Source organism: Agrobacterium sp. BT-220-3 (assembly GCF_025910175.1).
Lineage (GTDB): Bacteria > Pseudomonadota > Alphaproteobacteria > Rhizobiales > Rhizobiaceae > Agrobacterium > Agrobacterium oryzihabitans.
Window position 1 is genome coordinate 1 of record NZ_JAPAIX010000002.1, and the last position, 461,373, is coordinate 461,373.

At 59.8% G+C, this 461,373-nt stretch carries 401 protein-coding genes, 1 tRNA gene, 1 pseudogene and 2 riboswitches (1 of these 405 only partly in view); of the genes and pseudogenes, 179 read left to right on the plus strand and 224 right to left on the minus strand.

Annotated elements, in window-relative coordinates; genetic code table 11:
• Positions 1–291, plus strand: a 291-nt coding sequence (locus tag OK142_RS06645) for a TOBE domain-containing protein (protein WP_498681766.1), incomplete at its 5' end; no start/stop codon positions are given.
• Between the two features lie 229 nt (positions 292–520).
• Here OK142_RS06645 and OK142_RS06650 read toward each other — a convergent pair.
• The 9 genes from OK142_RS06650 to aztA all read right to left on the minus strand — a co-directional run bounded on the left by OK142_RS06650 (position 521) and on the right by aztA (position 9,614).
• On the minus strand, positions 521–1,597 hold the full coding sequence (locus tag OK142_RS06650) for an ABC transporter ATP-binding protein (RefSeq protein WP_498681767.1): 1,077 nt from the start codon (positions 1,595–1,597) through the stop codon (positions 521–523).
• A 4-nt stretch (positions 1,598–1,601) separates the two neighbouring features.
• A complete protein-coding gene (locus tag OK142_RS06655) occupies positions 1,602–2,432 on the minus strand; it encodes a carbohydrate ABC transporter permease (protein ID WP_003499970.1) in 831 nt (276 codons plus the stop codon).
• Between the two features lie 3 nt (positions 2,433–2,435).
• Entirely contained in the window at positions 2,436–3,380 is a 945-nt protein-coding gene (locus tag OK142_RS06660; RefSeq protein WP_003499971.1) for a carbohydrate ABC transporter permease, read from the minus strand.
• Between the two features lie 151 nt (positions 3,381–3,531).
• Positions 3,532–4,791, minus strand: coding sequence for an ABC transporter substrate-binding protein (locus tag OK142_RS06665; protein WP_444759906.1), 1,260 nt, complete (start codon positions 4,789–4,791; stop codon positions 3,532–3,534).
• A gap of 37 nt (positions 4,792–4,828) precedes the next feature.
• Positions 4,829–6,004 carry a PLP-dependent transferase gene (locus OK142_RS06670; RefSeq protein ID WP_498681770.1) on the minus strand — a complete coding sequence of 392 codons (1,176 nt, stop codon included), beginning with the start codon at positions 6,002–6,004 and terminating at the stop codon, positions 4,829–4,831.
• The gene (locus OK142_RS06675; RefSeq protein WP_003499983.1) at positions 6,001–6,693 is read right to left on the minus strand and encodes a FadR/GntR family transcriptional regulator; all 693 of its coding nucleotides are present in this window, start codon (positions 6,691–6,693) and stop codon (positions 6,001–6,003) included. Before OK142_RS06675 ends, OK142_RS06670 begins: the two co-directional genes overlap by 4 nt.
• Before the next feature lie 186 nt (positions 6,694–6,879).
• Positions 6,880–7,899 (minus strand): zinc ABC transporter substrate-binding protein AztC, encoded by a 1,020-nt coding sequence (gene aztC, locus OK142_RS06680; protein WP_498681772.1) that lies wholly within the window; start codon positions 7,897–7,899, stop codon positions 6,880–6,882.
• A gap of 28 nt (positions 7,900–7,927) precedes the next feature.
• Positions 7,928–8,794: a zinc ABC transporter permease AztB gene (gene aztB, locus OK142_RS06685; RefSeq protein ID WP_003499987.1), complete on the minus strand. Its 867-nt coding sequence runs from the start codon at positions 8,792–8,794 to the stop codon at positions 7,928–7,930.
• Complete coding sequence (gene aztA, locus OK142_RS06690) at positions 8,787–9,614, minus strand: zinc ABC transporter ATP-binding protein AztA (protein WP_216332390.1); 828 nt, start codon at positions 9,612–9,614, stop codon at positions 8,787–8,789. The genes aztB and aztA overlap by 8 nt, the downstream gene beginning before the upstream one ends.
• A gap of 434 nt (positions 9,615–10,048) precedes the next feature.
• Here aztA and OK142_RS06695 point away from each other — a divergent pair, with 434 nt between their 5' ends.
• Positions 10,049–11,254 carry a GTP-binding protein gene (locus OK142_RS06695; RefSeq protein WP_082185871.1) on the plus strand — a complete coding sequence of 402 codons (1,206 nt, stop codon included), beginning with the start codon at positions 10,049–10,051 and terminating at the stop codon, positions 11,252–11,254.
• A 159-nt stretch (positions 11,255–11,413) separates the two neighbouring features.
• Here the strand turns inward: OK142_RS06695 and OK142_RS06700 are convergent, their stop codons facing one another.
• The 3 genes from OK142_RS06700 to OK142_RS06710 form a co-directional block, all read right to left on the minus strand.
• The gene (locus OK142_RS06700; protein ID WP_498681774.1) at positions 11,414–11,851 is read right to left on the minus strand and encodes a YqaA family protein; all 438 of its coding nucleotides are present in this window, start codon (positions 11,849–11,851) and stop codon (positions 11,414–11,416) included.
• Between the two features lie 81 nt (positions 11,852–11,932).
• Positions 11,933–12,226, minus strand: coding sequence for a hypothetical protein (locus tag OK142_RS06705; RefSeq protein ID WP_082185869.1), 294 nt, complete (start codon positions 12,224–12,226; stop codon positions 11,933–11,935).
• Positions 12,223–13,329: a CobW family GTP-binding protein gene (locus OK142_RS06710; RefSeq protein ID WP_498681776.1), complete on the minus strand. Its 1,107-nt coding sequence runs from the start codon at positions 13,327–13,329 to the stop codon at positions 12,223–12,225. Before OK142_RS06710 ends, OK142_RS06705 begins: the two co-directional genes overlap by 4 nt.
• 516 nt (positions 13,330–13,845) lie before the next feature.
• On the opposite strand from OK142_RS06710, the gene ugpB reads away from it, so the two are divergent.
• From ugpB to OK142_RS06730, 4 genes are all read left to right on the plus strand, one after another.
• On the plus strand, positions 13,846–15,156 hold the full coding sequence (gene ugpB, locus OK142_RS06715) for a sn-glycerol-3-phosphate ABC transporter substrate-binding protein UgpB (RefSeq protein ID WP_498681778.1): 1,311 nt from the start codon (positions 13,846–13,848) through the stop codon (positions 15,154–15,156).
• A 71-nt stretch (positions 15,157–15,227) separates the two neighbouring features.
• Positions 15,228–16,109, plus strand: coding sequence for a sn-glycerol-3-phosphate ABC transporter permease UgpA (gene ugpA / locus OK142_RS06720; protein WP_498681780.1), 882 nt, complete (start codon positions 15,228–15,230; stop codon positions 16,107–16,109).
• Positions 16,110–16,119: 10 nt separating this feature from the next.
• Entirely contained in the window at positions 16,120–16,968 is an 849-nt protein-coding gene (gene ugpE, locus OK142_RS06725) for a sn-glycerol-3-phosphate ABC transporter permease UgpE (protein ID WP_003510648.1), read from the plus strand.
• Entirely contained in the window at positions 16,968–18,029 is a 1,062-nt protein-coding gene (locus tag OK142_RS06730) for a sn-glycerol-3-phosphate import ATP-binding protein UgpC (protein WP_498681781.1), read from the plus strand. Before ugpE ends, OK142_RS06730 begins: the two co-directional genes overlap by 1 nt.
• A 51-nt stretch (positions 18,030–18,080) precedes the next feature.
• On the opposite strand, the gene OK142_RS06735 is transcribed toward OK142_RS06730, so the two are convergent.
• The 7 genes from OK142_RS06735 to odc2 all read right to left on the minus strand — a co-directional run bounded on the left by OK142_RS06735 (position 18,081) and on the right by odc2 (position 24,906).
• Positions 18,081–19,187: an acyltransferase family protein gene (locus tag OK142_RS06735; protein WP_498681783.1), complete on the minus strand. Its 1,107-nt coding sequence runs from the start codon at positions 19,185–19,187 to the stop codon at positions 18,081–18,083.
• A 229-nt stretch (positions 19,188–19,416) separates the two neighbouring features.
• Positions 19,417–19,860, minus strand: coding sequence for a glyoxalase superfamily protein (locus tag OK142_RS06740; protein ID WP_003500030.1), 444 nt, complete (start codon positions 19,858–19,860; stop codon positions 19,417–19,419).
• Positions 19,861–20,060: 200 nt separating this feature from the next.
• Entirely contained in the window at positions 20,061–20,759 is a 699-nt protein-coding gene (locus OK142_RS06745; RefSeq protein ID WP_444759978.1) for an OmpW/AlkL family protein, read from the minus strand.
• Positions 20,760–21,054: 295 nt separating this feature from the next.
• The gene (locus tag OK142_RS06750) at positions 21,055–22,350 is read right to left on the minus strand and encodes an MFS transporter (RefSeq protein ID WP_313609545.1); all 1,296 of its coding nucleotides are present in this window, start codon (positions 22,348–22,350) and stop codon (positions 21,055–21,057) included.
• Between the two features lie 88 nt (positions 22,351–22,438).
• Positions 22,439–22,840, minus strand: coding sequence for a MarR family winged helix-turn-helix transcriptional regulator (locus OK142_RS06755; RefSeq protein WP_313609544.1), 402 nt, complete (start codon positions 22,838–22,840; stop codon positions 22,439–22,441).
• Positions 22,841–23,009: 169 nt separating this feature from the next.
• Entirely contained in the window at positions 23,010–23,579 is a 570-nt protein-coding gene (locus OK142_RS06760; protein WP_082185835.1) for a GNAT family N-acetyltransferase, read from the minus strand.
• Between the two features lie 193 nt (positions 23,580–23,772).
• Entirely contained in the window at positions 23,773–24,906 is a 1,134-nt protein-coding gene (gene odc2 / locus OK142_RS06765) for an ornithine/lysine decarboxylase (protein WP_003500043.1), read from the minus strand.
• Positions 24,907–25,441: 535 nt separating this feature from the next.
• On the opposite strand from odc2, the gene OK142_RS06770 reads away from it, so the two are divergent.
• Complete coding sequence (locus OK142_RS06770; protein ID WP_498681786.1) at positions 25,442–26,335, plus strand: LysR family transcriptional regulator; 894 nt, start codon at positions 25,442–25,444, stop codon at positions 26,333–26,335.
• Positions 26,336–26,568: 233 nt separating this feature from the next.
• Here OK142_RS06770 and OK142_RS06775 read toward each other — a convergent pair whose 3' ends face one another.
• The 9 genes from OK142_RS06775 to OK142_RS06815 form a co-directional block, all read right to left on the minus strand.
• Positions 26,569–27,522: a substrate-binding domain-containing protein gene (locus OK142_RS06775; RefSeq protein WP_003500046.1), complete on the minus strand. Its 954-nt coding sequence runs from the start codon at positions 27,520–27,522 to the stop codon at positions 26,569–26,571.
• A gap of 87 nt (positions 27,523–27,609) precedes the next feature.
• Positions 27,610–28,611 (minus strand): ABC transporter permease, encoded by a 1,002-nt coding sequence (locus OK142_RS06780; RefSeq protein WP_080837230.1) that lies wholly within the window; start codon positions 28,609–28,611, stop codon positions 27,610–27,612.
• A gap of 38 nt (positions 28,612–28,649) precedes the next feature.
• Positions 28,650–30,173: a sugar ABC transporter ATP-binding protein gene (locus tag OK142_RS06785; protein ID WP_498681789.1), complete on the minus strand. Its 1,524-nt coding sequence runs from the start codon at positions 30,171–30,173 to the stop codon at positions 28,650–28,652.
• 189 nt (positions 30,174–30,362) lie between these two features.
• Positions 30,363–30,986 (minus strand): TetR family transcriptional regulator, encoded by a 624-nt coding sequence (locus tag OK142_RS06790; protein WP_082186085.1) that lies wholly within the window; start codon positions 30,984–30,986, stop codon positions 30,363–30,365.
• A 100-nt stretch (positions 30,987–31,086) separates the two neighbouring features.
• A complete protein-coding gene (locus tag OK142_RS06795) occupies positions 31,087–34,221 on the minus strand; it encodes a multidrug efflux RND transporter permease subunit (protein ID WP_498681791.1) in 3,135 nt (1,044 codons plus the stop codon).
• Positions 34,222–34,232: 11 nt separating this feature from the next.
• Positions 34,233–35,417, minus strand: coding sequence for an efflux RND transporter periplasmic adaptor subunit (locus OK142_RS06800; protein ID WP_498681792.1), 1,185 nt, complete (start codon positions 35,415–35,417; stop codon positions 34,233–34,235).
• A gap of 292 nt (positions 35,418–35,709) precedes the next feature.
• A complete protein-coding gene (locus OK142_RS06805; protein ID WP_498681793.1) occupies positions 35,710–37,215 on the minus strand; it encodes a sensor domain-containing diguanylate cyclase in 1,506 nt (501 codons plus the stop codon).
• A gap of 169 nt (positions 37,216–37,384) precedes the next feature.
• On the minus strand, positions 37,385–38,209 hold the full coding sequence (locus OK142_RS06810) for a bifunctional allantoicase/(S)-ureidoglycine aminohydrolase (RefSeq protein ID WP_498681794.1): 825 nt from the start codon (positions 38,207–38,209) through the stop codon (positions 37,385–37,387).
• 315 nt (positions 38,210–38,524) lie between these two features.
• Positions 38,525–39,571, minus strand: a complete 1,047-nt coding sequence (locus tag OK142_RS06815) for a class I SAM-dependent methyltransferase (RefSeq protein WP_498681796.1) — start codon at positions 39,569–39,571, stop codon at positions 38,525–38,527.
• A 316-nt stretch (positions 39,572–39,887) separates the two neighbouring features.
• On the opposite strand from OK142_RS06815, the gene OK142_RS06820 reads away from it, so the two are divergent.
• Entirely contained in the window at positions 39,888–41,882 is a 1,995-nt protein-coding gene (locus OK142_RS06820) for a putative bifunctional diguanylate cyclase/phosphodiesterase (RefSeq protein ID WP_498681797.1), read from the plus strand.
• 36 nt (positions 41,883–41,918) lie between these two features.
• Here OK142_RS06820 and OK142_RS06825 read toward each other — a convergent pair whose 3' ends face one another.
• Together OK142_RS06825 and OK142_RS06830 are read right to left on the minus strand one after the other, a co-directional pair.
• On the minus strand, positions 41,919–42,995 hold the full coding sequence (locus OK142_RS06825; protein WP_498681799.1) for an Ldh family oxidoreductase: 1,077 nt from the start codon (positions 42,993–42,995) through the stop codon (positions 41,919–41,921).
• Positions 42,996–43,087: 92 nt separating this feature from the next.
• Entirely contained in the window at positions 43,088–45,808 is a 2,721-nt protein-coding gene (locus OK142_RS06830; RefSeq protein WP_498681801.1) for a DNA translocase FtsK, read from the minus strand.
• A gap of 376 nt (positions 45,809–46,184) precedes the next feature.
• On the opposite strand from OK142_RS06830, the gene OK142_RS06835 reads away from it, so the two are divergent.
• The 10 genes from OK142_RS06835 to OK142_RS06880 all read left to right on the plus strand — a co-directional run bounded on the left by OK142_RS06835 (position 46,185) and on the right by OK142_RS06880 (position 53,924).
• Positions 46,185–47,795, plus strand: coding sequence for an ABC transporter substrate-binding protein (locus OK142_RS06835; protein WP_498681803.1), 1,611 nt, complete (start codon positions 46,185–46,187; stop codon positions 47,793–47,795).
• Between the two features lie 9 nt (positions 47,796–47,804).
• Positions 47,805–48,794, plus strand: coding sequence for an ABC transporter permease (locus OK142_RS06840; protein ID WP_498681805.1), 990 nt, complete (start codon positions 47,805–47,807; stop codon positions 48,792–48,794).
• Positions 48,791–49,621 carry an ABC transporter permease gene (locus OK142_RS06845; protein WP_498681807.1) on the plus strand — a complete coding sequence of 277 codons (831 nt, stop codon included), beginning with the start codon at positions 48,791–48,793 and terminating at the stop codon, positions 49,619–49,621. Before OK142_RS06840 ends, OK142_RS06845 begins: the two co-directional genes overlap by 4 nt.
• On the plus strand, positions 49,618–50,421 hold the full coding sequence (locus tag OK142_RS06850) for an ATP-binding cassette domain-containing protein (protein ID WP_498681809.1): 804 nt from the start codon (positions 49,618–49,620) through the stop codon (positions 50,419–50,421). Before OK142_RS06845 ends, OK142_RS06850 begins: the two co-directional genes overlap by 4 nt.
• Positions 50,418–51,203, plus strand: a complete 786-nt coding sequence (locus OK142_RS06855; RefSeq protein WP_498681811.1) for an ABC transporter ATP-binding protein — start codon at positions 50,418–50,420, stop codon at positions 51,201–51,203. Before OK142_RS06850 ends, OK142_RS06855 begins: the two co-directional genes overlap by 4 nt.
• Positions 51,204–51,209: 6 nt before the next feature.
• Entirely contained in the window at positions 51,210–52,328 is a 1,119-nt protein-coding gene (locus OK142_RS06860) for a pyridoxal-phosphate-dependent aminotransferase family protein (protein ID WP_498681812.1), read from the plus strand.
• 164 nt (positions 52,329–52,492) lie between these two features.
• Positions 52,493–52,681, plus strand: a complete 189-nt coding sequence (locus OK142_RS06865) for a hypothetical protein (protein WP_498681813.1) — start codon at positions 52,493–52,495, stop codon at positions 52,679–52,681.
• A gap of 67 nt (positions 52,682–52,748) precedes the next feature.
• Positions 52,749–53,255, plus strand: coding sequence for a helix-turn-helix domain-containing protein (locus tag OK142_RS06870; protein ID WP_003500954.1), 507 nt, complete (start codon positions 52,749–52,751; stop codon positions 53,253–53,255).
• Positions 53,252–53,656, plus strand: coding sequence for a VOC family protein (locus tag OK142_RS06875; protein ID WP_498681816.1), 405 nt, complete (start codon positions 53,252–53,254; stop codon positions 53,654–53,656). Before OK142_RS06870 ends, OK142_RS06875 begins: the two co-directional genes overlap by 4 nt.
• Positions 53,657–53,714: 58 nt before the next feature.
• Positions 53,715–53,924 (plus strand): hypothetical protein, encoded by a 210-nt coding sequence (locus tag OK142_RS06880; RefSeq protein ID WP_498682545.1) that lies wholly within the window; start codon positions 53,715–53,717, stop codon positions 53,922–53,924.
• A gap of 119 nt (positions 53,925–54,043) precedes the next feature.
• Here the strand turns inward: OK142_RS06880 and OK142_RS06885 are convergent, their stop codons facing one another.
• Positions 54,044–55,864 (minus strand): IlvD/Edd family dehydratase, encoded by a 1,821-nt coding sequence (locus tag OK142_RS06885; protein ID WP_313609607.1) that lies wholly within the window; start codon positions 55,862–55,864, stop codon positions 54,044–54,046.
• A 519-nt stretch (positions 55,865–56,383) separates the two neighbouring features.
• Here OK142_RS06885 and ytfQ point away from each other — a divergent pair.
• The 5 genes from ytfQ to OK142_RS06910 all read left to right on the plus strand — a co-directional run bounded on the left by ytfQ (position 56,384) and on the right by OK142_RS06910 (position 61,944).
• Entirely contained in the window at positions 56,384–57,343 is a 960-nt protein-coding gene (gene ytfQ / locus OK142_RS06890) for a galactofuranose ABC transporter, galactofuranose-binding protein YtfQ (protein ID WP_082185816.1), read from the plus strand.
• A 304-nt stretch (positions 57,344–57,647) separates the two neighbouring features.
• The gene (locus OK142_RS06895; RefSeq protein ID WP_498681818.1) at positions 57,648–59,171 is read left to right on the plus strand and encodes a sugar ABC transporter ATP-binding protein; all 1,524 of its coding nucleotides are present in this window, start codon (positions 57,648–57,650) and stop codon (positions 59,169–59,171) included.
• The gene (locus tag OK142_RS06900; protein WP_498682547.1) at positions 59,171–60,214 is read left to right on the plus strand and encodes an ABC transporter permease; all 1,044 of its coding nucleotides are present in this window, start codon (positions 59,171–59,173) and stop codon (positions 60,212–60,214) included. The genes OK142_RS06895 and OK142_RS06900 overlap by 1 nt, the downstream gene beginning before the upstream one ends.
• Positions 60,211–61,191, plus strand: coding sequence for a galactofuranose ABC transporter, permease protein YjfF (yjfF, locus tag OK142_RS06905; protein ID WP_082185813.1), 981 nt, complete (start codon positions 60,211–60,213; stop codon positions 61,189–61,191). Before OK142_RS06900 ends, yjfF begins: the two co-directional genes overlap by 4 nt.
• An 18-nt stretch (positions 61,192–61,209) precedes the next feature.
• Entirely contained in the window at positions 61,210–61,944 is a 735-nt protein-coding gene (locus tag OK142_RS06910; protein ID WP_035220762.1) for a FadR/GntR family transcriptional regulator, read from the plus strand.
• 227 nt (positions 61,945–62,171) lie between these two features.
• Here OK142_RS06910 and OK142_RS06915 read toward each other — a convergent pair whose 3' ends face one another.
• Positions 62,172–63,389 carry an MFS transporter gene (locus OK142_RS06915; RefSeq protein ID WP_498681820.1) on the minus strand — a complete coding sequence of 406 codons (1,218 nt, stop codon included), beginning with the start codon at positions 63,387–63,389 and terminating at the stop codon, positions 62,172–62,174.
• 180 nt (positions 63,390–63,569) lie between these two features.
• On the opposite strand from OK142_RS06915, the gene OK142_RS06920 reads away from it, so the two are divergent.
• A complete protein-coding gene (locus tag OK142_RS06920; protein WP_082185811.1) occupies positions 63,570–64,508 on the plus strand; it encodes an AraC family transcriptional regulator in 939 nt (312 codons plus the stop codon).
• Between the two features lie 82 nt (positions 64,509–64,590).
• Positions 64,591–65,229, plus strand: a complete 639-nt coding sequence (locus OK142_RS06925) for a class I SAM-dependent methyltransferase (protein ID WP_498681822.1) — start codon at positions 64,591–64,593, stop codon at positions 65,227–65,229.
• Between the two features lie 14 nt (positions 65,230–65,243).
• On the opposite strand, the gene OK142_RS06930 is transcribed toward OK142_RS06925, so the two are convergent.
• The 3 genes from OK142_RS06930 to OK142_RS06940 are packed head-to-tail and all read right to left on the minus strand — an operon-like array spanning position 65,244 to position 70,712.
• Positions 65,244–68,519, minus strand: a complete 3,276-nt coding sequence (locus OK142_RS06930) for an error-prone DNA polymerase (RefSeq protein WP_498681823.1) — start codon at positions 68,517–68,519, stop codon at positions 65,244–65,246.
• Positions 68,516–70,033 carry a Y-family DNA polymerase gene (locus OK142_RS06935; protein ID WP_498681824.1) on the minus strand — a complete coding sequence of 506 codons (1,518 nt, stop codon included), beginning with the start codon at positions 70,031–70,033 and terminating at the stop codon, positions 68,516–68,518. The genes OK142_RS06930 and OK142_RS06935 overlap by 4 nt, the downstream gene beginning before the upstream one ends.
• On the minus strand, positions 69,948–70,712 hold the full coding sequence (locus tag OK142_RS06940) for an ImuA family protein (RefSeq protein WP_003500907.1): 765 nt from the start codon (positions 70,710–70,712) through the stop codon (positions 69,948–69,950). The genes OK142_RS06935 and OK142_RS06940 overlap by 86 nt, the downstream gene beginning before the upstream one ends.
• Positions 70,713–70,942: 230 nt before the next feature.
• On the opposite strand from OK142_RS06940, the gene OK142_RS06945 reads away from it, so the two are divergent.
• The 3 genes from OK142_RS06945 to OK142_RS06955 all read left to right on the plus strand — a co-directional run bounded on the left by OK142_RS06945 (position 70,943) and on the right by OK142_RS06955 (position 72,941).
• On the plus strand, positions 70,943–71,296 hold the full coding sequence (locus tag OK142_RS06945) for a DUF1304 domain-containing protein (protein ID WP_003500906.1): 354 nt from the start codon (positions 70,943–70,945) through the stop codon (positions 71,294–71,296).
• 4 nt (positions 71,297–71,300) lie between these two features.
• The gene (locus OK142_RS06950; RefSeq protein ID WP_498681825.1) at positions 71,301–72,572 is read left to right on the plus strand and encodes a glycerate kinase type-2 family protein; all 1,272 of its coding nucleotides are present in this window, start codon (positions 71,301–71,303) and stop codon (positions 72,570–72,572) included.
• Between the two features lie 120 nt (positions 72,573–72,692).
• On the plus strand, positions 72,693–72,941 hold the full coding sequence (locus OK142_RS06955) for a hypothetical protein (protein WP_082185807.1): 249 nt from the start codon (positions 72,693–72,695) through the stop codon (positions 72,939–72,941).
• A 264-nt stretch (positions 72,942–73,205) separates the two neighbouring features.
• Here OK142_RS06955 and OK142_RS06960 read toward each other — a convergent pair whose 3' ends face one another.
• From OK142_RS06960 to OK142_RS06985, 6 genes are all read right to left on the minus strand, one after another.
• On the minus strand, positions 73,206–74,393 hold the full coding sequence (locus OK142_RS06960; protein ID WP_498681827.1) for a Gfo/Idh/MocA family protein: 1,188 nt from the start codon (positions 74,391–74,393) through the stop codon (positions 73,206–73,208).
• A gap of 71 nt (positions 74,394–74,464) precedes the next feature.
• On the minus strand, positions 74,465–75,517 hold the full coding sequence (locus OK142_RS06965; RefSeq protein WP_498681828.1) for a sugar phosphate isomerase/epimerase family protein: 1,053 nt from the start codon (positions 75,515–75,517) through the stop codon (positions 74,465–74,467).
• A gap of 145 nt (positions 75,518–75,662) precedes the next feature.
• Positions 75,663–76,736 (minus strand): ABC transporter ATP-binding protein, encoded by a 1,074-nt coding sequence (locus tag OK142_RS06970; protein WP_498681830.1) that lies wholly within the window; start codon positions 76,734–76,736, stop codon positions 75,663–75,665.
• Between the two features lie 16 nt (positions 76,737–76,752).
• Positions 76,753–77,601 carry a carbohydrate ABC transporter permease gene (locus OK142_RS06975; protein ID WP_020809465.1) on the minus strand — a complete coding sequence of 283 codons (849 nt, stop codon included), beginning with the start codon at positions 77,599–77,601 and terminating at the stop codon, positions 76,753–76,755.
• A complete protein-coding gene (locus OK142_RS06980) occupies positions 77,594–78,532 on the minus strand; it encodes a carbohydrate ABC transporter permease (protein ID WP_498681833.1) in 939 nt (312 codons plus the stop codon). The genes OK142_RS06975 and OK142_RS06980 overlap by 8 nt, the downstream gene beginning before the upstream one ends.
• Before the next feature lie 70 nt (positions 78,533–78,602).
• Positions 78,603–79,904, minus strand: a complete 1,302-nt coding sequence (locus tag OK142_RS06985) for an ABC transporter substrate-binding protein (protein WP_498681835.1) — start codon at positions 79,902–79,904, stop codon at positions 78,603–78,605.
• Between the two features lie 196 nt (positions 79,905–80,100).
• Here OK142_RS06985 and OK142_RS06990 point away from each other — a divergent pair, with 196 nt between their 5' ends.
• From OK142_RS06990 to OK142_RS07000, 3 genes are read left to right on the plus strand one after another with little or no spacing between them, the layout of a single operon-like run.
• Complete coding sequence (locus OK142_RS06990) at positions 80,101–81,300, plus strand: ROK family protein (protein ID WP_498681836.1); 1,200 nt, start codon at positions 80,101–80,103, stop codon at positions 81,298–81,300.
• A 50-nt stretch (positions 81,301–81,350) separates the two neighbouring features.
• A complete protein-coding gene (locus tag OK142_RS06995; protein ID WP_498681839.1) occupies positions 81,351–82,451 on the plus strand; it encodes a Gfo/Idh/MocA family protein in 1,101 nt (366 codons plus the stop codon).
• A gap of 17 nt (positions 82,452–82,468) precedes the next feature.
• On the plus strand, positions 82,469–83,110 hold the full coding sequence (locus OK142_RS07000; protein ID WP_003500892.1) for a ThuA domain-containing protein: 642 nt from the start codon (positions 82,469–82,471) through the stop codon (positions 83,108–83,110).
• 170 nt (positions 83,111–83,280) lie between these two features.
• Here the strand turns inward: OK142_RS07000 and OK142_RS07005 are convergent, their stop codons facing one another.
• Positions 83,281–84,639, minus strand: coding sequence for an amidase (locus tag OK142_RS07005; RefSeq protein ID WP_498681841.1), 1,359 nt, complete (start codon positions 84,637–84,639; stop codon positions 83,281–83,283).
• Between the two features lie 344 nt (positions 84,640–84,983).
• On the opposite strand from OK142_RS07005, the gene OK142_RS07010 reads away from it, so the two are divergent.
• From OK142_RS07010 to OK142_RS07020, 3 genes are all read left to right on the plus strand, one after another.
• Positions 84,984–87,302, plus strand: coding sequence for an EAL domain-containing protein (locus tag OK142_RS07010; RefSeq protein WP_498681842.1), 2,319 nt, complete (start codon positions 84,984–84,986; stop codon positions 87,300–87,302).
• Between the two features lie 29 nt (positions 87,303–87,331).
• Positions 87,332–88,225 (plus strand): amino acid ABC transporter substrate-binding protein, encoded by an 894-nt coding sequence (locus OK142_RS07015; RefSeq protein WP_137038861.1) that lies wholly within the window; start codon positions 87,332–87,334, stop codon positions 88,223–88,225.
• Positions 88,226–88,299: 74 nt separating this feature from the next.
• Positions 88,300–89,202: an amino acid ABC transporter substrate-binding protein gene (locus OK142_RS07020; RefSeq protein WP_498681843.1), complete on the plus strand. Its 903-nt coding sequence runs from the start codon at positions 88,300–88,302 to the stop codon at positions 89,200–89,202.
• A gap of 43 nt (positions 89,203–89,245) precedes the next feature.
• On the opposite strand, the gene minE is transcribed toward OK142_RS07020, so the two are convergent.
• Genes minE through minC form a run of 3 tightly spaced genes read right to left on the minus strand, consistent with a single transcriptional unit; the run spans position 89,246 to position 91,087 of the window.
• Positions 89,246–89,506 carry a cell division topological specificity factor MinE gene (gene minE / locus OK142_RS07025; RefSeq protein ID WP_003500829.1) on the minus strand — a complete coding sequence of 87 codons (261 nt, stop codon included), beginning with the start codon at positions 89,504–89,506 and terminating at the stop codon, positions 89,246–89,248.
• Positions 89,503–90,318 (minus strand): septum site-determining protein MinD, encoded by an 816-nt coding sequence (gene minD / locus OK142_RS07030; RefSeq protein ID WP_003500827.1) that lies wholly within the window; start codon positions 90,316–90,318, stop codon positions 89,503–89,505. The genes minE and minD overlap by 4 nt, the downstream gene beginning before the upstream one ends.
• Positions 90,319–90,355: 37 nt before the next feature.
• Complete coding sequence (minC, locus tag OK142_RS07035) at positions 90,356–91,087, minus strand: septum site-determining protein MinC (RefSeq protein ID WP_003500825.1); 732 nt, start codon at positions 91,085–91,087, stop codon at positions 90,356–90,358.
• 412 nt (positions 91,088–91,499) lie between these two features.
• On the opposite strand from minC, the gene OK142_RS07040 reads away from it, so the two are divergent.
• The 7 genes from OK142_RS07040 (at position 91,500) to uxuA (ending at position 98,685) form a co-directional block, all read left to right on the plus strand.
• Positions 91,500–92,180 (plus strand): HAD family hydrolase, encoded by a 681-nt coding sequence (locus OK142_RS07040; protein WP_498681846.1) that lies wholly within the window; start codon positions 91,500–91,502, stop codon positions 92,178–92,180.
• Between the two features lie 350 nt (positions 92,181–92,530).
• Positions 92,531–93,247 carry a FadR/GntR family transcriptional regulator gene (locus tag OK142_RS07045; protein WP_003500818.1) on the plus strand — a complete coding sequence of 239 codons (717 nt, stop codon included), beginning with the start codon at positions 92,531–92,533 and terminating at the stop codon, positions 93,245–93,247.
• A gap of 61 nt (positions 93,248–93,308) precedes the next feature.
• Positions 93,309–94,283 carry a sialic acid TRAP transporter substrate-binding protein SiaP gene (locus OK142_RS07050; RefSeq protein WP_003500816.1) on the plus strand — a complete coding sequence of 325 codons (975 nt, stop codon included), beginning with the start codon at positions 93,309–93,311 and terminating at the stop codon, positions 94,281–94,283.
• A gap of 73 nt (positions 94,284–94,356) precedes the next feature.
• Positions 94,357–94,932, plus strand: coding sequence for a TRAP transporter small permease (locus tag OK142_RS07055; protein WP_498681849.1), 576 nt, complete (start codon positions 94,357–94,359; stop codon positions 94,930–94,932).
• Between the two features lie 4 nt (positions 94,933–94,936).
• Entirely contained in the window at positions 94,937–96,343 is a 1,407-nt protein-coding gene (locus tag OK142_RS07060) for a TRAP transporter large permease (RefSeq protein ID WP_313615787.1), read from the plus strand.
• A gap of 70 nt (positions 96,344–96,413) precedes the next feature.
• Positions 96,414–97,460 carry an L-idonate 5-dehydrogenase gene (locus tag OK142_RS07065; RefSeq protein ID WP_498681851.1) on the plus strand — a complete coding sequence of 349 codons (1,047 nt, stop codon included), beginning with the start codon at positions 96,414–96,416 and terminating at the stop codon, positions 97,458–97,460.
• Positions 97,461–97,476: 16 nt separating this feature from the next.
• The gene (gene uxuA, locus OK142_RS07070; protein WP_498681852.1) at positions 97,477–98,685 is read left to right on the plus strand and encodes a mannonate dehydratase; all 1,209 of its coding nucleotides are present in this window, start codon (positions 97,477–97,479) and stop codon (positions 98,683–98,685) included.
• Between the two features lie 27 nt (positions 98,686–98,712).
• Here the strand turns inward: uxuA and OK142_RS07075 are convergent, their stop codons facing one another.
• Entirely contained in the window at positions 98,713–99,066 is a 354-nt protein-coding gene (locus tag OK142_RS07075; protein ID WP_498681853.1) for an antibiotic resistance protein VanZ, read from the minus strand.
• Positions 99,067–99,311: 245 nt separating this feature from the next.
• Here OK142_RS07075 and OK142_RS07080 point away from each other — a divergent pair, with 245 nt between their 5' ends.
• Complete coding sequence (locus OK142_RS07080) at positions 99,312–100,823, plus strand: aldehyde dehydrogenase (NADP(+)) (protein ID WP_137038870.1); 1,512 nt, start codon at positions 99,312–99,314, stop codon at positions 100,821–100,823.
• 351 nt (positions 100,824–101,174) lie between these two features.
• Positions 101,175–102,425 carry a zinc metallochaperone AztD gene (gene aztD, locus OK142_RS07085; protein ID WP_313613734.1) on the plus strand — a complete coding sequence of 417 codons (1,251 nt, stop codon included), beginning with the start codon at positions 101,175–101,177 and terminating at the stop codon, positions 102,423–102,425.
• A 76-nt stretch (positions 102,426–102,501) separates the two neighbouring features.
• Here aztD and OK142_RS07090 read toward each other — a convergent pair whose 3' ends face one another.
• From OK142_RS07090 to OK142_RS07105, 4 genes are read right to left on the minus strand one after another with little or no spacing between them, the layout of a single operon-like run.
• Positions 102,502–103,500, minus strand: coding sequence for a TRAP transporter substrate-binding protein (locus OK142_RS07090; protein WP_498681855.1), 999 nt, complete (start codon positions 103,498–103,500; stop codon positions 102,502–102,504).
• Positions 103,501–103,516: 16 nt separating this feature from the next.
• Positions 103,517–105,349, minus strand: a complete 1,833-nt coding sequence (locus OK142_RS07095; RefSeq protein ID WP_498681857.1) for a TRAP transporter large permease — start codon at positions 105,347–105,349, stop codon at positions 103,517–103,519.
• 28 nt (positions 105,350–105,377) lie between these two features.
• Positions 105,378–106,505: an LLM class flavin-dependent oxidoreductase gene (locus tag OK142_RS07100; protein WP_498681858.1), complete on the minus strand. Its 1,128-nt coding sequence runs from the start codon at positions 106,503–106,505 to the stop codon at positions 105,378–105,380.
• On the minus strand, positions 106,502–107,353 hold the full coding sequence (locus OK142_RS07105) for an ABC transporter substrate-binding protein (protein ID WP_498681859.1): 852 nt from the start codon (positions 107,351–107,353) through the stop codon (positions 106,502–106,504). The genes OK142_RS07100 and OK142_RS07105 overlap by 4 nt, the downstream gene beginning before the upstream one ends.
• Positions 107,354–107,564: 211 nt before the next feature.
• Here OK142_RS07105 and OK142_RS07110 point away from each other — a divergent pair, with 211 nt between their 5' ends.
• Both OK142_RS07110 and OK142_RS07115 read left to right on the plus strand, forming a co-directional pair.
• Positions 107,565–107,930, plus strand: a complete 366-nt coding sequence (locus tag OK142_RS07110) for an ArsR/SmtB family transcription factor (protein ID WP_498681860.1) — start codon at positions 107,565–107,567, stop codon at positions 107,928–107,930.
• A gap of 1 nt (position 107,931) precedes the next feature.
• Positions 107,932–108,561 carry a glutathione S-transferase family protein gene (locus OK142_RS07115; protein ID WP_137038875.1) on the plus strand — a complete coding sequence of 210 codons (630 nt, stop codon included), beginning with the start codon at positions 107,932–107,934 and terminating at the stop codon, positions 108,559–108,561.
• A gap of 6 nt (positions 108,562–108,567) precedes the next feature.
• Here OK142_RS07115 and OK142_RS07120 read toward each other — a convergent pair whose 3' ends face one another.
• The gene (locus OK142_RS07120; protein ID WP_498682548.1) at positions 108,568–110,403 is read right to left on the minus strand and encodes an ABC transporter ATP-binding protein; all 1,836 of its coding nucleotides are present in this window, start codon (positions 110,401–110,403) and stop codon (positions 108,568–108,570) included.
• A 199-nt stretch (positions 110,404–110,602) separates the two neighbouring features.
• Positions 110,603–111,799, minus strand: coding sequence for an aminotransferase class V-fold PLP-dependent enzyme (locus tag OK142_RS07125; RefSeq protein ID WP_498681862.1), 1,197 nt, complete (start codon positions 111,797–111,799; stop codon positions 110,603–110,605).
• A gap of 74 nt (positions 111,800–111,873) precedes the next feature.
• Here OK142_RS07125 and OK142_RS07130 point away from each other — a divergent pair, with 74 nt between their 5' ends.
• Entirely contained in the window at positions 111,874–112,725 is an 852-nt protein-coding gene (locus OK142_RS07130; RefSeq protein ID WP_080600499.1) for an IclR family transcriptional regulator, read from the plus strand.
• 6 nt (positions 112,726–112,731) lie between these two features.
• Here the strand turns inward: OK142_RS07130 and OK142_RS07135 are convergent, their stop codons facing one another.
• The 5 genes from OK142_RS07135 to OK142_RS07155 form a co-directional block, all read right to left on the minus strand.
• Positions 112,732–113,226, minus strand: coding sequence for a RidA family protein (locus OK142_RS07135; protein WP_281037482.1), 495 nt, complete (start codon positions 113,224–113,226; stop codon positions 112,732–112,734).
• 84 nt (positions 113,227–113,310) lie between these two features.
• Positions 113,311–114,534 (minus strand): amidohydrolase/deacetylase family metallohydrolase, encoded by a 1,224-nt coding sequence (locus OK142_RS07140; protein ID WP_498681863.1) that lies wholly within the window; start codon positions 114,532–114,534, stop codon positions 113,311–113,313.
• A gap of 1 nt (position 114,535) precedes the next feature.
• Positions 114,536–115,411 carry an ABC transporter permease gene (locus OK142_RS07145; protein WP_003500772.1) on the minus strand — a complete coding sequence of 292 codons (876 nt, stop codon included), beginning with the start codon at positions 115,409–115,411 and terminating at the stop codon, positions 114,536–114,538.
• On the minus strand, positions 115,411–116,352 hold the full coding sequence (locus OK142_RS07150; RefSeq protein ID WP_035243569.1) for an ABC transporter permease: 942 nt from the start codon (positions 116,350–116,352) through the stop codon (positions 115,411–115,413). Before OK142_RS07150 ends, OK142_RS07145 begins: the two co-directional genes overlap by 1 nt.
• Before the next feature lie 332 nt (positions 116,353–116,684).
• On the minus strand, positions 116,685–118,211 hold the full coding sequence (locus tag OK142_RS07155; protein ID WP_313609081.1) for an ABC transporter substrate-binding protein: 1,527 nt from the start codon (positions 118,209–118,211) through the stop codon (positions 116,685–116,687).
• Positions 118,212–118,729: 518 nt separating this feature from the next.
• Here OK142_RS07155 and OK142_RS07160 point away from each other — a divergent pair.
• The 4 genes from OK142_RS07160 to OK142_RS07175 all read left to right on the plus strand — a co-directional run bounded on the left by OK142_RS07160 (position 118,730) and on the right by OK142_RS07175 (position 126,352).
• Positions 118,730–119,854, plus strand: coding sequence for a glycosyltransferase family 4 protein (locus OK142_RS07160; RefSeq protein WP_216332676.1), 1,125 nt, complete (start codon positions 118,730–118,732; stop codon positions 119,852–119,854).
• Between the two features lie 408 nt (positions 119,855–120,262).
• Positions 120,263–121,459 (plus strand): polysaccharide biosynthesis/export family protein, encoded by a 1,197-nt coding sequence (locus tag OK142_RS07165; RefSeq protein ID WP_137038880.1) that lies wholly within the window; start codon positions 120,263–120,265, stop codon positions 121,457–121,459.
• A gap of 457 nt (positions 121,460–121,916) precedes the next feature.
• Positions 121,917–123,215 (plus strand): efflux RND transporter periplasmic adaptor subunit, encoded by a 1,299-nt coding sequence (locus OK142_RS07170; RefSeq protein WP_313616335.1) that lies wholly within the window; start codon positions 121,917–121,919, stop codon positions 123,213–123,215.
• Complete coding sequence (locus OK142_RS07175; RefSeq protein ID WP_498681864.1) at positions 123,212–126,352, plus strand: efflux RND transporter permease subunit; 3,141 nt, start codon at positions 123,212–123,214, stop codon at positions 126,350–126,352. The genes OK142_RS07170 and OK142_RS07175 overlap by 4 nt, the downstream gene beginning before the upstream one ends.
• Before the next feature lie 50 nt (positions 126,353–126,402).
• On the opposite strand, the gene OK142_RS07180 is transcribed toward OK142_RS07175, so the two are convergent.
• Positions 126,403–126,981, minus strand: a complete 579-nt coding sequence (locus OK142_RS07180; RefSeq protein ID WP_498681865.1) for an invasion associated locus B family protein — start codon at positions 126,979–126,981, stop codon at positions 126,403–126,405.
• Positions 126,981–130,589 (minus strand): autotransporter domain-containing protein, encoded by a 3,609-nt coding sequence (locus OK142_RS07185; RefSeq protein ID WP_498681866.1) that lies wholly within the window; start codon positions 130,587–130,589, stop codon positions 126,981–126,983. The genes OK142_RS07180 and OK142_RS07185 overlap by 1 nt, the downstream gene beginning before the upstream one ends.
• A gap of 37 nt (positions 130,590–130,626) precedes the next feature.
• On the opposite strand from OK142_RS07185, the gene OK142_RS07190 reads away from it, so the two are divergent.
• A complete protein-coding gene (locus OK142_RS07190) occupies positions 130,627–131,121 on the plus strand; it encodes a hypothetical protein (protein ID WP_498681868.1) in 495 nt (164 codons plus the stop codon).
• Between the two features lie 40 nt (positions 131,122–131,161).
• Here OK142_RS07190 and smoA read toward each other — a convergent pair whose 3' ends face one another.
• The 3 genes from smoA to OK142_RS07205 are packed head-to-tail and all read right to left on the minus strand — an operon-like array spanning position 131,162 to position 133,736.
• Positions 131,162–131,686, minus strand: a complete 525-nt coding sequence (gene smoA, locus OK142_RS07195; protein ID WP_082185771.1) for an NADH-dependent FMN reductase SmoA — start codon at positions 131,684–131,686, stop codon at positions 131,162–131,164.
• On the minus strand, positions 131,686–132,579 hold the full coding sequence (locus OK142_RS07200; protein ID WP_498681870.1) for an aldo/keto reductase: 894 nt from the start codon (positions 132,577–132,579) through the stop codon (positions 131,686–131,688). The genes smoA and OK142_RS07200 overlap by 1 nt, the downstream gene beginning before the upstream one ends.
• On the minus strand, positions 132,579–133,736 hold the full coding sequence (locus OK142_RS07205; RefSeq protein WP_003500750.1) for an LLM class flavin-dependent oxidoreductase: 1,158 nt from the start codon (positions 133,734–133,736) through the stop codon (positions 132,579–132,581). The genes OK142_RS07200 and OK142_RS07205 overlap by 1 nt, the downstream gene beginning before the upstream one ends.
• A 100-nt stretch (positions 133,737–133,836) precedes the next feature.
• Between OK142_RS07205 and OK142_RS07210 the strand changes: the two genes are divergently transcribed.
• From OK142_RS07210 to thiD, 11 genes are all read left to right on the plus strand, one after another.
• Positions 133,837–134,541, plus strand: coding sequence for a GntR family transcriptional regulator (locus OK142_RS07210; protein WP_216332685.1), 705 nt, complete (start codon positions 133,837–133,839; stop codon positions 134,539–134,541).
• Positions 134,542–134,877: 336 nt separating this feature from the next.
• Positions 134,878–135,954 (plus strand): ABC transporter ATP-binding protein, encoded by a 1,077-nt coding sequence (locus OK142_RS07215; RefSeq protein WP_216332688.1) that lies wholly within the window; start codon positions 134,878–134,880, stop codon positions 135,952–135,954.
• A 53-nt stretch (positions 135,955–136,007) separates the two neighbouring features.
• Entirely contained in the window at positions 136,008–137,243 is a 1,236-nt protein-coding gene (locus OK142_RS07220) for an ABC transporter substrate-binding protein (protein WP_003500742.1), read from the plus strand.
• Between the two features lie 175 nt (positions 137,244–137,418).
• Positions 137,419–138,330, plus strand: coding sequence for a carbohydrate ABC transporter permease (locus tag OK142_RS07225; protein ID WP_003510821.1), 912 nt, complete (start codon positions 137,419–137,421; stop codon positions 138,328–138,330).
• Between the two features lie 4 nt (positions 138,331–138,334).
• Complete coding sequence (locus OK142_RS07230) at positions 138,335–139,192, plus strand: carbohydrate ABC transporter permease (protein ID WP_003500737.1); 858 nt, start codon at positions 138,335–138,337, stop codon at positions 139,190–139,192.
• A 12-nt stretch (positions 139,193–139,204) separates the two neighbouring features.
• Entirely contained in the window at positions 139,205–141,196 is a 1,992-nt protein-coding gene (locus tag OK142_RS07235) for an alpha-glucosidase (protein ID WP_498681874.1), read from the plus strand.
• Between the two features lie 36 nt (positions 141,197–141,232).
• Positions 141,233–141,335, plus strand: a riboswitch (TPP riboswitch).
• Between the two features lie 128 nt (positions 141,336–141,463).
• On the plus strand, positions 141,464–142,249 hold the full coding sequence (locus OK142_RS07240) for an ABC transporter permease (protein WP_498681875.1): 786 nt from the start codon (positions 141,464–141,466) through the stop codon (positions 142,247–142,249).
• Positions 142,246–143,190, plus strand: coding sequence for an ABC transporter substrate-binding protein (locus OK142_RS07245; RefSeq protein WP_498681877.1), 945 nt, complete (start codon positions 142,246–142,248; stop codon positions 143,188–143,190). The genes OK142_RS07240 and OK142_RS07245 overlap by 4 nt, the downstream gene beginning before the upstream one ends.
• A 2-nt stretch (positions 143,191–143,192) precedes the next feature.
• Complete coding sequence (locus tag OK142_RS07250) at positions 143,193–143,933, plus strand: hydroxyethylthiazole kinase (RefSeq protein ID WP_498681879.1); 741 nt, start codon at positions 143,193–143,195, stop codon at positions 143,931–143,933.
• Entirely contained in the window at positions 143,920–144,582 is a 663-nt protein-coding gene (gene thiE, locus OK142_RS07255; protein ID WP_498681881.1) for a thiamine phosphate synthase, read from the plus strand. Before OK142_RS07250 ends, thiE begins: the two co-directional genes overlap by 14 nt.
• The gene (gene thiD, locus OK142_RS07260) at positions 144,579–145,376 is read left to right on the plus strand and encodes a bifunctional hydroxymethylpyrimidine kinase/phosphomethylpyrimidine kinase (protein ID WP_498681882.1); all 798 of its coding nucleotides are present in this window, start codon (positions 144,579–144,581) and stop codon (positions 145,374–145,376) included. Before thiE ends, thiD begins: the two co-directional genes overlap by 4 nt.
• A gap of 216 nt (positions 145,377–145,592) precedes the next feature.
• Here the strand turns inward: thiD and OK142_RS07265 are convergent, their stop codons facing one another.
• Complete coding sequence (locus OK142_RS07265) at positions 145,593–146,051, minus strand: Lrp/AsnC family transcriptional regulator (RefSeq protein ID WP_003500727.1); 459 nt, start codon at positions 146,049–146,051, stop codon at positions 145,593–145,595.
• Positions 146,052–146,178: 127 nt separating this feature from the next.
• Here OK142_RS07265 and alr point away from each other — a divergent pair, with 127 nt between their 5' ends.
• Positions 146,179–147,345: an alanine racemase gene (gene alr / locus OK142_RS07270; protein ID WP_498681884.1), complete on the plus strand. Its 1,167-nt coding sequence runs from the start codon at positions 146,179–146,181 to the stop codon at positions 147,343–147,345.
• A gap of 7 nt (positions 147,346–147,352) precedes the next feature.
• Positions 147,353–148,609: a D-amino acid dehydrogenase gene (locus OK142_RS07275; protein ID WP_498681886.1), complete on the plus strand. Its 1,257-nt coding sequence runs from the start codon at positions 147,353–147,355 to the stop codon at positions 148,607–148,609.
• Positions 148,610–148,681: 72 nt separating this feature from the next.
• Here the strand turns inward: OK142_RS07275 and OK142_RS07280 are convergent, their stop codons facing one another.
• Positions 148,682–149,392, minus strand: coding sequence for a GntR family transcriptional regulator (locus tag OK142_RS07280; RefSeq protein ID WP_035220875.1), 711 nt, complete (start codon positions 149,390–149,392; stop codon positions 148,682–148,684).
• A gap of 177 nt (positions 149,393–149,569) precedes the next feature.
• Between OK142_RS07280 and OK142_RS07285 the strand changes: the two genes are divergently transcribed.
• Positions 149,570–150,073 (plus strand): BA14K family protein, encoded by a 504-nt coding sequence (locus tag OK142_RS07285; RefSeq protein ID WP_082185763.1) that lies wholly within the window; start codon positions 149,570–149,572, stop codon positions 150,071–150,073.
• 196 nt (positions 150,074–150,269) lie between these two features.
• On the opposite strand, the gene OK142_RS07290 is transcribed toward OK142_RS07285, so the two are convergent.
• Positions 150,270–151,634, minus strand: a complete 1,365-nt coding sequence (locus OK142_RS07290) for a sigma-54-dependent transcriptional regulator (RefSeq protein ID WP_498681888.1) — start codon at positions 151,632–151,634, stop codon at positions 150,270–150,272.
• A 1-nt stretch (position 151,635) separates the two neighbouring features.
• Positions 151,636–153,477, minus strand: a complete 1,842-nt coding sequence (locus OK142_RS07295) for a sensor histidine kinase (protein WP_498681890.1) — start codon at positions 153,475–153,477, stop codon at positions 151,636–151,638.
• A gap of 236 nt (positions 153,478–153,713) precedes the next feature.
• Between OK142_RS07295 and OK142_RS07300 the strand changes: the two genes are divergently transcribed.
• Both OK142_RS07300 and OK142_RS07305 read left to right on the plus strand, forming a co-directional pair.
• On the plus strand, positions 153,714–155,060 hold the full coding sequence (locus tag OK142_RS07300; RefSeq protein ID WP_216332707.1) for a dicarboxylate/amino acid:cation symporter: 1,347 nt from the start codon (positions 153,714–153,716) through the stop codon (positions 155,058–155,060).
• Between the two features lie 192 nt (positions 155,061–155,252).
• Complete coding sequence (locus OK142_RS07305; RefSeq protein ID WP_313609593.1) at positions 155,253–155,690, plus strand: EamA family transporter; 438 nt, start codon at positions 155,253–155,255, stop codon at positions 155,688–155,690.
• Positions 155,691–155,748: 58 nt separating this feature from the next.
• Here the strand turns inward: OK142_RS07305 and OK142_RS07310 are convergent, their stop codons facing one another.
• Together OK142_RS07310 and OK142_RS07315 are read right to left on the minus strand one after the other, a co-directional pair.
• Entirely contained in the window at positions 155,749–157,101 is a 1,353-nt protein-coding gene (locus OK142_RS07310) for an aspartate aminotransferase family protein (RefSeq protein ID WP_498681891.1), read from the minus strand.
• Positions 157,102–157,138: 37 nt separating this feature from the next.
• Positions 157,139–157,873, minus strand: coding sequence for an SDR family NAD(P)-dependent oxidoreductase (locus tag OK142_RS07315; RefSeq protein WP_498681892.1), 735 nt, complete (start codon positions 157,871–157,873; stop codon positions 157,139–157,141).
• A gap of 234 nt (positions 157,874–158,107) precedes the next feature.
• Between OK142_RS07315 and OK142_RS07320 the strand changes: the two genes are divergently transcribed.
• Both OK142_RS07320 and OK142_RS07325 read left to right on the plus strand, forming a co-directional pair.
• Complete coding sequence (locus tag OK142_RS07320; RefSeq protein ID WP_216332711.1) at positions 158,108–159,754, plus strand: GNAT family N-acetyltransferase; 1,647 nt, start codon at positions 158,108–158,110, stop codon at positions 159,752–159,754.
• A gap of 60 nt (positions 159,755–159,814) precedes the next feature.
• A complete protein-coding gene (locus tag OK142_RS07325) occupies positions 159,815–160,969 on the plus strand; it encodes an amidohydrolase (RefSeq protein WP_498681894.1) in 1,155 nt (384 codons plus the stop codon).
• Between the two features lie 26 nt (positions 160,970–160,995).
• Here OK142_RS07325 and OK142_RS07330 read toward each other — a convergent pair whose 3' ends face one another.
• From OK142_RS07330 to bcsN, 5 genes are all read right to left on the minus strand, one after another.
• Entirely contained in the window at positions 160,996–163,347 is a 2,352-nt protein-coding gene (locus OK142_RS07330; protein ID WP_498681895.1) for a tetratricopeptide repeat protein, read from the minus strand.
• Positions 163,338–164,393 (minus strand): family 8 glycosyl hydrolase, encoded by a 1,056-nt coding sequence (locus tag OK142_RS07335; RefSeq protein WP_498681896.1) that lies wholly within the window; start codon positions 164,391–164,393, stop codon positions 163,338–163,340. The genes OK142_RS07330 and OK142_RS07335 overlap by 10 nt, the downstream gene beginning before the upstream one ends.
• Entirely contained in the window at positions 164,390–166,873 is a 2,484-nt protein-coding gene (locus tag OK142_RS07340) for a cellulose biosynthesis cyclic di-GMP-binding regulatory protein BcsB (RefSeq protein ID WP_498681898.1), read from the minus strand. Before OK142_RS07340 ends, OK142_RS07335 begins: the two co-directional genes overlap by 4 nt.
• Entirely contained in the window at positions 166,870–169,059 is a 2,190-nt protein-coding gene (gene bcsA, locus OK142_RS07345) for a UDP-forming cellulose synthase catalytic subunit (RefSeq protein ID WP_498681899.1), read from the minus strand. The genes OK142_RS07340 and bcsA overlap by 4 nt, the downstream gene beginning before the upstream one ends.
• Positions 169,060–169,141: 82 nt before the next feature.
• Positions 169,142–170,041 (minus strand): cellulose biosynthesis protein BcsN, encoded by a 900-nt coding sequence (gene bcsN / locus OK142_RS07350; RefSeq protein WP_498681900.1) that lies wholly within the window; start codon positions 170,039–170,041, stop codon positions 169,142–169,144.
• A 433-nt stretch (positions 170,042–170,474) separates the two neighbouring features.
• Here bcsN and OK142_RS07355 point away from each other — a divergent pair, with 433 nt between their 5' ends.
• Complete coding sequence (locus tag OK142_RS07355) at positions 170,475–171,659, plus strand: AGE family epimerase/isomerase (protein ID WP_498681902.1); 1,185 nt, start codon at positions 170,475–170,477, stop codon at positions 171,657–171,659.
• Between the two features lie 53 nt (positions 171,660–171,712).
• On the opposite strand, the gene OK142_RS07360 is transcribed toward OK142_RS07355, so the two are convergent.
• From OK142_RS07360 to OK142_RS07380, 5 genes are read right to left on the minus strand one after another with little or no spacing between them, the layout of a single operon-like run.
• Positions 171,713–172,675, minus strand: a complete 963-nt coding sequence (locus tag OK142_RS07360) for a glycoside hydrolase family 26 protein (protein WP_313608473.1) — start codon at positions 172,673–172,675, stop codon at positions 171,713–171,715.
• A gap of 11 nt (positions 172,676–172,686) precedes the next feature.
• Complete coding sequence (locus tag OK142_RS07365) at positions 172,687–173,190, minus strand: DUF995 domain-containing protein (RefSeq protein WP_035243559.1); 504 nt, start codon at positions 173,188–173,190, stop codon at positions 172,687–172,689.
• 15 nt (positions 173,191–173,205) lie between these two features.
• A complete protein-coding gene (locus OK142_RS07370; protein ID WP_498681904.1) occupies positions 173,206–175,134 on the minus strand; it encodes a glycosyltransferase family 2 protein in 1,929 nt (642 codons plus the stop codon).
• Positions 175,131–176,114, minus strand: coding sequence for a UDP-glucose 4-epimerase GalE (gene galE / locus OK142_RS07375; RefSeq protein WP_082185752.1), 984 nt, complete (start codon positions 176,112–176,114; stop codon positions 175,131–175,133). Before galE ends, OK142_RS07370 begins: the two co-directional genes overlap by 4 nt.
• A 1-nt stretch (position 176,115) precedes the next feature.
• Positions 176,116–177,138: a UDP-glucuronic acid decarboxylase family protein gene (locus OK142_RS07380; RefSeq protein WP_003500682.1), complete on the minus strand. Its 1,023-nt coding sequence runs from the start codon at positions 177,136–177,138 to the stop codon at positions 176,116–176,118.
• 395 nt (positions 177,139–177,533) lie between these two features.
• Here OK142_RS07380 and OK142_RS07385 point away from each other — a divergent pair, with 395 nt between their 5' ends.
• The gene (locus OK142_RS07385; RefSeq protein WP_498681907.1) at positions 177,534–177,884 is read left to right on the plus strand and encodes a hypothetical protein; all 351 of its coding nucleotides are present in this window, start codon (positions 177,534–177,536) and stop codon (positions 177,882–177,884) included.
• Positions 177,885–177,941: 57 nt separating this feature from the next.
• On the opposite strand, the gene OK142_RS07390 is transcribed toward OK142_RS07385, so the two are convergent.
• Positions 177,942–178,712, minus strand: coding sequence for a helix-turn-helix domain-containing protein (locus OK142_RS07390; protein ID WP_035243558.1), 771 nt, complete (start codon positions 178,710–178,712; stop codon positions 177,942–177,944).
• Between the two features lie 909 nt (positions 178,713–179,621).
• On the opposite strand from OK142_RS07390, the gene OK142_RS07395 reads away from it, so the two are divergent.
• The 5 genes from OK142_RS07395 to OK142_RS07415 all read left to right on the plus strand — a co-directional run bounded on the left by OK142_RS07395 (position 179,622) and on the right by OK142_RS07415 (position 186,988).
• On the plus strand, positions 179,622–180,590 hold the full coding sequence (locus OK142_RS07395) for a hypothetical protein (RefSeq protein ID WP_003500675.1): 969 nt from the start codon (positions 179,622–179,624) through the stop codon (positions 180,588–180,590).
• A 152-nt stretch (positions 180,591–180,742) separates the two neighbouring features.
• Positions 180,743–182,761, plus strand: a complete 2,019-nt coding sequence (locus OK142_RS07400) for a hypothetical protein (RefSeq protein ID WP_498681910.1) — start codon at positions 180,743–180,745, stop codon at positions 182,759–182,761.
• A 78-nt stretch (positions 182,762–182,839) separates the two neighbouring features.
• The gene (locus tag OK142_RS07405; protein WP_498681912.1) at positions 182,840–185,041 is read left to right on the plus strand and encodes a type I secretion system permease/ATPase; all 2,202 of its coding nucleotides are present in this window, start codon (positions 182,840–182,842) and stop codon (positions 185,039–185,041) included.
• Between the two features lie 8 nt (positions 185,042–185,049).
• Positions 185,050–186,408, plus strand: coding sequence for an HlyD family type I secretion periplasmic adaptor subunit (locus tag OK142_RS07410; RefSeq protein WP_137038907.1), 1,359 nt, complete (start codon positions 185,050–185,052; stop codon positions 186,406–186,408).
• Positions 186,409–186,493: 85 nt separating this feature from the next.
• Positions 186,494–186,988, plus strand: coding sequence for a hypothetical protein (locus tag OK142_RS07415; RefSeq protein ID WP_498681914.1), 495 nt, complete (start codon positions 186,494–186,496; stop codon positions 186,986–186,988).
• Between the two features lie 77 nt (positions 186,989–187,065).
• Here OK142_RS07415 and OK142_RS07420 read toward each other — a convergent pair whose 3' ends face one another.
• The 4 genes from OK142_RS07420 to OK142_RS07435 form a co-directional block, all read right to left on the minus strand.
• Positions 187,066–188,376 (minus strand): O-antigen ligase family protein, encoded by a 1,311-nt coding sequence (locus OK142_RS07420; RefSeq protein ID WP_313613710.1) that lies wholly within the window; start codon positions 188,374–188,376, stop codon positions 187,066–187,068.
• A 7-nt stretch (positions 188,377–188,383) separates the two neighbouring features.
• Positions 188,384–189,670, minus strand: coding sequence for a polysaccharide biosynthesis/export family protein (locus OK142_RS07425; RefSeq protein WP_498681916.1), 1,287 nt, complete (start codon positions 189,668–189,670; stop codon positions 188,384–188,386).
• Between the two features lie 191 nt (positions 189,671–189,861).
• The gene (locus tag OK142_RS07430; protein WP_003500662.1) at positions 189,862–190,542 is read right to left on the minus strand and encodes a sugar transferase; all 681 of its coding nucleotides are present in this window, start codon (positions 190,540–190,542) and stop codon (positions 189,862–189,864) included.
• Positions 190,543–191,161: 619 nt separating this feature from the next.
• Positions 191,162–191,710: a cupin domain-containing protein gene (locus OK142_RS07435; protein WP_003500658.1), complete on the minus strand. Its 549-nt coding sequence runs from the start codon at positions 191,708–191,710 to the stop codon at positions 191,162–191,164.
• A gap of 146 nt (positions 191,711–191,856) precedes the next feature.
• On the opposite strand from OK142_RS07435, the gene aptA reads away from it, so the two are divergent.
• Together aptA and OK142_RS07445 are read left to right on the plus strand one after the other, a co-directional pair.
• Positions 191,857–193,191 (plus strand): omega-aminotransferase AptA, encoded by a 1,335-nt coding sequence (gene aptA / locus OK142_RS07440; RefSeq protein ID WP_003500656.1) that lies wholly within the window; start codon positions 191,857–191,859, stop codon positions 193,189–193,191.
• A 145-nt stretch (positions 193,192–193,336) separates the two neighbouring features.
• Positions 193,337–195,157 (plus strand): methyl-accepting chemotaxis protein, encoded by a 1,821-nt coding sequence (locus OK142_RS07445; RefSeq protein ID WP_498681919.1) that lies wholly within the window; start codon positions 193,337–193,339, stop codon positions 195,155–195,157.
• A 110-nt stretch (positions 195,158–195,267) separates the two neighbouring features.
• Here OK142_RS07445 and OK142_RS07450 read toward each other — a convergent pair whose 3' ends face one another.
• The 4 genes from OK142_RS07450 to OK142_RS07465 all read right to left on the minus strand — a co-directional run bounded on the left by OK142_RS07450 (position 195,268) and on the right by OK142_RS07465 (position 198,450).
• Complete coding sequence (locus tag OK142_RS07450; protein ID WP_082185746.1) at positions 195,268–196,053, minus strand: L,D-transpeptidase; 786 nt, start codon at positions 196,051–196,053, stop codon at positions 195,268–195,270.
• 19 nt (positions 196,054–196,072) lie between these two features.
• Positions 196,073–197,128 (minus strand): L,D-transpeptidase family protein, encoded by a 1,056-nt coding sequence (locus OK142_RS07455; RefSeq protein WP_498681920.1) that lies wholly within the window; start codon positions 197,126–197,128, stop codon positions 196,073–196,075.
• Positions 197,129–197,284: 156 nt separating this feature from the next.
• Positions 197,285–198,070 carry an SDR family oxidoreductase gene (locus tag OK142_RS07460; protein ID WP_498681923.1) on the minus strand — a complete coding sequence of 262 codons (786 nt, stop codon included), beginning with the start codon at positions 198,068–198,070 and terminating at the stop codon, positions 197,285–197,287.
• A complete protein-coding gene (locus OK142_RS07465; RefSeq protein WP_164056769.1) occupies positions 198,067–198,450 on the minus strand; it encodes a hypothetical protein in 384 nt (127 codons plus the stop codon). The genes OK142_RS07460 and OK142_RS07465 overlap by 4 nt, the downstream gene beginning before the upstream one ends.
• 97 nt (positions 198,451–198,547) lie before the next feature.
• Between OK142_RS07465 and OK142_RS07470 the strand changes: the two genes are divergently transcribed.
• Positions 198,548–199,123: a DNA-3-methyladenine glycosylase gene (locus tag OK142_RS07470; protein WP_498681925.1), complete on the plus strand. Its 576-nt coding sequence runs from the start codon at positions 198,548–198,550 to the stop codon at positions 199,121–199,123.
• A gap of 4 nt (positions 199,124–199,127) precedes the next feature.
• Here OK142_RS07470 and OK142_RS07475 read toward each other — a convergent pair whose 3' ends face one another.
• From OK142_RS07475 to OK142_RS07485, 3 genes are all read right to left on the minus strand, one after another.
• Positions 199,128–199,286 (minus strand): hypothetical protein, encoded by a 159-nt coding sequence (locus OK142_RS07475; RefSeq protein WP_082185744.1) that lies wholly within the window; start codon positions 199,284–199,286, stop codon positions 199,128–199,130.
• 224 nt (positions 199,287–199,510) lie between these two features.
• Positions 199,511–199,708, minus strand: a complete 198-nt coding sequence (locus tag OK142_RS07480) for a hypothetical protein (RefSeq protein ID WP_035243556.1) — start codon at positions 199,706–199,708, stop codon at positions 199,511–199,513.
• Positions 199,709–199,882: 174 nt separating this feature from the next.
• Entirely contained in the window at positions 199,883–200,896 is a 1,014-nt protein-coding gene (locus OK142_RS07485) for a substrate-binding domain-containing protein (RefSeq protein ID WP_082185743.1), read from the minus strand.
• A 267-nt stretch (positions 200,897–201,163) separates the two neighbouring features.
• On the opposite strand from OK142_RS07485, the gene OK142_RS07490 reads away from it, so the two are divergent.
• From OK142_RS07490 to OK142_RS07515, 6 genes are all read left to right on the plus strand, one after another.
• Positions 201,164–202,429: an ABC transporter substrate-binding protein gene (locus OK142_RS07490; RefSeq protein WP_003500633.1), complete on the plus strand. Its 1,266-nt coding sequence runs from the start codon at positions 201,164–201,166 to the stop codon at positions 202,427–202,429.
• Between the two features lie 64 nt (positions 202,430–202,493).
• On the plus strand, positions 202,494–203,468 hold the full coding sequence (locus OK142_RS07495) for a carbohydrate ABC transporter permease (protein ID WP_498681926.1): 975 nt from the start codon (positions 202,494–202,496) through the stop codon (positions 203,466–203,468).
• Positions 203,465–204,298 (plus strand): carbohydrate ABC transporter permease, encoded by an 834-nt coding sequence (locus OK142_RS07500; protein ID WP_020011894.1) that lies wholly within the window; start codon positions 203,465–203,467, stop codon positions 204,296–204,298. Before OK142_RS07495 ends, OK142_RS07500 begins: the two co-directional genes overlap by 4 nt.
• Positions 204,299–204,309: 11 nt before the next feature.
• The gene (locus tag OK142_RS07505) at positions 204,310–205,338 is read left to right on the plus strand and encodes an ABC transporter ATP-binding protein (protein ID WP_313614286.1); all 1,029 of its coding nucleotides are present in this window, start codon (positions 204,310–204,312) and stop codon (positions 205,336–205,338) included.
• 59 nt (positions 205,339–205,397) lie between these two features.
• The gene (locus OK142_RS07510) at positions 205,398–206,183 is read left to right on the plus strand and encodes a ThuA domain-containing protein (RefSeq protein WP_035243554.1); all 786 of its coding nucleotides are present in this window, start codon (positions 205,398–205,400) and stop codon (positions 206,181–206,183) included.
• A 6-nt stretch (positions 206,184–206,189) separates the two neighbouring features.
• Entirely contained in the window at positions 206,190–207,239 is a 1,050-nt protein-coding gene (locus OK142_RS07515) for a Gfo/Idh/MocA family protein (protein WP_444759131.1), read from the plus strand.
• 195 nt (positions 207,240–207,434) lie between these two features.
• Here OK142_RS07515 and queE read toward each other — a convergent pair whose 3' ends face one another.
• Genes queE through queC form a run of 3 tightly spaced genes read right to left on the minus strand, consistent with a single transcriptional unit; the run spans position 207,435 to position 209,253 of the window.
• The gene (queE, locus tag OK142_RS07520) at positions 207,435–208,190 is read right to left on the minus strand and encodes a 7-carboxy-7-deazaguanine synthase QueE (protein ID WP_498681929.1); all 756 of its coding nucleotides are present in this window, start codon (positions 208,188–208,190) and stop codon (positions 207,435–207,437) included.
• Positions 208,187–208,543, minus strand: a complete 357-nt coding sequence (gene queD, locus OK142_RS07525) for a 6-carboxytetrahydropterin synthase QueD (RefSeq protein ID WP_498681930.1) — start codon at positions 208,541–208,543, stop codon at positions 208,187–208,189. Before queD ends, queE begins: the two co-directional genes overlap by 4 nt.
• Positions 208,543–209,253: a 7-cyano-7-deazaguanine synthase QueC gene (gene queC, locus OK142_RS07530; RefSeq protein WP_498681932.1), complete on the minus strand. Its 711-nt coding sequence runs from the start codon at positions 209,251–209,253 to the stop codon at positions 208,543–208,545. The genes queD and queC overlap by 1 nt, the downstream gene beginning before the upstream one ends.
• Before the next feature lie 213 nt (positions 209,254–209,466).
• Between queC and OK142_RS07535 the strand changes: the two genes are divergently transcribed.
• Positions 209,467–209,604, plus strand: coding sequence for a hypothetical protein (locus OK142_RS07535; protein WP_313610561.1), 138 nt, complete (start codon positions 209,467–209,469; stop codon positions 209,602–209,604).
• A 259-nt stretch (positions 209,605–209,863) separates the two neighbouring features.
• Here OK142_RS07535 and OK142_RS07540 read toward each other — a convergent pair whose 3' ends face one another.
• The 6 genes from OK142_RS07540 to OK142_RS07565 all read right to left on the minus strand — a co-directional run bounded on the left by OK142_RS07540 (position 209,864) and on the right by OK142_RS07565 (position 216,134).
• On the minus strand, positions 209,864–210,997 hold the full coding sequence (locus OK142_RS07540) for a Gfo/Idh/MocA family protein (RefSeq protein ID WP_498681934.1): 1,134 nt from the start codon (positions 210,995–210,997) through the stop codon (positions 209,864–209,866).
• A 25-nt stretch (positions 210,998–211,022) separates the two neighbouring features.
• Positions 211,023–211,787: a sugar phosphate isomerase/epimerase family protein gene (locus OK142_RS07545; protein ID WP_313615843.1), complete on the minus strand. Its 765-nt coding sequence runs from the start codon at positions 211,785–211,787 to the stop codon at positions 211,023–211,025.
• A 59-nt stretch (positions 211,788–211,846) separates the two neighbouring features.
• The gene (locus OK142_RS07550) at positions 211,847–212,935 is read right to left on the minus strand and encodes an ABC transporter ATP-binding protein (protein ID WP_003500593.1); all 1,089 of its coding nucleotides are present in this window, start codon (positions 212,933–212,935) and stop codon (positions 211,847–211,849) included.
• A gap of 5 nt (positions 212,936–212,940) precedes the next feature.
• Complete coding sequence (locus tag OK142_RS07555; RefSeq protein WP_082185733.1) at positions 212,941–213,882, minus strand: carbohydrate ABC transporter permease; 942 nt, start codon at positions 213,880–213,882, stop codon at positions 212,941–212,943.
• Positions 213,875–214,777, minus strand: a complete 903-nt coding sequence (locus OK142_RS07560; protein WP_003500588.1) for a carbohydrate ABC transporter permease — start codon at positions 214,775–214,777, stop codon at positions 213,875–213,877. Before OK142_RS07560 ends, OK142_RS07555 begins: the two co-directional genes overlap by 8 nt.
• Positions 214,778–214,901: 124 nt before the next feature.
• Positions 214,902–216,134 carry an ABC transporter substrate-binding protein gene (locus OK142_RS07565; RefSeq protein WP_498681938.1) on the minus strand — a complete coding sequence of 411 codons (1,233 nt, stop codon included), beginning with the start codon at positions 216,132–216,134 and terminating at the stop codon, positions 214,902–214,904.
• 251 nt (positions 216,135–216,385) lie between these two features.
• Between OK142_RS07565 and OK142_RS07570 the strand changes: the two genes are divergently transcribed.
• Complete coding sequence (locus OK142_RS07570) at positions 216,386–217,108, plus strand: CPBP family intramembrane glutamic endopeptidase (protein WP_498681939.1); 723 nt, start codon at positions 216,386–216,388, stop codon at positions 217,106–217,108.
• A gap of 68 nt (positions 217,109–217,176) precedes the next feature.
• On the opposite strand, the gene OK142_RS07575 is transcribed toward OK142_RS07570, so the two are convergent.
• The 3 genes from OK142_RS07575 to OK142_RS07585 are packed head-to-tail and all read right to left on the minus strand — an operon-like array spanning position 217,177 to position 221,315.
• Positions 217,177–218,607, minus strand: coding sequence for a mannose-1-phosphate guanylyltransferase/mannose-6-phosphate isomerase (locus OK142_RS07575; RefSeq protein WP_082185729.1), 1,431 nt, complete (start codon positions 218,605–218,607; stop codon positions 217,177–217,179).
• On the minus strand, positions 218,604–218,867 hold the full coding sequence (locus OK142_RS07580) for a hypothetical protein (protein WP_137038920.1): 264 nt from the start codon (positions 218,865–218,867) through the stop codon (positions 218,604–218,606). The genes OK142_RS07575 and OK142_RS07580 overlap by 4 nt, the downstream gene beginning before the upstream one ends.
• A gap of 18 nt (positions 218,868–218,885) precedes the next feature.
• Positions 218,886–221,315, minus strand: coding sequence for a glucose/quinate/shikimate family membrane-bound PQQ-dependent dehydrogenase (locus OK142_RS07585; RefSeq protein WP_498681941.1), 2,430 nt, complete (start codon positions 221,313–221,315; stop codon positions 218,886–218,888).
• Between the two features lie 399 nt (positions 221,316–221,714).
• On the opposite strand from OK142_RS07585, the gene OK142_RS07590 reads away from it, so the two are divergent.
• The 8 genes and pseudogenes from OK142_RS07590 (at position 221,715) to OK142_RS07625 (ending at position 231,530) form a co-directional block, all read left to right on the plus strand.
• Entirely contained in the window at positions 221,715–222,614 is a 900-nt protein-coding gene (locus tag OK142_RS07590; RefSeq protein WP_137038922.1) for a LysR family transcriptional regulator, read from the plus strand.
• Positions 222,615–222,774: 160 nt separating this feature from the next.
• On the plus strand, positions 222,775–225,063 hold the full coding sequence (locus OK142_RS07595) for an NADP-dependent malic enzyme (RefSeq protein ID WP_003500574.1): 2,289 nt from the start codon (positions 222,775–222,777) through the stop codon (positions 225,061–225,063).
• Between the two features lie 408 nt (positions 225,064–225,471).
• Positions 225,472–226,312 (plus strand): annotated as a pseudogene (locus tag OK142_RS07600) (transporter substrate-binding domain-containing protein).
• A gap of 193 nt (positions 226,313–226,505) precedes the next feature.
• Entirely contained in the window at positions 226,506–227,249 is a 744-nt protein-coding gene (locus OK142_RS07605) for an amino acid ABC transporter permease (protein ID WP_498681943.1), read from the plus strand.
• A complete protein-coding gene (locus OK142_RS07610; RefSeq protein WP_498681945.1) occupies positions 227,246–228,028 on the plus strand; it encodes an amino acid ABC transporter permease in 783 nt (260 codons plus the stop codon). The genes OK142_RS07605 and OK142_RS07610 overlap by 4 nt, the downstream gene beginning before the upstream one ends.
• 12 nt (positions 228,029–228,040) lie before the next feature.
• A complete protein-coding gene (locus tag OK142_RS07615) occupies positions 228,041–228,841 on the plus strand; it encodes an amino acid ABC transporter ATP-binding protein (protein WP_498681946.1) in 801 nt (266 codons plus the stop codon).
• A gap of 4 nt (positions 228,842–228,845) precedes the next feature.
• Positions 228,846–230,192, plus strand: coding sequence for an MmgE/PrpD family protein (locus OK142_RS07620; RefSeq protein WP_498681948.1), 1,347 nt, complete (start codon positions 228,846–228,848; stop codon positions 230,190–230,192).
• Positions 230,193–230,210: 18 nt separating this feature from the next.
• Entirely contained in the window at positions 230,211–231,530 is a 1,320-nt protein-coding gene (locus OK142_RS07625; protein WP_498681950.1) for an LLM class flavin-dependent oxidoreductase, read from the plus strand.
• Positions 231,531–231,609: 79 nt separating this feature from the next.
• Here OK142_RS07625 and OK142_RS07630 read toward each other — a convergent pair whose 3' ends face one another.
• Positions 231,610–233,346: a methyl-accepting chemotaxis protein gene (locus tag OK142_RS07630; RefSeq protein ID WP_498681952.1), complete on the minus strand. Its 1,737-nt coding sequence runs from the start codon at positions 233,344–233,346 to the stop codon at positions 231,610–231,612.
• Between the two features lie 331 nt (positions 233,347–233,677).
• On the opposite strand from OK142_RS07630, the gene OK142_RS07635 reads away from it, so the two are divergent.
• Positions 233,678–234,931: an NAD(P)/FAD-dependent oxidoreductase gene (locus OK142_RS07635; protein WP_498681954.1), complete on the plus strand. Its 1,254-nt coding sequence runs from the start codon at positions 233,678–233,680 to the stop codon at positions 234,929–234,931.
• 60 nt (positions 234,932–234,991) lie between these two features.
• Here the strand turns inward: OK142_RS07635 and OK142_RS07640 are convergent, their stop codons facing one another.
• Complete coding sequence (locus tag OK142_RS07640) at positions 234,992–235,525, minus strand: hypothetical protein (RefSeq protein WP_498681956.1); 534 nt, start codon at positions 235,523–235,525, stop codon at positions 234,992–234,994.
• Between the two features lie 48 nt (positions 235,526–235,573).
• The gene (locus OK142_RS07645; protein WP_082185721.1) at positions 235,574–235,798 is read right to left on the minus strand and encodes an aa3-type cytochrome c oxidase subunit IV; all 225 of its coding nucleotides are present in this window, start codon (positions 235,796–235,798) and stop codon (positions 235,574–235,576) included.
• A 418-nt stretch (positions 235,799–236,216) separates the two neighbouring features.
• Between OK142_RS07645 and OK142_RS07650 the strand changes: the two genes are divergently transcribed.
• Both OK142_RS07650 and OK142_RS07655 read left to right on the plus strand, forming a co-directional pair.
• Entirely contained in the window at positions 236,217–236,786 is a 570-nt protein-coding gene (locus tag OK142_RS07650) for a TRAP transporter small permease subunit (RefSeq protein ID WP_137038929.1), read from the plus strand.
• A gap of 1 nt (position 236,787) precedes the next feature.
• Positions 236,788–238,638 carry a TRAP transporter large permease gene (locus OK142_RS07655; RefSeq protein WP_498681957.1) on the plus strand — a complete coding sequence of 617 codons (1,851 nt, stop codon included), beginning with the start codon at positions 236,788–236,790 and terminating at the stop codon, positions 238,636–238,638.
• Positions 238,639–238,832: 194 nt separating this feature from the next.
• On the opposite strand, the gene OK142_RS07660 is transcribed toward OK142_RS07655, so the two are convergent.
• Positions 238,833–239,930: a TRAP transporter substrate-binding protein gene (locus OK142_RS07660; protein WP_003500548.1), complete on the minus strand. Its 1,098-nt coding sequence runs from the start codon at positions 239,928–239,930 to the stop codon at positions 238,833–238,835.
• A gap of 305 nt (positions 239,931–240,235) precedes the next feature.
• Here OK142_RS07660 and OK142_RS07665 point away from each other — a divergent pair, with 305 nt between their 5' ends.
• The gene (locus OK142_RS07665) at positions 240,236–240,991 is read left to right on the plus strand and encodes a gamma-glutamyl-gamma-aminobutyrate hydrolase family protein (protein WP_498681959.1); all 756 of its coding nucleotides are present in this window, start codon (positions 240,236–240,238) and stop codon (positions 240,989–240,991) included.
• Between the two features lie 101 nt (positions 240,992–241,092).
• On the opposite strand, the gene OK142_RS07670 is transcribed toward OK142_RS07665, so the two are convergent.
• The 19 genes from OK142_RS07670 to OK142_RS07760 form a co-directional block, all read right to left on the minus strand.
• Positions 241,093–242,124, minus strand: coding sequence for an ABC transporter permease (locus OK142_RS07670; protein ID WP_216332786.1), 1,032 nt, complete (start codon positions 242,122–242,124; stop codon positions 241,093–241,095).
• 33 nt (positions 242,125–242,157) lie between these two features.
• Complete coding sequence (locus OK142_RS07675) at positions 242,158–243,699, minus strand: sugar ABC transporter ATP-binding protein (RefSeq protein ID WP_313610959.1); 1,542 nt, start codon at positions 243,697–243,699, stop codon at positions 242,158–242,160.
• Between the two features lie 239 nt (positions 243,700–243,938).
• Positions 243,939–244,868: a sugar ABC transporter substrate-binding protein gene (locus OK142_RS07680; RefSeq protein WP_313610958.1), complete on the minus strand. Its 930-nt coding sequence runs from the start codon at positions 244,866–244,868 to the stop codon at positions 243,939–243,941.
• Positions 244,869–245,285: 417 nt separating this feature from the next.
• Positions 245,286–246,728 (minus strand): M20 family metallopeptidase, encoded by a 1,443-nt coding sequence (locus tag OK142_RS07685; protein WP_498681963.1) that lies wholly within the window; start codon positions 246,726–246,728, stop codon positions 245,286–245,288.
• Between the two features lie 127 nt (positions 246,729–246,855).
• A complete protein-coding gene (locus OK142_RS07690; RefSeq protein WP_498681966.1) occupies positions 246,856–248,400 on the minus strand; it encodes an ABC transporter substrate-binding protein in 1,545 nt (514 codons plus the stop codon).
• A gap of 36 nt (positions 248,401–248,436) precedes the next feature.
• A complete protein-coding gene (locus OK142_RS07695; protein WP_498681968.1) occupies positions 248,437–249,273 on the minus strand; it encodes a serine hydrolase in 837 nt (278 codons plus the stop codon).
• Between the two features lie 13 nt (positions 249,274–249,286).
• A complete protein-coding gene (locus OK142_RS07700) occupies positions 249,287–250,921 on the minus strand; it encodes an ABC transporter ATP-binding protein (protein WP_498681969.1) in 1,635 nt (544 codons plus the stop codon).
• A complete protein-coding gene (locus OK142_RS07705) occupies positions 250,918–251,736 on the minus strand; it encodes an ABC transporter permease (RefSeq protein WP_082185712.1) in 819 nt (272 codons plus the stop codon). Before OK142_RS07705 ends, OK142_RS07700 begins: the two co-directional genes overlap by 4 nt.
• Entirely contained in the window at positions 251,733–252,677 is a 945-nt protein-coding gene (locus OK142_RS07710) for an ABC transporter permease (RefSeq protein WP_035243543.1), read from the minus strand. Before OK142_RS07710 ends, OK142_RS07705 begins: the two co-directional genes overlap by 4 nt.
• A gap of 180 nt (positions 252,678–252,857) precedes the next feature.
• A complete protein-coding gene (locus OK142_RS07715) occupies positions 252,858–253,763 on the minus strand; it encodes a LysR family transcriptional regulator (protein WP_035243605.1) in 906 nt (301 codons plus the stop codon).
• 115 nt (positions 253,764–253,878) lie between these two features.
• The gene (locus OK142_RS07720; RefSeq protein ID WP_498681972.1) at positions 253,879–254,823 is read right to left on the minus strand and encodes an isoaspartyl peptidase/L-asparaginase family protein; all 945 of its coding nucleotides are present in this window, start codon (positions 254,821–254,823) and stop codon (positions 253,879–253,881) included.
• A 47-nt stretch (positions 254,824–254,870) separates the two neighbouring features.
• Positions 254,871–256,409, minus strand: a complete 1,539-nt coding sequence (locus OK142_RS07725; protein ID WP_498681973.1) for a hydantoinase/oxoprolinase N-terminal domain-containing protein — start codon at positions 256,407–256,409, stop codon at positions 254,871–254,873.
• On the minus strand, positions 256,406–257,482 hold the full coding sequence (locus OK142_RS07730) for an S-methyl thiohydantoin desulfurase family protein (RefSeq protein ID WP_498681975.1): 1,077 nt from the start codon (positions 257,480–257,482) through the stop codon (positions 256,406–256,408). The genes OK142_RS07725 and OK142_RS07730 overlap by 4 nt, the downstream gene beginning before the upstream one ends.
• Before the next feature lie 115 nt (positions 257,483–257,597).
• Complete coding sequence (locus tag OK142_RS07735) at positions 257,598–259,193, minus strand: ABC transporter substrate-binding protein (protein ID WP_498681977.1); 1,596 nt, start codon at positions 259,191–259,193, stop codon at positions 257,598–257,600.
• A 42-nt stretch (positions 259,194–259,235) separates the two neighbouring features.
• A complete protein-coding gene (locus OK142_RS07740) occupies positions 259,236–260,369 on the minus strand; it encodes an S-methyl thiohydantoin desulfurase family protein (RefSeq protein WP_003500509.1) in 1,134 nt (377 codons plus the stop codon).
• A complete protein-coding gene (locus OK142_RS07745; protein WP_498681979.1) occupies positions 260,362–261,918 on the minus strand; it encodes a hydantoinase/oxoprolinase N-terminal domain-containing protein in 1,557 nt (518 codons plus the stop codon). The genes OK142_RS07740 and OK142_RS07745 overlap by 8 nt, the downstream gene beginning before the upstream one ends.
• Before the next feature lie 17 nt (positions 261,919–261,935).
• Positions 261,936–263,582 (minus strand): ATP-binding cassette domain-containing protein, encoded by a 1,647-nt coding sequence (locus OK142_RS07750; RefSeq protein ID WP_498681981.1) that lies wholly within the window; start codon positions 263,580–263,582, stop codon positions 261,936–261,938.
• 3 nt (positions 263,583–263,585) lie between these two features.
• Entirely contained in the window at positions 263,586–264,467 is an 882-nt protein-coding gene (locus OK142_RS07755) for an ABC transporter permease (RefSeq protein WP_498681983.1), read from the minus strand.
• On the minus strand, positions 264,467–265,495 hold the full coding sequence (locus tag OK142_RS07760; RefSeq protein ID WP_003500503.1) for an ABC transporter permease: 1,029 nt from the start codon (positions 265,493–265,495) through the stop codon (positions 264,467–264,469). Before OK142_RS07760 ends, OK142_RS07755 begins: the two co-directional genes overlap by 1 nt.
• A gap of 136 nt (positions 265,496–265,631) precedes the next feature.
• Between OK142_RS07760 and OK142_RS07765 the strand changes: the two genes are divergently transcribed.
• A complete protein-coding gene (locus OK142_RS07765) occupies positions 265,632–267,983 on the plus strand; it encodes a helix-turn-helix transcriptional regulator (RefSeq protein ID WP_498681985.1) in 2,352 nt (783 codons plus the stop codon).
• 3 nt (positions 267,984–267,986) lie between these two features.
• Here OK142_RS07765 and OK142_RS07770 read toward each other — a convergent pair whose 3' ends face one another.
• From OK142_RS07770 to OK142_RS07790, 5 genes are read right to left on the minus strand one after another with little or no spacing between them, the layout of a single operon-like run.
• A complete protein-coding gene (locus OK142_RS07770; protein ID WP_137038943.1) occupies positions 267,987–268,697 on the minus strand; it encodes a ribonuclease activity regulator RraA in 711 nt (236 codons plus the stop codon).
• Positions 268,698–268,734: 37 nt separating this feature from the next.
• The gene (araD, locus tag OK142_RS07775; protein ID WP_498681986.1) at positions 268,735–270,459 is read right to left on the minus strand and encodes an L-arabinonate dehydratase; all 1,725 of its coding nucleotides are present in this window, start codon (positions 270,457–270,459) and stop codon (positions 268,735–268,737) included.
• Between the two features lies 1 nt (position 270,460).
• Positions 270,461–271,540, minus strand: coding sequence for a Gfo/Idh/MocA family protein (locus tag OK142_RS07780; RefSeq protein ID WP_498681988.1), 1,080 nt, complete (start codon positions 271,538–271,540; stop codon positions 270,461–270,463).
• Positions 271,537–272,553: a Gfo/Idh/MocA family protein gene (locus tag OK142_RS07785; RefSeq protein ID WP_498681989.1), complete on the minus strand. Its 1,017-nt coding sequence runs from the start codon at positions 272,551–272,553 to the stop codon at positions 271,537–271,539. The genes OK142_RS07780 and OK142_RS07785 overlap by 4 nt, the downstream gene beginning before the upstream one ends.
• Positions 272,546–273,598 carry a Gfo/Idh/MocA family protein gene (locus tag OK142_RS07790; protein ID WP_498681991.1) on the minus strand — a complete coding sequence of 351 codons (1,053 nt, stop codon included), beginning with the start codon at positions 273,596–273,598 and terminating at the stop codon, positions 272,546–272,548. The genes OK142_RS07785 and OK142_RS07790 overlap by 8 nt, the downstream gene beginning before the upstream one ends.
• A gap of 117 nt (positions 273,599–273,715) precedes the next feature.
• Here OK142_RS07790 and OK142_RS07795 point away from each other — a divergent pair, with 117 nt between their 5' ends.
• Complete coding sequence (locus tag OK142_RS07795) at positions 273,716–274,429, plus strand: GntR family transcriptional regulator (RefSeq protein ID WP_498681992.1); 714 nt, start codon at positions 273,716–273,718, stop codon at positions 274,427–274,429.
• A 56-nt stretch (positions 274,430–274,485) separates the two neighbouring features.
• Positions 274,486–275,382 (plus strand): SMP-30/gluconolactonase/LRE family protein, encoded by an 897-nt coding sequence (locus OK142_RS07800; protein WP_498681994.1) that lies wholly within the window; start codon positions 274,486–274,488, stop codon positions 275,380–275,382.
• Between the two features lie 24 nt (positions 275,383–275,406).
• On the opposite strand, the gene OK142_RS07805 is transcribed toward OK142_RS07800, so the two are convergent.
• From OK142_RS07805 to OK142_RS07855, 11 genes are all read right to left on the minus strand, one after another.
• A complete protein-coding gene (locus OK142_RS07805) occupies positions 275,407–276,720 on the minus strand; it encodes an HlyD family type I secretion periplasmic adaptor subunit (RefSeq protein WP_498681995.1) in 1,314 nt (437 codons plus the stop codon).
• Entirely contained in the window at positions 276,707–278,551 is a 1,845-nt protein-coding gene (locus OK142_RS07810) for a type I secretion system permease/ATPase (protein WP_498681997.1), read from the minus strand. Before OK142_RS07810 ends, OK142_RS07805 begins: the two co-directional genes overlap by 14 nt.
• Positions 278,552–278,565: 14 nt before the next feature.
• Positions 278,566–279,321, minus strand: coding sequence for a hypothetical protein (locus tag OK142_RS07815; protein ID WP_498682000.1), 756 nt, complete (start codon positions 279,319–279,321; stop codon positions 278,566–278,568).
• 104 nt (positions 279,322–279,425) lie between these two features.
• On the minus strand, positions 279,426–282,227 hold the full coding sequence (locus OK142_RS07820) for a TonB-dependent receptor (RefSeq protein ID WP_498682001.1): 2,802 nt from the start codon (positions 282,225–282,227) through the stop codon (positions 279,426–279,428).
• The gene (locus tag OK142_RS07825) at positions 282,118–282,444 is read right to left on the minus strand and encodes a hypothetical protein (protein ID WP_498682574.1); all 327 of its coding nucleotides are present in this window, start codon (positions 282,442–282,444) and stop codon (positions 282,118–282,120) included. Before OK142_RS07825 ends, OK142_RS07820 begins: the two co-directional genes overlap by 110 nt.
• Complete coding sequence (locus OK142_RS07830) at positions 282,410–283,405, minus strand: FecR family protein (RefSeq protein ID WP_498682003.1); 996 nt, start codon at positions 283,403–283,405, stop codon at positions 282,410–282,412. The genes OK142_RS07825 and OK142_RS07830 overlap by 35 nt, the downstream gene beginning before the upstream one ends.
• 111 nt (positions 283,406–283,516) lie before the next feature.
• Complete coding sequence (locus OK142_RS07835) at positions 283,517–284,017, minus strand: RNA polymerase sigma factor (protein ID WP_020813249.1); 501 nt, start codon at positions 284,015–284,017, stop codon at positions 283,517–283,519.
• Positions 284,018–284,243: 226 nt separating this feature from the next.
• Positions 284,244–284,996 carry an ABC transporter ATP-binding protein gene (locus OK142_RS07840; protein WP_080837625.1) on the minus strand — a complete coding sequence of 251 codons (753 nt, stop codon included), beginning with the start codon at positions 284,994–284,996 and terminating at the stop codon, positions 284,244–284,246.
• On the minus strand, positions 284,990–286,057 hold the full coding sequence (locus OK142_RS07845) for a FecCD family ABC transporter permease (RefSeq protein ID WP_003500477.1): 1,068 nt from the start codon (positions 286,055–286,057) through the stop codon (positions 284,990–284,992). Before OK142_RS07845 ends, OK142_RS07840 begins: the two co-directional genes overlap by 7 nt.
• Complete coding sequence (locus tag OK142_RS07850; RefSeq protein ID WP_498682005.1) at positions 286,054–287,193, minus strand: ABC transporter substrate-binding protein; 1,140 nt, start codon at positions 287,191–287,193, stop codon at positions 286,054–286,056. The genes OK142_RS07845 and OK142_RS07850 overlap by 4 nt, the downstream gene beginning before the upstream one ends.
• Before the next feature lie 96 nt (positions 287,194–287,289).
• Positions 287,290–288,423 (minus strand): ABC transporter substrate-binding protein, encoded by a 1,134-nt coding sequence (locus OK142_RS07855; protein WP_498682007.1) that lies wholly within the window; start codon positions 288,421–288,423, stop codon positions 287,290–287,292.
• 113 nt (positions 288,424–288,536) lie between these two features.
• Here OK142_RS07855 and OK142_RS07860 point away from each other — a divergent pair, with 113 nt between their 5' ends.
• Entirely contained in the window at positions 288,537–289,361 is an 825-nt protein-coding gene (locus OK142_RS07860; protein WP_498682008.1) for a class I SAM-dependent methyltransferase, read from the plus strand.
• 198 nt (positions 289,362–289,559) lie between these two features.
• On the opposite strand, the gene OK142_RS07865 is transcribed toward OK142_RS07860, so the two are convergent.
• The 5 genes from OK142_RS07865 to OK142_RS07885 form a co-directional block, all read right to left on the minus strand.
• Positions 289,560–290,027, minus strand: a complete 468-nt coding sequence (locus tag OK142_RS07865) for a pseudoazurin (protein ID WP_498682010.1) — start codon at positions 290,025–290,027, stop codon at positions 289,560–289,562.
• Positions 290,024–290,824 carry an ABC transporter ATP-binding protein gene (locus tag OK142_RS07870; protein ID WP_498682012.1) on the minus strand — a complete coding sequence of 267 codons (801 nt, stop codon included), beginning with the start codon at positions 290,822–290,824 and terminating at the stop codon, positions 290,024–290,026. The genes OK142_RS07865 and OK142_RS07870 overlap by 4 nt, the downstream gene beginning before the upstream one ends.
• Positions 290,821–291,849, minus strand: a complete 1,029-nt coding sequence (locus OK142_RS07875) for a FecCD family ABC transporter permease (protein WP_498682013.1) — start codon at positions 291,847–291,849, stop codon at positions 290,821–290,823. Before OK142_RS07875 ends, OK142_RS07870 begins: the two co-directional genes overlap by 4 nt.
• Complete coding sequence (locus tag OK142_RS07880) at positions 291,846–292,868, minus strand: ABC transporter substrate-binding protein (RefSeq protein WP_498682015.1); 1,023 nt, start codon at positions 292,866–292,868, stop codon at positions 291,846–291,848. The genes OK142_RS07875 and OK142_RS07880 overlap by 4 nt, the downstream gene beginning before the upstream one ends.
• Before the next feature lie 164 nt (positions 292,869–293,032).
• A riboswitch (cobalamin riboswitch) is annotated at positions 293,033–293,267 on the minus strand.
• A gap of 39 nt (positions 293,268–293,306) precedes the next feature.
• A complete protein-coding gene (locus OK142_RS07885) occupies positions 293,307–294,185 on the minus strand; it encodes a GNAT family N-acetyltransferase (RefSeq protein ID WP_498682016.1) in 879 nt (292 codons plus the stop codon).
• 229 nt (positions 294,186–294,414) lie between these two features.
• On the opposite strand from OK142_RS07885, the gene argE reads away from it, so the two are divergent.
• The 6 genes from argE (at position 294,415) to OK142_RS07915 (ending at position 301,133) form a co-directional block, all read left to right on the plus strand.
• Positions 294,415–295,539 carry an acetylornithine deacetylase gene (gene argE / locus OK142_RS07890; RefSeq protein WP_498682019.1) on the plus strand — a complete coding sequence of 375 codons (1,125 nt, stop codon included), beginning with the start codon at positions 294,415–294,417 and terminating at the stop codon, positions 295,537–295,539.
• Between the two features lie 24 nt (positions 295,540–295,563).
• Positions 295,564–296,487 (plus strand): 2-hydroxyacid dehydrogenase, encoded by a 924-nt coding sequence (locus OK142_RS07895; protein WP_498682020.1) that lies wholly within the window; start codon positions 295,564–295,566, stop codon positions 296,485–296,487.
• Between the two features lie 26 nt (positions 296,488–296,513).
• Positions 296,514–296,870 carry a cupin domain-containing protein gene (locus tag OK142_RS07900; protein ID WP_035243536.1) on the plus strand — a complete coding sequence of 119 codons (357 nt, stop codon included), beginning with the start codon at positions 296,514–296,516 and terminating at the stop codon, positions 296,868–296,870.
• A 269-nt stretch (positions 296,871–297,139) separates the two neighbouring features.
• On the plus strand, positions 297,140–298,603 hold the full coding sequence (locus tag OK142_RS07905; protein ID WP_498682022.1) for an aldehyde dehydrogenase family protein: 1,464 nt from the start codon (positions 297,140–297,142) through the stop codon (positions 298,601–298,603).
• Between the two features lie 13 nt (positions 298,604–298,616).
• Positions 298,617–299,660, plus strand: coding sequence for a tartrate dehydrogenase (locus OK142_RS07910; RefSeq protein WP_498682024.1), 1,044 nt, complete (start codon positions 298,617–298,619; stop codon positions 299,658–299,660).
• Between the two features lie 15 nt (positions 299,661–299,675).
• On the plus strand, positions 299,676–301,133 hold the full coding sequence (locus OK142_RS07915) for an NAD-dependent succinate-semialdehyde dehydrogenase (protein WP_498682551.1): 1,458 nt from the start codon (positions 299,676–299,678) through the stop codon (positions 301,131–301,133).
• A gap of 262 nt (positions 301,134–301,395) precedes the next feature.
• Here OK142_RS07915 and OK142_RS07920 read toward each other — a convergent pair whose 3' ends face one another.
• Together OK142_RS07920 and OK142_RS07925 are read right to left on the minus strand one after the other, a co-directional pair.
• A complete protein-coding gene (locus tag OK142_RS07920) occupies positions 301,396–302,670 on the minus strand; it encodes an NAD(P)/FAD-dependent oxidoreductase (protein ID WP_498682026.1) in 1,275 nt (424 codons plus the stop codon).
• Between the two features lie 15 nt (positions 302,671–302,685).
• Positions 302,686–303,354, minus strand: coding sequence for a haloacid dehalogenase type II (locus OK142_RS07925; RefSeq protein ID WP_082186062.1), 669 nt, complete (start codon positions 303,352–303,354; stop codon positions 302,686–302,688).
• 325 nt (positions 303,355–303,679) lie between these two features.
• Here OK142_RS07925 and OK142_RS07930 point away from each other — a divergent pair, with 325 nt between their 5' ends.
• The 7 genes from OK142_RS07930 to OK142_RS07960 all read left to right on the plus strand — a co-directional run bounded on the left by OK142_RS07930 (position 303,680) and on the right by OK142_RS07960 (position 312,228).
• Complete coding sequence (locus OK142_RS07930) at positions 303,680–304,516, plus strand: GNAT family N-acetyltransferase (RefSeq protein ID WP_498682027.1); 837 nt, start codon at positions 303,680–303,682, stop codon at positions 304,514–304,516.
• 14 nt (positions 304,517–304,530) lie between these two features.
• A complete protein-coding gene (locus OK142_RS07935) occupies positions 304,531–305,904 on the plus strand; it encodes an aspartate aminotransferase family protein (RefSeq protein ID WP_137038966.1) in 1,374 nt (457 codons plus the stop codon).
• A gap of 286 nt (positions 305,905–306,190) precedes the next feature.
• The gene (locus OK142_RS07940; RefSeq protein WP_498682552.1) at positions 306,191–306,874 is read left to right on the plus strand and encodes an HAD-IA family hydrolase; all 684 of its coding nucleotides are present in this window, start codon (positions 306,191–306,193) and stop codon (positions 306,872–306,874) included.
• Positions 306,875–306,968: 94 nt separating this feature from the next.
• Positions 306,969–308,579 (plus strand): ABC transporter substrate-binding protein, encoded by a 1,611-nt coding sequence (locus OK142_RS07945; RefSeq protein WP_082186061.1) that lies wholly within the window; start codon positions 306,969–306,971, stop codon positions 308,577–308,579.
• Between the two features lie 192 nt (positions 308,580–308,771).
• A complete protein-coding gene (locus OK142_RS07950) occupies positions 308,772–309,722 on the plus strand; it encodes an ABC transporter permease (protein WP_003500438.1) in 951 nt (316 codons plus the stop codon).
• On the plus strand, positions 309,722–310,573 hold the full coding sequence (locus OK142_RS07955; protein WP_498682032.1) for an ABC transporter permease: 852 nt from the start codon (positions 309,722–309,724) through the stop codon (positions 310,571–310,573). Before OK142_RS07950 ends, OK142_RS07955 begins: the two co-directional genes overlap by 1 nt.
• Entirely contained in the window at positions 310,573–312,228 is a 1,656-nt protein-coding gene (locus tag OK142_RS07960) for an ABC transporter ATP-binding protein (protein WP_498682034.1), read from the plus strand. Before OK142_RS07955 ends, OK142_RS07960 begins: the two co-directional genes overlap by 1 nt.
• A 159-nt stretch (positions 312,229–312,387) precedes the next feature.
• On the opposite strand, the gene OK142_RS07965 is transcribed toward OK142_RS07960, so the two are convergent.
• Complete coding sequence (locus OK142_RS07965) at positions 312,388–312,864, minus strand: Lrp/AsnC family transcriptional regulator (protein ID WP_035243534.1); 477 nt, start codon at positions 312,862–312,864, stop codon at positions 312,388–312,390.
• A gap of 228 nt (positions 312,865–313,092) precedes the next feature.
• Between OK142_RS07965 and OK142_RS07970 the strand changes: the two genes are divergently transcribed.
• On the plus strand, positions 313,093–314,418 hold the full coding sequence (locus tag OK142_RS07970) for an NAD(P)/FAD-dependent oxidoreductase (RefSeq protein WP_313607454.1): 1,326 nt from the start codon (positions 313,093–313,095) through the stop codon (positions 314,416–314,418).
• A gap of 87 nt (positions 314,419–314,505) precedes the next feature.
• Here OK142_RS07970 and OK142_RS07975 read toward each other — a convergent pair whose 3' ends face one another.
• From OK142_RS07975 to OK142_RS08005, 7 genes are all read right to left on the minus strand, one after another.
• Positions 314,506–315,441, minus strand: a complete 936-nt coding sequence (locus OK142_RS07975) for an ABC transporter substrate-binding protein (RefSeq protein ID WP_498682037.1) — start codon at positions 315,439–315,441, stop codon at positions 314,506–314,508.
• 129 nt (positions 315,442–315,570) lie between these two features.
• Positions 315,571–316,509, minus strand: coding sequence for an ABC transporter substrate-binding protein (locus tag OK142_RS07980; RefSeq protein ID WP_313607452.1), 939 nt, complete (start codon positions 316,507–316,509; stop codon positions 315,571–315,573).
• A gap of 24 nt (positions 316,510–316,533) precedes the next feature.
• Positions 316,534–318,339 (minus strand): amino acid ABC transporter permease/ATP-binding protein, encoded by a 1,806-nt coding sequence (locus tag OK142_RS07985; RefSeq protein WP_313607451.1) that lies wholly within the window; start codon positions 318,337–318,339, stop codon positions 316,534–316,536.
• 13 nt (positions 318,340–318,352) lie between these two features.
• Positions 318,353–318,910: a GNAT family N-acetyltransferase gene (locus tag OK142_RS07990; RefSeq protein ID WP_498682040.1), complete on the minus strand. Its 558-nt coding sequence runs from the start codon at positions 318,908–318,910 to the stop codon at positions 318,353–318,355.
• A 23-nt stretch (positions 318,911–318,933) separates the two neighbouring features.
• Positions 318,934–320,121 (minus strand): M20 aminoacylase family protein, encoded by a 1,188-nt coding sequence (locus OK142_RS07995; protein WP_498682042.1) that lies wholly within the window; start codon positions 320,119–320,121, stop codon positions 318,934–318,936.
• A gap of 84 nt (positions 320,122–320,205) precedes the next feature.
• Positions 320,206–321,546: an LLM class flavin-dependent oxidoreductase gene (locus OK142_RS08000; protein WP_498682044.1), complete on the minus strand. Its 1,341-nt coding sequence runs from the start codon at positions 321,544–321,546 to the stop codon at positions 320,206–320,208.
• Positions 321,547–321,569: 23 nt separating this feature from the next.
• Positions 321,570–322,574 carry an LLM class flavin-dependent oxidoreductase gene (locus tag OK142_RS08005; protein ID WP_498682554.1) on the minus strand — a complete coding sequence of 335 codons (1,005 nt, stop codon included), beginning with the start codon at positions 322,572–322,574 and terminating at the stop codon, positions 321,570–321,572.
• Positions 322,575–322,879: 305 nt separating this feature from the next.
• Between OK142_RS08005 and OK142_RS08010 the strand changes: the two genes are divergently transcribed.
• Entirely contained in the window at positions 322,880–323,329 is a 450-nt protein-coding gene (locus OK142_RS08010) for an RrF2 family transcriptional regulator (RefSeq protein ID WP_035243600.1), read from the plus strand.
• A gap of 7 nt (positions 323,330–323,336) precedes the next feature.
• Here the strand turns inward: OK142_RS08010 and OK142_RS08015 are convergent, their stop codons facing one another.
• The 7 genes from OK142_RS08015 to OK142_RS08045 form a co-directional block, all read right to left on the minus strand.
• Positions 323,337–324,281, minus strand: a complete 945-nt coding sequence (locus tag OK142_RS08015; protein ID WP_498682046.1) for an acyl-CoA dehydrogenase family protein — start codon at positions 324,279–324,281, stop codon at positions 323,337–323,339.
• Between the two features lie 53 nt (positions 324,282–324,334).
• The gene (locus tag OK142_RS08020; protein ID WP_003500407.1) at positions 324,335–324,880 is read right to left on the minus strand and encodes a flavin reductase family protein; all 546 of its coding nucleotides are present in this window, start codon (positions 324,878–324,880) and stop codon (positions 324,335–324,337) included.
• Between the two features lie 200 nt (positions 324,881–325,080).
• Entirely contained in the window at positions 325,081–326,250 is a 1,170-nt protein-coding gene (gene ssuD / locus OK142_RS08025; RefSeq protein WP_498682047.1) for an FMNH2-dependent alkanesulfonate monooxygenase, read from the minus strand.
• A gap of 169 nt (positions 326,251–326,419) precedes the next feature.
• A complete protein-coding gene (locus OK142_RS08030; protein ID WP_137038983.1) occupies positions 326,420–326,617 on the minus strand; it encodes a hypothetical protein in 198 nt (65 codons plus the stop codon).
• Positions 326,618–326,826: 209 nt separating this feature from the next.
• Entirely contained in the window at positions 326,827–328,008 is a 1,182-nt protein-coding gene (locus tag OK142_RS08035) for a YeeE/YedE family protein (RefSeq protein ID WP_498682049.1), read from the minus strand.
• A 79-nt stretch (positions 328,009–328,087) separates the two neighbouring features.
• Positions 328,088–329,017 (minus strand): sulfurtransferase, encoded by a 930-nt coding sequence (locus OK142_RS08040; RefSeq protein WP_498682051.1) that lies wholly within the window; start codon positions 329,015–329,017, stop codon positions 328,088–328,090.
• Positions 329,018–329,247: 230 nt separating this feature from the next.
• A complete protein-coding gene (locus tag OK142_RS08045; RefSeq protein ID WP_498682052.1) occupies positions 329,248–329,865 on the minus strand; it encodes an alpha/beta hydrolase in 618 nt (205 codons plus the stop codon).
• 399 nt (positions 329,866–330,264) lie between these two features.
• Between OK142_RS08045 and OK142_RS08050 the strand changes: the two genes are divergently transcribed.
• Complete coding sequence (locus OK142_RS08050; RefSeq protein ID WP_498682054.1) at positions 330,265–331,335, plus strand: LLM class flavin-dependent oxidoreductase; 1,071 nt, start codon at positions 330,265–330,267, stop codon at positions 331,333–331,335.
• A 57-nt stretch (positions 331,336–331,392) separates the two neighbouring features.
• On the opposite strand, the gene OK142_RS08055 is transcribed toward OK142_RS08050, so the two are convergent.
• From OK142_RS08055 to OK142_RS08065, 3 genes are all read right to left on the minus strand, one after another.
• Complete coding sequence (locus OK142_RS08055) at positions 331,393–332,568, minus strand: acyl-CoA dehydrogenase family protein (RefSeq protein WP_498682056.1); 1,176 nt, start codon at positions 332,566–332,568, stop codon at positions 331,393–331,395.
• Positions 332,565–333,596 carry an ABC transporter substrate-binding protein gene (locus OK142_RS08060; protein WP_498682058.1) on the minus strand — a complete coding sequence of 344 codons (1,032 nt, stop codon included), beginning with the start codon at positions 333,594–333,596 and terminating at the stop codon, positions 332,565–332,567. Before OK142_RS08060 ends, OK142_RS08055 begins: the two co-directional genes overlap by 4 nt.
• Positions 333,597–333,707: 111 nt before the next feature.
• On the minus strand, positions 333,708–335,315 hold the full coding sequence (locus OK142_RS08065) for an ABC transporter substrate-binding protein (protein ID WP_498682060.1): 1,608 nt from the start codon (positions 335,313–335,315) through the stop codon (positions 333,708–333,710).
• A gap of 270 nt (positions 335,316–335,585) precedes the next feature.
• On the opposite strand from OK142_RS08065, the gene OK142_RS08070 reads away from it, so the two are divergent.
• The 7 genes from OK142_RS08070 to OK142_RS08100 all read left to right on the plus strand — a co-directional run bounded on the left by OK142_RS08070 (position 335,586) and on the right by OK142_RS08100 (position 342,848).
• Positions 335,586–336,575 carry an ABC transporter permease gene (locus OK142_RS08070; protein WP_003500392.1) on the plus strand — a complete coding sequence of 330 codons (990 nt, stop codon included), beginning with the start codon at positions 335,586–335,588 and terminating at the stop codon, positions 336,573–336,575.
• Positions 336,572–337,567, plus strand: a complete 996-nt coding sequence (locus OK142_RS08075; protein ID WP_498682063.1) for an ABC transporter permease — start codon at positions 336,572–336,574, stop codon at positions 337,565–337,567. Before OK142_RS08070 ends, OK142_RS08075 begins: the two co-directional genes overlap by 4 nt.
• The gene (locus tag OK142_RS08080; protein WP_003500390.1) at positions 337,564–338,562 is read left to right on the plus strand and encodes an ABC transporter ATP-binding protein; all 999 of its coding nucleotides are present in this window, start codon (positions 337,564–337,566) and stop codon (positions 338,560–338,562) included. Before OK142_RS08075 ends, OK142_RS08080 begins: the two co-directional genes overlap by 4 nt.
• Positions 338,540–339,475: an ABC transporter ATP-binding protein gene (locus OK142_RS08085; protein WP_498682067.1), complete on the plus strand. Its 936-nt coding sequence runs from the start codon at positions 338,540–338,542 to the stop codon at positions 339,473–339,475. Before OK142_RS08080 ends, OK142_RS08085 begins: the two co-directional genes overlap by 23 nt.
• Positions 339,476–339,493: 18 nt before the next feature.
• The gene (locus OK142_RS08090) at positions 339,494–340,549 is read left to right on the plus strand and encodes an aldo/keto reductase (protein WP_137038994.1); all 1,056 of its coding nucleotides are present in this window, start codon (positions 339,494–339,496) and stop codon (positions 340,547–340,549) included.
• A gap of 69 nt (positions 340,550–340,618) precedes the next feature.
• Positions 340,619–341,857 carry an acyl-CoA dehydrogenase family protein gene (locus OK142_RS08095; RefSeq protein ID WP_498682069.1) on the plus strand — a complete coding sequence of 413 codons (1,239 nt, stop codon included), beginning with the start codon at positions 340,619–340,621 and terminating at the stop codon, positions 341,855–341,857.
• 19 nt (positions 341,858–341,876) lie between these two features.
• Positions 341,877–342,848: a LysR substrate-binding domain-containing protein gene (locus tag OK142_RS08100; protein WP_498682071.1), complete on the plus strand. Its 972-nt coding sequence runs from the start codon at positions 341,877–341,879 to the stop codon at positions 342,846–342,848.
• 16 nt (positions 342,849–342,864) lie between these two features.
• Here the strand turns inward: OK142_RS08100 and OK142_RS08105 are convergent, their stop codons facing one another.
• From OK142_RS08105 to OK142_RS08145, 9 genes are all read right to left on the minus strand, one after another.
• Positions 342,865–344,217 carry an LLM class flavin-dependent oxidoreductase gene (locus OK142_RS08105; protein WP_498682073.1) on the minus strand — a complete coding sequence of 451 codons (1,353 nt, stop codon included), beginning with the start codon at positions 344,215–344,217 and terminating at the stop codon, positions 342,865–342,867.
• Positions 344,218–344,272: 55 nt separating this feature from the next.
• Complete coding sequence (locus tag OK142_RS08110) at positions 344,273–345,868, minus strand: ABC transporter substrate-binding protein (RefSeq protein WP_313607433.1); 1,596 nt, start codon at positions 345,866–345,868, stop codon at positions 344,273–344,275.
• A gap of 40 nt (positions 345,869–345,908) precedes the next feature.
• The gene (locus OK142_RS08115) at positions 345,909–346,259 is read right to left on the minus strand and encodes a DUF3088 domain-containing protein (RefSeq protein WP_313607432.1); all 351 of its coding nucleotides are present in this window, start codon (positions 346,257–346,259) and stop codon (positions 345,909–345,911) included.
• Complete coding sequence (locus tag OK142_RS08120) at positions 346,207–346,554, minus strand: hypothetical protein (RefSeq protein ID WP_313607431.1); 348 nt, start codon at positions 346,552–346,554, stop codon at positions 346,207–346,209. The genes OK142_RS08115 and OK142_RS08120 overlap by 53 nt, the downstream gene beginning before the upstream one ends.
• Before the next feature lie 154 nt (positions 346,555–346,708).
• The gene (locus OK142_RS08125; RefSeq protein ID WP_313607430.1) at positions 346,709–348,298 is read right to left on the minus strand and encodes an ABC transporter substrate-binding protein; all 1,590 of its coding nucleotides are present in this window, start codon (positions 348,296–348,298) and stop codon (positions 346,709–346,711) included.
• A 35-nt stretch (positions 348,299–348,333) separates the two neighbouring features.
• Entirely contained in the window at positions 348,334–349,533 is a 1,200-nt protein-coding gene (locus tag OK142_RS08130; protein ID WP_498682078.1) for a M20 aminoacylase family protein, read from the minus strand.
• Between the two features lie 84 nt (positions 349,534–349,617).
• Complete coding sequence (locus tag OK142_RS08135; protein WP_498682080.1) at positions 349,618–350,787, minus strand: LLM class flavin-dependent oxidoreductase; 1,170 nt, start codon at positions 350,785–350,787, stop codon at positions 349,618–349,620.
• Positions 350,778–351,674: an NmrA family NAD(P)-binding protein gene (locus tag OK142_RS08140; protein WP_498682081.1), complete on the minus strand. Its 897-nt coding sequence runs from the start codon at positions 351,672–351,674 to the stop codon at positions 350,778–350,780. Before OK142_RS08140 ends, OK142_RS08135 begins: the two co-directional genes overlap by 10 nt.
• Before the next feature lie 7 nt (positions 351,675–351,681).
• Complete coding sequence (locus OK142_RS08145; RefSeq protein ID WP_498682083.1) at positions 351,682–352,734, minus strand: ABC transporter substrate-binding protein; 1,053 nt, start codon at positions 352,732–352,734, stop codon at positions 351,682–351,684.
• Between the two features lie 361 nt (positions 352,735–353,095).
• On the opposite strand from OK142_RS08145, the gene OK142_RS08150 reads away from it, so the two are divergent.
• Positions 353,096–354,403, plus strand: coding sequence for an NtaA/DmoA family FMN-dependent monooxygenase (locus OK142_RS08150; RefSeq protein WP_498682084.1), 1,308 nt, complete (start codon positions 353,096–353,098; stop codon positions 354,401–354,403).
• Between the two features lie 62 nt (positions 354,404–354,465).
• Here OK142_RS08150 and OK142_RS08155 read toward each other — a convergent pair whose 3' ends face one another.
• Positions 354,466–355,494: an LLM class flavin-dependent oxidoreductase gene (locus OK142_RS08155; protein ID WP_498682086.1), complete on the minus strand. Its 1,029-nt coding sequence runs from the start codon at positions 355,492–355,494 to the stop codon at positions 354,466–354,468.
• A 438-nt stretch (positions 355,495–355,932) separates the two neighbouring features.
• Here OK142_RS08155 and OK142_RS08160 point away from each other — a divergent pair, with 438 nt between their 5' ends.
• From OK142_RS08160 to OK142_RS08175, 4 genes are all read left to right on the plus strand, one after another.
• Positions 355,933–357,081: a mandelate racemase family protein gene (locus OK142_RS08160; RefSeq protein WP_498682088.1), complete on the plus strand. Its 1,149-nt coding sequence runs from the start codon at positions 355,933–355,935 to the stop codon at positions 357,079–357,081.
• A gap of 3 nt (positions 357,082–357,084) precedes the next feature.
• Positions 357,085–357,714, plus strand: coding sequence for an SGNH/GDSL hydrolase family protein (locus OK142_RS08165; protein WP_498682090.1), 630 nt, complete (start codon positions 357,085–357,087; stop codon positions 357,712–357,714).
• A 79-nt stretch (positions 357,715–357,793) separates the two neighbouring features.
• A complete protein-coding gene (locus OK142_RS08170) occupies positions 357,794–359,392 on the plus strand; it encodes an ABC transporter substrate-binding protein (RefSeq protein WP_498682091.1) in 1,599 nt (532 codons plus the stop codon).
• A gap of 106 nt (positions 359,393–359,498) precedes the next feature.
• A complete protein-coding gene (locus OK142_RS08175) occupies positions 359,499–359,726 on the plus strand; it encodes a hypothetical protein (protein ID WP_216332932.1) in 228 nt (75 codons plus the stop codon).
• 172 nt (positions 359,727–359,898) lie between these two features.
• Here OK142_RS08175 and OK142_RS08180 read toward each other — a convergent pair whose 3' ends face one another.
• The 4 genes from OK142_RS08180 to OK142_RS08195 are packed head-to-tail and all read right to left on the minus strand — an operon-like array spanning position 359,899 to position 363,407.
• Positions 359,899–360,657 carry an ABC transporter ATP-binding protein gene (locus OK142_RS08180; protein WP_020012029.1) on the minus strand — a complete coding sequence of 253 codons (759 nt, stop codon included), beginning with the start codon at positions 360,655–360,657 and terminating at the stop codon, positions 359,899–359,901.
• A complete protein-coding gene (locus tag OK142_RS08185) occupies positions 360,657–361,493 on the minus strand; it encodes an ABC transporter ATP-binding protein (protein ID WP_498682096.1) in 837 nt (278 codons plus the stop codon). The genes OK142_RS08180 and OK142_RS08185 overlap by 1 nt, the downstream gene beginning before the upstream one ends.
• Positions 361,494–361,497: 4 nt before the next feature.
• A complete protein-coding gene (locus tag OK142_RS08190; protein ID WP_313611131.1) occupies positions 361,498–362,385 on the minus strand; it encodes an ABC transporter permease in 888 nt (295 codons plus the stop codon).
• The gene (locus OK142_RS08195; RefSeq protein ID WP_498682098.1) at positions 362,385–363,407 is read right to left on the minus strand and encodes an ABC transporter permease; all 1,023 of its coding nucleotides are present in this window, start codon (positions 363,405–363,407) and stop codon (positions 362,385–362,387) included. Before OK142_RS08195 ends, OK142_RS08190 begins: the two co-directional genes overlap by 1 nt.
• 331 nt (positions 363,408–363,738) lie before the next feature.
• On the opposite strand from OK142_RS08195, the gene OK142_RS08200 reads away from it, so the two are divergent.
• Positions 363,739–364,374, plus strand: coding sequence for a LysE family translocator (locus tag OK142_RS08200; protein ID WP_498682099.1), 636 nt, complete (start codon positions 363,739–363,741; stop codon positions 364,372–364,374).
• Between the two features lie 17 nt (positions 364,375–364,391).
• On the opposite strand, the gene OK142_RS08205 is transcribed toward OK142_RS08200, so the two are convergent.
• Together OK142_RS08205 and OK142_RS08210 are read right to left on the minus strand one after the other, a co-directional pair.
• Positions 364,392–365,123, minus strand: coding sequence for a FadR/GntR family transcriptional regulator (locus OK142_RS08205; RefSeq protein ID WP_498682102.1), 732 nt, complete (start codon positions 365,121–365,123; stop codon positions 364,392–364,394).
• Between the two features lie 97 nt (positions 365,124–365,220).
• Positions 365,221–366,207: a GlxA family transcriptional regulator gene (locus tag OK142_RS08210; protein ID WP_498682103.1), complete on the minus strand. Its 987-nt coding sequence runs from the start codon at positions 366,205–366,207 to the stop codon at positions 365,221–365,223.
• A 130-nt stretch (positions 366,208–366,337) separates the two neighbouring features.
• On the opposite strand from OK142_RS08210, the gene OK142_RS08215 reads away from it, so the two are divergent.
• From OK142_RS08215 to OK142_RS08245, 7 genes are all read left to right on the plus strand, one after another.
• Positions 366,338–367,165 (plus strand): alpha/beta fold hydrolase, encoded by an 828-nt coding sequence (locus OK142_RS08215; protein ID WP_498682106.1) that lies wholly within the window; start codon positions 366,338–366,340, stop codon positions 367,163–367,165.
• Between the two features lie 26 nt (positions 367,166–367,191).
• The gene (locus OK142_RS08220; protein WP_498682108.1) at positions 367,192–367,983 is read left to right on the plus strand and encodes an SDR family NAD(P)-dependent oxidoreductase; all 792 of its coding nucleotides are present in this window, start codon (positions 367,192–367,194) and stop codon (positions 367,981–367,983) included.
• Between the two features lie 13 nt (positions 367,984–367,996).
• A complete protein-coding gene (locus OK142_RS08225) occupies positions 367,997–368,482 on the plus strand; it encodes a hypothetical protein (protein WP_035221240.1) in 486 nt (161 codons plus the stop codon).
• 168 nt (positions 368,483–368,650) lie between these two features.
• Positions 368,651–369,946 (plus strand): bifunctional sulfur transferase/dioxygenase Blh, encoded by a 1,296-nt coding sequence (blh, locus tag OK142_RS08230; RefSeq protein WP_498682110.1) that lies wholly within the window; start codon positions 368,651–368,653, stop codon positions 369,944–369,946.
• Positions 369,940–370,293: a sulfite-sensing transcriptional repressor BigR gene (bigR, locus tag OK142_RS08235; RefSeq protein WP_035243515.1), complete on the plus strand. Its 354-nt coding sequence runs from the start codon at positions 369,940–369,942 to the stop codon at positions 370,291–370,293. The genes blh and bigR overlap by 7 nt, the downstream gene beginning before the upstream one ends.
• Entirely contained in the window at positions 370,290–370,697 is a 408-nt protein-coding gene (locus OK142_RS08240) for a YeeE/YedE family protein (protein WP_498682111.1), read from the plus strand. The genes bigR and OK142_RS08240 overlap by 4 nt, the downstream gene beginning before the upstream one ends.
• Complete coding sequence (locus OK142_RS08245) at positions 370,694–371,125, plus strand: DUF6691 family protein (protein WP_498682112.1); 432 nt, start codon at positions 370,694–370,696, stop codon at positions 371,123–371,125. Before OK142_RS08240 ends, OK142_RS08245 begins: the two co-directional genes overlap by 4 nt.
• A gap of 78 nt (positions 371,126–371,203) precedes the next feature.
• Here OK142_RS08245 and gpmI read toward each other — a convergent pair whose 3' ends face one another.
• The 6 genes from gpmI to OK142_RS08275 form a co-directional block, all read right to left on the minus strand.
• A complete protein-coding gene (gene gpmI, locus OK142_RS08250; RefSeq protein WP_142170767.1) occupies positions 371,204–372,721 on the minus strand; it encodes a 2,3-bisphosphoglycerate-independent phosphoglycerate mutase in 1,518 nt (505 codons plus the stop codon).
• A gap of 377 nt (positions 372,722–373,098) precedes the next feature.
• Positions 373,099–374,346, minus strand: coding sequence for a dihydrolipoamide acetyltransferase family protein (locus OK142_RS08255; RefSeq protein WP_498682115.1), 1,248 nt, complete (start codon positions 374,344–374,346; stop codon positions 373,099–373,101).
• A gap of 2 nt (positions 374,347–374,348) precedes the next feature.
• A complete protein-coding gene (locus OK142_RS08260) occupies positions 374,349–375,362 on the minus strand; it encodes an alpha-ketoacid dehydrogenase subunit beta (RefSeq protein ID WP_137039023.1) in 1,014 nt (337 codons plus the stop codon).
• A gap of 1 nt (position 375,363) precedes the next feature.
• The gene (locus OK142_RS08265; RefSeq protein ID WP_035221257.1) at positions 375,364–376,602 is read right to left on the minus strand and encodes a 3-methyl-2-oxobutanoate dehydrogenase (2-methylpropanoyl-transferring) subunit alpha; all 1,239 of its coding nucleotides are present in this window, start codon (positions 376,600–376,602) and stop codon (positions 375,364–375,366) included.
• A gap of 44 nt (positions 376,603–376,646) precedes the next feature.
• Entirely contained in the window at positions 376,647–377,774 is a 1,128-nt protein-coding gene (locus OK142_RS08270; protein WP_498682119.1) for an acyl-CoA dehydrogenase family protein, read from the minus strand.
• A gap of 12 nt (positions 377,775–377,786) precedes the next feature.
• Complete coding sequence (locus OK142_RS08275) at positions 377,787–378,950, minus strand: acetyl-CoA C-acyltransferase (RefSeq protein ID WP_498682120.1); 1,164 nt, start codon at positions 378,948–378,950, stop codon at positions 377,787–377,789.
• 181 nt (positions 378,951–379,131) lie between these two features.
• On the opposite strand from OK142_RS08275, the gene OK142_RS08280 reads away from it, so the two are divergent.
• The 8 genes from OK142_RS08280 to panB all read left to right on the plus strand — a co-directional run bounded on the left by OK142_RS08280 (position 379,132) and on the right by panB (position 387,981).
• Positions 379,132–379,605 (plus strand): Lrp/AsnC family transcriptional regulator, encoded by a 474-nt coding sequence (locus tag OK142_RS08280; RefSeq protein ID WP_004445535.1) that lies wholly within the window; start codon positions 379,132–379,134, stop codon positions 379,603–379,605.
• Between the two features lie 75 nt (positions 379,606–379,680).
• Complete coding sequence (locus OK142_RS08285) at positions 379,681–380,853, plus strand: isovaleryl-CoA dehydrogenase (protein WP_313613720.1); 1,173 nt, start codon at positions 379,681–379,683, stop codon at positions 380,851–380,853.
• A 9-nt stretch (positions 380,854–380,862) separates the two neighbouring features.
• Positions 380,863–382,464 (plus strand): carboxyl transferase domain-containing protein, encoded by a 1,602-nt coding sequence (locus tag OK142_RS08290; RefSeq protein WP_498682123.1) that lies wholly within the window; start codon positions 380,863–380,865, stop codon positions 382,462–382,464.
• 7 nt (positions 382,465–382,471) lie between these two features.
• Positions 382,472–384,457, plus strand: a complete 1,986-nt coding sequence (locus OK142_RS08295) for an acetyl/propionyl/methylcrotonyl-CoA carboxylase subunit alpha (protein ID WP_498682124.1) — start codon at positions 382,472–382,474, stop codon at positions 384,455–384,457.
• Position 384,458: 1 nt separating this feature from the next.
• Complete coding sequence (locus OK142_RS08300; RefSeq protein WP_498682125.1) at positions 384,459–385,385, plus strand: hydroxymethylglutaryl-CoA lyase; 927 nt, start codon at positions 384,459–384,461, stop codon at positions 385,383–385,385.
• Entirely contained in the window at positions 385,375–386,151 is a 777-nt protein-coding gene (locus tag OK142_RS08305) for an enoyl-CoA hydratase-related protein (protein WP_498682127.1), read from the plus strand. Before OK142_RS08300 ends, OK142_RS08305 begins: the two co-directional genes overlap by 11 nt.
• A gap of 118 nt (positions 386,152–386,269) precedes the next feature.
• Positions 386,270–387,148, plus strand: a complete 879-nt coding sequence (gene panC, locus OK142_RS08310; protein WP_498682129.1) for a pantoate--beta-alanine ligase — start codon at positions 386,270–386,272, stop codon at positions 387,146–387,148.
• Entirely contained in the window at positions 387,145–387,981 is an 837-nt protein-coding gene (panB, locus tag OK142_RS08315) for a 3-methyl-2-oxobutanoate hydroxymethyltransferase (RefSeq protein ID WP_498682131.1), read from the plus strand. Before panC ends, panB begins: the two co-directional genes overlap by 4 nt.
• Positions 387,982–388,179: 198 nt before the next feature.
• Here panB and rhaI read toward each other — a convergent pair whose 3' ends face one another.
• Positions 388,180–389,472, minus strand: coding sequence for an L-rhamnose catabolism isomerase (rhaI, locus tag OK142_RS08320; protein WP_035243507.1), 1,293 nt, complete (start codon positions 389,470–389,472; stop codon positions 388,180–388,182).
• Between the two features lie 188 nt (positions 389,473–389,660).
• On the minus strand, positions 389,661–391,757 hold the full coding sequence (locus tag OK142_RS08325; RefSeq protein WP_498682135.1) for a bifunctional rhamnulose-1-phosphate aldolase/short-chain dehydrogenase: 2,097 nt from the start codon (positions 391,755–391,757) through the stop codon (positions 389,661–389,663).
• Positions 391,758–391,969: 212 nt separating this feature from the next.
• Between OK142_RS08325 and OK142_RS08330 the strand changes: the two genes are divergently transcribed.
• The 7 genes from OK142_RS08330 (at position 391,970) to OK142_RS08360 (ending at position 399,331) form a co-directional block, all read left to right on the plus strand.
• Positions 391,970–392,797 (plus strand): DeoR/GlpR family DNA-binding transcription regulator, encoded by an 828-nt coding sequence (locus OK142_RS08330; RefSeq protein WP_082185617.1) that lies wholly within the window; start codon positions 391,970–391,972, stop codon positions 392,795–392,797.
• 48 nt (positions 392,798–392,845) lie between these two features.
• Positions 392,846–393,856: a rhamnose ABC transporter substrate-binding protein gene (gene rhaS, locus OK142_RS08335; protein WP_003500289.1), complete on the plus strand. Its 1,011-nt coding sequence runs from the start codon at positions 392,846–392,848 to the stop codon at positions 393,854–393,856.
• A 211-nt stretch (positions 393,857–394,067) separates the two neighbouring features.
• The gene (locus OK142_RS08340; protein ID WP_498682136.1) at positions 394,068–395,603 is read left to right on the plus strand and encodes a sugar ABC transporter ATP-binding protein; all 1,536 of its coding nucleotides are present in this window, start codon (positions 394,068–394,070) and stop codon (positions 395,601–395,603) included.
• A gap of 13 nt (positions 395,604–395,616) precedes the next feature.
• On the plus strand, positions 395,617–396,618 hold the full coding sequence (locus OK142_RS08345) for an ABC transporter permease (protein WP_444759764.1): 1,002 nt from the start codon (positions 395,617–395,619) through the stop codon (positions 396,616–396,618).
• Complete coding sequence (locus tag OK142_RS08350; protein WP_498682138.1) at positions 396,615–397,625, plus strand: ABC transporter permease; 1,011 nt, start codon at positions 396,615–396,617, stop codon at positions 397,623–397,625. Before OK142_RS08345 ends, OK142_RS08350 begins: the two co-directional genes overlap by 4 nt.
• A gap of 3 nt (positions 397,626–397,628) precedes the next feature.
• A complete protein-coding gene (gene rhaM / locus OK142_RS08355) occupies positions 397,629–397,952 on the plus strand; it encodes an L-rhamnose mutarotase (RefSeq protein ID WP_003500281.1) in 324 nt (107 codons plus the stop codon).
• Positions 397,949–399,331, plus strand: coding sequence for an FGGY-family carbohydrate kinase (locus OK142_RS08360; RefSeq protein ID WP_498682141.1), 1,383 nt, complete (start codon positions 397,949–397,951; stop codon positions 399,329–399,331). The genes rhaM and OK142_RS08360 overlap by 4 nt, the downstream gene beginning before the upstream one ends.
• Before the next feature lie 199 nt (positions 399,332–399,530).
• On the opposite strand, the gene OK142_RS08365 is transcribed toward OK142_RS08360, so the two are convergent.
• The 4 genes from OK142_RS08365 to OK142_RS08380 form a co-directional block, all read right to left on the minus strand.
• Positions 399,531–400,367 (minus strand): alpha/beta fold hydrolase, encoded by an 837-nt coding sequence (locus OK142_RS08365; RefSeq protein WP_082185610.1) that lies wholly within the window; start codon positions 400,365–400,367, stop codon positions 399,531–399,533.
• A 273-nt stretch (positions 400,368–400,640) separates the two neighbouring features.
• Entirely contained in the window at positions 400,641–401,336 is a 696-nt protein-coding gene (locus OK142_RS08370; RefSeq protein ID WP_313610654.1) for an FkbM family methyltransferase, read from the minus strand.
• 157 nt (positions 401,337–401,493) lie between these two features.
• Positions 401,494–403,416, minus strand: coding sequence for a putative bifunctional diguanylate cyclase/phosphodiesterase (locus tag OK142_RS08375; RefSeq protein WP_003500272.1), 1,923 nt, complete (start codon positions 403,414–403,416; stop codon positions 401,494–401,496).
• A 21-nt stretch (positions 403,417–403,437) separates the two neighbouring features.
• Entirely contained in the window at positions 403,438–403,944 is a 507-nt protein-coding gene (locus OK142_RS08380; RefSeq protein WP_498682145.1) for a putative pterin-binding protein, read from the minus strand.
• 626 nt (positions 403,945–404,570) lie between these two features.
• On the opposite strand from OK142_RS08380, the gene OK142_RS08385 reads away from it, so the two are divergent.
• Together OK142_RS08385 and OK142_RS08390 are read left to right on the plus strand one after the other, a co-directional pair.
• On the plus strand, positions 404,571–406,007 hold the full coding sequence (locus OK142_RS08385; protein WP_035243597.1) for an NAD-dependent succinate-semialdehyde dehydrogenase: 1,437 nt from the start codon (positions 404,571–404,573) through the stop codon (positions 406,005–406,007).
• A 330-nt stretch (positions 406,008–406,337) separates the two neighbouring features.
• Positions 406,338–407,435: a DNA alkylation repair protein gene (locus OK142_RS08390; protein ID WP_498682147.1), complete on the plus strand. Its 1,098-nt coding sequence runs from the start codon at positions 406,338–406,340 to the stop codon at positions 407,433–407,435.
• Positions 407,436–407,450: 15 nt separating this feature from the next.
• Here the strand turns inward: OK142_RS08390 and OK142_RS08395 are convergent, their stop codons facing one another.
• Genes OK142_RS08395 through cysP form a run of 4 tightly spaced genes read right to left on the minus strand, consistent with a single transcriptional unit; the run spans position 407,451 to position 411,256 of the window.
• The gene (locus OK142_RS08395) at positions 407,451–408,476 is read right to left on the minus strand and encodes a sulfate/molybdate ABC transporter ATP-binding protein (RefSeq protein ID WP_498682149.1); all 1,026 of its coding nucleotides are present in this window, start codon (positions 408,474–408,476) and stop codon (positions 407,451–407,453) included.
• Between the two features lie 5 nt (positions 408,477–408,481).
• Positions 408,482–409,369, minus strand: a complete 888-nt coding sequence (gene cysW / locus OK142_RS08400) for a sulfate ABC transporter permease subunit CysW (protein WP_498682150.1) — start codon at positions 409,367–409,369, stop codon at positions 408,482–408,484.
• 3 nt (positions 409,370–409,372) lie between these two features.
• Positions 409,373–410,215 (minus strand): sulfate ABC transporter permease subunit CysT, encoded by an 843-nt coding sequence (gene cysT, locus OK142_RS08405; protein ID WP_082185596.1) that lies wholly within the window; start codon positions 410,213–410,215, stop codon positions 409,373–409,375.
• 54 nt (positions 410,216–410,269) lie between these two features.
• The gene (gene cysP, locus OK142_RS08410) at positions 410,270–411,256 is read right to left on the minus strand and encodes a thiosulfate ABC transporter substrate-binding protein CysP (protein WP_498682153.1); all 987 of its coding nucleotides are present in this window, start codon (positions 411,254–411,256) and stop codon (positions 410,270–410,272) included.
• Positions 411,257–411,276: 20 nt separating this feature from the next.
• On the opposite strand from cysP, the gene OK142_RS08415 reads away from it, so the two are divergent.
• Positions 411,277–411,534 carry a hypothetical protein gene (locus OK142_RS08415; RefSeq protein ID WP_498682154.1) on the plus strand — a complete coding sequence of 86 codons (258 nt, stop codon included), beginning with the start codon at positions 411,277–411,279 and terminating at the stop codon, positions 411,532–411,534.
• 42 nt (positions 411,535–411,576) lie between these two features.
• Here OK142_RS08415 and OK142_RS08420 read toward each other — a convergent pair whose 3' ends face one another.
• On the minus strand, positions 411,577–412,647 hold the full coding sequence (locus OK142_RS08420) for an enoyl-CoA hydratase/isomerase family protein (RefSeq protein ID WP_035243595.1): 1,071 nt from the start codon (positions 412,645–412,647) through the stop codon (positions 411,577–411,579).
• 282 nt (positions 412,648–412,929) lie between these two features.
• On the opposite strand from OK142_RS08420, the gene OK142_RS08425 reads away from it, so the two are divergent.
• Positions 412,930–413,187 (plus strand): DUF2934 domain-containing protein, encoded by a 258-nt coding sequence (locus tag OK142_RS08425; protein WP_003500254.1) that lies wholly within the window; start codon positions 412,930–412,932, stop codon positions 413,185–413,187.
• Between the two features lie 68 nt (positions 413,188–413,255).
• On the opposite strand, the gene OK142_RS08430 is transcribed toward OK142_RS08425, so the two are convergent.
• Complete coding sequence (locus tag OK142_RS08430; RefSeq protein ID WP_498682158.1) at positions 413,256–414,041, minus strand: SH3 domain-containing protein; 786 nt, start codon at positions 414,039–414,041, stop codon at positions 413,256–413,258.
• Positions 414,042–414,298: 257 nt separating this feature from the next.
• Here OK142_RS08430 and ubiG point away from each other — a divergent pair, with 257 nt between their 5' ends.
• Positions 414,299–415,042: a bifunctional 2-polyprenyl-6-hydroxyphenol methylase/3-demethylubiquinol 3-O-methyltransferase UbiG gene (gene ubiG / locus OK142_RS08435; protein ID WP_498682159.1), complete on the plus strand. Its 744-nt coding sequence runs from the start codon at positions 414,299–414,301 to the stop codon at positions 415,040–415,042.
• A gap of 133 nt (positions 415,043–415,175) precedes the next feature.
• Here ubiG and OK142_RS08440 read toward each other — a convergent pair whose 3' ends face one another.
• Genes OK142_RS08440 through OK142_RS08455 form a run of 4 tightly spaced genes read right to left on the minus strand, consistent with a single transcriptional unit; the run spans position 415,176 to position 417,597 of the window.
• Complete coding sequence (locus OK142_RS08440; protein WP_498682161.1) at positions 415,176–415,604, minus strand: DUF1178 family protein; 429 nt, start codon at positions 415,602–415,604, stop codon at positions 415,176–415,178.
• On the minus strand, positions 415,601–416,461 hold the full coding sequence (locus OK142_RS08445) for a carbon-nitrogen hydrolase family protein (protein WP_313610106.1): 861 nt from the start codon (positions 416,459–416,461) through the stop codon (positions 415,601–415,603). The genes OK142_RS08440 and OK142_RS08445 overlap by 4 nt, the downstream gene beginning before the upstream one ends.
• A 29-nt stretch (positions 416,462–416,490) precedes the next feature.
• Positions 416,491–416,745 carry a glutaredoxin 3 gene (gene grxC / locus OK142_RS08450; protein ID WP_035243594.1) on the minus strand — a complete coding sequence of 85 codons (255 nt, stop codon included), beginning with the start codon at positions 416,743–416,745 and terminating at the stop codon, positions 416,491–416,493.
• A gap of 60 nt (positions 416,746–416,805) precedes the next feature.
• On the minus strand, positions 416,806–417,597 hold the full coding sequence (locus OK142_RS08455; RefSeq protein WP_498682164.1) for a ComF family protein: 792 nt from the start codon (positions 417,595–417,597) through the stop codon (positions 416,806–416,808).
• A gap of 143 nt (positions 417,598–417,740) precedes the next feature.
• Here OK142_RS08455 and OK142_RS08460 point away from each other — a divergent pair, with 143 nt between their 5' ends.
• Positions 417,741–418,622, plus strand: a complete 882-nt coding sequence (locus OK142_RS08460; protein ID WP_498682556.1) for a methyltransferase domain-containing protein — start codon at positions 417,741–417,743, stop codon at positions 418,620–418,622.
• Between the two features lie 15 nt (positions 418,623–418,637).
• Here the strand turns inward: OK142_RS08460 and OK142_RS08465 are convergent, their stop codons facing one another.
• The 6 genes from OK142_RS08465 to OK142_RS08490 form a co-directional block, all read right to left on the minus strand.
• Positions 418,638–418,829, minus strand: a complete 192-nt coding sequence (locus OK142_RS08465; RefSeq protein WP_137039052.1) for a Flp family type IVb pilin — start codon at positions 418,827–418,829, stop codon at positions 418,638–418,640.
• Between the two features lie 96 nt (positions 418,830–418,925).
• Positions 418,926–419,240, minus strand: a complete 315-nt coding sequence (locus OK142_RS08470) for a hypothetical protein (RefSeq protein ID WP_498682167.1) — start codon at positions 419,238–419,240, stop codon at positions 418,926–418,928.
• A gap of 159 nt (positions 419,241–419,399) precedes the next feature.
• Positions 419,400–419,813 carry an 8-oxo-dGTP diphosphatase MutT gene (gene mutT / locus OK142_RS08475; protein WP_003500233.1) on the minus strand — a complete coding sequence of 138 codons (414 nt, stop codon included), beginning with the start codon at positions 419,811–419,813 and terminating at the stop codon, positions 419,400–419,402.
• On the minus strand, positions 419,810–420,586 hold the full coding sequence (locus OK142_RS08480) for a GNAT family N-acetyltransferase (protein ID WP_216332987.1): 777 nt from the start codon (positions 420,584–420,586) through the stop codon (positions 419,810–419,812). The genes mutT and OK142_RS08480 overlap by 4 nt, the downstream gene beginning before the upstream one ends.
• An 18-nt stretch (positions 420,587–420,604) precedes the next feature.
• A complete protein-coding gene (argJ, locus tag OK142_RS08485) occupies positions 420,605–421,846 on the minus strand; it encodes a bifunctional glutamate N-acetyltransferase/amino-acid acetyltransferase ArgJ (protein WP_498682171.1) in 1,242 nt (413 codons plus the stop codon).
• A 92-nt stretch (positions 421,847–421,938) separates the two neighbouring features.
• Positions 421,939–422,802, minus strand: coding sequence for a peptidylprolyl isomerase (locus OK142_RS08490; RefSeq protein WP_082186050.1), 864 nt, complete (start codon positions 422,800–422,802; stop codon positions 421,939–421,941).
• Positions 422,803–423,044: 242 nt separating this feature from the next.
• Between OK142_RS08490 and secA the strand changes: the two genes are divergently transcribed.
• From secA to OK142_RS08515, 5 genes are all read left to right on the plus strand, one after another.
• Entirely contained in the window at positions 423,045–425,762 is a 2,718-nt protein-coding gene (gene secA / locus OK142_RS08495) for a preprotein translocase subunit SecA (RefSeq protein WP_498682174.1), read from the plus strand.
• A 135-nt stretch (positions 425,763–425,897) separates the two neighbouring features.
• Positions 425,898–426,791 (plus strand): DMT family transporter, encoded by an 894-nt coding sequence (locus OK142_RS08500; RefSeq protein ID WP_082185554.1) that lies wholly within the window; start codon positions 425,898–425,900, stop codon positions 426,789–426,791.
• 82 nt (positions 426,792–426,873) lie between these two features.
• Positions 426,874–428,076: a glucans biosynthesis protein MdoC gene (gene mdoC, locus OK142_RS08505; protein ID WP_498682176.1), complete on the plus strand. Its 1,203-nt coding sequence runs from the start codon at positions 426,874–426,876 to the stop codon at positions 428,074–428,076.
• Positions 428,077–428,133: 57 nt separating this feature from the next.
• Positions 428,134–429,549 (plus strand): Wzx-type polysaccharide biosynthesis protein UppV, encoded by a 1,416-nt coding sequence (gene uppV, locus OK142_RS08510; RefSeq protein WP_498682177.1) that lies wholly within the window; start codon positions 428,134–428,136, stop codon positions 429,547–429,549.
• 8 nt (positions 429,550–429,557) lie between these two features.
• On the plus strand, positions 429,558–430,829 hold the full coding sequence (locus tag OK142_RS08515) for a GNAT family N-acetyltransferase (RefSeq protein WP_003500218.1): 1,272 nt from the start codon (positions 429,558–429,560) through the stop codon (positions 430,827–430,829).
• Between the two features lie 46 nt (positions 430,830–430,875).
• Here OK142_RS08515 and uppQ read toward each other — a convergent pair whose 3' ends face one another.
• Positions 430,876–431,508 carry a polysaccharide biosynthesis GNAT family N-acetyltransferase UppQ gene (gene uppQ / locus OK142_RS08520; protein WP_498682179.1) on the minus strand — a complete coding sequence of 211 codons (633 nt, stop codon included), beginning with the start codon at positions 431,506–431,508 and terminating at the stop codon, positions 430,876–430,878.
• Positions 431,509–431,803: 295 nt separating this feature from the next.
• On the opposite strand from uppQ, the gene OK142_RS08525 reads away from it, so the two are divergent.
• Positions 431,804–431,888 (plus strand) — tRNA-Leu (locus tag OK142_RS08525).
• 269 nt (positions 431,889–432,157) lie between these two features.
• Positions 432,158–432,673, plus strand: coding sequence for a disulfide bond formation protein B (locus tag OK142_RS08530; protein WP_498682180.1), 516 nt, complete (start codon positions 432,158–432,160; stop codon positions 432,671–432,673).
• 30 nt (positions 432,674–432,703) lie between these two features.
• Here the strand turns inward: OK142_RS08530 and OK142_RS08535 are convergent, their stop codons facing one another.
• Both OK142_RS08535 and OK142_RS08540 read right to left on the minus strand, forming a co-directional pair.
• Positions 432,704–433,261 (minus strand): HNH endonuclease, encoded by a 558-nt coding sequence (locus OK142_RS08535; protein ID WP_035242856.1) that lies wholly within the window; start codon positions 433,259–433,261, stop codon positions 432,704–432,706.
• A gap of 50 nt (positions 433,262–433,311) precedes the next feature.
• Complete coding sequence (locus tag OK142_RS08540) at positions 433,312–433,521, minus strand: hypothetical protein (protein ID WP_498682181.1); 210 nt, start codon at positions 433,519–433,521, stop codon at positions 433,312–433,314.
• 56 nt (positions 433,522–433,577) lie between these two features.
• On the opposite strand from OK142_RS08540, the gene OK142_RS08545 reads away from it, so the two are divergent.
• From OK142_RS08545 to OK142_RS08555, 3 genes are all read left to right on the plus strand, one after another.
• Positions 433,578–433,850 (plus strand): hypothetical protein, encoded by a 273-nt coding sequence (locus OK142_RS08545; protein ID WP_498682183.1) that lies wholly within the window; start codon positions 433,578–433,580, stop codon positions 433,848–433,850.
• A 145-nt stretch (positions 433,851–433,995) separates the two neighbouring features.
• The gene (locus OK142_RS08550; protein ID WP_498682184.1) at positions 433,996–434,601 is read left to right on the plus strand and encodes a transglutaminase-like cysteine peptidase; all 606 of its coding nucleotides are present in this window, start codon (positions 433,996–433,998) and stop codon (positions 434,599–434,601) included.
• Positions 434,602–434,861: 260 nt separating this feature from the next.
• Positions 434,862–435,650, plus strand: coding sequence for a metallophosphoesterase family protein (locus tag OK142_RS08555; protein WP_082185542.1), 789 nt, complete (start codon positions 434,862–434,864; stop codon positions 435,648–435,650).
• Positions 435,651–435,700: 50 nt separating this feature from the next.
• Here OK142_RS08555 and OK142_RS08560 read toward each other — a convergent pair whose 3' ends face one another.
• The 5 genes from OK142_RS08560 to OK142_RS08580 are packed head-to-tail and all read right to left on the minus strand — an operon-like array spanning position 435,701 to position 442,083.
• Positions 435,701–436,918: a glycosyltransferase family 4 protein gene (locus tag OK142_RS08560; RefSeq protein ID WP_498682185.1), complete on the minus strand. Its 1,218-nt coding sequence runs from the start codon at positions 436,916–436,918 to the stop codon at positions 435,701–435,703.
• A gap of 8 nt (positions 436,919–436,926) precedes the next feature.
• Entirely contained in the window at positions 436,927–438,255 is a 1,329-nt protein-coding gene (locus OK142_RS08565) for a polysaccharide pyruvyl transferase family protein (RefSeq protein ID WP_498682186.1), read from the minus strand.
• Positions 438,248–439,726 carry a lipopolysaccharide biosynthesis protein gene (locus OK142_RS08570; protein WP_498682187.1) on the minus strand — a complete coding sequence of 493 codons (1,479 nt, stop codon included), beginning with the start codon at positions 439,724–439,726 and terminating at the stop codon, positions 438,248–438,250. The genes OK142_RS08565 and OK142_RS08570 overlap by 8 nt, the downstream gene beginning before the upstream one ends.
• Positions 439,726–440,799: an acyltransferase family protein gene (locus OK142_RS08575; protein WP_498682188.1), complete on the minus strand. Its 1,074-nt coding sequence runs from the start codon at positions 440,797–440,799 to the stop codon at positions 439,726–439,728. Before OK142_RS08575 ends, OK142_RS08570 begins: the two co-directional genes overlap by 1 nt.
• A gap of 48 nt (positions 440,800–440,847) precedes the next feature.
• Positions 440,848–442,083, minus strand: coding sequence for a glycosyltransferase family 4 protein (locus OK142_RS08580; RefSeq protein ID WP_498682189.1), 1,236 nt, complete (start codon positions 442,081–442,083; stop codon positions 440,848–440,850).
• A 481-nt stretch (positions 442,084–442,564) separates the two neighbouring features.
• Between OK142_RS08580 and OK142_RS08585 the strand changes: the two genes are divergently transcribed.
• Positions 442,565–443,899: a hypothetical protein gene (locus OK142_RS08585; protein ID WP_498682191.1), complete on the plus strand. Its 1,335-nt coding sequence runs from the start codon at positions 442,565–442,567 to the stop codon at positions 443,897–443,899.
• A gap of 133 nt (positions 443,900–444,032) precedes the next feature.
• Here OK142_RS08585 and OK142_RS08590 read toward each other — a convergent pair whose 3' ends face one another.
• Positions 444,033–445,085 carry an acyltransferase family protein gene (locus OK142_RS08590; protein WP_498682192.1) on the minus strand — a complete coding sequence of 351 codons (1,053 nt, stop codon included), beginning with the start codon at positions 445,083–445,085 and terminating at the stop codon, positions 444,033–444,035.
• A 393-nt stretch (positions 445,086–445,478) separates the two neighbouring features.
• On the opposite strand from OK142_RS08590, the gene OK142_RS08595 reads away from it, so the two are divergent.
• The 5 genes from OK142_RS08595 to OK142_RS08615 all read left to right on the plus strand — a co-directional run bounded on the left by OK142_RS08595 (position 445,479) and on the right by OK142_RS08615 (position 452,373).
• A complete protein-coding gene (locus OK142_RS08595; protein WP_498682194.1) occupies positions 445,479–446,384 on the plus strand; it encodes a hypothetical protein in 906 nt (301 codons plus the stop codon).
• A gap of 128 nt (positions 446,385–446,512) precedes the next feature.
• On the plus strand, positions 446,513–448,771 hold the full coding sequence (locus OK142_RS08600; protein ID WP_498682196.1) for a polysaccharide biosynthesis tyrosine autokinase: 2,259 nt from the start codon (positions 446,513–446,515) through the stop codon (positions 448,769–448,771).
• A gap of 13 nt (positions 448,772–448,784) precedes the next feature.
• Entirely contained in the window at positions 448,785–449,441 is a 657-nt protein-coding gene (locus tag OK142_RS08605; protein WP_498682197.1) for a hypothetical protein, read from the plus strand.
• A gap of 79 nt (positions 449,442–449,520) precedes the next feature.
• Positions 449,521–451,080 (plus strand): O-antigen ligase family protein, encoded by a 1,560-nt coding sequence (locus tag OK142_RS08610; protein WP_498682199.1) that lies wholly within the window; start codon positions 449,521–449,523, stop codon positions 451,078–451,080.
• Positions 451,081–451,167: 87 nt separating this feature from the next.
• Positions 451,168–452,373, plus strand: coding sequence for a glycosyltransferase family 4 protein (locus OK142_RS08615; protein ID WP_498682201.1), 1,206 nt, complete (start codon positions 451,168–451,170; stop codon positions 452,371–452,373).
• Between the two features lie 38 nt (positions 452,374–452,411).
• Here OK142_RS08615 and OK142_RS08620 read toward each other — a convergent pair whose 3' ends face one another.
• A complete protein-coding gene (locus tag OK142_RS08620) occupies positions 452,412–453,503 on the minus strand; it encodes a glycosyltransferase family 4 protein (RefSeq protein WP_498682204.1) in 1,092 nt (363 codons plus the stop codon).
• 8 nt (positions 453,504–453,511) lie between these two features.
• On the minus strand, positions 453,512–454,660 hold the full coding sequence (locus OK142_RS08625) for a glycosyltransferase family 4 protein (RefSeq protein ID WP_498682206.1): 1,149 nt from the start codon (positions 454,658–454,660) through the stop codon (positions 453,512–453,514).
• Positions 454,661–455,072: 412 nt separating this feature from the next.
• On the opposite strand from OK142_RS08625, the gene OK142_RS08630 reads away from it, so the two are divergent.
• Both OK142_RS08630 and OK142_RS08635 read left to right on the plus strand, forming a co-directional pair.
• Positions 455,073–456,410: an SGNH/GDSL hydrolase family protein gene (locus OK142_RS08630; protein WP_498682207.1), complete on the plus strand. Its 1,338-nt coding sequence runs from the start codon at positions 455,073–455,075 to the stop codon at positions 456,408–456,410.
• Between the two features lie 130 nt (positions 456,411–456,540).
• Entirely contained in the window at positions 456,541–457,959 is a 1,419-nt protein-coding gene (locus tag OK142_RS08635; RefSeq protein WP_498682208.1) for an O-antigen ligase family protein, read from the plus strand.
• An 84-nt stretch (positions 457,960–458,043) separates the two neighbouring features.
• Here the strand turns inward: OK142_RS08635 and greA are convergent, their stop codons facing one another.
• On the minus strand, positions 458,044–458,526 hold the full coding sequence (gene greA / locus OK142_RS08640) for a transcription elongation factor GreA (protein ID WP_216333032.1): 483 nt from the start codon (positions 458,524–458,526) through the stop codon (positions 458,044–458,046).
• A 297-nt stretch (positions 458,527–458,823) separates the two neighbouring features.
• Between greA and eglC the strand changes: the two genes are divergently transcribed.
• Positions 458,824–460,221, plus strand: a complete 1,398-nt coding sequence (eglC, locus tag OK142_RS08645) for an endo-1,3-1,4-beta-glycanase EglC (RefSeq protein WP_498682210.1) — start codon at positions 458,824–458,826, stop codon at positions 460,219–460,221.
• Positions 460,222–460,304: 83 nt separating this feature from the next.
• Here the strand turns inward: eglC and OK142_RS08650 are convergent, their stop codons facing one another.
• Both OK142_RS08650 and ugpQ read right to left on the minus strand, forming a co-directional pair.
• A complete protein-coding gene (locus OK142_RS08650; RefSeq protein ID WP_498682211.1) occupies positions 460,305–461,219 on the minus strand; it encodes a TIM barrel protein in 915 nt (304 codons plus the stop codon).
• 26 nt (positions 461,220–461,245) lie between these two features.
• Positions 461,246–461,373: the 3' end of a glycerophosphodiester phosphodiesterase gene (gene ugpQ / locus OK142_RS08655; RefSeq protein WP_498682212.1), read on the minus strand. Its footprint extends 598 nt past the window's final position; the window shows 128 of its 726 coding nt (coding positions 599–726); its start codon lies beyond the right edge, outside the window; its stop codon occupies positions 461,246–461,248.

Consider the following 461,373-nt stretch of genomic DNA (forward strand, 5'->3'; position numbering starts at 1 on the left):
CCACGCATGAACCTGGTGACCGGCGATTACGCCCGCAGCAAGGGCGCCACCACCGCCGGTGTGCGGCCCGAGCACCTGAAGCTGTCGAAGGACAGCGGCCTGTGGCAGGGCAAGGTCACCGTTGCCGAACATCTCGGATCGGATACCTTCCTGCATCTCGAGGTGTCAGGCATCGGCCCGATCACCGCCCGCACCGACGGCGAGTTCGAATGCAAACATGGCGATACCGTCTTCATTACGCCCGACGAGACAAAGATCCACAGGTTCGATGAAAAGGGTAAGGCGATATGACGGGGAGACTGGAAGGATAATCTGACGCCAGAGGCGCGGCGTTTGCGAAGGCTCCCAACTTTCCGTCATTCCGGCCTTGAGCCGGAATCCAGCCAGCCCAAGTCCTTGGGCTGAAAGGGGTCTCTCGCCGCGCAGACGCGCGTCGGCTGGATTCCGGCTCAAGGCCGGAATGACGGAGGTGGATGTGCAACCGCACAGAAAATCTTCCTGCCGAGTACTATGCCAAACCTCACGCCTCGCCGATCCTGACACCGTCTCTGTCAAAGACATGAAGCCGTTCCTGCGGGAAACCGACCCGCAGGAACTTGCCCGGCTGCAACAGCGCCCGGTCCGATGAAAACAGCTTGAAGGGCAATCCGTGTACGGTGAGATGCAGGATGACGCCGAGGCCGGTCGGCTCAACGAGATCGACGGTTGCCTCGACACCGCCCTCGGCGGGCGAAACAGTGACATGTTCCGGCCGGATGCCGAGTGTGACAGGTTCACCGTCGGCAAGCTTCACATCGCGGGCGAGTTCAAGGCGCGTGCCATCGCCGAGCACAACGAAACTGCCGCCATTCTCCCGTCCGATCCGCCCTTCCAGAAAATTCATGCCCGGTGAGCCGATGAAACCAGCGACGAAAAGATTGGCGGGGCGATCGTAAAGATCGAGCGGCGCGCCGATCTGCTGCACATGGCCGGCATTCATCGCGACAATACGCGAGGCGAGCGTCATCGCCTCGATCTGGTCATGGGTGACGTAAACCGAGGTTGCGCCAAGATCGGCATGCATGCGCTTGATTTCGGCGCGCATCTGCTCGCGAAGCCGGGCATCGAGATTGGAGAGCGGCTCATCGAACAGGAAGGCCTTGGGCTGGCGCACGATGGCGCGGCCCATGGCAACGCGCTGGCGCTGGCCGCCGGAGAGCGCCTTTGGACGGCGCGCCAGATAGGGATCGAGCCCGAGCTTTGCGGAGGCGCCGGCCACGGCGGCCGCAATGGTTTCCTTGGTGCTGCGGCGCAGGCGCAAGCTGTAGCTCATATTGTCGGCGACACTCATATGCGGATAGAGGGCATAGGACTGGAACACCATGGCGATGTCGCGATCCTTCGGTCTGCGATCGTTGACACGCTCGCCGTCGATGGACAAATCACCTGATGATATCTCTTCCAGACCCGCGATCATGCGCAGAAGCGTCGATTTTCCGCAGCCGGAGGGGCCGACGAGGACGATGAACTCGCCGTCCTCGATCTTGAGATCGACGCCATGCAGCACGGCGAAGTCGCCATAGGTCTTGCCGACATTCTTCAGCTCGATGGAAGCCATGGGATTATCCTTTCACCGCGCCGGCCGTCAGGCCCTGCACGAGATAACGTTGAATGAGCAGGAAGAAGAGGCAGGCCGGAATGAGCGCCAGAACGCCCGCGGCCATCATCTGCCCGAAATCGACGGAAAATTTGGAAACGAAGGTCAGGAGCCCGACCGGGAAGGTGGCGCTCTGATTGCCCGAAATCAGCATCAGCGCAAACAGAAGCTCGCTCCACGCGGCGGTGAAGACGAAGCCGAGCGTTGCGGCGATGCCCGGCAAGGTGAGCGGCAGGATGATCTGGCGGAAGGCCGTAAACCGGCTTGCCCCGTCAATCATCGCCGCCTCTTCCAGATCCTTCGGAATGCCATCGAAGAACGACTGCATGAGGAAGGTGGCGAAGGGCACGTTGAAGGCGGTGTAGACGATGACGAGGCCCGTCAGGCTGTTGGTGAGGCCGAGCGGCGACAGCATCTTGAAGATCGGCGCGACCAGCATGACCAGCGGAAACATCTGGGTAATCAGCATCAGCGCGACGATCCAGTATTTGCCCTTGAAGCGGAAGCGCGACAGCGCATAGCCTGATAGTGACGAGAGTACCGTGACGGCAAGCGCCGTGGAGCCGGCGACGATGACACTGTTCTTAAAAAACGTCGGGAAGGCACTGTTTTCTATGACGAAACGATAGTGATCCCATGTCGCGCGCGAGGGCCACATCCGCACACCTTCGCTGTAAAGCAGGTCATTCGGCGTGACGGAGACCTTGAGCAGCCAGAACAGCGGAAAAAGCGCAAAGGCGATATAGGCGAGGATCGCGAGGCGATGGGCAAGGGTGAGGAATATCCTTGATGTCATCGGTCAGTCCTTCTCGATCAGGCGCTGGCGCAACAGCACGATCAGCATGGAATAGGCCAGAAGCAGCACCAGAAGCACCAGCGCGATGGCCGAGGCATAACCGAAATCGAGACGTCGGAAGGCCTGCGTGAAGATATAGCTGGCGACGATCTGCGTGCGGTCGGCCGGTCCCCCATTGGTCATGACGATGATGAGATCGGCGAAATTGGCGATCCAGACGGTGCGCAGCAGAATGGTGATGGCGATGGTGGGCGCGAGAAACGGCAGGGTGATGGAGGTGAAACGCTGCAGCGGGTTTGCCCCGTCGATTTCCGCAGCCTCGTAAAGATCGCGCGGGATCGCCTGCAATGCGGCAAGCAGGGTGATGGCGAAGAAGGGAATACCCCACCAGACATTGGCAATAATCGGCCCCCACATGGCGAGATGCGGATCGGCGAGAATATTGTTGGGCGCAGATAAAAGCCCGAGCGAGACCATCCAGTGCGGCAGCGGGCCGATGACCGGGTTGAACAGCCACGCCCAGTTGAGACCGGCAAGGAAGGTCGGCACGGCCCATGGCAGGAATACCAGCGCCTGCGCCAGCCCCCTGCCCGCAAAGGGTTTATCGAGCAGCAGCGCCAGAATGAGGCCGAAGAAGAATTGCAGGAAAACCGAAGCGCCCGTCCACCACAGCGTATTTTTCAGCGCCCGGTAAAAGGCCGCATCCTGCGACAGCGCCTCCAGATGTTTCAGGCCAACGAAACCGCCGGAAAACGGATTGAGCAGCTGCACATCGCGAAAGGCATAGGAAAGGCCGAGTACCAGCGGCACCAGCATGACGGCGACGATGAGCACCAGCACGGGCGCGCTGTAGAGCCAGGGTTCGGCCCAATCGGCAAACCTTCGCATCGCGGGTTTGCCAGCCGGTTTGCGCGCGGCCACCGGCCCGGCACCATGGGCATAGGACATTGTATCGCTCCCTGAACGGACGACGGAACGGACGGGTTTTCCAGCCTCTCGGCTTACCGATCCGAAAAATTGCAGGAAAAGGCCTGTCGCAGCGAAGGCCGGCAAGACCCGCCGCACGGGCATTTTTCGCCCGCGCGGCTGGTCAGTGTCGTTACTTCGAGGCCAGGAACTTCTGCTGTGCCTTGGTCATGTAATCAGCCCATTGCTTGGCGAGGTCTTCCGGCGTGATATCGCCGAGAAGCGCTTCCTGCGATGTCTTGATCACAAGCGAATCCTTGAAGAAGGCGAATTCCTCAAGATAGGTCGGCATCGTCGTCGGCACGGCGTTCTTGTCGGCGAGTTCGTCGAACCAGCCCTTGAACTGCTCGCTGGCATAGAAGGGATCCTTCTCCGCCGACTTGTGCACCGGCAGCGCGCCGGTCTTCTTGTTCCACTCGATATTGCCTTCCGGCCCTTCAAGCGTCTCGATCAGCTTCCAGGACAGGTCCTTGTTCTCGGATTTCGACATCATCGACCAGCCGGCAAAACCGATGGTCGGGAAAGTCTTGCCGTCAGGTCCCTTGGGCATGGTCATGACGCCGAAATCTTCCGGCTTCATGCGCTGGGCGATGGCGATAAGGGCATCGGGATCCTGATCAAGGAAAGCGCAGGTGCCGGAATAAAAGCCGGCGACGATCTCGTTGAAGCCCCAGTTGACGCTGTCCTTCGGCGCCAGCCCGTTCTTGTAGAGATCAATCACATAGGTCAGGCCCTTCACCCAGCCGGGGCTGTCGAAGGTGGATGTGCCGTCCTTGGTGAAAAACTCGTTCGAGCCCGCCATGGATGCACCGAACATGACCCAGCCGTTAAGGCCACCCGGCCCGCCGCGAAGGCAATAGCCGTATTTGCCGGGAAGTGCCGCGACCTTCTTGGAGGCATCGGCGAACTCGTCGAGCGTCTTCGGCGGCTCCTTCACGCCGGCCTGTTCCAGCAGTTTCTTGTTGTAGAACATGGCCCTGAGGTAGAAACCATAGGGCAGCATATAGGCCGTTTCCTTCACGTCGCGGCCGAGTTCGAGCGTGCGCTCGCTGAGGCCTGCTGTGTGCTCCCACTTGGCGAGATAGGGCTCGAGGCTTTCGAGCATGCCGTTATTGGCGTAGAGCGAAAGCCAGGTGTCGGGCATTTCCATCACGTCGGGAATATCGCCGGCCGACACCATGGTGGCGAATTTCTGGAAGGCTTCGCTCCACGGAAGGGAGATGATTTCCACCTTGGTGCCGGGATTGGCCGCTTCGAATTTCGAAACGATGCCCTTCAGCGTTTCCGTCCGCTCGGGACTTGTGATGACTTCGACCAGTTTCAAGGTCGTGTCCGCCAGCGCCGTTCCGGTCATCAGGGCGGTGAAGATTGCTGCTGCTACCAGTTTTTTCATGTCGTTCTCCCCTTTTTGTCGTCGGTTTAAAAACGCGTCAGGCGGCGGCAGACGCCGCCTTGATCGCGGGTTCGAGGTCGTTCCAGAGCGCCTCCGTGCCCTCCAGTCCGATATGCAGGCGCACCGAACGCGCGCTGATGCCGAAGGTGTGGGCGGAGTTCGGCTGCGCCTTCTGTTCGAGCACCACTTCGCCGGGGACGATCAGGCTTTCGTGCCCGCCCCAGGAAACACCCAGTTTGAAAAGCTTGAGGCGGTCGGCAAAAGCGCGCACATCCACCCCTTCCTTGAAAATGAAGGAAAACAGGCCGGACGTGCCATTGAGGCCGGGCGGCAGGCGGTTCGCCAGCCCCGGATGGCAGACCTTCTCCACCACATCGAGCGCCTGCAGGCGGGTTGCGATCTCAAGCGCCGAGGCCTGATGCGCCTTCATGCGCAGCGGCAGGGTGCGAAGCCCGCGAATGAGCAGCCAGGCATCGAAAGGCGACATCTTGCCGCCGAGATAGGGATAGGTCTCCGCCCGGATGCGGTCGATCATCGCCTTGGAACCAGCCACCACACCGGACACCACATCGCTGTGCCCGCCGAGATATTTCGAGGCCGAATGCACGACGAGATCGACGCCGAGCGTAATCGGCTGCTGGAAGACCGGACTTGCCCAGGAATTGTCTATGACGGTGACGGCGCCGTGCCGCTTGCCAATCGCGGCGAGTGCACCGACATCATGGGCCTCCATCACCCAGCTGGTCGGGCTTTCCATGTAAAACAGTTTTGCGCCCGGCATCGCCTTTTCAACCGCCGCCTCATCGCGGCCGTCAACATAGGTCACCTCGATATTCATGCGCTGCATGAAGGTGCCGAACAGGCGGAACGCATCGGGATAGACATGGCGGACCGCGACGATACGGTCACCCGGCGAGACGAAGGAGAGCACGGTGGAGGAAATGGCCGACATGCCGCTTGCAAAACCGAGCGCATCTTCGGCACCTTCCAGCTTCGCCAGCATCTCCTCGAACAGGCGCACGGTGGGGTTCAGCCCGCGCGTATAGACCGGCCGCACCTTTTCGCCGCGATAGGTGGAGACCATCTCGTCATAGCTGGAAAAGGTAAAAAGCGAGGTCTGCACGAGGGGCGGCACCACGGCTTCAAAAGCGTGGGTCTCGTCATGCGCGACGATCAGGGAGGCGGGATCGAAGAGATCGTTGCCTTGGTTCATTTCGACATGTCCTTGATATCCTCCTCGACGACGGCGAGGATTTTCAGTGTTTCTTCACGGGCGGTCTCCGCATCGCCGGCGGCGATGGCGTTGAACAGCGTGCGGTGAAAGGGAAAGGAGCGACCGGCAAAATCCGGGCGGTCGAACGGCTTCGACCAGAAGCGTTCAAAACCTTCGCGCATCTGCTCCAGAAGCTGCTTGAAAAGCGTGTTGTGGGTGGCATCGTAGATCGAAAGATGAAAGGCAAGGTCGGCCTTGCCGGAGGTTCCCTCGGCCAGATGCACCCGCTCCATTTCGTCGAGCCGCGCTTCCATCGTGGCGATATCCTCAGCCGTCCGGCGGCGCGCGGCGGCCATGGAGGCTTCCACCTCAATGCCGCGCCGCACTTCCAGCGTCATCAGCAGCGCGTCGCGCAGGCTCTCCGCATCGATGGAAATCGGCATATGCACGGTGGCGGCGGAAATAGGCTTCAACAGATAATTGCCGCTGCCCTTGCGGCTGTCGATGACGCCAAGCGCCTGAAATTTGCGGATGACTTCACGGATGGTGGAACGGCCGACACCGAGCGCCACCATTAGTTCCCGCTCGGCCGGCAGCCGGTCGCCAGCCTTCAGCCCTGCTCTCTCGACATAGTCCGAAAGTGCGGCCTCAACCTGGCGAACGCGGTCGCTGGGCGGAATAGGCTGCATCAGTTCGCGGCTGGATCTGTCCAAGACGTGCCCTTTAAATTGGTCTGACATCTTACCATTTCAAAAGGTAAATCGATTGTCAACCAGCATGGGGCGAAGCAAATCCGGCAGGCAGAGCGGGACTGCCCCAAAAAATAGGGAGGGTGACGCGGATCACCCTCCCCAGGCTCACAGAAAATCGAGGACTTACTGGCTGAGAACAGCCGCCTTGATGGTATTGATGTTGTGGTTGACCATGTCGATATAGGTCGCGGCCGGGCCGTCAGCCGTGGAAAGCGCGTCGGAATAGAGCGTGCCACCCACCTTCAGGCCGGTTTCGCTGGCGATCTGGTCCACCAGCCGCTTGTTGGTGATGTTTTCGACGAAGATGGCCGAGGCCTTGTCGTGCTTGATCTGGTCCACAAGCTTGGCGACGTCGGCCGCCGATGCTTCCGATTCCGTCGAGACGCCTTCGGGCGCCAGGAATTCAAGGCCATAGGCGTGCTCGAAATATCCGAAGGCGTCATGCGAGGTGATGATGACGCGTTTCTCCGGCGGAATGGTGGCAATCTCGGTCTTCACCTTCTCGTTCAAAGCCGCAAGCTTGGCGACGTAGGCTTCGGAATTGGCGGTGTAAGTGGCGCAACCCGCCTTGTCGACCTCGCAAAATGCACCGGCGATGTTCTTTACGTAGATTTCCGCATTCTTGATCGACTGCCAGGCATGCGGATCGAACTCGCCATGATGGTGGTGCCCCTCATGGTCGTGGTCATGCGCCTCAGCGGATTCGAGCTTGTGACCCGCCTCCTCTGCCTTGTGGTCGTGAGCTTCCTCTTCTTCTGCCTCCGGATGGGCGTGACCGGCCGGCTCGTCGGAAAGCTTCAGCGGTTCCACGCCCTTGGTCAGTTCCACCACCGGCGCCTTGGTGCCGCTGGTGTCGATCAGCCGCTTCAGGAAACCTTCGAATTCAAGGCCGTTGACCAGCACCACATCCGCCTTGCTGACGGCGACGGCATCGGCCGGGCGCGGCTCATAGACATGCGCATCGCCATCCGGCCCGACGAGCGTGGTGATCTCGACGCGGTCGCCGCCGACATTTTTGGCAAAATCGGCGATGATCGAGAAGCTGGCCACGACCTTGAGTTCGGCGGCGGACGCCTGCGCCATCAGGACCGGGGAAAGGGAGAGAAGGCTAGCGCAAGTGGCTAGACGGAAGGTTTTGAACATGAGGTTCTCCTTTTTCGAACGCTGTTTTTCAGGCCGTTCTGTGACGACCGGAACCGAGAAGATCGCTGAGCACGCCACGCGTGCCGACGAGAATGGAGAGCGCATAGATGACGCCCGCAGAGAGGATGATCGCCGGGCCGGATGGCAGCGACGCGTGATAGGAAAGAAGCAGGCCCGCAAAGCAGGAGACAATGCCGATGCCGATGGAGATGAAACACATGGGCGCGACGCGGTTGGACCAGAAGCGGCTGGCGGCGGCGGGCAGCATCATCAGCCCCACCGAAAGCAGGGTTCCAAGCGCCTGAAACCCGCCGACCAGATTGAGAACGACGATGGCGAGGAAGAGGAAGTGCACGGGGCTGCCCCAGTTGCTGACGGAGCGCAGAAACAGGGGATCGAGGCATTCCGCCAGCAGCGCCCGCCAGAACACCGTGATCACCCCCAGCGTCACGATGCAGATCCCGCCGATCAGGCCTAGCGCTTCATTGTTCAACGCAAGCACCGTTCCGAAAAGCACATGCATGAGATCGACGCTGGAGCCGCGCCACGAGACGAGCAGCACGCCAAGCGCCAGCGAAATGAGATAAAAGGCGGCAAGCGAGGCGTCTTCCTTCTGGATGGTGAAACGCGATACCGCACCGGCACCGAGCGCGACCAGAAGGCCGACAACCAGCCCGCCGATGGTCATCGGCAAAATCTCAAGGCCATAAAACAGAAAGCCGACGGCAGCACCCGGCAGGATGGCGTGTGACATGGCGTCACCCGTCAGGCTCATGCGGCGCAGCATCAGAAAAACTCCGACCGGCCCGCAACTGATGGCAAGGATCAAGGCGCCGGCAAGGGCGCGCTGCATGAAGACATACTGAACGAATGGTTCGATGAAGATATCAGCCATGGGCATTCGAATTCGCGTGGGAGGGGGAATGAGAATGTGCGGGCGCCACCGGCGAACTTACGGCGCGCGTATTGAGCACAGGTGCGTCAGCCGGTTCACACCAGGGCGCATTTTCCTCCCACGCCTCGTGGAAATGCCGCGCCTGCCGGATGTTATCCGCCTTCAGGACGTCGGCCGTCGGGCCAAGTCCAACGAGTTTTCGTGCGAGGAACAGCGTCTGCGGGAAATGCTGCCGTACCAATTGCTGGTCATGGAGAACGGCCAGAACAGTCCGCCCCTCAGCAACCCAGGCCTCGATCATCGCCAGAAGATCGGACACGGTGCGCTCGTCGACGGCGTTGAATGGTTCATCCAGCAGAATCAGTTGCGCATCCTGCAACATGGCGCGTGCAAACAGGGCGCGCTGCAGCTGGCCGCCGGAGAGTGAATCGATATTGCGCTTTTCAAAACCGGAAAGCCCGACCACTTCCAGCACGCGGGCCATCGCCACCCGATCCTCAGAACGGTGGCGGCCGAGCAGGCCGCGCCTCGGCCAGAGACCAAGCGCAACGAGATCACGCACCTGCGCCGGAAAGGTACGGTCGAGTTCAGATTGCTGCGGCAGATAGGCAATGGAAACGCCGGGGCTGACACGGCATTCACCGCCGAGTGGCTTCAGAATGCCGGCAATACCCTTCATCAACGTCGATTTTCCCGACCCATTGGCGCCGACCACCGCCGTGAGCGAGCCCTTGGCGATATCGCCATCCAGATGATGCACCGCTGCGCGGCCGCCATATCCAAGCGTCAGATTTTTGAAGGCAAGGCACGGATCGTTCATCGATCCCTCCGGGGCAGGATTTCAATTGATGACCCCTAATATGTAATGTTATTACATTCGTCAAACGAATACGTAATGAAATAACATTAACTCTTGGAAAGGCGGACTCTACCCCACCCACGCCGTCACCCTCGGGCTTGCCTCGAGGGTCCATGGTCGCACCGGGCTATGGATCCTCGGGTCGAGCCCGAGGATGACGGCAAGTGTAGCGCCAGCCTTATCGTCAATGACGAGAGGGCACTTTTTACTCGTCCGCGCGAGCGACTATCCGACTTGACCCGCAATTTTCCGACCACATGTTGACACGATGCATGCATGTAATGTTATTACGTTACATATCGGGAAACAATGGTGCAGTAAGCCACATCGTTTCCAGATCGCCTGCCGTGGCCGCTGTGAAGCCCACAATACCGTTGCTATAAAACGAGGTCCTGATGTCGAAAAAACTCCCTGTCACCGTCCTCTCCGGCTTTCTCGGCGCCGGCAAAACGACGCTTCTGAACCATATACTCGCCAACCGCGATGGTCTGCGGGTCGCGCTGATCGTCAACGACATGAGCGAGATCAATATCGACGCGGCACTGGTGCGCGATGGCGGCGCCAATCTTTCCCGCACCGAGGAACTGCTTGTGGAAATGACCAATGGCTGCATCTGTTGCACGCTGCGCGATGATCTTCTGACAGAGGTGCGGGCACTCGCCGAACAGGGGCGGTTCGATTATCTCCTGATCGAATCCACTGGCATCGCCGAGCCGCTTCCGGTCGCAGCCACCTTCGATTTTCGTGACGAGAACGGCCGCAGCCTTTCCGATGTGGCGCATCTCGACACCATGGTGACGGTGGTGGATGCCGCCAATCTTCTCAATGACTATGGCTCTTCCGATTTTCTGGCAGACCGTGGCGAGACGGCGGGCGAAGGTGACAACCGAACCATCGTCGACCTTCTGGTGGAGCAGATCGAATTCGCCGATGTCGTCGTCTTGAACAAGATCGGCACCGCGACGCCGGATGAGCGGGACGCCGCCCGCAAGATCATCGTCGGGCTGAACCCGGATGCGAAACTCATCGAGGCGGATTTCGGCAAGGTGGAACTGAAAGAAGTGCTGGGCACCGGCCGTTTCGATTTCGCCAGAGCCGAAGAACATCCCCTGTGGTTCAAGGAACTGCACGGTTTCAAGGACCATATTCCCGAGACCGAGGAATATGGCATCCGCTCCTTCGTCTATCGCGCCAAGAAGCCGTTCGATCCCGTGCTGTTCCAGCGCTTCATTGACCGCGCCTGGCCGGGCGTGGTGCGCGCCAAGGGGTTCTTCTGGCTGGCCACCCGGCCGGGTTATGTCGGCGAGATCAGCCAGGCGGGCGCACTGGTGCGCACCGGCAAGATGGGCCTGTGGTGGTCTGCCGTGCCCAGGGAACAATGGCCGCGCGAACAGCAGTTTCTCGACATGATGAAGCCCTATCTCGATCCGGTCTTTGGCGACCGCCGGCAGGAAATCGTCTTCATCGGCTCCGATCCGATGAGCGAAGCGCGCATCCGCGCCCAGCTTGATGCCTGCCTTATCGACACCGAGGCTTTCACGCCGGATGCGTGGCGGCACCTGCCCGATCCCTTCGCCAGCTGGGATCGGCAGGCGGCTTGAGTAAAGCTTTTTGGCTAAGGCGAAGCATCCACACGCCGTCACCCCGGACTAGATCCGGGGTCCAGCCCGATCAAGTCCTTGATCGCGAAAGAGTGTTTTCACGGCGCAGACGCGCCGTGGCTGGATGCCGGATCAAGTCCGGCATGACGACGAGAGAATTCAGAGAAAATTCAGCGTCACCAGCGTCAGCACGAGATAACGCCCAACCTTGGCGATGGTGACGAGCAGAAGAAAAATCGGCAGCGGCTCCTTCATGATCCCGGCGGCAACCGTCAGCGGATCGCCGATCAGCGGCGCCCAGCTTAAAAGGAGCGACCATTTGCCGTAACGCCTGTACCAGTTCTGCGCCCTTTGCAGCGCCGCTTCACCGACGGGAAACCAGCGCCTGCGCCGAAAGCGCTCGATGCCTCGGCCGAGCAGCCAGTTGGCGAAGGAGCCGGCGACATTGCCGGCGCTCGCCACAGCGACCAGCAGCCAGACGGGCTGGGCTTTCAAAAGAATGAGGCCGGCAAGTGCGGCCTCCGACTGCATGGGCAGGATGGTCGCCGCGACAAAGGCCGTCAGAAACAAGCCCGCATATACCGCCAGATCGGCCATCCCTTCCCCTTCACAATCAGCGAATCGTGCCGCCGCCGCCCAAGTGCCGGATGACGGTGGTTGCCGTCAAGCGCGGCGGTGTTACTCACGGCCGGCTTCAGGCGGTTCGGCGGCAATGGCGCTGACAATATCGTCAAACGCGACATCCAGAAGTGCCTTGTGAACAGACCATTGCCGGCTTTCGCCGGATGTGGACAGAACGAGGATCACGGTTTCCATGGGCGGGCAATCCGGCAGCGCGCAGGAAAGCTCGCTGACGGAAACGGTGTCATCCGCTGAGAGGCAAAGCAGCTCCCGTGTCCATTGCTTCAGAAGGCGGGCCTGCGAAACGATGGCAGAGCCGCTGCGCGCCAGCGGATTTGTTCTCGCCGTCATCGATAAACCTTTCGCCCCGCCTGTGAGGCCAATGTGTCAAAAAGATCGCGGATCGGCCGCTGCGGCATATCCCTGCCGATGAGGATGACTCGCGTCGCGTGGTTGCCGTCAGGCCAGCGCTCCAGCCGACTCAGCGGATAAAGCCGGTGTTGCACGGCATGGGCGACCACCGGACGCTCCGGATCATCCGTCGCGCCGAAAATTCCCTTGAGCCGCAGCAGACCGGAATGCACATTGCTGGTGACGAGTTCGAGAAAGGTAACAATCGCCTGCGGGTCGAACGCCCCGTCAAATGTCAGATCGAAAGCCTCGATACCCGCACCATGTCGGTTGATATCATGGTCATGGCCGGCATGCAGGTTCAGCCTGTCGACCGCCAGCCATCCCGGCACATCCTCCGGCTTGCCGCGCAACGAATAATTCGCCTCCGCAAACAGCGACAGAAGATCGAAATCGCCTGCGTTGCGGTCATGCAGGGCGGCGGCGGGATTGAGATCGGAGAGGCTTTCGCGGCTCATCGCGGTTGCATCGGCGAGATCGGTTTTGGTCAGAACGATGTGGTCGGCAAAGGCGAGCTGTTTCCAGCCCTCGATGAAACTGTCGAGCATTACCCGACCCGAGGTGACATCGAAGGCCGTGACGACGCCCGAGAGATGAAAGTGCCGGGCGACGATATGGTCCCGCAGGCCGATAGCCGCTGTGCCGCCGGGGATCAGGCTGTTGATAATCGGCGCGGGATCGGCAAGGCCCGTGGTTTCGATGACAACCCGCGATATTTCCGACGTCATCCCCTCCAGAAAGGCCTGATGCAACTCGTAAAGGGAGGTTCGGATATCGCTGATGGCCGTGCAGCAGATACAGCCTGTCGTAGTTCTGAAATAACGTTCCGAACCCGTTCGGACCAGACCGTGATCGATGGGCACCGAACCAAACTCGTTGACGATGACGGCGGCATCGCGCATCGCCGGATCGGCCAGAAGTTCGTTCAGAAGCGTGGTCTTGCCCGCACCCAGAAAGCCGGTGAGCAGGGTGACCGGTACGGTGCGGGAGGATGGCGCGACAGCCGAATCGTCTTTTGGTGCAATTGCCTTCTTCCGCTTCATTCCGAACACTGCCGCACCTTTATGGTTATAGGATTTGCGGCACTTTAATACGTAATGTAATAACATATCAATACCACAAAAGCACCCGCATCCTCCCACCCTCATTCCTGTGCTTGTCACAGGAATCCAGCCGACGCGCGTCTGCGTGGCGGTATGAGTCTTTTCAGCCCAAGGACTTGGTCTGGCTAGATTCCTGTGACAAGCACAGGAATGAAGGGAGGCTGTGTCTCAAGAAAAATCACCAACGCCGCATCCGAGGAGCCTCTCCCAACGCCCTATCACGCAGCACGAGCACGAGCACGAGCACGAGCACACGAAAAAACCAAAGCGCCGACAAAATGGAATAATAAAACCGTTTCGTTCACTTTCGTTTTAATCGTTCCACGTTCTATTGCATTTTCGTTAGAGTTCGCTTTAAATCACATCGCTAATACAGAAAGGGTCGCCCGTAGCCATATCGTGGAGGATAGGCTGCAATAAGGGGCTGTATCTTTTACTGTTTTCATAACGGGAGGAATGACCTTGAAAAAACTCAGCTACCGCCTCGCTGCGGCATCCGCGCTTTCGTTTTTTGTCACATCGAATGCTTTCGCTGCGACGGAGATCCAGTGGTGGCACGCCATGACCGGCGCCAATAACGAAGTCGTGGACGCGCTTGCGAAAGAGTTCAACGAAAGCCAGAAAGACTACAAGATCACGCCCGTGTTCAAGGGCACCTATCCGGAAACGCTGAATGCCGGCATTGCCGCATTCCGCGCCAAGCAGCCGCCTGCGATCATTCAGGTCTTCGATGCCGGTTCCGGCGTGATGATGGGCGCTGCCGGCGCCATCAAGCCGGTGGCGGAGGTGCTGAAGGAAGGTGGCTACACCTTCAACAAGGAAGAATATCTGGCCGGCATCGTGGCCTATTATTCCAAGCCTGATGGCACCATGCTGTCCTTCCCTTACAATTCGTCTTCGCCGATCCTCTATTACAACAAGGACACCTTCCAGAAGGCGGGTCTCGATCCGGCCAATCCGCCAAAGACCTGGCCCGAGGTGTTCGAAGCTGCCAAGAAGATCAAGACCAGCGGTGCAGCCCAATGCGGTTTCACCTCCACATGGCTCACCTGGATCCAGACCGAGAACTTTGCCGCCTGGAACAACGTCTCCTATGGCAGCAATGAAAACGGCCTTGGCGGCAACGATGTGAAGCTTGCGGTCAATGCACCGCTCTTCGTCGAACACTTCCAGGCCATTGCCGATCTCGCGAAAGACGGCACCTTCCGTTATGGCGGACGCACTTCGGAAGCCAAGCAGCTGTTCATGTCCGGCGAATGCGGCATCCTGACCGAATCCTCCGGCGGCCTTGGCGATATCGTCAAGACCGGCATGAATTACGGCATCGGCCAGCTGCCCTATTATGAGGGTCATGGCCCGCAGAACACCATTCCCGGCGGTGCCAGCCTCTGGGTATTCGGCGGCAAGAGCGATGCTGAATATAAGGGTGTTGCCGAATTCTTCCATTTCCTCTCGCAGACCAAGATCCAGTCTCGCCTGCATCAGGTCTCCGGCTACATGCCGGTAACGATCGCGGCCTATGAGGAAACCAAGAAATCCGGCTTCTACGACAAGAACCCTGCTCGCGAAACGCCGCTGCTGCAGATGATGGGCAAGCCGCCGACAGAAAACTCCAAGGGCGTGCGCCTCGTAAACCTGCCGCAGGTGCGCGACATCATGAACGAAGAGTTCGAGGCGATGCTGGCCGGCAAGCAGGATGCGAAAGCCGCCCTCGACAAGATCGTGGAGCGTGGTGACGCCGCCATCAAGCAGGCCGCCGGCAACTAAACGATCCCTGCCACCGCCCGCATTCTCAAAAAAGGGTGCGGGCGGCGTTTCCATCTCATCAGGAGATCGCCGTGCAAAGCGTCGTATTCCCCAACAAGATCCTGCCTTATCTGCTGGTCGCACCGCAGATCATCCTCACGGTGGTCTTTTTCTTCTGGCCCGCAAGCCAGGCGCTCTACCAGTCGACCATGCGCGAGGACGCCTTCGGGCTGAACAGCAATTTCGTCGGGCTCGCCAATTTTTCCGCCGTGCTTTCGGACGAAAGCTATCTGAACGCGCTGCACGTCACGGTCATCTTCAGCATTCTGACAGCACTCGTCTCGATGGGCCTCGCCCTGCTTCTCGCGACGGCGGCAGACCGGGTCGTACGCGGCAAGGGTTTTTACCGCACCATGATGATCATGCCCTATGCGGTGGCGCCCGCCGTGGCGGGCATGCTGTGGCTCTTCATGTTCAATCCGGCCATGGGAACCTTCTCCTATATCCTGCGCCGCAACGGCATCATGTGGGACCCTTTGCTGAACGGCAATCAGGCCATGCTGCTCGTCGTCGCGGCGGCTGCCTGGAAACAGATCAGCTACAATTTCCTGTTCTTTGTCGCAGGCTTGCAGGCAATTCCGAAATCATTGCTGGAGGCAGCCTCCATTGACGGTGCGCGCGGTGCGCGACGCTTCTGGACCATCGTTTTCCCGCTGCTTGCGCCGACAACCTTCTTCCTTCTGGTCGTCAACACCGTCTATGCCTTCTTCGATACCTTCGGCATCATCCATGCCGTCACCGGCGGTGGACCGGCCAAGGCGACGGAAACGCTGGTCTACAAAGTCTATAATGATGGCTTCGTGAACCTCAACCTCGGCTCTTCCGCCGCGCAATCCGTCATCCTGATGGTGATCGTCATTGCGCTGACCGCCTTCCAGTTCCGCTTCGTCGAGAAGCGCGTGCATTACGGCTGAGGATTTCCTGATGATTGAAAATCGCCCGGTCGCCCGCGTGATCGCCCATCTGATGCTGGTTCTCGGCATCATCATCGTGGCCTTCCCGATCTATTACACTTTCATCGCGTCATCCATGACGTCGAATGACATCATCCGCCCACCAATGTCGCTGCTTCCCGGCGACCATCTTGGCGAAAACTATACGGACGCCATGGTCGGCGGCGTGGAAAGGGTTGTCGGTGTCAGCCTTGAGCGGCTGCTGTTCAACAGCTTCGTCGTGGCACTCGCCATCGCCATCGGCAAGATCGTCATTTCGTTCCTGTCGGCCTTCGCCATCGTGTTTTTCCGCTTTCCATTCCGCATGGGCTTCTTCTGGATGATCTTCATCACGCTCATGCTTCCGGTGGAAGTGCGCATCCTGCCCACCTACAAGGTCATCGTTGATCTGGGCCTGATCGACACCTATGCAGGGCTGACACTGCCGCTGATGGCGTCCGCGACGGCGACCTTCCTGTTCCGGCAATTCTTCCTGACAATACCGGGAGAAATGGTCGAGGCGGCGCGTATCGACAATGCCGGCCCGTTCCGCTTCATGCGCGATATTCTGCTGCCGCTATCGAAAACCAATATCGCCGCCCTATTCGTGATCCTGTTCATCTACGGCTGGACCCAATATCTCTGGCCGCTGCTCGTGACCAACGACGCCAAGATGAACACGATCATCATCGGCCTCAAGCGCATGGTGGATTTCACCGACGCTTCGACGCCCTGGAATTATGTGATGGTGACGGCGATCCTCGCCATCATCCCCCCGATTATCGTTGTGGTGCTGATGCAGCGCTGGTTCGTCAAAGGTTTGGTGGAGACCGAGAAGTAATGGCAAAAATTGCGCTGAAAGACGTCCGCAAGGTTTACGGCGGCAATGTCGAGGCCATAAAAGGCGTATCGATGGAGATCGCCGATGGCGAGATGATCGTGCTGGTCGGCCCCTCCGGCTGCGGAAAATCCACGCTGCTACGCATGATCGCAGGGCTGGAAGGCATATCGGGCGGTCAGATCATCATCGGCGACCGGGTCGTCAACGATCTGGAACCATCCGATCGTGACATCGCCATGGTGTTCCAGAACTATGCGCTTTATCCGCATATGACGGTGCGCCAGAACCTTGCCTACGGCCTGAAGAACAGAAACACGCCCAAGGACGAGATCGAGCGGCGCATCACCGAGGCCGCGAAGGCGCTCGAAATCGAACAGTTCCTGGAGCGCAAGCCGCGCCAGCTTTCCGGCGGCCAGCGCCAGCGTGTGGCCATGGGCCGCGCCATCGTGCGCAAACCCGCAGCCTTCCTGTTCGATGAGCCGCTCTCCAACCTCGATGCCAAGCTGCGCGTGCAGATGCGGGTCGAAATCCGCCGCCTGCAGCGCTCGCTCGCCACGACAAGCGTTTATGTCACCCACGACCAGATGGAGGCCATGACGCTGGCCGATCGCCTCGTGGTGCTGAATGCCGGGCGCATCGAACAGATGGGCACGCCGATCGAGCTCTATGAAAAACCGGCCACCACCTTCGTTGCCACCTTCATCGGTTCGCCATCCATGAACCTTCTGACCTATGGTGCGGCGTCAGCCAACGCTTCGTCCGGCTGGTCGGTGAATGGAACCGGCGCGCTGCCGCAAAACGCCGCCACGCTCGGCATCCGACCGGAAGACATCACGCTGGCGGATGCGGAACCGATGGACGCCGCCTTTACGGGCAACGTACAGGTGGACGCCGTGGAACTGGTGGGCGCGGAAAGCTACGTACACGGCTCCTTCGCCGAGGGCACCACCATCGTCTTTCGCGTCCACGGCCGCTCGCAGCTGCGCATTGGCGAAACACTGCGGATCGCCGCTCAGGCAAAGGATTTCCACCTGTTCGACGCATCGGGCAAGCGGATCTGAGACTGATTGCACCCGGCATTACCGCCAAGCGCGGCAATGCCGGGGCCTATTTTACGCCGATGATACCGCCGCCTGAGCGGGCTGGCGTGAGGCGAGTTTCTTGCCCAATGTCTGGGCCGGCAGTTCAATCAATCTGTAGCTCACATAGGCCATGGCCACCGTCAGAGCCCAGGCCGAGACGATCGTGACGTGAACCGGATAGGGCGCCAGTTGTCGATAGGGAAGCATATATTCCACGATCGGCTGGGCGACAGGTCCGAGCAGATAGACGGAATAGCTTAGCGCGCCAAGCCAGACGAAAACCGGATGCGTGATGCGGAGCCTTGTCGTGAAGAGCGCAAATAGCGCCATCCCCGCATAATAGGCGATCGTATAACGATACCAGGTCTCGCCGAAACCCATATCCACATTATAGCTCAGAAGGCTGACGACGGGCACGGCAAAGATGATGAGGAGGGAAGTGGCATGGATGAGCCGCCGCATAGGCACTCCGGCCTCTTCGCTGGCACCGTGACGCCATAACAATCCCCAGAACATGACGGTCAGCCCAAGCGGAATGGCGACCGGCAATTTGATGCCCGTACCATAACGCGCAGCCCCCATGGCGAGCGCGCAGAACAGGAAGAACACCACGGCGCCGGCGGCCCCCTCCGGCTTGTGAAGAAGCCTGACATAAAACAGCATGGCGCTGACGACGTAAAACAGGATTTCTATCTGCAGCGTCCAATAGACCCCGAGAATATTTTGCTGGCCCAGAAACTGCTGCAGCATCGTCACATTGGCGATGATCTGGGTAGGCGAGAAGGCGTCTCCCCGAACCAGCGGAATAATTGCCAGAGCAAGGACGATCGACACCCAGTAGGCGGGGTAAAGCCTGAAAAATCGCGAAATCGCAAAGCTGCGCAGAGGCGCCCTGTTTGCCTTCAGCAGTGAGAATGGAATGACAAAACCGGAAACGGCGAAGAACATGACAACGGCGATTTTTCCGAGGTCGAAGTATTCCGTGAAAAAATAGAACAGATAATATTCAGGCGCATTTGTCGTAAATCTGTTCTTATATGCCACTTCAGCGATATGAATGTATATCACCGCCAGAGCCGCTATGCCTCGAATGGAATCGACGTAAATCCAACGCCCGGGATTGCGGACCGCGCTCATCAATACCTCATCCAAAATTATTTATGAAAATACAAAAATCGTAATTTGGAGGAGACTATACTGCCGCCCAAACCCAGATTGCAACCGCTTACGCGATTTCTGCCTATTAAAGCGAGTAGTAGCGTGTGTACCCGAACAACAGCACACCAATAGCGGCAAACCGCATTCCGACCCTTGGCCGGAACGCGGTGCTACTGGCTTCGCAGCCGTCAGAAGCTGCCTCGTTACCCTACCAGACCAGCTCCACCTGCGGCCGGCCGTTGGAGGTTTTCTCCACCGTGCGCCCGGACGTGTCGATATTGCAGTGGACGCGCTGCCGGAAAGCCGAGAAGCTCTCGAAAGTCACAACGTCCACAGGATCGTCAAGATGCAGGGTCAGCCTATATCGTTCCGGGTCGCCGCCGAGCGCCTGCACGCCCAGCACCGAGGCCACGAAGGGTTGGCCAAGGTAAAAACCTTCCACCCTTGAACCCAACAGATAGGGGTTGAAAGCCGGGCGATTGCCAGCCGCGGCGTGCAGCGTGTTCCAGTCGCGGAAGCCATATTGCGCGGCGATGAGTTCCAGCGCCTTTGAATGGGTGATTGCCTGTCCCTCTGACTCAAGGGCGGCACGCAGCCGTTTTGCCTGTTCTTTCAGTCCCTCAAGCGCGGGAAGCGGTTTGGGCGCGTTCATAACGGTTCTCCAACATGCGCATGCCGAATTTTCCGAATGGGGTCCGCGTTGCCATCGACGACATGCAAAACATGGGGATGACCGTTATTCAGGAAAGAGCTTCACCAGGGGCGTAAACGCCTGCGGACGGCCGGGGCTCTTTGCCCGTGGCCGTCCGTATAACCGATAACGCGCCGCCCGTCAAAGGCGCGACAAGGGCGTCAGAAACGATAGGTGATACCCGCGCCGATCAACCAGGGATCAAGCTTTGCCTTGCCGCTGATCGGCGTGCCGCCGAGTTCCGCGGTCCAGTCGGTTTTCAGGAAAATCTTCTTCACGTCGAAGTTCACACCCCAATGCTCGTCCAGCATATAGTCGAAGCCAACCTGCACGGCCGCACCGAACTTGTTCTTGACGTCGAGATTGCTGAAACCGGGTTTTTCGGACTGGTTGTAGAACATCGAATAGTTCACGCCCGCGCCGATATAAGGCTTGAAGGCGCCGAAATCGGTAAAGTGATATTGCAGGGTCAGTGTCGGCGGCAGCAGCCATGTCTTGCCCACCGGCGTGCCGGCAAGCACGCCTTCGCCGTTGATCTTGGCGTAGGTGGTGCCAAGGATGAGTTCGGCAGCGATATTCGGGGTGAAGAAATAGCTGATGTCGAGTTCGGGGATCACGGTATCCGAATAGGACAGGCCGGCACCCGGCACACCGTCCACGCTGCCGCTGTCATGGGTGATGACGCCCAGGCCACGCACGCGCAGCATCCACGGGCTTGCCGCCGCGATCGCCTCTTCGGCGGTGGGCGCCGGTGCAGCCGGGGCAAGATCGGCGGCCATCGCGTTGGCCGACATCAGCATCGCTGCGATGCCTGCCCCGACACTGGCAAGCAAGGCGGTTTTTTTGTTCCTGTTCGTCATTCCATCTCTCCTATAGCGCGCCGCAGCCGGGCAAGCCCGGGAAACCGGCTGAAGACGGCGGGCCCTCGCGAATCCTCGCTTGCCGCAACCGCTGCAGCCACTATCGCCAAGGGAGAGGCAAGCGGATTGAGATGGATCAAACCGAAAGGCCAATGCAGAGCCAGAAAGTCTACACGGCGCATATTGTGACAATTGCGCAACAAGCAGCCGTGACAACGATCAATTACCAAAGAGAGGCAGGACAATAAGAAGGAGGCCCGCGTCCACAGGCCTCCCTGTTTGCATCGACTGGCTGTTACGCTGCCTGCGGTGCCAAAGTCGCGGAACCCGGCTTTTTGAGCAGCAGCACCGAGACAGCGGCGATCATGCACATCAGGCCGGCAATCTGGAGTGCGGGCATGTAAGTGTCGAAGTCGCTCTTGAAGAAGCCGGCGCCAAAGGCAGCAGTGGCAGCCCCCAGCTGATGCCCTGCAAACACCCAGCCGAAAACGAGGCCCGCCTTTTCGCGTCCGAAATTCTCAGCGGCAAGTTTCACCGTCGGTGGCACGGTCGCCACCCAGTCCAGCCCGTAAAACACGGCGAAGACTGAAAGCTCCACGAAGCTGAAACCCGAGAAGGAGAGATAAATCAGGGACAGTCCGCGCAGGCCATAAAACCAGAAAAGCAGGAAGCGGTTGTCGAAACGGTCGGAAAGCCAGCCGGCGAAGATGGTGCCGAAGAAATCGAAAATGCCGATGACTGCCAGTGTGCCCGCAGCCGTCACCGCGGCCATGCCGAAATCACCGCAGATGGAAATCCAGTGCGTCTGGATAAGACCATTGGTCGAAAGCCCGCAAACGAAGAAGGTACCGAACAACACCCAGAACACCGGGTTCCCGGACACGCTCTTCAACGTCACAAGCGGAGATACCAGCGTTGCAAGGAGCTTGTGGTCCTGCTTCGGCGGTTTCGCCACCACCGTCTCGCCATAGGCGGGAAGACCGACATCGGCGGGATGGTCACGCATCAAAAGCAGCACGAGAATCATGGCGGCCGCAATCACCGCAACCGACAGCGTCAGCGCGGTTCGCCAGCCGTAAGCCTCCGTCAACGCCGCGAGCAGCGGCAGAAAAACCAGCTGGCCGGTGGCATTGCTGGCCGTCATCAGACCGATCACCAGTCCCCGGCGTTTGGAAAACCAGCGCGACGCCACGGTCGCCCCCAGCACCAGCGCCGTCATGCCGGTGCCGACACCGATCACCACGCCCCAGAGCAGCAGCAACTGCCACACCTCAATCATGAAAAACGAGGCGACAATGCCGCCCATGATCAGGGCAAGCGCCGTCGACACCACCTGGCGAATGCCGAAATGGTTCATGAAAGCGGCAGCAAAAGGCCCGAGCAGACCGAAAAGCACCAGCCTGACCGCCATGGCGGAGGAGATATCGGCAATATCCCAGCCGAATTCCTGGTGCAGCGGCTGGATCATCACCCCGGCCGATCCCATCGCACCGGCAGTGGCCAGCATGGTCAGAAAGGTGGTTGCGGCAACGAGCCAGCCATAGTGTATGTTTCTGCCGGCCATCCAGCTGGCAAGGCGTGTGGAGAGCATGTTGAAAATCCCTTTCCAGCGGCCGGGGCCGAATTTTACGGGTATATACCCTATATTGCGTGCAGATACCCGTTTTATCATCAAAAAATTACAGTGCTGCGAGCAGTTCCTGCAATTGCATGGTCTTTTCCGGGCCAAGCCGGGCCTCGATCTTATCCTGCACGCCGTCCCAAAGCGGAGCACCCGCCTTCAGGATCGCCTGCCCCTCCCCGGTCACGCTCAGCATCGCCTCCCGCTGGTCCTCGCCATGGCCGATGGCCACCAGCCCCATGCGCGCCAGCACCTTGGCATTGCGGCCGACGGTGGAGCGATCCAGCTCCACCCGCGCGGCGAGATCGGTGAGCGACACCGGCGCCATGCGATTAATGTTCCGCAACAGGCTGAACTGGCCGATATTGACGCCAAGCGGCGCCAGCGCCTCGTCATAATAGGACGAGACCTTGCGGGATGCTTTGCGCAACAGAATGCAGTGGCAGCTATCGTTTGACATTTGTTTCGGGTATATACCCGTAAACTGCCGAACGCAAGAGAGTTTGGAATATTGCCGGCGCGTAAAGATGACCTCACGTCCCGGAAGTGCGCAAGAACGTAGTGAACACCGACCCGCCAAATGAAAACCCCGGCCTTTCAGCCGGGGCAATATTTCAACGGAAATCGTCTCAGGCAAAGAGCCGGCGGCCGCTCGCAACCAGCATGCCGGCTGCACCCTCCAGCCATCCGGCCCTCAATTCCAGCGCCAGGAAACGGCTACGCTCGAATGGGCCCGGCATGATCAGGTGCTGCGCCTTGTCGGCGAAAAAGCCGAAACGCTCGTAATAGGGTGCGTCACCCACGAGGAGGATGGCGCCGTGACCGCGTTTGGTGGCTTCGGAGATCGCAGCGCGCATCAGCGCCGAGCCGATGCCTTTGCCCTCATGAGCAGCATCGACGGCCAGCGGGCCGAGCAGCAGCGCTTCAACCGCGCGTCCTTCGCGCGAAATGCCGGCTTCGACATTCCACAGGCGTACCGTGCCGATGACATGACCATCCTCATCGCGAGCGACGAGCGCCAGACCTTCGGCCGGAACCCGGCCGGCGCGCAGCTTTTCGGACGATTTGCGGCGGCGGCCAGCGCCCATGGCGCGGTCAAGCAGGTTTTCACGGGCAACGACATCGCCCGGATTTTCCTGATCGACATGAAATGTCTGCGGCGTGAAAAATGCCCGTACCGAATTCAAAAGAGCGGCCATCCTTGGCCTCCCGTCACACAACCGCCCACACGCGGCCCTTGATGAAAAAATGGTGGAGCCGTTCCGGCCCGCCGACACGCTTTCCTCGGCTGGAAGAGGAGCAGCAAGCAGGGATTTGCGCAACAGCACAATCGGCAGGGCCGGAACGGAAGCTTGGTCGAGACGCCGCCCTTTTCAGCGGGCGGCGCTCGGATCAGATGACGTAGGCTTTCAGCGGCTCGAAACCGTTGAAGGCAACCGCGGAGTACGTCGTCGTATAGGCACCGGTGCCTTCGATCAGAACTTCGTCGCCGATCGTCAGAGAGACCGGCAGCGGGTACATGTTCTTTTCATACAGCACGTCGGCGCTGTCGCAGGTCGGACCGGCCAGAACGCAGGGCTGCATCTCGTCCTGATCGCGCTCGGTGCGGATCGGGTAACGGATCGCCTCATCCATCGTCTCGGCGAGACCGCCGAACTTGCCGATGTCGAGGAACACCCAGCGGTGGTTGTCGTTGTCGGACTTCTTCGACACGAGGACGACTTCCGCCTTGATGACGCCGGCATTGCCCACCATGCCGCGGCCCGGCTCGATGATCGTCTTCGGGATCTGGTTGCCGAAGTGCTTGCGCAGCGCCGTGTCGATCGCCTGGCCGTATTCTTCGGCAGCAGGAACGTCGCGCAGGTACTTGGTCGGGAAACCGCCGCCCATATTGACCATCTGCAGGTGAATGCCCTGCTTGGAAAGCGATCCGAAGACGCGCTTGGCATCGGCGAGCGCCGCATCCCATGCGTCGAGATTCATCATCTGCGAGCCGACATGGAAGGAAACGCCGTAGGATTCGAGACCGAGCTGATGTGCGTAGACGAGAACATCGACAGCCATCTGCGGCACGCAACCGAACTTGCGCGACAGCGGCCATTCGGCACCTTCGCCATCCGTCAGAACGCGGCAGAAGACGCGCGCGCCAGGAGCGGCACGGGCAACCTTCTCGACTTCCTCGTGGCTGTCCACGGCGAAGAGATCGATGCCGAGCGCATAAGCGCGGGCAACATCGCGTTCCTTCTTGATGGTGTTGCCGAAGGAAATCCGGTCGGATGTCGCACCCGCATCGAGCGCCATCTGGATTTCAGCCACGGAGGCGCAATCGAAGTTGGAGCCGAGCGAAGCGAGCAGCTTCAGGATTTCAGGAGCCGGGTTCGCCTTGACGGCGTAGTAGATCGCGCTGTTGGGCAACGAGTGCCGGAACGCGTTGAAATTGTCGCGCACGACGTCGAGATCGACCACAAGGCAAGGGCCTTCGGGACGTCGGGTCTTGATGAAGTCGAGAATGCGTGCAGTCGTCATCGATATATTCCCTATAAACCGGCTCCGGAAAATCCGGAGGACAAAGGACGCTCGAGATATGCATACGAATCAGCCGGTGGAGGCGCAGATTCGATAGCATACGCTCAAGGCGCGAATGTGAACGACGCCCTGCCAGAGCATCATTCGGCTTTGTCTGCCATCGATTGGAGGGATTGACCCGACCGCACTTCAGGCAATGATGGTGTGCCTCTTCAGTACCCCGGCTGATGGAAAGCCGGCAGAGAACCAGAAAGGCCCGCACCGTCGTTGCTTCATATGTCCTCGCATTTCCCGGTTGGCCGGAATAGCGACTGGAGGGGTTAGTTCCAGGTACCTTACCTAAATCCTCACCACATCGAGGACTCGGCGGACACACATGGGCACGTGCGACTTTGGGCAGCACGGGAGATAAGAATATTCGCCGTCATAATCAAGAGGATTTTTTCATCAAAGCGCGGATTTTTTCAGCAGCGGATTTAGGGTTGAACAGTCGCCTCCCAGCGTTCAATTATATGGAACGAACTGGAGGATTTTCATGGACACGCTGACCCGCATCCGCGCCTTTATCGATGTCGTCGAGGCGGAGGGTTTTTCCGCCGCCGCACGCAAGACCGGACGCTCCAAGGCGCTGTTGTCCAAATATGTGCGGGAACTGGAGGACGATCTCGGCGCGCTGCTCCTCAATCGCACCACCCGGCAGTTCTCGCTGACGGAGGCGGGACACACCTATTACCGCACCGCCTCCGATATCCTCAAGGAAATCGACAATCTCGCCGATCTGGTAAGGGAGAAGAATGCCGATCTTAAAGGCAAGCTCCGGATTTCGGTTCCCCGTACCTTCATCGACGCCGATGTCGGCCAGAGCCTGATCGACTTCGCCAAGGAAAATCCGGAACTGTCGCTGGAAATCGTCGCCGATGACCGGTTCGTCGATCTGATCGAGGAAGGCTTCGACCTTGCGGTTCGAATCACGCGGCTGGAGGATTCGGGCCTGATTGCCCGCAAGCTTTCCGATTTCCGGGTCTATGCCGTGGCGACGGCGGATTTCGTGGCCCAGCACGGGCCGCTCGACGGCCCGCAGGATTTCGCCCGCGTTCCCTTCATCATCGACACCAACACCCGCTTCCACAACTCCGTTCGATATTTCGAACCGGATGGCGGCTCGAACTCGGTGGCCATCAGCGGCCCCATCGAGGTCAACAGCCCGCAGGCAACGCTGCGCGCCGCACGCGCCGGGCTTGGCATCGCCATGGTGCCGGATTTCATCGCGCGACCCTACATCCAGTCCGGAGAGCTGGTGACGCTGTTCGACGATTATATTTCCAAGGACCGGGGCATCTACGCGGTCTATCCGCACCGTCGCTACCTGCCCGCCAAGGTGCGCAGCTTCGTGGATTATCTCTCGGCGTGGTTTCGCAAGAACGGGTGACGTAGCTGACGCTCCCCGAGCGTCATGCCGGACTTGATCCGGCATCCAGCCACGGCGCGTCTGCGCCGTGAAAGGACTCTCCCGCGATCAAGGACTTGACCGCACTGGACCCCGGATCAAGTCCGGGGTGACGGAGTGGGGATGCAATCGTCTCGCCAAATTCAAGCCTCGGCAAAACTTTTAGCAGCATCGACGCCCGCCTTTCAGCGGGCATCGCGTGGCCGGACCCCTTATCAGAACGGCGAATCCGGGAAGTAGAACTGCTCGGCATTGTCCTTGGTGACGAGCGTGGCATCGAGAATATACTCACCGGCAACCGGCACCTGATCGTAGAAATGACCGGCCGTCAGCTGCATGGCGGTCGCCACCATTGCCGGCGGGTAGAGCACGTCGACCGGCACCAGCTTGTCGCCGTCCATGACCTTCTTGATCATGTCCTTGGAACCTGCACCCGCGACGATATACTGGATATCGGTGCGTTTCGCCTGCTGGATCGCTTCAAGCACGCCGATCGCCATGTCGTCATCCTGACACCAGACCACGTCGATCTTCTTGTATTTGGTCAGATAGTCCTGCATCACGCGGAAGGCGTCGTCGCGGTTCCAGTTGCCGTACTGGCGATCGAGAACCTTGACGTTCGAGCCGGCAATACCCTTGTCGAAGCCGTCCTGGCGTTGCTGGTCGATGGGAATGGGCAGGCCGCGAATGACCACCACTTCCGCATCAGGCGTGGTTTTCTTGATGTATTCGCCCGCCACCTGTCCAAGTGCCGGGTTGTTGCCGGCAACGTAAAGATCGCGGATCGAATTATCGTTGACGCTCGGCGCGCGGTCCACGAGTGCGACGAAGGTGCCCTTGTCCTTGATCTCCTTGATGGCGTTGACCAGCGGATCGGGATCGGACGGCAAGACGACCAGCGCGTCCAGCCCCTGCACGGCAAGGTCCTGAAGCGCGTTTGCCTGATTGGCGGCATCCGGCGAGGTCTTGACGATGACGTTCAGACCCGGATGCTCCTTCATCAGAAGCTTTGCCACCCGTTCGGCATGGTAGACGACACCCGCCGTCCAGCCGTGGTCGGCCGCCGGAATGGACACGCCGATGGTGACCTTCTTGTCCTGCGCATGGGCCGAGCCCGCAAGCACCGCAGCCAGCGCGGCAAAGGCCACGCCGATGAATTTTCTACGCATAGTCTCTTTCCTCCCAAGACCGGGGCGTTCCTCCTCTTACAACCGCGCCTGCCCCACATACGCGGTCAAACTCCCCATCGCGCCTTGCTATCTGCGGCTCAAAGAGCGCTGCACCAGCATGGCGATGATGATGATCGCGCCCTGGATGGCGCCGATCAGATATTCGCTGACGAAGTTCGACAGGATCATGATGTTGCCGACGATCTCCAGAATGAAGGCGCCGCAGATCGTGCCCCAGATGCGCCCTACGCCGCCGCGCAGTGCCGTGCCGCCGACGACGACGGCGGTGATGGCCTGCAGCTCCCACAACATGCCTGTCGTGGCCGAGGTGGAAGCGAGACGCGGCACATAAAGCAGCACCGCCACCGCAACACAAAGTCCCTGCACAACATAAGCGATGGTGCGGACCCGCGCGACCGAAATGCCGGAATATCGCGCCACATCTTCGCTGGAACCTACGGCTGTCAGATGCCGGCCGTAACGGGTGCGGTAAAGCACGAAGGCGGCGATGGCGGCCGTGACGAAGATGACGATAACAGGCACAGGCACGCCGAAGACGTTGCCGAAATAGACCGGGCGATAAAGCGTCTGGATTTCCGGGTTGCGCAGCGTGATCGCACCGCCCTGCGACAGCCAGGTGGTCAGCCCGCGATAGATGCCCATGGTGCCGAGCGTGGCGATGAAAGGTTCGATACGGCCGATGGTCGTAATGAGACCGTTGGCGAGCCCACAGGCCGCACCGATGGCGACCGCAAGCGCCATGGCGGCGAGCAGCATCAGCAGCGGACTGGCGATGACACCGCTGTTCATGAACAGGATCATCAGGCTGGCCACGAAAGCGACCATTGCGCCAACGGAAAGATCGAGCCCGCCGGATGTGATGACGTAAGTTGCGCCAAGCGCGATGATGGCAATGAAGGCGCTGCGGGTAACGACATTCAGGAGATTGTCGATGCCGATGAAATTGGGATTGGCGATGGTGCCAAGAACCAGAAGCAGAGCCAGCGCCACAAAGGGCGCTACGGCGCGCAGATCCCAGTCCTTCGAGGTCTTCGGCGTCTTGCCGTTATCAAGTGCGGCCTCAGTCATGTTTCCCCTCAGTATTCTTCCCCTTGCGCATCTTCACCTCAGGCCACCTCTTGTGTGTGAACGCCTGTCGCCAGCGCCACGATGTCGTTTTCGGTCATGCGCTCCCCCGTTACCTCGCCAACGATCCTGCTGGAGCGCATCACGACGATGCGGTCGCAAATGCCGATCAGCTCCGGCATTTCCGAGGAGACGACAATGATCGAGCGCCCCTCATCCGCAAGCTTGGCGATGAAACGGTAAATCTGCTCCTTCGTGCCGATGTCGATGCCCCGCGTCGGCTCGTCGATGATGACGATGGACGGATCAAGCAGCATCATCTTGGCAAGCAGAAGCTTCTGCTGGTTGCCGCCGGAAAGCTGGCCCGCCAGCAGATCCTTGCGGCCGGTGCGGATATCGAAATCATGGATAGCGTCGTCGAGCGCCGCCGTCTCCCGGCGGGTGTCGATCTGGAACAGTCGGCTGAATTTCTTGAGCGAGGCAAGCGTGAGATTGACCCGCAAATCCTTGGCCAGCAGCAATCCCTTGCCCTTGCGGTCCTCGCTCAGATAAACGATGCCGGCCTTCAGGCTGTCTTCCGCCTTGGCGAAATGCACGGGTTTGCCGAGATGGCGGATCGTGCCGCGCCCCGGCCGCAGGCCAAGCACGCCCTCCATAAGCTCCGTTCTGCCTGCCCCAACGAGACCCGCAAAACCGAGAATCTCGCCCTTGCGGAGGCTGAAACCGGCGTCCTGCGCGTAGCCTGGCACCGTGAAATGCTTCACCTGCAGAACCGGCTCGTGCTCGCCGCCGGCGTTGCGGTCAGGATAGAGCTTTGCCACATCGCGCCCCACCATCAACCGCGCCATATCCGCTGGCTCGAGTGCCGATATCGGGTGGGAAGCGACCAGCTTGCCGTCGCGCAGCACCGTTACCCGGTCGGCGATCTCCTTCACCTCCGGCAGGCGGTGCGAAATATAAAGGACCGCCACGCCTTTCGCCCTGATGTCACGGATGACGTTCAGGAGCGCATCGGTTTCGATGGGGGTGAGGCTCGCGGTCGGCTCGTCGAAAATGACGACGCGATGCGGCACCAGCAGGACGCGGGCGATCTGCACCAGTTGCCGCTGGGCAATCGACAGGCTGCCAACGATGGCGTCCGGATCGATCGTGCCGCCAAGATCGCCGATTGCCTTGCGGGCGCCCTCGCGCATGGCGCGGTCGTCCACCATCGGTCCCTTGCGCAATTCGCGCCCGAGATAGATGTTCTGCGCCACCGTCAGGTCAGGCGCCAGCAATATTTCCTGATGCACGAGAACGATGCCACGATGTTCGGCGTCCACCGGGCCGCTCAGCGTAGCGGCTTCGCCGTCTATCTGGATTTCACCGCCCGACGGCTTTTCGTTGCCCGCAAGCAGCTTCATCAGCGTGGACTTGCCAGCGCCGTTCTCGCCGATGATGGCGTGAACCTCGCCGGCGCGCACCGCGATCTCAATATCCTTCAGAACCTGTACCGGACCAAAAGACTTCGACAGCCCGACCGTCCGGATAAGGGCCGGGTCTGGAGATGCTTCAGCAAAAGCCATGTGCCGTCACCGGTGTCCGGCGCGAATGGACGGCGCTTGCCCCTTAATTTTATTTGAAATGACCATCTGCGAACTCCTCCCAAAGCTCAAGGAAGAAGCTAGCGTCCGTTTTGAGGTACGTAAAGCAAATTTCGCTGGTCTTTTAGAATACACTCAAATTTGACCGCGCCAGCGGGTCCCGAAATCCGGTCATGACGACGGGGAACGCTGAAAACCCTTCATGAGACGATGCACAGCCTCGGCACCTTCCTTGGCCAGATCGAAACGCTTGCCGAAGAGCAGCCAGTCGGAGCAAATGCCCTTTATCAGCCAGTAGATCGCATCGAGTGCCGATTCCGCCGTCCAATTGTCATTGAAAGCGCCTTCGGCCTCCGCGCGCTCGAAAACCACCTCGAGGCGCTCTTTCTGGGAACGGTCCAATTCCTCCTGCGCGTGCAAAACCGGTGCAAACTCATCGGAATAGTTGGTGCGCAGGCTGATGGTCATGATGCGCTGGCGCTGTTCGTCTCCCGCCAGCAGGGCCAGCCACTTGCAAGCGGCTTCCTCGATTTTGGCGAGAAGCGCCAGGCCTTTCAGATCGGGATCGTCGAAATCGAGCAGATCCGATTCGGGCAAGGCGACCGATTCATAAAGCCCGATGAAAAGGTCGCTCTTGCTGGAGAAATGCCAGTATATCGCACCGCGCGTCACACCGGCAGCGGCCGCCACCTCGTCCAGCGAACTGTTGGCCACGCCCTTCTTGAAGAACACCCGCTCGGCAGCGGCAAGGATCGCCTGACGGGTCTCTTCTGCCTCGGCCTTGGTACGGCGCATGCTGATGTCTCCTTCGAATCGTGGCACGGTGCCTTCGCACCGTGCCTGTTTGCATTGCCGGCCCATCAATCACATGACTATGCCGGCCTTTTCATCCGTTTTATTCCGCAGGCGATACGGCGTCAGCAGCAATCTGGCTGTCCTTCTTCCGATCCCCGAAAATCTTCATGACGAATACGAAGAAGACGGGAACGAAGAAGATCGCAAGGATCGTCGCCGAGATCATGCCGCCGAGCACGCCGGTGCCGATGGCGTTCTGGCTGGCCGCGCTTGCACCCGAAGCGATCGCCATCGGCAGAACGCCGAGGGAGAAGGCAAGCGAGGTCATCAGGATCGGCCGAAAGCGCAAGTGCGCCGCCTCCACCGTGGCATCATAGGTGGATTTTCCCTCCGCCCGCAAATCCTTGGCGAATTCGATGATCAGGATCGCGTTCTTGGCCGAAAGCCCGATGATGGCGACGAGGCCGACCAGAAAGTAGACGTCGTTCGGCATGCCGCGCATCATCACCGCCGCCACCGAACCGATGACGCCGAGCGGCACCACCAGCATGACGGAGAGCGGAATGGACCAGCTTTCGTAAAGCGCCGCCAGAAGCAGGAACACGAACAGAACGCTAAGCCCGATCAGCGCCGGCGCCTGCGAACCGGACTGGATTTCCTGCAGCGACTGGCCGGTCCATTCGAAACCGAAGCCGCTTGGCAACTCGCCCGCCAGACGCTCCATTTCAGCGATCGCGTCACCCGAGGAATAACCGGGTGCCGATTGCCCGCCGATACGGACCGCAGGATAGCCGTTATAACCGACCACCTGCGAGGGACCACGTACCCATTCCACCGAGGCGAATGAGCTGATCGGCACCATGCCGCCATTGGCGTTGCGAACGTTGAGGTGCAGCAGGTCCTCGGTCTTCATACGCTGGCCCTGCTCCGCCTGCACGGTCACGCGCTGCATGCGGCCGGCATTGGGGAAGTCATTGACGTAGGACGAGCCCATATTGGCCGAGATGGTGGCGTTGATGTCGCTGAAGGTCACACCGAAGGTATTGGCCTTTTCACGGTCGATGATGAGGTTGACCTGCGGCGAATCCGGCATGCCTTCGACGCGAAGGCCGGCCAGAACAGGGCTCTGCTGCGCGGCCGCCATCAGCTGCGCACCGGCGGCGCTCAGCGCCGCCTGTCCGGCACCCGCACGGTCCTGCAGGCGGAAGGTGAAGCCGCTGGAATTGCCGAGACCCTGAATGGGCGGCGGCGACAGCGTGAAGGCCATGGACCCGGGCAGGCCCCACAGCTTGCCGTTGATGCGTTGGGCGATGGCGGAGGCGGAATCCTCCGGTCCACGCTCGCTCCAGTCCTTCAGCGTCGCGAAGGCAAGACCGGCATTCTGCCCGGAACCGGAGAAGGAGAAGCCCGAAACCGCGATCACGCGATCGACCGCCGGTTCCGCCAGGAAGATCTTTTCGATTTCCTGGATGGATTGCAGGGTGCGTTCGCTGCTGGCTTCCGCCGGCGCCTGGATGTCGACGATCAGGTAGCCCTGGTCCTCGTTTGGCAGGAACGAGCTCGGCAATTGCATATAGGCCCAGCCGAGACCGGCAAGCAGCGCCGCATAGATGATCATGAACCGGCCGGAACGCTTGATGATGCTGCCGACCGACGAGGAGTATTTATGCGAAGCCTTGTCGAAGCCGCGGTTGAACCAGCCGAAGAAGCCCTTCTTCTCATGGTGCCCGGCCTTGATCGGCTTCAGGAACGATGCGCAGAGCGCCGGTGTGAGCGACAGCGCGAGGAAACCCGAAAACAGGATGGAGACCACCATCGTCAGGCTGAATTGCTGGTAGATGATGCCGACCGCCCCGGGGAAGAAGGCCATGGGCACGAACACCGCCGTCAGAACCAGCGTGATGCCGATGATGGCGCCGGAAATCTGGCCCATCGCCTTGCGGGTCGCCTCCTTCGGCGACAGGTGTTCTTCCGCCATGATGCGCTCGACATTCTCGACGACGACGATCGCGTCATCGACCAGAATGCCGATGGCGAGAACCATGGCGAACATGGTGAGAACGTTGATCGAGAAACCCGAGACATACATGATGGCGCAGGTACCGAGCAGCGCCACGGGCACCACGAGCGTTGGAATGATGGTGTAGCGGATGTTCTGAAGAAAGACGAACATCACCACGAAGACGAGGATGATCGCCTCCACCAGCGTGTTGATCACCTTCTGGATCGAAATCTTCACGAAGGGGCTGGTGTCGTAGGGAATTTCATATTCCAGACCGGGCGGAAAATAACGCGACAGTTCTTCCATGGTGGCGCGCACGCCATCGGAGGTCTGCAGCGCATTGCCGGTGGGCGAGAGCTGCACGCCGATGGCCGCACTGGGCTTGCCGTTCAGGCGGCTGGAAAAGGCGTAGCTTTCGCCGCCCACTTCCACGCGCGCCACATCACGCAGCCGGACGGACGAGCCGTCCGGATTGGCGCGCAGAACGATGGAGCCGAATTCATCCGGGGTTGTCAGCTGGCCCTGCACGTTGACGGTGGCCGAAATCTGCTGGCCAATCGGGTTGGGCGACGCGCCGATACGGCCCGCCGCAACCTGCGAGTTCTGCGCCTGAATGGCGGAGATGACGTCGGACGAGGTGAGGCTGAGGCCGAGCATCTTGTCCGGGTCCATCCAGATACGCATGGAGCGCTGGGTGGCGAACAGCTGCGCGCTGCCGACGCCCGGCACACGGCGCAATTCGCCGAGCACGTTGCGGCTGAGATAGTCACCGAGGCCGATAGCGTCGGTATTGCCATCCATGGAGGTGAGCGCCACCATCATCAGGAACGAGGTGCCGGCCTGTTCGACGCTCAGGCCCTGCTGCGTGACCGCCTGCGGCAGGCGCGGCTGGACACGGGCGATGCGGTTCTGCACCTCGACCTGCGCCTCGCCGATATTGGTGCCCGGCGCGAAGGTGACGTTGATGGAAATGCTGCCGGACGATTCCGAGGTCGATTCAAAATAGAGGAGACCCGGAACACCGTTCAGCTCTTCCTCGATGGGACGCGTGACGCTCTGGTAAATGTCTTCGGGCGCAGCACCCGGATAGTTGGTCGCAATCGAAATCTGCGGCGGCGCCACGTTCGGATATTGCGCAATCGGCAGCATGGGAATGGCAAGCAGGCCCGCCAGCATGATGAAGATGGAGACGACCCAGGCGAAGATGGGCCGATCGATGAAGAAACGTGCCATGAAATCGGTCCTTATTGCTTCGCAGCCGGAGCAGCCGCCCCGTCAGCGGCGGCGACATCGGCTTCGCGCGACCACGGCTCGGGCTTCACCTTCGCGCCGGGTGCGGTTTTCTGGAAACCTTCGGCAACCACGCGATCGCCATCCTTCAGCCCTTCGGAAATCACCCAGCGGTCGCCGATGGCACGGCCGACGCTGACACGCCGCTGCTCAACCGTGTCTTCCGCGTTGACGACAAGCACGCTCGCCTGCCCACCCGCATCGCGCTGCACGGCCTGTTGCGGCACGGCGAAGGCTGCCCTCTCAATACCCTGCTGGATCTGGACGCGGACATACATGCCCGGCAGCAGATCGCCATTCGGGTTGGGGAATTCGCCGCGCAACGTCACCTGACCCGTGGTCTCATCAACCGCGGCTTCGGAAAACAGCAGACGGCCGGGAATAGGATAACGGCTGCCGTCATCGAACAGCAGGTTGACCTCGGCCTCATTCGGGCCGGTCATCAGCTGACCGTCCTGCAGGGCCTTGCGCAGACGAATGAGATCGGCGGCGGGCTGGGTGAAATCGGCATAAATCGGATCAAGCTGCTGGATCGTCGCCAGATTTTCCGAACCGGTGGCGCTGACAAGCGCACCTTCGGTGATCCGCGCCCGGCCGATCATGCCGCTGATCGGTGCGGTCACATTGGCATATTGCAGATTGAGCTTTGCTTCGGCGACACCGGCTTCGGCAACAGCCACCTCGGCGTCGGCCTGCGCCAGCTGGGCGATGGCATTGTCGAATTCCTGCTGAGAGCCGACGTTGGAGCGGCGCAGCTGCTGCTGCCGGTCTGCCGTCTGCCGTGCCTGCAGCTGCGCGGCCTGCGCCCGGCGCAGCGTTCCTTCCGCGCTGTCTACACGAACCTGAAAGGGCGCAGGATCGATCCGGTAAAGAACGTCACCTTGCTTCACCAGCGAACCCTGCTCGAAGACCCGTTCGACGATGATGCCGGAAACGCGCGGGCGCACTTCGGCAAGCCTCGTCGGCGCAATGCGTCCCGGCAATTCGTTGTTGATGGGCAATTCTTCCTGTTTCACCGTCACGACCTTCACCGCGCCGGGTGGAGGAGCGCCGGGCGCGGACGCCTGCTCATCGCTACATCCGACCAGAACGATGCCCGTCAAGAACACCGCCACGATCTGCCCCAATCTCTTCGCCATACTGCGCTCCGAATCCATAAAATAGGTCACATTTACATACATACTAAGACGTATGTAAAATACTGGCAACATATTTGTTGCAGCGCAGCAGTGGTGTCACGCGCTTGTGAAGGCCGCTTGCCGGCTTGGAAATCAGAATTGGCGGGAATTTTTTGCGGAAGGGCGAACATGAGCGACCCGCGAAACGGGTCACCCACAGCAGATGGCAGGGATCGCGGGCAATCCCGCTGCCGGAACTTGAAATGGTGAAAGGAGCGAACAGACGGGCTAAAGCGCCCTTGTCGCCCAGCCGTCAGAACAGGCGCTTCACGGTCGTGTTTTCCGGCTGCGGACCAGCCTTCGTCGTGTCGCTGTTATCGGCAGATCTGTTGCGCAGCGCTGCATAATAAGCGTTTTTCTGCTCGTACATATTCATATCGGCGCGGCGCACCAGCGATTCCATCGTCTCGCCGGCCTCGCTGGTTGCAACACCGAGCGACAGGCTGAGCGGCGCGCTGGAATAGAACTGATTATTGATCTTCAGCAGCTCATAAACGGTATCGACCATGGCAGCAGCGATCTGTTTGTCCGCCCCGGGAAGCAGAATGGCGAATTCGTCACCGCCGATGCGCGCCGCATGGTTCGGCGCGGTCACGACGCCGTTCAGGACCTCACCCATGCGCCGCAACAATGCGTCACCGGCATCGTGCCCGAGCTTGTCATTGGCGTCCTTCAGGCCGTTGAGATCGATGACGATGGCCGAGACGGGCCGCAGCGCGCTGCGGTCCAGCCGGTTCAGCTCGTCGGAATAGAAAGCGCGGTTGTGCAGCTTGGTCAGCACATCGTGCTTGCCCAGATATTCGAGATAGGCTTCCGCCTTCTTGCGCGCGGTGATGTCCGTCAGCGCCACCTGCACCAGCGACCAGTCGCGCTCGTGGCCGGGAAAAACGGAGAAGTGCAGCAGCACATGCCGCTCCGAACCATCCAGCGCGTAGTTCACCACCTCGCGGTGGTGGGTGAGATTGCCGTTCCAAAGCTCCATCAACTGCTCACGGAACGGCTTTTCCATCTCGCCGCGGAAAATATCGCCGAGCCGCTGCAGCAGAACCTGCCGGTCCGGTGCGCAAAACAGGTCCAGCGTCGCCCGGTTGACGTCGATCACGCGGATTTCGCTCATGCATTGCCGCACGAATTCGGGATGCACATCCATGAACACCCGGAAATCGACGATGCCGCGTTCCCTGACTTCCTCGATCAGCCGACGGACCCGGCTGAAATCCTCCACCCAGAGGGAAACCGGCGAGTGCTTGAACATGCCTTCGGCATAACGGCGGTTGACAAGCTCCTTGCGGCGCGCCTCCTCGCGTTCCGTCACATCTTCGGTCGTCAGCAACAGCCGCCCGAGCGTTTCTTCATGGCCGGGTATAACCGCGCCGCGCAGCTGGATATCCAGCCGCTTTCCGCCGATCGAATAATTGACGGCATTACTGGTGAATTCCGTCTTGCCCGCAAAGAGTTCCGAAAGCTCGTTCACGTGGCTTTCGAGCATGTCATCGCGAAAAATCCGGTGCAGATTGTCGACGAGATGCGCCTGATCGCGCGCCTCGAACAGCTCCAGCGTTTTGGCGTTGACCTGAAGCACGCGGATTTTCTGCGAACATGCCGCGACACGGGACAAATCCTCCAGGAGAAAAGTCCTGATATCCTCGACACCCTCCGCCCGCCAGATATCAAACTGGTTCTTCACCGCGCTGAAATCTTCGATCCACATCGCCACGGGCGCAAGATTGAAGATATTGGTATCGATCGTCTCAATCATACGGGTAGTCTTCTTCAGGATGAATGCGGGCGGATGCCGAAATCGTGCGGCGCAGCGATTGCCGACCGCATATTGGGATTTATTAGGGATATTCGATCTAACGCAAGCATTTATCGCGCAAGCCCGCGGATTGCGCGATAAATCAAGGTTTCAGGGGATATACTGCCCGTTACCAGAGCTTCACGTGGCGGTTGACGTCCTTGTAGAGCAAATAGCGGAACCGGCCCGGCCCGCCCGCATAACAGGCCTGCGGGCAATAGGCGCGCAGCCACATGAAATCGCCCGCCTGCACTTCCACCCAGTCCTCGTTCAGCCGGTAGACGGCCTTGCCTTCCAGCACGTAGAGACCGTGTTCCATGACATGGGTTTCCATGAAGGGAATGGTCGCACCCGGCTGGAAGGTGACGATGTTGAGATGCATGTCGTAACGCACATCCTCCGGATCAATGAACCGGGTCGTCGCCCACTTGCCGTCCGTGTCGGGCATGGCCGACAAAGCAACCTCATCCTCATGCGAAAAGATCGCCGGCGGCGGCTCAAGGCCGTCGACTGCCTGAAACGCCTTGCGGACCCAATGGAACTTGACGGGCGCCTTGCCGGAATTGCGAAGCTGCCAGCGCGAGCCGGCTGGCAGGAAGGCGAAGGAACCCTCCCGCAGGGCATGCTGCGCGCCCTCGAACTCCACGGTCATTTCACCATCGACGACAAAGATCGCCGCCTGCGCCCTTTCATCGGGCTCCGGCCGGTCGCTGCCGCCGCCGGGCTGCACCTCGACGATATATTGCGCGAAGGTTTCGGAAAAACCCGTCATCGGCCGGGCGATGATCCAGGCCCGCGTGCCGGTCCAGTGCGGCAGCACGCTCGTCACGATATCGGACATCACGGTTTTGGGGATGACCGCATAGGCAGTCTTGAAAACAGCCTTGCTCGACAGCAGTTCCGTCTGCCCCGGCAGACCGCCCATATCCGAATAATATCTCTTCATTTCAGCCATTCCATTCTGCAACGCATTCGGCGCGGATTCTTAGGCCCGCAGCAGCGTTTAATCAAATGGTTATTGGTGGCGGACGAGCGGGTAACAGGATGTCATAGGCAATGACATGAGGCACGTCGTCGCCGCTTGTTTCTTCTCCCCGCCGGGGAGAAGGTGGCCCGAAGGGTCGGATGAGGGGGCGAGGTAGCGATAGGCTGCGAGCTTGCCCCCTCATCCCGCTGCCGCGACCTTCTCCCCGGCGGGGAGAAGAAACAAGCGGCACCCACTCGCTCCACCTGAACAGCCAGCAATGAAGCCTCAGCCAAGAGATGGGCCTCAGCCCTTCTTACGCATCGTCGCATAGACGATATTGTGATTTTCGCCGAAGAACACATCCGCCTCGATGCTCGAGGGATCGGCGCTGGCATTGACGATCCGCCACATATCCGCCTTTGAACGCAGCAGCAGCGCCCAGTTCATGAAGGTTTCCATGTAACCGTCGACAACGATATCCTCGGAGAAATTGGCGAAGAGGAACATTCCGCCGGGTTTGAGCATCTCCATGCAGCGCCGGGTGAGCTTGATCGCCACCCTGTCGTTCAGATAATCATAGAGACCGGCGGCATAGACCAGATCGAACGTGCCCAGTTCCTGCGTCCGCAGGACGATATCGCGCACGGAGCCGTCGATCGCCTCGATGCGGCTGCCATTGAAATCACGCGCGACGGAGCCGACGCTCAAGGGGTCCTGATCGAGCGCCACCCAGCGCTTTATCCCTCCCTCTTTTAATGCCACGGATGCATCCGCCTCGCGCAGATGTCCCGACGCGATTGTGAGGATTTCCGTCTCCTCCCCATGCCGGGCCGCAGCCTCGTCCACGAAGCGCGTCAGCAGATCCCGCCGCTCGCGCACGGCAACCGAGGAACTGGCATCCCTGGTGTAATCATAAAGTGCCGCGCCAAGCGGCGTGGCGTTCTTCACCAGATCGGCGACGCTGTCGTGACCGTAGATGAAGTCGAGAAGCTGGGCATCTCCCGAATAACCTCTCGGCTTTTCGAACGACCAGCGCGTGAAGGGATCTTCGAGAAAATAGTCCGATACGGAGTGATTCTGTACCAGCGGAATAAGTTCTGCCCACACGCTGGAGTGGAGCTTCTCCCGCAGACCATGCAGCGCGCCGGCCGTTCGATGTATTATCTCACGTGCCGAAACACCATTGTCAAATTGCTGCTGTGCCAATTCGAGAATGAGCGCGATTTCTGCTTTTGCAACTGCGAACTGCTCATCGAAATTTTCCGTCTTGCGTGCAAAAATCTCTTTTGCGACAGTATCCGGGGTGATCAGACTTGCCCCGTCAAGATTTTTCTTCTTTACCCGCACCACTTCAGCCTCCAGTATTAACACATTGTTAACTATACGTTTCTGGGAGACGGAAGGCCACTCGCTTTCGATTTTTGAGCGGTGTAGGGATAGATTAGTAGATTAGCGTATTTTTTTGGTCACACTTATGGGCGGAGGAGAAAGTGGATACGCGGTTTAGCGAAACTTAATGTTGCGAACGTATAATGCGTTCTTCCTTTCCATGTTTTCCGCACGCATTGGGAGAGATCGGCAGGAACCCGCACCGGGTGCGACAGCACACGGAAAAGTGGAATAAGCAGTTACTTGATAAAGTATACGCAACACTATGGGAAAGTGCATGAAGCACACATCGGGAGAGGTGAATGGACAGCAAGACTATCGGCGGCCGGACTCCCGGTTTTCTGATGAACTTCTTGCCCTTTACCAGCAGGAAGGTGAGCGCAGTCGCCGTGGTTCGATCAGACAGGGCCTGTGGACGGCTGTTTTCATCTATCTTCTGTTTGCCGTTACCGACATCATTCTGATACCTGACGTCGCTTTCTACACCATCATCGCCCGCGTACTCGTGGTCTTGTTCTCCCTGCTGACGCTGGAAATACAGCTGCGCATCAACGCCAGCACCGCAGCGCTTGACCTGACCTGCGCGACCGCGCTCGTCATGGGATATATCGGCTGGCTGGTGCCGTCGCTCTTGACCGACAATCTTGAAAACATGTCCTATTACATGGTTTTCGGGGCGATCTTCATGATGGGCGCCAATCTGTTTTTCACGTTCCGCTTCCATCTTTCGCTTGTGTCTTCAGGCATCATTCTCGTCACCTATTTCCTGGCCGTGACGCAATTTCCCGAAGACATCTTCTACAAGCTCGCTTTCGGCACCTTCTACATATCCTGCTTCGTCTTCACGTCCTACGTGAACTGGAACCTGAACCGGGAACGCTACCACGTCTTCCTCAATGCGCTGGAGGCCAAGGCCCAGCAGAAGGCGGCGGAAGAGCGGGGACAGGCGCTGTTGCGGCTTTCAAACACCGATTCCCTGACCGGCCTGCAGAACCGCCGCGCCATAGATCATCATCTGCGCCTGCTGTGGGACAATTGGAGCAAGAAGGAGGAAGGTTTTGCCGTTCTCCTCATCGATGTCGACTTCTTCAAGAAATACAATGACCGCTACGGCCACCAGGAAGGCGACAAGTGTCTGGTGACGGTGGGCAACGCCCTGCAGGACGCGATCATCGGCCATGGCGCTTCGATTGGCCGTTATGGCGGCGAGGAATTCATCGTGCTGGCGCCGTTCAGGTCCAAGCAGCAGGTGGGTGAGCTTGCCGAAACGATCCGGCACACCGTGGAAGACCTGTCGCTTGCGCATGACCAGCGCCGGGACGGCACCTTCATCGTCACCGTCAGCATTGGTGCGTCCTTCACCCGCCCCAATCCGGACGGCAAACTCGAAAAGATCATCAACGAGGCAGACCGGGCGCTTTATATCGCCAAGGGCAACGGCCGCAATTGCATGAAACTGTTCGACCCGGACGATCCGCAGACCAGCGACGAGACGGAGAACATCGCGGCACTGCTGAAAATCGCCGTGGCGGAAGACCTTGTTTCCCTCGTCTACCAGCCGATCCTGAATGTATCGACCAACGAAACGGTCGGGGCCGAGGCATTGATGCGGCTGCGGCTGCTCGACGGCAGCTTCGTCTCCCCAAATATCTTCATTCCGATCGCTGAGCGCACGGGAACGATCCTGGAACTGGGCCTCTGGACCATCAAGACCGTGTGCAAGCAGATTCTGGCCGATGACAAGGTTTCCGTCGTCAGCGTCAACGTGTCGCCGATGCAGTTGAAGAACCCCGGCTTTGCCACCTCGGTCGCCGCCATCCTCGTCGAAGCGGGAATTGCGGGCAACAGGCTAGCCTTCGAAATCACCGAAGGTCTGGACATGGAAATGCATTCGGATCTGCTGCGCTGCCTCAACGATTTGAAGACGCTCGGCATCAATATCTGGCTGGATGACTTCGGAACTGGTTTCGCCGGCCTTTCCTGGCTGCGCATGACGGATTTCGACACCGTCAAGATCGACCGCTCCTTCCTGCATGACAGCAAGACCCCGCGTGGCCGGGCGATGCTGCAGGACATGATCCGCCTCATCCGCAATCGCGGCCACAAGATCCTGATCGAAGGCGTGGAAACGGAAGAGCAGTTGAGGCTGATACGCCAGCTGGAGATCGACTACGCGCAGGGCTATTATCTCGGACGCCCCGTCGTTGCCGAGAGGTTGAGCCTGGCGGCTGCCCCCTATTCGCGTCCCAATATGATGCTTCGCCCTGCCTGAAAAAACGATGGCGACGGCAAGAAGCCGTCTCTCGGTTTAGTGATAGGCGGGCAGGCTGATCGAGAATTTTGCCGCGAGTTCGGAAAACGCCTGACGGGTGACGGGATCGACAGGCGCCCCCTCCCTTTCCCGTCTTGCCGCCACCGCCCATTCCCGATCACCCGGCGCCATGACCTTGCAATCTTCCCGGACGGGCGACCCCCGCAGCACTTCGAGATAACGCTTCATGCCCTCGTCGAACACCTCGCGTTCAAGGAAGGCTTCCGGCCTCAGCGCCAGAACGAAGGCCCCAAGCCCACGCGGCGTGGAAAAATCCGGGCCGGGCATGGGGGCGATATCGAAGCTGAGTTTCATGCCGGTAAGAACCGCACTGAAAATCTCCACCATTCCCGCCAGTGCAGCCCCCTTGAAGCCGAACTCGCCGCCAACTGGGGCAAGCATTTCAGCTGCATTGGGGTCGCGCGTATCGATACCGTCGCCGTCCGAGGCGACACCATCAGGCAATTGCTGCCCCAGGCTGCGGTAAAGCAGAACCCGGTTATAGGGTACCGCACTTGTGGCCATGTCCAGAAGCCAGGGCATGTCATCCACCGCCGGCACGCCGACGGCAATGGGGTTGGTGCCGTGGAAACGCATCGCGCCATCGTGTAGGCGCACGAAACTGTCGGAATTGCAGAAGGCAAGGCCGATAAAACCGTGCCGCGCCGCCTCCAGCGCATAAGCGCCGGCCGGACCGAAATGGGAAGAGTTCCTGATCGCCACCGCGCCGATGCCGAATTTTTCCGCGAGCGCCATGGCGTTATCCATGGCCGCATATGTCGCGCGGGCGCCATGGGCGTGATCGGCGTCGATCGTTTCCACCGCTCCAAAGCCGGAAACACGGCTGATCTGCGGCCGCGGGTTGAGACGCCCGCCTTCAAGCGCAGTAACGTAGTGAGCAAGCAGACGCACGCCGTGGCTGTCCACTCCCAGCCGCGTGCCGTGCATCATGGCGCGGGTCGCCGCATCGGCCGTTTCATCATCGGTACCAACGGCCAGAAAAACGGCGCGGCAAAAGCGCTCCAGCTCTTCCAGCCTTGCGAGAACCGTGACGTTTTCATTGCTATGCGACATGCAGGGAACCCTCCCGATTCCAGAATCCATGCCGCACAGGCTATTCATGGGGCGCGTTTTTGCAATCGAATATCGCGCCCCGGATGGATCAATCAGTCGTCGCTGCCCATGGCCTCATAGGCATCGCGCTCGCCGGCAATGATGGCGCGCTTGCCGACATGGTTGGCAGGCCCGACAATGCCTTCCTGCTCCATGCGCTCCACCAGCGAGGCGGCGCGGTTATAACCGACGGACAGACGGCGCTGGATATAGGAAGTCGAGCACTTCTTGTCGCGCATGACGACTTTTACGGCCTTTTCGTAGAGATCGTCGCTGTCGTCGTCACCCATCGACGTCTTGTCGAAGACCGCCGTTTCCTCTTCCGCCTCTTCGTCGGCCTCGTCGGCATCTTCCGTGACGGTGCCGAGATATTCCGGACGCCCTTGAGTCTTCAGATGCGCCACGACCTTTTCCACTTCCTCATCCGAAACGAACGGGCCGTGGACGCGGGCGATACGGCCGCCGCCCATCATGTGCAGCATGTCGCCCTGGCCGAGCAGATGCTCCGCGCCCTGTTCGCCAAGGATGGTGCGGCTGTCGATCTTCGACGTCACCTGGAAGGAGATGCGGGTCGGGAAGTTGGCCTTGATGGTGCCGGTGATGACATCGACGGACGGGCGCTGGGTGGCCATGATGAGATGGATGCCGGCGGCGCGCGCCATCTGCGCCAGGCGCTGGATCGCCCCTTCGATCTCCTTGCCCGCGACCATCATCAGGTCGGCCATCTCGTCGACGATGACGACGATATAAGGCATGGCCGTAAGGTCCATTTCCTCCTGCTCGTAGACAGCCTCGCCGGTGGCGCGGTCAAAACCTGTCTGCACGTTGCAGAACACGGTCTCGCCCTTGGCACGGGCGGCAGCCGCCCTTGCATTGTAACCGTCGATATTGCGCACGCCCAGACGCGACATCTTGCGATAGCGGTCTTCCATTTCGCGCACGGCCCATTTCAGCGCCATGACCGCCTTTTTCGGATCGGTGACGACAGGGGTCAGCAGGTGCGGAATACCGTCATAGACCGAAAGCTCGAGCATCTTGGGATCGACCATGATCAGGCGGCATTCCTCCGGCTTCAACCGGTAGAGCAGCGACAGGATCATGGTGTTGATGGCGACCGACTTGCCCGAACCGGTGGTGCCGGCAACGAGCAGATGCGGCATCTTCGCCAGTTCTGCAATCACCGGCTCGCCACCGATGGTCTTGCCAAGGCAAAGCGCGAGCTTCTGACGGGTTTCGCTGTAGTCAGTCGCTTCGATCAACTCACGCAGGTAAACCGTCTCGCGCACCGGGTTGGGCAGCTCGATGCCGATGACATTGCGGCCGGGCACGACGGCGACACGCGCCGAGAGCGCCGACATCGAGCGGGCGATATCGTCGGACAGGCCGATAACGCGCGAGGACTTCACACCGGGTGCGGGCTCGAACTCGTAAAGCGTCACGACGGGGCCGGGACGGACATCGATGATCTCGCCCTTGATGCCGAAATCCTCAAGCACGCTTTCGAGAAGCCCGGCGCTTTGTTCCAGCGCCTCCGGGGTCATTGTCGTGGTCTGCTGGATGCGAGCCTGCTGCAGAAGATCGATGGAGGGGTATTCATATTCGCCGTCGGCAAAGACCGGTGCTTCCCGGAACATTGGCTGCGAAGCCTGAATGGGCGCGCGGGGCGTAAAACGCGGCTCGGCCACAATTCTTTCCACCGGCTGAGCCTGCTCTACAGCCTTTTGCGGTTCCGCGACCACCGCCGCTTCCACGACCGGCTGCGGTGCGGTCTCCGGTTCGGCAATCTCAACCGCGGCCGGGACCACGGACTGACGTACGCCGATCTCGCGATAGAGCCGGATGGCGGAACCGCCGGGGACTCTGACAATGGGGGGCTCGGCCGAAAGCCGGATGGGGGCGGTTGCGGGCGATGCGGAGGTGACGACGGGCGCTGCAGCCACCGGCGCTGTCAGCACAGGATTTACCCGTACCTGACCTGCGAGCACGGCGCGCGCGGATGCGGAAACGCCCTCGCCGGCATCATCAGGCAGATCGAGCGTCATGACTTCCCAGAAAAGCTCGTCCGGCAGATGGGCGGCAAAAGCAGGAATGGAAGCCTGCGGCACGGCGACCTGCCCGGCATCGGCAAGCGACGCTTCGGGCAGCGGCTGAGCGAGTGTAGATATTGCCGGCATCGGCGTTGCAACGATCACGGTCGCATCTGCCTGAAGCGGCGTCAGGGCCGCAGCGGCAGCCTCTTCCGCCTGCTTGCGGGCAAGCTCCAGACGCAATTTGTAGGTCAGCGCTCTCGCACCCCGTGCGTCTGGCGGCTGCGGCAGAAACGGCATGCGCGGCGGCGGGAGGCGTCGTTCCGGCGACTTCACCACCGGTTGCTGCACAATCTCCTGCTGCGCGACGGCCTCCGGCTGCGCGACCGTTTCAGGCTCGGCAGATTCGGGAAGGACAGCAGCGGCGAGTTCTTCTTCAGGAATATGCGGCGTCTCGACCGGCATGCGCCGGCTAAAGGCGCTCTCGGGCGTACGGGTAAAACGGACATTCGGGCCAAGCACGAAAGCATTCTGCCAGCCCGGCATCTCAGCCCGACCCTCGATGGCGTCTGCGGCACTGACATCGGCATTCGGACGGGGGGCAACACCCGCCTTCATTGCCGCTGCCTGCTGACCGGCAACCTGGCTGCCGGCATCACGAGCCTTGTCGCTCCCCTCCCCTACGCTATTGGACGGATTCTGGAATCTGGATCGGGAGAAGCTCATGGCAGCGTGCACACTCATCATAAACGTACATATTTCGATCTTTTTGAAATAGAAAATAAAGGTTAATTACCCCTTTCCAAACGGGGCGGCGGAGGCAGATTTTCACCTCCTCCACAGGCGAAGCACGGCACATGGCGCTTGGGGAACTCTATCCCAAGCCTTTAATTTCATTGCGCTAAATCAGATTTTTGAGCAACGCCAGCCTGCAATCGAGACGGCGGGAGAAAAGAGGCTCGTCACTCTGAGGCATATTGTTTCCGCAAACGCGCACGCAACGTAAAATCATTGCTGTAAAGCCCACGAATTAACGTGGACACTGCCGAGGTTGCAGTCTTAAGATCGGGCAGGCCGCGGCCCTGCGGAAAGGCCCGCCCCGTCCTCATTCCGGAGTGAATTCATGTCGCCTGTCCACCTGTCCCGCCGCTCGCTTCTCAAGACCTCGCTCGCTCTTGCCGCAACCACCGGACTTGCCGGCATTGCCGCAGCACAGCAGGCGGCACCGGGTGGACGGCTGATCGTCGCGGCCGATTCCGAGCCCAAGAACCTCAACCCGGCCATCGTCGCCTCCAACGGCGTGTTTTACATCTCAAGCAAGATCGTCGAGCCACTTGCGGAAGCCTCCTTCAGCGGCAAGGACGGGCTGGAGCCCCGCCTTGCGACCGAATGGCAGGGATCGGATGATGGCCTGAGCGCCACCTTCAGGCTGCGCGAGGGCGTGACCTGGCATGACGGCAAGCCCTTCACTTCGGCGGACGTGGCCTTTTCGGCACTGTCGGTGTGGAAGCCGCTGCAAAATCTCGGCCGGCTGGTCTTTGCCAATCTTGAAAAAGTGGAGACGCCCGATGACCACACGGCCGTCTTCCGTTTCTCCAAGCCCACCCCATTCCAGCTCATCCGCAATGCGCTGCCGGTCGTTACCAGCGTCGTGCCGAAACATCTTTATGAAGGCACCGATATCGCCACCAACCCGGCCAATGCCAAACCGGTCGGCACCGGGCCTTTCGTTTTTGCGGAATACAAGCCCGGCGAATATTATCGCCTGACCCGCAACCCGAACTATTGGGACAAGGGTGAGCCGCAGCTTGAGGAAATCATCTATCGCGTCCTGCCCGACCGGGCGGGTGCCGCGTCTGCACTGGAAGCGGAAGAAATCCAGCTCGCCGCCTTTTCCGCCGTGCCGCTTGCCGATCTTGCCCGTATCGCCAAGGTTCCGGGCATCAAAGTGATTGCCGATGGCTACGAGGCGTTGACCTATCAGCTGGTGGTTGAAATCAACCATCGCCGCAAGGAGCTGGCCGATCTCAAGGTGAGAAAGGCCATCGCCCATGCCATCGACCGGAAATTCGTCATCGACAAGGTCTTCCTCGGTTATGCCACGGCATCCACCGGCCCGGTGCCGAAGAATGCACCGGAATTTTACACCGACGATGTCGAGACCTATGACTTCGACACCGCCAAGGCAAACGCCCTGCTGGACGAGGCGGGTTATGCACGCGGGCCCGACGGAAAGCGTTTCTCGCTGAAGCTGCTGCCCGCGCCCTACTTCAATGAAACCAAGCAGTTCGGCTCCTATCTTCGTCAGGCGTTGCAGGAAATCGGCATCGATGCCGAACTGGTCAATAATGACTCCGCCGCGCACCAGAAAGCCGTCTACACCGATCACGCCTTCGATCTCGCCGTTGCGCCGCCGGTCTTCCGTGGCGATCCGGCAATCTCGACCACCATTCTGGTCCGCTCCGGCATCCCCGCCGGCGTCGGTTTCTCCAATCAGGGCGGCTACGAGAACAAGGCGCTGGACGAATTGATCGACAAGGCGGCAGTGACGGTGGATGCGGCGGCCCGAACGGCGCTTTACAAGGATTTCCAGACACAGGTCGTCGCCGATCTGCCGCTGATCAATGTCGCCGAATGGGGGTTCATCACGGTGGCGCGCGATAAGGTCAAAAATGTCGCCAGCAATCCGCGCTGGGCCGTTTCCAACTGGGCCGATACCGCGGTCGATGCCTGAGGGAGCGCCGTGAGACGCGCGGCAACATTGCTGCGGAGAAGAGCGGTCAGCGCCATTCCGGTGCTGCTTATCGTTCTCATCTTCACCTTCATCCTGCTTGAAAACGCATCCGGTGACGCGGTCGATGCATATCTCGTCTCCATCGGCGGCGGCGATGCCGGGCTGCGGGACGCGCTGCGCGAGCAATATGGGCTGAATGGTTCGGTGCTGGCCCGTTTCTGGCTCTATGCCAGTTCGGTGCTGCGGCTGGATTTCGGCTGGTCGCTCGCCTTCGACCGGCCGGTGCTGGGGTTGATCCTCGAGCGTCTGCCGAACACGCTGCTGCTGATGGGCAGCGCCACCGCGCTCGCTTTCATCACCGGCACAGCGCTCGGCATCGTGGCGGGCGCGCGTCCGGGCGGGTTGACCGACCGTGTGCTTTCCGCGCTGTCACTGGCGCTTTACGCCACACCGGGCTTCTGGCTCGGCCTCGTGCTCGCCATCGTCTTTGCCGTGCAACTGAGATGGCTGCCGACGTCAGGCATCGAAACCATCGCCTCTGGAAAACAGGGCCTGGCAAGGGCGCTCGACATTGCGCGCCATCTCGTCCTGCCGGTTGCCAGTCTCGGGCTGATCTATCTGGCGCTTTTCCTGCGTGTCATGCGCACGGCCATGGCGGCGATCTGGCCACTGGATTTCGTGTTGTTCGCCAAGGCCAAGGGGCTTTCGAGACGTCGCATCGTGCTGCGCCATGTCGCCCGCAATGCCGCCCTGCCACTCATCACCGTGCTTGGCCTGCAAGCGGCCACCATGCTGGGCGGCAGCGTGGTGATCGAAAGCGTCTTTGCCATTCCCGGCTTTGGCCGGCTGGCGCAGGAAGCCGTCAGCGGCCGCGACACGCCGCTGTTGATGGGCATCATCCTGACGAGTGCCGTCTTCGTCATCCTCGTCAATCTTGCCGTCGATATTCTCTATTCCGTTCTCGATCCGCGCATCGGCAGCGGGGAGCAACAGGCATGAGTTTCGCTTCCCGACTCCTGCGCAGTTTCGAAGGCGTAACGGGCGTCATTATCCTGACGCTGCTTGCCGTGACGGCGCTTGCCGCGCCCCTCCTGTTTCCCGGCGATCCGCTCTCGATCGTCGGCGAGCCGCTCGTTGCGCCCTTCACGGACGCCGCCTTACCTCTCGGCACCGACCGGCTGGGCCGGGATGTGCTGGCTGAACTTGCCCACGGAGCACAGGCATCCCTGCTCGTCGGCATCGGCGCTGCCGCGGCCGCCCTCATGATCGGCACCGTCATCGGCACCATTGCGGGGTTTGCGGGTGGGCTTGTCGATGAAGCCCTGATGCGCGTTACCGACGCCTTCCAGATCGTGCCGAATTTTCTTCTGGCGCTCGCTTTCGTCAGCACCATCGGCCCTTCCATGCCCATCGTCATCCTTGCGATTGCGCTCGGCGCCTGGGCGGATCCGGCACGGCTGATGCGCGCGCAGGTTTTAAGCATCCGCGAGCGGGATTATGTGCAGTCCGCCCGCGCCATCGGCATGCATCCGCTGGAGATAGCCTTTCGGCAGATCCTGCCCAATGCCCTGCCGCCTGTTCTGGCGCTTGCCGCCATCATCGTCGCCGCCGCCATTCTCACCGAAGCGGCGCTGTCCTTCCTCGGTCTCGGCGATCCGAATATCGTCACCTGGGGCTCGATGATCGCCGAAGGACGCAACGTCCTGCGCTCGGCGGCGTTTCTCTCCGTCATCCCCGGCATCGGCCTTCTGGTGACCGTCATCGGCGTCTATCTTCTGGCGGAAGGCATCAACAAAGCGATGGCGACACGGAAGGACGCGCCATGAGCGGCAATGCACTCTGCCGGATCGACGATCTCAACGTTCGTTATGCAACGGTCGATGCACCGGCGCTGCAGGATGTTTCGCTGACGATCCGGCAGGGACAGAGGCTGGCGATCATCGGCGAAAGCGGTTCTGGAAAATCGACGCTCGCCAGGGCCATTGCCGGACTTCTGCCTGTGAACGCACGGGTTTCCGGCGATATTTCCTGGAGCCGCGACAGCGGCATTTTCACCGACAGGCCTCTGCCGGGACGCGATATCGGCACTATTTTTCAGGATACCGGCGCAACGCTGAACCCGGTTCTCACCATCGGCGAACAGGTGGCCGAAGGCGCGGTGCGACATCTCGGCCTCTCATGGCGCCAGGCACGGGATCTTGCCCGCGACCTTCTGGAGCGGGTGCGGTTGCCGCATCCCTCCCATCTTCTGACCGCCTATCCGCATCAGCTTTCCGGCGGGCAGAGACAGCGCGTGGCGATTGCCGCCGCCATTGCCGCGCATCCCGCAATCCTGATCGCCGACGAGGCGACGAGCGCGCTCGACACGGTAAGCCAGGCCGCCATCGCCGCGCTGCTGGATACGCTTGTGCGTGAAGAAGAAAGAACGCTGGTGTTCATCACCCACGATATCGGCCTTGCCTCCAGCCTTGCCGACGAGATCGCGGTACTGCGCGCAGGTCGGCTGGTGGAACACGGCACGACCCGGCGGGTGTTATCCGCGCCTGCGCATGACTATACGCGCGCGCTGCTCTCCGACTATCTCGACCTCTCCACACCGCCTCTTATCAATGAGGCACTGCCATGAATGAGGTTCTCCTCAGCGTCGAAGACCTCTCGAAAACCTACCGGACCGGCGGACGCACGGTGGAAGCGCTTTCCGATATCTCCTTTTCACTTCAGCCCGGCGAGACGCTGGGGCTTGCCGGCCCCTCCGGCTGCGGGAAATCGACGCTGGCGCGCATCCTGATGCGGTTGATCCCGGCCGATGGAGGCACCGTTCGTTTTAAGGATCGCGACTGGCTGGCGTTAAACGGCGCTGAACTGCGCACTGCCCGGCGGCACATGCAGATGGTGTTTCAGGATACCCATGGCGCGTTCAATCCACGCGCCAGCGTCGAGGACGCCATAGGCGAGCCGCTGCGTATCCACCGCATCGTCGAACGACGCGAGCGTCCGGCGGAAATCCGTCGCCTTCTCGACCGTGTCGGCCTGCCCGCCAATTATGCGGGCCGCTCGGTCTTCGAGCTTTCAGGCGGCCAGAGACAACGCGTGGCGATTGCCAGAGCCATAGCCCTCAAGCCTTCCCTTCTCATCCTTGACGAGGCCGTTTCGGCGCTGGATGTTTCCGTCCGCCGACAAATCCTCGAACTGCTGGTGGAAATACAGCGGGAGACGGCGGTCGCCTGTATCTTTGTTTCCCACGACCTCGCAGTCATCCGCGCCGTCTGCCACCGCGTCGCCATCATGGAGGCGGGGCGGATCGTCGAGATCGGCAGAACCGCAAATATCGTTTCCGCGCCGCAATCCTCGACTGCCCGAACCCTGATCGAGGCTGCGCCGCGGCTCACCATCACCACGCAAGGATAAGACGACATGCCCGCCCCGGATTACGCATTGCTTCTCGACCCGCCCGCCTTTCCTGCAGACCGTTACGCCGTCCTTGCCGACAGGCTGGCGGCCCTGATGGGCACGAAAAACGATGTGCTTCTGATACAGGCGGAAGCGGTGCTTGCGCTTGAAGCAGCAGCCACCAGCCTCGCACGGCCGGGTCTGAGAGCGCTCAATATCGTCACCAGCCCCTATGGCGCATGGTTCGGCGGCTGGCTGGAACGAGGCGGAGCGACGGTCCGCAACCTCACCGCCAGCCCCGCCAAACCGATCTCTCTTCAGGAGGTCGAGCGGGCGCTGGACGACGGAACCGGCTTTAATCTTCTCGCTATCGTCCATGCGGAATCGGCGAGTGGCATTCTCAATCCCCTGCCCGCCATCGCAGCACTCGCCAAAGACAGGGGCATCGTCACCGTGGTCGATGCCGTCGCTTCGATCGGCGGCCATGCCTTCGAGGCGGACCGGCTGGGGATTGATATCGCAGTCATCGGCCCGCAAAAGGCGCTGGCGGGTCCAGCCGGGGTCTCAGCCATCTCGGTCAGCCCAAAGGCGTGGGAGCTTCTGTCCCATGGCGCAGCGCCGGAAAACTCCATGCTCTCGCTTCTCGACCAGAAGAAACTCTGGCTCGATACCGGCCGCGGCGCGCTTCCCGGAACGCCGGCCCCACTGGAATTCTTCGCCCTTGAGGCGGCACTGGACAGGATCGAGGCGGAAGGTCTCGCATCCGCCAATCAACGCCATAAGCGGGCTGCAGCCGCCGCGCGCGCCGGCATCAAGGCGCTTGGCATAACAACATGGGTGGAAGAGACACATGCTTCCGCACTGGTTTCCACGGCAATATTGCCGGATACCGTCGAGGCCGGGGCGTTTCTCTCGGCCGCCTCCAGCCAACAGGGCGCCGATATTTCCGGCGGTGTCGGCCCCGGGGCGGAAAGGCTGATAAGGCTCAACCACACCGGCAGGCGCGCCAATCCGGATGCGGTAAAAGCCAATATCGCCGCCGTTTCCAGCGCGCTGAAAAGCCTCGGCCATGCCACAGACACTGATTCCGCACTGGAAGCGGCCGAAAAAAGCTATTCTGAAGCCTCCAAGGGTGCTCTGTAATCGCACAGATAAACGATCATTGCGCGAAATCCGGCACCGGCGGAACGCCGATCACGCTATTGTTGTTAAAAATGGTAGACAAATTCCCCGGCCAATCTTGACGAAATCGTGGCAACGCGCGAAACTTAACGCTACGTTAACTCGCGTGAAGAAGGGAAACGGCCATGGTAGCAGGGTTCAACATGCTCTCCTTTGACCTCTTTGGCATCGGCCGAAGGATGCCCGTCGTTAACGAGCGGGTGGAGACCGATTTTCAGGACAAGACTCCGCGCAGACCGGATGACGAACAGCACGATGACGACCGCGACCAGGAATATGAACTGTTCTTTTGGTCGCTTTATCCGGTGATTTGAGCGTCGAACGGCGGCCGACAGGGCATCAACCTTGTCAAGGGCCGCCGGTTCATTCAATGATTGGCGCATGCGCCGGTCCGGAAATGACAAAAACTCTGCAAACAGAGACCTGAAACTGCTGCGCCGACTTCTGCGCGCACGAGATCATATGGACGCCGCACCCCATGAGGCCTGGCCTGTTTCACGCCTTGCGCGCGTCAGTGGCGCCTCGCAGGCTCATTTTGCGCGATCGTTTCGCGATGCTTTCGGCATACCCCCTCACCGCTATCTGTTGACCCGCCGGGTCGAGCGTGCCGTTGCGCTGTTGCGCGACACGGACCTTCCGATCATCGAAATCGCCTTGCAGACCGGCTGGAACAGCATCGGTACGTTCGGCCGCGTTTTCCGTGATGTGACCGGGGAAAATCCCAGTGAATTGCGGCGGCGGATGCGGGCTTTGCCGGCAGATCTTGAGCAGGTTCCGCATTGTTTCGTCAGCGCCGCCCATCGCCCCCACCTCACAATCGCAGTTTCGGAGAAGCGCCGACAGACGGAAAGCGGTAGGTACGACGGGCCAAAGGGAGATAGCTCATGAAAAATGGTGTTCAAGTCGTCGGGCTTTACGTTCATGACCAGGACGAAGCGCTGCAATTTTATGTCGAGAAAGTCGGATTTCGGGTGCACACGGACGCACGCAACGGCGATTACCGCTGGCTGACCGTTCAGCACCCGGACCAGCCGGATTTTCAACTGGGCCTGTTTCGGCCGCAGGCGCCGACCGTTGACGAGGCGACGGCGCAAAATCTGAACGAAGCCGTGGCCAAAGGTGCGATGCCACCGCTGGTTCTGGTGGTCGAGGATTGTCAGACAGCCTTTGACGCCATGCGCAAACGCGGTGTCGAATTCACCCAGGAACCGATCACCCGCTACGGCTCGGTGGATGCAAGCTTCCGCGATCCTTCCGGCAATGGCTGGAAGCTCGTGCAGGCGCGTTGAGACGCGCCCATGTGCCACATTCCATCCTGGATGATTTTTCGCGGAGGCGAGTTTGATCTTGAGACACTGGATACGACAGGGCCATCGCTGGCTGGGGATTCTGCTGACCGTCACCATTCTGGCGAATTTTGGCTCAATGGCATTAGGTCCCACGCCGCTGGTGATCGTTTATGCGCCGCTGCTTCCGCTGACGTTGCTGATTTTCAGCGGGCTTTACATGTTCTTTCAGCCCTATCTGGGAAATCAGCTGAGCCAACCGAAGGACTAATCGTACCTCGATTCCGGTAGTTCTGAATTCCGGGCGCTCAATCGAAGATAAAAAATGTCAGCCCCGGGATGAAACCCGGGGCTGATGTAAAAAAGAGGTCGGCCAAAGCAACCTTACCGTTAGTGGTTGTCGCGCGGCAGGCCCTTGGTCTGGGCGATGCGCTGATATTTGACGGCCGGTTCCAGAACCGCGCCGGTCTCCATCTGGCTGACGATGCCGCGCTGGATTTCCTGCCAGGGCGTCTGGTGGTCGGGGAACTTGTAACCGCCCTCGGCCGACAGCGCCTCGTAACGCTTGGCCAGTTCCTCACCGGAAATCAGGATATCGGCCTTGCCGCGCCCCACGTCGATGCGGACGCGGTCGCCCGTCTGCAGGATGGCGAGACCGCCGCCTGCCGCCGCTTCCGGGGAAGCGTTGAGGATGGACGGGCTGCCCGACGTGCCGGACTGACGGCCATCGCCGATGCAGGGCAGCGAATTGACGCCTTCTTTCAGAAGATAATCCGGTGCGCGCATGTTCACCACTTCCGCCGCACCCGGATAACCGATCGGACCGGCACCGCGCATGAACAGGATGGTGTTGGCGTCGATCTTCAGCGACGGATCGTCGATGCGGTGGTGGTAATCCTCCGGACCGTCAAACACCACGGCACGGCCTTCGAAGGCTTCCGGATCATTCGGGTTGGAGAGGTAACGGTTGCGGAATTCTTCCGAGATCACGCTCGTCTTCATGATGGCGGAGGAGAACAGGTTGCCGCGCAGGACGCGGAAACCGGCGCGCTCCTTGAGCGGCTGCTCATAGGGACGGATAACCTTCTCATCCTCGATGATGGCGCCACGGCAATTGTCACCGATGGTCTTGCCGTTGACGGTCATGGCGTCTTCCATGATGAGCCCCTGGGTCATCAGCTGGTTGACGACAGCCGGAACGCCGCCGGCGTGGTAATAGTCTTCGCCGAGATATTCGCCGGCCGGCTGCAGGTTGACGAGCAAAGGCACGTCTTCGCCATAGGTCTGCCAGTCATCCACCGTCAGCTCGACGCCGACATGGCGGGCAAGGCCGTTCAGATGGATCGGCGCGTTGGTGGAGCCGCCAATGGCCGAATTGACGCGGATGGCGTTGATGAAGGCGTCCTTGGTCATGATGTCGGAAGGCTTGAGGTCTTCCCTGACCATTTCAACGATGCGCAGACCGGTGAGGTAGGACACTTCCTGACGATCGCGGTAGGGTGCCGGAATGGCGGCAGAACCCGGAAGCTGCATGCCCAGCGCTTCGGCAAGCGAGTTCATGGTCGTCGCGGTGCCCATGGTGTTGCAATAACCGGTCGAGGGGGCCGACGAAGCCACGAGCTTGACGAAGCCCTGATAATCGATCTCGCCCTTGGCCAGCAGTTCGCGCGCCTTCCAGACGATGGTGCCGGAGCCGGTGCGTTCGCCACGGAACCAGCCGTTCAGCATGGGGCCGACGGAAAGGGCGATGGCCGGAATGTTGACGGTGGCCGCCGCCATAAGACAGGCAGGCGTGGTCTTGTCACAGCCGATGGTCAGAACGACGCCATCGAGCGGATAGCCATAAAGCACTTCCACGAGGCCGAGGTAAGCAAGGTTACGGTCGAGGCCGGCGGTCGGGCGCTTGCCGGTTTCCTGGATCGGATGGACCGGAAATTCAATCGCGATGCCGCCGGCTTCACGAATGCCTTCACGCAGGCGGTTCGCCAGCTCCAGATGGTGGCGGTTGCAGGGCGAAAGGTCCGAGCCGGTCTGCGCAATGCCGATGATCGGGCGATCGGACTGAAGCTCGGCCTGGCTGAGACCGAAGTTCATGTAACGCTCGAGGTAAAGCGCGGTCATGTCCGCATTGGCGGGGTTGTCGAACCACGCGCGCGAACGAAGCTTGCTTCCCGTGCCTTGGGTTGCGGGCAGATTGTCGGATTTAGTCATGATGCGGGTCTCCAGCCGGAAGTGGCCAACGGTAAAATATTACGAAATGCGACAAGCTTATGTTGTGCGCAAGGAAAATGGAATCAGCTTCTGGGGATCACGCATAACCGACAGAGCAGGTCCAGACGAGTGGATTTGGACTGTTCGTCAGCCATAGCCGAATATTTTTCGGTGTTTACGACCATGCCGGCGCTGCTCAACGGCCTCTTCCTCCCTGCTTTACCGGATTGCAGCCGGCCCGTGGCCCGGCACTCCGTCACAAGCTGAATTTCTATTTATATTACTATTTGATGCTGCCGTGACCTGTCAAGCTGGATCGAGGCGCGTCGGCGGCGCATTTTCGAACCTGAATCAGCCGGAAAATAGACACACAACCCGTTGATTCATCGTATTTTATGACAAAATACCGACAAAACCGACATGACGTTAATTACGAAACTGCTAAAAAACCCCTTTTCAAGAGTATTACTATATGCTCATACTGCCGCGTCACGCTGACATCATCTCTGGGAGGATAAGATGAGAAAAGCTCTTGCGGCATTCACTGTCGCCGTCTCCGCATGCCTTGCATCCAGTGTTTCCGCGCAATCGCTCACCGTTGGCTTCTCGCAGATCGGCTCTGAATCCGGATGGCGTGCGGCTGAGACAACCGTCACCAAACAGCAGGCCGAAAAGCGCGGTGTCACGCTGAAATTCGCCGACGCCCAGCAAAAGCAGGAAAACCAGATCAAGGCCGTTCGCGGCTTCATCGCGCAGGGCGTCGATGCGATCCTGATCGCCCCTGTCGTCGCAACCGGCTGGGACGCCGTTTTGAAGGAAGCCAAGGAAGAAAAAATCCCCGTCATCCTGCTCGATCGCCAGATCGAAGCGCCGGACGATCTTTATCTGACCGCCGTCACTTCCGATCAGGTGCACGAAGGCAAGGTTGCCGGCGATTGGCTGGTCAAGGATGTCGGCTCCAAGGATTGCAAGGTCGTCGAATTGCAGGGCACGACAGGCTCTTCGCCCGCCATCAACCGCAAGAAGGGCTTCGAGGATGCCATTGCATCCCATGCCAACATCAAGATCGTGCGCTCGCAGACGGGTGACTTCACCCGCACCAAGGGCAAGGAAGTGATGGAAAGCTTCATCAAGGCCGAGGGCGGCGGCAAGGATATCTGTGCTGTCTATGCCCATAATGACGACATGGCCGTCGGTGCCATCCAGGCGATAAAGGAAGCCGGCCTGAAGCCCGGAACCGACATCAAGATCGTCTCCATCGACGCGGTGCCTGACATTTTCAAGGCCATGGCGGATGGCGAGGCCAATGCGACGGTGGAACTGACGCCAGATATGGCCGGCCCCGCCTTCGACGCGCTTGAAGCCTACCTGAAAGACAAAAAGGAGCCGGCGAAGTGGATTCAGACCGAATCCAAGCTCTACACGGCATCCGACGACCCGATGAAGGTCTACGAGGCGAAGAAGGGCCTGGGGTACTGAGCCATGTCTTCGGAGGAACGGCGCGTCGTTCGCGCCGTTTCTTTCTGCTGAAGAGAGGGAAACTTCTCGGATTCAGTCTGTAGAATGATCGCGTATGAAGCGGGCGGACGCCGCTTGTTCTTCTCCCCGCCGGGGAGAAGTCCGCGGCAGCGGGATGAGGGGGCAAGGGTAGCGATAGACCGAGAGCTAGCCCCCTCATCCGCCCCTTCGGGCCACCTTCTCCCCGGCGGGGAGAAGAAAACAAGCCGCCCCCTACGTGCTCATTCCACTTGATACGAGACCCATTTCGATACGGAACCTGCTCATGCCCGAAACCGCACCACTTCTGGAAGCACGCTCCATCGGCAAATCCTTTCTCGGGATCACGGCGCTGGACGGCGTTGATTTCTCGCTCCGGCGGGGTGAAATCCACGCATTGCTGGGTGAAAACGGCGCGGGCAAATCGACGCTGATCAAGATCCTGACCGGGGTTTATCACCGCGACAGCGGTTCGATCTTTCTGGAAGGCGCAGAGATATCGCCCGCCAATGTCGGCGAGGCGCAGTCGCTCGGCATCGGCACGGTCTATCAGGAAGTGAACCTTCTCGAAAACCTGACGGTGGCCGAAAACCTGTTTCTTGGCCGCCAGCCGCGCCGTTTCGGGTTGATCGACCGCAACACGATGCAGAAAGAAGCGCAGGCGCTGCTTGCCCAATACGGGCTTTCCATTGACGTCAACGCCCTGCTTTCCAGCTATTCCGTCGCCATCCGCCAGATCATCGCCATTGCCCGCGCCGTCGATCTTTCCGGCAAGGTGCTGGTGCTGGACGAACCCACCGCCAGCCTTGATACCCATGAGGTCGAGATGCTGTTCGGGGTTTTGAAAAACCTGCGCGCGCGCGGCATCGGCATCGTCATCATCACCCACTTCCTCAATCAGGTCTATGATATCGCCGACCGGGTGACGGTGCTGCGAAACGGCCGCCTTGTCGGCACACGCGACATCGGCAGCCTGCCGAGGTCCGAACTGATTTCAATGATGCTGGGCCGCGAGCTTCAGCACATCACACACGAACACCAGGCGACCGACGATACGGTTGCCGAGGGCGAGCCGCCGATCCGTTTCGAAGGTTACGGCAAACGCGGCAGCATCGCCCCCTTCGATCTCGGCATCCGGCCGGGAGAGATCGTCGGCGTCGCCGGCCTTTTGGGCTCGGGACGGACGGAAACCGCTTTCCTGCTCTTCGGCATCGACCGACCCGATACCGGCATGGCGATGATCGACGGAAAAGCGGCGGCGATTTCGTCTCCCGAAGCCGCAATCTCGGCGGGGTTCGGTTTCTGCCCGGAAGAACGCAAGTCGGACGGCATCATCGGCGATTTTTCGGTGACGGACAATATTGCGCTGGCGCTTCAGGCGCGTCAGGGCTGGGCGCGTCCGCTTTCCCGAAGGCAGAAGGCTGAACTGGCTGAAAGCTTCATCAAATCGCTCGACATCCGACCTGCCGATCCTGACCGGCCGATAAAGTTCCTGTCCGGCGGCAACCAGCAGAAGGCCATTCTGGCGCGCTGGCTCGCCACCCAACCCCGGCTTCTGATCCTCGACGAGCCCACCCGAGGCATCGATATCGGCGCACATGCGGAAATCCTCAAGATGATCGAAAAACTCTGTACCGAGGGCATGTCGCTCATCGTCATCTCATCCGAACTGGAGGAACTTACAGCCGTTGCCCACCGGGTCGTCGTTTTGTCCGACCGTCGGCATGTCAGCGAATTGAAGGGCGGCGAGGTGACGGCCGATAACATCATGCGGGCCATCGCGGATGCGGCCAGAACGGAGGCGGCATGATGGTGGCTGTAACACGACGCCTGAAAAGGCTTGCTCCCCAGCTTATCGCCCTCTTCGTCATTCTGGCAGCGATTACAATCGTTTCGCCGGGCTTCCTGCATGTTTCGCTCCAGAATGGCAGGCTCTATGGCAGCCTGATGGACATCCTCGTGCGTGCTGCCCCGGTGGCGCTGCTGACCATCGGCATGACGCTCGTCATCGCTACCAAAGGCATCGATCTGTCGATCGGCGCGGTCATCGCCATTTGCGGAGCGGTTGCCGCCACGCTCATCAGCAATGGCCATTCCATCGCCTCTGTCATCGTCGTCTCGCTGGCGGTGGGCATTGCCTGCGGGTTGTGGAACGGGGTGCTGGTCGCCCTGCTCGACATACAGCCGATCATCGCCACCCTGATCCTGATGGTGGCGGGGCGCGGCATCGCCCAGCTGATCACGGAAGGTGTCATTCTCACCTTCAATAATGACGGTTTCTCCGCCATCGGCTCCGGCTCGCTCGCGGGTATTCCGCTACCCGTCATCATCTGGGTGGCGGCCGCGCTGCTGATCGGCCTTCTGGTGCGCAAGAGCGCGCTCGGTTTCCTGATCGAGGCGACCGGCATCAATCGCCGTGCGGCAGCGCTCGCCGGGGTTCGCGCACGCTTCCTGCTGTTTTTCGTCTATGCCGTTTCCGGCCTCTGCGCCGCCATCGCCGGCTTGATCGTGACCGCCGATATTCGCGGCGCGGATGCCAATAATGCCGGGCTGTGGCTGGAACTGGACGCCATATTGGCAGTGGTGATCGGCGGCACCTCGCTGAATGGCGGCCGCTTCTCCATCACCGCCTCGCTCATCGGCGCACTCATCATCCAGACCATCAATACCGGTATTCTGGTCTCCGGTTTCCCGCCGGAATTCAACCTCATCATCAAGGCAGGCATCATCATGGTGGTTCTGACGCTGCAATCACCGGCGATCATGACGGTTCTGGGCTTCGTCAGAACGCCGAAGCCGCACCCGAAACCGACCGCCGCCAGCAGCATGACCAAGGAAGGAACCGCGCGATGATCCACAGCCGCAACCTTCCTTTCCTCACCACGCTGACGATCTTCGTCATCGCCTATCTTCTCTGCGTGCTGCAATATCCGGCGATCCTGTCGACACGGGTGATCGGCAATCTTCTGACCGACAATGCCTTTCTTGGCATCGCCGCCGTCGGCATGACCTTCGTCATCCTGTCGGGCGGCATCGATCTGTCCATCGGATCGGTCATCGCCTTTACCAGCGTCTTCGTCGCCGTCATGGTCGGCACCTATAACATCCACCCGCTTCTCGCCTTCGCCATCGTGCTGGTGGTCTCGACACTGTTCGGCTGCCTGATGGGGGCGATGATCCGCTTCCTCGCCATCCCGCCTTTCGTGGTGACGCTGGCGGGCATGTTCCTGGCGCGTGGTGCTGCCTATCTCATTTCGACGCAATCCGTGCCGATCTCGCATCCCTTCATCGATGCGATACAGGGCTTTTATTACCGCTTTCCCGGCGGTGGCAGACTGACGGCGCTTGCGATGGTGATGCTTCTCGTCTTTGCCGCCGGCATGCTGATCGCCAGCCGCACCCGCTTCGGCGCCAATGTCTATGCACTGGGCGGCAACCCGCAATCGGCCGAACTGATGGGCGTACCGATCGGGTCAACGACGATCGGCATCTATGCGCTTTCCGGTTTTCTCTCCGGTCTCGCCGGCATCGTCTACACGCTCTACACCTCGTCGGGCTATTCGCTGGCGACGGTGGGGGTTGAACTCGACGCCATCGCTGCCGTCGTCATCGGCGGCACGCTTCTGACCGGCGGCACGGGGCTGGTGGCGGGAACCTTTATCGGCCTTCTCATCCAGGGGTTGATCCAGACTTACATCGTCTTTGATGGAACGCTTTCTTCCTGGTGGACGAAAATCGTCATCGGCGTGCTGCTTTTCGTCTTCATCGTGTTGCAGCGCGCAATCATCTGGTATTCAAACAGGAGATTGGCCGGACCGCATCCGGCATAATTGCAAACGGAGGCTTGCTTGGGGCTGCTCGAAACGACGATAAGCGGACGAAAACGCCGGAACAGCCACGCCCACGTGGTCTCCGAACTCGGCAGCGCCATCGTTTCAGGCAGAATAGCGGAAGGTTCGCTCTTGCCCAATGATGCCGAACTGTCGCTGCGTTTCGGCGTTTCGCGCACCGTGCTGCGAGAAACCATGAAGACGCTGGCAGCCAAGCGGCTCGTCGAACCCAAGGCCAAGGTCGGCACCCGCGTTCTCGACCGTTCGAGCTGGAACTTCTTTGATCCCGACGTGCTGGGCTGGCGCTGCGAAGCCGGGATAGACGAGGAATTCGTCACGCATCTGGCGGAAATCCGCCTCGCGCTCGAACCGGCCGCCGCTGCCGCTGCGGCCCTGCAGGCCTCGAATGACGATATCGTTTCCCTCTACGTGATCGCCGCCAAGTTCGACAATCCGAAACATACGCCGGAGACCATCGCCAAGGTCGATCTCGAATTCCACCTTGCCGTCGCACATATGTCCGGCAATCCCTTCATGCGTTCGGCAAGCGGGCTCATCGAAGCGGCACTCGCCATATCCTTCCAGCTTTCGTCACCGGCAGCCTCACCCGGCACCATTGCCGAAATTGCCTCCAATCACCTGCGCATCGTGCACGCCATTGCGGCTCGGGATGCCGATGCCGCGGTGAAGGCCATGCGCCACGTGATCGAGGTTGGTAAGGACCGGACGCAGAAGGCGATCAAGGCGCCTTGAAGACGGAATAATATGGACCGAGCGGGTGCCACTTGTTCCTTCTCCCCGTCGGGAAGAAGGTCGCGGCATCGGGATGAGGGGCAAGCTCTCGGTCCATCGCTGACGTCGCCTCCTCATCCGACCCTTCGGGCCACCTTCTCCCCGGCGGGGAGAAGAAATATGCGGCAACGCTTTCGCTTAATTTCGGACCCCCACGAGAATGCGGGTCTTTTTATTCTAACCGTATCTTACCCCTGCGACTTCTCGATCTGCGGCACCACACCCCGGCGCGACGCCATCAGCGATGCGCCGAGGAGTGCGGCGATCGACACGAAGACGAAGACCATGGTTGCGCCCTGAAGGTCGATCAGCAGACCGCCCAGAACCGCACCGCTGGAGATGGCGATCTGGAAGGTGGTGAGCAAAAGCGCGCCGGCGCTTTCGGCCTCATCGGAAGCGACCCTCGTGATGAAGCTCTGCACGCTGACCGGAAGTGCGCCGAAAGCAAAGCCCCAGGAGGCGATGGCGAGGCCCGCGACGATGGGCGATGCACCGGCGAGCACCAGCACCGAGGCGGACGCGGCGATGAGGGTGGCGGCGAACGTCACCGCCCAGGCCGTGTTTTTCTCGGCGAGGAAACCGCCGAAGAGATTACCGAAGAAGCCGCCGATACCGTAGGCCAGCAAAACCAGCGAGATCGCCTCGACGCCAAGCTGCGGCACGTCTTCGAGGAACGGGCGCACATAGGTGAAGCCGGCAAAGTGACCTGCGACAATGAACAGCGTCGTCAGAAGGCCGATCCTGACCTGTGGGCGCTGCAACAGGCGGAACATGGTGGAGAGACCCGGCGCGCCGGCGGGCGGCAGGGACGGAACGGTGAGCAGTTGCACGAGAAGTGCAATGACGCCGAGCACGCCGGCGACGACGAAGGCCGCACGCCAGCCGAGCGTCGCGCCGATCCATGCACCCACCGGGGCAGCGCAGACGGTGGCGACCGAAACGCCCGTCAGAATGATGGCCATGGCGCGCGGCATCTTATCGAGCGGCACGAGCCTCAGCGCCAGCGCTGCCGACATGGCCCAGAAGCCGCCAAGGCCGATGCCAAGCAGGACGCGCGATGCAAACAGCATGAAAAGACCATTGGCAAAGGCAGCCAGCGTGCTGGAGATGATCAAGAGCATGGTGAGCCCGAGCAAAGTCCAGCGGCGGTCGATGCTGCGTGTGCCGATGACAACGCCGGGACCAGCCACCGCCGCAACCAGCGCCGTGACGGTGATGGACTGGCCGGCAATGCCGGAACTGATGGAAAGATCTGTCGAAAGTGGTGTCAGAAGGCTGACCGGCAGGAATTCCGCCGTCACCAGTCCGAACACGCCGAGCGAAAGTGAAACCACGGCGGCCCACTTCGCATCCGGTTCCTTTCTGCGCGGCACATATTCAAGTTCGTTGATTGTCCGGGTGTTCATGAAAATCTCCTGATGCGCATTCTGAAATGCGCCCTGAAACAGAATGGTAAAGTGAGGAAGCCGGTGGGAGCCCGGCTCGTCGCCCGCAAATCGATGCTCGTAACCTATGCGTGACAACCCGGCGTTTCCATGCTAGAAAATCCGCATTCCTTAACCAAACGTCCGAATTTGTGAGTTGCCATGAATGATGCACTGACGGAAATGTTGCGTGGCCTGCGGCTTGACGGTGTTGAATACGGCCGCTGCCGCATGGCGACGCCTTGGGCGACAGCCTTTCCTGAACAGGAGGCGGCGCGGTTTCATTTCATCGGCGTGGGACAGGCCAAATTGCGGAAACCCTCTGGAGAATGGCTGACGCTGAAATGCGGCGATGCGGTGCTTCTGCCCCGTGGCCATGCGCATATACTGGGCAGCGGCGAGGATGTGAGGCCCGCCCCCTTCGACCGGTTCGGCAAGAAGGAAGTGTGCCAGGGCATTTTTGACATGCAATGCGCCAGCGCCGGTGGCGACACGGTGGCGTTTACCGCCTCCATGCGTTTCAACATGGATAATCTGCACCCGCTGTTGCAGCTTATGCCGGATGTGATGCTAACCAGTGATCTGGCCAAAAGCGACCCGGCCATTCCGCATCTCCTGGAAGCCATGGCGCGCGAGGTGGAACTGAACCGCGTCGGTGCCGGCGGCATTCTGGCGCGGCTTGCCGATGTCCTGACGGCGACCTTGATCCGCACATGGGTGGAATATGGCTGCGGCGATTCCAGCGGCTGGCTTGCCGCCGTGCGCAATCCCGAACTTGGGCGGGTGCTGGCCGCCATCCACCTCACCCCCGAAAAGGACTGGAGCGTGGAAGAGCTTGCCTCCCTGATGGGCGCATCCCGCTCCAGTTTCGCGGAACGCTTCACCCGCGTGGTGGGTGAAAGCCCGGCGCGTTATGTGGTGCGCATTCGCATGCATCAGGCGCGGTTGTGGCTGCGTGAGGGCATGCGCGTGACGCTGGCGGCGGAAAAACTCGGCTACGATTCCGAAGCCTCCTTCAGCCGTGCCTTCAAACGCGTGATCGGCGCGCCGCCCAGCCAGTTCCGCAGGAAGGACACAGCCGGGCTGGAGGATGCAGCTTAAAAGCGTCAAACAAACCGGATAGGATATTGCGTGAGAGCAGATACGCCTGAAGCGGAAGGGCGCCGTCCGGGGAGCATCCACCATGAGCATTGCCGACGACGCCCGTTTCTGGAACCGGAGCGCGCGGAAATATGCAAAGGGCAGAGTTTCGGATGAAGCGGGATATGAGCGAACGCTGGAGCGAACCCGCGCCCTGCTGAAACCGGATGACAGGGTGCTGGAACTGGGCTGCGGCACCGGGACAACGGCAATCCGGCTGGCGGGCGGTGTCAAAGACTACCTTGCGACGGATATTTCCGCTGACATGATCGCGATTGCCGAGGAGCGAAAATCCGCCGCCGGCGCTCTTTCAAACCTTGCCTTCCGTGTAGCGACTGCGGAAGCAATCCTGCCTGGCGACGTGCCGTTTAATGCGGTGCTGGGTTTCAATTATCTTCATCTGGTCCGCGACCTGCCCGGCACATTGCAGCATATCCATTCCCTGCTTGGCGCGCAGGGACTGTTGATCACCAAGACACCCTGCGTCGGCGATATGAACCCGCTTATCCGCCTTGTGCTGCCGGTGATGCGGGCGATCGGCAAGGCACCCTATGCCGGCGTGTTCAATGCGACCGAACTGGGCCGGCATATAATGGCGGGCGGCTTCGACATTCTGGCTACGGAAATCCATGCCACGAAGGGCAAAGACAGGCGCCCCTACATCGTGGCGCGCAAAAGATGAGCCAAGCCTTCGTCTCAGTGGAAGTTGCGGGAGATGACCTTTATCCGCTCCACCTCATCTTCATGATGGGCGGCAGGCGGCGGATGTTTCCTGTTTGCACGGTGATCTTCCGGTGGAATACCATGGTGAAACTCATCGCCACGCCCGTGCGGCAGGGGAAAGGCGTGGTTGCGCTCACCCACGCTTGCCAGCGCCTCCGACAGGTCGGTCAACCGGTGGGCGACCAGATGCACCACCTCGCCTTCCCGCTGGATCTTGCCGTAAATACCGACCATGCCGGCGGACAGCACCACGCGCCGGTATTTTTCGAAGGTCTTGACCCAAAGGACAGCGTTGGCGATGCCCGTCTCGTCCTCCAGCGTCATGAAGATCACGCCCTTTGCCGAACCGGGGCGCTGACGCACCAGAACGAGGCCCGCCGTTTCCAGCCATGTGCCATCCCGCACACGCACCGCCTCCGCGCAGGTGACGATGCGGCGGCGGGAAAGGTCGCGCCGCAGGAAGGTCATGGGGTGTTCGCGCAGCGTCAGCCCCACATGGCCGTAATCCTGCACCACCTCGCCGCCATCCGTCATGGGCCTGAGCGTGACGGATGGCTCCTGAAGCTCGTCCACCACGGCATTTTCCCGGCTGGCGGCAGCCGCGAAAAGCGGCAGCGGCTCATCCCGCAGGGCCTTGATGGCCCAGAGCGCCTCGCGTCTGGCAAGCGAAAGCGACGGTAGAAAGGCATCGGCTTCGGCCAGACAGACTAGGGCAGCGGCGGGAACACCCGCCCTTCGCCACAGATCGTCGACGGAGGCGAAAGGCCGATCCTGCCGACCGGTGACGATATCGGCAGCATGTTTGTTGGAAAGCCCCTTCACCATGCGCAGGCCAAGCCGCACGGCAAACCGCTCCTCACCCTTGCCATTCTTCTTGCCCGTAGGCTCCAGCGTACAATCAAAACGGCTGTTATTGACGCAGACCGGGCGCACCTCCACGCCATGATCGCGCGCATCACGCACGATCTGCGCCGGGGCGTAAAACCCCATGGGTTGTGAATTGAGAAGCGCCGTGCAGAAAATATCGGGATGATGGCATTTCAGCCATGAGGAGGCATAGGCGATCAGCGCGAAGGAGGCCGCATGGCTTTCAGGAAAACCATAGCTGCCGAACCCTTCCAGCTGCTTGAAGATGCGTTCGGCGAATTCTTGCTCATAACCGCGCTCCACCATGCCATCGATCATATCCTGCCGGAATTTGGAGATGGTGCCGACATTCTTGAAGGTCGCCATGGCGCGACGCAACTGATCCGCCTTGCCGGGTGAAAAACCGGCGCATTCGATGGCGACGCGCATCGCCTGCTCCTGAAACAGCGGCACGCCCAGCGTTTTGCCCAGCACGCCTCTCAATTCCTCCTTCGGATAATGTTCCTCTTCTTTTTTGTCACGGCGACGAAGATAGGGGTGCACCATATCGCCCTGAATGGGACCGGGACGAACGATGGCGACCTGAATGACGAGATCGTAGAATATCTTTGGCTTCAACCGCGGCAGCATGGACATCTGCGCCCGGCTTTCAATCTGGAAGGTGCCGAGCGTATCGGCTTTCTGGATCATGGCATAGGTGGGGTCATCATCCTGCGGGACAGTGGCGAGATCGTATTTAACGCCCGTGCGCTCTTCCAGCATGTTGAAACCGCGCTTCATGCAGGAGAGCATGCCGAGCGCCAGGCAATCCATCTTCATGAACTTGACGACATCGATATCGTCCTTGTCCCATTCGATGATCTGCCGGTCGTCCATGGCGGCGGGTTCGATCGGCACCAGCTCGTCCAGCCGGTCATGGGTCAGAACGAAGCCGCCCGGATGCTGGCTGTGATGGCGCGGCGTGCCGACAAGCTGGTTGGCCAGCTCGAAGGCGAGTTTCAGGCGTCTATCCTCCATATTGAGGTTCAGCTCCTGCACCTGTTTTTCACCCACCCCTTCGCTCCAGCGCCAGACCTGCGAGGACAGAAGTTTGGTCAAATCTTCCGGCAGGCCCAAAACCTTGCCGACATCGCGAAGCGCCCCGCGCCCGCGATAACGGGTGACGACCGAACAGAGCGCGGCCTTGTCGCGACCATAGGTGTCATAAACCCACTGGATGACCTCTTCGCGCCGCTGATGCTCGAAATCCACGTCGATGTCAGGCGGTTCGCGCCGTTCTTCCGAAACAAAACGTTCGAACAGGAGATCGACCTTGACGGGATCGATGGCAGTGATGCCGAGCACGTAACAGACCACCGAATTGGCGGCCGAGCCACGCCCCTGACAGAGAATATCCAGCGAGCGCGCATGGCGGACGATGGCATTCACCGTCAGGAAATAGGGCGCATATTCCAGCCTTCCGATCAGGCCAAGTTCATGATGCAACGCCCTTTTCACCTTCTCCGGCAGACCATCCGGATAACGCCCTGGCACCGCTTCCCAGACGAGCTTCTCCAGCGCCTGCTGCGCCGTCAGCCCCGGCAGACTGCGCTCTTCAGGGTATTGATAGACCAGTTCCTTCAGCGAAAATTTGCAGCGTTTCGCGATTTCGAGGCTGCGGGAGAGCGCTTCCGGGTAGCGGGCAAACAGCCGGTGCATCTCTTCCGGTGGTTTCATATAGCGGTCGGCATGGCGTTCGCGCCGGAAACCCGCCTCGTCGATGGTGCAATTATGCCGGATGCAGGTAACGACATCCTGCAGCATGCGCCGCTCGGGCACATGAAACAGTACGTCATTGGTCACCACTGTCGGCACACCAGCGGCTTCGGCCATCCCAGACAGTTCGAAAAGCCGCATCTGGTCGTTGGGCCGTCTTCTGAGGCTCAGCGCCATATAGGCCCGGTCCGCAAAAGCGGCTTTCAGTCGCCGCAGGCGAAGCGCGCAGAGATCATCGGCGAGATCGGCAAGCAGCACCACGATCAGGCCTTCGCCATAGGCGACGAGGTCATCCCATGTCAGCCGGCATTTGCCCTTGCCACCCCTTTTCTTGCCAACGGAAAGCAGCCGGCAAAGCCGCCCATAAGCTGGGCGATCCATGGGGTAAACAAGCACGGAAAGATCGTCATCCAGATCGAGCCGGCAGCCGATGACAAGTCGGATGCCATGATTATTGGCGGCTTCATAAGCGCGGGGAATGCCCGCAAGGCTGTTGCGATCCACGATGCCCAGCGTCTCGATGCCGAGATTTTTGGCCTGTTCGAACAGCTCCTCGCAGGAGCTTGCGCCGCGCAGGAAGGAAAAATGCGTGGTCACCTGCAGCTCGGCATAACGCGGCGTGCTCATGCGAAGACCCCATGGATGAACCAGCCCTGCGAACCCGTCTCGGCATGTTCGCCATCACCGGAGCGGAAAATCCAGAAACGCTCTCCGCTTTCGTTTTCCACCGTGAAATAATCGCGCACGGCCGCCTTTTCCCGGTCGCGTTTCCACCATTCGCCGAACACCCGTTCCGGCCCGTCGGCGCGCCGCACATTGTGGCGCACGCCTTTCCAGAGGAAATAACGCGGCGGGTGGTCGGGCAGCAGCGCCAGCGTCTCGATGGGTTCCGGCCTTGCAAAAAGCCTGACAGGGCGGGGCCAGTGGCCGGGCCAGCCGAGCGTATCCTCAAGCGCAAGCGCCGCCACGGGGGCAACGGAACGTTCCGGCACGTCGCTTGCCACCGCTGCATAACGATAGACCCTATGGCCGCGATTGAGGATGACATCCACCGTATCGGCGATGTCCGCACGGCCTTCCTCCAGAAGCGAGGAACGGGCCTGTACAGCCACAAGCGGCTCGGCATGGGTGGCGGTCAGCACCATCATCTCGATGCCGAAGCCGGGATCGATGGTGTCGATCCGGTCGGTCAGGAGCCGAACCAGCTGTTTGACATCGCGCACCGGTCTGGAGGTGCCGGCCCGCACCGCCTGCAGGCCGCTATCCACCCGGTGCAGCACCAGATCGACGCGACGTGCACCGAGGCCGCGTTTTTCAAGCGCTGCGCAAAGGCCTGCAACAAGCTTCTGTGTATAACGGGCAATCGTCTCCGCCGCCGCAATCGGCTCGGGAAAGGCGCGCCGCACCTCCACCAGCTCGGCCACGTGCACCGGTTCTATGGGTTCGCCGATCTCCCCGAAAGCCTGGGAAAGGCGACGGACGAGTTCCGGGCCGAAACGCAGGGTAAGCGGCGCGCGCGGAGCCTCGGCAAGCTCGCCGATGGTACGGAAGCCGAGCACCTTCAAGCCTGACACGATACGCTCCTCCAGCCGGAGCGCGGAAAGCGGCAATCCACTGATCACCGCCCGCTGGGCACCCGGCGGCACGATGCTGATTTCCTCACGGCCGAAACGGGCAAGCGCATGGGCCGCTCCCCAGCTATCGGCAATGGCGGCGCGGGCTGCAAAACCGGTGGCATGCAGGCGGTTGACCATGCCGCTCAGCATCAGCGTCTCATTGCCGTGCAGATGGTCTGCCCCCGCCGTATCAAGCACCAGCCCGTCCGGTGGATCGGCGGCGACGATGGGGGCGTAGATGCGCAGGAAGTGAAATGCGAGCTGCTGCAGGGCGCGGGCATCGGCGCCCGCATCCAGATTTTCGACGAGAAGACCCGGCACCAGCGCCTGCGCCTTGCTGACCGGCGTGCCGGGCCGGATGCCAGCCGCCTTTGCCGCCTTGTCGAGCGCCAGCACCAGCCGGCGGCTGCCCTGGCGGCCGATCATGACCAGCGGCTTTTCAACCGGCGGCGCGTCCTTGCCCGAAAGACGCCGGAAGCGATCCGTCGGCCATGTCGGCAGGTAGAGCGAGACGACCCTTTGCATCACAGGCTTCCACTTCAAATTCAGCACTTTCGCCGCCGCGACATCGCAAAAGTTCCAGAAACCAGCGCGGCCTGCCCACACCCGGCACCGGCAAGGGCGAAGAGGGCCGGACCGAGACACGCCAGCGGGTCACCGCCGCCGTCGGCTCGCCGAACAGCGCCGCATCGGCCGCGCGCCGGAAACGGCGGATGGCGATGCCGGTAACACCAGAGGTTTCCGCCGCCAGTTGCAGCCGCCGCGAGGCATTCATTGGCAACTTCGCCAATTCACCCATCACCGCGCCGAAACCATTGCAGCGCAAGCCCTCCTCGAAACAGTCGAGCACACCTTTTTCATCGCGGCATTCAACGATGATGACCCGGTTCTGCGACAGCCCGGCCTGCGTCAATCCCGGCATGAACAGATCTCGCCGGGTCACGCACCATAAAACCTTGCCGGACAGCCTTGCTGCCACACCGGCCGCAAAAAGGGCCGCCGCCGCACCATCGGCAGCGCCATTGCCGCCGCCGCTCACCTCATGCAGGCAACCGAGCTTTAGCCCGCCTCCCGGCAGGTGATGGTCGATGGCATCCACGCCGAAAGGCAAGGTCTCGTGCAGGCGCTGAGGGCCGTTACCGATCCTTTCCAGCCTTTCACGCAGCTCTTCGACAACGAGCAACTGGTCCGCGCGCTTTTGCATGGCATGACGGGTTTCAATTCCGGTTATTCATCACTATTGTTCTTGTTTTGTTCCTATTTCGGCAAAGAGTCAAGCAACAGACTGCCGCTCATCAACAGTTTGCACGGGAAGAGAAGATTCTGGCCTTGCAGCGCCTCGTCCCGCCGTTAAAACGGAATTGTCCGCTCGCTGCCGTTCTTCTCACGGGAACCGATGTGCCACGGACATCAGGGTTTTGGAGGAAACCGCCGATGATCGCCAGCATTCTGATTGCCGTGGTTGCGGCCATCCATCTTTACATCGTCATTCTGGAAATGCTGCTGTGGGAAAAGCCCGCCGGCCGCAGGGCCTTCGGTCTTTCGGCGGATTTCGCCCGGCAGACGAAAGTGCTGGCCGCCAATCAGGGGCTTTATAACGGGTTTCTGGCCGCCGGGCTGGTCTATGGGCTGATCCAGGGCGATGAAGGGCTGAGCTTCAAGGTCTTCTTTCTTGCCTGCGTTCTGGTGGCCGGAATTTTCGGCGCCATCACCGCCAATATGAAAATCCTGTTCATTCAGGCGCTGCCGGCCGTGTTCGCGCTCGGCTTCCTCTGGATCGGAGTATGAACCGATGAGCACATGGAACGACGCGTCCGCAAGAGACGCTCTCAACCGCATATTCATGGCGGCAGTCGCGAGCGCCGATCCTGCAAAGGTGCTGCAACGCCACCTTCCTTCGCCGCCCAAGGGCCGCTGCGTGGTGGTGGGCGCGGGCAAAGCCTCGGCCGCCATGGCCGCAGCGCTGGAAGCGGCATGGCCGCATGTCGATCTTTCCGGTGTGGTGGTGACGCGTTACGGCCATGCTGTCCCGACCACACGCATCGAGATCATCGAAGCATCGCATCCGGTGCCTGACGATATGAGCGCGGAAGCGGCAAAACGCATTCTCGCCGCCGTTGAGGGGCTGACGGCCGACGACATGGTGATCGCGCTGATTTCCGGCGGCGGTTCGGCGCTGATGGTCGCCCCCGCCGAAGGCATGACCCTTGCGGACAAGATGGCCGTCAATCGTGCCCTGCTTGCCAGCGGCGCGACGATTTCCGAAATGAACGCCGTGCGCAAGCACCTTTCCCGCATCAAGGGTGGACGGCTGGCGCTGGCTGCCAAGCCGGCCAAGGTGGTGTCGCTGCTGATTTCCGATGTCCCCGGCGACGACCCCTCCGAAATTGCCTCCGGCCCGACGGTTGCCGATCCGAGCGACATTAAAACCGTGCGGGAAATCGTCTCACGCTACGAACTCGACCTTCCCGAAACGGTGCGCAAAGTATTGGAAAAAGGTGAGGAAACACCGAAGGACGGCGATATCGACGAGGATGTCAGGATGATCGCGGCGCCCTCGCTCGCCCTGCAGGCGGCGGCTGATGAGGCCGTCAGGCTCGGCCTTACACCACTCATCCTCGGCGATTCCCTTGAAGGCGAATCCAAGGATGTCGGCGCCGTCATGGCCGGTATCGCACTGTCCGCCAGCCGCAAGGGTCTGCCGCTCAAAGGCCCGGCCGTGCTGCTTTCCGGCGGCGAAACCACGGTGACAATCGGCAAGGGGCCCGCCGGCAAGGGGGGGCGCAACACGGAATTCCTGCTGAGCCTTGCACTGACGCTGAAGGGCGCAGAGGGTATCTGGGCCATTGCCGGCGACAGCGACGGCATTGACGGCGTCGAGGATGCAGCCGGCGCGCTGGTGACGCCGGATACGCTGGTGCGCATGCGCAATGCCGGCGCTGACCCGCGTCAGTCGCTCGTGACCCACGATAGCTATACCGCTTTCAAGGCAGCCGGCGATCTTGTGGTGACGGGTCCGACGCTGACGAATGTAAATGATATCAGGGCGATTTTGATCGGGTGAACGCGGGAGAATTCGAGGCGGCTATCCCCGCCCGGGCACGTGCATCAGCAGGCAGAGCCCATTTTTGACTATGCCTTCTGACAGGTATAATCTGGAGGCGTGTCACTTGGAGCCTCAGCCATGCGTCCTGGAGTGCTCATACTTGGCCTCATCATGGCCCTTATTCCTACCTTGGCGGATGCCCACAATTGCAAATGCCGAAATCGCGGCGTCATGTTCGAACTCGGCCAAACATCCTGTCTAAAGGTCGATGGCGGCTCTTATCTCGCGCGCTGCGAGATGAAACTCAACGTCTCGTCCTGGACCAAGGTTCAGGACGGTTGCCCCGTGACGGAACGGGCGCAGCAGCAGACGACACGCGTTAATTGATAACGTCGTCAGATGGGGTGAGACCAAACCTCTAATCAAGGAGTCCAAGCTTTGGCCGAGCGATGACGAAGGCGACGAGCCGCATGCGCTCAGCATTTATGTTTTCCCATCGATGGTAAGACGACCCCTCCTCCGTCATCCTCGGGCTTGACCCGAGGATCCATGGTCGCACCGGGTAATGGATCCTCGGGTCAAGCCCGAGGATGACGTGGAATGCGAGGATGGGTTGTCAGCAGCTTGGGACAGTTGATGCCCCCTGCTCTGTTACAGCTTCACCCAACCACCATTCTTCCTGCCGGATTCAACGCACGCCGTGACGAAGGCGACACCTTTGACGCCGTCATCGACGGTTGGATAGATAACCGCCTTGTCCAGCGCCGAGCCGGTGCGGCGAGCCTCGATGGCATGCGCGGCCTCGGTATAGATGGTCGCGAAGGCTTCGAGGTAACCTTCCGGATGGCCGGAAGGAATGCGGGTGACGCGTGCGGCTGCGGCCCCTGCCCCGGCGCCGCCGCGGGTGATGAGCTGCTTCGGCTCGCCGAGCCTCGTGAACCACAGATAGTTCGGATCGGCCTGCGTCCACTCGAGACCGGCCTTGTCGCCGTAAACACGGATTTTCAGCCCGTTTTCGTGACCCACCGCAACCTGGCTGCACCAGAGCAGACCCTTGGCCGCCTGCTTGCCGCCATTGGGTTTGAAGCGCAGCATCACATGCGCATTGTCATCCAGCCGTCGGCCCTCGACAAAAGTGTGCACATCCGCCGCAAGCTCATCGGCTTCCAGACCGGAAATGAAGCAGCCGAGATTATAGGCATGGGTGCCGATATCGCCCGTTGAACCGCCCACGCCGGATTGCGCCGGATCGGTGCGCCAGACGGCCTGTTTCGCGCCCGTCTGTTCCACCGCCTCCGTCAGCCAGTCCTGTGGATATTCCATCTGCACCAGACGGATAGTCCCGAGTGCGCCGGACTGTACCAGTTCCCGTGCATGCCGAACCATGGGATAACCGGTGTAATTATGCGTCAGGATGAACAGCGCATCGGCCTTGTCCGCCACCTCCTTCAGCTTCTTGGCATCCTCCAGATTGGAGGTCAGCGGTTTGTCGCAGATGACATGGATGCCGCGTTCCAGAAATGCCTTTGCCGCCGGATAGTGCACATGGTTGGGCGTGACGATCGCGACCGCCTCGATGCCATCCTCGCGAAGTGCTTCCTTCTCGGCCATTTCCTCGAACGAGCCATAGCAACGTTCCGGATCAAGCCCGAGCTCCTGCCCGGAGGCAATGGATTTTTCCGGCGTGGACGACAGGGCACCCGCCACGAGATCGAAGCGATTGTCGAGCCGCGCGGCCATGCGGTGAACGCCGCCGATAAATGCGCCCGAACCGCCGCCCACCATGCCAAGGCGAATGCGCCTGTTCGCCTTGTCGGTTGTTTTTCCTTCAATAGCCATAATATCTCCTCGGCATTTTTTTAAGCGCATTTCCGCACGGAAAGCCGCTCACACTTTTCCTGGAAATGCTTTCAAAGCCCAAGCATGCGCCGGTTGGCCGCATCGTCGGTGCCAGCAGATGCGAAGTCATCAAAGGCTTTTTCGGTGACGCGGATGATATGGTGCTTGACGAATTCCGCGCCTTCACGGGCGCCGTCTTCGGGGTGTTTCAGCGCGCATTCCCACTCGACCACGGCCCAGCCGTCGAAATCATTGGCCGCCATCCTGGAGAAGACCGCACCGAAATCAACCTGTCCATCCCCCAGCGAGCGGAAGCGGCCGGCGCGATTGACCCAGCCCTGGTAACCGCCATAAACGCCCTGTCGGCCGGTCGGATTGAACTCCGCATCCTTGACGTGGAACATCTTGATGCGGTCTTTGTAAATATCGATATTGTCGAGATAATCGAGGCATTGCAGCACGTAATGCGACGGGTCGTAGAGCATGTTGGCGCGCTTGTGGTTCTTCACCCGTTCCAGAAACATCTCAAAGGTGACGCCATCGTGCAGGTCTTCGCCCGGATGGATTTCGTAGCAGACATCCACGCCCTGCTCATCGGCATAATCGAGGATCGGCGTCCAGCGTTTCGCCAGCTCGTCAAAAGCGGTTTCCACCAGACCGGCCGGTCGCTGCGGCCAGGGATAGATGAACGGCCAGGCGAGAGCGCCCGAAAAGGTCGCATGGGCCTTGATGCCGAGATTCTTCGACGCTTTCAGCGCCAGCTTCACCTGCTCCACCGCCCATTGCTGGCGGGCCTTCGGATTGCCGCGCACTTCCGGCGCGGCAAAACCGTCAAAGGCCTCGTCATAGACCGGGTGAACGGCAACCAGCTGGCCCTGCAAATGGGTGGAAAGCTCGGTCACCTCAACGCCATTCTGGCGGGCGACACCGGCGAATTCGTCGCAATAATCCTTCGATTCCGCCGCTTTTCTGAGATCGATCAATTGTCCGGCCCAGGTCGGCACCTGCACACCGGCGTAACCCTTTTCCGCCGCCCATTTGGTAATGCCGTCCCAGCTGTTGAAAGGTGCGGCATCACCGGCAAACTGACCGAGAAAAAGACCCGGCCCCTTGATCGTTCTCATGAAATCTCCTCCCTGTATCGATACAGTTTAGCAGTAAACCGCTTTTGCTCCCAATCGCCAAGCTAACCGCTGGTTATTTTCAAACAAGCCCCCAAATGCCAAGGGGCGAGAGAATTTCGCTCTTCGCTAAAAAACCAGAAAGCGGCTAAAGCGCCAGCCCGCTCGCCCTGTCGAACACGTGGACGCGCTCATGATGGACAGTGGCGGCAAAGGGGGTGTTAACCTTGACCAGCTGCTCACCATCCACCACCGCCGTCACCTGATCGCCCGCCAGTTCGAAGACCACATGCGTCTGCGCACCGGTCGGCTCCACCAGCACCGTCCTGCCGGACAGCGAGATATCGCCGCCGACGGTCGAGCCGATATGTTCCGGTCTCAGACCGATCGTCACCGGCTGGCCGCGCTTGACCTTGCGTGTGGCGGCGATGCGGATCGCGGTTCCGTCCTTCAGCCGGGCCGCGGGCTGATCGCCCTCACCATCGACTACGCCTTCGATGAGGTTCATGGCCGGTGAGCCGATGAAGGCGGCAACGAAGAGATTGGCAGGCGTCTTGTAAAGTTCGAGTGGCGTGCCCTGCTGCTCGATACGGCCGTGATTGAGCACCACCACCCGGTCCGCCAGCGTCATCGCCTCGATCTGGTCATGGGTGACATAGATGGAAGTCGTGCCAACTTTCTGATGCAGGGTCTTGATTTCGCTCCGCATCTGCACGCGCAGCTTGGCATCGAGATTGGACAGCGGCTCATCGAACAGGAAGACGGCCGGATTGCGCACCACGGCGCGGCCCATGGCGACGCGCTGGCGCTGGCCGCCGGAAAGCTGCGAGGGCTTGCGATCCAGAAGCTTGCCGAGATCGAGCATGCGCGCCGCTTCCGCCACGCGTTCTTCAATGATGTTCTTCGGCTGGCCGGCGAGCTTCAGGTTGAAGCCCATGTTTTCGGCGACCGTCATATGCGGATAAAGCGCATAGGACTGGAACACCATGGCGATGTTGCGCTCGCGCGGGGTCATGCCGTTAACGACGGTGCCGCCGATGAGGATATCCCCATCGGTGATTTCCTCCAGGCCGGCGATCATGCGCAGGAGCGTGGACTTGCCGCAGCCCGAAGGTCCGACCAGCGCGATGAATTCGCCGTCCGTAATATCAAGCGAGATGCCGTGAATGACATCGAGCGCGGCATAGGACTTGCGGATATCTCTCAGTTCGACGGAAGCCATGTTTGCTCCTTTCAAGTCACGATTTGACGGCACCGGCCGTCAGGCCCGCGATGATGTGTTTCTGTGCGAGGAAGAAAACGATGACGGTCGGCAGGATCGTCAAAGTGATGAAGGCAAGCACCAGCTGCCATTCCGTGCCGAATTCGCCGCGATAGACCATGATACCGAGCGGCCAGGGATATTTCGATTCCGAATTCAGCATGATCAGCGGCAGGATGTAGCTGTTCCAGCTGCCGACGAAGGAGACGATGCCGACGGTCGCCACGATGGGCCGCGAGAGCGGCATCGAAATGTGCCAGAAGAAGCGCAGATAGCCGCAACCATCCACGAAAGCGGCCTGAAACAGCTCCTCCGGCAGATTGCGGAAATAATTGCGAAACAGGAGAATGCTCATGCCCAGCCCGAAGGCCACCTGCGGCAGCACCACGCCCCAATAGGTATCGAGCAGGCCGAGATCGCGGATGCGGATGAACAGCGGCAGGATCGCGGTTGCTGCCGGGAACATCAGCCCCAGCAGGAAATAATTGAGCAGGAAGGACGAGCCGAAGAACTTCACATGCGCGAAGGTGAAGGCCGCCATGGCCGAAACGGTGAGCGTCAGGAACACCGTCAACAGCGCGATGACCAGCGAGTTGAAAATCTGCAGCCAGTAGCGCTTGCCGAAGAGAATATCGCCGTAATTGGCCCACTGCCATTCGGCAGGAATGCCGAACGGGTTGACCCGCAGGTCTCCCAGCGTCTTGAAGCCGCCAAGTGCGGTGGTGAGCAACGGGATGAGTACGATAGCCGCGATCAGGCTCAGCGATATATAAAGGTAGAGCTTTGTTTGCAGCGGCATGCGGACGGAGGTGGATGTGTCAGTCATGGCGCATGAAAATCCTTTTGTAACCGAAGGCGAGCGTCACGCAGATGATGAAAAGAACGACGCCGACCGCGCTGCCAAGCCCCACCTGCATGCGCATGACGCCGTAGGTGTAGAGGAACGTGACCATGGTTTGCGTGGAGTTGGACGGACCGCCGCCGGTGAGCGGCATGATCATGTCGAACAGTTGCAGCGAGCCGATCACCGCGAAGAAGACGGACAGTCGCACCGTGGAACCGAGCATCGGCAGCGTGACATACCGGAATTTCTGCCAGCCCGTCGCGCCATCGATTTCCGCCGCCTCCAGAACATTCTTGTCGACGGATTGAAGGCCGGCGATGAACAGCATCATGTGGAAACCGAAATATTTCCAGACGATGACGCCAAGCACGGCATAGATCGCCACATCCTTGTCCGCCAGCACGTAAGGATTGGCGAAGCCGAAGAAATTGGAAATGGCGGCGAACAGGCCATAGTCTCCATCATAGACGAAACGCCAGATCAGGCCGGCCGCGACATCCGCCAAGACGTAGGGCAGGAAAAACACCAGCCGGAAGGCGACGACGCCCGGAAGGCGGTGCGCCAGCATCATGGCAAGCCAGATCGCCAGCGGAATCTGGATCAGCACCGAAATCAGGATGATAAGGCCGTTATTCAGCAGCGCCTGCGAAAAGGCGGCATTGCCGAACAGCACCTGAAAATTCCTCAGACCCACGAAATCGGTCGGCGTGCCGTAACCGTTCCAGCGGTAAAGGCTGTACCACGCCGCCTCGCCCATGGGCAGGATGACGAACAGGGTAAAGAGCAGAAGTGCGGGCGGCAGGAAGACCAGCAGGGTCAGCGCCCGGTCATGCGCGACCGAGCTTTGCTTGCGCTTTGTCTTCGTTGCGCCGCGCGCCGTTATGGACGCAGAAGTCATGGAAATATCCGTCATCTCTATCCGCTTTCATTCAGGCAGATACTGCGGCGCCGCGTCCCGCGCGGCGCCGTCATGGAACCGAAAATCAGCGAAGCTCGAAAGCATCCTGAATTTGCTTGGCGCCCTCTTCCGCACTCATCTGGCCGGAGACGATCTCGACGGAGACATCGTTGACGACGCGGCCAACGGCTGCGCCCAGGGTCTGGTCGAAGAAGTTCTGATGCCAGGTGGAACCGGCAAGCTGCTTGGCCGAATCCGCCAGCAGCGGGTTTTTCACCGCACCGTCAGCACCCGTCGCAACGGGCAGTATCATGCCGGCTGCTGCCATCTTCTCTTCGCTTTCCTTGCTGGTCAGGAATGCCGCGAAATCGAGCGCTTCCTTGGAGGCGTTCTTCGTGACCGCCCAGCCATTCAGCCCGCCCAGCGTGTCGGTGGCCTTGCCGGCCCCGCCGTCGACGGCGGGAAAGGCGAAGCGGCCGATATTGTCGGCTGCAAGGCCCTTGCCGTCACCGGCATTCTTGCGCTGGTTGGCCTCCGTATTGTCGAAGCCGAGGATCATCGCCGCCTTGCCGTCACCGAAGACACCAAGCGCCTGCGGCCAGGTGGAGCCGAGATAACCGGGCTGGAAGGGTTCGAGCTTGCCGAACTCGGCCAGCTGCTCGCCCGCCTTGATGATGGATGGATCCATGAAGCCTTCGCCCTCGCCCTTGCGGGCGGCATCGAACACGGCCTGCCCGCCATTGCGCATGACGAGGTAGCTCCAGTAGAAATGGATCGGCCATTTTTCACCGCCGCCACCGGCAATCGGCACGATACCGGCTTCCTTGATTTTCTTGACGGTGGCGCCGAGATCGTCCCAGGTCTTGATGTCTTCCGCCTTCACGCCGGCCTTGGCAAACAGCTCCTTGTTGTAAAAGAAGCTGACGAGGCTGACCTTGTAAGGCACGGCCCAGACCTTGCCGTCAAACGACAATCCGTCGATTGCGGAAGCATTATAGGCCTGCCGAAGCTTGCCGCCATCAGCGTCGAAAACTTCGGTCAGATCCTTCAGCGCGCCGGTTTTGGACTGTTCCTCAAGAACGCCGCCGCCCCAGCTATAGAAGAAATCCGGTACGTCGTTGGACTGTAAGAGGGTCGGCAATTTCGCCTTGAATGCCTCGTTCTCCAGGAATTGCAGCTGCACATCCACATCAGGATGCTTGGTCTCGAAATCCTTGGCAATCTCCTCCCAGACGGCCACGGCTTTCGGGTCCAGTTCCACATGCATCCATTTAACGACCGTTGCGGCCGAGGCGCTGGCCGCGCCGAGCATGAGAGCAATGCTTGTCGTTGCGGCAAAGCCTGTCAGCCTGCCGCTCAGGCTTGCGCCTGCGTGCCAAATCGTCATGATGGTGATCCTCCCTCGGGGATTTCCTCATTTATTCCCCAATGCGGATTAATTCACATTAGGCCTCGCTCAATGTCAAGGCAGGTTGCCGATTTTTTGCGCGAACAGCTTGACACACCCCTCCCCTACACCGTTATTTAATCCGTAACCCGACATAAATCGGTTCTCGAACCGGCATTGATCGCAGCAGGACCCCATGAAGACCGCAGACCCAGAATTGATGCGCGCGATCAACAGGCTGAGCGTGCTTGACAGCATCCGCCGCCACGGGCCGATATCCCGGGTGGAAATCAGCGAAAGAACGCAGCTTTCCACCACCACCGTTTCGGCGATCACCGCCTCTCTGCTCGATGACGGGCTGATCCTGACCCGTCACCTCGGAGATATCCGCACCGAAGGCGCGCGCGGCAGGCCACGGGTGATGCTGGAGCTGAACCCGGATGCGGCCCGCGTGGTTGGCGCCAAGATCGCGGCAAGCCGCATGGTCTTCGTCGTTACCGATTTCTGCGGTAACGTGCTGTCCACCCTCCCCCTGCCGATCCGCGTCGACCGCCAGCCGATCGGCGTCATTGCCGATCTGGTGGAGGACGGGGTGCGCCGCTGTGTCGTCGATGCCGGGCTGTCGCTGGAAGATGTGGACATGGTCTGCCTTGGCCTTCCCGGCGTCATCGAACATCGCACCGGCAAGATCCGCAGCAGCCCCATCCTGCGGGAAGTGAACGTCAATTTTGCGCAGGAAATGACAGCACGGCTGAATTCGCCGACCATCATCGAAAGCGACGCCCACGCCATCACGCTCGCCCACCACTGGTTCGGCCATGCGCGCGATCTGGAAGACATGGTGCTGATTTCGCTCGAACAGACGCTGGGGCTTGGCGTGCTGCACCAGAACCAGCTGTTTCGCGGTGCCGGCGGCCTCAGCCACAATCTCGGCGACCTCGTGATCGGCCTTGCCAGCGAGGGTACGGTGCGGCTGGCGAGCCAGGCGGGCGAAAATGCCATTCTCGGCTCTCGCCCCGTGGACGGGCGTTTTGCCGAAGCGATCCGGCTCGGCCGTGGCATGCAGCATGCCCATGCGCTGATTGCGGCCGAAGACCACGAACTGATTGCGGCGGCCCTGCGCGCAGGCGCGGCACTGGGCCTGACGCTTGCCAATATCGTCACGCTGTTTGCGCCGCCGCGCGTCATTATCACCGGCTCCAGCCTCGAGCTCGGCGAACCCTTCATCGCCAGTATTCGCGACAGCTACAACGCCGCCGTGCCGCCTTCGCTGGCCGGCGTCGCCGAGCTGGTTTTCGACATTGCGAGCGACGAGCTGTGGGCGCAGGGGGCAGCGGCGGTGGCGCTCTACGAGCTTTACGAATCGCCATGGAACACGACGGGGCCTGCTCTCTAACCCAGGGTGGAGGCAGGCTTCAGCATTTCAGATTTACGGGAGGAAATCACATGAACAGGGTCGGTATCGGCATCATCGGCTGCGGCAACATCTCCAGCGCCTATCTCAAGGCCATGGCGTCGTTTCCCATTCTCGACATTCGCGGACTGGCGGATATGAACGCGGAGGCCGCGAAGGCACGGGCAGACGAATTCGGCCTTCAGGCAAAAAGCATCGACGAGTTGCTGTCCGATCCTTCCGTGGAAATCATCGTCAACCTGACGATCCCCAAGGCGCATGTGGAAGTGGGCCTACGCGCGCTTGAGGCGGGAAAACACGCCTATTCGGAAAAGCCGCTCGGCATCAATTTCTCAGAAGGCAAAAGGCTTGCGGATGCGGCCAAGGCAAAGGGCCTGCGCATCGGCTCTGCCCCGGATACGTTCCTCGGCGGCGGACACCAGACCGCACGCCGCCTGATCGATGAGGGTGTGCTGGGCCAGCCGGTTGGCGGCACGGCCACCTTCATGTGCCCCGGCCATGAGCGCTGGCACCCCAACCCGGCCTTTTATTACGAAGTTGGCGGCGGGCCGATGCTGGATATGGGCCCCTATTACATCACCGATCTCGTCAACTTTTTCGGTCCGGTTTCCAAGGTGGCAGGTTTCGCCATCGCACCGCGCAACGAGCGTCTCATCACCAGCGAGCCGAAGAACGGCGAAAAAATCCCCGTCCATGTCGCCACCCATGTTTCCGGCGTGCTGGCATTCAGGAACGGCGCGGTGGTGCAGGTGGACATGAGCTTCGATGTGGCGGGCCACAAGCACGTGCCGCTGGAACTCTACGGCACCGAAGGCACGCTGATCGTGCCCGATCCCAACCATTTCGGCGGCGAGGTGCAATTGCTGAAAAAGGGCGGCCAGTTCGAGCCGCAGGCACTGTCGTCGCCCTATGCTGACGGTAACTACCGCTCCATCGGCGTGGCCGACATGGCCTATGCGATCCGCGAAAATCGCCCGCACCGTGCCAATGGCGATCTTGCCCTGCATGTGCTCGAGGTTATGGAAGCCTTCCAGACGGCATCGGACAGCGGCACGACCGTTTCCATCACCACCGAGGCGGAGCGCCCTGCTCCTCTCGAAACTTCGCTGGTCGACGGCCAGCTCGGCAAATAATCCGCAGGAGGAAATAAATGCGTGAAGCACTCATCGTCTGGGGCGGCTGGAGCGGCCACGAGCCGCAGGAATGCGCCACAATCGTCAAGGACATGCTGGAGGAAGACGGTTTCAAGGTTTATGTGGAACACAGCACGGAGGCTTTCGCCGATCCCTCCGTGCATGATCTGAGCCTCGTCGTGCCCATCGTCACCATGTCGAAGATCGAGAAGGAAGAGATCAAGAACCTCACGGCAGCCGTGGAAAACGGCGTCGGCATTGCCGGTTTCCATGGCGGCGCGGGCGACAGTTTCCGCGAATGCGTCGAATACCAGTTCATGATCGGTGGCCAATGGGTCGCCCATCCCGGTAATATCATCGACTATCACGTCAACATCACCCGTCCCGACGACCCGCTGATGGAGGGGATTGCCGATTTCCCCTACACATCGGAGCAATATTACATGCACGTCGACCCTTCGAACGAGGTGCTGGCGACGACAAAGTTCACCGGAGACCATGCCTGGTGGATCGACGGTGTGGTGATGCCGGTGGTGTGGAAACGCAAATACGGCAAGGGCCGGGTTTTCTATTCGGCGCTCGGCCATCAGGCCAAGGAATTTTCCGTGCCGCAGATGAAGACCATGTTCCGCCGCGGCGCCAACTGGGCGGCGCGGTGAGGCTATAGGTCGAGACGGCCAAATACTCTCTCCGTCATGCCGGACTTGATCCGGCATCCAGCAGCAGCGCGTCTGCGCGGCGTCAGGAGTCTTTCGCGATCAAGGACTTGATCGCGCTGGACCCCGGATCAAGTCCGGGGTGACGAAGAATGGCTGTGTGCACCGTCCTCTCAGCCCCGAATGATCTCTTCCGCAGCCATCGCGACACCCAGAACATGGTCGTCCGTGCCGTGCAGGCCGGAAAGCAGCAAGCCGACCGGCATGCCTGCCTCGCCTGTTCCACACGGAATGGAAACACCGCAGAGATCGAAAAAATTGCCGATCTGGGTGTTGCGCAGGGTCTTCGCATTCATGGCGAAAAAGGCATCGTCGCTATCAATCAGCGGCGCGACCTTTGCCGCAACATGCGGCAATGTCGGCGACACCGGTAGTTCGTCCTTGCCGATCATCCCGGAAAACGCCGCCGTCATGCTTTCACGCGCTTCCAGAATGCCGATGTAATCCGGCATGGAGATATTCGCGCCCAACCTCGTTCGAGCGACGACGCGTGGGTCCATGCGCGCGGCATCCGCACTTTCCAGCCGGGCTTTGTGCAGGGCGAAGGCTTCCGCCGTTACCAACGCGCCCTTTTCCTTGATAAGATCGAACAGTTCCGAAAAAAGCGGGAACGCCTGTCGCCGCACGGAGGCGCCGGCGCGGGCAAGCCGTTCCACCGCCTGCTCGAAAGCGACCGCCACACCCTCCTCTATGCCATCGAAGAACACCGTTTCGGGCACCACGAGCGACAGGCCGGACAGAGGCGCACGTGCGATATCGGCGGCCGATCTGCCACGCATGGCTGCATCCACCCAGATGGCGTCCTGCACGGTGCGGGTCAGCGGCCCGAGCGAATCCAGGCTTTTTGCCAGCGGATAAACGCCCCGCATCGAATAACGGCCGCGACTTGCCTTGTAACCCACCACGCCATTGAACGCGGCCGGAATGCGCACCGATCCCCCGGTATCGGTACCGATTGCCACCGGCACCAGACCGGCGGCCACGGCAACGCCTGCACCGGAGGACGAGCCGCCGGGCAAACGGTGACCGTCCATGGAGACAGGATTGCGCGGTGTGCCGTAATGCGGATTGATGCCAAGGCCGGAAAACGCGAACTCACTCATATTGGTACGGCCGATAGAAATCATTCCGGCCTCTTTCAGCGCCGTCACCACATCGGCGTCACGGGAAGCAGGCGCATCGTTTGACAGCACCGTCGATCCGGCCGTGGTCGCCATGCCTTCAAGATCGAAAAGATCCTTCCAGGCCACCGGAATACCGTCGAGCACACCAAAGGAGCGACCCTCGCGAATGCGTTTGGAGGCACTTTCGGCTTCCGCCATCGCCCGCGCTGCCGTCAGGCCGACAAAAATCGCCTGGTCGTCGTCTTTCCCAATCGCATCGAGCGTCTCTTCCGCCAGAGCGCGCGGATCGAGATGCCCGCTCTGGATGAGAACGGAAAGCTGAGCGATGTTTTTGCCCCTGTGAGCCATGATGATATTCCCTGAAATCGGATAGTGCCCACAACATGCCGTTTATCGGCTGCTTGGCAAGGCAGGTCGGTGTCCATTCAGGCCGAGAAGTTGACTTGAGAAACGCGCAAAGGTTGTCATACTGACTTAGCGGTGTTGTTTCAGAGTCTGACCGTAAGCCACCGATTCCTTCAACCTCAAGTGCAGGAACGTCGCGCCTTATATAAGCGGCGACTATAAAAAGACGGATTAATTCTTAATCGCATCTAAACTTTGTTGAATTATTTAGCAGACACCATTGAAATGCATGTCCTATAAAATTCCATAAAACAATTATAACGCGACATCGCGGGGGAATATCGCGAATGGAAGAGACTGCCTATCGGGGGATAGATAGACAGACTGAAACCGGTGACACGCTTCGCTCAACGACGCAGGCGGCACCGGGCCGTTTTTCGCGGCGGCGTTCGCTCGCCAGCAAGATAACCCTGATATTTCTCGGCGGCGTGATCTTTTCCTACAGTATCGGCGCGCTTGTCGGCTGGTACATGTTCGTTGCCGCCGCCAGCGAGCAATGGCTCAACCAGGCCCGCGTCAATTCGCAGATCGCCAGCGCCACGCTGCGCAGCATCTATACCTATGTCAGCGTCACGGCCGACACGGACGGACAGGTCAACGGCATATTGACCGACAAGCCGATCGGCGACGACGAATCCATTCTCGTCACCGGCTTCAATCCCAGCGACGTTCTCGCCCTCATCGGCGCGCAAACCAAAAATGCCGTCTGGCTTTTCCGTTACGACGAAGCCGATGCCGGCTTCAGGCAGATCGCCGCAGCCTTTGACAACGCCACTGACGACGACGAAAAACCGCTCGCCACCGATCCCATCTTCTCAAAAGATGCCGTGGCCGCCCGTTTCGCCACCGGCTTTGCAACCATCGGCGAGTCGAACCACTACATCGGCCTGCTGCCGATCATCAGCACCGAAACGAAAAAGCCGATCGGCGCGGTCGCCGTCAGCATCGGCGGTTCGGACGAGCTCTACGGCGCGCAGAGGAAGCTGATCTACAATTCGCTGATCGCGCTGATCGTGGTTCTGACCGTGACCGGCGTTCTCGTAACGGTGATTGCGCGGCACTTTCTGAAACCCGTTCCGGCGCTGGTGCAGGCGACTTTGAGGATCGCCCGCGAGGAAACGGATGTCGTCACGCCGTTTCAGAAGCGGCGGGACGAGATCGGCGACATGGCCACGGCTATCGAAACGCTGCGTGAGGCGGTCCTGGAACGCGGACGCCTGCGGCAGATACGCGACATGGCGCAGCAGCTCGAACATATGGCCCATCATGACGCGCTGACCGGACTTCCCAACCGCGTGCTGCTGATGAAGACGCTGGAAAATCGCCTCGAACATCTTTCCGCTTCCGGCCAGCCGTTCAACGTCATGCTGCTCGATCTCGACCGATTCAAGGCTGTGAACGATACGCTGGGACATGCGGCGGGCGACGCGTTGCTGGTGGCTGTTGCCTCGCGGATTTCCTCCGTGCTTGGCGAAAACGACATGGTGAGCAGGCTCGGCGGGGATGAATTTGCGATCATACAGTCGGTGACCGACGATTGTCGGGCGGATGCGGGCGCTTTGGCGAAACGGGTCGTGCATGCGGTCTCGCGCAGCTTCAACCTCGAAGGCAGCGACATCAGCGTCGATACCAGCATCGGCATCGCCTGCGCCCCCGATCACGGCACCTCCGGCACCCAGCTTCTGCAACATGCGGATCTCGGCCTCTACCGGGCGAAATCCATGGGATGCGGCCTCTTCGTCTTTTACGAACCCGGCATGGACATGGCGGCACAGCACAAGCACGCGCTTGAAATCGACATGAAATCCGCCCTCGAAAACCGCGAATTCGAGCTGCATTACCAGCCCGTCGTCAATCTGCAGAGCGGCCGCATCGTCGCCTATGAGGCGCTTGCCCGCTGGCGGCACAGCAAGCTTGGCATCATCACGCCGGACCGGTTCATCACGCTTGCCGAAGAAAACAATTTCATCAAACCTCTGGGTGAATGGGTGCTGGCACAGGCCTGCACGGACGCCATGAGCTGGCCGAAGGACATCCGGCTCGCGGTCAACTTATCCGCCGTACAGCTCGGCAATGACGATATCGTCCCGATTGTCGATAGGGCGCTTGAAACATCCGGTTTTCCCGCGGAGCGGCTGGAACTGGAAGTGACCGAAACGGCGATGCTGGAGCGTGACAGCAGCGCCCGGGCGCTGAAGCTCCTGAAGGAAAGGGGCGTGCGCCTCGTGCTCGACGATTTCGGCACGGGTTATGCGGGGCTCAGCACATTGACCCATGTTTCCTTCGACAAGATCAAGATCGACCGTGAATTCGTGTCCGGCCTGCCAGGCAATCCCATGTGCTCGGCCATCGTCAACACCATCATCGATATGGCCGAACAGATCGGCCTGCGGGTCACCGCCGAGGGTGTGGAAGACAGGGACCAGGTCGAGGCGCTCAAGCTTTCCGGATGCGACGAGGCCCAGGGCTATTATTTCGCCGAGCCGGCCCCGCTTGCCCACGTCCTCAAGAACCGGGCTGTCATCACGCCCGTCGGTAAGGACGAATTTGGCGACACCGTACGCTCGTTACAGGAAACCTATTGCCCACCACAAAAAGCGATTTGAGAAACCGGCCGCCGGCCAAAGGAAATAAAATGCGCCTTGCAGTATTTTGCCTTTTCCTCACATGCTTTGCCCCCATCACCCCGCTGCAGGCCGCCGACGAAGGCGACACGCTTCAGCAGATTGCCAAGACCGCAAAGATCCGCATCGGTTACCGTGAAGCCGAGCCACCGTTCTCCTACCAGCTGCCCAGTGGAGAAATTACCGGTTTTTCGACCGATCTCTGTCGGGCAATCAGCGAGGACATCCGCAAAAGGCTGAAGCTCGACCGGATCGACCTCGAATATGTCAAAGCCACGCCGGCGACCCGCTTCATCCTTGTTCGCAGCGGCCAGATCGATATCGAATGTGCCGCGACGACCAACAACAGCGAACGCCGGAAAATGGTGGATTTCTCCTATCCGAACTTCATGACCGCGACGCAGTTTCTCTCCCGCAAACAGGACAATCTGAAGAACCTTGCCGATCTCGCCGGGCGGTCCGTCACATCCGCCTCCGGCACCGTCAACATCGAACAGCTGAATGCCGTAAACCGGCAAAAGAACCTCAATATTTCCGTCATGCCGACAAAGACTAACGAGGAGGCGTTCGAACTCGTCGTTGCCGGCAAGGCCTCCGCCTTTGTCATGGATGGCATATTGCTGGCGGCGCTGGCGGCGACGTCCGAAAACCCCGATCTCTACGCGCTTTCCGAGGAAACGCTGAGCGCGCCTGAGCCCTATGGTCTGGTTTTCCGGCGCGACGACCCGGCTTTCAAGGCGGCGGTCAACGAAAGTCTGCGCCAGATATTCACCGGCCCCGCCATTCACGGCCTTTATGAGAAATGGTTCACCAAGCCCATTCCGCCGAACGGCATGAACCTGAACCTGCCAATGACGGCCTCCTTGAAAGAGGCCTATGAAAATCCAGGCGAATACCGGGACTGACGGTGCAAGCCGGCGCACTGCCTCTATTTTTTACGAAGACATGTTTTGGCACTTATTTTAGCTGGAGATGCGCGATGCAGAGATCGACATTGTGGCTTGCTCTTGGGGTTTTAAGTCTTTTGCCCGCCGCTGCGGCTGGCGACGATACCCAGCCGCCGACACTGGAAACCATTGCCAAGACCGGCACCATCCGGTTGGGTTATGCCGACCGCAACCTGCCCTTTTCCTATCTGGGCACGGGCCCCGAGCCGATCGGCTACAGCATCGAGCTTTGCCTGAGGGTCGCCGGCTCCATCAAGAAAAAACTGGGTCTGCCCGAATTGAAGATCGACTTCGTCAAACGCACCCCCAGCAATCGCATCATGCTTCTCAATGACGGCACGATCGACATGGAATGCGTGGCGAGCACGAACACGGAGGAGCGCCGCAAGGCCGTGTGGTTCTCCTACAGCCATTTCATCACCGGCACGCGCTATGTCGCGCTGAAATCGAGTGGTCTCACCACCGTCGGCGATCTTGCCGGACGAACCGTGGTGGTGACGACCGGGACAATCAATATCGGCCAGCTGAATGTGCTCAACCGCAAACTGGGGATGAATATCGCCGTGCTGCAAAATGACAGTACGGAAGGCGGGTTCGAAATGGTGACGGAAAATCGCGCCTCGGCCTTCGTCATGGACGATATTCTCCTGCGATCCTTCGTCGCCGAAACCGGGCGCCCCGAGGATTATTCCATCTCGAGCGAATATCTTGCCCCGCCACAGCCCTATGGCCTGATGCTCCGGCACGGCGATACCGGCTTCCGGGATGCCGTCAATGAAGCGCTTGGGCAAATCTACGCGAGTGGCGAAATCGAAAAAATCTACGACAAATGGTTCAACGCGCCGATCCCGCCAAACGGGATGAACCTCAAACGCCCACTGCCCGGCGATCTGGCGGAAATATTCCGAAAGCCGATTGATACGACGGCTGAGTAGATGAAAACGCCGCCCGATATGGGCGGCGTTTTCGAAGGAAACATCAAGCGGCGCGCAGGTCGGCGCTCAACGGGATCTCGACATCGATCTCCAATATGGAGACATGCTCGTCACGATCCATCTTCACATGCACCCGATCATTGTCGATCTGCACGTGTTTGGCGATGACCGCGAGAATTTCTTCCCGCAGGATGGCGACGAGATCGGAGCCCGAGGATGCCCTTTCGTGGGCAAGCAGCACCTGCAGGCGCTCGCGCGCAAGCGGGGCCGACTTCTGTTTGCGGAAGAGACTGAAAATGCTCATGCAGCCCTCCTTGCGAAGATTTTCGAGAAGATACCCCGCTTCTCACCCGGAATGACCACCGGAATCTCCTCGCCGGACAGGCGGCGGGCAGCATCGAAATAGGCCATGGCCGGTGCACAACGGGCATCCGCCAGCGTAACCGGCGCGCCGACGTTGGAAGCGCGCAGCACGTCGGTGCTTTCGGGAATGATGCCGAGCAGCGGAATGGAGAGAATTTCCAGAACGTCATCGACCTTCAGCATGTCGCCACGTTCGGCGCGGGCCGAATCGTAGCGCGTCAGAAGCAGGTGCTTTTCCATGCGCTCGCCGCGTTCGGCCTTCAGCGTCTTGGAATCCAGCAGGCCGATGATGCGGTCGCTGTCGCGCACCGAAGAGACTTCCGGATTGGTGACGACGACCGCCACATCCGCATGGCGCATGGCAAGCGTTGCACCACGTTCGATGCCGGCGGGGCTGTCGCAGATAACCCAGTCGAAATGTTTCTTCAGCTCGGCAATGACCCATTCGACACCTTCGGGCGTCAGATTGTCCTTGTCGCGCGTCTGCGAGGCAGGAAGCAGGAACAGGGTCTCGAGGCGCTTGTCGCGGATCAGCGCCTGGGTCAGCTTGGCATCGCCCTGGATGACGTTGACGAGATCGTAAACCACCCGGCGTTCAGCACCCATGACGAGATCGAGGTTGCGCAGGCCGACATCGAAATCGACAACAACGACCTTCTGCTTGTTCTGCGCCAGTGCGGCGCCAAGCGCTGCGGTCGAGGTGGTCTTGCCAACCCCGCCCTTGCCGGAAGTAACAACGACTACCTTCCCCATACGGCTCTCCTGTTCCTGTGTTGTTTTCTCTATCTCGTCAGCCAAGTTTTTCGGCCTTGATCGTATCGTTTTCCAGCCACAGCTGAACGGGCTGGCCGCGCAGCTTGTCGTCAATATCCTCGGCGACCTTATAGACGCCATCGATCGCCAAAAGCTCCGCCTCCAGCTTGCGGCAGAAGATGCGCGCCGAGACATTGCCAAGCGAACCGGCCATCGCCCGCCCGCGCAGCGCACCGTAAATATGCACAGAACCGCCCGCGATGATTTCTGCCCCCGAGGCGACCGAACCGATGACGGTCACGTCTCCCTCGGGAAACATGATCGACTGGCCGGAGCGCACCGGCTCGTTGATGACCAGCGACTGCACGACGGCACGAACCTCGCCCGCGGCACGCGGCTTCTCTTCCGGCAATTCGGCGGAGGCGACAGCAACCGGCTCGACCTCGACATCGGAAGCGGGCTTTCCGCCCTTCAGCGACGGCGGCATGCCCGGTTCGATCATCGAGGGACGGACACCTTCGATCCCCATGATGCCGACATTGCGTTCCGTCAGCGCCGCGAGCAGTGCCTTCAGTCCCGCCTTGTCGAGCGACAGTTCGGACGCATCCAGGACAACCGGACGCGACAGGAAGAACCCGGCCGAACGCGCAGCGAGATCATCGAGCCTTTCCAGCCATTGATCGAGCGGAGCTTCGGGGGACAGGACGACTGCGAGGAAGGAGCGGCCTTTGATACGGATCGAACGCTGGTCTGTTAGCACTTTGGTCATCTTGGTAAACAAATCGTTGACAATTAGGTACCTCGAATATGGTTAACAAATGGTTAACGACGCCCTTAAAGCGACGGTTCCGTTAAGAAAATTCCGCGATGGAAATTCTCATGCAAGACATTCAAAAACTACGGTGACATTTTGATTTTGCGTATTTTTACCACTTGCAAAAACTCATGATAGCACCCCAGCCTTGCTGCAACCTGACGCCCGTATGACCAAATGAGGGCCTCCCTCCCCCTGCCTTGCCCTGAGCGAGTCGCAGAGGAACTCACTCGTACGATTCTGAGACAATATTCGCCCCCGTTTGCGAAATGATCGCCATTTGCTTTCGCGGCGGAAAAGCGATTCCGTTATGCCTGTCGATGCTGTAGACACGAGGCGAACCCCACTCGTCCAACGGAAGAATGAGATGCACAGCAAAGTCCCGCCGGCCAGCCAGATCTTTTCGCGCGAATATGCCGCCTTCCTGTTCGACATGGATGGAACGCTGCTCAATTCGATTGCAGTGGTGGAAAGAGTGTGGCGCGAATGGGCCGTGGAAAACGGCATCGAGCCGGATGCTTTCCTGCAGCGCATCCACGGCATGCGCGCATCGGAAGTGGTGCGCCGCGAGGCTATTCCCGGCCTCGATATCCAGGAACAGGCGGATATGCTGCTGCAAAAGGAAATGGAGGATGTCGAGGGCATTCTCCAGATACCGCAGGCGGCGGCATTTCTTGAGAAATTGCCGGCCGGAAAATGGGCCATCGTCACCTCCGCCGCCCGCGCGCTTGCCGAACTGCGCCTGGCGGCTGCGGGCCTCACACCGCCCCCGGTGATGATCTGCGCCGAGGATGTTGTGAATGGCAAGCCGGACCCCGAGGGCTACAAAAAGGCCGCCGAGAAGCTTGGCGTCGCGCCGAAAGACTGTGTCGTGTTCGAGGACGCCCCCGCCGGTATTCAGGCCGGGGAAAGCATGGGCGCAACGGTAGTCGTCATCAACGCCACCCATTCGCATCCGATCGAAACGACGCATCTTTCCATTGGCGGTTATGGTGAGCTGGACATCACAATCGGCAGCGATGGCAACTTAAAACTCGCACATAACTAAAGGCTGAAACGCCAATCAGGCGGCACGCGAAACAATGATTTCGTATGCGAGCCTATCCCCCCTTCGTCATTCCGGCCTTGAGCCGGAATCCAGCCGACGCGCGTCTGCGCGGCGAGAAGGGTCCTTTCAGCCCAAGGACTTGGGCTGGCTGGATGCCGGATCAAGTCCGGCATGACGGAAAGGGTAAAAGTGCCGGAGTGCGGCAATGCCAAGCCGGCCCTCAGGCTTTACGCCGCACACTTTTCCGCCAAGGCTGATTGACAGTACCGCATAAATGCTCCCTAATGAAATTGGTAAGACCATCTTACCGCTTGCGCGATTTGAGGAGACTGTCGCGCTGGGAGGACATCATGTTTGTGGCTCTGGAGCCGCGCCGCCTTTACCGGCTGGTCGCGGAGCAAATTCGCTTGCTCATTGAAACGGGGGAGTTGACCGATGGTCAGCGCCTGCCGGCGGAACGCGACCTTGCGGAGCGTTTCGGCGTATCCCGCCCCACGGTGCGGGAAGCGCTGATCGTGTTGGAAGTGGAAGGCCATATCCATATCCGCATGGGTTCGGGCGTTTATGTGAACGCATCCCGCAAGCCGGACAAGGAAAAACCGCCGGTGCCGGACGCCCATGGGCCGTTCGAAATCCTGCAGGCGCGCTGCATCATCGAAAGCGCGATTGCCGAGGAAGCAGCAAGGCTCGCCACGCCCGAATGTATCGCCAAGCTGGACGATATTATCGAACGCATGGCCGGCGCGCTCGACAATTCGCCGCAGGCCCTCAACCTCGACCGCGCCTTCCACACCGCAATTGCCGATATCATCGGCAATTCGGCGCTGAACCGCTTCACCGGGCTCATCTATGACGAGCGCAGCCTTTCGCCCTATTTCGAAAAGCTCGCCAGCTATTTCGAGGGACCGCACACGTGGATCCTCGCCGTTCAGGAACACCGGGTTATCCGCGACGCGATCGCGGCGAATGACCCGGAAGGCGCGCGCGAGGCGATGCGGCAGCATCTGACGCTGTCGCAAAAGAGATTTTCCGAAAGTTTCGGGGAGGAAACGATCGGGGAAGAGTGACCGCGCCGCAACCGGCGACGGGAAAAACAGAAATCTGACTTTAATTCGGGAGGAGTTAAGAATGAAAATCAGATTGTCGACTTTGATGGGTGCAACCGCTGCCATTCTGCTTTCAGCCTTGGCGGCGCAGGCGCAAACCGCGCTGAAATGGGCGCATGTCTACGAGACCTCCGAACCGTTCCACACGGATTCGGTCTGGGCTGCGGAAGAAATCGCCAAGCGGACAGACGGCCGCTACAAGATCGATGTTTTCCCCGCATCTCAGCTCGGCAAGGAAGCCGATATCAACCAGGGTTTGAAGCTCGGAACGGTGGATATCATCATCTCCGGCTCGAGCTTCGCCGCGCGCGACCACAAGCCGATCGGCGTCACCTATTTCCCCTATATCTTCCGCGATCCGAGCCATCTGATCGCCTATACCAAGAGCGATGTCTTCAAGAAGCTTGCGAAAGGCTATGAAGACAAGACCGGCAACCACATCGTCGCCGTCAGCTATTACGGCACGCGCCACACCACCTCCAACCGGCCGATTGAAAAATGCGGTGACATGGCCGGCCTGAAGATGCGCGTTCCCGACGTTCCCGCCTATCTGGCCATGCCGCGCGCCTGTGGCGCCAACACGACGCCCATCGCCTTTGCGGAAGTCTATCTGGCGCTTCAGAACGGCACCGTCGAGGCCCAGGAAAACCCGCTGACGACGATTGAGGCGAAGAAATTCTACGAAGTTCAGAAGAACATCGTTCTGACGGGCCACATCGTCGACCACCTCAACACCCTCGTCTCCAAAACCCGCTGGGCAAGCCTTTCGGATGAGGACAAGAAAATCTTCACCGAAGTGATGCAGGAGGCCGCCGCCCGCACGACGAAGACGATCGAAGCCCGTGAAAAGGCACTGGTCGACGAATTCAAATCCAAGGGTATCACCGTGGCCGAAGTCGATAAGGCAGACTTCGAGAAAAATGTCATCGACAAGGTAAAGCTTGAAGATTTCGGTTACGAAAAGGCCGACTGGGAAGCGATCCGCGCCATCAAGTGATGTCTGAGCGTGTCCCGGCGCCCGAAGGTGCCGGGACACCATCACCCGAGACCCCTGGACTGGAGTTCCGTCAATGACTGACCAGCAGCACGCGCCCGTCAGCGTGGAAGAAATGGCGCACGCCTTCGAGGAGGAAAACGGCCCGGTCGACCTTTCGCCCTATGCCGTGGAAGACTGGATAACCCTTGCCGTGTTCTGGGGCATGGGTTTTTGCGTCTTCCTGCAATTCTTCACCCGTTACGTGTTGAACAACAGTTTCGCATGGACCGAAGAGATCGCCGCCAATTGCCTCGTCGTCGTCGTTTTTCTCGGCTCGGTCATGTGCGTGCGCATGTTCCGGCACATTCACGTCGACCTGATCTATCGCTTCGTGCCGAAATCCGTCGGACGACTTCTGGAGCTGATCGTCGATCTCATCACCATCGGTTTCTTTGCCTACATCACCTGGCTGATGTGGCGCTATCTGGAAATCGTCGGCGATGAGCGCATGGTCACCGTCGACCTGCCGCGCGGCATTGTCTTTTACACCGTTTTCGCCGCTTTCGCGCTGATGTTCCTGCGTGCCCTGCACAATTTCATCAGGGACATCACCGGCAAGCAAACCGTGCGTGAAAAGGCTCAGGAAGCCGTAAGCACACAGGGAATCTAAAACCATGCTTTTGCTCATCGGTTCATTTCTTCTGCTTCTCATCATCGGCACGCCGGTGGCCGTTTCCATGGCCGTCAGCTCGCTTCTTTATCTCATCCTCTACGACGTGGCACCCGATATCATCGCAGCCCAGCGCATGATCGCCGGTGTCGAAAGCTTCCCGCTCATCGCCGTGCCGTTCTTCATCCTCGCCGGCAATCTGATGAACATCGCCGGGGTGACAAGCCGCATCTACCGCTTCGCGCTTGCGCTGGTTGGCTGGATGAAGGGCGGCCTGGCGCAGGTCAACATCATCGGTTCGGTGGTTTTTTCCGGCATGTCGGGAACCGCGCTTGCGGATGCTGCAGGCATCGGCACCATCGAGATCAAGGCCATGAAGGATCATGGTTATCCGGTCGATGCTGCCGTCGGCGTCACTGCCGCTTCGGCGACGCTCGGCCCGATCTTTCCGCCATCATTGCCCTTCGTGATCTATGGAATGATGGCCAACGCCTCGATCGGCGCGCTGTTCATGGCCGGCATCATTCCCGGCGTCGTCATGACCGTGCTGATGATGGTGACGGTCTATATTTTCGCAAAACGAAAGGGCTGGGGGTCCGACACGCCCTTCCAGCTGAAGCAGCTGCTTTCAGCCTCCATGGAAATAGTGATCGTCTTCAGCTTCCCGGTCGCCGTCTATCTGATGATCCTTGCCGGCATGTCGCTCAATGTCGCGGTTCTTGTCGGCCTCGCCGTGCTTGTTGCCCTCGACTGGTATTACGATTTCTCCGCCGTGATGGCGTTGATGACGCCGGTACTTCTGATTGGCGGCATGACGATGGGCTGGTTCACGCCGACCGAAGCAGCGGTCGCCGCAGTCCTCTGGTCGCTTTTCCTGGGGTTGGTGCGCTACCGCACCATGACATTCAAGACTTTGGCCAAAGCCAGCTTCGATACCATCGAGACAACCGCGTCCGTTCTCTTCATCGTCACGGCGGCTTCGATCTTCGCATGGTTGCTGACGGTCAGTCAGGCCGCCCAGCTGTTTTCCGACTTCATGTTCGGCATGACGGACAACTGGTGGACCTTCCTCATCATCGTCAACATCCTGCTTCTGATTGTCGGCGCGTTTCTCGACACCATCGCCGCCATCAGCATTCTGGTGCCGATCCTGATGCCGGTCGCCGCGCGTTACGGTATCGATCCTGTCCATCTCGGACTGATTGTCACGCTGAACCTGATGATCGGTCTTTTGACCCCGCCTGTCGGCATGGTGCTGTTCGTGCTGTCGCGTATTTCGAAAATGTCGGTGGAGCGGACAACGCTCGCCATCTTGCCCTGGATGATCCCGCTTTTCGTGGCCCTGGCGCTGATCACGTTCATACCTCCGATCACACTGTGGTTGCCTACGCAGCTTGGCCTTATCCGCTGAACGAAACCAAGCTGCGCGGTCAGCGCCGCGCAGCTTTTTCAATAATGTATGTATTCGAAAGGACCCCGTCATGCAGATACGCGTGGCACGTCTATACGGCCGTGAAGATATTCGCGTCGAAACGCAGGACATAGAGGAACCCGGCCCCGGTGAAGTGCTGCTCACCATGGCGGCGGGCGGCATTTGCGGCTCCGATCTTCATTATTATCAGGACGGCGGCTTCGGCCCTGTCAGGGTACGTGAGCCCATCATCTGCGGCCACGAGGCATCCGGCCACGTGCGGGCGCTGGGGGACGGCGTCAGCGGACTTGCGATCGGCCAGCTCGTCGCCGTCAATCCCTCGCAGCCCTGCGGCCATTGCCATTTCTGCCTGAAGGGCCAGCCGATCCATTGCCTTGAAATGCGCTTCATGGGCAGCGCCATGCGCCTGCCGCATGAGCAGGGCATGTTCCGCGACCGGCTGGTGGTTCCCGCCAAACAATGCGCGGCATTTTCAGACGCCACCTCGCCCGCCGAAGCGGCCTGCACCGAACCCCTTGCCGTCTGCCTGCATGCTGTGGCCCAGGCCGGCGACCTCACGGGCGCCAAGTTACTGGTGACCGGCGCTGGCCCGATCGGCCTGCTGACAATTGCCGCCGCCCGCCATGCCGGCGCAAGCATCATCGTCGCCACCGATCTCACAGACGCAGCACTGGAACGCGCGCCCGCCATGGGTGCGGACCGCACGATCAATGTCGCGAAGGACGCGGACGCGCTTTTACCCTATCAGGACAATAAGGGTTATTTCGACGTCATTTTCGATTGCTCCGCCGCAGGCCCCGCGCTTCGCACCGCCTTTGCCTGCGTACGTCCGCGCGGCACCATCGTGCAGGTGGGTGTTACCGGCGATATCACCATTCCGCTCAACGCGCTGGTGGGCAAGGAAATCCTCTGGCGCGGCTCGCAGCGTTTCCATGATGAATTCGCCATTGCCGCCCGGCTCATCTCGTCTCGCGGGATCGATGTGCGGCCGATCATTTCCCACAGCTTCCCGCTTGGCGAAGCGAAAGCCGCCTTCGAACAGGCCGGAGACCGCTCCGCCGCCTGCAAGGTGCAACTGACATTTTCCGCAGAATGATATTTGAGGATTAAAGATGAGACATACATGGCGCTGGTTCGGCCCGGTCGACAAGGTCACGGTTCAGGATGCAGCTCAGGCAGGCGCGGAAGGCATCGTCAGTGCGCTGCACCACATCGCCACAGGTGATGTCTGGCCGGTGGACGAGATCGCCAAACGGCATGAGGCGATCAGGGCCGGCGGGCTTTATTGGGACGTGGTGGAAAGCGTGCCGGTCTCCGAAGACATCAAGACCCAGACGGGTGACTGGAAAAATCACATCGCCAACTGGCAGGAAACGCTGCGCCGCCTCTCCGCCTCCGGCATCCGCACCGTCTGCTACAACTTCATGCCGGTGCTGGACTGGACCCGCACCGATCTTCGCTGGGAAACCAGACACGGCGCAAAGGCGATGCGCTTCGATCTTCCCGACTTCGCCGCCTTCGACATTCATATCCTGAAGCGCCCCGAGGCGAAGGCGGATTATCCTGAATGGCTGGTGGAGGAAGCGGCGAAACGTTTCGGCGAGATGCCGGACACGAAGATCGCCGCGCTCGGGCGTAATATCGGCGCAGGCCTACCCGGCTCGGCGGATGGTTACACGCTTGCCCAGCTTCTCGAAAAACTGCGCTCCTATCACGGCATCAACCGCGACAGGCTGCAACAGAACCTGATCGACTTTCTCTCGGAAGTGACGCCGGTTGCCGAGGAGGTGGGTATCAACATCTGCGCCCACGGCGATGATCCGCCATGGCCCCTGCTCGGCCTGCCGCGCATCCTCTCGACGGAGGCCGACTACGCCCATATGTTGTCCCAGGTGGACAGCCGCGCCAACGGTGTGACGCTGTGCACCGGCTCCCTCGGTGCGCGGGCGGATAACGACCTGCCCTTCATCGCCGGCCGTTTTGCCGATCGCATCCATTTCGTGCATCTGCGCAACGTGACGCGTGACACTGACACCGTGCCCTGCTCCTTCTTCGAGGACGAACATCTGGAAGGCGGGACCGACATGGTTGCGGTTATCGCGGCACTCCTCGCCGAAGAAGCACGCCGCCGGGTGGAGGGTCGCGAAGACCACACCATTCCGATGAGGCCCGACCACGGGCAGGAAATCCTCGACGATCTGACGCGCGGAGCACAGCCGGGTTATCCCGCCATCGGCCGACTGAAGGGGCTGGCGGAGCTGCGCGGCATCGAGCGCACGCTGTCGCATGGCCGCTTCGGGCTCGCAAGCCGGGGTCTCTGAGCAGGGAGTATCGACCGCGCGGCCCTGTCAGCTTGCGGTCAATCGCGCCTTGAACTGAAGCCAGGAAAAAGCGGCAAGCCCGCCGGCGATGGCGCCGGCGCCTTTCACGGCTGCATCCGTCATATGCGGATGGCGCGTGGGCGACAGAAATTGAAGCGCCTCGATACCGAAAGCCGCCACCACACCGGCGACGACGACGGCAAGCCAGTAACGCGGATAGGCCAGCACAAAGGCAGCCGAACAGAAGGCGAAGGCGGCGGCGCGGTCGGTGCCGACCGTCGTCAGCGTATGCGGCCGAAAGCCGATCGGGCAGACTGTAACGATCAAGATCAGCAGAAACACCGACCAGGCGACATATTTCGGAAGTCTATTTATCATCATGGCGTCACAATAGAGCGCCCCGCACGTAAACGGAAGCTCGTCTTTTTCACGCATCGCCCGATTAATCACACTTTTCGGTCAAATAGTTGCGAAACTGCCTTTCGTTGCGGCCCCACACGGGCTAAGGCAGAGGGCGACCGGACGCGGATCGCGGCTGATGGCGTTCACGTTGTCGCCCTTCGGTCCGGTGTCACGGTGTCGGGTGGATTTTTCCACACAGGATCAGATTTTCAGGGAAGAGCACAATGAGTTTCAAGCCGCACGGCAAACATCTGGTTGCAGGAGAATGGGTCGCAACGGATGCAAAATTCCGCAGCGAACCTGCACATGGCGAGGCTTTCGATTTTTCGGTCGGCACCGTTGATCTGGTGAATGCGGCCTGTGAAGCAGCCGAAGAGGCCTTCTGGAGCTACGGCTACACCACCCGCGAAGAACGCGCAGCATTCCTCGATACGATTGCCGACGAGATCGAAGCACGCGCTGACGCCATCACGGAAATCGGCTCGTCCGAGACCGGCCTTCCCGCAGGACGCCTGCAGGGCGAGCGCGGCCGCACCGTTGGCCAGCTCCGCCTTTTCGCATCGCATATCCGCAAGGGCGACTATCTCGACCGCCGCCATGACGAAGCGCTGCCGGACCGCCAGCCGCTACCGCGCCCGGATATCCGTCTGATGCAGCGCCCGATCGGCCCCGTCGCGGTCTTCGGCGCCTCCAACTTCCCGCTCGCCTTTTCGACGGCCGGTGGTGATACGGCCGCCGCTCTCGCAGCCGGCTGCCCTGTTGTGGTCAAGGGCCATTCCGCCCATCCCGGCACCGGCGAAATCGTTGCCGAAGCCGTTCTCGCCGCCGTCAAGAAGCACAACCTGCATCCCGGCGTTTTCTCGCTGATCCAGGGCGGCCGCCGCGATGTCGGTTCCGCGCTCGTCCAGCATCCGCGCATCAAGGCGGTCGGATTCACCGGCTCGCTCGCCGGCGGCCGTGCGCTGTTCGATCTCTGCGCCCAGCGCCCCGAGCCGATCCCCTTCTTCGGCGAGCTCGGCTCCGTCAACCCGATGTTCCTGCTGCCGGAAGCCGTTTCCGCCCGCGGCGAGGCCATCGCAAAGGGCTGGGCGGGCTCGCTTACCATGGGCGCCGGCCAGTTCTGCACCAATCCCGGCATCGCCGTCGTTCTGTCCTCGCAGGCGGATGCGGTTGCGGAAACCGCCCGTGCCGCCCTCTCCGAAGTCGGCCCGCAGGTCATGCTGACGGACGGTATCGCCGCCGCCTATCGTGACGGCCGCGACCGCATCGCCGCGGGCAATGGCGTGCGCGACGTGCTGACCACCACCTGCGACCTGCGCAACGCAACGCCTTACCTGTTCCGCGTTTCGGGCAAGGACTGGGTCGCGAACCACGCGCTTGCCGAAGAAGTCTTCGGGCCGCTCGGCCTGATCGTGACGGTCGACAGCACCGAAGAAATGCTCGAAGTGGCAAAGAGCTTCGAAGGCCAGCTGACGGCAACCCTGCATCTGGATGCCGGCGATGCTGAACTCGGCCGCAAGCTTCTGCCCATCCTGGAGCGCAAGGCCGGCCGCGTTCTCGCCAACGGTTTCCCGACCGGCGTTGAAGTTTCCGAAGCCATGGTTCACGGCGGCCCCTACCCGGCTTCGACCAACTTCGGCGCAACCTCTGTTGGCACCATGTCGATCCGCCGCTTCATGCGTCCGGTTTCCTACCAGAACATTCCTTCGGACGTTCTGCCCGAAGACATCCGCTAATCATTGCAAAGGCAGGCGCTGCAACGCGCCTGCCTTCAGCGTCGCAACCTCCCCCTTCCGTCATCCTCGCCCCTTGAGGCGAGGATCCACGCGCCGTTGAAGGATATGGGTCCTCGGGTCAAGCCCGAGGATGACGTCGCGTTTGTGGCCTGACACGGAAGCCCCAGCTCTTCCGCGCGTCACCGATACATACTTCCAGATTTTCAGCAGTTCGACGTCCACGTCGGTTGACATGGACCCTGCGCATAATGCTAATACGTAGCTTGTAACGTAATAACATTACAAACATCCTCAAAGGCCTCGATACCGGCCCTTATCAGCATGAGGATGACAACGTCTGGAAGGAACACCATGAGATTCTCCCTTCACCAGCAACTTGGCGTGGGCGCGCTCGCCACATGCCTGGCGCTAGCCACGTCCCTCGCCTCCGGTATGGCGCATGCGGAAGAAAACAAGGACGGCGTAACAGCATGGCGGCTGTTCGTCGCCGATCACAGCGAGCCGGTCGTGCGCGCAATCGATTTCGACACCGGCAAGGAACTCGGGCGCTACGATCTGAAAGGATATGCGGCGCTGACCGCCAGCGCGTCGGGCAAGACGGTTTTCGCCACCCAGTCGGATGCCGACATGGTGCATGTGATCAAATCCGGCATCGTCTTCTCCGACCACGGTGAGCATCGCGATCTGGACGTGGAGGATGCGGCGCTGCTGCCGGTCACCTTCGAGGGCAAGCGTCCTTTCCACGTCGTGCCGCATGACGACCATGCCATTCTTTTCTATGACCGTGGCGGCAAGGCGGAGATCATCGATGAGGCAGCCTTGCTGGATGGCAAGGCAAAGGTTCGCACCATCGATACGACAGCCCCGCATCACGGCGTGGCGGTGACGATGGGTCGTTACGTTCTCGTTTCCGTGCCCGACACCGAAATCGAAACGAAACCCGATACGCTGCCGCCCCGCATTGGTCTGCGCGTTCTCGACAGGGACGGGAAGCAGGTCGGCGAGCAGGCGGCATGCACCGATCTGCATGGCGAGGCGACATCCGCAAGGCTCGCCGCCTTTGGCTGCAAGGAAGGCATTCTGGTTGCCCGGCCCGGCGGCACGGATGGCCCGAAGCTGGAGATGCTGGCCTATCCGGAGGATTTCCCGAAGGCCTATACCGGCACGCTGCTTGGCGGCAAATCCATGCAGTTCTTCCTCGGCAATTACGGTGAGGACAAGGTCGTCCTCATCGATCCAGACAGCAAGGATGCGTTCCGCCTCATCGAGCTGCCGACCCGGCGCGTCGACTTCATTCTCGATCCCGCCAATCCGCGCAACGCCTATATTCTAACGGAAGACGGCGACCTGCATGTGCTGGACGTGCTGGAAGGCGCCATTACCCGCAAGGCAAGGGTGACCGAACCCTATAGCAAGGATGGCCATTGGCGTGATCCGCGTCCGCGCCTTGCGGTTGCCGATGGTCAGGTGGCCATTTCCGACCCCCGCCACGCCCTTGTCCGCGTGGTGGATGCTGAAAGCCTGAAGGAGACCCGCACGGTTGCGGTGGAAGGCCAGCCCTTCTCCATCGTCGCTGTCGGCGGCTCCGGCGCCTCGCACTGATAGCAAGTAAAAAAAGAACCCCGTGCGCCTGGCTGACGCACGGGGTCTTTTTTCGACGGGGTCAGGCCCGGCGTTTTTATGCGGACTGCACAGCCTCAATTTTCCCGATGCCGCCAACCGTGCCGGCGAAATCCTGCCACACGCCCTGCGCGCCCTTGCGCCATTCGTCGAGGGCTTCCGGCTTCAGAACCTTGCCGCCCTTGGAAATCGCAAGTTCGACGGACTTTGCTTCGTCTTCAACGATCAGCTGGTTGAAATATTGCGCGCCCTCGCTCGATGCTTCCAGCAAAACCTTCTTTTCTTCGTCATCCAGCTGGTTCCAGAATGTCGCACCGTAATAGACGACACCCGAGGCCCAGATATGGCCGGTCTCGGTCATATAGGGCACGACCTCGTAAAGCTTGAACCCGGCATAGGCGGACTTGGTCAGATCCATGGCATCGGCGACACCGGTCGCCAGCGCATTATAGGTCTCGGTGATCGGGATGCCGACGGGCGTGGTGCCGAAGGCGCTCCAGAGCTTGGTGTGCAGCGGGCTCTGGATGACGCGGATTTTCTTGCCTTCCAGTTGCTCCGGTCTGGTCACGGGTTCCTTGGTCAGGAGATGGCGCGCGCCGTAATTGATAAAGTCTGCGGCAACGAATTGCTGCGCGCCGAGCTTCGTCTTCAAGTCGTTGCCGGTCTCGCCCGTCACCACCTTGCGCACATGGTCTGCATCGCGAAACAGGAAAGGCAGATCGAGGATTTGCAGCTCCGGCACCCAGCCGGAAAGCGAGGAGACGGTGGACAGGCTCGCCTGAACCGATCCGAGCCGGATGTTTTCCGCCACTTCCTTTTCGCCGCCCAGCGCACCGCTCTTGACGATGTTGAAACGGAAACGGCCGGGCAGCTTTGCCTCCACCAGTTCGCTGATCTTCACCCAGATTTTCGTCTCCGGCTTGTCGTCGGCGAACAGGGAAGCGACCGTAATGCTACGGGTTTTGGCATTTGCACTGCGCACGAAGGCGGGCGCGGCAAACGTCGCTGCACCTATGGCAGAGAATTTCAGGAGATTGCGACGATCGATAATAGTCATGAATAAAACCCCGGATTTAGAAGATAATGGCCCAGGCGCACAGAATGGCGAGGGAAACGAGAAGAGAGACAAGATAGGGAACGACGGCCCGGAAAAGCGCTGTCGCCGGAATGCGGGTGACGCCGCTGACCACGAAGATCAGCATGCCGAGCGGTGGCGTCAGGCCATGGATCATCAGATTGACCACGAGAATGACGCCGAAATGGATCGGATCGATACCGGCGGCCACTGCGGCGGGCAGCAGGATCGGGCCGAAGAGCAGGATGGCAGCACCAATATCCAGCACCAGCCCGACCACGAGCAGGATCAGGTTGGACAGCAGAAGCACCGCGATCTTGCTGCCACCGAGCAGGGTGACGAAATCGGTCACGAGGCCGGAGACGTTGTCCACCGCCAGCAGGAAGGCGAAAGGACCCGCCGTGCCGATCAGAAGGCCGATGGCCGCCGCTTCCCCGGCCGATTGCCGGAAGGTTGCGAAAATGCGACCCGCGCCCAGCCGGTACCCGAAGCCGAGAAGCAGCGTGTAGAGTGCTGCAAGTGCGGCCGCTTCCGTGGTGGTGACGATGCCGATGCGGATGCCGACCACCACGATGACGCCGAGGCCGAAGGCGGGTATGGCGGCGATGGCGGAGCGCCAGCGTTCAACTCCCGTGGCGCGCGGCAGGGTATCGACGCTGCGCACGCTCAAATGGATCGCCACCGCAAGGCAGATCGCCATCAGCCCGCCGGCAAAGAAGCCGCCCACCAGCAGCGAGCCGACCGACAGATTGGTGGCTGTGGCAAGGATCAAGAAAGCAATGGAGGGCGGGATGACATTGTCGAGCACCGAGGTGGCGGCAATGATCGCACCCGCCTGCGCCGGCGGATAGCCGTGCTTGACCAGTTCCGGCTGGAAGGTGGAAGCGCCGAAGGCGGCGTTGGCGACCGAGGAGCCGGAGGCGCCGGAAAACAGCACGCTGGTCAGAAGCGTCGTCTGCGCCAGTCCCGCCCGCCGGTGTCCGACCATGGCGGCGGCGAACCGAACCAGCTGGTTGGCGACGCCCGATTCCGTCAGCAGGCTTCCGGCCAGCAGGAAGAAGGGGATGGCGAGCAGCAGGAATTTCGACATGCCGGTTACCGTCGAGGAAACGATGGCCGGCTCCGGCAAGGTGCTGCCGAAGGCGATCGCCACGTAAGCCGCAGCGAGGAAGGCATGGGCAAGCGGTGCCGCCAGCACCAGCCCCAACGCCGCCGTGAGCGCCAGAAACAGGCTTGGCGGCAGTGTCGTATCAACGAAAACTTCCGGCAGGCCAACATAGGCCACAATTGCAATGGCGAGAGACGCGAGAACGGCAAGCGCCTTGCCTTCACTGACACGCTGAAGCGCGAGATAGAGAAGGATCAGCGCGCCGCCAGCGCCGAGAAAGCCGAACCGCACCCATTCCGGCAGGCCGAGCGTCGGAGAGGTGCCGCCCAGCATCGCAGCGATTTCAACCCCGCCGAAGGCGAGGATAAGCGCCGCGACGAAGGAGAAGGCATCGGCCAGAACTTCGGTTGCGGCGTGAAAACGCTCAGGCAGAAACCGCACGAAAACATCAAGCCGCATGGCGAGCGCGCTTTTGAGGCTGAGCGGCGCGCCGACCGCGATCATCGCCACATGCAGCCAGATGCCGAGGTCTTCTGCGCCGATGAAGCCGGTGTGAAACAGATAACGCAGGGTGACATTGACCAGCACCACCACGAGAAGCGTGGCAAGAATGGCGGCGGCGACCGCGCCGAGCGCCTTGTCCAGGACGGCAAGAGCCCGCGCGGCCGCGCGCTGCGGGCCGATGCGCCGTTGTGCAATTGTTGTTGCCGGACTTGCCGTCATGTCTTTTTTCTCCACTCCCGGGCCATGCTCACGATGCCTTGGCCGAGAGGTCGCGGTCGAACAAGGTCGACCAGGTGAATTGTTTCGCCGACGAGACTTCCCGCGATACATCAAGACGCCGAAGAACCTTTTCCCCGAAGCGGAAGGCCTCCTCCAGCAATGGCATGCCGGACAGAATAAAGGTATTCACACCCGCCTTTTTATAGGCTTCCAGCGTACGGATGACCGTATCTGGCGAACCGACGATCGCGGTGCCCGGTCCCGGCCGGACAAGACCGATGCCAGCCCAGAGATTGGGGGCAATTTCGAGATCGCGCAGGTTCTCGGGTTTCTGCCCGCCATGCATCGCCGTCATGCGCTGCTGGCCGACGGAATCGGTCTTGCCGACGAAACGCTGATTGGCGGCAATCGCGTTCGCATCCATACGACCGTAGAGATCGGCTGCGGCGGCCCATGCCTCTTCATCGGTATCGCGGACGATGACATAAAGGCGAATGCCGTATTCCAGCTCGCGGCCGAGCTTTTCCGCCCGCGCCTTGACGAGATCGACTTTCGCGCCGATCTGGTCTGGCGTTTCGCCCCAGGAAAGATAGGTTTCGACGTGTTTGGCCGCAACGTCGATCGCCTTATCCGAAGAGCCGCCGAACCATAGCGGTGGTGGCTCTATGCCCTGCCCCACCGGCAGCGCGAGCTTTGCGCCTTCGGTCTGGAAATGCCGCCCCTTGAAATCGACCGTCTCCCCGGCAAAAAGGCGGTGCCAGATCTGCAGATATTCATCCGCCATATCGTAACGCTCGTCATGCGGCATGGTCATGCCGTAAGCGCCGAGCATCTTGGCATCGCCCGAGACGACATTGATCAGCAGACGTCCGCGCGAAAACTCCTGAAGCGTCGCCGCCATCTTGGCGAGCAGCGTTGGCGCGACAAGGCCGGGATGAATGGCGACCAGAAACTTCAGCCGCTCGGTATAGGAGAGCAGCGCGCCCGCCAGAACCCAGACGTCATGCGCGCCGGTGGCAAACAATGCGCCGGTGTAACCAAGCTGGTCGTAAGCGAGCGCCAGCTGCTTGTAATAACCGAGATCGACCTTGCGGGAACCTTCCGGTTGCCAGGGATAAGCGCCATCGGGCGCGCACATGTACCAGAAAACATTCATCTGTCGCCTCCCGCGCTGGCTGATTGCCCCGTCAGAACCGGTAAAGAGAAATGACCGTGCCTGTAAAGCGTATCGGCCTCCTCCTGCTGTTCGGCAAGGATATTTTCGGCGGCGGGCACCACCGAAAGATCGCGCGAGCGCAGCACCTTTGCCCATGACTGCGCGTCGCCTTCGCTGCCCGGTTCGGCGGCAAGAAGGGCTGCGGCCCTGTCTATATCCGCCGTGACGGCCCGGCCGACACGGTCCAGTTCGGTGGCAATCGCCTCGCGCCTCTCCAGCGCTACAGTGTGACGCGCAAGCGTCCAGAACAGCGAGCGGTTAGGAATGGTGGAGCCGCAACGGACCAGAAGACTGATCTCGTCATGGGTAAGAGCTTTTTCGAGCCGCGGCGACATTGTCACCCAGGCATCGACGCGGCCTTCCACGAGGTCACGCAGGCTGTCGCTGTCGCCGCTTTCGATGCGTGTCACATCCGCAAGACCAAGCCCGGCCCCTTCCAGACTGCGCGCCAGAAGATAGGTATGAAAAGACCCGTCGATCAGCGATATGCGTTTTCCCGAAAGGTCGGCCGCAGAGCGGATCGGGCTATCCCGCCGCACGAGGATCGCGCCGTTTGCTGGCCTCGGCGCAGAGGCGGCGATATAGGCTGCGGAAAGCCCGCGCGCATCCGCCTCAATGGGCGGCGTCGAACCCGTGCCGCCGAAATGGATGTCGCCCTTTTCCAGAAGCGCCGCCGTATCGCGCCCCTCGTGATAGGGCACGAACTCCGGATCGAATTTGTCAAAAGCGCCGGGCCAGAGCCGGGCGAGCCGCAAATGCAGATTGTTGGGATGGACCCCGATTTTCATGTCGACACCTCATTTCGCAATCAATCTACTTTTTTATAGAATGTTTTCGAGGAACGTTTTGGCGATCCTTGTCCGGAAAGCGAAAGAGAAATCTACTAATCCTGTAGATTTTAAAAAATGCTTGACCCGGCCAAACGGATCTTAATCAAGCCATTGAAATTTATCGCGATACAATTTACTTTTTTATAGTTTGAAAAATGGGCCTGTAATCGTGACGAAACCGGTTTCCAATCTCATCTGCCGCAGCGTGGTGGAAGCGAGCGAGCTTTTGAAGCTTGTCGCCAACGCCAATCGCCTGGCCATCGTCTGTTATCTCAAGGAAACGGAAGCCTCCGTTTCTGCGCTGGAATATGAGCTCGGCATCCAGCAGCCGACCCTTTCCCAGCAGCTAGCCGAATTACGCGACGCCGGCGTGATCGAAGGCTCGCGGGAAGGCAAACAGGTCATCTATCGCGTCACCGATCCGCGCATCGTCCAGCTGGTTTTGACATTGCGCGGTCTCTATACTGATCTTTCCGACGTAACCGGCAAGAAAGGCAGACGCGCTTTGCCGCTCGATGAGGCGATGTTCGATTAACATGATCGACCTCTATACCTGGATCACCCCCAACGGCCTGAAAATCTCGATTGCGCTGGAAGAACTCGGCCTGTCCTATGTCAGCCACGCCATCGACATCGAAAAAGGCGAGCAATTCTCAGCCGATTATACCCGCATCAATCCCGGCTCGAAAATCCCGGCGATCGCCGATCGCGATAACGGCACCATCCTGACGGAATCGAATGCGATCCTGATCTACCTCGCCGAAAAAGTCGGGCGGCTTCTGCCTGCCTCCAAGGCTGCACGGCTGGCAGTCACCGAATGGCTGATGTGGCAGGGCGCCAATTTTGGCCCGACACTCGGTTATGCCCATTATTTCCTGACCTATAATGCCGGACAGGCACCCTTTGCCGAGACGCGTTTCACGACGGATGTGGAGCGGCTATACAGGACGTTGAACGACCGGCTGACAGGCCGGGAATTCATCGCCGGAGATTTCTCCATAGCCGATATCGCCATCTGGCCATGGGTCTCGCGTTTCGCGCGCCACAAAATCGACCTCGACGATTTTCCGGCGGTACAGCAATGGTATCGCCAGCTTGGACAGCGCGAAACTTTCCAGCGCGGCTACCGTGTGCCTTTCGCGACGTCCGACGTACCGGGTCTTTAACCTGCTTTAACAGGCGACAAGGTGGCCGGGCGAGACCTCGCGATACTCACGCGGCTTCACCACGTAGTCGACCGCGCGGATCGGGCTTTTCAGCTCGTCATTCGCGGCATTTCGCCGGGTGTTTCTTCGATCCGGGTCCGGCACCGGCACGGCGGCCATCAGCTTTCGGGTATAGTCATGCTGCGGATTATCGAACACCGCTGCGCGCGGGCCGATCTCGACGATTTCGCCGAGATACATCACCGCCACCCGGTGGCTGACGCGTTCCACCACCGCCATGTCATGGCTGATGAACAGGAAGGCGAGATCGAGGCTTTGCTGCAAATCCAGCATCAGGTTGATGACCTGCGCCTTGATCGAAACATCCAGCGCCGAAACGCTCTCATCGGCGACAATCACCTTCGGCTGCAGTGCAAGCGCGCGGGCGATGCAGATGCGCTGGCGCTGGCCGCCCGAGAATTCGTGGGGGTAACGCGCCGCCATATCGGGCGAGAGACCGACTTTTTCGAGCATGTCGGCCACCACGTCCTTCGCCTCGCGGGCGCTTCCCATGCGGTGCTCCAGAAATGGTTCGGCAATCGCCGCACCCACCGTCATGCGTGGATTGAGCGAGGCGAAAGGATCCTGAAAGATCATCTGCACCGTCTTGCGCATCTCGCGCATGCCGGATTTGTCGAGAGCGAGAATATTCTCGCCATTGACCACCACCGAGCCGGCATCCGGCTCGATCAGCCGCATGATGGCACGTCCCGTCGTTGATTTTCCGCAACCGCTTTCGCCGACCAATGATAATGTTTCGCCGGCTCGCAGATCAAAGGACACATTTTCCACCGCATGCACGCGCCCGCTGAGTCGTCCCAAAAGGCCGGAGTGAATGTCGAAGCGCTTGGTCAGCCCTTCCACCTTCAGCACTGGCTGGGCACTCGCATCGACGGTATCGCCCGGGCGCGCCGGCTGCTGCGTTTCCCCCGTGGTGGTGTTGACGATGGGAAACCGGAGCGGTCTTTCTTCACCCGTCATGGAACCCAGAACCGGGACGGCGGACAAAAGCGCGCGGGTATAGGGATGTTTGCCGCGATGGAAAATATCGGCCGTCGCGCCGACTTCCACCTGCTCGCCGCGATACATGACGACGGTGCGGTCGGCGATCTCAGCCACCACGCCCATATCATGGGTGATGAACAGAACCGACGTGCCTTCCTCTTCCTGAAGCGTCTTGATGAGGTCCAGTATCTGGCCCTGAATGGTCACGTCGAGCGCCGTCGTCGGCTCGTCGGCAATCAGCAGCTTCGGCCGGGACGCAAGCGCCATGGCGATCATCACGCGCTGGCGCATGCCGCCGGAAAAGCGATGCGGATATTCATCGAAACGCGATGAGGCCGAAGGAATACGGACTTTTTCGAGAAGGCGGATCGTCTCAGCCCGCGCATCCGCCCTGGACATCGGCTGGTGACACAGCAAGGCCTCGGAAATCTGGTCGCCGATGGTGAATAGCGGATTGAGGCTGGTCATCGGCTCCTGAAAGATCATCGCGACCTCGTTGCCCCGCACCTGCCGCATGGCATCTTCTGAAAGGGACAGCAGGTTGCGCCCACCAAGCAGGATTTCGCCCTGAACCCTGCTGCTTTCCCGATCCAGCAACCGCATGATGGAGAGCGAGGTGACGCTTTTGCCCGAGCCACTTTCACCGACGATCGCGACCGTCTCGCCCGGCCCGACATCGAAGGAAATATCACGCACCACGGGTTTCCAGCCGCCATCCACGTGAAAGGACGTGGTGAGATTGCGGACGGAAAGCACGGCATCTTCGGCACCAATCGGTACTGCCTGCGGCATGGTCATGATCGTTCCCTTCTTTTCTTCTCGTTTGAACTGCTTCAAATTTCTTCTCCCCGCCGGGGAGAAGGTGGCCCGAAGGGTCGGATGAGGGGGCAAGCTCTCCGAATGTCGCTGACGTCGCCCCCTCATCCCGCTGCCGCGACCTTCTCCCCGACGGGGAGAAGAAATACGCGGCACCCGCTCGTTCCATATGCAGTCGTTATTAATCCGGCCAGCGCAGCATGCCATCGAAACGGTGGCGGCTGCGGTCGTCGAACGGAGTTGCAATCATCTCGTTGGAGGCGCGCGCCTTGTCCAGTTCCTCCGCCAGACGCGTCGCCACGATGGTTTCCTGTCCGGGATGAAGGTTGCAGGGGTCAAGATAGAAATAGCGATGCTCCACCTCGTGGTCGCGGGTAATGATCGGCGGGTTGCCTCTCGCTAGCGCCGTCGTCAGGTCCCAGGCGGTGATATGCGCTTCCTCGGCATTGATGATAACGCGCAGCCTGTCGAGCGGGTTATTGGTCGGATCCGGCTCGATCAGCGCCGTCACGCCGGGGCGGCCATCCAGCGTATCCTTCCAGAGATTGAGATAGCCGGTCTCACGCTCACGGATGCCGGCATGGTCGCGCTTTTCCCAGGCTTCCAGTGCCGCCATGACGCCATAAATGCTTTCCTTGCCGACCTTCATGCCGCGGCCGATGCCCATATTCTGCAGGAAGGCGTTGCGCACCAACTCCTTTTTGCCGGCCACGATGCCGGAGGTGGGGCCGCCGAGGAACTTGTGGCCGGAATAGAGCACGACATCCGCACCCGTGGCCAGAAACAGCTCCAGATCATATTCGGAAGCCGCATCAACGATAACCGGCACGCCCTTGGCGTGGGCAATCTCGACAAATTCGGAAAGATGCAGCAGGCCGTAATCGACCACATGGTGCGAGATGACATAAACCGCCGCCGCCGTCTTGTCGGTGATGGCGTTTTCCATGTGAAAACGATGAGTGGACGTCGCCTGCCCGACCAGGACCACCTTGCCGCCGGCGAGCCGGATTGCCTGATCCACCGGCGCGCCGTAGCTCACCACATGACCCATCTGCACCAACACCTCGTTCTTTTCCGGCGCGGTATCAGGCAGCTTTTCGATGGCCAGGAGATTGCTACCGGTAATGGCCCCCGCAACCGCAAGGCTGATGCCGGAAGAGCAGGATGCTGTCACGAAACCGGCCTCGCCGCCCGTCAGCCTTGCGATGATCGCGCTTGCCTTGCGCTGCAGATCGTTAATCTCGACGAATTGCGGCAGGATCGCCGCCATGGCCTCAACTGCCTCAGGAACGACAATGGAAGCGCCAAGCGATGTCATGGTGCCCGAGACGTTGATGACCGGGCGAAGGCCGATCCTGCTTCTGATATCCTCGGTCATGTCTTTCTCCTGTCTTTGCGATGCGATGGGCATCGACATATATGCCATAATAATGTAATAGCTTCTCAAAATTCATGAGGAGCCGGAAATTGGACGCCCATAGACTGGACGAATTGTCTTCACCCGCCCTGTCCCCGACCGAGGAAAATTCGGACGCGAAGGGGGCCAAGCGCTCGCGCGTCAGCGGTATCGACCGTGCGCTTCAGGTGATTGATTACCTTTACGAAACTGGATCGCCAGCCGGCGCTTACGCCATTGCCAAGGCAATCAAGGCGCCGCTTTCCACCGTCTATGTGATCGTTGACGATCTTGTCGAAAAGAACATGCTGGCGCGCAATGCCGATGGCAACATCTGGCTTGGCGCGCGGCTTTATCACTACGGCCTTGCCTATGCCCGCTCGCTGGATTTCATGGGTGTCGCCACCCACGAAATGCATGATCTGTGCCGCCATGCGGGCGAGACCGTGCAGCTTTGCGGCCGCGATGGCGACCATATGCTGGTGCTGGCCATGGCCGATGGTCCCAGCCATTTTCAGGTTGCCTCGCGCGTCGGCACCCGCGTTCCCTTGAACTGGACGGCGTCGGGCCGGCTGCTCGTCGGGCATCTGCCGGAGGCGGAACGCGTGGAACTGTTCAAACGCTGCGCCCGCACCTCGCCCACGGGCCGCGCGGAAATCAACCCGGAGACCCTGTCGCAATCGGCGGGCGCTGCCTTCCACGACCGGCTGTCGATACAGGTCGCCGAGTCCGACTACGCTGTCGCCTGCATCGCCTCGCCGATTTGCGACAACAGGGGCGAATGCGTGGCGACGATTTCCATCGTGCTGCCGGAACAGAAGGTACTGGCGGACGAGAACCACTACACCGAACAGGTCAGGGTTTCGGCCGAAAGGATCGAGAAGCTGATGGGCTGGCGCAACCATTGAACAGCCTCAATCCTTCAGCGCGACGATGGCTTCTATCTCGACGGTGATGTTGCCCGGCAGCGAACCGAACCCCACGGCGGAGCGGGCGTGCTGCCCCGCATCGCCGAACACATCGATGAAGAGATCGGAGCAGCCATTGATGACGCTTGGGTGATCGCGGAAATCGCTGACGGCATTGACCATGCCGAGCAGCTTGACCACCTTTTTCACCCGCGACAGATCACCCAGCGCCTCATGCATGACGGCAAGCAGATTGATGCCGGTGAGGCGCGCATGCTGGTACGCCTCATCCAGCCCGATCTCGGCACCTACCTTGCCGGCGTAGAGGTGTCCGTTCTCCTCCCTCGGGCCTTGTCCCGAAAGATAAAGCATATTGCCTTCCACCACATGGGTGACGAAATTGGCGATCGGCGGCGGCGGTGGCGGCAGGGAGATGCCGAGCGCGGCAAGCCGGTCGTAGGGCGAATGACGCCCGTCTGCCTCAAGCGAAGACTGTTTCACGCGAATTCCTCATAATGCCGGGACGGGTATCCCATAATCTCTGCGGAAGGCCGAGGGACTGCCCCTCCGCGCCTCCAATCTGGTTCAGCGCCAGGAATAACCATGGCTGTGGCGCACGAGCTTGCGCGCTCTTGGCACATAACGGCTCGCAGCAATGGCCTCTGCACCCATGACCGCGTAACGCGGCTCGAACAGCCGCTTCAGACGCGAAACGTCGCCATTGGAATCGGTCGCTTCCAGATCGGCATCGACAAGATCGAAGACCGTGAAATCGGCGCGCCGACCGACATCGAGGCGGTTTTCCATGTCCAGGCGGATGATGGAGGCGGGATTGCGGGTGACGGCCTCGACCACATTTTCGAAAGGCATATCGACCGAAAGCAGCTTCGACATGGTCGTCGCCAGATCCCACACCGGGAAATTCATCGAATGGCCGTGCAAATCCGTGGAGATCGAGAAGGGCAAAAGGCCACGCGCAATCGCCGCTTCCGCCACCTTGAAGGAGAAGGATGCGCCACCGTGACCGATATCCAGCCGGATGCCTTCACCGGCGCAGCGTTCCGCGAGATTGAACAGGTCCTCGTCTTCCATGATGCTCGAGCCCGATTTGCCGTTGAAGCAGTGGGTCACGACATCGCCGGGGCCGAGAATTTCCAGCACCTCGTCGTAAAGTGCTGGCGGTTCGCCCACATGCACCATCATCGGCACTTTCAGGATCTTGGCGATCTTCTTGCCGAGCTTGACCGGCGTAACACCCCAGGAACCGGTGATGACGTGGCTCGCCCGCACCTTGAGGCCGACGATATGCTCGCTGTTTTCGGCGTAACATTCGATGATACGATCGAGATCGATATCCTTGATGTCGCGCAGTTCCGGCACGCGGTTGCAGGCGACGAGCCCGATGGAGCCGAGATTGAGGAAGGCCTTGATGCGTTCCTTCGAGGGCTCGATGATATATTCGCGGAAACCGTGGAAATTCGCCTCGCCTGCCGAACCGGCATCCACCAGCGTCGTCACGCCGCGCTCGGCCCCGCATTCGGAGGGACGGATGGAGATATCAGTGCCGCCATGCCAGATATGCACGTGCAGATCCACCCAGCCGGGCGAGATGAATGCGCCCTTCGCATCGATGCGCTGCGCATCCGCCGGCGCCTGAAGGGCAGGCCCGACCGCCGCGATCTTGCCGTCGCCGCCGATCAGAATATCGGTCGAGGCCTGTGGCGCGCCCTTTCTGAAGCCGACGGGTTTCACATTGGAGAGAAGAATGGGAGCTTGAAGAGGCGCTTTCGCCTGTTCACCGGACGTCATATTACAAATCCCTTCGCAGTCTTGGGTCGAGCATGTCCCGCAGCCCATCGCCGACCATTTGCAGCGAGAGCACGGAAAGAATGATGGCAAAGCCGGGGAAATAGGTCATCCAGTCGGCCTGGCCGATATATTGGCGGCCGGCGGAGATCATGGTTCCCCAGGTCGGAATTTCGGGGCTGACACCAAGCCCCAGGAATGAAAGCCCAGCCTCGGCCAGCATGGCGCTGGCGAAAAGGAAGGTGCATTGCACGAGGATTGGCGAGATCAGATTGCGCAGCACATGCCGCGTCATGATGTGGAAGGTGGAGATGCCGAGCGCCTTGGCCGCTTCCACATAGGGCAGTTCCCGGATCACCAGCGTCGAAGCGCGCACGATGCGGGCAAGACGCGGTGAGTAAACGACGGCAAGCGCGATGATGACAGTCGTCAGCGACGGGCCGAGCGCGGCCACCAGCGCGATAGCCAGCAGAATATCCGGAAACGCCATCATGGCATCGATCAACCGCGCGATCGGCGTATCCAGCTTCTGGAAGAAACCGGCAAGCAGGCCGAGCGTGATGCCGATCAACGCCGAGAGCGCCACCACGGCGGCCCCAACGAGAAGCGATAGCCTTCCGGCAAAGATGGTGCGGGAAAAGACGTCGCGGCCGAATTCGTCGGTGCCGAACCAGTAGAGTTCGCTCGGCGGCTTCAGACGGTTCACGATCGACAGTTTCGACGGCGAATAAGGCGCGATCATCGGTGCGAAAACGGCAAGCAGCACGAAAACGAGCAGCACGATCAGACCGGCGGCGACCGTCTTGCGCTTCAAAAGACGCCGAATGAACAGGACGGTCGGGTTGCGCGCCGGCTGGGCGGTGGAGGTGATATCGGCCATCAGTAACGAACCCTCGGATCGACCAGCAGATACAGCATGTCGATGGCAAAATTGATGAGCACGTAAAGCCCGGCGATGACGAGAAGCGCGCCCTGAATGACCGGATAATCGCGTCTCAACACAGCCGACACGACGAGATTGCCGATGCCCGGCAGGCCAAAGACGGTTTCCGTGACGACCGCGCCGGAAATCAGCACGGCGGCAGTGAGACCAAGCACGGTCAGGATGGGAATGAGCGCATTCTTCAGCGCATGTTTCATCACCACCCGCCGCTCCTTGACACCCTTGGCTCTGGCGGTGCGGACATAATCGTCGCCGAGAACATCCAGCATCGAGGCGCGGGTGAAACGCAGAATGAGGGCCGAGGAAACGAGGCCGAGCGCGATTGCCGGCAAGGTCAGGTGATACATGCGCTCGAGGAAGCTTGCGCCTGGACCTCCATATCCCGAGACCGGGAACATATCGAGCCGGACGGCGAAGAACTGCATGAGGATGAGGCCGAGCCAGAAGCTTGGAATGCTCGCCGCCAGCATCGCAATGGTGGTCGCGGCCTGATCCACGAAGGAACCGCGCCGGTAAGCGGCATAAATGCCGATGGGAAGCGCGATGGCACTGGCGATCAGCAGCGAAAAGATCGTCAGGAAGAAGGTCGGTTCCGCCCGATCCAGAAGTGCTGCGCCAACCGGCATGTTGAGAAAGATCGACTGGCCGAGATCGCCCTTCAGCAATTGCCCGATATAATAGACATATTGCACGCCAAGCGACTGATCGAGACCGAGCCGGGTGCGCAGCTCCGTTATGTCCTGCGCCGAGGCATCCGGCCCCAGCATCACCGCAGCCGGATCTCCGGGCGTGACGCGCAGGATGACGAAAACGATGGTGACGACGAGGAACATCACCACGATCATTCCGGCAAGTCTCTGGAAAATATACCGTATCACGTATGTATGCTCCAAAGCGCGTGATGGGCCGCTATCAGGCGACGGTTGAATAGAGTTGTCGATAAGCGCCGGCAATTCCGGCACTTACGGTCGTAAAATCGAACGTCTCTTCCCACGTCCGATTTATACTCCACCCTCATTCCTGTGCTCGTCACAGGAATCTAGCCAGCCCAAGTCCTTGGGCTGGAAGGACTCCTCTCGCCGCGCAGACGCGCGTCGGCTGGATCCCTGTGACAAGCACAGGGACGAGGATGGAGACGCGGCAAGGACAGGAGGTCCGTGGCGACGGAAGTGCCGGATGCAGTACCCGGCACTCGATTGCCAAACCGGCCTTACTTCGTAACCGAGGCGTTCCAGAAATACGGCCAGGGAGCCGGATCGACGCCTTCCAGCTTATTGGACTTGGCCGCCACGGCGTTGAAATCACCGATCTTGATGAGCGGCAGCTCGGCATAGATCGTCTTCTGCACATTGGCCCAGAGCGCGATACGCTTGTCCGGATCGGCTTCGGAGGTGAAGGCATCAACCGCCGCCTTGCGCGCCGGCGTGTCCCACCAGCCCGGCGAGCTGGTGGACAGCGCGCCCATCAGCGCCGGTTCCGGCAGGAAAGGGCTGTGGCTGATATAGATGTCCCAGAGCTTCGGGTCGGCGCGGCGCTGCGTCAGCGTCGCCCAGTCCACCACCTGCATATCCACCTTGAAGCCGGCAAGCTTCAGATATTCCGCAGCGACCTGCGCCATCTTGTAGTGGAACTCATATTGGCGGCTGGTGAGGATGCGCAGCGGCTCACCATTATAACCGGCCGCCTTGAGCTTTTCCGCAGCAGCTTCCGGATTGCCGACATTGTAATTGCCTTCGACGCCCTCTTCCGTGTGCCAGGAGAAATTGCCGGGATAATAGGCGCCGTCAAGCGCGTAAAAATCCTTGCTACCGAAAGCGGCTGCCAGCATGTCTTCCATGTTCAGCGCCTCGGTTATCGCCTTGCGCACTTCAAGCTTGGAAGACAGTCCCTCCTTGGTGTTGAACACGAAGACCGGGAAACCGAAAGGTTTCAGCATCAGCGGCTGCGACGCCGACGAAGACTTCACCTTGTCGAAAGATTCGACCGGAATGGAATCGACATAGTCATACTGGCCGGAAACGGCGGCCTCGACACGGGTATTCGGATCAGGCACCGGAACGAAGCGAATTTCATCGAGATATTGATGGCGTGCGCCACCGTAACCGTCGCTTTCGCCATCGCGAGACTTGTAGCCGTCGAAACGGACGAGCTGGATATACTGGTCGGCCTTGCGCTCCTTCAGCATGTAGGGACCGGTGCCGATGAATTCCGCCATCGGCTCCGCCTGCTTTTCAGCCGGCAGGATGATCGCCGCCGAATTGTTGAAGGCGAGCAGCGAGGTCAGCGGCGCATAGGGCTGCTTGAGGGTGACCGCCACCGTCCCTGCATCCGGTGCGGAGATATTCTCGATGAACCCTGCGGCCTGCTTGCCGCGCGAGGCGATCTTCATCCAGCGGCCAAGCGAGGCGACGACATCTTCGGAGGTCATGTCGCTGCCGTCATGGAACTTGACGCCCTGACGCAGCTTGATCGTGTAAGTTTTACCATCAGCGCTGATTTCAGGCAGGCTTTCCGCCAGAAGCGGGGTCACCTTCCAGCCCTTGTCGAAGGTGTAGAGCGTTTCGAAAATATGCTGCGTGACGATGCCGACGAGATCGGCCGTTGAGGCCATCGGATCGAGCGTCGGCGGCTCGCCGATCGTGGCGACGTTGATGACGCCGCCCTTTTCCTGAGCCATCATCACACCCGGCGCAAGCAACAAAGCGGCGGTGGCGAGAAATGCAAGTTTACGTCTCATTGTTAAGCTCCCAGCTCTTAGTTCCAACCTTACGTGTTCCATTATTATGTTATATGCATCTTTATAACAGAATATCTTGATAAGACGCCTTGTCAATCACCTTGCCGCGGGATGACGGAATTCATTGGCTGGACAAAATGGGAAGGCAATTTCGGCGGAGACGAAAACAAAGCGTGAAGCCAGAAAAATCGAGGTTTCAGCCCAAAATGGCGCGGCTTCCGGCCATCGACAGGTATCAATATCGCTGCAGGAAGGGGCGCGGCTGGCCTTCGGCCGGGAAACCGAGGAAGCGAATTAAGCAGGTTGGATATTTCGCATCTGCGAACAAAGTGCTATTGAGGATTATACCAACACCAGATTACGCCAGACATACCCTCACTTTCCTATTAATCGTTACGTCATTTGCCTCCACCAGCCGTGTTTTTAAGGGCTGCAGACCGACCTGATATTCTACACCGCCGAGCTTTATTCCAGGGCGGATTATAAATTTTTATTACGTTGAAATTATTGAGGAAATCATGAAGACGGCAATCGTGCATGACTGGCTCACCGACAGAGGTGGCGCCGAAAAAGTGCTTCACAACCTTCTTGAAATTTATCCTCACGCGGATCTCTTTTGCCTCGTCGATTTTATGAGCGAGCGCGACCGGGGGTTCCTCGGCGGCCGCCCGGTCAACACCTCCTTCATCCAGAAAATGCCTTTCGCCCGGAAAAAATATCGCTCCTATCTGCCGCTGATGCCGATCGCCATCGAGCAATTCGATCTGAGCGGCTACGATCTGGTGATTTCCTCAAGTTATGCCGTCGCCAAGGGCGTCATCACCGGCCCTGGCCAGTTTCATGTCTCTTACATTCACAGTCCAATTCGTTACGCCTGGGACCTCCAGCACCAATACCTCAAGGAAACCAGGCTCAATCGCGGGTTCGCCTCGTGGATCGCGCGCGCGATCCTGCACTACATCCGCATGTGGGACATTCGCACTTCGCACGGCGTCGACCTGATGACGGTCAATTCCAAATTCATTCGCAGCCGCGTGCGCAAATGTTACGGGCGCGATTCTACCGTGATCTATCCGCCGGTGGACACCTCCCATCTCTCCCCTTCCGACTGGAAAGGCGATTATTTCGTCACCGCCTCGCGTTTGGTGCCATACAAGAAGGTGCATCTGATCGTTGAAGCCTTTGCGAAGATGCCGGAACGTCGGCTGGTCGTCATCGGCGACGGCCCGGACATGAAACGCATCCGGGACATCGCGACCCCCAACGTCGAAATCCTCGGCTTTGTCGGCAATGAAGAACTTCACAAATACATGGCGGAAGCCAAGGCCTTCGTCTTCGCCGCGGAAGACGATTTCGGCATCGTGCCAGTCGAATCCCAGGCGCTCGGCACACCAGTCATCGCCTATGGCAAAGGCGGCGTGCTGGAAACCGTCATTCCGCTCGGCGCCTCAAACCAGCCGACCGGCCTTTATTTCGGCGAACAGACCCCCGAGGCCATCTGCGCCGCCGTTCAGGAATTCGTCGACAACTCCGACCGTTTCGACAAGAACGCCTGTATCGACAACGCCGCCCGCTTCTCCCGCGAGCGTTTCCTGCGCGAATTTGCCGACACCGTGAATTTTGCGCTGGCTGCACGGGCCTGATGAGGGAGCAGCATTATAAAAGATTTTGGTAAAACAATTGATTAGCCAATCTTTTGAATCAATCGCCAAAGAAACCCCGCAAGCGTGACAAAACTGCACTAGCGCATTGCAGCAATCAAAGAGATTATGGCGTCTGGCTGGCTAAAACTCACACCATTCGGGTACGCGAGATATTGAGCGTTGTGCCGGCTTTGGTGGCGCATTTGAACTTTGAATGAACTTGAAGCAGCGCCTGAAATTGGGCATATGCCTGATAAAAGCGTCAATATTGCGGAACGCGATTCTGCTGAACGAATGTAATGCCGATTAGGGTTTCCTTTATCGGCATCCTTTATGAAGTGCTTATTTTATAAATTATGCGACGTCCGGGTCATTTCCTTTTCGGACAAAATTCATTTTGAGGACCAAATGCGTTTATTGAATGTTTCGATTCTGCTTGCCTCTGCAGCACTGGCAGGCTGCACGGTCACTGCGGCATCAGGGCCTGATGCGGCGACAATCGAATCCAACGCTTCCGTAAAGTTCGGCACCAAGGACAAGAAGAAGACCGCAGGCGTCGACTACGCGCTCATCGATATAAACAGCTCCGTCCTGAACTATGTCGGCGATACCACCACCAGTACCCTGCTCGGCAGCTTCGGCGGCGGCAAGGGTGGCGTTCCGGCGCTGCCGATGGGTGTCGGCGACGTGGTGCAGGTTGCGATCTTCGAAAGCCAGGCGGGTGGCCTCTTCATCCCCGCCGATGCAGGCAGCCGTCCCGGCAATTATATCAGCCTGCCGAACCAGACGGTGGACCGGGAAGGCAATATCAGCGTTCCCTACGCCGGCAAGATCCGCGCGACGGGTCGCAATGTCGAGGACGTTCAGAGCGAAATCGAAGAACGGCTGGCCAACCGCGCCATCGAACCACAGGTTCTCATCACCAAGATTTCCAGCCGTTCCGCCCAGGCCTCCGTGCTTGGCGACGTGAAGGAGCCGACGAAGGTCCAGCTTTCGGAAGCGGGTGATCGCGTTCTCGACGTCATCTCCTATGCAAAGGGCCTCAGCGCCCCGAATATCGAGTCCTACGTTACGCTGATCCGTCGCGGAAAGACTGCGCGCGTCAACTACAATCATCTCGTCAGCACGCCCACCGAGAACATCTATGTGGTTCCGGGCGACACGATCATGGTGGAGCGTGAGCGCCGCACCTATCTGGCCTTCGGCGCTTCCGGCCTCAACGGACGTTTCGAGTTCGAGGACGCCGATCTCAAACTGTCGGATGCACTTGGCAAGGCCGGTGGATTGCTCGATTCCCGCGCGGACCCCGCTCAGGTCTATATTTATCGTATCGTCAGACGCGATCTTCTCGTGAAGCTCGGCATCGATACCTCCAAATTCCCGGGCCAGGAAATTCCGGTCATATTCCGTGCCAACCTTCGCGATCCCTCCACCTTCTTCGCCAGCACGAAGTTCCCGATGCAGGATCGCGACATCATCTACGTCACGAATTCGCAGGCCACCGAACTTTACAAGTTCCTGGATCTCGTTGGCTCCGTTCCCGCAACGACGGGCAATGTCGCCGAAGACGTACTCTCGACACGCAACGCCATCCGGGCTTTCTGACGCTCGACATCTTACCGCTCGCATCAAGGCCGCCTCTGAAACGAGGCGGCTTTTTCGTTTGGTCGGAACCAAAGGGTGCAAGCGAACCCGGTGTGCTTCAGATGCCGACAGGCCGAGCATGGTTGGAGAACCAGTCTGTGGTTCAAGTTACTCACCAAGCGCAACTGGTTTTCTTCCTACTTTCCATCGCGATTTGCGGAAATCAACGCGCTCTTCCATATCGAAGCCGGGGCGTAGACCCTCTGCCGCCGTGCATTGAACCCAGCGGCGAACATATGCGGAAAGCCGCCATATGCCTTGCATCGCAAGGCGATATGCCAGCTGACGTTGTCGTCGCCATTACAAAAGTTTAAGGTGCTTTCGCAGCGCATTGGGTGTCTTGTGGGGAAAAGCTGCTCCCAAGGCTTGCCGCACATGTTCGGTAAACATGTATCGCTCTCATAAGCGGAACCGTCAGATGAAACGTTTCTGGACCGCCCTCAGCGTCCTTGCCATCGCAGCCGTCGGCGCGTGGTATTTCAAGGATCGCCTGCCGCTCGACCAAATCCCCTATCTCAAACAATTCGCCAGCGTTTCACCACAGGCGGAAACGACGACGGCCAAAGCGCCCGCCGGAGCGACGACGCAGCCCTCACAAAACGGCCAGTCTGCGCCGCAGCAAGGTCAGAGGCAGGGTGGCGGAAGGCGCAATGGCGGCCCACCCACGGTCAGCACCGTCGCTGCCGGCAAAGCGACATTGCCGATGGATGCAGCCGCAACTGGCTGGGCGGTTGCGGCCGACATTACCAATATAGCTCCGCTTCAGGCCGGTCTCGTCACGGAAATATCCGCAAAAGACGGCCAGCATATCAAGGCTGGCGATTTGATCCTCAAAATGGACGACCGTATTGCCCGCGCCGCCGTCGACAAGGACAAGGCAAACATTGCGGCGGATCAGGCAACGCTGGATCAGGCCGAGGCGGCTTTCCAGCGCGCCGCCAATCTGGTCAAGCAAAATGCCGAGGCCCAGCAGGTGCTGGATCAGGCCAAGGCAGCACGGGATTCCGCCAGCGCCAAGACAGACGCCGACCGCGCCGCGCTTGCATCCGATCAGGTTACGCTCGAAAACATGGAAATCCGTGCGCCCTTTGACGGGCGGCTGGGGGATATCAGCGTCAGCCCGGGCGCTTATCTCAGCGCTGGCGTGAATATCGTGACGATCACGAAATACGATCCCATCTTCGTCAGTTTCCGCCTGTCCCAGCGCTACCTGCCGCAATTGCGTGAGGGCGTAGAGAAGGACACGACCGTCGACGTCGATCCCGCCGCAACCGGCGGCGAGGCCATATCCGGCGTCCTGCGTTTTTACGACAACATTGTCGACCAGACCTCCGGCACCGTCCTGGCGAAGGCGGAATTCAAGAACGAGCGCGGTCTTTTGTGGCCGGGTCAATCCGTCAATGTCACGACCCACTTCGTCTCGAACGAGGAGATGATCGTAGTACCGACGGTCGCCGTTCGGCCAGGGCCGAAGGGTAGTTTTGTTTATACCGTCGATGACAATCATCGTGTTCACATGACGACCGTGGAAGTCGCCCGCTCGAACGGTGATTTCACCGCCATTGCAAGCGGCCTCACCGGCGGCGAGCACGTGATCATCGAAGGCCAGTCTGAACTCACCGACGGTCAGCAGGTCGTTGAGCAGTTCTCCGACAAGGGCGGCGCGGCCGGCAATCTGGCCGCCAATGTTACGCCGGAAAAGGTTGGCACCCCATGATCGCGAATTTCTGCATCAACCGGCCCGTCGCCACCACCCTTCTTGCCATAGGCCTCGTGCTGGCCGGGCTTGCCGGTTTCAGCCTGCTGCCGGTCGCCGCCCTGCCGAAAGTCGATTTTCCGACGATCAGCGTCTCGTCGTCGCTGTCGGGCGCATCGCCGCAGACAATGGCAACCTCCGTCACCACGCCGCTGGTCAAGCAGTTCGAAACCATTCCGGGCGTCAGCGAAATCAGCGCCACCAACACGCTCGGCAACAGCTCGATCGTTCTGCAATTCGATCTCAACCGCGATATCGACGCGGCGGCCGCCGATGTGCAGGCCGCGATTTCCCGTGCGCAGCGGCAATTGCCAAGCAACATGACGACGACGCCGAGCTACCGCAAGACCAACCCCGCCGATGCGCCGGTCCTTTTGCTTGCCGTCAACAGCAAGGAAATGCCGACCAGCACGGTGGATGAAATCGCCGAGAATATCATCTCGCCGCTTCTGTCGACCATCTCCGGCGTCGCGCAGGTGAGCATCTACGGCACACAGACCTATGCCGTGCGCATCGGCCTCGATCCGGCGCAGCTTCAGGCAAGGGGGCTTGGCGTCGATACCGTCACAAACGCCATCGCACAGGCGAATAACCAGGTGCCTGTCGGCGCCTTGCAGAACGACAATCAGCGCCTGACGATCGAGGCCGATACCCAGCGCACCGATGCGGCGGCTTTCCGGACGCTGGTCGTGTCCACGAATAACGGCGCGCCCATTCATCTCGGCGATATCGCCAATGTGACCGACAGTATCGATAATACCGATGCCGGCAGCTGGTTCGATGGCGAACAGGCCATCGTGCTCGCCGTGCAGCGCCAGCCGGACGCCAACACCGTCGATGTGGTGGACGCGATCAGGGCAAAACTGCCGGCGCTACGCCAGCAATTGCCGCCCTCGGTCAATATCAACGTCATGAACGACGCCTCGACAGCGATCAAGGATGCGATCTCCGACGTTCAGTTCACGCTGTTCCTCACCATCGGGCTGGTGGTTGCGGTCATCTATCTTTTCACCGGGCATCTGACGGCGACCATCATTCCGGGCCTTGCCGTGCCGCTGTCGCTGATCACCGCTTTCGGCGCCATGTATGTCCTCGGCTACAGTATCGACAACATCTCGCTGCTCGGGCTGACATTGTCGGTCGGGCTTGTAGTGGACGATGCGATCGTCATGCTTGAGAATATCCTGCGCCTGCACGAAAAGGGCCTGACAATGCGGGAGGCGGCGCTTCAGGGCGCGGCGGAAGTCAGCAATACCATCCTGTCCATGTCCGTCTCGCTGGTGGCCGTGTTCATTCCCATTCTGTTGATGGGCGGGGTGATCGGCAGGCTCTTCAACGAATTCGGCATGGTCGTCACGCTCGCGATCATGGCCTCGGCACTGGTGTCGCTGACGGTAACGCCGATGCTCGCATCGCGCCTTTCCGGCCAGTCTTCCAGACCTCCAGCCATCATCCGCTGGTTCGATGCCGGTTTCGAGCGCACGCTTCACCACTATGGCAAGGCGGTCGGCTGGTGCCTCACGCACCGCCGCGTGGTTCTGGGCGCGTTTCTGGCCTCGATTGCCGCCTCGCTCTATCTGTTCGAGACGCTGCCCTCCAGCTTCTTCCCGCAGGAAGATATTGGCCGCCTTTCCGTGTCAACGCAGGCGCGCGAGGATATTTCCTACACCGCGATGCGCGATCTCCAGGCGCAGGTTGCCGATCAGATCCGCAAGAACCCGGCCGTGGTGCATGTCACCTCCATCGTCGGTGGCAATTCCCGCAATCCGCTGAACAACGGCTCGATGTTCGTTGAACTGAAGCCCAAGGAAGAGCGCGCGCCGCTCAGCCAGGTGCTGAGCGAACTGGGGCAGGCCACATCGAAGGTGGCCGGTATCCGCACCTATATCAATCCGCAGCAGAGTCTGCGTTTCGGCGGGCGCAGTTCCGCCAGCCAGTATCAGCTCGTCGTTCAGGGCCTGAATGCCGATACCACCAATGAATGGTCGAACAAGCTGATGGAGGCAATGCGGCGCGACAGGACATTCACCGCCGTCACCTCTGACGCCCAGAATGGTGCGATCGCCGCAACGATCTCGGTCGATCCGGAAAAGGCCGCAGCCTTCGGCATCACCAACGATCAATTGCGCAAGACGCTGGAAATGTCATTTGGCGGTTATACGGCGGCGCAGATCCAGTCGACCGGCGACAGTTATGACGTGATCGTGGAGTTCGACAGCTCGAAGCAATGGGACGACAACTTCCTAAGCGATATCAATATCCTCTCCGCCAAATCCGGTGTGCTTGTTCCGCTTTCCAACTTCGCTGCGCTCACCCGCACACAGGCGCCTGTTACCATCAACCAGACGGGTCAGCTCGTCTCCACCACGATCTCCTTCAACCTGCCGGATGGCGTGGCGCTTTCCGATGCCACGAACCGGATCAACGAGATCAAAAGCACGATAGGCCTGCCGCAGGACGTGTTCACCAGTTATGGCGGCACGGCGGCCATCTTCCAGCAGAGCCAGGGCAATACCGGCATCCTCATTCTGGCGGCGGTGCTGACCATCTATGTGGTTCTCGGCGTGCTCTACGAAAGCTTCATCCACCCGCTGACCATCCTGTCCGGTCTGCCGGCGGCGGCCTTCGGCGCACTGGTGGCGCTGAAGGTCATGGGCATGGATTTCTCGATCATCGCGCTGATCGGCCTGCTGATGCTGATCGGCATCGTCAAGAAAAATGCGATCATGATGATCGACGTGGCGGTGGAATTGATCCGCGAACAGGCGGAGCCGCCCGCCCGCGCCATTCACGAAGCCTGCGTGCGCCGTTTCCGGCCGATCATGATGACGACGTTCTGTGCTTTGCTCGGTGCCCTGCCCATCGCGCTCGGCTCAGGCGCAAGCTCCGAGCTGCGCCAGCCGCTCGGCGTCGCGGTGGTCGGCGGGCTCATTGTCTCGCAATTGTTGACGCTGTTCATCACCCCGGTCATCTTCGTGGAAATGGACCGGTTTGGTCACTTCCTCACCGGGCTGTTTTCGCGCAAGAAAACGGCTGGAACGCACGCGGAACCACAAAAGCCGGAAGGGGCAAGCGAGCCGGATTCCGTGGCCGCGTAACGCATTCCAGTAGAAGTCGTAAAATGGATTCCGCTTAGACCGGACGTGCTTTAACGAAGGCTTTCGAGGCGCTTGAGCGCCTCGGAAAAACCTTCCGCCTGCAGCTGAAACGAAACCGTGCGGCCTTGCAGATCAGGGGCCTCGACTGTCAGGGTCTTGCCGGCCTTCAGCGCCGAAACAAGCTCGACAAAGGGCGTGAAGGTAACGATGCAGCCCACCGGCAGGCAGGTGCTGACCTGCACTTCCTGCAACCGCACATTCCCCGATTTCACCGAAAACAGCTTTGTGACGGCAAGCCCGAAAGGCATGACGAAGGTGCCGGAGAGCTTGTCCTGCCTGGCGACATCATCAAGCCGGAATTCGGCGGAGACGACCAGCTTGCGCGTCTTTTCCTCAAGCTGAACCTGCGCGATGGCGCAAAGCGGTTTTGCGCCTTCCGCCGCGGTATTCGGGTCGCCACCCTCTTTCTTCGCCGGCGCCGCGCAGGCGATCTGCCAGCTTCCGTAAACCTCGTGCAGTGGTGTGGCAGCCTTCGCCGCCTCTTGCGCCCGCGCGACACCTGCCGCCGCACCCGCGGACAGGAGAACGGCGAAAACCACTGTCCACAATCTGTTTTGACCACGCTTCATCAGAAACGAACCCCCAATTCGGCAGAGGCCGTTTGATCTAGCAAATCCGCTCCAAAGACTGCGCCATAACGGAATGTCAGGGTAGCGGAGGGATTGAGATCGTACCGAACCCCCAGATTGAGCAATGCGACGTCGCGCGCCGTCGCGGTGCTTGCGACTGTAAAAGCACTGCCGCCCACATAAAACAACGCACTTTCCATGTTTGGATCACCATAGGCATGGCGCCAGCCTATATCGAACATTGCCTGCCCAAACGTGCCCTCAAACGCAATGTCGCGGCTGATGCGTGTGCCAAGCGTCGTATAGAGTTGATCACGGCTGACGGATCCGGAAGAAACCGCGGCGATGCCACCCTTCTCGCTGAATGCATCCGTTCGCGTGTTCACGTAGCTGATATTGGCGTAGGGCTCGATCCGGGTGATATCGTGATCGAAACGCCAGGCGGCTTCAGCAAAGACCTGGGTGGTGGAGGCATCATAGCCGGCGGTGAGGTTTTCCTTCAGCGTCGAAAAGGAAATCGCCCGACGGGTTTCGACATCCTGGAACGCGTGGATCGCACCGAGCCGCAGGAAAGCGGGACCGATTGCCCCTCCCGCATAGGCGGACACATAATAGCTGTCCACATCCGCTGAAGCCGACAGGGATTTCTGCTCGATAGCGTCGCGGCCGTAACCCGCAGCGACACCGGCGCGCCAGCCCTCACCCCAGTCGCCATCAAGGCCGAAAAGAACGCCCCCGCCCTTCATGTCCGCCGACGCACCGTTGCCATCGCGATCGATGCGACCACGAGACCCGAAGCCATTGGACCAGAAGGTGAGGCCTTCATCGATATTCAGCGGGTCGGATGCAGCTGCCACGCCCGCGGCGGGCAGGATAGGACGCCCATCAACACCGCCGAAGGCGCTGCGCAGCCTGCCGAGAATGACATCGCGGGTCAACTGGCTGCGGTTTATCAAGGCCATGGCCAGCGACGGATGCAGTTCACCAGCAAGCTGCGAAAATGCCGATTGCGTCTCGTCAAGCTGGAGATAGAAGGCCGCGTCGTAAAGCGCCGATCCCTCACCCGCAGCCTCGACCGCATTGGCAGCGGAACGCGCATTTACCGTCGACGTCGATGCGGCGAAGGATCCCGGCCCAAAAGATTGACGCTTCATCAGGAGATAGACTGTATTGTTGTCGGTGCTTTTCGTGACAGCGGTCTTCAGATAGTCAAGATTTCCGACCACGTCGGAAAATGCCCCGGTTACACCGCCTGTTGCTGTCAAGATCAGATATTTCGCACCGAAAGCAAAATTCAGGCTTCCTGTTGAAGGGGTAATGACAAGATTGACGTCATTGGCAATGGTCACCGTTCCGGTCACCGCGAGCCTGTCCGAATTGCCGAAGCTGTCGATTTCAACCGCATAGGTCGAAGCATCCGCAAATGTGACATTGCCCATGGAGGTCAGCGTGCCGATAGAATTGCCAGGCGCGAGCGTGCCGCCCGAACGAACTGTCGCGCCGCCAATTGTGCCGGAACCGCCGAGCGTCGCGCCGTCAGCCACGGAAATCACACTTGCAAGCGAGCCGTTGACACTGAGCTTGCCGGAGGAAACATCGGTCGTTCCGGTATAGCTGCTGTCGCCCGTCAAAATAAGATTGCCGTTGCCGGTTTTTTCCAGCGAGCCGGAACCGCTGATGGCATTCGAAAGCGTACCCGCGCCATCCACCACCAGCGATGCATTGTTGGCGATCTCGCCCGAGCCGAAACTGGTGGCAGTTCCCTTCAGCGTGCCGGCTGAAATCGTTGTGCCGCCGGAATAGCTGTTATTGCCGCTGAGTGTGGTGATGCCGTTTTCCGCGTCAATGCGCCCGGCGCCCGAGATATCCGCGGAAAGCTCGTAATTGCTTTCCGAATGGTTCAGAACGATGCTGCCATTGCCGGAACCAAAGGCAATCGCCTCCGCCTCCAACTCTCCAGCCGAACGCGCCATCTGCCCCGCGGCGGCGCCGATATTCAGCACACCGGTAGAGCCGCCGGACGACGCTATGAAAATGGTTGCCGCGGCAAGAGAAGCGCCGCCTGTAACCTCCACAACGCCGGCACCGCTGCCGCCAATGACGAGGGTGGTGACAACCTCCACTTTTGAGCCCGCCCCACTGACCTGCAAGGTGCCGTCAGAACCTGCCTCCGTCCCGAGGAAAAGCCGATTGGCCTCCAGGGAGGCCCCACCGTGCACTGTCACGTTGCCGGAGCCATAGCGGCCGATGGTCATGGAGCCTGAAGAGGCAAGACTATTCTCGACTTCGACCGCAACATTCGAGCCGGCCCCATCGATCGCCAATTTGCCGGAGGAGCCGGCAAGCTCACCCAAGGTCACCTGCTTTGCCTGAATGCCTCCACCGGCATCGACCGCGACTTCTCCTTGAGTGTCGTTCTGATACCCGATTACAAGTGCATTGGCGATCGTCCACTTCGACCCGCCACCGGCAACGGTCACGGAAGATCGCGAACCGGAAAGCGTCGCGACATATCCTGTATTGCTGCTGACCGAGCCACCGGCAGCGATCTGCAACGAAGCTTGACCGGCACCACCGACATAGAGATCTCCTGAATTGCGCAGGGCGCTTCCGGAACCGGAAATGCTGATGGAGCCGGAGCCGCCGGCATTCATGCCTAGAACCGTATCGGTCGATCCGACGAGCCCGCCGCCGGTTACCGTCACCGAGCCGGTCCCGTCAACGCCCACGTCGAGATTTCCGCTTCCAACCGTCCATACAGAGCCAGCACCATCCACGGTGACATCGCCCGTCGCACCCGCAGCGTTGCCGAGACGTGCTGACACACTTTCCATCTTGCCGCCCGTCGTGACATTCAGCGTACCGCGGCCGATGCCTCCCGCGGTATTCGCCGCAGCATCGCCACCAATCTGCAAGTTGCCGGTGGTCCATCGTGTGTCACCACCGGTCACCTCGACCAGCCCTGACGAATGGCGGCCAATGATCACGGTGCCGCTGGTTACGATCGCCGCCGTACCGACAGACATTGTTGCACCACCCTCATTGCCGACGATGAGGGTGCCCTGGGTTTCCAGCCGCGAACCGGCGCCATCTATGCTAAGCCCGCCCGACGATAGATTGCCGATGACGGTGTTGGCCTTGCTCGTGACCGCTCCACCGGCGGTGATTGTAAGGGAGCCAATACCGGCCCCGCCAACGACCATGTCTTGAGACGCCGTCAGGCTGCTGCGTGCTCCCTCCACGGCCACGGTACCGATTGAGCCGGCTCCGTTACCGACGACCAGCCCGCCGGTTTCAAAAAAACTCGCGCCCAACACCTCCAGCGACCCGAAACCGTAATTTCCGACAAAAACAGTGCCTGAATTCTCAAAACGGGACGAGTTGTCCAGCTTGACCGTGCCGTATCCCGTGCCATCCTTGCCTACATAGATATGTCCGGATGAGGTGGCCGAGCTTCCACTGAGATAGAGTTCACCGATGCCACTTCCACCCACGGATATATGGCTGGTATTCGTCCATGTTCCCCCGGAAAAATTCAGCTTCCCGGTCGCGCCAACAGCTTCGCCAAAGCTGCCATAGACTGTCGACAAATGACCATTGACGGACATCGTTCCCTCAGAGTTGATCCCGAGGGAAAGGCCATAGATGTCGGTGCTTGTTCCAGCTGCAATTGTCGGACCCGCAGAATTAATGTTGGCTGTATCGTTTGTTCCGGGGACACGTAAATATCCATACCAATTGGAGGCGGAGAACCAGTCGCCCGTTGGAGACCCGAGCCAGAGGATGGTTTCCGCTGCGGCGGACGACGTTAGCGCGGCGGAAAATATGAGAGCAAAGAGGCTCGTCGAGCCGGCTGAAGAACTCAGGGAAACGGCCATTGCCTTCACGCCGGACTTGTGCGGATTTTTCCCTTCAGAAACACGACAGAACCAACCGGACATTCAAGCTCCTCTACCGGCATTGTTCCGCCCCGTCCTGATCCGGCGAATCACGCTTCAAGACAATTCAATTAGCTCACTCTGGAAGATTATTGTAAGTATAAACAGCATAAAAAGCACATTAACCGGACGCATAAATATAAAACAGAGCGCGACAGGCGCGCTCTGCGAGATAAATGAAAAGATTGTTCGAATAGCATGATTTTCATCGATGGCCGGAGGGAAAATCCGGCCATATTCTGCTACTGCCTGGAAAACCGGCCGAAGGTACCGCCTGAAAAACAAAGGGGTTCGCCATCGCGATGGGCTGCGCGCAGCACTTCGCCGACGATGATGGTATGGTCACCCGCATCATGGGCGGCCGCCTGCCGGCATTCGAAACGGGCGAGCGTGCCGGGAATGACCGGAACGCCTTCGTCATTCATTTCCCAGTCCAGATCGTCAAAGGCGCGGCCGTTGCGGGTGAAGCGGGCGCTCAGCACGTCCTGATCGGCGCTCAGCACATGGATGGCGAAATGGGTGGCACCGCTGAAGGCCGAATAGCGGGACGAACTTTTTGCTGGCGACCACAGCACCAGCGGCGGATCGAGCGAAACCGACGCGAAGCTGTTGACCGTCATGCCGATCGGCCCTTCGGGCGTCGTTGCCGTCACCACGGTGACGCCGGTGGTGAAAGCGCCGAGCGCATTGCGAAAGCTGCGGCTGTTTTCGCCGCCGGGAACAAATACATTCTCATTGGGCATTTTGATCGCTTCTGCGACTGTCATCACGGCACCTCGCTTCCGGTTGCAAGTGTGTAGAGCTCAAACCAGGTCTGGCGGTCGATCGTGACGCTGAGAGCATCAGCCGCCGTTTTAATGCGCTGAATGTTGTTGGTGCCTAGCACCGGCACTATCTTTGCCGGATGCCGCAGCAGCCAGGCAATGGCGATAGCGGTGGCATCGACGCCCTGCTCCTTGCCAATGCGCTGCAGGGCAGCCATCATTCCACCATGTCCGCCGGAGAATAGCGAGCCACCGCCAAGCGGCGACCATGCCATTGGCGAAACGCGCTTTTCCTGCAGAAAGGCCAGATCGCCATTGGTGAAGCTATCGGTGGCAAGAAGGCTCATTTCGATCTGGTTCGTCACGAGCCTGCTGCTCATAGCCGATTGCAGCAGCGAGAAATCCCACGGGCGAAAATTGGAAACGCCCACGGCCTTGACCTTGCCCGACGCCACCAGCGCATCGAGCGCCTTGCCGGTTTCTTCCGCGTCGATCAGCGGATCGGGCCGGTGAATGAGCAGCAGATCAACATGATCCGTTCCCATGTCATGTAGCGAGGCCTCGACCGAGGCGTTGATATGGCCAGCCGTCGTATCGTAATGCTTGACGCGGGCAGCGGCGTGACGTCCAGCCGGCGCCACGATGCCGCATTTGGTGACGATTTCGATCTTGTCGCGCAGTCCGGGCGCAGCCTTCAGGCCCGCGCCGAGAATAGCTTCCGCCGTGTATCCGCCGTAGATATCGGCCTGATCCATGGTGGTGATGCCCTGCGCCAGGCAGGCTTCGATCTTTGCCTGCACATGGGCGGGCGAGGTGTCCGCATCGTCGCCGATGCGCCACATGCCGTAAACGATGCGGCTGAGTTCCAGGTTTTCAGAAAGAGCGATACGTTCCATCAGTGGCGTTCCCCGTTGCCGAGCGGCGTGGCAGGTGTTTCAGAAGGCACCCGGCCGTAAGCATGCGGCAGGGAGCAGGTTTTCATCTGCGGCAGAACCTTGGTGCCGAAGTGCTCCGCCTCATCGAGATGCGGATAACCGGAAAGAATGAAGGCACGAATGCCCATCTTCTGGTACTCCTCCAGCGCCGACAGGACCTTGTCGGTCGAACCGACCAGCGCCGCGCCACAGCCCGACCGTGCCCGGCCGATGCCGGTCCACAGGTTGGGTTCTACATAACCGAACTTGTCGGCCAGTTCGCGGGCACGCGCCTGATGCGACACACCGAGCGAACCGCTGTCATGCGCGCGGTTGCGGATCAGTTGCCCATATTCGTCATCGAGCTTCGAGACAAGATGCTCGGCATATTCCCGTGCTTCCTGTTCGGTATCGCGCACCACCATATGGACACGCAGGCCGTAATCCAGCGTGCGACCATGGGCGGCTGCACGCTCATTGGCGGCGCGCATGCGGTCTGCCAGCTGGTCCTTCGTTTCGGGCCACATCAGATAGACGTCGCATTGCGCGCCGCAAAGCTCCAGCGCGTCCGGCGAATAACCGCCGAAATAGAGCAGCGGACCGCCATTCTGCTGATAAGGCCGCGCCGGCTCGGTTGAAACACCCTTGAACTGGTAGATTTCACCGTCATGGTCGATGGTGTCGCGCGTCCAGGCCTGGCGCAGGATCTCCACGACCTCATGGCTGCGCTTATAACGAAACGCGCTGTCGGCCACTTCTCCGGGAAAATCGGAACTGATGACGTTGAGCGTCAGGCGACCCTTCAGCATGTGATCGAGCGTGGCGACCGTGCGCGCCAGCATGATCGGCTGCATCTCGCCGCAGCGGATCGCGGCAAGGAAATTGATGCGGTCGCTGATCGGCGCGCAGCCGGCGACGAAACTCAGCGTATCCTGCCCGACCTGGTAGGAAGAGGGGCAGAGGATATTGCGGAAACCGAGTTCTTCAGCCTTTTTGACGATATCGGAGCAATGGTCGAAACTGGAGCGCAGGCTACCGTCAGGCACGCCGAGATAGGCGTAATCATCGGAACACAAAGCGGAAAACCAGGAGACCTCGGCAGCATCGAGATCAGCGGATGTTACGGGTACGACGGTCATTCAATTCCTCCTCAAAGCCGCTCTCGTTTTTCTTGCATAACATCAAGAAATATGTAAATCAATGATGTATCAATTTTTGTTTCGGGGAGGAAACGGCATCATGAAACACACTGGCGGCAGCCTGCCCATGTATCTGCAGATCGCCGAAATGCTGGTGCGCGAGGTGGCGGCGGGCCGACTGATAGACGGCGAGAAGCTCGCGCCCGAGCGCGATATGGCAGCCGATCTCGGCATTGCCGTCGGCACGCTTCGCAAGTCGCTCGCGGAGTTGCAGGAGCGCGGCCTCCTGGAGCGCGTGCAGGGTTCAGGCAATTACATTCGCGCCGTCAGCGACCCGCAAAGCGTCTATGCCTTCTTTCGCCTCGAGATGATCGAGGGCGGCGGCCTGCCGACGGCGGAGGTTCTGGATGTCGCGCGCCTTGCCAAGCCATCCACCCTGCCCGCCTTCGGCACATCGGCGGAAGGACATCGCATCCGCCGCCTCCGGCGCATTGCCGGAAAGCCGGCGGCTATCGAGGAGATCTGGCTGGACGGCTCCTATGTCGATACGATCGCCATCGAGAACATGTCGGAATCTCTCTATCTTTACTATCGCACCCGCCTCAACCTCTGGATCTCCAAGGCAGAGGACCGGATCGATCTGGGCGAAGTCCCCGAATGGGCACCTGCGCCCTTTGGCCAGAAACCGGGTACGCCCGTACCCCGCGTGCTGCGGTTGAGCCAGGCGCAGGATGGCGCCGTTGCCGAAGTCTCATGGACATGGTTTGACCACACGGTCGCAAGATACGTTTCTCGCATACGTTGAGTTTGTGAGAAATACGCGTGATCCACGCCGGTGGGGAAATTTGACGACAGACAAGGAAGCAGCGGACTGTCGCGCACCGGATTTTGCGGATATATTTCTTTAAATCAAAGACTTAATAGTTTTTGATTTCTGTCAGAAATAAAATTGATACACTATTGATTTCCTTTTTATGAAAGGTAATATCACGGAATTAGGGAGACAGGCGTTGAGCCATCCCACGGTATCGCCGGACAATCGAGACAGATTTTTCAAATATGCGATGCGTGGAACTTGAAGGTTGATGCCGGCTTTTGCGTCCATCCGGATTTTGGACGCGCCGGTCGTGAGGAGGAAAATATGGCTTCGGTCAGCCTGCGCAAGCTGGACAAGAGTTACGGTGCTCTGCGCATCGTCAAGGGCATCGACCTTGAAATCAACGATGGTGAATTCGTGGTTTTCGTCGGCCCTTCCGGCTGCGGCAAATCCACGACGCTGCGCATGGTCGCAGGGCTTGAAAGCATCAGCGGCGGCGAGGTCATGATCGGCGACCGCGTCGTCAACAAGCTGCCGCCGCGCGAACGCGACATCGCCATGGTGTTTCAGGACTATGCACTTTATCCGCACAAGACGGTGCGCGAGAACATGGGCTTCAGCCTGAAGGTGCGCGGCGTCAGCGCATCGCAGGCCAATGCCAGCATCGACGAGGCGGCGAGGATGCTCGGTATCGAGCATCTGCTCGACCGCCGCCCCGGCCAGCTTTCCGGCGGCCAGCGCCAGCGCGTGGCCATGGGCCGCGCTATCGTGCGCCGCCCGCAGGTGTTCCTGTTCGACGAACCCCTTTCCAACCTCGACGCCAAGCTGCGCGGCCAGGTGCGCACGGAGATCAAGCGCCTGCACCAGCAGCTCGGCACCACGATCATCTATGTTACCCATGACCAGGTGGAGGCCATGACGCTGGCTGACCGCATCGTCATCCTGCGCGGCGGCGACATCGAGCAGGTCGGCACGCCTGATGAGGTTTATAACCGACCGGAAAGCGTGTTCGTCGGCGGTTTCGTCGGCGCTCCCGCCATGAATTTCGCCCGCGCCAGGGTCACCGGCGACCGGCTTGCCTTTGCCGACGGCAATTCCCTGCCGATGGCGGCCATCCGGCCTTCCCGCGAAGCGGCGCTCGATGGACGGGAGGTCATCGTCGGCATTCGCCCGGAACATTTCGGCCCCGCCGAGGGCTTCGATACGCAGCTTGCCGTCAAGGTGCAGGTGGTGGAGCCGCTCGGCTCCGATACGCTGGTGCATTTCAGCCTTGGCGATGCGGCGCTCACCGCAAGGATGCCGCCGCAGCTCCGACCCGCACCGAACGAGGAGCTGAAGATCGGCGTCGATCCGTCCAAGGTCCATCTTTTCGACACTGCGACGGAACGCTCCATTCACTGACTGGCCAGGGCCGCAACCGGCCCGGCCAAAGATTTATATAACGGGAGGAAAACATGAAATTTAAAGCCATCACGGGGGCAGCGCTCTGCGCGACCATGCTCACCTTTTCGGGACAGGCCTTCGCCGACGCCGAACTCAAAGTCTTCGTTTCCAGCCAGCACCAGCCCGATGTCTGGCGCAAGGCGCTCGATCAATATGAGGCGAAGACGCCCGGCGTGAAAGTGGTGATCGAGACCGGCGGCAATACGTCCGAAATGCAGGCGCAATATCTCAACACCGTGATGTCGGCCAAGGATTCCAGCCTCGACGTACTGATGCTCGACGTCATCCGTCCCGCGCAATTCGCCACTGCCGGCTGGACCAGCGACTTCTCCGGCAAGGACATGTCGGCCTATCTGCCGACCTATGCCGAAGCCAACACCGTGGACGGCAAGATCGTGGCATTGCCGGCCTTCGCCGATTCCATGTTCCTTTATTACCGCAAGGATCTGCTGGACAAATACGGCATCCAGCCGCCGACCACCTGGGACGAGCTGAAGGAAGCCTCCAAGAAAGTGATGGAAGGCGAAAAGAACCCTGAACTTCAAGGTCTCTCCTTCCAGGGCAAGGCAATCGAAGGCGCCGTCTGCACCTTCCTGCTACCCTACTGGAGCGAAGGCAAGTCGCTGGTCGAAAATGGCAAGCTGAACTTCGACAATCAGGCGGCCGTGGATTCGCTGAAGCTCTGGAAGAGCTTCGTCGACGAAGGCATTTCGAAGAAGAATATTTCCGAAGTGGCGACCGACGACACGCGCAAGGAATTCCAGGCGGGCAAGGTTCTCTTCGCCGTCAACTGGTCTTACGCGTGGACCCATTTCCAGGGCAAGGAATCGCAGGTGAATGACAAGGTCGGCGTCGCCCGCCTGCCGGCCGTCAAGGGCGGTGAGCAGACGACCTGCCTCGGTGGCTGGGAATTCGGCGTTTCGGCCTATTCCAAGCAGCAGGATGAAGCCAAGAAGCTGGTGGAATATCTCTCCAGTCAGGATGTGTCGAAGTTCATGGCCATCAACGCTACGCTGCTGCCCACCTATGCCTCGCTCTACAAGGATGCCGATGTCACCAAGGCGATCCCGTGGTTTGCGGACGCCCTTCCCGTCGTTGAAACGGCAAAGGCCCGCCCCGTCACGCCGCGTTACAACGAGGTCAGCGAAACCATCCGCACCACCGTCAACGGCGTGCTTGCGGGTGTGATGACGCCGGAGGACGGCGCAAAGCAGATGGAAAGCCGTCTGCGGCGCGTGCTGCGCTAAGCTTCAGGGCCGGGGAGCGGCATGCCTGCCATGCCCTTTCCGGCCGCTTTGATCGAACCAGTGAAAACCGCGCAAGCGGTGCGATAAACGGGCCGGGTCTTAACCGGTCCGATCGGGAGACGATGACGTGAATCCAGTTGCGGGAGTGGCAGACGTGACGATGCCGGAACGAACGATGGTCAGGGTGGACGAGAAACCGCAGCCGCGCTGGACGCGGTGGCTCGATCTCGGCGACCGGTCGCTTGCCGTGCTTTTGCTGGCGCCTGCGGCCATTCTTCTCTCGCTCATCATCGTCTATCCGGTGGCGCGGCTCGTTTATACCTCGTTTTTCAGCCTTTCGCTGACCTCGGGTCTGCCGGCGGAATTCATCGGCTTTGAAAACTACACGGCGATGCTCGATGACCCGATCTTCTGGGAAACGACCTGGAACACGGTGCTGATAACGCTGATTACCGTGCCGGGCGCGCTTTTCATGGGGCTCGGACTGGCACTGCTCGCCAACCTGCCCTTTTCCATGCAATGGCCGATGCGCCTGTCACTGCTCATTCCGTGGGCGCTGCCGCTGTCCTTTGCCGGCCTCATCTTCGCATGGTTCTTCCATTACGAATATGGCGTGGTCAACGATGTGCTGAACCGGCTGGGTTTTGAAGGCATCATCTGGTTCAACTCGCCGAACTGGGCCTTTGCAGCCATCTGCCTGACCATCATCTGGAAGACCTCCTCCTTCATGGCGCTGATGATCCTTGCCGGGCTGCAGACCATTCCGCGCTCGCTGTATGAAGCGGCCGATGTGGATGGCGCCGGCAAGCTCAGGCAATTCTTCGAGATCACGCTGCCGCTGCTCAAGCCCTCGATTGTCGTTGCCCTCATCTTCCGCACGATCACGGCGCTGCAGACCTTTGATATTCCGTACATGATGACCGGCGGCGGCCCCGGCACATCCACCACGACGCTTGCCATGTATATTCACCAGAACACCGTTTCCTTCCTCGATCTCGGTTACGGTTCGGCGCTGGCGGTCATGATGTTTGCGCTCTCCATGTGCGTCACCGCCGTTTATCTCCGCATTATCCGGACGAAGGACTGATCCCATGAGCACCGTTGCGACCTCCTCCGGCCTGTCCTCCTTCTTTTCCGGCAAGCCGCTGCGCTTCATTGCGGCCTCCATATTGCTGGTCAATGGGCTGTTTCCGGCAATCTGGATTCTGTTCACCTCGTTGAAAACCGAAGCGGAACTGACGGTCAAACCGATCACATGGTTTCCGCATGCACCGACGCTTGCCAATTACATGCAGGCTTTTTCCGACCAGCCGCTGCATCTGTTTCTCTTCAACAGCTTCATGGTGGCGCTTCTTTCAACCGCACTCACCATTCTGATTTCGGTGCTGGCGGCTTACGCGCTGGCGCGGCTTGACCTCAAATACCGGGCGCTGATCCTCTCGCTCATCATCGCCGTTTCCACATTCCCGCTGGTGACGCTGCTGGTGCCGCTGTTCGAAATCATGCGCGCGCTCAACCTGCTCAATAGCTGGACGGCGCTGATCCTGCCTTACACCGTGCTCTCCCTGCCGGTCTGCACGCTGATGCTGGTGTCCTTCTTCGAAAGCATCCCGCGCGATCTGGAAAACGCCGCCATGATCGATGGCTGCACCCGCATCGGCGCGCTGTTCAAGGTGGTGGTGCCGCTCTGCGCACCGGGCGTCTTCACCGCCGGCATTCTTGCTTTCGTGAATGCCTGGGACGAATTCCTGCTGGCGCTTTCCTTCAATTCCAATCCAGCCCTGCGCACGCTGCCGGTCGGGATTCAGCTTTATCAGGGCGAGTTCGCTTTCCCCTGGCCCGTCATCTCGGCGGCGCTTGTGGTCGGCATCGTGCCGGTCGCCATCCTGATCGTCATCTTTCAGGAACGCGTTGTCTCCGGCCTCACCGCCGGCGGTCTCAAGGGCTAAACAGGTACAATCATGTCATTCGAAAAGACCAGCAACGGCTTCACGCTTACAATCGGCGGCCGCATCATCCTTTCCCATTCGCCTGAGAACCCGGCCATCTTTGCCGGCTTCGGCAAAGAGCGAATGGAGATGTATCGTGGCAATTTCGACATCGAAGACTATGTCATCGAACGAACCGCGCTGCGCCATGCTGAAGTCAGCGGCGATAGCGTCACGTTTTCCTCCGCACCCGGACAGGCCCCACGCCTTCGCCTTACACTGAACGGCAACGCCATTCGGTTCACGGCGCTGGATGAGACCATAAACCGACTGTGGCTGCGGGTCGTCGCGGAAACGGATGAGCATGTCTGGGGCGGCGGCGAACAAATGTCCTATTTCGACATGCGCGGCCGGCGTTTCCCGCTCTGGACCTCCGAACCCGGCGTCGGCCGCGACAAGACGACGGAAATCACCTTCAAGTCGGATGTCAGCGGCAAGGCGGGTGGTGACTATTACAACACCAACTACCCGCAACCGACCTATCTCTCCTCGCGCAAATATGCGCTGCATGTGGAAACCACGGCCTATTCGGTCTTCGATTTCCGCAATGCCGATTTCCACGAAATCGAGATCTGGACGATCCCGGAGCGGATCGAATTCTTCGCGGGCAATCATTTCACCGATATCGTTTCCGCCCTCTCGCTGCGGTTCGGTCGCCAGCCGGAACTGCCGGAATGGGTCTATAATGGCGCGATCATCGGGTTAAAAGACGGCGTCAACTCCTTTGCCCGGCTGGAAAAAATCCGCGCGGCTGGAACGAAGGTCTCAGGCCTGTGGTGCGAGGACTGGGTGGGGCTTCGCCAGACATCCTTCGGCGCGCGTCTCTTCTGGGACTGGCAGGCCAATGACACCCGCTATCCGCATCTTCGCCAGAAGATAGCCGAGCTTGCCGATCAGGACGTCCGCTTTCTGGGTTACGTGAACCCCTATCTCTGCGTCGACGGACCGCTTTTCCCCGTGGCCGAAGCGGCCGGTTATTTCGCCACCGGCGCGGACGGCAAGACGGCGCTGGTGGATTTCGGCGAATTCGATTGCGGCGTGGTCGATTTTACCAATCCAGCCGCAGCCGAATGGTTTGCCGAGGAGATCATCGGCCGGAACATGCTGGATTTCGGCCTTTCCGGCTGGATGGCCGATTTCGGCGAATATCTGCCGATCGACATCACGCTGTCGAACGGCGTCGACGCCAAGCTGATGCACAATGCCTGGCCCACACTCTGGGCCGAGGTCAATGCGAAGGGCGTCGAAAGCCGCGGCAAGACTGGCGAGGCGCTGTTCTTCATGCGGGCAGGCTTCACCGGCGTGCAGGCCCATTGCCCGCTCATCTGGGGCGGCGACCAGTCGGTCGATTTCTCCCGTCACGACGGCCTCGTCACCGTCATCTGCGGCGCGCTGTCCTCCGGCCTCATGGGCAACGCCTATCACCATTCCGACATTGGCGGGTATACCAGCCTGTTCGGCAATGTCAGAACAGCGGAACTCATCATGCGCTGGGCGGAAATGGCCGCCTTCACCCCCGTCATGCGCACCCATGAGGGCAACCGCCCGCGCGACAACCTCCAGATCGACCAGGACGACGCGGTTCTTTCCCATTTCGCCCGCATGACGACCGTCTACACCGCACTCGCCCCCTACCTGAAATCGCTTTCCGCCGAAGCGGCCAGGACCGGACTGCCTGTGCAGCGCCCGCTTTTCCTTCATTACGAGGATGACCAGCAGACCTACACCCTCCAGGACTGCTATCTCTACGGGGCCGATATGCTGGTCGCACCTGTCTGGAAAGCCGGAGAAGAGCAGCGCACGCTCTATCTTCCCGGCGACGGGGAATGGGTGCATTTGTGGAGCGGCGAGCATCATCCCGGCGGACGCGAGGCGACCGTCGAAGCGCCGCTTGGCCAACCGGCTGTCTTCTATCGCGCCGATAGCAGCCATCGTCAGCTGTTTGAACAGCTTCGCAGCATCTGAGCCGTTGACAGCCAGCTAAAAAAGCGACAGTTTCCGACCCATTCCGAGGGGAGCACCTGACGGTGCTGAGATGGCGATGAGCCGGACCCTTGAACCTGATCCGGGTCATGCCGGCGTAGGAACGGAAACTGTCGCGCTTTCAAGGTGCTGCCCTTTCTCTTCTCCGCTTTTCCCGGATCTCCGTGAATGTCACATCTGGAGACCGAATGATGATGCTGAAACCTCCCGTCCTTCGCACATGGTGCGGTTGCGTCTGAGGTCCGGCCCATGCGTCCCTCCCATGCGCTGAACGGCATCCTGCTTCTGCTCATTCTGTGGCAGACAGGGACATGGCTGTTTGCGCCGCCGCGCTATATCCTGCCCTCGCCTGCCGATGTCGCCGCCGCTTTCCTGCGCCAGCCGGGTTTTCTGTTCGGACAGGCCATGGTGACGTTTGGCGAAATGGCCGTCGGGCTTTTCGCCGGTGTCACGGCCGGCATTCTCGTTGCCTTCACGGTTGCCGCCATCCCGCGTCTTGGCCGCCTCGTCTGGCCCATGGTTCTGGTGTTGCAGGCTTTTCCGGTTTTCGTGCTGGCCCCAATCCTCGTCCTCTGGTTCGGCTTCGGCATGGCCTCGAAAGTGGTCATGACAGGGATCATCATCTTCTTTCCCGTCGCCTCCTCTTTCACCGATGGTCTCAACCGCACCGACCGTGCGATCCTCGATGCCGCCTCGCTGACGGAGGCGAGCCACTGGCAGATCCTCACCCGGCTGCGTGTGCCGCTGGCGCTTCCCTCGCTCATTTCCGGTCTGAGGGTCGCAGCACCGCTCGCCCCGCTTGGCGCCGTCATCGGCGAATGGGTGGGCGCCTCGGCCGGGCTCGGTTTCGTCATGATCCAGTCCAATGCCCGCATGCAGACCGACACCATGTTCGCCGCCATGGCCATTCTCGCCGTCATGGCGGTGCTGCTGCGGCTTGTCGTCGACCGGGCGACAGCCAATCTGGCCCCCTGGGCCAAAGAGACAGAACACCTCATTCCTTTCAAATATTTGCGGAGACTTTCAGCACCATGAAGCGAACTCTTCTTTCCCTCGTCGTCGCGGCAGCAAGCGTGCTTTCCCCCATGCAATCGCAGGCGGCCGACAAGCTGACCGTGTTGCTGGAATGGTTCGTGAACCCGGACCACGCGCCGATGGTGATCGCCAAGGAACGCGGGCTCTTTGCCGATGCGGGGCTGGAGGTTGAGCTGGTTCCGCCCGCCGACCCATCCGCCGTGCCGCGTCTGGTCTCGGCAAAACAGGCCGATATCGGCGTCCACTACCAGCCTAATCTCTATCTCGACCACGATGCCGGTCTGCCGCTCGTCCGTTTCGGCACGCTGGTGGAAACGCCGCTCAACACCGTCACCGTTCTGGCAGATGGGCCGATCAAAAGCCTGAAGGACCTGAAGGGCAAGAAAATCGGCTTTTCCGTTTCCGGTTTTGAAGATGCCATGCTGAAGCGCATGCTGGAGAAGGACGGCCTGACGAAAGACGATGTGGAACTCGTCAACGTCAACTTTTCGCTCTCGCCTTCCCTGATCGCCGGCAAGGTGGACGCCACGCTTGGCGGCTTCCGCAATTTCGAACTGACGCAGATGAAGCTTGAGGGGCACGAGGGTCGCTCCTTCTTCCCAGAGGAACATGGCGTGCCTGCCTATGACGAGCTGATCTTTGTCAGCCATCGCGATCTTGCGAAGGACACCCGCCTGCCGCGTTTCCTCTCCGCCGTGGAACAGGCCGCGATCTTCATCACCAACCATCCGCAGGAATCCTGGCAGCTCTTCATCAAGGCCTATCCGAACCTTGACGATGCGCTGAACAAGCAGGCGTTTTTCGACACGTTGCCCCGTTTCGCCAAGCGTCCCGCCGCACTCGATCGCACCCGCTACACCCGCTTCGGCGAATTCATGCGGGACATGCAGCTGATCAAGCAGGCGCCGGCGGCGGACGACGTCGCCGTGGAGCTGCAGTGACCATGGCAGACAGTTTTCCGACAGCGGCAAAGGCCGCCGAGATCCTCGAAAGGGTGAGGCAAGCGCGCCCGCGCGTGCATTGCCTGATGAACACCGTCGTGCAGAAATTCACCGCCGACGGCATCACCGTCGTCGGCGGCATTCCATCGATGACCACCTCGCTTGAGGAAATCGAGAGTTTCGTCGCCAAGGCGGATGCGCTTACCGTCAATCTCGGCACGCTGGATGCGGAACGGCGCAGGGTTATCCGGCTCGCAATCGAGATCGCCAATGCATCGGCAAAACCCTGGATCGTCGACCCCGTCCATTGCGACTATTCGCCGTCGCGGCTGGAATTCGCACGCGAACTGATCGCGCTTTCACCCACCATCGTGCGCGGCAACCGCGCGGAGATGAGCCTGATTGGCGACGTGCCGGATGCGGTGCGGATCGAGACCGGGCCGGTCGATCATCTGCGCGATGCCACCCGGAGCGTCAGCATCGTCAACGGCCACCCGTGGATGGCGAAGGTGACGGGCACCGGTTGCCTCTCTGGCGGCGTCATCGCCGCCTTCATAGCGGTGGAAAAGGACGCGCTGACAGCTGCAGCCGCTGCACTCGCCGTCACCGGCGTTTCCGCCGAACTCGCCGCCGTCAACGCAAAGGGTCCCGGCACATTCGAACCGGCGTTTCTGGATGCGCTTTCCGAAGTTTCCAGTGAGGAGATAACAAGACATGCAAGGATCGAGCATGAACAAGGTTGATTACCGCCTGAATGCGCTGGTCGATGCGAGCCTCAGCGATGTCGCGCCCCTGGCCGAGCTTGCTCTGGCGGCCGCGCTCAACGGCGCAACCATCCTTCAATATCGTGACAAGCATGGCTCGACTCGGGAAATGATCGAGAACGCGCGGGCCATCCACGAGGCTATCGCCGGCACCGGCGTGCCGCTCGTCATCAACGACCGGGTGGATGTGGCGCTCGCATCCGGTGCGGACGGGGTGCATCTTGGCGCAGACGACATGGACGCCGAAACCGCCAGACGTATTCTCGGCGAAAAGGCGATCATCGGCCTTACCGTCAAGAACCGGGCAGATGCCGAACGGGCGGCCTCCATGCCCGCAGACTACGCCTGCATCGGTGGCGTGTTCGAGACGGTTTCCAAGGTCAATCCGGACAAGCCGGTCGGTATCGATGGTTTCACGCTGCTGCGCGGCCTTTTGCGTGAGTGGCGGCCGGGAATGCCGGTGGGCGCCATTGCCGGCATCGATCTTGCCCGTGTGCCACCCGTCGTCACCGCCGGTGCGGATGGCGTCGCGGTCATTTCCGCCATCTTCCGGGCGGGCGATATTGCCAGCGCAACCAAGGACTTCCGCGCGGCAGTCGACACGGCGCTGAAAGCGAGACAGCCATGACAGCCATTGCATTGACCATTGCCGGTTCCGACAGCGGCGGCGGCGCGGGTATCCAGGCCGACATCAAGACCTTCTCGGCGCTCGGCGCCTATGCCGCAAGCGTCATCACCGCCATCACCGCGCAGAACACCAGGGGCGTGACGGCGGTGGAGGATATTTCCGTCGCAAGCATCGTCGCGCAGATGGATGCGGTTTTTTCCGATCTTGCCGTCAATGCAGTGAAGATCGGCATGGTATCGCGGATCGAAACCATCGCCGCCATCGCGGAGCGGCTTCGGCAGCAGCCCCAACCGGTAGTGCTCGATCCGGTCATGGTGGCAACATCAGGCGACCGGCTGCTGCATGAGGACGCCATCGACACGTTGCGTCGCGACCTCCTGCCGCTCGCCGCCATCGTCACGCCGAACCTGCCCGAGGCAGCGTTGCTGACAGGAACGCCGCTGGCAACCACGCAGAGCGAAATCACCCGTCAGGCAGAAAAGATCCTGACGGCGGGCGCAAAAGCCGTGCTCATCAAGGGCGGCCATGGCGATGGGCCTGAGAGTACGGATTATCTTTTCGCAGGCGGCACGATGCAGGCGCTTTCCGCGCCACGGGTGGACACGAAAAACGACCACGGCACCGGCTGCACGCTGGCGGCAGCGATTACCGCCTATCTCGCCATGGGCTATGAGTTGGCGGAAGCGGTGGGGCTGGCAAAGGACTACCTGAATGGGGCGCTTGACGCTGGCCGTGGGCTTGCCGTTGGTCAGGGACGGGGGCCGGTGCATCATTTTTATCGGTGGTGGGGGTGACATCGAGACACGGAGTGTGGGGCTTACCCCCTCTGTCCTGCGGGACATCTCCCCCTCAAGGGGGGAGATTGACAAGCGGCTTGCTTACCGCATTCAGTAAACCACTGTATCGATAGTGAAACCGGTGCGAGGGAACGGGCGGTCGCCCCACCCGATCTCCCCCCTTGAGGGGGAGATGTCCGGCAGGACAGAGGGGGGTAAGCCCCACCCTCCACGCTACCGCGCCTTCGGCGTCGCCAGCACATTCCGGATTGCAAAACTCGAATGAATCCGCGAAACACCCGGCAGCTTCGATAAAATCTCCTTGTGAATACGCTCGAAATCCCCCGCACTTTCCGCCTCGCAACGCAGGAAATAATCCGATCCGCCTGTCATCAGGTAACATTCGCGGATTTCCGGATAACGCCGCACCGCGTTTTCAAAACGGTTGAGAAAATCCTCCGTCTGGCGATCGAGCGTGATCTGCACGATGACCGAGATCACCTCGCCGCCTGCAAGGCCGCTGGTGAGCGCCGTATAACCCCTGATGATACCTTCCCGCTCCAGAATATCGACCCGGCGAAGGCAGGCGGAGGCCGAAAGGCCGACCTCTGCGGCGAGTTTCGCATTGCTGATGCGGGCATTGAGCCTGAGCAGGCGGATGATATGGCGGTCGGTCGCATCGAGTGACGACATAGAAAATTCCAATACGACAAGGAAAGTTGCGTAGAGTGAACTTTTATCGCATGTTCTTCGAACAATAGTCAAGAAATTCGATAATCGTTGCAATACTCTCATATGATAAAAATGAGGGTGAACGACCATGGACATGCAGATCAGCCGCCAGCAGGCAGCCGGTGGTGCAAGCGGCCATCTGACCATCGATCTCGGCGCATTGCGCGACAATTACCTGACCCTTGCGGCCATGGCCCCCACGGCTCAGACGGCAGCGGTCGTCAAGGCCGACGCATACGGCCTCGGTGCCGATATCGTCTCACAGACCCTGTTCGATGCAGGTTGCCGCAATTTCTTCGTTGCACACATTGATGAAGCGCTGGCGCTCCGGCTTCGTCTTTCAGCAGAAGCGCGGATTTTCGTCCTCAACGGGCTTCAGCCCGGCAACGAGACCTCCTGCGCAGCCATGGCCGTCACTCCGGTTCTGAATTCGCTGGAACAGATCGCACAATGGGCGGCCCATGCCAAAAAGCTCGGCAAGCTACTGCCCGCCGCGGTGCAGATCGATACCGGCATGTGCCGTCTCGGCCTCTCTCCCGAAGAGCTTGAAGTCCTCGCCTCCCGGCCGCAGTTGCTGGAGGGTATCGACATCGCCTTCGTGATGAGCCACCTCGCCTGCGCTGATGAGCCGGATCACCTCTCCAATGCTGCGCAGCTTTCCGTGATGCGAAAAGCCGCTGTCGCCTTTCCTGATGCCCCTGTCTGCTTTTCCAATTCCGGCGGCATCTTTCTCGGCAATGATTACCACAACCACCTGCTGCGCCCCGGCATCGCGCTTTATGGCGGCGCGCCCTCCATTGCCCGTCCCAACCCGATGAAGCCGGTCGTCCGTCTGGATCTCGCCGTCGTCCAGACCCGCACGGTGCCCGCAGGTTCGCTGGTCGGTTACGGCGGTTCCTTCGAAACAGCCGGCCCGACGCGCCTTGCGACGATCGCCGCCGGTTACGCTGACGGGCTGCCGCGTTCGCTCAGCAATCGTGGTGCCGCATGGTACAATGGCATTCGCCTGCCGATTGCGGGACGTGTTTCGATGGACAGCATCATTCTCGATATATCCGCCCTGCCCGAAGGCGCATTGACGCAGGGCAGTCTCGTGCAGATGATCGGGTCAGACCAGACGCTGGAAGACATTGCCGAGGACGCGGGCACGATCGCCTATGAAATCCTGACCGGACTCGGGCGCCGTTACCGCCGCAATTATATTCAGCCGGGCGAAACCCCGGCCGTCGCTTCAACATCTGTCAGCCATAAGTGAGACGATCATGAACGTCACTATCCTCGGAGCCGGCGTCGTCGGCGTGACCTCCGCCTGGTATCTGGCCAAAGCCGGACACAAGGTGACGGTGATCGACCGCCAGCCGGCTGCAGCGCTGGAAACCAGCTTTGCCAATGCGGGCGAAGTTTCCCCTGGCTATTCCTCGCCATGGGCCGCGCCCGGCATTCCGATGAAGGCAATGAAATGGCTGTTCATGAAACATGCCCCGCTCATCATCCGCCCGACGGCCGATCCGGCCGCATGGCGCTGGATGAGCCAGATGCTGCGTAACTGCACATCGGCGCGTTATGCCACCAACAAGAGCCGCATGGTGCGTGTGGCCGAATATAGTCGCGATTGCCTGATGGCGCTGCGCGAAGAGACCGGCATAGAATACGACCAGCGCATGCAGGGCACTCTGGAGGTATTCCGCACCCAGAAGCAGTTCGATGCCATCGGCAAGGACGTGGACGTGTTGACGGCGGGCGGCGTGCCCTTTGAAATTCTCGACCGCGACGGCTGCGCCGCCATCGAACCCGGCCTTTCCCCTTCGAAGGAAAAGATTGTCGGCGGCCTGCGCCTGCCCGGCGACGAGACCGGCGACTGCTTCATGTTCACCACCGAACTTGCGCGTATGGCCGAGGAAGCGGGCGTCACCTTCATCTACGATACCGGCATCATGCGCCCCATGGTCGAGGCAGGCCGCATTAAGGCCGTGGAGACCACCAAGGGGCTGGTGGAAGCGGATATTTTTGTCGCCGCACTGGGCAGCTATTCTCCGCAATTCGTGCGCCAGCTCGGCCTTGATCTGCCGGTCTATCCGGTCAAGGGTTATTCCATCACGGTTCCGATCGTGAAAGAGGAGCGCGCACCCGTTTCCACGGTCATGGACGAGACGTTCAAGGTTGCGATTACCCGGCTCGGCTCACGCATTCGCGCCGGCGGCATGGCCGAGATCGCTGGTTTCAGCAAGGATTTGCCGGCCGCTCGCCAGGAAACGCTGGCCCATTCTGTCGAAGACCTGTTCGGCGGCGCGGGTGACCAGACCCAGGCAAAATTCTGGTGCGGTCTGCGTCCCATGACGCCGGATGGCACGCCTGTGATCGGCGCCACCCGCTACAGCAATCTTTATCTCAACACCGGCCACGGCACGCTTGGCTGGACCATGTCCTGCGGCTCGGCCCGTGTGCTTGCCGATCTCATCACCGGGAACAAGCCGGAGATCGACACGCACGATCTCTCCCTTAGCCGTTACGCGGCTTAGTCCGAAGAAGAAATCTCGGTCCCTCGCCCTTGAGGCGAGGGTCCACCAGACTGGGCGGGTCGCTCAATTATCCTAAAGCGCCAGTGCATCTTTCAGCGCCAGACCTTCCTTCATGCGAAGATCGAGATCGGCTTCGATGTGATCGAGGTGCTGCAGCATCAGCGCCCGGGCCTTTGCCGCATCCTTCGCCTCCAATGCATCAAGCAGATCGGCATGATCGTTGTGGCCGCAGCTTGAAACACCCGAGCGGCCATAGAGCGCGATCACCAGCGACGAGCGGGCAACCAGCTCGTCCATGAATTTTTCGAGGATAGCATTGCCGGCAAGCGCGGCCAGCATCAGGTGGAAATCGCCGGATGCCTTGATTTCCGCACGTCTGGCGGTCGGGCCGCGCTCATGCTGGTGGCGGCTTTCCTGAACCAGATGCTCTCTCAGCTGCTTTGCCGCCGCAGGCGTGATCTTTTCGATTGCGGCATCGAGAACGCCGGGCTCGATCAGCCGGCGCGAAGCAAAAACCTGCCGCGCTTCGTCCGGTGTGGGATTGGAGACGAAAGCGCCGCGATTGCGCTCGGCCTTGACCAGCCCTTCGTAAGCCAGCATCTGCAATGCCGCCCGCACCACGGTGCGGCTGACATCGAACAGCGTTCCCACTTCCGATTCCGACAGCTTCGTTCCCGGTGCAAGCCGTCTGTCGACAATGGCGTCGCGCAGCGTATCTCGAATGGCCTGGGCACGGTCTTCGTGGGATGAATCGGAATTGACGGTTATATGGGCAAGGCTCATGGACGTGTCCTGTTTGAACTTGAGTTCTAGCGCGAAGCGCGGCCTGCGCAAACAGGAATTGCGAGCTGCCGCCAGCCCGCCACAATTCATTCAGCGCCCGTTCAGCAGAGGGGCTATATTTCTTTAACCATCGAATTTGCAACTGGCAGCGCCCTGCCATCCGGATGGAAGAAGACCATGTCGTCCTTTGCAGCTAAAACCGTTCTGGCTATCGCCGTCGCCGCCGCCACCATCGTGCCCTTCAACAGCGCATCCGCCGATGACTGGGGCCGCCGCGACCGTCGCGATGCCGCCATTCTGGGTGGCGTGCTTGGCCTTGCCGCCGGTGTCGCCGTCGGTTCCGCCCTCTCCCGCCCGGCACCGGTGGACGACGAGCGCGTCTACATAGATGAGCCGCCGCGCCGTTATCAGGCCTATGAGCCAAGCTATGTCTACGAAGAGCCGGACTACCGTTATTACCGTGCAGCGCCGCAGCCGGTTTACCGCCCGGCACCCGTTTACCGCGCCCAGCCGGTCTACGACAGCCGCCCGGTCTATAACCAGCGCCAGACCTATCGCACCATCGAGCCGTGGACCAACGCCTGGTACGACTATTGCTCGCAGCGTTACAGAAGCTTCAACACCCGCACTGGCACTTACACGGATTATGACGGTCAGCGTCATTTCTGCGTAGCGGGCTGATCGGGAAAGCGGGTGCCGGCAGAAGCAACAGCCGAAAGCCTTCAGCGCAAATGCTGGCAACGCGCTAGAATTTCTTCTCCGTCATCCTCGCCCCTGAGGCGAAGATCCACACTTCCGAGCGCCGATGGATCCTCGCCTCAGGGGCGAGGATGACGTCTGGTTTTGGGGCTCGCAGCTCAAAGCGTTACGGCTCTTTTCACGCCCCACCGTTCTTCACATAATCCGCCCGGTTGATGCCGTGACGTTGCAGCTTGTCGTAAAAGGTCTTTCGGGCAATGCCGAGCGTCGCGATCGTTTCCGCCACGTCGCCATTCGATTGTTCCAGCGTTTCGCGGATGATGCGCGCCTCGATCTCGTCCATGCGCTCCGGCAAGGTTCCGGAAACGGGGATTGTGGATTGTAACACAGGCGCGGTCGCCGTTTCCGTCTCCAGCCCCAGCACCACCCTCTCGGCGAAATGCCCGAGTTCGCGCACATTGCCCGGCCAGTCGTGGTCGTTAAGGCGGCGGGAAATGCCGGCACTGATCTGCGGCACCGGCATGTTGAAACGGTTGGCGGCCTTGGTGACGAAGTGCGAAAACAAAAGCGGAATATCCGCCTTGCGTTCGCGCAGCGGCGGTATCGACAGCGTCACCACGTTCAGCCGGTAATAGAGGTCCTCGCGAAACGTGCCGCGCTCGGCCGGATCACCCAGATCGACCTTGGCCGCCGCCACCACACGAATATCGACCGGCCGCTCCTCGTTGGAACCAAGCGGGGAGACCTCGCGCATTTCCAGAACGCGCAGCATCTTCACCTGTACGGCAAGCGGCATGCTCTCGATTTCGTCCAGAAACAGCGTGCCGCCGCTGGAATGTTCGATGCGGCCCACGCGCTTCTTCTGCGCGCCGGTAAAAGCCCCCGGCTCATGGCCGAAAAGCTCGCTTTCGATCACCGTTTCCGGCAGCGCCCCGCAATTCAGCGCCACGAAATTGCCCTTTGAGCGTTTCTTGCTCCAGCGGTGAAGCGCCGTTGCCACCACTTCCTTGCCGCTGCCCGTCTCGCCCGCCACCAGCACATCCACATCCGTATCGGCAATGTGCCTGAGCGTGGTGCGCAGGCGTTCCATGGCGGGCGTCTGGCCGATCAGCGGCAGATCGTCTTCCGCCTGCCCCGCCGCCCGGCGAAGCGCACGATTTTCTAGCACGAGACGGCGCTTTTCCAGCGCCCGGCGGGCGCTCTCCACCATGCGTTCGGCGGGAAAGGGCTTTGCGATGAAATCATAGGCGCCGTTGTGAAGCGCATCGACCGCCATCGGCACATCGCCGTGGCCGGTGATGAGAATGACCGGAAGATCGGCATCGATCTTGCGGACATGGTCGAAAAATTCGAGCCCGGTCATGCCGGGCATGCGAACATCGGTGATGACGACGCCATCGAAATCCTCGTTCAGGGCCGCCAGCGCCTGCTCGGCACGGGAAAAGGAGGTGACCGGCAGTCCGTCGAGTTCCAGCGTCTGCACCATCGCCTTGCGCAGCTGGGAATCGTCGTCCACCAGGAATATGGTTCCATCCACCGTCATGTCATGCTCGCTTCAGATATACGGAAAAACACGTGCCCGCCGCGCCGCTCGCCACCTCGATACGCCCGCCATAGTCCGAAGCAATATCGTTTGATATGACGAGGCCGAGACCAAGGCCGCTTTCCTTGGAGGTGTTGAAGGGTGAAAAAAGCTGGGCGCGGATGGCCTCGGGAATACCCTTGCCATTGTCGCTGACCGAAAGCACGACCATGTCACCTTCATTGCGCACGCGCACCTCGACGCGGGCAGCGTCAATTGCTTCAGTGGCTTCCAGCGCATTTTGCAGAAGGTTGATGAGGATCTGCTCGAGCCGGATGCGACTGCCGAGCACCTTCAGCTCCTGATCCGGCAGCACGATATTCAGTGCATCCATCTGGCCGGAAAAACGGCTGCGCAACAGCATGACCGCGCCCTCTATGACCAGTCTGACACTGACAGGCTCAGCAGCGGTGCGACCCTTGCGGGCCAATATCTTCAGGTCGCCGGTAATCGTGCCGATGCGCTCGGTAAGCGCCGCGATGTTTTCGAGGTTTTCGGTGGCCTCCGACATGCGGTCACGTTTGAGCAGGGTGCGGGCATTGTCGGCAAAGGCGCGGATTGTCGCAACCGGCTGGTTGATCTCATGCGCCACGCCCGCCGCCACCTGTCCCAGAATGGAAAGGCGATTGGCCTGCACCAATTCATGCTGCACATTGCGCAACTCGCCGGTGGTCTTTTCGTGCAGGGCGATTTCGGCCTGCAGATGGTCGCGGGTCTTCGTCAGGTCGCGGGTCCGCTCCTGCACCTTCATTTCCAGCTCGGTGCGGGCACGCTGCTCCTCTTCCTTTTCCTTGAGCGCCTTGTGCCTGCGCCACAGCCACAGAGCCGAAAGCGCCATCAACGGCATCAGCGTCGCCAACGCCACCACCCTGCCCTCGCGAATGGCGGCGTTCAGCGCCGGCGCTACCGGTTGCAGATAATGCAGGGTCCAGGACGTCGTCGGTACCGGCGTTTCCAGCCGCAGATAATCACCGCGCTCGCGGCCGGGCTCGTCAACATGGATGAGTGGCGCTCCATCCTGCGGCGACCGGGCCGCCCGGAATGGTAATAATGAAAGCGCCTCATTGCCAAATTGCAGGCTCTCGGAAATGGTTTTCCGCTGCGCCTCGTCAATGGGTGTGACCGTCTTGAAGCGCCATTCCGGCACGCTCGTCATCAGCACCACGCCGTTCCTGTCGACCACATAGACCGGCTTGCCGCCGATATTCCAATCCGCTTCCAGCCGGTTGAACTCAACCTTGGCGATGACGACACCGAGCGGCCGCCCGTCAGCGGCATCGATGCGGCGGGAGATGTAAAGACCCGGCCGGCGGCTGACATTGCCGAGCGCATAATGTTCGGACATGCCGGTCTTCATCGCCGCCTGAAAATATTCCCGGAATGCATAATTGGAGCCCACGAAGCTATCGGCCTGCCGCCAGTTGCTGGAGGCGATGGTCAAGCCGGTCGGTCCGGTCACATAAATCACCGAGGACTGCGTGCCTTCGATCAGCCCCTCCAGCTTGCGGTTCAGCCGGTCGAGGGCGGCGGCGCCACCACCGTCCAGCGCTGTTGCAAGATCGGGATCACCCGACAGAACCAGCGGAATGGCGCGCGGCCGCTCCAGCGCGACATTCAGAAGCGCAATCTTCAGTTCCGCATCGGTGGAAGCCTCGGACGCGGCGGTGCGCATCGCCTGGTTTCGCGCAAACTCATCGGCCACCAGCAAAATGCCCAGACTGACGAGCAGCCACAGGCCGGCCAGCGCCAGCCATTGCGCTCGCCGTTTCGCTTGGGAATGAGGTGCCAGATCTTGATAGCTCATGCATTAATTGTGCGGATTTACACACAGACCGCAAGGGATTTTGTCCGGAATTCCGCACAAATGGCTGTGAGCCGGGGAAGCATCAATAAAAAGTACTTTTCAAATCAGTCAGTTACGCCAAATAAGCAAGTCTGGCATGCGTATTGCACATGACTCCTCAATCGGCGCGAAGCCGTCAACGTCACGGCGAACCCGGGAGGCCAATAAAGGCAGGGTGAGGCCGAGGAGGAAAAAACATGATCGATACGACAGCCGTGGCCGCGGGCCACGCCAAACTGCCATTTTACAAGCACCTGTATTTCCAGGTTCTGGTGGCCATCATCGCCGGTATCGCGCTCGGCCATTTCTATCCGACCTTCGGAGAACAGCTGAAGCCGCTTGGTGATGGCTTCATTCGCCTCGTCAAGATGATCATCGCCCCCGTCATCTTCCTCACCGTCGCGACCGGCATCGCCGGCATGAACGACATGAAGAAGGTTGGCCGCGTCGCCGGCAAGGCCATGATCTACTTCCTGGTTTTCTCCACGCTCGCACTCATCGTCGGCCTCATCGTCGCCAACACCGTGCAGCCGGGCGCCGGCATGAACATCGATCCTTCTACGCTGGACGCCAAGGCCGTCGCCACTTACGCCGACAAGGCCCATGAGCAGACCATCACCGGCTTCCTGATGAACATCATCCCGACCACCATCGTCGGTGCATTCGCCAGCGGCGATATTCTGCAGGTGCTGTTCTTCTCGGTGCTGTTCGGCATCGCGCTCGGCATCGTCGGTGAAAAGGGCAAGCCCGTCACCGATTTCATGCATGCCCTGATGTATCCGATCTTCAAGCTGGTCGCGATCCTGATGAAGGCCGCCCCCATCGGCGCTTTCGGCGCCATGGCGTTTACCATCGGCAAATACGGCATCTCGTCCGTCACCAACCTCGCAATGCTGATCGGCACATTCTACGTCACGTCCTTCCTGTTTGTGTTCGTGGTTCTCGGCGCCGTCTGCCGTTATAACGGCTTCTCCATCGTCGCGCTGATCCGCTACATCAAGGAAGAACTGCTTCTGGTTCTCGGCACCTCGTCTTCCGAGGCCGCCCTGCCGGGCCTCATGAGCAAGATGGAAAAGGCCGGCTGCAAGCGCTCCGTCGTCGGTCTCGTCATCCCCACCGGTTATTCCTTCAACCTTGACGGCACCAACATCTACATGACGCTTGCGGCCCTCTTCATCGCGCAGGCGACCGGCATCCACCTGTCCTTTGGCGAACAGATCCTGCTGCTGCTCGTGGCCATGCTCTCCTCCAAGGGTGCTGCCGGCATCACCGGCGCGGGCTTCATCACGCTCGCCGCAACGCTCTCCGTCGTGCCTTCCGTTCCGGTCGCCGGCATGGCGCTGATCCTCGGCATCGACCGCTTCATGTCGGAATGCCGCGCCCTCACCAACTTCGTCGGCAATGCGGTCGCCACCATCGTCGTTGCCCGTTGGGAAGGCGAACTGGATCAGGACCAGCTTGCCCGCGTTTTGAGCGGCAAGGAAGAATTCACCGGCATCGCCGATGTGGATCAGCTTCCGGCTTCGGTTCAGCCCGCCGAATAATACGACCTCCCAAGGTCCGGCCTGTCCCGGTTTGTCCGGGCAGGCTCTCGCATGAAGGCCGGCGCATCGGGATCGATGTTCCGGCCTTTCATCGTTCAAAACCACCTGCGTACTGAAAACGGTTTTTATAAGCTTTCCGATGCTGTAGAGCCGAATAGGAAAGAACGAATGCGAAGAACGGAGTAGGCCCGCATGAAGAACCTGTTTCTGGCCTGGCAATTCTGGGCACTGCTATCGGCGGCTTTCGCTGCGTTGACCGCGATTTTCGCGAAGATTGGCATCGAAAACGTCAATTCCGATTTCGCCACTTTCATCCGCACCATCGTCATCCTCGCCGCTGCCGGCCTGATGGTTTATGTCACAGGCAACTGGCAGCAGCCCTCCACCATTTCGGGACGGACCTGGATCTTTCTCGTGCTTTCCGGTCTGGCAACCGGCGCCTCGTGGATATGTTACTTCCGGGCGCTGAAAATCGGCGATGCCGCCCGTGTCGCCCCCATCGACAAGCTCAGCGTCGTGTTCGTCGCCGTCTTCGCGGTTCTGTTTCTGGGGGAACGGCTGTCGCTACCTAACTGGCTGGGCGTGGTGCTGATCGCGTGCGGCGCGGTGCTTGTGGCATACCGGGGATAAGGTGAGCTAGCAGCGAATCTCCCGGCCGGACGAACCGACCGGGACATTCGCAAAATCATCAGGCGCGTGCCGCCGCAACCTTGTCCAGACCACGCTTCACACCGGCAAACAGGTCATCGAGCTGTTCGGCGGTGATGATCAGCGGCGGGCAGAAGCAGATGGATTCGCCGATCGGGCGGGTGATCACACCCTCTTCCTCGATGGCAGCGGCGATGGCGAGCGTCGCATCGCCCGGCTTCGTGCCTTCCCATGGCTTTATCTCCAGCGCGCCGAGAAGACCGACACCGCGCGAAGAGTGCACCAGCGGGTGATCGGCAAGCGCCTTCAGATGATCGAGGAACCTGCCCTCCAGCCGGGCGACATTGCCGACCAGATCGCGCTCCTGAATGATCTTCAGGTTCTCCAGCCCTACGGCCGTCGCAACCGGGTGGCCGGAGGCGGTGTAACCATGGCCGAAGGAGCCGATGCGGTCGGACTCATCGGCGATCGGCTGGTAAAAATTATCATTCATGATGATCGCCGAAAGCGGCATGTAGGATGAGGATATCTGCTTGGAAACCACCAGCACATCCGGCTTGATCCCATAGGTCTCGCAGGCGAACATCTTGCCGGTGCGGCCGAAACCGCAGATCACCTCGTCTACGACAAGCAGAATGTCGTATTTCTTCAGGATTGCCTGTACGCCTTCCCAATAACCTTCAGGCGGCAGAAGAACCCCGCCCGCACCCATCACCGGCTCACCCCAGAAGGCGGCGACGGTTTCGGGGCCTTCGCTGAGGATCAGGTCCTCAAGTTCCTTCAGGATACGCGCGGTAAAATCCGCCTCGCTTTCGCCGTCCCTGCCGAAATGCACATAGGAAGGGCAGGCGGTATGCAGCATGCGGTCCAGCGGCAGGTCGAAGCTTTCATGGTTGCGCGGCAGGCCGGTGATCGATGCGGAAGCAATCGTCACGCCATGATAGCCCTTGATGCGGCCAATGATCTTCTTCTTCTCCTTTTTGCCCAGCGCATTGGAGCGATACCACACCATCTTGGCGACAAGATCGTTGGCCTCGGACCCCGAAGAGGTGAAGTGCACCTTCGACATCGGCACCGGCGAAAGCTCGATCAGCAACTCGGCAAGATCGACGGATGGGCCGTGCGTCTTGTAGGAAAAGGTATGGTAATAGGGCAGCTTCTGCATCTGCTTTGTCGCCGCGTCCACCAGCCGCTGTTCGCCGAAGCCAAGCGCCACCGACCATAACCCCGCCATCGCCTCGATATAGCGCTTGCCGCTGCTATCTGTCACGTAGATGCCTTCGCCGCTTTCGATCACCAGACCGCCGGTCTTCTCGAATTTGCGCAGGTTGACATTCGGATGCATCTGGTAGGCGATATCGCGTGCCTCGACGGAATTTGGCAGGATGGTCATGGATAAAGGCTCCGTTTCGGTTGGATGGGCTGAAGCGTCAGACGTGCTGGCCGCCATTGATGAGAATTTCCGCGCCGTTGATGTAGCTCGACTGCTCCGAGCACAGGAAATAGATGGTCTGCGCCACTTCCGCCGTGGTGCCGAGCCGCCCGAGCGGCACCTGCGCCTCCACCAGTTCGGCGGTTCCGGGGGAAAGGATGGCGGTGTTGATTTCGCCGGGCGCAATGGCGTTGGCGCGCACGCCGCGCGGGCCGAATTCATGCGCCAACTCCCGCGTCAGCGCCGCAAGCGCTGCCTTCGATGTCGCATAGGCGACCCCTGCAAAAGGGTGCACCCGTGAACCGACAATGGATGTGACGTTGACGATACAGCCTTTGGCCGCTTCCAGTTCCGGCAAAAGTGCGCGGGCAAGCAGCGCCGTGGAGACGAGATTGACGTTGAGCACCCGTGTCCACATCTCGGCCGTGGTATCTGCAACGCCGAGACGGCTGCCGCCTTCACCCTTCGGCGAGATACCGGCATTGTTAACGAGAGCGGCAAGCTTTCCTTCCGGCAGGCGCGAGCGCACTTCGTCTGCGAGGTCATCGATGCGGGACAGGTCCTCGAGATCGGCCTGGATGTGGCTCTCCCGTGCCGAAGGCCAGCGGCATTCCTCCGAAAAGGGCTGCCGCGATACGGTGAGAATTCTCCAGCCCTTTTCCTGAAACAGCTTGACGGTGGCATGCCCTATTCCGCGGCTGGCACCGGTCAGAAGCATAAAAGGAACAGCCATATGAGAACTCCTGTGCCATGCGGACCGTTGAGCCGGGCGTGCATTCCGCCCGCATGTTAGAGAGTTACAACCGGCGGACAAGGGCTTTTTTGTTGCGGCGCGGCGATGGGGAACGGGTCACGGGCTAATCCCATTTGATGAAGGCCTTTCACCCGAAGGGAATATTTGAAGCCAGCCATTTGCCCATAAAATGAAACCTCCCGAATGTGTGATCAGTATTGGGAGGGAGCAAGAATGCGTATCGACATCATCGACACCGACGCCGGCTTCGAGGCGATCCGGCCAAACTGGGAAGCGGTGTTCATGGCCGATCCCCATTCCCGGCATTTCCTGTCCTGGGGCTGGCTGCGAGATTACATGCCGCGCCGCAAGCGCTGGTTCATCCTGGCACTCAGGGAACGCCCCGAGGGCTCGCCCTATGTGGCATTTTTTCCGCTGCGCATCGTCACCGAACCGGACAAGAAAACCGGCCGCTTCCACGACAGCATCGTCATGGCCGGCAATGCGGCGGCGGATTACACCGGCTTCATCACCCTGCCGGAATATGAAAATCACGCGGTTGCCGGTTTCTGCTCGTTTATTCGGCAGCAGAACTGGACCGAACTCAAGCTCGACTATCTCTCCGGCCCGCCGGAACGGCGCGATGCGATGATCCGCGCACTTCAGGGGCCACTCGTCATGTTCCGCGACAACATGCCGACCAACCCCTACAACATCAACAATTGCATCTGCCCGGTCGTGGCCCTGCCGGATACCTTCGACGGCTATCTCGACAGCCATATGAGCAGCCAGACACGTCAGAAGCTGCGGCGTTTCATGAGGAAGGTGGAAGGCGGTGACGAATATCGCATCACTTTCGCGACGCGCGAAACGATCAAGCGGGACATGGATATCCTGTTCGATTTCTGGCGCATCCGCTGGGCGCCCCACAAGGGCAAGGAGCGCACGGAACTCCTGATCGGCGCGACGCGGCAAATGCTGATGGATGTCTATATTCGCGGCGATCTGGAAGTACCGGTCCTCTGGTTCGGAGACCAGCCGCTCGGGGCGCTCGCCAACATCATCGACCGGCAGAAAATGTCGGTGCTGTTCTACATCACCGGCCGCGACGAGAACTGGAAGACCCCTTCACCCGGCCTCGTGCTGCACGGGCACTGCATTCGCAGGGCGATCGAGCAGGGTTTCAAGACCTATGATTTCCTGCGCGGCAACGAGCCATATAAATATTTCTTCGGACCGGAGGAGCACAAGCTCAGCTGCACGCTGTTCCGCACCCGCTCCGGCGACAATCTCGGCGGCACGCTCCACCCGCGCAGCATACGCTTCGTCTATCAGGAGGGCCTCAAGCTTTACAAGATGGGCAAGAAGGCGGCCGCCAATATCGCCTTTTCCCAGGTGCTGGCGGCAGCACCCGACCATCTCGGCGCGCAATTCGGGCTGGCCAATCTGACATTCGACCGGGGCGAATTTCGGGAAGCGGAAATCGCCTTCCTCGGGCTTCTCGGCAGCGGTCAGGACCCGGTTCTCCTGTGGCTGCGCATCGGCGAGGCCCGGCTGGCGCAGCAGCAATATAATGAAGCCTCCGAGGCCTTCCGTCAGGTGACCAATCGCGCTCCCTTCCACCGCGAGGCGCTCTATAAATGCGCCGTCGCCCTCATTGCCGCCGAAAGGACGGTGGAAGGTGCGGAAATCCTCGACAGGCTGCAGCATTATCATTCGGACGACGCCGCCCATCTGGAATATGCCGAAAAGGCGCGCACAGCACTTGCCCGGCTGGACCTGCCGAAGGCGAAGGTTCCGGTTCCGGCCGATGTCATCACGCTGGTAGCCAAGCCGAAAACAACTGGCAAACGCTGGCACCCGCCAAAGGTTTTGCATTGAAGACAATGATCTGTAAGTTGCGGCAGGAAAACCCGGCCGGACGACTTGCAAGGATTTTATATGTTTCTGACCAACAGGGATATGCTCGACCTCATTGAGCTGCGTCACGATCTGCACCGTCATCCGGAAATTTCCGGCGAAGAGAAGGAAACCGCGCGGCGCATCCGCAATTTTCTCGAGCAGGCGAAACCGGACCGGATTGTTGCCGATCTCGGCGGTCATGGCGTGGCAGCGGTCTATGACAGCGGAAAAAGCGGTCCGGCGATCCTGATCCGCTCGGAACTCGACGCTCTGCCCATCCAGGAAAAAAGCGAGGCTGAATATCGCTCAAGCGTCGACGGCAAGGGACATCTTTGCGGCCATGACGGCCATTCGACCATTCTGACGGCGCTGGCGCTTGGCCTTTCCAGACAGCGTCCGCAGACCGGCAGCGTCATCCTTCTCTACCAGCCGGCGGAAGAAACCGGTGCAGGTGCGGCCGCCGTCATCGCCGATCCCCGCTTCGAGGAGATTAAGCCGGACTATTCCTTCTCGCTGCACAATCTTCCCGGCCTGCCATTCGGCCATGTCAGCGTGGTGGAAGGGCCGGTCAACTGCGCCTCGCGCGGCATTAAAATCCGCCTGTCCGGCAAGACCGCGCATGCTTCCTCCCCGGAGCACGGCGTCTCCCCCATGCGGGCAATATCAGAACTGATGCCTGCACTGACCGATCTCGGCTCCGGCTTTCCGCCGCAGCCCGATTTTTCCATGGTGACGATCACCCATGCCACGATGGGTGAAGCCGCCTTCGGCATTTCCCCGGCGGATGCGGAAATCTGGGCGACGCTCAGGACACTGACCGACGACCGGATGGAGAAGCTCTGCGCGGATGCGGAATTGCTGGCGAAAAAGCTCGCGCACGAACGGAATCTGAGCCTCGACATCAGCTATGACGATATTTTCCTCCATTGCGAGAATGCACCGGAAGCCGTCGCCCATATCCTGCAGGCGCTGGTGGAAGAGAAAGTTTCAAGCAGCTCGGAAGGTCTGCCCATGCGGGCCTCCGAGGATTTCGGCCGCTTCCGAGCCGTCTCATCATCGGGCATGTTCTTTTTGGGCGCAGGCAGGGACTACCCCAACCTGCACAATCCCGACTATGACTTTCCGGATGGGCTGATCGATATCGGCGCACGCATCTTCATGCGCATCATCCGCAATCTCACCGACGCGGAATAAGCAGCGGCCACTCTTGGCCGCCGCCGTCAGCCGCCGCCCTGCGGCCCATTGCTTGGTCTGGCGGCGCGGACCGCGGCCAGTCCCCTGATGCCTTCCTTATCGCCGATGGACGTCAGGCTTTCGAAAATCTGCGCTGCATCGGCGTAGCGGCGCATGGCAAGATAGGAATAACCGCGCAGCACCATAAGATCGGTGCGCTCATCGGCAAGCCGTGCCCGCTGATCGAGCAGGAGAAGCGTTTCCGCATAACGTTTCGACTGGAAGGCTGAGACCGCCCTGTCGGCCAGGATCGAGACCTGCAATTCCGTCGCCCGTGGACGCTCCATCTGGGATTTCGTTGCCGAAACGGCGGCATGGTCCGTCAGTCCCATGCGCAGATAGGCAAGGCTCTGGCCATAGGCCGCATCGCTTTTCACAGTCGACTGTCCGCTGGCAATGGCGGATTCGAAGGCCTTCAGGGCTTCCGCCGGCCGGTTCGTTTCCATCAGGCACCAGCCGAGATCGAGCGCCTGCTGCGCCGGCAGACGCTGCGGATCAGGATAGACGGCGCAGGAGCGTGGACGTGACGCGGCGCTGCTCGACCTCTGCGTCTGCGAAGGCAGGCGCGCCTGCTTGCGCGAGGGTTCGGGAGCGGGCTGCTGCACGACCGGCTGGCTGTAAGCCACCGCCGTCTCTGCGGTCTGCGGCGCATAGGGCGCAGGTGCTGTTGACTGAGAAGCTGAGGCGGGAGGCGGCGCGGCAACGGGCGTCATCGCCTGTCTCGACTGGTCCACCATGCGTGCCGTTCCGACATCGGCGATGCGCTGCGACCGGCTTGCCCATTGCTGCTGGATGGCACGCAGACCGGCGAGATTGCGCAGATCATGATAGCTGACCGCCATGCCATAGGCAGAGGGCTCATCATCCGCTTTCCAGCCAAGCGCCGTGCCGAACCATTGCAAGGCGAGCGGCGTCTGCCGGAAGGCAAGCGAATACCAGCCGAATTGCTGCGCGGTCGCGGCATCCTTGCGCGCCATCGTTTCCGCGGCAATGCGCTGCAGCACGTCCGGCGGCAGCACGACAGGCGGCTCGAGTGCCAGAAGATTGGCGGTCGCGGCCAGATAGGTCGCAAGCGCATCATCGGACGCGTTGCGCCATTTATACATGACGTCTTCGGCCTCGCGCGGCTCGTTGCGGTCAATCAGCGCCAGTGCCAGCCCTTGCGAGGCAGAGGCGCTATCATCGTCTTCGCGCGCCTTGCGGAACCACTTTTCCGCTTCGGTCATGTTCTTCTGGCGGATATTGTACCAGCCGAGCAGCAGGGCATCGCTTGCAAGCTTATCTGTCTCCGCAAGCCGTTCAAGCCGCATCAGATAAGCGGAGGGAACGGAAATACCCTCTTTCTCCCCTGCCTTTGCCACGAACTGGCGCGCGAGATCATTCTTGACCGGCTCGAATTCCAGCTGACCGTCCGCGCCGGGTCTTTCCTTGGCCAGCAACTCATCCATCATCTCCGCGGGCAGAAGTGCTGATGCCTTCTGCACCGTGGCGAGCCGGTCGCTTGGCACCGTGCAATTGTTGAGGATGTAGAGATAGGCGTCCCGCGCCCGTCCCATCCGGTCAGTATTGGCGAAGGCATCGGCAACCCGCCACAGCACATCCACCTCGCTGCAGGTCAACAATCCGGGATTGTTGGCGGCTGCGTCCACCACGGTCGCATATTGCTTGAGATCGGACGCGTTGACGAGCCGCTGGCGGGCTTCGGCAAGCGAAAGCATGCCTGTCAGATTGTCTGGCGGCTGCCAGCCGGTCTCCGCCTGCTGCCGGTCAGCGATCGCTTTCCTTACCTCGGCATAACGGCCGTCGGTATAAAGCTGCCACATGGCGTCAAGCTGCGGATCACCATTCTCTGGAATGGCGAGCGGGTCGGCAGGCGGTGTCCAGTTGGGATAAAGCGTGCGAAGGCGTGCGATTTCGGCCTGAAGGCGCTGGGTATCGCCCTTGGCCGCGAAATAGCGCAGCGCACTGAGATCGACATCAGGCATATCGGGTGCTGCCGGCTGGGTCGCCCGCGGTGCCGGCGCCTGCGCCGTTTGTGGCTGCGATGTCTGCCCGCGGGTCTCAGTCTGCATCATCGGCTGCGGGTCAGTTGCGGGCACCGTTACCGGTGGCGTCGCAGGCTGCGTTACCTGCGCCATTTCGCGGTTCTGGAGGAAAGCATTGATCTGCGCAGGATTGGCCGTCGCCGGCGATATGCGCGGCACCCCACGATTGTCACCGACCGCCGAAGTATGCACATCCGACACCCGCCCGAGAATGCTGTCACGCCAGTGGAAGGCGGCGAGTGCAATCAGAAGCAGGATGAGAGCCGAAGTCGACAGAGGCTTGTTCATCGGCATTCCCCGTTATTCCTTGCCAGAAACGACAATGCCAGAAGATGCAATGTAGAAGGATAATAAAGCGTTGGCTGGAAGCTCTTCAGTTCGGCCGGAATACTCGCGACGCCCGCCGCACAGGCCGCCAGCGCCGGAATGATGCGATAACCGGGATCTGACAGCACGTCCTTGACCGTGCCGTTCTTGAGATCGAAGGTCCCGGCTGCACCGCTTTCCAGTGTCATGCCGTCTTTCAACCGGGCAAGCAGTTCCGGCGAGCCCATTTTCGCCCTCGAAAGATAAAGTGGTATCCGCACCGCATTATAGCCGAACTCTGCCGGAAAACCCGACGCGGGCTGCGGTTTGGTCTTCACCGACACCCAGTCGGCCGGCAGTTTTTTATCGCTGAAGGCGAATGCGCCAATCTGCGCCGCCCCATCATCGGCAAGGGCCTTCCAGAGCGGTGATGGCGCGACGAGATTAAGGACCGGAAAGGCCTCGAAGATCAGATAGGAAGGATTGACCACCGGTCCATCATCCCGATCATTTTCACCAAAACCGCTGGCGGCCGGTAAAAGCAGCGTCCTACCGCTGCGCTGCACGACGGTCTTCTTCAGGATGGCGGATGCAATGGCTGCCGAGGCCTCGGCATAGTCCTGCCGGTTCCATTGTCCGGCGGCCAGCGCCAGCGCATAAGCGATCAGAATGTCGCCATCCGTGGCGTTGTTGATATCAGTCACATGCGGTCTGGTACGGGGATCCCATTTCCACGCCGAAAGCCCGTCATCGCGCACGAGCAGTTCCGTGCGCGTGAAACTCCAGATTAGTTCGAAATCGGCAAGATTATCGGAAAGCACGGCAAGCCACATGCCATAGCCCTGCCCTTCGCTGTGGCTAATATTACCGTTGCCTGTGTCGATGATACGCCCGCCGGGATCAAGGAACACGCCTTTATAGGCCGCCCATGCCTCCGGCGAGACAGATGCGGCGCGGCTGGCGGAGATGCTTGCGATGAGCGCCATCAGCGAAAGACAAAAAATGCCGACAAGTCTTAAAACCCCTGATGTCATCGATGTCGCCCCATCAAACGCAGCATCACGAAGGTAGCGAGGCCCAGAAGCGATACGAAACCGATAAACGCCAGCGAATAGGAAAGCACGTTGGAGGACAGCCAGTTGGCCGCGATCAGCCTCCAGTTCGATAGAGAGAAATCCCGCGTTGTATAAAAATACGGCCTCTCAACCTCCACCGTTTCGATCTTTTCGGCCGTGGCGTCGTAAGCGGCGACCCGTCCGGTGACGTCTCGCCAATGGTTTTCGCGCACCATCGCCGTCATGCCGTCCCGAAGCTCCGCCGACGTTGGCGCCGTGGCAAGTGTCCAGACCCCTTCACCGGAAGGGCTGAGGCCCTGTGCCATCATGAAGGAGACATTTCCGGGCGGTGCATAAGGCTGCTCTGGTGCAGGCAGGAAGCGCAGCGTATCCGAACTCAGGTCGAAATTCCGCTTCATCCACTCCTCCAGAGAGGAGACCTGCCCCTCCCAGACTCCACCATCCACCCGCTCGCGCCAGTCGTTGAAGAGGGTATCGCTGTTTTGGGCGGGCGGCTGAACGCCGGTCCCGATCTTCCAGGATATCTGGCTGGAAGGAACGAGATTGAACTGGCTGATCAGTGCCTGCGGAATTTGAGAAATCGTTCCGACGAACAGGGCGTTGCGATCACCGATCACCAGTGGCGAGGCGACGGTTTCGACATTGATCGGATGCCCGGACACACTCGCAAGCCGGCTGATGAGCGTCGCGGCGGCCGACATCGTATCGGTATCGAAACGATCGAGCGACAGGGCGACAGGGCCTCCGGCCGCCCTGTAGGGCTGCCCGGCACCCGCCATCGCCGCCAGATCCGGCTTGCGGCCGATCCGCGCGAAATCCGGCACCTGGATTTCCGAAGTATCGAACAGCGCAAAGCGCGGGGTCGCGCTGGCCGGTGCGCCGGGCGCACAGGCCTGATCCTGCGCCGTCATCAAAACGGCCTCGATGGTCACCTTGTTCGGACCCGGCTTGAAATGCCGCATCGTCACCTTGATGGGCAAATGCCGGAAAATACCGCCGCCATTGTTGGAAATCGGCACCGTCGAGGCGATTTCGTCATTGACGTAGATGTCGATATGGCTGCCGGGCAATACCTGCGACGAATAAGCGGCATCGAGCAGCAGAGACGCCTCGCCATAGGCAGAGGCATAAAAATCGGCAGGCATGCCGATGTAGAACTCGTTGCGGAAACGCCGTCCGCCAAATTCAGCGCTCTCTATACCCAGCTCGGAAAGAGCGATGCGGCGGTCCGACATGATGAGCGGTACATCCGGCGCGTGCCAGCTGCGGGTCGAAAAGGTCGTTCTCTGCGCACCGGGCGTGCGCGAAATGGACGAAAACAACGTTTCTATCGCCGCCTGAACTGCCTGCGTGGTCGGGCCGCTGACGAAGAGCGGAGAGAGGCCGCCCGGCGCGGCACTGCCGAAACCGGCAAAGGCGCCCGCCGATGCCTCGGGCGGCAGCGCACCGGAAAGGCCCTCAATCTCACGCGCGGTGCCAACGAGGACGACCAGCGTTCCAGCCCTTGGTTCGGTGGACGGCGCAGAAACGAAACGGATCGTCTGGTTCGGCATCTGGGTTCTGAGCGCCAGAGCCTGCGAGAGCCGCAGGAGCGAATCCGCAAATGCCGGATTGCCGAGCCCCGGCGCGACGATCTCGATTGAGGTTGCCGCCTTGCCATCCGGCCCGGTTGCCTGAATATCGTCTATATTGGCGAAGTTGCCGGCGACATCGGCATTGAAGGCGATATAGGTGCTCGCCGGATCGACATCAGTCCACAGATCGTAGGTGGACTGGATTGTGCAATCGGTCCGGTGACGCTGCTGCACGCCAAGCGTCACGACATTCGCCCCAACCTGCAAGACGCCGGGCGGAATTTTGAGCGAGACATTGCCTTCGCTGTCGGGCGCTTCGATACGCGCGGCATCGAGCGGAACATTGTTCAGGCTAACCTGAAAATTCGAGCTTTCAGGTGCGACCACAATGGCGTTCTGATAACCGATATTCAGCGCAACGGCGGCATTCGCCTGCTCGGGAGTGAGGTAGATACTCCATTGCCGCCTGTCTATCTCACCGGAAAGGCTGAGCTTTTCGTAGGGCAATATATAACGGCGGCGGCTGTCGGCGGCCAATGACGACGCCTGGGCCGGTGCAGGCCTTGCACTTTCCTGACGCGCCGGGACGGTGACGGGAGGCAAAGGCGCCGGCGGAACGGCAGCCGGGCGCTGTGGCGGTTGCGCTTGTGACGGCTGAACCTGCGGCGGCGGCGGTATCTGGGCCGGAGCTTGCTGGCGAGGTGCTGACGGAGGTATGGCGGACGGCGGAACGGGTGCCGGCGTGGTCTGGGACGGCCTTTCGGGCGACATGTCGAAAGGTGAGGACTGCGCCACAGCACCGGCTGCAGCGGCTCCCCACATCAGCACTGCCAGTGAACTCCTGATCGTTTTGCTGCCGGTCATTTCACGGCTCCGGCAGGTTTGACGGTTTTGGAGGCCGGCCGGAGCGCCTTGGCGAGATAAAAAAGGCCGCGCTGCGTCTGGAAGAGTGAGATCGCCAGGAAGATTGCCGTGCCGCGAATGAGGCCGGGGTTCTTGCGGCGCACGCGCTGGAACTCGCTCCACTGTTCGGAATTGGCAAAGATGAGGTCGGCGATCAGGCGATGATCGACGGCGCGCTGCGGCGAGAACGTGCAGCCGATTGAAACGAACCCTTCGCCGCGAACCGTCCGAACGACATTGATGGGCATGGTTTCCGGAACACCCTCGCTATGGGGTTTGACCTTCACGATCGCTGTCGTGTTCTTTTCGATTGCGGTAGAATTGTCGAACAGATTGATCAGCAGGCCATGCACCGAGACGTTCTCGATGGAAGCCGGCACCCATGCCTCGCTACCCTCAAGCTTGACCTCACAGCGGCGCTTGACGGTGATGCGACGCGACGCCGATTTGTCGCCGCGCTCCGAGACGACACCGAGCGCGCAGCCTGCAAAGATAAGGTTGAGCAGGTTCCAGCCGCCGACGACAAGCGTGACATCCGCCTTGTAGGGCTCGCTGTAGATGCGCCAGGCGGCGAAGGCCATGGCCACGACCAGAAGCGCAAAAATGACGAAGAACGGGCGGCTGATTTCCGAAAGCCGCGCTTCGGCGATGGATTCGTCCTTAGCCGTCACCTTGAAGGTCGGCTTGCCCGGATTGAAGATCACCGAAACGACGGCGGGCAGAAGGTGAACCGTCTGCACATATTCGTAGAGTTCCGAAATCCACGGCCAGCGGAAGCTGCCATAGAGATAGTTCTGCATCATCAGGTTCACGAGCATATAGGCCGCGGTATAGGCAAGAAACTCACCACCCGAGGCGACGAATATCTGAAGATCGAAGAACAGGTAGAACAAGGGCGCGAACAGAAAGATCGTGCGCGGAAACGGGAACAGCCAGAACAGCGTCGATGACATGTAGCAAAGACGTTGTGTGAAGGAGAGGCCACGCCGGAAGAGCGGCTGGCGGAAAATCAGGATCTGCATCATGCCCTGCGCCCAACGGCTGCGCTGGCCGATGAAGCTTGCAAAAGTGGCCGGTTGCAGCCCGGCGATCAGCGGCTTGTCGACATAGATGCTGTTCCAGCCGCGCGAATGCAGCGCCAGCGCCGTTTCGCAATCCTCGGTGATGCTGACACCGCTGAAGCCTTCGGTATCCTGCAGCGCCTCACGCCGCAGCACGGCGGCGGAACCGCAGAAGAATGCGCCGTTCCACTTGTCGAGGCCGCGCTGGATGATGCCGTAGAACATCTCGTTTTCGCTCGGCATCGTCTCGAAGGTGCGCAGATTGCGCTCGATGGGATCGGGATTGACGAAGAAATGCGGTGTCTGGACGAGAAAGAGCCGAGGGTCCTCTTCGAAATAACCCACCGTTTCCAGCAGGAAATCACGGGCAGGCGCATGGTCGGCATCGAACACCGTCACCAGCTCCCCGGTCGAGTGGGCGAGACCGTTATTGAGGTTTCCGGCCTTGGCGTGGACATTGCGCTCACGCGTCAGATAACGCACGTCGAGATCCTCGCAGAGCTTCTTCAGCTCCTCGTGGCGGCGCTGCGCGGCCTGCGCCTCGACAATATTGCTGGCATTGCGCTTCTGCACCGAACCGCCATCGTCCAGCAGCCATACGGTGAACCTGTCGGCCGGATAATCTATGTTCTTGGCCGCCGCCAGCGTATTGGCCAGAAGCTCCGCATCCTCGTTGTAACTCGGAACGAAAACATCGACCGTTGGCCTATAATCGGGCGAGCCGGGCCGGGTCTTGCGCGAAGGCAGCGGCATCGAGACGATGACGAGGCTGAGCCCCAGCATCACGACACTGTACATTTCAGCGAGATAAAGCAGAAAGCCCGGAATGAAGTTCTCGAGCTGGTTGACGGGCGGCAGGGTGCTGGTGGTGCGCCAGTAGACGTAACGCAGCACGATGGCCGTGCCGAAACCGAGCGCCACAAGACGCCAGGCCCCCTGCCCGTTGAAACTCTTGATCGTGGCAAGAAGGACAAGCGAGATCGCCGTGGCGACCAGATGCGTCTGCAGGCTGATCGGCATCGTGATGATGGCCAGAACGCAAAGCGACACAAGCAACCAGACAATGATCGTGATGGCCTTGTTCATCCCGAAATTTTCCGTTCTTTTCCCCACCCGGAATTCTTACCCGGATTTTTTGCAACGACCTCTTCTACCCTTGTTCCAGCGCCTATCTGCATCCCTGAGCCGCTCCCGAACCGGACAGACATGCTGGCGAGGGAATGGACACCTGCGGAACCTGCAAAGGCTGCCGGCTCTCCGCCTGCACACCTTCCGCGCGGCTGCCAGCCACGGCAGGCCGTGCGGGCTGGGCGGGGAAGCCGGCCGATGTTGGCGACGGAATGCTGACTGCCGCTACCGGCGGCAACGGCTGCGGCTCGGGCCGAACAGGCGCGACAGCTGCGGCGGCACGGCGCACAGGCGGTCTCGGCACACTTGCAGTCACTTCGCCCCCAGGCCGCATCGGCACGTCATCCGCCTTGACAGGATAGACCGGATGGCCCGGCCGGCCGAGGTTCTGGTCCACCGCCTGCGGCGTGCCGTAGGGGTTCCAGCTTTGCGAGGCATAGGTGCCGGTAATCGTGTAATTATACATGACGGCCAGAAGCCGTTCGACGCTCGCATTCGACTGGCAGAGCCGCAGTCGCACCTTGATACGGCCAAGGTTGCGGAAATCCTGCCGCATGCTTTCCGGCGAGCGTATGTCCTGCCAGCCATAAAGACAGGTGTCGCCGCCCCTGCCGCTACCGGCCGCATAGGAAAAGGCGCCGTAGCCGTTCTGCAGGTAATTGGCCGACATGGCGATGTTTTCGTCCGGAAACTCCGCGCGGATTTCACGCGCGACAGAGGCGGCCCTGAAACCGGTGAACGTCAGAGCGTCGCGATCGGTATCGCCCGCCTGCTGCGGACCGAAAAATTCCGCCTTGATATAGTTCTGTCCGGGCGTTGCCGCCTCGGAACGCAATATGACCTGCTGCGCCACGGCGTTCGAATAGGTACGGTTGATGACGGTAACGATTTCCGGACCGCCTGGCGGCGGGAAAACAAGCGCCTCGGACGGAGACAACATCTGCGCGCCTCCGAACGACCGAACGCCCGAAGGAGTATTGCAGCCCGCAAGAACCGCAACGGAGAACAGCAATGAAGTATAGGCAGAAAATCTCACTGCCCTGCGCCCCTTTGTTTCCCCAACGCCGCCCAGGTTAAAAGGAGACCGAATCACTAATGACCAGACCATTGTTACGAAATACGTGAGGACTACGAATAAGCAATCTCAAATTTCCGTTGTAATTTCTGAGACTTTATGGCTTTCGAATCACTGCGGATCCGATGTTGGCCATGCCCGACGGCGGAACCAATTGCCGCGGTATGGGTTGGCTCAACGTCAGGTCGATAATTTTTACGGTTGCAGTGCAATATGTCCCATGGTCTACTTGCCCTCATAATTACGTATTTTTATTGGTCTAATTTTTCATTCAACTGTAAAAACAGAGAGTTGACGCATGACTGTGCAATTTCCGAGCATCGCGCAGGCGCTTGCCGAAGAGATCGGAACATTACGGAAATGGCTGGATAAGGACGCCCTGCCCCTATGGTGGGAGGCGGGTTCCGCCCGACCCGACGGCGGTTTTTACGAGCGCCTCGGCCAGGATGCAAAACCGGTTTTTTCCGATGACCGCCGCGCCCGCGTCCAGCCGCGGCAGGCCTATTGTTTCGCCGCCGCCGGCCAGTACGGCTGGCAGGGACCCTGGAAGGAGGCGCTCTCGCATGGTCTCTCCTGGTTCGAAAAGGTCTATCGCCTCGATAACGGCCTTTACGGCAACCTCGCCGACCAGACCGGGAAGCTGATCGATCCATCCTTCGATCTCTACAATCAGGCTTTTGCGCTTTTCGCCGCTGCCCAGACGGCCGCAGCCCTTCCCGACCGCAAGGACGAGATGCGCGGCCGGGCGCTCGACATTCTCGCCATCCTCAAGCGCGACTACAAACATCCCGTCGCCGGCTTCGAGGAGGCAAATCCGCCGCGCACGCCGCTCTGCTCCAATCCGCACATGCATCTGTTCGAGGCGATGCTCGCCTGGGAAGCGCAGGACCCGCAGGGTCCGTGGTCAGCGCTGGCCGATGAGATCGCCGATCTTGCGCTGAACCGCTTCATCGATAGCGGCAATGGAGGCCTGCGGGAATTCTTCGGCCATGACTGGGCACCCTATGAGGGCGACAAAGGCCGCATCATGGAGCCGGGCCATCAGTTCGAATGGGCATGGCTTCTGGTGCGCTGGGGCAGCCTGCGCAACAATGAGGTGGCGATCGCCAAGGCCAGGCGCCTGTTCGAGATCGGCGAGGAGCACGGCATCTGCCCGCGCCGCAAGGTCGCGATCATGAGCCTCTATGATGATTTTTCGGTGCATGACGGGCTGGCGCGGCTATGGCCGCAGACGGAATGGCTGAAGGCGGCGGTGCGCCTTGCCAGTGTCACGTCCGGCGAGGAGAGGCAGCGTTACCTCGCCTCTGGCCTCAGAGCCATCGGCGCGCTGCAGCCCTTCCTCGACACGCCGGTCAAAGGGCTGTGGTTCGACAAATGGCCGGCCGACAAGCCGATGCTCGACGAGCCGGCACCGGCAAGCACGTTCTATCACATCGTCTGCGCCATCTATGAGGCCGAGGCGGTGCTGGCAGTCAGCAAATAAATATCCGGGCGAGCGAGCGGGCCGGGCGTCCGCTCAGCTCGCTCCGGCCTCGTTCAAGCCTTGGCCGGACGCACGACGCGCCAGTCGGGCTTGCCGAGATTGTGCGGCCAGGGATGCACGTCCTTGTCATTGAAATAGACGACCTCTTCCAGCCTCGGAAAATCCGCCTGTTTCAATGTCACGTCGTTCATCCATGGACGGACGTAGGAATCGCCGCCTTCATAGCCGAGTTCGGCGACCCAGACCGGCTTATTGAAGGTTTCGACAAGCCCATAGCCTTTGCGCAGCAGGTCGGAGAACTTCTGCGGTCCGCCATATTCGATCTTGTCGTAGTCCTCGAGACCGAAGACCGATAGCCCGACCAGATCGGCGTAGCTGTCACCGGGATAATAGGCGCGAAGACCATCGAGCCCCTTCGGTGACCACATCACCTTGACGCCGGGGACCGCCTTGCGGGTCATGTCCACCATGCGCTTATAGGCCGTGATATAGTCCTGCGGGTTCCATCCCGACCATGAGAAGCGGCCGGACGTGTCTTCCATTTCCTGCCCCCAGCGAAGGATGAGCGGGCTTTTCATTGCCGACATGCGTGCGGCGATCGCCTGCATGTTCTTGTCGTAGTCGCCTCCCAGCACCCTGCGGCGCAACTCGTCGGAGGTGAGACGCCAGTTGACGTCCCATGACCAGGGCTCGACCGTGATCAGAACATTGCGCTTGCGCTCCATGGCATAGGCGTCCGCAAGCGCCAGACTGTCGAGATCCACGTCCTCCCAGGGCAGAAACAGATGTTCCGTTGCCACCCCGGTCTGGCCGGTGAAATCGCCGTGCGGATCGTAAGCGCCGAAGCGGATACCGTCCGCATGCAATGTCGGGCGTTTGTCGGCAAGTGTCTTCATGCCGGTGGAGCCCATGGGCGCGACCCCCTGGGCGTCCAGTTTGAACATGGGGTACATGCTGGCTGACGCAGCGACAGCCGCCCCACTGGCGAAAAGCAGTTTTCTTCTTGTTATTTGCATGACACTTCCTCCTACCTCGTCGCCATCGTCGCCTTGCCATAGGCGGCGACTTGCGGGGTGACATCGTCCTTGCGGACAAGTTTCAGGAATTCATCTCCGGGCCGTGGCGGGTTATGCCGGAAGACGTACCACGGGCCGCCCTGCTTGCGCTGGTAGAGCACCTTGCCGATGCGGCCATGGTCGAAGCAGGTATCGGCCTTGCCGCTTCCCGCCATACTTTTCCAGGTGGCGCGCATGCACAGCGTGCCATTGGCATCCACCGTCCAACGGCCATCGCCGACCGACTTGACGCCTTTCTCTTCCGTGGCGGCAACGAACTTGCGTCCATCGGCGATGAAGCGCCCGCCGCCCGTATCCCATTTCCAGGTCTTGTCGTAATACATGTCAACGACTTCGCTGGTCCGGAGCGGTTTCGGCGTCTTCGTGCCGCCTGCGGCGTGGACGGCACTTGGTGCGATCACCGCAAGGCAGAGTACGAAAGCGGAGAATCCGCAGTTGCTTATTGTTGTTCTCATCACAGCCTCCTCCTTCTATTGTCCGACCCTATTGTCGGCCAGCATGATTTCTCCGGTTATCATCGCCGGTGGCGGCATCATGGGTTCCGCCTGCATGTTTCTATTTCCTGGCATTCCCGGCAGTACGATGCGCAATTTCAGACGCACCGATCTTGCTCCTTCCACGCCAGCGCCGGCCACGGTGAACCGCGTTTCGGTGAAGCTGACATAGGGTTGCCCGTGCGACAGGGCTTCCAGCCCGCCAATTGCATGGGAGCTGAGTTCCGCGGCACTGCCGCCCACAAGCATTAACGAACAGGCAGCGGCAGTCGCCGCACCGCGCAATGCCGGCAGCCTCGGCAAACCGTTTTCCATCGCGTGGCGGATAAGCAGAAACACCGAGAGGCCCGCATAGATCGCCACATTGATCGCGGCGAAGACGAAGAAGCCTTCCGCTCCGCTTTCGCGCGGCGCCAAAACCATGGCCAAAAGGCTCAACGCGGCCAAAGCCATGTAGGGCACGATTACCCGGAGCGGCAGTGGGGGTTTTGCCTGCGTGCCCTTCGGCGTGATGCGGAAGTCGACGAAGTCGCCACGGATCGTATCCCGGATCGCTGCCAGCACACCCATCAAAGACCAGGGCCAGCGCAGGAACAGAAACACCATGGCTTCCCAGCTGAAGAGTTTTGCATCATGCGGGCGGAAAGCCCCTGTGGCCCGCCAGAAAAACGCGAACACGATCATGATGAGCGAAATCGGCATGAAATGCGCCAGAAACACCGGATAGGATGCATTGACGAGGACATGCCCGCCCAGGAGCGCGACGGCCGGAAGCACGAACATCAGCGCCATGAAGCCGGAAAACAGCGGATACCAAAGCTGCGAAAACAGGAACTGGAACTTCAGCCGCAGGGGCAGTTTCGGCACGTAATGCCGTGAATATTGCAGCAGGATGGTCATCAGGCTGCGTGACCACTGGAATTCCTGCACAATGAGGTCGGCAAAGGTCGAAGGCCCGTCGCCATGCGCAATGGCGTTGACGGCGTGGACCCCGCGCCAGCCACCGGCATTCATCAGAAGTGTGGTGGAATGGTCCTCCGCAAGCTCGGGGCCCAGACCGCCCACTTCACGCAGCGCTTTGGTGCGCACGGCATAATGCGAACCGATGCAAAGCGGCGCCCAGCTGTTGTTGTAACCCAGCTGCAGCGCGCCGTGCAGGCTCGCCTCCGCATAAAGCCTGCCGCGCGCGGCCCAGCTTTCACCGGCATTGGCATCGCAGATGCTCGGCGCGGAGACATATCCCACCGCCGGATCGGCGAAGGGACGGATGATCTCGCTCAGATAATCCGGCTCCGGCACGTGGTCGGCATCGAACTGGGCGACGAAATCATAACGTTCGTAACCGTAATGATCATAGAAATAAGCGAGATTGCCTTCCTTGCAACGGGTGCGACGCGGCCAGGTCTTGCGATGATAGTCGGCGATACCTTTGCGGGTCGAAACGAAAACACCATGCGCGCCGCACCATTTCAGCGTTTGCGCATCCGGATCCTCATCCGCAAGCCACACGTCGAATTCCAGCCCCTTTTGCTCCAGCATGGCCAGCAGCGTCTTGCGCACCACGGCGAAGGGTTCCGATGGCGCCTTGGTGACGACCATCGCCACCCGGCCCCTGGGCAGAGGAGAGCGCCGATCGACAACCCTGGCATTCAGGAAGATGAAAATGAAATAGGACGGCAACAGCGTAATCCACGCCAAAGTCATCGTGACGATGGTGTAATAGGGCCAGTCGATGACCCGGTCCCGGTCCAGCCACCAGATCCAGAAATAGGCAAGTGTGACCAGCCAACCGCCGATACCGAGAAGATAGGCTGTGCGGTTCCATCCGGTGAAGACCGGCAGCATCCGCAATGCGCCTGTGGCGACGCACGACGATGTGACAGAAGGAGTGGAGCGCGTCTTCATGTCAGCACCTCCAGCCCGAAGCCCGGACCGGCCGTGCGGATGATGGTGTCGATATCCGAGCGTTTCGGGGTAAAGCCGAGCGTTTCTTCCGCCCGCTTTATATCCGCGAAGAGAGCTGGCGGATCGCCGGCGCGCCTTGCACCGAAATGCACCGGAACTTCCTGGCCCGTCACCCGGTGGATCGCCCTTATGATATCGCCAACCGACGTGCCATGGCCGGAACCGAGATTGACGCGCAGCGTCTCACCGCCATCCGCCAGATAGTTGACGGCGGCGACATGCGCATCAGCCAGATCGCTGACATGGATATAGTCGCGAATGCAGGTGCCGTCGCTGGTATCGTAATCCGCGCCGAAGACATCGAGCTGGGGCAGTCGCGCAGCGGCGGCCATCAGCGCCCGCGGGATCAGATGGGTCTCGGGTTCGTGGCGTTCACAGAGTTCGCCATCCGGGTCGGCACCTGCCGCGTTGAAATAGCGCAATGCGACGAAACGCATACCGTAGGCGGCGGCGTAATCATCAAGCGCCATTTCGAAGATCAGCTTCGTGCGCCCGTAAGGATTGACGGGCATCTGCGCCGTTTCTTCGCGGATCGGCAGGTGCGGCGGCACGCCATAGGTGGCGCAGCTGGAGGAAAACACCAGCCCGCCAATATTCTGATCGAGACAGGCATCCAGAAGCGCCAGGCTGCCGCCGACATTGTTGCGGTAATATTTCCGCGGATCTTCGACGGATTCGCCAACATAGGCGTTGGCGGCGCAATGGATGACGAAAGCCGGCGCAAACTCCTTGAGCGTAGCCTTCAGCAGACTGCGGTCGAGAATGTCACCCTCGATGAAGGGTCCCCAGCGAACCGAATCCGCGTGACCCGTTGAGAGATTGTCGTATGCGATCGGCTTGAAGCCGGATTGAGCCAGCGCCTTGCAGATGTGGCTGCCTATGAATCCGGCCCCGCCCGTGACGAGGATTGTGCGGGGCATCTCATACGGCCTCCGCCATTTTCCTGCCGGCGAGGAGCGCATCGAAATAGACGATGGTTCTTTCCAGTCCCATTTCGAGCGGTACACGGGGTTGCCACCGGAGCTGCTCCTTGGCCCGCGAAATATCGGGGCGGCGCTGCTGCGGATCGTCGATCGCAGCGGGCAGATGGACAATGCGCGAGCGGGAATTCGTCATGCGGATGACGATATCTGCGAGCTGCCGCACCGGAATTTCACTCGGATTGCCGAGATTGATCGGCCCGATGCAGTCCTTCGGCTTGGCCGAAAATCGCAGGAAACCGTCAATGAGATCGTCGACATAGCAGAAGGAGCGCGTCTGGCTGCCATCGCCATAAATGGTGATGTCGGCACCCTTCAGTGCCTGCACGATGAAGTTGGAAACAACGCGTCCGTCATCCGGGCGCATGCGCGGCCCATAGGTGTTGAAGATGCGTCCCACCTTGATATCGACACCGTGGCAGCGGTGATAATCGAAAAACAGCGTCTCAGCGCTGCGTTTCCCTTCATCGTAGCAAGCTCGCGGCCCGATTGTATTTACATTACCGAAATAGGTTTCCGGCTGCGGATTGACGAGCGGATCGCCATAGACTTCCGATGTCGAGGATTGCACCACGGTTGCACCGCATCTGCGGGCAACTTCCAGCACGTTGACCGCGCCAAGCACATTGGTGAGCAGGGTGCCGACAGGATCGCGCTGATAATCCGGCGGCGAGGCCGGAGAGGCGAAGTTGAAGATCAGCGAGACATCGATGTCATAGGGTTTGCGCACATCGTGCTCAACCAGCAGAAAGCGCTTATTGTCGCGCAAATGTTCGATATTTGCGGTTCGTCCGGTCGAAAGATCGTCGAGACAGACCACTTCGTGGCCGCAGCCCAGCAGACGCTCGCAAAGGTGGGAGCCAAGGAAACCGGCACCGCCATTAACGAGAACGCGCTGGCCTGGCCTCCACTCGTCATAGATTGTGACGCCGTTGTCATGCTCGTTGGGAACGAAATTACGCATTACACACTCCTCCCCATGAGGAATCAGCCCGGCTGATTCAACTTGAACTGGATCAAACTCCCGATTGTTCGGTATCTTGAATATCATCCTCCGGTTTTTATTTCTTCTGGAGGTTTAATATTTCGATTCGATAGATTTCAACTTTTATGATAGGCGCGGTGAAAAACAGGTCAACTTCATTTTGTCGAAATATTACAATTGATTACCTTTCACTACTCAAATCAGCCCCTGATTTAATACTTTTTAACTATGCCTCCATTATGCCTTTCTTATTGAGCATTAGCGCAAGCTTCGCTCAACCAGTCGGGACTATCCTGGTTTTGTAAGGCTCGGTCCACCGGGACAAAACCGCCCGGCGAGATGCGACAGACAGTCGGTTTCAGGGGACATACACGATGAATGAAATGCCTTATTCCCATAGCGGCAAAGCAGCTCGCCGCCGTCACTTCGCACTTGTTGCCACAGCACTTGCGGCTTTCACCTTCGCCACTGCTTCATGCTCCGTGGTCGAAGACGCCGTTCTCATCAAGACCGCATCTGCGAATACGGCCACGATGAAGACGCGGGTTGCTCCGGCCAGGACCTCCTACGGTTACGACAAGACAGGCAATGCAGCAGTGACGCTTGTTGCCGACGCGTCGTCGAGGACGCCCTCCATATCGCGGCCGTCCTATTCCGGTTCCTCTCCCTATATCTGCTCACCGAGCGGATTTGGTCAGAAGTCCCGTTGTTTCCTGAGGCCCTGAGCCTCGGCAAGAAAACCTGATTGAAACTGGCGCCCGGCAACCTTCGCTGCCTGACTTTCAGTTTCTCCAGCCGGAAAAGGCCGCGTCCTCGTCCTTATTAAAGAAGCGTGACGCCGCCTCCGTGCGGTTACGGACGTGCATCTTCTTGTAGATGTTGCGGACGTGTACTTTCACAGTGTTTTCCGACAGATGAAGCCGGTCCGCGATGATTTTGTTTTGCGTTCCCTTGCACAGCAGGTCGAGAATTTGAACCTCGCGCGTCGTCAGCGCGGATATCTCGCTTCTGCTGGCAGAGAGGGCGTCGGCACGATTGGCGATCACGGCGCTGCTTTGAACGCTTTTGCCATGAACGGCCTGGGAATAAGGTGTGAGCTTGCCGAGAAGCGCGGCCGGAAAATGCTCTCCGCCCTTCATGAGCAGGTCAACGGCCGCCATGAAGACGTCGAGCCGCAGATTGAGCGGCAGCACGCCATCTATAATGCGCGTCCCCACCAGCTGCTTCAGCGACTCTTCGAACTTCTCGATGGTTTCAACGACGAGTGCGATCGGCGCGTCCGGATGTTTTTCGCGGACGGCTGAAAGGACGCCATGAAGCCGCTCCGACGATATGCGGTATGGCAGGACCAACCGGACATTCGCACCGTAATCATCGTCAATCGTTGCCGACGACGTGACGCTCACCACGGCGAATGTGGGGAACTTTTTGCCCAACGCCTCTACGAGGCACTCGGAAAACAGGTCCGGATCCGCTATGATTAATAAAGTTCCATTTATAGGAGCAACGGCACCACTTGGTTTTGCCGCATAATCTGAAGTTCCCATGAACATTGACGCCTCCCTAAAGCGCTTACGCATTACGGTCTTTTGGTTGTGTCGTCTGCTGTTTGCTGAAGCGGCCCCTGAAAACTTATGGGGCAATCCCCGCCTCAAGCCATGTCAACTATCATTAATTACCCGTTAATTAAGGAGGCTAATACGAAAAGCTGTGTAAATAAATGGCCCAAACGGGTTATTTTTTACAATTGACGTACAAAATAGGTTACGCCATGACAGAATCACTGATCCCGGAAACGTTGGAAAAACAAACACATCGAAAAAGCTTTCGCTGCGGTTTTGCAATCCGGGAAAATATAACTTTCAGTTGAAATCCCTTTGCATACCTCCCCGTCGAGTGACGCTGGAGAATGTGCCATTTCGGGATGCTGGACTTTTCTCACCGAAATAAACCATGTTTTTCGAAAAAGCCGCTGCCGGCTGTCGAAGCCGCATTATTTCCGGCCAAGCCGGCGAAATGCACCCCGTTGCCCACCCTCTGACATATATAATCGGGGTGAAAGCGCCGATATGTTTAACCCGAATTGATATCTAGGAACGGCAATTTTTCTGCTGCACAGTCTGACCGTCGCTGAAACGGCGATCGATGGAAAGACAACCCCGGCCTTTGACGTGTGTTTGCAAACGCCGGTTCCTTTTCAAGAAACATGAAAACGAAAAGACGAAAGCCACCGCGCTCCCCATTGGAGCGAGGAACGGATTTGTGCGCCTTTTTACCGAGTAGCGCACAGGGGCTGAACGAAAAGAGCCCGGTCACGGGCCAATGCCAAACCGCAGGTGATGCGTAACGAGTACATCTGCAAAACATCAATCTTTGTGCAACACGGAGCAAGCGCGAAAAAATCCCATTTAAGATGAGAGGGATTTCGAAAGCTGCTCCGAGCTTTTTCGGAGGAAATAAAAATGGGTTATGATCCAAAGTCATCCGGCGGTAGCGACGACGACATCACCAAGATCGGCGCGCTTTCCGATGGTTTCGCCAACACCTCGACCAATGACGCCAAGGTGGAAGACAGCAACGTCGGCACCGCAAATGGTGAAAACCGCAACAACGACAACAGCGATCACAGCACCAATGTGGATGTTGACGCCAAGATTGATGTAGCCGCCAACAACGGTGACAATCGCGACAACGACTATGACTGGAGCTACGACAGCAAGTCGTATAGCGACAACGACACGACCACCAAGACGAGCACCGAAACCAACACCGATATCAAGGTCGACTACGACTGGAGCTATGAAAGCAAGTCGTACAGCGACAATGATACCAATGTGAAGACGGTCACGGATACGGACACCAAAACATTCTCCTATTCCGACAACGACACCTCCACCAAGACCACGACGACCTCCGACAGCTTCAACTCCGCAGACAGCTACTACAAGTCGGATGACGACTTCGGTAACATCTCCGGCGTCAAGGATGTCGGCAATCTCGGCATCGCCGGCGGAGACCTCACCTTCAACCTGGGTGACGACTTCTCCTTCACACTCGACGTCGACAATATCCTCAACAGCTCGCTTAACGGCGACGGTAACGACACGGGCTTCAGCCTTGTGCAGGCCAACCACCTGGCGGATCAGGATCAGGCCTGGGATATCAAGATGGACAACGGTGGCGCCCAGAACCACCTGAACGCCAATGCCGGTGACGCTTACGGCGCCGAAGGTATGGACGGCAAGGGATGGGACCTCAAGGCCGGCGACGACGCCGCAGGTACCAGCACTGCAGATGCATCGGCAATCCTTGCAAATTCCGGCTTCCATCTGGAACTGGTGCAGGGCGCCAACATGCTCTCCAATGCCGTTGACGTCACGATCACAGGCGGCAACTCGCATGTATCGGATGTCGGTGAGGATCACTCCTGATAACCACCTCTTGACGAAAAGAGCTGCACCGGCATCCGCCGGTGCAGTTCGCGGTTAAAGGACCGGTTTGCGCGAAAACGAAGCACCGCCTGTGAGACGGGTGCCGTCCGCAACGCTCAGGCCCTGCCGCGATGATCAGGGAGGGACCTCCAATGCATATCGACAAGATTTCCGACATGATTGCGCATTTCATCGGCCTGTTCGATACCGAGGTCGAGGATGCGCGTCTGAGAACCAATTATAGCGAAGGCCCGGCCCAGTCTAATCCGGACCACTTGCCCGACGATGAAGCGGCACGGCTGCTCGACAAGAATTACGACGTTCCGCTTGAAGATTACGATCCCGGCGTCAAATATCGTTCCGGCTATTATGATTTCGATTACATGCGGCCGCATTTCGCGCGTGCTGTCGAATACGACATGCAGCAGCTTGCAAATGCCATACCGGTCGATATTTCCGGCGCGCATTTCCGCTTTCCCGGCCGTGTTTCCTTCGAGGGAGAACGCGAACTGGTGGTTCACACCGGCCCCGGCTCTGTCGCCGCTCATGTCACGCAGGTCAATATTCTTCAGGACGATGACTATGTGAACATGACGGACGGCCCCAATGTGGCGCGCGACACGACCTTCGTGACCGAGCGCACCGTCGAGTTCTACAATGAAGCGGCCGTCTTCACGCCCTTTTCCACTTTCCAGCGCACTGACAGCTACGACGCATTGCAGGCGCTCGCCAAATCCGCCCATGATTACATCGACCACGCCCGCGAAAACGACGTCACCTCGCTCGGCACCGGGGCGGACGAGGATTTCGTCCTGGCTGGCAACGATATCAACGGCCTTTATATCAATGGCGCGGTTTCCTACGACAAGCCGATGCTCGACGACTTCATGCCGGATCGCGGCATTGCCAAGCCAGCGGAAGAGCCGGAAAAGAGCGACGTTTCGCTGCATGAGGACAGCCCCGCCGGCAACAGCATCGATGTGGCCGCAGGCGCCAACATCGTCGCCAATGTCGCCACGCTGGTCAATACCGGCGTCATGACCTCCGTCACCGCCGTCATGGGTGACTATCACCAGATCGACGCGATCACCCAGGCCTATATCTATAGCGATCGGGACGAGATTTCGTCCGTCTTCACCCATTCCGAAGATCAGGCGGCAACGGCTGCATACAACATCGCCAGCTTCGAGCGCACGGTCTATCCCGGCGCAGAGAACGCGGCCGACAGCCATGATACGGCTGAAACGCCGATATTCCCCACCGCCTGGCGCGTCAGCGTGCTGGAGGGGGACGTATCCTTCGTGCACTGGATCGAGCAATATCAGTTCATCAGTGACAACGACACGATGACAATCACCACGGCGGGCTCCAGCGTCAGCCTGCTGACAGGCGGCAACGCTGCCCTGAACATCGCCAATTTCCTCGGCATCGGCATGCAATATGATCTGATCATCGTCGGCGGCAATGTGCTGGACATGAACCTGATCAGCCAGATCGCCGTGCTTTACGACAATGACTGGGCCCGCGCCAATCCCGATGCGCCTGATGGCGCGACGATCCAGTCCGGCAATAACCTTCTGTGGAACGATGCTTCCATCCACAATGTCGGCAGCAATGATCGTTTCGAAGCCATGCCAGACTACATGAACCAGACGGTGAACGCGATCAACCAGCGCGACCCGAACATGCCGGACGCGCTCGCCCACGACGCCAACTTTGCCGGCTATCAGGGGCTGAACGTTCTCTACATCACCGGCAATCTTTACGACGTCAGCATCATCAAACAGGTGAGCGTGCTGGGTGATTCCGACGATGTGACCCAGGCCGCAGCCAAGGTTCTGGAAAACAACCAGGATGCGACCGTCCATATCGACACCGGCAGCAATGCTGTCGTCAATCTCGCACAGATCGTCGACTACGACAGCTTCGGCTCCACCACCTATGTTGCCGGCGGCCTTTATTCCGATGCCATCCTCATTCAGGGCGGCATTATCGAAAACGATACGTCGCATCCGGCTCAGCCCGGCCAACTGGCGAACGAGGTCATCGCCTTTCTTCACGATGATCCCGCCACCATCCAGAACGAATCCGATGGCGTCATCAATGCCGGTCACGACATGTCATGGTCGAACGCGCATTCGGCCGACGTCATGCAGGGGGTCACTGCCTAGGTTTTGGCAAGCGGGACGGGAAACGCACGTCCCGCCGAAACCGCAGTTACCGCAAGATCACCAGGGGACCGATAAAAAATGGATCATATCTCAAGAAAAACCATTGCCGACGGGCGCTCGCTGGATTTGCCGCTGGATCAGGATGCGGAAGACAGCAAGCTAACCGATGCCTGCATTTCGGCCATCAACGAAGCCGTTGAGAACCTTCGCCAATTATCCGGCGCAGAACAGGCGAAAAACACTCCCTCCTCCCAGGAGGCTGCTCCCCCACAAACTCTTTCCCAACCGCTGGCGAAAACGGAACAACCGGCGCAATTGCGCGATGTTCCGCCGGAAAGACCGGCTCCGCAACAGGATCCGCAGCCCGCCTCCCCGCTCGAACCCCAAGCGAAAGTCGACAATACCGACCTGCCCTTCGTCAAGACCATCGACAATAATGACGGGCCTATCCGGGAAAACGAGCGCCGGCCGGTGACGGGTGGTGGCGGCAACGGCAAGGAGCCGACGGATAATGGCGGCGGCGGTGGTGGCGGTGGCGGAAGCCAGAGCGGGTTCCACAAGCGCAGCGAGCCGATCAATTTTGCCGCAAGTCTCGCCAAGGGTATTGCCGCCGTACGTCGCAACATGGTGGTGGTGATGCTGTTTACCATCGCCATCAACATCCTGCTGCTCGCCATTCCGCTTTATCTTTTCCAGATATCGGACCGGGTGCTGACCAGCCGCTCGATGGATACGCTGATAATGCTGACCGTCGCCGTACTCGGCGCGGTTCTGCTGCAGGCTTTCATGGACGCCATTCGCCGCTTCATCCTGATGCGCACCGCCGTCGAGCTTGAAGTGCAGCTTGGTGCGCCCATCCTTTCGGCCGCCGCCCGCGCCTCCCTGCATGGCAGCGGCAAGGACTACCAGATTCTACAGGACTTGCAGCAACTGCGCTCCTTCCTCACCTCTGGCACCTTGATCGCCTTCCTCGACGCGCCGCTGATGCCGCTCTTCATCGTGGTGGTTTATCTCGTCCATCCGCATCTCGGCATCATCATCATGGTCTGCTGCGCGGTGCTGTTCATCATTGCCTGGCTGAACCAGCGCTTTACCGCGAGACAATTTGCCGAAGCTTCCGGCTATCTGAGCCGCGCCAATTTCCATCTCGATTCCATGTCGCGCAACTCGCAGATCATCAATGCGCTGGCAATGATCCCCGAAGCGGTGAAGATGTGGGGCCGCGAAACGGCCGGATCGCTGAAGTCGCATGTGGCGGCGCAGGATCGCAATATCATGTTCTCAGGCGTCTCCAAGGCCGCCCGCATGATGACCCAGGTGGCGCTCCTGGGCTGGGGCGCGCATCTGTCGCTGTCAGGCGAACTGACCGGCGGCATGGTGATCGCAGCATCCATCATTTCCGGCCGTGCCCTTGCGCCCATCGAAGGGGCGATCGAAGGCTGGCACCAGTTCAATAAATCCGCAGCCTCCTATGGCCGCATCAAGCAGCTTCTCATCAGCTCGCCGCTGAACTTCCCACGCCTGCGCCTGCCCAACCCGGAAGGGCGTCTGGATGTGGAGCGCATCCTCTTCGTGCCGCCGCCGCAGAAGAAGGTGATCTTGAACGGCATTTCCTTTTCGCTGAAAAAGGGAGAGTCGCTCGCCATCATTGGCAATTCCGGCTCCGGCAAGACGACGCTTGGCAAGATGCTGGTCGGCTCCATCCTCCCCACGTCAGGCAATGTCCGCCTCGACCTCATGGACCTGCGAAACTGGGACCAGCGGCAGTTCGGTGAGAGCATCGGTTATCTGCCGCAGGACGTGCAGCTATTCCCCGGCACCATCAAGGCCAATATCTGCCGCATGCGCGACGATGTCGAAGACCGCCAGATTTATGAGGCAGCTGTGCTGGCCGATGTGCACGAGCTGATCGCCGGTTTCCCGCAGGGCTATGAGACCGTGGTCGCGGCCGATGGCGCGCCGCTTTCCGGCGGCCAGAAGCAGCGTATCGCGCTTGCCCGCGCCTTCTTCGGCGATCCCAAATTCGTGGTGCTGGACGAGCCCAACTCCAACCTCGACACACAGGGCGAACAGGCGCTGGCCAAGGCGCTGCTGCACGCCAAGAAACAGGGCATCACCACCGTCACCATCACCCAGCGGCCCGCACTTCTGCAATGTGTCGACAAGATCATGGTTTTGAAGGATGGGTCCGTCGCAATGTTCGGCGAAAGAATGGAGGTGCTGAAAGCGCTTTCCGGCAGCGGCCGTCAGGGCAGCCAGTCCCCGCAGATCGAGGGTTGAGGATCGTCATGTTCAAGAAGAAAAACGCCATCGTCGAAGTCAAACCCCAGGGCCAGCTTGAATGGTACAGCGAGGTGCCACGCTCCATCCGCCTGCATAGTTCCATCGGTCTTGCGGTGTTGCTCGCCTCCTTCGGCGGCTTCGGATTCTGGGCCGGCACCGCGCCGCTCTCCTCGGCCATTATCGCCCAGGGCAGCTTCGTCGCCACCGGTAACAACAAGGTCGTCCAGCATCTGGAAGGCGGCATCATCAAGGAAATGATGGTGAGCGAAGGCGATACGGTCAAGGAAGGCGACGTTCTCCTGACGCTCGACAAGACGACGGCACTCGCCAATGAGCGCATGTTGCAGCTGCGGCGGCTTCGCCTCGAAACCATCGTGGTGCGCCTGCGCGCCGAGGCGCAGGGCGAAAAAAGCTTCAAGGTGCCTGACATCGTCATGAAGGAAGCCGGCGATCCGGATATCAACTCAATCATCCAGAGCCAGAACATCGTGTTCCACAGCAAGCTCATAAAGCTTGAGGAGCAGCTGAACCTGATCGACAAGAACATCCGGTCGCTGGAATTTCGCTATACCGGCTATGATGGACAAAAACAGTCCTTCGACCGGCAGCTGGCGCTTCTGACACAGGAGCGCGACTCCAAGGAAAAGCTCGCCAAGGACGGCGTTATCCGCAAGACCGACATGCTGGCGCTGGAGCGCGCCATTGCCGACGCCATGGGAGATATCGCCCGCCTGACTGGCGAGATGAACCAGAGCGAGGCGGAAATCGCCAAGTTCAAGCAGGAAGCTGTCATCGCCGTCAACGCCAACAAGCAGGCCGCGCTCGACGCGCTCGAAACGGCTGAGTCCGATCTCGACAGCGTGCGCGAGCAGGTTCGCGGTGCCGCCGAAGTGCTGGAACGCACCGTCATCCGCTCCCCCGTCAACGGCACCGTTGTGCGCGCCTATTATCACACGCCAGGCGGCGTCATCACCACCGGCAAGCCGATCATGGAAATCCTGCCCGCCCATGTTCCCCTGATCCTTGAGGCACAGGTTCTCAGAACCTCGATCGACCAGCTGCATGAAGGCCAGACCGCCGCGATCCGTCTCTCGGCGCTGAACCGCCGCACGACACCGGTTCTGAACGGCAAGGTCTTCTACGTCTCCGCCGACAGTATCGAGGAAAATGCCGGCCTGCAGGTCAAGGACGTCTATATCGTGCGCGTGCAGGTTTCCGATGAGGAAATCGCCAAGGTTCATAATTTCCACCCCGTGCCCGGCATGCCGGCCGACGTTCTGATCCAGACGTCGGAACGCACCTTCTTCGAATATCTGACCAAGCCGATCTCTGACAGCATGTCCCGCGCCTTCAAGGAAAGATGAATAAATATCAGTAACCTAGACTGTCTTTTCCGCAGCAATCAGCATATGATGGCTCAATATATTTCGTTGGGGTGGGAGAAGCAGCATGGCGGCAATGTCGGATGTATTGCTGCTGGTCGGCAGGCTGAATTACGTGTGGACCAACACCGAAAGCCTGATGATCTATCTGATCGTCCATCTCCTGAAAGTGGAGAAGGAAGCGGCCATCGTGGTGTTTCTGACGCTCAACACCACGCGGGCGCGCATGGATCTCATTGAGCGCCTGGCGAAGCTTCCGTCCACGGACGCGAAGGACCGCAAGACCATTCTCTCCATCATGGCGCGGCTGAAAAAAGAAGCGAAGACGCGCAACAAATACAATCATTGCATCTATTCCTTCGACGAAAAGGGCGAAATCGCCAGCACCCAGCTGATGCGGCTGGTGGAGGACGACAGCAAGGTCCGTTACGGCAAGGTCGAACGCATGGACGAGAAGGAAATCGAGCACCTCGAAAAGTCGATCGCGGATATTGTCGATGTCAGCAAGGATATGTGGAGCTTCATCCACGCCAGCCCGCATGTCTCGGCGGACTATCTTTAGAACCACCTCTTCTCCGTCATTGCGGCCTTGGGCCGGGATGTAGCCGACGCGCGTCCGCGCGGCGAGGACGAATTGTTTCAGCCCAAGGACCTGGGCTGGCTGGATTCCGCCTCAAGGCCGGAATGACGGTGAGAAAAACCGCCACGAACGCCAGTCAGGTGCACGCTGCCCCGCGCAGCTTTCGCCGGAAGGCACAGTTTTCCGGCCGCGAAATAGAGCAGGAACGAGCCGATCTGATACGGGAAAATGATATCGATCTCCACGAAGGAGCGAACGACAAAGAGCGCACAAATGGCGAAGAGAATGACGCCCTGCGGATCGCTCTTTCGCATCAGGACCGAGCGCAGATGGCCAAGCAGCGTGCCATAAAGCACCATGCCGAGCAGGATCATGCCGACGATGCCGTTTTCCACCACCGTTTCGATATAGGTGTTGTGGAAGTGGAAGCCGCTGCGGCCCGTGATGAAGAAGTCGTTCCACAGGCGTTCGGCATCGGCAAAACCCACCACCCAGAACCCCTGATAGCCGACACCGAGAATGGGCGTCTGTTTCGCCGCTTCTATGCCCTGCTGCCACAGATAGGTACGACCTGTCAGTGTCGAATCCTTGCCGAAAATGCCGAGAATGGCGTCCAGCAGGCCGAATTGCAGGGAGGCAACGGCCAGCAGCGCGCCAAGGCCGCCGAGCGCAAAAAACGTCATCTTGCGGTTGGCGGGTGAAAGCATGCCGATTGGGATGAAGCCGATGATGAGGGCGACCACGGCGGCCGTGGTAATGGCGGATGTGGCCGATTGCGACGCGATGAGGCTATAGGCCGATAAAAGCCCGGTGACACCCGCAATCGGCAGCCAGATGCCCCTTTGTTTGAGGACCAGCACGGAAGATGCGGCAAAAATGACGCCGAGCGAGGCATAAAAGCCAAGCTGGTTCTTCGATGAGAACGCGCCGACGAAACTATAGGTGCCATCAAGCGCATCGAAGAGATAGATGCCGAAAAGCAGCGAATACAGCAGTACCACGGCGATGCCGATCAATGCTCCACGCGTCAGTGTGCGGATGGAAATCACCCGCATGGCAATGAGCGCGCAGACGATATGCGTCATGTACTGGATAGAGGCGCGCATGGTCACCGATGCTGCTTCAGACCAGAAGCTGGACAGCACGGTCAGTATGCCGAAGGCGAAGATCCACAGATAACGCGGATAATTGCCGAGCACCTGCCGGTAGTTGACCACCACCAGCGGCAACCACATGCCATAATAGGCGAGAACCGATATTTGCCCGAAACGCGACGAATAGGCGAAAACGAAGAATGACAGCGCGATTGCCGCCATTCCGTAGACTTCATTGCGTTCGGGATCGATCAGCGCCGATTTGGCGATCCGCATGGAAACCTCACTGCATCAGGATTTCGGACGAGACCTTGATAACGTCGCCAGGCTGAAGCATGGCATTTTCATCCACCTTCACTTCCTTCGGCTTGCCGTTTTCCTCACGCACCACGACGTAGCTAATGGTCGCGGATTTTCCCGACGGGTCGAAACGGATCGCCTCGGCAGATTGCGCCAGCGCCTCCGACATCAATTCGCGGCTGGTGGTCAGCTGCAGATTGAGCTTGTCGAGTTCCGCTTCCGTATCCTGCAGTTCCTTGGAGCGCTGCGCCACCCAGTCATTGCGCAGGTTGATCTCGTCCTGCGTCGCCTTGTTAATGTCCTGCTTGGCGCGCAGCGACTGCGTATCGATATCGAGCAGGGTGGATTCCACCTCCGCCGCCCGTTCTTCCGCAGAAATACGCCGCTGCGAGAGCGCTAGCCCCTGCTCGTTCAGCCGGTTGACGCGGTCGCGGTCCTCATTGGCAAGCTGGAGCTGGCGGTTTTGTGTTTCCGATTTCTTGTTCAGGGATTCGACTTCGCTCTGCAAAAGGGCATGCAGATCCGTCAACGCCTTGAGCTGAAGCGTATATCGCTCGGTCCGGGACTTCATCAGCGCGCTTTCGCTCGCAAGAAGCGTATCGATCTCGGTAATTTTTTCCATTTCCGGCGTCTTGGCAATGGTCGTATCACCCTTGACCTCGGCCACGAGGCGCGCCTGACGGGCAAGCAGCCTTGCCCGCTGGTTGTCATAGACGGCGGCATCGCCACGCGCATTGATGAAGTCACGGGCAAAACGCTGGCCAGCATCAGAGCGCCTTAAGCCGCCGGCAAGGCTGACGGCCTTCAGCACTGTCAGATTGGCGGCGTATGGATATTCGCCCGGCGTCTGCACATCGCCGCTCAGAAAGATCGGCCGGAACTGGGCGATTTCGACGGAGGCAGAAGGCAGGTTGCGAAGGGCAAACTTGCTCTGAAGCTGGGTGCCGATCGCCTCGCTGACTTCAGATGGTGTTTTCCCCGCCACCTCCAGCTGGCCGATGAAGGGCAGAGACAAGGAGCCCGACGGACCGACGGAATAGTCCCCATTGATGACATCCCAGTTGCGGATGCTGCCATCGGCCGGTTGCCATTCGGCCACGCGAATGCGCAGCTTGTCGGCTGTGCCGAGCTTGTACTGGCCACCGTCCGCAGCCATTGCGGAAAGCGGCGCGCCGAAAGCGACGGTTGCGGCAAGCAAAAGTGCGGTGAGGGTCTGTCTGGCCGTCTTTTTGGCAAGCGGACGATTGGAGGCGGCGAAAAGGCCGTTCATCGGGAAACTCCCTGTTTGCGGATCGCCACGCGGGCGATCAGGCGATAGAGCAACCGGACGGTGCCGGTTGCGCAGCGCCGCAAAAAGCGGCCAGTATGATTAGCACCAATGACGCACCCGAAGACCGGACTTGGGATCCCGGTCAGGGTGCGTGTCGAAATGAAGGTCGATAAAACCGAACTCAATATTGGTCAGTAGCTTCCGCGTGACAGGCACACGGCTGGAATGGTCTTGACGATGATGAAGACATCCTGTCGCATCGACCAGTTCTGCACATATTGCGTGTCGAAGGCCACGCGGGTCTTGTAGGAGACGTCGTTACGGCCGCTGATCTGCCACAGGCCGGTCAGGCCCGGACGGGTGCTGAGATAATAAGCGGCAGCGCTTTCGTAGTAGCTCAGCTCTTCATCGACGACCGGGCGCGGGCCAACCACGCTCATTTCGCCGCGGATGATGTTGAGGAGCTGCGGCAGTTCATCAAGGGAGAGCTTGCGCAGCACGGCGCCAACGGCCGTAACACGCGGATCGTTCTTGAGCTTGCGGGTAGCACGCCATTCCTCGGCGGCTTCCGGATTGGCGGCAAGATATTGGCGCAACATCTCGTCGCCGTTCATCGCCATCGTCCTGAATTTCAGGCAATGGAAATAGCGGCCATTATGTCCCACACGCCGGTGGCCGTAGAAGATCGGGCCAGGGTCGGAAAATTTCACCAGCGCGGCGATCAACAGGAAAAGCGGGCTGAATATGAGCAGCGCAAGTGCAGCCGATGTCATATCGAAGCTACGTTTTGCGATGCCCCCGATAGGAAAACTGACATCGAAGTCTTCGGAGCTGCTGAGTGTCTGTTCAGCCGATTGGGTCGCGGACTTCATAGAGAGAACTCCATTTATGTTTTGCGATTGGTCGGTGCCCGGAGGCGCGTCTTTCCGTCTAAAGGAGATAACAAGTCTGTGTTCTGAATTTGATGCTAATGGATTTTTTGTAAGGCACATTGCCTATGACCGTCTATGCGATTTCTTGCGTGAGCGGCCGATCAACGTCCGGGCAATATTAACGGTTGCATAAAAAAGAAACAAATGTGCAGATGGCCATGTTCCCAGAGCATGGGTGTCCGTCCCGCATGTATAGGGTTTTCGACCCCGGATAGTCTTTTCTTATATGTTTCTTATGACTTGGTGAGATGAGACAGGAACGCCAAGAACAGCCATGCGTGTAACAGACTAATAAATTTTTTTGCGGCGCAGCAAGATTGCGGCAATGCATATAAAATTTGACATATTAGCCGGGATTTTTCTGTCTGGCATTTTGTGTTTGCCAAGAAAAAGCGATGGAAAAATTGCAAGAGCGGCGCAAAAGTGGCGAAACAATGGCGAAAATTCCTGTCAAAGCCCCGACCAATCGTCGAAAATCTTCCGGCTTCGGCAGAGATTCTGTCTCTACCAAGATAGGCCGGATGTCCGCCGGGTGCCATATCGGGTAAAGACCCGGGAATCAGAAGGTGGGTGGCGTGCAGGCGCTGATGACCTCGCAGGGCACGGGTCCAACGCAACGGAAGCGATGCGGCCTGCGGCTTTCAAAATAATAGGCGTCGCCCGGCCCAAGCACCCGCCTCTCCTCGTCCACCGTCACTTCCAGACGCCCGGAGAGGATTATCCCCCCTTCCTCACCATCATGCACCAGCGGCACCTTGCCGGTATCGGCGCCCGGCTGGTAACATTCCTTGAGGATCTGCAGGCTGCGGCCGAAAACATTGTCGCCAACCTGCCGGAAGGATATCGGCCCCTTGCCGATTTCGACCAGTTCGTCCGCGCGGTAAAATGCCTTGCGGCTCGTCTCCGGCTCGAAGGCGAAGAACTCGGCAAGACCGATGGGTATGCCATCGAGAATACGCTTCAGCGCGCCGACGGACGGATTGGAGGTATTGGATTCAATCAGCGAAATCGTCGAATTGGTGACACCGGCGCGCCTTGCCAGTTCACGCTGGGAAATATTGTGACGCAGCCGCAAATGGCGCAAACGCCCGCCTATATCCACCGACATGCAGGAGCCCCCGTTGCCCTTGTTCGAAATATCGAAAACTCTCCTCACCGCCTATAACATTTTCAATGGCTTGGCCACAGCGAGAAAAGGGCTTGTTCAGTCCGGAAAATAGCTTTCAATCATCGGCACCGAACAGGAGAGCCACTATGGATAACCCCAGCAGATCCAATTCCACCTCACTCGACAGCTATTGGATGCCATTTACCGCCAACCGGCAGTTCAAGGCCAATCCGCGCCTGCTGACGAGCGCAGAGGGCATGTATTACACCAGCAATGACGGCCGCCAGGTTCTCGACGGCACGGCTGGGCTATGGTGCGTCAATGTCGGCCACGGCCGCCAGCAGATCGCATCTGCCGTGAAACACCAGCTTTCCACCATGGATTATGCGCCCTCCTTCCAGATGGGCCACCCCGTCGCCTTTGAATTTGCCGAGCGGCTGGCGGAAATTGCGCCTGGTCCGGAAGGTGCAAAACTTGATCGCGTATTTTACACCGGCTCCGGCTCGGAATCGGTCGATACGGCCCTGAAGATCGCCATTGCCTATCAGCGCGCCATCGGCCAGGGCACCCGCAGCCGACTTATCGGCCGCGAGCGCGGTTATCACGGTGTCGGCTTCGGCGGCATCTCCGTCGGCGGCCTCGTTAACAACCGCCGCGTTTTCCCGCAAATCCCCGCAGACCATCTGCGTCACACCCACGATCTTTCGAAGAACAGCTTCGTCAAGGGCCAGCCCGAGCATGGTGCCGAGCTTGCCGATGATCTGGAACGGCTGGTTGCCCTGCATGGCGCAGAAACCATCGCCGCCTGCATCGTTGAGCCAGTCGCCGGCTCCACCGGCGTGCTGGTGCCGCCGAAGGGTTACCTGGAACGCCTGCGCGCGATTTGCGACAAGCACGGCATTCTGCTGATCTTCGATGAAGTCATCACCGGCTTCGGCCGCATGGGCTCGTCCTTTGCGAGCAATTACTTCGGTGTGACCCCTGACATCGTCACCACCGCAAAGGGCCTCACCAATGGCGCAATCCCGATGGGCGCGGTCTTCACCAGCCGCAAGGTTCACGATGCGCTGATGCACGGGCCGGAAAGCCAGATCGAGCTTTTCCACGGCTACACCTATTCCGGCCATCCTGTCGCCTGCGCCGCCGGCATTGCCACACTCGACATCTATCGCGACGAAGGGCTCTTCACCCGTGCAGCCGAAATGCAGGACGTGTGGCACGACGCCATCCATTCCCTGAAGGGCCTGCCGAACGTCATCGACATCCGCACCATCGGCTTCATCGCCGGCATCGAGTTGCAGCCGCGCGACGGCGCCATCGGCGCGCGCGCCTATGAGGTCTTCACGGATTGCTTTGAGCGCGGGCTGCTCATCCGCGTCACCGGTGACATTATCGCCCTTTCGCCGCCGCTGATCGCGGAGAAATCCCATTTCGACGACATCGTCTCGATCCTCGGCGACGCGCTGAAAAGAGCGAATTAAAAGTATAAATCTCTAATATAGAAAAGGCTGCAATACAAATTGCAGCCTTTTTTGCTTTTTATCAAATCCATCATAAAAATAGATCATTTCTTAAGCACGTTCTATTATTTTCCCGCAGTATAAGCAACGGAGCGGGAACGACCCCATGGCGTCGATTCAAAAAAAGATAATATTAGCAAGCATCGCAATATTCTCTCTCACCGGAAGCGCCGTTGGCATCGGCATTTGGGCGACGGAGACGCTCAACCGCAATAGCGCGGAAGTATCACGCTCTGCCGAAATACTTCACAATCATATGCGCGCCGACATGATGCACGATGCGTTGCGCTCGGATGTGCTCGCGGCCATTCTTTCCACCAATGACACGATGGGTTTGTCTTTCGACGCGGTAAAGGCCGACCTTGCCGAACACGAAGCGACATTCCTCGAGGCCATAAAGGAAAACGCGGCTTTGTCCGAAGGCACCGAAGCCAAAGCCGTTATCGACAGCGTGGAAAAACCGCTTCATTCCTATCTGGAAATAGCCAAGACAGTGGTCGGCCTTGTGGGGTCCGATCCGGGCGCAGCGACAAAAATGATCCCGGATTTCATGCGGCAGTTCACCACGCTTGAAACGGCGATGGAGAAAGCCGGCGAGCAGATCGACGCGCTGTCGCAAGCCACTGTCTCCAAAAGCCAGGAGACAAAGGCGGTCATCGACCTTCTTTTGAAAGGGCTGCTGGGTCTGGCGACACTCTTCTGTGTCAGCCTCTTCATCCTTACCCGCAAAACGGTAACGGGTCCTATCCTGCGCCTGTCGGAGACGATGGAAATCCTTGCGAGTGGCGATACGTCTCAGCCGCCTTCGGGTGTCGACCGCAAGGACGAGATCGGTTCCATGTCCGGCGCAGTCGAAATATTCAGGCAAGCGGCGATCGCCAATCGGGCATTGGAACAGGAAGCCGCTGCTGCGCGTGAAAAGGCTGAACTTGATCAGCAGGCGGCACGACGCCAGACGGAAGAGGATGCATCGGACAGGCTGCGCATCGCGACATCCGGGCTTGCCGCCGGGTTGAAGCGGCTTGCATCCGGTGATCTCGCCTTCCAGCTCGATGTCGCCTTTGCTCCGGAATTCGAACCCCTGCGCCGTGATTTCAACAGTTCGGTCAAGCAGCTCGCTGAAACGCTTCTCGCGATCTCCGACGGCGTCGCCACCATCGATGGCAGCACCCGCGAAATCGCAGCGGGCGCGGACGATCTTTCTCGCCGCACCGAACATCAGGCCGCATCCCTCGAAGAGACAGCCGCAGCCCTTGAAGAAATCACCGTCAATGTCGCCAATGCCAACAAGCGTGCCGCCGAAGCCCGCCTTGCTGCCACCGATGCCAACCAAAGCGCAGTGAAATCCGCCGAAGTCGTCGGCCATGCCGAAGAGGCCATGCGCCGCATCGAGGCCTCGTCGCGGCAGATCACCGGCATCATCGGCGTCATCGACGAAATTGCCTTCCAGACCAACCTTCTGGCGCTGAACGCCGGGGTGGAGGCTGCCCGTGCCGGCGAAGCCGGCAAAGGCTTTGCCGTGGTGGCGCAGGAAGTGCGTGATCTTGCGCAGCGCTCGGCAAAGGCCGCAAGCGAAATCCGCGGCCATATCCGGCAATCATCGACCGAAGTGGAGAGCGGCGTCAAACTGGTGCTCGACACCGGCACGACGCTCAAAGATATCGGCGAGCGCATCGCCGGCATCGACCGCCATATGAACGCCATCGCCACATCGGCGGCCGAACAGGCGACCGGTCTTGCCGAGATCAACGCCGCGGTGAATTCGATGGATCAGGCCACCCAGCAAAATGCGGCCATGGTGGAACAATCAACCGCCGCCTCGGCAATGCTCGCCGCCGAAACGGCCAAGTTGCGCGCGCTGGTATCCCGTTTCCGTCTTGAGATGGAAAGCATCGGTGGTCACGATGTTACCCGTCGCGTGGCCTGAGATTGCTGCCGCAGATCGAGCCGGCAAAATCGGGATAGAAGCGCATCGAATGCATCTTTATCATCCGTCATTTCCAGCCGCCATCGCAGGCGGCTGGAAACCTTCATTTATCAATAGGTCTGCATCGGCTGCGAAAGGCCGTCACCAACCACACCGCCGCCATATTGCGCGACCGGTACGCCTGCCTGACCGATCGGCACGCCCTGCTGTGCCGGTCCAAGCGCCGTAACCACAATCGGCGTACCATCCGGCACACGGTTGTAGAGATCGACGATGTCCTGGTTCAGCAGACGAACGCAGCCCGAGGAGACTGATTTGCCGATCGTCCACCACTCGGGCGAGCCGTGCAGACGATAGATCGTGTCCTTGCCGTCCTTGAAGATATAGAGCGCACGCGCACCGAGCGGATTCTTGAGCCCCGGCTCCATGCCGCCATTGCGGCTGCTATAGGGCTCGAGTTCCGGCTGGCGGGCCACCATCTCATCGGGCGGCGTCCAGCGCGGCCATTGCCGCTTGTACTGGATCACGCCACGACCGGACCACTCGAAGCCCGCGCGGCCAAGACCGACGCCGTAACGCATGGCCTGATTATTCTCATAGGTGAGATAGAGGAAATGGTTGGCGGTATCGACCACGATGATGCCGGGGCGCTCGCCGGTCGGGTTTTCCACCATCTGCCGCAGGAACTGGCGCGGGATCCTCTTGTAGGGAATTTCCGGCAGCGGAAATTGCTCGTCCGGCTTGGGGCCGTACATCAGGGCATACATCGGGTCGTCGGCCGGAGCGGCGGGCCGGCTGGCCTCACGCGCCGTGGTGTTACAGCCCGCAAGGCCGGCAAGCGCCAGTCCACCTGCTCCAAGCAGGAAACCCCGCCGGGTCGTTGTCGTGTCGTTCAATTGAAAAACCTCATTTACGTCATCTCACACTGGCAAAGGGATCTGCCAGCGCCGCCTCGGGACGGCTGATAGGGTACTTCGTGCCGGAAACCTGCGATGCCATGGCCTTGGCGCCACTGGATTTCAGGATGGCACGGAAGCTCGGATGCATGCCGCCGTCTACATACGCACTGAGGGGAGCTGTGGTTCCCTCGTTCATAGCGGCGGCAAATTTTTGTTGTTCTTCGGCCAGTTTCGAAGCGACCAGCGGGTCCTGCTGGTTGATGGCAGGCGGGCAGGCGGCCAGCGGATCGGCAGGTTCGCCTTCGGCAAATTCACTATTGAAGACATATCGCCTGCCGCAGACGGATACCTTTGGCTGCCGGCGCGTCACCTCGAAATAGTCGTAGCCTTCCTTCAGCGTCTTCCAGAAGGGCATGTTGGGATCATCCCGATGCGCCACCATGTTGCGGGCGCTCATGCGGAACGGATAGGCCTGCACCTGAAAACGGTCCTGACCGCCCTGCAATGCGCGCGCGACGACCGCATAAATCTCGCCAACCTGCTGATCGGTCATGGCATAGCAGCCCGAAGAGGAACAGGCGCCGTGCACCATCAGCGCTTCACCGGTGTAACCGAGCGCCGATTCCAGCCGGTTGGGATAACCGAGGTTGAAGGAGACGAAATATTGCGAATTGGGGTTCAGCATGCCGGCCGAGACATGATAAAAACCTTCAGGCGCCTGCCTGTCGCCCGTTTTCATCTTTGGTCCGAGCTTTCCGGACCAGCGGCACATCGGATAGGTCTTCAGCAGCGCATAACTTCCGGTCTTGTCGATCTTCCAGACCTCAAGTTCGCTTTCCTGCTTGAAGATGCGAACGAGAACCGGGCTTTCCGGGCGCATGCTCTTGGCGGACATCTGCGCCATCATCTTGGACGACAGCTTCGGCGGGTCCTTCTTGACACTATCGAGACCCATGGAAGTGCACGCGGCAAGGGTGCTGCCGATCGCAACGATCGCAGCCATTCTCACACCCGCCTTTGCCCTGTGCCGCAACCCCGCAACCGCGAAATCCAGCAATGCCTTCATGCCCATGGATCGTTCTACCCGCCTGATTTGCCCGCCTTTCCGGCAGACGCTTAACTAGCGAAGGTGGCCACAACGCGGCAACCTCGCATATGGACAAAGTCTCGTGAACAGACGTTACCCATTCGTTAATCATACGCACACAAGCCTGTGATGGAACTGTTGTTACCGAAGGAGCCCCTGCCCGCCATCGATCCATACCGGCGTGCCGGTGATGTGGCGAGACCGGTCGGATGCCAGAAAACCGATCAGCGCAGCGACATCCTCGCTCGTCCCTGCAACCCCGCCTGTGACCGGAATGTCGCCCTCCGGAAAACGCACCGGCACCTCGGTCTTGTCGCGCCCGCGTATGTCGGTATTTTCGTCAATTGCCGTTTCAATTTCGCCCGGACACACCGCGTTGACACGGATGCGATGACGCCCAAGCTCAAGCGCCAATTGCTGGGCCATGGCAAGCTGCCCGGCCTTCGTCACCGAATAGGCTGTGGCGCCCGGCGAAGTGAAAGTACGGGTGCCATTGATGGAAGAAACGATGACGATGGAGCCGCCGCCTGCAGCCTTCATATGCGGCACGCTGGCATGGACGGTGAGATAGGTGCCGCGCAGGTTGATGCGGATCGTATCGTCCCACTCCGAAGGCCTCAGATCGTCAATAGGCGCCCAGACGCCGTTGACGCCGGCATTGGCCACCACGACATCCAGACGGCCGAAATCTTGCACAAGCGTTGCGACTGCATGTCGCATGGCCGTTTCGTCCGCCACATCGGCGACAAGGACCTTCGACGCGCCCGTTGCAGCGGAAATCTCATTTTCCACCGCCTGCAATTCGGATTCGGTACGTCCAAGAAGGCCGACGGAAAAACCTTCCGCAGCCAGATGAAGGGCGGCGGCCCGACCGATGCCGGAGCCAGCACCGGTGACGAGCGCGACTTTACCATTGGCCAATGTCACAGCCCTCCTTTTCTCGACGCGATCGAGGTGACCGTCGCCGAGACGGGGTCGCTCGCCGGAAAGCTGTCTTCCAGCCCCTCTTCCAGCTCCTCCTCCAGAATGTCGCGATCCTTCGATGTGCGGGCACTCGCCTGCCCACGCGGTGCTTCATCCTGCGCCGTGCCGAGGGCGGAGAATTGCGAAGATGCATCCGCGCCCTGGCGCGTTCCGAATGCCGTCAGCTGAACCATGACCGCGCTTGCGCGTTTGATGGCCTCCGCATCGCCGATACCCTCCAGGCCGTCGGCAAGGCGAACCGAGACCTGATCGCCGTCGCTGCCGACAAATTCCACGGAGATCACCCCGTTATCCCGTTTTACATAGGTCGTAGAAAGTTGCATGACATGCCCTCCGGTTTGAAAAAACATCGGCGTAATCCGATGCAACAACACACTGAAACCTGAATTCACAACGTTGGCGGAGCAGAAGGGGTTCCAGATGGATCAGGCCTTTGACCCGGAATTGCAGGAGAGGTTCTTCCTGCGCGATGCGGTGGACGTGGCCCGCGCCCTCATCGGTGCGGAGTTTCGCATTGGCAATGCTGGCGGCATCATCGTGGAAACCGAAGCCTATCACCCGGACGATCCGGCATCTCACAGCTTCAACGGTCAAACCCCACGCAACAGGGCGATGTTCGGCCCGGCTGGTCATCTTTATGTCTACCGGTCCTATGGCATTCACTGGTGCGCCAACTTCGTCTGCGCGCCGGGCTCCGCGGTACTTCTGCGTGCCATCGAGCCCCTCACCGGCATAGACATGATGAAACTGCGGCGGGGAACTGACAAGCTGAAACTTCTCTGTTCCGGTCCCGGCAGGCTGTGTCAGGCCCTGGCCATTACCGGAGACATGGACGGCGCTCCGCTGGACGCACCGCCATTTTTTATCCGCCTGCCGAAAGAAGTAGCCTCAGTGAAAATCGGCAGACGCATCGGCATCAGCCGCGCGCAGGAATATCCGTGGCGCTTCGGGCTTGAAGGTTCGTCGTTCGTCAGCAAGAAATTCGAACGGGACTAGACGACTATAGTACCTTTGGCGGCTGGTCGTTTTCGTCGGGGTTCGGTGTCGGCGCTTCATCTGGCAACCGGTCGGGTTCCGGTTCCTGCACCGGTGGAATATCGGGCTGCGGCGGCACCGGCATCGGCGGTTCGGGATAGGGCTCGACTGGAACAGCGGGCATTGCGGCCTCCTTGCGTCAACGCTCTTAGTCCTGAACGGATCGGGACTGCGTTTTAGGGACAACGCATTGCGCCGTCGATTTCAGGCGGCGCAACACCCAATTCGCCCATCGGTCAAATGCCGGTCAGGTCCCTTCGGTCCGGTTGCGCCGCCCGGTGGGTCGTGAAAGGAGAACGCGGGGAAAGCCGGTCCGTTCCGTTTTTTTGGAGAGCTTTTGGCAGTGGCTCAGGCAAAACCGAGCGCGCTGCGGGAAATATCGCGGTTTTCGCAATAGTCGCGAGAATGGGCCTCATGGCCATGTTCACGGGCCGTTGAACGGGTAAGTTCCGGGCTTGGAACGTTGAGAAGCGCATCGGCATAGGTGCCGGTTGCTTCCACATCATCGATCACAGGCTGCTGTTGCGGTTTTAGAAATTCAAACATCCATCGTCCTCCTTCGACACGTCCCCTCAACGCGCCGGCCCAAGTCCTGTTCCATAACGAACATGACAGTTCCGATTATACATGAGATGGCGTCGACGTATAGATGACGAAAGGCGAACGCTCTCAACTGACGTTCACAAAATGGAGTGGAATCAGTGAGCTATGGCGAGAAGTTCAGGCTGGGCCGACTGACTCCCGCAAGATCAGTTCGACAGGCCACAATTCCTGAACCTCGCGGACCGGACGGCCGCCAACGATCTGCAAAAGCAGGTCCGTCACGCGCATACCCGCCATGCGCATCGGCGACCGCGTGGTGGAAAGCGGCGGCATCATGCTCTGTGGCGTCAGATAGGGAAAAACGTCGTCATGGGCGATGACGGAGACGTCCTTGCCGATCGTCAGACCCAGCTGGCTTGCGGCGCGATAGACCCCCTGCGCCGTCATCATCGCGCCCGCGACAAAGGCGGTCGGGCGTGGCGTCTGCTCCAGCAACGAGCGGGCGAAGCGGAAAGCGGCTTCCTCACTGAAATGCTCGCTCATCATCAAGCGCGGGTCCGGCGTGATGCCATGGGTCGCCAGCGCATCACGAAAACCCTGTTCGCGGTCCTGCACAAAAGTACGGCCGGTCGGACCGTTGATCAGTGCGATGCGACGGTGGCCGCGCTCCAGAAAATGGATCGTCGGGCGATAGGTCACATCATGATTGTCGATATCGAGCCAGGCATGCTCGAAAGGCGTCTTCGAGCGGCCATGCACGATGAAAGGTATGCCAAGCCTGTGGAGCAGCTCAATACGTTCGTCTTCCGGGCGCGGTGAATGCACGATGATGCCATCCACACGCCCGCTCGAAGCAAGCCTGCTGAAAATCGCCAGCTCTTCGTCGATATTATTATCAACGGTCACGCTGACGAGAATATCGGTCTCTTCGCCTTCGAGCCGGGTCGCCATTCCGCCCATGAATTCCGAAAAGAAATGCCCGCCGCCCGAACGGCCCATGACGACGCCGATGGCGCCCGCCCTGCCGGTCGCCAGCCTGACAGCATTGGCATTTGGCCGGTAGCCGTACTTCAGCGCAGCCTCCATCACCCGCCGGCGCGTTTCCTCGCGCACCTCGGGATAGCCGCCCAGCGCGCGGCTGACGGTGGTGGGCGACAGCCCGACCTTTTCTGCGAATTCCTTGAGCTTCATGTTTTTTGCCAATTTGCCACTGCATGCGTTGCCGCCGCGGATTTTTCAAGCCGACAAAAATTGAAAACGATTTCAATTTTTCTTCACCTGAAACCTTACAGGTCACTATTCTGAAAGGCAAACCCCTAAAATCCCACGCCAAAACACCCGATTTCCCCACCATTAGAAAGAGTATTGACAGACTGCCTGGCTTTTGCGAGCCTCGCATCAGTCAAAAGCGCTTTCAATTTTGAGGATGATCGGAAGCGTCAACGGAGGAGTTTGACAATGAATATTTCCATGAAGACTTTGTTCCTGTGCGGCAGTGTACTTTCTGCAGCCGTTTCCGCTCAAGCCGCCGAACTTTCCATCGCCGCCAATTCCACAGGCAAGAACGTCGCGTTCTTCCGCGAGCGGATCGCCGCCTTTGAGAAAGAGACCGGCCACAAGGTCAATCTCGTCACGATGCCTTCGTCGTCCAGCGAGCAATTCAGCCAGTACCGGCTGTGGCTTGCGGCCGGCAACAAGGATGTTGACGTCTACCAGACAGACGTGATCTGGGCGCCGCAGCTGGCCGAACAATTCGTGGATCTGACCGAAGCGACAAAGGATGTCATCGGCGATCATTTCCCTTCCATCGTGGCATCGCAGACCGTGGACGGCAAGCTCGTCGCCATGCCGATGTTTACCGACGCACCCGCCCTCTTCTACCGCAAGGACCTTCTGGAAAAATATGGCAAGCAGCCGCCGAAAACCTGGAAAGAGCTGAGCGAAACCGCCAAGGAAATTCAGGACAAGGAGCGCGAGGGTGGACAGAAGGACCTCTGGGGCTTCGTCTTCCAGGGCAGCGCCTATGAAGGCCTGACCTGCAACGCGCTGGAATGGATCGCATCCGCCGGCGGCGGCCATATCGTCGAGACCAATGGCGATATCTCCATCAACAACGAGAAAGCCGCAGCCGCGATTGAAGCGGCCAAGGGCTGGGTCGGCACCATCGCGCCGCAGGGCGTGCTTGCCTACAAGGAAGAGGAAGCACGCGGCGTCTGGCAAACCGGCAATTCCGTCTTCATGCGCAACTGGCCCTATGCCTACGCACTTGGAAATGGCGCCGACAGCGCCATCAAGGGCAAGTTCGGCGTCACCCCGCTGCCGGCCGGCGAAGAGGGTGCAGCGCCCGCTTCGACACTCGGCGGCTGGAACCTTGCCGTTTCGAAATATTCCGACGACAAGGAAGCCGCCATTCAACTCGTGAAATTCCTGGCGTCGAAAGACACCCAGAAAATGCGTGCGATCCAGCTTTCCAACATGCCGACGATCGCTTCGCTTTACGACGACAAGGATGTTGCGGAGGCACAGCCCTTCATGCCGACATGGAAGCCGATCTTCGAGACCGCCGTTCCTCGCCCATCCGCCTCCGCCAAGGTGAAATATAACGAGGTTTCCGCCAAGTTCTGGGGCGCTGTTCACAACACGCTCTCCGGCAACGGCACGGCGGCGGAAAATCTCGAACTTCTCGAGGTTGAACTGACCGATCTCAAAGGCAACGGCTGGTAATCCGGCTCGCGCGGGACATGGTCATTCATGATCGTTTCCCGCGCCCCAACCGCGAGATATACCCATGAACGACACCGCCATTCAAAGACCGGTCGTGGCATCTGCCACCGGCTCCGATCTGCAGTCGGAAAGACTGAAATCCGCCTGGCTGTTTCTTGCCCCGACATTTCTGGTGCTTGCGATGGTGGCCGGCTGGCCGCTTGTGCGCACCGTCTGGTTCAGCCTCACCGACGCGTCCCTCACCAATCTCGAGGGCGCGCAATTTGTCGGCCTCAAGAACTATCTCACCTGGATCACGCTCAGCAGCGGCCGCACCATCTATCGCGGCCTGCTGGCAGATCCCGCATGGTGGGGTGCGGTTCTCAACACGCTGAAATTCACCGTCGTTTCCGTCAGTCTCGAAACGGTGCTCGGCCTCATCGTCGCGCTGGTGCTGAATGCCGAGTTCAAGGGGCGCGGCCTCGTCCGCGCCGCCATCCTCGTGCCATGGGCCATTCCCACCATCGTCTCGGCGCAGATGTGGGCGTGGATGCTGAATGACCAGTTCGGCATATTGAACGACCTCTTCCTCAGTCTCGGGCTGATCTCCCACAAAATCGCATGGACCGCCAATCCGGATACCGCAATGGTCGCCGTCCTGATCGTCGATATCTGGAAGACGACGCCATTCATGGCGCTGCTCATCCTCGCCGGCCTGCAGATGGTTCCGAAGGACATGTATGAGGCGGCCAAGGTGGATGGCATCCATCCCGTAAAAGTGTTCTTCCGCGTCACTTTGCCAATGATCCGCCCGGCGCTCATGGTCGCGGTCATCTTCCGTATGCTGGATGCGATGCGCGTCTTCGACCTCATCTACATCCTGACGCCGAACAACGCCCAGACCCGCACCATGTCGGTGCTGGCGCGCGAGAACCTGTTCGATTTCGACAAGTTCGCCTATGGCGCCGCCGCCTCCACCATGCTGTTTCTCATCATCGCCTCGATCACCGTGATTTATATGTGGCTCGGGCGCGTCAACACCGATGGAGCTTCGCGATGACCCTGCCAAGCATCCTGAAAACCACCGCCTTCTATGCGCTGGTCGCCATCATCATGGTGATTTCGGTATTCCCGTTCTACTACGCGATCCTGACGAGTCTTAAATCCGGCTCGGCGCTGTTCCAGGTCAATTATTGGCCGCGTGAATTCTCGCTGACCAACTACAACTTCGTCATCGGCAACGGCACGTTCCTGCGCAATCTCGGCAATTCGCTGTTCGTTGCATCTTCAGTCGTCGTACTGTCGCTGTTCCTTGCGGTGACGGCGTCATATGCCTTGGCTCGGGTTCGCTTCCGTGGCCGCTCGCTGCTGCTGCTCACCATCCTCTCGGTTTCGATGTTCCCGCAGATCGCCGTTCTCGCCGGCCTGTTCGAACTGATCCGCTGGGCGGGAATCTTCAACACGCCCTTAGCGCTGATTTTCTCTTACATGATCTTCACCCTGCCCTTCACGGTGTGGGTGCTGACAACCTTCATGCGCGACCTGCCGATCGAGATCGAGGAAGCGGCGATCGTCGATGGTGCGACGCCATGGGTCATCATCACCCAGGTCTTCATGCCGCTGATGTGGCCGGCGCTCGTCACGACAGGGCTTCTCGCCTTCATTGCGGCATGGAACGAGTTCCTCTTCGCGCTCACCTTCACCTCATCGAACGAGCAGCGCACGGTGCCGGTCGCCATCGCGCTCCTGTCGGGCGGCTCGCAGTTCGAAATCCCCTGGGGAACGATCATGGCCGCGTCCGTCATCGTCACAGCACCCCTCGTCGTCCTCGTTCTGATCTTCCAGCGACGCATCATCTCCGGCCTCACCGCCGGCGGCGTCAAAGGCTAGGAGAAAACCAAATGACCACCATTCAACTGCGCGATCTTCGCAAATCCTTCGGCGCTTTCGATGTTATCAAGGGCATCGACATGGATATCCGCTCCGGCGAATTCATGGTCTTCGTCGGTCCTTCCGGTTGCGGCAAGTCCACGCTTCTGCGCCTCATATGCGGGCTGGAGGAAATTTCCAGTGGCACGCTTTCCTTCGACAGCGAGACGGTCAACCGCCTGCCGCCCGCCAAGCGCGGCGTCGCCATGGTCTTCCAGTCCTATGCGCTTTATCCGCATATGACCGTGTTCGAGAACATGGCCTTCGGCATGAAGCTGTCAGGTGCCGACAAGGAACAGCGCCGCAAGCGCGTGGAAGCAGCGGCCGAGATGCTGCAGCTCACGCCCTATCTGGAACGCCTGCCGAAGCAGCTTTCCGGCGGCCAACGCCAGCGTGTCGCCATCGGCCGCGCCATCGTGCGCGACCCGAAGGTGTTCCTGTTCGATGAACCACTCTCCAACCTCGATGCGGCGCTGCGTGTCGCAACCCGGCTGGAGATCGCCAAGCTGCACCGCGAGATGCATGATACGACGATGATCTACGTCACCCACGACCAGGTGGAGGCCATGACGCTCGCCGACCGCATCTGCGTGTTGCGCGACGGCCGCGTCGAACAGATCGGCACACCGCTGGAGCTTTACGAAAGCCCGGTCAACACCTTCGTTGCCGGCTTCATCGGCTCGCCGAAGATGAACTTCCTTGCCGGCAAGTATGCCGAGACGGAAGGTGCCAAAACCATCGGCATCCGCCCCGAACACATCACCATCACCACCGGCGAGAACGGGTGGGGCGGAGAGATCGTGCATTCGGAAATGCTCGGATCTGACAGCTACATCTATGTCGAGATTGGTGCCGGCGAGCCCATCGTCGTTCGCGAGGAGGGCGTGACCGGCCGCAAGCCGGGCGAGCGCGTCGCCATCGTGCCGGATGCGGCACAGATCCACCGTTTCGATGCCGAAGGCCAGGCACTCGCCCGCAATCCCGCCCGGGGTGCGGCCTGAACATTCAACTTTTCGCCGGGGATCACCCAAGATACCGGCTTTCACCGAGGAGCATGAAAATGACCATCAACACCGTTGTATGGGGCGAAAATATCCACGAACACATCAATGAGACGGTGCGTTCGATCTATCCAAACGGCATGCACAACACCATCGCCGACGCGCTGAACAAGAACCCGGAGATCAACGCCACCACCGCCACGCTGCAGGAGCCGGAACACGGACTTTCGCAGGAGCGTCTGGACAAGACCGACGTGCTCGTCTGGTGGGGCCACAAGGACCACGGCGCGGTTCAGGACGAGATCGTCGAGCGTGTCGCCAAGCGCGTCTGGGAAGGCATGGGCCTCATCGTCCTGCATTCCGGCCACTTCTCCAAGCCATTCAAGCGGCTGATGGGCACGCCCTGCGCACTGAAATGGCGCGAGGCCGGTGAACGCGAGCGTCTGTGGACGATCAATCCGCGCCACCCGATCGCAGCCGGCCTGCCCGAGCATTTCGAGTTGGAAAACGAAGAAATGTATGGCGAGCAGTTCTCCGTTCCGGAGCCGCTGGAAACCGTCTTCATCTCCTGGTTCCAGGGCGGTGAAGTCTTCCGTTCCGGCCTCACCTGGCGTCGCGGCGCGGGCAATATTTTCTATTTCCGCCCGGGCCATGAGACCTATCCGACCTATCACGACGCCAATGTGCAAAAGGTCATCAGCAATTCGGTGAAATGGGCGTATAATCCGGCCGGCGCACTGACGAGCATCCACGCTGCCCCCAATGTTCCCGTCGACAAGGCGCTGGAGCCGATCGAGGAACGCGGCCCCAAGCTGCACAAGGCAGGCGAAGCAGGTTACAGGTAAAAAGCCATGAGACTTCTCATTCTCGGAACCGGCGGCATGGCCAACAACCATGCCACCTATTTCTCTCAAATCCCCGGTGTCGAACTGGTGGCTGCGGTGGATGTGGACGATGTGGTGGTGCGGGGCTTCGCGCTCCGCCACAACATTCCGCTCTCCTTCACCTCGCTGGATGACGCCATAGCCTGGGGTGAATTCGACGCGGCGGCGAACGTCACGCCTGACGCTATCCACCATCCGACCAGCCTGAAGCTGCTGGCGGCGGGCAAGCACGTCTTCTGCGAAAAGCCGCTGGCGGAAAACTACGCCAAGGCCGCCGAAATGGCCGATGCGGCCGAGAAGGCTGGCCTCGTCGCCATGGTCAACCTCACCTATCGCAATGTCGCCCCCTTGCAGGCGGCACGCGAAATGGTGCTGGCGGGCAAGATCGGCAAGGTACGCCATCTCGAAGCTTCCTATCTCCAGAGCTGGCTCGTTTCCAAGGCCTGGGGCGACTGGATGACGGAGAGCAAGTGGCTGTGGCGGCTTTCCACCAAGCACGGCTCGAACGGCGTTCTCGGCGATGTCGGCATCCACATTCTCGACTTCGCTTCCTATGGCGCGGGCAGCGATGTGGAGCGCATCTTCACGCGGCTGAAGACCTTCGACAAATATGAGGGCAACAGGATCGGCGTCTACGATCTCGACGCCAATGACAGCTTCACCATGACCGCCGAACTGGAAAACGGCGCCATGGGCGTCATCCACGCCAGCCGCTGGGCGACGGGTCATCTGAACGAACTCCGCCTGCGCATCCATGGCGACAAGGGCGCGCTCGAAGTCATCCACACGCCGGATTATTCCAGCCTGCGGGCCTGCATCGGCGAAGACGTGGAGAAGGCTGTCTGGAAAACCATCGATGTTGAGCCGGTGGCGACGAACTACGAAAAATTCGCCAAGGCAGTGATGGAAGGCGGCCCCGCCGATCCGGATTTCCGTCATGCGGCTAATCTGCAGAAGGTGCTCGATCTGTCGATCATCGCGGATCGGGAGAGGCGCGAGCTGGCCGTTTCGGCTTGATTTGCGAAAGTGCGGCGGCGCAAGCCGCCGCATGGATTGCTGCAAAGGGCGCTCCTCGCTCTCCGTCACCCCGGACTTGATCCGGGGTCCAGCGCGATCAAGTCTTTGATCGTAAAAGACTCTTTTCACGGCGCAGACGCGCCGTGGCTGGATGCCGGATCAAGTCCGGCATGACGGAGGGAACTTACAATTTCCTCAAACCCCGCGCTTATTCCCCCACAATAACACATGCAGCTGCGGCAGCACCCGGGCTGAAAACCAGCGATCTTTGCTAACCTTGTCCACCAGCCACAACATCCGGTCCATCACCCCTTCGGTATCCACACGCGCATCGTCATCATCCGGCGGCGGCGGAGTGTGGTTGCCGGGCTGGAGATAGACGGGCAGATGCGGAAAACGCGTGGATGCCATCTTGGCATAGGCATAATCCGCATCATCGAAGACCACGATCTTCAGCGCCACCTGCGGTCTCTCGCCGGCTGCGGCAAGACAGTTTTCGAATGCCTGCCAGTCCGTTTCCATACCGCTCGATGGCGGTTTGGGGCTCAGCACCAGATGGTCGAGATCTGCGAACCAGTCTTTCGCGATGCTGCCCTGCGTTTCCAGCGCGAAACGATAGCCCTCGCTTTGCCCCTTCGCGATCAAGGCCCCGAGCGGCTGGATGGCCGGATTGCCGCCTGAGAGCGAGACTGTCAGCGGCACGCCGCCGGAAAACCGCCGCACCTCCTGCCAGATCGCCTCGACCGGCATCGGTTTCCACGTGTCGCGATACTCGCTGTCAACGGCATGCAGCGTATCGCACCAGGAGCAGCGGTAATCGCAGCCGCCTGTGCGCACAAAAACGGTCGGCAGACCGATCAGCACGCCTTCGCCCTGAATGGTCGGCCCGAAGATTTCGCTGATGCGGATCGTGGTTTCCTTCGCTGCAATCTTGTGCGCAGCCGCCGTCATGGCCGGTATTCCGCCCAGGTCTTGGCGGTTTCGCTGACCCGCACGGCGCTGGTTTCCGGCAGGCGATCCTTGCACCAGTCATAAAAATGCTTGGCCAGGCATTCCGCCGTCACCCGGTCATGGCCGAGAACGTCGTTCAGATGGCGATGGTCGAAATGATCGTCGATATAGCGCTTCAGCGGTGCAAGCTCGTGATAGTCGCGCACGAAACCGTGCTCGTTCAGCTCCTCACCTGATAGTTCGACCTCGACGATGTAATTATGCCCGTGCAGACGGTTGCACTGGTGGTCGGCGGGCAGGCTTTTCAGCTGGTGCGAGGCGGAAAAGTGAAATTCCTTGGTGATGCGGAACATCAGCGCACCTCCTGCGCCGCATAGGCATGGGTGGCCGCCACCCAGAAATCCGGGTCTTCATAGTCGGTCGGATCGGTAACGCCGGCCAGATGAAAGGCCTCGCGCCGTTCCACGCAGGTGCCGCAGCGGCCGCAATGGCGAAAGCCGCCCTTGTAACAGGACCATGTTTCCCCAAACGGCGTGCCGTATTTCACGCCGTCGGTGACGATCGCCGCTTTGGAGACCGTCACATAGGGCGCGAAAAGCTTGACGTTGGCATAACCTTCCAGCGCATGTGCCTGCATGGCGTTGAAGCTGTCGATGAAGCCCGGCCGGCAATCGGGATAGATGAAATGGTCGCCGCCATGCACGGCAATCGCCACCGCATCCGCCTGTTGTGCTGCGGCAAGCCCGAAGGCGATGGTGAGCATGATGGCGTTGCGGTTCGGCACCACGGTGGAGCGCATGGTCTCCTCCGCATAATGTCCGTCCGGCACCGCAATGTCGTCCGTCAGCGCCGAGCCAGTGAGATGCGCACCGATGGTGCGGATATCGATGACATGATGCGGCACACCGAGACGCCTTGCGCAATCGGCGGCGAAATCCAGTTCCTTCTTGTGGCGCTGACCATAATCGAAGGAGACGAGAGCGAGAAGTTCTTGTTCCGCCGCGATTTTATGCGCAAGCGAAACGGAGTCCAATCCGCCGGAGCAGATGACGATGGTTTTCATAAGTTGGGATCCCTTGTTTTGACCGGGTGGGCTGCGACCGGATTACGGCGCGGCTTTAAACCAAAGCGCGGGATTTGTGAAGGGCTTTGCCGAATTCGCGGGAAATCCGCTCCATCACGAAATCGCCCCGCCGCAGAAACAATCGGGACATATGCCGGAAACCGGCGCGATCTAGAACGATGACGAATTCACTGTTCTTGAAGGGTTGTGTCAATGATGGCGGCTGATAAGATTCTGTTTTCGCTGAGCAATCTCAGCTCTCTTGGCACCGGCGTCCTGATGGCGATGGCGGGCATGCTTTATATCACGCTCACCATTCGCGGGCTGATCGCCGCTCTCCGCCATGGATAGGGCACTCGAGCCAAAACGTCATCGGTTCAGGCGCAATCTCACAACCGGCCTCCTCGTCGCTTCTGCAGCGCTCGTCACCGCCACCGGCATAGCTTCGTTCGTGTTCCTGATCTGGATGGTCAGGACCGTTGCGCGCTGGCTGGATCTTTTTATCGGGCTGTGAAGTCGAATGAACACGCGACGCTCGCCACTAAATGGCAGAGCGGAAAAGGCCCGGCGAACTGGCAGTGCGCCGGGCCTTTTTTCATTGGCTGTGCGCTCAGCGCAGCAGCGCCTGCGCCTCCTCGATACCGAGCGCTGCCGGCTGGGTGCAGGTCGTTCTCATCTCGATGAAGCGCCCTTCTTCCCCGGATTTGAGGATCGAGGTCATCACATCGATGCCGTGCAGGGAGCGATCCAGCGAGCAGCGGGCATCGCGACCCTCCAGAATGGCGATTGCCATATCGGCAAGGCCTGCGGTGCGATAATTGGCGCGCGGTCCATTCGGGCTCTCCTGATTGGCGATGCCGAAGGGATGCGCCCAGTCTTCAAGCGGCTGGATACCCTTGTCGCGCCCGCTTGCTTCCACCACACCGCCGAAGAAGTTCGGGTCCGGCACGTAGATCGAGCCTTCCGTGCCATAGAGCTCCATATTGGCGTGGCGATGCGACCAGACATCCCAGCTTGCCGAAAGCGTGATCGTCGCGCCGTTCACGAATTCCAGCAGGGCATGGATATTGGTCGGTGTTTCAACCGGGATGATCTCGCCGTTCAGCGGCTGGCTGGTCACCGTACGGGTGGGGTTCGCCATGCTGGTCAACGCACCGACGCGCTTCACCGGACCGATGAGGTTGATGAGATTGGCGATGTAGTAGGGACCGAGATCGAGGATCGGCCCGCCGCCCTTCAGGAAGAAGAAGCCCGGATTGGGGTGCCACATTTCCATGCCGGGGCTCATCACATGGCAGGTGCCGGAGGTGATGCGCCCGACCTTGCCCTCATCGATATATTGCCGGGCAAGCTGATGCGCGCCGCCAAGGAAAGTATCCGGCGCGCAGCCGACGGAAAGCTTCTTCTCCCGGGCGATGCGCCGCAATTCCTCGCCTTCTTCCAGCGAAAGCACCAGCGGCTTTTCTGAATAGACGTGTTTGCCCGCCTCAAGTGCGGCTTTCGACACCGGAAAATGCGCGGCGGGAATGGTGAGGTTTACCACCACATCGATGTCCCTGTTGGCGAGCAGTTCTTCGATGGACTGCGCGGTAACGCCGAATTCTTCTGCCTTCAGCTCCGCCGCATTGCGGTTGAGGTCAGCGCAGGCGAGCACCTTGATGCCCTTGAAGAGCGGTGCCAGCGAGAAATAAGCAGACGAGATATTGCCGCATCCGATGATGCCGACGCCAAGATCTCTGGCCATGATCGAAACTCCGAAAAATTGAAACTCAATAGGCTTTGAAGGAAGCGATCGAGCGGGTGATCAGCCGGTCGATATCCTTCGGATTGTCGTGCTCCAGCACAAAATGTTTCGTGGCCGATTTTGCCTTGAGCATGGCGACAATACCCTTCCAGTCGACTGTACCATGACCGAGATCAGCCCAGCCATCCTCATCCGTGTTTTCGCCCGATGGCGCGATGTCCTTCACATGCACGGCGGTGATGCGCTTGCCATAGCTTTCGACCCAGGCGAGCGGATCTGCATTGCCTTTGATAATCCAGGCGATATCCGCCTCCCATTTCAGGTCCGGGCCGCCGGCAAGGATCTGCTCCTGCGGGGTGGAGCCGTCGCCAAGCGCCTTGAACTCGAAATCGTGGTTGTGCCAGCCGAAGGTCAGCCCGGCGTCGACGAAAGGCTTGCCCGCCTCCTGCAGGCGCTTGCCGAAGGCGAACCATCCGGCCGCATCCGCCGGGCGCTGGTCAGGCATCAGGTAAGGGCAATAGATCGCCTCCACGCCGAGAACCTTGGCGATATTCAGGGCCTTTTTCGGATCGCCCTCAAGAAGGTCGAGGCCGAAATGGCCTGTCGGCATGGCAAGACCGTTGGCGTCCAGTTCGGCACGCAGGCTCTTCAGCCCGGCGTCATCCAGTGCGGCGTACATGGCGCCATAACCTTCAACCTGTTTGTAACCGGCGGCCGAAAGTTTCTTCAAAATACCGGAAAAAGGCTGGAAATTGCGGGCGCTGTAAAGCTGAAAACCGAGTTCTGTCATTGTCTCCTCCATAGAGATGCTGGGTCTTGGGAAAGGGTGTGGGGGATAAGTTGCAGCGTCTAAAGCCGCTCCTCGCTCTCAGCGTCGAACAGCGAGGCCATCGTCAGGTCGAGGCCGAGGCGGACCTTGGTGCCCGGCGAAAACCGCCTGTGGCCGCCAACGCGCACGGAAAGTGTATGGCCGGCATGTTTCAGCCAGATCAGATTGTCGGCGCCCATCGGCTCCTCGATATCGACCACTGCCTCATGCACCTCGCCGCTGACGATATCGGCATCGACGCGCACATGTTCGGGGCGAACGCCCAGAACCACCGCGCGGCCGGCGGCAAGCGGCGTCTCCGGCTGATAACCGTCCAGCGAAAAGGTGACGCCGTTGGTGGTGAAGACCACATTGCCGTCTTTCTCGATCAATTCGCCACGCAGGAAATTCATCGAGGGCGAACCGATAAAGCCGGCGACGAAGAGGTTTCTCGGCTTGTTGTAGATGGTGACGGGATCGGCTAGCTGCTGGATGACGCCGCTTTTCATGATGGCGATGCGGTCCGCCAGCGTCAGCGCCTCGATCTGGTCATGCGTTACGTAGATCATGGTGTTCTTCAGCGCCTGGTGCAGCCGCTTGATTTCGACGCGAAGTTCCGAACGCAGCTTGGCGTCGAGGTTGGAGAGCGGCTCATCGAACAGGAACACATCCACGTCGCGCACCAGCGCCCGGCCGATCGCCACGCGCTGGCGCTGGCCGCCGGAGAGCTCGGCAGGCTTGCGCTTCAGCAGCGGCTCGATCTGGAGTATGCCGGCCGCCCTTTTGACGCGGCGGTCAATCTCCTCTTTCGGTACCTTGGCGACCTGAAGGCCGAAGGACAGGTTCTTTTCGACAGTCATCTGTGGATAGAGCGCATAGGATTGAAACACCATGCCGATGCCGCGATCCTTCGGCTCTTCCCAGGTAACGTTGCGGTCCTTGATGAAGATTTGCCCATCGGTCGGCTCCAGAAGGCCGGCGATGCAATTGAGAAGGGTCGACTTGCCACAGCCGGAAGAGCCGAGCAACACGAGGAATTCGCCGTCATAAATATCGAGATTGAGGTCCTTCAGGACGGTAACGGCACCGAAGGACAGGGAAAGATCGCGGATGGAAACGCTTTTATTCATATAGCTCAACCTTTTACTGCGCCGGCAGCAATGCCGCGGACGAAAAGCCTGCCGGAGACGAAATAAACGATCAGCGGCACGGCACCCGTCAGAAGCGTGGCGGCCATGTTGACGTTGTATTCCTTCACCCCCTGCACGGAGTTGACGATGTTATTGAGCTGCACCGTCATCGGGTAATATTCCGGCCGCGTGAACACCACGCCGAACAGGAAGTCGTTCCAGATGCCGGTAACCTGCAGGATCATCGCCACGACGAAGATCGGCAACGACATGGGCAGCATGATGCGGAAATAGATCTGCCAGAAATTGGCGCCGTCGATGCGCGCCGCCTTGAACAGCTCCTCCGGCAGCGAGGCGAAATAATTCCGGAACAGCAGCGTCAGGATCGGCATGCCGAAGATGGTGTGCACGATGACGAGGCCGGTCAGCGTTCCATAAACGCCCATTTCGCGCAGCACGATGACGATCGGATAGATCATCACCTGATAGGGGATGAAAGCGCCGATGATGAGGATGGAGAAGAACAGCTCCGATCCCTTGAACTTCCAGTTGGCCATGGCGTAGCCGCTGACGGAAGCGACGACGATTGAGATCACCACCGAAGGCACGAGGATGCGCACCGAATTCCAGAAGCCGCGTGAAAGCCCGTCGCAGTTCAAGCCCGTGCAGGCATTGGCCCAAGCCTTCACCCACGGCTCGAAGGTGATTTCCACCGGCGGTGCGAAGATGTTGCCGAGACGGATTTCCGGCATGCCCTTTAGCGAGGTGACGACCATGACGTAAAGCGGCAACAGGTAATAGGCGGCGGCCACGAACAGCGTGCCGTAAAGAATGATGTTGCGGCGGGAAAAGGTTTTTCTCGGCTTCCTGCCGCGCGGGCCGGAAAGGTCGCTTGCGACCGCATCGGTGGCGGCGGCGACTGTGTTCAATGTGCTGATATTAGCCACGCTTCTTGCCTCCGAATTCGAGGTAGGCCCATGGAATGACGATGATGGCGACGGTCAGAAGCATCATTGTCGAGGCGGCGAAACCCTGCCCCAGGTTCTGTGCCTGGAACATGTAGTCATAGACATATTTCGCCGGCACTTCGGACGCGATGCCCGGGCCGCCGCTCGTCTGCGCCACCACCAGATCGTAGACCTTGACGATGCCGCTCGCGATGATGACCAGCGTGGTGATGAAGACCGGACGCATCATGGGAATGATGATGAGAATATAGGTCTTCCACATCGGAATGCCGTCAACGCGCGTCGCCTTCCAGATGTCCTCGTCGATACCGCGAAGACCGGCCAGCATCAGGCACATGACGAGCCCCGTGCCCTGCCAGAGTGCGGCGATCAGGATGCCGTAAATGACAATCTGCGAATTATAGAGCGGATCGAAAGTGAAGCTTTCCCAACCGAGCGAACGAACCACGGACTGGATGCCGAATTCCGGGTTGAGCAGCCATTGCCAGACAAGGCCGGTGACAATGAAAGACAAAGCGAAGGGATAAAGGAAGATCGTGCGGAAGGTGTTTTCAAAGCGGATTTTCTGATCCATCAGCGCCGCCAGCACGAAGCCGATGACGAGGCTGAAGATCAGCGACAGAATGCCGTAGATCGCCAGATTCTGGATGGAAACGATCCAGCGTGGTGCTGCCCAGAGCCGTTCATACTGGTCGAAACCGATGAAGGTCGCACGCGGCAGAAGCTTGGAATTGGTGAAGGAATAGATCACCGTCCAGACGGTTCCGCCGAGAAAGATCACGACGGCGGTCAATATCATCGGAATGGAGGCAATCTTCGAATTGAGATTGCGGAAAAGCTGGTTGGGGCGGCCGGAGCGCGCTTTACCCGCCATGCATGACCCTCCTGTAACGTTGCAGTTGATCAGTACAGAACATCAAGATCGCTTGTACCGGCGCGTACTGTACGGTCGTCATTGATCGGGGAACGGCGAACCGCTCCCCGTCCGGAGATCACGGTCAGTCAGCCGAACCGATAATGCCTGCGAAGCGCTTCTGCCCATCTTCCGCCGACATTGAGCCCGCGAAGAATTCCGCCATCAGGTCTTCCTTCTGTTTCTGCGTATCGGCGGAAATCAGCTGGTCGGTGCTGGTCAGAGCATTGCCCTTGGCCAGAATTTCCAGACCCTTCTTCATGCAGTCGTTGGCGGCATTGAGGTCGACATCGCCGCGGATCGGCAGCGAACCTTTCTTGAGGTTGAAGGCGACCTGGGTTTTCGGATCGACGATGGTTTCAGCCAGAACGTCCTGCGCCTTGGATTTCGCCTCGTCTTTCAGCAACGGGAAATAAAAGGCGTCACCGCCGGTGGTGATATAGTCGCTGAGGCCGAGACCCGGCAGGCAGGTGTAATCTGTGCCAGCCTTCTGGTTGGCAAGCTGGAATTCACCCTGCGCCCAGTCGCCCATGATCTGGCCGCCAGCCTTGCCCGTTATGACCATGTTGGTGGCCTGGTTCCAGTCCTGAACATTGGTCCCCTTGGCCATCTCGCGTGCTGCGACAGCCGCTGCGAAGATCTTCGCCATATCAGGACCGGCCGCCGCTTCGGCATCCTTGTCGCCATAGACCTTCTGATAGAGGTCCTTGCCGCCGATCGAGAGCGTCAGCGTGTCGAACAGGCCGTTGGCCTGCCATGCCTGCCCGCCAAGCGCGAGCGGCTGGATACCGGCTTTTTTCAGCGCCGGCGCGGCTGCAACGAACTCCGTCCAGTTCTTCGGAACCTCGACACCCGCTTTCTTAAAGGCTTCGTTGGAAAGCCACAGCCATTGCCAGGAATGAATGTTGACCGGGGCGCAATAGATCTTGCCGTCGATGGTGCAGCTGTCGAGCAGGCTTGCGGGCTTGATGACGTCTTTCCACTTGCCCTTTTCGGCAACGTCGCTCAGGTCGCGCATCAGGCCGGCCTGCACCAGCTCTTCCGCCTGTCGGCCGTGGTTGAACTGGGTGGCGCCCATCGGGTCGCCGCCGGTGATGCGGCTGATCATGATCGGGCGGGCTGTGCCGCCAGAACCGGCGATGGCGCCATCCACCCATTTATTGCCGGTAGCATCGAAGGCCTTGGCAAGTTCGGCGACGGCGGCAGCTTCGCCGCCCGATGTCCACCAGTGGGTCACCTCAAGATCCGTGGCCCCCGCCATGCCCGCCGGAATCATTACACTGGCCAAAAAGGCCGCAGAAATAACACGCATTCGCATGAGTCTCCTCCCTCACTGAAACGTTGCAGTTGGAACGTATGCGAAGATTTTTGATTAGGCAACCGCCTTAGATACGATTCTCAAAAGCGCTCCCGGAGGTGTTTCAGCCAACCGCGGACCACACCGGATGGCCGGGCAGCAAGCGGGATTCAACAACGTAACCCACAGGTAATGCAGGCGTTTTACAAGGTTTCGGAACTAGGCTCCGGCCTTAACCGCCAACCCCAAGGGACAAACAGGTGAAAGCGACAATGAAACGTTGGCACATTCTTTTGATCACCGGATTGACGGGTGTCGCATCGCTTTTGCTTGCAACGTTTGAGCAGCTTGCACCGGGACAGCAGCTATCCTTTCAGATAAGGCTGCTGATGCTCATCCAGCCGGCAATCCTGACCATTGCGGCAGTGGCGATCGGTCAGGCCTTGGCGGGAAGAGTCGGGCTTGGCACGCCGCTAATTGATGCTTTGGTGCAAGGAGGCAGCTTGCGCGCAGTGTTGCGGAGACAGGCGTTGCCCGCATTGTCGGCGGGTCTTGCCGTCGGCCTGCTGATGATTGCCTATTCGACAGTAATTCTGTCTGCGGTTACGGATGCTACGACCAAGGCGATAATGACCGCTTTTCCCGTTCCGCTGGCGACGCGAATTCTCTACGGTGGAATAACGGAAGAGCTTCTGACCCGATGGGGCTTGATGTCATTTTTCGCATGGGCGCTCTGGCGCATGGCGGGAAGGGGCCAGCTACGTCCTGCTATGCTGTGGGCCGCCATCCTGGTTGCGGCAGCCCTTTTCGCGACGGGCCACCTGCCCTTATTGTTTGCCATTACAACCGATCCGCAACCTTCGCTGATCGTCGCAATCCTGATCGCCAATTTTATCCCGGGCGTGTTGTTCGGGTGGCTTTTCTGGCGTCGGGGACTGGAGGCGGCGATGCTCTCCCATGCCTTCGCCCATTGCGTGAATGCGCTGGCCACCTGAGCAGGTGAAATGGCGAGACGGGCTGCGGCCCGTCTCGGCTCTAGGATGCGGCGTCGGCACGCACGATCCTACTGTCTCTTATAATCATCCTCGATGCGGATGACATCATCCTCGCCGATATAGGCGCCGGTCTGGATTTCCACCAGTTCCAGCGGAATCTGCCCCTCATTGGCAAGCCGGTGCGGCTGGCCGATAGGGATATAGACCGACTGGTTTTCCGTCAGCAGCCGGGTTTCCTCGCCGATCGTCACCGTCGCGGTGCCCTTGACGATGATCCAGTGTTCCGAGCGGTGGTAATGTTTCTGGAACGAGATGCGGTGGCCAGGATCGACCGTGATGTGGCCCACGCGGTAGCGCTCGTCGACATACATGTGTTCGATGTAACCCCATGGACGATAGACCCGCTTGTGAGATTGCGTGCGCGGCGCATGTTCGCCATCCTTCAGCCTCTCCACCAGGCCTTTCACATCCTGCACCCGGTTTTTCGGCACCACCAGAACCGCATCCTTGGTGGCCACCACCACCAGATCCTTTGCGCCCACCACCGTCGTCAGCAATTGCGTGGAATGGATCAGGCAACCCTCGGAATCGATGAAGACGCCATCGCCTTCGAGCGCATTGTCATTGTCGTGCTTTTCGGCGATTTCCCAGATGGCATCCCAGCTGCCAATATCCGACCAGCGGAAATGGCCGTGCACCACTGCCATGCGTTTGGTCTTTTCGATCACCGCATAGTCGATGGAGTTTTTCGGCGAGGCCTCGAAACTTGCCTGATGCAGGCGCACGAAGCCAAGGTCGCTTTCATATTGCTCAACGGCTTGGGTCACCGCCGCAAGAATCTCCGGCGCGAAGGCCTTGAGTTCGGCGATCATCACGTCGGAGCGGAACAGGAAGTTGCCGGAGTTCCAGAGATAACCTTTTTCCAGATAGGAAATCGCCGTCTTCACATCCGGCTTTTCCACGAAGGCATCGACGGTGCTCAAATCTTCTTCGCCATCGATCGCCTCACCCGGCTTGATATAGCCGTAGGAAGTGCGCGGCTCGGTCGGCACCAGACCGAAGACGACGATGTTGCCCTGATCGGCGGCTTTCGCGCCAAGCTTCACGGCCTCGGAGAACTTGTCGGCATCGAGAACCACATGGTCGGCGGCAAGCGCCAGCACCAGACATCCGGGCTCACGACGTTCAGCCAGCACGGCGGCGGCGGCCATGGCGGCGGCGCTGTCGCGGCGGGCGGGCTCGAGAACCACCGTTGCTGGCAGATCGATCTCTTCCGCCTGGCGGCGGGCGAAGAAGCGGAAATCCTCGTTGGTGATCACCAGCGGCTCGGAATAAAGCGTCTTGTCACCCACCCGAGTCAATGTCTGCTGATAGGTCGAAAGATTGCCGACCAGCGGCTGGAACTGCTTGGGTAACTGATCACGCGATACCGGCCAAAGCCGCGATCCCGCCCCGCCTGCAAGAAGAACCGGCGTGATCTTTCGAGAATGTGCGTTCACAACAAAACCTTTCCAACTAAAAAATTCCCGGCGCGCCGGACAATATACATATTTGCCAATACCGCCATCATCGGTTCGCGGGCGGATAAGCGCAAGCTCATAAATCCGCCTTGTGAAAGCTTGGTGAACAGCGGACCGTGTTTGCCGACGGACCGTTTTGCTAACGCCAGGCAGAAGGTGAGGTTCCCTGCGCGGGATCGGTCACACCCACTCGCGGCAAAGAAAAACCCCGGACCAACGGCCCGGGGTTGCGTTTTCATAATGATGAGCCGTGAGTATCAGTTCGGCAGGGCATAAGCGATCACATAGTCGCCACGGTCGGGCGACTGGCGGGCGCCGCCGGCCGAGATGACGATATATTGCTTGCCGGTCTTCGGAGACTTGTAGCTCATCGGGCCGCCCTGGCTGCCGACCGGAAGGCGGGCCTTCCAGACTTCCCTGCCGGTCGCCGTATCGAAGGCGCGCAGATAATAATCCTGCGTGCCGGCGATGAAGACCAGGCCACCCTGGGTTGTAAGCGTGCCGCCGAGGGTAGGCATGCCGATCGGGATCGGCAGGCCCATCTTGATGCCGAGCGGACCCGTATCCTCAACAGTGCCGACCGGCACCTGCCACTTGATCTTCTGGGTCTTCATGTCGATCGCCGTCATCGTGCCATAGGGCGGAGCCTGGCAGGGAATGCCGAGAGCCGAGAGGAAGCGATTCTTGTCGACGGCATAGGGTGTGCCCTTCATTGGTACCAGACCCATGCCCGTATTGACGCTTTCGCCACCGCTCGCCGTCGCCTTGGTCGGAGCGGCCTCCTTCATCTGGATCCACAGGCCGAGGCGCATGTCGTTGACGAAGATGGTGTTGGTGGTCGGGTCTGTTGAAAGACCGCCCCAGTTCATGCCACCGAGCGAACCCGGGAAGCTCAGCGACACATCCGTGCCGGGAGCGGTGTAGAGGCCTTCATAACGCATGCCCTTGAAGGCGACGCGGCACAGAAGCTGGTCGAAAGGCGTCGCCCCCCACATATCGGCCTCGGTCAGCGTCTGCGCGCCGATCTGGGGCATGCCGACCGAACGCGGCTGGGTGGGCGAATAAGGTTCGTTCGGAATGTTGGCCGCCTTGACCGGCACCTCCTCCACCTTCGTCAGCGGCTGGCCCGTTGCCCGGTCCAGCACGTAGATCTGGGCGGCCTTTGTGCCGAAGACCAGAGCCGGAACGGTCGTACCATCAGCCTTCGGGAAATCGATGAAGCTTGGCTGCATCGGCACGTCGAAATCCCAGAGGTCGTTATGAACGGTCTGGTACACCCACTTTTCGCGTCCCGTCGTGGCATCGAGCGCCAGCATGGAAGCACCGTATTTATGGTCGAGCGGCGTGCGCGTTGCGCCATAGAGATCGACCGAGGGGCTGCCGACCGGCATAAAGACCGTATTCAGCTCCGGATCATAGGACATGGACGCCCAGACATTCGGTGTGGAGCGGGTATAGGTCTGGCCCGCAGGCGGCAATCCGGTGATTTCGGGATTACCGGGATCGAAAGCCCAGCGAAGCGCACCCGTCACCACGTCGAAACCGCGCATCACGCCGCCAGGCATGTCCACCTGCACATTGTCGGCAATGCGTCCGCCGACGACAACTGTGGTGCCTGCGAGCGTCGGTGCCGATGTCAGCACATATTGCGGATCCGGCGCGTCACCGAGGCCGATCTTCAGATCGACGCGGCCATTGGTGCCGAAATCCGGGCAGAACGCGCCAGTGTCGGCATCCAGTGCGATCAGTTCGGCATTGATGGTGTTCATCAGAATGCGGCGTTGGCAAAGTGCGCCGTCGGCAACGATTGCCGGTGTGACAGGTGTCGAGCCCGGCGCCGTAGGCTGCTTCAGCGGCGCCTTGGCATCGAAATAGGCAAGGCCGCGGCAACGCATCCAGACGGTCGATTTCGCATTGATTTCCGTCTTCCACTTCTCAGCGCCGGTATCGGCATCGAGAGCGATGACATTGTTGTGCGGCGTGCACAGGAACACGGTGTCGCCAACCTGCAGCGGCGTTTCCTGATCTTCCGCACCGTTTGCGCCGGGGCTGATCGGGGTGTCGCCGGTACGATAAGTCCATGCGACCTTCAGGTTCTGGACATTGTCACGGGTAATTTCGTCAAGCGCGACAAAGCGGCTGCCGCCCGCCGTATTTCCGTAATGCTCCCAGTTCTTCTGCTCCGTTTCCGGCGTCACCGGTTTCAGCGCAGCGACTTCACCATTAAACGCAACGGTCGGATGCGGCACGAACATGCCGGCAATGCCCGCGCCGGACGCGATGGCGAGAACCGCAGCAAGTGCAAAGGAAGCACCATAAGCGGGTGTCTTGCCGGCCGCACGACGCAGCAGCGGGTAAGAAAGGGCAACGACCGTGGCCCCCACGCCCAGTGCCAGCAGGCGAGAGATGAGCGGCCAGAAGTGCAATCCTGCTTCCCAGAGCGACCAGGCGCCGGTGAAGATGACGACGAGACCGAATAGAAGCGCGCCGGCCGGTTTGCGCAAGACGATCAGCAAGCCGGAAACGATCAGCGCGATACCCGCCGTGATAAAGTAGAGGCTGCCGCCAAGTGCCGCGAGCTTGCCGCCGAGAATGGCGAAGAACAGACCCGCAGCGACGATGACCGCGCCGAGCACAAACAGCCATATTCTGGCTGGAAGCGACGTTGAAGTTGCTGGTTTACTCATGGAATGAATGTCCGGTTAGGAGAGCCGCCTTGAAGGCTGACGCCCGATGATCGTTCAACGCCCGGAAAGACCGGGACAGTCCGCCGCATGCGCGGCTGAGCGCGGATACGATGAGGGCGGCGCGGCTGAACGGGGAACAATGGTGGGGAAGACTTCCGTCGTGACTGTCATTTTGACCCATTCACTGCAGGTAACCGCCGGCCCGATGGGCGGCGGACAAGGTGCCAGAACAAATCCTCCCCGGCCCGGACCGCAACGCCCGCTTGCGGGCGGGCGGCGATCAAAACCTTGGGCGCGGTATAACGTCGCCTGCGACAAGATGACAATGCGCAAGACAGGCAATTTTGATAAGTTACGCTTATACCATACCAAACCGACAACACAAAGACCTGTCCGCCGATGGATATTCGCCAACTCACGATCTTCGTGGAAGCCGCAAGAGCCAGAAATTTCCGGGCCGCCGCCCTGCAGCTCGGCATTGCCCAGCCTGCCGTGACACAGCGCATCCGGCAACTGGAGGAAAATCTTGGGTTCAAACTCTTTCACCGCATCAATCGTGGCGTGGAGCTCACCCCGGCTGGGCAATCCATGCTGATAGAGGCGGAAGAAATCCTTGCCCGCACCCGTGGCGCGCTGGAGAAGGCGCACCAGATAAGGCGCGGCCAGCTTGGTACGCTGCGCATCGGTTACGGCACCAGCGTGATGGCCGAACGCAAACTGCCGGCACTGATTACCCGTTATGGCAGCGATCACAGGGAGGTCACGCTGGAACTTCTGCCCGGCATGACGATGGAACAGCTGATCGATCAGGTGGCGACGCGCAAGACCGACGTCGCCTTTGTTCGCGCGCCCCTTCCCCAGCTACCACAGACCTTGCGGGTCATGCCCTTCGACAGGTCAAAACTGTGTGCAGCGCTGCCGGAACGGCATCCGCTCGGCACCCGAGCGAGCGTTTCGATTGGCGATATCGCACAGGAAAAACTGCTGCTGCCGGTTGACGAGATCGGCCTTGGCCTCAGCAGCAGCGCGCTTTCGCTTTTTGAAGATGCTGGCTGCGAGCCGCAAATCGGCATGCGCATCGCCAACGTCAATACCATCCTTGCGCTTGTGGAAGCGGGTGCGGGAATTTCCATCCTGCCGGAAAGCACGGTACGCTCCACAAGGGGCATCACCGGCGTCCCGCTGGAAAGCGCCGACGCCTGGTCAGATTGCGTGCTGGTTGTCCGGCGCGGCGCGCTTGCGCTCCATGTCGAAGCCTTCGTGAATATGGCGCGACAGGCTTACCGATCCATTCTCTAACACCAACCCCATGGACTTAATCGATTGAATCGGCCGCAAATTTCATCACGGCTAAATTTGCTGCAGTGAACAACATTCAAGGCTTGGCAGGGGCGCGAAAAATACAATAACAACGGCGGATATTTTTACATTAATATCGACAGGAAAGCACGCTCAGCCCATGTCCGACACGACAAAGCCCGCCAGCACCAGAACATCGGTTACGGATCAGGAAGCACTGGATTTCCACGCCCAGGGCAGACCGGGGAAACTGGAAATCACCCCGACCAAGCCGATGGCAACGCAGCGGGATCTGTCGCTCGCCTATTCGCCTGGCGTGGCCGTGCCGGTGAAAGCGATCGCCGAAAATCCGGCAACCGCTTACGACTATACGACGCGCGGCAACATGGTTGCGGTCATCTCCAACGGCACGGCGATCCTAGGTCTCGGCAATCTTGGCGCGCTCGCCTCCAAGCCCGTCATGGAGGGCAAGTCGGTTCTGTTCAAGCGCTTTGCCGACGTCGATTCCATCGACCTTGAAGTCGATACCGAAGACGCCGATGAATTCATCAATTGCGTGCGTTACCTTGGCCCCTCCTTCGGCGGCATCAATCTGGAAGACATCAAGGCGCCGGAATGTTTCATCATCGAAAGCCGCCTGCGCGAGCTGATGGACATTCCCGTTTTCCATGACGACCAGCACGGCACCGCCATCATCGCCGCCGCCGGCCTTATCAACGCCATCGAACTGACCGGCCGCGACTTCAAGACGACGAAACTCGTCTGCAATGGCGCCGGTGCCGCGGCAATCGCCTGCATGGACCTCATCAAGGCCATGGGTTTCAACCCCGAAAACATCACGCTTTGCGACACCAAGGGCGTGATCTATCAGGGCCGCACCGAAGGCATGAACCAATGGAAATCCGCGCACGCGGTGAAGACGGACAACCGCACGCTGACTGAAGCCATGAAGGGTGCGGATGTCGTATTCGGCCTCTCCCAGAAGGGCGCTTTCACCGAAGAGATGATCCGCTCCATGGCGCCGAAGCCGATCATCTTCGCCATGGCGAACCCCGATCCGGAAATCACACCTGAAGAAGTCTCGCGCATCCGCGACGACGCCATCATGGCGACCGGGCGCTCGGATTATCCGAACCAGGTCAACAACGTCCTCGGCTTTCCCTATATCTTCCGTGGCGCGCTCGATGTTCGCGCCAGCCAGATCAACGACGCGATGAAGATTGCCGCAGCGCAGGCGCTGGCCGATCTCGCCCGCGAAGACGTGCCGGATGACGTGGCAGCCGCCTATCAGGGCAATCGCCCGCGCTTCGGATCACAATACATCATCCCGGTTCCCTTCGATCCGCGCCTGATCTCGGCCATTCCGGTGGCTGTCGCCAAGGCCGCCATCGAAACCGGTGTCGCCCGCCGTGAACTGCCAGACCTCGACGCCTATGCCCGCGAGCTTTCCGCCCGCCGTGACCCCATGGCCTCTACCACGCAGCGCCTTTACGAGCGGGTGCGCCGCTCGCCGAAGCGGGTTGTCTTTGCGGAAGCCGAAGAAGAACAGGTCATGCGTGCGGCGATTTCCTTCACTGCGCAGGGCCTCGGCACCGCCATCCTGCTCGGCCGTGACGATATCATCAAGGCCAATGCGGAACGCGCCGGCATCGATCTCGACCGCGCCAATATCGAGATCACCAATGCGCGTCTTTCCAGCCGCGTCGATGCCTATGTGGATTATCTCTATGCGCGTCTGCAACGCGGCGGTTTCCTGCTGCGCGACGTGCAACGTCTGGTCCACAACGACCGTAACCATTTCGCCGCCTGCATGGTGGCGATGGGCGATGCGGATGCCGTCGTCACCGGCGTGACCCGCAACTATTCAACAGCGCTCGAAGACATCCGCCGCTGCATCAACACCAAGCCCGGCCACCGCGTCATCGGCGTTTCACTGGTGGTCTCGCGCAACCGTACGGTCTTCGTGGCCGATACCGCCGTGCATGACATGCCGAACGCGGAAGATCTTGCCGATATCGCCGAAGAGGCAGCCGGCCTCGCCCGCCGTTTCGGCTACGAGCCGCGCGTGGCCATGCTCGCCTACTCCACATTTGGCCAGCCGACCGGAGAACGCTCCGACAAGGTGCGTGAGGCGGTGAAAATCCTCGACAGGCGCAACGTCAATTTCGAGGTCGACGGCGAAATGTCGGCCGATGTGGCGCTGAACCATCACCGCATGCAGAGCCAGTATCCCTTCGCCCGGCTTTCCGGCCCGGCCAATGTGCTGGTCATGCCCGCCATTCATTCCGCCTCCATCTCCACCAAGATGCTGCAGGAACTGGGCGGCGCAACCGTCATCGGCCCACTCCTCGTCGGCCTCGACAAATCGGTGCAGATCACCTCGATGGGAGCGAAGGACAGCGATATCGTCAACATGGCGGCGATTGCGGCCTATAATGCCGGCCGTTGACGACGGGGCACAACGTTTGCGGCACGTTTCTTCTCCCCGCCGGGGAGAAGGTGGCCCGAAGGATCGGATGAGGGGGCAACGTTGCCGGATTTCGGAGAGCTTGCCCCCTCATCCCGCTGCCACGACCTTCTCCCCGGCGGGGAGAAGAAACAAGCGGCATTCGCTCGTTCTCCCTGTGACCATTTGGCCCGCAGACACCATCTGGACGATCCTCCCGCCCTCACGGCCAAACGTAAAACAACGGATGAAAAGAACAGGATTCTACGATTTCAAATTATTGGGATAATTTTTCTTCCTGAAAGATTTATTGGAACCGGATTTTATTCATACTATTTTTCACGCAATGCCAATCCTCGCTCTTGGCGGGTGCCTCATGTAGTTTCCTCCTACAATCAAAAGGAAATACCCATGGCCTTCTCTTTCTCCAGTTTTGCCGCAAAACTCATCGCCGGAACCGTCGTTGTCGCTTCGCTGGCCACCGCCGCTCACGCGGATGCGACGCTCGACCGTATCAAGGGTCGTGGCAAGCTCACCGTCGGCGTCATCCCTCTCCGGCGCGCCTTTCGGCTTCATCGATCCGAAGACGCAGGAGCAGAAGGGCCTCAACATTGACGTCGCCAAGGCGCTGGCCGCCGGTCTCGGTGTGGAACTGGTGACCGAAACCGTGACCCCGCCCAACCGCGTGCAGTTCCTGCAGCAGGGCAAGGTCGATATTCTGATCGCCAACATGCAGTATACGGAAGAGCGCGCCAAAACGCTTGACTATGTGCCGACACCCTATGACCGCCAAGGTGGCGCCGCCATCGGCCGCAAGGATTCGGGCATCAAGGACTGGCCGGATCTGAAGGGCAAGATCGCCTGCGTTTCGCAGGGCTCGAACTACACGCAGCCGCTGATCGAGCAATATGGCGCGCAGGTAAAGGCGCTGCCGAGCCAGCCGGAATCGCTGCTGGCGCTGAAGGGCGGCAATTGCGATGTTTCCGTACACGTCAACGGCACGCTGAGCCTGATGCTCCAGGACCGCGCCGATGAGTGGAAGGATTACGGCATCCTCATCCCCACCGACCTTATCCCTTCGGACTCCGTCATCTGGCTGCGCAAGGGCGAGGCCGACACGCAGGCTGCCCTCGACAAGATCGTCAAGGAACTGCACGCATCCGGCAAGATGATCGAATTCGCCAAGGCCAACCGCCTGCCGAGCATCGGCTATATGGAAGAGCGGAAGACGAAGCTTTCGGCCGCGCAATAAGACCGGCGCAGGGTCTCTCCGTTCCTTGCCTCTCCTCCGCCGCAGGGTGAGGATGATGCCGAACAGGCGGGGTGACTTCCCATGACCATCAGGAACGGCTGGTTTCGCCCGCCGTTCTTTTCTGCTTTATAGCAAGACAGGCCATTCTGGCGCCGCCTGCCGGGCGGCACCGCGATAACAGCATGGATTTCCGATGCAGGATGCATTTATAGCGCGCTTCATTGAACTCGCCGCGCATATCGGCCTCAACTATGATTTTCTGAACAGCGGTTACGAGGTTCAGATCTGGCTCGACGGCATGAAGATGACGCTGATCCTCGTGGCCGTCACCCTGCCGCTCAGCCTCATCTTTGGTTTCATTTTCGCGGCCATGCTCACCTCCGGCAAGGTCTGGCTCGCCGGGCCCGTGCGTGCCTATGTGGAACTGACGCGCAATACACCGACGCTGGTGCAGCTGATGTGCGGCTTCCTCGTGCTCAACATGCTGATTTCCAATGTGCTCGGCGGGGCACAGAACAATCCGCTGACACCGTTCTTCTGGGTCGTCGCCATCACCGGCCTGCATATTGCCGCCTTCCATGCGGAGGCGTTGCGCGGCGGCATCGAGGCGGTGCCGGCCACCACCATCGAGGCGGCGCGCGCCATCGGCTTCAGCTCCTTCGAGGTGCTGCGTTACGTGGAGTTACCGCTGGCGATCCGCACTGCGCTCCCCTCCATCATCAACAATCTCGTCAATCTGGTGAAGCTCACCACCGTCGGCTCGGCGATTGCGGTCGGTGAAATCACCTATGCCTCGATCCTGATCTGGACGCAGCGCGACAATGTGGTCGAGCTGATGCTCGTCATCCTCCTTTTCTTCAGCGTCATCAATTTCATCGTCGCAAGGGTGGGCCTTTGGCTCGAGCGGCGTCTTGCGGTTCCGGGGTTCGGTCAATGAGCGCGGTAGTTTCCCAGCAGCAGGCGGCAAAAAAGCTGCCCTTCGGCACCATTCTCCTGTGCGCCGTGCTCGTTGCCGTCGTGCTGTGGCTGGTCCTCGATCCTTCGCTCGGCCAGGTGCTGCTGCAATGGCTGCCCTATCTCGGTAAGGGTTTCGCGATGAATGTGCTGATCAGCATTCTGGCGATCGCCATCGGCACCTTCATCGGCGTCCTCCTCGGCATCATGGAGCTTGCACCCTATCGTCTGGTGCGCGCACCCGCACTCACCTATGTGCAGATCTTCCGCAACGCGCCGCATCTGGTGCTGATTTTCGCCGCGACCTACATCTTCCCCTTCGAGATCGTCGCCTTCGGCAACTACATTCCCTTCCCGGACTGGATCAAGGCCGTCGTCGGCCTTGCCATTCCGGCTAGCGCCCATATCGCCGAAATTACCCGCGGCGCCATCCAGTCGATCCCGACAGCGCAATGGGAAGCGGCGCAGGGCCTCGGCTTTTCGCGTAACCAGACGCTGCGCTGGATCATCCTGCCGCAATGCGTGAAGCGCTCGCTGCCACCATGGATGAATCTCTATGCATCGATCACCATGGGCACGGCGCTTGCCTCTCTGGTCGGCGTGCATGAACTTCTTCATGCGGCAACGGATGCCAGCACCGCCGTGCAACGCAATGATTTCACCGTCGTGGTCTATCTCACCGTCCTGATGGCATTCTTCCTGTTCTGCTATCCCGTATCCCGTTTCACGCAGCGCCTCGAGCGGCGCTTCGCTTCCCGCTGATTGGAACAAGCCATGTCCGCATCCGCACCACAAACCGCCGCCAAAGCTCTGGTTGAGCTTGAAGGCGTACACCTGTCCTTCGGCGACAATCAGGTCCTGAAGGGTATTGATCTGACGGTGAACAAGGGTGACGCCGTTTCCATCATCGGCCCATCCGGCTCCGGCAAATCCACGATCCTGCGCTGCATCAACGGCCTGCTGATCCCGCAATCCGGCAAGATCACCGTCAGCGGCACCCGGGTGGACCTGTTAAAGACCGAGGCGGAGCGTATCGCGCTGCGCAAGCGCATCGGCATCGTCTTCCAGCAGTTCAACCTCTTCCCGCATCTGACGGTGATGGAAAACATCACCATCGCACCGATCAAAATCCTCGGCACGCCGAAGGCGGAAGCCGAACGCCATGCCCGCGAACTGCTGGAAAAAGTCCGTCTTTCCCAAAAGGTCGACGCCTATCCCGGCCAGCTTTCCGGCGGCCAGCAGCAGCGCGTGGCGATTGCACGCGCACTTGCCATGCGGCCGGAACTGGTGCTGTTCGACGAGGTCACCTCCGCGCTCGACCCGGAAACCGTGGGTGAAGTGCTCGCCGTCATCCGCGATCTCGTCAATGACGGCATGACCAGCATTCTCGTCACCCATGAAATGCGCTTTGCCGAGGAAATCAGCGACAATATCGTCTTCACCGAAAACGGCCTGATCGTCGATCAGGGTACGCCGGAGCATATCTTCTACAAGTCGACCAATCCTCGTATCAATGCCTTCGTCAAGGGTCTCGGGGGACAGGTGGCGCGGGTCACTGACGGCGAAGGGATCTGACGCCATGACAGCCGACGAAAAACTCACCCTTCATCTGGCCGAAGCCATCGCCGCCTCCGATCCGCTGCGTGACGACGAAGCGGTGACAATCGCCCGCACCGCGCTGATCGACTTTTTCGCCTGCGTGTTGGGCGGCGCTTCGGACAGAAGCACGAAAATCCTCATCGACACTTTTACACCGGGCACATCAGGCACCGCAGGCGTTATCGGCCATGATCTGCGCACGGATGCCTTTACCGCAGCCCTCATCAATAGCCATGCCGGGCATGTGCTTGACTATGACGATGTCCATGGCAGCGTACGCGGCCACCCCACCGTCGCCATCATTCCCGCCCTGCTGACTGTTGCGGTCGAGGAAGGTTCGACGGCCGACGCCTTCATCGCCGCTTATATCGTCGGGCTCGAAACCATGGCGCGGCTTGGCCTCTCACTCGGCACCAAACATTATGAAAACGGCTTCCATGCCACGGCCACGCTTGGTCCGATCGGTGCTGCGGCAGCCATCGCCCATCTTCTGAAATTCGACCCGCAAACCACGGCGGTGGCGCTCGGGCTTGCCGCCACGCAATCGGCCGGGCTGCGCCTGCAATTCGGGTTTGATGCGAAGCCCCTGCATGCCGGGCTTGCCACGCGCGCCGGCCTAACGGCCGCGCGGCTGGCACGATCAGGGTTTCAGGGCGCACCGGATTTTCTGGAAAATCCCATCGGCTTTTATTCCGCCTTTGCCTTCGGCGCGGAGCAGCCCAAGCGGGTTCTCTCCGGATGGGGCGCACCATGGCAGATCGTCTCTCCGGGATTGACGCTCAAGGCCTTTCCCTGCTGCACCGCCAGCCACCCGGTCGCCGTCGGCGCAATTGCCCTGCGCAACGCGCATGAACTGACGCCGGACGAGGTCGAAACCGTCGTCATAACCTTTCCGCCCGGCGGCGATGCCGCCCTTGTCGGTTCAGCCTCGCCCGCCACCGGCATCGATGCGCGCTTCAGCGCCGAATATGTCTTTGCCGCAGCGCTGGCAGATGGCGCACTCGGCATCAGCCATTTCGACGAACGCCCGGCGCGCGTCGACCTGCTCGAACTCTCCGCCAAAGTCTCGCGTCAGCATGATGAAACCGCTCGACGCCTCTCACCCGATCCGACCACCCGTTTCGTCGTCATCGACGTGACGAAGAAGGATGGCACGGTGCTATCGCGCCGTATCGACGGCCTTCCGGGCATCGATGACCCGACGGAAAAATTTGCCGACGCCACCGGTGGCAGTGAAAAATTCGCCGGAATTCCGGCACTGGTGCGGTCCATGAAAACCGCAGCCGACCTCAGGAAGCTCGATACGCTTCTGGCAACACAGATATAACTCGACCGACATGAAGGCATGATCCCCATGACCACCACGACCCGCAAAAGACAGATGCATCTCGGCCTTTTCCTGCAGGGCGCCGGACACCACGTTTCCGGCTGGCGCCACCCGGATGCGGAAGCCGGCAGCGAGAATTTCGATCTCCTGACCCGTGTTACGAAAATGGCCGAGGCGGCGAAGTTCGACATGGTATTCCTCGCCGATGGCCTCACCAGCGGCGTCGACGCCCATCCCTCGATGATCGCCCGTTTCGAGCCGCTGACCCTGCTGGCAGCGCTTGCGATGGTGACCGACAAGATCGGTCTCGCCGCCACCGCCTCCACTACTTACGGCGAGCCCTACCACACCGCCCGCGCCTTCGCTTCCATCGACCATCTGAGCCACGGCCGCGCAGCGTGGAACATCGTCACCACCTCCTATGCCCGCACGGCGGCAAACTTTTCCAAGGACCACCCCGAGCATGACGAGCGTTATGCGGTGGCGGAAGAATATGTGAATGTGGTGCGCGGTCTGTGGGACAGCTGGGATGACGACGCTTTCGTCAAGGACAAGCAGGCAGGTCGTTACGTCGATCCGGAAAAGGTGCATATTCTCAACCACGAAGGCAAATATTTCACGGTCAAGGGACCGCTCAATATTCCGCGCTCGCCGCAGGGGCACCCGGTTCTCATTCAGGCCGGCTCCTCCGGCCCGGGACAGGACCTCGCCGCCCGCACCGCCGATATCGTCTTCACCGCCCAGCAGGCTATTTCCGAAGCGCAGGCCTTCTATACGAGCCTCAAGGCGCGCGTGGAAAAATTCGGCCGCGATCCGGCAAGCGTTGCTGTTATGCCGGGCTTCATGCCGATCATTGGCAAGAGCTTCGAAGAGGCAGGCGAAAAGCTGAAGGAGCTGAACCGCTGGACCGACATCAAGAGCGCCATGCCGCTGCTTGAAGAGCGCATCGGCCACAGCCTTGCCGAATACGATCTCGACGGCCCCTTGCCGGACCTGCCGATCTCCGACCAGCTGCGCAGCCGCGCCGAACTTCTGACCGAGCTGGCGCGCCGCGAAAAGCTGACAATCCGTGAACTTGCGCTGCGCGTTGCCGCAGGTCGCGGCCACCACATCGTCATGGGCACGGCAAAAGACGTGGCCGACCGCATGCAGGAATGGTTCGAAAACGGCGCCGCCGACGGCTTCAACGTTATGCCGCCCTTCTTCCCCGGCGGGCTGGAGGAATTCAACCGCGAAGTGGTGCCGCTGCTGCAGGAACGCGGCCTGTTCCGCCGGGAGTACGAAGGCTCGACGCTGCGCGATCACCTCGGCATCGAACGACCGGCATTGCGCGGATGACGGAATGCGGATGCCTCACCAGACGCATCCGCATCACCAAACCTCATCAACACGTTGAAGCGGGCAAAAGCCCGCCCCTTCACGCGGCCGCTCGCCCCGGCTGCTGATCGCGCCGGCCAGGATTCGAAAACTCCGACCGGATGGACGACCCGTCTTCGCGCTGGGTCGTGCGGCGGTTGAGTTTGAACAGGCTGACAAGCTGTGCGAGCACATCGGCTCCCTGCGCCAGCGTGGTGCTGATCACGGTGGTGCGGGCGCTCATGGCGGCGTTCTCCTGCGTCATCCGGTCGAGCCGGTTAACCGCCTTGTTGATTTCGCCGATGCCGATGGCCTGTTCGTCGGCTGCCTTGGCAATCATGTCGACGTTGCCGTCGATATGCCTTACCAGCGCGTCGATCTGCTTCAATGCCTCGCCGGTCTCGCCCACCAGCCTGACGCCCTCGAGAACCTCGGTGCCGGAATTGTTGATGAGCGCCTTGATTTCCTTTGCGGCATTGGCGGAGCGCTGGGCAAGTTCGCGCACTTCCTGCGCCACCACGGCAAAGCCCTTGCCGGCTTCGCCCGCACGCGCCGCTTCCACGCCGGCGTTCAGCGCCAGAAGGTTCGTCTGGAAGGCAATCTCATCGATTACGCCAATGATCTGGCTGATTTCACGCGATGCCGTCTCGATGCGCTGCATGGCGTTGACGGTCCGTTCGACGACTTCGGTTGAAGCAGCCGTGGATGTCCGGGCGCTCTGAACGAGCTTTCGGGTCTCTTTGGTATTTTCGGTCGATGAGCGAACCGTGGCGGTGATCTCTTCAAGCGCTGCCGAGGTTTCTTCGAGCGCTACCGCCTGCTCGCGCGAGCGCTCGGCGAGATTGACGGAGGCTTCGCTGACTTCCTGGCTGCTTCTGGTCAGATCGTCGGTCTGGCCGAGAACATTCTCCAGCGTCTTCTGGAATTCCGCGATGGATTTGTTGAAATCCCGGCGCAGCCTTTCAAATTCGCCCACGAATGGTTTGTCCAGCGTGACACGGATATTGCACTGTGAAAGCCGCTCGAGTGCAGCACCCAGTTCTTCAACCGCGTGCATCCGGTCGGTGACGTCGAAAGCAAATTTTACGACCTTGAAGACATGGCCCCGGTCATCGAGGATCGGATTATAGGAAGCCTGGATGAAGACGCGTTTACCATCCTTGCCAAGCCGCATGAACTGTCCGGACGAAAATCTGCCAGTCCGGAGCTCGTCCCAGAAGCTGCGATAATCCTGGGACTGGGCATAGGCCTGCTCGCAGAACATCGAATGATGTTTGCCGACGATTTCTTCCGCCGTGTAACCGAGTGCGGCCAGGAAATTCTCATTGGCGCTGAGGATTTTTCCGTCGGGTGTAAATTCGATCATGGCCTGCGCCCGGGAAAGTGCCGCCAGCTTGCCATCATCCTCGGCGCTCTTGCGCTTGATCGATGTGATGTCGGTTGCGATCTTGACGACCTTGTAAGGCTTGCCGAAACGGAAAACCGGATTGTAGGAGGCCTCGATCCAGATATCGTCGCCGTTCTTTGCGCGGCGCCGGTACTGGCCCTGATCATATTCGCCGCGCGACAGCTTTGCCCAGAAGGTCTTGTATTCTGCTGAGGCGGCGTCATCGGGAGACAGGAACATGCTGTGGCTCCGTCCGACGATTTCAGCCTCCTGATAGCCGATCGCCTTGCAGAAATTGTCATTTGCTTTCAAAATTTTGCCGGTCAGATCGAACTCGATGATGGCCTGAGAGCGGCTGAGTGCATCAAGCACCGCGGATGCATCCGTACCGAGTTTGAAAAATTGAGACATGCCTTTGAACCCCCAAAGATGACCAGTATGCGGACCTCTCCCCCTCGATGCTGGAGAGATGAAAAAACGGATCGGTCTGCCTGCACGCGCAACCTAGCGCGACACCGTTAAATAGCGATTAATAATGATCCATAACTATTGATCCGACGACTGAATCTGCCAGCGAAAAATTCTTCAGACACGCGCCCTTTACCTGTGAATCTTTCCCGGATGGGCACCGCTTATTTGCCACAGTGCTGATATTTCTGCAGCCGCGGCACAATGCGGCCTTTCATCCAGACAGCATTCGTTGTTATGGCGGGCCTGAAAGATTTGTGTTGCAGGAGCGCCGATGACCAAAACCCTGAAATGCGACGTGCTGGTGATCGGCAGCGGCATTATCGGTTCCATGGCGGCGCTTTACCTGCAAAATGCCGGGCGCGAGGTCGTTCTTCTGGAGCGCGGCGAAATCGCCCGCGGTGCGAGTTCCGGCAATGCCGGCATCCTGGCCTTTCCGGAAATCATTCCCATTCCCGCTCCCGGCATCATGAAAAAGGCACCGCGCTGGCTGTTCGACCCGCTCGGTCCTCTCAGCGTGCCGCCTGCCTATGCGGCGAGGATCGCCCCTTGGCTGTGGCGTTTCTGGCGCGCCAGCGCCGAGCGAAATTTCCGCTACGGCCTGAAGGCGCTCAGCGACATCAACCGGCTGGCGGCCACGGAAATGGCCCATGTCACCGCCATGCCGGAGCTTTCCCCCTTCGTGTCGAAGACCGGCACGCTCGATCTTTATGATAGCGAAACAAGCTTTAATGCCGCCCTCAAGGACTGGAATGAGAAGGAACAGGCCGGTTTCTCCTTTGAGCGCGTCGGCCGCGCCGAAATCGAGACGCTGCAGCCGGGTCTTGCGTCGCAGTTCCGTCATGCCATGTTCTCGCCGGACGGCCTGCAGGTCTCCGACCCTTACGATTTCACCCGTGCGATTTTCGATCTGGTGATCGCCCGTGGGGCAAGCCTTCGCAAGGGCGAGGCCGAACGCATCGATGCCGTTGGCGAAAGCACGATCGTCACGCTGGAAAACGGCGACAAGATCGACGCTGACAAGGTGGTGATCGCCTGCGGCGCATGGTCGAAGAAACTTGCCGCCACGCTTGGCAACATCGTGCCGCTGGAAACCGAGCGCGGTTACAACACCACCCTGCCTGCCGACGCCTTCAACGTTACGCGGCAGCTTTATTTCAACGACCATGGTTTCGTCGTGACGCCGCTGTCCTCCGGCATCCGCGTCGGCGGCGCTGTCGAACTTGGCGGGCTGGAGTTGAAACCGAATTTCAAACGCTCCGAAGCCATGCTCAAGAAGGCGGGACGTTTCCTGCCGGGCCTCAAGGTGGAAGGCGGCCGGCAATGGATGGGCTTTCGCCCGTCAATGCCGGACTGTCTTCCCGTCATCGGCACGGCGCGCACCACGCCATCCGTCATCTATGCCTTTGGCCACGGCCATCTGGGACTGACGCAATCGGCAGCCACCGCCCGCCTCGTGACGCAACTCGCAAGTGGCGAAGAGACCGCGATCTCGGTTGATCCCTTCCGTCCGGGGCGTTTTTCCTGAGCGTGCGGGATCCCGGCTAATGCCAGCTCGAGTGTTTCCGGTTTAAACCGAAACACTGCTTTATTTGACAGGCTGCATTGAATCTTCAGGGAACTTCACGTCAGCGAAGGCCGGATAGACCTTCCGCAGGATAGTCACCTGCTGGTGGTCGCTGACACGCAGCAAATACCAGTCTGCGTCATCGATCAGCGCCAGCGTGTGGGATTTCGCCTCTATCGTCTGGCCACCGGTTTCCATCACCGTTTTTGTCGGAATGAGCGCATAAGGCGTTCCGTCGGGCGTTTCCCCGACGCTGATCGCCCGTGTATCCATGGTGAATTCGGTTATCTTGACCGCCGCAAGCGCCATCTGCATCTGCGCCGTCAAGGCGCTGCGCAATTGGTCGACGGAAATACCCGCGTCGCCTGCAATGAACTCGAAGATTTTCGGCGGCACAGTCCTGCCGACGGTCTCGAAATCCTGCGTATTCAGCGCCGTGCTGAACCGTTCGATCTGCGTCTTGAGCTTGTCCTGCTCGGACGGCGAAAGATCGCGAGCCCAGGCATGATGCGACATCGCCGCCAGCAAGAGCAGACAGGATAACAGGCGTCTCATGGCTTTGCCTTTCGGGTTGGCCGGCACCGCTCCATTATGTGGGGTCGTTCAGCGCAGCAGCACGAAGCCTGCGGCCGAAAGGAAGACAAAGACGATCAATCCGCCAAGGAAACCGGCTGAGGTAAAGAAACCAGCGACCATGGCCAGCATCAGCACGCATACCAGCATCGTGCCATACTTCGTCATGGCCAGAAAAGCGTTATAGGTCTTTTCGTGCTCGCCGTAATTCATCTCGGCGCCAACTTCGACCGGACCCGTATGGTGTTCGCTCATTTCGCTTCCCCTTATGCTCCATCCGCAGATCCGCCGCGCAAGACCATCATCCTGCAAACAATGGCGGGCTTATGCCGGATTCTCCATCCGCAGAGGTAACATGAAGTCATGCAGAAGCGCAATGGATCGTCAGCCACCCGATTGCCTTCCGTAACGTTGGAAAAGTAAAATTAATGCACTGCAAATTGGGCGCATCCTGTAGCGCGCCAGATAAAATCAGTGCACGATAAATCGTTACAGGGTGCATGCCGTACAGAATTCTCGGAGGAAGAATGACCGTTCGGAGTTGCTTTTCGAAAAGCTGTTCAATAAGCACCCGCAAACAAGAAAAAATCGGACTTGCCGGTCGAAATGGCAAATAAAACGCCGATAAAAAAGCCGCGGTCCGGACCTTGGATCTGGTCCTGAGGAGGGGAAAGTGAAGTTTTTATTGGGAATAAGCCGGGCCGTCGACACGGTCACCACGGTTATCGGCCAATCTGTGTCCTGGTTATTGCTGGCCGCAGTGCTGATCAGCGCCACCAATGCGGTGGTGCGCAAGATGTTCGACATGTCGTCGAATGCTTGGCTCGAAGTTCAATGGTATCTTTACGGCACCGTTTTCATGCTGGCGGCAGCTTACGCGCTCCTCAAGAACGAGCATGTGAGGATCGACATACTGTCGTCCACGTGGTCGAAGCGCACGCGCGATATCGTCGACTTTGTCCTCCATATCATTTTCCTCGTTCCTTTCGCCGGCCTGATGACCTATCTCGCCTGGCCATGGTTCTGGAATTCCTTCAATTCTGGAGAAATGTCGTCCAATGCCGGCGGCCTTATCATCTGGCCCGCCAAGTTTGTCGTCCTTTTGGGCTTTGCCCTGCTTCTCGTCCAGGCATTCTCGGAAATCATCAAGCGTTATGCGGTGATTGCCGGATATATTGCCGATCCGCGTGAGACGGTACTGTCGGAATCCGAAGCAGAAACCAACGGAACGGCAGGAAACTGACATGATAGATCTGATTGCGCATAACCTGCCGCTGGTCATGTTCAGCAGCGTGATGCTGATGCTCTTGCTGGGCTATCCCGTCGCCTTTACGCTCGCCGCCGGCGGCCTCATCTATTTCGTACTGGGCGTGGAACTATCGTGGATTTCCCCGGAAATCCGACTGTTCTGGCCGCTATTGCAATCCCATCCCGAACGCATCTACGGGATCATGTACAACGACACCCTGCTGTCCATCCCGTTCTTCACATTCATGGGCATCATTCTTGAGCGCTCCCGCATGGCCGAAGATCTCCTCGATACGATCGGTCAGCTTTTCGGCCCTATTCGTGGCGGTCTCGCTTATGCGGTCATTCTTGTCGGCGCTCTGCTGGGCGCCACCACCGGCGTCGTAGCGGCTTCCGTCATGGCCATGGGCCTCATTTCGCTGCCGATCATGATGCGTTATGGTTATAATCGCCCCCTCGTCGCAGGCACCATTGCCGCTTCGGGCACTCTTGCGCAGATCGTTCCGCCCTCTCTGGTTCTGATCGTCATGGCGGACCAGCTCGGCCGCTCCGTCGGCGATATGTATGTCGGCGCGCTTTACCCCGCGCTTATGATCGTGGCGGCCTATTGCGCATATATCTTTGCGATCTCTATCTTCAAACCGTCACTCGTGCCCGCCCTTCCGAAGGAGGCCCGCACGCTTGGCAACGGCATTACCTCGCTTTTCGTGATGATCGCCATTTCGATAGCGCTATATTTCCTGGGCATGCACGTCCTCTTCTCCGGCATAAAAAGCCCTGAATGGCAGCTGGTCGCCGCGCTCGCCTTTGCCGTGGTCGCGGTTTATCTCGTCGCCCTCTTTAATAGCGCGGCAAGTACCAAGATCATTTCGCGCCTGGCTGAACAGGTCATCATCGTTCTGGTGCCGCCTCTGGCACTTATCTTTCTCGTTCTCGGCACAATCTTCCTCGGCATCGCCACACCGACCGAAGGCGGCGCGATGGGCGCAACCGGAGCACTGATCCTGGCGCTCGCCAAGGGCAGACTCTCCATTGCAACGGTCAAAAATGCGCTGGACGCGACAACGAAGCTTTCCGCCTTCGTTATGATGATCCTCATCGGCGCCCGCGTTTTCGGCCTCACCTTCTACGGCATCAATGGCAATGTCTGGATCGAAGAACTGCTGCTTGCCCTGCCCGGCGGGGAGTACGGCTTCCTGATCGTGGTCACGATCATTATTTTCATTCTTGGCTGCTTTCTGGATTTCTTCGAGATCGCCTTCATCATGGTGCCGTTGTTGGCGCCGGTGGCAGACAAGCTCGGGATCGATCTGGTATGGTTCGGCATCATTCTCGGCATCAACCTGCAAACCTCGTTCCTGACGCCCCCCTTCGGGTTTTCGCTATTCTTCCTGCGCTCCATCGCTCCGAACTCGACATGGGTGGACAAAGTGACGGGTAAAAAGATGCCCGGCGTGAAAACAACGGAAATCTATAAGGGGGTATTTCCCTATATCGTCATCCAGTTTGTGATGATCCTTGTGGTCATAGCGTTTCCCGGCCTAGTGATGAACTACAAGAGCAGCCACACCAGCGTCGATCCCAGTACGATCAAGATCGAGATACCCGGCGGCCCAGGAAGCGGCGGCTTGTCCCTGCCGCCTCTCGGCGGCGACGCTTCTCCGCAGCAGCCGTCCATCGGACTGCCGCCGCTCAACCTTGGCGGGCCGTCACCCACAACGCCAGGTCAGGAAAGTCAGCCACCGGCCTCGCAGCCGGCGCTCGGTCTGCCACCCCTTAATTTGGGTGGACCGCAACCGGAGAACACCCAGCCCGATCTTGGCCAACCGCCCAAGATCGGACCGTAACGGCATAGCGCAGCGTTGATCCGGGAGATCGGCCCGGCAGCGCTGCGCTTTCCCAACGCCCCGCAATGAATTCGCAACCAGTTGCACATTCATCTGGAGGCCTCGCGGCCCTGAAATCATTGCTGCAAACACACAAAAAGCCCCCGAGTCCGAAGCTTCGGGGGCTTTTTGCCGGTCCGCCTTTTACCGAAAGATCAGAGCTTTCCGTTACGCTGCTGAATCATCATGAAGGTATCGAACGTATATTCCGCAAGCTGCATCCAGAGATAACCCTCACGCTTGAAGGCCACCTGATCCTCGTAAATCTTCTTGAAGTCAGGATTTGATGCGGAGATGCTGGCATAGACCTCCAGCGCCGCCTTGTAACAGGCCTCAAGGATTTCCTGGCTGAATGGCCGCAGGATAGCACCCTCCGCCACCAATTGCCGCACCGCAATCGGGTTTTTGGCGTCGTACTTCGCCATCATGCTGGTATTGGCGAAGGCACATGCATCCTGCAGCACCATCTGGTAATTCTTCGGAAGGCTGTTCCATTTCTCCAGATTGACGAAGGAATGGATGACAGGGCCGCCTTCCCAGAACGCCGGGTAATAATAATATTTCGCAACCTTGTAGAAGCCGAGCTTATGGTCGTCATAGGGACCGACCCATTCGGCGGCATCGATGGTGCCTTTTTCAAGTGCCGGATAGATATCGCCGCCGGCGATCTGCTGCGGCACGACGCCGAGTTTTTCCACCACCTTGCCGGCCAGGCCGGCAATGCGCATCTTCACCCCCTTGAAATCGTCGACGGTGTTGATTTCCTTGCGGAACCAGCCGCCCATCTGCGCACCGGTATTGCCGGCAATCATGCCGTAGAGATTATGCTTGGCGTAAAACTCGTTAAGCAGCTTGTTGCCGTTGCCTTCATAGAACCAGGAATTGGTCAGGCGGGCGTTAAGGCCGAAGGGTATTGCCGTGCCGATGGCGAAGGTCGGGTCCTTGCCGACGTAATAATAGGAGCAGGTATGGCACATTTCCACCGTGCCCGATGACACGGCATCAGCCGCCTGCAGGCCGGGCACGATTTCACCGGCGGCAAAGGTCTGGATGGTGAAATTGCCATCGGTCGCGGCAGCAACGTGCTTTGCAATATCCTCGGCGCCGCCATAGATCGTATCGAGCGATTTCGGAAACGACGAGGTCAGGCGCCAGGTAATCTTGGTATTCTGCTGTGCAATGGCGGGTGCGGCCAGGGCCGCTGTGGCGGCTCCCGCAAGCGCACCTTTTTTCATAAAGGAACGGCGATCCATCTATATCCTCCCAGATATGAACGCTGCCCGCAGCTTTGAATTCCCCTCTTTGCTGTTCAGGCATCGCAGCAAAGTAAGCACGGTTACCGCCCGGCTGACAAGCACCCGCGCCAAGAATTAACCGCACACAAACCGGCCTTTTGGGGAAATTTCCGGAAGTCTCCTCTCTATTTTATTTGCAACTGAAATATCATGACCCCGCCTTATACTTTAGGCGCATACATTGCCGACAGAACGCAAAAGGCATGCTTGACTTGGCCCGCCGGCAGTCGCACAAATTTTTGGAGATTCGCCCCGGAGCCATCATGCCAAAACCGATTATCGCCGTTCCCGCCGACATCCGGCATTTCACCGGAGCCGACTGGCACGCGGCGCAGAACCAGTATCTTGCCGCCGCGCTGAAGGTGGCGGGCGTCATGTCCTTCATCATTCCGGCCTTCGAGGACGGCAATGAGGTGGACGCCATCCTCGACCGTGTGGACGGCCTGCTCGTCTCCGGTTCCGCCACCAATGTGCACCCTTCCCTCTACGGAAAGGAAGCGCAGGATAGCGACGGCCCCTTCGATCAGGCCCGTGACGCCACCAGCCTGCCACTGATCCGTCGCGCCATCGAACGCGGCATTCCAATGCTCGCCATCTGTCGCGGCATTCAGGAGCTGAACGTGGCGCTGGGCGGCACGCTTGCTTCCGAAATTCAGGAACAACCGGGCATCTGGGACCATCGCAAGCCGGAACATGACGACCGCGACGTGGCCTTCGCGATCCGCCAGCCGGTGCATGTGCGCGAAGGCTCCTGCATTGCGCAGCATCTCGGCATGTCAGGTGAAATACAGATCAATTCGCTGCACCGGCAGGCAATTGCTGAAACGGCGCCGCACCTGCAGGTGGAGGCAACCGCAGCGGACGGCACGATCGAGGCCGTTTCGGTCATTGACGCCAAGGGTTTCGCCGTCGGCGTGCAATGGCATCCGGAATATTGGGCCGAGACGGACGCGCCGTCTCGCGCTTTGTTCGAAGCCTTCGGCAAGGCCGTTCACGAATACCGAAACAGCAAGGCCTGAGAGCGGCTGCCCTGCGCTCCAACGCAAATCAGCTCCTTGTCGCCAGAACATAAAAAAGGGGCAAGCATGGAAGCTTGCCCCAAGTCCGGGAGGAGGAGTGTTCAGCGCTTTGCGCGTTTCTTCTGGCGGTAGACGTCGGCAACGACGGCAGCCACGATGATGAGACCCTTGACGATCTCCTGATAGTAGGCGTCGACCCTGAGGAATGTGAAACCGGACGTCATGACACCGAGAATGATGGTGCCGATCACCGTTCCGGTAATGCGGCCCGCACCACCGGCGAGCGACGTGCCGCCGATCACGGCCGCTGCAATGGCGTCCAGTTCATACATCACGCCCATGCCGGCCTGCGCCGTCTGCGCGCGGGCGGCCGTGACGATACCGGCAAGACCTGCGAGCATGCCGGCAATGGCATAGACCTTGATCAGATGCGCCTCGATGTTGATACCGGAAACGCGGGCTGCCTGCTGGTTGGCGCCAATCGCATAGGTAAACTTGCCATAGCGCGTGTAACGAAGCGCAATATGGAAGATGACCGCGACGGCGAGAAATACCACGACAGGCCAGACACCCGTGCCGATGAAGGTGAAACCGTCGGTCAGACCGGAAATCGGCTGGCCCTTCGTGTACCATTTGGAAAGGCCACGCGCCGTCACCATCATGCCAAGCGTCGCGATGAAGGGCGGAATCTTGGTGCGGGCGATAAGCTGTCCGTTGATGAACCCGGCCAAAGCCCCGGCCAATATGCCGACAGCCAGCGGTATGAAGAAAGGCAGATCTGTGAGGCCCGGATAAAGGGCGCGCGGCCATGTCGAGGATTGCGCGACGCTGGCGGATAACATTGCCGTCAGGCCGACGACCGACCCGGAGGACAGATCGATGCCGCCGGTGATGATGACCTGCGTGACGCCGACCGCAATGATGCCGATGACCGACACCTGCAGGATCATGATCGTCAGGCGCTGCTGGTTCATCAGAAAGCTCTGGCCGATGAAAATCCAGCCGAGCAGCTCGTAAACCAGCGCGATGCCGATCAAGATGAAAAATATATTCGCTTCCGGTGGAATGCGCCTATGCGGCTTGCGTCCGGATTTTGCGTCCAACTCTGCGTTGGCGGCGGCGTTCGTATTCATTGCGTGTTCCTCCTCGAGAAATCCCGGCGCGCCTCACCGCGATGCGAGATCCATCACTTTCACCTGTGTGGCTTCACTTCTATCAAGGAAGCCCGTCACCCGACCTTCATGCATGACCATGATGCGGTCGCTCATTCCCAGAACCTCCGGCATTTCGGAGGAAATCATGATGACGGCGACGCCCTGACGCGCCATCTCGCCAACCAGCTTGTGGATTTCAGCCTTCGCCCCGACATCGATGCCGCGCGTCGGCTCGTCCAGAATAAGAATGCGCGGCTTGGTCAGCATCCAGCGACCGATCAACACCTTCTGCTGATTGCCGCCAGAGAGATTTTCGATACGCTCGTAAAGATGCGGGGTCTTGACCCTGAGCTTGCGGCACATGTCTTCGCAGGCTTCCGAAAGCGCATTTTCCTGCACGAAGCCATTGGCGACATATTTGTCCTGCAGCACGGCGATCTGCATGTTCTCCAGAATATTCAGGATCAGCAGACACCCGGTATCCTTACGGTCTTCCGTCAGGAACGCCATGCGGTGGCGGATCGCCTCGGTCGGGCTTACGATCGAAACCTGCTTGCCGTCGATTGCGACCGTGCCCGACGAAGCCGGCGTCACACCAAACACCGTTTCCGCCACATTGGAACGGCCGGAGCCGACGAGGCCTGCGACGCCGAGGATTTCACCGGCCCGGACATCGAAAGAAACGTCGTGGAACACGCCGTCGAGCGTCAGGTTCTTGACCGACAGCACCACGTCGCCGATCGGAACCTCTTCCTTCGGAAACATCTGCGTGATTTCGCGGCCTACCATCATGCGGATGATGTCGTCACGCGTCACATCGGTGGAAGCGTGGGTGCCGATATATTTGCCGTCACGGAAGACGGAGAACTCGTCGGCGATCTCGAACAACTCGTTCATCTTGTGGGTGATGTAGACGATGCCGATACCGCGTTCCCTGAGATCCCGGATGATACGGAAAAGATGCTCGACCTCGCGCTCCGTCAGCGCCGATGTCGGTTCGTCCATGATGAGAACGTCGGAATCGTAGGAAACCGCCTTGGCGATCTCGACCATCTGGCGGCTTGCGACCGACAATTCGCCGACGCGCGTTTCCGGATCGAGATCGATGCCGAGCCTTTCCAGCAGCGTCTCCGTGCGGCGATACATTTCACCATGGTCGATGAAGCCCAGCCGGTTTTTCGGCTCACGGCGGATCCAGATGTTTTCCGCGACAGTCATATAGGCCATCAGGTTGAGTTCCTGATGGATCATCGCAATACCGTTTTCGAGCGCATCGAGCGGTGAATCGAGGCGTATGGCAGCACCCTTCAGGCGAATTTCACCGACATCGGGCTGATAGATACCTGCAAGGATCTTCATCAGCGTCGATTTGCCGGCGCCATTCTCGCCCATCAGCGCGTGCACGGTGCCACGCTTGAGGTGGAACGAAACGTCATCGAGCGCGACGACGCCGGGAAATTCCTTGCGAATACCGTCCGCGGCGAGAAGAAATTCTGCATTCGGCACGGCGCCGCTGGCGCGCACGGCGGCCATTGTCGATGGACTGACGACCATCTCACCCTCCACAATAGACAAAAATAACCGGAAAAATGGCTCTGCCCAACGGCGTCCGTCTTCCGGGGAGGCTCACAGCGCCGTGTCGGTTATGACACCAAAGGCGCTGTAACACTTTGAATTCACTGAAATTCTATTACTCTACCCTGGTCCGGAGCATAAAGCTCCGCTAGCCGTCCAGATCCGGCATTTGCTTCCGAGATTGATTTAAACGGTGGCAAATGCCGGAACCGGTTTCGTCAGTTCTTGGCCACGTAGTCCTTGACGTTTTCCGGCGTGACGAGCTGGAAAGGAATGTAAACCTTCTTCTCCACCTTGTCGCCCTTGACGAGCTTCAGTGCGGCGTCGAGAGCACCCTTGCCCTGGCCCGCAGCATCCTGGAACACCGTCACATCGAGATCGCCCGCCTGCATGGCGGCAAGTGCGTCCTGCGTGGCGTCCACACCGGCAACGACAAATTCCTTCATGTCCTTGCCTGCGGCCTTCAGGGCCTGGATCGCGCCGATCGCCATTTCATCGTTGTTGGCGATGACGGCGTTGAACTCGATACCGCTGGACAGCCAGTTGGTAACAAGGTCAGCACCCTGTGTGCGCTGCCAGTTTGCCGTCTGCTCTTCAACCACCGAAATGCCCTTGCACTCATCGGTCTTCAGAACATCGTGAACGGCCTGCGTGCGCATGCGCGCGCCCTGATTGGACAATTCGCCCATCATGACCACGGCCTTGCCCTTGCCACCGAGAAGGCGGCAGACTTCCTTGGTTTCCAGCGTGCCGGCAACGGTTTCTTCCGATGCCACGAAGGCCTGGCCATCGGGCAGCGTATCCACGTTCACCGGCTGACGGTTGACGTAGACGAGCGGGATTTTCGCGTCGGCGGCAAGCTTCGACATGGCTGCCGTCGCATCCGTGTCAACCGGGTTGACGATGATCGCATCCACCTTGGAGGCGATGAAATTCTGGATCTGGCTCTGCTGCTTGGCAACGTCGTTCTGCGCGTCCTCAACCTGCAGGGTGACGCCTTTCTGTTCCTTGGCATAATCCTGCATGCCGTTGCGCAGCACGGTCAGGAAGTTGTCGTCGAACAGGGCCATCGAAACACCGACGGTCTCGGCATGTGCCGCCGTGCCCAAAAGCACAGACATGGCCGCACTGATGATAAGCTTTTTCATTGTTTTCTCCTCCGTGGTGTCCGGCGCCACCTCTCCCAGCCGGAAACGAGCCCAAAAGCCCGCCGCTACCTCCTCACATTCAGAAAACGGAATAATGAAACCGATTTTCTGTTGTTCGGTATATTTATTCCATTTTTAGTTCGAACGTCAATGGTTTCTTCGCGGCCGGTCGGCGAGGCGGCACACAAGGCGGTGATAATCTGGGGTTTTGGAGGAGAACGGGCCTCGAAGGCGGACACCGATAGGGGTGCCAAGCCCCTCCTGCGTCATCCTCGCCCTTGAGGCGAGGATCCATAAGCCGTTGAAATTATGGATCCTCGGATCAAGTCCGAGGATGACGTCGAGTATGGTGAAAGGTCCGCTTTCAATCTCGGACACGCAGACCTCCGTTGAGACGGACGCCGGAACGTGCGCGTTTCAGCCGTGCGAACCGGGCATGACATCCGCCGGAATGGGGCAGACATAATCGCTGCCTTCGGTCTTCTCCCGCCATTCATTCTTGACGCTTTCTAGCAGCTCGGGCGAGGTCATCAGCGAAAGGCCGGTCGATGCGAGCGTTTTGGCGGCATGCGCCATAGCCTTGTGGGCGGCCGGGCTTTTGCCCTGCGCCACCACCTGCCATGTATGCGGATTGGTCCCGATCGCCCATGCGGGCGTCCAGCACTGCGCGGTCGGCGTCACCCAGCTGACATCACCGACATCGGTCGATCCCGCCCGGAAATGCGACTGGCCTTCGAAATCGCGCAGGCCGAGATGCAGCGGCATTGACCCGTCGATCTTCCGATTGGAGAAGACATCGCCCTTTATCTGATAAAGCCGGATGCTGCTTTTGATCGCCTCTTCGGTGAAGGTATCCTGAATGCGTTTGGCGAAGGCGATATCCGCTTCGTCAAAGGCGATGGGTCCGAGCGCCACCATGTTTTCATGCATCGCGGTTTCAAGCGTGATGTTGGGCAGGAGATTGGTGGAGGCGGTGTCAAAGACGATCTCCACTTCCGTTTCGGTCATCATGGCAGCACCACGCGCGACCTTGTCCACCCTTGCAGCGAGATCGAGCGCCTGGCGCATTTCCGGTGCACGGATCAGATAGAGCACTTCCGCCTTTGCCTGCACCACATTCGCCGCCTTGCCGCCGGTATCGGTGATGGCGTAATGCACCCGGCAGTCCTGCGGCATGTGTTCGCGCAGAAAGTTGACGCCCACATTCATCAGTTCAACGGCATCGAGCGCCGAGCGGCCGAGATGGGCGGCGTTGGAGGCATGGGAAGCGACGCCTTTGAAACGGTAGAAATATTCCAGAACCGCGAGATTGTTGGTGGAGCGCACGCCGTTGAAGGGCGCCGGATGCCAGGTCAGCGCCGCATCGACATCGTCAAACAGACCGGCGCGGACCATGAAGGTCTTGCCGGAACCGCCCTCTTCGCCGGGGCAGCCATAATAGCGCACGGTGCCGGGCAGATTGTTGGCTTTGAGATACCGGGCGAGCGCGATGGCGGCCATCAGCGAACCGACCCCGAGCAGATTGTGGCCGCAGCCATGGCCAGTGGCGCCGGGTTCACGCGGTTGAACCTCAGCAACATCGGCGAGCTGACTCATGCCGGCCAGCGCGTCGAATTCACCAAGCAGGGCGATGACCGGCTTGCCGATGCCGAATTCGCCGATGAAGGCCGTGTCCATGCCCGCAACGCCACGGCGCACCGCAAAGCCGTTCTCCTCAAGCGCATTTGCAAGCATCCCGGCCGATTGCTTTTCCTCGAATTTGACTTCGGCAAAATCCCAGATGCTGTCGCTCATTCTGGTGAAATCGGGCTTCATTGCCTCGATCTCGGCGGCAATCGACATCACGGCTTCACGATTCATGGCTTGTCCTCGCATTCCTGCCCTTTAAGGCGCACGCAAACGCTTCGGCGGAGGGCCGCCAAATCATTACGGTCTATGATGGAAAATGCCCGCGCCGGGCTTTGCGTCCGGCGCGGGCGATATTGGGTCAGTTATCGACCGAGACTTCCCAGAGGCGGGCGTTCGACTGCCAGACCGGCTGGCCCTTCAGCTTCTTCGTAGCGCCCCAGACATCGACCATGTCGTAGAGGAAGATGCCGGGCATTTCCTTCAGCATCAGCTCATGGAACTCGTCGAAAATCTTCTGGCGCTTCACCTGATCGGCCTCGACATAGGCGGCCTTCATCAGCTCGATAGCCTTCGGATCATCCCACATCAGGGAGGCGTTCTTGTCCTTGTTGCCGACGTAGAAGGCATACATCAGGGCCGGATCGAGACGCGGGGCGACCGACTGCGAGATCACCTGATAGTTGCCGGAACGGCGACGATCCACCTGCGTGGCATAGTCCAGCACCTCGATCTGCACGTTGAGACCCGCCTGCTGCATCATGGCCTGCGCCATGACGGCGGCCGGGAAGCTCGGCACGTTGCCGCGCTTGTTGGCGATGATCGAGATCGGCTCGCCCTTGTAACCGGCGGCCTCCAGTTCCTTCTTCGCCGCCTCGATGTCATAGGCCGGACGCTTCTTCTGGGTCTCATCGAAATAGACCGAGTCCTGCGAAACCATCGAACCGTTGGCTTCGCCCGTACCGTTCGATGCGGCCGCGACCAGTTCGTCGAGATCAAGCGCCATCGCCATGGCGCGGCGCACGCCGGGATTGCTCAGCACCTTGTCGCGGGTCTGGATGTAGAACAGGTTCTTGCCGTTGTTGCGGGCGACGATCAGCTGCATCTTCTCATTGGTCTTGAACTCCGGAATAAGATCGGGAGAAATCTCGGCGGTGTCGAGCACGCCGGATTCGAGGCCCGCCTTCACGGTCGAGGCATCCGGAATGACCATGAACTTGATGCCGTCGGCCAGAGGACGCTTGGAACCGACCATGCCGTCCGGCTTGCCGTCATTTGCCGGCGAAACATAATCCGCGAATTTGGCGAGGCGGATATATTCACCCTTCTTCCATTCGTCCCACTGGAACGGGCCGGTACCGATGGGCTTGACGAAGCTGCCGTCAGCCGCAACGGATTCCGGCGAGATCATGCCGGTATAACCGCATTCGGGTCGCGACATCAGGCCGAGGAAAACGGCGGACGGCTTCTCAAGCGCAATCTCAACCGTGGATGCATCGGTGGCCTTGACGCCGGTGACATGCGCGGCGCCGCCTTCCACGAAATCATTCAGGCAGGCCCATTTGGTTTCCGGCTTCAGATAGCGCGTCCAGTTCCAGACGACATCCTCCGCGGTGAGCGGCTTGCCGTTATGGAATTTCACATCCGTGCGCAGCTTGAATGTATAGGTGAGACCATCTGGCGAAACCTCGAAGCTCTCGGCAAGCAGTGGCTTTACTTCACCGCCATTGTTGTAACCGACGAGGCCTTCGACGATGTGCAGGATCACGCCGTCCGTATTGCCGTCACGGTTGACCCCGGGATTGCTGCTGCGCAGATCGGAACTTTGCGCGATGGTGATATCGCGGGCCGCTGCGACATTGGCTGTTACGAGCAGGGCCGCGCCTGCGAGAAGAAGTTTTTTCACTGTTCTACCCTCTTTGTTGTCGTTGATCGTGATTGATTAAAAGCCGTCCCAGCAGGCTTGTGCCAGCCGGCCGATTGTTTCGAGCGCGACGGTGTATCCCGGCGTGCCGTCAGGCATGACCTGCGGCACCTCGTCGGTATAGGCGGTGATGATGAAAGACGGCGCGCCGTTTCTGTAGACGATGCCGGCATCCATACGCCCGCGCTTGCCGCGTCCGCTTTTGCTCGCCACCATCGCCTCGAAAGGCAGGCGGGAGCGGATTCCATAGCGCAATATCTGGTTTTTCAGCGTCTGCATTGCCCATTCGCACAATTGCGGGCTGCAACCGAGCTTTGCCTGCGCCTCGGGCGAGGATTGCGCATCGAGAATGGTCTGAAGCAGCAGAACCTGGTCCGCCGCCGAAGTGGTGGTAACGGTCTTCAATGGATGATCGGCCGCGAGCGCCAAAGGCGGAATGAGGAAACGGTGATGCGTGTTGGCCATGCCGAGCGATTTGCAATAGCCGTCCACCTCTTCCAGCGTCAGCCTTTCCAGCACCATCTTGGTGCAGACATTGTCGCTCAGCACCATCATGCCGGCGACGGCATCGCGCAGCGAAATGACGATGCCCGGCGTCATATAACGGAACATGCCGCTCGCCACTTCTTCCGCCAGCCGCTTTTCATAGGTGACGGGCTGGTCGAGGTCGATCCGCCCTTCGCTGGCCGCCTTGAGCACGGCCATCATGATCGACGTCTTGCGGGTGCTGCCCGATGGCGTCTCCTCATTTTCTCCCCGCCCGATCTCTTCGCCGGTCAGGAGATTGCGCACCATGAAACGTGTCACAAAAGGCTGTGCATCACAGATAGCATTCAGTTGGGCAGCCACAGTCATTGTCATCTTCCTGTTAAACTTCTTCTTCCAGACGCCATTTGAGTGTCACGCCGCCCTTTTCATTCTGGTCGAGGGCGGGAATGGCCGAGAGTAGCCGGCGTGTGTAGGCCTCTCTCGGGCTGTCGAAAATCGTGTCGCGGTCGCCCTCTTCGATGATACGGCCGTCCTGCATGACGACGACACGGTCGGCCACCTGTTCGACCACGCCGAGATCGTGGCTGATGAACAGGCAGGAAAAGCCGTAACGTTTCTGCAGATCGGAAAAGAGATCGAGCACCTGCGCCCGCACCGTCACGTCAAGTGCTGAAACCGGTTCGTCGGCGATCAGAAACCGCGGACGACGGGCAATGGCGCGGGCAATCGCCACGCGCTGGCGCTGGCCGCCGGAAAGCTCATGCGGGTAACGGGCGGCATAGTCGGCGCCAAGCCCCACCTCTTCCAGCGTTTCCAGCGCCCGCTTGCGCTTGGCGGCCTGGTCGAGACCGGGCACGAGGCGCAACGCCTCCTCCACCAGCGCCTGAATGGTCATGCGCGGATCGAGCGAGGAATAGGGATCCTGAAACACCATCTGGCAATTCAGGCGATAGTCGTTCCAGTCCTCGTTGCGCTGCCGCCCCTGAAACTGGATCTGCCCTTCGCTTTCCTGCACGAGACCGGCGATGGTGCGGCCAAGCGTGGTTTTGCCGGAACCTGAACCACCGACCAGCGCCACAACTTCACCTTCGTGAATATCGATGCTGACGCCATGCAGCGCCCGCTTCGGCTTGGCTTTCTTGAGTAGCGACTTGCGGCCGGGATAATCGACGACGATGTTTCTGGCTGAAACCATCGGCGCCTTGCTGGTGTCGACGACACGCGGCTCGCCCCGGAAGGGCAGTGAGGAAAGCAGCTTTTTGGTATAGGGATGCTGCGGCGCGTCCAGCAGGTCTTCGGTTCTGCCCTGTTCGACGATCGCGCCCTTTTCCATTACCACGATACGGCTCGTATAGCGGGCCACCATCGGCAGATCGTGACTGATGAGGAGGACGGCAGTCCCTTCCGCCCGCGTCAATTCGACCATCAGTTCCATGACGTCGCGCTGGATGACGGCATCGAGCGCCGTCGTCGGCTCGTCGGCGATCAGCAAGGCCGGCTTCAGAAGCATGACCGAGGCCAGCATGATGCGCTGGCGCATACCGCCGGAAAACTCATGTGGATAGGCAACAAGCGCGCCTTCGGGATCGCGGATGCCGACCCGCTTCAGCATGTCGAGAATTTTCTCGCGGCGCTCTTCCGGCGACAGTTTCGTGTGAAGGATCAGGCCTTCTTCCAGCTGCCGGCCGATTGTCATCGACGGATTGAGAGAGGTCATCGGCTCCTGGAAAACGACGCCGATCTCCGCGCCGCGCAGGCGTCGAAGTTCCCTTACCGGCAGGGACATCACGTCCTGCCCCTTGTAGATGATCGACCCGCCGGTGACGGCGATGGCTGGCGGCAGAAGCGAGATGAGAGCGCGGGTGGCGAGCGTCTTGCCCGAGCCGCTTTCGCCGACGATGCCGAAGATTTCGCCAGGTGCAATATCGAAAGAGACATCCTTGACCACGCGGTGGCCACTGCCTGCGACCTCCAGCGAAAGGCCGCGCACGGTAAGAAGAGTATTGTCCGTCATTTGAGACCTCTCATGCGCGGATCAAGCCTGTCGCGAAGGGCATCGCCCAGAAGATTGATGCCAAGCAGTGTCAGCGCGATGCAGAGACCGGGGAAAAGCCCGAGCCAGACGGCCTGCTGGATGAAGGGACGGCCGGCGGCCAGCATGTTGCCCCAGGTGGGTGCCGGTGGCGGCACGCCGAGGCCAAGGAAGGACAGCGCACTTTCCGAGAGGATAGCCCAGCCGAACATGGAGGTGGCGAGCACCGTGATCGGCGCTATGCAATTGGGCAGGATGTGGCGGAACATGGTGTAGATCTCGCCATTGCCCATCACCAGCGATGCCTCGATGAATTCGCGCTCACGCAGCGACAATACCGCGCCGCGCACCACACGCGCCATGGACGGCGTGTAGGCGATGCCGAGCGCGAAGATGATGCCATACTGGTTGGCACCGAAAACCGCGAGAAGACCGAGCGCCAATAGGATGCCCGGAAAGGCGAGAAGCGCATTGTTGATGGCCATGATGACGCCATCCACCCAGCCGCGCGCATAACCGCTGACAAGACCGATCAGCGTGCCGCAGATCGTCGCGAAACTGACCGTCAGGAAGCCAATCCAGACGCTGGCGCGTGCGCCGACCATCAGGCGGCTGAGAACATCGCGCCCGAACTCGTCGGTGCCGAGAAGATGGCTTGGGCCGGGTGCGGCCAGACGCGAGGCGAAACCGAGCTTCATCGGATCATAGGGCGTCCAGAACAGGCCGGTAATGGCAGTGATGAGCAGGAGGGCGATGAGGAAGCCGCCGATAAGCCCGTTGAGTGTGAACTTTTTCATTCGGCAACCACACGCGGATCGAAGAGGGGATAAAGAAGGTCGACGAAGAGATTGACCAGCACGTAGGACAGGGAAACGAACAGCAGGCAGCCCTGTATGACGGGGTAGTCACGCGCGAAGATGCTGTCGACCATCAGTCGCCCGAGCCCCGGAATGGTGAACACCGTCTCGATGACCGCGATGCCGCCGAGAAGATTGCCGAGGATGAGGCCGATCATCGTCCATGTCGGGCCAAAGGCATTCTTGAAGGCGTGCCGCCAGAGAACTGCACTTTCCGAGAGGCCCTTGGCACGGGCATGGGTGATATAGTCCAGCCGCAGAACCTCAAGCGTGGAGGCGCGCGCCATGCGGATCAGAACACCCATTTCATGAATCACCAGCGTCATCACCGGCAGGACGAGATAGAGCATGCCGCCAACAAGATTGTCGCTGATCGAGACGTATCCCAGCACCGGCAGCCAGCCGAGCTTGAGACCGAAGAACAAGAGAAGCAGAAGCCCGAGCCAGAATGTCGGGATGGACAACAAGAGAGTCGCCGTTCCCACCAGCGCGAGATCGGTCAGGCTGTTCTGTTTCCAGGCGGCGATCACACCCGCCGGAACCGCAATCAGGCTGGCGAGCAGCACCGCGACCACGACGATCTCGGCGCTGACGAGGAAGCGTGACACGACCAGCGGAAGCACTGCCTCGTCATTGACGATGGAGCGGCCGAAATCGCCCTGTAGCACATTGCCCGCCCAGATGACGAACTGTTGCGGCATGGACTTGTCGAGGCCAAGCTCTGTTCTCATCGCCTCGATCTGCTCGGGTTGCGCCATGTCGCCCAGCATCAGGGCGGCCGGATCACCCGGAATGAAGCGGATGAGCGCAAAGACCGTGATCGACACAAAGGCGATCGTCGGCAGCGCCATCAAAAGACGGCTCAGTATGAATCTTATCATCGGTTCCCCACGATTGATGGCCGGGAACGTGCTCCCGCCTCTATCGGTTTCGTTGCTGGCGACTATGACGGATTGATAAATAACACGCAATATTATGCATAAACGTCATATATCTATGCAGAATGGTGGCACGTTTCATCCTGACAGGGACATTGAGATTTCCCGCGAAAAACCCTGTTTTCAGTCGATTTTTTGCGAAAGCTGGATCTGCTGCTTCAAGGCGTCGCTAAGTGCCTGAGCAGCGATGGACAGCGGTGCGCCCGAGGCCCGGGCAAGACCGAACTCCTGCGTTGATTGCGGAATGAAGGGCCGCGCAACGACTGGGAGGTGCCTGTAGAGGTTGGCATAAAAACTGCTGATGATCGTAACGCCCAGCCCATGCGCGACATAGGCGCAGGCGGAACTGTTGGTGTGGGTTTCGATCTTCACCATCGGCTTGACGCCCGCCTTCTTGAAGACCTGATCGAGCGCCATGCGGTTCGGCCGCTGCCGACCAATGAGAATGAGCGGAATGTTGCGCAGGTCCTTGACCGTGATTTCGGCAAGCGCGGCCAGCGGATGATCCTGCCGGACCACGCAGACGCTTTTGCCGGTGGCAACACGCTCGACATCGATGCCCGGTCCGATCTCACCTTCCATACGCAGGAAACCAAGATCGATCACCCGCTCGCCAACCAGCTTGTTGATGGCGGTGGTCGTTTCGAAAAAAGTCTCGATGCGCACACCGGGGAAATCCCTGACATAGTCGATCAGCATGGCAGGCGCGAAATTCTCCCACATGCTGCTCGGCAGGCCGATGCGGACGATTTCCGGACCGGCCGCGCCATTGCGCAAATCCTCGGCGTGGCCGGACATGCGGTCGACGGCAAGCAGCACATTTTCCGCGTCCCGGGCAAGAAGCGCCGCCTCCGGCGTCGGGATCAGCCGCCCCTTGTCACGGGCAAACAGCGTCAGCGACAGGTCCGCCTCGAGCTGCGCCAGAAGCCGGCTGATACCGGACTGGCTGAGCCCCATGGCCTTGGCGGTGGCGATGGTCGAGCCGGTGGACAGAAGCGTGCGCAGGACTTCGAGTTGCTTGATATTCATGAGGCCAGCACCATGGATGAAAAGACGAGCCGGTTTCCGTTCTGACCTTTTGCCGCCGATAGACCTTGATGTCACCGGTTTTTTTACGCCGCCACTTAGCCGGCACGGTCGCCGGTTACAATTCCACCTCATAGACCCTGTCGTGGGTGGCAACGCGGGCCTCTCCTGATGGTGTCACCCAGCCCCGGAACATGCCTGATGTATTATAGGGCGCGGATATGCCACCTTCGGCATCGATTGCGACGAGGCCCGCGCCGATATCGTAGGGGGCCAGATCCTTGTGGACGAGGTTGCCGGCGGCGGTTTCCAGATCCTGCCCGAGATAGGCGACACGGGACGCGATCTCATGGCCGACGACATAACGGATGAAAAACTCACCCTTGCCGGTACCGGAAACGGCGCAGGCACCGTTACGGGCATAGGTGCCGGCCCCGATCACCGGGCTGTCACCCACCCGACCGTCAGGCTTGTTGGTGTAGCCGCCGGTCGAGGTCGCGGCTGCGAGATGCCCTGCCGCATCAAGCGCCACGGCGCCGACAGTTCCGTGTTTTTCGTTTTCCGTCGCTTCCGTACCGGCGGTGGCATGGGCCTTCATGGCCGTCAGCGCCTCGACACGCTTTTGCGTGGTGAAATAGGATTGAGACTCCGTGGCAAGCCCCTTCTCCTGCGCAAACCGGTCAGCCGCTTCACCGGTGAGATAGACTGCGCGTTCATCCTCCATGAGCGCCCGGGCCGCCTTTACCGGGTTGCGGATGGCGCGGGAGGCGCTGATCGCGCCTGCCGCCAGGGTCTTGCCGTCCATGATCGACGCGTCGAGTTCGTGAACGCCATTCTCGTTGAGCGCCGCCCCATGACCTGCGTTGAAATGCGGGCTGTCTTCCATGACGACGACCGCCGCCTCAACCGCTTCCAGCGCAGTGCCGCCAGCCTTCAGCACGCCATAACCGGCGCGCAGGGCCGCCGCCAGATCGTGGCGCGCCGCCTCCCACTCCTGCGGCGTCATGCTGTCTTCCGGCATCACGCCGCAACCACCGTGAATGGCCAATGCGATCTTCGTCATGTCCTCACTCCACTGTCGCCCCGCCACAGGCAGGGCCTCTTAAATCATCAATGAAAGGCGATATCGCCGATGACCCGCACCCGTACCCGCCGCGCGCCGCCAGGCAGATAGGCGATCGGAATATCCTCCACCTCAAGCGTCTTGAGGCTCGCGCGCTCCGCTCCCGAAGCAACCGCCGCGTTCTGCGCTTCGGTCTCGGCTTTCGCAAGGGCCTCGTCGCGGCTCAATCCGGAAAAGACCTGATCCACTTCGCCGGAAACCTGCGCCATCGCCGCACCGAGCGCATTGGCAACGCCTGCATTTTCCACACGCAGCACCTCGGATGCGCCTGGCACCTGCTCCGGTATCAGGAATGCGCCGCCGCCGACCGCAACCAGCGGCACGTCTTCGGCTGATGTCTTCATCTGATCGAAACTGTCGGCCACCATGTCGCGGATACGGCCGAGCGTCGCCTGCACGAATGCCGGATCGAGGTCCTTAACACGATCCCTGTCGCCCATCTCGATCAGGCCTGCCGCAACGGCGATATCCGACGTCGTCAGTGTCTCGCCGCCGAAAACGCGGGCTTCGGTGAGGATACGATACCCCACCGAGCGCGGGCCGATCTTGCCTGTCTGCGGGTCGACAATGGTGCCGCCGCCAAGTGCGATCGGCAGAAGATCGGGCATGCGGAAAAGAGTGCGCACCCCGCCGATATGAACGATATTGTTCGCCTCACGCGGGAACCCGCCGACAAGGCAACCAATATCGGAGGTGGTGCCGCCGACATCCACCACCATGGCGTCGGAAAGCCCGGTGAGGAAGGCGGCACCGCGCATCGAATTGGTCGGGCCGGAAGCGAAGCTGTGCACGGGGTTGGTAGCGGCGATATCCGCAAGCGCCACGGTGCCGTCGTTCTGGGTCAGATAGAACGGCGCCTTCACACCCGCTTCTCGCAGCGCATCCGAAAATGCCTGTACCGTGGTCTTGCCAAGCGTCTGCAGGGCGGCATTCAGAAGTGCAACATTCTCGCGCTCCAGCAGCCCGATGCGGCCGAGCGTATGGGAAAGCGTGATGCGTGCATCGGGGATTACCGAACGGACGATCTCCGCCGCCCTCACCTCGCACTCCGTGGTCAGCGGCGAAAAGGTCGCGGAAATGGCGATGGAGGTGATGCCCGCATCGCGGATTTTCATCGCAGCTTCACGGATTTCATCCGGGATCATCGGCACCAGCGGGCTGCCATCATATTCGTGGCCGCCATGAACCATGAAGATCAGCGGATCGACGGCCTCGTGCAGATCCCTCGGCCAGTCGCACATGGGCGGCAGCGAAGAACCTGTTGGTAGCGCGATGCGGATGGCCGCGACCCGCTCCAGCCGGGCGCGCTCCACGACCGCATTGGTGAAATGTGTCGTGCCGATCATCACCGCGTCGATCGGGCGATCCGCCGCGCCGACATGGCCCGCCACGTGGCTCAATGCCGCCTTAACGCCGGACAGGACATCCTGCGTGGTCGGAACCTTGATGGAGGCGACGATCGTGTCTCCATCTATGAGAACGGCGTCCGTATTGGTGCCGCCAACGTCAATACCGATGCGTTTCATGGGAATACCGATTTGAAATCAATGTCATAACCGAAGGCACGAGGGCCGACGGCAGCGATGCCGGCAGGAGTCGTCAAGAGTTCCGGCGCCGGCAGGGCGACGACCGTGACACGCTGGCCATACCGCACCGATTCCGTGCCGATGGCGCTGCCCGAAACGGTGTCGAGAAGGCAAAGCAGATCCGGCGTCATGGCAACCGGCTGGCCATCGCGGAAGGCGACCGCCCATTCGTTCTGGAAGGCCAGCTCCATGCGCGAACCCCGGTCGGCGTCGATGCCTTCAATGGTCGTGCTGCCGCGCAGGAAGCCGCCGGTGGTCTCGCGGGCGACATCCACCACCTTGCCACGGAACAGCTGCTTGCCGCCCTCATGGTCGAGAACCGCCTGAACGGGGTCGTCATGGCGTTGACGCGCCGCCATCACCGCGCGGCCGAGTTCGGTCGCCTTGGTGACGGTGTAATGAATGCCCCATTCCTTGACTTCCTTGCCGGTGCGCGGCGCCTTGCAGGTGGCGGCGGTGGAGCCGACTTCGGTGCAGACCTTGCGCGAGATGCGCTCCATCCACTTCCAGGAGGCCGCGCGCGTCACGATCACCTCATTGTCGCGCACATCGACCAGCGACAGCGGAAACATCGGCAGGTTGCCGATGGCGAAGGATGTCATCTGCGCTTCGGGATAGGCGCGTCCCATGGCATCGGCATTCACGACCGGCCGGTCGAGCACGGCGGCGGCGAGGAAGGAGGAAAGCGCATTCGAGCCGCCGATTTCCACGCTCATGATCGCCCGGAACGGCTTGCCGAGATAATCCTCCATGACCTCGACAGCGCGGGCGAGATGCACCGGATCCCCCAGCCGCTCCTGACCGACAAGCGGCGCGCCCATCTTGGAGACGACGGCAACCATGTCGTCATCGGCGAGCGCCATGGGATCCATGACCTTCACGCGTCTGCCTTCGGCATAAAGACGGCGCAGATTGAGCGTCGAGATATAGGGATTGCCTCCGCCGCCGGTTCCCAGAATCCAGGCGCCGGTGGCCAGAGGTTCGATATCGTCTTCGGAAAATTCCTGGATCATGCGTCATCCTCGGGCATGCCGCGGCCGTTCCGGCGCAAGCGATGCTCCTTCCCTTTGAAGTCCCAAGTCTCATCGGCCCCGCCCTCAGGCGGGACCGGTTTTCATGCGGCGGAAATCACTCCGCCTTGCAGTCCCAATGGAAGTTGGAGAAGTTCAGGTCCCAGCTCTGCATGGGAATGAACTCGTAACCCTGAAGGCACTTGTTCGCCGCATAACGGCGGTTCGGAGCAACCGCCCAGACATCAGGCTGAAGATCGGCGATCTTCGTCTGCAGTTCCTTATAGGTAGCGTTCTGCTCGTTGACGTCGGTGGTGGCGCGGACCTTGTCGATGAGGCCGTCGATTTCCGCATTCTGCAGCCATTCCATCGACATCCATGTGCCGGAAGCCTTGGAATGATACTGGTTGTAGAACATCGCATCCGGCGACGGATAGGTGGGCGAGATGTTCACCTGCGTCGATGCGGGCGTCGTTTCAGGCTTGGAGGACAGCTCCACGATGCGGTTCCACGGCTCCGGCTTGATATCGAGCGTGATGCCGATCTGCTCGAGGCTGGACTGCAAAAGCAGCGCCACTTCCGCCTCGAAGGCCAGCGAAGCGACATAGCTGTTGACGAGCGTGATCTTCTGGCCGGCATATTTCGACTTTGCCAGTTCTTCCTTCGCCTTTTCCAGATCGTAGACGCCGGGCTGGATATCGCTGTTATGCGCGTCCTTAAACGCGTCGGAGAGCGGCCCCTGCATATCGAAGCCCGGATAGATCACTTCCTGGATCGTCTTGTAATCCGTCGCATAGGCAATGGCGCGACGAACGTGGACATCATCGGTCGGATAGACCTTGGTGTTGAGCTTGATGACGAAACCGCCGGCGGTGCGGGTCTGGATCAGCTTGTAACCCTTCATCCGGCCAATGGATTCATAGGTGTCGTTGCCAAGACCGTGCGAGGAAAGGCCAAGTTCGCCCTTTTCCGCCAGCGCCTTGACGGTGGCGTCGTCGCTCGTCTGCACGAAGCGTACTTCATCGATCGGCTTGCCCTTGGTCCAGCCAAGGAAATAGTCCGCATTGCGGGCGATGACCATATCGGCTGAACGGTTGTAGCTGACGAGCTTGTAGGGGCCGGAACCGGCGGAATGTTCGCCGACATAGGCCTCGCCCCATTTATCTTCGGGCTTGGCATTGGTTTCGATGAGCGTCTTGTTCAGCGCCATCATCAGCGGCGTGGCCGCCATGAAGGGCGAGAACTGACGTTCGATCTTCATGACGAGCGTCGCATCGTCAGGCGCGGTAACGTTTTCGGGCTTCAGCACGCCGACGATGAGGTTCGACGGGCCCTTGTTGATGCCGAGCAGACGCTGCACCGACCAGACAAGATCGCCAGCCTTCACCGCCGTGCCGTCCTGGAACTTCGCGTCGTCGCGAAGATGGAAGGTATAGGTCAGGCCGTCTTCAGAAATATCCCAGGACTTCGCCAGATGCGGCACGATTTCGCCCTTGGCGTTCACCGTGGTCAGGCCGTCATACATGTTCACGATGGCCATGTAGCCGGTATAGTCAGTCACTTTCGCCGGGTCGAGCGAACTGAATATCTGCATGGTATTGACCGCGACCGACACCTTGTCTTCCGCAAAAGCAGCGGAAGGAACAAGCGGCAACGCGATTGCCGTGCCGAGCGCAAGCACGGCAAGGCGGGAAGAAAGTCCTGGCATTTTCATTGTCGTTCTCCTCTTTATTGCGGGTCATTTGCCCGCTTATGGTTAGGCAGCCTTGCTGACCGGGAGGGGCAGCGGTGAGAAAGGAATGTCCGGGTAACCGAATGCGGCCGGTCCAACGACCTCGAGAGCGCGGGCGCTGCGCAGAAGATCGTGGCAGGGGATGGCGATGACGGCCACGCGCTGGCCGTAGCGCAGCACTTCGGTGGTGATCGGATAACCGGTATCGACATCCAGCAGGACGATCAGGTCCGGCACGGTCACTTCCACCTTGCCGTCACGGCGGAACAGCAGGAATTCGTTCTGGATCGCAACGCTCGCCGTCTGGCCCGAGCAATCGTCGAAGCCCGAAAGCTCGACATCACCCACGGCGAAACCGCCGCGCAGATGGCGCTTCAGATCGGTGATCTTGCCATTGAAGATGCGTCGTCCGCCTTCAAGCGCGCAGACCGCCGCAATCGGGTCCTCCTGCTGCTTGCGGGCGCGGATCACCGCCTCACCGATGGCGATCGCCTTGGTGTAGGTTTTCGGAATGCCATACTGGTGCACGTAATGCGCCTGCATCGGCGCGGTCGCCAGCATTGCGCCGCCGCCCTGCGAAACGACGCAGGCGCGGGCCATGCGCTCGTGCCAGACTTCGGAAACGGCGTGGCTGAAGATAACAGCATTGCCGTGCAGATCGCACATCACCGACGGCGTGGAACTGTGGCCGTAGATGGAGAAGGTGGTCATCTGCATTTCCGGGAAAGCCCGGCCCATGCCGTCGCAATCGAGGATCGGCAGGCCACCGAGCGCCGCCGTCACCAGCGGGTTCATCGAGTTCGAGCCGCCGATTTCCTCGCAGACGATGGCGTCTACCGGCGTGCGGATCAACTCTTCCATGGCGCGCAGGCAACGCAGTCCCTCACGGCCCTCGCGAATGCGCTCCACGCCGACCACGGGCGCGCCGATGCCGCCGATGGACATGCAAAGCGCGTCCGGTTCGATAGCGTCGGTTGCAAGGATCTTCATCTCGTAACCGGCCTTCATGGCCTCGAGTGCAAGCAGCTTGCCCAGATAGGGATTGCCGCCGCCGCCCGTACCGAGAATGCCCGCACCGATTTCCAGCGCATCGAGATCTTCACGGGTCAGCGTCCGCAATGCCGCTTCGTCATATTTCAGCTTGCGCGTCTCAGCCATGATTGGCTCCCATTTCTCCAACGACTTTCACATGAATGCGGGTGGCATTGCCGGGCAGATAGGCAAGCGGCATGTCCTCGCGCTCGATGACTTCCAGCGTCTCGGCCAGTGCGCCTGCCGCAATCGCCTTTTCGCGTGCCTCCGCTTCAGCTTCTGCCAGTGCACTCTCGCGCGTGCGTCCGTCCACCAGCGAGAAGACCCGGTCGGTCTCGCCGCTGATCTGCGCGATTGCCGCGCCGACGGCATTGGCCACCGCGAAATTCTCGGGCCGGATGACCTCAAGGTCACCGATACGATCCGGCATCAGGATGGAACCGCCGCCAACGGCAATCACCGGCACCGGTGACGACGAGATGCGGCTGCGCTCCACGCAGGCCTCGAGCATGTCGTTGATCTTGTCGACCGCCGCATCCACGAGCTTTTTGTCGAGGCTGGAGACCAGCGCCTTCTCACCCACATCCGCCTTGCCGGAGGCAACCGCGATATCGGTTGCCGTCAGGGTCGAGCCACCGAAGCAGAGTGCATCGCGGCGAACGCGGTAACCGACGGATTTCGGGCCGACGGTCAGCCCATGGTCGCCCTTGACCACCAGCGAACCACCACCGAGACCGATGGAGAAGACGTCAGGCATGCGGAAATTGGTGCGCACGCCGCCAATATCCACCGTCGTGGAAGCCTGACGCGGGAAGCCATGCGACAGCGAGCCGACATCGGAGGTGGTGCCGCCGACATCCACCACGACGGCATCCTTGAGACCAGTAAGGAAAGCCGCACCGCGCATGGAATTCGTCGGTCCGGAAGCGAAGGTGAGCACGGGGAAACCGCGCACCACATCCGCCGCCATCAGCGTGCCGTCGTTCTGGGTGATGTAGAACGGGCAGGTTATGCCCGCCGCCTTGAGCGCCTCGCCGAAAGCGGCGACGGTGCGGTCCGCTAGTGACAGAAGGCTGGCATTCATGATCGCCGCACTCTCGCGGGCGAGCAGGCCATGCCGGCCGATATCCTTGGACATCACCACCGGCAGGCCGGGGCAGCGTTCCTGCAGGATTTCCTTCGCCCGCAGCTCCATCGCATCATTGATGCCGCTGAAAACGCAGGTGACGGCAGCGGCCTTCAGGCCCTTGGCGCGGATATCGGCGGCGATGCGGACGATCTCGTCCTCATCGAGCGGCGAAATTTCGCGGCCGTCGAATTCGTAACCGCCGCGCACCTGATAACCGTGGTTGCCGACGATTTCCCTCAGATCATCCGGCCAGTCGACCATGGGCGGCAGGCCGGCGCCAGACGGCAGGCCGAGACGGATGGCGGCCACCTCGTCCATATGCCGGCGCTCGATCACCGCATTGGTGAAATGCGTGGTGCCGATCATCACGGCGCCGATGCGTGCCCTGTCGATGCCCGATGCCTCGATGACCTTTTCAAGGGCTTCGATAACACCGGACGTCACATCCTCTGTCGTGGAGGCCTTCACCCCCGCCAGAACGGTTTTATCCTGTAACACAACGGCATCGGTATTCGTGCCGCCGACGTCAATTCCAACGCGATACACGTCAGGCTCCTCTTTTATCAATCGGTCGTTTTTACAAGGAAGCGCATGCGCTCTTCCTCGGTCACGGTGGGTTTCAGACGCTCTTCCTCGTCGGTGACGACGGGGATCGCCGCGATCAGGGCGCGGGTATAGGGATGCGACGGCTCAGCGAAGACCGCAGATGTCACCCCCTCCTCGACGATCTCGCCACGCAGCATGATGGCGATGCGCGAACAGAAATTGCGCATCAGCGACAGGTCGTGCGAGATCATCAGATAGGTCAGGCCAAGCTCCTCCCGCAGCTGCAGCAGAAGGTCGATCACCGTTTTCTGCACGGAGACATCGAGCGCCGCCGTCGGCTCGTCGAGGATGAGGATTTTCGGTTCGGCCGCGAGCGCACGGGCAATGGCGACACGCTGCTTCTGTCCGCCGGAAAGCTCATGCGGGTATTTGCCGAGATAGGATTGCGGCAACCGCACCAGCCCCATCAGTTCCTGCATCCGACTTTCGCGCACCTGCCCATCCATGCCGATGGATTTCAGCGGCAGGGTCAGCGTCTGCCTGACAGTGCGCTTCGGATTGAGGGAAGTGCCCGGATTTTGATAAACGATCTGCGTCAGCCGCTTGCCGCGCCCGGGAGACGGGGCGTCAATGACAAGATTGCCGGATGTCGGACGCGAAAGCCCCATGATCATGCGCGCGACCGAGGTTTTTCCCGAACCGGATTCACCTGCAAGACCGAAAATCTCGCCATCCTTCAGTGTGATGTTCACATCGCGCACGGCGTGGTAACCGTTGCGTCTGCCGTAAATCTTGTTCAGCCCTTCGATGGTGACGATCGGCGAGCGCGTGCTCTGCGCCAGATCGGCGACGCGCGGGCCATAGAGCGGCGGCACCGCATCCAGCAGCGAACGCGTATAATCCGCAGCGGGAGCGTGCAGGATTTGCGTGCAAGGACCGGTTTCGACGATATCGCCGTGGTGCATGACTACGACCCGGTCCGCCACCTTGCGCACGACGCCGAGATTGTGGGTGATCATCAGCAGCGCCATGTTTTCTTCGGCAACCAGCTGGTTGATGAGGTTGAGGATTTCATCCTGCGTCGTCACGTCAAGCGCCGTGCCGGGCTCATCGGCGATCAGGAGCTTCGGCTGGTGCAGCAGGGCAAGGCCGATCAGCACGCGCTGGCGCATACCGCCCGAAAGCTCGGACGGATAGGCATTCATGACCCTCTCGGTATCGCCTAGCTGCACGCGGCGCAAGACCGCTGCGATACGGGTGCGACGCTCTGCCTTGGACGAGTTGATGCCGTCACGCTTGTCGGCAAAGCGCATGACATCGTCCAGATGCGTGCCGATCTTGAAGACCGGATTGAAGGAAGACAGCGGGTCCTGCATGATCAGCGAAAATGCCGTACCCTTCAGCGCCTCCCGTTCCCTGCGCGGCAGGGCAAGCACATCCCGGCCATCGATGACGATTGCACCTGATGTGATCGCGGCATTCTTCGGCAAAGTGCCGATGATCGCCTTGGCGGTGACGGATTTACCCGATCCGGTTTCACCGATCAGCGCCACGCGCTCACCAGCGGCAACCGTAAAGGCGACATCGCGCAACACCTGGCGCGTGCGGCCATAATTGGTGAAGGTGACGTTGAGGTTTTCGACCTTGAGAAGCGGTTCAGTCATGGCTTAGCTTTCCACGTCGAACATGTCACGCAGGCCGTCGCCCAGCAGATTGAAACCCAGCGTCACGTAAAGCACGGCCGCACCGGGGCAGAGGACTTCCCACCAGAAATCCGGCATGAACTGGCGCCCGTCGGCAACCATCGATCCGAGATCGGGGGTCGGCGGCTTGACGCCAAAACCGAGGAAGCTCAGCGTCGCGCCGAAGAGGATGACGAAAGCCGCATCCAGCGTCGTCTTGACTGATATGACCGAGACGCAATTGGGCAGGATTTCGCGAAAGAGAATGTGCAGCGGTCCGGCACCGGCAAGACGCGCGGCTTCGATATAATCCTCGGACGCGATGGATTTCGACACCGAATAGATCAGCCGCGCATGCCAGGTCCACCACAGAAGCGTGATCGCGATCATGGCGTTCATCAAGGTGGGTTCCAGCAGGTTGGAGACCGCCAGCGCCATGACGAGCGGCGGCATGGCCAGCATTACATTCGTCAGGCCGCTGATGATTTTTTCGGTCCAGCCGCCGAAATAACCGGCGACCAGTCCAAGCACCGTGCCGACCGGGACCGAAATGCCGAGCACGCCGATGACGAGAAGAAGCGAGACCCTGAGCCCGAAGACAGTACGGGAGAAAATGTCGCGTCCCGCCTTGTCGGTGCCGAACCAGTGCTCCAGATCCGGCGGCATATGGCGGGCCCGGAAATCGACGACCGCGCCGATATGTTTGGGATAGGGCGTGAGCCAGGGCGCAAAGATCGCCAGAATCAGGACCGACAGGAGGATCAGCGAGCCGACGACCGCCGCCGGGTTGCGGCTGAAGCGATACCACATTATGTAACCGGCGCTTAGGCCGCGATCGGTGGGTTCGAGCATTTTCATATCAGCCATCAGCGAGCCTCCTTGCGGCGCAGGCGCGGGTCGATGATCGAGATCAGGACATCCACGATCAGGTTCGCAACGATGAAGAACAGGCCGGCCACCAGCACCACGGCGGTCACGGCATTGAGGTCTTTCTGCAGGATGGCGTTCAGCCCGTAGGAAGCGAAGCCGCCCCAGGCGAAGACCATTTCGATCACGAAGGCATTGCCGATCAGCGAGGCGAATTCGAGCCCCATGATCGTCAGCGGCGCGATGGAGGAGAGCTTCAAGAGATAACGGAAGATGATGACCCGCTCCGGCACGCCGAAGCTTTGCAGGGTGAGCACGTGATCCTTGCGCTGGTTCTCGATCATCGAGGAACGCGTGATGCGGGTGATTTGGCCGATGCCGGCCATGGAGAGCGCAAAGGCCGGCAGCGCAAGGTGCTTCAGCGCATCCAGCACCACATCGAACCGTCCGGCAAGCGTCCCGTCGATCAGGATGAAGCCCGTCGGGCCGCCCTGCCAGCCGAGCGAGTGATCGAGCCTGCCGATGATCGGCCAGCCGGAGAGAAAGCGGGCGGCGAGCAATTGCAGCGTGATCGCAAAGAGAAAGCTCGGGATCGTCACGCCTGTGAGCGACAGGATGCGGCCGATATGGTCGAGCGGCCGGTCGCGGTAATGCGCGGTGATGACGCCGAGCGGGATGGCGACGGCAAACATGAAGATGACCGAGACCAGAACAAGTTCGACGGTGGCGGGAACGGTCTGCGCCAGATCGGTGGTGACCGGACGCTGGGAAACCAGTGAGAAACCAAGATCGCCGTGCAGGGCATTGCCGATATAGTCGAGATATTGGGCGGCGAGCGGTTTATCGAGACCCATCTCGCCGCGCAGCGCATCCACCTGTTCCTGCGTTGCCGCGGGGCCGAGCGCCATGCGGGCGGGATCACCCGGCACCACGCGGGCGAGAACGAAAATCATGATGGACAGGGCGATCATGACCAGCACGAAAGCGCCGAGCCTGTTCAAAATCGCGACCAGCGGATGTTGCTGCATCGTTGGAACGTTCCTTGTGCATCAGTTGCCTGAGCACAAGTTTTCACCACATGTCCTTTCGAACAATCGCCGAAAGGTATAGTTTTTTGATGAATGAGTATAGGTTTTTGAATTCAAATCGCCTATCCCTTTCTCAATGACGCTTCTGCCGCGCACCCACCTCTGCCGCCGCATCGCCAGCGAAACCGCAGGCGTGATCTTTCTGCGCGCACCCGCAGGTGCGGGAAAAAGCGTTCTCATGGACTTGCTGGCACACGAGCTGGGAACCGAGGTATGCCGGACGCACCAGCCTAGAAGTGATGATGCGGCAAAAGGCTGTCTGCTTTGGGATGTGCCGGTCTTCGCACGCGCGGTCCGCATGCCCGCCCCTATTCTGGAAACCGTGCGTTTCGTGGTCATCGCCTGCCGTCCGGATCAACGTATCAGCGGGCTGGCGCGACAGATCCTGCATCGCGGCTCGCTGACGATCGGGGCAGATGAACTGGTCTTCGGCCAAGATGAGGCCGCGGGCCTTCCAATGGAACAGAAGCGCCTCGCGCTCGATGACTATGCGGGGTGGCCTGCCTTCCTGTCTCTCGCCCGCCTAGCCGACGAAAAACTGTGCGTCGACTATCTGCGGGAAAATTATCTTCCACACCTGTCACCGGCGCAGACGGTTGCGCTTTCGCTCTGGCTCGAAAACCCCTCGGCAGCACCCGGCGCGGACTGGGCCGAACTCCTGCCGCCGTTCCTGACCGCAAACCCGGAAAAACACGGCACGCTGATAGGGCTTCTGACCCTGGCGGCGAAAGACCGTCTCGCCACATTGCAGGCTGGCAGCGCCGTGGTGGAGGTCGCCTCGGCTTTCGAAAGAGAAGGGCGGGCGCTTGCGGCAATGGCCATGTTGCTCGACCGCGGTTACGAGACCCACGCCGCGCAAATCCTTGAACGCGCCCATGGGCGCGAACTGATCTACCGAAGCAGCGTCGACAGGTTTCGCGATATCATCATGCGGTTTTCGCAGGACATGATCGCGGCGAACGAGACCGTGCTCTTCGCCGTCACCCGTGCTCTTCTGAAACAGGGCGAATTGCAGCGCGTGCGCCATCTGCTCGGCAAAAGCCTCGGGTCGGATTATCTTGACCCGCTGAAGGTGCTTTCCCGCGGTTCACGTTTTTCCTTTGCCGCCCGTACCTTCCGGCTGAACCTGATGATCGCCGAGGACCTGACCCCCAATGACGCGGTGATAACGCGTCTCGCGGAGTTCATGGCCGATTATCCCATGGACGATCACGGCAAATGGGCGGCCTATTACAATGCGCTGCTGGAATTCGAAATCCGCCGCCGCAATTTTCGCGAGGCCGAGGCCGCCGCCGCTCGCGCCCTTATCTATCTGCGCAAGATGGGCGGGCAGCCGCTGCTCGAATTCTTCATTCATCTGCACCAGATCGTGCTCCGGCTAATGAGCGGCGACATGCTCCTGGCCCGCCGCGCGGCGCAGGATGCGCGCACGAGGCTGGAACAGGTGCCGCACGACGCGGCGCAGGAATTCCGGATGCTGCGCCTGGCGGAAGCCTGCCTCGCCTATGAGGCCGGAAAGCCCCGAGACCTGCTGCATTTCGTCGAGCACGAATTTGATCACTTCGCCGCTGCCGAGATATGGCCGAGCCTGATGCAGTTTGCCCTGTTTTACGCCTCGCAGGTGTTGATCGACCATTTTCCGATGACCGTTCGTCCGGGCTTTCTTGATGGCCTGTGGATCCATCTTTCGGAAGGGCTGCAGTTCCATGCGATGATGGAGATCAGAACAGCCCTTGCCTATCAGAACGCCAACCGCTGGGCGGATGCCGCTGCGACGCTTTCGGCAATCCGCATGCCGATGGGCCGCAACTGGGTGGAAAGTGCGCATGAGGACCTGTCGCGGCTGATGCGCCGCGACGAAATCGCCTATGTGATGGCCTGGTTGCGGGACGCGGTGCATCTTTTCACGCCGCGCGCCTATCTCTCCCGCCAGATCGACGCGATGATCGCCAATCCCAAGGTTACCAACCGTGAAAAGGTCGCGCTCAGAATCTGGCAGAGCTATGCCGCACACCAGCGCCGCGACAATGCCGGCGCCCGCGCCCATATCCTCACCGCGCTTGAATCGGCGACGCGCCTTGGCTGCAACGGCGTCCTGTCGGAGGAGCGCATCTTCCTGTCGCCGCTTCTGAACAATCGCCGTATCCGCAGTTTCATCGAAACCTCTTCCGATGTCCGCACCGCGCTGTCGATTTTCGCCGCTTCGGTGAATTCACCGCAGGCGCGCGCCCTGCATGGCGGGCTTTCGCAGCGGGAAGCGCAGATGCTGCAACTGCTCGCCAGCGGCATGTCAAACAAGAAGATCGCCCAGACGCTCAATATCTCGGAAGTGACGGTGAAGTTTCACCTCGGCAACCTGTTTCGCAAGCTGGATTGCAAACGCCGCGCGGAGGCGATCCGCGCGGCGAAAGCACTGGGCTGGCTGTAAGGTTCAGCGGTTGTTCTTCTTTCGCCATTCGGCAAAAGCCGTCTGGTGCTCCTCCTTGGTGCAGGGATAAAGCCCGATGATCGACTGACCCGCCTTGACCTGCTCCACCACGAAATCCTCATAAGCCGTCATTTCCACCGCCTCGGTGGCAATCTCGTCGGCAATGCCGGCGGGAATGACGATGACGCAGTCAGCGTCGCCAACGATGATGTCGCCGGGAAAGACCGGCGCGTCACCGCAGCCGATCGGGCCGTTGATCTCGATCGCCTCGTGTTTGGTCAGATTGGTCGGGCTGGAAGGGCGTGTGTGGTAGGCCGGAATATCCAGCTCGGCAATCGTGGCCGCGTCACGAAAACCGCCATCGGTAACGATGCCCGCACCGCCGCGAACCATCAGCCGCGTGACCAGAATATCACCGGCCGAGGCGGCGCTCGCATCCTTGCGGCTGTCGATCACCATCACATGGCCCGGCGGGCAGGTTTCAATGGCGACGCGTTGCGGATGGGCGGGATTGCGAAATTCAACGAGCTGGTTGCGATCCTCACGCGCGGGCATGTATCTGAGGGTAAAAGCCGGGCCGACCATATTCGTGCCCTTGTAACCGAGCGGATGCACGCCCTGAATGACCTGGTTTCGCAAGCCGCGCTTATAAAGCGCCGTTGCCAGTGTTGCGACGGAAATCGTCATCAGCTTTTCGCGCGTCTCGTTGTTCATCCGGTGTCTCCTGTCATTCTGCTTGATGGCACATGGCCTAAAAAATATCCGGCTCACCGGCCGAGCGGCCGAAATCGGTCTGCAAGAAGTCGAAATCGCATCCCTGATCGGCCTGGCTCACGTGTTTCGAGAAAATGTAGCCATAGCCGCGCTCATAACGCGGCGGCGGTGCCTGCCAGGTGGCCCGGCGGCGAGCGACCTCCTCATCGCTAACCAGCATGTCCAGACGACGCTGCGGCAGATCAAGCCGCACGATATCGCCTGACTTCAGCAAGGCGAGCGGTCCGCCGATAAAGCTCTCCGGCGCGACATGCAGAACGCAGGCGCCATAAGAAGTGCCGGACATGCGGGCATCGGAGATGCGCAGCATGTCGCGATGGCCTTGTCTGATCAGCGCCTTGGGGATCGGCAGCATGCCCCACTCTGGAAAACCGGGGCCGCCAAGCGGGCCGGCATTGCGCAACACCAGCACATGATCCGGCGTCACATCGAGATTTTCATCGTCGATCGCCGCCTTCATCTCGGGATAGCTGTCAAAAACCAGTGCCGGACCTTCATGGATGTGAAATTTCGGATCGCAAGCGGCGGGTTTGATGACCGCACCGTCCGGACAGAGATTGCCGCGCAAAACGGCGAGTGAACCTTCCGCATAAACCGGATTGTCGAGTGAACGGATCACATCGTCATTATAAACCTTTGCGCCCTCGAGATTTTCGCCCATGCTGCGGCCGGTCACCGTCAAGGCGGAACAGTCGAGGCGGCTTTCAAGCTGCTTCATCAACGCACGCAGGCCGCCCGCATAATAGAAGTCCTCCATCAGATAGTCCTTGCCGGAGGGGCGGACATTGGCGATGAGCGGCGTGACGCGGCCAAGCTCATCCAGATCGTCAAGCGTCAGCGGCACACCGGCGCGGCGCGCCATGGCGATCAAGTGCACGACGGCATTGGTCGAACAGCCGGTCGCCATCGCGACGATGGCGGCATTGCGGAACGCAGCCGCCGTCAGAATGCCGTCCGGGGTCAGATCCTCACCTACCATTTCCACGATGCGACGGCCGCAGGCGGCAGACATGCGCTGGTGTTCGACATCCACCGCCGGAACGGAGGATGCGCCCGGCAGGGTCAGCCCCAGAGCATCGGCAATCGCCGTCATGGTCGATGCGGTGCCCATGGTCATGCAGACGCCGGCGGAACGGGCGATGCCGCCCTGAAGCCCGCGCCACTCCTCGTCGCTGACATTGCCGGCCCGCCGCTCGTCCCAATATTTCCAGGCGTCGGAGCCGGACCCCAGCACCTTGCCAGCATAATTACCGCGCAGCATCGGCCCGGCCGGCAGATAGATCATCGGCACGCCGGCGGAGATTGCACCCATGACGAGGCCCGGCGTCGTCTTGTCACAACCGCCCATCAGCACCACGCCATCAAGCGGATGAGAGCGGATCATTTCCTCCGTCTCCATCGCCAGCATGTTGCGGTAGAGCATCGATGTCGGCTTGGTGAAACTTTCATCGACCGAAAGCGACGGCATCTCGACAGGGAAGCCGCCCGCCTGCAAGACACCGCGCTTCACATCCTTCACGCGTTCGGGAAAATGCGAGTGACAGGTGTTCAGCTCCGACCAGGTGTTGAGGATGCCGATAACCGGCTTGCCGACAAAATCCTCTTCCGCATAACCGAGCTGCATCATGCGCGAGCGATGACCGAAACTGCGCAGGTCGTCGGGGGCAAACCAGCGATCGGATCTCAATTTCCTGTCGGTCATATCAGGCTTCCCGCAAAACCGGCGCCTGCGGCGCCCAGCCCTTGTAGAGATCGTCATCGGAAGTCAGCGGCAACCGCACCGGCTGTCCCTGACGCACGGATTTGTAGATGGCGGTGACGAGTTCGATGGATCGCAACCCGTCAGCCACGGTCACTTCATTGCCGCCGCGCCCCTCAACCGCATCCGCAATGGCTTCGAGGAAACCGGCAAAGCCATCCAGTCCGGTGCCGACCTTCGCCAGAACCGCGTCGATCTCCTCCTGCGTCGTCGGCGCACGTGCCGTGAAGCGCCAGGTGTCTTCGGCAGGCGCATAGGGCTTGGTGCCGCTTTCGGCGGTCAGCCCCTCGAAACAGAAACGCAGTCGCGACGTATCATTACCCGCGCCGAGCGTGACGGAGCTTGTGACCAATGCCCCACTCTTCATGCGCAGACTGATGGCGGCGCAATCTTCCGTTTCGATGGTGTTCACCCGCGTATCGGCAAACGCGAATACTTCCTCGACGGGACCCAGCACGTGGCAGATGAGATCATGGGCATGAATGGCATGGCCGAGGGTCGCGCCGCCGCATTCGCCTTTCCACGTGCCGCGCCAAGGAATGGAGTAGTAGTCTGCGCCCCGGTTCCAGTGCACTTCGGAACTGGCGACAAAGGCTTTGCCCGCAAGACCGGCATCGATGAGCGCGCGCAGCTGCCGCATGGCATGGCCGAAACGATACTGGAAAACCGGGAAGACCTGACGCCCCGTGTTCTTCACCGAAAGCAGCAGCGCATTCGCCTCTTCCAGCGAACGCACCAGCGGCTTTTCGCAGATCACATCCTTGCCGGCGGCATGGGCCTGCAGGGCAACCGGAAAATGCAGGTGCGGCGGCAGGCAGATATCGATCAGCGATATGCTCTCATCCGCCAGTACCTCATCCAGGCTGGCGGTCACCTTTATCGAGGGATCATCCTCGGCAAGCTTGCGCGCCCGCTCCAGGTCGAGATCGCAGATCGCCTTGACCGCATAACGTTCGGGAAGTGCGCGATACCCCTTCAGATGCAATGCGCCGATTCCGGCGCCGATGATTGCAACGCCGATCATGCCTTTCTCCCTTCGGCCTTTGCCTGCGCCTGAAGCGCGAGTTCGCAAACATTGAACACATGCGCTTGCGGCATGGCGGTTTCAGTACGGTTGCGGATATCCGCCGACAGGCGGTCGAAATAGGGCAGGCCGGCATCGGAAGCGTCGATATATTCGCAGCGGTCGCCATTGACGAGAATGAGCCGGTCAGTGCCCGGCTTGTTGCCGAGATCGACATATTTCCGGAGCTCGATATAGCCTTCCGTTCCCAGAATGGTCAGACGGCCATCGCCCCAGGTGGGCAGCGCATCGGGCGTATACCAGTCGACGCGGATGTAACCGTGGCCCCGGTCACCGCGCAGCAGCACCTCGCCGAAGTCTTGCAAACCCGGATCGCCGGGATTGGCATAATTCGCCACCGTCGCCGAAACCACTTCCACCTGCGTCGAGCCGGTGAAGAACATGAACTGGTCGATCTGGTGGCTGGCAATATCGGTCAGGATGCCGCCATAGGACTCCAGATCGAAAAACCAGTCGGCGCGCAGCGCCCGGTTGAGACGGTGCGGCCCCATGCCGATGGTCTGTACCACCCGTCCGATTGCGCCTGCGCCCACCAGCTCCGTGGCCTTCGTCACGCTTGGCACCTCGAAACGTTCCGAAAAATTGACCGACCAGATGCGTTTGGTCCGGGCAACGGCCTCGCGCAAACGTTCCAGTTGCGCGAGGGTCGTGCATCCCGGCTTGTCCGACATCACATCCTTGCCCGCATCCATGGCACGGACAGCAAGATCGGCACGGTTCTTCGGAACATCGGCGATCAGGACGAGGTCGATGGTCGGGTCGGCAAGCACGTCTTCAACGCTCTTCATCCGCGGAACATCGGGGAACCGTTTCAGGAAGCCTTCCACGACCTCTGGTTCGCCTTCCGTCCACCAGCCGGCAAATTCCGCCCCGGCACTCAGCATGTTCTGTGACATGCCAAAAATATGCCGGTGCTCGATACCGAGAGCCGCAAATTTGATTGGTTTAGTCATTGCGCAGTTCCACTTCCTTGCCGCCTTCGGCGGATTTGACAATTGCATCGATCAGTCGGTGAGAAAGGAGCGCGGCCTTACCGGTCACCACCGGATCACGCTCCGAAACGAGGGCATCGACGAAATCCTCAAGGACAGCCTGATGCCATTCATGGGTGAAGGCCATGGGATCGGCGCCACCACCGGTGCCGGACGCGGCACCGCCAAAAGCCTCGCTGCGCCCGTCCCTCCAGTCCACATGCAGCACGCCGGAAGCGAGTCTCAGACTTGCCTTTTCAAAATGCAGGGTAATTGTTTCCGCCCCGCCGGGAAAACTGGCGGTACTTGCCACCAGTGAGCCTACGGCACCGTTTTCGAAACGCAGCCCGGCAGAGACGAAATCCTCCGTCTCCATCCTGTGAAACCGTGTCGTTGCCGCCATGGCCTGCACCCGCGCAACCGGCCCGGCAAGGCTGAGCGCCAGATCGATCGTATGGATCGCCTGCGATATCAGAACGCCGCCGCCATCCCGCTCCCGCGTTCCGCGCCCCGTCTCGTCGTAATAGGCCTGCGTGCGCCACCAGGGTACGGAGATTTCGCAGACGCCGAGTGCACCGAGCGTGCCGCCGGCAACAAGCTCATTCGCTTTCAGGGATGCAGCCCGCATGCGGTGCTGGAAAACAATGCCGAGCGTGACGCCGGCGCTGCGGCAGAAAGCGACAAGTTCCTCGGCCTCCGATGTGGTGCGGGCAACCGGCTTTTCAAGAAGGATATGTTTGCCGGCACTTGCTAGCGGATGGACCACGCTTGCGCGCGCGTTGGGTGGTGTCGCAACAACGGCAAAATCCACCTCAGAATCGGCAGCGACCTCCTCAATGGATCGATAGACGGCGACATCATGCCCGACAAGTTTGGACGCCTCTTCTGCAAGGCGCGCCGCCCGCCCGGAGCCGCCATCGACAAGTCCCTTGAGCGTCATTTTATCGGCGCAGGCAGCCGCTGCCAGCACATGGGTTCTGGCCACCATTCCCGCACCAACAATGACAAAAGTTTTGCCTGTCCGCATGACCGCGAGCCTCCCAACCCACGCTTGGCGATAAAAGTGCATACCGGTATGCCGGTTGTCAATAAATTTGCATTCCGGTAAACAGGATTATGAAAATTGCCGGACGCAGGGGGAAAAATGCGAAAAGGCCTGACGACAGAGCGCCCGGCCCCGGAGATGGAGCCGCTGGATTTGAACCGTCCCGCGGTGGACCAGATTTATGCCGCGCTGAAGGGCGCCATCCTCGCAAGACAGCTTGCACCGGGCCAGGCCGTGTCGGAAAACGATATCGGCCAGCTTTTCAATTCCAGCCGCACGCCTGTTCGCGAGGCATTGAGCCGTCTTCGCGATGACGGGCTGATCGTTACCCTGCCAAGCCGGGGAACCTATGTTTCAAAACTTTCGGAACAGCAGATCAGAAGCGCTCAATTCATCCGCGAGGCGCTTGAAGTGGCCGCCATTCGCAGGCTTTGCCAGATGGACCTGTCCACCCGGGCGATGCGCGACATCGAACAGGCTCTTGCCGCCCAGCGCCAGGCGATCGTAGACGGCGACAGAAAAGCGTTCCGCCTGCATGACGATCAGTTTCACAGCACGCTGGCCGCCGCCACCGGTCTTGACCGTCTGGAAACACTGCTGATGCGGGAAAAGGCGGCACTGGACCGGTTGCGAGTGCTCGCCATAACCGATGAGGCCCATATGGCCCGCCTGCTTTCCGAACATGAGGCTGTCTATGACGCGGTCAAAGCCAGGGATGAAGAGCGCGCCGTGGAATGGCTGCGCCAGCATCTGCGACGTGTCCTTGGCATTTTGTCGCAAATATACGAGGCTCACCGCGAATATTTCGACTAGGGCGGAAATCCTGCAAACATCGGACCGGACGAACTGAAATTACAATGGCAGAGATAATGCGGAATTTGGGACAGGCGGAACTTTTCTGCGACGTGATCGGCACGCTTGCGGAATCCCCCGTATGGGACGAACGGCGACAAGCCCTTTTCTGGTGCGATATCGTGGAGAAAAAGCTCCATTCCTTCGCCCCTTCCAGCCGGACATACTGGACATGCACCCTTGCGGACACCGTCTCTTGTCTTGGCCTTTGTGAAAGCGGCAGGCTGATCGTCGCATGTGGAATGCAGATCCTGCTGGTTGATCCTGAAAGCGACACGGTGCAAACGCTCGTCACCATACCCGCGCCCGATGCCCTGCCCTGCCGGCTGAATGATGGCCGTGTCGGCCCGGACGGCGCATTCTGGGTCGGCACCATGGATGGCGGGCCGTTCAGCGAGATAAGGCCGAAAGGTCAATTGTGGCGCATCACCGCAAAAGACATACGTCTTATGGAAACGGGGCTGACCTGTCCCAACGGCCTTGCCTTTTCCGCCGACGGATCGGTGATGTGGCACAGCGATTCCGTTCAGCAATGGATCCGCAGGCGACGCTTCGACAAAGAGACCGGCGCTTTCGACGACGGCCGGATCATCGCCCGGCCAACCGAGGAAGATGGCCGTCCGGACGGCGGCTGCGTGGATGGCGCCGGCAGGTACTGGAGCGCCGGCGTTTCCGCTGGAGTGCTGAATGTTTATGATGATGCCGGCAAGCCATTCGATAAAATCCGGATGCCGGTGCCGCATCCCACCATGTCCTGTTTCGGTGGCGAGGATTTCCGGACCCTGTTCGTCACCTCACACGGAAACAAGATGAATGAGGAGACCCGCACGCGCTTTCCGCATTCCGGCGGTGTCTGGGCCATTCCGGCCGATGTTCAGGGTTTTCCGGCCTTCCGTTTTGCGGACGGGGCATAAGCCGCCCGTTGCCTACCCGAAAACTTAGTCCTCCCGGAAGGCGCGGCTGATCTGGTCCGTCAGCGGTTTGGCGATATAGGACAATGCGGTCCTTTCGCTGGTCTGGATGAAGGCTTCGGCAGGCATGCCCGGCACCAGCGGTGCATTGTTCAGCTTTTCCCGCTCGGTAACCGGCACGGAAATCCTCGCCAGATAATAGGACAGACCAGTGCGCTGATCGGTGGTGATATCCGCCGCGATGCGACTGACATGGCCTTCCAGTTCCGGCGTGACGCGCTGGTTGAAGGCTGTCATGCGCAGCATGGCTTTTTGCCCCAACTGCAGCTGGTCGATATCCTTCGGTACGATCTGCACCTCCAGCGCCAGCTCATCTCCGTCGGGCACGATGAGCATGATCGGATCGGCGGGTGTCACCACGCCGCCCACGGTATGCACCGCCATTTCATGCACCATGCCGGATTGCGGCGCGATGATATCGATACGTTTCAGCTCATCCTCGGCAGCCACCTTCCGCTCGACATATTCGCCCATCTGAGCCTGTATCTCGCGAAGTTCGCGCCCGACCTCGGTGCGGAGTTCCTGATCGATCTGGAGAATTTGCAGTTTCGTCTCGGTGATCCGGCCTGCCGTCTGCGCCTGATAGGCGATTTTTTCGCCACGCTCGCCGCCAAATGTCGCGGCCTGGGTCTGCAGGCTGTTCAGCCGCTGCACGGAGACGACACCCTGTTCCCGGAGGGATTTCTGCGAGATGATCTCGGCCTGCAGAACGGCAAGGCCATTGTCATAGGCAACCTCCTGCGCCTTCAGGCCTTCAATCTCGTGCTCGAACTGGGTGATGCGCTCGGATAGCTGCGCTTTGCGCCCCTCGCGGTAAGATTTGCGGAATTCGAACAGCTTGGTTTCGCTGCGCATGGCGGAAGCGACATCCGGATCGTCCTTGCGCGCGACAAGAGCCTGCGGAAAAGTGAGTTCCGCCAGATCGTCACGCTCGGCCTCCAGCCTTGCCATGCGTGCGCTGAGCTCGTCCAGCCGCTTGGTGACGATGGCGAGATTGGCGCGGGTCTGCGTCGCGTCGAGACGCATGACGACATCGCCGGCCTTTACCCTGCCACCCTCGCTCACCAGAATTTCGCCGACGACGCCACCTTTGGGGTGCTGCACTTTCTTGCTGTAGGAATCCACGACCAGATGCCCGGACGCAACGACCGCGCCGGCAAGATTGGTCGTTGCGGCCCATCCGCCGACACCGGCCAGCAGCGCGACACTCGCGGCAAGGCCAGCAAGAAGATGTTTGCGAATGGAGCGGGGCACCTGGGTGCGCTGGTCAGTTTTTGACATCCGTATCTCCTCCCTGGCTGACGTCTGCAGCGTCTTCCAGCGCCACCGCCTGGGGTTTGGTGTTGGCGACGACGCGCAGCGGCGAAATCGTTTGGGCGGAGGCGGTAAAACCCTTAGTCCCCTGCCCGTTCGGCGCGCGCAGTACTTTCGACAGCACCTCGTCGCGCGGGCCGAAGGCTTTCATCCGCCCCTCCTCCATCATCAAAATGAAATCGACGGCACCGATCGCGCTCGGCCGATGCGCAACGACAACGGCGATGCCGTTGCGCGCCTTGACAGACGCAATCGCCCTGACGACGGCCGCTTCGCCTTCCGCATCGAGATTGGCGTTCGGCTCGTCCAGCACCACAATGAACGGATCGCCATAAAGCGCACGGGCAAGACCGATGCGCTGGCGTTGTCCTGCCGAAAGCGCGGAGCCGGCTTCACCTATATCGCTGTCGTAACCCTTTTCGAAGCGCAGGATCAGTTCGTGGGCACCCGCAGCTTTCGCCGCCATGATGATCGCCTCGGGATCGGGGTTGTCCTCGAAACGGGAAATGTTTTCGCCGATCGTGCCGTCGAAAAGCTCCACGCCCTGCGGCAGATAACCGATGTGGCGGCCGAGGGCTTCGCGATCCCATTGATCAAAGCTCGCGCCATCGAGCCGCACCTTGCCGGCGGCCGGCATCCAGGCACCGGTGAGAATGCGCGAAAGGGTGGATTTGCCCGAGCCGGACGGGCCGATGACGCCGAGCGCGTTTCCGGCGGTCACGACAAAACCAAGTCCCGCAACGGTCGGCTTTCTCTCTCCCGGCGGAACGATGGTGACGTTTTCGACCCGCAGTTCCTTCTCGGGCTTCGGCAGGGCCATGGCTGCGGCCGTAGCCGGCATCTGCCCGAAAAGCTCCCGCAGCCGCGCCCAGCTCTGCCGGGCCGCCACGAAGGATTTCCAGTTGGAAATCGCCAGATCGACGGGCGCGAGCGCCCGACCCATCATGATCGAGCTTGCGATCATCACGCCGCCTGAGGCCTCCTGCTGGATGACCAGCCATGCGCCGACCGCGAGAATGGCCGATTGCAGCACGACCCGCAGGGATTTCGCAATATTGCCGAGGCCACCGGCCACATCGCCTGCCTTGCGGTTGGCGGCAAGATAGGCCTCGTTGGCGATTTGCCAGCGTTTGCCGAGCCGGCCTGCAAGCCCCATAGCCTGGACGACCTCGGCGTTGCGGCGCGAGGCTTCCAGCTGCCGATTGCGCGCCATGTTTTCGACCATGGTGTCGCGAATCGGCTTCTGGGAAAAGATATTGGTCAGAATAGTCAGGGATATGAGCAGAATGGCGCCGGCAAGGGCCGTCACACCGATCCAGAAATGAAACAGAAAACATATGCCGAGATAGAGCGGCATCCACGGCAGATCGAAAAAGGCGGTCGGCCCCGTGCCGGACAGAAAACCGCGCACATTGTCGAGATCGCGCAGCGGCTGCAGACCGTCGCCGGGCATGCGGTTAACGAGCGGCAGGCGCACCACCGCATCATGCACCCGGCCGGAGTAGCGCATGTCGAAATCTTCGCCGATGCGGATCAGAACGCGGGCGCGGATGATATCGAGCAGGCACTGGAAGCCATAGAGACCGAGCGCAAGAAGGGCGAGCCCGACCAGCGTCGGCAGGCTGCCGCTCGCCAGCACCCGGTCATAGACCTGCAGCATGAACAGGGGCGACGTGAGCGCGAGTATATTGACCACGCCACTAACGAGCGCAACGCCGAGAAATGTGCTTTTAAGGGGCGAAACAACCGCCGCAGTGAGGGACTGCGGCGGTGTCTGCTGGTGGTTTTGAAAGCCCACAGCCTGATTTTCCTTTACGCGGCAAGCGCCGATGCGCTGGCGAAAATGAAGTCCGATGCGTCGAGTACGCTGGAATCTACACCAACGAGGGTGATGGTGTCGCCACCAAAGAGGTTTTCAATGACCGCATCTCCGTTTGCATTGTTGCCGATGAGGACATCATCAATGCTTCCGGCACCCCAGGCAGAGACGTCCAGTTTGTCTGCTCCGTCCTGATAACCGTAGGTTCCGGTCGGGCCAGCCTGCACCACGTCATTGCCGCCGGAGAAGACAAATGTATCCGCCCCAGCAAAACCGGTCAGGGTGTTGGAAGAAGCAGTGTCTTCGATAACGGTGCCGGTAGCCGCGAAGTAGTCATAGAAACCGGCCAGCGAGCCGAAGCGCGCAAGCTGGTAAACGGCGAGATCAAGAAGATCGCGCGCGCCTGCGAGCGAGTAGGAGCCGTCGGGATCGATCAGCAGTTCCTGCTGGCTGACGGCGATGCCGCTGGTGGACTGGCTGTAGCCGGTACCCAGAACGATGCTGTCGACCGAACCCGTCAGGTTGCCCTGGGAGTACTGCAGAGCGCCGCTCATGACGATGCCCTTGCCGCCGTTGCTGCCATCGCCCCAAGCCTCATAGGTGGTATTCGGATCGATGGTGGTCGTGGCGAGAGAGCTGGTCTGAGCGTCGTAGAACGCACCATAGGTCGAACCGAAACCGCTCGTCCAACCGTTGAGGTAGCCGATCAGGTCGGAGGAAGACTGCGTCAGTTGAATTGTGGTAGCCATGAGTGTACTCCTTTGCTGGCCAATAGGGATGCCTTTGTCATGTGACGAAGGCGTTTCATCTCCGGGAGGGGCTGCAACCCAGCCCGGAGAGTTTCTTCCGCGCATCAAAACTTCACGTTCATCGTCGCGATAAAGGTGCGGCCCGGCGCGGTGTAGGCGCTTGTGGCCGGAATATATTTGCGGTCCGTCAGATTGTTGACGGCGAAACGAAGTGTCGCCTTGTCGTTGAAGGCATAGGAACCATAGAGATCCACCGTCGTGTAGGGATCGGTCACCTCGCGCAGATTGCCCTCCGTATCGAGCGTGCGTGACTGTGTCGGCGTGACATGGTTGAGCCGTGCTCCCAGAGAGAATTTTTCGTCGAAGAAACGCATGCCGCCATCGAGCGTAAGCTTAACCTTCGGTGCGACATCGCCTGGCCATGCGACGATCTCGCCGCTTGTCGTGGTTGTGCCGTTGGAAAATACCTGTGTTTTGTCCGGCCAGTCAGTCTTCAGCAGCGTTGCCGAGCCGCCGAGCCAGAAGCTACGCGCATCATAATTGCCCTCGAATTCGAGCCCACGCATATAAGTCGTGCCATCGAGATTGACGAAGCTGGTATAGGTGCGGTTCGCGACCTGATCCGTGACGAGATAACCAAGAGCGATATAATCCTTCACCTCACGGCGAAAGGCGGCCATTTTGATACGAATGGAATCGTGGTCCAGCAGCACGCCATCGAAACTGATATTCGCGCCGATTTCATAGGTTGTTGCTTTTTCCGCCCGCAGGGACTGGTTCGGAGCATATTCGTAGCCAACCGAATCTCCAGGACGTGCGCCGGCAAAAAAGGCCTCAAGAATTGTCGGCGGTCGCAGGCTCTGGGAATAGCTCACGTAGGGCCGGAACCAGTCAAGGGGTTTTAGTTCTATCGTAGCGGATGGCAACCAGGCACTATAGGTACGGTCTATTTCCACGTCGTACGAAGGGTACTCCGTCGAAGAAGTCGTGCCAAAATAGGTAGTTCCAGCATCCCGCCACTGGCCGTTGATGATTTCACCCTTAGTAGCAGGCCAAACGTTGTTCAGAGTGTTGCAGGAACTTGCCCTCTGTGCCGCGGTAAAAGTGCGACCACCAAATACACCCGTAGTGCAAATCACGTATACGCGATCGTAAGTTGCCCGCGAGTATTGCGAAACATAGGTGAGATAATTGTCTATCGCGCCTACAACACGGTTTGAACCCGTCTCAACCATCACCTGATCGTAGTAAGTTGCCGATCCTTTCAGACGCGACCAGTCGTACCGTACGCCGCCGCTTATCACTATCCAGTCCGCAGGCTCAAGTTCACCGTTTAAAAACAGGCTCGCCACGTCACGCCGCCCGGGCGGGCTGAAAGCGGTGTAGCTGCTGGCAAAGGCGGGAATGTTCGCGATGGCAGCACTTGTAGCAACCGATGAGGAAATGTCCCTGAAAGCTTCCGCACCGTAGTTCAGGCTGAGCGCACCGGCCTTCGTATCGAAGCGACTAGTGTTTTCGACACTGCCGCCGAAACTGCGCAGGCCCATATCAAGGTTCGTTTCAACAGCATATCCTTTGCGCGCCGATCGCAACTCGTGCGTCATATTGTCGTTCAGCCACAGCGACGACTTGAAGTCTATGAGTTCGCTTTCAGGATCCCAGTCCAGCTTGGCAACAATGCTGTCGTTACGCACACTCTCCCGGTCTATCTGTTCGGCGGCACCCTGAACGAAATCATTCTGCTGGTGCATCCATGACAGCGACGCCTTAACATCACCGAAATCACCTTCCCCCTTGAAAAAACTCGACCAGCCGTCGCGGCCGAGCAGGTCCTTCATCGTCAATGCGGTGCTTCGCGCCTCGCCTCTGGTGCCGATCCTGTATTCATCCATGATCGTGCGGCTGTAACCGGCAACGAAGGAGAGGGGGCCATCCGGCTCTCGAACAGCAGCCAGAACCGAACCCTGAAAATCGTAACCATTGGTGCCGCGGGAAACATTCACCTCTCCGCCCTTGTTTGCACCCTCAGGGATGAGATCGGCGGCGCTGACGGTGCGGAACTCAACTTTTCCGCCCAGAGAACCGGCATTGCCGGATGTGGCGTTGGTCATTTTTTCCACCTCGACGGCGCGGATGAAGGCCACATCCACATAGGCCTGGCCGTTATTGGCAGAATAAATCGAGGCGCCACCAGTGCTGAAACCACGCTGCGCATTCTGCCGCGCCCCGTCGATGGAAACGACCACACGGCCGCTTTCCTGCAAACCGCGCACATTGGGGGAAACGGTCGGGAAACTGCCGTTGCCTTCACCGGCGTAAACGCCCGATACGCGGTTGAAAACATCGCGCGTGTTGCGCACGCCGGCGGACTGTATCGCCTGGCGGCTGACGACGCTGACGCTGGCGGGGGTTTCATAAACCCAGTCGGGCGTCCCCTGATAACCGGAACCGGCAATGGAATTGCGTCCCGTCTTGCCGGTCACGGTAATTTCTTCCAGAACGGTCGTGCCTTCCGCCCCGGAAAGGTCTGCGGCGCCCTGCCCTGTGCCGATGATGACGGTTCTGCCGTTTCCAGCGATCCGGAAATTGACGCCCGTGCCAGCCAGAAGCCGGGAAAGCGCCTCCCGCACCGTGAAACTGCCAGTGACGGCATTGGTGCGCACATTGCCGGCCGATGGCGTGGCAAGCGTCACCTGAAGCCCGGATTGGCGTCCGAAAGCACCCACGACGGAGGACAGCGACTGGGCGGGAATGTTAAAGGGCCGCGTTGCACCCTGCTCGCCGCTCGGGCCTTTGCTATTGGCGGCGTTGGGCCCGGTCTGCGCAAAAACCGGCATCGAGATTGAAACGACGACTGCGGTCGTCGCCAAAAGCACGGCTCTGCGTGCCCGCTTCCCCGCTTTCATCCCTGAACCGTTCATACGTATGTGGCAGCGCATATTGCTTTCGTCTTCCTGTCTTTCTCTCCGGAAATATCTTGACCGGATTACTCAACAAAAAGACGATTGCCGTGGCAATTTTTTTCAGGCTTTCGGAAGAAATTTTATAAATTACTGAAAATAAATATGATTTTTTGTTTCCACCTGTTTCAGAAGCGGGTGATGATGCGGGCGCTGCCGCCAATCGCGTGCACCTTGCCGTTATAAGGTTCCACCAAGGCTTCCAGCGCGCGGTCCGGATCGCGAAGATCGTAGAAACCCGTCACCCGCTGCTCAGCCAGCCTCTTGTCCGCCATCGTCAGCCATGCCGGATGATAGCGCTGTATCTGCTCCACGACCGAGCCGATCGTCGCATCCACCACATAAAGCTCGCCGTTACGCCAGCCGCCAATATCCTCCACCGACACGTTTTCCTTTCGGATCGCGCCGGAGGCGTCAACAATCAGCATCTCGCCCGGAACAAGCCGCGTTGACGCCGCATTGCGAAAGGAGGCTTCCACGGAACCATGCGCAAGCGCGACCTGTGTTACGCCATCGGTCAGATCGACATCGAACGCGGTGCCCAGCACCTCAACGGTGACGTTTTTCGCCTCCACCACAAAGGGTCGCGCGCTGTCCGGCACGACATCAAAAAAGGCTTCGCCCTTCAGCACCTTCACGTTGCGGCGGCCATCGGTAAAATCGGTGGAAAGGGCGCTCGCAGCGGCAAGCTGCACCCGGCTGCCGTCTTCGAGGGTTATGGTGCGGCTTTCGGCGGTGCTGGTCTGATAATCGGCCTCGATGCGGATGAAAAACGCGGGCACGAACAGTACCGCAAGACAGAGTGACGCCGCAGCCATCGCCATGCCGGCATAATGGCGAACGGACAAGCGCCGCCGCGATACCGGTTTTTCGGCCTTGGCCGGCAGATGTGGTGCGTCTTCCCAGAGGTTCTTGAGAGCCGGTTCGACCAGGCCGAGGTTGCGCCAGGTCTTGCACGTCCGCTCCCAGGCAAGCCTGTTTGCCGGCGATGCGGCGAGCCATCGATCAAACTCCGCCTTCAGCCGCGGTTCCACCGATCCCGCCTGCAGACGTATCAGCCAGTCAGCCGCCTCTTCCGCCTTCCCGTCAGGCAATTCTATTTTCCTATCTGGATCAATGGTCATTGAACCGGGCCAGTTCCTTTGCGAGGCAGAAAAGCCGCCTCGTCTTCCGCGTTGTTATATAGACGTTTAACGGAAAGTTTTTTTTCACATAATGGGACAATCAGGGCAATTTCACTTCATTTCTCTGGTAATCGCGGCAATGCTACCCTTGATCAGGCGGTGAGCGCTGGCCACGGACACGCCAAGGTGACGAGCGATCTCCTCCATATTGTAACCACCGAATCTGTGCATTTCCAATGCCACGCGCGCCTGAACCGGCAGGGTCTCCAGAATTGTCTGCATCTGCCGAACTTCATCGCAGAACAGCGCATGCTCTTCCGGCGTTCCGTGGTCCTGCGGCACGCCCCAGAAGGGGGTGTCATCCGGTCGCTCCCGCAGGTCTTGCCGGTTGCGCCGGCGGTTGTCGAGCGCAAGATTGCGAACGATGCGAAAAAGATAGGATTTGAGGTTGGAGGGATTGCCGGAGGCTTCCGGAACGAATTTCAGGAATGCTTCCTGAACCACGTCCTCCGCATCCGCCCGCGACCCTAAAATCAGGGTGGCGTATTTGATCAGGTCGACCCTATGCGCGACGTAAGCGTTATAACGCTTGTCATCTTCCCGTATGCCCATGTCTCAACCGAGAGAAATCTGAAGGATCAACGACACTGCCGGCCCCAAAATGACAACGCAGTTTTCCGCCCAAACCTCTAGCATTCAAACTGCGGATCGAACAGATATTTCATGACTATAATTATCAAGAATTTGTGCGAGCTTAACTCGCGCCTCGGTCTGCGCAGGACGTGTCTGAGGCGTCGGCAATCGGACCCGGCAGCGGATGCGGCCGGGTCCTCATCCGTCAGATCGCCCCGTCGACGATGACCATCGGCCTGCCCTGCGAACAGGGCTCGATGCGCGCATCGATGCGATAGATATCGCGCAGCATCGCCGAGGTTATCACCGCCTCGGTGCTACCGCTCACCACCATTTCGCCGCGGGCGATTACCATTGTATTCTCGCAATAACGAAGTGCGTGATTGAGGTCGTGCAAGGCGATCAGCACGATCATGCCGGTCTTCTGGGCAAGCTCGGTGACGAAGCCCAGAACCTCGATCTGCCGGTGAAGATCGAGCGCGGAGGTCGGCTCGTCCATCAACAGCACTTCCGGCTTGCGCGCCAGCGCCTGCGCCAGCGACACGAGCTGGCGCTGGCCACCCGACAGTTCGCCCAGACCGCGAAAGGCGAGATCGTGGATTTTCAACGCCTTGAGAATGGCGTCGATCTCGAACAATTCATCGTCATGCACACGCCAGCCGCCGCCCTGCTTGGCGGAAAGCAGCACGGATTCGTAAACCGTCAGCACGGCATTGGCGCCGGTATCCTGCGGCATGTAGCAGATAGCACGCTTACCGCGCGCCGTATCGGAAAGTTCGACCAGTCCGGGACCCGAAATCAGGCTGGCGATGCGCTTGAAAAGCGTCGACTTGCCGGCTGCGTTCGGGCCGATGACCGCTGTGACGCTGCCGCTTTCCAGCGTATCGATGCCGACCTTGGAGAGAACGGTGGTGCGCCCATAGGCGGCGCCGACATCCTTCAGTGCGAGCGCTACCATGCGCGTCTCCTGTTGCCGAAAATAAGCGCGAAAAAGAACGGTACACCGACAAGCGCCGTAATGACCCCGATCGGCAGAATTGCGCCGGGAATGAGGATTTTGCTGATGACCGAGGTGGCCGACAGAAGCAGCGCGCCACAGATCACCGATCCGGGCAGGAAGAAGCGCTGATCCTCACCCACCACCATGCGGGCGATGTGCGGACCGACCAGCCCGACGAAACCGATGGTGCCGACAAAGGAGACCGGAATGGCCGCCAAAAGACTGACCGTCAGCATGGTCGTCAACCGCAGCCGCCGGACATTGATGCCCATGCTCGCCGCCTTATCATCGCCCAGCCGGAGTGCGGTCAGCGCCCAGGCATTGCGCATGAACATCGGCACGGTGATGACGAGAATGGCAGCGGTAATATAGACCTTTTCCCATGTCGCCTTCGTCAGGCTGCCCATGGTCCAGAACACGACGGCGGCGAGCGCCTGTTCGGAGGCCAGATACTCCAGCAGCGACAGGGCCGCATTAAAGGTGAATACCAGCGCGATGCCGAGGAGAACGATTGTCTCCACGGTCACACCGCGCATCGTCGAGGCGAAATGGATGAACAGGGCCGCGACCATGGCCATGATGAAGGCGTTGATCGGTACCATGTAATGCACAGCGCCTGGAAAGATCGCCACGCCACCGACGAGGGCAAGCGCCGCGCCGAAACTTGCCGCCGCCGAAATGCCAAGCGTGAAAGGGCTCGCAAGAGGGTTGGACAGGATGGTCTGCATCTGCGCACCCGCAACCGACAGAGACGCGCCGACGGTAACCGCCATCAGCGCGATCGGCATGCGGATATCCCAGATCACCACCCGCAGCTGGTTTGCGGCAGCAGCCGGATCGGCAATGGTCGCCAGAACTTCGGAGATCGTATAGCGCGCCGGGCCGAGCGCCATGTCGGCGGCCATGCTGAAACACAGGGCGATAAAAAGCCCGAACAGAATGACGATCCTTCGAGCGGCAAGGGCGCGATATTGATCGCGCCCGCTCACGCCAATGGCGTCTTCATTCAACGAAGTCATTCAGTCGTACCTTTTTCGAGGGAGGCGAAATAGCCCGGCTTATAGGTCACGGGGAGGAATTTCCGGTAAAATTCCTCAAAGTTCTTTTCCGGATCGAGATCGGCAAAGAGATCGGGATGGAACCACTTGGCGAATTGCTGGATCGGCAGGAACTCGTAAGGAGCGCCGTAGAACTGGTGCCAGACGGCATGGACATTGCCCTGCTTGACAGCCTTCAGTTCCGGAAACGGCGTACGCTTCATGAGGCCGGCCAGCCGTTCGCGCGAGAGCGCCATGTCTGCGCCAAGCCCAAGAGGAACGAACTGGTTGATGTCGGATTCCGCCGCCCAGTTCGAGCCGGTGACGATGATGTGGTCCGGATCGGCAACGACGAGCTGCTCTGGATTGAGATCGCCGAAGGTCGTCTTGATGATGCCATCAGCAATATTGTGGCCGCCAGCCAGATCAACCATCGCACCAAAATTGGCCGGTCCAAAGGTGCGGCAGCAATTGTTCTCGCCGGAAATGCCGGGCGAGCGCTCGATGAAGACGTTCGGACGCTTCAGGTCCTTGGCGCTGGCAATCCGGTCTGTCACGCGGGCGATTTCCGCGCGGCGATAGGCAATGAATTCCCTGGCGCGCTCTTCAGCACCAAACAGTTTTCCGAGAATTTCAATCGAAGCTTCGCTGTTCTTGTCGGGATCGATGCGGAAATCGAGATAGACGATCTTGATGCCGGCGGCAGCAGCCTTTTCTTCGAAGCCGCTTTCCTTGGCGGTTTTTTCTGTTTCCAGATTGAGGGTAATGACATCAGGCGAGAGGGTGATCGCCGTTTCCAGGCTGAAGTCGCCCTGCGGCAGATAACCGAAACGCGGCAGTTTTTCGATCTGCGGAAAACGTTTCACATAGGCCGTGTAGCTGTCGGGGTCTTTCTTCAGAAGATCATCACGCCAGCCGACGATGTTGTCGAAAGTCTGGTCGCCCTTGAGCGTCGCGATGACATGAATCTGGCGTGCCTCGCCGACGAGGACACGCTTGGCCGGCAGATCCAGCTCGACCTTGCGTCCGGTGACGTCGGTGATCTCCGCTGCCAAAGCGGGCATAGCGAGAAGAGAGAAAGCCAGCACCGCAAGATGCCTGAGAGCGTTGAGCCGCATGAGAAGTCCTCATTGAGTTCCAAAAGAAAATGATGAAGCCGCATGGCTGCGGCTTCATCCATGGATCAGACGGCGCTCCTCTTCACCGTCCCTGTCTTATTTCGCGTCTTTCAGCGAAACGAAGTAGCCGGGCTTGTAATCGAGCGGCAGGAAGCGGGCATGCAATTCCTTGAAAGTTGCCTCGGGATGGAGATCCTTAAACAGGTCCGGATGCAGCCACTTGGCAATTTCCTGAATGGCCACGAACTGGTAGGGATTGTTGTAGAACTGGTGCCAGATGGCATGGACATTGCCGTCCTTCACCGCCTGCACGCCGGTAAAGGCCGGGCGCTTGGTCAGGTTTTCCAGCTTCCGGTGTGCTTCCTTCACATCCGCGCCATAACCGACGCCGACCCAGTTGCCGCCCGGAACATAACCGTTCCAGTTACCGCCGGTGATGATGATCTGCTCCGGATTGGACGCGATGATCTGTTCCGGATTGACGGTGCCGAAGGTGCCGGGAATGATGCCCTTGGCCATGTTGATGCCGCCGGCAAGTTCCACCATCTTGCCGAAATTCTCGTTGCCGAAGGACATGCAGCAATCGTCGGAGTAACCGCCGGCGCGCTCGATAAACACGACGGGCTTCTTCGGATTGGCCTTTTCAAGCGTATCGGTGACCCTGGCGATGGAATCGGCGCGGAACTTGATGAAGTCCTCCGCAACCTTTTCCTTGCCGGTCAGCTTGCCCATCAGGCGCATGCTCGGCTCGGTATTTTCCATCGGCTTTTCACGGAAATCGACGTAGACCAAGGGAATGCCGACCTTGGCGAGCTTTTCAATGTATCCCGCCTCTTCCGTCGCCGTCTTGGCGTCGATGTTCATCAGGATCACGTCCGGCTTCAGCGAAACCGCCTGTTCGATGTCGAAAGTGCCATCCTTCATGCCGCCGAAGGTCGGGAGCTTGGCGATATCAGGATATTTGGAGATATAGGCGTCATAGGTTTCCGGATCGGCTTTCGCCAGATCGTCCCGCCAGCCGACCACGTGCTGGAAAGGGTTGTCCTTGTCGAGCGCCGCCAGGAAATAGATCTGCCGACCTTCGCCGAGGATAATATGCGAAACAGGGACGTTGACTTCGACATCCCGGCCCGTCACATCCTTGACGGTGACCTTTTCGGCAAATGCCGGCCAGGCGGCGGAGACGAGAAGGCCAAGGGCAAGTGCCGCAGATTTGGCTGAGATGCGCATCGGATATTGCTCTCCAGTGTTGACTGGCGCGGCTGTATTATTTTCTGACTATACTAGTCAAGTTTTATGTTTTAGAGCCGTTCTCAACTGACCGGCGCATGAGTTGAAGTCTAATGATCGACACTATCCAGTATGGCAAAAACGACAGCCTGAGAGACGAAATCAAGGCTTATTGGTCCGGCCGCGCCGCAACCTTCGACCTTTCGCCAGGGCATGAAATTTTCTCGGAAGAGGAGCGCGCCGCCTGGCATGCGCTGGTTTTGAAGCATCTGGGACAGGGTGAAGGCCGCAAGGCACTCGATCTCGCCAGCGGAACCGGCGTCATCTCGCATCTGATGGACGATCTCGGTTTTCAGGTCACCGGTATGGACTGGTCAGAAACCATGCTGGCGCTTGCCAGGGAAAAAGCGAAAAGCCGTGGACGCAACATTCGCTTTTTCGTCGGAGATGCCGAAAACACGATGGAGCCGGACGAAAGCGCCGACGTCATCATCACGCGCCATCTGGTGTGGACGCTGGTGGATCCGCAGGCGAGTTTTGCCGAATGGTTCCGCGTATTGAAACCGGGTGGACGGCTTCTGATCGTCGACGGTGATTTCGTCAATACCGGCTGGCGCGAAAAACTGGTCAAGAAACTGGCTGCCGGTCTGGAAAATATCGGCCTTGTGAAACCCGACCAGCCGCACAGGCCGGCGGATCCGGAAAATACATTCAACAGCATTCTGTCGCGGGTCTATTTTTCAAAGGGCGCAAGAGCCGGCGATGTCGCAGCACTTCTGCGCAAAACGGGGTTCGAGCCCGTCGCAATCGATCAGCAGCTTCAGGCGATTCATCGCGCCCAGGCGAAGAATTTCAGCCTCTTGAAGGGCATTTTGCGCGGCCTGCAGCACCGTTATGCGGTCTGTGCGGTTAAGCCGGATATTTCCGAAAAGATCTGAGGAACGCCGCAGCCACCTTCACTATCCGCGTGCACGACGTCATCCTCGGGCCTGTCCCGAGGATCCAGCCACCTATCGCAAAATCAATGCGTTGCAGATGCTCGGGACAGGCCCGAGCATGACGGAGGAGAGGTTTTCGGACTTTGCCTGCACCCTCCCGGACGATCCAAACCGCCACTCAAGACTTCCGCCCCCGCCTCATTTTTCCGCCCGTTCGAAGAATTCCTCGAAGCGGGGCTTCGCGCGACCGGGCACATCCACCGTCTTGTAGCTGTGCGGCAAGGCTGCCTGGCCCACCTTGATCAACATGACCATGCCCATGCCATAATGCGGTGAGCATTTGATGCCATAAAAACCCGGCTGCTCGAAACCGGTCTCGAATTCTTCATTGATCCGGCTTTTGAACCCCTCGAAGCCTTCAGGAACCATGCCCTCGATGGTCGCGGCATTGTGGCTCTTGTGGGTCGGCACGAAGCGAACGCGATCACCGGGAGCGATTTCGAGGAAATCGGGTTCGAACACCATCGGGCCTTTTTCGCCCCGGTTCAGCATCTTCACCTCGAAAGTTTCGGCTGTGGCGGGAAGGGGAAAAACTGCGTTTGCCGCCAAGGCAATGCCAGCTAAAGCGCAAAGCCATTTCGCGTCAGGAGCAATCAGTTTCATCATCGTGCCAGTACTTTCCTTGCATGATCGGCCGCCCCGTGGGCGGGCAGAAAACGAATGTGGGAAAAGCCGCCCTCATCGGTGGTGACAACGGATTGCACCCCGAAAACGGAAGCGATCGTCGCCGAAGTCAGAACATCCTGCGGCGGACCGACCGCGATCAATTCGCCCCGGTGCAAGATGGCGACGCGGTCGCAGAACATGGCCGCGTGATTGAGATCGTGCAGCGCCGCGACGACGGTAAGGCCCTGCCGGCGCACCAGATCGAGCAGGCCGATCTGGTGGCCGATGTCGAGATGGTTGGTCGGCTCGTCCAGAAGCAGGATATGTGGCTCCTGCGCCAGCGCGCGGGCGATGTGCAGCCTCTGGCGTTCGCCGCCGGAAAGGTGATGCCAGTTGCGATCCGCCTTGTCCGCCATGTCGACATTTTCAAGCGCCGCATCGACGATGGCATCATCCTTTGACGACCATGCGGAAAGCGGGCCGAGATACGGTGTGCGTCCAAGTTCGACAGCCTGTCGCGCGCTGATACGTTCGGTGGTTTCGGCCTGCTGTTCCACAAAGGCGAGCCTGCGGGCAAGCTCGCGCCGTCCGAATGAGGCAAGCGGCTCCTCGCCAAGCGTGACGTGACCTCTGCGCGGTTTGCGGATGCCGGCCAGCATGGAAAGAAGCGTGCTTTTACCTGAACCGTTCGGCCCGATAATGCCGAGGAACTCGCCGGAACCGACATCCAGTGAAACGCCGCGGACGATTTCAATGTTGCCGGCATGGAAATGCAGATCGTGGGCGGACAATCTCATGACCGACCCCTTTTCTGCCCGAGGATGAAGGCAAAGGCGGGCGCACCGACGAGCGCGGTGATGACCCCGATCGGCAGGACCTGGCCGGGAATGACGATGCGGGAGAGAATATCGGCGACGATCATGAAAATCGCGCCGGTCAGCGCCGTCACCGGCAGCAACAGCCCATGGCGAACGCCGACGAAGATACGCGCCGCATGCGGAATGACGAGGCCGACGAAGCCGATGGAGCCGACCAGCGACACCATGACCGCCGTCATGATCGCCGAAACCGAGATCAGCACCGCATAGACCCAGCGCACGGGGATGCCGAGCGAGGCTGCGGCCTGGCCGCCGAAGGCAAAAGCATCCAGCGCGCGGGCATACCAGAGGCATACCGCAAGACCGGCGAGGCAGACCGGCAAGGCCAGCCACACATCCGGCCAGCGCACGCCCGAAAGATTGCCCAGAAGCCAGAACATGATGCCGCGCGCCTGTTCGGCATTGGCGGATTTTGTGACAATGAACGAGGTCATGGCGTTGAACAGCTGCGAACCGGCGACACCCGCCAGAATGATCGCGCTGTTGCCGTGACCGGCCCTGACCGCCAAAAGGCTGACCAGCGAAAAAGCAACAAAAGCCCCGATCAGGGCGCCCGCCGGCATCGTCAGGAACCCGGCGCCGAAGCCCAGAAGCGCCACGGCGACTGCCCCCGTGGAAGCGCCTGCGGAAATGCCGAGAATATAGGGATCGGCGAGCGGATTGCGCAAAAGCGATTGCAGCACCGCACCGGCCAGCGCCAGCGAAGCACCGCAACAGGCGGCGACGACGGCGCGGCTGAGGCGGTAACTCCAGACGATGCCCTCATCCAGCGGCTCCAGCGGATAACCCGCGTGGAAGACACGGTTGGCGATGGTTTTCGCCACCACATCGAACGGAATGGCGGTTTCGCCGATGGCCGCACCGGCCATCAGCGCAACAAGCAGCAGGGCGAGTGCGGCAAAAGCCAGACCCACCCTGCCGAGATGGACGGAAAAACCGTTCACTTGGCTAGGCCGGCGGCGGAAATCGCCTCGGCCAGCGTTTCGATGCCCTCAATCGTGCGGATGGTCGGGTTCATCGCCTGTGCGTCCATGTCAAAGACGTGTTTGTCCTTGACGGCCGGCATGATGCTGGCAACCGGATCGGTCGCAAGGAACTTGCGCTTGACGGCAACATCATCGGCAGGGAAACGGCGGCGATCCATCTGGCCGGCGACGATCACGGTCGGATTGGCCTTGGCGATGGTTTCCCAGCCAACGGTTGGCCATTCCTCATCGCTTTCGATGACATTTTTCAGCCCGAGCGCGGACATGATGTAACCCGGCGCACCCTTGCGGCCGGCCACATAGGGATCGATATCGAGCTCGGCGCTGGAGAACCAGAAGACGGCGGAAAGCTTGCCATTCGCCGATGCAATCTTGGTGCGGGCTGCCTCTTCGCGCTTCTTCAGGTCGGCAACAACTTCCTCGCCGCGATCCTGCACGTTGAAGATCTTGGCGAGGTCGCGGATTTCCTGATAGATGAGGTCCATGGTGAAGACGGTGTTGCGCACGCCATCGCCGCCGCCGGAATTGTCCTTGCCCATGCAATCGGCGGGCGAGGTATAGACGGGGATACCTAGCTCGGCGAATTGCGCCGATGTTCCGACAACACCCTCCGGACCGATCTGCCACTGGAACTGCGTCGTCACAAGGTCCGGCTTCTTGCCGACCACGGCCTCAAAACTCGGATCATTGTCAGCCAGCCGCTCAACCCTTGCATTGGCCTCCTCGTAACCCTTCAGAACCGGGCCGATCCACAGCGCCGTGCCAACCACCCTGTCGGCAACACCGAGCAGATAAAGAACCTCTGTCGTGCTCTGGCCAACGGAGACAGTGCGCGAAGGCGCCTGCCTGAAGGTGATATCCTCGCCGCAGCTGTTGATCGTCAGCGGATAGACGGTCTCAGTGGCATGGGCAGTGCCGGCCGCAAATGCGACAGCCATAAGAGCGGCAGTAACCGGCAGGTGTTTGAAATGAAACATATGTTCTCCAGTCTAAATTGGGTGGCGTGATCCGAAGCGGCGCGTATCAAAACGCGTGGCGACAAACGGATGGCGTGTGGAGATGGAGAACGGGGCACGGAATACGTTTCCGCAGACGGAAAGGTCATAATCAGCTCCTCTTCCGGGCATCCCCGCCCGTAACGATGGTCCATATTATGACGGCAGGTCTCCTGGCTCGCGAATATGCACCGTTCATCTGCCTTCCCGTATCCCGGAGGATACAGTGGCATGACGCTTTCAGGCGTCACGGGGATGAACGGCAATCCGCTTACAGTTGCGGGGGCAGCCACGGCATTGGGCGAAAAACATCACCCGCACCATGTTCCCTATTAATCCCTTTGCCCTTCGGCTTCAGGAACCGTCGGCTTCTGACATACGGGCCAAGCGGCGGGGCGTCAATTGCGATAGTGCCGCAGCTCAGCACAAAGACGGACCTGCCAGCGCGAAAATTTTCGCCGCACCCCAGCCGACCGGTTGAGGCCCATCTTTCGACATGGTGGTCAGCGTCTCGATCGCCACCAACCCGGATTGCACCAGAAAATCGGTGAAAAGCCCGCTGTCGCACACGGCATCGAGGCGCACCAGCTGATCGTCCAGATCGGCAAAATGCCGCTGGACCAGCGCGATCGCATCGGTTTCCTCGCGCGCAACGACCGGGCCGACGATGTGGCCTCGCCCCGCCACTCGGCGCAATGCAAAAGCGATGAGGTGATCCGCCTCGAACAATCCGTAACCCGTATTCTCCTTCAGAAGCCGCTGGAGGACGCCACGGCGCGAGACGCCGAAGGCTAGCCGGTCGATCGCCACCACGTCCGCCAGATGATCTTCCGACAGCGGCTCGATCCTTCTTTTCTTACCAGGTGTGGGCATTTCGACAGGGCACAGCGGCTTTCCCCGAAGGAGATGCACTTTTTCCGTATCTCCCACAAAGCCGAGCCCGGAAAACAGCCGCCGCGACACGTCCGTCGCGTTCAGCCGCAGGGAGACGGTGGGGAATTTCGCGATCAACTGCCGCACCAGCCATGGTGCGACGCCCTGCCCTTGCAGGCGTGGGGAAACGATGACCATGCCGAGTGTTGCAAAACCCTCGTCATACGGAAAGAGCATCGCGGTTGCGACAACGCGGTCAATCTCGTCCAGCGCGGCAAGTCCAACGCCGCACTGGCGCAGGAAACACCATTCATTTGCGTGATAACGCCACCCGACAGCCATGGAAAGCGCATGCAGATGATCGGCATCCACTTCGGCGATATCCACCGTCCGCAACTCGAAACTATCGACTTTGAGCAGGTCCATACCAAACGGCCCTCATCCCTTCTGCGCGGAACCGTCATTCGGTCCAGGCAGCCCAGCCACGACACCCGAAGATAACCAGCCTCACCAGCACGAATTTCCTGAAAGCACTGGAAGGACACAACAATCTACCGAAATCATCCGCATTTCGGCAGATAAACGCCGCAGACCATTCTAAGCTTTTGCGATCACAATCCGGTCAAGCGTAAGCGGCCGGCCAGCGGAGACGGCCATGAACGCAATCGAAATCCTTGAGCGTCTTGTCGGTTTTCCGTCGGTGGTTGGCACCGCCAATGGCGACATTGCCGGATGGATTGCCGATTATCTGGAGAGCCACGGCGCGAAAGTATCACTACTATCAGGGCCCGAAGGCGACCGCGCCAATCTGTTTGCCACCTTCGGCCCTGCCGACGCCGCCGGCTATATTTTGTCCGGCCACATGGATGTGGTTCCCGCCGGAGAGCCGGAATGGTCTTCCGATCCCTTCACGCTCAGAACCGAGGGAGACCGTCTTTACGGACGCGGAACCACCGACATGAAGGGATTCCTGGCCGCGGTTCTCGCCGCAGCTCCGGCTTTTTCACGCATGGCGCTGAAGCGGCCCATACACATTGCCTTTTCCTATGACGAGGAGGCGGGCTGCCGTGGCGTTCCCCACCTCATTGCCCGATTGCCGGAGCTGTGCGCCAGACCGGCGGGGGCGATCATCGGCGAGCCAAGCCATATGCGGGCCGTGCGCGCTCACAAGGGCAAGGCCGCAGCACGCATCACCATCCGTGGCCGCTCCGGCCATTCGTCGCGTCCCGATCAGGGCCTGAACGCCATCCACCTGATGACGAGCATTATGGCGAAGGCCGTCGAGACGGCGGATGCGCTGACGCGCGGACCGTTCGAAGCAACCTTTGAGCCACCCTATTCCTCGCTTCAGATCGGCACGGTCAAAGGCGGTCAGGCGATCAACATCATCCCCGATTTCTCAGCCATCGAGCTGGAGGCACGGGCCATTTCAGGCGTCTCGCCACTTGCCCTGCTGCAGCCGGTGCGGGAGAGCGTGGAGGCATTTGCCGCAAAGGGCATCGATATCGACTGGACGCCGATGAGCGATTATCCGGCGCTTTCATTGGCGGCCGATACTCCGCTCGTCCTGCTTCTGGAGGAACTGACCGGCACCGCCTGTCTCGCCGCCGTCAGCTACGGCACGGAGGCGGGGCTGTTCCAGGCGGCGGGCATCGACGCCATCATCTGCGGGCCGGGCGATATCGGCCGCGCCCACAAACCGGACGAGTTCATAACGACAAGCGAACTTTCCGCCTGCCAGTCGATACTGGAAACGCTTGGCCGCCGCTGCACGGCTTAAACCTTCGGGAAGCATGGATTTCAGATGACATTTCTCTTCAATTCCGACGCAAAGCGCGGCGAGATATTCCGGCAGGCTCTGGCCGCAGAGCTGCCTGATCTACCGTTTTCGATGGATGCGTCCAGTGTCGATCCGGATGCCGTCCGTTACCTCATCACCTGGACGGTGCCGCAGGATATCGCCCGGTATCGCAATCTCGAAGTGCTGTTTTCGATCGGCGCGGGCGTCGACCAGTTTCACATCGAGACCATCCCCGAAACGGTGAAAGTCGTGCGCATGGTGGATGAGGGCATCATCCGCATGATGCAGGAATATATCTGCCTCGGCGTGCTTGCCCTTCACCGCAACCTGCCGGTCTATCTGAACCAGCAGCGCGAGCAATTGTGGAAGGCCCTGCCGCAGCGGCAGGCGGAAGAGTGCCGGGTGGGCGTTCTTGGTCTCGGCATGCTGGGCGTTGCGGCGCTGGAGCGGCTGAAACCTTTCGGTTTCCCGCTTTCCGGCTGGAGCCGCTCACCGCGCGACATCGATGGCGTGACCTGCCTTCATGGCGCTGAGGGGCTGGCCACCATCCTCTCCACCAGCGATATTCTCGTCTGCCTGCTGCCGCTGACCGACGAGACGACAGGGCTTCTGAATGCCGAGCATCTGGCCATGCTGCCCGAAGGGGCTGGCCTGGTTCATGCCGGGCGCGGCAAACAGCTTGACCACGAGGCTCTCATCGACACGCTGGATAGCGGCTGGCTTTCAGGCGTCGTCATCGATGTCACCGATCCGGAGCCCCTGCCGGAAGACCATCGCTTCTGGTCGCACCCGAAAATTCTCCTGACGCCGCATATCGCCAGCGTCACCCAGCCGCATTCCGCCGCCCGCACCGTTGTCGAGAACATCAAACGATACCAGTCCGGTCTCGAACCGCTCGGCCTCGTCGACCGCAATCGCGGATATTGATCATCCCGTTCCAGGAAAGGACACCCATGCCACTTCTCAAGACCATCGACACCCATCCCGCTTTCGAGCCGAAGACCTCCAAGGTCCTGCCTGAACGCCTTGTCTCCGGCGATCCGACAACCAGGGTTTGGGCGCTGGACGAAGCCCGCGACGGCACCGTGCGCACCGGCATCTTTGAAGCAACCCCCGGTGAAAACCGCTCGATCAAGGGCGAGACCTTCGAGTTTTGCCACATCGTTGAAGGCGTTATCGAAATCACGCCGGACGGTGGCGAACCGCAGCGTTACACCGCAGGCGACAGCTTCGTGATGAAGCCCGGCTTCGTCGGCGTCTGGAAGACCATCGAAACCGTGCGCAAGATTTACGTTACGGTCACCGGGTGATTTGTTAAGCGGAATTTTCGGCATTGCGGGCTGGCGTGCAGGAAGCCGCCAGCCCGCAACAGGATGTCAGACCGATGCCGGTATGGGTATCATGCCTGATCGTCTTTTGGCCCGGCTGCCGCAATTCTCAATGAGGGACTTATGCGCGCCGAAGATTGCGCCGTGTGCCGCCTGCAAAACAGGATTTTCGTTCACCACCCACACCGCAGTTGGTGGATGCTGCTTGCCATCAGGGGGTAGCGTAAAGGCATATCCACAGAGGATTCCCCATGACGCTCAGCTTCGATCCAGACAGCCTGTCCCTGCCGATCGGCCATTTCATCGGCGACCGGCTGATCCCGGCTAAAAATGGCATCGACATGCACCGCCCCTCGGACGGCATCGAATATGCCGGCTGCCCGAAGGCCGATGCGGCGCTGGTCGATGAGGCGGTGCAGACCGCCAAGGCCGCGCTGAAGAGCAACAACTGGGGCGGCGTGCGGCCGCGTGAGCGCACCAAGGTCTTGCAGCGCTGGGCCGACCTGATTGAAGCGGAAGCCGAGACGCTGGCGAAAATCGAGGCGTTGTCCTCGACACGGCCGGTGGGCCAGCTTATTGCGGGCGATATCGCCGTTACCGCCGAACAGATCCGCTTCTTCGCCGAATTCGCGGACAAGGAAGGCGGCGATCTCGTGCCGACCGACGATGCGAGCCTCGGCATGATCATGACCGAACCCTATGGCGTCGTCGGCGCCATCACGCCGTGGAATTTCCCCGTCTCCATGGCCGGCTGGAAGCTCGGCCCGGCCTTGGCGGCGGGAAATGCCGTGGTGCTGAAACCATCGGAAATGACACCTTTCTCCAGTATTTTCATGGCGCAGCTGGCGATCAAGGCCGGACTGCCCGCCGGTCTCATCAACATCGTGCTCGGCGATGGGCCCGTGACTGGTAATGCCATCACCGGGCACCCTGATATCTCCAAGGTCAGCTTTACCGGCTCCACCGCAGCGGGCGCCGCCATCATGGCCAATATCGCCCGCACCGGCATCAAGCCCATGACGCTGGAACTGGGCGGCAAAAGCCCGCAGCTGGTCTTTGCAGATGCCGATATCGAAAAAGCTGCAGCCGCCATCGCCGGCAATATTCTCTCCAATGCCGGGCAGGCCTGCGTGGCCGGCTCGCGCATCATCGTTGAGGAAAGTGCGGCCGACGCCCTTTCCGCCGCGATCATTGCCCGCATGAAGACGGTGAAGCCCGGCCCGACCTGGGACGAGACCACGCAATATTCGCCGATCATCTCCGAAGTGCAGCGCAGGCGCATCGACGGCATCGTTCAGGCGGCAGTCGCCCATGGCGGCGAATGCCTGACGGGCGGCGCAAACATGGACGGCCCCGGCTATTTCTACCAGCCGACGCTGATCGCCAATGTCGACCAGACCTCACCCGCCGTTACCGAGGAAATCTTCGGGCCGGTGCTGACATTGCAGACCTTCCGCACGGAAGAAGAGGCGCTGGCGCTTGCCGATCATCCGACCTACGGTCTGGCAGCGGGTCTTTTCAGCCGCGATATCTCGCGCGTCATGCGCCTGTCGCGCGCCATTCAGGCGGGAACGATCTGGGTCAATCGTTATGGCCGCTCACGCGACCATATTTTGCCGACCGGTGGTTACAAACGCTCAGGCATCGGCAAAGATCTCGGACGGGAGGCCTATCTCGCCAACCGCAAGAGCAAAAGCGTCCTTATCGGACTGTAACAGGGGAAATGTCTTGAAAACGCATCGCATCGCACTCATTCCCGGAGACGGCATCGGCAAAAGCGTGACTGATGCCGCCTGGCAGGTTCTCAACGCCGCCGCTAAAGGCTCCGATTTTGCGCTCGAAGGCACCGAATTCCCCTGGTCCTGCGCCTTCTACAAGGAAACCGGCGCGATGATGCCGCAGGACGGTATCGAGACCCTGCGCGGCTTCGACGCCATTCTGCTCGGTGCAGTCGGCTGGCCGGCGGAGGTGCCGGATTCCGTATCGCTGCACGGCCTGCTGCTGCCGATCCGCAAGGCTTTCGTGCAATATGCCAATATCCGCCCTCATCGGCTTCTGCCCGGCGTGCAGGGCCCGCTGAAAGCGGATGGGTTCGACATTCTCTGCATCCGGGAAAATACCGAGGGTGAATATTCCGGTGCAGGCGGGCGCGTGCATCAGGGCACTGACGACGAGGTTGCCGTCGAAACCTCGATCTTCACGCGTAAGGGCGTGGAGCGCATCCTGCGCTTCGGTTTCGAACAGGCGCAGAAGCGTCGCGGCAAGCTCGCCTCCGTCACCAAGTCCAATGCCCAGAAATATTCGATGGTGTTCTGGGACGAGATGACCCACAGGCTCGCTGCGGAATATCCAGACGTCGAGGTATCGAGCTATCATATCGACGCCATGGCGGCCCGCATGGTGATGGCGCCGGAAAGCCTTGATGTGGTGGTCGCCTCCAACCTCTTCGGCGATATTCTGACCGATCTCGGCGCAGCCATCCAGGGCGGCCTCGGTTTTGCGGCCTCCGCCAATATCAATCCCGACCGCAGCGCGCCGTCGATGTTCGAGCCGGTGCACGGTTCCGCCCCGGATATCGCCCATCTCGGCATCGCCAACCCCATCGCGGCCATCTGGTCCGGCGCCATGATGCTCGAGCATCTGGGCCAAACGGACGCGGCCGTCAGGATCATGGCGGCGTTGGAAACGGCGACCGGCCGGGGTATCGGCACGGTGCCGGGCAAGGACAAGACGGATGCCATAACGGCCGCAATTCTCGCGGCGCTCGACTGATTTCGGAGAGAGATGATGCAGGGCTTGAAGGACAAGGAACTCTTTCGCCAGACGGGTTTGATCGGCGGCGCATGGAAAACGGCCGCATCGGGCAAAGTGGTCGACGTGATCGATCCTGCGACACAGGCGGTGATCGGCACCGTGCCGGATATGGGCGGCGCGGAGACCCACGCGGCGATCGAAGCCGCCAACGCCGCTTTCGGCCCGTGGAAAAAGAAAACCCACGCGGAGCGCGCAGCGCTTCTAGAAAAATGGTTTGCGCTGATGATCGAGCATGTCGACGATCTTGGCCTGATCCTGACTACGGAACAGGGCAAGCCGCTCGACGAGGCGAAGGGTGAAATCCGCTATGGTGCCTCCTTCGTGAAATGGTTCGCGGAAGAGGCGCGGCGCATCAGCGGCGGCACCATTCCCTCACCCACACCGGATCGCCGTATCGTCGTGCTGAAGGAACCTGTCGGCGTCTGCGGCATCATCACGCCGTGGAATTTTCCGAACGCCATGATCACCCGCAAGGTGGCACCCGCCCTCGCCGCCGGCTGTACCGTCGTCATCAAGCCTTCGGAATTCACGCCCTATTCAGCCTTGGCGCTCGGCGTTCTCGCCGAACGGGCCGGTATCCCCTCAGGCGTCATCAACATCGTCACCGGCATGCCGACGGAGATCGGCAATGAGATCATGGCGAACGAGACGGTGCGGAAAATTTCCTTCACCGGCTCCACCCGCGTCGGCTCGCTTTTGATGCGTGGTGCTGCCGACAGCGTCAAGCGGCTGTCGCTGGAGCTTGGCGGCAATGCGCCCTTCATCGTGTTCGACGATGCCGATCTCGATCTTGCCATCGAAGGCGCGCTCGTTTCGAAATTCCGCAATGGCGGCCAGACCTGCGTCTGCGCCAACCGCATTCTCGTTCAGGCGAGCGTCTATGACACCTTCGCCAAAAAACTGGCGGATCGCGTCGATGCCATGCGGGTCGGACCCGGAACCGAGGCAGGCGTTTCCATCGGCCCGATGATCAACGAACCGGCCATCGCCAAGATCCGCGCCCATATCGATGACGCCGTTTCCAAGGGTGCAAAGATCATCACCAAACCACATGATCTGCCGGAAGGTCCTCAATATACCGCCCCCGTGGTGCTGACTGGCGCCACGACCGGGATGCGGCTGGCAAGCGAAGAGACCTTCGGACCTGTCGCCCCGCTCTTCCGTTTCGAGACGGAAGAAGAAGCCATCGCCATCGCCAACGGCACGCCCTTCGGCCTCGCCGCTTATTTCTATACCGAAAGCCTGAAACGCGCTTGGCGTGTGGGCGAGGCGCTGGAATTCGGCATGGTCGGCCTCAACACCGGGGCGATCTCCACCGAAGTCGCGCCCTTCGGCGGCGTCAAGCAATCCGGCCTCGGCCGCGAGGGCTCGCAGATCGGCATCGAGGAGTATCTGGAAATAAAGACATTTCACATCGGCGGACTTGCCTGAGGACTGTTTCTTTCTCCCCGCCTAAAGGGCCGCGATGCGGCCCTTCTTTTTGTGTGGGTGCAGCAAAAAACGGCCGAACCGCTGCTGTTAGACTGATGAAACGCCCACAAACCTCTCCTCCGTCATGCTCGGGCCTGTCCCGAGCATCTGCTACCGATTGATTTTACGATAGGTGGACAGATCCTCGGGACAAGCCCGAGGATGACATCGAGTGTGGAGGACGGTTTGTAAAAAAACTGAGCGACAGGAAAGCGACCGCGCTCTACTGAATCTTATCCAGCATCTTGTAATAGAGGCCCACGATTGGCAGGAACCAGGGCTTGCCAAAATGACCCGGCACCGCCGGCCATTCCAGTCCCTTCAGGGGATTGTTATCTGGCCGTCCGAGAATGGCGTCGGCCATGATCATGCCGAGATGGGTGGAAAGCTGCGCACCGTGGCCGGAATAGCCCATGGCGTACCAGACGCCGTCATGGAAACCGGCACGCGGATAACGGTCCTTGGTCATGTCCACCAGACCGCCCCAGCAATAATCGATCGGCACATGCGAGAGCTGCGGGAAAATGCGATGCAGGCTTTCCGTCAGGATAGCACCGCTTTTGGCGTCCGAACGCTGGTCCGACGTGGCGGAAAAGCGCGCACGGCCGCCGAAGATCAGCCGGTTATCCGGCGCGAGCCGGAAATAATTGCCGATATTCATGGAGTTGACATAGGTGCGGTTGCCCGGAACCGAAGCCCTGACCTCGGCATCCGTCAGCGGTCGCGTCGCGATGATGAAACTACCGACAGCGATGATGCGGCGACGGAAATAACCGAAGCCGGACGGCGTGTAAGCGCCGGTCGCCACCAGAACATTATCTGCCGTCACCTTGCCCCGCGGCGTTTCCAGCGCGTGGGTCCTGCCGTTCTGGATATGCTTCGTCACCGCCGCATTTTCGAAGATCACCGCACCATGTCGGCTCGCAGCCTCGGCGAGGCCCGCCACATAGCGGCCCATATGCATCATGGCGCTCTTCTTCGACAGCATGGCGCCATAAAAGGGCGAGCCAATCTCAGCCTTGAGGTCGGCGACGGACAGCAGCGCTGTGTCGGGATCGACCTCGGCATGCAGCGCCTCGAAGTTCTTCGCCAGCCCTTCGAAATGCTGCGGCTTGGAGGCGAGCTTCAGCTTGCCCGAGCGGCGGAAATTGCAGTCTATGCCTTCTTCAGCGATCAGGGCTTCCAGCGTATCTATGGAAGCATCGAGCGCCCTGTAGAGGGCGATTGCGCGTTCTTTGCCAAGCTCCGCCTTGGCGGAGAGATAGGAATGAGCAAGACCATTGTTGAGATGCCCGCCATTGCGGCCCGAGGCACCCCAGCCGACGCGCTCGCCCTCCAGAACGACAACGCGCGCGCCCGCCTTGGCAAGCTGGCGCGCAGCACCGAGACCCGTGAAACCTCCACCGATGACGGCGACGTCATAATGACCTTCGACGGGACCTTGCGCCGCCCCCGCAAACAGGGGCGCCGTGTCGTGCCAATAGGAAACGAACTTCATGGTCCCGACCTTTCCTTACAATCCAACCACGCCGGCGAGGCCGGAAATATCGGCAATCTCCACATAACCGTAATAGGGGTTGGCAGGCTCGTGGCCTCTGTTAACCCAGACCTTGTTCTTGATGCCGAGATCATGGGCCGACATCAGGTCGTAACGGAACGACGACGAGACGTGCAGCATGTCTTCCGGGCCGCAGCCGAGCATGTCGAACATATATTCGAAAGCCTTGAAGCGCGGCTTGTAGGCCTGCGCCTGCTCGGCGGTATAGACCGCGTGGAACGGCGCGCCGAGCTTTTCGACATTCGACATGATCTGTGAGTTCATGGCGTTGGACAGGATGACGAGCGGAATTTCCTTCGCGACCTTGGCAAGACCGGCCGGAACATCCGCATGCGGACCCCAGGTCGGAACGCGCTCGTAAACGAAGGTGGCGTCCTCATCCTTGAAGGCCACGCCATTGCGCTTGCAGCTGCGCGACAGCGAATTGTGAACCACCTGGGCATAGGGCTGCCATGCGCCCATGATCTCATCCAGACGGTAGGCCGCGAAATTCTTGATGAACTGCTGCATCTGCGCTTCGTCGAGACGATCACCGTAGAGATCGCGGGCAGCCTCGGCCATCTGGAAATTGATGAGCGTACCGTAGCAGTCGAAGGAAATGTATTTCGGGCGGAAGATGGTCATGTCGTCGTCATCCTTGCTTGGAGATCGGCCGTGCCGGAATGAATTGATCATAGAAAGCCTTTGCCCGGTCGGCGCACCGCAATTGCCATCAGCGAAAGCAGATTGTTGCGTATGCACCCGCCTGTTTGGCAGAGAGTTGCGTTCGCGCGCTAGGCCCTCCCCCTTCAGCCCCCGTCTTGCCTCGTGATGCGAATAACAGGCGGCATAAGATGCGGCGGCGGGTGAAAGCAACAGTGAAACATGTCGAACCTTGCCATTCGTCGGGACAATGTTCTTTTACCCCCAGTCTATCAATAAACGAGAAGAATAAAACGGGAGTTGGGCCATGCAAGCCAGCCTGATCGATATCCAGAATTTTGAGCCTCAACACCTCGATGCCGCCGTCGAGCTTTCCAGACAGGCCGGCTGGCCGCACCGCAGGCAAGACTGGGCGCTCGTTCTTTCCTTAAGCAAAGGCTTCGTCGCGCTCGAAAACGGGCGTGTCGTCGGAACCGCGATGGCGACGCTTCTCGGAGACACCTGCGCGACCGTCAATATGGTGATCGTGGACGAAACCATGCGCGGCCGGGGTCTTGGACGCCAGCTGATGCAGGCGGCAATCGATGCCGCAGGAAATCGCGAATGCCGTCTGGTCGCCACGACCGACGGCCTGCCGCTCTACGAGAAAATGGGCTTCGCCGCCTGCGGCGAGGTGCTGCAGCATCAGGGCATTCCAGCCGCGACCGACAAGCCAGCCGGTGTGGCGTGGGTGGAAACCGTCGCCCCGGCAGAGCTTGCGGCGCTCGATGCACAGGCTTTCGGTTCGGACCGCACGGCGCTTTTTGCAGAACTTGCAGACAGGGCGCGTTTCGCGGTCGTGCAGGAGCAGGGCGTCATCAAAGGCTTTGCAGGTCTGCGCGACTTCGGCCGCGGCGAGGTCATCGGCCCGGTCGTGGCGGAAAATGCCGAAATCGCGCGAGATCTGATCACCTTCGTATTTTCCGAGCGCCCCGGCGCATTCCTGCGCGTGGACACCACCGCCGATACGGGCCTTGGCCCCTGGCTTGCCGAACACGGGCTTGGCCATGTCGGCGGCGGCATCGCCATGCGCCGGCCGAAGGCCGAAATCTCAGCCGACAAAAAACTGAAAACATTCGCACTGACCAGCCAGGCGCTGGGCTGAATCCGGAGAGACCCATGTTAAGCAATTCACTGATCGAACTGGACCGCGCCCATCTGGTCCACCCCGTCTCTTCGTTCCGCGGCCATGAAAAGCTGGGCGTGCGGGTGCTGAAGTCGGCAAAGGGCGCCACCATCACCGATATGACCGGCCACCAGCTGATCGACGGTTTTGCCGGCCTCTGGTGCGTCAATGCCGGTTATGGTCATGACAGCATCGTCGAGGCGGCTGCAAAGCAGATGCGCGAATTGCCCTATGCCACCGCCTATTTCGACATTGGCAGCGAACCGGCCATTCGGCTGGCCTCCGAACTTGCCGACCGTGCGCCCGGCGATCTCAACCACGTCTACTTCACGCTTGGTGGATCCGACGCGGTGGACAGCACCATCCGCTTCATCCGCTATTACTGGCACGCAAAGGGTGAGCCGCAGCGCGATCAGTTCATCTCCATCGAACAAGGGTACCACGGCTCCACCACAGCCGGCTCCGGCCTGACCGCCCTGCCCGCCTTCCATGCCGGGTTCGGCGTGCCTTACGACTGGCAGCACAAAATCCCGTCGCATTATGCCTATCGCAATCCGGTCGGCAACGATCCCGCCGCCATCATCGCCTCTTCGCTGCAAATCCTGAAAGACAAGATCGAGGCTATCGGGCCGGAGCGGGTCGCCGCCTTTTATGCCGAGCCCATTCAGGGTTCGGGCGGCGTTCTCGTACCGCCGACTGGCTGGATCAAGGCCATCCGCGACCTTTGCAGTTCTTACGGCATTCTCTTCGTCGCCGACGAAGTGATTACCGGCTTCGGCCGCACGGGACCGTTGTTTGCCTGTGCCGACGAGGATATCGTGCCGGACTTCATCACCGCCGCCAAGGGCCTCACCTCCGGGTATGTGCCGATGGGCGCCGTCTTCATGGCCGATCATGTTTATGATACAATAGCCGACTTTGCGGGCGATGCGGCTGTCGGGCATGGTTACACCTATTCCGCCCATCCCGTCAGCGCCGCGGTTGGCCTCGAAGTGCTGAAACTCTACGAAGGCGGGCTGCTGGAAAATGGCCGTCGCGCCGGTGCGCGGCTGATGGCCGGGCTGGAAGGATTGAGAAGCCACCCGCTGGTCGGCGATGTTCGCGGCCGCGGCATGCTCGCTGCCATCGAGCTTGTGACCGACAAGGAAAAGAAGACCCCGCTGCCGGCTGCGGCAGTTCCGGCGCGCAAGGTGTTCGATCGCGCCTGGGAGAACGGTCTGATCGTGCGCGCCTTCGCCAACGGCACCCTCGGTTATGCGCCGCCGCTCTGCTGCACCGATGACGAGATCGACGCCATTATCGAACGAACGCTGAAAACCCTCGACCAGACACTCGAGGACCCGGCTGTGCGGGCCGCCATGGCCTGAGGCCACACGCGAATTGCGTTGCGACACCGTCTCGAAATGTCGCAACGCCATACATATTCGCAATATTCTGCCGAAGAGCCGATCCTTTTCGGCGAATCCGGCGTGCTGGAAGTGCCAAACTACCCTTGGAAAAAGCACCAAACGCCATGAAAACAGGCGTAATCAAGAAAGGGAACGGGGCAAGGATCCCGTCCGGGAACAGAATAAAATGCCGTAGCCTTCCCAAGAGGCCAGGGCGGCAGAGCGGAGACCGACATTGCCCAAAAAACTGAACGACTTCAAATATATGAGCTTCGACGTTGTGGGAACTCTCATCGATTTCGAAGGCGGCCTTAAATCGACGCTGATCCAGATTGGCGCTGAAAACGGCGTCGAGGTGGACGGTGAAAAGGCACTCGGCCTTTACCGTGCGGCGCGTTACTCCGACGCAACCGACCTGTTTCCCGACGATCTCGTCCGCGTCTATCTGATCATCGCTCCGGAACTGGGCCTGCCGGGGGAGCGCGCCCTTGGCGAGCGCCTGCGCGATGCTGCCCGGAGCTGGAAGGGTTTCGAGGACAGCCGTGCAGCCATGGCCGAGCTTGCAAAGACGCATCGCCTCATCGCCATGACCAATGCCCAGCGCTGGGCCTTCGAGTATTTCTCGAAAGAACTCGGCAGTCCTTTTCATGCCGCTTTCACGGCGGATGATACCGGCACGGAAAAGCCGGATCCCGCATTCTTCGAGAAGGTTTTCGCCTTCGTTGAAAGCGAAGGCGCATCGAAGGACGACATTCTGCACGTTGCGCAAAGCCAGTACCACGATATCGGCATTTCACGGAAACTCGGAATGACCAATTGCTGGATCGAGCGGCGCCACGCCCAGAAGGGATATGGCGGCACGATCGAGCCGGAAAACTTTACCGCACCGGACTATCACTTCACGTCCATGGCCGGCCTTGCGGAGGCCGTGCGACAGGCGGGCGGCTGAACCGCCTTTGCCGATGGCATGGCGCGAACTGGGACGCGACATGCCGGAAATCTTTGCAGACGCCATTTCAACAAACATACAAAAGGGGAAGACCATGAGTGACAGGATTACAAACTGGACCCGCTCTGACGATGCCGCCGTTGAACAGGCGATCCGTCGCGGCGCGACGCGGCGAGAGCTGCTTCACATGATGCTGGCCGGCGGCGTTGCGCTTTCCGCCGGTTCGGCCATTCTCGGCCGCGCCTCGCAGGCCGTGGCGGCCACCCCCGTTTCCGGCGGCACGCTGAAGGCGGCCGGCTGGTCCGCCTCCACGGCCGACACGCTCGACCCTGCAAAGGCGTCGCTTTCCACGGACTACGTGCGTTGCTGCGCACTCTACAACCGATTGAGCTTCCTTGATATTTCCGGCACTCCACAGATGGAGCTTGCTGAATCCATCGAAACGAAGGACGCCAAGACCTGGACCGTAAAGCTGCGTTCCGGCGTCACGTTCCATGACGGCAAGGCGCTGACCGCAGATGACGTGGTCTATTCGCTGAAACGCCATCTCGATCCGGCCGTCGGTTCCAAGGTTGCCAAGATCGCCGCCCAGATGACCGGCTTCAAGGCCCTCGACAAGAGCACCGTCGAGATTACACTCGCAAATGCGAATGCCGACCTGCCGGCCATCCTCGCCCTGCACCACTTTATGATCGTCGCCGATGGCACCACGGATTTCTCCAAGGGCAACGGCACCGGCGCCTTCAAGCTTGAGAAATTCGAGCCGGGCGTACGTTCGGTCATGGCCAAGAATGCCAATTACTGGAAGTCCGGCGGCCCGCACGTCGACAGCTTCGAGTTCTTCGCGATCGCCGAAGACAATGCCCGCGTCAACGCACTCATTTCGGGCGATATCCACCTTGCGGCAGCCATCAATCCACGTTCGCTACGCCTGCTCGACAAGCAGGAGGGTATCGTTCTGTCCAAGGGCACGTCCGGCAACTATACCAACCTCAACATGCGGCTGGACCAGGCACCGGGCAACAATGCCGATTTCGTCGCCGGCATGAAGTCGATCGTCAATCGCGAGCAGATCGTCAAGGCGGCTCTGCGCGGCCTCGGCGAAGTCGGCAATGACCAGCCCGTGCCGCCGATGAGCCCCTACCACAATCCGGACCTGAAGCCGAAAGCCTTCGATCCCGACAAGGCGAAGTTCCACTTCGAAAAAGCGGGTCTCATCGGCCAGTCCATCCCGGTCATCACCTCGGATGCCGCAAACTCCGCCGTGGACATGGCGATGATCATCCAGGCGTCCGCCGCAGAAATCGGCGTCAAGCTGGATGTACAGCGCGTTCCTTCCGATGGTTACTGGAGCAATTACTGGCTGAAGGCGCCGGTTCACTTCGGCAACATCAACCCGCGCCCCACGCCGGACATTCTGTTTTCGCTGCTTTACGCCTCCGATGCGCCATGGAACGAAAGCCAGTACAAGTCGCCGAAGTTCGACAAGATGATGCTCGAAGCACGCGGCATGCTGGACATGGAAAAGCGCAAGCAGATCTACTTCGAGATGGAAACGATGATCGCCGACGAAGCCGGCACCATCATTCCCGCCTATATTACCAATGTCGATGCCATCACCTCCAAGCTGAAGGGTCTGGAAGCCAATCCGCTCGGCGGCATGATGGGTTACGCCTTTGCTGAATACGTCTGGCTCGAAGCCTGATAGACCAAATGGGGCCGGGTGCTGAAAAGTACCCGGCAACGTTCCGCCAGTGCGGAAAGCCTAGCGCATCGGGCAGAAGATCGTGTTCGATTTTCTTCTATAGCGATTCGTGGATTCAAAGAGTTAGAGCGTTTATGCGTCCTGTAGGATGCGAGGCGCTCTAATGGCCAGGCAGGTCGCAGGAGCATGTGAATGAACAGCCGGATATTGTCCCTTATTGCTAGGCGGCTGGTCGTCATGTTGACGACCCTGCTTATCGTGTCGTTTATCGTCTTTTCCGCCACCAGCCTGCTGCCCGGCGACACGGCGACGATCCTTCTCGGCCAGTCGGCGACGCCTGAAGCGGTCGCCGGTCTGCGCACCGCCATGCATCTTGATGACCCGGCCCTCCTGCGTTTCGTTCGCTGGCTTTTCGGCCTGCTGCAGGGCGAGCTCGGCACCTCCTACGCCAATAACATGGCGATCGCCGACCTCATCGGCCCGCGTTTCGTCAACTCCATGAAGCTTGCCGGCATCACCACACTCATCGCCGTACCGCTGGCCCTGACGCTTGGCATCAGCTCCGCCATGCTGCGCGGGACGCTTTATGACCGCGCCGTCACGATCCTCACCATCGGCGTCATTTCCGTGCCGGAATTCATGATAGCGACGCTGGCCGTGTTGCTTTTCGCTGTCTATCTCAAATGGCTGCCGGCCCTGTCGCTCATCAGCGAGGTCCATAGCGTGTTCGATATGCTGCGCGTTTACGCCATGCCGGTCATCACCCTCACCTTCGTGGTGTCGGCGCAGATGATCCGCATGAGCCGCGCCGCCGTCATCGAGACGCTTGATACGCCCTATGTGGAAATGGCGCTTTTAAAGGGCGCACCGCGCATGCGGATCGTGCTGCGCCACGCGCTGCCCAATGCGCTCGGCCCGATCGTCAATGCGGTGGCATTGTCGCTCTCCTATCTCGTGGGCGGCGTCATCATCGTCGAGACCATCTTCAACTATCCGGGTATCGCCAAGCTGATGGTCGATGGTGTCGCGACGCGCGACCTGCCGCTGATCCAGAGCTGCGCGATGATTTTCTGCGTGGGTTATCTCCTCCTCATCACCACGGCTGATATCATCGCCATCATGTCCAATCCGAGGCTGCGCTGATGGCCGATCATATCAACACAACTTCGGGGACTTCGCGTTTGGGTTACAGGATCAACGCAGTCGGTGTTTTCGGCTTTCTCGTCATTTTCCTCTGGGCGATGGTTGCGATATTCGCGCCCTATCTCATCCCCCATCCGGTTGGTGAAATCGTCGATCTCGATTATTTCGGCCCCATGACCTCCGACCTCTGGCTCGGTTCCGATTATCTCGGCCGCGATGTCTTTTCCCGCATTCTCATGGGCGCACGTTTCACGGTTGGCATCTCGCTTGCGGCGGTCACGATCGCCTGCGTGTCCGGCGTCGTTCTCGGCATGTGCGCCGCCGTCGTCGGCGGCTGGTTCGATGCGGCGCTCAGCCGTTTTCTCGATGCGGTGAACTCCATTCCGAGCAAGCTCTTCGGCCTTGTTGTCGTCGCCGCCGTCGGCTCCTCCATACCCGTGCTGATCACCACGCTCTCTGTCATCTATACGCCGGGCGCCTATCGTTTCGCCCGGGCACTCGCCGTCAATGTTAACACCATGGATTTCGTCACCGTCGCCCGGGTGCGTGGCGAGAGCCTGCTCTATCTCATCGGCTCCGAAATCCTGCCGAACATCATCCGCCCCGTGCTTGCCGATCTTGGCGTGCGCTTCGTCTTCATCGTGCTGCTTCTGTCGGGCCTCTCCTTCCTCGGCCTCGGCCTGCAGCCGCCGAATGCCGACTGGGGCGCGCTGGTGCGTGAAAACATCGGCGGCCTGCCCTTTGCCGCACCGGCCGTGATCTTCCCGTCGCTGGCGATCGCCAGCCTGACGATCAGCGTCAATCTGCTGATCGACAATCTGCCGCAGAAAATCCGCGACAGGAGCCAGTAATGACCAATCTCGTTGAAATCCGTGGACTGAAAGTCGAGGCGACCACCGATTCCGGCCGCCGCATCCAGATCATCAAGGGCGTCGATATCGATATAGCCGAAGGCGAGATCGTCGCACTGATCGGCGAAAGCGGCTCCGGCAAGACCACAATCGCGCTGACATTGATGGGTTATGCCCGTCCGGGCTGCCGCATTTCCGGCGGTAGCGTGACCGTGACGGGTCGCGACATGGTGCAGCTTTCGGAAGCCGAACGCGCCAGGATCCGCGGCACGAAAATCTCCTACGTCCCTCAGAGTGCGGCGGCCGCCTTCAACCCGGCGCAGAAGATCATCGATCAGGTCATTGAAGTCACCCGCATCCATCATTTGATGCCGCAGCAGGAGGCACGCGTCAAAGCGGTAGAACTCTTCAAGGCCCTGTCGCTTCCCAATCCGGAAACCATCGGCGAGCGTTATCCGCATCAGGTTTCCGGCGGTCAGCTACAGCGTCTCTCCGCCGCCATGGCGCTGATCGGCAACCCGGAACTGGTGATCTTCGACGAACCGACCACGGCACTCGACGTGACGACACAGATCGAGGTTCTGCGCGCTTTCAAATCGGCAATGCGCAAGGGTGGCATCGGCGGCGTTTATGTGTCCCACGATCTTGCCGTTGTCGCCCAGATCGCCGACCGGATCGTGGTGCTGAAAGGCGGCGAGGTTCAGGAAACCGGCACGACCACGGACATTCTGGAGAATGCGCAGCATCCTTATACGCGCGAGTTGCTGACCGCCTTTAACGACAAGGTGCGCGCGGTCGCGCCGCTCGCACAGAGCCAGGCGACGCCGCTCCTCGATATCGAAAGTCTGATCGCCGGCTACGGCACGAAAGGCGACGACCGGATGCCGCTGGTGCGTGCGGTGGATTCCGTCAGCCTTGCGGTTTATCCCGGCCGCAATCTTGGCATCATCGGCGAATCCGGCTGCGGAAAATCGACGCTGGCGCGCGCCATTGCCGGCATTCTGCCCGCCGCGAGCGGTCATGTCATCTTCGAAGGAAAGCAACTGGATGCCGATGCGCGAAGACGCACCAGCGATCAGCTGCGCCGCATGCAGATCGTTTTCCAATATGCCGATACCGCGCTTAACCCGTCAAAACCCATCGAGGACATTCTCGGCCGGCCGCTGACCTTTTATCATGGCATGCGAGGCAAGGCCCGCGACGGCCGGATCGACGAACTGCTGGATATGGTGAAGCTGCCGCGCTCGGTCCGCCACCGCCACCCTTCCGGCCTGTCAGGCGGGCAGAAACAGCGCGTCAACTTCGCCCGCGCGCTGGCAGCCGAACCGTCGCTCATCATCTGCGATGAAATCACCTCGGCACTGGATACGGTCGTCGCAGCCGCCATCATCGACCTGCTCGGTGAATTGCAACGCGAACTCAACCTCTCCTATATTTTCATCAGCCACGATCTTTCGGTGGTGGAAACCATCTGCGACGAAATCGTCGTGATGTATGGCGGGCAGAAGGTGGAGCATCTGGCGACCGAAGCGATCAAATCACCGACGCATCCCTATTCGAAGCTCCTGTTTTCCTCGGTGCCGAAGCTCGACCCGAAATGGCTCGACAATCTCCAGCAGGATGCGGAACTGGTGCGGGCGTTTTCCAAGAGGTGATAGGCCGGAAGCTGCCCGGATTACGACGCAAGCACGCCGCGACAAATTTCGACGTCATCCTCGCCCTTGAGGCGAGGATCCATCCATCTCGACGGACTATGGATCCTCGGGTCGAGCCCGAGGATGACGTCGAGATTGGGGAGGAGACGCACTTTTATTTCAAAGAGGAAACAGGCTCGTCAGTGGCATATGCGCTTTGATGATCGGTGATTTCAGCACCACGAAGCTGAAATATTTGTCTATGCCGACATCCATGTCCGTCAGGCGCTCCATGATCGACTGATATTCGACAATGCCGGACGTGACGAATTTCAACAGATAATCGTAACCGCCGGAAACGAGATGGCATTCCACCACCTGGTCGATCTTTTCAACGACGCCGAGAAAGCGGGCAAAATCGATCTGGCGGTGGTTCTTGAGCGTGATTTCAGTGAAGACCGTCAGGGTCTGGCCGAGCTTGTTGATGTTGATCTGCGCCGAATAGCCTTCGATATACCCTTCGGCCTGAAGCTTCTTGACCCGCATCAGACAGGGGCTTGGCGAGAGATTGACAAGCTCCGCCAGTTCCACATTGGTGATGCGCCCGTTCTTCTGGAGTTCGTAGAGGATCTTGATATCGATCCGGTCAAGTTTCATCACGTGAGGAACCCCTTTTTTGTTTTTGAGCACACAGCATAAAATTCTGACGTGGCAATGGAAATCTTATCACATGCGCAAGCCCTGTCGACGCGGGGATATTTTTTTCATCCAGCATAAAGAGTTGCAGACGTGGCCCCGAACAGCAGGAGATTCCGACAATCGGCCCAGTCTGGCAGCGTCTACCCGGCGACCAAGGTAAATTAGTAGGAAGATAAGGAGCCCCATATGCCTGCGCCGCTGCAACAGATCACGACCTCGCCGGAATTGCCGAAATCTGCGGACGCCGTCATTATCGGTGGCGGCATCGTCGGCGTTTTCGCTGCCTATTACCTCGCCCGGCGCGGCCTGAAAGTGGCTCTTGTCGAAAAAGGCCTTGTTGGCGCGGAGCAATCCAGCCGTAACTGGGGTTGGTGCCGGCAGCAGAACCGCGATGCCCGCGAATTGCCGATCTCTACGCAGAGCCTGACGCTCTGGGAGCAGTTTGCTGCCGAGAGCGGCGAGGACACCGGTTTTCGCCGCTGCGGATTGTTTTACCTGAGCGACAACGAGGCCGAACTTGCCGGCTGGGCGCGCTGGCGCGATTTTGCCATCACCGCGGGCGTAACAACCCATATGCTGAGCACGGATGAGGCAAGCGAACGCGGACGCGCCACAGGCAAACGCTGGAAGGGCGGCGTCTTTTCGCCAACGGACGGCACGGCCGATCCTTCGATGGCGGCACCCGCCGTTGCGCGCGCCATCATGAAACTGGGTGGCACGGTGCATCAGAATTGCGCGGCGCGTGGTCTGGAGACGGAAGGCGGCCGCGTCAGTGCCGTCATCACCGAAAAAGGCACCATCCGCACCAAAACCGCCATCATGTCCGGCGGTGCCTGGGCATCCTCTTTCTGCCGCCAGTTGGGCATTCGATTTCCACAAGCCTCCGTGCGTTCCTCCATCCTGTCGGTCACACCGGGTGCGGAAGACCTGCCGGATGCGTTGCATACCGCAGCCGTTTCGGCCACACGGCGTAAAAACGGCGGTTACACCCTTGCGATCAGCGGCCTTGGACGCATCGACCCAACCGCACAGCAAATGCGATTCGCGCGCGAATTCGTGCCGATGTTCCTCAAGCGCTGGCGCAGCCTGCGTCCGGGCGGGCTGGAGGGTATCCGTGGCGGCCATGAAACGTTGAAACATTGGCGGCTCGATGCGCCGACGCCGATGGAACGAGTTCGCATTCTCGATCCGAAACCGAATGCCGCCGCCATCCAGGAGACCCACAAAAGGGCACTCGAACTTCTGCCCGCCCTTCGCAAAACCCAGATTTCCGCCGCCTGGGCCGGTTTTATCGACAGCACGCCGGATGGTGTGCCCGCCATCGGTGAGACCAGCGAATTGCCCGGCTTCATCCTCGCCGCCGGCTTCAGCGGACACGGTTTCGGCATCGGCCCGGGCGCTGGCCATCTGATCGCCGATATCGTCACGGGTTCAAACCCGATTGTCGATCCTGCTCCCTATCACCCCAGCCGTTTCCTTGGTTCATCCTGGGGCAAGGTCGCGGACTTCTGAGTTTTTTGCGCTGCGCGACCGACGCGTAACACAATACCCGCAGGCATGACCTGCGGGTATTGCCGTCCACCGCGTTTTTTCGACCGGTCAGCTCTTTGGCAGGCCGGGTGGATTGGTTCGCGATTCCGGCAAGGCCTCTTCCGCAAGCTGCCAGCGGTCCAATATTTTCGCATAAGCGCCGCTCTTGATCAGATCGTTGGTGGCCAGCGTCAGGGCATCGGCCAGTCCCGAACCTTTGCGGGTAGTGATGGCGACATCGGAACGCTCCGGCCAGCCGGCGGAGAGCGTTCCGACACGCTTGATGGTCTTGTCGCGAGCGGCGATGAAGACCAGCTGCGCATGCGGCTGGACGATCACATCCGCCCGCCCGGCAGAAAGCGCGACAAGCCGGGTGGCCTCGTCGTCGTAATATTGCAGCTCGAGCGGCTTAAGTCCGGCGGCGACGTTCTCGTCGTTCCATTTCAGCAGAATGCGCTCCTGATTGGTGCCCGCACCGACGATGATCCTCAGGCCCGCCGCATCCTTCGGCTCCCTGATGGCGGTGATGCCGCTATCGGACTTCACGAAGAAACCATGCAGGCCCTGACGATAGGTAGAAAAGTCGAACTTCTCCTTGCGCTGTTCGGTCACCCCGACATTGGAGATGACAGCATCGTATTTGCCGGAGGCAAGCCCCAGCGGCCAGTCGGCCCAGGCAACAGCCACCAGTTCCAGCTCGAGGCCAAGACTGTCAGCCACCGCAAGCGCATAGTCCGGATCGGCCCCGACCACCGTCTTTGCGTCCGTCGCATAGGTCGCGAGCGGTGGTCCTCCGGGTGCAACCGCGACGGTGAGTTTGCCCGGGGTAATGAATTTGAAATCTTTCGGAATGGCAGCAATCGCGGCGGGGTCTTTTTCAACCCTGATCCGACCTGGCTGGTCCGGGGACAGGTCGAAGACATCAGTTGCGAAAGCCGGTCCGAAACCGGCGATGGAGAGAAGAGCACCGAGCGCGACTGTCGCTAGACGAGAGGTGAAAGTCATTCTGGTTTCCCGATAAAATGATTGCGGGACGGAGGTAGCGCGGACGGGAGGAGCCCGCGCTACCGGCTGAGTGATGTCCCACCTTCAACTCAGCGTGTTGGCAACTCCGCTTTTTTGGAAAATCGGCGGTTAGCTCTTGGGCAGACCGGGCGGATTGGTGCGGGATTCGGTGATGGCCTCAGAGCCAAGGTTCCAGCGGGCAAGAACCTTGCCGTAATTGCCGTTCTTGATCTGGGCGTTCAGCGCCGCCGTGATGGCTTCGGCAATACCGGCGTCCTTTTTGGAGGCGACGGCGATTTCCGCCGCTTCCGGCCATCCGCCGGAGAAGGTGCCTACGAGCTTGGTCTTCTTCTGGCTTGCCGCCTGAAAGGCCGAGGTTGCGTTGGGGCCGAGATAGGCGTCCGCGCGGCCGGATTGCAGGGCAACGTCAAGCACAGCCTGATCGTCGTAATATTGCACCTCGGTGTCGGCCAAGCCCTTGGCCTTGTTGTCCTTGATCCATTTCAGCAGGATCTGTTCCTGATTGGTGGCAGCGCCGACGATCACCTTCAGCCCGGCCACGTCCTCGGGCTTGCTGACGGTCGTCACCTTGCTGTTATTGCCCACGTAAAAGCCGAGCAGGTCGTTGCGGTAGCTGGAAAAATCGAACTTTTCCTTGCGCGCTTCCGTCACCGTGATGTTGGAAGTGACGGCATCGTATTTGCCGGATGTCAGACCCAGAGGCCAATCGGCCCATGCGATCGGAACGAGCTGAAGTTCAAGGCCGAGGCTGTCAGCAACCAGCTGGGCGATATCGGGCTCCACGCCAATCGGCGTTTTCGTGTCGCTCGCATAATCGACCAGTGGCAGGCGGAACGGTACGGTCGCGACCGTCAGCTTTCCATCGGCGATGAACTTGTGGCTGGCCGGAAGAAGCTTGATCGCCTCTTCAACCTTCTCGGCGCGCACCCGCCCCTTCTGTTCCGGAGAAAGATCGACCTCCTGCGCGTGTGCGGCCGGGATGAGCGCGGTGGTGGCGGAGAAAAGACCGCCGGCAAGCAATGATAATAGTTTCGATGAAAATGCCATGTGAGTGTTTCCCTTGTTTTTTGGTTAGAGAACTTTTGCGAGGAATTCAGCGGTGCGGGGGTGATCCGGGCTGCTGAACACCTTTTCCGGCGTACCCGTTTCAATAATCCGGCCCTGCTCCATGAAGACGACCCTGTCGGAGACTTCGCGGGCAAAACCGATTTCATGGGTAACGATGATGAGCGTGACACCGGAGCGCGAAAGCTCCTTGATGACGTCAAGCACCTCGTTGACGAGTTCAGGATCGAGCGCGGATGTCGGCTCGTCGAACAGCAGCACCTTCGGCCGCAATGCCAGCGCCCGGGCAATCGCCACGCGCTGTTGCTGCCCGCCGGAAAGCTGGCGGGGATAGGCGCCGGCTTTTTCGGCAAGGCCGACACGCGCCAGAAGATCGCGCGCCTCAGCTTCGGCCTGCTCTTTCGAAATGCCACGAACGGCGATGGGCGCTTCGATGATGTTTTCAAGCGCAGTCAGATGCGGGAACAGGTTGAAGCTCTGGAACACCATGCCCACTTCGGCGCGGCGCTTGAGGATTTCCCGTTCCTTCAGTTCGTAAAGCGTGTCGCCCTTTTGACGATAGCCAACCAGTTCGCCATCTATGGCGATGAAACCGTCATCGACGCGCTCCAGATGGTTGATGGAGCGCAGCAAGGTGGACTTGCCGGAGCCGGACTGACCGAGAATGGTGGTGACGCTGCCCGCCGGAATGGAAAGGCTGATATCATCCAACACCTTGAGCGACCCGAAGGATTTCGAAACACCGTGGATGTTGACCGACCCGCCACGATTTCCGAGCTGGAAGCTGACGGCAGGGGTGGACACCGCGCGCTCGGCCCTGGTCGCAACAGACACCGCCGTTTCCACGGCTTCAGGCAAAGGCTTGCGTGGCAGGAAAGTACGGTAGACCGTGGCGAACAGGGACGGCGGCGGGTTGCGCAGCGCACCGCGTGAAAAATGCCGCTCGATATGGTGCTGAACGATCGAAAGCGCGGTCAGGATCACCAGATACCAGACGGTCGCGACCATCAGCAGCGGGATCACTTCCAGATTGCGGCGATAGATGATCTGGATTGTATAGAACAGCTCCGGCAGGGCTAGGATATAGACCTGCGACGTGCCCTTGGCGAGGCCGATGATATCATTGAAGGCGGTGGGCAGGATGGAGCGCATCGCCTGCGGCAGAACGATGCGCGACGCCTGCCGCCGCCGGGGAAGACCAAGTGCTGCGGCAGCTTCCAGCTGGCCCTGATCGACCGAAAGGATGCCGCCACGCACGATTTCGGATGCGAAGGCGGCCTGATTGAGCGTCAGCCCCAGAACGGCCGCCGCAAAAGGCGTCATCAGCTGCGTCGTATTCCAGCTGAAGAAATTGATGCCGGTATAGGGAACGCCGATCGCCACCGTTTCATAGAGATAACCGAGATTGTTGAGGATCAGCAGCAGCACGATCAAAGGGATCGACCGGAAAATCCAGATATAGGTCCAGGAGACGGCAACCAGCAGCGGCGAACGCGAAACGCGGGCAAGCGCCAACAGCGTTCCCAGCACAAAACCGAACAGCGCACCGAGCGCGGTGAGCAGCAGCGTCCTGCCAAGACCGACCAGCACCGGTTCGGCGAAAAACCACTCCGCAAAGACATCCCAGCCCCAGCGCGGGTTGCCGAAGATGGAATGCAGAACGGCCGCTATGATGAGAACGGAGAAGACCGTACCCACCGTTCGCAAGGGATAACGGGCCGGCACGATGCGGAAATGGGCGTAACCACCCTTGATCGGTTCACCCTTCTGCTCGCTCACCGCAACATGCGGAAAATCAGAGGCTATCGTCATCGGAAAAAGCCTTTCACGGGTGGGCCGGGGAAGATTGCGTCCGAGCCGCCGGTATCGGCGCGCCTTCCGCAACGGAGGCGGAGACGCTCTCGGCAAGCCATTTTTCGAAAGGCAGCGACCTGATCGTTTCAGGGTCGGCCGACGTGTCGAACAAGGCGCGATAACCGTTGGTGAGATAAAGGCCCACCGCTTCCGGCTGGCGGAAGCCCGTGGTCAGATAGACACGGGCGTAACCCTGCCGGATCGCCTGCTGCTCCAGTTCCTGAAGCACGATTTTCGCAAGCCCCTGCCGGCGGTGGGCCGAATGGGTCCAGACACGCTTGAACTCGGCGGTTTCCTCGTCGTAACGCATGAAGGCACCGCCGGCGATCGCCTTGCCGCCGCGCAGCAACAACAGGAAGTTGCCCGACGGTGGGCTGAAGGCCTCCGGCGGATATTTGTTCATTTCCGCCCTGGCGCCTTCCGCACTGAAATATGTGCCGTAGCGGCTGTCATATTCGAACAGCAGCTCCTCCAGAAGCGGGGCTGCGAGCGGGTCCTTGACCGATGTGTAGAGAAAACTGTCGCTCATCTCGTTGTCCTAAACTCGTTGAATCAGGAGAGGTACGCTTCCGCCAGACGCACCCAGAAGCGCGCCGCAGGCGCGATGATGGCATCATTGAAATCGTAATGGGGGCTGTGCAGCGGCGCGCTTTCGCCATTGCCGACGAAGAGATAGGAGCCTGGCCGCTCGAGCAGCATGAAGGCGAAATCTTCGCTCGCCGTTCGCGGCTGAAAGCCTTCGGCGACCTGTTCGGCGGGGAAATGCCGTTTGGCGACATCGCGGGCGAAGACCGTCTGCCTGACGTGATTGATGACGGGTGGGAAACCACGGGAATAGGCGACATCGGCGGTTGCGCCGAAACTTTCCGCCTGCGCTTTCGCAAGGGCGGGAAGCCGCTCCTCCAGCCGATCGCGAACGGTGGGCGAAAAGGCCCGGGCGGTGATCTGGAGTTCCACACTCTCGGGAATGACATTGGAGGCCGTGCCGCCATGAATGGAGCCCACCGTTAGCACCGCCATGTCTCGCGGATCGACATTGCGCGAGACGATGCTCTGCAAGGCGGTGACGAAGCTTGCCGAGGCAAGAACCGGATCGACCGTTTCATGCGGTGCGGCCCCGTGCCCGCCCTTGCCGATGATCCGCACCTTTGCCTTGTCCACGGAGGCCATAGCGGGCCCCTCGACAAAGCCGAATTGTCCGGTTTCGACGCCCGGCCAGTTGTGCAGCCCGAACACGGCGTCGACGGGAAACCGCTCGAAAAGCCGGTCTTTTATCATCGCTCTCGCGCCTGCGCCGATTTCCTCGGCAGGCTGGAAAATCAGCGTCAGCGTACCGGAAAAACTCGATGTTTCGGCAAGGTAACGGGCGGCGGCTAGCAGGATCGTCGTGTGGCCGTCATGACCGCAGGCATGCATCACACCCTGCGTCTGGCTGGCATAGGCAAGGCCGGTCTCCTCGACGATGGGCAGGGCGTCGATATCGGCGCGAATGCCCAGACGTTTGTCACCGTGTCCGCGTTTCAGGGTGGCGACGACACCATGGCCGCCGACGCCCTCCGTCACCTCATATCCGAAAGACAGGAGATACCGGGCAACAAGCGCCGCCGTGCGTTTTTCCCCAAGCGAAAGCTCCGGATGCCGGTGAAGATCGTGCCGGATGGCGATGCTTTCCTCGATGAAGGCAAGGATTCCCCGTTCGGCGTCGTCCTGCGGACGCGCGCCGTCAATGCGGATATTCATGGTTCTGGTCTCCTGCGCCGCGCTTCACCCGCACAGCACGTTTAAAATCTCTTAGGGCGACAACAGCTGCCGCCCGGCCCTACCTCATGCAATAGCCTTGTCGGGGCCGCTTTCGGCGCGGGAATAGATGCTTTCCTTGAAAGGCAGGCCCAGATGCTCACGCAGCGTTGCGCCTTCCAGATGCGGTTCGAAATAACCACGACGCTGAAGCACCGGAATGACGAGGCGGATGAAATCGTCCAGCCCTTCGGCAATGACCGGGAAGCCCAGAATGAAACCATCGGCCGCATCGTGCTCCACCCAGCGGATGATCTCGTCCGCCACCCTGTCCGGGGTTCCGATGAAACCTTCTCGCGGGGTTGCGGCTTCGAGCGCCGCCTCGCGCAGCGTCTGGTTCTTTTCCTTCGCACGGCGCTTGATGCGGTCCGTCGTCGAACGGAAGCTGTTCTTGCCGATATCTCCGAGTTCGGGGAAAGGCTCATCCAGCGGATAGACGCTGAAATCGTGATGGTCGAAGAAGCGGCCGAGATAGGCAAGCGCATCCTCGATGGTGATGAGGTTGCGGATGATGTCGTATTTCGCTTCCGCTTCCTCCTGCGTTTCGCCCACAATCGGCCCGATGCCGGGGAAAATCTTCACGTCGGAGGCGGACCGGCCCTGCGCGACAGCACTCTGCTTCACGCGCTTGAGGAATGTCTGGTTTTCCTCGAGCGAGGCGGAATTGGTGAAGACGGCATCGGCATGTTTGCCCGCAAGGCCGATACCGGCATCGGAAGAACCGGCCTGGAATACCACCGGTTGGCCCTGCGGCGAACGCTGGATGTTCAGCGGTCCTTCCACCTGGAAGAAACGGCCCTTGTGGCCGAGTGTGTGGAGTTTTTGCCTGTCGAAGAATTGCCCGGTCTCGCGGTTGCGCACGAAGGCATCGTCGTCCCAGCTGTCCCACAGCCCCTTGATCACCTCCAGATATTCATCGGCAATCTCGTAACGCAGCGCATGTTCGGGATGGTTGCGGCTGTAGTTTTTCGCCGTGCCTTCGAGTGGCGTCGTCACGGCATTCCAGCCAGCCCGGCCGCCACTCAGAAGATCGAGCGAAGCAAACTGCCGCGCGATCGTGAAGGGATCGCTGTAGGAGGTTGAAACCGTGCCGGCGAGGCCGATCTTCGACGTGACGGAAGCCAGCGCCGAAAGGACGGTCAAAGGCTCGAACCGATTGAGGAAATGCGGGATGGACTTGTCATTGATATAAAGCCCGTCGGCCACGAAGGCGAAGGCGATACCGGCTGCTTCCGCCTTCAGCGCTGTTCTCCGGAAAAAATCGAAGTTGACGCTGGCATTGACCGGGCTTTTCGGGTGCCGCCAGGCGTTCATATGCCCGCCCGGGCCCTGGAGCATGATGCCGAAACGGACTGTCTTTTTCGTCATGTCATTTCCTCCTGAGGACAAGTTCACGCCGCCCTGGAAAGGCGGTGTGTGGCCAGCAATTCGATCGAGGCAAGCCGCTGATCGGCTCCGACATGCGGCGGCTCAATGATGAATTCCTCGATACCGTGCTCATCGGAAAGCGCGCGCAGCGCCTTGTGAATATCCTCCGGCCCGCCATGCAGGACGTTAGGCTTGCGCTCCTCGATGCGATAATCGGTATCGCCAGACTGGCGAGCAAATTCTTCGGCCTGCTCACGGCGGCCAAGATTGAACGCCTTGCCGTTACTGAGGAACACACGATAGATGCGCTGCCCCTCAACCTGTCTTGCCGCATGGTCCGGATCGCTGGCGGCAAAGACCGAGAGGGCAAGGATCGGCGCTTTCCCGCCGCTTTCCTCGCGGAAAGCCGAGAGGCTGCTGCGAAGAACCTCCGGATCACCATTAAGATGACCGGCAAAGACAAAATTCCATCCTCTGGACGCCGCAAGCCTTGCGCTTTCAGGGCTGGCGCCGAGCAGAAATCTGTCCACAGCAACCGGCGGCACCGGTGTCGCCTGCAACCCGGCCTGCGCATGACCCTGCGGTGCAGCGCCCGAGAGGAACGTGGTGAGTTCACTGAGTGCCGTTTCGAAATCCGGCTTGCGGGTGGGGTCATAGGCCTGCTGCAAGGCGGACGTCGCAAGCGGCAGTCCGCCCGGCGTCTTGCCGATACCGAGATCGACCCGGCCGGGCGCGAGAGAGGACAGCACGTTGAAAACTTCAGCGACCTTGTATGGGCTGTAATGCTGCAGCATCACACCTCCCGAGCCGACGCGGATACGGGAGGTCTTCGCCAGAATCCACGCAACCAGCGCCTCAGGCGCCGAACCGGCAAGCTCCGGCGAATTGTGATGTTCGGCGACCCAGAAACGGCGATAACCCAGTTCTTCGGCGCGTTTGGCGAGATTGATCGTGTCGCGGAACGCGCTTGCCGCGTTCTCACCGGTCGGAACCGGGCTCTTGTCCAGCAAACTGAGAGTATACATCATCACCTCGCACGTCTTTTGATGCATACTTTGTCTACCGATTTTATATGCTAATAAAGGACGTTCGTTCCACGTTGCGTCGGGATCAGAGAAAATATTGTTTTCCCCGATGGTTTCAGCAGGCGTACTTGGCAAAGCAATCCGCAACCCTGGTGAGACGCGGGTAGAAAGGCCGATACAGAAGCGCGTCAGGCCCGGTGCCGGGACGAAACGGGCTTGCGCCGGAATTCGGTAAAAACTACTTAGTAAGTTGAGAACAACATGATCCGGCATTCCAGACTATGCCGGCTCTCTTTTCGGATCATGCGATGCTGACCAAAAAAGGCAAATACGGGTTAAAGGCTCTTGTCGATCTGGCGCGGTTGCCCCAGGGCGAGACCGCCTTCGTGACCGAGATTGCGACCCGTAACAATATTCCGAAAAAATTTCTGGATACTATCCTTCTCGAGCTGCGCAACAGCGGCATCCTGCGCTCTAAGAAGGGACCGAATGGCGGTTATTCGCTGTCGAAAATGCCGTCGGAAATCATGATCGGCCAGGTCATCCGCACGCTGGACGGGCCTTTGGCCCCCATTCGCTGTGCCAGCCGCACCGCTTTTGAAGCCTGCGACGACTGTGATGATCCCGAGACCTGTCAGGTCAGGGTTTCGATGACGGACGTGCGGGACGCAATCGCAACAATCCTGGACAATATGACGCTCGCACAGTTCGTCGCAAAAGACGGTCAGGACACGCGTTCGATTCCCGCTGGCAAATAAGCGTCGCTTACTGCCGGCGCAGCTCGTCGCCGAGAGAGGCGATCAGCCCGGGCTCGCTTACGCCGTCAATAAGGCCGAGGCGCGCCATCAGGATTTCCAGCGTGATGGCATTGTTCCTGACGGAACGAAAGGTGACGTTTTCCGCGCCCACCTGCGCCGCATCGATATTGGCCGCAAGCCGGGAGATTTGCGCTTTCAGCAATTCAATGGCGAGAAACACTTCGCCGATGACGGGCCGAGTACCGCCGTCGTCGGCCAATCGGTCAATCAGGAGCGCTGATAGCTCACGCTGTTTTTCGCCCAGGGCCACGGCGGCCTTCAGGAGCGTGGAAACGGAGGCGGCAAGATTTCCGGCCCCTTGGGCAAGGAATGCTACCTGATCGGCGCGCAACAGGCCGTCCCATGACGTATTGGGACGATTGCGCAGGACAACGAGCAGTGCCTGCCCGGCCGTGTTAACGGCCGGAACGACGATCCAGTCCGCATCGGCGGTGACCGATCGCGCGGCATCATCGGGAAGCCGCAAGGCATAGTCATCGCCAGTCACCAGAACCGCCTGATCCACGCCGGCATCAGACGATGCAAGCGCAAAGGTCTCGCCAAGATCGAGGCGGGCGAATAGAGCCTTGCGCTGCTCCTCGCTTCCGGCATTTCTGATGAATTCAAGTGCGGTGAAATGTTCGACGAGATCATGCGCAGCCGCCACATCGGCCGCGGAAATGATCGAAAGCGCCTGCGAGAGAATGTCGTTGGTTATATCCGCCCCGCCCAGTTCATTCGGAACGGAGAGGGCGAGAAGGCCGGAGCGGGCTATCCGCGCATGGATTTGGCCCGGCGTTTCCACGGCGCATTTTTCAGCGATCGTACGGGCGACGGTCAGCACATCGCCATCCGCGCCAAGACGCGGAGACACGAAACGAATTCTTTCGCCGAGTGGCGTGACGGATCCCATGCTCAACTCCCTCAAAAAGAATGACCGCGTGAAAGCGCCGGAAAGGCCGGCGCTCAGTCCAGCGAATGATAACGGCCGTTTTGGTAGACCAGCGAATGGCCGGAGCCGAGGCGGATCGCCTCGACCTTGCCGATGACGATGACGTGGCTGTGCCGCTCGATAGCCTCTTCGATGGTGCAATCGATCGCGGCAACGGCATCCTCGAGAATAGGCGCGCCGCTCGCCAGCCGGGTCCATTCGGCGCCGCGATAACGCTCTTCGCCTTTCAGGCCGCCAATGCCGGCAAACTGGTTGGCGACGAACTGATGGTTCTGGCCGATAATGTTCACCGCGAGATGACCGAAACGCTCCACCACGGGCCATGTGGATGAGGAGCGGTTGAGCGCGACCAGGATTCTCGGCGGATCGACCGACAGGGCGGTGGCGGATGTCACCGTAGCGCCCGTGCGCGCATCACCCTCGCCTGCCGTGATGACGCTGACGCCACCGCCCAGCGTTCTGAGTGCGGCCTTCAGGCTGTCGGCATCCGGCGCCCTGCCGGAGACGGGATCGCGGAGATTGATGAATTGTTGATCCTTTGCCGCATATTGCAATGTCATCGGGGGCTCCTGAAAACAGCTGAATTGTTCAATAGCTAACAGCGTCGGCGGGGTGTGAAATAGGCATCGTTTTCCATAATCATAATATTCTATAGAAATAATGTTTTATGTGCCTTTCCCTCTGCCATGGGAGACGACGCCGCGTGAATGCCTTCCCAAACTGACAAGGGGAGACGGCACAACCGCCTCCCGATGATGGATCAGGATCCGGACACCAGCTTGACGTTTCCGCCGTGGCCGCCGCCCCCGAAAACCTGTTTCGCACCGAAGGAGGAACGGATCTGATTGCGCGGGCCTTCAAGCCCGATTTCGGGAAACAGCAATTCGGATAACCGATAGGCTTCTTCCAGATGCGGATAACCCGATGCGATGACGGTATCGATGCCCAGCGCCTGATATTCCCGGAGCCGCGCGGCAACTGTCTTCGGCGAACCGACCAGCGCCGTGCCCGCGCCTGAGCGGACAAGACCGATGCCCGCCCACAAATTGGGAGAGACTTCCAGCCTGTCACGCCGGCCATTGTGCAGCGCCTGCATTCTGGCCTGCCCTACCGAATCCGACGCCTTGGAGAAGGCCTCCTGCGCCGAAGCGATGGTTTCGTCGGACAGCTTTGAAATGAGCCTGTCTGCATCGGCCCAGGCTTCCTCGTCGGTTTCACGCACGATGAAATGCAGGCGAATGCCGAATGTCACCTTCCGTCCCTTTTTCGCGGCGGCGGCGCGAACCTTGGTGATTTTTTCAGCCACCTGTGCCGGCGGCTCCCCCCAGGTCAGATATTTGTCGGTAATACCGGCCGAGAACTCGATACCGGCATCGGAAGAACCGCCGAAATAAAGCGGCGGGCGCGGTTCCTGCACCGGCGGCAGGCCTAGCTTCGCGCCCTGCGCCTTGATGTATTTGCCGTCGAGATCCGCCTTGCCGGTTTCGATCAGCGAATTGAAGACCTGGAAGAATTCGTCGGCATGATCATAACGCTCGTCATGGGGCAGGAAAATGCCATCACCGGCCAGTTCCTGCGCGCTACCACCAACGACGATGTTGAGAAGCAGCCGGCCATGGGAAACGCGGTCGAGCGTGGAGGCCAAGCGCGCATAATAGGCCGGCGAGGCGACGCCCGGACGGATGGCGACGAGGAATTTCAGGTTCTCGGTATAGGCGGCGAGATTGGCCGCAAGGATGAAGGATTCCTCGCAGGCGACGCCGGTGGGAATAAGCACGCCGGAGTAACCCAGACGATCCGCAGCCTGCGCTATTTCCCGGAGATAGCCAGGATCGGCGGGACGCGACAGATCGTCGGAGCCAAGATAGCTGCCGTCTCCCGAGGTGGGTATGAACCACAGAAAATCGAGTTGTTTTTCAGCTTTGCTCATCGACAGGTCCTTTGCAATCCGCCCATCGGGCAATGCGGCTTGATGATAAAAGGGTAGCCAATTCCCCGATGCCTTTAAGAAATTTTGTTCCAATTTCCGTGCCGGGAGGAGAGTTTATCTCCACGGAAAGACCCGGAAGCGACGAAGGGGCGAACAATCTTCCCGCGCGTCACAGGACAGGATAGAGGCCGAGCATCGCGAAATTCATTTCGCAGATCTCTTCCCGTTCAAGTTCAAGATCGCTTTTGTCCTGCCTGAAGCGCCCGGAATGATCCAGCGGATGAAGGTTGCCCTGTTCATCTTCGCGCGAACGTCGCCGCGTCAAACCGAACAGACTGAAAGTAAACGCATGAAATCCCTGCGGCATGTGCGCCTCCTTTGGTCCACTTGCTCTATCCTCCGGCCAGCGCCCAAAATGGTCAATATTTCCCATAAAATTACTATTCTATAATTGGCGGACCATCGACAATTGTGGACTAAGGCTGCCGCAGCGGGAAAAATTCCGTTCCGAACCGCCAAAAAGGGGATGATGGCGTACGTGCGGGCAAACTGGCCGAGAATTTCGACGGCTGACCTTCACGGCCATGCAAAACGGCGTTTGAAAAGGAGCCCCGCAAAGGCGCCGAAACCACAAAAAACCAGAAATACCCAGCCCGACAGCGCACCCGCATGAATGCCCGACAGCAGCACACCTATGGTGCAGCCCAGCGCTGTCATCCCTCCCCAGCCCATCAGCACGCCACCGGCAAAACGTGTCGCAAGACCGCCGGCGGAAGGCCAGGACGGCTGAAATTTTCCGGCAGAAAGAGCGGATGCAAAGCTCGCAACAATCAACCCGCCAACGAAGACGCCATTTGGCGACAGGATCGTCGTTTTAATGGCGCTGATGCATCCCCGGACCGTATCAAGGCCCGCAAGCGTCTCAGGTACCCAACCTGCCGAAGCCCCGGCTGTTCTGACGATGCTGCCGAGTTCGGCCGTTACCCCGAGAGGTGCCACGCGGAAATAGGAAAAGGCGCTGATGGCCGCCACAAGCACCCCCGTGACGACCGGAGGCCAGCGTTCGACGAAAATGCTGCGAAATGCCTGATGCAGCCGACTTGCCAGGATCGCAGCCGAAAGACCGGGCGCTGCCTTATCTAAAAAGAGCACAACGATAATAAGGATGGCCAATAGAGCGCAGGCAACCAACAGCGCCGAGCCATATCCCAGATGGTGTGGTAACCAGACGGGAAGATCGTCGAAAACGGTAAGCGTGTAGAGAAAATTCCAGCTGAGAAATGCCAGCAGAAAACCGAAACCAGCACCGACTATGGCAAGCACCGACCCAAAAGCCCCTTCGCCCAGCCGGTAGAAATGTCCGGACAGGCAGGAACCGGACAAGGCCGCACCCACCCCGAAGACAGTCGACGCAACCGCCAGAATCCAGCCGACCGGGCCAATATGTGCATTTGGCGGCAGGCGACCGGGCTGCGGAACCGGCATCCAGGCCATGGTGACGATCTGGTAAAACACCACGCCAGCCAGAAGCGCGACAAGGATTGAAACAACACCGTCCGAGCGCCTGTTGTCGATGAAATCACGAAAATTGCAGAGAAAGCAGAAGCGCCCACGCTGCATCACGATGCCGAAAGCGGCACCGGCCAGCAGCGAGAACGCAAGCTGCCTGCCATTTTCAAGCGCCCCGAGCGGATAGGTCGCGGCAGCCAGCGCAGATAAAATGGCGAGTGCCGCGAAACGGAGAGTAATCGAATGCATGAAATACCGGGATCTCGGAAGAACAAATGCCGGCGCGCCATGTCGGCGCACCGGCCAGAAGAATAAAGACGCCTGCGGCTTATTTTCCGGTCCAGACCGTGCCGGTCGGGTTGCTGATCGGAACACCAACCGCATTTCCGTATTCGGTCCATGACCCGTCATAGTTACGGACGTCGTAGCCGAGTATTTTCTTCAGCGCGAACCATGTGTGGCTGGAGCGCTCGCCGATGCGGCAATAGGTGATGACGGGCGTCGAACCGTCGATGCCCTTTTCGGCATAAATGGTCTTGATCTCGTCTGCCGGTTTGAAGGTTCCGTCCTTGTTGACGATGGTGCCCCATGGAACGTTGACGGCGCCGGGAATATGGCCGGCCCGGACGGACAATTCCTTGACGCCATCAGGCGCAAAAATCTTGCCCGAATATTCATCTGCAGAGCGGATATCCACCAGCTTGATGTTGTGCTTACCCTCGGCCACCGCGACAACATCCACGAACCTCGCCCGGACCGCCGTGTCGGGCTCACCGAGCTTCAGTTTCGTCTCGACCGTTGCCGGCGCGGATGTGTCTAAAGGCAGGCCATGCGCCTCCCACAGCTTGCGGCCTCCATCAAGAAGCTTCACCCGGTCGCCAAGGCCGTAGGTTTCGAAAATCCAGGCTCCCCAGGCGGCAAACCAGTTATTATTGTCGCCATACAAAACGATCGTAGTATCGTCGCCCACACCGGCCTTCTGCAAAAGGGACTGGAAATTCTCGCGGGCCGCAATGTCGCGCTTTTCCTTGTCCACGAGATCCGTATGCCAGTTGAGGTTCACCGCGCCGGGAATATGCCCGCGCTCATAGACGCCGGTATCGACGCTTACCTCAAAGACCCGCACTTTCGGATTGTCGAGATTTTCCTTCAGCCAGTCGGCCGTAACCAGCGCTTCCGACGCCCCGGCTGCGGCCAACGACACCGTCGACAACAACAATCCGCCGATAGCCGACGTTACAAGCTTGATCCTGGACATTTCCTTACCCCTTCCTGATTTGATGACCGATAAAAGGTGACAACAAAACCTGATGGAGCGAAGAAACGCTTTTTCATATTTTCTGTAGAAAATAAATACAGTCACTCAAAAACAATCAAAAGGTGAGATTCAAAATTTTATAAGAAAAATTTAGCCCAAAAGCCCTCATGGGTTGTATAGCGCCACAAATGGTGCTGACGCCCGAAGCGCATGCATTGCGAATGGGAAAGCTATGGAGCGCCGGCATCCCCCTGCAGCAGCGCACCGCGCAGCGCCGGCAACCCGCGCTTCCTCGATCTGCTGGCCGTGATTTCGGACGCCGCTTTCAGGCGTTCGAAAAGAGCATAGCCCTCGGGCCACCGGCCGAAACCGGCGGCGATATTGATATGTCCGACGGCGCCAAGATTGACGACATCGCTTCCCCAGTCAGCAGCGGTGCGGGCTAACTCGTCCGGGCTCATATAGGGGTCGTTCATGCTACCCACGACGAGACTGGGGAAGGTGAGCGGCGCCTGAGGAAATGCACCGAACCTTACGATGCATGGGTGCATCGCCTCCACCCGATCAAGATGGGCGGGGGCCACCAGAAGCGCGCCCCTGATTTTGCCGGCCACGGCACGTGTCGCCATATTGGCGGCAAGCAGGCAACCGAGACTATGGGCGACAATATAGGCGTTTTCGGTTGCAGCAAGCGCCGCTTCCAGACGCTCAAGCCAGTCTTCAAGAACGGGGCATTCCCAATTCTCCTGATCAACCAGCTGCGCCTGAGAATCCTCCAGCAGCCAGTGCCGCTGCCAATGCCCCTCATCCGAACCGTTGAGGCCGGGGACGATCAAGGTGGTACACATGCCTACTCCGTGGTTTGCGGGCGGGGTGGACCAAGAATGGTGAATTTCCCGATTTTAGTCGACTATTGCCTTACTCAGCTTTTCCGAACTCAGGAAAAATCGATCCAGACAATTCCTATCACACGAAAAATACGTTCTACGTAGCAGCTTTAGCGCCGCACCAGAGGAATCATTGCCTAAAATATTTTCCATAGAAAATATGTTCTAATTGAATGAGCCGCGCGGAAAGCTTTTCCTCTGCCGCTTTCCAAAAGAAACGCTGCTGCTTGGCCGGACCGCCGCCGGTTTGCCATTCTCGCACTATCGGAGACCTCAATCTCCCGAACCCTGAAATGGCAAATGCCGAGCCTCGGCAGGGCCATTCCACCGCGACATAAAACGAAAATTCAGGCGGATAATGTGAGCAGCACGAGCGAATTTCTCTGGTACATCCCCAATGACGTCAAACCCGGCCATCGCGGCGATGCCGTCAGCGAAAACCATAATAGTCTCAATACATTGACCAGCCACGCGACGGCGCTGGAAAATCATGGCTGGAAAGGCGCATTGCTTGGCACCGGCTGGGGCCGGCCCGACACGTTCACGGTAGCGGCAGCGCTTGCGGCGCGTACCATCACATTCGAGCCGCTGATCGCCATCCGCCCCGGCTACTGGAAGCCGGCCAATCTTGCATCGGCCGCTGCCACGCTCGATCAGCTTTCCGGCGGCCGGGTGCGGATCAATGTCGTCTCGGGTCGGGACGAGCTTGGAGCCTATGGCGATGAGGAAGGCGATCAGGCGCAGCGTTATGCGCGCACGAAGGAGTTCATGCGGCTGGTGCGACGGCTCTGGACCGAGGAAAACGTCACTTTCGATGGTGACCATTTCCGGGTCAGGAACTCCACCGTCTCGCCGCGCATCGCTGAACGCACCGGCCGGCCACATCCCAAGCTTTATTTCGGCGGCGCGTCCGAGGCTGCCGAACAGGTTGCCGCAACCGAAGCCGATGTGCAGCTCTTCTGGGGTGAACCGCTTGCTGGCGTGCGCGAACGGATCGAACGTCTCAGGCATTTCAGTGAAACGCTCGGCCGCGACCTGCCTCCGCTGCAATTCGGCCTGCGGATCACCACACTGGTACGTGAAACGACCGCCGAGGCGTGGCGCGATGCGGAGGCGAAGGTGGCCGAGATGGCTGCGAACAATGGCGTGCGCTGGAACGATCATCTGCAAGGGGTCGCGGTCGGCCAGCGCCGCCTGCTGGATCTGCACAGGCAGAGCGATGTGCTGGACGATAATCTCTACACCGCACCCGGCAAATTCGGTGGCGGCGGTGCCGCAACGACATGGCTCGTCGGTTCGGCGGAAGATGTCGCCGCATCGCTGCGCAAATACCGTGCGCTTGGCATTACCCATTTCGTGCTTTCCGACACGCCCTATCTCCAGGAGATTGAAAGCCAGGGCGACAGGCTTTTACCGCTACTCCGGGACTGATGCAGGCGAGGACAAAATGGGCGGCCTGCCGAACAAAGCCGCCCATGTCTTCTGGGATCAGCCGCCGACAGCCTTGATGCTCTGGCGGCCGAGGATGGTTCGGATCATGTGGCTCTGCGGCGCATGCGCCCTTGCCGTTATGGCATCGCGATGATGCCGCTCGAGATTGTAGTCCCGGCGAAGGCCGCGATTGCCGCCAAGCTCCAGCGCCAGATCCGTCACCGCCACCGCATTGTCGATCACCACGTGGCGAACGGCCAGCGCATCCGTTCCCACCTTCTCTCCCGCATCGATATCGCGGGCGACGGAGAGAAGCAGACGCCTGTTCGCAGCAAGCAGCACCTCGATCTGGCCGAGACCTTCCTGAATGCGTGGAATGGAGGATAGCGGCGCACCGAGACTGGCCGGGACATGGCCCGTGAGGTGCCGCAACAGGGCGTCACGCGCCGAAAGCGCAACACCGTGATAGACGGAAGCCAAAAGCACGAAGAAATTATAACCGTCGGCTTCATCGCGTCGCAGCGGCTCGTCCGCCGGCTGTTCGGCAACGAGATCGGCAAGCGGCACCCCTACCTCCTCAAGCACCAAATCGTCGCTGGCGGTCGCATACATGCCGGTCGCTTCCCACGCCTTTTCCGAGCGGATACCCGGCGCATCGAGCGGGACCAGAAGCTGGATCAGGCGCGGCGTCTCTTCCGTCGTGGCGGCAAGCACGATCGCCCATTTCAACCCCGGCAGGCCGGTAACGAAGCTCTTGCGGCCATTGACCACCCAGACATCGCCCTCTATCCGCGCCGTCGTTTCCGGCAGGCCGCCATGGGCAGGCGAGCCGATGCCCGGCTCCGCCTGTGCATTGTTCAGAAGCGCCGGCTCGCTATTATTAGCGGCCAGTACCTTTGCCGCGAGAGCTGCCGGCCACTTGCCGCGCCGGATGGCGGCGTGGACGCTGTAATGCATGGCAAGGATGAGGGCGGTCGATGGGTCGCCCTTGGCGATGGCCGCAATGACCGCGTGGGCCGTTTCCATACCCTCTCCCCAGCCGCCATCCTTTTCAGCCGTCACCAGTCCGAGCAGTCCCGACTTGAAAAGCGCCTCGAAATTGGCGGCGGCGAATTCGCCGCTTTTGTCATGGTCCGCCGCGGTCAAGCTGAAATCTTCGGCAAGGGCGGCTGCGATGGCAACGGGGTTTGCGGGCTGCTCCGGGCGCGGAATGGCCGATAGTGCGCCACTCATGCAACCGCCCTTTCATTTGCCGCGACAAAACGGTCATCGATCCACGCAGCGAGATCGAAGTCGTTTTCAAGGAAGCCCCATTGATGCAGGAAATCCTTGTAGTGGCCGACAGCGGCAACGAGGTCCGCATCGAGGCCGAGGCCAAGATGGCGATGAACATCCGGGCCATTGGCGGCCAGAACCTGCTCTTCGGTCGCACCCGCCTCGCGCGCGATGAAACGGCGGGTCTCTTCCGGATGCTGCTCCGCCCAGAGCGAGGCTTTGGCAATGGCGGCAACCAGCCGCTCCACCAGGTCGGGGCGCTCATCGGCAAGCCGTCCGTCAACCGTCAGCACCCGGGGCGAACCGGAATTGATGCGTATCTTCGGGTCAGGGTGAAACCCGAATTCTGCCACCTGCACGGCGCCGATCAGGTTCGCGGCGGCGATGCCGGCGGTTCCCTTGACGAAAATTGCATCGACCTCACCGCGCAACAGCGCAATAATCTCCTCCCCGAAGGATTGTCGCCGCTTCAGGCCGAAAAGGGATGGTCCCTCCTGTGTCGCCAGTACGGAATCTTTGATGACGATATCCTTCAGCTCGATATCTTCGATTTTCAGTCCCTCCAGCGAAAGCGCCGAAACGATGCCCTTCAGCGCCGTCGCCCGCATGAAATCGACAATGCCGTCCGGCCTGCGCGGCACACCGAAACGGCGGCCGACGAGATCGGCAAGCGAGCGGATGCCGGTTTCCGGCAGGGTGATGATCGCCTGAAACTCGTCCGTCCACGTCACCCCGATGAGCCGCGTATTGCGCCCTTCCGAGCGGGCGCGGATGGGCGGCACATTTCCGCCGTGACGGAAGGACCATTCCAGCGTGTGATTGAAATGGCTCTGCCGGACAGAACGGTCAGGCGAATCGATGATGGATTTCAGCGATATGCCGACATCCTCGAAGGTCTGCGCGAGATACCCGAGCTGCGCCGCCAGCCCCACGGGCGTGGGCACCGGGCAGCGTGTGTACCAGATTTCAGAAAGTGTCGTGCTCATGGCTTTGGCCTCGATGAAAACGATGACACCAGAAAGCGATGCTGCGGTGCCTGTTGACGGAAGGGAGACGTCCCGGCCCGCCGCAAAGGCGGACCGGGTTCGGCAAAAAGATCAGGATGCGGCGATATGCGCGAAGGCAAGGCTTCCCGCCACACCTTCCGCACCGATGGTGTGGTCGGCAATGCGCTTGTTGAAGATGGTAATCTCGGGTGCTGCGACGATGTCGATGGCCGGCACGTCTTCGACGAGAATCTGCTGTATTTCCTTCCATTGCGCGACGCGCTTGTCCGGATCGATCTCGACAGCGGCAGCTTCCAGCAGCGCGTCCACCTTCGGATTGCTGTAGGCGGCGCCATTGGAGAAAGGCACCCCCTTCTTGAAGTTCTTCGACCAGTAGAGCCGCTGGACGCCGACTGTTGGGTCGAAGAGATTGCTCATGCCCTCATAGGCAAAATCGAAATCCCGATCCGTGTAGATGCGCTTCGTGTAGGTGGCGAAATCCTGCGTCCGTACCGTCACATCCACGCCGACCTTTGCCAGCGCCTGACGAATATAATCCGCGCCGCGCGGATAGGCTTCGGTGCTCGGCACATAGTCCAGGTTGAGCTTGAAGCGGGTGCCATCCGCACCGCGCTTGTATCCCGCCTCGTCCAGCAGCGCTTCGGCCGCCTTCAGATCGATCGGATAGGTCTTCAGATCCTCGACAAACCATTTCGTCAGCTTCGGATTGATCGGCCCGGTGATCGTCGCGCCATAGCCGTAATTGACCGTGTTGAAGATGACGTTGCGGTCGATCACATGCGCGAAGGCGCGGCGGACGCGGACGTCCTTGAACACATCCTTTTCGAGATTGAACTCAACGCGGCTGACGGAATTCGAATATTGATAGCCGTTCGTCTCGAAGCCGAGGCTCGGCAGCTCCTTCAGGCGGTCGAGATCGCTATAGGCGACCGGGGTGCTCGGAGCGAGATCGATCTCACCGGTTTCGATTGCGATGGCACGGGCCGACGCGTCAGGAATGAAGCGGACAATAAGCTTGTCGAGATAGGGACGCGGCGCATCCCAGTAATCGGCATTGCGCTCAAAAACGATATGGCTGCCGCGCACCCATTCCTTGAACTTGAATGGGCCGGTGCCGACAGGCGCGAGGTTGATGGGGTTTTCGGTGACTTTGGTGCCTTCATAAAGATGCTTGGGCACGATAGGCGTTTCGGCGGCGGCGAGCGCCGTTATCAGATACGGCGCAGGCTTGGAAAGAACCAGCACCGCCGTCAGATCATCCGGGGTCTCGACACTGGTAAGGTTCAGGAAGGTATTGCGCCCGCGCGGATGCACTTCCTTGATGGTGTTGATGGAGAACGCCACATCGGCGGATGTGAAAGGCTTGCCGTCATGCCATTTTACACCGGGCCTCAAATTGAAGGTGTAACGCAGGCCATCGACGCTCACATCCCATGATTTGGCCAGTAGCGGCTTAGGATTGAGGTCGAAATCATAGGTCAGCAGCCCCTCCGTGACCTTGGGCGATATGTAGACGGAATTATAGGCCGTATGTGCGATCGTCGTGAGCACCGGCGGCTCCGATGAGATGAGCAGGGTGGCCGTGCCACCGCGTGCCGGCTCTGCCGCGTTGAGCTTCAGCCCCGGCAGCGACACCACGCCAAGCGCTACAGACGCCAGCAAAAATCCGCGCCGCGTCGTCTGGTTGAAAACAGTCATGCGATACCTCTCCTTAATTGAACCGGCGAAAAACCGGCAAAACTGAACGGCCGCGCTTGGGAAGAAGTTTGTTCCGCAGACGAGAGTGAGATTGGCATGAAGCACCAACTATTCTCATAAATAGGAATTATCTTTTCTTTATGGCGCATTTTCCCGTAAATTTCAGAAAATAATTCCATTACTCTTTGACAAATTCCATAAAATTAGTCAACTAATACCCACGCCTTCAGGGGCTGATTTCATGTTTTCCACGCTAACGGACTGGAGCCGATGTCGAATTCGAAACGGATTTTATCGCAGGCAAGGCGGGTCGCCATTCAGGCCATTCCGACGGTTCTCGGTATCGTCATCCTGAACTTCTTCCTGCTGCAGCTGGCGCCCGGTGATGCGGCCGATGTGCTTGCCGCGGAAGCGGGTTCGGCGACGGTTGAGACCATGGCTGAAATCCGCTCCCGCTTCGGGCTGGATCTGCCGGTCGTGCATCAGCTGATGAACTATCTCGGCAATCTCGCCCAGTTCAGCCTCGGCTTTTCACCCCGCTACGGCATGCCGGTCGCCGATCTTATCGGCCAGCGGTTGCCCGGCACGCTGGCGCTGATGGGAGCCGCACTTGGCATTGCGATTTTCGTCGGCGTGTTCCTCGGCTCCATCATGGCGCTCTTTTCCGGAAAGCTGCCGGACCGGATCATTTCGATAGGTTCCCTGATCTTTTATTCCGTACCGGGCTTCTGGATCGGCCTGATGCTTATCCTCACCTTCTCGGTCAAGCTCGGCTGGCTTCCGTCTGGCGGCGACAGCACCATCGGCAGCAGCCTCACCGGCCTTGACGCCCTTCTGGACAGGCTGCGCTACATCGTTCTCCCCGCCCTTTCGCTGGCGCTTTATTTTCTGGCGATTTATGCCCGCCTTACCCGCGCGGCGATGCTGGAAGTCAAATCCCAGGACTACGTGCGCACGGCACGGGCAAAAGGCGTATCACCGCTCCGGCTGACCACACGCCATATTCTGCGCAATGCGCTCATCCCGATCACCACCATGGCCGGCATGCATATTGGCGGCCTGCTGGGCGGCGCGGTCGTGGTTGAGACCGTCTTCAGCTGGCCAGGCCTTGGCCGTCTTGCTTTCGAGGCCGTCATGGCCCGCGATTTCAGCGTGCTGCTCGGCATTCTGCTTCTCTCTTCCCTCGTCGTCATCATCGTCAATGCGGCCGTGGACCTGTTGCAGGCATGGCTTGATCCCCGCATCGGAGAAAGCCGATGAATTCCTCCCATACATCAGCAGTTCTCGACCCGGCCGAACTCAGCGCTGAAGAGAGCAATCCCAAACCGAAAAAACCGGAAGAAAAGGTCTGGCCCTATATTCATGCGCCGGACGCGCTTTCAGCCCGCTCCCTCTCCGTGCCGCGGCGCGGCCTGCGGCGGGAACTGAAGATTTTTCTCACCAATCCCAACGCCATCGTCGGGCTTTTGTTTCTCGCCACCGTCATCGTCACCGCACTTCTGGCTCCGCTGATCTATCCCGGTGATCCCTTGGAAATGGTGGCTCGTCCCTTCCTCTGGCCGGGGCAGAATGCCGCCTACCCGCTAGGCACCGATTCCATGGGCCGGGATGTTCTGGCCGGCATCGCGCACGGCGCGCGCATCTCGCTCACCGTGGGTGTTGTCGCCACCCTGATCGGGCTGACGATCGGCATCACAATCGGCGCTTTCGCCGGTTATTTCGGCGGCGTCATCGACGATATTCTCGTCAAGCTGATCGAAATCTTCCAGACATTGCCGAACTTCGTGCTTTTGGTGGTACTGGTCGCCATCGCCCAGCCCTCAGTCACCACGGTCACCTCGGCAATCGGCATCATCACCTGGCCGCTCGTTGCACGCCTGACTCGCGCCGAATTCCGCGCCATCCGCGAGAAGGACTATGTGCTGGCCGCACGCAGCCTCGGTTATGGCCATGCGCGCATCGTGTTTCAGGAAATCCTGCCCAACGCCCTGCCGCCGATCATCGTCACCTCCTCCGTCATGGTGGCGGGTGCGATCCTCATGGAAGCGGCACTCTCCTTCATGGGCCTTGGCGACCCAAACCGTGTGTCCTGGGGTTCGATGATCGGTTCCGGCCGCGATGTCATCCGCACCGCCTGGTATCTGACCGCCCTTCCCGGCCTCGCCATCGTCTTCACCGTCATTTCGCTGAACCTTATCAGCGATGGCCTCAACGATGCGCTCAACCCCCGCTTCTCGGAGGAACGCCGATGAGCAAACTGATCGAAGTCCACGATCTCTCCGTCAGCTTCGGCTCCGCCCAACCGGTCAAGGGCGTCAGCTTCGATGTCCAGTCCGGCGAGATGCTGGCAATCGTCGGCGAAAGCGGCTCGGGCAAATCGCTGACCGCGCTCGGCCTAATTGGGCTGTTGCCGTCGCATGCAAAGACCGGCGGGCGTGTTCTGCTCGAAGGCCGCGATCTTCTGCCGCTTTCCGAGCGGCAATGGCGCGGCATTCGCGGCCGCGATATCGGCATGATCTTTCAGGAACCAATGACGTCGCTGAACCCTGTTCTGACGGTCGGCGAACAGATCATCGAGGTGCTGCGCATCCACGAAAAGATCGACAGGCATCAGGCGCGCAAACGCGCTATCGAGCTTCTGGACCTCGTCAATATTCCCGACGCCCGGCGCCGGGTGGACGATTATCCGCACCAGCTTTCCGGCGGCATGCGCCAGCGCGTGATGATCGCCATCGGCGTTGCCTGCAATCCCAAACTGCTGATCGCCGACGAGGCGACGACCGCGCTCGACGTGACGATACAGGCGCAAATCCTGCAATTGCTCGACAATCTGCGCCGCGATCTCAACATGGCCGTCATCCTCATCACGCATGATCTCGGCATCGTGGCCCAATGGGCCGACCGGGTGATGGTCATGTATGCAGGCCGCAAGGTGGAAGAGGGATTGCCGGAACCGGTTTTCTCCAACCCCTACCACCCCTATACGCGCGGCCTGCTTGCGGCTTCCCCACGCGCGGAAGACGGCCAGCATTATCGTGATGGGCCGCTCATCGAAATTCCGGGTTCCATCGTTTCCGCAACGGGAGAGCGCGGCTGTGCCTTCCGGCCACGCTGTCCGAGCGCCCGCGGTTTCTGCGGGCAGTTCGTGCCGCCGCTGAGGCAAATCTCGCAAGGCCGTTACGCCGCCTGCCCCTTCGTTGCTCCCACATCCAAGGAAGTATCCGATGACGCTCTTGTCAGTGCATAGCCTGTCCACCCATTACACGGGCGGACGCGGCACCGTGCGTGCCGTCGATGACGTCTCCCTCGATATCGAGGCGGGCGAGACCGTGGCGCTGGTGGGTGAATCCGGCTGCGGCAAATCCTCGCTCGGCAAGTCGCTGATGCGGCTGGTGGAGCCCACTTCCGGCAGGATCACCTTCAAGGGCGCCGATGTCACGGCGATGACGTCGTCGCAGCTGCGCGGCATCCGCCGCCGCATCCAGATGATTTTCCAGGATCCTTTCGCGTCGCTCAATCCGCGCCAGACGGTGCGCACCATCCTCACCGGGCCGCTGAAGGTGCACGGCATTGGCGACAAGGCGCAACAGGGGCAAATCGTCGAGGCCATCGTCGCGCAGGTGGGCCTGCCGCCTGACGCACTCGACCGTTATCCGCATGAATTTTCCGGCGGCCAGCGCCAGCGCATCGGCATTGCCCGCGCGCTCATTCTGGAGCCGGAACTGGTGGTCTGCGACGAGCCTGTCTCGGCGCTCGATCTTTCCATACAGGCGCAGATCCTCAATCTTCTGGTGGAGATGAAGAAACGGCTGTCGCTGTCCTATCTCTTCGTGTCCCACGATCTGTCCGTCGTGCGTTATTTTTCCGACCGCGTGCTCGTCATGTATCTCGGCAAGATCGTGGAAAGCGCACCGACCGCCGAGCTCTGGGCCTCGCCGAAACACCCCTATACCCGTGCGCTTCTCGCAGCCGTTCCCGATCCCGCACGCCGCAAGCAGGCAGCCCCCATTTCCGGTGACCTGCCGAGCCCGCACGGCCCGCCATCCGGCTGCCGGTTTCACACCCGCTGCCCGCTCGCCACCGATCTCTGTCGCGAAAAAGCGCCGGATTACACCCTTTTCGGCAAGGACCACGCCGTGGCCTGCCACCATGCCCAATAAACTGAAGGAGCAACCATAATGGTCGACTATCGCTATCTCGGGCGCAGCGCGCTGAAAGTTTCACCGCTGAGCCTCGGCACGATGATGTTCGGAGGCCCGACGCCGGATGACGTGGCCTTTCGCATCATCGACAAGGCGCGCGAGCAGGGCATCAATTTCATCGACACAGCCGATGTCTATCACGACGGCAAGTCGGAAGAAGTCGTCGGTCGCGGCATCAAGGCCAGTCGCGATCACTGGGTTCTGGCGACGAAATTCGTCAATTCCCATACCAAGGGTCCGAACCTCGGCGGACATTCGCGCAAATGGGTGATCGAAACAGTCGAGAATTCGCTGCGCCGTCTCAATACCGACTATATCGATATTCTCTATTTCCACCGCGCGGTCTTCGACGCGCCGCTGGAAGAGCCGGTACGCGCGATTGCCGATCTCATCCGAGCCGGCAAGCTGCGCTATTTCGGCGTGTCGAACTTCCGGGGCTGGCGTATCGCCGAAATTTCGCATCTGGCCGATCAGCTCGGCATCGACCGGCCTATCGCCAGCCAACCGCTTTACAACATCGTCAACCGCACGGCGGAAGCCGAGCAGCTGCCGGCCGCCAACCATTATGGTCTTGGCGTCGTTTCCTATTCGCCGCTGGCACGTGGGGTGCTCACCGGCAAATACCAACCGGGCGAGCAGCCGGGCGCCGATACCCGCGTCGGCCGCGGCGACAAGCGTGTTCTGGAAACGGAATGGCGTCCGGAATCGGTCGAAATCGCCCAGAAGGTTGCAGCGCACGCCGCATCAAAGGGTGTTTCGGCAGCGGATTTTGCGCTCGCCTGGGTGCTGAACAACAAGTTCGTCACCGCCGCGATCACCGGCCCGCGCACAGAGGAGCATTGGGACGGCTACGTCCGCGCCCTCGATGTGAAGATCGATGCGGAAGACGAGGCGCTGGTCGACAGCCTTGTGACGACAGGCCATCCCTCGACACCCGGCTTCAACGATCCGAGCCATCCCGTCGAAGGCCGCGTGCCGCGCAATGTCGAACCCGCTGCCCGCCCGGTCGTCAAGCCGCGCGCGGTCGCCTGATCGTTCAGAAGACAATGCCTGCGGCGCGACCGTGCCGCAGGTCATCACATCCGCTCAGGGAAACCCGCAATGTCCAATCCTAAAATACAGACCGCAACCACCGACAATTCCGGCGTGCCGAGCCGAGAAGACATTCTGGCCCGCGCCAGGGACATTGCGGCTATTGCCGCCAGGGATGCCGCCCGCCGTGAGCGCCAGCGGGAACTTCCCTTCGAAATCTTCGGCCTAATCAAGCAGGCGAAGATCGGCACGCTGCGCATCCCCGAGGCCAAGGGCGGCCCGGGCGGGTCGATTGCCGACTATATCGAAGTGCTGATGATCCTCGGCGAAGCCGACAGCAATATTCCGCACGCACTCCGCAGCCATTTCAATTTTACCGAGAATCTCGCTCTCACACCGATCGAGCTTGAGGATCGGCGGCACCTCGAAAATGTTCTCACCGGCAAGCTCTTCGCGGGCGCCAGCACCGAACAGGGCACCAAGCGCCCCGGCGAAATCACCACGCGCCTCAGCGCCGATGGCGACCGTTATCGCCTGAACGGCCGCAAATGGTATGCGACCGGCACGGCCTTTGCCGATTTCGGCACCTTCAGCGCCATTGGCGATGACGAGCAGCCGATCGGCGTTCTCATTCCGCTTGATCGCGCCGGCATCACCATTCTCGATGACTGGGACAGCATGGGCCAGCGCATGACGGCAAGCGGCGGCGTTTTGCTTGAGAATGTTGAGGTGCTCCCGCATGAACTGACGACCCGCAAGCTCGGCAGCCAGGTCGGGCGCCACAGCTCGGCCATGCGACAGTTGCATCTCGCTGCCTCTGCCGCCGGTGCCGTTCAGGGTGCACTCAACGACGGTGTCGACTATGTCCTGCGCCAGGCGCGCACCACGCTTCACAGCAGCGCCGAAACCGCCAATCAGGACCCCTTTGTGCAGAAGATGCTCGGCGAGATCAGCGCCGGTGCCTTCGCCGTCAAAACGCTGATCCGCGAGGCGGCAAGAACGCTCGACAGGACCGCCGCCGCCTTTTCCAGCGGTGACGAAGAGGCGATAGAAGCGGCTTTGCTGGAAGGTTCTCTCGCCACCGCCCGTACCCAGATCATCGCCTCGCAGCTTTCACTGACGGTCGCCACCAATCTTTACGAACTCGGTGGCGGCTCGGCGACGTCAAGCGAGCGGAATTTCGACCGCCACTGGCGCAACATCCGCACGGTCTACAACCACAATCCGCTTGCCCACAAGGCGCGGGTGATTGGGGACTATTATCTCAACGGCACCACGACGCATCTGAAGGAAGGCCGGGTATTCTAGCCATGAAGGGAAAACGGCCATGAGAACGGAATTTATCCCTCCTTCGGTCGCAAGAGCGGCTTTCCGGTTGCCGACGCTTTCCCGGCTGCCGCCGCTGACGGCCCTGCGGGCATTCGTCGTCGCCGCCCGTCACGCCAGCTTCTCGCGGGCGGCGGAGGAGCTGCATGTCTCGACCGCCGCAATCGGCCAGCAGGTCCGCATTCTCGAAACCCATCTCGGGCAACCGCTCTTCAGCCGGCAGCGCGGCGAACTGGTGCTGACCGAGGCCGGCAGCACGCTTTACCCCGGCCTTGCGGACGCTTTCGAGACGATGATCGGCAGCCTTTCCGATCTCATGGCCTCCGGCGGCCGTCGGCAGGTGAAGGTTCTGGCGGAAGGCTGTTTTGCAGCCCGATGGCTGGCGCCGCGGCTGGGAAACATCGTCCCCGCCCTTGGAGACGTGGATATCTCGATTGAATCCATGGAAGGCGATGCCATAGACCTCACGCATTTCGATGCCGATTGCGCGATCATCGCGACCCAAGGACAAATCCCCGGTTTCATTCAGGAACCGCTTTTTGCCGACACCGTCAGTGCCGTCTGCACCCCGGATTTTGCAGACCGTCATCGCCTCTGCGGCGAATCTGAGCGGTTGCGGGATCTCTCTTTTGCGATGTTGCGCGGCAATGGCACGGATGCCGCCTTCGAATGGTCCAACTGGCTTCGCGCCTGCCGCATTCCGCTCAGACTTTCGGCAACCGGACCGCGTTTTTCGCGCCAGGGCGCGTTGATAGAGGCAATCTTATCCGGCCACGGCATCGGCCTTGCCCGCCATTCGCTGATTTCGGATGAGCTGAAAACCGGTCGTCTGATCGCACCTTTCGGCGCACCGCAGCCGACCGCCAGCCGGTATCATTTGCTGACCAGTCCTGACAGGCGGCGGCTGCCGGAAATCGCATCTCTACTCGCCTTGTTGCGCGAGGATATACGCTCTCTCGAGGCCGCCGCCTGAACACGCCCGTCCCACCTCAGGCGCGTTCCTTTTGCAACTCCTTCGTCGCATGGATGTTTTCCGGCCGGGGCAGGCCGTAATGATCGCGCAGCGTATCGCCCTCGTAATCCTCGCGGAACAGTCCGCGCTGCTTGAGGATCGGCACGACCTCGTCGACGAAGATATCGAACCCGCCATTCAGCCAAGGCGGCATGATGTTGAAGCCGTCGGCAGCACCTTCACGGAACCAGGTCTCTATCCAGTCCGCCACCTGTTCCGGCGTTCCCGAAATCACCCTGTGGCCGCGCCCGCCGGCAAGCCGGTGCAGCAATTGCCGGATCGTCGGATTTTCCCGGTCGATGACATCGAGAACCAGCTGATGACGGCTGCTATCCGCCTGCGCGCGCGTCGCTTCCACAGCCTCCTTCGGCAAGGGCTTGTCGAGATCGGCGGATGACAGATCAATACCGGTGATGCGCTGCAATTGGCCAAGCGAAAAGGCCGGCTGGATGAGATCGTTGAAAGAAGCCTCGAGCTTGCGCGCCTCCTCTTCGGTGGAGGCGATGAAAGGGCTGATGCCCGGCAGGATTTTCACATGGGCGGGATTGCGCCCCGTGGCCGCGACGCGACGCTTGATGTCGGAATAAAAAGACCGCGCACTCTCCAGAGTTTGATGCGCGGTAAAGATTGCCTCGGCGTAACGGGCGGCAAAGCCGCGCCCATCCTCCGAGGAGCCGGCCTGCACATAGACCGGGCGGCCCTGCGGCGAACGCGGCAGGTTGAGCGCACCCCGCACCCGGTAGAATTCGCCCTCATGACTGGCGGGATGAATGCGGTCGGTATCGGCAAAAAGACCGCTCTCCTTGTCGGCGACGATGGCATCGTCTTCCCAGCTGTCCCAGAGCTTCGTCACCACATCGACAAATTCAGTCGCCTGACGGTAACGGTCGGCATGCGGCGGATGCTGCTGGAGATTGAAGTTTCCGGCCGCCGCATCGGCCGAGGTCGTCACGATGTTCCAGCCCACCCGGCCGCCGCTGATGTGATCGACCGAGGCGAACAGCCGCGCGAGATTATACGGCTCGTAATAGGTGGTGGAGGCCGTGGCGATGAAGCCGATCTTTTCGGTGACGGCGGCCAAGGCCGCCAGCATGGTGATCGGCTCCAGCCGGTGGCGGGCGGCATAGCGGATATTGGCGTCCAGCACCGGCGCATCGGCAAAGAAGATGGCGTCCAGCTTTGCCGCCTCGGCCTTGCGGGCGATATCCTGATAGAGCCTTATATCGGTGACGCGCATAGGCTCCGACTCGGGGTGGCGCCAGGCTGCCTCATGATGCCCGCCCGGATAGATGAAAGCATTGAGGACCAGCTTCTCGGATTTTCTGCTCATGGCGATGAACCCTTTTCAACTTTGACGCGGCTTGAAACGAGAGGTGGGGAGGCGATTACGCCTCCTTCGTCACCCACGCTTTGGCGAGATTGCCGCTGAGACCCTCCGCCCCCGTCGCGTAATCTTTGATGCGGACGCTGCCGACAACCGGCTGGATCGGCGAAACGAGATTGATGACGGGAAGGTCCCTGGCGATGACGGCCTGAAACTCCTTGAAGAAGGCCGCGCGCTTTTCGATATCCGGCTCCACCGCCGCCGCTTCCAGCAGCCGGTCCACTTCCGGATTGGCGTAGTGGCTGGCATTCGAGAACGGCAGACCGATCTTGAAGTTCTTGCTCCAGTAGACACGCTGCACGCCGGCCGTCGGATCGAAGGTGTTGGAGAGGGATTCGACCGAAAGGTCCCAGGCGCGGTCAGTATAAACGACCTTCACATAGGTGCCGAAATCGAATTTCTGGATATCCGCCTCGATGCCGATCTTCGATAGCGCCTGTGCGATGAAATCCGAATAGGTCTGCGGATTGAACGGGTTGGTGGTGACCCTGAGCTTGAAACGCTTGCCGCCATCCTTGCGCGGAAAGCCCGCCTCATCCAGCAGCTTTTCCGCCAGCGCGACGTCGAATTTGGCAAAACCGATATCCGGATTGTGGAACTTCGCAAGGCCGGGGCTGATTGGCGTGGGTGATGGCACGGCGTAACCGTAAAGCACGGTATCGATCAACGCCGGAACGTCGATCGCGTGGGCAATGGCCTGCCTCACCTTCAATTCCTTGAGATATTCGTTCTCAAGGTTGATGACGAGCTGGTTCTGCTGGCCGGCATAGGCGTAGATGCGGTCATCCACCTTCAGCGTCGGAATGGATTTCAGCCGTTCCAGATCGGCAAGCGCCACCGGGTTCGGGCCAATGTCGCCCTCTCCGGTTTCCAGCGCCGCCGCGCGAGCGCCGGCATCGTTGATGAGGCGGATGATGACGCGGTCAAGATGCGGACGCGGCGCGTCCCAGTAGTCGGCATTTTTTTCGAGAAGAATATGGCTTCCCGGCACCCATTCCTTCAGCACGAAGGGGCCGCTGCCGATGATCTGGGCGGGCTTCGGATTATCGGTTGGCTTGAAGGTCTCGAAGATGTGCTTCGGTACGATGGGCGATTCCGACGAGGCGAGTGCGGTGATCAGGCCCGGTGCGGGTTTGGACAGCTTCACCTTCGCGACCAGCGGATCGGACGTATCGACGCTTTCAACATGCGAGAAAGTCGCGCGGCCGCGCGGATGGGCCTCCTTCAGCCGCAGGATCGAAAATTCCACATCCGCCGATGTCACCGGCTTGCCATCATGAAACTTCGCATTCGGCTGCAGATGGAAGACATATTCCAGCCCGTCGGCGGAAACGCTCCATTCTTTGGCAAGGCTCGGCTTTGGCGAAAGCTCGTAGTCATAGGTCAAAAGCCCGTCGTAAATCTTCGAACCGATGAACTGCGGACCGCCCGCGCTGGTATTGATCGCCACGAGCTGCGTCGGCTCGGGAAAATAGACGATCTTGAGCGTACCGCCCGAAACCGGCTCTTCGGCAGCAGCGAAAGAACCGCCGGGAAGCGCCACGAAAGCGCCGGCGGCAAGTGCGATCTTATGAAACTGGCGTCTGGAAAAGGTCATGTCTGTCTCCGAAAAAATCCGATGAGCGGGGTGCGGCAGCTCAGTGCAGCTGCGGAAACCCGTGGCGCTCGGCGAGGATTTGCAAAATTCGTTTGGTGTCCTGAATGAAGTGCGTGTCGCCCTTTGCCGTGGCGTCAGCGGGCGCATCGCCGGCAAAGACGAACAGCGGCAACGACTGGTTTTCCTCACCCACGGCAGCGATGACCGCCTCGCGCGGACGCTGAAAACCAACCCGGTGGATATCGATCCCGGCGGCTAAGTCCGGAAAGGCGGCAATCAGGCCTTCGATCTGGTTACAATGCGGGCAGACGAACCGGACACCGGGGTGCCTGGGGTCCTCAAAACCGGGGGCAATCAAAAAAAGCGTATCCTTGGCCATGGCATCCATCATTTGCGAGTGAGATTTCATGGACACAGTGCAGGCGGGAAAAGCGTGGGTCCAGAAAGCAATTCTTGCTTTGAAACGAAGAATTCCTTCGCTCTAAATCTTTGATGAAACTGATTTTTTCAGAGTTCGGATAGCCGGCATCGCTGTTCTTGACGACCTGTTTCACGAGAAATGTTTTTTCCGAAAACGGGCTTGCCGCGCGAAGGCGACAAAACGGACGGAGTCCAGTTTCCGGCAATAAAAAACCCGGCGGAATGGCCGGGTTAATGTCGATGGTCGCAGACCTCTCTTCCGTCATGCCGGTCCCCGGAACAAGCCCGAGGATGACCCGGCATCCAGCCACGGTGCGTCTGCGCCGTGAAAGGACTCTTTCGCGATCAAGGACTTGATCGCGCTGGACCCCGGAACTGGTCCGGGGTGACGGAGTGTGGAGGATGCCACTTTGCCAAAGCTCACTCGCTTTTCCAGGCAGTCGACAAATCGCCATAGGCGATATCAATCGTGGTGACGAGCGACCGGAGGCTGGTGTTGCGCAGAATGACGGTCGGCAGGGCGACGATCGAGAAATTCGGCAATTCGTCGCCGGTGATTTTCTGGATGTCGTGGAACTGCCCCGCCCGTTTCGTTTCATCCACCTCGATCGCAGCGGCACGGAAAAGATCGTCCACCCTGGGATTGTTGTAGTGGGCGGCGTTGACATAGGGCGCGGGTTTCTTGATGCCGTCAGACCAATAGAGCCGCTGCACGCCCGCCGTCGGATCAAACAGCCGGCTGATGCCGTTCACCGTCAGGTCAAATCCGCGCTCCGTATAGACACGCTTGATGAAGGTGGCGAGATCGCCTTCCACGATATCCACCTTCACGCCGAGCTTGCCGAAGGACGAGCGCAGATATTCAGCGGTTTTGCGGAAGACATCGGAGGGCAGGAAGGCCAGCCGCAGCGAAAAACGGGTGCCATCCGTGCCCTTCGGATACCCCGCTTTATCGAGCAGCTCGTTCGCTTTGGCCAGATCAAAGGGATAGGCGAAAGGCTTCTCGTCATTATAGGTGGTGAAGACCGCCGGAATGTTCGAACCGGCGGGTTTTGCCGTGCCGAAGAAGATGGCGTCATTGATGAAATTACGGTCAATGGCATGGGCCAGCGCGTGCCGGACCTCCTTTTTCGCGAGGATCGGGTTCTCCAGATTGAACTCGAATATGGCGGCATTGTTGAGATAGGAGTCGGTATAGACTTCCACCGAAAGCTTGGGATTTTGCCGAAGGCGCTCCAGATCGCTGTAGGAGACATCGGCGGTGTAATCTGCCTCGCCCGTTTCCACCGAGATGGTGGTGGAGGCCGCATCGGCGACGAACCGCGCCACGAAGCCATCGAGATAGGGAAGATCGGCCTGCCAGTAGTTCGGGTTCCTCTTGAGCTTTACATAGCTGCCCCGTTTCCATTCCTCGAATACAAAGGGGCCGGTGCCGACGGGCGCGTTGCCGTTCGGGCTTTCATTGTAGTTTTCCGAAGCATAGGCATGGGCCGGTAAAATGGGCGTTTCGCCACCGGTCAGCGCCCTCAGAAGATAAGGCGCAGGTTTGGAAAGCACCACTACCGCCGTCAGCGGATCGGGCGTTTCGATATCGGCAACATTGGCGAAAGTGATACGGCCGCGTGGGCCCACCTTCTTGAAGGCAAGCAGGGAAAATTTCACATCCTGTGCGGTGAAATCCTTGCCATCATGCCATTTGACGCCCTTGCGCAGCTTGAAGGTGTAGCGCAGCCCGTCAGCGGAGGTTTCCCAGCTTTCGGCGAGAACCGGATGCGGCTTGAACTCGCTGTCGAAGCGCACCAGACCTTCAAGGATTTTGGTGGAAATGGCGCGCGTGCGCGTATTGGAATCGGAAAGCGGCACAAGCGTCGTCGGCTCTCCGAGACCCGCAAGGGTAACAATACCGCCCTTTTTCGGGGTTCCCGCCGCCAGTATCGGCAGAGATGGCAGCAGCATGGCCGCACCTAGCGCAGCACTCAAAAGCAATGTCTTACGTCTTGTAATATCCATGGATGTTTCCTCTTGCAGGCTTGTTTTTAAAATTTTCAGGCAGGCTTCAGCCGGGTTTCCACCAGCCGGGCAAACAGAGTGGCACCGACCGGCAGAATGGCGTCGTCGACAATGAAACCGGGATTATGGGCCGGCACGGTGCCGGAATGTCCAAGGGTGAAAAACGCACCGGGTGCGTGTTTCAGGAGATCGGCGAAATCCTCGCTGCCCATGAAACGGCTGGGCTCCGTGGAAACGCGCTCGTCTCCGAGAACTTCGCGCGCCACTCCGGCCACGATCTCCACAGATGCGTCGTCATTGGTCAGAACCGAGAATATGTCGCGAATATCCACCTCGGCGGTGAGGCCATGGGCGGCCGCAATATGCTCGGAAATCGTGCGGATGCGACCACGTATCGTTTCGCGTACGCTGTCGGAGAAGGCCCGCACCGTGCCTGCAATCGAGGCCGTTTCGGGGATGACGTTATAGGCCGATCCCGCCTCAATGCGGGTGATCGACAGGACGGCCGGATCGGTCGGCGGCACATTGCGGCTAACGATGGTCTGCAAGGCCTGGATGAGTTCTCCCGTCGCCGGCACCGGATCGCGCGAGACATCCGGGTGGGCGGCGTGGGCACCCCTGCCCTTCAGGCGGATATCGAAAAAATCCGCGCCAGCAAGAATGGTGCCGGGCGAGACCTTGAGATGATTAGGTGCTGCATGGGAGGAATTGTGCAGCCCGTAAATCTCATCGACGGGGAAATCCTTGAACAACCCATCGGCGATCATGGCGCGTGCGCCGCCCAGACCTTCCTCGGCGGGCTGGAAAATGAAGATCACCGTGCCGGCGAAATCGCGGGTTTCCGCCAGATAGCGGGCAGTGCCGAGCAATATGGTGGTGTGCACATCATGCCCGCAACCGTGGAACTTGCCGGGATAGACCGATGCATAGGGCAGCCCGGTTTCTTCCGGCATCGGCAGGGCATCCATATCGGCCCTCAGCCCGATGGAACGGTTGCCCGCGTGCCGACCGTGCAGCACGCCGACCACGCCGGTCTTGCCATAACCGCGATGCACCTCGATGCCCCAGGAGGCGAGCTTTTCGGCAACGATGCCGGAGGTGCGCACCTCTTCGAAACCGATTTCCGGATGCTGGTGCAGATCGTGGCGGATGGAGACGAGTTCGGGAACATAGGTCCCGATCCGGTCTATGACTTTCGGGGCGGGCGTTTTGACGGGATCGACGGCAATATTCACGGTATCTCCTCAGGGCAAAAAATATCGTTCTCGCAATCTCGGTGATTGCGAAGTGCAGGCTTCGGAACTGAGGCGGGAGAAGCGTCAGAGCCTCAGGCCAGCTTCCTTCATCAAGGGCAGAATGCGATCCGCGAAATATTCGAGGTCTTCGCGGAAATCGTAGAAATTCAGCTGCACGCCATCGATGCCGGCCTTTTTCAGGCCGACAAGCTGCTCGACCACCTGTTCCGGCGAGCCGATGATTTCGATATTGCCACCGAGATTGCGGCCCTGCTTGTGGCGCGCATCGCCACGGCCGCGCCAGGCATGGGCGTCGCTGTCGTAATTGTTGGTCGCAAAGGCACGGGTGCCGGGCTGCGGTTTTCCTGCCTCAATGGCGTCGGCATAGGCGATCGCCTCCCTTTCCGTGTCACGGCTGACGATGATCGGGTTGATGAGCGTCTTCACCTGCCTGCCATAGGCCTTGGCGCGGTTCTTGATGGTGGCGATATGATCAGGGAGCGTTTCCAGCGCGCTGTCGATGTGCGCGCCGCCGGGCGAGGTAACGAAAACCAGATCGGAATGGCGCGCGGCGAAATCGATACCGGCGGGCGAACCGGTCGCCGTCACCAGCGGCGGGCGGCCGAAAGCGGGCTTTGGCGTAATCCAGCCATTGTTGATCGCCCAGGGGTTAAGCTTGCCCTCATGGGAGAAGTTCTCGGTTTCGCCCCACAGGCGGTGAAGCACATCGAACAATTCGCCCGCCATATCGTAGCGCTTGTCATGGTCGATCCGCTGCCAGCCGAACATTTCATGCTCGACGGCGCGGTGGCCGGTGACGATGTTGATGCCCCAGCGCCCCTTGGCAATATGATCCAGCGTCGCGCCATATTTTGCGAGATGAAGCGGATGCAACGGCCCGTAAAGCACATGGATGGTGGAGATCAGCAGAATGCTCTTCGTGACCGCCGCCATGGCGCCCAGCGCAATGAAACTGTCGAGCGAGGATTCGCCATCATATCCGCCCTTGGGCAGCCATTGCGTGCGGCTGAAGGCGATTTCGAAACCAAGTTCCTCCGCGCGTTTCACCAGCTCCGCATTGTAGTCGAAGGTCCAGCTATTGCTGGTCGGCAGGCTGGAGAAGTTGATGTCCTGTAGATTGAGAAACAGCCCTAGCATCAGCGGCTGTTTCGCCGCGCGGCTGAGCGGGCTGTCTTCGAAATCAGTGGGGCTTTTCAGCTCGGGACCTTCAGGCAGTGGAACAGTCAGCGCCATGTCTTTTCTCCCTCGGAATGATCGCCCTGCGTGGTGGCCGTTGCCAGCCGGGCGCGCAGATAGTCTTCCACGCTGCGAGGCAACCGGCCGGTGATCTGGTGGACGGTATCGTTGACGGAGGCCGCGAGGCCTTCGCGGATGAGTTGGCCGAATTCGCCAATCGCCTTCTGTTCGAACACACCGATATCTGGCGGAAATGCTGTGCCGGAATTATGCGATATCCCGACGGGGCGATGCAGGATACGAGCCGCGATGCGGGCGATTTCCAGCGCCGTCAAGGCTTCGCCACCGGTCAGCACGAAGGTGCTGGAAACAGGCACGCTCGCGGTCAGGGCGTGAACCGCTACATCGGCTATATCGTCGGCATCGATGAAGGAAACGGCCGCATCGCCGAGACGGGCGGGAACATCTTCCCCCTTGCGTAGTGCTGCGACAACGGGCTCCAGCGCCACCTGCATCCAGGCATTCGGCCGCAGCACCGTATGCGCAATGCCGCTCCCGGTCAGATGTTTTTCCACCTCGGCATGGGCCGCACCCGAGATGGAGCGTGCGGCATTGGCGATGGTCCAGTCGGAGCCGGACATTTTCACGATCCGCGATACGCTGGCGGAGAGAGCGGCATCGATGACCGCTTTCTGGTCCGCCGCCAGCGTTTCACCGATTGGGGAAAGCAGGAACACCGTGTCTATCGCGCGTGAGGCCTCTTTCAGGCTGGCCGGATCGGAGAAATTACCCTCCGAAATATCCACCCTGTCGCCCCAGAGCTTGAGCGCGTCCTCACCCAGGCGGGTCAGCACCCGAACCTTCGCCTCTTTCTGCAAAAGACGGCTGACGACGCGTTGGCCGAGCTTGCCGGTCGCACCCGTTACAAGAATGGTTGCCGTCATGACGCCCTCACTTCGCCACAGGTTGCAGTAAAGAAAGAGCGCGCGGATCGACCCAATCGTTCACATCGAAATCGTCAGGGATGAATTTCCATTCCAGCAGGAAATCCTTGAAGTGACTGAGCGCATCCAGCTCCGCCGGATCGAGATCGAGCCTCAGGTTGCGGTACACTTCCGCCCCGTTCGCGGCGATAACCGCTTCCTCGCTGACGCCGATCTCGCGGGCGATGAAACGCACCGCTTCTGCCGGATTGTCATTCGCCCAGCCGGCAACCCGCTGTACCGTGGCCACGAGGTCGGCGACCAGATCGGGCCTTTCATCGGCAAAGGTGGCGTCCACGGTCAAAGGACGTGGCGTGCCGTTATTGATGCGGATTTTCGGATCGGGGTGGAACCCGGTCGACACGACGACGTGCGCGCCAATGAGATTGGCGACGGTGACGCCTTCCGCTCCTTTGACAAAAAACGCATCGATCTGCCCGCGATGCAATGCTGCGATCTCCTCTCCATAGGGCAACCGTCGGCGCAGACCATGGAACCTATCGTCAGCCGGCCCGAGCAGCACCGGCTCGGCGGCGGTGAGATCGACCAGCTCAACCTCCGCGACGGAAAGGCCGGAAACGGTCAGTGCCGATACGATGCCCTTGAGCGATGTCGCGCGCTGGAAGTCAATGGTTTCATTCGGCCGTTTCGGCAGCCCGATGCGCCGGCCCTTCAGTTCGCCGCCCTTTGTTATGCCACTGGCTGGCAGGGCTATGACCGCCTGAAACTCGTCGGTCCTCGTCAACCCGACAAGACGCGTCTGGCGTCCGCCGGATTTTGCCCAGATAGGCGGAATATTGCCGCCCTGACGGAAGGACCAGTCCAGACGGTGATCGAAATGGCTCTGGCGAATGGCCGGATCCGCCGCATCGCGAATGGAGGACACAGTAATGCCGTGGCCGGCGAAACTCTCCTCGATCCAGCCAAGCTGCGCCGCGATGGAAAGCGGCGTTGGCGCCGGGCAGCGCGTGTACCAAACGGTTTCAGGGTGGGTTATTTGGCGAAGGGCCGCATCAGCCATGGCGTTCGTCCTCTCAATTGTGATCTGGGCAGCACGCTACACGTCATAAAATATTTTCTATAGATAAAGTGTACTATTTGAGAGGCCGTTGAGGAAATTCGTTTCCATATCACCGGCGCTTTACGCTTCTGAAAAAATATCCTTTCGGAAATGACATCATTTTCGGACGAAGCTTCGACAGCTAACGGCGCTCGACGTGGGGCGTCTCCTGGGAGCGGACAGCCATGGCGCGAAAGTTTTTCTTCTCCTGACAGCAAGGATTTTTAACTCGCGACCGGAACCCCGGCTGTTACGCTTCCCCGCAATTGCGCCGGATGTGCAAGCCGGCAATCCAACAGACCCAAAAAGAAAAAGTGGCAGCATGAGCACGAACAAACGCCGACTCAATCTCAATGTCGGCATCAACACCACCGGATACCTCGCCAATGCCTGGAAATACAGGAGCGGAGACCGGCATGATATCAATGACATAGGCTATTACCGGCGACTGACGGAACTGGCCCACAAAGGCCGGTTCGACGCCGTGTTCCTTTCGGATCATCCGGCATTACTGACCGACCCGACAAGCCGGCCGTTTCACACCATCGATCCGCTCATCCTCTCCACATCGCTTGCCGCACAGGTGCCGGATATCGGCTTTGTGGCGACGGTGTCCTCCACCTATAATTCGCCCTATAATTTTGCGAGACGAACGCAATCCATCGATATCGTCACCGGCGGCCGGTTGATCGTCAACATCGTCTCCTCCTTCAATCCCAGTGTCGCCGCCAATTTCGGCAATGACCCGCTGCCGCCGCGCAACGAGAGATATGCCAAGGCCACCGAATTTCTCGATGTCGCGAAAAAGCTCTGGTCGAGCTGGGATCCCCGCCGCGAAGGCGAGGTGCCGGAAGGCCGCTTCTGGGATGCGGCTACAGCCGAGACGATCGATCATGAGGGGCAATATTTCCATGTGAAAGGCCCGCTCAACGTGCCCCGTGGACCTCAGGGCCACCCCGTCATTGCCCAGGCCGGCGCGTCCGAAGGCGGTATTGATCTGGCGGCTCGTCACGGCGAGATCATCTATTGCAACATATTGTCCCGTCCCGCCGGCCAGGCCTTTGGCAAAAAGGTCCGTGACCGCGCCGTCTCCTTCGGCCGCGATCCCTCGGGCATCCGCATCGTTCCGGGTCTCGTCGTCATTCTCGGAGAGACGCGTGAGGAAGCGTTGCGCAAACACGAACTTTACAGCGGAACCGGCTCGGAAGACGGTCTTCTGGTACGCTTCGCCAAGGAAAACGGTATCGATCCGCGTGATTTTGATCCCGACGCGAAGCTGGATGCGGAACGCTTCATTCCCGACCAGAACCGGCAATGGGCAGTCGGCATGGGGCTTGGCCTTTCCGATCTGCTGAGCCATGAAAAGCTCACCGCCCGCGAGGCCGTGCGACGCTCGGAGGGGCACCATCGGCTGCTGCTTGGCACACCGGAAGAGGTGGCGGACGGCATTATCGACCTCTGGCAGGACGGCACGGTTGACGGCTACACATTGCAGCCGCCCCGCGCCCCTGATGATATCGCCGAATTCGTCGAACAAGTCGTGCCCGTGCTTCAGGATCGTGGCGTTTACCCGCGCGAATACGAAGGCACGACCATACGCGACAGATACGGCTTGCCCCAGCCGAACTAACGATGCTCCCATCGCCCGCCATTTCCTCGCTCGGCGCAGGAATGGCGGCCGATGTGGGGGCATTATTGCCCCGTCGCCACTTTCAAAACGGGCCTCCCGCCGGAAAGCTGCGGCACGACGGACGCGAAATCCGTCACGATCTGGCGATAGTCTTCCGGCTGGAATTCATAGGGCAGTTCCAGACGGAATTCCGAGACATGCGGCAGAACGGGATCGCGCAACAGCTTCTCCAGAATTTCACCCGTCGTCCCGACGATGTCAGGCAGAAAAAGCGTGCGGCGCGCACCATGCGGTGTATGCGTGCGCTTGTCACGCTCAGCCGCAAATTCGGTATAACGGCGGCGGGTCGCCGGGCTGGCGCTGTCCGTCGGCAGGATCACGCGACCGAGTGCGACGCGCGGCTGGCGCTCATGCGCCCATTCCTGCCGGAAGCGGGCAACGAGGGCCGCCTGTGCCGCCAGAAAATCATCGGTATTTTCACCGCTGACGATATTGCCGGTCAGGAGATTAAAGCCCGCCTTCCCCGCCCAGCGCGCGGAATTCTGCGATCCGCCGCCATACCACAGCCGGTCGGTCAAACCCCTGGCGAAGGGCCGAAGGCGCGGCACCTGCGCGCCCGCCGCATTGCCCGCCTCCGTTTCGCTGGACAGCGGTTCCGATCTCAAGGCTCTGGCGAGCTTCTCGGCGCGGGCATGGCTGTAATCAGCATCGGGTGCCGTATCGACGTAATCCGAAATCAGATGGGCGAAGGGCGGCGCGCCCACAGAGACACCGACATTCAGCCGTCCGTGTGACAGCACATCCACGGTGGCGAGATCTTCGGCCAGCCGGAAAGGGTTCTCGTAACCAAGCTGGATGACGGCGGTGCCGAGCCCGATCCGCTTCGTGCGCTGCGACGCAGCTGCGAGAAAGGTGGCAGCCGAGGACACGCCGCGTTCCAGATGGCGCTGGCGAACCCAGGCGCTGTCATAACCCAGCGCCTCCCCGGCTTCGAAAAGCTGCAGGGTTTCCTCCAGCCCCTGTGCAGGATCATCATCATGATAATTGCCGGGAACCAGAAAAGCGAAGTGGGAGATATGGGAAAGGGGCATGGCTGTAAGGTCCGGAAATGAGTGTTGAAGCTTAGCAGCGCAGATGCAGCAATCCCCGTTCCGGACAGCCGTTCAATGCGGCGCATGCCCACGCAGAATGCATGATGACAGGCACGGCTGGCACGGCATGTTCGTTTATAGTCCCGGCCTTTGTTGAAAGATCATTGCGCGATTCAATAGTCTACTAAAATTATGGATTACTGTACCCCTCCTTTGAATAGGCCGCACTCACGCCTCCAGTCAGATTTTCTTTTCCGAAGAGGCAAATATCCTTTGTTGCCCTCTCACATTGAAGAGCTGTGCGACACAGTGCGCAAATGGCCTTGATTTTTCGCACCAACATGTAATACAGATTATCATACATGTTGACAAATAACGCAGACATGTATGACATTGCAGCAGCTACAAACGCCGCGATACCTGCATGAGGGAGGAATTATGATCATCACCGACGTCGAGGTCCGTGTTTTCCGCACGACGACCCGTCGGCACTCGGACAGTGCCGGTCACGCACATCCGGGTCCGGCGCATCAGGTGGAACAGGCCATGCTGACCATCCGCACTGAAGACGGTCAGGAAGGCCATTCCTTCACCGCGCCGGAGATCGTTCGCCCGCATGTCATCGAAAAATTCGTCAAGAAAGTGCTGATCGGCGAAGACCACCGCGACCGGGAACGTCTGTGGCAGGACCTTGCCCACTGGCAACGCGGCTCGGCGGCGCAGCTGACGGACCGCACGCTGGCCGTGGTGGATTGCGCGCTCTGGGACCTTGCCGGTCGCAGCCTCGGGCAACCTGTATACAAGTTGATCGGCGGTTATCGCGACAAGGTGCTCGCTTATGGCTCGATCATGTGCGGCGACGAGCTGGATGGCGGTCTTGCAACGCCTGAAGATTACGGCCGGTTTGCCGAAACGCTGGTGAAGCGCGGCTACAAGGGCATCAAGCTCCACACCTGGATGCCGCCCGTCAGCTGGGCGCCGGATGTGAAGATGGATCTCAAGGCCTGCGCCGCAGTGCGCGAGGCGGTAGGCCCCGATATTCGTCTGATGATCGACGCCTTCCACTGGTATTCCCGCACCGATGCGCTGGCGCTCGGGCGTGGCCTGGAAAAACTCGGCTTCGACTGGATCGAGGAGCCGATGGATGAGCAGTCGCTGTCTTCCTACAAGTGGCTCGCCGACAATCTCGATATTCCCGTCGTCGGCCCGGAAAGTGCGGCCGGCAAGCACTGGCATCGCGCGGAATGGATCAAGGCCGGCGCCTGCGATATTCTTCGCACCGGCGTCAACGATGTCGGCGGCATCACGCCGGCGCTGAAAACCATGCATCTGGCCGAAGCCTTCGGCATGGAATGCGAGGTGCATGGCAATACGGCCATGAATCTTCACGTGGTCGCCGCCACCAAGAATTGCCGCTGGTATGAGCGCGGACTCTTGCACCCCTTCCTCGAATATGATGACGGCCACGACTATCTGAAGTCGCTGTCCGACCCGATGGACAGCGATGGCTTCGTCCATGTTCCCAACCGGCCGGGCCTTGGCGAGGACATCGATTTCACCTTCATCGACAATAACCGGGTGAGGTAGGCGATGAAAACCGTGCTCGCCTTTGGAGACAGCCTCACCTGGGGTGCTGACCCGGCAACGGGCCTGAGGCACCCGGCCGCGCATCGCTGGCCGGAGGTACTGGAAACCGAGCTTTCCGGAAAGGCGAAGGTTCATTCAGAAGGACTGGGCGGGCGCACCACCTGTTATGACGACCATGCCGGTCCAGCCTGCCGCAACGGTGCACGCGCGCTTGAAGTCGCGCTTTCGTGCCACATGCCGCTTGATCTCGTCATCGTCATGCTCGGCACCAATGACATCAAGCCGGTGCATGGCGGTCGCGCGGAAGCCGCCGTTTCCGGCATGCGGCGGCTGGCGCAGATCGTCGAGACCTTCATCTACAAGCCGCGAGAGGCGGTGCCGAAACTTCTGATCGTCGCACCGCCGCCCTGCGTTGCAGGCCCGGGCGGAGAGCCCGCAGGCGGTCGCGATATCGAACAATCAATGCGGCTTGCCCCGCTCTACCGCAAACTCGCCGCCGAACTTGGGCATCACTTCTTCGATGCCGGATCGGTCGCCAGCGCCTCACCGGTGGATGGCGTGCATCTGGAGGCGCAGGCAACGGCCGCGATCGGCCGGGCGATCGCCGCTCCGGTCAGAGACATTCTTAGCTGATCATGCGAAGCCTGTGGAGGAACAGGCGCGTGGATCGAAACGTGGAAAGGCCGTATGAACCGGCCGTATGGGAGGAAAAATGAGACATTTTCTTGCAACCGCCGCACTGGGCGCACTGCTGATCGGCGCCGTGCCGCTCAGTGTCTTTGCCGAAACGCCGAAGGACCAGCTCATCGTCGCCACGACCATGAGCAATATTCTGACCCTCGATCCCGCCGCCATTACCGGCCGCGAGACGGTGCAGGTTCTCAACAACATCTATGACACGCTGGTGGTGCTTTCCCCTGAAGATCGCAGCGTCCAGCCCCGCCTTGCCGAACGCTGGGAAATTGCCGAGGACCGGAAATCGATCCGTTTCCACCTGCGCGCCGACGCCAAATTCGCCTCCGGCAACGCCGTGACGGCAAAGGACGTGGCGTGGAGCCTGAAGCGGCTGCTCGCCCGCAATCTGGCGCAATCGTCTTTCCTCAAAACGCGCGGTTTCAAGCTGGAAGAGGCCGACAAGCTCTTCGTTGCCGAAAACGACCAGACCTTCGTGCTCAATATTCCAAAGCCCGATGATCCCAATCTGCTGCTGATGATCCTTGCACAGAATGGTCCGGGCTCGATCATCGACAGCCAGACGGCGCTTGCCAATGAAAAGGACGGCGATCTCGGCGGCGCATGGCTGACGCTGAATTCGGCAGGCTCCGGTCCCTTCAAGCTCACCCAATGGAAGTCCAACGAATATATCATCCTCACCCGCAACGATGATTATTGGGGTGAGAAGGCAAAGATGAAGCGCGTCCTGATGCGCCATCTACCGGAATCGCAGTCGCAGCGGCTGATGCTGGAAAAGGGCGATATCGATGTCGCCTATTCCCTGCAGGCGCCGGACCTGAAATCGCTCGAAGCCGACAAGACCATCGCCATCGAATCCACGCCCGGCTCCGGTTTTTATTACCTCAGCGTTTCGATGAAGGACGAGAAATTCGCGAACAAGAAGGTGCGCGAGGCCCTGCGTTATCTGATCGATTACGACGGTCTCGACAAGGCGGTCATGCCCTATTACGGCAAGCTGCATCAGCGCTCCCTCAGCACCGGCGTCATGGGCGCACTACCCGATCAGGGTTACAAGCTCGATATTGCAAAAGCCAAGGCGCTTCTGGCCGAAGCCGGTTATCCCAATGGCTTCAAGACGACGCTGCGCGTGCTTTCGGAAGACCCCTTCATGAAAGCGGCAACGGCAATCCAGAACACGCTGGCCCAGGCCGGCATTCAGGCCGAGTTGATCAGCGGTTCCGGCGACCAGATTTACGGCGCCATGCGCGAGCGCAACTTCGAACTGCTTCTCGGCCGTGGCGGTGGCGGCCAGCAGCCGCATCCGGACAACAACCTGCGCTCCATCGCCTATAATCCGAACAATGCGGACGACGCCAAACTGACCAACTATCAGAGCTGGCGCACGAGCTTCTTCGATGAGAAGCTGAACAAGATGATCGAGGAAGCCCTTGTCGAGCGTGACGTGGCGAAACAGACGAAGCTTTATGAAGACCTGCAGGCCTATATGGACGAAATCGTCATGTCCATTCAGCCCTTCTCCGAAGTCATCGACACCGCCGCCTTCCGCAGCGACATCAAGGGCATGATTGTCAGCCCCTGGCTCTCGCGCTTTGAAGAGGTGAGCAAGGAGCGGTAAGGCATCCCACTCGCCGTCATCCTCGGGCTCGACCCGAGGAGCCATGGCTCCAACCGTCTATGGATCCTCGCCTCAAGGGCGAGGATGACGGCGGAGGGAAGCGAAGATGCCGGCGAAGAAATTTCGTTTTACGATACCGAAGGCGCGGCTAACCCCGCGCCTTTTTGCTGGTAACGAGGTTTACAAAGCCGATGCGTTCGACGAAATCGGGACATCCACACTCCGTCACCCCGGACTTGATCCGGGGTCCAGTGCGATCAAGTCCTTGATCGCGAAAGAGTGCTTTCACGGCGCAGACGCGCCGTGGCTGGATGCCGGATCAAGTCCGGCATGACGGAAGGAAGGGTTTCGTACTTCGTTAACAGGCCAAGGCGCAGTTGCCGGTCCGCCTTTCCAACTTGCCCCAAAACCGTCCAAAAAATTGCCCGGCACTGAAGGCCGGGCAAGGAAGGAGGATTTTATTATTCGTGACGCCCCGGAGGAGGACGATCACGCTTTGGGAGCTGTCACGCGCCTTCATATTCGAGCGAGGCGCCGATCAGTTCACGGGCATAGGGATGCGTCGCGCCGTTTCCGGCGATGGCCTCGCGCGGCAGGATTTCGGTGATTTCACCGCGCAGCATCACGGCGAAGCGATCACACATGTGGTCGACCACCGCGAGATCGTGCGTCACCATGATATAGGTGAAGCCGCGTTCTTCGCGCAGACGCTGCAGCAGGTTGAGGATTTCCGCCTGCACTGAAACGTCGAGCGCAGAGGTGGGCTCGTCGAGCAGAAGCAGCGACGGCTCGAGGATCAATGCGCGCGCAATCGCCACGCGCTGCCGCTGGCCGCCGGAAAGCTGGTGCGGGAAGCGATCGAGGAACGACACGGGCAGACCAACATCCGTGATGACCTTGCGCATGCGCTCCTCACGGTCGCCGAGCTTGTGGATCGAGAGCGATTCCCCAAGAACGGTGCGCACCGACTGGCGCGGATGCAGCGAGCCGTAGGGATCCTGAAACACCATCTGCAGGGTGCGGCATCGCTCGATCAGCGGCATGTCACGAACCGACCTGCCATTGATGAGTATTTCGCCGCTCCAGAAATCATTCAGCATCGACACGCAACGAAGCACGGTGGATTTGCCCGAACCGCTTTCGCCGACCAGCCCGAAACACTCGCCCGGCTCGACGCGAAAGGACACCGACGGCAGCACTTTCAGCGCCGTGTGGCCGCTGCCGAAGGTGATGGAAAGATCGCGGGTTTCAACGGAAACGGCCATTATACTTTCTCCTCCAGCCATTCGGGACGCCGATCCAGCACCGCAAGCGGCGCGCGCGTGCCGCCGATGCGCGGCTGCGCCGCCAGCAGGCCGCGCGTATAGGGATGCTGCGCCTGATCGAGATCGCGCGCAGCTAGCGTTTCCACCACGCGGCCGGCATACATGATGAGTACCCGGTCGCAGAAATTGCGCACCAGATTGAGATCGTGGCTGATCATGATCAGACCGATGCCTCTATCCCGCACGAGGCTGTCGAGAATATTCAGAACCTGCAGCCGCACCGTCACATCCAGCGCCGACGTTGGCTCGTCGGCGATGACGAGATCGGGATCGGCAAGCAGCATCATGGCGATCATGACGCGCTGGCCCATGCCGCCGGAAATCTCGTGCGGATATTGCTCGTAGACGCGTGCGGCGTCGCGGATTTTCACCGCATCGAGCATGGCGAGCGCCTTTTCCCGCGCTTCCGATTTCGATGCTTTGAAATGGCGCAGATAGGTCTCCGTCACCTGATCGCCGACACGGCGGATGGGATTGAGGGAGAATTTCGGATCCTGAAGGATCATCGACATGCGCCGTCCGCGAACTTTCAGCATCTCCTTTTCACTCAGAGACAGAAGATCGAGACCGTCGAAATCAAGCCTGTCGGCGGTGATCGTCGCCGATGGCAGGAGGCGCAGCAAGGCCCTGCCGACGGTGGATTTGCCCGAGCCGCTTTCGCCGACAATGCCGAGCCGTTCCCGGCCAAGGGTGAAGGAGATGCCGCGCACGGCCTCGGTGGGCGAACCGCCATAACGGATGCGAAGATTTTCGACGTCGAGGATTGGTTTTTCCATGGCCCTATTTCCGGTTCATCTGCTTCGGATCGAGCGCATCCCGCAGGCCGTCACCCAGAAGGTTGAAGGCAAGGCTGACGGAAAGGATCGCAACGCCGGGAAAGGTGACGAGCCACCAGCTGTCGAGCATGTAGCGGCGTCCGGTGGCGATCATCGCTCCCCATTCCGGCAAGGGCGGCTGTGCGCCGAGACCGAGGAAGCCGAGCCCGGCGGCGGTCAGAATAACCGTCGCCATATTCAGCGTCAGGCGGATCAGGACCGAGGGCAGGCACATGGGCATGATCGATTTGACAATGATACGCAACGGCGAGGCGCCCTGAAGCCTTGCGGCGGCGATGTAATCCGCCTTGCGGAAGGTCATGGCCTCGGCACGGGCAAGCCGTGCGATCGGCGGCCATGAGGTGAGCGCGATCGCTATGATCGCATTGTTGAGGCTGGGTCCGAGCGCCGCCACGAAGGCGAGCGACAGGATGAGGCTCGGGAAGGACAGGAAAATGTCCGTGATGCGCATCATCACCGTATCGAACTTGCCGCCGAGATAGCCCGAGGCGGTGCCGACCAGAAGACCGACCGGGCCGACGATGATTGACACCAGCGAGATGATGGTGAGAGTGATGCGCGCGCCCCACAAAAGGCGGCTGTAAATATCGCGTCCAAGCTCGTCCGTGCCGAAGAAATGGCCATTGCCGGGCGGCTGCAGCGTCTTGGCGAGATCCTGCACGTAAGGATCATGCGTCGCAAGCCAGGGCGCGAAAATCGCCGCGATGACGAGAAGCAGCAATATCAACAGGCCGAAGGCCGATGTCGGGCTTTTCAGCAGGAAGACGATGATGTTCTTCAGTGCATTCAACGGCACGGGAAGACGCAGGGAGGTTTCAGCACGGGCCGTCATCAGCGGGTCCTCGGATCGAAAAAGCGGTAGAGAATGTCGGACAGGAGATTGAGCCCGATGAAGATGACGCCGACGATAAGCACGCAGGTCATCACGGCATTCATGTCGCCGATGATAAGATTGCTGGTGAGATATTGGCCGAAACCCGGCCAGGCGAAGACGGTCTCGATAAGAACCGCGCCTTCCAGCAGCGAGCCGTAGGCAAGCGCAATGATGGTGACGAGCTGCACGCGGATGTTACCGAAAGCATGCAGCCACACCGTCTGTCGCTGCGACAGGCCTTTGACGCGCGCGGTCGTCACATATTCCTGGCCCAATTGATCGAGCATGAAGCTGCGCGTCATGCGGGTGATATAGGCCGACGATGAATAACCGAGCAGAGCGGCGGGCAGGATGAGGTGATTGATGGCGGACCAGAAGACTTCCATGTCGCCCGCCAGCAGGCTGTCGATCAGCAGGAAGCCGGTTCGTTCCTCCACGAGACCGATATAGAACTGGTCCATACGGCCACCGCCGCCGACAAGGCCGAGATGGGCGTAAAAAACGATCAGCGCGATCATGCCGGTCCAGAAGATCGGCATGGAATGGCCGAACAGGCTGAGCACCCGCACGAGATGGTCCTGCCAACGGTCTTTCTTGACCGCGGCATAGACGCCCATGGGAATGCCAAGGCCGGCGCCGATCAGGATCGCGAAGGTCGCAAGCTCCATCGTCGCCGGCATGACGCGTATGATATCCTGGATGACGGGCTGGCCCGTGCGGATCGAGGTCCCAAAATCGCCGGTGAAGACATCGCCGAGATAATAGATGAATTGTTGCCAGAGCGGCCGGTTGAAGCCGAGCGCATGGTAGACCTGCTCATAGGTTTCGCGGGTCGCGTCCTCACCGACGATGGCCCGCACCGGATCGGCGGGCATCAGTCGGCCGATAAAAAAGGTCAGCAGCAGCAATCCGAGCAGCGTGACCGCAATACTTCCGATCTGGCCGGACAGGCCATACAGCGAAAGGCGTCTTTTTGGCATGGTTCCTCCCTTGCCAGAAGTCGATTGCACAAAAGAACAAAGGCGCAATCCTGTCTGACAACTATTCGCAAGTTGTCACAGGTGTTGAAAGCTGTCAAGCATATGCCGGTGAAATTGGTGCGGCGGCGGAGCCTGGAAGATTACGCAACCGGGCAGCGACGCCGCCTTCCAAGGCCGAAGTTTCATCTGAAATCCAGCCCTCTTTGCCTTGCCGCAAAAGAACCCACACACATTGCCGCAATTACAAAAGCCTGTATTCTTTCGCTCCAAAATGCCTGCGGAGATGCCGGTCCGATACCTGCCATCTCCTACTCCAAGTGAGAGGAAGAAAATGGCGGAAATGACACTTCTGGCATTTGCGATAGTCGCCTTTATCGGCATTGCCACGCCCGGCCCGACCGTTTTGCTGGCGCTTGCGAATGGCTCACGCTTCGGGGTTCGCCGCGCCTTGACCGGCATGGCCGGCGCCGTTCTCTCCGATTTCGTTCTGATCGGCGCGGTTGCGCTGGGATTGGGAGCATTGCTCGCCGCCTCGGAATTCTGGTTCGGCGTCGTCAAATGGGTCGGCGTTTGTTATCTTGCCTTCCTCGGCGTCATGCTGTTGCGCTCCAGGGGCTCGCTCGATAGCGCTCTTCAATCGGCAGACACTGTCGGGGCCACCTACGCCCGCTCGATTTTCCTCAAAAGCTTCCTTGTGGCCGTGACCAACCCTAAAGGATATTTGTTCTTTTCGGCTTTCCTGCCGCAATTCATCGATCCGGCAGCCCCGCAAATCCAGCAATATGCGGTGCTTGCGCTGGTTATCGCCGCCATCGATTTCATCGTGATGTTCGGATATGCCCTGCTTGGCTCGCAGGCCGTCAGACTTTTGCGGAAATCAGGGGCGCTATGGCTCGACCGAATTTGCGGCGGCGCGCTTTTGACGCTTGCCGCCTCCTTGGCCTTCTATCGACGGGCGAGTGCGTAACCTATTGAGAAAGCGGGTCATTCAGCGGCGGTTCGGGAGCGCAGAAGCACCTTGTAGCGTTCAAGACTGCCGCGCAGATGTGCCGCCATATATTGGCGCGCGGCATTGGCATCACCTTCAATGATAGCGTCGACGATCCTCGCATGCTCCTCCTGGAGGTGAAGATTGTAGTCCTTCGGGCGCGACCCGGGCGCTGCCCCCTGCAATTCGCCACGCGGAATGATGCCGGAGCGGATGAGTTGAAGAAACTCGGGAAACCGCCGGTTCTGCGTCGCCTGTGCAATGGCTAGATGGAACTCGAAGTCGGCGTCCCGCGTCGGCAGTCCGGCCGCGAGACAGTCGCCGACACGCCGATGCGCATCGACGATGGCTTCAACCTGCACGGCGGAACGGCGCGATGCCGCAAGCCCGGCCGATTCAACCTCAAAAACGGTGCGCAGTTCCAGCAGTTCGATTACCGAGGAGATCCGCCCCACGGCGAGATCGTTGAAAGGCACCTCCTTGGCCGGTTTCGCCTCAATGGCAAACACGCCTGCCCCCTTGCGGGCCTCAACAAGACCATCGGCGCGCAGAATGGCGATGGCCTCGCGCACCACCGTGCGGCTGACGGAATATTCGCGTGTCAGCGCGCTTTCGCTCGGAAGACGGTCACCGGGACGGAACACGCCTTCGGACAAATCCCGCCGCAATGCGGAGCTGATTTTCGCCGCGAGCGATACTCCCGGCTTCGTGCTGCTCTCAACGTCCATTCCGGCCCACCTGTTTTAAACTTGTCTGGCATGTTAGCAAACACCCGCCACATTGCAAGGGCCGGCCATCGCCGCCGCCGGAGCCGCGGGATTGTCCTCAGGCAGCCGCCATGGCCGAACTGCTGGAAAAACGGCTTCTATATTCCCCCGGAGAAAGGCCGAGAATACGGTGAAACACGCGACGGAAGGCGGCCGCGTCCTCATAACCCACCGACCAGGCGATCTGGTCGACCGAACGACGGGTGAATTCCAGCAGTTCCCGCGCCTTGCCGACACGAAGATGCTGAACATATTCGATTGGCTTCATGCCGGTGGCAGCCTTGAAACGGCGCAGGAAGGTTCGCTCCTCCAGCCCGGCATGGCCGGCCATATCTGCAACGCTTGTCGCCCGCCCCGCGCGCGCCTGCAACCAGTGCTGCACCTTTAATATCGGCTCGTCGCCATGCGTCAGCCTTGGTGCGAAACTGCTGTAATGTCGCTGCTCCCGTCCGGAAGGATCGATCAGCAGGAATTTGCCGGTTTCAATCATCACCGAAGGTCCAAGCAGGCGATCAACGATACGCAGGCCAAGATCGGTCCACGCCATCAGCCCGCCAGCCGTGATGATATCGCCATCCTCGATGACGATCTTGTCTATCTCCAGCCGGATATCGGGAAAGCGGTCACGGAAACGTTCGGCAAACAGCCAGTGGGTCGTTGCCGGGCGACCGGACAGGAGGCCGGTCGCGGCGATGATGAAGGAGCCGCCGCAACTGGCGGCCAGCGTCGCGCCCTGCGCATGCCGGTCCAGCAGCCAGCGGGCATAGGGCTCGGCCTCATCGATTTCGGCAGGCCCGGTCAGTCGGCCGGGCACGACGAAGATATCGGGATGTCCCGGCCTGTCGGGCTCGGTGTCGTGACAGCGCGAAAACTCACCGCCCTCGCCCATGCTCCAGTGGCTAACGCGCAGTTTCGGTCCGCCGCGATCCTGTGAAAACACCGACGCGATGGCGAAAAGATCGGTGATGCCGTGCACCATGGCGATCTGACAGTCCCGGTAGAGAACCAGACCGACTTCAATCGCGCTTCCCGCTACACCCGCCATGCCCCGCATCCCCCGTTTTGTCAGTTTCGGCTCGTTTTCTGTCAGAAGCGCCAATCCAGCCCCGGCTGCGTCAAGAGTATCTCTATTCCCACGGGACGCAAGCAAGCTCCCTGCAACAGGAGAGAGAGCCATGACAACGATCACCACCAGAGACGGAACGCATATTTTCTACAAGGACTGGGGCCCGAAAGACGGCCAGCCCATCATCTTCTCCCATGGCTGGCCGCTCAGCGCCGATGCCTGGGATGCGCAGATGGTGTTCTTCGCTAACAACGGTTTCCGCACCATCGCCCATGATCGCCGCAGCCACGGCCGCTCCGATCAGGTCTGGCACAACAATACCATGGATCAATATGCCGACGACCTGGCCGAGCTGATCGAACAGCTCGATCTTCACGACATCATTCTGGTCGGCCATTCCACCGGCGGCGGCGAGGTCACCCGCTATATCGGCCGCCACGGCACGGCCCGCGTCGCGAAAATCGCCCTCATCGGCGCGGTTCCGCCGCTGATGCTGAAGACGGAAAGCAATGCCATCGGCCTGCCGATCGATGTTTTCGACGGTATCCGCAAGGGCACCTATGACAATCGCAGCCAGTTCTTCAAAGACCTGACCATTCCCTTCTACGGCTACAACCGCGAAGGCGTCGTGATATCCGAAGGCATCCGTGAGGAATTCTGGCGGCAGGGCATGATGGGCGGCCTGAAAGGCCAGCTCGACAGCATTCGCGCCTTTTCGGAAAGCGATTTCCATCAGGACCTGAAGGCCTTCGACAAACCGACGCTGGTTCTGCACGGCGATGACGACCAGATCGTCCCGGTGGGCGCTTCCGCGCTTTCCACGGTCAGAATCGTCAAACATGCGGTTCTCAAAATCTATGAGGGCGCCGACCATGGCCTGACGCAGACCCATCAGGACCGGTTCAACGCCGACCTTCTCGCCTTCATCAACGCCTGAAACCACCAGATACAGGAGATACGGACATGACACGGAATACATTCCTCATCACCGGCGCATCCGACGGCATCGGCGCGGTCTATGCCGAACGTCTGGCAAAACGCGGCCATGATCTCATTCTCGTCGCGCGGCGCGCCGAAAAGCTGGAGGCACTGGCCGAGCGGCTGGAAATGGATCACCGCATCGCAGTCGAGGTTCTCTCCGCCGATCTTTCCAGGGAGGAAGACCTCGAAAAGGTAGAGGCACGGCTGCGTGAGGACCGGCAGATTACCGGCCTCGTCAACAATGCCGGCATTGCCGGTGAAGGCGCGATAACGGCGCTGGACCCGGCCTATGTGACGACGATGATCAACCTCAACATTCTTGCCGTCACCCGGCTTGCGGCGGCCATCGCACCGCGCCTTGCGGCCGATGGCAAGGGTACGATCATCAACATCACTTCGGTCACGGCGCTGATGCCGGCGGCATTCACCGCCGTCTATCCGGCGACCAAGGCCTTCGTGCTTGCCTTCACCGAGGCGCTGCAGGCGCAGCTTTCGCCCTCCGGCGTGCGGGTTCAGGGCGTCCTGCCCGGCATCACTCGCACGGCGATCTGGGAAGAGGAACGGCTCGACGCCATTCCGGCCGCCATGGTCATGGATGTTTACGAGATGGTGGATGCGGCCCTGGCTGGTCTCGATCTCGGCGAGACCCTGACCATTCCTTCCCTGCCGGATACGGCCGATCTTGAAAATTTCCTTGCCGCCCGCGCGGCATTGAGGCCCAATCTGTCGCATGCACTTGCCGCCAGCCGGTATCGTGCAGCTCAAACCGAATAGAGGGAGACGCATCATGATCCTCGGACTGACCATTCCCCAATTCACTGCATTGCACGTTGCCTTAAGCTTCATCGGCATCGCAACCGGACTGATCGCCCTGCCCGCTTATGCGGCAGGGCGATGGATGCCGCGCATGATGGCGCTCTTTCTCATCACGACGCTCGCCACCACGCTCACCGGCTTTCTGTTTCCGATCGGCAACTTCACGCCTGCACTCGGCGTCGGCATCATTTCGACCGCCATTCTGGCGATCGCGCTGGTGGCGCTCTATGGATACGGTCTCAATGGCAGGGCGCGCATCATTTATACGATCACCGCCACGATGGGCCTCTATCTGAACATGTTCGTGCTGATCGTTCAGGCCTTCCTCAAGGTCGAAACGCTGAACGCTCTGGCACCGAACGGCAACGAGCCACCGTTTCTCGTCGCCCAGACGGTTCTGCTCATCGCGGCGATCTGTCTCGGCTGGAAGGCGACACGCCGCAGGCTCGTCGCCTGAGACCAGCCACCACGCAAACCGGCTTCAGGGAAACACACCCCATGCCCGCAGAGCGCCGGGCATGGGGTGTCTTTTCCGATAGGCATTTCCGATGAAATGCGCCTCTTGCGGCCAATCAATATACATTATACAATAACGTATATTAATTTAGAACAACAGGAGATGCCGATGAACGCCGTCAGGATCAACGAACGTCTGACAGTCGCAGGCCAGCCGGAGATCACCGACTTTCCATCGCTCTCCGCTCAAGGATACAAAACCATCGTCAATGCCCGGCCGGATGGGGAAGAGCCCGGCCAGCCGGGCAATGTGCATGAACGAAGCGCCGCCGGCGCAGCGGGTCTGGCCTACAGTTTCATTCCAGTCAGCGGCCCGACCATGACAGAGGCCGATATTCGTGCCTTTCAGCAGACGATGGCGGAAGCCGAAGGCCCCGTTTTCGCCCATTGCAAGGGCGGCACCCGTGCGCTCACGCTCTATGTTCTCGGCGAAGCGCTGGACGGGCGCATGCAGCAGGGCGAAATCGGGGCTTTCGGCAAGGAGCATGGTTTCGACCTTTCCGGCGCCGTTCGCTGGCTGGAGCGGCGGGCTCTGGCAAAGCCGCATGTGAAGGCTTTCTTCGATCCGCGGACATCCAGCGTGCAATATGTCGTTTCGGATCCTTCGACCGGGCGCTGCGCCGTCATCGATCCCGTCTATGATTTCGACGAAAAATCCGGCGCGACCGGAACGATGAATGCCGACGCCATTCTGGAGTATGTGAAAGAGCAGAACCTGATGGTGGAGTGGATTCTCGATACCCACCCCCATGCCGACCATTTTTCCGCCGCTCACTATCTCAGCCAAAAAACCGGCGCGAAAACAGCGATCGGCGCCAGGATCACCGGCGTACAGAAACTCTGGCAGGAGAAATATAACTGGCCCGGCCTTGAGACCGACGGCTCGCAATGGGACCGGCTGTTTGAAGCGGAAGACCGTTTCAGTATCGGTTCGCTTGAAGCGCGCGTGCTGTTTTCGCCCGGGCACACGCTGGCCTCCGTTACTTATGTGGTGGGGGACGCCGCCTTCGTGCACGATACGCTGTTCATGCCCGATTCCGGCACGGCGCGGGCCGATTTTCCCGGCGGAAGCGCCAGAGAACTCTGGGCCTCCATCCAGAACATTTTCGCCCTTCCAGACGAAACGCGGCTTTTCACCGGCCATGATTACCAGCCCGGTGGCCGCGCCCCGAAATGGGAAAGCACGGTGGGTGAACAGAAACGCGGCAATCCGCATCTGGCCGGCATGACGGAAGAAGGCTTCATTCAGCTTCGTGAGGCCCGGGATCGCACCCTGCCAATGCCGAAGCTCATTCTGCACGCCCTGCAGGTCAATATTCGCGGCGGGCGCCTGCCGGAGCCGGAAGCCAACGGCAAACGTTATCTGAAATTCCCTCTCGACGTGCTGGAGGGCAGCGCATGGTGAAGCAAAACACGCTGAAACTGCCCCTGCACATCGCTGAAATCCCCCTTCCCGAGATGGAGGAACGTGCCGTCGAGGTTGCGATACTTTTGAAGACACTCGCCCATCCGGCGCGGCTGATGCTTGCCTGCACGCTGGCGCAGGGAGAGTTTTCCGTCGGCGAACTGGAGACCAAGCTGGACATTCGCCAACCGACGCTTTCCCAGCAGCTCGGAGTCTTGCGGGAAGCCGGCATCGTCGAGACCCGGCGTGACGCCAAACAAATCTTTTACCGGCTGACGGAGGAAAAGGCGGCGCAGCTGATCGAGGCTCTTTATGCGATTTTCTGTGCGCCGGGGGAAAGCCCGTGACGCCCTATTGGCCCTCCCTTTTCGGCGGCATGCTGCTTGGTATTGCAAGCATCCTCCTGTTTCTCTTTAACGGCCGCATCGCCGGCATTAGCGGCATCATGGGCAATGTGCTTGGAAGAGAGCGGCATTTTACTGATCTGGCATTTGTTGCCGGCCTGCTGGCCGGGCCTTATCTTTATGCCACCGCATCCGGCCAATTTCCCGCCCTCACCATAACCACACCGTGGCCGCTGATCCTCGTTGCCGGTCTGCTGGTGGGTTTCGGCGCACGCATGGGCTCCGGCTGCACTTCCGGCCACGGCATCATGGGGCTGGCGCGATTTTCCCGGCGCTCCATCGTCGCGACCGTAACGTTCCTGATCACCGGCATGCTCGCTGCGACGATAACGGGAGCCCTCTCATGAAAAATCCGGTCATTGCGCGTGTCGCGCTGGCACTCGCGGCAGGGGCGCTGTTCGGCTTCGGCCTTTCCCTCTCCGGCATGATCGATCCGGCCCGCGTGTCAGGTTTTCTAGACGTGGCGAGCGGCCATTGGGATCCGAGCCTGATGTTCGTTCTCGGCGGCGCGCTCCTGGTCGCGGTACCGGGCGTTCAGCTACGCCGTTTCCTTGCCAAACCCGTCCTCGGGGAAGATTTCAGCCTTCCCTCGAAAACGCGCATCGACAGGCCGCTGGTCGTGGGTTCGGCTATTTTTGGCACAGGCTGGGGGCTTGCGGGCTTTTGCCCCGGCCCTGCGATCTCGGCCTTTGCTCTGGGACTGCTGCCCGTCATGCTCTTCGTGGCGGCGATGATTACCGGCATGCTCATCCACGACCGCATCTACGCCAAATAGCGATAGACCCACCTCATTCGATGCGTATAAAACGGCATGCGCGGGAGCGAGAAACTCCCGCGCGAGGGCACTCTATTATTATAGGTCGATCAGGCTCTTACCCGTCATTTCTGCTGGCAGCGGCACGTTCATCAGTTGCAGCAGCGTCGGAGCCACATCGGCGAGAATGCCGCTATGCAGCTTTGCACCTTCCGGTCCGCCATACAGGATCACCGGCACCGGATTGGTTGTGTGCGCCGTGTGCGGGCCACCGGTCACCGGATCCACCATGGTTTCGCAATTGCCATGGTCGGCAATCACCAGCATGGCGCCACCCACCTTGTCCAATGCCGCAACGACAGCGGCAAGCCCACGATCCACGGCTTCACAGGCCTTGATCGCGGCCTGCAGGTCGCCGGTATGGCCGACCATGTCCGGATTGGCATAATTGGTGACGATGAGGTCGTAACCTTTGCCGATCGCCTCGACGAATTTCTCCGTCACTTCCGGCGCGCTCATTTCCGGCTGCAGATCATAGGTCGCAACCTTCGGAGACTTGGGCATGAAGCGGTCTTCGCCCACTTCCGGCTCTTCCTTGCCGCCATTGAGGAAGAAGGTGACATGCGGATATTTTTCCGTCTCGGCCAGGCGGAACTGCCGCAGACCCTGCTTGGCCACCCAGGCGCCCAGCGTATTGACGATATCGCGCTTGGGGTAAGCCGTCGTCATGAAGGTGCTGTGGCGGGTGGAATATTCCACCATGCCAAGCAAGGCCGAAAGCACGGGCTTTTCGCGCGCGAACCCGTCAAAATCATCCGCGCCGATGGCGAGCAGGATTTCGCGGGCGCGGTCGGCGCGGAAATTCAGGCAGAAGAGACCGTCGCCGGCCTTGAACCCTTGATAGTCGCCGATCACCGTCGGCAGGATGAATTCATCGGTGACGTTGTTTTTGTAGCTTGCGGCCACAGCGCTTACCGCGTCCGGCGCATGCTCGCCCTTGCCGAGAACCATGGCGTCATAAGCTTTTTCAACGCGTTCCCAGCGATTGTCGCGATCCATTGCATAATAACGGCCGATCACCGTGCCGATGCTGGCGCCCTCAGGCAGACTGGCTGCAAAAGCAGTGACGAAACCCTCTGCCGACTGCGGCGCGACATCGCGGCCATCGGTGATGGCGTGCACAACGACCTTCAGCCCCAGATCGGTCATCAGCTTCACCGCCGCCTGACCGTGGACGATGTGGCCGTGAACGCCACCATCCGAAACAACGCACATCAGATGCGCCACACCGCCAGCTGCCTTCACCTTGGCGGCGAAATCGAGAAGCGCGGCATTCTGGAAAAAGCTGCCATCCTCGATCGCCAGGTCAATCTGGCCGAGGTCCATGGCGACGATGCGGCCTGCGCCGATATTGGTGTGCCCGACTTCGGAATTGCCCATCTGCCCGCTGGGCAGGCCGACATTCGGGCCGAAAGTGGTGAGCGTTGCATTCGGGCAGGTGGCAAAAAGCCGGTCCATGGTGGGCGTGTTCGCCAGCACCGGCGCGTTGCTGGATTTGTCCTCGCTCAGCCCCCAGCCATCGAGAATAGTCAGGACAACGGGTTTGGGAGTGCTCATGAAAGGACCTTCTTCTTCATTCGGTTGCCGGCGGACAGCGAAGCGCTGGGCACCGGAGCGCCCCCGTCCGCCACTATGATCATGATGAGAAAACACGGCTTCTCGTTCTTTCTCTTCTATACCCGAAGATCGCGAACGCAAGCCTATACTGACACCGAAACAGTTCCGTGAATGTCGAAAACGACCCGCTCAAAAACGACGATCATTTGCTCGATGCCCGCTCCCCCCCTCATTCCTCTGCTCGTCGAAGGAATCCAGCCGACACGCATCTGCGTGGCGGGAAGAGTCGTTTCAGCCCAAAGACTTGGGCTGACTGGATTCCTGTGAAGAGCACAGGAATGAGGGGGGGGTGTGATGGATCGGTCGCGAGTCGCCTTTCAATCGATGAAGATCAGCGCCGGCTTTTCCAGCAGCGCCTTGAGGGCCTGGATGAAGACGGCGGCATCCCAGCCGTCAACAACCCGGTGATCGAAGCTGGAGGAAAGGTTCATCATCTTGCGCGGCACGAAACGGCTGCCATCCCAGACCGGCCGCGTCATGATCTTGTTGACACCGATGATCGCCACCTCGGGATGGTTGATGATGGGCGTTGACACGACACCGCCCAATGCGCCGAGCGAACTGATGGTGATGGTCGAGCCCGTCAGCTCGTCGCGCTGGGCAGTGCCGGTGCGGGCCACCTCGGCAACGCGCGAGACTTCCTCTGCGCATTGCCAAAGGCCAAGCGTTTCCGTGTGGCGAACCACCGGCACCGTCAATCCCGAAGGCGTCTGCGTGGCGATGCCTATGTGAACCGCTTCGTAATGGCTGACGACCCCTTTCTCGTCATCGAATGTGGCATTCATGCCGGGATGATCCGCGACCGTTTTGACAAGCGCCCGCATCAGGAACGGCAGGATCGTCAGTTTCGGCTGTCCGGACCGGCGACTGCCGTTCATGGTGGCGCGCAGATCCTCCATATCCGTCACGTCGATTTCCTCGACATAGGTGATGTGGGGAATGCGGGAGACGGAAAGCGCCATCTTCTCGGCGATCCTGCGCCTCAGCCCCGTCACCTTCACTTCCTCGACGGCGCTGTCGCGGGGCGCTATCGGCATCGCGGGCCGTTCAGGTTTCGACCGCGTGGTGAGATAGGCATCGAGATCGGCGTGGGTGATGTGCCCGTCCGGCCCCGTTCCCCGCACCTGTGCGAGATCGATATCGAGATCGTCGGCGCGCTGGCGCACGGCAGGGGACGCCAGAGGTTTATGGTGTTCGACCTCCGGAGAAGGCGGCGCATCATCGATTTCACGAGCCGGCTGGATTTCAGCTGCTGGCGGCTCTTCCGTCATGTCGGATGGCGCTTCCGGTTCCGCCACATCACCGGCCGGAGCGGCAGCAGCCACATCGGTTTCGATACGCACAAGCGGCGCCTTCACCGCCACCGTGTCCCCCACTTCCGCCGCCAGCCATGTGACGATGCCAGCAACCGGTGAGGGGATTTCGACAGTCGCCTTGTCGGTCATCACGGCAGCCAGCACCATGTCCTCATGCACGGGATCACCGGGCTTGATGTTCCATTCCACCAGTTCGGCTTCCGCCACACCTTCACCGACATCGGGCATAGTGAGAACAAATTCCGCCATCTTCAGGCCTCCATGACTTCGACGAGGGCGCGCCCGACACGGGCAGGTCCCGGAAAATAGTCCCATTCCTGCGCATGGGGGTAAGGCGTATCCCAACCGGCAACGCGGACGACGGGAGCCTCGAGATGATAAAAGCAATGTTCCTGCACCAGCGACACGACTTCCGCGCCAAAGCCGGAAGTGAGCGTCGCCTCATGCACCATGACACAGCGGCCGGTCTTGGAAACGGACTTCACGATGGTGTCGAGGTCAAGCGGCAGCAGGCTGCGAAGATCAATGATCTCGGCATCCACACCGGTCTCTTCCGCCGCCGCCAGCGCCACATGCACCATGGTGCCGTAGGTGATGACGGTGACATCCTGCCCGGCGCGGCGGATTTCCGCCTTGCCGATCGGAATGGTGTAGTGGCCTTCCGGCACCTCGCCCATGTCATGCTTCGACCAGGGCGTTACCGGTCGGTCGTGATGGCCGTCGAAAGGACCGTTGTAAAGTCGCTTCGGCTCCAGGAACATCACCGGATCCGGGTCTTCGATCGACGCGATCAGCAGCCCCTTGGCATCGTAAGGGTTGGAGGGGACCACCACCTTCAGCCCGCAGACATGGGTAAAGAGCGCCTCGGGGCTCTGGCTATGGGTTTGTCCACCAAAGATGCCGCCACCCGTCGGCATTCTCAGAACGATGGGGCAGGTGAAATCGCCATTGGAGCGATAGCGAATGCGGGCCGCTTCCTGAGTGATCTGGTCGTAGGCGGGATACATGTAATCGGCGAACTGGATTTCGACACAGGGGCGCAAGCCATAAGCGGCCATGCCGATGGCGGTGCCGACAATGCCGGATTCGCTGATGGGCGCGTCGAAACAGCGCGTCTTGCCATATTTTCCCTGCAGCCCCTGCGTGGCGCGAAAGACCCCGCCGAAATAACCCACGTCCTCGCCGAACACCACCACATCGTCGTTGCGCTCCATGGATACATCCATGGCGCTGCGGACGGCTTCGATCATCGTCATTCTCGTCATATCAGTACCCGGCTTTCTGGCGTTGACGGACGAGATGCGGCGGCATCTCGGCATATACGCCCTCGAAAATATCCTTGGTCGGCGGCTTGCCGCCCGCATGCAGCGTGCCGTGGCTTTCCGCCTCGCGCTGCGCCTCGATAACCTCATCGGCGATTTCCGCTTCCGCCTGCCGGTGCCGCTCCTCGGACCAGAAACCACGCAGGATGAGGTGTTTCTTCAGTCTCAGAACCGGGTCGCCCAGCGGCCAGGCCTCGGATTCGGTCTTGGGACGATAGGCGCTTGGATCGTCGGAGGTGGAATGCGCGCCGACACGATAGGTCACATATTCGATCAGCGTCGGGCCGAGATTGCGGCGCGCGCGCTCCACCGCCCATCGCGCCACGGCATAGACGGCGAGATAATCATTGCCGTCGACCCGAAGTGCGGGAATGCCGAAACCCAGCCCCCGCGCCGCAAAGGTGCCGGAACCGCCGCGCGCAATACCCTGAAAGGTGGAAATGGCCCATTGGTTGTTGACGATGTTGAGGATCACCGGCGCCTTGTAGGTGGAGGCAAAGACCAGCGCGGAATGAAAATCCGATTCCGCCGTCGAGCCGTCGCCGATCCAGGCGGCCGCGATTTTCGTATCGCCCTTGATGGCCGAGGCCATCGCCCAGCCAACCGCCTGCACATATTGTGTGGCAAGATTGCCGGACACGGTGAAGAAGCCATGCTCCTTCGAGGAATGGAGAACCGGCATTTGCCGCCCGTGCAGCGGGTCCAGCTCGTTGGAATAGATCTGGTTCATCATGGTAACGAGCGGATAGTCGTCTGCGATCAGCAGACCCGCCTGCCGGTAGGTCGGGAAATTCATGTCGCCTTTGGAAAGCGCCTTGCGGAAGGCGCAGCTGACCGCTTCCTCGCCCAGATGCTGCATGTAAAAGGAGGTCTTGCCCTGCCGTTGCGCCATCAGCATGCGGGCGTCGAAAGCACGAAGCCGCATCATGTTTCTAAGGCCCACCAGCAATTCCTCGTCCGAGAGCAGCCCCGCCCATGGCCCGACGGCCTCGCCCTGGTGGTTGAGGACGCGAATGATGGAATAGGCGAGATCGCGCATGCTTTCGGGCGCGGCATCCACCTCTGGGCGCGGCACGGAGCCGGCCTTGGGTATTTTCACATTGGAGAAATCCGGCTGGTCGCCGGGCCGCACCGCAGGCTCCGGCACATGCAGGCTGAGATGCGTGGTTTCGGTAATATCCATTCTACTCCTCCCATCGCCATCTCCTCCAGACGACGAAACAATCTTCAGAGGTTTCGCGCGATGACCATGCGCTGGACATCGCTGGTTCCCTCGTAAATCTGGCAGATGCGCACATCGCGATAGATCCGCTCCACCGGATAATCCGCCATGTAACCGTAACCGCCGTGAATCTGGATGGCGTCCGAGCAGACGCGCTCGGCCATTTCGGACGCGAAGAGTTTTGCCATCGAGGCTTCAGAGAGGCAGGGCTCACCCGCTTCCTTCAACGCCGCTGCATGCAGCACCAGCTGCCGCGCCGCCTCAATGCGCGTCGCCATGTCCGCAAGGCGAAACGCCACCGCCTGATGCTCGATGATTGCCTGCCCGAAGGCCTTGCGCTCGCGGGCATAATCCCGCGCCGCCTCGAAAGCCGCCTGCGCCATGCCGACCGCCTGCGCGGCGATGCCGATGCGACCGCCTTCCAGATTGGCGAGCGCGATGCGATACCCCTGCCCTTCTTCGCCGAGCCGCAATTCGACTGGTACCGCCATGTCGGTAAAGGCGATCTGGCAGGTATCGGACGAATGCAGGCCGAGTTTTTCCTCGACCCTGATGACCTCGTAACCCGGCGTATCAGTCGGCACGATGAAGGCGGTGATGCCTTTCTTGCCCGCCGCCGCATCGGTGACGGCAAAAACGATGACGGCATCGCCATTCTTGCCTGAGGTGATGAACTGTTTCGCGCCATCCAGAATATACCGGTCGCCATCGCGCCGGGCGCGGGTCTTGAGGTTGGACGCATCGGAACCGGCCTGCGGCTCGGTCAGCGCAAAACCGCCGATCCACTCGCCGGAAGACAATTTCGGCAGGAAGCGCTGTTTCTGGTCTTCGGTCCCGAATTTGAGGATCGGCACGCAACCGACCGAATTGTGAACGCTCATGATGGTGGAACAGGCGCCGTCACCGGCGGCGATCTCCTCCAGCGCCAGGGCATAGGCCACGGCACCGGTTTCCGACCCGCCATAATCCTCAGAGACCAGCATGCCGAGAAAGCCGAGTTCACCCATTTCTTTCAGCTCGTCTTTCGGAAACCGGCTTTCCCGGTCGCGCGCGCCAGCACCGGGGGCGAGCCGCTCACGGGCGAAATCGCGGGCCATGTCCCTGATCTGCTGTTGGGCGTCATTCAGGATCATCACCGCCTCCCTTCAGTGCCGCTCGACAGCAAGCGCCGTCGCTTCGCCGCCGCCGATGCAGACGGCGGCCACGCCGCGCTTCAGCCCGTGACGCTGCAAGGCCGCAAGCAAGGTGACGACGATCCTCGCGCCGGAAGCGCCGATCGGATGGCCGAGTGCGCAGGCGCCGCCATGCACATTCACCTTCTCATGCGGCAGATCCAGATCGCGCATCGCCGCCATCGCCACAACCGCGAAAGCCTCGTTGATTTCGAACAGATCGACATCCTTTGCCGACCAGCCGGTTTTTTCGAACAGCTTTTTCATCGCGCCGATGGGAGCCGTTGGATATCCGGCTGGTGCATCCGCATGGGAGGCCTGACCGATAATGGTGGCCAGCGGTGAAAGGCCCCGCCTTTCCGCTTCGGAGCGACGCATGAGAACAAGAGCGGCCGCACCATCGGAAATCGAACTGGAATTGGCCGCCGTCACCGTTCCACCATCGCGGAAGGCGGGTTTCAGCTGCGGGATTTTCTCCGGTCTTGCCTTGCCCGGCTGCTCGTCCACGGCGACATCGCCGACAGGCGCTATTTCCGCTTCGAAAGCCCCCTCGGCGATGGCGCGACGAGCGCGCTCCAGTGAGGCAAGCGCAAAGTCATCCTGCATGGCGCGGGTAAATTGGTAGTCTTGCGCGCAATCTTCCGCGAAAGTCCCCATCAGCCTGCCCTTTTCATAGGCATCTTCAAGACCGTCAAGAAACATGTGGTCGGTGAGCTTGCCGTGGCCGAGACGATAGCCATTGCGGGCGCGATCCAGCAGATAGGGCGCGTTGCTCATGCTTTCCATACCGCCCGCAAGCACGATGGAAGAGCTTCCCGCCGCAAGCTGGTCATGCGCCAGCATGATCGCCTTCATGCCTGAGCCGCACATCTTGTTGATGGTCGTCGCGCCAACCGAGTTGGGAATGCCGGCGGCAATGGCCGCCTGTCTCGCCGGAGCCTGCCCCTGCCCGGCCGAGAGCACGCAGCCCATCAGCACATCGTCAATATCAGCAGGTGAAATTGCGGCCCGCTCGACGGCCGCGCGGATCGCCGCCGCCCCGAGATCGGGTGCGGCCACCGATTTGAATTCGCCCTGGAACCCACCCATAGCAGTACGGGCGGCCCCGACGATAACGACAGGGTCATGCACAGCCAAATTCACCTCCCTTGGCCATTTCCCCCCTTAGGAAAACGACCCACCGCAATCTCCTCCAGACCGCGACTGATGTGAACGCTATCACTATCTTGAATTCATTTCAAAGCTATTTTGATTGACAGTTTTTTGATTGACGATATCTTTGATCCAACAATTAGTCATATCATAGAGCAAATGATCCATGATTGAGCTCGACAGTTTCGACCAGAAGATTCTTCATGTGCTCGGCGATGACGGGCGGGTGAGCTGGCGCGATCTGGCGGCCCGGATCGGCCTCTCCTTCACGCCGACGCTGCGCCGCGTGCGCAAGCTGGAAGAGGAAGGCATCATTCGCGGTTATACCGCTGTCTTTGATGAGAACCGGCTGCTCGGTAATATGGGCGTCTTCATTTCCGTCACGCTCGAACGGCAGATCAAGGAAGCGCTGACGACCTTCGAGCACCATGTCGCCTCCATTCCGGAAGTGGTGGGCGGCTACCAGACGAGCGGCAGTTCCGATTATCTCATTCATGCCATGGTGCGGGATTTGCCGCATTATCAGCAGCTTCTGGATTTCCTGACCACGGTTCCCGGCGTGTCGCGCATCCAGTCCAATTTCGCCATCAAGACATTCGTGCGCCGTTCCGCCGCCTTCACCGGAGGTGACACGCCGTAAATAAGGGTTGTCGGCGCGGAGGAGGTGCCGGCTGCTGACAAAAGGGACGGCCTGCCGTCCGGAGGAGGAGACGCGATGAGTTTGAACCTCGCCGCCATTTTCGACGCCGATCTCGGCCCGGAAATTGCAGCGCTGCGCGACAGCGCAAGTGCATTCGCCGACGATGAAATAGCGCCACTCGCCGCCGAAATCGATCGCGACGACCGGTTTCCGCGCAAGCTCTGGCCGCAGATGGGCGAACTCGGCCTGCACGGCATCACCGTTTCGGAAGAGTACGGCGGTGCTGACATGGGCTATCTCGCCCATTGCGTGGCAATGGAGGAGATAAGCCGGGCATCGGCTTCCATCGGCCTTTCCTATGGCGCCCATTCCAACCTGTGCATCAACCAGATTCACCGCTGGGGAACGGAAGAGCAAAAACGCAGATATCTACCGAAGCTCGTTTCCGGCGAATATGTCGGTTCGCTCGCCATGAGCGAGACGGAAGCCGGATCGGATGTTGTCTCGATGAAGCTGAAGGCGGAACGCAAGGGTGACGTTTATGTGTTGAACGGCACGAAGATGTGGATCACCAACGGCCACGAGGCGGATACGCTGGTTGTCTATGCCAAGACGGATATGTCTGCCGGCCCACGCGGCATCACGGCCTTCCTGATCGAAAAAGGCTTCAAGGGTTTTCGCCCCGCGCAGAAACTCGACAAGCTCGGCATGCGCGGCTCGCCAACCTCGGAGCTGGTGTTTGAGGATTGCGAGGTGCCGGAGGAGAACATTCTCGGGCGCTTGAACGACGGCGTGACGGTGCTGATGAGCGGGCTGGATTACGAGCGCGCCGTGCTGGCCGCCGGCCCTGTTGGCATCATGCAGGCAGCTATCGATCTGGTGTTGCCCTATGCGCGTGAGCGCAAGCAATTCGGCAAGCCGATTGGCGAATTCCAGCTGGTGCAGGGAAAGCTTGCCGATATCTATTCGGCCATGAATGCGTCGCGCGCCTATGTCTATGCCGTGGCGCGGGCCTGCGACAACGGTCGCATCACAAGGCAGGATGCGGCGGGCGCGATCCTCTTTGCCGCCGAGCGCGCTACGCAGGTGGCGCTGGATGCGATCCAGCTTCTCGGTGGCTCCGGCTACGTCAATGAAAGCCCGGCCGGGCGACTGCTGAGAGATGCCAAGCTTTATGAAATCGGCGCAGGCACCAGCGAAATCCGCCGGATGCTGATCGGCCGCGAACTGGTCAAGGGCAACGGGTGAGGACACGCGATGAAGCTTACATCCAGTCTGAACCGCGATCCAACCTTTGCCGCCAATGTGGAATTCATGTCGGGTCTGGTGGAGGACCTGCGGCAGCACGTCGAGAAAATCTCCAGAGGCGGCGGCGACAAGGCCCGCGAACGGCATCTTTCCCGCGGCAAATTGCTGGCGCGCGACCGGATCGAAGCCCTTCTCGATCCCGGCAGCCCATTTCTCGAATTCTCGCAATTCGCGGCTTACGAGGTCTATGACGAACCCGTTCCCGCCGCCGGCATCGTCACCGGCATCGGCCGGGTCTCTGGCCGCGAATGCGTCATCGTCGCCAATGATGCGACAGTGAAAGGCGGCACCTATTATCCGCTGACGGTGAAGAAACATCTGCGCGCGCAGGAAATCGCCACGGAGAACCGCCTGCCCTGCATCTATCTGGTGGATTCCGGCGGCGCGAACCTGCCCAATCAGGACGAGGTGTTTCCCGACCGCGATCATTTCGGCCGCATCTTCTACAATCAGGCCAATATGTCGGCGGAAGGCATCGCCCAGATTGCCGTGGTGATGGGCAGCTGCACGGCGGGCGGGGCCTACGTGCCTGCCATGAGCGACCAGTCCGTCATCGTCAAAAATCAGGGCACGATCTTTCTCGGTGGCCCGCCGCTGGTGAAGGCTGCAACCGGGGAAGTGGTGAGCGCGGAAGAACTAGGCGGCGCGGATGTACATTCTCGACAGTCCGGCGTTACCGATCACTACGCCAATGACGACCGCCACGCGCTGTCGCTGACCCGGCGGATCGTTTCCACCCTCAACCGCCGCAAACAGGTGGAGCTGGATATCCGCCCGCCAACGGAGCCGCTTTATCCGCCGGAAGAACTTTACGGCATCGTGCCCGCCGATACGCGCAAGCCTTTCGAGGTGCGCGAGATCATCGCGCGTCTGGTGGATGGTTCCGAATTCGATGAGTTCAAGGCGCTTTACGGCACGACGCTGGTCTGCGGCTTTGCCCATATCCACGGTTATCCCGTCGGCATCATCGCCAATAACGGCATATTGTTTTCGGAATCGGCGCTGAAGGGCGCGCATTTCATCGAACTCTGCTGCCAGCGCGGCATTCCCCTGGTTTTCCTGCAGAACATCACCGGTTTCATGGTCGGCAAGGCCTATGAGGCGGGCGGCATCGCCAAGGATGGCGCAAAGCTCGTGACCGCCGTCGCATCGGCTAAAGTGCCGAAATTCACCGTCATCATCGGCGGCTCCTTCGGCGCCGGCAATTACGGCATGTGCGGCCGCGCCTATTCGCCGCGCTTCCTGTGGATGTGGCCGAATGCCCGCATTTCCGTGATGGGCGGCGAACAGGCGGCATCCGTTCTGGCGCAAATCCGGCGGGACGGCATCGAGGCCGATGGCCGCCACTGGTCCAAGGAAGGGGAAGAGGCGTTCAAACAGCCGATCCGGGAAAAATACGAGCGGGAGGGACATCCCTATTACGCCAGCGCGAGACTTTGGGACGATGGCATCATCGATCCGAAGGACACCCGCCTCGTACTTGGTCTTGGACTGTCGGCCGCGTTGAACGCGCCGATTGAAACCACCCGTTTCGGCATATTCAGGATGTGAGGTGACCATGTTCTCAAAAATACTGATCGCCAATCGCGGCGAAATCGCCTGCCGGATCATCCGCACCGCCGCCAGGATGGGCATCCGCACCGTCGCGGTCTATTCGGATGCCGACCGCGACGCCATGCATGTGGCGCTGGCCGACGAGGCCATTGGCATCGGCCCTGCGCCGGCGCGCTCGTCCTATCTCGATGCGGAAAAGATCGTTGCCGCCGCGCACGCGAGCGGCGCGGAAGCCATTCATCCGGGTTACGGCTTCCTCTCTGAAAACGCCGGCTTCGCTGAAGCCTGCGCTTCCGCAGGTCTCGTTTTCATCGGCCCGGCGCCCGATGCCATCCGCGCCATGGGCGGAAAAAGCGAGGCGAAGGCGCTGATGGCGCAAGCGGGCGTTCCCGTCGTTCCGGGCTATCATGGTGACGACCAGGCCGAGGAGCGGCTTGCCGACGAAGCCAAAGGCATAGGCTATCCGGTGCTGATCAAGGCCTCAGCCGGCGGCGGCGGCAAGGGCATGCGCATCGTTCGCAAGAAACGCGAATTCGCAGCCGAACTTGCCGGTGCCAAACGCGAAGCGCTTGCCGCCTTCGGCAACGACCGCATCCTGATCGAAAAATATCTGGAACGGCCGCGTCATGTGGAAGTGCAGGTCTTTGCCGATGGCCAAGGCAATTGTGTTTCGCTTTTCGAACGCGATTGCTCCATCCAGCGCCGGCACCAGAAAGTCATCGAGGAGGCCCCGGCCCCCGGCCTGCCCGATACGCTCAGGCAACGCATGTATGACGCGGCGGTCGCCGCCGCCCGCGCCATTGATTATCGCGGCGCGGGAACGGTGGAATTCCTGCTCGACCCTTCCGGCGAGTTCTATTTCATGGAAATGAACACAAGGCTGCAGGTCGAACATCCGGTCACGGAATATATTACCGGGCTCGATCTGGTGGAATGGCAGATCCGTGTCGCGAACGGTGAAACCCTGCCGGAAGACTGGGGCAATCTTCGCATCAACGGCCATGCCATCGAAGCGCGGATTTACGCGGAAGACCCGGCGCATGATTTTCTGCCGTCAATCGGCACGATCAACCATCTCGTCTTTCCCGATGAAGGACCGCACCTCAGGATAGACAGCGGCATTCGTGCGGGTGACGCCATTACCGTGCATTACGACCCGATGATCGCCAAGCTGATCGTCTGGGATCATGATCGCCGCTCGGCCGTGCGGCGTCTGCGGCTTGCACTCGAAAAACTGGCGATCTGCGGCGTCACCAGCAATGCCGCCTTTCTGACGCGGCTTGCGGGACTGGATGCGTTTGCAGATGCCGATCTCGATACCGGCTTCATTTCCCGCAACGAGGCCACGCTTTTTGCCCCCGGAGCCACGGGGGACAACGAAATCGCTCTCGCCACGCTTGGCCTGCTCCTTTCAGGCCGAAACGGGCCTGGGCCACAGGCCGATCCCTATAGCCCGTGGAACAAGACGAACGCTTTCCGCCTCAACGCGCCGGCGCGGGAAACCCTGCGTTTCGTCCTCGATCAACTGCCGACCGAGGTCACCGCTACGCATGAGCCAGACGGTTTTTCGCTGGCAATCGGCACGCGGGCCATCCGCGCTCATGGCAGCATCTCACAAGACGGCACACTCAGTGCGACTATCGATGGCTGGCAAAAGCGGGGCCATTTCTTCGCCAGCGATAACGGCCATGCACTGTTTCTGGATGGCGAGCAATATCGTGTCAGCCAGCCAGACCCCGTCGACATCGCTGATGCCGCCACCCATGCCGGTGGTCTGGAAGCGCCCATGCCCGGCGTCATCCGCGCCATACTGAGCGAGAACGGCGCGGCCGTCTCCGCCGGTGAGGCGCTTGTGGTGATGGAGGCGATGAAAATGGAGCACACGATCCGCGCACCGGCAAAAGGCACGGTCACCGCCATCAATTGCACCGAAGGCGATATGGTCGAGGCCGGTGCGGTGCTGGTGGATTTCGAGCCGGAGGGCGCGTGACATGGCTTGGCCCCAAACCGTCAAGATCGTCGAGGTGGGTGCACGCGATGGCCTGCAAAACGAAGGGGCCGAGGTTTCCACCGCCATCAGAATCGAGTTGATCGAGCGGCTGGCGGCGGCGGGACTGACGGCGGTGGAGGCGGGAGCTTTCGTTTCACCCAAAAAAGTTCCGCAGATGGCCGGTTCGAGGGATGTTTTTCAGGGCCTCAAACGCCGGCGCGGCACCACCTATCCGGCCCTCGTTCCCAATATGAAAGGTTTCGAGGCGGCCATCGAGACCGGCGTGACGGAGATCGCCGTTTTCGTGTCCGCCTCCGAAGGTTTCAGCCAGCACAATATTGCCTGCTCGCGCGCGGAAAGCATCGAGCGACTGCGCGATGTCGCGGAGGCTGCCACCGACCGCGATATCCATATGCGCGGTTACGTCTCCTGCATCGCCGGTTGCCCCTATGACGGCGCGGTTGCGCCCGATGATGTGGCGGCGATGGCCGAGGCGCTAGTCGCTCTCGGCTGTTACGAAATTTCGCTCGGCGATACGATCGGCGTCGGCACGGCCGGCCAGATCCGCAAGCTCATCGAACATATTTCGACGCGAATCCCGCGCGAAAAACTCGCCATGCATTTCCACGACACCTATGGCCAGGGCGTCGCCAATGTGCTGGCCTCGCTTGAGGAAGGCATCTCCGTTTTCGACAGCTCCGTCGCCGGGCTGGGCGGTTGCCCCTTTGCGCCGGGCGCCAGCGGCAATGTCGCTACCGAAGACGTTGTATATCTGCTGCACGGACTTGGTATTAAAACCGGCATCGACCTGATGGCGGTGGCGAGAACCGGGGACTGGATCAGCCGCCATCTCGGCAGGGCAAATGCAGCCCGCGCCGGCAAAGCGCTGCTTGCCGCAAAAAAGGAGGATGATGCGCATGGCGGATGAGCTGTTGAGCGAAAAGCGAAAAGACGTTCTGTGGCTCACGCTCAACCGACCGGACGTCCACAACGCCATGAACGCTGCGATGACGGACGCCTTGACGCATGCGATCCGGACGGCCTCCAGCGATGGCAGCCTTCGTGCCGTGGTCATAACGGCCGCGGGCGATCGCAGCTTCTGTTCTGGTGCAGACCTGAAGGAAAGCGCCGGCGGCATGTTCCGTTCGCGAGACGGAACAAACCCCATCGCCGATGTGATACGCGCCATCGAGACCTGCGGCAAGATCGTCATTGCCCGCATCAACGGGCGCGTGCTGGCGGGCGGACTCGGCCTTGTCGCCGCCTGTGATCTCGCTTATGCCGCCGATCAAACGCAATTCGGCCTGCCGGAAGTGCGGGTCGGGCTTTTCCCGGCCATGGTGGCGGCGACACTTCTGGCCAAAATACCGCTGAGCCGTCTGCACGAAATGGCTTATTTCGGGCAATCGATCACTGCCGCAGAAGCCGAACGCATTGGCCTTATCAACCGCACGGTGCCATCCGCCGAACTCGATGGCGTGATCGAGGAGGTCCTTTCCCGCTTGCGGCAGAACGCGCCGGGCGCAATCGCAGCCGGAAAGGCAGCGCTGCTGGCAATGCGCGACATGCCGGCCAGCGAGCGGCTCGCCTTAGCCGAAAGCGTCATCGCGAAGATCAGCAGCAGCGACGAGGCACGCGAAGGCAGAGACGCCTTCGCCGGGAAACGCCCGCCGATCTGGGCTGACGGGTCCTGAACCACCGCTCAGGGTCTTAATCGATATAATGCCCGCAGCCGCGTTGACCCCGTTCGGCAAATCGAGTTCTATCCAGCACCTTTCGCCGGAGGGCGATCGGGGAGCCGGAGGAAAGCCCATGCGCCTTGTAAAAACCGTCGCTGAATTGCGCGGTCTGACCGCCACGTTTCGCCGCGATGGCAAGACCGTCGGCTTCGTGCCGACCATGGGTTTTCTCCATATTGGTCATCTGACACTCGTTGCCAAAGCGAAGGCGGAAAACGACATCACGGTGGTCTCGATCTTCGTCAATCCGCTGCAATTCGGTGCGAATGAAGACCTCGCCCGTTACCCCCGCGATCTCGCTCGCGACAGCGCATTGCTGGAAGAGGCAGGCGTCGATATTCTTTTCGCACCCGAGGTTACCGAGATGTATCCGCGCCCGATGCAGACGGTGGTGGATGTGCCGGAACTGGGGAGCCAGCTGGAAGGTGCGGTACGGCCGGGGCATTTCGCCGGCGTGACGACCGTCGTGACCAAACTTTTTAATCTCGTGCAGCCGGACGCCGCCTATTTCGGCGAAAAGGACTACCAGCAGGTGACGCTGATCCGCCGCATGGTCGAAGATCTCGCCCAGCCGGTCCGCGTCGTCCCGGTCGCTACCGTGCGTGAGGCGGATGGGCTCGCCTGCTCCTCCCGCAATGTCTATCTGAGCCCTGAGGAACGCGCCGCCGCCGTGATCGTGCCGCACGCACTCGATGAGGCGGAGCGGCTGTATCATGACGGCTGCGACGACCCGACCACTTTCGAAGCGGCAATAGAAAAATTCATCGCCGCCGAGACGCTGGCATCGCCCGAAGTCGTGGCGGTGCGCGATCCGGATACGCTGGCTCCCGTCGCTTCGCTGCAGGCGGGGCCTGTGCTGGTGGCGCTGTTCGTGCGGGTAGGCAACACCCGCCTTCTCGACAACCGCGTCATCGGACGTGATAAAACCGGCAAACAGGAGGCTGCATCATGAGCACGCACGGGAAACAAAAGCGGCTGACGACGGCCTCCATCCGGCAGATGAAAGGCGGCGCGCGCATTGTCTGCCTGACCGCTTATACGACGCCGATTGCCCGCCTGCTCGATCCGCATTGCGACCTGCTGCTGGTCGGCGATTCCCTCGGCATGGTGCTTTACGGCATGGACACGACGGTCGGCGTCACCCTGGATATGATGATCGCCCATGGCCGCGCGGTCATGCGCGGCGTCGACCACGCCTGCGTCATCGTCGATCTTCCCTTCGGAACCTATCAGGAATCGAAGGAGCAGGCGTTTCGCAACGCCGTGCGACTGATGCAGGAGACCGGCTGTGATGGCGTGAAGCTGGAAGGCGGCGAGGAAATGGCCGAAACCATCGCCTTTCTCGTGGCGCGCGGTATTCCGGTCTTCGGCCATGTCGGGCTGATGCCGCAACTGGTCCACACCGCCGGTGGCTTCCGCTCTCTCGGGCATTCGGATGCGGAAACGCAAAAAATCTGGCGCGATGCGATTGCAGTCGATCGGGCAGGCGCCTTCGCCATCGTCGTGGAAGGCACCGTCGAGCCGCTTGCCCGCGAACTGACCGAAAAACTCGCCGCGCCTACGGTCGGCATCGGCGCATCGCCCGCCTGTGACGGGCAGGTGCTGGTTTCCGACGACATGCTCGGCCTCTTCACCGATTTCAAACCGAAATTCGTCAAGCGGTTCGCCGATCTGGGGGCGACCGTTTCTGAGGCAGCGGCAAGTTACGCCGATGAGGTGCGCTCCGGCGCGTTTCCGGGGCCGGAGCATACGTTTCAGGTTCGTCGACAAGCGCCTTCAGAGTGAGTGAGCCGTGCTGATGGAACAACGCCTCGCCAAAAACTCGGCGTCATCCTCGGGCTTGACCCGAGGATCCATGGCGTGGGGTTGTGGATCCTCGGGTCAGGCCCGAGGATGACGGTGGAAAGGTTGAGGCGATGCTATCAGCTCTCAGCAGTATACTCGGCCTGACCACAGGCATTGCACATCCAGCAAAGCGAATGACTATACGATACCGCCGCTACCGCCCACCGAAGCCGGGCGTTCCGCCGCAACGTGGCGGCGATAACCGCTCGCCCGGTAGGTCGCAATCGGATCAATCGCACCGCCCGCCAGTTGCCGCGCCCTGGCGAGAACCGGCTCGACATCCGTGCGATAGGCCCGTTTCAGCATATCGGATGCCATCAGCGCATCATTGTCCTGCTGGTAACCGTCCAGAGCCGCACGATCGACCAGAAGCGCCTGCGCATAGGCGCGGCGGATTTCGTTGGCGCTGGAGATCAGGCTTTCGATCGGGTCTGTCACATTGTGCGACTGGTCGATCATATGGGCGGGATGGAACCCCTTCACGCCGCGATATTCGGCATCCACCAGCTCGTTGAAGACGAGGAACAGGCGGTAAGGCTCGATTGAGCCGGCATCCAGATCGTCATCGCCATATTTGCTATCGTTGAAGTGGAAACCACCGAGCTTGCCGAACTGGATGAGTCGGGCGACGATCATCTCGATATTGGTGTTCGGCGCATGGTGGCCGAGATCGACGAGGCAGAAGGCCTTTTCGCCGAGCGTATTGGCGATGAGGTAGTTGGTGCCCCAATCCTGCACGACGGTGGAATAGAAGGCCGGCTCGAACATCTTGTGTTCGGAAAAAATGCGCCAGTCATCCGGCAGCGCCTTGTAGATATCGGCCATGGCGGCGAGATAACGCTCGAAACTTCTGGTGAAGTTGCTCTGGCCCGGGAAGTTGGAACCATCGCCCACCCACACCGTCAGCGCCTTGGAACCGATGGCTTTACCGATCTCGATACATTCGATGTTGTGTTCGACAGCCTGCTGGCGCGTTGCGGCATCCGTGTGGCTGAGCGAGCCATATTTGTAGGAATGGCTCTGGCCCGGCGCATCCGAGAAAGTGTTGGAATTCATGGCGTCGAAGCCGAGGCCGAGTGCATCGGCATGGGCCTTCAACCGCTTCGGGTCCTGCTTGTCCCACGGAATATGCAGGGAAACATTCGGCGTCGCCCGCGTCAGCTGGTTGATGACGGCGCAATCGTCGAGCTTGTCAAAAATGCCGCGCGGTTCGCCCGCACCCGGAAAACGGGCAAAGCGGGTGCCGCCGGTGCCTACGCCCCAGGATGGGACTGCGACGAAGAATTCCGCAACTTTGGCGGTGATGGCATCGATATCGATATTGCGGCGCGCAAGCTGGTTGCCCAGCGCGTCATAATCATCCTTCAGCGCGGCGGCGCACTTATCGTTTTCTGCCGCAATCACATCAACGGCGATTTTCGTCTCGGCCATCTCTTCCTCCCCGGAATCGGTCCAGTGCATGTTAGTTCATCCCGCTCACTTCCGTCATTCCGGCCTTGAGCCGGAATCCAGCCGGCGCACTTCTGTGCGGCGGAGATAGTCGTTTCAGCCCAAGGACTTGGGCTGGCTGGATTCCGGCTCAAGGCCGGAATGACGGAAGTTAGAACGTGCCGAACATCTTATCGTGTAAAGCTCTGCGCGTTGCCGGCATCGACGTTGATGATGTTGCCGGTCGATTTGGCGGAAGCGTCGGACGCCAGAAAGTAGATCGCTTCGGCGATGTCTTCCGGGAACACGTTGAGCTTCAGCATCGAGCGCTTGCGATAATGTTCCTCCAGATCGGTCACCTCGATCTTGGAAGAGGCCGCGCGCTGCTCGCGCCATTCGCCGTTCCAGATCTTCGAACCGCGCAACACGGCATCGGGATTGACGGTATTGACGCGAATGCCCGCCTCCGCGCCTTCAAGAGCAAGGCAACGGGCAAGATGGATTTCCGCAGCCTTGGCCGTGCAATAGGCCGACGCATTGGGCGAAGAGGCAAGACCGTTTTTAGAGGCGACGAACACCACGTTGCCGCCGAGATTCTGACGCCGCAGCAGCCGGAACGCTTCGCGCGACACGAGGAAATAACCCGTGGCGAGAATGTCGATATTCTTGTTCCACATGGCAAGCGTGGTGTCTTCCACCGGTGCGGAGGAGGCAATACCGGCATTGGAGACGAGAATATCCACGCCGCCGAATTCCACGCTCGCTTCCGCAAAGGCTGAGATAACCGCGTTTTCCTGCGTCACATCCAGCTTCACGCTGCGCACCGCATCCGCGCTGTAACGCTTGACGAAATCGCCCCTGGCGGCTTCCAGTGCGGTCTCGTCAATATCGGCGAGCACTACGCAGGCGCCCTCGGCCGCCAGCCTTTCCGCCGTCGCCCGGCCGATGCCGCCGGCGCCACCGGTAACGAAAGCCACGCGGCCGGCAAGGCTTTTCGGCTTCGGCATGCGCTGAAGCTTTGCTTCTTCCAGCAGCCAATATTCGATATCGAAGGCCTCCTGTTCGGGAAGGCCCTGATATTCGGACACGGTGGAAGCACCACGCATGACGTTGATGGCGTTGACGTAAAATTCACCGGCGATGCGGGCGGTCGCCTTGTCCTTGGCAAAGGACAACATGCCAACGCCAGGAATCAGAAAAATCACCGGATTCGGATCGCGCATCTTCGGCGAATTGTCGTGGCGGCAGGCCTCGTAGTAGCGGGTATAATCGGCGCGGTAAGCTTCAAGCGCCTTGTCGAGACCCGCCGTCAGAGCGTCCACATTCGGGTTCACCGTATCGAGATCGAGGATCAGCGGACGGATTTTGGTGCGCAGGAAGTGATCCGGGCAGGATGTGCCGAGGTGACCGAGCGGCTTCAGGTCTTTCGAGTTGACGAATTCGAGAACCGCATCCTGATCGTCGAAATGGCCGAGCTTGCGTTCCTCACGGCCGATGCGGCCACGGATTTCCGGCATCAGTCGGGCGGCAATGGCGCGGCGTTCGGCAACCGGCAGGCTTTTGGCCACAGCACCGCCGAAAATCGTCTTACCTTCGGTCTGCGCCGCAAACCATTCGATCGCCTTGTTGATGATGGCAAGCGTCAATTCGTAACACGCCTTGGCGTCATTATCCCAGGTGAACAGACCGTGGCTTTCCAACACAACGCCCTTGGCTTTGGGGTTGGCCTTTACGAAAGCCTCGAGATCAAGACCGAGCTGGAAACCCGGACGACGCCAGGGAAGCCAGCCGATGTCATCGCCGAAAATCTGCTGCGTCAGCTCTTTCGAATTTTTAGAGGCGGCGATGGCGATGATCGCATCAGGATGCATGTGATCGACATGCTCATAAGGCACGAAACCGTGCAGAGGCGTATCGATGGAGGCGGCGCGCGGATTAAGGTTGAAAGTGCAATGCGGCAGAAAGCCGACCATGCGGTCTTCATCCGCGACACCCTTGTAAATGCCCTTCAGCGCTTCCAGCTTGTCGAGATAGAGCGTCGCAAAACCATCGAGCTTGATGGTGCCGACATCGCCGCCGGAACCTTTCACCCACATGACGCGAACCTTTTCGCCGGTCAGTGGATCGGTTTCGAGCACTTTCGCGGAGGTGTTTCCGCCGCCGTAATTGGTGATGCGCTTGTCTGCACCCAGCAGATTGGAGCGGTAAAGCAGCTTGCCCGGCTCATCGAGCGTTTTGGCATAGGCGTCGTCCCAACGGCTTTCGAGAAGGCGGGATTTTCCCGTCATGTCTTCCTCCCTATCAATCTGGCCAGATATGTCTGCATTCGCGGAGCCGATATCGGCCCGCCTCCTTTGACGGCAGGTATCGCGCATCCAAAAGCACAATGTCAATCAAAAACGATCATAATTTTTCATGTTGCAGCGCGATATTGAATAATTTGATCGTTCTTGATTGACAACGTAAAGAGATTGCGAATAATCACAATCAGGAGGACCCCATGCACGAACGCGAACGCCATCGCATCATCTTGAGCGCCACGCAGGAAAAAGCTGTCGTGACGGTGCAGGATATTGCCGAACTGACGGATGCGTCGGAAGCGACGATCCGCAGGGATATCGCGTCCCTGCATGTTCAGGGCAAATTGCGCCGCGTGCGCGGCGGGGCCGAAGCGGTGCATCCGCCGCAGCTCGGCAATCTGGCCGCAAGGCCGTTCCGCGTGTCCGAATCGGTCAATATCGACAAGAAACGCGCAATTGCGCGCAAGGCGGTCGATCTCTGCAATGATGGCGATGCGATCATTTTGAATGGCGGCACGACCACATTCCAGATGGTGCATTACATGGCGGCGCGACGGTTGCAGGTGATGACCAATTCTTTCGCCATCGCCGAGCATCTGGTCAAGCATTCCAAATGCAATGTCAGCGTTCCGGGCGGCGCGATCTATCGGGATCAGAGCCTTATCCTGTCGCCTTTCGAGAATGATGCGATCCGCAATTTTTATGCGCGGCGGATTTTTCTTGGTGCGCAAGGCGTGGGCGCGCTCGGCATCATGGAATCCGACGCGCTGGTTATCCAGAGCGAGCAGAAGCTGATGCGGCAGGCGGAAGAGCTGATCGTCATGGTCGATTCCTCGAAATTCAGAAAACGCTCCAGCCTGATTTTATGTCCGCTCGAAAACGTCTCGACCATCATTACCGATGACGGGATTTCGGATGAGGCGGCACGCATGGTGGAGGATGCCGGCGTCGAATTACTGATCGCCGGCGCAGCGGGGGATGGCAAGACAGCCAGCCCGCCGGATGAGGATTCCTCTTCGGTCGCTTGAGGAAGCGCCGAAGAGAGGAACAAAGTTCAAAATGGGAGGAAAAGGGACATGAAACTTACACGCAGAACATTGACGAGCGTTCTGGCGCTCAGCGCGGCGCTCTCCGTCGCAGGACTGGGCGGCGTTGCCCAGGCAGCCGATGTGAAGATCGCACTGGTGGTAAAATCGCTCGGCAACGGCTTTTTCGAAGCCGCCAACAAGGGCGCACAGGAGGCCGCAAAGGACCTCGGCGGCGTCGAGATCATCTATACGGGCCCGACCAGCACCACAGCGGAAGGCCAGATCGAGGTGATCAATTCGCTGATCGCGCAGGGCGTCGACGCCATCGCCATTTCCGCCAATGACCCGGACGCCGTTGTTCCGGCGCTGAAAAAGGCGGCACAGCGCGGCATCAAGGTCATCTCCTGGGATTCCGGTGTTGCGCCGGAAGGCCGCATTCTCCAGCTCAACCCCTCTTCCAACGCGCTGATCGGCAAGATGTGCCTGCAGCTTGCAGCATCGCATCTGGAAGGCGGCAAGGGCGATTTCGCCATTCTTTCGGCTACCACCACCTCCACGAACCAGAATATCTGGATCGACGAGATGAAGAAGCAGCTGAAGGATTTCCCCGGCCTCAACCTCGTCACCACCGTTTATGGTGACGACCTGGCCGACAAGAGCTACCGCGAAGCGCAGGGCCTGCTCTCCTCGCAGCCGAATGTGAAGGTCATCGTCGCACCGACGACGGTCGGCGTTCTCGCTGCCTCGCAGGCCGTGAAGGATGCGGGCAAGATCGGTCAGGTCTATGTCACCGGCCTTGGCCTTCCGTCTGAAATGGCCGGCGCCATCAAGTCGGGTGCAACCAAGGAATTCGCCATCTGGAACCCGATCGACCTCGGTTACTCCGCCACCCAGATTGCCTATCGCCTCGTGAAGGGCGAAACCGACGGCAAGCCGGGCTCGGAAATCGAAGCCGGTCGCATGGGCAAGATCAAGGTTGGCGAAAACAGCGAAGCGGCGATGGCCGATCCATTCGTTTATGATGCGAAGAATATCGATCAGTTCTCGAAGATTTTTTGATCTGAGTAGCAGCTGACGCGAGTGGAGGGTACCCCCCTCTGCCCTGCCGGGCATCTCCCCCTCAAGGGGGGAGATCGATATGCCGCACTCGCTCGTTCCATAAAGCGGGGTGCTATCCGCTTGCCGATCTCCCCCCTTGAGGGGGAGATGCCCGGCAGGGCAGAGGGGGGTGCCCCTCGCCGCTTCAATCAAAACTGACCGGTAAGACGGAATGATGCGTGCTGAAACCCAAACCATAGACATCCCAGCGACTTCCAGCGGCGCGCCCATTCTGGAAATGCGCGGCATCAGCCAGATATTCCCGGGCGTCAAAGCGCTGGACGGTGTCGATATCGCGCTTTATCCCGGCAAGGTCACCGCGCTGATCGGCGAGAACGGTGCGGGAAAATCCACGCTCGTCAAAATCCTCACCGGCATCTACCGCCCGAACGAAGGCGAAATCCTTCTAGATGGCCAGCCCGTCCATTTTCACGGCGCGCAGGATGCCATCGATGCCGGCGTCACCGCCATTCATCAGGAAACCGTACTGTTCGACGAGCTTTCGGTGGGTGAAAACATCTTCCTCGGCCATGCGCCAAAAGGCCGTTTCGGCCTCATTGACTGGAAGACCATCAATGCGCGCGCCAAGGTGCTGCTGGAACAGCTCGAAAGCACCATTGATCCGTCCATTCGGCTGAAGGACCTTTCCATCGCGCAGCGCCACCTCGTGGCAATAGCGAGAGCACTTTCCGTCGAGGCGCGCATCGTCATCATGGACGAACCGACAGCCGCCCTTTCCCGCAAGGAAATCGATGATCTGTTCCGCATCGTCGAAAATCTGAAGCGGCAGGGCAAGGCGATCCTCTTCATCAGCCACAAGTTCGATGAGGTCTATGAGATCGCCGAAAACTACGCCGTCTTCCGGGACGGCAAGATGGTCGGCGCGGGCAATCTTGCCGTAACACCGCAGGACGAGATCGTACGTCTGATGGTTGGCCGCGACGTGACGAATGCCTTTCCGAAGCAGGCGGTCATGCTTGGCCCGACGGTTCTGTCGATCCGCAATTATTCTCACCAGACCGAGTTTCGCGATATTTCGCTCGATCTGCGAAAGGGCGAGATTCTCGGCCTCTACGGGCTGATCGGCGCCGGGCGATCGGAACTCTGCCAGTCGCTTTTCGGTATTACCCGCCCGGCCTCCGGACAGATTACGCTCAATGGCGAACCGATCGTCATCCGCTCACCGGAGGACGCGATCCGCGCCGGCATCGTTTATGTGCCCGAGGAGCGCGGACGCCATGGGCTGGCGCTGGAAATGCCGATTTACCAGAACATGTCGCTGCCCTCTCTCGCGCGCACCTCGCACAAGGGTTTTCTCGCCGCCGCCAATGAATTTGCGCTGGCGCGCAAATACGCCTCGCGTCTCGACCTGCGCGCCGCCGCTTTGTCCGTGCCCGTCGGCACGCTTTCGGGCGGCAACCAGCAGAAGGTGGTGATTGGCAAATGGCTCGCCACCCAGCCGAAGGTCATCATTCTCGATGAGCCCACCAAGGGCATCGATATCGGCTCCAAGGCCGCCGTGCACGGCTTCATCAGCGAGCTAGCAGCCGAAGGTCTCTCCATCATCATGATTTCATCCGAACTTCCCGAAATTCTCGGCATGTCCGACCGCGCCATCGTCATGCGCGAAGGCCTGATGGCGGGCCTGTTCGAACGCGCCGATTTTTCTCCGGAAAAGCTGGTGCGCGCCGCCACCGGCAACGCCTGAGAGGGGCAAAACCATGCAACGTTTTCTCAAGAATCGCGAATGGCTGCTGGCGGGCATCATCGTTATCATGATCGCTGGCTTTGCGCTGCGCGCGCCCGGTTTCGGCAGGCCCGCCAATCTGGTCAATATCTTCAACGATACCTCCATCCTCATCATTCTGGCGCTTGGCCAGATGGCGGTCATTCTCACCAAATCCATCGATCTTTCGGTTGCCGCCAACCTCGCCTTCACCGGCATGGCGGTGGCGATGACCAATGCCGCCTTTCCGGGCATCCCACTGCCGTTTCTCATCGCCATGGCGGTCGGCATCGGCGCGTTTTTAGGGTCGATCAACGGCATTCTTGTCTGGTGGCTCGGCATTCCGCCGATCGTCGTCACGCTCGGCACGCTCACCATCTATCGCGGCATGGCCTTCGTGCTTTCGGGCGGCGGCTGGGTGAATGCGCACCAGCTTTCGCCCACTTTCCTCAACGTGCCGCGCACGATGATCCTCGGCATGCCGGTTCTTTCCTGGGTCGCCATCCTCATCATCGCCGGCGCCTGGCTCGTGCTCAGCCGCACCTCCTTCGGCCGCTCGGCCTATGCCTCGGGCGGCAATCCGGGTGCCGCGGTCTATGCCGGTATCGATGTCGGCCGCACACGCTTTCTGGCTTTCGTTTTGTCCGGCGCGCTTGCTGGACTTGCGAGCTACCTCTGGGTTTCACGTTATGCCGTCGCCTATGTGGATATCGCCGCCGGTTTCGAACTGGACAGCGTGGCGGCAAATGTCATCGGCGGCATTTCCATTGCCGGCGGCATCGGCTCGGTGGCAGGTGCTGTGCTCGGCGCGCTGTTTCTCGGTGTGATCAAAAACGCCCTGCCCGTCATCGGCATCTCACCTTTCGCGCAGATGGCGATTTCCGGCGTAGTGATCGTGCTCGCCGTCGTCTTCAATGCCCGCGCCGAAGCTCGAAAAGGCCGCATCATCCTGCGCGACCGGGCGGCAAGCGACCAGGCCAAGGAGGCCGCAGCATGAGCACGAATTCTCAACCGGCTCAGAAGCCGCGCATCATTCCAGACAAGCTCGGCACGCCACTGCGCCGTCTCTTGGCCAGCTGGGAAGTGCTGCTGCTTGGCGTCGCGATCCTCATCTTCATCGCCAATTCGCTCGCCTCGCCCTATTTCCTCAATGCCTGGAACCTGTCCGACGCGACCTTCAACTTCACCGAAAAGGCGATCATCGCCTTTGCCATGGCGCTCCTGATCATCGCCGGAGAGATAGACCTCTCGGTCGCCGCCATCATCGCACTTGCCTCCACCGCAATGGGTGCGGCAGTGCAGATGGGAGTCGGCACGCCGGGCCTCGTCGCCATCGGCATCGGCACCGGCCTTCTCTGCGGGGCTTTCAACGGCTTTCTCGTCGCTGGCCTGAAGCTGCCATCCATCGTCGTCACCATCGGCACGATGAGCCTGTTTCGCGGCGTTTCCTACATGGTGCTGGGTGATCAGGCCTATGGCAAATATCCGGCGGATTTCGCCTATTTCGGTCAGGGTTACGTTTTCTCGGTCATCTCCTTCGAATTTGTGCTGTTCATCGCCATGGCCGTTCTCTTCGCCATTCTGCTGCACGCCACCAATTTTGGCCGGCAGGTCTATGTGATCGGCAACAACCCGTTTGCTGCCCGGTTTTCCGGTATTCCCGTCGAACGGGTGAAGTTCATCCTTTTCCTTCTGACCGGCCTGATGAGCGGCATCGCTGCCGTCTGCCTCACCTCGCGGCTCGGCTCCACCCGCCCCTCGATCGCTCAAGGCTGGGAGCTTGAAGTGGTGACCATGGTGGTTCTCGGTGGCGTTTCCATTCTCGGCGGCTCCGGCACCATTGCGGGCGTCGTCATCGCCGCCTTCGTCATGGGCCTCGTCACCTTCGGGCTGGGGCTTCTGAACGTGCCGGGTATCGTCATGTCGATCTTCGTCGGCCTGCTGCTGATCATCACCATCGCCATTCCAATCGTTGTACGCCGTCTGCGCGCCATGAGAAGCTGAGCCATGCCGGAATTCGAAAAACACGCCTTCAAGATGAAGCTCTTCGCCGGCAAGGAGGCAGAGTACAGACGGCGCCATGACGAGATATGGCCGGAACTGGTGGCGCTGCTGCACGAGGCGGGTGTGAGCGACTATTCCATCCATCTCGATCCGGAAACCAACATCCTGTTCGGCGTGCTGACGCGCCCGAAGAACCACGGCATGGCGGCATTACCCGAGCATCCCGTGATGAAGAAATGGTGGGCGCACATGGCTGACATCATGGAGAGCAATCCGGATAATTCGCCAATCGCGACGGACCTCGTGACGGTGTTCCATCTGCCATGACCGACATGACAAAGCCACGCCGCGTCGCGGTCATCGATATCGGCAAGACCAACGCCAAGGTCGTCGTCATCGACACCGGAAGTGGAGAAGAGATCACCGGCGACAGGCGTTCGAACCCTGTCCTTCGTGATGGTATCTATCCGCATTACGATGTGGAGATGCTCTGGAGTTTCATTCTCGCCTCTCTTCGACGGTTCGCCCAGGAGCCGGGTTTCGACACAATTTCCATCACCACCCATGGCGCGGCAGCGGCACTTCTCGACGGGAACGGCGATCTTGCCATGCCGGTGCTGGACTACGAGCACAGCTATCCCGTTGAGATACGCGAGGCCTATCTTGGCATCCGGCCCGACTTCTCCGAAACCGGCTCGCCATCGCTTCCCGCCGGGCTGAACCTTGGCGCGCAAATCCATTTCCAGAAAACCGCCTTTCCGCAGGAATTCGCGACGGTGCGCAGCATCGTCACTTACGCGCAATATTGGGCGGGGCGGTTGACCGGCATTCAGGCCACCGAAACGACCTCGCTTGGTTGCCACACCGACCTGTGGAACCCACGGCGAAAGGCGTTTTCGTCACTGGTCGAGCATCTGGGCATCGAGCAGTTGATGGCGCCCGTACGGTCGGCCTTCGATGTTCTGGGGCCAGTGCGTAAATCAGTGGCGCAGAAAACAGGTATGTCGCCGGAGATGCCGGTCTATTGCGGCATTCATGATTCCAACGCGTCGCTCCTGCCGCATCTGCTGCGTCGGGAGGGCGATTTTTCGGTCGTCTCCACCGGCACCTGGGTGGTGAATTTTGCCATCGGCGGCGCGGCGGATGCGCTCGATCCTGGCCGCGACACGCTGCTGAATGTCGATGCTTTCGGGCGTCCCGTTCCCTCGTCCCGCTTCATGGGCGGCAGGGAATATGAAATGCTGACGCAGCAATTCGGCCCCGCGTCTGACGAAGCTATCGAAGCGGCTCTCGGCAACGTGCTTGCCAAAGGCATGATGCTGTTGCCGAGCGTCGTTGGCGGCTCCGGCCCCTTCCCCCAAAAGACAGCGCGTTGGATTGCCGATGAAGATGCCACAGTCGCAGAGCGGCACGCGGCGGCGGCGCTTTATCTCGCTTTGATGACGGAATTCAGCCTATCGCTTATCGGGCGGAAAGGCTCGGTGCTGGTTGAAGGCCCATTTGCCAGCAACGTGCTTTACCTCAAGGCGCTGGCCGGTTTTGCCGATACGGACGTGATCGCCGTCGGCGGCTCCACCGGCACCAGCGCGGGCGCTGCACTCCTCACCGGCATCAAGCCGCTTGCCGGCCGGGAGCGTCATTTCGCTGCCGACGCCATTGCCGGGCTTGGTTCTTATCGCGAGGCTTGGAATGCGAAGCTCGGATGATGACATGAGGCGGAAATACCTCCGTCCCCCTGCCCCCCACACGCGACGTCATCCTCGGGCTTGACCCGAGGATCCATCGTCGCGCCGGGTTGTGGATCCTCGGGTCAAGCCCGAGGATGACGTCGAGTTTGGGGGTGGGTTTTGGACCAATCACGAAATGCGGCCTCATATCAGGCCGCATTCCCGTTTCGCCCAAAGATCAAGCCTTGATGAAGGCCAACAGATCGGCGTTCAGCACGTCGGCATTGATGGTCAGCATGCCGTGCGAGAAGCCGGGATAGGTCTTCAGCGTGCCGTTTTTCAAAAGCTTCACCGATTTCAGCGCGGAGTCGGCAATCGGCACGATCTGGTCGTCTTCGCCGTGCAGCACCAGTGTGGGTACGCTGATCGCCTTCAGGTCCTCAGTCTGGTCGGTTTCCGAGAAGGCCTTGATGCCGTCATAATGGGCCTTGGCGCCGCCCATCATGCCCTGACGCCACCAGTTCTGGATCACGCCTTCCTGGGCGGTCGCTCCATCTCGGTTGAAGCCGTAGAATGGGCCGGAGGGCACATCGCGGAAGAACTGCGCGCGGTTTGCGGCAAGCGACGAGCGGAAGCCGTCGAAGACCTCCATCGGCAGGCCTTCCGGATTGGCCTCGGTCTTCAGCATCAGCGGCGGCACGGCGGAAACCAGAACCGCCTTGGCGACGCGGCCAGCGGGCTCGCCATGTCTGGCAACGTAACGGGCAACTTCGCCGCCACCGGTGGAGTGGCCGATATGGACGGCATTCTTCAGATCGAGCGCCTCAACGACGGCAAAGGCGTCGGCGGCGTAGTGATCCATGTCGTGACCGTCAGCCACCTGGGCAGAGCGGCCGTGGCCACGGCGGTCATGGGCGACGACGCGATATCCTTTCGAGAGGAAAAACAGCATCTGCGCGTCCCAGTCGTCGGAACTCAGCGGCCAGCCGTGGTGAAACACGATGGGCTGAGCATCCTTCGGGCCCCAGTCCTTGTAGAAGATTTCGGTTCCGTCTGTCGTTTTCACAAAGCCCATGATCGTTCTCCTTCGGTTGCGTTTGCATCGTCCAGCGTCGTCTGCATTCTGAGCCGGTCTGATGGAGTGATGATGACGCAGGGGAGAGATTGCGACAATTGCAATAATAATTGCGATTGAATTGCCGTTTATGAAATTATCATGACGATCCGCAACCCACCTCAGGGCATACGCCGCCCTGCTCCCGCACATTCTCATTCCCGGGAAAGAACGAGATGATGCGCAGACGGTTCCGCGAATTCGCTGTGAACTTTTGGAGCTGTGAGGCGGCGGTCAATCCACGTCGGGATCGTATTCCCTCGGGCTGTCGTCCTTGGAGAACAACACGCAGGGACCGCGCGAGCCACGCGGATCATAGGCATATCCCTTGGCGGTCAGCGACCGCATGATGTCGCGGACGCCGGCGAGGCCATAAAGGTGATCGTGCAGTTCGACGAATATCCGCTCCACGCCAGCAAGTTCGGCCCTGCCGAGCAGATCGCGTTCCGCGCCCTCGATATCCATGACCAGTGCGGTGATGCCCCTGCTTGCAACAAATTCGTCGATATTCTCGGACGAAATTTCGATGCGTTTTTCATAGGGACCCTGATTTTCGTCCATCGACGACATCCAGAGATCCTTGCGGACATAAAACGAATAGGAGCGCGGCTCGTCGGCGGTAAGCAACCCCTGCGAAAACTCGACATTGCCGCGGCAATTGGCTTTTATCACCCGCTCCGCCAGCGCCGCCGTTGAGGGATTGGCCTCGAAGGCCCATACCGACACGTCCTTTATGCCGGCGATGATCGAGGTGATGATCCCGATACCGGACCCCAGTTCCAGCACACGGTCGCCCGGCTTGATGGCTTTCAGGACACTGCGGGCCTCTTTCGCCTCATAGCTGCCATCGGTCAACGCCTGCCAGATGACGGGCGACACCTCATGGGAAGAGAGGGGAAGAGCTACGCCATGCACGTCCATTATTTCCATGTCTCAAACCTTTTCGCAAAACCCGGTCGCTTCGCCAGAATGATCCCGTATCGACCGGGAATGCTCTACAACATCGGCACGCCAACCGGTATCGGTTTTCGCAAAGAGCGATGCATCTTCCTGAAATAGGACACGCCTTCGCCAACGCAGCCCGTTTTCAGACGGAGCTCCAGGCCACCAGCTCCTTGGCCGGCAACGGCCGGCTGATCAGATATCCCTGGACCTGATCGCATCCCAGACGTCTGACGCATTCATATTGCTCCTCCGTCTCGATGCCTTCGGCAATCGTGGTCATGCGCAGACTGCGGCCGACACCGACCACGAACTCAACGATCGCCAGCGCGTCTCGGTCGCTGGTGATATCGCGCAGAAAGGAGCGGTCGATCTTTATCTTGTCAAAGGGCACGCCGCGCAGATTGGCGAGAGAAGAATATCCGGTGCCGAAATCGTCCATGGCGATCTGGATGCCGACATCCTTCAGCCGCGTCAGCGTGTTGATCGTCTGGTCGCTCTTGTTGAGCAGGATGGATTCGGTGATCTCAAGCTCGAGCCGGCTTGGCTCCAGCCCGCTTTTTTCCAGCGCGCCCATCACGTTCTGGATGAGGTTGGTACTGTGAAACTGAACCGGCGAGAGATTGACCGCCACCTTCATGTCCTCGTCCCATCGCATCGCCTCGCGGCAGGCGGTTTCCATCACCCATTTTCCGAGCGAGTGGATAAGGCCCGTTCTTTCCGCGACGGGAATGAACACGCTGGGCGGCACATCGCCCCGCACCGGGTGTTTCCAGCGCAAGAGCGCCTCGAAGCCGCAGAGCTCGCGGGTCTGCGTCGCCACCTGCGGCTGGTAATAGACCTCCATCTCGTCGTTTTGCAGCGCGGTTTGCAGATCGGCCTCGAAGGATTTCTTCTCGGTCAGCTGCTTCTGCATGCGGACCTTGAAAACGCTCGCCCGGCCCGGGCCGATGGCCTTGGCCTCGTAAAGAGCCAGATCCGCGCGCTTGAACAATTCGTCCGCATCAACGGCGCCGTGCGAGATGGCAATACCGATGCAGGTACCGATTTTGACCTCCTGCTCGCCGAGCTGGTAGGTCCGGCTGATCTGGTCGATGAGCTTGGAGGCGAGACGGCGTGCCGCGTCCTCATTGAGATCATCGGAGACGACGGCGAATTCATCGCCGCCCAGGCGGCAGACCATATCGTAATCGCCGCTGATGCCTGAAAGGCGCTGCGCGACGGCCTGAAGCAGGGCATCGCCCGCATCATGACCGAGCGTGTCGTTGACGTCCTTGAAGCCGTCGAGATCGAGCAGAAGGATGGCCGTCGTGCCGCTGCCGCCGAAGGATCGTCGCAGCCGCTCGATCAGCTCCTGCCGGAACAGCGAGCGGTTGGGCAGACCCGTCAGCGCATCGTGATAGGCATCATGCTCCAGCCGGACATTCTTCGCCTGCAATTCCAGCGTGGCGGCGCGCAGGTCGTCCGTCAGGCCGCGCATGCTTTTTTGCGCGCGGTTCAAAAGATCGTTCTGCCGGAGCAGCAATATGACGAGCGCGATGCCGCACAGGATCAGGCCCCCGGCCAGCGCGGTATAGACGATATGCAGCTTGCGCACATCCTCATGGGCGGTATCGATCAGATTGACGTCATAGGCGACGGAAGACGAGGCGAGCGTCGTCATCGGTGCATCGAGCGCGCTCATCGCCGAAAGCATTGCCGGAACATCGGCGGGCTCCAGACGATTAACCCGCTGCTCCAGATCGGCCAGAACCGCATTGAGCTGCGTTACAAGGTCCCGCCACTGCTGCTTTTCATTGATGAAAGCCCCCAGATTGCCCTGCTTCAACAATTCAAGACGGCTCAGCATGATGTCCAGACGCAGCTGCAGTTCGTCCCGGTCAATCTTGCCGGGACTGAGCGCGAAAACCGCGAGCTTGTTCTGAAGCCGCAGATATTCCGCCACGGTCTGGCTGACCGCCCACGAATCGTTATAGCGGGCGAATTTCTGCAGAGCGGTCTGTCGCTCGGCAATGACGAAAGCGATATAGCCCGTTGCCAGGACGAAGCAACAGATGATCACCGCCACAAGTTTTCGCAAACGGCACCTTTATTCCACTATCAGTTTGGCAACTTGCCATGCAGACCGCGAATAATAAGTCTGCTTCTGCAGCTCCGGGTCGCTGTCATAGGGATAGATGACGAACAACGGGCCTTTTTCGCGAACTGTCATGTAATTGCCATCCAGTTTGATCGCGAGGATAACGTTGAATTTCTTAAAATCCTCAACCGGTATGGTGCTGACATAGTCGTTGAGCGCGACTGCCGTGACCGTGGTGCCTTTTGCGCCGACGATATCCATCAATTTCGCCAGCGAAACACCATCGAATCGGACGCGGCCATCGTGCCAGGGTGTTGTCGTCTCCACCGTCACCATGCCAAGCGCTTCCAGCATGTCGCGGTCGAATTGCGCGGCGCCCTCGGCGTTGGTGTTGGTGATGTTTCCGGATATGGTTAATATCGGCTTGCCTCGCGGCTTGGCGATCGTTCCGGCTTCGGCACAGGAAAGCCACACGAGTGACAAGAACGCACTGAGAAGTACCCGGGCGAAACTCATACTTTTTCTCCATCGATAACGTTCGGGTCGAGGGTTTTCGCCAACCTCAGAAGGTCAAGGGAACCGACGCCCGCAATATATATCAGGAATGGATGTTATATCCTCACTGAGATTTTATCCGTATTTTCTCTAGGTTTTGAGTAAACCCTTTGGATAATTTTTCCGTCTTATTGTACTTTTTCATGTTTCGCGCACTGTTATGACGCAAGCGGCAGCCCACTTTGCCTCCTCCCGTCAATCCGTCAGGCGCGACAAGGGCCGAATTGAGGCAGACACTTTCCCGCAAACGGACAGAAATGCGTGATTCGCACGCGGACCGGGCGAGGTCATGGCAATTTAGCATCGCATGCGTTGCAAACCGGAATGACCGAAAACAAGTTCCATGTCGCAGAAAAATCAGGGCGATTGCCGCAGCGGACGGTTGAAACATACCGCCCGGAACTTAATATAAAGACTGTCGTTTCTGTTTCCGGCAATTCCAGAAGCCTCTTTGCCGGGGATACCCAGACACCCGTTCCGCGCAGCGAAAGCCGCGATGCCGGATATCGTCCGGCCAGGAAATTCTGTTCACGTCTCCGGGCCAAACGGCAGCTCGCCGTATCGGCCGCATCATGAAGGTAGTTCCCATGCACACCTATCCCGACATCAAACTTCTCATTGATGGCGAATGGCGAGACGCCGTTTCCGGCAAGACGATCGCCGTGTCCGATCCGGCAACCGACGAGATCATCGGCGCAATCGCCCACGCCGAAAAGGAAGACCTCGATCTGGCGCTTGCTGCTGCCGAGCGCGGTTTCAAGGTGTGGCGCGACACCTCGCCCTTCGAGCGTTCGAAGATCATGCGCAGGGCGGCCGATATCCTGCGCGAGCGCAAGGACAAGATCGCCTATATTATGACCCGCGAACAGGGCAAGCCGCTGGCACAATCGGGCACCGAGGTCATGGGCGCCGCCGACACGATCGACTGGTTTGCCGAAGAAGCGCGCCGCACCTATGGCCAGGTCATTCCCGCGCGTGCGACCGGCGTTTCCCAGCTTGCCATCAAGCTGCCCGTCGGCCCCGTTGCAGCCTTCACGCCCTGGAACTTCCCGATCAACCAGATCGTCCGCAAGCTTTCAGCGGCGCTCGCCACCGGCTGCTCGATCATCGTCAAGGCGCCTGAGGAAACGCCGGCATCACCGGCCGAGCTCATCCGCGCCTTTGTGGATGCGGGCGTGCCAGCGGGCGTCATCGGTCTGGTTTACGGTGTTCCCTCCGAGATTTCGGAATATCTGATCCCGCATCCGGTCATCCGCAAGATTTCCTTCACCGGCTCCACGCCGATCGGCAAGCACCTCGCGGCGCTGGCCGGCAAGCACATGAAGCGCGCCACGATGGAACTCGGCGGCCATGCGCCGGTGATGATCTTCGATGACGCCGATATCGAAAAGGCAATCGAGGTGACGTCGCTCGCCAAGTTCCGCAACGCCGGCCAGGTCTGTGTCGCCCCCACCCGCTTCCTCGTGCAGGACGGCGTGGCGGACCGCTTCCTTGAAGGTTTCGTGGAAGCGACGAAGGCCATCAAGGTCGGCAACGGTATGGAAGACGGCGTCATCATGGGCCCGCTCGCCAATGAACGCCGCATCCCGGCGCTCGAAGGCCTCATCAGCGACGCCGTTTCCCATGGCGGCGAGCTGAAGACCGGCGGCCGCCGCATCGGCAACAAGGGCAACTTCTTCGAGCCGACAGTTCTCGCCAATGTGCCGACCACGGCAAAGATCATGAACGACGAGCCCTTCGGTCCCGTTGCCATCATCAACCGCTTCTCGACCTTCGATGACGCGGTCACCGAAGCAAACCGCCTGCCCTTCGGCCTTGCATCCTATGCCTTCACCGGCTCGGTCAAGACCGCGCATGCGCTCGGCCATCAGGTCGAGGCCGGCATGCTGACCATCAACCATAACGGCCTTGCCCTTCCCGAAGTCCCCTTCGGCGGCATCAAGGATTCCGGTTATGGCACGGAAGGCGGTTCGGAAGCGGTTCAGGCCTATCTGGAAACGAAATTCGTCAGCCAGATGAGTTGAAGGCCTTGGCTCCGGCTCTGGGTGGATGACAATATCCGCCCAACGCTTGAGTTTGGCGAAGCTGGAGTACCCATACTCCGTCACCCCGGACTCGATCCGGGGTCCAGTGCGATCAAGTCTTTGATTGGGAAAGAGTCGTTTCACGGCGCAGACGCGCCGTGGCTGGATGCCGGATCGGGTCCGGCATGACGGAGGAAAGTACGAATGCCTCCTCCTACGTCTGAGAATGGGGAAAATTTGCCCGTCTTCTCCTTGCCAACGCCCTCCCCCTGCTTGCCTCAAACCTCTTCTTCCCTTAAAAGAACAAAAAGTGAACTTTCGAGGGCAGACATGAGCGAGACAGCGGCACCGGCGCTGAAGGAAATCTTCAACCGTGAAAAACTGCAGCATATAGCCGATCAGACCAAAGCCGTTCATGCGCCTTTCGATGTCTCCGCCTTCATGTCGCTCGCCACGGAAAATCTCGAGGCTCTGGGCATCATGCAGCGCATGCGGCGGGTAGCGACGAGCCTGCACGCCACGCTTCCCGGTGACTACGCCCGCAATATCGACATTCTGACCGCCGCCGCCCCCGGCATCGGCAACGGTTTCGCGTCCATCTCGCTGCCAGAATATGTTGCGCTCTACGGGCTCGACGATTTCGATCTTTCCATGCAGGCGCTGCAATATTTCACCCGCTTCGGCTCGTCGGAATTCGCCATCCGCCATTTTCTGCAAAAGGATATCGCCCGCACCCTTGCGGTGATGGAAACCTGGTCGCGCCACGACAACGAGCATGTACGGCGACTGGCGAGCGAGGGCTGCCGGCCACGCCTGCCCTGGTCGTTCCAGCTCAAACCCCTCATCGATGATCCCTCCCCGGTCACGGCAATCCTCGATGCCATGAAAGCCGATGATTCGCTTTACGTGCGCAAATCCGTCGCCAATCATCTGAACGACATCACCAAGGACAATCCCGCTTTCGTGCTGACGCTCATCGACTCATGGCCTAAGGAGAACCCGCATACGCGCTGGATCGTGCGGCAGGCCCTGCGCACGCTGATCAAGAAGGGTGACGCCGCCGCACTCGCCCATCTCGGCGCGCATGAAGCAGCGCAGATCGCGCTGGAGACGTTTGAGGTTTCGCCTGACAAGGTTGCTCTCGGTAATCCGGTGCGGATTTCAGCCGCTTTCACCTCGACAGCGAAAGGCCCGCAGAAGCTGGTGATCGATTTTGCCGTCCATTACGTGAAGAAGAGCGGTGACGCCTCGGCGAAAGTCTTCAAATGGAAGGAGATCGAACTTCAGCCGGGCGAACCATGTGGGCTGTCGATAAGCCGCGCCATGCGCGATTTCACCACCCGCAAGCACTATGCGGGTGTCCACAAGGTTGATCTCCTGGTCAATGGCAGGCTTGTGGCCGAGGCCTCTTTCGAGCTTCTGATCTGAGACCGGCGAGGCGAGTTACGCCGCCGGGAAAATCTTCGCCCGGCGGATGATGACGGAACCGCGGTCACCTGCCGCGACATCATTTTCCGGCGGCACGTCGAATTCGAGAAGATCGCCGCCATCGGTGCTGGCGATCACCCGCCGCTCACCCGCCCGGTCGAGAACCCGTGCCACGGAGGCCGGAATGCCCTCGTGCAGATCCTCCCACTCCAGATCGGATGGGCGGGTATAAATCTCGACGGCACCATCCGCCTGGCCATAGGAGAAAGGCAGCTCATTGTCACCGACATAGACCTTGCCGCCGCGCGCCACGCCGGACACACGGTTGGCGTCGCCGAGAAAGCGCATGACGAAAGCGCTGTTCGGCTGGCGGCAGACTTCCTTCGGCGTGCCCTGCTGAACGATCTCACCCTGATTGAGGATGACGACACGGTCGGCGAGATCAAGTGCCTCTTCCTGATCATGCGTCACGAAAATCGTGGTGATACCCAGCGCACCGTGAATTTCGCGCAGCCAGCGCCGCAGATCGCGACGCACATTGGCATCCAGCGCCCCGAAAGGCTCATCCAGCAGAAGAACTTTCGGATCAACCGAAAGCGCACGCGCCAATGCCACGCGCTGCCTTTGCCCGCCGGATATCTGCGCCGGGAAACGATCCCCCAGACCATCGAGTTTGACAAGGTTCAGAAGTTCCCTGACCCGGGCATCGATTGCCGCCTTGTCGCGCTTCACCTTCGATACCTTCATGCCGAAGGCGATGTTTTCGTTGAGCGTCATATGCGGGAAAAGCGCGTAGTGCTGAAACACGAAACCGACGCCGCGGTCGCGCACCGGAATATTGGTGGCGTCCTCGTCTCCGAACAGGATGCGGCCGCCATCGCTATATTCCAGACCGGCGACCATGCGCAGAATCGTCGTCTTGCCCGAGCCGGAAGGGCCGAGCAGCGCCAGAAGCTCGCCACTTTCAATATCCAGCGAAACATCGCGCACCGCGCGGAACGTATCGAAGGTCTTCACCACATTTTCGAGGCGGATTTTCATGGGAATCAGGTCTCCGTGGCGATGGCGGCATCGCCGTTGGTCTTCTTGGCTCCGCGCCCGGCCCCGCGCCGTTCCAGCGCCACCTTGGCGATGATGGTGACGACGGCGAGCAAAGCGAGGATGGAGGCCGAGGCAAAGGCACCGGCCGTCTGGTAATCGTGGTAGAGCAACTCGATATGCAGCGGCAGCGTATTGGTCTGGCCGCGAATATTGCCTGACACGACCGAAACCGCGCCGAATTCGCCCATCACGCGGGCGTTGCAGAGCACGACGCCATAAAGCAGCGCCCATTTGATATTCGGCAGCGTCACCGAAAAGAAGGTGCGCCAGCCGGATGCGCCAAGCGAGGTCGCCGCCTCCTCGAGATCGCGGCCCTGCGCCTGCATCAGCGGGATAAGCTCACGCGCCACGAAGGGTGCGGTGACGAACATCGAGGCGATGACGATGCCGGGAAGCGCAAAGAGTATCTTGATGTCATGCGCATCGAGGAACGGACCGAAGAGCCCCTGCAGCCCGTAAACGAAGAGATATGCGACACCGGCCACGATCGGCGAGATGGAGAAAGGTATCTCGATCAACACCAACAGAAAGCGCCGGCCGGGAAAATCGAACTTGGTGATCGCCCATGCGGCCGCGACGCCAAAGGCGGTGTTGATCGGCACGGCAATCAGTGCGGTCAGAACCGTCAGCATGATGGCGTGGCGAGTATCGGGATGGGTGATCGTGGCGGAATAGACCTTCCAGCCCTGCGAAAAGGCCTCGACCCCGATAATCACAAGAGGAGCGACGACCAGCAGGGCGCCGATCACAAGAACGAAAGCGATCAGACTGCGGCGAACCCAGGGGGCGTCACCGACGCGCGGCGGTTTGCGATGCGAGGAAATGGCGCTCATGTCTCAGCTCCTCACCGTGTAGCGAAGCGCGCGCGCCTGCAGGTAATTGGTCACCGCCAGCATCACGAAAGCGGTGATGAGCAGCACGGAAGCAATGGCCGCGGCGGCCTGATAATCATATTCCTCGAGCCGGATGAAGATCAGCAGCGCCGTGATTTCCGTCGAGAACGGCTGGTTGCCGGCGATGAAGATGATCGCACCAAATTCACCGAGGCTGCGGGCGAAGGAGAGCGAAAGCCCGGCAAGCAGAGCGGGCGTCAGAAGCGGCAGGATGACCTTGCGGAAGATTTCAAGATCGGAACCGCCAAGTGACTGCGCCGCTTCCTCCAGCGCCGGATCGAGGTCCTCCAGCACCGGCTGCACGGTGCGCACGATGAAGGGCAGGCTGGTGAAGGCCATCGCCACCATGATGCCGAGCGGCGTATAGGCCACCTTGATGCCGAGCGGCGCAAGCACCGAGCCGAACCAGCCATTGCCCGCAAAAAGCGTCGTCAGCGCGATGCCGGCAACGGCGGTTGGAAGCGCAAAAGGCAGATCGACAATGGCATCGATAAGACGCCAGCCGGGGAAACGGTAACGCGTCAGCACCCAGGCAAGCGCCAGCCCGAAAACGACGTTGAAAAGCGTGGCGGCGAGCGCGCAGAGCACCGTGACCCGGTAGCTGGCAACGGCGCGCGGCGAAGAGATGATGGCCCAATATTCGGCGGGTCCAAGGCTCGCGGCTTTGAACACCAGCGCCGAGAGCGGCAGCAGCACGATGATGGCAACGTAAGTGAGGGTAACGCCAAGGGACAATTTAAGCCCCGGCAGAACATTCCGCTTCAAACCCCGCCCCCATTTCATCATAAAGCGACCCGGCAGTTTCCCGCCGGGTCGTTGGCCTGTTGCCTATCGCTGTGATTAACGGCTGCCGTAAAGCGTATCAAGCGTCGCGCCGGATGCAAAATGCTCTTTCTGGATTTTATCCCAGCCGCCGAAGACGTCGTTGACGTTGACGAGGCGAATGGCCGGGAACTTGTCCTTAAACTCGCCAACGACCTTTTCATCGTGAACGCGGTGACCGAACTCGGCAGCAATACGCTGGCCTTCCTCGGTATAGAGGAAATCGAGGTAGCTTTTTGCCAGATCGCGCGAGCCGCGTTTATCGACAACCTTGTCCACCACGGCGACCGGGAATTCGGCCAGCAGGCTGACGGAAGGCACGACGCCTTCAACCTTGTCGGCGCCATATTGCTTGGCGATGCCGCGGGTCTCGGCCTCAAAAGTGATCAACACATCGCCGATTTCACGCTCCACGAAAGTGGTGGTGGCGGCACGGCCTCCGGTGTCGAACACCGGTGTGTTGTCGAAGATTTTCTTGACGAATTCCTGAACCTTCTTCTCGTCGCCGTTGAACTTCTCCTTGGCGTAGGCGGTGGCGGCGAGATAGGTGTAACGGGCATTACCCGAGGTTTTCGGATTGGGGAAAACGACCTTCACATCATCGCGGGCAAGATCGTCCCAGTCCTTGATGTTCTTGGGGTTTCCGGTGCGCACGAGGAAGGACGGGAAGGAATAGAACGGTGAGGCGTCGTTCGGGAAATCCTTCTGCCAGTCGGCGGAAACAAAACCCTGCTTCACCAGAAAATCGACATCGGTCACCTGGTTGAAGGTGACGACATCTGCTTCCAGACCCTCAACGATCGCGCGCGCCTGCTTGGAGGTGCCGGCATGCGACTGATCGACTTTGACGCCCGGATGCAACTTGATGAAAGCCTCGTTCTCGGCCGCGAAAACCTCACGGGCGACATCGTAGGATGCATTGAGAATGGTGGTCGGAGACTGCGCCTGTGCTACACCTGCAATGAGAGCGGCAATGGCAGTGCCGATGATAAGAAGACGTTTCATGAATACCCCCGGAAAATCGAATGGTCGCCAACATAGCGGCCGGCGGCAACGCCCGCGAGAAACAGCCGTGCGTTAGGGGGGCAGGGATTGGAAATTTCACCCAAACAACAGAAGTTCAAAAGGTGATGATTTCATATAGGGCGAGAAGCCGGATTTCTTTTGCGCCGACATTGCTCAAAATCTCGGGGAGAAACATGAAATTCATGGCGCGCGAAACATATATTCATATCGAGCGCAGCCCTCCACAGCCCTCATTCCTGTGCTCGTCACAGGAATGAGGGCTGAGATTGGATGCATGCTGGTACACCACGCATCCCAACCTAAAGACGATGCTCGGGAAACAGATTGCCGGAATGCTCGGCAAAATAACGCGCGAGGTCTTCCTCGTTAACCTCCTCCAGCAGCAACGGTCGCCAGCGGGGATTGCGATCCTTGTCGACCAGTGCAGCACGCACGCCCTCATAAAAATCATGGCCCCGCAATATTTCCGTGCCGGCGGCAAATTCCCGCTCCAGGCATTCGATGAGGCTCGCGCTTTCCCGGCCGAGGCGCAGCAATTTCAGGGTCAGTTTCAGACTGGTGGGTGAGCGTTTTTGAAGGGCTTCCAGGGTCTCGCGCGAAAACGCATCGTCGCGCGCCGAAAGTGCTGCGAAAATCTCCTCCACGGTGTCGAAACGGAATGTCGCGTCGATGATATCACGGTTTACAGCCAGGACGGCTTCGCCCGCATCGACGGCATAGGCCGTGATCGCCGCTTCGAGACCTTCGATATCCGTCGCCCGCGACAAATCCCCCACCAAGACTTCGAGACCGTCCGAAGGAACGAGATAGTCGGCGAAACCGGCATAGATCGCATCGGCGCCAGCGACGGCATTGCCGGTCAATCCCAGCCATGTGCCGCATTCGCCCGGCGCTTTCGGCAAAAGCCAGGAGCCTCCGACGTCAGGAAAGTAACCGATACCCGTCTCCGGCATGGCGAGCTTTGTCCGCTCCGTGACGATGCGGTGGCTGCCATGGGCGGAAATGCCGACGCCTCCACCCATGACGATGCCGTCCATCAGCGCCACATAGGGCTTGGAGAAGCGGGCTATGCGATAATTCAGCGGAAACTCTTCCCGCCAGAAATCAAGCACCTGAGGATCGCCCGCCTTGCCGAGATCATGAATGATCCGCACATCTCCACCGGCGCAAAGGCCTCTTTCGCCCTCTCCCGTCAGCACCACGCAGGAAACGTCGGGGTCATCCTCAAAACGGGCAAGCGCCTGAAACAGGAGGCGGACCATCGGTAATGTCAGGCTGTTGATGGCTTTCGGGCGGTTGAGACGGATGATACCAGCCCCTCCCTGCCTTTCGACGATGACCTGCGCCTCCGCTGACGTTGCAAGTTCCAAGCTCGCCTCCTCCGCTGCCATTCATCCGCCCATCTTGGCTGGGTTGGCGCGATCACGCAACGTTGATGTTATCGTTTGGGAACGTCTTTCGCTCAAACCGCTTTCACCGGCGTAAAATGCCTGAAATCCGCTTTCGCAATGCAGCATGTTTGCTTGACGCCCGGAAAATCATGGCATGTAATGGGTCCTGGAAATGCCGGCATTGATTCCTGTCGAGCGTGTGCCGGACCAAGCGTAATGTCGCCTTCTCAAAGGCGCTGTAAACAGCAACGGGAGACGAGCATGCAGGTTTCGGAAAACGAATGGATCAGCAAACGGGCCTATACTCTTTGGGAAAAGGAAGGCCACCCGCATGGCCGCGATGCGGACCACTGGGCACAGGCAAAACACGAATTTTCACTTCTGAAGACATCGGAAGCGACAAAGCCCGCGCAGCGCAAGAAGGCAGCTCCCAAGGCCGTTTCCGCTGAAGCCGCACCGGATGTGGAAGCCCCGGCGAAACCCAAGGCCCGTGCACGCAAGGCTGCCGCTGCGAAGTAAACGCACTCTATCAATAATCAAGAGCAGCAAATGAAAAGCCCGACGAAATCTCGCCGGGCTTTGTCTGTTTAGCGCGGGTCGCAGCCCGGGTCGCCGATCCGGCATCCACCCTGGAAGTTTTCCGAAGCGGGCGCGCGGCGTGGATCATCCCACTGGCGGCGTTCCGGACGACGCTGGCCTTCGTCCTGATTTGGCTGGCGATCGCGATTGCGGTCGCGGTTTTCCTCTTCGAAGCGCGGGCGATTATCCTCGCGGCGTGGCCTGTCACCCTGGTTTCTGTCACCCTGGTTCCAGTCGCCGTAACGGCGCTCCCAGCGTCCGTCATTCGGTCCGCCGCCCTGACGCGGATCTCGCCATTCGTCACGGCGTCCATCCCGCCATTCGTCACGCGGACGCGGGCGATCCCAGTCGCCGCGTGGCGGCGGAGCGTTCCAATAGCCACCGGAGGGCGGCGGGCGGCGCCAGCGGTCACGCTCGCGATAGAAATCGCGGTCGCGGTAATAACGGTCCCAATAACGGCCGGCTTCGAAGGTGATCACCGGAACGCCGAGATCACGGTAATAACGCGGCTCGACATAGACCCGATTTTGGCGGTACGTCGTCTGGATATAGCGACCGGCGACCCAGCCGCGACCGCTGACGAAGGAGACGTCGCACCACGGCGTGTCGGACAGGCAGCCATGCACCGTCAATGGCGCGCCAGCCGGGATTACAACGACGGCCGGATAGGCCGTGCTCGGGCCGGAGCGCATATTCACATTCGCGGTGGCAAAGCCGCGCGTCGCGGCTTCGGCCAGTGCCGGCGCGGCGAGCATGGCCACCAGCGCGATTGCGCCAAACAGTTTTTTCTTCACTTCTCTCTCCTCAAGCAAAGGCCCGCTTTGCCCTTGTCGGCATCCATCGCTATCGATGAACGAGTATGCGTTCGCATACTGCCACGATCGGAAAATACGCGTTCCTCCATGAACGCAGCATGAAACAAATGACGGTCCGCTTCAGTTCCACCTGCGGCAATGAAGCACCCGACAATTTGACCGCCGAATGGACCGCCGGTCTTGACTTCGGGGGGCAATCATCCGACTTCAATGCAACAGCAATATGGAGCAGAACCATGAGCGAAACCGCAAAGACGACCGTCGACCAGAGCGAGGTGGATCGCTTCTCCGCGATGGCTGCGGAATGGTGGAGCCCGACGGGCAAGTTTCGCCCGCTGCACAAATTCAATCCCGTGCGGCTGGAATATATCCGCAACCGCATCTGCGACAATTTCGGCCGTGACCCGAAGGCGCACCGCCCGCTGGAAGGCCTGCGCGTGCTGGATATCGGCTGCGGCGGCGGCCTGCTTTCCGAACCCGTGGCACGCATGGGCGCGGATGTGGTGGGTGCCGATCCCTCGGAAAAGAATATCGGCATTGCCTCCACCCATGCCCGCGAAAGCGGCGTCAGCGTCGACTACCGCGCCGTGACCGCCGAACAATTGCTGGAGGCAGGCGAAACCTTCGACGTGGTTCTCAACATGGAGGTGGTGGAGCATGTGGCCAATGTCGATCTCTTCGTCACCACCTGCGCGAAAATGGTGCGCCCCGGCGGGCTGATGTTTGCCGCCACCATCAACCGCACGCTCAAAGCCCGGGCGCTCGCGATCTTCGCCGCTGAAAACGTGCTGCGCTGGTTGCCGCGCGGCACGCACCAGTATGAGAAGCTGGTTCGTCCGGAAGAGCTTGAGCGGCCGCTGGTGGCAAGCGGCATGGATATCGTCCACCGCACCGGCGTCTTCTACAACGTGCTGCAGGACAGCTGGAATCTTTCGCCGGACATGGATGTCAATTACATGATGCTGGCGAAAAGGCCGTAGTGAAACTAGTGCACCCAACTCTCCGTCATGGTCGGGTTTGACCCGACCATCGATTTGCGAACGTCGGGATGCATCCTCGGGTCAGGCCCGAGGATGACCTTGCTTGTTGGTCGATATCAAAACCGAATGAAGTTCAATTAACGTCGTCAGGCAGCACCGGCAGGGGGGCGATCTCAATGCCCTCGTCCAGCAGGGCCTTGGCATCTTGAGCCGAGGCATGGCCGATGATGCCGCGTTCGTCGGCCTCGCCATAGTGAATCTTGCGGGCCTCTTCGGGAAATTTATCGCCGACATCTTCCGCATTCGCGCGAATATTGGCGACGGCTTCGCGGATTTTTGCCATTGCTTCTTTTTTCGCCGTGTCCATGGCGAGTGTCTGGCGTTCATCCTTCTTGCGAGCGGTGGAGACCGAAGGCGCCATCAGAAGCTTGGAGACCTGCACGGAATTGCAGACCGGGCAGGACAGGAAGCCGCGCTGCAACTGATTGTCGAAATCGTCACTCCCGGAAAACCAGCCTTCGAACTCATGGCCTTTTTCACAGGCCAGCGCATAACGGATCACGCCGCCTCACCTCCGGCAGATTTAAGGGGAATAACCGTGTCCAGCGCGAATTCGCGGGAATTGCGCAGATTGGGAATTTTTCCGCGCGCGGCAGCCACGAGCGACGTGTCGATCTCGGCGAAAATGATTTCTTCCCCGACACCGCCGGCAATTGCCAGCACCCTGCCCCAGGGGTCGATAATGATGGAATGGCCGTAGGTCTCTCGCCCGTCCTCATGCACCCCGGCCTGGGCGGCGGCGATGACAAAAGCGCCGTTTTCAATGGCGCGGGCGCGCAGCAGAATTTCCCAATGGGCTTCCCCAGTCTGGCGGGTGAACGCGGCCGGAACCGTCAGAACCTCGGCACCGGCAAGCGCTTCCGCCCGGAAAAGCTGTGGGAATCGAACGTCGTAGCAGATTGCAAAGCCGAATTTCGCCAGCGGAAGTTCGGCGACGCGCGCCTCCACGCCGGGTTCATAGGCAGCGCTTTCACGCCAGCTTTCGCCATTGTCGAGATCGACATCGAACATGTGGATCTTGTCATAGCTGCAGATGCGCGAACCATCCGGCGCGAAAAGAAAACCGCGATTGGCGATCTTGCCATCCGGACGGGCAATCGCCGTCGAACCGACATGGACATGAATGCCGAGTTCGCGCGCCAGCCGCGCGGCGGTCGCAACGATAATATCGCCGTCGTCATCACGCAGCTGGGCGCGCAGCGCCTGCCTGTCCTTCTGGAGGGCGCCGGTCATTTCCGGCGTCTGGACATAGACGGCACCTTCAGCCGCAGCGGCGCGTACCAGACGTTCCATATCGGCAGCATTTTTCACCGGATCGACACCGGAGCGCATCTGAATGGCGGCAGCCTTGAAAGTCATCACGTCCTCCATGCCAAAAATTGCGCCAATCAGGCGGCCAGCATTTCGTCGAGTTTACCGGCACGCTCCAGTGCATGCAGATCGTCGCAACCGCCGACATGCTCGCCATTGATGAAGATTTGCGGGAAGGTCGTGCCGCCGGATTTTTCGATCATTTCCTGCCGGTATTCCGGCGTCGTCGTGGCGTTGTATTCGGCGTAGTCGACGCCCTTGCTGTCCAGCAGCGCCTTGGCGCGCGCGCAATAACCACAAAAATCCCGCGTATAGATCGTCACCGGTGCCATGTTCTTCAAAGCCTCGCAAACATGCGCCGAAGCGCACTATTTCCTCATGGTATTCAGGCTTCATATAGGCCCGGAAATGGCCATTGCAAAGGTCAAAACGGTCACATCCACGGCACCCGCTTTCCGCAGCGCGCGACTTGCCGCACCAACCGTCGCACCTGTGGTGTAAACATCGTCCACCAGCACCACACGCCTGCCGGAAATTCCGATTTCCCGACCGGGCGCTATGGCGAAAGCGCCACGCACATTGTCTCTTCTGGCAAGTGCCGAAAGGCCTACCTGCCGCTCGGTCTTCTTTACCCGTAACAGCGTATCCACAAGCAGAGGCTTGCCGGCAGCCTTGGCCAGATGCCGCGCGAGTTCCGCGGACTGGTTGAACCGGCGACGCCAGAAACGGTGACGATGCAGCGGTACCGGCACAATGCAATCGCAGGCATCCAGCGTGCCGTCGCTCGCCCTCAGCATCCACAGCGCCATAAGCCGGGCAAGATCGGTCCGATCCTGATATTTCAGCCGATGCACGAGCTTGCGCGCGGTTCCCTCATGGCTTGCAGCAGCACGCAGGCGATCAAATGGCGGCGGGTCCGCAATGGCCTGCGCGCTGACGACGCCGTCCCCGTGATCGCGTGCAAAGGGAATGCCCAGAACTTCGCAGAAGGGGCGATCGATAAAGGTGACATCCCGCCAGCAATCCGGACACAGGGCGGCCTCGCCGCCGGTCATGCGGGCGCAGCCTGCGCAGGTCGGCGGATAGACCAGGCGGAAGGCCGAGCGCAACGTGCCGCGTGCCGCCGCCGAGACGGCCACAGACTTCGACAGCAATTCCGAAAACAGATCGTCACCAGCACCCATGAGGTTGACTTTACCGCCGAACGGGTGCCTTTGCGAGAGCGATGTGGTCCGGTCTCACACCGGCAAAACGATGCCGAAGCGGCATGACAGCAACGACGCGGCCCGCCGATCATGAAGGCGCTGGAGGCCGAGCAGGCAAGACGATGGATATTCTCTTTGACCAGGCCCTGATTGAACAAAACCGTCACCGGGCGTGGAGCCGGCGTGACGACAAGGCCCTGTTCCTTCTCGACATGGCAGCCGAGGAGCTTGCCGACAGGCTCGCAATCGTCGAGCGCCGGTTCGAAACTGCGATCGAGCTGCATGGCGGAACGGGCGTGACCGCCCGGCGCGTGGCCGAGACGGGCAAGGTGGATACGATCCGCCGCATCGAGACCGAGAGCAGTTTCACGACGGATGGAAATATCCCTGAGACGGCTTCCATGGAGCATCTGCCGCTTGAGGAGGCCTCCGCAAATCTCGTGGTTTCGCCGCTTTCCCTGCATCTTACCAACGACACGCCAGGCGCGCTGATCCAGATAAGGCGGGCATTAAAGCCCGACGGGCTGTTTCTCGGCGCCATTCCCGGCAGCGGCACCTTGCAGGAATTGCGCGACGTGCTTTTGACGGCAGAAGCGGAACTGACCGGCGGCGCAAGCCCGCGCGTCATTCCCTTTGCCGATGTGCGCGACGTCGGTGCGCTTTTGCAGCGCGCCGGTTTTGCGCTCCCCGTCACCGATTCGGAAACCTATACGGTACGTTACGACTCGATTTTTCCCCTGATGCGCGACCTGCGCGCCATGGGCATGGCCAATCCAATGGCAAGCCGCAGCAGAAAACCGCTCAATCGGGCGTTCTTCCTGCGAGCAGCGGAACTTTACGCCGAGCGTTATTCCGATCCGGACGGGCGGATAAGGGCGACGTTTTCCATCATCTATGTTTCAGGCTGGGCACCGCATGAGAGCCAGCAGAAACCGCTGAAGCCTGGCTCCGCCAAGATGCGCCTTGCCGACGCCTTGAAGACGACTGAAGTCAAGCTTTCCTGAGCGGCTAGGCTGGCCTCAGCCGTTGGCCAGAGTGTCAGCGATGAATTGAAATAACGCATTGATATTGCTGCTGATGGTGCCTGCGCCGCCGACGAGAGCCAAAGAAATCAGCCCGGCGATCAAGCCATATTCGACTGCAGTCGCGCCGCGTTCATCTTTACAGAAACTGATAAAAAAATGCAGCACAGGATATTCCCCATCCGCCATCCGGTGCGTCCGGCCAGCCGGCATTATCACATATTGAAATCAGATTTATCTTAAGGCCGAGTGCGTGAGGAATCCGTTACCGATGATGGTAAACGATCAGCAACCAGTCTCATTGCTGTAACCCGTCACGACGCAGGGCATCTCGGGCATAGGCTGGGTTATGCTGCGGCGGATGGAATAGGTCTTGCCCACATCGGTCTTCTTGATCGAGCCGGTGCTTATCATGTCGTAATTGTCGGAGAACTGCGCCACGCGCGTCGATGATTTTCCCGCAAGCATGGGCGTTACGATCAGGGAGAGAGCGATCACCGCCGTCCCGAAAAGCAGCGCGACATTGAGAACGCCGGTGCGACGGGATTTGTTGGAATAGGAGTGACGACCTTCCACCGTCTTCCAGAAATCCTCGTTCATGACCAACCTCGTCTCGCGCAGTTTACCGCTTCTTTAGATTAACAATCTGCCAGAGGGTGCTGAACGATCTCTTAACGCAGCCCCGTTTTGGTACGGCAAAACGGGGGAGACAGAGGCTTTTCACGAAGCTGTTACGATGTAAGGGGCGCAGGCTGAGCCTTAAAGCAGATCCTGGAGGAAGGGGATGAGCGGCTCGTCGGCCGGCGGCATGGGGTAGTCGCGCAGAGCCTGCGGCTTCACCCATTTGATCGCCTGCCCTTCCCGCCCATGCGCAATGCCTTCATAGCGGCGGCACACGTAAAGCGGCATCAGCAGGTGAAACGTCTCGTAGGTGTGGCTGGCGAAAGTGAGCGGCGCAAGGCAGGCGACCTTGGTTTTCACACCGAGTTCCTCATCCAGTTCACGGACGAGGGTTTCCTCCGGCGTCTCACCATGCTCCACCTTACCACCCGGAAACTCCCAGAGACCGGCAAGCGACTTGCCTTCCGGACGCTGGGCCAGAAGAATGCGACCGTCCTGATCGAGAAGCGCGCAGGCGGCAACCAGCAGGATTTTTTTGCCCGCTTCGCTCATTCTTCTGCACCCTTGCGCCAATAACGATAGGTATAGGCCTCGGTGAAACCGAACTTCTCATAGAGAGCGATCGCTGGGGCGTTGGTTGAAACAACCTGCAACCAGGCGCTTTTGGCACCACTGATCCGCGCCCAGCGCAGCGCTGACGCCAGAATCTGTGTGCCAAGGCCCTTCCGGCGCTGCGTTTTGGCGACATCGAGCGAGAGAATGCCGGCAAGATCGTTATCCTGCACGCAGATGACCGTCGCAAGCGCGCTGCCTTCGACTTCTTCATTGATGAAGAGGCCGAGCGTCGGCTTGATCGAACTGACGATTTCCGCGATTGCCGGCCGCTGGGCCGGATCACCGTCACTGACCTTGATGCTCGCTTCGACAAAACGGCCAATATCGTGGCTTGGCAGGCTGACGAGGGTTTCCGGCAATTCCATGGCCGCGAGGTCAGCCGTCATGACCTTGACCTCTTCGAACACGGACCAGCCATCCTCCACAAGGAAGGCCTTGAGCTGCGGCGGCATCAGCGTCGTTTCACGCACCACCAGCGGACGGCCGAAATCTTCGAAACGCTTGCGTGCCTTCTCCAGCCGCACGGCACAGTTTCCATAGTCGGACGGATCGAGCGGCACCACGCAGTTGATGCGCTTGGAGGGATGCGAACCCGTCAGGCGGATTTGCCAGCTGCCGTCATAAATCACCGACGAGGCCGGCCATGCCCGGAAGCTGACAGCTTCCAGACGGCGCACCAGCGGCAGATTGACGGGCTTGTTTTCCTGCATTCTTTGCGGCTCCAACGGTCAGCTCCGGTAGTCGCCGTTGATTGCAACATATTCCTTGGTCAGATCGCAGGTCCAGACGGTGGCAGTGCCCTGGCCGAGACCGATATCCACCTTTACCGGAATGTCTTCGAGCCGCATCACGGCGGTGGTCTCGGCTTCCGAATAAGCCGGATCGCGCTCGCCATTGACGGCCACGCGCACATCGCCGAACCAGATGGCGAGACGGTCACGATCCGCCATTTCGCCGGATTTGCCGACGGCCATGACGACGCGGCCCCAATTGGCGTCTTCGCCCGCAACCGCAGTCTTGACCAGCGGGGAATTGGCAATGGACAGGGCTATCTTCTTGGCGGCGGCATCGTTTTCCGCACCGGTGACGGTGACTTCCACCATCTTGCGCGCACCCTCACCGTCACGCACCACCTGCAACGCCAGATCCTTCAAAAGATCGTTGAGCGCGGCGCGGAAGGACGACAGGCGCTCGTCATCGGCGCTCGTTATCTTCACCTGGCCATCTTCAGCCGCCGCACCCGTGGCAAACAGCATCAGCGTGTCCGACGTGGACGTGTCGCTGTCGACCGTCACGGAATTGAAGGTTGGGCCGACACCGGCGGAAAGCAGGGATTGCAAGGCGGCAGGCTCAATGTCGGCATCCGTCACCACAAAAGAGAGCATCGTCGCCATATCGGGAGCAATCATGCCCGCCCCCTTGGAAATACCATTGATCGTCACGATCACGCCGCCGATTTCGGCTGTGCGGGTCGCGACCTTGGGATAGGTGTCGGTGGTCATGATCGCCTTGGCAGCTTCCTGCCAGAAATCGGCTTCCGCCCTGACATTCATGTCGCCGAGAACACCGGCAAATTTCGAGGCATCGAGCGGTTCGCCGATCACGCCCGTCGATGCGAGAAACACTTCACGTTCAGAGCAGCCGACGGCCGCGGCGGCGGATTTCGCCGTCAGCTCGGTCGCAGCCTTGCCCTTGACGCCGGTAAAGGCGTTGGCATTGCCGGAATTAACCACCACGGCGCGCGCCACGCCGCCGCCAAGATTGGCGCGGCAGAAATCGACGGGGGCAGACGGGCATTTCGATTTTGTGAAGACGCCGGCCACACTTGCCGGCTTGTCGAACACCATCAGAAGAACGTCAGTGCGGTTCTTGTACTTGATGCCGGCCGCGGCCGTCGCCATGCGAACGCCACGCAGCGCGGGCATATCGGGATAGGATTTCGGAGCGAGCGGGGAAACGGCAACGGACATGGGGAAGCGCCTGAAATTCTGGAAACGAGGAGTATGGAATGCCTGAGATGAAACGGGGCAGCCTCTAGGCCGCCCCGTAACAAGAGTAGTTATTACTGCTGCGGCTGAGCCTGCTGTTCCTTCGTGGCTTCGTCGTAGCCCTTCTTCAGCGTCTCATCCATGATTTCGATCTTCTGGTCAGCCTTTGCCTTCTCGATGAGGGCAACGTACTTGTCACGCATGACAAGCTGACGAACCTGCGGCTCGACCTGCTCGAAAGCCGGCGGCGGAGCGATGCGCTTGTCTTCCAGCTTGATGACGTGGAAGCCGAACTGGGTCTTCACCGGGGCCTTGGTGTAAGCGCCCTTTTCGAGGCCGAAAGCAGCCTCTTCGAATTCCGGCACCATGCGGCCCTTGCCGAACCAGCCGAGATCGCCGCCGTCATCCTTGTTGGAATCGGTCGACTTTTCCTTGGCGAGGGCTGCGAAATCCTTGCCCGAATCAAGCTGCTTGATGACGTCCTTGGCTTCGTCTTCGCTCGCGACCAGAATATGGGCGGCCTTGATTTCTTCTTCCTGCGGCAGGGCTGCGACTTCCTTGTCATAGCGCGCCTTCACTTCGTCGGCGGTAACGGCGTCAACCACATGCTTGCGGAAATAGGCATTGTGCAGCTCACGGTCCTGGATGAACTCCATGCGCTTCTTGAAATCCTCGGTCTTTTCGAGACCCTCGGCGCTGGCATTCTTCACCAGAAGCTTGACGTCGATCGCGCCGGAAAGGGCTGCGACCTTCTTCTGCTCGTCGGGAAGCTGCGCGAGCTGCGGATCGAGGTTGCTCATGGCAAGGTCGAGTTCGGACTGGTGGATTTCCAGATCGCCGACCTTGGCGACAACCTTGTCTTCCTGTGCGAAAGCAGGGAACTGGAGGCCGAGCGTGGCCACAATCACCGCAGCCGCAATTTTATTATAGCGCAACATTTTGAACCTTTCGGGGACAATGCCGGCTCCAGACATGGTTTCCGGCTCTGAAAAAACTTCCAAACACCGGATTGTGGCCATTCTGTAACGGGCAGAACCGTTGACATCATTTGCCCCCCCTCTTATCTGTCACGCAACCTCGCGTCCAGATACGTTGAAGGGCGAAGTCCGTCATTTGTGCTGAAATCGGCGTGACGGAGAAAAGCGCCCGGCAAAACGGAATTTCAGAAAGGGCCAGTAAGATGGTCAGTCTCGGCGGAATAGCCCGCAAGTTGTTCGGTTCGGCAAATGAACGCCGCGTCCGCTCCTATAAAAGCAAGATCGCAGCCATCAATGCGCTGGAAGAGGCCACCAAGGCACTTTCCGATGAAGCGCTGGCGGCAAAGACGGTGGAGTTCCGGCAGCAGCTGGCCGACGGCAAGTCGCTGGACGACCTGCTGATCCCGGCTTTCGCCGTCGCCCGTGAGGCGTCGCGCCGCGTTCTGCACATGCGCCCCTTCGACGTGCAGCTGACCGGCGCCATGATTCTGCATGGCGGCGCCATCGCCGAAATGAAGACAGGTGAAGGCAAGACGCTGGTGGCGACCCTTGCGGTTTACCTCAATGCGCTCGCCGGCAAGGGCGTGCATGTCGTCACCGTCAATGACTATCTCGCCAAGCGCGACGCGGCCACGATGAGCAGGCTTTATGGCTTCCTCGGGCTGACGACCGGCGTCATCGTGCATGGGCTTGATGATGACCAGCGACGCGAGGCCTATGCCTGCGACATTACCTACGCGACGAATAACGAACTCGGCTTCGATTATCTGCGCGACAACATGAAATACGACCGCGCCCAGATGGTGCAGCGAAGCCACAATTACGCGATCGTCGACGAAGTCGACTCCATCCTCGTCGATGAGGCGCGCACGCCGCTCATCATCTCCGGCCCGCTGGACGACCGCTCCGATCTCTACAACACGATCGACGCCTTCATTCCGCTTCTGTCCCCGGAAGACTATGAGATCGATGAAAAGCAGCGTTCGGCCAACTTCTCCGAAGACGGCACCGAGAAGCTCGAGAACCTGCTGCGGCAGGCGGGCCTTCTGAAGGGCGAATCGCTTTACGACATCGAAAACGTCGCCATCGTTCACCACATCAACAATGCGCTGAAGGCCCACAAGCTCTTCACCCGCGACAAGGACTACATCGTCCGCAACGACGAGATCGTCATCATCGACGAGTTTACCGGCCGCATGATGCCCGGCCGCCGTTATTCCGAAGGTCAGCACCAGGCGCTGGAAGCCAAGGAAAAGGTGCAGATCCAGCCGGAAAACCAGACGCTTTCCTCCGTCACCTTCCAGAACTATTTCCGCATGTACTCAAAGCTTGCCGGCATGACCGGTACGGCATCGACGGAAGCGGAAGAATTCGGCAACATCTACGGTCTCGATGTCATCGAAGTGCCGACCAACCTGCCGATCCAGCGTATCGACGAAGATGACGAGGTCTACCGCACCGGCGAAGAGAAGTTCCTGGCGATCATCACCGAGATCAAGGCGGCGCATGAGCGTGGCCAGCCGGTTCTCGTCGGCACGACCTCGATCGAAAAATCGGAACTTCTGGCCCATATGCTGCGCCAGTCGGGCTTTACCGATTTCCAAGTTCTGAACGCCCGTTACCACGAGCAGGAAGCCTATATCGTTTCGCAGGCCGGCGTTCCCGGCGCCGTCACCATCGCCACCAACATGGCTGGCCGCGGCACGGACATCCAGCTCGGCGGCAACGTCGACATGCGCCTCGAGCGCGAGCTGGAAGGCATGGAGCCGGGTCCGGAGCGTGACGCCACGGAAGAGGCGATCCGCGCCGAGATCAAGGTTCTGAAGGAAAAGGCGCTCGCAGCCGGCGGTCTCTACGTCATTGCCACCGAACGCCACGAAAGCCGCCGTATCGACAATCAGCTGCGTGGCCGCTCCGGCCGTCAGGGTGACCCCGGCCGTTCGAAATTCTACCTGTCGCTCCAGGACGACCTGATGCGCATCTTCGGCTCCGAGCGCATGGACTCGATGCTGCAGAAGCTCGGCCTGAAGGAAGGCGAGGCCATCGTCCATCCCTGGATCAACAAGGCGCTGGAACGCGCCCAGAAGAAGGTCGAAGCCCGCAACTTCGAGACCCGCAAGAACCTTCTGAAATATGACGACGTGCTGAACGATCAGCGCAAGGTCATCTTCGAGCAACGCCTCGAACTGATGGAATCCGACAATATCGGCGAAACCGCAGCCGATATGCGCCATGAAGTCATCGAAGCGCTCGTCACCAAGCATATTCCGGAAAATGCCTATGCCGAACAGTGGGATATTGCGGGCCTGAAAGCCGGTATCGAGCAGTTCCTGAACCTCGACCTGCCGGTGGAGGAATGGGCCAAGGAAGAAGGCATCGCCGAAGACGATATTCTGGAGCGTGTCACCGAGGCTGCCGATAAATACGCCGCCGAGCGGGCGGAGCGTTTCGGCCCCGAGATCATGGCCTATGTCGAGCGCTCGGTCGTCCTGCAGACGATCGACCATCTGTGGCGCGAACATATCGTCAACCTCGATCACCTGCGTTCCGTCGTCGGTTTCCGCGGTTATGCCCAACGCGACCCGCTGCAGGAATACAAGGCGGAAGCCTTCGAGCTGTTCCAGACGCTGCTGACCAATCTGCGCGAAGCCGTCACCGCCCAGCTGATGCGCGTTGAACTGGTGCAGCAGGAGCCTCAGCAGCCGGAACTGCCGGAAATGACCGCGCACCACCTCGATCCGGTCACGGGCGAAGACGAGATGTCGCATATTGGACAAGTCGCGCCGGTTGCTTTCGTTCCAAGTGAGGAACGTGATCCGAACAACCCCGCCACCTGGGGCCGTATCGGGCGCAACGAAATGTGCCCCTGCGGTTCGGGCAAGAAATACAAGCACTGCCACGGCGTTTACGAACAGGCGTAAAAGCGCGGCAGACCTGAAATGAAAAATCGCCCGTAACCCGCGTTACGGGCGATTTTGTTTGCGCCGGATCATTGCTGTTGACTGGCATCGGCGCTGTGCCTATGGGAGCCGGATCATCTGCTGGAAACCGCTTCCATGGCCCCTCGCGATCTCGCCGCCTATATTTTTCTCGCACTCGCGTGGGGCGTGTCTTTCCTGCTGCTTCTGCATGTCGTTGCCGCCTTCGGCTGGATAGGCGCGGTCACGCTTCGCTCGCTTCTGACCGCCGTCGCTCTCTTTCTCATCGCGCTGGCGGCGCGGCGAAAGCTGAGATTTTCCGCTGGCTGGCGCGCCTTTGCAGTTGTCGGCGCAACGACGGTCGCCGGGCAACTGATCGGCCTGTCCTACGCGACGCCGCAGATCGGCACTGCAATGGCCGCCATATTGGTGGCGACCATTCCGCTTTTTTCCATGCTCATCTCGCAGATTTGGGGGCTCGAACGGCTGACACGGCAGGGAATTGCCGGTCTCGTCATCGGCTTTGCCGGCATTGTCCTGCTTGTCGGTTTTCCCGCGGTACCCGTGACCACAGGCTTCATCATCGGCTGCGCCGCCGCCGTCGCCGCCTGTATCTGCGCCGCCTATGGCAGCAATTATGCGAGCCTTCACCTGAAAGGGGTGGGCTCCTGGGAAATCACCATCGGCTCCTTCCTGACGGGCGGCCTGATGACCCTGCCGCTTCTTCTCGCCGTTCCGTTGCCCGGAACACCGGGTCTCGTCGATTACGGATATCTTCTCATCCAGGCGGTCGTCATGAGCGGCCTTACCTACATCACCTATTTCCGGCTGGTCTCCTCGATCGGCGCGACCAAGGCGATCAGCGTGGAGTTCGCCGTAACTGTGGTCGCGGTGCTTGTCGGCGCCCTGGTGCTCGATGAACCCCTGTCGCTTCCCCAGCTTTTTGGCGCCGGCATCATCATTCTGGGCTGCGCCCTGGTGCTCGATCTCCTGCCCAAGAGAAAGGCTCCGCCCACGCCTTCCGGTGCATGAAGGCTTTATTAGCGTTTTCGACTAATAGTCGTGCCGATCGTGACAGATCACACGGGGATCGCGTTTTCGACGCGAGGGGAAAATGCAACCGGACACTTCAGATTATGAGCACTATTGGGACCCTCTCAGGGCTCTCCTGATGCTGCTCGGCATTCCCTATCACGCCTCCCTGCTCTATAGCCATGCCCTGCCCTGGGACATCAAGGACTTCGAGACCAGCCCGGTTCTGAGCGCGCTTGGCGCAGCACTCGTGACTTTCCGAATGCCGGCGTTTTTTCTGGTCGCCGGGTATTTCTCGATCATGGTCATCAGCAAGAAGGGCAAGATGCGCTGGCTCAGGCAGCGTTTCCTTCGGCTCGGCCTACCCTTCATTGTCGCCGTGCTCTTGCTTGGGCCGTTGCAACTTTTCATGCTGCAATTGTCCGCTATTGCCAAAGGCGACATCACCGTCACCCAAATGATGGAGAGCCTGCCGGATCTGCTGCAGCCGAGCGAACAATGGATCATGCATCTATGGTTCCTGCCCGCCCTCATCACCTACTCGGTTCTGCTTGCGGGCCTGCTATATCTTCTGGAACGACCACCATTGGTGGAGGCAAAAGACTGGTTTTACAGGGTGAGTGGACGATATCCGCTCCTGTTTTTCACCGCTCTCTGTATCTTTCCCGTCCTCTGGGAATGGATGGTCTACGGCTCCGGCCTGCTTGCAGCAAAAAGCGAAAACAGCCTTTTTCTTATATATGAACGGGCCTCCGATCCCTATGCGCGCTACCTGCCGTTCTTCCTCATTGGAGCTCTGCTTCGGCGTGATCGAGCGCTTTTTCACCGCTTTCGACAAACGGGGATGCTGACGGGTATCGTTGCATCAGGCTCGATCGCGACAGCGGTAACGCTGCGGCTGCAAAATCCCTTCGTAAACTCCGCGATGCTGGTTCTGGCCTCGGCAATCGCAGCAGTGACGATGAGCCGATTGCTCATCGACCTCGCCTGCCGCTATTTCGACAGGCCGAGCCCGCTTGCCAGACGGATGACGGATGCCTCCTTCACCATCTACCTGCTTCATCACCCGCTGATCTATGCCTTCGGTACGCTTTTTATCCTCATCTCGCTGCCACCTGCCTTCGAATTCGCCATCATCGTCGTGGCGACCACGGTAGCGGCCTATATGCTGCATCAGGCGATACGCCGCAGTCCGCTTGCCCTTTTCCTGTTCAACGGCATCCGCAAACCGCCGGTGGCAAACGATATCGGGACACAGGTCACCGCCTCCCACACCCTTCGTTAATGATAGAGCGCTTACAATCGGCTTGCCTACTCAACTGGAAATGATGGCGTGTGGATCATGGCTATCCTCAACACGGCGGAAAAAGCCCTACCCGCAGGCCTGCGTGCGAAACTCGCGCCGCTGGGAGCGAAAATCGCTGCCATTACCTCCGGTGGAGATGACGTCTCCCGCGCCCAGCGCATGGCGCTGGTCGCCTTCGCAGTGCGTATCGTCAGCGCCGGCATCGCTTTTATCTCTCAGATCATCCTTGCCCGCCTGATGGGCGAATTCGAATATGGCCTGTTCGCCTTCGTCTGGGTTCTGGTGATCCTGTTCGGCAATCTGTCCTGTCTCGGCTTCCACACCACCGTCATCCGCTTTTTACCCGGCTACCGTCTGGAGGAAGCCCATGACAAGATCATGGGCCTGACCTCGACCGCGCGTATCTTCGCCATGCTCTCGGCGAGCGCGCTGGCGCTGTTCGGTTTCATCTTTCTCCATTTCTTCGGCGAGCGGATCGCTGACTATTATCTCATTCCCGTTGCGCTGGCGCTTTTCACCCTGCCGATGGTGGCGCTTGGAGACGTGCTGAACGGCACCGCACGCGCCAATGGCTGGGCGATCTCCGCGCTCAGCCCCACCTATATTGTCCGTCCTGTGCTGATCCTGCTGTTCATGCTGGTGGCAATCGGCCTCGGCGCTGAAAAGACCGCGACGACGGCGATGCTCACGGCCCTCATGGCAACCTATGTGACCACGCTTTTCCATTTCGCCTTCATGAACCGCCGGCTCAACCGGCATTTCCGCAGCGTTACCCGCAAGGTCCATTTCCGCCACTGGCTTCGGTTCGCCTTTCCCGTTTTCCTGATCGACGGCATCGGTTTTCTGATGACCAATTCCGATGTGGTGATCGTTGGTCTCTATCTGCCGCCCGATCAGGTCGGCATCTATTTCGCCGCGGCAAAAACCATCGTGCTGATGCAATTCGTGTTTTTCTCGGTGCAGGCAGCGGCAGCGCCGCGTCTCGCCGCCCTGATTTCGGCAAATGACAGGCAGGGGCTCGCCGGTTTCGCCAGCCAGGCGGCGCGCTGGGCCTTCTGGCCGTCGCTGGCAGTCGGCAGCGTCGTGCTTCTGGCAGGCCCTTTCCTGCTATCGCTGTTCGGCCCCGGCTTCGTTCAGGGTTATGAGCTGATGTTCTTCCTGTTTGCCGGTTTTCTCGCAAAGGCGTTGATCGGCCCCGGAGAGACACTGTTGAATATGGCCGGCAAACAAAAATTGTGCGTGGCGCTTTATATTATTATCTTCGGTTGTAATATTCTGCTCAACATGGCGCTGATTCCGGTCTATGGTCTGACAGGAGCCGCGGCAGCGGTGGCGATAGCCATGTGCATAGAAGCTGTGCTATTGCATATTGCCATTCGCCGTACACTCGGGATCGTCCTTTTTGCCTTCAACGATCCCCGGGCGGGTCAAGACACTGGGAAGGCGGTGTAACGATAAGCATGTCCAGCGACCCAAAGAATCCGGATTTTCAGGACCCGCGCATTGCTGCGCTGATGGCGGCTGCGGAGCGTGACCGCCCCGTGGCGGACAGTAGCCGGCGCGTGGGACGCGAGGGCCGCGAATTCTGCATCTATCCGGGCCAGCTCGGTTACGAGATGCAGGAGGAGCTCGACTTCCTGTCCAACCGCGTCATGGAAGCCAATGTCTTCTTCACCGGTCGGCTTCTTGCACCCGCCATGCCGCGCATCGATGACAAGTCCGTGCGCTTCGCCCTTATTCGCGACGAAAACGGCGCCAGAAGCCGCATGCGCTTTTTGATGCCCTTCACGGTGGAAAAGCCGGGCTTTTCCATCGGCCCTTCCATTATCCGCGTCTGGGCCAATCCTTTTGGCCCTCTCGGCACGCCGCTGGTCGATACCGAAGGTGCTGCGGAAACACTCGACAATCTTTTCGATGCGCTCTCGGACCCGGCGATGCGTCTGCCAAATGTGCTCGTGCTGCCGGATGTGCGGCTTGAAGGGCCTTTTGCCAGCATGTTCAGAGCCATCGCGCTCAGCCGCAACCTGCCGCTGACGACGACCGGAAGCTATCAGCGGCCGATGCTGGAGAGCCTTCTCGACGGCGAGGCCTATCTGCGCGGCTCACTTGCGCCGCACCACATGCGGGAAATGCGCCGACAGTGGCGGCAGCTCGAAAAGCTTGGCCCCCTCACCTACACCGTTGCCCGGCAGCCGAAAGACATCCGCTACCGGATGGAGGAATTCCTGGCACTGGAGGCGAGCGGCTGGAAGGGCCGCAAACGCACTGCACTGGTCAATGATCGTTATCGCGCAGCATTTGCCCGCGAAGCGATCACCAATCTGGCCGAGGCGGATGCAGTACGCATTCACACCATCGATCTCAACGGCAGCGCCATCGCGTCCATGGTCGTCTTCATGACGGCCGGCGAGGCGTATACGTGGAAAACCGCCTTTGACGAAAACTATGCGCAGTTTTCGCCCGGCAAGCTGCTGGTGCAGAAACTGACCGGCTGGCATCTGGACGACGCCAATATCATGCGCAGCGACAGCTGTGCCGTGCCCGATCATCCGATCATGAGCCGTTTCTGGCAGGAACGTCAGGAAATGGGCACATTGGTCGTGGGTTTGACCCAGAACAGCGACCGCGACGTGCGGCAGGTTTCCACGCAGGTGGATATGTACCGCAATACCCGCAACCTCGCCCGCAGCCTGCGGCAGAAGATCCTGTCCTTCGGGCGCAAGGGCAATTAAAACCGAAGGACGCGGATGACGCCCTTCGGTCTCAGTGCCTGCGGTCTCAGCGCGAGGCTGTGCGGATCATCTTGCACAATTGCGTCAGGGCCGCATCGTAGCCGCCGCCCAGAATATCAATGCAACGGCGGGCGAGCTTGATCTGCTCAGTGCGTGACATATCATTATAAGCCTGCAGCGCATTGCGCATGCCACCGGGAGAAACCGTTCCCGGATTGCCGGGATTGGATGGATTGCCCGGGTTTCCAGGATTTCCTGAGGAGCCTGAACCGCCGATGCCAACCCCGACGCCAAGGCCAAGACCGCTCGACCCGCCGACATTGGCACCGACATTGGCATTGATGCCGCCTGAGCCGCCAACCGAGGCATTAACACCCGCGTTGATACCACTCGATCCACCTACGGATGCATTGACATCCGCATTGACCCCATTGCTGCCACCGACCGAAGCGTTGACATCCGCACCCAGCCCGCCGCCACTTCTGCCGCCGACATCAGCGCTTGCATTGACGCCATTGCTGCCGCCAACGGAGGCATCGACACCGAGCCCACCGCTGCCATTGCCGCCGACACTGGCATTCACCCCATTCTCACCGCCGATCCCGATATCCAGCGCGTGAGCGTTGACCGGCAGAATCAGACAGGCAGACAATAACAAATTGCGAGAAAGCGCCCTCATAGTTTCCTCCATATGAGTTAGGCCAATCCCGCCCCGCGTGGAAACTCCACCCGGACATCATAATTCAATTAGCAATTGCGTATATTCTAATTTATTAGAGGTGCCTAATATTAGATTACCGTTGCAACTGCAGGTGTATCGATGTGGGATGGACGAGGCCGCCCGCACCTTCTCTGCAGGCCCCGCAAAGAGAGCGAATGGCGGCCGCAAACGCGCGCAATTAAGAAGGATAAGTCAGCTTTGGGGTTGCACGCATGGCCTTGACCGTGATAGACGCCGTGGAATTACCACCGTTGCCCCAATGGCGGAATTGGTAGACGCGCCGCACTCAAAATGCGGTTCCGAAAGGAGTGCTGGTTCGATCCCGGCTTGGGGTACCATTTCCAAAATCAGCATTGATTTTATTTTGTTTTTGCCTCGGCATCGTCACAAGTCCGTTTGATTGTCTGATCGCCGCCGGCATCCTCACGAAACTTTGCTCACGTACCTGGTTTATTACCGGGCTTTCATTTGCCAGAAGCGACGGACTGGATTAGACGCATCCTGTGACACACCGTTGAGACTTGGCGACTTAATTTCGCCATCACGCCCGCCTTTTTGAAAGCCCGTTCGGGATATCTGCTTCTTCGCGAAGTTTGGGGAAAACATCATGGCCACTGCAACGACCGCCGACAACAGCCGCACGCTCGCCGCTCTTGGCGTAACGGCGGGAATGATCTTCACCGTGGGCTCAGCCCTCGGCTTCCAGCATATTGGCGGTTACACGCCCTGCGCCTTGTGCCTGTTGCAGCGCGACCCCTACTACTACGCCATTCCGCTGGGCATATTGGCCATTGCCACCAGCGTCTTCAAGCTGCCGGTTCAGATCACCCGCCTGCTGCTTGCCCTCATCGGTGTGGCGATGCTCATCGGCGCCGGGCTTGGCGTTTATCACGCCGGTGTGGAATGGGGTTTCTGGGAAGGCCCGATCACCTGCGCCACCGGCGCACCGTCCATCACCACCAATGCCGGCGACCTGCTGGGCAATCTCAATGCCATCAAGGCACCTTCCTGCAACGACGCCGCACTTCGGGTGCTCGGCCTTTCCTTCGCCGGCTGGAACGTCATTGCAAGCATCACACTGGCGGCCATCGCCTTCTTTGGCGCAAGCCGTAAAAGCCGATAATCGGAAAGCCGCGTTGCAGTCCTCAAAAAATCAGGGCTGCAGCTCGGTATCCCAGTAGAGATAGTCCATCCAGCTTTCGTGCAGATAGTTGGGCGGGAAAAGACGCCCATTATTGTGCAAATCCTGAACCGTCGGCTGGAAGGGCTTCTGCGCCGGGAACATGCCCGCCTGCTTGGGAAGCTTGCTGCCTTTTCTAAGGTTGCAGGGTGAGCAGGCCGCCACGACATTGTGCCAGGTGGTTTCGCCGCCATGTGCGCGGGGAACCACGTGGTCGAAGGTCAGTTCGTCCCGCGTGCCGCAATACTGGCATTCGAACTTGTCCCGAAGGAAAACGTTGAAGCGTGTGAAGGCGGGGTTGCGGGTGGGCTGCACATAGGTCTTGAGGCTGACGACACTCGGCAGCCGCATGGAAAAGCTGGGGGACGACACCGCGTGATCATATTCTGCAATGATGTTCACACGGTCTAGAAAGACGGCCTTGATCGCGTCCTGCCAGGACCATAACGACAAGGGATAATAACTCAGTGGCCTGTAGTCTGCGTTCAGAACGAGCGCCGGCAGGGCCTGTGGTGAAACTGCAATCGTCAAGGGCTTCTCCTGAGCGATTCGGCATCTGCACTTGTATATTAGGTCCGTTGTTACAGGATTGTGAAGCCTATAAATGCAGCGGAGAAGAGCTTAATTTTTCGGCTTAAAAAACGTCTTTTTACGTTCTGACGACCGGGCGGCGGGTCGGCCTCCTCCCCGGCCATCTGCTGATGCGCAACGGTAGCGCGGCGGCGATTCGGGCTGGTGGACGGAAAAATCATTCTCACGCTCGACACGACATCGGTGATATAATCAACCATCGTTCCGTGAACGGGAAGAAATGGCCATGGTCTCGCACAGGCATCAAGCAGAAGGATTGCGAAAAGGTCTGGCGGCCGGCGTTTTTGCCATGCTGACGGCGCTCTCCACCTTCGCCCAGGCACAGCAATATCAGAATTTCGAAGTCACGCCGGATGGACGCGGCGGTGCGCAGGGCACGATCGGCGGGCGCAATTTCGAAGTCTATCGCAATTATGACCGGCCACCGGCGGGCAACCGCGTCTCGCCGGAGACCCGGCGCGACCAGCGCAATGCCGCCCCGCAGCAGACCTGCATCATCGACACCCAGGGCCGAACCCGCTGCAACTGAGATTTTAACACCGATTTCACCGTCTTTTATCAACCGAGGATAAAATTCAATTTCCTTAAAAAGCAATCTATCGACTTAAACGGCCTGCAAGAAAGGGCCGCTATCTTCCCTGGTACAAGAGAAAACAACTGTGCAGGGGCAAGACATGGCGAATAAAGCATTCCGTCTGGCAAAAACTTTGGCAGTCGCCACCGGTATATCCGTCAGTATCGCGACAACGGTATCTGCCGTCCCGCTTGGTGGCCTGGTAAAGAACCCCGCCGCATCGCGGCCCGGCCAGTTCATGACCACAAGCCGTCCAACCATCGCGCCCATCGCCTTTGCGAAATTCTGCGACAATGCCGCCGACCAATGTGTGCGGATTGGCGATCGCGACACGGTTGAGCTGACGAAACAGAAGCGCACAGAACTGCAGCGCATCAACTCGGAGATCAATACGTCGATAGCCTATGTCGGCGAACTGGACGGACAGGATGAATGGAAGCTCAACCCGGCAAGCGGCGACTGCGATGATTATGCAGTGACCAAGCGGCAACGCCTCCTGCGCGCCGGCTGGCCCTCAGGCGCCCTGCGCATCGCCACCGCCCGCACCACTGATGGCATCGGCCACGCCGTTCTGGTGGTCAGCACAAGTCAGGGCGATCTGGTGCTGGACAACCGCACCAATGTCGTCAAGCCGTGGAAATCGGTGGATCTGAAATGGATCAAGATCCAGTCGCATGAAAACCCGCGTGTCTGGCTGAAACTCTAGGCCGGGGCCTTTCGGGATATTCTCGTTCGAACAAGAAAGGGGGCCATGCGCCTCAGTTGCCCCCGCTGAACCTTCCGAAAAACCGGCGCCTGCTTTGCTGTCGATGCCGCCAGCATCAGCCCATACACGCCTCTGGACATCTCCCTCAGAAGGGTTTTGACGGAAGCCAGCAAGCCCTCTAACCAACCCTCTATTGGCGGGCAGCAGGCATCCGCCTTCAACGCTATTGACCTGGTGCCGGAGAGACAGTATCGCCAGCTATGCCCAAGGTGTTCAACTGGATTCGCGGTCGTAAGCAGCCAGCCCCCCGCGACGACCGGAGGCGGCGCAGACTGGACCTTGGCGACAGGCCGGTCTCCTTTCCGATCTACGCCATCGGCGATGTGCATGGCAGCCTTGATCTGCTGCTGCAGGCGGAACGGAAAATCCTCGCGGACATGGCAGGCAGTTCTTCCCCCGCTCTGGTCATTCTCCTTGGCGACTATGTCGATCGCGGACGCGATTCCTGCGGTGTTCTCCAGCATCTGCTGCAACCGCCGCCGGCGCCGCTGCGTCGCATTGCTCTGTGCGGCAATCACGAGCAGCTATTCAGCGATTTTCTTGAAAATCCGCAAGACAACATGCACTGGCTGGATTTCGGGGGCCGCCAGACGCTTCTGTCCTACGGCGTCGATATAGACTATTTCCTGCACAAGGGTCGCCTGCGGCTTCAGCCGTTCAAGGACGCACTGATCGGCGCAGTCCCACAGACCCACCGCCAGCTTTTGTCCAGCCTGCCAATCTACGCCCGCATCGGGCCTTACATTTTCGTGCATGCCGGCTTGAGGCCCGGGATACCGCTCGAGATGCAGACCGATGAGGATATGCTGTGGATCAGGGAACCCTTCCTTTCGGAAGGTGCGGGCCTCGACCTTCTCGTCATCCACGGCCACACGCCGGTCGCGGAACCGGAAAGCGGCCCGCAACGCATCGGCATCGACACCGGCGCTTTTACGACCGGCAGGCTTACTGTGCTGAAATTATCGGATGCGGGATTGTACCTGATTTGATCATGGCGGTGGGTCGCGTCACGACGATCGCGATTTGCCTGAAATCAAGGTTACCTGCCACTGAGAATGTTGCCGAGCGCCGTCATTTGCTGGCGGTTCCATTCCACAGCGTCCTCAAACGCCTTGTTTCCCAGCGCCTCACGCTGATCCCGACTGGCGGAGAGCTGCAGGATAGCCTCGGCAAAAGCCTGATGATCATTGTCTTCCACGACGACCACACCGCTGCGATAGCGCTCAGGCAACCCCCTTACGCCGGTCCGGCTGCTGATCGTGGGAATACCGGCTGCCAGCGCATCGAGCAGCTTTATGTTGATGCCCGTGCCAAGCGCGATGGGATTGATCGAAAGGGGTGCGCGTGTAAACGCATCCTTCAGGCTGTCCACCCGGCCAAGTTTAACAACCCCTTCCCTGTCTTCGATCTTGCCGCATATGCTACCGGCCACGACCAGACGAACATCCGGACGCGCCGCCCTGATGAGAGGCAGGACGTTATCAAGGAATGCATTCAGGGAAATAATATTGGCATCATTGCCTGAGCCGAGGAACAGGAAATCGCTCGAGGCGAGGTCTTCAACTCTTCCATCAAGATCGAGAATATGACTGATGGTCGCGACAGCCGGCGGCTCCTTGCCCAGCCGCTGTCTGAACGTGCGCTCCTCTTCCTCCTGGATGGCGACAACCACATCAGCGCGACGGAAGGCCTTGCATTCCACCTGCGGGGGGACCGAGAACCAGTAGCCATATTTGTTGACGGTATTGATGAATGCCTTATGGCGGTCGGCAAAGGAATCGTGGGTGTCGAGAATGCGAAGGACATCATCCGGGAGCCCCAGGAAAGCTCTCGAGTGAAACGCATATTCCACGATAACGGCGTCGATCCCCAGCCCACGCTGAATATCCCGAACCTGCCGGCCTATTTCCGGATAATAGAACTCGTCCAGATAATTGTAGAAACCACGATCGTGACCGAGAAGCCGGTGAACCTTTCGGACGCCGCGAAATGCTTTGTGACTGAACTTGAAACTGAAATCCTCGATGAATCGAGTTTGCCAGCCCTCCCGACGACGGGTTATTTTATGGAAACATGCGCTTGTAAATTCCGCGGCGTGAGCCTCTTCCTCAAAATCCAGCACCATCGGCGTGTCGACATAAACGAAATGAACCTCGTGACCGAGCGACCTTACGGCTCGGGTCAGCTGGAGGATTCTGCTGCGGTTTCCCTCGCTCGCAGGCACGGCTGGGATGGCTGAGATAAAAGCGATTTTCATATTATCGTTCAACGTTCTCTGGAAAAAGTTTCGAATAATTGAAAATTGTTTTTTGACAGACGAAGTACCTCAGGCAGTTTCTGCCTCACATGTTCGCGAATGTCGTCAGCCTGATCGACAAATTGCAGCAAGGCGTCCTTGAGGCCTTGATCCGTATAAAAGGCGGAGGGCGACAGCAATTCGGATGCGGCCAGACCAAAATGCTGGTAGAGCCCCTCGAACTTTCCTTGATAGGCGATGCATGTGACGGGAACGCCCTTGCCAAGCCCGGCTATGGCAAGATGCATTCGACCGCTAACAATCCCATCAAGCTTACCAGCAATACCCTTAAGGACCGGGGCCGACCATTGACCATCCAGATAGCGAACCCGCTCAGTCAGTGAAGAGGGCACAAGTCCGGAAATGGCCTGAAGGCAGAACTGGTCGCCAAAACCCTCCCGGTAATCATGCGGAATAAGCAACCAGCAAACCGGCCGTTCATCAGCCACAAACCGCAACGCTTCGGCTCCACGCGCGATGATCGTGTCAATCTGGTTGCGATCCGCGTCCTTGAACAGCATGGGATGCAGGTTGAACCCCATGACCCTGTAGCCCTCGGCACGCTTTTGAGCGATCCAGGCGCTCGTGTCCTCTTCGGGCTCAGAAGAAACAAGACTGAACGCTGAATCGGCCACCAGCGCGGCGTTTGTCTTGGCGAAGGATTTCAGACGACCAAGGGACACGGGGTCGCGCACATTAATCGCGACGTCAGGATGAAGCGCGCTGTAAAACATCGACAGAGCGGGATGAGGCGTTTCATTGAAACTGAAGCCCAGGATGACGTTTTTAATTCCCGCCGCTGCCGCCAGATCCGCGGCAGCCAGCAGTTTCGCACTCACCAGTGGGTTGTAATAGCCGTCCATGACGTCGGCACCGACAACGACTACACAATCATATTTTCTTGTTTTGAATTGCTGCTGCAGAGCGCTGATGAAATCAGGCCTTCCGAAGATATCAACTGGAACAAAGCCGCGCGCGCTCAAGGTATCGGCACTTTCCAACCCGTTGACGACGACATCGACTTCGACACGACCGTTTATTGCCCGGGCGTGTTGTACCACTGCAGTGATCATCGCATCATCGCCGATGGAACCGAACACGGTTCTGGGATCGCAGGCCACAATCAAAAGACGCTTCAGAACATTGCCCGCAGGGCGCGCAGATCGCAACTTGCGCTTCTCCTTCTGCAGAGCCTTGAAGAACTTGTCTATGGTGGGCTCCCGGTTGCGGCGCTCGTTGTATTTCACCCATTCACGATGCAGCGGTGCGGGGAGTATCTTTTTGACAAGTTTACGCATGCGCTTCCTTCCGTGAGAGCACCTTGCTCATGACGAACATCAGCGCCGATCGAGCCTGTGTCCGGGCAACCAACGCCATGAGCAAGAAGTAAGTGACGGCGAAGGTGGATCCGAGCAGGATGCCGGATATGAAATCGCCCAGGCCCAGTCCGGCGATTTCAGGTCGCATCCAGTGAACCAGCGCGAAGCACAAACCGCTCGCGGCAAAACTCGGTAGCAGCACAAGAAATATGCGCCGGAGCGGAACATCCAGTTCACGCGAGACAAAAAAGAAGGTGAAGGGCGTGGATGCCAGTTGCCCGAAGACGTAGACGACGACGAGTTCACCGATACTGTCTGTTGGTATCAGGAGGATCATGAGGATTGTTGCGACAGACTTGACGGTACCTGCAATCAAGACCTTGTTCGGGCTTCCGCGTGCGGAGAGAAACGGGCCGTTTTGAAACTGCACGCATTGCAGGGCGCCGAGGAGAAGCAGGGGCCGCGCGATCTCATCCGCCCCTTGCCATTGCGCCCCGAACAGCACACGGCAGATCTCCGGCGCCAAAGCGGCAAAAAGTACGAAGGCCGGTGTCGAGACGATTGCGGATATAGCGATCAACTGCTTGTAGAGCTCCGCCATGCGCTCACGCTCGTGCGATACACGGGAAAGCACCGTCAGTGACACGTCATAAAGTGCCGACTGAAGCAGTTGCATCATAAGTTGGTAAAGGCGACTGCCAACTGTGTAGAGCCCGAAGGCAGCCACGCCATAACGTCCCAGAATGATAAAATCGATCAGGCGCGTTGACGCGAACTCCACGATACGCAAGCCGAGCGCCGACGAACCGAAGCGAAGCAATCCGATAAAACTGTCAGGCCTGAGCGTAAACCCTGGGAGCCAGTAGGGCTTCCGCCACAGCCAAACGAGGTTGACGACGGTCGCGACATAGCCCTGAACGACAAGGCTCCAGACGCCGAGGCCCGTTATGGCGAAAACAATCGCAAAGACACCGCCGATAATATTCGAAATGAACGTTCTGATCGCCAGCGGCTTGAAGGCGAGTGCACGCCGATAGCTCACTTCCTGAAAAAGCGAGGCGGTATTCAGCGGCAGCAATATGCAGATCGCCACAATGATCGGCGCCAGCCCATCCACCTCGAACCAGCTTTCCAGTTCAGGCGAAAACACACAAACAGCGATGGCCAGCAGCGTCGCAACCGCGACCGAGACATAGAATGGCAGATTGACGTCGCTCGGCTCCAGATCGCGTTTCTGCACAATCGCATCCGCGAACCCGAATTCCGACAGCATCTGGATCAGCATCAGAACCAGCCCCGCAGTCGCGACCATACCGTAATCTGTGGGGTTGAGGAAACGGGCGAGAACGATGAAGAGGACGGATGTAAAAAGCTTCCCTCCCCAGTTCTGGACGATGGACCAGAAAACTCCCCGAACCGCCGCGCTGCCTATTGAATTTGAAGTGGTCATCAATTAGCCGCCTGCAAAGCTGGCTGTGGCGCCAAACTGGAGTTAATGAAATTACGCGCTGGCTTTTCGAACCCTCTGAAAACGGCGTAACTCATGAAGGTCAGAGAAATAATCGTCGCGATTAAATAAGGCAGCAAGAATTCGATGGGTTCTCCCAGCGCCCGCCAAACGAACTTGAACAACGTGACAAACAGAATCCCGTGAATCATATAGATTGCGTAGGAACAATCGCCGGCTTTTGCCAAAAAGGATGCGACTCTCTTGGAGTAGGAAATGCTTCTTTCCCCTACGGCTGTGAACAGGATCGAAAACGCCAATAGCACCATTATATGATTTGGATTGCAAAGCCGGAACATCCACCACGCAGCGAATAAAAACGTGGAAAACCCCAGATACAGGAACAGGGCGCTTGAGATGTTCATCTGCTGATAGATTTTGTATATGAGACAGCCCAGCAGAAAGCTCGGTAGAGCGCGAAGCATGCCAAAATCATAATTGGCACCATACATTCCACCTGGTTGTTCCCAAATGGGGAGCCAATCGCGTGAAAAAATATAAAAAACAATGAGGATAATCGGAGCGGAAACGTAAATCTTGACGTTGCGGATCATCACCACAATGAACGGAAAGAGCAGGTAGCAGAAAAACTCTGCGCTGATGGACCAGGATGCATGATTGAGCGTCAATTTATCTGTCAGCCCCCATGCCTGCATAAGAAAGGTGTTCAGTACGACATCCCGGTATTCGACGATACTTATTGGTAACAACGGTACGACGGATATGCATAGCAAGACTGTCATTGTTGCGATATGGAGCGGATAGATTCGTGCCAACCTGCGAACCAGAAACGTGAAATAATTCGACACACCAAGGCGCAAGTCCTTGTAATTGTGAAAAAGAACAAAACCTGACAACATAAAAAAGAAGTCGACAAAAATACCGAAACTTCCGACATCGATGACCGATTTGGCCCGGCTGTCTATGCTGTTGACATGGAACAGAACGACGCCTGCCGCAGCAAGAAACCGGTAAAAATCAAGCATTAGAAACCGTAATTTATTACTTGCTTCCATCTGCTTTTTCCTTCGAAAAGCCCTTGGCAACACGGCGTCAGTTGCCGACTATGATGCGCGCAAGGTCCGGTTTTCGCCCTGCTTCGCCAGCACGTCCTCGTAAAGCTTCACATAATTCTCGCCCACTCGCCGCGAGGTGGACTCCTCGACGATGTTTCCGAAATCCGCCTCGGTCGGCAATTCTTCGCGCGAAAGCGTGAGTACGCGACGAATACGCGCGGCAAGATCTGCGGCATTGCCCGGCTCGAACAGCCAGTCGTGGTTGATCTCGCCAATCAGTTCCGGAATCCCGCCGGATGCGGCACCGATAACGGGCACGCCCATGGCATAGGCCTCGTATATCGTGCGCGGCGAAGGTTCTGCCCAAAAGGATGGGACGATGAGAACATCGATCTCTTCGAAAAATTCCTTGGGCTTTGCCCAGCCGATAAACTCGATCGGCAGGTCACCGGCCTGAGCCTTGAACCGCTCGATGGAATCGTCCATGGCTTGGCCGGCAACCAGACAGCGCCAGTTGCCATGGCCGATTTCCCTGAAGGCATCGACCATGTTGCCGACGCCTTTTTCGGTGTTGATGCGGCCTATATAACCGAAGGTCAGCGGCCGTCCGGCCCGGTCGATCTGCCGGCGTGCGACGGGATCGCCATCCGGAACGGTGCAGGAATAAAAGATGACGCGGCGCAGGCTTTCCGGAATATGATGGAATAGCCCGTGATTAACATGCGTCTTCAGGATTTCCGTGCCGACGCTTGCAACCGCGCCAATATAACGCTGCGTGAATTTCTTGGTGAAATTCACCACCTGACAGCCGAGATGGATGTGCTCACAGGGCTTGCCGCCCTTGAACATCGCCGCGTTGCCGCACAGGAGATCATATTCGCAGATTGTGTGAACAATCGGAATGCCGCGCTTATGGGCCGCGCGCCACACCAGCGTTGTCACGTCCAGCAGCGAATGGGTGTTGAGAACATCCGGCCTGAAATCGTCAAGAACAGCTTCGAACTGCTTCTCGACGTCGAAATTCCATTGCTGCTTGAGCTTCTGCATGCGCCTTTGCTGCGGCGTATATTGAGGCCAGTCCTCGAGCCAGAAATCGTTGTTGTGGAACATGCGGTAAACGCTGACGCCGTTGCGCACCGTTTTGGGTTCGGCCTGCCGCTCTATGCAGGCGGCGCCGACGTCATGTCCCATGGAGACGAGTTCCTCGGCGAGATGTTCGACCGAGCGTTCGCATCCACCAACAATATGCGGCGGATAAAGGCTGCTGAGATGGAGAATTCGCATGCGGATACGCTCTATTTTCCTTCATCGAAAATTTATGACATCCACTCCGGCCTCGCCCATATCCCCGAACGATCGAGAACAAATGGACATTTGCAAAAATACAAAGACGGAACAGATCTAACGCTTGAAAATATGAACAACCAAAAATCTGCTTTTAAAGAGCACGGTAATTGATGCCATTTCAAGTCATTTTTTTTCGCGGCGCGGCAAAAGCCATCCCGTGTTGCGAAAAGAACCGGTCTCGTGTTAGGCTCTTTTTATATGAGAAATGTCTGGGCTCAGGTAGGAAATCTCCGCCACACCAGATCGAAATATTACTGCTTTATATATTTATTTTGTTTCAGAAAAATGGATTTGATGGCGACCGAAAATGCCGAAAACTTTCAGGACATTCTGACAGGCTTCGCTGCCGTTTAAACCAGCGCCATCTCGCCCGATAGCGGCTACGATAGACTTTCGCCCGGATTGCCAGGAGACGCAGATGAACGGAAAACTGCCGATTGCCATGGGCCGTCTGACACGGCGTGGTCTTCTTTCCGTCGCACCTGCCGCATTGGTCGCCGCGACGGGGCTGCGTTCCACTTCCGTGCAGGGACAGACTGTTGTTCATGCTGACGCGGAAGCCTTTCTGGACAGCGTCGGCGTGTGCGGTCACTTTGCCCGCACGAAAAGCGTCTATCTAGAAGGTTTCGAACGTATCCTGCCCGAAATGCAAGTCCTTGGCGTACGCCACCTGCGTGACGAGGGTTTTATTACCGCGGCAGACCGCCGTGACAGTCCAGCCTTTCAGCGCCTGCGCCGAATTGTTGCGGCAGACATTCGCCTCACCATCATATGTTATGACGATCTCAACCCCTATTTCGCCACACCGCTCCGTAGGATTGAGGATTTTTACGACTGGTGCGATGGTGGTATCGATCTTTTCGAAGGCGGCAACGAACCGGTTTTGACGAAGGATCCTCAGAACGCGCCGCGCCGCTCCGCGCAACATCAGGCAGCCCTTTACCAAACCATCCGCTCCAATCCGCGATTGAACGCCGTTAGCGTTGTTGCACCGAGCTATATCCAGACGAGCATACCGCTTGCGCAGAATCTTGGGGAAACGTGCGACTTCGGCAACATTCACCCCTATGCCGGCATGGAACATCCCGAAACGACCGGGCCGGGGGAGCTTTCAAAATTTGTGACCGCATCGGCGCCCATCGCGCCGCGCCGGCCGATACTCGCCACAGAGATCGGCTACCACACCTCGCTGAAGACCAAGGGCTTCCATTTTCCTGTGACCGAAGGCATCAAGGCGCGCTATATGCCTCGCATGCTTTTATGGTCTTTCATAAGCGGCATCCGCAGGTCTTATATGTACGAGATGGTCTCCAGCTTCACTGACGACGAGACAAATCCCGAAACGTCCTTTGGCCTGCTGCGCCACGATTTGAGCCGCACGCCCGCTTACGAGGCCGTCCGCGCACTGCTTTCGCTTTGCAAGGCAAAGCGGCCGACAGGGCCAGGGCCAGTGGAACGCCATATCGATTTCCTCCAGAACGACCTTCAAAGGGTATCCTTGCGGCTGACAAGACCCGACGGCGCGTCGCTTGTGCCGGTCTGGCTCGCACTTCGGGGCTGGCAATGGCCAGCACAGATCGAAAGCCTACCAGAGGAGCGTCCCTCGATCTTCTCGGTGACCGGCCCGCATAGCCAGGTCATCGCACACAGGTTCCACGACAATGGGTCCGTAAGCCAGCGCGTGATTCAGCCGCAAGGAGGGCAATATAGGCTTCCCGTCAGCGATCAACTCACTGTGTTGGAAGTATTTTGAGGGTGAGCGGATGAAAATTCCCGGTCGCCGACTTTCGATTCAATAAACATGCTTGGTGCGGATTGGCGGTGGTCAAACGCGAACCAACGCCATTGTTCGGACTCGCCTTCTCGGATAAACCAAGTCCAACTGATCAATGTTGCAGAGATAAATCTCGGACTTTGTTTCTCTTCCGATAGGCTTGGTTGATAGGCGCTTCAATAAATCGATATGAGGCCAAACCAAATATGGTGGTCAACGCCAAGGCGAAAAAGGCCGTAAAAAGCAGGAACGCAAGACCAGACAGCCCCGTCATCGCTACGGTTTTCATTGATATTTGAATCATTAAATTATGCACTAAATAGATGGAATAACTAGCATTTCCCAAACTCAATAAAAACCAGTGCTTAGCGACGTAACCGTTCCGCTCGAGAAAAACACAGCCTGACACAAGTAACATCCCGGCAACGCCCCAGGTCAGGGGACGTAATATGTTATTGTTGTAGAGGCTGAATCCAGAACTAGTCGAGATGATAATAACAACTCCCAAAACAATAAGCAGCCAAGAGCCTCGGGGCCCCACTAAAATCGAATCGTTTCTGAGGCCGGAGAAAAACGCCCCAAAGGCAGCACCAAATGCAAAATCCAAAATTACGGGACTGCTATAATATTTGAAATAATCATCGAACGGAAATATGAGACCTGAAGCAACTAAAGAAAACAGGAAAAACACAAGAAAAATTAATCTATATTGAGAGTTTCGTATAAACATCAAAATAGAAAATACAAAATAAAAAAACATTTCATAATTCAGTGTCCAGCCTACAGACAGCACCGGCTCCCAAAAGCCCCCACGTTCAAAGGGAATAAAAAACAATGACTTCCAAACATAACTTGGCTGCAACTCCATAACGCCCAAAGGCCGAGCGCCGACGATAAAAAGAGACACGATTAATAATGTCATCATCCAATAAATCGGAACGACTCGCACAACTCTATTCATCAAAAACTTAAAAGGGTCCACGTCCTTATTATAGGTTGTGACGACCATTATAAACCCGCTCAGGACAAAGAATATGTCCACACCGGAAGCACCACCCTCGTATTTTCTAACATCGGGAAAAACACGACCGATCACCGGTATGAAATGATGAAAGAATACCAAAAGCGCGGCGGCGGCTCGCAATACCTGAAGATTCACTATCATTAATACAAAACCTCAAAATACTACAATTCAATTATCATTTTAAAAGGGCGCATAAAAAATATAAAATGAAGCCGATTCTTTGCGTTTTCGCAGATTGCATTCACACCCACTGTAACCGGCAACGAAGATCGCGCAACACTGATATTGAGTAACCCATCGCAACAACACCCGACTGCCCCGCAGTTGGGACAGCGATCGACATCGGAAGGCTTTGAACCGAAACGCGCCTCAAAAGCCGGTTAAGGATACCGAAACTTCAGCCGCCCGAGGCGTATTTTAACACTTGATCGTTTGCTTGGCCTGTGCGATTTAAGAAGAAATTTTAAATGTTGGATAACCCTGTCCGACATTACGCATACTTAAGTTTGTATTTTAAAAATTTGGAGAGTTGTAATGTCCCGCCTTCGTAACGGCTCGACGCTCGCTGGTGCGATATTGGTTACCAGCATCGGCCTTTTTTCCGCAGCTGCCAATGCCCAGACTGTCGAAAACGCACCTGCCGCTGTTCAGGAGCAGACGCCACCCGTTGAAAGCTCCGCGACAAGCGCGCCCGTCAAGGCTGCAGATGAAACCAACGCCGCTTTTCTGGCGCGCGTTCATAGCGCCAATCCGGGCACCGTCGCTCTTTCCGCCGCAGAATTGTTCAAGCAGTCGCCGGCGCCTGGCACGGTCAAGGATCTGATCACCATCGCCTCAAGCACCGATGCGGCAACCGCCGACATCGCAGGAGAAGTCACGAACGGGTTTCCGATCATTGCCGTCTCTACCAGCGCTGCTCAATTCTCCGAACAGCTTTCTGCCATGGTTTTGAATGATTCCAGCCAATTGCCCGTCGTCGTTGCACTGGCTCAGAAGGTCGCCAACAAGGACTTCTCCGAAGTTGTCGGCGAAGGTCTCGCACTTGCTTACTCCACGGCAATGCAGAGGGGCAATACGATACTCGCGGCCGCGATCCAGTTGCAGACAAAGGGTACCGGCGTACCCTCCGACCTGCTGATCGCCTTTAGCGAAAACGTCCAGGGAACGGCTGCCGGCCCGGCTGCACCCGCAGCCGCCGCAGCAGCTGCATCTCCTATCGGCGGCGCCGGTTCCACGCCTGCCAGCGGCAACAGCATCGGCGGCTCAGGTGCTGCGGGTGATACGGGTGGGACGGTACAAGCCGGGGGTGGAGCAGCGCCCGTCGGCGGTGGAGGAAGTGGAACAACAACAACAACAACAACCGGTGCCACCGGCGCCTTGCTGTCCATAACGGTTTCAACCGGCAGCACCAGCACACCAACGAGCACAAGTCCCGTTTGAGCCTGGTTTTGCCATTTCCTCCGGAGATGGCGATCGACTGTTCCACGATGCAACCGAGACTTGGCGGGCATTGCGCCCGCCGGAAAAAGCGAGGCTGACAGTTGTTGCAAAGGCACGATCCTCTGACGATGACCGATTACGATAAGAGCGGACTTACAGCCGACTTTATCGATATCGACGCCGCTCTTGCGATGATCCGCCGGCAATGGCGCATCGTCCTTGCCGCGATTGCCGTCGCCGGGGCAATTGGTCTCGCTTTCGCCGCAACGGCCGTTCCGATCTATTCAGCCTCGGCAACCCTTTTGATTGATCGCAACAACAGCCAGATCGTCGAGCAGCTATCGACAATCGGCGGCGTCATCGAGGACGAAGCCTCCATTCTCAGCCAGGTCGAAGTCCTGCAATCCGAAACAATCGGCCTTGCCGTGGTCGACAGTCTCAATCTGGCGGAAAACCAGGAATTCCGGGCAACGCGGGCATCGCTTCTGAGTTCGATATTCAGCACCGTCCGTTCACTGGTCAATGTTTCGCAATGGTTTTCACCCGTCAAAAAAGAGACTGTCATTGACGATGGAACCCTGAAGAGATCGCTGTCGGACCGTTTGCTCCAGGGCCTCAGCGTCAAGCGCATCGGCCGAACCTACGCGCTGGAACTGACCTATAATTCGACGTCGCCGGTTCTCGCCGCACAGATCGTCAACGCCGTGGCGTCAGCCTATCTGGTGGATAAGCTCAACTCCAAATATGAGGCGACGAAGCGGGCGAGCGACTGGTTGTCTGACCGCATCGCCGAATTGCGCCAGCGCGCTCTTGAAACCGATCTGGCCGTGCAAAAATTTCGGGCCGTGCACAATCTGATCGAGACGGGCACCAGCGGCCTGCTGTCCGACCAGCAACTGGCGGCGTCCAACAGTGCACTGATCCTCGCGCAGTCCGACACGGCGCGAGCGCGGGCGCGCGTGCAGCGCATCGAATATATTCTTGCCACCGATGATGTCGATGCGGTCGTCACCGATATTCTCGACAGCGCGGTTGCAAATGATCTGCGCAAAAAATATCTCGAATCCTCGAAACTCGAAGCGGAAATCACAAGCCGGCTCGGCAGCAACCATGTTCAGGCGGTGCGTCTGCGCAACGAAATGCAGGAATATCGCCGACTGATGTTCCAGGAAATCAGCCGGATCGCGCAAAGTTACAAAAGCGATCTGGAGGTTGCTGAAGCAAGAGAAAAATCGCTCGTGGAGAGCGTCGCCAAGGCCACCAACGTCAGCACCTCCGCCAGCCAGACCCAGGTTCAGCTTCGCGAATTGCAGCGTGAAGCCGAAACCTACAAGAACATGTATCAGACCTTCCTGCAGCGTTATCAGGAAGCGATGCAGCAGCAATCCTTTCCCGTCACAGAAGCACGGGTGATTTCCAAGGCGATGCCGCCATATACGCCGAGCAAGCCAAACAAGACCATGATCCTGGCACTGTTCATGATCATGGGCGCAGCCGCCGGCGGCGGCATCGCCGTGTTCCGCGAATTCCGCGACCGCTTCTTCCGGACCGGGGAACAGGTGCGCGACGTTCTTGGGCTGGAGTTCCTGGGCAACACCCCGCTCGTCCAGACCAAGCCTGGCGCAGACGCAGTGCCGAAGAGGCAAGATGAAGCACCCGCCGCAACACGCCCTTCCAGCGTCGCCCGTTACGCTGTCGACCACCCGCTGTCGTCCTTTGCCGAAACGTTACGCAGCACAAGGCTTGCCATAGATCTTGGCATTGCCACGAAACATGGCGCGCGGGTGGTGGGTGTCGTATCCGCCCTTCCGAGCGAGGGGAAATCGACGATCTCCATCAATCTGGCGCAGCTTCTGGCCGGACAGGGCGCAAGGGTGCTGCTGCTGGATGCCGATATCCGCAATCCCGGCGCCACACGGGCTCTGGCGCGTCACGCCACAGAGGGCTTGCTCGAAGTACTGCTGGAAGGCCGCAATATTCGCGATGCGCTTCTGCATGACGAAAAGACCCGGCTCGCTTTCCTCCCGACCGTCGTCAAGCAACGCGTACCGCATTCCTCCGAACTGTTGACGTCAGCGCAGATGCACAAATTGCTGGCCGAGGCGAGCAGCGTCTTCGACTACATCATTGTCGACCTGCCGCCGCTCGGGCCGGTGGTCGACGCCCGCGCCATGGCCAGCCGGATCGACGGTTTCGTCTTCGTCACCGAATGGGGCAAAACCGCCCGCAGGGCCGTGCGCAATACCATTGAAAACGAAGTCCATATCCGCAAGAAATGCCTCGGCGTCATTCTCAACAAGGTGGATACGGAAAAGCTGAAGCTCTACCGGGCTTACGGCTCTAGCGAATATTATCATTCGCGCTACACCAGATATTACCATGACTAGACGGGACGGCGTGATGCGCCTGCGCAAGGTCTTCGCAGTCGTGCCGGTTCTCATCGTTTCCGTGTTCGTTTTGTCGATCGCGGCACAGGCATTCTCCGAAACGCGACGTTTCTCCGATGTCGTTGCGATGGCAGGAATAGCCGACGACCGCAACGGCCTTGCACCCGATATGTTAGCCCAGGCGGTCGATGGACTTCGTCCCGTCATTACAGAAAAAATCTGCCGTTCAGATATCGTCAAAGCGGGATTGCGACTGGTTCTGGCCGATCTCGATGCGAATGGCAAAGACGTGGCATCTAAGGCCGGGGCGGCGCGTCTTGGTTTTGCCGAAACTTATGTTCGCCACGCGCTCTTCTGTTTTCCGGCAAACGGCGATGTTTGGTTGCGTCTTGCCATGGTTCGTGCGCTGCGCAACGCCTCGCCCCTGGAAATTGCCGTGCTGATGAATTTTTCCCATCTCTACGGGCCGGCCGACGCCAATCTGATACGCGGACGTTTCGTAATGTGGCAACAATTTCCAAAAGAAGCGCTGCCGCAGGCCGAAGCGGCCAGAAACGCAGACACAGCAGTCGTCTGTGGCAGGGAAGGTGAAATTCTACGCTGGACCTTGCGGGATGCCTGTCCGCAAGAGCCAGCGGGTAGCACGAAACGTTCCAAGCCCGTGTCGTGAGGCAAAATATGCGAAGTGGCGGATAGCGCCTTTTCGTTTCCGTCACTGTCGCCGCAAACTTCTTACAAAGCCGAACCCCATGCCACCATTCGAAGCCCAGTCAGAACCGCTGTCCTTCTCGCCGCCGCGACCGGCCGCATTTCAAGATTATTTCCGGGTGGCCGCGATAGTCGCGTTCTGGGCGATATTCCTTCTCGCGCTTCTCAATCGTGGTGCGACCGAGATCGAAAGCCGCATTGTCGTTACCATCGCTATTTATGTCCTGCTGGTGCCTTCCATTCTGCTGTTAGGGCCGCCACAGGGCGGATCCGGCAAAGCGCTGGCAGCCGCCAGCTTTTTGCTCGGAGCACTCATCGTCCAGGCGCTGCTACAGACATCGTCCCTGCCAGGCATCGCCCCGCCCAATCCGGCCTGGGCAACCGCCGCCATGTTCACACAGGCCGTGCCTGCGGCCACAATGTCACTCACTCCGGCGGATGATCAACTCGGCCTTTTGAGCGCTGCCCTGCCCTTCGGGGTCTTCATGGCCGGTCTTGTGATTTTCGATAGTGACGAGCGCGCGGCAAAGGCGCTGCGGTGGTTTGCAATAGCCGGCGGCTGGCTGGCGCTGTGGTCCATCCTGCAATTTCTGCTTTTCCCGGAAATGCTGGGCTTTATTCAGAAACGCTTTTATCTCGGCAGCCTGACCGGTCTTTTCGTCAATCGCAACACAGCCGCGACATTCTTCGGCCTCATCCTTCTCACCCTGGCGGCGCTGCTGCACAAAAGGCTCGTGGCTCCAGACTGGAGAATGATCAGAGCACTGGTGGCCAACCGCCTGACGGTGCCGGATGAGCAGAAACGCCTCATTCGCAAGGCCGCCTTCATCGGCGCTCTCACCACATTTTGCTTTCTCGCCCTGATGTTGACCGGATCGCGCGCGGGGATCATGTCGAGCTTCGCAGCGGTGCTTCTCCTTATTCTTCTCACCGTATTCAACGCTCCCTTGAGAACAGGCCGCAAAGCGGCCGCCTCGCGACGTAAGCGGCGTGGGTTTAAACGCAGGGCAGCACTCATGCTCGCCATCGCCATCGCCCTGTTCTCGCTTTTCGCCAGCCGGGTGGCGCTTCGCATGGAAACGCGTGTGGAAGACGACATGCGCTTCTGCTACATGCCGGGCATCATGCGGGCCATCGCCGACAATTGGCCCTTCGGGTCAGGTCTTGCGAGTTTTGCGGAAACCTATGCGCCCTATCATGCGGCACAATGCGGCGTGGATGCCGTCGTCACCCATGCCCATAATGTCTATGCCGAAGGCCTGCTGACACTCGGCATCGCCTTCCCCTTTTACGCGGCTTTTTTTGTGCTTGCCCAACTGGTTATTTTTATTCGCGGGGCGCGCAGGCGCAAAAGCTATCGTTACGCCTCCCATCTCGGCCTTGCCGGACTATTGCTCGTCATGCTCCATTCGACACTTGATTTTTCGCTGCAGGTGCCCGGCTTCGCCATGGCCTATGCCGCCTTCCTTGCCCCCATCGTCACTCTTTGCCTTCGCCCACCCGGAGTGGAGCGGGACGAACGGCGGCGCAGACAATCTTCAGCCGACCCGGCAATGGCGGGTGTAGTCGGTCAGGATGAGACGTTGAAAACCGCGTTTTAGCAGTCGTGGAGCCGGGACATGGTCCATATTCCGGCGATGCGAAGTAGTTGTAGTAATTGCAGAACCAGATAGGCGCGAGAAATTGGCATGCGGATATTGCAGGTAACATCGCTATTTTCTCCTGACCGGGTCGGCGGCGCGGAGATATTCGTGGAGGACCTTGCACGCGGTCTGGCGGAAAAGGGACACGCGGTTGCGGTGGCTGCAATCTCCCGGAAACAGGAGGCTGTGGAGCTGCGCGATGGTTTCGCCATTCATCGACTAGGACACACCACACCGTTTTTTATCGGCGACTGGGAGCAGCAGCCGGGATGGAAGCGCAAATATTATAAAATCGCCGTGCAACTGGACTCGCGCCTCGTGCGCCGGCTTGCGGCTGTCATTGATGATTTCCGTCCAGACATCGTCAACACCCATTCATTGTCGGAACTGACACCGTTGATCTGGCCGATGATCCGCAAGCGCGGCATTCCGCTCGTTCATTCCCTGCATGATTTCACCAGCATGTGCACCAATGGATCCCTGTATCACGACGGGCATATTTGCGACGGAAGCAGCAAAAAATGCCGCACCTTTTCCTATCTGCACCGTCGTTGCCAATGCGCCGTCGATGCTGTCGCCGGTGTCGGTCGCGATATTGTCGAGCGTCATGTGAAGGCCGGCTTTTTCGCTGATGTGCCCGAAAACCGCCGCGTGGTGATCTGGAACGCCATAACGCCGCCGGCTTCACAGAGTGAGCGCATTCCCCGCAGGCCGGATGAGCCGGTTGTTTTCGGCTATCTCGGCCGCATCGAGGCGCCAAAGGGCGCAGACCTGCTGATGGAGGCCTTGCGGCTTTTACCGACACAGGGTTGGCGGCTGGTCATGGCAGGCCGGGCACCAGGCGGCATCGAAGCCTATCGGCAAAAGTGCGCCGACCTACCCGTCGAATTCCCCGGCTATGTCGATGCCGATAGTTTTTTCGCGGGCATAGATTGCCTTATCGTACCGCCTTTGTGGCCGGAGGCTTTCGGGCGCACTGTCGCGGAGGCCATTCTGCGCGGCGTTCCCGTCATCGGTGCCAATCTCGCCGGGGTTGCAGAACAGATCGGCAGGGACAGACCGGAGCGTCTGTTTACGCCCGGCAATGCCGCTGAACTCGCCGCACGCATGACCCAAGCGATGCGCAACCCCTCGCTTCTCAAAGAGACATCCGAAACTATAGAGCGGATTTCGCAAGGCGTCGCGCCCGAACGGGTGGTTGCGGCCTATGAAACGCTTTATGCGGATCTGCACGACAGCATCCGGTCATAAGCCATGGGATTCCAACGCGAAAACGCGCCCGTTAGACGTCAGATATTATGGAAAAGCCGCGCATAGCTCTCCGCCGCCTTCTGCCATGAATATAACTTGCGGTTTTCGTAACCCGCCCGGCGAAGATCGTCCGCCAGACCCGGTTCCTGGAAAAGCCGGTAAAGTGCAGCGACAAGACTATCCGGGTCGGCGGGATCGAAGGTGAGAGCGCCTTTGCCGGCGATCTCCGGCGTCGCGGAGCGGTTGGAGCAAACGACCGGGCATCCCAATTGCTGCGCTTCCAGAACCGGCAGGCAGAACCCTTCATAGGTCGAAGGCACACAAAGGCAGGCGGCATGGCGATAGAGTTCAGCCAGTTGCCCGTCGTCTATGCCGGAAAGCCGGATCAGCCGCGCCTTCAATTCCGGGTCGTCGAGCACATTGCCGATTTCCTCCACATCGTCGCGGCCGACATGCACGACATGCAAATCCGGCCTTGCCTTGCCAAGCACCGCAAATGCCTTGCCCAGAAGGGTGAAGTTTTTGTTGGAGGTCGCGTTTCCGACCGCCAGTATATAAGGCCCGGCAACGGGCGACGGCCCGTTTACAGCCTCCGGATCAACCTTCAAGGTGCTGTCGGAGTGAATGGTCAGGCTTTTGCTGGCGGCAGAGGGATAAAAGCGCGCCAAATCCCTTCGTGTCGCTTCGGACACGCAAGTGATGCGGTCCGAACCGGCCATCATCAGGCGGAAAATGAAATCGGTCGTCAAGGTCGCCCGCCAGCCGATCTGTTCGGGAATTGTCTTGAAATAAAGATCATGAACGAGCGTGACGCGTCGTTTACCGCCGAGGGGACTTCCAAAAGGATCGGCGTTGAACAGCACATCAATACGGTGCCGGCGGCAAAGTGCAGGCAAGGCCACGGCCTGACGCAGCACATCGAAAACCATGATACGCGGCCGCGGAGTTTCCATCAATTGAAGACGGCTGTCGCGCAGGCTTTCTGGCAGTTGCGCCCGCGTCCAGGGAGAGCGCAGAATATAGTCATCCTGCGTTTGCTCTAAAAGCTGCTCCAGCAGGCTGAAGGTAACGCGGGCGACGCCGGAAGCCTTGCCACCATATTGGCTCGGCATGTTTACGAGAATGCGCATCGGGGGCTTCATGCCGCTTCAGCCAGCAGCGCGGAAACCGCTCTGCAGGTCTCCTCCAGCGAAAAACGCTGGCTTACATCTTCCCGCCCCTTCTGCGCCAGCCTTTCTGCCAGCGCCGGATGCGACAGGATGCACCCGACTGCCGCAGCAAGTGCCGAAGCATCGCCCGGCGGCACGAGAAGGCCCGTCTCACCATCGCGAATGATTTCGGTAACGCCGCCGCCGCGTGTAGCGACAACCGGCCGGCCACACATCATCGCCTCGACCACGACCCGGCCGAATGGTTCAGCAACAATCGAGGTGTGAGCGACCACATCCATCGCTGCCATCAGCTCGGGAACGTCCGAACGGAAGCCGAGGAAGCGGACACGACCATCCAGACCGAGACGGGATGCCTGGTCGCGGATACGCGCCTCATAGGCCTCCTGACCGAACAGCGGTCCGCCGACGATGACGGCCTGAACGCCATCCATGGCCGCAATTGCTTCCAGGAAGATATGCTGCCCCTTCCATTCGCTCAGCCGGCCGAACAACCCGACGACAGGCTCGGGGCCAAGACCCAATTCCGCGCGCAGCCGCGCGGCCTTGCCGGCATCATAAGTGGCGGCCTTTGCGGGGTCGAAGCCATTGTAAACGATGCGGACCTTATCTGCCTCACCGCCAGCTTCGATGAAAGCCCTGCCCGTTTCCTGCGAATTGACCGCAACCACCCTCGCGAAAAGGCGCGCAAATGCCAGCGACGCGCGACGATTGGCAGCGCTGAAGGCTGGATCGGTGACAATATCATGCAAAACCCAGACGAGCGGGCGGCGGCTGAGCTTTGCTGCAAGCGCACAGACAAAAAGCGCCTTTTGCGAATTGGCGCAGATGACGTCGTAGCGTCTCGCCTCTCGGCTCAGTTGCCAGGCGACGGCTACCACGTCGGCTGCTCCACGCAGCATTGAACCAATCGATGAATCACGGCGGATCGACAGCATTTTTTTGCCGGCGGACAACATGATCGGCGGCCGCCCGGAGGCCTCGAGATCATCCGCGGCGGCGCCGCCGCTGAGAAAGCAGGCGCGCCAGGAATGCGGCCCGGCCTTGACCAGATCCGTCAAAAAAAGCTCAGCGCCGCCCTTCTCACCGGTATGGCTGACAAAAAGAGCGGATGTCATGGCGTCACCTGCAGCGTGTCGCAGAACGCAATTGGCAATTGCCCATCATTGCGGGCAAGAACAGGCTGACCGCGAGCAACACCAAAATGATCGGTGACGACAGGCATATCTTCATCATGAGCTTCAGTGTATGAACGACAATGCTTGCTTACGTTTAAAAAAAATGACATTTAAACCTTTATGTGGATCAAAAATCCGGCCCACTTAAAATAAAAGAAAAATATTCTATTTTTGTATTTTAAAATAATTCAAAGAAAAATGCGTGACGTTCAGATTTATACGCTCAGGTTCTTCGCGTTTTTCCCCGGATCTTACGGCAGGGTTATCCTGCGGCCAGACCAGGAGAACGACCGATGACTGCGCTCAAACATAACATATGCATATATAGAACGGGAACGGAAGAGGTGCCGGCATGATCGGCGTAACGCTCGGCATCGTCCCCGGGAACATGCGCGCCCTGGTCCCGGCCTTGAACGCTCTCTCGCCGTTGCGCGCTCGTCTGACCGCGGGACAGGGTGCAACGATCTTCGTGAATGGCGACAGCACAGCCTATGCTGATGCCGGACCGTTCCAGCAATTTGCCATGATGCTTGGCGAACTGCACGATATGAAGGTGGTGGTGTACCGATGGGCCGAATGGCAGACAGATGCGCCCACCGGACCGAAAGCCTATGCCGAACCGGTCACGTTGCGCGCCGGTAATGGCCCGACGCTCACGGTCTATCTCGCCGCACTGCCAGGCGGGACGGCGGCTTACATGCTCGCGGAACAACGGGCGGCAGCGCTGAAAATTCCACGCCCCGACGTATGCATCATGCATCATGGGCACAATATGCAGAGCTTCGAGGCACCCGGCGGCATCCTGAGTTCGGGGCGATCCACCCTGCTCGGGCCGCTGGGCATGACAGAATGGCAATGGCCTGACGCTCCCCAACTCATCACCACCCAAAATCCCTGGCGCGATAACACGGGTTACGACAAAGTCTATCAAGCGATCCTCGATGTCGCCCGGTCTCATCCGAACCTCACGCTGGTGGATACGCATGCGGCATTTGTGGCGAATGGCAAGGACGCGGCGCTTTACCGGGACAATGTTCATCCGAACGATGCCGGCTCTCGGATCATCGCCCGAACCTTGTTCGGTTGTTATCTGGCGTCTGCGCCCGACAGCGGCTTTCAGACCCCTTGCTGGCCGAGGCTTCCCGCCACGAATCTCATCGCCAACGGCGATTTCACCGATTGGTCAGGCTCGGTTCCGACGGGTTGGAGCCTGAACGCGCCGGGTTCTGTTACCAGAGCCGCCGATGTCACCTTTTCTCCCGCCTTCGCCCATAGCCTCGCCCTGCGTGCGAATGGCAACCAGACCGTCGGACTACTGCGCTACTTCCGCAATACCGAAGCGGCAGCGATGATTGGCAAAACCGTTTCATTTGCGGTGCTTTACAAATACTCCGAGGGGCAACGCCCACCCTTTGTTGTCCTGGTTGTGAAAAGCGGAGGCACATCCCGTACGATCAATGCCGCAGCCCTGCAATTTGGCGGAATGAACGCCCTCAGCAATAGTGGCTGGATGTGGGCCGTCGCCAATGAGATCGCCATCGACCCCGACCTTAGCCCCAGCGGTTTCGGCCTATACCTGCAAATCTATCCAGCCTTCGGCACCAGCCCACCAAACTCTAATGAACCGCATTATATCCAGCGGGTAATTGTAACGGAAGGTTCATCGCCGAAAGGCAATCTGAGCGGCTAAAAACACAGAAAATTATCTTGCGCGGCAATGCTGTCAAGACCACTATTCACTGTCATCCCCCTGTAGCCTCGCGGGGATAACGCCCTCAAACAGGGCCACTCCAGGTCCGCCATCGAAAGACAGGCCGCGAATGACCCTAAGCGCAAATGTACTGACATCGCGTCAGTTCCCGTTACCGGGCTTCGTCCTGGCGATGCCGTTTTACCCGTCAAAAACAGTCAATGTTCCCGGCCGTTTTCTGTCCGTCTTTGTTTTTTCGATTGGTTTTTTCATTCAGTGCAATGTCGCGACGAGCAATGTCGGCCTGCGATTTCTCAACATCACCGATATGCTGGTTTTACTGACGCTACCCGCTATCGCCCTGCTCTATATTCGCAGCCTGACCCCGTCGATTATTCTGTTTTATCTACTTCCACTGACGGTCTTTTTCGCGCTTTCGACACTCTTTGCCGACGACCGCGGTGACGGCGAATTCTATACCACTGCGATGACTTATTTTTACGCGGTGTATTTTCTGTTCTTTGCCTACATGATGTTCAAAGAGAACCTTCTCGACATTTTCTGCTGGGGAATTTTCGCCGGCTTTATCGCAGTGACGATTCTTCTGTTTCTGGACATCATCATTCATGACCAACTCGCCTCCGTCGGGCTATCCTTTATGTTCGATGAAGCCGGCGTACGGGAGGCTGCGGCTAAGGGCGAGTTCAATCCGCTACTTTTGCGCTTTGAAAAACCGGGAGGAATTTGGCCCGTCGGCAACACGGCCGGACCGGCATTCGCTCTAGCGAGCGCAGCAGCAGCCTATATTGCTGAGCGTCGCAGACGCCCCGCGCTTTTCGCCGTATTCTTGGTCGTTTACTTGGCCAGCTTTACCCTCACGCTCAACAGGTCGGGAGTGTTTGCGGTACTTGCCATCGGACTCTATTTTTACATCAGAAATTTTTCAATCAGGATGCTGCTCAGCACATATTTCGGTTTGGCCTTATCCGCTCTTGTCATTGCCGCCGTTTTGCCGTTGGGCGCTTTCGACTTCGCAGAGCAAGCTTTTTCGAAACGTTTTTTCGAGGACAACAATAGCAGCAACAACGTACAAGAACGATGGACGACTATCACCGGCGGTTTCCAGGTAATGCTCAATCATCCCTTGGGCATCGGCTTTGCCAGTAGAATTTCTGAGTTGTCGAAGATAACAACGATCGGCACGCCTCATAACGGCTTTCTGGCAACCGCTTATGCATCCGGCATTGGATTTTGCATTCTCAGCGCCTTTGCAACCATCTATGCCGTCTTCCGAAAACGAAAAGTCAGCTTCTTCGCCTACTCAGCGGTTGGGGTCATTATCGGCTACCAGTTCGAAGAGTTGAATTTCAATCCTGTCTTCATGGCGCATGTTGGACTTGCCCTCGCCTATGCTTTCATCGATCTCGATTTCAGGCTTTTCATGAAAAATTCGATGATGCGGATGGCCGCGATGACGCAGAACGTACGCGGCGGCGATGAAGGAAGCTTCACGGATAAATTGGGCGGCCTGAGGCATCCGACCTCCTAGTCAAAAACGTGGACGACAAGCGCTAAGGCGATCAAAATCGTATATTTGAGCGGCGGCCATAGGCTCCAGCCTTAAACCGGCGCGCTAGCCGACCTCGATGATTTCAATCTCCCTGCCACCCAGATTAACCACATCGCCAGCCGTCTTCCCCATCAAAGCCCGCGCCACGGGAGAAACATAGGACATCGATCCCGCAGCAGGGTCGGCCTCATCCTCACCCACGATCCGGAACTGTTGCGTCCGCCCGTCATCGCGGCTGAAGGTTACAAGGCTGCCGAAGGCAACAATGCCATTTGCGGGCGGGCTCGGCATTAGTTGGGCGGTGCGAATGCGCTCCGCGAAATAGCGGACGTCCCGCAGAGGGCTGGCGGAAAGTCGTCGTCTTTCATTGATGTCTTCGACGGTATTGGCCGCCTCGCAGGCCTCACGCGCCAGCCGCAATTGCAGTTCCAGCGCTTTCAGGCCCGCCTCGGTCACCAGATTGGGATGCGGCGAAATCACCCGATCCGGCAGAACGGTTTCGGCTGCGGTTTCGGCACTGTCTTCCTTGGTGAAGGCTACACTCAATCTCGTACTCCATTCCGATGAGATGCCATCTCAGGCATCTCCTTTTCGGTCCAATCCTGCCACCGCATAGTGGAGCGCGGCAAGAGCGGAAACACAGCCACAGGTTCAAAAACGGACGTGAAGGAAGCGGAACTGGCTGGTTGCGACATCGCCCGTTAATCAGATCGACGCTTTTACGCAATCTGTCCCGGCACACACGCACCCCTCATTTCTGGCCCTAACAGGAGGCTTTTTGCCCTGTTAGGATGTTCCGCAGGAGGAGGGAGGAAGCCAACGCTAACGGACAGGAGACAGTTCATGGCCCGGACAGTAGTGAATGCGCTTGGAGACACACTTTATTACAGCGGCAATTCCCAGGGATTTTTTTCCGCCACGGGTTCCGGCCCCCTGCTGACAGGCACTGCCGGCAATGATTCCATGTGGGGCGACAGCTCCGTCAATGTGACGATGGCGGGCGGCACAGGCGACGATATTTATTATCTCTATTCCAGCATCAATCGCGCCGTCGAAAATGCCGGTGAGGGCATCGATACGATCGACACCTGGATGAGCTACACCCTGCCCGAGAATTTCGAGAATCTGCGGGTCACGGGAGACGGCCGTTATGCTTTCGGAAATTCGCTCGACAATATCATCACCGGCGGATCGGGCAGCCAGACGATCGATGGGGGCGCCGGCAACGATGTGCTCATCGGCGGTGGTGGTGCCGATACTTTCGTTTTTACCAGCGGCAACGGCACCGATCTCATCATGGACTTCAGCGCCAACGATACGATCCGGCTGAATGGTTACGGCATCACATCCTTCGATCAACTCGTCAGCAACTCCACCCAACAGGGTGCCGATCTCTGGCTGAACTTCGCAAATGGTGAAGCCGTTGTGCTTGCCGGAACCACTATTGACGACCTTCAGGCAGACCAGTTCGAACTCAGCCTTGACCGGTCATCCCTCACCCAGACCTTTGCCGACGAATTCGACGCGCTTTCTCTGCGCAGCGGCGATCAGGGAACCTGGGACGCCAAATATTGGTGGGCACCGGAAAAGGGAAGTTCGCTGACGACGAATGGCGAGGCGCAATGGTATATCAACCCCGCTTATGCGGGGACATCCGAGGTCAATCCCTTCAGCGTAGAAAACGGCGTGCTGACCATCACCGCCGCTGAAACCCCGCAGTCTATCGCCGCCGAGGTCGAGGGTTACGACTATACGTCTGGCATGCTGAACACCTATTCCTCCTTCAGCCAGACCTATGGTTATTTCGAAATCCGCGCAGATATGCCGACCGATCGGGGCGCATGGCCAGCCTTCTGGCTTCTGCCGGAAGACGGTTCCTGGCCGCCGGAACTGGATATCGTGGAAATGCGCGGCCAGAACCCCAATACGCTGATCATGTCCACCCACTCCAATGCGACGGGCGAACAGACATCGGTAATCAACAATGTCAGCGTGCCGAGCACGGAGGGCTTCCACACCTATGGCGTGCTATGGGACGCGGAACATATCACCTGGTATTTTGACGATGTCGCGGTGGCACAAACGGATACGCCCGACGACATGCATGACCCCATGTATATGCTCGTCAATCTTGCCGTCGGCGGCATGGCGGGAACGCCGTCTGCAGGTGATTTCAGCGATGGCTCGCAGATGATGATCGACTACATCAGGGCCTATTCGCTTTCCGACTGGGCCGCGTAAGTAACGACAACGCCGGCAGTCGCGTCCAGAACTGCCGGCGTTTCAGGCTTCAGCCTATCGGGGCTGCGCCTTGTTGAAGCTCGTTATTCAGCCGCGATCTGCATCCGATCGGCGTGGAGCGACATGAGGCGCCGCGCCTTTTCAAGGCTCGGCGGCTGTTCGGCGCGGTAGCGGCGACCGATTTCCATCATCAGAACGGTATCGGGCAGGAAGGTCAGTTCCGAGAAGATGCTTTCCCATTCGATATCGCCCCAGCCGAGCGGCATATGCAGATCGCCGATGCCAAGCGCGGTATTTTCCTGGTCGAAATACGGCTGGTAAAAGCCCTGCGGCCGGCCAAAGGAATCGTGGACATGCAGATGGCCGGCGACCGGCGCCATGGCGCGAAGCTGCTCGCGGAAATCGAGACCGCGATAGGTGGATTCGATATAGGCATGGCTGAAGTCGATCAGCGCCACGACATTGTCGTGCCCGACGGCCTTCACGGTCGCGGCCACTTCGGCAGGCGTCTGGCGATACTGGCCGGGCTCGGTGGAGAAGATATTCTCAAGCGCGATACGTACGCCGTAGGGCTTGCAGAATTCCGCAAGCTCGAAAAGGGCTTCCCGCTCACGGGTATCGGCATCGGCACGTTCGGCGATCTGGTCCGCACGCAGCGCACCGCCATGCTGAACGAGGATGCCGGCACCAATGCGGTCACACAGAACAGCCAGCGCCTTGGCGGCGTCGATCTGGTAACGGCAGGTCACCGGGTCCATGAAATTGGAGGACACCAGCCCGTGCACGGTGTAGCGGAAATCGAACTGTTTTGCGAGTGACACGAACCGTTCGGCGCGCTCCTCGATGATGCGGCCGCCTGCGATCAAATCGAGGCTGGTCACAGCCAGTTCAACGGTGTCGCAGCCAATATCGGCCAGTGCGCGCAGATCGTTTTCAAGGGTGGCCAGTTCGCCGTCGTCCGAGCCGGCGTTAAAACCGGTACCAATAAGATTGCTCATGTCGTCATCTCCAGGGGTAAAGAAGTTTATGCGAGTTCAGGCAGCCGCGCGGCACGCCGCACCGTGTCGAAAAGGTCCGGGCGGTCGACGTTGACATAGTCTACCCCGGCCAATGCGATCTCATTATGAAGGTCGACATCATCGCCCCCATAAT

What these genes read in the sequence shown, in the direction of transcription:
- uppV (WP_498682177.1), top strand. Translation starts at nt 428,134, where the DNA reads ATGGCTATCCTCAACACGGCGGAAAAAGCCCTACCCGCAGGCCTGCGT.
- OK142_RS06730 (WP_498681781.1), top strand. Translation starts at nt 16,968, where the DNA reads ATGGCAAAAATTGCGCTGAAAGACGTCCGCAAGGTTTACGGCGGCAAT.
- OK142_RS06785 (WP_498681789.1), bottom strand. Translation starts at nt 30,173, where the DNA reads ATGGCTTTTGCTGAAGCATCTCCAGACCCGGCCCTTATCCGGACGGTC.
- OK142_RS07635 (WP_498681954.1), top strand. Translation starts at nt 233,678, where the DNA reads ATGACCAAAACCCTGAAATGCGACGTGCTGGTGATCGGCAGCGGCATT.
- OK142_RS07495 (WP_498681926.1), top strand. Translation starts at nt 202,494, where the DNA reads ATGAACGACACCGCCATTCAAAGACCGGTCGTGGCATCTGCCACCGGC.
- queE (WP_498681929.1), bottom strand. Translation starts at nt 208,190, where the DNA reads ATGACGGCGGCTGCGCACAAGATTGCAGCGAAGGAAACCACGATCCGC.
- OK142_RS08175 (WP_216332932.1), top strand. Translation starts at nt 359,499, where the DNA reads ATGCCGGCGAAGAAATTTCGTTTTACGATACCGAAGGCGCGGCTAACC.
- OK142_RS07960 (WP_498682034.1), top strand. Translation starts at nt 310,573, where the DNA reads ATGACCAATCTCGTTGAAATCCGTGGACTGAAAGTCGAGGCGACCACC.
- OK142_RS08260 (WP_137039023.1), bottom strand. Translation starts at nt 375,362, where the DNA reads ATGACGAGAATGACGATGATCGAAGCCGTCCGCAGCGCCATGGATGTA.
- OK142_RS07095 (WP_498681857.1), bottom strand. Translation starts at nt 105,349, where the DNA reads ATGACGGCAAGTCCGGCAACAACAATTGCACAACGGCGCATCGGCCCG.
- OK142_RS07090 (WP_498681855.1), bottom strand. Translation starts at nt 103,500, where the DNA reads ATGACTATTATCGATCGTCGCAATCTCCTGAAATTCTCTGCCATAGGT.
- OK142_RS06850 (WP_498681809.1), top strand. Translation starts at nt 49,618, where the DNA reads ATGAGCGGCAATGCACTCTGCCGGATCGACGATCTCAACGTTCGTTAT.
- OK142_RS06870 (WP_003500954.1), top strand. Translation starts at nt 52,749, where the DNA reads ATGCGCCGGTCCGGAAATGACAAAAACTCTGCAAACAGAGACCTGAAA.
- OK142_RS08575 (WP_498682188.1), bottom strand. Translation starts at nt 440,799, where the DNA reads ATGGAAGCAAGTAATAAATTACGGTTTCTAATGCTTGATTTTTACCGG.
- OK142_RS07925 (WP_082186062.1), bottom strand. Translation starts at nt 303,354, where the DNA reads ATGACCATCTTCCGCCCGAAATACATTTCCTTCGACTGCTACGGTACG.
- OK142_RS08415 (WP_498682154.1), top strand. Translation starts at nt 411,277, where the DNA reads ATGGTCGCCAACATAGCGGCCGGCGGCAACGCCCGCGAGAAACAGCCG.
- OK142_RS07770 (WP_137038943.1), bottom strand. Translation starts at nt 268,697, where the DNA reads ATGAACAACGAGACGCGCGAAAAGCTGATGACGATTTCCGTCGCAACA.
- uppQ (WP_498682179.1), bottom strand. Translation starts at nt 431,508, where the DNA reads ATGAGGGCGCTTTCTCGCAATTTGTTATTGTCTGCCTGTCTGATTCTG.
- OK142_RS07880 (WP_498682015.1), bottom strand. Translation starts at nt 292,868, where the DNA reads ATGTTTCATTTCAAACACCTGCCGGTTACTGCCGCTCTTATGGCTGTC.
- OK142_RS07140 (WP_498681863.1), bottom strand. Translation starts at nt 114,534, where the DNA reads ATGACGTCCGGTGAACAGGCGAAAGCGCCTCTTCAAGCTCCCATTCTT.
- OK142_RS07225 (WP_003510821.1), top strand. Translation starts at nt 137,419, where the DNA reads ATGGTCAGGGTGGACGAGAAACCGCAGCCGCGCTGGACGCGGTGGCTC.
- OK142_RS07000 (WP_003500892.1), top strand. Translation starts at nt 82,469, where the DNA reads ATGCGTGAAGCACTCATCGTCTGGGGCGGCTGGAGCGGCCACGAGCCG.
- OK142_RS07865 (WP_498682010.1), bottom strand. Translation starts at nt 290,027, where the DNA reads ATGATGAAACTGATTGCTCCTGACGCGAAATGGCTTTGCGCTTTAGCT.
- OK142_RS06875 (WP_498681816.1), top strand. Translation starts at nt 53,252, where the DNA reads ATGAAAAATGGTGTTCAAGTCGTCGGGCTTTACGTTCATGACCAGGAC.
- OK142_RS07590 (WP_137038922.1), top strand. Translation starts at nt 221,715, where the DNA reads ATGGATATTCGCCAACTCACGATCTTCGTGGAAGCCGCAAGAGCCAGA.
- OK142_RS08325 (WP_498682135.1), bottom strand. Translation starts at nt 391,757, where the DNA reads ATGACGGGAAAATCCCGCCTTCTCGAAAGCCGTTGGGACGACGCCTAT.
- OK142_RS07015 (WP_137038861.1), top strand. Translation starts at nt 87,332, where the DNA reads ATGCGCCTTGCAGTATTTTGCCTTTTCCTCACATGCTTTGCCCCCATC.
- OK142_RS06865 (WP_498681813.1), top strand. Translation starts at nt 52,493, where the DNA reads ATGGTAGCAGGGTTCAACATGCTCTCCTTTGACCTCTTTGGCATCGGC.
- OK142_RS07605 (WP_498681943.1), top strand. Translation starts at nt 226,506, where the DNA reads ATGCAGGATGCATTTATAGCGCGCTTCATTGAACTCGCCGCGCATATC.
- OK142_RS07215 (WP_216332688.1), top strand. Translation starts at nt 134,878, where the DNA reads ATGGCTTCGGTCAGCCTGCGCAAGCTGGACAAGAGTTACGGTGCTCTG.
- OK142_RS08055 (WP_498682056.1), bottom strand. Translation starts at nt 332,568, where the DNA reads ATGAGTGGCGCACTATCGGCCATTCCGCGCCCGGAGCAGCCCGCAAAC.
- OK142_RS07730 (WP_498681975.1), bottom strand. Translation starts at nt 257,482, where the DNA reads ATGATCCAGGAATTTTCCGAAGACGATATCGAACCTCTGGCCACCGGC.
- OK142_RS07120 (WP_498682548.1), bottom strand. Translation starts at nt 110,403, where the DNA reads ATGACCATGCCGCAGGCAGTACCGATTGGTGCCGAAGATGCCGTGCTT.
- OK142_RS06835 (WP_498681803.1), top strand. Translation starts at nt 46,185, where the DNA reads ATGTCGCCTGTCCACCTGTCCCGCCGCTCGCTTCTCAAGACCTCGCTC.
- OK142_RS08170 (WP_498682091.1), top strand. Translation starts at nt 357,794, where the DNA reads ATGAGACATTTTCTTGCAACCGCCGCACTGGGCGCACTGCTGATCGGC.
- OK142_RS08035 (WP_498682049.1), bottom strand. Translation starts at nt 328,008, where the DNA reads ATGCATTCGATTACTCTCCGTTTCGCGGCACTCGCCATTTTATCTGCG.
- OK142_RS07155 (WP_313609081.1), bottom strand. Translation starts at nt 118,211, where the DNA reads ATGAGACGTAAACTTGCATTTCTCGCCACCGCCGCTTTGTTGCTTGCG.
- OK142_RS08110 (WP_313607433.1), bottom strand. Translation starts at nt 345,868, where the DNA reads ATGACCTTTTCCAGACGCCAGTTTCATAAGATCGCACTTGCCGCCGGC.
- OK142_RS08215 (WP_498682106.1), top strand. Translation starts at nt 366,338, where the DNA reads ATGACAACGATCACCACCAGAGACGGAACGCATATTTTCTACAAGGAC.
- OK142_RS07480 (WP_035243556.1), bottom strand. Translation starts at nt 199,708, where the DNA reads ATGTTTGAATTTCTAAAACCGCAACAGCAGCCTGTGATCGATGATGTG.
- OK142_RS07235 (WP_498681874.1), top strand. Translation starts at nt 139,205, where the DNA reads ATGTCATTCGAAAAGACCAGCAACGGCTTCACGCTTACAATCGGCGGC.
- OK142_RS07315 (WP_498681892.1), bottom strand. Translation starts at nt 157,873, where the DNA reads ATGGCTGTTCCTTTTATGCTTCTGACCGGTGCCAGCCGCGGAATAGGG.
- OK142_RS06975 (WP_020809465.1), bottom strand. Translation starts at nt 77,601, where the DNA reads ATGACTGACACATCCACCTCCGTCCGCATGCCGCTGCAAACAAAGCTC.
- bigR (WP_035243515.1), top strand. Translation starts at nt 369,940, where the DNA reads ATGGTGAAGCAAAACACGCTGAAACTGCCCCTGCACATCGCTGAAATC.
- OK142_RS08305 (WP_498682127.1), top strand. Translation starts at nt 385,375, where the DNA reads ATGGCGGATGAGCTGTTGAGCGAAAAGCGAAAAGACGTTCTGTGGCTC.
- OK142_RS06795 (WP_498681791.1), bottom strand. Translation starts at nt 34,221, where the DNA reads ATGGCACGTTTCTTCATCGATCGGCCCATCTTCGCCTGGGTCGTCTCC.
- queD (WP_498681930.1), bottom strand. Translation starts at nt 208,543, where the DNA reads ATGTTCCGCATCACCAAGGAATTTCACTTTTCCGCCTCGCACCAGCTG.
- OK142_RS06650 (WP_498681767.1), bottom strand. Translation starts at nt 1,597, where the DNA reads ATGGCTTCCATCGAGCTGAAGAATGTCGGCAAGACCTATGGCGACTTC.
- OK142_RS08530 (WP_498682180.1), top strand. Translation starts at nt 432,158, where the DNA reads ATGGCCACTGCAACGACCGCCGACAACAGCCGCACGCTCGCCGCTCTT.
- OK142_RS08565 (WP_498682186.1), bottom strand. Translation starts at nt 438,255, where the DNA reads ATGCGTAAACTTGTCAAAAAGATACTCCCCGCACCGCTGCATCGTGAA.
- OK142_RS07170 (WP_313616335.1), top strand. Translation starts at nt 121,917, where the DNA reads ATGAAACGTTTCTGGACCGCCCTCAGCGTCCTTGCCATCGCAGCCGTC.
- OK142_RS08115 (WP_313607432.1), bottom strand. Translation starts at nt 346,259, where the DNA reads ATGATGGATGCCATGGCCAAGGATACGCTTTTTTTGATTGCCCCCGGT.
- OK142_RS07465 (WP_164056769.1), bottom strand. Translation starts at nt 198,450, where the DNA reads ATGCAACTTTCTACGACCTATGTAAAACGGGATAACGGGGTGATCTCC.
- OK142_RS07105 (WP_498681859.1), bottom strand. Translation starts at nt 107,353, where the DNA reads ATGAAAATCGGGGTCCATCCCAACAATCTGCATTTGCGGCTCGCCCGG.
- OK142_RS08225 (WP_035221240.1), top strand. Translation starts at nt 367,997, where the DNA reads ATGATCCTCGGACTGACCATTCCCCAATTCACTGCATTGCACGTTGCC.
- OK142_RS06665 (WP_444759906.1), bottom strand. Translation starts at nt 4,791, where the DNA reads ATGAAAAAACTGGTAGCAGCAGCAATCTTCACCGCCCTGATGACCGGA.
- OK142_RS07805 (WP_498681995.1), bottom strand. Translation starts at nt 276,720, where the DNA reads ATGTCAAAAACTGACCAGCGCACCCAGGTGCCCCGCTCCATTCGCAAA.
- OK142_RS08380 (WP_498682145.1), bottom strand. Translation starts at nt 403,944, where the DNA reads ATGAGTTTCGCCCGGGTACTTCTCAGTGCGTTCTTGTCACTCGTGTGG.
- OK142_RS08300 (WP_498682125.1), top strand. Translation starts at nt 384,459, where the DNA reads ATGGCTTGGCCCCAAACCGTCAAGATCGTCGAGGTGGGTGCACGCGAT.
- OK142_RS07800 (WP_498681994.1), top strand. Translation starts at nt 274,486, where the DNA reads ATGCGGAATTTGGGACAGGCGGAACTTTTCTGCGACGTGATCGGCACG.
- OK142_RS07435 (WP_003500658.1), bottom strand. Translation starts at nt 191,710, where the DNA reads ATGTCGGTGGATATAGGCGGGCGTTTGCGCCATTTGCGGCTGCGTCAC.
- OK142_RS07165 (WP_137038880.1), top strand. Translation starts at nt 120,263, where the DNA reads ATGCGTTTATTGAATGTTTCGATTCTGCTTGCCTCTGCAGCACTGGCA.
- OK142_RS08255 (WP_498682115.1), bottom strand. Translation starts at nt 374,346, where the DNA reads ATGGCGGAATTTGTTCTCACTATGCCCGATGTCGGTGAAGGTGTGGCG.
- OK142_RS07640 (WP_498681956.1), bottom strand. Translation starts at nt 235,525, where the DNA reads ATGAGACGCCTGTTATCCTGTCTGCTCTTGCTGGCGGCGATGTCGCAT.
- OK142_RS08190 (WP_313611131.1), bottom strand. Translation starts at nt 362,385, where the DNA reads ATGACGGCCCGTGCTGAAACCTCCCTGCGTCTTCCCGTGCCGTTGAAT.
- OK142_RS07900 (WP_035243536.1), top strand. Translation starts at nt 296,514, where the DNA reads ATGCCACTTCTCAAGACCATCGACACCCATCCCGCTTTCGAGCCGAAG.
- OK142_RS07985 (WP_313607451.1), bottom strand. Translation starts at nt 318,339, where the DNA reads ATGACGATAGCCTCTGATTTTCCGCATGTTGCGGTGAGCGAGCAGAAG.
- ytfQ (WP_082185816.1), top strand. Translation starts at nt 56,384, where the DNA reads ATGAGAAAAGCTCTTGCGGCATTCACTGTCGCCGTCTCCGCATGCCTT.
- aptA (WP_003500656.1), top strand. Translation starts at nt 191,857, where the DNA reads ATGGATAACCCCAGCAGATCCAATTCCACCTCACTCGACAGCTATTGG.
- OK142_RS08390 (WP_498682147.1), top strand. Translation starts at nt 406,338, where the DNA reads ATGAGCGAGACAGCGGCACCGGCGCTGAAGGAAATCTTCAACCGTGAA.
- OK142_RS07055 (WP_498681849.1), top strand. Translation starts at nt 94,357, where the DNA reads ATGACTGACCAGCAGCACGCGCCCGTCAGCGTGGAAGAAATGGCGCAC.
- araD (WP_498681986.1), bottom strand. Translation starts at nt 270,459, where the DNA reads ATGACCGACAGGAAATTGAGATCCGATCGCTGGTTTGCCCCCGACGAC.
- OK142_RS06825 (WP_498681799.1), bottom strand. Translation starts at nt 42,995, where the DNA reads ATGTCGCATAGCAATGAAAACGTCACGGTTCTCGCAAGGCTGGAAGAG.
- OK142_RS08120 (WP_313607431.1), bottom strand. Translation starts at nt 346,554, where the DNA reads ATGACGGAAGAGAGGTCTGCGACCATCGACATTAACCCGGCCATTCCG.
- OK142_RS08100 (WP_498682071.1), top strand. Translation starts at nt 341,877, where the DNA reads ATGAGAACGGAATTTATCCCTCCTTCGGTCGCAAGAGCGGCTTTCCGG.
- OK142_RS08075 (WP_498682063.1), top strand. Translation starts at nt 336,572, where the DNA reads ATGAATTCCTCCCATACATCAGCAGTTCTCGACCCGGCCGAACTCAGC.
- OK142_RS07675 (WP_313610959.1), bottom strand. Translation starts at nt 243,699, where the DNA reads ATGGTCGTCAGTCCATCGACAATGGCCGCCGTGCGCGCCAGCGGCGCC.
- OK142_RS07510 (WP_035243554.1), top strand. Translation starts at nt 205,398, where the DNA reads ATGACCATCAACACCGTTGTATGGGGCGAAAATATCCACGAACACATC.
- OK142_RS07620 (WP_498681948.1), top strand. Translation starts at nt 228,846, where the DNA reads ATGACAGCCGACGAAAAACTCACCCTTCATCTGGCCGAAGCCATCGCC.
- OK142_RS08125 (WP_313607430.1), bottom strand. Translation starts at nt 348,298, where the DNA reads ATGGATATTACAAGACGTAAGACATTGCTTTTGAGTGCTGCGCTAGGT.
- OK142_RS07045 (WP_003500818.1), top strand. Translation starts at nt 92,531, where the DNA reads ATGTTTGTGGCTCTGGAGCCGCGCCGCCTTTACCGGCTGGTCGCGGAG.
- OK142_RS08195 (WP_498682098.1), bottom strand. Translation starts at nt 363,407, where the DNA reads ATGCCAAAAAGACGCCTTTCGCTGTATGGCCTGTCCGGCCAGATCGGA.
- OK142_RS07625 (WP_498681950.1), top strand. Translation starts at nt 230,211, where the DNA reads ATGATCCCCATGACCACCACGACCCGCAAAAGACAGATGCATCTCGGC.
- OK142_RS07075 (WP_498681853.1), bottom strand. Translation starts at nt 99,066, where the DNA reads ATGATGATAAATAGACTTCCGAAATATGTCGCCTGGTCGGTGTTTCTG.
- OK142_RS07490 (WP_003500633.1), top strand. Translation starts at nt 201,164, where the DNA reads ATGAATATTTCCATGAAGACTTTGTTCCTGTGCGGCAGTGTACTTTCT.
- OK142_RS08595 (WP_498682194.1), top strand. Translation starts at nt 445,479, where the DNA reads ATGTCCCGCCTTCGTAACGGCTCGACGCTCGCTGGTGCGATATTGGTT.
- aztB (WP_003499987.1), bottom strand. Translation starts at nt 8,794, where the DNA reads ATGGCTGATATCTTCATCGAACCATTCGTTCAGTATGTCTTCATGCAG.
- OK142_RS07895 (WP_498682020.1), top strand. Translation starts at nt 295,564, where the DNA reads ATGACATTTCTCTTCAATTCCGACGCAAAGCGCGGCGAGATATTCCGG.
- OK142_RS08005 (WP_498682554.1), bottom strand. Translation starts at nt 322,574, where the DNA reads ATGATGTATACTCTCAGTTTGCTGGACAAGAGCCCGGTTCCGACCGGT.
- OK142_RS07995 (WP_498682042.1), bottom strand. Translation starts at nt 320,121, where the DNA reads ATGAATATCCGCATTGACGGCGCGCGTCCGCAGGACGACGCCGAACGG.
- rhaI (WP_035243507.1), bottom strand. Translation starts at nt 389,472, where the DNA reads ATGGCCGAGACGAAAATCGCCGTTGATGTGATTGCGGCAGAAAACGAT.
- OK142_RS07500 (WP_020011894.1), top strand. Translation starts at nt 203,465, where the DNA reads ATGACCCTGCCAAGCATCCTGAAAACCACCGCCTTCTATGCGCTGGTC.
- OK142_RS07795 (WP_498681992.1), top strand. Translation starts at nt 273,716, where the DNA reads ATGCGAAAAGGCCTGACGACAGAGCGCCCGGCCCCGGAGATGGAGCCG.
- OK142_RS07300 (WP_216332707.1), top strand. Translation starts at nt 153,714, where the DNA reads ATGATCGATACGACAGCCGTGGCCGCGGGCCACGCCAAACTGCCATTT.
- OK142_RS07560 (WP_003500588.1), bottom strand. Translation starts at nt 214,777, where the DNA reads ATGGCGGGTAAAGCGCGCTCCGGCCGCCCCAACCAGCTTTTCCGCAAT.
- OK142_RS07785 (WP_498681989.1), bottom strand. Translation starts at nt 272,553, where the DNA reads ATGACTAAACCAATCAAATTTGCGGCTCTCGGTATCGAGCACCGGCAT.
- cysP (WP_498682153.1), bottom strand. Translation starts at nt 411,256, where the DNA reads ATGAAACGTCTTCTTATCATCGGCACTGCCATTGCCGCTCTCATTGCA.
- ssuD (WP_498682047.1), bottom strand. Translation starts at nt 326,250, where the DNA reads ATGAGCAAAGCTGAAAAACAACTCGATTTTCTGTGGTTCATACCCACC.
- minE (WP_003500829.1), bottom strand. Translation starts at nt 89,506, where the DNA reads ATGAGCATTTTCAGTCTCTTCCGCAAACAGAAGTCGGCCCCGCTTGCG.
- OK142_RS08395 (WP_498682149.1), bottom strand. Translation starts at nt 408,476, where the DNA reads ATGAAAATCCGCCTCGAAAATGTGGTGAAGACCTTCGATACGTTCCGC.
- OK142_RS08615 (WP_498682201.1), top strand. Translation starts at nt 451,168, where the DNA reads ATGCGGATATTGCAGGTAACATCGCTATTTTCTCCTGACCGGGTCGGC.
- argJ (WP_498682171.1), bottom strand. Translation starts at nt 421,846, where the DNA reads ATGTCCGTTGCCGTTTCCCCGCTCGCTCCGAAATCCTATCCCGATATG.
- OK142_RS07930 (WP_498682027.1), top strand. Translation starts at nt 303,680, where the DNA reads ATGCAAGCCAGCCTGATCGATATCCAGAATTTTGAGCCTCAACACCTC.
- OK142_RS07125 (WP_498681862.1), bottom strand. Translation starts at nt 111,799, where the DNA reads ATGACCGAGGATATCAGAAGCAGGATCGGCCTTCGCCCGGTCATCAAC.
- OK142_RS07205 (WP_003500750.1), bottom strand. Translation starts at nt 133,736, where the DNA reads ATGACCGTCGTACCCGTAACATCCGCTGATCTCGATGCTGCCGAGGTC.
- OK142_RS07065 (WP_498681851.1), top strand. Translation starts at nt 96,414, where the DNA reads ATGCAGATACGCGTGGCACGTCTATACGGCCGTGAAGATATTCGCGTC.
- OK142_RS08515 (WP_003500218.1), top strand. Translation starts at nt 429,558, where the DNA reads ATGTCCAGCGACCCAAAGAATCCGGATTTTCAGGACCCGCGCATTGCT.
- OK142_RS06655 (WP_003499970.1), bottom strand. Translation starts at nt 2,432, where the DNA reads ATGACATCAAGGATATTCCTCACCCTTGCCCATCGCCTCGCGATCCTC.
- OK142_RS06955 (WP_082185807.1), top strand. Translation starts at nt 72,693, where the DNA reads ATGCGTCCTGGAGTGCTCATACTTGGCCTCATCATGGCCCTTATTCCT.
- OK142_RS08020 (WP_003500407.1), bottom strand. Translation starts at nt 324,880, where the DNA reads ATGACATTGCAATATGCGGCAAAGGATCAACAATTCATCAATCTCCGC.
- OK142_RS06920 (WP_082185811.1), top strand. Translation starts at nt 63,570, where the DNA reads ATGAATGATGCACTGACGGAAATGTTGCGTGGCCTGCGGCTTGACGGT.
- OK142_RS08460 (WP_498682556.1), top strand. Translation starts at nt 417,741, where the DNA reads ATGGATATTCTCTTTGACCAGGCCCTGATTGAACAAAACCGTCACCGG.
- OK142_RS08015 (WP_498682046.1), bottom strand. Translation starts at nt 324,281, where the DNA reads ATGGGATCCGTCACGCCACTCGGCGAAAGAATTCGTTTCGTGTCTCCG.
- OK142_RS07455 (WP_498681920.1), bottom strand. Translation starts at nt 197,128, where the DNA reads ATGGGCATGAAGGCATTGCTGGATTTCGCGGTTGCGGGGTTGCGGCAC.
- OK142_RS07715 (WP_035243605.1), bottom strand. Translation starts at nt 253,763, where the DNA reads ATGAATATCAAGCAACTCGAAGTCCTGCGCACGCTTCTGTCCACCGGC.
- grxC (WP_035243594.1), bottom strand. Translation starts at nt 416,745, where the DNA reads ATGGCACCGGTGACGATCTATACGCGGGATTTTTGTGGTTATTGCGCG.
- OK142_RS08365 (WP_082185610.1), bottom strand. Translation starts at nt 400,367, where the DNA reads ATGGGCTTTGTGAAAACGACAGACGGAACCGAAATCTTCTACAAGGAC.
- OK142_RS07335 (WP_498681896.1), bottom strand. Translation starts at nt 164,393, where the DNA reads ATGACATCAGGGGTTTTAAGACTTGTCGGCATTTTTTGTCTTTCGCTG.
- OK142_RS07855 (WP_498682007.1), bottom strand. Translation starts at nt 288,423, where the DNA reads ATGCGCATCTCAGCCAAATCTGCGGCACTTGCCCTTGGCCTTCTCGTC.
- OK142_RS07920 (WP_498682026.1), bottom strand. Translation starts at nt 302,670, where the DNA reads ATGAAGTTCGTTTCCTATTGGCACGACACGGCGCCCCTGTTTGCGGGG.
- OK142_RS06735 (WP_498681783.1), bottom strand. Translation starts at nt 19,187, where the DNA reads ATGAGCGCGGTCCGCAATCCCGGGCGTTGGATTTACGTCGATTCCATT.
- OK142_RS07595 (WP_003500574.1), top strand. Translation starts at nt 222,775, where the DNA reads ATGTCCGACACGACAAAGCCCGCCAGCACCAGAACATCGGTTACGGAT.
- OK142_RS07720 (WP_498681972.1), bottom strand. Translation starts at nt 254,823, where the DNA reads ATGACGAAGATCGCATTGGCCATTCACGGTGGTTGCGGCGTGATGCCG.
- OK142_RS06960 (WP_498681827.1), bottom strand. Translation starts at nt 74,393, where the DNA reads ATGGCTATTGAAGGAAAAACAACCGACAAGGCGAACAGGCGCATTCGC.
- OK142_RS07860 (WP_498682008.1), top strand. Translation starts at nt 288,537, where the DNA reads ATGATCGACACTATCCAGTATGGCAAAAACGACAGCCTGAGAGACGAA.
- OK142_RS08385 (WP_035243597.1), top strand. Translation starts at nt 404,571, where the DNA reads ATGCACACCTATCCCGACATCAAACTTCTCATTGATGGCGAATGGCGA.
- OK142_RS07695 (WP_498681968.1), bottom strand. Translation starts at nt 249,273, where the DNA reads ATGACTGTGGCTGCCCAACTGAATGCTATCTGTGATGCACAGCCTTTT.
- aztD (WP_313613734.1), top strand. Translation starts at nt 101,175, where the DNA reads ATGAGATTCTCCCTTCACCAGCAACTTGGCGTGGGCGCGCTCGCCACA.
- OK142_RS07080 (WP_137038870.1), top strand. Translation starts at nt 99,312, where the DNA reads ATGAGTTTCAAGCCGCACGGCAAACATCTGGTTGCAGGAGAATGGGTC.
- queC (WP_498681932.1), bottom strand. Translation starts at nt 209,253, where the DNA reads ATGAAAACCATCGTCATCTGCTCCGGCGGATTGGACTCCGTTTCGCTT.
- OK142_RS07305 (WP_313609593.1), top strand. Translation starts at nt 155,253, where the DNA reads ATGAAGAACCTGTTTCTGGCCTGGCAATTCTGGGCACTGCTATCGGCG.
- OK142_RS07405 (WP_498681912.1), top strand. Translation starts at nt 182,840, where the DNA reads ATGGATCATATCTCAAGAAAAACCATTGCCGACGGGCGCTCGCTGGAT.
- OK142_RS08065 (WP_498682060.1), bottom strand. Translation starts at nt 335,315, where the DNA reads ATGACTGTTTTCAACCAGACGACGCGGCGCGGATTTTTGCTGGCGTCT.
- OK142_RS07130 (WP_080600499.1), top strand. Translation starts at nt 111,874, where the DNA reads ATGAGGAGCCGGAAATTGGACGCCCATAGACTGGACGAATTGTCTTCA.
- OK142_RS08220 (WP_498682108.1), top strand. Translation starts at nt 367,192, where the DNA reads ATGACACGGAATACATTCCTCATCACCGGCGCATCCGACGGCATCGGC.
- OK142_RS08265 (WP_035221257.1), bottom strand. Translation starts at nt 376,602, where the DNA reads ATGGATATTACCGAAACCACGCATCTCAGCCTGCATGTGCCGGAGCCT.
- OK142_RS07630 (WP_498681952.1), bottom strand. Translation starts at nt 233,346, where the DNA reads ATGTCTCAATTTTTCAAACTCGGTACGGATGCATCCGCGGTGCTTGAT.
- OK142_RS08030 (WP_137038983.1), bottom strand. Translation starts at nt 326,617, where the DNA reads ATGCCGCAGGGATTTCATGCGTTTACTTTCAGTCTGTTCGGTTTGACG.
- OK142_RS07755 (WP_498681983.1), bottom strand. Translation starts at nt 264,467, where the DNA reads ATGGCTGATATGAAAATGCTCGAACCCACCGATCGCGGCCTAAGCGCC.
- OK142_RS07685 (WP_498681963.1), bottom strand. Translation starts at nt 246,728, where the DNA reads ATGAATCGTGAAGCCGTGATGTCGATTGCCGCCGAGATCGAGGCAATG.
- OK142_RS08080 (WP_003500390.1), top strand. Translation starts at nt 337,564, where the DNA reads ATGAGCAAACTGATCGAAGTCCACGATCTCTCCGTCAGCTTCGGCTCC.
- minC (WP_003500825.1), bottom strand. Translation starts at nt 91,087, where the DNA reads ATGACCAAAGTGCTAACAGACCAGCGTTCGATCCGTATCAAAGGCCGC.
- OK142_RS07545 (WP_313615843.1), bottom strand. Translation starts at nt 211,787, where the DNA reads ATGACAGAACTCGGTTTTCAGCTTTACAGCGCCCGCAATTTCCAGCCT.
- mutT (WP_003500233.1), bottom strand. Translation starts at nt 419,813, where the DNA reads ATGAGCGAAGCGGGCAAAAAAATCCTGCTGGTTGCCGCCTGCGCGCTT.
- OK142_RS06750 (WP_313609545.1), bottom strand. Translation starts at nt 22,350, where the DNA reads ATGCTCTCCACACGCCTTGCCAGCTGGATGGCCGGCAGAAACATACAC.
- OK142_RS08585 (WP_498682191.1), top strand. Translation starts at nt 442,565, where the DNA reads ATGAACGGAAAACTGCCGATTGCCATGGGCCGTCTGACACGGCGTGGT.
- OK142_RS07725 (WP_498681973.1), bottom strand. Translation starts at nt 256,409, where the DNA reads ATGAAACGCATCGGTATTGACGTTGGCGGCACCAATACGGACGCCGTT.
- OK142_RS08605 (WP_498682197.1), top strand. Translation starts at nt 448,785, where the DNA reads ATGCGCCTGCGCAAGGTCTTCGCAGTCGTGCCGGTTCTCATCGTTTCC.
- OK142_RS08360 (WP_498682141.1), top strand. Translation starts at nt 397,949, where the DNA reads ATGACCGACATGACAAAGCCACGCCGCGTCGCGGTCATCGATATCGGC.
- OK142_RS07615 (WP_498681946.1), top strand. Translation starts at nt 228,041, where the DNA reads ATGTCCGCATCCGCACCACAAACCGCCGCCAAAGCTCTGGTTGAGCTT.
- OK142_RS07275 (WP_498681886.1), top strand. Translation starts at nt 147,353, where the DNA reads ATGAACGTCACTATCCTCGGAGCCGGCGTCGTCGGCGTGACCTCCGCC.
- OK142_RS07285 (WP_082185763.1), top strand. Translation starts at nt 149,570, where the DNA reads ATGTCGTCCTTTGCAGCTAAAACCGTTCTGGCTATCGCCGTCGCCGCC.
- OK142_RS08570 (WP_498682187.1), bottom strand. Translation starts at nt 439,726, where the DNA reads ATGACCACTTCAAATTCAATAGGCAGCGCGGCGGTTCGGGGAGTTTTC.
- OK142_RS07550 (WP_003500593.1), bottom strand. Translation starts at nt 212,935, where the DNA reads ATGAATAAAAGCGTTTCCATCCGCGATCTTTCCCTGTCCTTCGGTGCC.
- OK142_RS07430 (WP_003500662.1), bottom strand. Translation starts at nt 190,542, where the DNA reads ATGAAGTCCGCGACCCAATCGGCTGAACAGACACTCAGCAGCTCCGAA.
- rhaM (WP_003500281.1), top strand. Translation starts at nt 397,629, where the DNA reads ATGCCGGAATTCGAAAAACACGCCTTCAAGATGAAGCTCTTCGCCGGC.
- OK142_RS07010 (WP_498681842.1), top strand. Translation starts at nt 84,984, where the DNA reads ATGGAAGAGACTGCCTATCGGGGGATAGATAGACAGACTGAAACCGGT.
- galE (WP_082185752.1), bottom strand. Translation starts at nt 176,114, where the DNA reads ATGCCCCGCACAATCCTCGTCACGGGCGGGGCCGGATTCATAGGCAGC.
- OK142_RS08350 (WP_498682138.1), top strand. Translation starts at nt 396,615, where the DNA reads ATGAGCACGAATTCTCAACCGGCTCAGAAGCCGCGCATCATTCCAGAC.
- OK142_RS06675 (WP_003499983.1), bottom strand. Translation starts at nt 6,693, where the DNA reads ATGCAGCCTATTCCGCCCAGCGACCGCGTTCGCCAGGTTGAGGCCGCA.
- OK142_RS08480 (WP_216332987.1), bottom strand. Translation starts at nt 420,586, where the DNA reads ATGCAGGAAAACAAGCCCGTCAATCTGCCGCTGGTGCGCCGTCTGGAA.
- OK142_RS08060 (WP_498682058.1), bottom strand. Translation starts at nt 333,596, where the DNA reads ATGAGCACGACACTTTCTGAAATCTGGTACACACGCTGCCCGGTGCCC.
- OK142_RS08295 (WP_498682124.1), top strand. Translation starts at nt 382,472, where the DNA reads ATGTTCTCAAAAATACTGATCGCCAATCGCGGCGAAATCGCCTGCCGG.
- OK142_RS06790 (WP_082186085.1), bottom strand. Translation starts at nt 30,986, where the DNA reads ATGCGCCGTACCAAGGCCGAGGCAGAAGAGACCCGTCAGGCGATCCTT.
- OK142_RS06770 (WP_498681786.1), top strand. Translation starts at nt 25,442, where the DNA reads ATGGACACGCTGACCCGCATCCGCGCCTTTATCGATGTCGTCGAGGCG.
- OK142_RS08345 (WP_444759764.1), top strand. Translation starts at nt 395,617, where the DNA reads ATGCAACGTTTTCTCAAGAATCGCGAATGGCTGCTGGCGGGCATCATC.
- OK142_RS06965 (WP_498681828.1), bottom strand. Translation starts at nt 75,517, where the DNA reads ATGAGAACGATCAAGGGGCCGGGTCTTTTTCTCGGTCAGTTTGCCGGT.
- thiD (WP_498681882.1), top strand. Translation starts at nt 144,579, where the DNA reads ATGACAGCCATTGCATTGACCATTGCCGGTTCCGACAGCGGCGGCGGC.
- OK142_RS07050 (WP_003500816.1), top strand. Translation starts at nt 93,309, where the DNA reads ATGAAAATCAGATTGTCGACTTTGATGGGTGCAACCGCTGCCATTCTG.
- OK142_RS07005 (WP_498681841.1), bottom strand. Translation starts at nt 84,639, where the DNA reads ATGGCTCACAGGGGCAAAAACATCGCTCAGCTTTCCGTTCTCATCCAG.
- secA (WP_498682174.1), top strand. Translation starts at nt 423,045, where the DNA reads ATGGTCAGTCTCGGCGGAATAGCCCGCAAGTTGTTCGGTTCGGCAAAT.
- OK142_RS07280 (WP_035220875.1), bottom strand. Translation starts at nt 149,392, where the DNA reads ATGAGCCTTGCCCATATAACCGTCAATTCCGATTCATCCCACGAAGAC.
- OK142_RS07670 (WP_216332786.1), bottom strand. Translation starts at nt 242,124, where the DNA reads ATGAATACGAACGCCGCCGCCAACGCAGAGTTGGACGCAAAATCCGGA.
- ubiG (WP_498682159.1), top strand. Translation starts at nt 414,299, where the DNA reads ATGAGCGAAACCGCAAAGACGACCGTCGACCAGAGCGAGGTGGATCGC.
- smoA (WP_082185771.1), bottom strand. Translation starts at nt 131,686, where the DNA reads ATGACAGTCGCAGAAGCGATCAAAATGCCCAATGAGAATGTATTTGTT.
- OK142_RS07365 (WP_035243559.1), bottom strand. Translation starts at nt 173,190, where the DNA reads ATGAGAACAACAATAAGCAACTGCGGATTCTCCGCTTTCGTACTCTGC.
- OK142_RS07310 (WP_498681891.1), bottom strand. Translation starts at nt 157,101, where the DNA reads ATGACCATCCTGCCAAATTCCGTCGAGGCACGCGATATCGCCTACCAG.
- OK142_RS07290 (WP_498681888.1), bottom strand. Translation starts at nt 151,634, where the DNA reads ATGACGGTGGATGGAACCATATTCCTGGTGGACGACGATTCCCAGCTG.
- OK142_RS07990 (WP_498682040.1), bottom strand. Translation starts at nt 318,910, where the DNA reads ATGAGCGACAGTTTTCTCTACACATCGGTCAAGGACCCGCTCGCAGCC.
- OK142_RS07060 (WP_313615787.1), top strand. Translation starts at nt 94,937, where the DNA reads ATGCTTTTGCTCATCGGTTCATTTCTTCTGCTTCTCATCATCGGCACG.
- OK142_RS06775 (WP_003500046.1), bottom strand. Translation starts at nt 27,522, where the DNA reads ATGCGTAGAAAATTCATCGGCGTGGCCTTTGCCGCGCTGGCTGCGGTG.
- OK142_RS07445 (WP_498681919.1), top strand. Translation starts at nt 193,337, where the DNA reads ATGGCGTCGATTCAAAAAAAGATAATATTAGCAAGCATCGCAATATTC.
- OK142_RS06950 (WP_498681825.1), top strand. Translation starts at nt 71,301, where the DNA reads ATGAGCACATGGAACGACGCGTCCGCAAGAGACGCTCTCAACCGCATA.
- OK142_RS07975 (WP_498682037.1), bottom strand. Translation starts at nt 315,441, where the DNA reads ATGACTTTCACCTCTCGTCTAGCGACAGTCGCGCTCGGTGCTCTTCTC.
- OK142_RS08085 (WP_498682067.1), top strand. Translation starts at nt 338,540, where the DNA reads ATGACGCTCTTGTCAGTGCATAGCCTGTCCACCCATTACACGGGCGGA.
- OK142_RS08205 (WP_498682102.1), bottom strand. Translation starts at nt 365,123, where the DNA reads ATGGACGTTGAGAGCAGCACGAAGCCGGGAGTATCGCTCGCGGCGAAA.
- blh (WP_498682110.1), top strand. Translation starts at nt 368,651, where the DNA reads ATGAACGCCGTCAGGATCAACGAACGTCTGACAGTCGCAGGCCAGCCG.
- OK142_RS07355 (WP_498681902.1), top strand. Translation starts at nt 170,475, where the DNA reads ATGACTGTGCAATTTCCGAGCATCGCGCAGGCGCTTGCCGAAGAGATC.
- OK142_RS07395 (WP_003500675.1), top strand. Translation starts at nt 179,622, where the DNA reads ATGGGTTATGATCCAAAGTCATCCGGCGGTAGCGACGACGACATCACC.
- OK142_RS07955 (WP_498682032.1), top strand. Translation starts at nt 309,722, where the DNA reads ATGGCCGATCATATCAACACAACTTCGGGGACTTCGCGTTTGGGTTAC.
- OK142_RS07385 (WP_498681907.1), top strand. Translation starts at nt 177,534, where the DNA reads ATGAATGAAATGCCTTATTCCCATAGCGGCAAAGCAGCTCGCCGCCGT.
- OK142_RS06885 (WP_313609607.1), bottom strand. Translation starts at nt 55,864, where the DNA reads ATGACTAAATCCGACAATCTGCCCGCAACCCAAGGCACGGGAAGCAAG.
- argE (WP_498682019.1), top strand. Translation starts at nt 294,415, where the DNA reads ATGAACGCAATCGAAATCCTTGAGCGTCTTGTCGGTTTTCCGTCGGTG.
- OK142_RS08070 (WP_003500392.1), top strand. Translation starts at nt 335,586, where the DNA reads ATGTCGAATTCGAAACGGATTTTATCGCAGGCAAGGCGGGTCGCCATT.
- OK142_RS08540 (WP_498682181.1), bottom strand. Translation starts at nt 433,521, where the DNA reads ATGGTTGATTATATCACCGATGTCGTGTCGAGCGTGAGAATGATTTTT.
- OK142_RS07325 (WP_498681894.1), top strand. Translation starts at nt 159,815, where the DNA reads ATGTTTCTGACCAACAGGGATATGCTCGACCTCATTGAGCTGCGTCAC.
- ugpE (WP_003510648.1), top strand. Translation starts at nt 16,120, where the DNA reads ATGATTGAAAATCGCCCGGTCGCCCGCGTGATCGCCCATCTGATGCTG.
- OK142_RS08290 (WP_498682123.1), top strand. Translation starts at nt 380,863, where the DNA reads ATGAAGCTTACATCCAGTCTGAACCGCGATCCAACCTTTGCCGCCAAT.
- OK142_RS07980 (WP_313607452.1), bottom strand. Translation starts at nt 316,509, where the DNA reads ATGGCATTTTCATCGAAACTATTATCATTGCTTGCCGGCGGTCTTTTC.
- OK142_RS07320 (WP_216332711.1), top strand. Translation starts at nt 158,108, where the DNA reads ATGCGTATCGACATCATCGACACCGACGCCGGCTTCGAGGCGATCCGG.
- OK142_RS08620 (WP_498682204.1), bottom strand. Translation starts at nt 453,503, where the DNA reads ATGCGCATTCTCGTAAACATGCCGAGCCAATATGGTGGCAAGGCTTCC.
- OK142_RS07415 (WP_498681914.1), top strand. Translation starts at nt 186,494, where the DNA reads ATGGCGGCAATGTCGGATGTATTGCTGCTGGTCGGCAGGCTGAATTAC.
- OK142_RS06695 (WP_082185871.1), top strand. Translation starts at nt 10,049, where the DNA reads ATGTCGAAAAAACTCCCTGTCACCGTCCTCTCCGGCTTTCTCGGCGCC.
- mdoC (WP_498682176.1), top strand. Translation starts at nt 426,874, where the DNA reads ATGCAACCGGACACTTCAGATTATGAGCACTATTGGGACCCTCTCAGG.
- OK142_RS06800 (WP_498681792.1), bottom strand. Translation starts at nt 35,417, where the DNA reads ATGGCGAAGAGATTGGGGCAGATCGTGGCGGTGTTCTTGACGGGCATC.
- OK142_RS07200 (WP_498681870.1), bottom strand. Translation starts at nt 132,579, where the DNA reads ATGGAACGTATCGCTCTTTCTGAAAACCTGGAACTCAGCCGCATCGTT.
- OK142_RS08185 (WP_498682096.1), bottom strand. Translation starts at nt 361,493, where the DNA reads ATGGAAAAACCAATCCTCGACGTCGAAAATCTTCGCATCCGTTATGGC.
- gpmI (WP_142170767.1), bottom strand. Translation starts at nt 372,721, where the DNA reads ATGAGCACTCCCAAACCCGTTGTCCTGACTATTCTCGATGGCTGGGGG.
- OK142_RS08140 (WP_498682081.1), bottom strand. Translation starts at nt 351,674, where the DNA reads ATGACGGCAACCATTCTTGTAACGGGTGCGACCGGCAAGCTCGGCCAA.
- OK142_RS08630 (WP_498682207.1), top strand. Translation starts at nt 455,073, where the DNA reads ATGATCGGCGTAACGCTCGGCATCGTCCCCGGGAACATGCGCGCCCTG.
- OK142_RS07965 (WP_035243534.1), bottom strand. Translation starts at nt 312,864, where the DNA reads ATGAAACTTGACCGGATCGATATCAAGATCCTCTACGAACTCCAGAAG.
- bcsA (WP_498681899.1), bottom strand. Translation starts at nt 169,059, where the DNA reads ATGAACAAGGCCATCACGATCATTGTCTGGTTGCTTGTGTCGCTTTGC.
- OK142_RS07175 (WP_498681864.1), top strand. Translation starts at nt 123,212, where the DNA reads ATGATCGCGAATTTCTGCATCAACCGGCCCGTCGCCACCACCCTTCTT.
- OK142_RS07580 (WP_137038920.1), bottom strand. Translation starts at nt 218,867, where the DNA reads ATGAAAACGCAACCCCGGGCCGTTGGTCCGGGGTTTTTCTTTGCCGCG.
- OK142_RS07765 (WP_498681985.1), top strand. Translation starts at nt 265,632, where the DNA reads ATGACGCTTCTGCCGCGCACCCACCTCTGCCGCCGCATCGCCAGCGAA.
- OK142_RS07420 (WP_313613710.1), bottom strand. Translation starts at nt 188,376, where the DNA reads ATGCGGATCGCCAAATCGGCGCTGATCGATCCCGAACGCAATGAAGTC.
- OK142_RS07210 (WP_216332685.1), top strand. Translation starts at nt 133,837, where the DNA reads ATGAAACACACTGGCGGCAGCCTGCCCATGTATCTGCAGATCGCCGAA.
- OK142_RS07790 (WP_498681991.1), bottom strand. Translation starts at nt 273,598, where the DNA reads ATGCGGACAGGCAAAACTTTTGTCATTGTTGGTGCGGGAATGGTGGCC.
- cysW (WP_498682150.1), bottom strand. Translation starts at nt 409,369, where the DNA reads ATGAGCGCCATTTCCTCGCATCGCAAACCGCCGCGCGTCGGTGACGCC.
- OK142_RS07940 (WP_498682552.1), top strand. Translation starts at nt 306,191, where the DNA reads ATGAGCTTCGACGTTGTGGGAACTCTCATCGATTTCGAAGGCGGCCTT.
- OK142_RS08490 (WP_082186050.1), bottom strand. Translation starts at nt 422,802, where the DNA reads ATGTTGCGCTATAATAAAATTGCGGCTGCGGTGATTGTGGCCACGCTC.
- OK142_RS07145 (WP_003500772.1), bottom strand. Translation starts at nt 115,411, where the DNA reads ATGGCCGATATCACCTCCACCGCCCAGCCGGCGCGCAACCCGACCGTC.
- OK142_RS06745 (WP_444759978.1), bottom strand. Translation starts at nt 20,759, where the DNA reads ATGACGAACAGGAACAAAAAAACCGCCTTGCTTGCCAGTGTCGGGGCA.
- OK142_RS06705 (WP_082185869.1), bottom strand. Translation starts at nt 12,226, where the DNA reads ATGACGGCGAGAACAAATCCGCTGGCGCGCAGCGGCTCTGCCATCGTT.
- OK142_RS07470 (WP_498681925.1), top strand. Translation starts at nt 198,548, where the DNA reads ATGGATCAGGCCTTTGACCCGGAATTGCAGGAGAGGTTCTTCCTGCGC.
- OK142_RS07475 (WP_082185744.1), bottom strand. Translation starts at nt 199,286, where the DNA reads ATGCCCGCTGTTCCAGTCGAGCCCTATCCCGAACCGCCGATGCCGGTG.
- OK142_RS07645 (WP_082185721.1), bottom strand. Translation starts at nt 235,798, where the DNA reads ATGAGCGAACACCATACGGGTCCGGTCGAAGTTGGCGCCGAGATGAAT.
- OK142_RS08580 (WP_498682189.1), bottom strand. Translation starts at nt 442,083, where the DNA reads ATGCGAATTCTCCATCTCAGCAGCCTTTATCCGCCGCATATTGTTGGT.
- OK142_RS08180 (WP_020012029.1), bottom strand. Translation starts at nt 360,657, where the DNA reads ATGGCCGTTTCCGTTGAAACCCGCGATCTTTCCATCACCTTCGGCAGC.
- OK142_RS06980 (WP_498681833.1), bottom strand. Translation starts at nt 78,532, where the DNA reads ATGACGGATATTTCCATGACTTCTGCGTCCATAACGGCGCGCGGCGCA.
- OK142_RS07220 (WP_003500742.1), top strand. Translation starts at nt 136,008, where the DNA reads ATGAAATTTAAAGCCATCACGGGGGCAGCGCTCTGCGCGACCATGCTC.
- OK142_RS08550 (WP_498682184.1), top strand. Translation starts at nt 433,996, where the DNA reads ATGGCGAATAAAGCATTCCGTCTGGCAAAAACTTTGGCAGTCGCCACC.
- OK142_RS07570 (WP_498681939.1), top strand. Translation starts at nt 216,386, where the DNA reads ATGAAACGTTGGCACATTCTTTTGATCACCGGATTGACGGGTGTCGCA.
- OK142_RS08465 (WP_137039052.1), bottom strand. Translation starts at nt 418,829, where the DNA reads ATGGCGGATGGGGAATATCCTGTGCTGCATTTTTTTATCAGTTTCTGT.
- aztA (WP_216332390.1), bottom strand. Translation starts at nt 9,614, where the DNA reads ATGAACGATCCGTGCCTTGCCTTCAAAAATCTGACGCTTGGATATGGC.
- OK142_RS07360 (WP_313608473.1), bottom strand. Translation starts at nt 172,675, where the DNA reads ATGCAAATAACAAGAAGAAAACTGCTTTTCGCCAGTGGGGCGGCTGTC.
- bcsN (WP_498681900.1), bottom strand. Translation starts at nt 170,041, where the DNA reads ATGTTGTCTCCGTCCGAGGCGCTTGTTTTCCCGCCGCCAGGCGGTCCG.
- OK142_RS07820 (WP_498682001.1), bottom strand. Translation starts at nt 282,227, where the DNA reads ATGAAAGCGGGGAAGCGGGCACGCAGAGCCGTGCTTTTGGCGACGACC.
- OK142_RS06660 (WP_003499971.1), bottom strand. Translation starts at nt 3,380, where the DNA reads ATGTCCTATGCCCATGGTGCCGGGCCGGTGGCCGCGCGCAAACCGGCT.
- OK142_RS07380 (WP_003500682.1), bottom strand. Translation starts at nt 177,138, where the DNA reads ATGCGTAATTTCGTTCCCAACGAGCATGACAACGGCGTCACAATCTAT.
- OK142_RS06985 (WP_498681835.1), bottom strand. Translation starts at nt 79,904, where the DNA reads ATGACGATTTGGCACGCAGGCGCAAGCCTGAGCGGCAGGCTGACAGGC.
- OK142_RS07950 (WP_003500438.1), top strand. Translation starts at nt 308,772, where the DNA reads ATGAACAGCCGGATATTGTCCCTTATTGCTAGGCGGCTGGTCGTCATG.
- OK142_RS07750 (WP_498681981.1), bottom strand. Translation starts at nt 263,582, where the DNA reads ATGACTGAACCGCTTCTCAAGGTCGAAAACCTCAACGTCACCTTCACC.
- OK142_RS07835 (WP_020813249.1), bottom strand. Translation starts at nt 284,017, where the DNA reads ATGGGCATACGGGAAGATGACAAGCGTTATAACGCTTACGTCGCGCAT.
- OK142_RS08145 (WP_498682083.1), bottom strand. Translation starts at nt 352,734, where the DNA reads ATGGCTGATGCGGCCCTTCGCCAAATAACCCACCCTGAAACCGTTTGG.
- OK142_RS06780 (WP_080837230.1), bottom strand. Translation starts at nt 28,611, where the DNA reads ATGACTGAGGCCGCACTTGATAACGGCAAGACGCCGAAGACCTCGAAG.
- OK142_RS08165 (WP_498682090.1), top strand. Translation starts at nt 357,085, where the DNA reads ATGAAAACCGTGCTCGCCTTTGGAGACAGCCTCACCTGGGGTGCTGAC.
- OK142_RS07340 (WP_498681898.1), bottom strand. Translation starts at nt 166,873, where the DNA reads ATGACCGGCAGCAAAACGATCAGGAGTTCACTGGCAGTGCTGATGTGG.
- OK142_RS08330 (WP_082185617.1), top strand. Translation starts at nt 391,970, where the DNA reads ATGCACGAACGCGAACGCCATCGCATCATCTTGAGCGCCACGCAGGAA.
- OK142_RS06805 (WP_498681793.1), bottom strand. Translation starts at nt 37,215, where the DNA reads ATGATTGAGACGATCGATACCAATATCTTCAATCTTGCGCCCGTGGCG.
- OK142_RS08600 (WP_498682196.1), top strand. Translation starts at nt 446,513, where the DNA reads ATGACCGATTACGATAAGAGCGGACTTACAGCCGACTTTATCGATATC.
- minD (WP_003500827.1), bottom strand. Translation starts at nt 90,318, where the DNA reads ATGGGGAAGGTAGTCGTTGTTACTTCCGGCAAGGGCGGGGTTGGCAAG.
- OK142_RS07760 (WP_003500503.1), bottom strand. Translation starts at nt 265,495, where the DNA reads ATGCAGCAACATCCGCTGGTCGCGATTTTGAACAGGCTCGGCGCTTTC.
- OK142_RS06845 (WP_498681807.1), top strand. Translation starts at nt 48,791, where the DNA reads ATGAGTTTCGCTTCCCGACTCCTGCGCAGTTTCGAAGGCGTAACGGGC.
- ugpB (WP_498681778.1), top strand. Translation starts at nt 13,846, where the DNA reads ATGACCTTGAAAAAACTCAGCTACCGCCTCGCTGCGGCATCCGCGCTT.
- OK142_RS07870 (WP_498682012.1), bottom strand. Translation starts at nt 290,824, where the DNA reads ATGAGATTGTCCGCCCACGATCTGCATTTCCATGCCGGCAACATTGAA.
- OK142_RS08555 (WP_082185542.1), top strand. Translation starts at nt 434,862, where the DNA reads ATGCCCAAGGTGTTCAACTGGATTCGCGGTCGTAAGCAGCCAGCCCCC.
- OK142_RS07905 (WP_498682022.1), top strand. Translation starts at nt 297,140, where the DNA reads ATGACGCTCAGCTTCGATCCAGACAGCCTGTCCCTGCCGATCGGCCAT.
- OK142_RS06900 (WP_498682547.1), top strand. Translation starts at nt 59,171, where the DNA reads ATGGTGGCTGTAACACGACGCCTGAAAAGGCTTGCTCCCCAGCTTATC.
- OK142_RS07610 (WP_498681945.1), top strand. Translation starts at nt 227,246, where the DNA reads ATGAGCGCGGTAGTTTCCCAGCAGCAGGCGGCAAAAAAGCTGCCCTTC.
- OK142_RS08500 (WP_082185554.1), top strand. Translation starts at nt 425,898, where the DNA reads ATGGCCCCTCGCGATCTCGCCGCCTATATTTTTCTCGCACTCGCGTGG.
- OK142_RS07505 (WP_313614286.1), top strand. Translation starts at nt 204,310, where the DNA reads ATGACCACCATTCAACTGCGCGATCTTCGCAAATCCTTCGGCGCTTTC.
- OK142_RS07390 (WP_035243558.1), bottom strand. Translation starts at nt 178,712, where the DNA reads ATGTTCATGGGAACTTCAGATTATGCGGCAAAACCAAGTGGTGCCGTT.
- OK142_RS08160 (WP_498682088.1), top strand. Translation starts at nt 355,933, where the DNA reads ATGATCATCACCGACGTCGAGGTCCGTGTTTTCCGCACGACGACCCGT.
- OK142_RS06915 (WP_498681820.1), bottom strand. Translation starts at nt 63,389, where the DNA reads ATGAACACCCGGACAATCAACGAACTTGAATATGTGCCGCGCAGAAAG.
- OK142_RS07915 (WP_498682551.1), top strand. Translation starts at nt 299,676, where the DNA reads ATGCAGGGCTTGAAGGACAAGGAACTCTTTCGCCAGACGGGTTTGATC.
- OK142_RS07655 (WP_498681957.1), top strand. Translation starts at nt 236,788, where the DNA reads ATGATAGATCTGATTGCGCATAACCTGCCGCTGGTCATGTTCAGCAGC.
- OK142_RS08455 (WP_498682164.1), bottom strand. Translation starts at nt 417,597, where the DNA reads ATGGGTGCTGGTGACGATCTGTTTTCGGAATTGCTGTCGAAGTCTGTG.
- OK142_RS07330 (WP_498681895.1), bottom strand. Translation starts at nt 163,347, where the DNA reads ATGCCGATGAACAAGCCTCTGTCGACTTCGGCTCTCATCCTGCTTCTG.
- rhaS (WP_003500289.1), top strand. Translation starts at nt 392,846, where the DNA reads ATGAAACTTACACGCAGAACATTGACGAGCGTTCTGGCGCTCAGCGCG.
- OK142_RS07660 (WP_003500548.1), bottom strand. Translation starts at nt 239,930, where the DNA reads ATGGATCGCCGTTCCTTTATGAAAAAAGGTGCGCTTGCGGGAGCCGCC.
- OK142_RS06945 (WP_003500906.1), top strand. Translation starts at nt 70,943, where the DNA reads ATGATCGCCAGCATTCTGATTGCCGTGGTTGCGGCCATCCATCTTTAC.
- OK142_RS06670 (WP_498681770.1), bottom strand. Translation starts at nt 6,004, where the DNA reads ATGAACCAAGGCAACGATCTCTTCGATCCCGCCTCCCTGATCGTCGCG.
- OK142_RS08135 (WP_498682080.1), bottom strand. Translation starts at nt 350,787, where the DNA reads ATGGCGCTGACTGTTCCACTGCCTGAAGGTCCCGAGCTGAAAAGCCCC.
- OK142_RS06755 (WP_313609544.1), bottom strand. Translation starts at nt 22,840, where the DNA reads ATGTCAAACGATAGCTGCCACTGCATTCTGTTGCGCAAAGCATCCCGC.
- OK142_RS06710 (WP_498681776.1), bottom strand. Translation starts at nt 13,329, where the DNA reads ATGAAGCGGAAGAAGGCAATTGCACCAAAAGACGATTCGGCTGTCGCG.
- OK142_RS08090 (WP_137038994.1), top strand. Translation starts at nt 339,494, where the DNA reads ATGGTCGACTATCGCTATCTCGGGCGCAGCGCGCTGAAAGTTTCACCG.
- OK142_RS08045 (WP_498682052.1), bottom strand. Translation starts at nt 329,865, where the DNA reads ATGTGTACCACCTTGATCGTCCCCGGCCTCAACGGTTCGGATGAGGGG.
- OK142_RS07485 (WP_082185743.1), bottom strand. Translation starts at nt 200,896, where the DNA reads ATGAAGCTCAAGGAATTCGCAGAAAAGGTCGGGCTGTCGCCCACCACC.
- OK142_RS06700 (WP_498681774.1), bottom strand. Translation starts at nt 11,851, where the DNA reads ATGGCCGATCTGGCGGTATATGCGGGCTTGTTTCTGACGGCCTTTGTC.
- OK142_RS08270 (WP_498682119.1), bottom strand. Translation starts at nt 377,774, where the DNA reads ATGATCCTGAATGACGCCCAACAGCAGATCAGGGACATGGCCCGCGAT.
- OK142_RS06860 (WP_498681812.1), top strand. Translation starts at nt 51,210, where the DNA reads ATGCCCGCCCCGGATTACGCATTGCTTCTCGACCCGCCCGCCTTTCCT.
- OK142_RS07160 (WP_216332676.1), top strand. Translation starts at nt 118,730, where the DNA reads ATGAAGACGGCAATCGTGCATGACTGGCTCACCGACAGAGGTGGCGCC.
- OK142_RS07115 (WP_137038875.1), top strand. Translation starts at nt 107,932, where the DNA reads ATGATCGACCTCTATACCTGGATCACCCCCAACGGCCTGAAAATCTCG.
- OK142_RS06970 (WP_498681830.1), bottom strand. Translation starts at nt 76,736, where the DNA reads ATGGCTTCCGTCGAACTGAGAGATATCCGCAAGTCCTATGCCGCGCTC.
- alr (WP_498681884.1), top strand. Translation starts at nt 146,179, where the DNA reads ATGGACATGCAGATCAGCCGCCAGCAGGCAGCCGGTGGTGCAAGCGGC.
- eglC (WP_498682210.1), top strand. Translation starts at nt 458,824, where the DNA reads ATGGCCCGGACAGTAGTGAATGCGCTTGGAGACACACTTTATTACAGC.
- uxuA (WP_498681852.1), top strand. Translation starts at nt 97,477, where the DNA reads ATGAGACATACATGGCGCTGGTTCGGCCCGGTCGACAAGGTCACGGTT.
- OK142_RS06935 (WP_498681824.1), bottom strand. Translation starts at nt 70,033, where the DNA reads ATGCAAAGGGTCGTCTCGCTCTACCTGCCGACATGGCCGACGGATCGC.
- panB (WP_498682131.1), top strand. Translation starts at nt 387,145, where the DNA reads ATGAGCACGCACGGGAAACAAAAGCGGCTGACGACGGCCTCCATCCGG.
- OK142_RS07970 (WP_313607454.1), top strand. Translation starts at nt 313,093, where the DNA reads ATGCCTGCGCCGCTGCAACAGATCACGACCTCGCCGGAATTGCCGAAA.
- OK142_RS07845 (WP_003500477.1), bottom strand. Translation starts at nt 286,057, where the DNA reads ATGACTTCGTTGAATGAAGACGCCATTGGCGTGAGCGGGCGCGATCAA.
- OK142_RS08425 (WP_003500254.1), top strand. Translation starts at nt 412,930, where the DNA reads ATGCAGGTTTCGGAAAACGAATGGATCAGCAAACGGGCCTATACTCTT.
- OK142_RS07245 (WP_498681877.1), top strand. Translation starts at nt 142,246, where the DNA reads ATGAAGCGAACTCTTCTTTCCCTCGTCGTCGCGGCAGCAAGCGTGCTT.
- OK142_RS07665 (WP_498681959.1), top strand. Translation starts at nt 240,236, where the DNA reads ATGCCAAAACCGATTATCGCCGTTCCCGCCGACATCCGGCATTTCACC.
- OK142_RS07710 (WP_035243543.1), bottom strand. Translation starts at nt 252,677, where the DNA reads ATGATAAGATTCATACTGAGCCGTCTTTTGATGGCGCTGCCGACGATC.
- OK142_RS07840 (WP_080837625.1), bottom strand. Translation starts at nt 284,996, where the DNA reads ATGGTAGCGCTCGCACTGAAGGATGTCGGCGCCGCCTATGGGCGCACC.
- OK142_RS06995 (WP_498681839.1), top strand. Translation starts at nt 81,351, where the DNA reads ATGAACAGGGTCGGTATCGGCATCATCGGCTGCGGCAACATCTCCAGC.
- OK142_RS06930 (WP_498681823.1), bottom strand. Translation starts at nt 68,519, where the DNA reads ATGAGCACGCCGCGTTATGCCGAGCTGCAGGTGACCACGCATTTTTCC.
- OK142_RS07535 (WP_313610561.1), top strand. Translation starts at nt 209,467, where the DNA reads ATGATGGCGGCTGATAAGATTCTGTTTTCGCTGAGCAATCTCAGCTCT.
- OK142_RS07250 (WP_498681879.1), top strand. Translation starts at nt 143,193, where the DNA reads ATGGCAGACAGTTTTCCGACAGCGGCAAAGGCCGCCGAGATCCTCGAA.
- OK142_RS07585 (WP_498681941.1), bottom strand. Translation starts at nt 221,315, where the DNA reads ATGAGTAAACCAGCAACTTCAACGTCGCTTCCAGCCAGAATATGGCTG.
- aztC (WP_498681772.1), bottom strand. Translation starts at nt 7,899, where the DNA reads ATGTTCAAAACCTTCCGTCTAGCCACTTGCGCTAGCCTTCTCTCCCTT.
- OK142_RS08150 (WP_498682084.1), top strand. Translation starts at nt 353,096, where the DNA reads ATGAGCACGAACAAACGCCGACTCAATCTCAATGTCGGCATCAACACC.
- OK142_RS06830 (WP_498681801.1), bottom strand. Translation starts at nt 45,808, where the DNA reads ATGATGAGTGTGCACGCTGCCATGAGCTTCTCCCGATCCAGATTCCAG.
- OK142_RS07370 (WP_498681904.1), bottom strand. Translation starts at nt 175,134, where the DNA reads ATGAAGACGCGCTCCACTCCTTCTGTCACATCGTCGTGCGTCGCCACA.
- OK142_RS07020 (WP_498681843.1), top strand. Translation starts at nt 88,300, where the DNA reads ATGCAGAGATCGACATTGTGGCTTGCTCTTGGGGTTTTAAGTCTTTTG.
- OK142_RS08560 (WP_498682185.1), bottom strand. Translation starts at nt 436,918, where the DNA reads ATGAAAATCGCTTTTATCTCAGCCATCCCAGCCGTGCCTGCGAGCGAG.
- panC (WP_498682129.1), top strand. Translation starts at nt 386,270, where the DNA reads ATGCGCCTTGTAAAAACCGTCGCTGAATTGCGCGGTCTGACCGCCACG.
- OK142_RS07780 (WP_498681988.1), bottom strand. Translation starts at nt 271,540, where the DNA reads ATGATCGGCGTTGCAATCATCGGCGCCGGAATCGGCGCATTGCATCTG.
- OK142_RS07190 (WP_498681868.1), top strand. Translation starts at nt 130,627, where the DNA reads ATGTCGGTGCTTGTTCCAGCTGCAATTGTCGGACCCGCAGAATTAATG.
- OK142_RS06740 (WP_003500030.1), bottom strand. Translation starts at nt 19,860, where the DNA reads ATGAACGCGCCCAAACCGCTTCCCGCGCTTGAGGGACTGAAAGAACAG.
- OK142_RS08650 (WP_498682211.1), bottom strand. Translation starts at nt 461,219, where the DNA reads ATGAGCAATCTTATTGGTACCGGTTTTAACGCCGGCTCGGACGACGGC.
- OK142_RS06990 (WP_498681836.1), top strand. Translation starts at nt 80,101, where the DNA reads ATGAAGACCGCAGACCCAGAATTGATGCGCGCGATCAACAGGCTGAGC.
- OK142_RS07740 (WP_003500509.1), bottom strand. Translation starts at nt 260,369, where the DNA reads ATGGCTGAGACGCGCAAGCTGAAATATGACGAAGCGGCATTGCGGACG.
- OK142_RS08285 (WP_313613720.1), top strand. Translation starts at nt 379,681, where the DNA reads ATGAGTTTGAACCTCGCCGCCATTTTCGACGCCGATCTCGGCCCGGAA.
- OK142_RS07945 (WP_082186061.1), top strand. Translation starts at nt 306,969, where the DNA reads ATGAGTGACAGGATTACAAACTGGACCCGCTCTGACGATGCCGCCGTT.
- OK142_RS08280 (WP_004445535.1), top strand. Translation starts at nt 379,132, where the DNA reads ATGATTGAGCTCGACAGTTTCGACCAGAAGATTCTTCATGTGCTCGGC.
- OK142_RS06855 (WP_498681811.1), top strand. Translation starts at nt 50,418, where the DNA reads ATGAATGAGGTTCTCCTCAGCGTCGAAGACCTCTCGAAAACCTACCGG.
- OK142_RS08445 (WP_313610106.1), bottom strand. Translation starts at nt 416,461, where the DNA reads ATGACTTTCAAGGCTGCCGCCATTCAGATGCGCTCCGGTGTCGATCCG.
- OK142_RS06760 (WP_082185835.1), bottom strand. Translation starts at nt 23,579, where the DNA reads ATGGCCGCTCTTTTGAATTCGGTACGGGCATTTTTCACGCCGCAGACA.
- OK142_RS08155 (WP_498682086.1), bottom strand. Translation starts at nt 355,494, where the DNA reads ATGCCCCTTTCCCATATCTCCCACTTCGCTTTTCTGGTTCCCGGCAAT.
- OK142_RS07410 (WP_137038907.1), top strand. Translation starts at nt 185,050, where the DNA reads ATGTTCAAGAAGAAAAACGCCATCGTCGAAGTCAAACCCCAGGGCCAG.
- OK142_RS08610 (WP_498682199.1), top strand. Translation starts at nt 449,521, where the DNA reads ATGCCACCATTCGAAGCCCAGTCAGAACCGCTGTCCTTCTCGCCGCCG.
- OK142_RS07735 (WP_498681977.1), bottom strand. Translation starts at nt 259,193, where the DNA reads ATGAAAATGCCAGGACTTTCTTCCCGCCTTGCCGTGCTTGCGCTCGGC.
- OK142_RS07230 (WP_003500737.1), top strand. Translation starts at nt 138,335, where the DNA reads ATGAGCACCGTTGCGACCTCCTCCGGCCTGTCCTCCTTCTTTTCCGGC.
- OK142_RS07265 (WP_003500727.1), bottom strand. Translation starts at nt 146,051, where the DNA reads ATGTCGTCACTCGATGCGACCGACCGCCATATCATCCGCCTGCTCAGG.
- OK142_RS06940 (WP_003500907.1), bottom strand. Translation starts at nt 70,712, where the DNA reads ATGCAAAAGCGCGCGGACCAGTTGCTCGTTGTCGAAGAGCTGCGTGAA.
- thiE (WP_498681881.1), top strand. Translation starts at nt 143,920, where the DNA reads ATGAACAAGGTTGATTACCGCCTGAATGCGCTGGTCGATGCGAGCCTC.
- OK142_RS08635 (WP_498682208.1), top strand. Translation starts at nt 456,541, where the DNA reads ATGACCCTAAGCGCAAATGTACTGACATCGCGTCAGTTCCCGTTACCG.
- OK142_RS07295 (WP_498681890.1), bottom strand. Translation starts at nt 153,477, where the DNA reads ATGAGCTATCAAGATCTGGCACCTCATTCCCAAGCGAAACGGCGAGCG.
- odc2 (WP_003500043.1), bottom strand. Translation starts at nt 24,906, where the DNA reads ATGACGACTGCACGCATTCTCGACTTCATCAAGACCCGACGTCCCGAA.
- OK142_RS07885 (WP_498682016.1), bottom strand. Translation starts at nt 294,185, where the DNA reads ATGGACCTGCTCAAAGTCGATAGTTTCGAGTTGCGGACGGTGGATATC.
- yjfF (WP_082185813.1), top strand. Translation starts at nt 60,211, where the DNA reads ATGATCCACAGCCGCAACCTTCCTTTCCTCACCACGCTGACGATCTTC.
- OK142_RS08095 (WP_498682069.1), top strand. Translation starts at nt 340,619, where the DNA reads ATGTCCAATCCTAAAATACAGACCGCAACCACCGACAATTCCGGCGTG.
- OK142_RS08370 (WP_313610654.1), bottom strand. Translation starts at nt 401,336, where the DNA reads ATGGAAATAATGGACGTGCATGGCGTAGCTCTTCCCCTCTCTTCCCAT.
- OK142_RS07680 (WP_313610958.1), bottom strand. Translation starts at nt 244,868, where the DNA reads ATGAAAAAGCTTATCATCAGTGCGGCCATGTCTGTGCTTTTGGGCACG.
- OK142_RS06820 (WP_498681797.1), top strand. Translation starts at nt 39,888, where the DNA reads ATGAAGCACACATCGGGAGAGGTGAATGGACAGCAAGACTATCGGCGG.
- OK142_RS07565 (WP_498681938.1), bottom strand. Translation starts at nt 216,134, where the DNA reads ATGCGAATGCGTGTTATTTCTGCGGCCTTTTTGGCCAGTGTAATGATT.
- OK142_RS08000 (WP_498682044.1), bottom strand. Translation starts at nt 321,546, where the DNA reads ATGACGAAAAAGACAGTCCGTTTCGGCATCATGCTCCAGGGCCCGGGC.
- OK142_RS07515 (WP_444759131.1), top strand. Translation starts at nt 206,190, where the DNA reads ATGAGACTTCTCATTCTCGGAACCGGCGGCATGGCCAACAACCATGCC.
- OK142_RS08040 (WP_498682051.1), bottom strand. Translation starts at nt 329,017, where the DNA reads ATGTCCAGGATCAAGCTTGTAACGTCGGCTATCGGCGGATTGTTGTTG.
- OK142_RS08340 (WP_498682136.1), top strand. Translation starts at nt 394,068, where the DNA reads ATGATGCGTGCTGAAACCCAAACCATAGACATCCCAGCGACTTCCAGC.
- OK142_RS07700 (WP_498681969.1), bottom strand. Translation starts at nt 250,921, where the DNA reads ATGACGGACAATACTCTTCTTACCGTGCGCGGCCTTTCGCTGGAGGTC.
- OK142_RS08245 (WP_498682112.1), top strand. Translation starts at nt 370,694, where the DNA reads ATGAAAAATCCGGTCATTGCGCGTGTCGCGCTGGCACTCGCGGCAGGG.
- OK142_RS07400 (WP_498681910.1), top strand. Translation starts at nt 180,743, where the DNA reads ATGCATATCGACAAGATTTCCGACATGATTGCGCATTTCATCGGCCTG.
- cysT (WP_082185596.1), bottom strand. Translation starts at nt 410,215, where the DNA reads ATGATGAAATGGGGGCGGGGTTTGAAGCGGAATGTTCTGCCGGGGCTT.
- OK142_RS07185 (WP_498681866.1), bottom strand. Translation starts at nt 130,589, where the DNA reads ATGTCCGTCAATGGTCATTTGTCGACAGTCTATGGCAGCTTTGGCGAA.
- OK142_RS07815 (WP_498682000.1), bottom strand. Translation starts at nt 279,321, where the DNA reads ATGGCTACCACAATTCAACTGACGCAGTCTTCCTCCGACCTGATCGGC.
- OK142_RS08010 (WP_035243600.1), top strand. Translation starts at nt 322,880, where the DNA reads ATGCTGACCAAAAAAGGCAAATACGGGTTAAAGGCTCTTGTCGATCTG.
- OK142_RS08200 (WP_498682099.1), top strand. Translation starts at nt 363,739, where the DNA reads ATGGCGGAAATGACACTTCTGGCATTTGCGATAGTCGCCTTTATCGGC.
- OK142_RS07425 (WP_498681916.1), bottom strand. Translation starts at nt 189,670, where the DNA reads ATGAACGGCCTTTTCGCCGCCTCCAATCGTCCGCTTGCCAAAAAGACG.
- OK142_RS07040 (WP_498681846.1), top strand. Translation starts at nt 91,500, where the DNA reads ATGCACAGCAAAGTCCCGCCGGCCAGCCAGATCTTTTCGCGCGAATAT.
- OK142_RS08625 (WP_498682206.1), bottom strand. Translation starts at nt 454,660, where the DNA reads ATGACATCCGCTCTTTTTGTCAGCCATACCGGTGAGAAGGGCGGCGCT.
- OK142_RS07830 (WP_498682003.1), bottom strand. Translation starts at nt 283,405, where the DNA reads ATGACCATTGATCCAGATAGGAAAATAGAATTGCCTGACGGGAAGGCG.
- OK142_RS06895 (WP_498681818.1), top strand. Translation starts at nt 57,648, where the DNA reads ATGCCCGAAACCGCACCACTTCTGGAAGCACGCTCCATCGGCAAATCC.
- OK142_RS07240 (WP_498681875.1), top strand. Translation starts at nt 141,464, where the DNA reads ATGCGTCCCTCCCATGCGCTGAACGGCATCCTGCTTCTGCTCATTCTG.
- OK142_RS07850 (WP_498682005.1), bottom strand. Translation starts at nt 287,193, where the DNA reads ATGCGGCTCAACGCTCTCAGGCATCTTGCGGTGCTGGCTTTCTCTCTT.
- OK142_RS08590 (WP_498682192.1), bottom strand. Translation starts at nt 445,085, where the DNA reads ATGATAGTGAATCTTCAGGTATTGCGAGCCGCCGCCGCGCTTTTGGTA.
- OK142_RS07540 (WP_498681934.1), bottom strand. Translation starts at nt 210,997, where the DNA reads ATGGCCAGAGATCTTGGCGTCGGCATCATCGGATGCGGCAATATCTCG.
- OK142_RS07705 (WP_082185712.1), bottom strand. Translation starts at nt 251,736, where the DNA reads ATGAAAAAGTTCACACTCAACGGGCTTATCGGCGGCTTCCTCATCGCC.
- OK142_RS08470 (WP_498682167.1), bottom strand. Translation starts at nt 419,240, where the DNA reads ATGAACGAGGATTTCTGGAAGACGGTGGAAGGTCGTCACTCCTATTCC.
- OK142_RS06925 (WP_498681822.1), top strand. Translation starts at nt 64,591, where the DNA reads ATGAGCATTGCCGACGACGCCCGTTTCTGGAACCGGAGCGCGCGGAAA.
- OK142_RS07100 (WP_498681858.1), bottom strand. Translation starts at nt 106,505, where the DNA reads ATGAATGTTTTCTGGTACATGTGCGCGCCCGATGGCGCTTATCCCTGG.
- OK142_RS07935 (WP_137038966.1), top strand. Translation starts at nt 304,531, where the DNA reads ATGTTAAGCAATTCACTGATCGAACTGGACCGCGCCCATCTGGTCCAC.
- OK142_RS08105 (WP_498682073.1), bottom strand. Translation starts at nt 344,217, where the DNA reads ATGAGCAGAAAATCCGAGAAGCTGGTCCTCAATGCTTTCATCTATCCG.
- OK142_RS06810 (WP_498681794.1), bottom strand. Translation starts at nt 38,209, where the DNA reads ATGGCTGAAATGAAGAGATATTATTCGGATATGGGCGGTCTGCCGGGG.
- OK142_RS08210 (WP_498682103.1), bottom strand. Translation starts at nt 366,207, where the DNA reads ATGGCGGGTGTAGCGGGAAGCGCGATTGAAGTCGGTCTGGTTCTCTAC.
- OK142_RS07180 (WP_498681865.1), bottom strand. Translation starts at nt 126,981, where the DNA reads ATGAAGCGTGGTCAAAACAGATTGTGGACAGTGGTTTTCGCCGTTCTC.